This is a genomic window from Cupriavidus taiwanensis LMG 19424, from assembly GCF_000069785.1.
In the GTDB taxonomy this organism is placed as follows: Bacteria; Pseudomonadota; Gammaproteobacteria; order Burkholderiales; family Burkholderiaceae; genus Cupriavidus; species Cupriavidus taiwanensis.
This window is the reverse complement of sequence record NC_010530.1, coordinates 1,994,686-2,447,156: the sequence shown is the minus strand read 5'-3', so window position 1 is coordinate 2,447,156 and position 452,471 is coordinate 1,994,686. Positions and strand designations below refer to the sequence as shown.

The window sequence follows — 452,471 nt, the reverse complement described above, 5'->3', positions numbered from 1 at the left end:
CAACGAAGACACCATCGAGCAGTACCGCGACAACGGCCGCCGCCTGGGCCGCCTGCTGTACCAGGGCCGCTGGTTCGACCCGCAAGCCATCATGCTGCGTGAAACCGCCCAGCGCTGGGTCGCCGGCGCCATCACCGGCGAAGTCACCATCGAGCTGCGCCGCGGCAACGACTACTCGATCCTGAACACCACTTCGCCCAACCTGACCTACAAGCCGGAACGGCTGACCATGGAGAAGGGCGAGTCGATGTTCACGCCGCTGGACCGCATCGGCCAGCTGACCATGCGCACGCTGGATATCGTCGATACGCGCGAGAAGCTGCAGACGTATGCCAAGACCGGCCTGCTGTCGACGCAGGTCAGCGCTTCGCTGCCGAAGCTGGAAGACTAAGGCCCGCGGCGCCCTCGCACGGGGCACGCGACGGTCAGGAACCGGCACCTTCGGGTGCCGGTTTTTTTTGTCTCGGCGTTTTCCCCACCTGTCACGTAATGTCAAGCGAACGTCCCGGAATATCAAACCACGCGGGCCCGATCGCCAGATACTGGCTGCGCTCGCCCGCCACTTTGCGCGGGTACTGAACACACGGCGGCGCCAAGACCGCCGACCGGCTTCCGGAGACGCCCATGCCCAGATCCCGCCTTGCCCTTGCCGCCGCATCCGCCGCGCCCACGCCGGCCGCGCCCGCGGCTGCCGGACCGCGCTATGCGTGGCTGGTGTTTGCGCTGACCTTTGCGCTGCTGCTGTCGGACTACATGTCGCGCCAGGTGCTCAATGCCGTGTTTCCGCTGCTGAAGGCCGAATGGCAGCTGGGGGATACGGAACTGGGGGCGCTAGGCGGGGTGGTGGCGCTGATGGTGGGCGTGCTGGCGATTCCGCTGTCGCTGCTGGCCGACCGCTGGGGCCGCGTGCGCAGCCTGATCCTGATGGCGGCGCTATGGAGCCTGGCCACGTTGGGCTGCGCGCTGGCGGGCAGCTTCGGCCAGATGTTCCTGGCGCGCCTGTGCGTTGGCATCGGCGAGGCCGCGTATGGCAGCGTGGGCATCGCGGTGGTGGTGTCGGTGTTCCCGCGCCACCTGCGCGCCAGCCTCAGCGCCGCGTTCATTGCCGGTGGCGCGTTCGGCTCGGTGCTGGGCATGGGACTGGGCGGCATCCTGTCCGCGCATTTCGGCTGGCGCATGGCCTTTGCCGGGATGGCCGCGTTCGGGCTGGCGATGGTGGCCTGTTACGCGCTGATGATCAGCGAGCAGCGGCTGCGCCGGCTGCAGCAGCGCATTGGCGCCGGCAGCGAGGAGGCCGGCAGCGATGCGGCCATGGCGCGCCAGCTGGCGCCGCGCCGGATCGTGCGCGAACTGCTGACGGTGCCCTCGATGCTTTGTGCCTGCGCCGGCAGCGCCTTGCAACTGCTGGTGATGGCCGCGCTGCTGGCGTGGCTGCCGAGCTTCCTGGCGCGCGCGTACGGCATGGCCACCGGCCGTGCTGGCGTGGTCGCGGCGCTGCTGGTGCTGGTGGCCGGCGCCGGCATGGTGGCCTGCGGCGCCCTGACCGACCGCGTCGCACGGCATGCACCCCGCCGCAAATGGCACATGGCCATTGCCTACAGCCTGGCCTGCTGCGTGTTGCTGATGACGGCGTTCCGGCTGCCCGCGGGCACGGCCCAGCTGGTGCTGATCGGGGCGGGCATGCTGGTGGTGGGCGGATGCGCCGGCCCGGCCAGCGCGATGGTCGCCAACCTGACGCGGCCTGCCATCCACGCCACCGCGTTTGCCACGCTGACGCTGATCAACAACCTGCTGGGCCTGGCGCCGGGTCCGTTCCTCACCGGCGTGCTGGCCGACCGCATCGGCCTGACCGGCGCGCTGCAATGGATTCCGCTGGCCGGCGCCGCCGCCACGCTGCTGTTCTGTATCGGCCGCCGCCACTATGCCGCGGACCTGCGGCGCCTGGATGGCCAACCCATGCCCCACGCAGTTCCTGCCTGACCCTTTTCCGATTCCACCATGACTGCTACCCCCTCACCCACCATCCTGATGGTGCCGGGCCTGCGCGACCACGTCGCCGAGCACTGGCAGACCCTGCTGCAGGCCGAACTGCTGGCGCAAGGGCACGACGCCCGCTGCGTGCCGCCGCTGGAGCACGACAAGCTCAGCTGCGCCGCCCGTGTGGCCGCGCTCGACGCGGCGCTGGCGGCCATCGACGGGCCGGTGGTGCTGGTGGCGCACAGCGCCGGCGTGATGATCACCGTGCATTGGGCGGCGCGGCACCGCCGCCCCATCCGGGGCGCGCTGCTGGTGACGCCGCCGGACTTCACGCAGCCGCTGCCGCCGGGCTATCCGGCGCAAGAAGCCCTGGCGCAAGCCGGCTGGTTGCCGACGCCGCTGGCGCCATTGCCATTCCCCAGCCTGGTCGCGGCGAGCCGCAACGACCCGCTGGCCAGCCATGCGCGCGTTACCGAAATGGCCGCCGCCTGGGGCAGCGGGCTGGCCGAGCTGGGCAACGTCGGCCATCTCAACCCGGCCGCCGGCTATGGCCCCTGGCCGCGCGCCCATGCATTGCTGGCGGAGCTGGAGACGCTGGCCGCGCAGCAGGCGTGAGCGCGCCGCAGCGCTGCATGACAAGAACATCCGGCCACCAGGCCGGGCCAACAAGGAGGAAACAGATGAAAACCAGAAACACCGTCATGGCCCTGATGCTGGGGTGCCCGCTGGCGGCCGCCGCGCAATCGTCGGTCACGCTGTATGGCGTGGCCGACATCAACGTCGAGTACGTGAACCGCGTCGGCGCCGTGCCGGTCGCGGCGAACGGCTTCAACCGGGGGCCGGGCGACAAGGTGTTCCGCATGGCCTCGGGCGGCCTGTCCGGCTCGCGCTGGGGCCTGCGCGGCATGGAGGACCTGGGCGCCGGATGGCAGGCATCGTTCGTGCTGGAAAGCGGCTTCGGCGTGGACAACGGCGCGCTGCAGCAAGGCGGGCGCCTGTTCGGTCGCCAGGCCTTTGTCGCCGTGCGCCAGGCCAACGTCGGCCAGTTCAGCTTCGGCCGCCAGTACACGTCGATCTTCGAAGCCCTGGCGAACTTCTCGCCCACGGCCTACGCCACGCAATACGAACCGGTGGTGCTGCAGGCCGGCGCCAATTTCCGCGAGGACAACACCGTGAAGTACACCGGCCAGTTCGGCCCGCTGACGGCGCGCGCGCACTGGTCGTTTGGCGTCGGGCTGGCGCTGCCGCAGACGGTCGGCGTCGCCACGCCGATCGGGGGCAATGGCGAAGTGCCCGGACAGTTCCGCCGCGATACCGCCTACGGCGCATCGCTGGCGTATGCCGCCGGCCCCTTCGGCGCCACCGTCGGCTACGACCAGTGGAATCCGACCATCGGCACCAGCAACGGCACCCTGCGCAAGGCCGTGGTGGGCGCCAGCTACACCTTTGGCCCGGCCAAGCTCATGGGCGGCTATCGCTGGGGCCAGAACAAGAACGCCGCCGACGTGGTGATCCAGCGCGACGACTTTTACTGGATCGGCGCCAACTACCAGGTCACCCCGGCCGTGGGGCTGACGCTCGAGTACAACTACGACAACGTCCGCAGCCTGTTCGGCGACACGCAGGTGGCCAATCCGTGGCAGGTGGCCTTTATCGCCAACTATGCATTCTCGAAACGCACCGACGTGTACGTGTCCACCGCCTACGCGCGCAATGCCGGGCTGATGCTGGAATCGCTGGCCACGGTCTATGCCAACAGCCTGTCGCTGGGCAACAGCTATGCCGCGGCCAACGGGCAACGCAGCATGGTGGGCGTGGCGCTGGGGGTCCGGCACAAGTTCTGATCCGGGCCTTTGCGCGATATGACGCGCGGCGCGTGGTTGCGCTCCTTATCCGATTCGGGCAAGGAGTTGTTCGATCACGTCGCAGGCCTGCCGCTGGCGCAATATCCTCGCCTCACGTTGCGCTGGCTCGTTGCCTTCGCCAAGCTCGAACTTTGCGACCGACACCGGACCGTCCTTGCGATAGCCTTCGGCTTTTTCGTCGCTGGCGAAGCGGCTGCGCAGGATCGCCAGTGAGGCCTCGAGGACGGCGCCGTGCTTGCCGTTGCGCTCCTTCTGAAACGCTGACGCCACGGCGTCCGGTCCCTCGGTTGCGTGTTCGATGCAATAGATCAGGTCGTGTGCGTCCTTGCGTTCGAAGCGCTGGTCGAAGGCGAACGACTTCAGGCAGGTAAAGCTGACGAGGTTTGCATGCTTGATGTGTTCCGTCACGATTCCATTGCCGCCGAGGAGCTCAGCCTGAATCTCAGTAACTTGGTGAAGGTCAAAAACAATGGACGAATATGGGATGTTCAGAGCTGAGATCGTGCCTTCGGTCGGCAATGGCTGCACCTTGCCACCAGCGATGTCCGGTGCATCCGCCAGCAGTTCCAGCACCATCAACGCGCCATGTTCCGTGCGGGTCTGCCATCGCCAGGAAAGCTTTGCGCCAGCGCTGTTCTCGGACCGCTCGAAACCCATTTTCCTGAGGTTATCTTCGAGTGTGTGATATGCCTCGGTATCTGCCAGGATTTGCAGGTCGATCACAATGTCCACGTCCAGAGTGCCGGCGTGCGCCGGCACTACCGGAGGCCGTGCGGAAACGAGATATCGCGGCGTGAGTCCCCCGATCAGGTAGGCAGAGTCCTTCCACGGTCCGAGGCCGCGCAGCAGTGTTACGAGGACGCGTTCGCAGTCGGTCGTGTATTGGTCGCTGTAGCCATCGAACGTTGCGGGTTTCGCCATCAGAATCCGATCCTTTCCTTGCGCAAGTGCTCGGCCATGTCCTTGGCGCGGCCTTCGCCGCGCAAGAGGTCGAGATAGACCTGGACCGGGCTGGCCAGCCAGATGCCCCCGACGTTTTGCCGAAACAGCAGTTCTCCCGCCGATTTGGCCTCGATGACCGCGAGGTTCGCCCCTTCACTGACGGCGCGCGCACGCAACTCAGCCATTGCCGTTTCGGCAGCGGTGGTTGGCAGCAATCGCACTCGCACTTGCGAGATGCCGGACAAAAAAGGGGCATAGCGCTGTGCAGCGGCTTCGTAGCTCACCGCATAAGCGACCTGATGCGTATCGAGTAGCTGGTCTAGCCGTTCAATCAGTGCCTCGGATTTCAATCCGGGCACGAAGTACCGGCGCAGCACTGGCGCGCGCTGCGTGACGAGCTGCTTCGCCCAGGCATCGAGCAACGCACCTGGATCGCGCAGATGCCGCTCCTTGCCTGGCCCCTGCCCTCGCGACACTAGCCAGTCGAACCGCTCCAGCTCACTTAGTACGTCGGAGACTGTGGATGGGGCCACCTGCGCCCGCGCGGCTACTTCGGTAACACCAAACCATGCCTCGTGATGGACCAGCAGCGCGTGCAAGACCTGTGCGCGCCGACCGGAGAAGAGTGACCGCACCGCCTTTTCTGCAGTCTTCGGAGCCGGCTTGTCGATGTAGACGTAGGCGCCCGCGGCCGGCAGAAACAGACTTCCCCCGCTATCGAAGTAGCCGATGCGCTCGGCCCTGAGCAATTCTTTCGCTCCAGGGGACAGCGACTCGGCGATCAACAGGTGCTGCACATCGGGGGAATGACCGTGCTGCAGCGACTTCAACTGCCACAACGCCTGGCGCACGTCGCGGGGAAAGACAGACTTCCTTGCCTCTACCAGCAAGACAATCGATTTGCCGGCGACGTGCAGATCAATTTTCGCGTCGATGCGACCTGCCGCTTGAACAGCAGTGTCCGATCCAGCCAAATCGGCATGCACGTCCGGCAGCCCCCGCAGTGACTCCAGGAGCTGCCCAATCAATGCATGTTCCGCGAGGGCCGATTCAGTCATGACGGCACTTATTTCCTGTTCAGCGAATAAGCGCACTATACCGAATATTCGGCATGAGTAGAATATTCGCTGTTCAGCGAATTACTTTCGGAGGCGTGACAGCCTGACTGCCACCAAATCAAGTGTGAAGTGCCCGCCATGCCGACACGCTGCGCCCGAAACGCCCGCTGAACCAGCGCGAGAACGCGCTCAGCGACGAAAAGCCGAGCAGCGCCGCCACTTCCGACAGCGGCCGCTCGCGGTTCTCCAGGTAACGGATCACCAGGTCGGCGCGGGCTTCGGCGAGGATGTCGGAGTAGCTGGTATGCGCCTGCTCCAGGCGCCGGTGCACGGTGCGGCGGTCGACGCTGAGATGCTGGGCCACGCGCTCCACCGAGCACAGCCCGGTCGGCAGCAGCGCGTACACCAGCTTGCGCACCATGTCGGGCATGGTGGCTGCGGTCGACTGCGCCAGCAGCGTGCCGAGATATTGCTTCACCTGCTGCGCCATCACCGGGTCGTACGACGGCAACGGCGCTTCCAGGTCCGCGGCCTGGCAGACGATGCCGTCGAAGTCCTGGTTGAAGGACCCCGCCATGCCGAATACGCGGGCGTAGGTCGCCGTGCTGGCCGGCGCGGGATGCGTGAAGCAGATGCTGCGCGGCCGCCACGATGGCCCCAGGAACAGCTTCAGCATGCGGAACACCACGCCCACCGCCAGATCGGTCGCCTGCCGCAAGGTGCCCGGCGCTTCGCTGAGCACCTGCAGCCGGATCATCACCAGGTCATCGCTGTCTTCGACCCGCATCGACAGCGACTCATTCTGCAGGCCCATGTAGCGCACCATCGACTCCAGCGCGCGGCGCAGCGTCGGTTCCTCGCGTACCACGAAAGCCAGCGGGCCGAGGTTGGAGAACTCGCGCAGCTCGGCCATGCGCAGGCCGAAATCCTCGGCCCCGGCGGCGCGCGCCGACGCATCCAGCAAGCGGCCCACCACTGTCGCCGGGATGCGGATGTCGGGGTCCAGCAGCACCGAGCGGTTGATCTTCGCGGCCCTGAGTTGCTGGTACGGATCCAGGCCCAGCGCACGGGCCACTTCGACGTAGTTGGTCAGGCTGGCACTGCGCAGGTAGTAGGACATGACAGTGGCTTCCGGGCTTTCCCTGAGTGTCCCGAAATGTAAATCGGTTGTCCCGCATCGTCAAATCGCGGCGGTCCGTTGATCGATACTCCAGTCACCAACCAACCGGAGCGATCTATGCAATTCCTCGACGATTCCCTGCACCCCGAGAACATGGACAAAGTGGTGATCACCGTGGCCCCGTATGGCCCCGAGTGGATGCCGCAGGACTTCCCCGAGGACATCCCGGTCACCATGGAGGAACAGGTGCAGAAGGCGGTCGACTGCTACAACGCCGGCGCCACGGTGCTGCACCTGCATGTGCGCGAACTCGACGGCAAGGGCTCCAAGCGCCTGTCCAAGTTCAACGAGCTGATCGCCGGCGTGCGCGCCGCGGTGCCGGACATGATCATCCAGGTCGGCGGCTCGATCTCGTTCGCGCCGGAGGATGACGGCCAGGAGGCCAAGTGGCTGTCCGACGACACCCGGCACATGCTGGCGGAGCTGCAGCCCAAGCCCGACCAGGTCACCGTGGCCATCAACACCACGCAGATGAACATCATGGAGCTGCTCTATCCGGAGTACCTGAAGGGGACTTCGCTGGAGCACCCGGCCTACCAGGCCGCCTACCGCGAGATGACCGTGCCGGCGGGCCCGGGCTGGGTCGAAGAGCACCTGCGCCGGCTGCAGGGCGCCGGCATCCAGCCCCATTTCCAGCTGACCGGCATGCATGCGCTGGAAACGCTGGAGCGGCTGGTGCGCGCAGGCGTCTACACCGGTCCGCTGAATCTGACCTGGATCGGCATCGGCGGCGGCTTCGACGGCCCCAACCCGTTCAACTTCTTCAACTTCGTGCACCGCGCCCCGGACGGCTGCACGCTGACCGCCGAGTCGCTGCTGAAGAACGTGCTGCCGTTCAACATGATGGCCATGGCGATGGGCCTGCATCCGCGCTGCGGCATCGAGGACACCATCATCGACCAGCACGGCAAGCGCATGACCTCGGTGCAGCAGATCGAGCAGTGCGTGCGCGTGGCGCGCGAGCTGGGCCGCGAGATTGCCTCGGGCCGGGAAGCGCGCGAGATCTACCGCATCGGCACCTGGTACGACAGCGCCGAGGCCACGCTGCAGGCCAACGGCATGGCCCCCAACCGCAAGTCGGGGCAGAAGAACCTGCCGCGGCGCGCGGCCGCCTGACGGCTGCGGGCGGGGCCGGCTATGCGGCCGGCCCGCGCCAGCCATGACCGGAGCCGCCGATGCATCACCCCGACACCCTCGCCAATCCCTGCATCAACATCTGCCGCATGGACCTGGCCAACCGCTTTTGCCAGGGCTGCAGCCGGACCCGGCTGGAAATCGGCCGCTGGCCGCGCATGAGCGAGGCCGAACGCGCGCAAATCCTGGCCGCGCTGCCGGCACGCCGGGCAAGCAGCAGCCATACTACGTAACGGAGACAACATGACCACCCGACCCGCCTTCCTGCTGCGCATCGCCGCCGCGGCGGCCAGCCTCGCGCTGGCCGCGCCCTCTGCCATGGCCTGGACCAGCAAGCCGGTCCGCATGCTGGTGCCGGCCCCGGCCGGCGGCACCATGGACGTTCTCGCGCGGCTGCTGGCGGACCAGCTGTCCGCGGACCTTGGCCACCCCGTTGTGGTCGACAACAAGCCCGGCGCGGGCGGTGGCATCGCCATCACCACCATGCTGGCGGCGCCCGCCGATGGCCAGACCATCATGGTCACCGCGAGCAATGTGCTGACCGAGGTGCCGCACGTGCTCAAGCCCGCGTTCGACCCGCTCAAGGATGTCCGGCCCATTGCCGCGGTGTCGCGGTCGCGCATGGTGATGATCGGCGCGCCCGGCCTGCCGGCCAGGGACCTGAAGAGCCTGGTCAGCTACGCGCGCGCGAACCCGGGCAAGCTCAGCTATGCCTCGTACAGCGCCGGCACCGCCTCGCACTACGCCGGCATGATCATGAACCAGAAGGCCGGGCTGGACCTGCAGCATGTGCCGTTCGCCGGCTCGGCGCCGGCGCTGGCGCAGGTGATGGGCAACCAGATCGCGGTGATGTACGACGGCATGGTGACCTCGCTGCCGATGATCCGCGCCGGCAAGGTGCAGGTCTATGCCGTGGCGTCGAAGAGCCGCTCGGCGCTGCTGCCGCAGGTGCCGACCTTCGCGGAAATGGGTTACCCGGAGATGGAGTTCAGCAACTGGGTCGGCGTGATCGCCTCGGCGCGGCTGTCGCCCGAACTGGCCGAAAAGATCCAGGCGGCGGCGTACAAGGCCGCGGCCGCGCCCAGGGTGCGCGAGCGCATGGAGGCGCTCGGCTATGAGCCGCTGCCGGCTCAGCCCCTGCCTCAGCTGGCCGATTCGGTGCGCACGGAGTTCGAGCGCAATGCCGGCATCGTCAAGACGTTCAATATCCAGCCGTAAATCCCTGCTGGCAATGCAAAAGGGCAGCCTCGCAAGAGGCTGCCCTTTTGTTTTACTGCCGCCCGTTCAGGCCCCGGTGGCGCGCAAGCGCTTCTTGTCGATCTTGCCGACGCTGGTCTTCGGGATCTCGTCGACAAACAGGATGCGCTCGGATTCCGGCACCGCATACTTGCTGAGCCGGTTGGCCTCGACGCGCGCCAGCAGCGACGCGCGAATCGCTTCCGCGGTGACCGTGGCGCCAGGCCTGCGCACCACGTACGCCACGGGCCGCTCGCCCCAGCGGGCGTCCGGCACGCCGATGACCGCGCACTCCTGCACGCCCGGCACCTGCGTGACCAGGCCTTCGACCTCGATCGACGAGACCCATTCGCCGCCGGTCTTGATCACGTCCTTGATCCGGTCGACGATCTGCACGAAACCGTCGGCGCCCATCACCGCGATGTCCTGCGTATGCAGGTAGCCGCCGGCCCACAGCTCGGCCGATGCCTCGGGTTTGCCGTGGTAGGCGCGGGTCAGGAACGGCGCGCGCAGCACGATCTCGCCGCGCGCGCTGCCGTCGCGCGGCACGTCCTGCATGGATTCGTCCACCAGGCGGAAGTCCACCATGGCCACCGGACGGCCCGTCGAGCAGCGCATACGCACCTCGGTCTCGCGATCGGCATTGGCATGCACCGGGGGCAACTGCGCCAGCGCGACGATGGGGCCGGTCTCCGACATGCCATAGCCGGCAAACACATCCATGCCGCGCTCGAGCGCGGCCTCGCACAACGCCGGCGGCAGCGCCGAGCCGCCGATGATCAGCTTCCAGCCCGACAAGTCCTGGCCGCTTGCCTGCGCTGCCTGCAGCAGCATCTGCAGCAAGGTCGGCACGCAGTGCGAGAACGTGACCCGTTCGGTCTCGCGCAACCGCAGCAAGACGTCCGGCGCGTAACGCCCCGGCAGCACGATGCGCAGCCCGAGCATGACCGCGACATAGGGGATGCCCCAGGCCAGCACGTGGAACATCGGCGTGATCGGCATGTAAACGTCTTCCCGGTGCAGGCGCTGCCCTTCGCGCGGCGCGCACAGGCTGGTGGCCGAGGCCAGCGCGTGCAGCACGATGTCGCGATGGCTGTAGCACACGCCCTTGGGGTCGCCGGTGGTGCCGGTGGTGTAGAAGGTGGCGGCGCGGGTGTTCTCGTCGAACTCGGGGAAGTCGAAGTCGGGCGAGGCCGCTTGCAGCAGCGTCTCGTACTCCCCGCAAAACGGCAGCGAGGTCGGCGGCATCGGCTGGCCGTCGGCCAGCAGGACGAAGCTGCGCACGCTGGTCAGCTCGGCACGGATCTCTTCCATCACCGGCACGAAGTCCGGGTGGAGCAGCACCACCTCGGCGCCGGAATCGTTCAGCGTGTACAGGATCTGCTGCGCCGACAGCCGCACGTTGACCGTGAACAGCGTCGCGCCCATCATCGGCACGCCGAAATAGCATTCCAGGTAGCGATGGCTGTCCCAGTCCATCACCGCCACGGTGGTCCCGTGCGTGACGCCCTGCGCAGTCAGCGCGGAAGCCAGCCGGCCAACGCGCTGGCGGAAGTCGCGATAGCTGTGGCGCAGCTCTCCGCGGTACGTGATCTGCTGGTCGCCGTACAGCGACAGCGAATTGAGCAGCAATTGCCGGACCAGCAGGGGATAGGCATAGGCCTGCGGGGCCGCAAGCACAAGGTGTGGTTGCATGGGTGTCTCTCTCAGTCAGAACGGCACGTCGCCGATGATGCCGGCACGCTCCATCTTGCGTACCGTGGGCGCATAGTCCTGCACCGCGTAGTGTTGCGTGCAGCGGTTGTCCCAGATCGCCACGCTGTGCTTTTTCCAGCGCCAGCGCACCTGGTACTCCGGGATCTCGGCCTGCGCGCACAGGTAGTGCAGCAGGTCGCCGGCGCCGGGCATGAAGTCCTTGCCGAAGCGGATCACGTCGCCGCGGTGGTAGTTGGCGAAGTGCGAGGTGAAGGCGTTGACGAACAGGATCTTCTCGCCCGTTTCCGGATGCGTGCGCACCACCGGGTGCTCGACCATCGGAAATTGCGCCGCCAGCGCCGCGCGCTTCTCCGGTGCCATGTTGGCGCCGAAGGTGTGTTCGATGCTGTGCTTGGCGCGCAGCCCTTCGATGCGCGCCTTGATGTCCTGCGGCAGGCGCCGGTAGGCTTCGCCCATGTTGACCCAGATGGTGTCGCCGCCCACCGCCGGCGTTTCGACGCAGCGCAGCACGCAGCCCATCGGCGGCGCCTGGCGCCAGGTGGCATCGCAATGGAATGCGTTCTCGTAGTGCTCGACCTTGCTGTCGGGCGACTTGTAGATCTGCACCAGCCCCGGGTGTTCCGGGTCGCTGCCCACCACCGGGTGGTCTTCCAGCTCGCCGAACTGGCGGGCAAAGGCGACGTGTTCGGCGCGGGTGATGTCCTGGTCGCGCAGGAACAAGACCTTGTACTGCAGCAGCAGCGCCTTGATTTCAGCGAACAGCCCGGCGTCGCGCGAGGCATCGGCCAGGCTGACGCCGGTCAGTTCGGCGCCGATGGTGCAGGTCAGCGGTTCCGCATGCATGGGTTGTCTCCTCATGGTTTGTGTTCAGATGACGAAGATCGATGATCCGGTGGTGCGGCGCGCTTCCAGGTCCTGGTGCGCCTGGACCGCGTCTTCCAGCGCATAGCGCTGGTTGATGCCGATGTGGATGCGGCCCGCGGCGACGTGGCCGAAGACCTCGTCGGCCAGTGCCTGTTTTTCCGCGGGATCGGCGATATAGTCGGCCAGCGCGGGCCGGGTCAGGAACAGTGAGCCCTTCATCGCCAGCAGCGCGGGGTCGAACGGCGGCACCGGGCCCGAGGCGGTGCCCACGCACACCATGGTGCCGCGGCGGCGCAGCGAATCCAGCGATCCCATGAAAGTGGTCTTGCCGACGCTGTCGAACACGACCGACACGCCCACGCCGTCGGTCAGCTCGCGCACGCGTTTGGCCACGTCCTCGCGGGTGTAGTAGATGATGTGGTCGCAGCCGTGTGCGCGCGCCAACTCGGCCTTGGCCTCGGTCGACACCGTGCCGATCACGGTCAGGCCCAGCAGCTTGGCCCATTGCGACACGATCAGCCCGACCCCGCCCGCGGCGGCGTGCAGCAGGATGGTGTCGCCCGCCTGGAACGGATGGATGCGGCGCATCAGGTAAGCCGAGGTCAGCCCGCGCATGGTCATTGCCGCCGCGGTTTCAAAGGCGATGCTGTCGGGCAGGCGGATCAGCGGCGCGGCGGGTACCAGGCGCTCGGTGCTGTACGCGCCCAGCGTGTTGACGAAGCCGGTGTAGGTGACGCGGTCGCCCGGCGCCACGTTGGTCACGCCCGCGCCCACCGACACCACCACGCCGGCGGCTTCGACGCCCATGCCGCTGGGCAGCGGCACGGGATAGGTGCCGTTGCGGAAATAGGTATCGGCGTAGTTCAGCCCCACCGCCACGTGACGGATACGGACCTGTCCCGGTCCGGGCTCGCCGACTTCCGTGTGTTCGTAGCGCAGGACCTCCGGGCCGCCGGTCTGGTACATGCGGACAACATTTGCCATGATTCTGGACTCCTGGAATTTGCGTTGGTGCAGGGATGCACTGCACATGCCTGCCACTGTAGGGAACGCGGCGCGGTCCGGCTTTGCATTGGCTACCGCTGACTTTGCATTTCATGCCAGGAGGCCTATGATCCTGCTGCGGCGGGCCGGCAGACCCCCGCAACGGCGCAGGACATCGCAACGCATCGCAAGGCAAGAACGGCTTGGAAACGCTTATACGTGCCGCCGCACTGACCAACTTCCTGGAGGTATCGCGCGACCTCGGCCTGGACCCGCAGCCGCTGCTGCGCCAGGCACGGTTGCGCCGCGCGTGGCTCGACGACCCCGACCAGCGGGTGCCGCTCGGCGCCTGCGTGGCGCTGCTGGAAGCCGCCGCGCAGGCCGCGGGCTGCATGACGTTCGGGCTGCGCATGGCGGAGTCGCGCCAGCTGTCGGACTTTGGCGTGATGAGCCTGCTGATCAGCCAGCAGCCCACGCTGCGCGCCGCGCTGGCCACCACCATCCGCTATCGTCACCTGGTCAATGATTCCGTGGCGCTGCTGCTCGAAGATGCCGGCAGCGCGGTGGTGATCCGCCAGGAGGTGCTGAGCGACGCGCCCTCGCGGCAGGCTACGGAGCTGGCCATCGGCGTCGTGTTCCGCATGTGCGCGTTGCTGCTGGGGCCGCGCTGGCAGCCGATTGCCGTGAGCTTCACGCATGCGGCGCCGGCCGACCTGCGCGTTCATCGGCGGCTGTTCGGCTGCCCGCTGGAATTCAATGCGGACTGCAATGGCATCGTCTGCCGCGCCGCCGACCTCGACGCCCCCAACCCGGGTGCGGATCCCGTCATGGCGCGTTATGCGCAGCAGTTCATCGATACCTTGCCGCGCGCCCATCCCCAGTCGATCGGCCACGAAGTGCGCGCCGCCATCTACCTGATGCTGCCGATGGGCCGTGCCACCTGCGAGGCCGTGGCCGAGGGCCTGGGCCTGAGCCTGCGCACCATGCAACGCCAGCTCGACGACGCGGGCGAGACCTTCACCGGCATTCTCAACGACGTGCGGCGCGAGCTGGCGCGACGCTATGTCGAGAACCCGCGCTATTCGCTGCTGCGCGTGTCGCAGCTGCTCGGCTACGGCTCGGCCAGCGCCTTCACGCGCTGGTTCTCGGCCCAGTTCGGCACCGCGCCGGGCAACTGGCGCAGGGATCGCGCAGGGCAGTAAGGCGGCAAGGCATCAGCCCGCCAACTCTGCCGCCGCTTCGCGCAGCGCGAGTTCCGCGTCCTTGATGCCGGCCAGCGGCGCCAGCACCGCGGCATCGAACGGCCGCACCGGTTGTCCCGCGCGCACCCGCATGGGCCAGTCCGGATTCGCCAGCGCCCCGCGTCCGAGCGCGACCAGCGTCGCCCCTTGTTCCAGCATGCCGGCCGCGCGCACCGGCTCCGCGAGGCTGCCGTTGGCGACGATGGCCAGCCCCGGCGCCGCGCGCCGGGCGTGCTGCACCAGCGACGCATCGCCGCCGGCGAAGGCAGGCTGCCAGGCTTCGTGCTCCGTCACATGAAGATAGTCGACGCCGCTTGCCGCAATGCCGGCAAACACCGCGGCTGCGCCCTCTGTGCCTTCGGGCCACTGGTAGGTGAAGTCATTGACCTTGGCCTGCGAGATGCGCACGCCGACGATGACATCGCGCCCCACCGCCGCGCGTACCGCGCGGATCGTTTCCAGCAGCAGGCGCATGCGCTGCGCGATGCCGCCGCCCCAGGCGTCCTGGCGCTGGTTGGTATGGCCGTTGAGGAACTGGTCGAGCAGGTAGCCGTTGGCGCCGTGGATTTCCACGCCGTCGAAGCCGGTCTCGCGGGCCAGCCGCGCCGCTTGTGCAAAGCCATCGATGGCCTGCAGGATCTCTGCCTCGGCCATCGCACGCGGTATCCGGAAGGTGCCCGTGCCGCCATACGCGACAAGCTGCCGGCCCCTGGGCTGCACGGCAGAAGGGCCGACCGTATCGGCGCGGAAGCGGTTGGCCTGCGACAGCGCCCCCGCATGCATCAGCTGCGCGATCATGCGCCCGCCGGCCGCGTGGACCGCGTCCACGATCCCGCGCCAGCCCTGCGCCTGCTGCGCGTCGGTCAGTCCCGGCTGGCCGGCATAGCCCTGCGCATGGGCGCGGTCGGTATAGATGCCCTCGCTGACGATCAGGCCAAAGCCGCCGCGGGCAAAGCCCTCGTAGTAGCGGCGCATCGCTTCGGTGGGGACGCCGGCGTCAGTGGCGCTGATGCGCGTCATCGGCGCCACCACCAGGCGGTTGCGCAACGGCACGCCGTTCAACGCCGGCGTATCGAACAGCGAGAGGGCGGCTGGCGTGGTCATTGCGCGCCCTCCGTGGCCAGCGCGATGGCTTCGATCTCGATCATCGCGTCCGGCGAATACAGGGCAGAGACCTCGACGATGGTATCGGCCGGATAGGGGGCGGAAAACCACTTGCGGCGCAGCGCGACGATCTTCGGGAAGAATTCCATCGACGTCAGGAAGATCGTGACCTTGGCCACGCGGTCCAGCCCCGAGCCTCCGGCCTGCAGGGCGCGCCTGAGGTTGCTGAATGCCTGCTCGGCCTGCGCGTCGAAGTCGCCGCGGCCGACGATGGCGCCGTCGTCGCCAACCCCGGCCTGGCCGGACACGAAGAGCAGGTTGCCGGCCCGGATGGCTTGCGACAGCAGGTAGGGGGCATAGGGATCGGGCTGGGTGCGGACTTGTTCGAGGTGCATCGCTGACTCCGGTAATGATTTAGTAAAATTCACCTTGTCTTCGGCCGATCGTCTTCGGGTCAGCCGACATGCCAAGTATCGGAGCCGGTATCGGCCGCGACAAATGGTCGCTTTTCAGTCGATACCTGAGGAAAACTCATCCATGGAGAGACCTTGCGCAAACTGCCGCCCCTCGGCGCGCTGCGCGCCTTCGAAGCCGCCGCCCGCCGCGCCAGCTTCAAGCACGCCGCCGACGAACTGCACGTCACGCCGACAGCCATCAGCCACCAGATCCGCGCGCTGGAAGAGAGCCTGGGCGTGCGGCTGTTCGAGCGCCAGACCCGCAAGGTGCGGCTGACGGCGGCCGGGCATCAGCTGTTCCCCGCGGTGCGCGACGGCCTCGATGGCATGGAGCGCGCCGTGCAGGCGGTGCAGCGCAGCGGCCGCCCGCAGGTGGCCACGCTGACGTCGACCGTCGCGTTCATGGCCAGGCGGCTCGCACCGCTCGCCGGAAGGTTCCGTGCCGCGCATCCCGACTGGACCCTGCGGCTCGATGCGTCGGACCAGATCGTCGACCTGGACCATGATGCGGACGCGGCCATCCGTTACGGCAGCGGTAGCTATCCGGGCCTATTGGTCGAGTCGCTGTTCCGCGACCGCTTTGCGCCGGTTTGCAGCCCCGCCCTGAAACTGGCATCCATGCAGGACCTGAAGCACGCCACGCTGATCCACTTCGAATGGGGCGCCGCTGCGCGCGATGACCCGCGCGCGCCGGTATGGCACCGATGGCTGGCGCAGGCCGGCGTCGAGGTGGCCGATCCACAGGCCGGCCTGCGCTTTACCGACGAGATCCACGCCGTGCAGGCCACTATCGCCGGACAGGGCGTAGGCCTGCTCAGCCTGACGCTGGTGGCCGAAGAACTGGCGTCCGGCGCGCTGGTGCAGCCCTTTGACCTGGCGCTGGAGAGCTTCCGCTATGACCTGGTCTACAGCGAGCGGGCGGCGGAGCGTCCGGCTACGCGGCTGCTGCGGGATTGGGTGAGGGGAGTGTTTGCAGGTTAGGGCGTGGTCTGCGGTACAGTGACACAACGTTGAACCAGTCTTGCATGCGTATTGCCATTGGATTGCCCATGCTATATCCCGTACATATCGAGCCCGGTGATGCGACGCACGCGCACGGCATCACCGTGCCGGATTTCCCGGGCTGTTTCTCCGCAGCCGACGATTGGTCCGAGATCCCGGGCAAGGTCCAAGAGGTCGCCGAAGCGCACTTCGCTGATGGCGAGCCGATGCCTGGGCCTTCCGACCTGCAACGGTGGGTTGAGAGCCGTCAGTACGAGGGCGGCTTCTGGCTACTGGTCGATATCGACCGGTCGCGCGGGAGCATCGATTGAGCACATCCCCAACCGTTCTCGCCGTGGCTGCCGCGGGCACGCACGAATTTTCCAAGCTTTTGCGCGCCGAGATCCGGCTGCTTGAACGCCTTGGCGTCGAAGGCGACGCGCATGCCGGCCAGACCGTCAAGCACCGCTCGCGCGTGCGAATTGATCCGAACCAGCCCAACCTGCGACAGGTCCACCTTATTGGCACGGAACTCCACGCAGCGCTTGCGCGCGCCGGCTTTGACATCCGCCCCGCCGACCTCGGCGAGAACATCACGACGCAGGGGCTGGACCTGCACGCGCTGCCCGTCGGCACGCAGTTGCGGCTTGGGTCCAGCGCCGTGGTCGAACTGACCGGCTTGCGCAACCCGTGTGGGCAGATCGAAGCGTTCCGGCCCGGCCTTCTGGCGCAGGTGTTGAACCGGACGGCTGACGGCACGCTGGTCCGCAAGGCCGGCGTCATGGGCGTCGTGATCGCGAGCGGCGTGGTGCGGGCGGGCGATGCCATTTCGGTCAGCTTGCCGGCGCTGCCACATCGCTTGCTCGATCGAGTCTAACGGCCGATCGGGTGCGCCACGCGACGCGGCCGGCGTACACTGTGCCTCCCGAATCCGGAAACCCCGCCCATGCCCGCCCTGCGCACCCTGTACCCCGAACTGGAGCCCTACGAAACCGGCACGCTGGATGTCGGCGACGGGCATGTCGTCTACTACGAGCGCGTGGGCACGCCCGGCGCCAAGCCGGCAGTGTTCCTGCATGGCGGGCCCGGGGGCGGGATTTCGCCCGATCACCGGCGGCTGTTCGATCCGGCCCGCTATGACGTGCTGCTGTTCGACCAGCGCGGCTGCGGGCGCTCGACCCCGCATGCGGGGCTGGAGGCGAACACCACCTGGCACCTGGTCGACGATATCGAGCGGCTGCGGGTGCTGGCGGGCGTGGAGCGCTGGCTGGTGTTCGGTGGCTCGTGGGGCTCGACGCTGGCGCTGGCCTATGCGCAAAAGCACCCGCAGCGGGTGAGCGAGCTGGTGCTGCGCGGCATCTACACGGTGTCGCAGGCGGAGCTGGACTGGTACTACCAGTACGGCGTGTCCGAGATGTTCCCCGACAAGTGGGCGCGTTTCCAGGCACCGGTGCCGGAAGCAGAGCGCGGCAACATGATGGCGGCCTACCGCAAGCTGCTGACCGGCCCCGACCCTGACAAGCAGGTGGAGGCGGCACGCGCCTGGAGCGTGTGGGAAGGCGAGACCATTACCTTGCTGCCGGACGCAGGCAATAGCGCCAAGCATGACGACGGGCACTTCGCCCTGGCCTTCGCCCGCCTGGAGAACCACTACTTCACGCACCGTTGCTGGCTGGAGGAGGGACAGCTGCTGCGCGACGCGCACAAGCTGGCCGATATCCCCGGCGTGATCGTGCATGGCCGCTATGACATGCCGTGCCCGGCGCGCTATGCCTACGCGCTGCACCAGGCGTGGCCGCAGGCGGAGTTCCACCTGGTCGAAGGCGCCGGCCATGCATGGACCGAGCCGGGCATCATGGACCAGCTGCTTGCCGCAACCGATCGCTTCGCCGCGCAGCGCTAGCCGCGCGTCGAAGCTTCCTGGCCATACCCACCCACACCACTGGAGATCACGATGGAGCTGTACGCGCACCCGTTTTCGTCCTATTGCCAGAAGGTCCTCGTGGCCTTGTACGAGAATGCAATCCCCTTCGAATTCCGCATGCTGTCGCCCGACCACGCGCAGCACATGGACGAACTCGGCAGGCGCTGGCCGCTGCGGCGCATGCCGATGCTGGTCGATGACGGCCGCGCGGTGTACGAGTCGAGCATCATCATCGAGTACCTGGACCAGCATCACCGCGGCCCGGTGCGCTGGCTCCCGGAGTCGCCGGACGCCGCACTGAAGGTGCGCCTGCTCGACCGCTTCTTCGACCAGTACGTGATGACGCCGATGCAGCGCATCGTGGCCGACTACCTGCGCCCCGAAGCCAATCGCGATCCCTATGGCGTGGCCGAGTACCGCAAGCTGCTGGACTCTGCCTATGCGTGGCTCGAGACCGAACTGGCGACGCGGCAATGGGCCGCGGGCGATGCCTTCACGCTGGCGGATTGCGCCGCGGCGCCATCGCTGTTCTATGCGGACTGGGTGCAGCCGATTCCGGAGTCATGCGGCAACGTGCGCGCCTATCGCAAGCGGCTGCTGGCGCGGCCGTCGTTCGCGCGCGCGGTGGAAGAGGCACGGCCCTATCGCCCGCTGTTCCCGCCGGGCGCGCCGGACCGCGACTGACCGGCAAGGGCAGGGGGGCGCGTCGCGAGTGCGATCGCATCGCTTGCCACGGACTGGCCCGCCGGGATGGGTCCCGCAGGTCAGCCGAACATGCCCCCGTTGACCGAGATCACCTGGCGCGTGATATAGCCCGCGTCCGGCGACAGCAGGAAGGCCACCGTGGCGGCAACTTCCTCGGGCGTGCCCATGCGCCGCGCAGGGATCAGGCGCAGCGCTTCGTCGCGCACGTGCGGCTCGATCATGTCGGTGTCGATCAGGCCCGGCGCGACGCAATTGACGGTGATGGCGCGCTTCGCCAGCTCGATCGCCAGCGCCTTGGTGGCGCCGATGATGCCGGCCTTGGCCGCGCTGTAGTTGGCCTGGCCGCGGTTGCCCACCAGACCCGACACCGACGACAGCGTGACGATGCGGCCCGGCTGGCGGCGCTGCACCATCGGCATCACCACCGGGTTGAGCACGTTGTAGAAGGCGTCGAGGTTGGTGTGCACCACCTCGTCCCACTCGGCGCCGGTCATGGCGGGGAACGCCGCGTCGCGCGCCAGGCCGGCGTTGCACACCACGCCGTAGTAGCAGCCATGCGCGGCGATATCGGTCAGCAGCGCGCTGGCGGCGTCTTCGCGGCGGGACACATCGAAGCACAGCACGCGCGACTTGCGTCCGCACGCGCGCACGGCGTCGGCGACCGAGTCGGCCTCGTCGCGGCGCGCGCGGCAGTGCACCACCACGTCGTAGCCGTCGCGCGCCAGGCGCAGGGCTATGGCGCGGCCGATGCCGCGGGACGAACCCGTGACCAGCACGGTCGGATGGCTCATGACTGTTGTCCTTGCAGAGCCGCCTGCGCCGCGGCAGGCTGGCGTGCGGTGTGGTTGGCGCGATGGCCGCGCGCGTACGAGCTGGCGCGGCGCATCAGACCCTGCAGAATTCTTCCAGCACCGCCAGCCGCCGGCGCGGTTCGGTGACGAAGGGGTTGTCGCGGTCCCACGCGTAGCCGGCCAGGATCGCCGAGATCATGTCGCGGATTTCGGAGGTGGCGTTGGGATGGAAGATCAGCTTCTGGAAACGCCCTTCATACCAGGCTTCGACAAAGACGCGGAAGCAGTCGACGCCGGCCTTGAGCGGCCGCGCGAAGTCTTGCTCCCAGTCCACCGTGTCCCCACGCAGCTGGCGCACCAGGCACTGCGCCGCCAGGCTGGCCGACTTGAAGGCGATGGTCACGCCGGACGAGAATACCGGGTCGAGGAACTCGCCGGCATTGCCGAGCAGCGCATAGCCGTTGCCCCACAGCGACTTCACGTTGGCCGAGTAACCGGCGATCTGTCGCGCCGGCGTGTCCCATTGCGCGTCGGCCAGCAACGTGGCCAGGCCCGGCTCCTCGGCGACCAGTGCCTGCAGCCGTTCGGTCTCGGTGCCGCTGTAGCGGTCCAGGAACGCCTTCTCGGCCACCACGCCCTGCGAGCAGCGCCCGTCGGAAAACGGGATGGTCCAGTACCAGACGTCCTGGTGCCGCGGATGCACGCTGATCAGGATCTTGTTGCGGTCGAAGGTGCCAGTCGGGATGCGGTCTTCCACATGCGTGAAGATCGCGCTGCGCACCGGAAAGCCCGACGGCGTTTCCAGCTGCAGCAGGCGCGGCAGGATGCGGCCGAAGCCGGAGGCATCGAGCAGGAACTTCGCGCGCACCGTGTACTGGCTGCCGTCCGGCGCGCGCACGGTGACTTCCGGCTGCGGGCCGCTGACATCGACGTTCTCCACCAGATGAGCGAAACGCACCTCGGCACCCTGGCGCTCGGCCTCGCGGATCAGCACGTGGTCGAACTGGGCGCGCTGTACCTGGTAGGTGGTGCCCCAGCCGGGCGAGTACTTCTGGCGGAAGTCGAATGCGGTGCGCTGCGTGCCGCGTGCGAACGCGGCGCCGTTCTTGTACTGGAAGCCGGCTTCCACAACCGCGCGCAGCATGCCGGCTTCCTCGATATAGGCCATGCTCTGCGGCAGCAGGCTTTCGCCGATGGAGAAGCGCGGGAAGGTCTCTTTCTCGATCACCAGCACCGGAATGCCGTGCTTGCGCAGCAGGCCGGCTGCGACAGAGCCCGCAGGCCCGGCGCCGATGATGACGACGTCCGTGGTTTCCGTTTTCATAAGCTTCGGCTCCGGAATCACTCCGGAGCGACGGGATTTTGGCGGGCGTCAATTGTACTCAGAACGCTGCCGTGCACCGGCAAAACCGGCCTCCGGGCACTGTGCGCGACTTGCGGCGATAGCAGCGCAGGCGCGCTGCACCCGTCAGACATGCGTCCCCAACGCCCGATTGATCCGCAGCGCCAGCAGCGTGCAGGCGACTCCGGAAAGCAGGTAGCCGCTCACCGCGGCCAGGCCGAATTCCGCCGATAGCCCCAGCGCCACCAGCGGCGCGAAGCCCGCGCCGAACAGCCACGCCATGTCGGTGGTCAGGGCCGCGCCGGTGTAGCGGAAGCGCCGCTCGAAGTTCGAGGTCACGGCCCCGGCCGCCTGGCCGTAGGACAAGCCCAGCAGGGCGAAGCCGAGCAGGATGAACAGGTCCTGTGCCAGCGGGCCGCCGCCCATCAGCCAGGGCGCGAACAGGCTGAAGATGCCGATCAGGATGGCCATCAGCGCCAGCGTGGTGCGCCGCCCGATGCGGTCGGCGATCACGCCCGAGGCGATGGTGCCGAGGATGCCGATGAAGGCGCCGGCGATCTGCACCGCCAGCACGTCGGTGACCGGCTGCGAGCCATTGAGCGCGACCCAGGACAGCGGAAACACCGTCACCAGGTGGAACAGCGCGAAGCTCGCCAGCGCGGCGAAGGCGCCCAGCAGCAGGTTGTAGCCCTGCTTCCTGACGATCTCGGTGGTGCTGATGGGCTCGAGCTCGTCCTCGTCCAGCAGCTGCGTGTATTCGTGCGTCACCACCAGGCGCAGCCGCGCGAACAGCGCCACCACGTTGATCGCGAACGCGACGTAGAACGGATAACGCCAGCCCCAGGCCAGGAACTCGCGCGGCTCCAGGCTGAGGTTGAGGAACAGGAACAGCGACCCGGCAACGATAAAGCCGGTGGGCGCGCCCAGCTGCCCCAGCATCGCGTACCAGCCGCGCCGCTGCGCGGGCGCGTTCAGCGCCAGCAGCGACGGCAGCCCGTCCCACGAGCCGCCGAAGGCCACGCCCTGCAGCGTTCGGAACACCGCCAGCAGCACGATCGCGGCCGGGCCGAGCGCGGCATATCCCGGCAGGAAGGCGATGCCGACGGTGGCGGTGCCCAGCAGGAACAGCGACGCGGTCAGCTTGACGCCACGGCCCCAGCGGCGCTGGATGCCCATGAACAGCGCCGTGCCGAAGGGCCGGCCGATAAAGGCCAGCGCGAAGATGGCGAAGGCGTAGAGCAGCGCGTCGAGCCGGTCGGCGAACGGAAAATAGACCGCCGGAAACACCAGCACCGAGGCGATGCCGTAGACGAAGAAATCGAAGTACTCCGAGGCGCGGCCGATGACCACGCCGGTGGCGATTTCCGCGGGCGCGATATGCGCGGCGCCGGGCGCGGGAGGTGCTGTAGGAGACGCCCGGTGCTGGTGGGTCGCGGTGGTCATCGGCATACCTCCCGTGTCTGTGAGCGAGGGCACTGCAAATTGCACCATGAAGAATGGCACTTGAGCGCCTACACTGCCATAGTTGCTCAGACCAGTCTAAGTCACTTGCGCCGCGGCGTACAAATGGCGCGGGCCCGAAAGCTATGCGATCTTCCGGTCAGACAATGTCCATGCACCGCCCGATCCGCTGGTTGCTGCTGCCAGTCCTGCTGTGGCTGGGCGGCTGCAACGCCGTGCTGCTGTCGCCGGCCGGCGACCTGGCCGTGCGGCAACGTGACCTGATCATCATTTCCACGGGCCTGATGCTGCTGATCATCGTGCCGGTGATCGTGCTGACGCTGGTGTTCGCGTGGCGCTACCGCGCCGCCAACCGGGATGCGCACTACAACCCCGACTGGGACCATTCCACGGTGCTGGAGCTGCTGATCTGGTCGGCGCCGCTGCTGATCATCATCGCGCTGGGCGCCATCACCTGGGTCAGCACCCACAAGCTCGACCCGTACCAGCCGCTGACCCGGCTCGACGACAGCCGCCCGCTGCCGCCGGGCACGCAACCGCTGACGGTGGAGGTGGTGGCGCTGGACTGGAAGTGGCTGTTCGTCTACCCGGAGCAGGGCATCGCCACCGTCAACGAACTGGCCGCGCCGGTCGACCGGCCGATCCGCTTCAAGATCACGGCCTCCACCGTGATGAACTCCTTCTTCATTCCGGCCCTGGCCGGGCAGGTCTATGCCATGCCCGGCATGGAAACCCGCCTGCATGCGGTGGTCAACCGCCCGGGCGTCTATGAGGGCTTTTCCGCCAACTACAGCGGCGCGGGCTTTTCGCACATGCGCTTCCGCTTCCATGGCCTGAGCGAGGACGAATTCGGCCGCTGGGTGCAGACCGTCCAGGCCGCCGGTTCGCCGTTGAGCCGTGCTGCCTACACGCAGCTGGCGCAGCCCAGCGAGCGCGAGCCGGTGCGGCGCTACGGCAGCGTCGACGCGAACCTGTTCGACGCCATCGTGAACCGTTGCGTGCAGGCCGGGCAGGTCTGCCAGAAGGACCTGATGGCGCGCGATGCGCAGCGCGCCGTGGGCATGGGCGCAGCCGTCTGCACCGCCAGCAACACGCTGGGCGAGCCCCTGTTCGGGACCGGCGCGTCCGCTCCCGGCGAGGTGCTGCGCTAGCGCCCCGCGTCGGTGGCAGGCGCTGCGCAGGAGCGTGCGCAAGACTGTGCGAAAGACCGTGACCTAGTACGCCATTGTTGTCCTGGAGACCCACATGCCGGAGCGATCCGAACTCGCCACGCAACTCTTCGGTCGACTGAGCTGGGAGGCCATCCCGCTGCATGAGCCCATCCTGATCGCTACCTTCGCGGTGGTGGCGCTCGGCGGGCTGGCGCTGGCCGGCGGGGTCACGTACTACGGCAAGTGGGGCTACCTGTGGCGCGAGTGGTTCACCAGCATCGATCACAAGCGCATCGGCATCATGTACATGATCCTCGGCATCGTGATGCTGCTGCGCGGCTTTGCCGACGCGGTCATGATGCGCATCCAGCAGGCCATTGCCTTTGGCGACAACCTGGGCTACCTGCCGCCGCACCACTATGACCAGATCTTCACCGCGCACGGCGTGATCATGATCTTCTTCGTCGCCATGCCGCTGGTCACCGGCCTGATGAACTTTGTCGTGCCGCTGCAGATCGGCGCGCGCGACGTGGCGTTTCCGTTCCTGAACAACTTCAGCTTCTGGATGACGGTGGGCGGCGCGGTGCTGGTGATGATGTCGCTGTTCGTCGGCGAATTCGCGCGCACCGGCTGGCTCGCCTATCCGCCGCTGTCCGGCATCCTGCAGAGTCCGGACGTTGGCGTCGATTACTACCTGTGGTCGTTGCAGGTGGCGGGGGTGGGCACGCTGTTGTCCGGCATCAACCTGCTGGTGACCATCGTCAAGATGCGCGCGCCGGGCATGACGCTGATGCGCATGCCGATCTTCACGTGGACCGCGCTGTGCACCAACGTGCTGATCATCGCCGCGTTCCCGGTACTGACCGCGGCGCTGGCGATGCTGGCGGTCGACCGCTACCTGGGCATGAACTTCTTCACTAGCGACCTTGGCGGCAGCGCCATGATGTACGTGAACCTGATCTGGATCTGGGGCCACCCCGAGGTCTACATCCTGATCCTGCCGGTGTTCGGCGTGTTCTCCGAGGTGGTGGCCACCTTCTGCCGCAAGCGCCTGTTCGGCTATGCCTCGATGGTGTATGCTACGGTGGTGATCACGGTGCTGTCGTACCTGGTGTGGCTGCATCACTTCTTCACGATGGGCTCGGGGGCCAGCGTGAACTCGTTCTTCGGCATCACCACCATGATCATCTCGATCCCCACGGGTGCCAAGCTGTTCAACTGGCTCTTCACCATGTACCACGGGCGCATCCGCTTCGAGGTGCCGATGCTGTGGACCGTGGGGTTTATGGTGACGTTCGTGATCGGCGGCATGACCGGCGTGCTGCTGGCGGTGCCGCCGGCCGATTTCTCGCTGCACAACAGCCTGTTCCTGATCGCGCATTTCCATAACGTGATCATCGGCGGCGTGCTGTTCGGGCTGATGGCCGGCATCACCTACTGGTTTCCCAAGGCCTTCGGCTACAAGCTGGACCCGTTCTGGGGCAAATGCTCGTTCTGGTTCTGGCTGGTCGGCTTCTACGTGGCGTTCATGCCGCTCTATGTTCTCGGGCTGATGGGGGTGACCCGGCGCGTCAGCCATTTCGAGGACCACTCGCTGCAGATCTGGTTCCAGCTTGCCGGCGTGGGCGCGCTGCTGATTGCGCTGGGCATCGGCTGCTTCCTGGTGCAGCTGGTGGTGAGCTTCCTGCGCCGCGAGTCGCTGCGCGACGTCACCGGCGATCCCTGGGACGGCCGCACGCTGGAATGGTCCACCTCGTCGCCGCCGCCGCCGTACAACTTTGCCTTTACGCCGGTGGTGCACGACAACGATGCCTGGTGGCAGATGAAGGCGCATGGCTACCAGCGCCCCGAGCACGGCTTCATCCCGATCCATATGCCCAAGAACACCGGCGCGGGCATCATCCTGGCCGGGCTCAGCACGCTGTGCGGCTTCGCGCTGATCTGGCATATCTGGTGGCTGGCGGCGCTGGCCTTCTTCGCCACGATCGTCACCGCGATCGGCCATACCTTCAACTACCAGCGCGACTTCTATATCCCGGCCGACACGGTCCACCGCACGGAGGCAGAGCGCAGCGCGCTGCTGGGCAGCCATGGCTGATACCTTCGCCCCCTTTACCGCCGAGGGTGCCCGCCCGCACGAGGCGCCGCCGCAGCACGCGCCTGCGCAGCCGGCCGCGCTGCGCTTCTACATGACCGAGGAATACCACGTGCCCAACGGCACGCTGCTCGGTTTCTGGCTTTACCTGATGAGCGACTGCCTGGTCTTTGCGTGCCTGTTCGCCGCCTACGGCGTGCTGGGCCGCAACTACGCGGGCGGGCCTTCCGGCGCCGAGCTGTTCGACCTGCCGCTGGTGGCGCTGAACACCTCGTTCCTGCTGCTGTCTTCGATCACCTATGGCTTTGCCATGCTGGAGGCGCAGCGCGGCCGGCTGGGGCCGACGCAGGGCTGGCTCGCGGTGACCGGCCTGCTGGGCGCGGCCTTCCTTGCCGTCGAGATCTACGAGTTCGCGCACTTGGTGGGCGAGGGCGCCGGGCCGCAGCGCAGCGGCTTCCTGACCTCGTTCTTCGCGCTGGTCGGCACCCACGGGCTGCATGTGACCTTCGGCATCGTGTGGCTGGTCACGCTGGTGTCGCAGCTGCGCCGCCACGGGCTGATCCCGGAGAACAGGCGCCGCCTGATGTGCCTGTCGATGTTCTGGCACTTCCTGGACGTGGTCTGGATCGGCGTCTTTACCTTTGTCTACCTGATGGGAGTGCTGCCATGAGCGCGCACGACGACACGCTTGCGGCCCACGGACATGGGCCCGCAAGCGGCCACGACCACGGACACGGCGAAAGCGAGATCCATATCTCGCTCGGCGGCTACGTGACCGGTTTCGTGCTGTCGGTGATCCTGACCGCGATCCCGTTCTGGCTGGTGATGGGCCGGGTGTTCGAGCAGTCCTCCACCACCGCGATGGTGCTGCTGGCGCTGGGCGCGGTGCAGATCGTGGTGCACATGATCTACTTCCTGCACCTGAACGCCAGGTCGGAGGGCGGCTGGAACATGCTGGCGCTGATCTTCACGCTGGTGCTGGTGGTGATCACGCTCACCGGCACGCTGTGGGTGATGTTCCACCTGAATTCCAATATGATGCCGGGCATGCATACCACCAAGACCTTGCCTTGACCGGTTCCACCGACGACCGCGCCGCGCCGGTCGAAAATGCGCGCCCTGCCAACGCCGCCAGGGGCGTTCCCGAATCCCCGCGCCCGCTGCCGACCGTCTGGCTGACGGCACTGGCGCTGTTCGCCGCGGCGGCCATTGCCGGCCTGGTGGCGCTGGGCAACTGGCAGGTCGAGCGCCGTGCCTGGAAGCTGGGCCTGATCGCGCAGGTGGCGGAGCGCGTCCATGCTGCGCCAGTGGCGGCGCCCGCGCCCGCCCAGTGGGCGGGGCTGACCCGGGCCAATGCCGAATACCGGCGCGTGCGCGCCAGCGGCACCTTCCTCGACGACCGCCAGACCCTGGTGCAGGCCGTGACCGAGCAGGGTGGCGGCTACTGGGTGATGACGCCGCTGCGGCTGGCCGACGGCAGCACCGTGCTGGTCAACCGCGGTTTCGTCGCCGAGCCGTTTCGTGCGCGCGTGGCCCCCGCCGGCAGCGGCACCAGCGAAGTGGTCGGCCTGCTGCGCATGAGCGAGCCGGGCAACGGCTTGCTGCGCCACAATGACGCAGCCCGCGACCAGTGGTTCTCGCGCGACGTGGCGGCGATCGCCGCGCGCCGCGGCCTGGATGGAAACCAGGTCGCGCCGTATTTCATCGACGCCGCGGCGGTGCCGCCGCCGGCCGGGGCGGACCCCCAGGCCTGGCCCGTGGGCGGGCTGACGGTGACCGCCTTCAGCAACAATCATCTTGGCTACGCCCTTACCTGGTACGGGCTGGCGCTGATGGTGGCCGCCGCGGCGGCGTACGTGGGGCGCGAGGAATACCGCAAGCGCCGCGGCGTGCGCCGCGCCTCCGGTCCGGCCCCGCACGACCCGGGCGCCTGACGCCGCGCCGGCAAGCCCGGCCGGGTGGCGGCACAATGTAGGCTGTCCCACCAAAGGAGCCGCCATGCCTGACCTGTCCATGCCGTACCGCCGCCTCGGCGCCAGCAACCTGCGCGTCTCGGCGCTGTGCCTGGGCACCATGATGTTCGCCGACCAGACCGACGAGGCCGAGGCCAGCCGCATCGTCGCCAGCGCGCGCGACCACGGCGTGAACTTTATCGACACCGCCGATGTGTACAGCAAGGGTGCGTCCGAGCAGATGGTCGGGCGCCTGCTGACCGCCAACCGCCACGACTGGGTACTGGCCACCAAGCTCGGCAACGCCATGCACTCGGCGCCCAACCACGGGCACTACTCGCGCGTTTGGATCACGCGCGCGGTCGAGGACAGCCTGCACCGGCTGGCGACCGACTATATCGACATCCTCTACCTGCATCGCGACTATCCCGGCGCCAACCTGGAGGAGCCGGTGCGTGCCATGGGCGACCTGGTGCGCAGCGGCAAGATCCGCTACTGGGCGGTGTCGAACTTCCGTGGCTGGCGCATCGCCGAGATCGCGCGCTTGTGCGGCGAGCTGGGCGTGCCGCGTCCGGTGGCGTGCCAGCCGTACTACAACCTGCTGAACCGGCTGCCCGAGGTGGAAATCCTGCCCGCGTGCCAGCACTACGGGCTGGGCGTGGTGCCCTACAGCCCGGTGGCCCGCGGCGTGCTGACCGGCAAGTACGCGCCCGGCCAGGCGCCGGCCGAGGGCACGCGCGCCGGCCGCGCCGACCGCCGCATGATGGAGACGGAGTTCCGCGAGGAATCGCTGGTCATCGCCCAACAGCTCAAGACCCATGCCGAGGCGCGCGGGCTGACCCCCGGCCAGTTCGCCACGGCCTGGGTGCTGGCCAACCCGATCGTCTCGTCGGTGATCGCCGGCCCGCGCACGCTGGCCCAGTTCGAGGATTACTTCGGCGCGCTCGGTGCCGCGATCACGCCCGAGGAGGAGGCGATGATCGATGCGCTGGTGTCGCCGGGCCATGCCTCGACGCCGGGCTACAACGATCCGGGATATCCGCTGATCGGACGTCCCGTCGGCGGTGCGGCGGCTGGCCGATAATCCGGCATCCGGCCTTTTTGGACGCCTGGGGAACGCTCGGCAAGTGGCGCAGGCGCTGCCTGAAGTGACGCCCGCCTGCAACGGCGCGCGTCGCGCGCGCGTGCTTGATGCACGCGGGCGCGACTCCTACTAATATCAAGACAGGCGGGCGTGCGTGAAGCGCGCACCGCGAAAACACCGCGCTTCGAGCCGGCGCGCGCACTGCGCTGGCCCATCAAGGAAGCCCAAACGTGTCGCGTCGTGGCTGGATTTTCGCTGGCTTGGCGGTCGCCCTCACGGGCGGCGCCTATGTCGTCTATAGCGTTGTCGCAAGCGAGGTGCGCAACTCGCACTGGCAGGCGCGGCTGATCGGCAGCCTGGGCCAGCGGCTGACGTTCGAGATCCAGCCGGGCCGAAGCGACAGCATCCGCTTCCCGCATTCCGGACCTTACGACGCCCGCATGGGCTACGGCAGGCTGCCGCTGTTCGCGCAGCGGCTGGAGCAGCGCGGCTACGTGCCGGCCGAACAGGCGCGCATGTCGCCCGACATGGTGCGGCTGATCGACGAGGGCCTGTTCACGCCCTATCGCGAAAAGAACCAGGCGGGCCTGCTGCTGCGCGACTGCAACGGGCTGACGCTGGCATTCGAGCGCTACCCGCAGCGCCAGTACCCTGATTTCGGCGCGGTGCCGCCGGTGCTGGTGAGCACCTTGCTGTACGTCGAGAACCAGGGCCTGCTCAATCCGGAATACCCCAACATGAACCCGGCGCTGGACTGGCGCCGGCTGTCGCGCGCGGTGCTGGACCAGATGATCCGGCTCGCCGACAAGTCGCACGACGCGCCCGGCGGCAGCACGCTGGCGACGCAGATCGAGAAATACCGGCACTCGCCCGAAGGCCGTACCGCTTCGATCCCGGAAAAATTCCGGCAGATGGCGTCGGCATCGCTGCGCGCCTACCTGGACGGCCCCGACACCCAGCGCGCGCGCGAGCGCATCGTGGTCGACTACCTGAATACCGTGCCGCTGTCGGCGCGTGCCGGCTTCGGCGAGATCAACGGCATCGGCGATGCGCTGTGGGTCTGGTACGGCGAGGATTTCGCCGAGGTCAACCGGCTGCTCAAGGAGCTGGACCAGCGCGCGCCCGATCCGCGCCAGGCGCAGGCCTTCAAGCGGGCGCTGTCGCTGATCATCTCGCAGCGCCGCCCGTCGTACCACCTGCGCCGCGACGACACCAACCTGGATGCGCTGACCGGCAGCTACCTGCGCCTGATGGCGGCCAACAACATCATCACCGCCGAGCTGCGCGACGCGGCGCTGGCGCAGCCGCTGGACAAGGCGTCGGCGCCGCAGCGCCCGCCGCAGGAGCCCTTTGTCACGCGCAAGGCCGTCAACCGCGTGCGCGCCGACATCAGCCGGCTGACCGGGGTCGAGAGCCGCTACGACATGGACCGGCTCGACCTGACCGTGGACAGCACCATCAACCGCGAGGCGCAACGCATCGTCGTCGACACGCTGCAGCGCGTGAACAACAAGGCCGACGCGCGCGCCATGGGGCTGTATGGCCATAACCTGCTGCGCGATAACGACGACCCGTCGAAGCTGATGGCCAGCTTCACGCTGTACGAGCGCGTCGGCAATGCCAGCGTGGTGCGGATCCAGGCCGACAATATCGACCAGCCGTTCGACATCAACAGCGGCGCGCGCCTGAACCTGGGCTCCACCGCCAAGCTGCGCACGCTGGTGACGTACCTGGAGATCATCAGCGAACTGCATGCGCGCTATGCCGGCATGACCAGCGCCGAACTGGCCGGCGTGCGGCTGGCGCGGCAGGACGCGCTCAGCCGCTGGGCGGTCGACTACCTGGCCAAGGCGCGCAAGCCCGCCGAGCGCCAGCTGATGGCGATGCTCGAGGCCGCCATGGAACGCAAGTACTCAGGCAGCGCGGGTGAAGGCTTCTACACCGGCGGCGGCCTGCAGAGCTTTACCAACTTCGAGCGCTGGGAAGGTGAGCGCATCATGACCGTGCGCGTGGGCTTTCAGCACTCGGTCAACCTGGTGTTCATCCGCATGATGCGCGACATCGTGCGCTACGAGATGTTCCATGCCAAGCCGGACATGGGCGACCTGTTCGAGGACCGCAACGCGCCAGGCCGGCGCGAGTACCTGGAGCGCTTCGCCGACCAGGAAGGCAGCGCCTACATGGCCGGCTTCTACAAGCACTACCGTGGCAAGAATTCGGAGCAACGGCTGGACACGCTGCTGGGCCGGGTGCGCATGACGCTGCCCCATCTGAACGCGGTGCGCATGTCGGTGACGCTGCTGAGCGCACGGCCGCACCTCGACGAGGAAAGCTATGTCCGCATCATGCGCGCACGCCTGGGCGACAAGCAGCTGGCCAAGGAAGACCTGCCGGCGCTCTACCGCAAGTACGGCAAGGACAAGTTCAACCTGAACGACCGCGGTTACCTGTCCCGGATCCATCCGCTGGAGCTGTGGATGGTGGAGTATCTGGACCAGCACCCCGACGCCACGCTGTCGGAAGTCCTGCGCGCCAGCGCCGCCGAGCGCCAGGAGGTGTACAAGTGGCTGTTCAAGACGCGCAGCAAGGCCGGCCAGGATAACCGCATCCGCACGCTGCTGGAGCAGGACGCCTTTACGCACATTGCCCGGCGCTGGCAGCGGCTGGGCTATCCGTTCGACTCGCTCACGCCCTCGTATGCCAGTGCCATCGGCGCCGCCGGCGACCGCCCGGCCGCGCTGGCGGAGCTGGTGGGCATCCTGCTTTCAGGTGGCACGGCCACGCAGAATGCCGCGGTGCACAGCTTCGCCTTTGCCGACGGGACTCCCTACGCGACGCGCTACGTGCTGCAGCCCGGTCCGGGCAAGCGCCTGCTGCCGGAAGAGCTGACCGTGGTGGTGCGGCGCTCGATGCTCGATGTGGTCGAACGCGGCACCGCCAAGTCGATCCGGGGCGCCTTCACCGTGCCGGGCCGCGATGGCGCCACGCTGGCCGTGGCGGGCAAGACCGGCACCGGAGACCAGCGCTTCCAGGTCTACGGCCGCGGCGGGCGGCTGATTGCATCGCGCTCGGTGAACCGCTCGGCGACCTTCGTGTTTACGCTGGGCGACCGCTTCTTCGGCACCGTGGTGGTCAACGCGAGAGAACCCTATGCGGCGCGCTACAGCTATACCAGTGCGCTGGCAGTCAGGGTGCTGCGCGCCATCGCGCCGCAGATTTCGTCGATGGCGCCAGGCGGCGACCGCGCCCTGCTGCGTTGCCGCGATACCTCGCCGGGCCTGCGTGCCCCGCGCGCGCCGACGCTGACCGAGGGCGCGCCCGCTGCGCCGTTGCCTGCGGGCCAGGCCGCGGCCGGGCCCTCGCCCGCGCCGGCCGGCGCCGACGGATCGGCGCCCGCGCCGGACACGCCGAAGCTGGCCGACGCGCACGACGCCGCCGCGGTGCGCCGCGCCAGTCAGCCCTTGCGGCGCACCATGCCGTAGATCACCAGCAGCACGATGGCGCCGACCACCGAGGCAATCCAGCCCGCGGGCTCACCGGGCTGGTACCAGCCCAGCGCGCGGCCGACATAGCCTGCCACCACCGAGCCCAGGATGCCCAGGATGATGGTCATGATCCAGCCCAGCTTGTCGTCGCCGGGCTTTACCGCCCTGGCGATCAGGCCGACGATAAGGCCAACGAACACGGTGCCAATGAATGCCATCATGGTGCGCTCCTGTCAGTGGTCTGCGGTAACGGTCTGATGCACTGGGCCGGCCGCCTGTGCGGCCAGCTTCGCTTCATCATACACGCAGGCACGCCAGGCGGAGGGCGCGCGCGGGGGGGGGCGCCGCTCAGGCCGCCAGGCGGAACTGGCCCACGGCGCGGTGCAGCGCCTCGGCCTGGTCTTCCAGCGACGCGGCGGCGGCCGCGGCCTGTTCCACCAGCGCGGCGTTCTGCTGGGCCATCTGGTCCATCTGCGACACCGCCTGGTTGACCTGCTCGATGCCGCCGGTCTGCTCCTCGGTGGCGGCGCGCATTTCGCCCATCAGGTCGGTCACCCGCTTGACCGCGTCGACGATCTCGCCCATCGCCTTGCCGGCGTTCTCGACCAGCACCGCGCCGTCTTCCACGCGCTGCGCCGAGTTGCCGATCAGCGCCTTGATTTCCTTGGCCGCGGTGGCGCTGCGCTGGGCTAGCGTGCGCACCTCGCCGGCCACCACCGCGAAGCCCCGGCCCTGGTCGCCGGCGCGAGCCGCCTCGACCGCCGCGTTGAGGGCCAGGATATTGGTCTGGAAGGCAATGCCCTCGATCACGCCGATGATGTCGACCACCTTGCCCGAGGCGCTCTTGATCTCGCCCATGGTCTCGACCACCTGGCTGACGATGGCGCCGCCGCGCACGGCGATGTCCGAGGCGCCCTCGGCCAGGTGGCTGGCCTGGCGCGCGTTCTCGGCGCTCTGGCGCACGGTGCTGGTGAGCTGCTCCATGCTGGCCGCGGTTTCCTGCAGCGACGCGGCCTGCTCCTCGCTGCGGCGCGACAGGTCGGCGTTGCCGGCGGCAATCTGCTTGGCCGCGCCGGCAATCGAATCGGCCGAGCCGCGGATGCTGCCGATCGCGCCGGTCAGGCGCGACTGCATCCGGTGCATGGCGTGGAGCACGCTGTGCTCGTCGCCGGCGCGCACCGCAACCTGGCTGGCGAGGTCGCCTTCGGCGATGCGCCCGGCGATCTGTGCCGTGGTGGCCGGCTCGCCGCCCAGCTGGCGCTGCAGGCTGGCCGACACCCGCACCATCACCAGCGACATCAGCGCACCCACTGCCAGCAGCAGGCCCAGCGCCTTCCACAACTCCTGGCGGAATGCCGCCTCGATGTCGTCCAGGTACAGTCCGGCGATGAAGTTCCAGTCCCACGGGCGGAAGTTGGCCACGTAGCTCAGCTTCGGCTGCGGCGCCTCCGCGCCCGGCTTGGGCCACAGGTATTCGACGAAGCCCTTGCCCGGGCCCTTGCCGATCGCGGCGATGTCGCGGAACAGGTAGACGCCGTTGGGGTCCTTCATGCCTTCCATCGCCTTGCCGTTCATTTCCGGCTTGAACGGGTGCATCAACACCACGGTGTCGGAGCGCATCAGCGTGAAATAGCCGTCGGCGCCAAAGCGCATCGCGCGCACCCGCTCGATCGCCTGCTGCCTGGCCTCTTCGGCGGGCAGCTTGCCGGCCTTGGCCAAGGCCTCGTACTCGGCCACCACGGACACCGCGGTGTCGGTCACGTGAGCCAGGTCAAGCCTGCGCTCCTCCATGCGCAGCGTGCGGATGTGCCACGCGTTCCACAGCGTGATGCCGAGCAGGCAGACCCAGCTCAGCACCAGCGGCAGCAACAGTTTTTTCTTCAGGCTCAGGTTGTGCAGCATCGCTTCCACTCCTCCTTCTTCGCGCTTTACGCTTCTCATCGGTGATGCGCATCGCCGTGCCACGCCGGTTGACGGGGGTGGCGGGCCAGCATGGGGACAAGGGCCGGCGGCGGGTGCGTCCTGCGGCATAACGGCGCAAAGCGGATGTAACTTGATTGAGGTAGCTTCGCCACACTGGCCGTATGGTTGTTCGGTTGAAAAAGGCTGCGCCGGCTTTGTGCGCGATACAGCCCTTCCCGTCGACGGCAGATGCGCCAGGCGTGGTCCCTGCCTCGCTTTTTTGCCGACCCGGCAACCAAAATCGGTCAGAATCTGCGCTGTCCTCCGCCGCCCCGGCTTGCATGCAACCACCCATGGCCACCTCGCCCAGCGCTTCCGACCACACCCGCGGCCACGACGGGCCGCTTGCCGTCTTCCTGATCTTCCTTCGGCTGGGGCTGACCTCGTTCGGCGGCCCGGTGGCGCACCTGGCGTATTTCCGCGAGGACCTGGTGCGCCGGCGCGGCTGGCTCAGCGAGGCGGCCTATGCCGACGTGGTCGCGCTGTGCCAGTGCCTGCCCGGACCGGCCAGCAGCCAGACCGGCATCGCGCTGGGGCTGGCGCGTGCCGGCTACGGCGGCGCGCTGGCGGCGTGGCTGGGTTTTACGATGCCGTCGGCGCTAATCATGATCGTGTTCGCGCTGGGGGTGACGCACTACGGCATGGCAGCCGCGCCCGGCATGTTGCACGGGCTGAAGCTGGTGGCGGTGGCGGTGGTGGCGCAGGCGGTGTGGGGCATGGCGCGAAGCCTGTGCATCGGCCCGGTGCGCATCGCCATCATGCTGATGGCAGCGGGCACAGTGCTGGCGTGGCCGGGACCCTTGGCGCAGGTGGCCCTGATGGCCGCCGCGGCGGTCGCCGGCATGGCCCTGCTGCGGCCGGTGCCGGGCGGCGCGCATGAACCCCTGCGCCTGCCGGTAAGCCACCGCGGCGGCATGCTGGCGCTGGCCCTGTTTGCCGCGCTGCTGGCAGGCCTGCCGCTGCTGGCAAAGTGGGCCGCCAACCCGGCGGTGCGGGTGTTCGATGCCTTTTACCGTGCCGGCGCGCTGGTCTTCGGCGGCGGACACGTGGTGTTGCCGCTGCTGGATGCCGCCGTGGTGACGCCCGGCTGGGTGGGCAAGGAAGCCTTCCTGGCCGGCTACGGCGCGGCGCAGGCCATGCCCGGGCCGCTGTTTTCTTTCGCTGCGTTCCTGGGCGCGGCCATGCAGAACCCGCCCACCGGCATTGCCGGCGGACTGCTGTGCACGCTGGCCATCTTCCTGCCCGGCGCGCTGCTGGTGCTGGGCGCCTTACCGTTCTGGGAAAGCCTGCGCCGCAACCAGCGCGCCCAGGCCGCGCTGGCCGGCATCAACGCCGGTGTGGTCGGGCTGCTGCTGGCGGCGCTGTGGCATCCGGTGTGGACCAGCGCGGTTCAGGGGCCGCTGGACATCGTGCTGGTCGCCCTGGCGCTGGTGGCGCTGATGCGGTGGCGGCTGCCGCCGTGGCTGGTGGTGGTGGCCAGCGGCGCGGCCGGGTGGGCGGTGGCGGCGATGGTTTGAGGCGCCAACGGCGGCGGACCTTGCGCCGGCATGCAGCGTCGCAGCATGGCTGCGACAACGGTGTCAGTCCGCCGGCTTGCCCAGGTGTTCGACGAGTAGCGTGGCGGAGCCGGACAAGGGCCGGGTCGCACTCGTGGCAATGAGCAGTTGTCTTTCCGCCCAGGCGTCCACCAGCCGGACCGCCTTCAGCCCCATCGGCTCAAGCTTGCGGTAGCACGCGCCTAGCGGCAGCACGCCGATGCCCAGGTTCGAGGCAATCATTTCCGTCATGGCATCGAAGCTCCGGACCTGGACGCGCAGTCGCAAGGGAAAGCCGATGTCATGCGCAGCACCGGCGATGGTGTTCAGCAACGAGCTGCCGCGGTTCAGGCCTACGAAATCGTAGGAGAGGCAGCTCCGGAAGTCGGTGTCCTCGACCGCCGCCAGGGGGTGAGCCTTTGAGCAGAGGACCACCAGACGGTCGGTCCGAAACGGACGCACGTCAAGCCCATGGGTGGGGGCGCCTTCGACAAATATGCCAACGTCCGCAACCCCTTCCACCAGTGCGCGCACGATATCACCGCTTAGCTGCTCCTCTACCTCAACGCGGGTCTCGGGGTAAAGATGGAGGAAGCGCTCCAGCGCGGACGGCAGGAACTCCACCAGCGCTGACATGTTCGCCCACAGTCGTACGTGTCCGCGCGAACCGCTCGAATACTCGCTGAGTTCATTGCTGAACAGCTCGAAGCCCTGGAACAGCCGCATGGCATGTTGCAGAGCCACGTGCCCGGCAGGAGTCAGCCGGATACCCTGTGCTGTCCTTTCCATCAGCACTGCCCTGGAGGCGACTTCGAAGTCAGAGATGCGGCGGCTGGCGGCCGACAGGGCCAGATTGCATCGTTCCGCCCCCTTCGTGATGCTGCCGGTCTGGGCGACAGCACAGAAGAGCCTCAGCGTGACGAAATCGACGCGCGCGGGATTGATAAGGTCCTGGGACATGCCGACATCATAGCAAGAGGGTGGGCCCTTCCCTTCGCAGAACGCGAAGGAACCATGCGAAATCAGGAATTCCGCCTCGTCCCTTCAACCGCATACAGTGGGTCCGTTCGCGGAATTGCAAGAAGGAGACACCCATGATCCACCATCTGGACCATCTCGTCCTGACCACCCACGACGAAGAGGCGTGCGTCGACTTTTACGTTGGTCTGCTCGGCATGCGCCTGGAAACCTTTGGCGAAGGCCGTAAAGCGTTCAAGTTCGGCGAGCAGAAAATCAATCTGCATGTGAAAGGCAGGGAGTTCGAGCCAAAGGCTCACCTGCCGGTGCCGGGTGCCCTGGACCTGTGCTTTATCGCGTCGATGCCGCTGGATGATGTCATCCAGCGGTTGCATGCCCGCGGCGCAACCATCATCGAAGGACCGGTAGCCCGCACTGGCGCGAATTACCGCATTCGCTCCATCTATCTGCGCGACCCCGATCTGAATCTGATCGAAATTTCCGAACGGGCCGAGGCATGAGCGCAGCAAGCACCCCACGCACCATCGTCGGCTTCGTCGGCCTCGGCCAGATGGGCAAGCCGATGGCGTTGAACCTCGCTCACGACGATACCGACCTGCTTGTGACCTCCAAGGTCCGGGACGCCTATCCTGAGCTCCACGCCGCCGGCGCCAGGACGATCGACGGCGTGGCCGGGCTGGCTGGCGCCGATATCGTGTTTCTGAGCCTGCCAGGCACTGCAGCCGTACTCGAAGTGCTGTTCAGCGATGGCGGCCTGGCGTCGCATCTTCGTCCCGGGTCCATCGTCGTCGATACCAGCACCATCGAGCATGGCGCCACGATGGACATCCATGCGCGCCTGCGCGCGGCTGGCATCGAATTCCTGGATGCGCCGGTCTCGGGCATGCAGTCGCGCGCAGAGGCTGGCACGCTGACCGTCATGTGCGGCGGCGCTGCCAGGACGTTCGAGGCCGTGAAGCCATGGCTTGAACGTCTTGGCAACAACATCCTCTACATGGGCGAGGCCGGAAGCGGGCAATTGGCCAAGCTGGTCAATCAGTTGCTCTTCGACATCCACTGTGCGGCCCTCGCGGAAATTCTTCCCATGTCGCGCCGCATGGGCCTGGACCCGGAGAAGGTTGCGTCGGTGATCAACAGCGGAACCGGACGCAGCTACGCGTCGGAGTTTTTTCTGCCACGCATCCTTGGGCGCCATTTCAGCGACGGCTATCCGCTCAATGCCGCGTACAAGGACCTGGTCAGTGCCGCGGAGCTTGGCGCGAGGCATTGCATTCCCATGCCGGTGCTTGCCGCCGCGACCGCAACCTATCAGATGAGCCTGCTGGCTGGCCACGGCACCAGCGACAAGGGCGCGATGACGCGATTCTTTGAAGACATGCTCGCCGTGCAGTTCAGCGCCGCGGCACCTTATACGGAGAAGCAACATGGCTGAACCACTTGGTCTGGACAACGGCTTGACCAACTATGGCGACCGCGATTTCGCGCGCTATCTGCGCCGCTCGATGGCGCATTCGATGGGCATTTCGGGGGAGCTTCTGTCCCGGCCGGTGATTGGCATTGCCGCATCCCCGAGCGACTTCAATAACTGCCACCGCTATATGCCCCAGCTCGTCGAAGCAGTGTCCCGCGGGGTGCTCGCTGCGGGTGGTTTGCCGCGCATGTTCCCAACCGTGTCGCTGGGCGAGGTGTTCCTCAACCCCACCAGCATGGTCTACCGAAACCTGATGTCGATGGACGTCGAGGAAATGGTCCGTGCCCAGCCGATGGACGCCGTGGTGATGATCGGCGGCTGTGACAAGACCGTGCCGGCGCAACTGATGGGCGCCGCATCGGCAAATCGCCCGGCGATTCAACTGGTGACCGGTCCGATGTCCACGGGCCGTCACAAGGGCGAGCGTCTGGGCGCCTGTACGGATTGCCGCCGTTTCTGGGGCAAGTTCCGTGCGGGCGAGATCGATCAAGGCGAAATCCAGACGGTGGAAACGCGCCTGGCCACGACCGCCGGCACCTGCGCGGTAATGGGCACGGCCAGCACGATGGCGTGCATCGCCGAAGCGCTCGGCATGTCGCTGCCCGGCACCGCCGCCATTCCAGCCGTCGATTCGCAGCGTCTCGTTGCAGCCGAGGAGAGTGGCAAGGCGGCTGTACGTCTGGCCCATTCGCCTGTCCTGCCATCGCAAGTCATGACGGAACCAGCGGTCGAGAACGCTTTTCGCGTGCTCATGGCGCTGGGCGGCTCGACCAACGCCATCATCCATTTGACGGCCGTTGCCGGGCGCCTTGGCATTCGCATCAGTCCGCAGCGCCTTAACGAGATTTCCGACGAAACTCCGGTGCTGGTGGACCTGAAGCCGGTAGGCGAAGGCTACATGGAAGACTTCCACGCCGCCGGTGGCATGGGCGCCGTCCTTCGGGAACTGCGCCCGCTCCTCAATCTCGACTGCCTGGCCATCGATGGGCGCACCCTGCGGGAACGGCTGGACGAGCCGGCGGGGTGGGTCGACCGCAAAGTCATCCGTTCGTTTGACGAGCCGGTAAGCCCTGTGGGGGGATTGATTGCACTGCACGGCAGCCTGGCTCCGGACGGCGCCATCTTCAAGCGCGCAGCCGCCACGCCGTCCCTGTTCGAGAAGGAAGGCCGTGCCGTCGTCTTCGAAAGCCTGGAAGACCTGGCCGCGCGGGTTGACGCGCCGGAGCTGGACGTCACCGCGGACGACATCCTGGTGCTGAAGAATGCGGGGCCGCTTGCCGCCGGTATGCCGGAGGCGGGATACCTGCCGATTCCGTCGAAACTCGCCAGGGCGGGGATCAAGGATATGGTCCGGATCTCGGATGCGCGCATGAGCGGTACCGCTTACGGGACCATCGTGCTGCACGTATCGCCTGAAGCCGCAGCGGGCGGACCACTGGAAGCCGTACGCAACGGCGACCGGATTCGCCTGTCAGTGTCGAGGAAAACCATCGACCTGCTGGTCGAGCCCGAAGACATTGCACGTCGCCTTGCGCAACGCCAGCCGGTACCGCAGAAGCGTGGCGGTTACCAGGAGCTCTATCAGCGCACCGTGCTGCAGGCGCCCGATGGTTGCGACCTCGATTTTCTTGCCCGGCCCCGCGGCTGACGCTATCTCAACCTGACCGGATTCCTCCATGAACTTCTATCCCCAGCTGCTCGCACGCGCCGAGCAGGGTAAGCCCGTGCGCGTCGGTCTCATCGGCGCTGGCAAATTTGGCGCGATGTACCTGGCGCAAGTGCCCCGTACACCAGGTGTGCATATGGTCGGCATCGCTGACCTGGTGCCGGCAAACGCGCACGCCAGCCTCGAACGCGTCGGCTGGGAAGCCGGCCGCGCCCGGGCGGCGTCGCTGGATGACGCGTTGCGCACCGGCGCGACCCACGTCGGTGAAGACTGGCAGTCGCTGGTTGCCCACCCTGCCATCGACATCATCATCGAATGCACCGGCAATCCGATTGCAGCGGTTGACCATTGCCTGGCGGCATTCGGGCACGGCAAGCATGTGATCAACGTGACCGTCGAAGCCGATGCGTTCTGCGGCGCGCTGCTGGCTCATCGCGCTCGGGAAGCAGGTGTGGTGTATTCGCTGGCCTACGGCGACCAGCCGGGCCTGGCATGCGAACTCGTCGACTGGGCACGAACCTGCGGCTTTCCCATCATTGCCGCCGGCCGCGGTCACAAGTGGCTGCCAGAGTTCCGCGAATCGACGCCGGATACCGTTTGGGACCATTGGGGCGTCACCGCCGAGCAGGCGCGCGTTGGCGGAATGAACCCAAAGATGTTCAACGCTTTCCTCGATGGGTCCAAGCCCGCGATCGAGAGCGCCGCCATCGCCAATGCCACCGGTCTCCAGGTCCAGGCCGAAGGTATTACCTTTGCGCCGGCGTCTGTGGAGAAGATCCCGACGGTCATGCGTCTTCAGTCGGACGGCGGCGTCCTGTCGGCCAAGGGCGTGGTCGATGTCGTGTCTTCGCTGAATCCGGACGGTTCCCCGGTTGGGTACGACATCCGCAAGGGGGTCTGGGTCTGCGTCGAAGCGCCGACGGATTACATCCGGCGCTGCTTCAGGGAGTACCAGGTGTTCACCGACCCCGATGGCCGCTGCATGGTGCAGTACAAGAAGTGGCACCTCATTGGCCTGGAACTTGGCATCTCCGTAGCGAGCGTGGGCTTGCGCCGCGAACCGACGGGTGCGGGCCGGCATTTCAACGCCGACGTCGTTGCGACCGCGAAGCGCGACCTGAAGGCGGGTGAGATGCTCGACGGCGAAGGCGGCTACACCGTGTTCGGCAAGCTGTTTCCGGCCCGGGAGTCGCTTCGCGTTGGCAGTCTGCCACTGGGCCTGGCTCATCACCTTAAGCTGCGCCGCGATGTTCGCAAGGACCAGTCCCTGACCTGGGACGACGTTGTGATTGACGCGGAGCTGCCCGCTTACCGTGTGCGCAAGGAAATGGAAGCACTGTTCCAGAAGTAACAGGCCGATATCCGGCCGGGATGCCCTTCATCCCGGCCATCAGAAACCCAGGAGACAAGGATGAACAGGAGCATGAAAGCCGCGGCGACGGCGGTGGTTCTGGCGGCGGCATTGCCGACGTTTGCCGCAGATGCCTATCCGAACAAGCCGGTCACGATGATTGTCCCGAGCGCACCCGCAGGGTCGACGGACATTGTCGCGCGGCTCATCGGCGAGCAACTCGCAAAAGACCTCGGGCAACCTGTCGTTATCGAGAACCGGCCCGGCGCCAGCGGGAATATCGGCACTGAAGCGGTCGCGCGTGCCAAGCCAGACGGCTACACGCTGCTGATGCAGTACTCCGGATATCACGTCGGCAATCCTGCGCTGTTCCCGCAAGCGCGCTGGAAGCCCAGGGACTTCGCACCGGTTGCGCTGGTGATGCGGGCCCCGCACGTGGTGGCGGTCAGCGGGAAAATTCCCGCGCAGAACCTCAAGGAGCTGATCGCATTCGGCAAGAAGGACAACCGCGGCCTTTTCTATGCGTCATCAGGCAACGGTTCCATCCAGCACATTGCCGGGGTCATGTTCGGCAAGCAGGCGCGCGTGCCTGTGACCCATGTCCCGTACAAGGGCGCGGGGCCCGTAGTCAGTGACCTGATCGGAGGCCAGGTGGATATGTTCGTGACCACGCCGCCTTCAGTCATCGGGCAGGTAAAGGCCGGAAAGATCAAGGCGCTTGCCTACACGGGGCCGGCGCGCCATCCCTCCATGCCCGACGTGCCGACTGCCGCGGAAGCCGGGTTGGCCAGCTATCAGGTCGAATCATGGTTTGCCGTCTTTGCGCCTGCAGGAACGCCGCCTGACGTGATCAACAAGCTTTCCGCTTCGATAAAGAGGATTGCCGGGAGCGCGGACTACCGCAGGAAGATCGAAGAGCAGGGCGGATTCGCTGCCTACATGGACCCGGCAGCCCTGGACAAGTTTGTCTTGCAGGAGCTAGCGTCGTGGGCAAAGGTGATCAAAGACGGAAACATCACGGCCGAATAAGGACAACTCCGGCCGCCAGCGCTGGGGGGATGGCGTATCCCGTACCCGGGCAGCGGAGTGCCCGCGTGACGCAGCCTGGCAGCGTCCTGGCGATCAGGACGGCGGGGCCGACACCGCAGCTTCACGTTGTAACGCGCTGTAATCCGCCCCGCACGCCGACCGTTTGCACTTTCAAATGCGAACGATTATCCTTCTCTCTTCCGCACCTCCTTGTGCCGACAATGGCACATCTTGACGCCGTGTGAGCGTTCCAGGGGGGGCTCCCGCTACCCATATGCAGGCAACACCGGGCGCGGCCCGTACCGGCCGCGCCTGCCGATCCCCCGTCATGACCGACACCCAGCCGGCCGCCGGCCAGCAGCGCCGCGCCTTCTGGCTCAAGCATCTCCACCAGTGGCACTGGATCAGTTCCGCGATCTGCCTGATCGGGATGCTGTTGTTCGCGGTCACCGGCTTCACGCTGAACCACGCCGGCCAGATCGAGGCCAGGCCCGCCGTGCAGACGCGGCAGGCCACCGTGCCCACGCGCGTGCTCGACAAGGTTCGGGCCGCGGCCCCGTCCGGCGCTGGCCAGGCCAGCGAAACCCGGGCGCCGGTGCCGGCGGTGCTGGCCGACTGGCTGGCGCAGTCGCTGCAGGTCGATGCCGGCGGGCGCGAGGCCGAATGGTCCGCCGACGAAATCTACGTGGCGCTGCCGCGCCCGGGCGGCGACGCCTGGGTCAGCATCGCCCTCGACAGCGGCGAGGCGCAGTACGAGCACACCTCGCGCGGCGCCATCTCGTACCTGAACGACCTGCACAAGGGCCGCAACACCGGCGCGGCGTGGAGTTTGTTCCTGGACGCGTTCGCGCTGGCGTGCCTGGTGTTCTGCGTGACCGGCCTGTTCCTGCTCAAGCTGCATGCGGGCGGGCGCGTGGCGACCTGGCCGCTGGTGGGGCTGGGGCTGGCGGTGCCGCTGTTGCTGGCGATCCTGTTTATCCACTGATCGGCGGCGATCGAGCCGATCTTCTTCCTGCATCTCACTGACGAGGTTTCTCCGATATGCGCCGACTGCTTTCCGTCTCCCTGACCGGCATGGCCGCCGTGCCGCTGGCCGGCCCCGCGCTGGCTGCGGACCTGAACGTCAAGGTCGATATCCCGCGCCTGAGCGTGGCCGAATACCACCGGCCCTATGTGGCCATGTGGGTCGAGCGCGCCGACCAGAGCCCGGTGCAGACCCTGGCGGTCTGGTACGACGGCAAGCTCAAGGACGGCGAGGGCACCAAGTGGCTCAAGGACATGCGCCAGTGGTGGCGCAAGGCCGGCCGCGACCTGCACATGCCGGCCGACGGCATCTCGGGCGCCACGCGCGCGCCGGGCGAGCACAGCGTCAGCTTCAGCGACGGCAAGACCCCGCTGGGCAAGCTGCCCGCCGGCAACTACCAGCTGGTGGTGGAGGCCGCGCGGGAAGTGGGCGGGCGCGAGCTGCTGCGCGTGCCGTTCACCTGGCCGCCGCAATCCGCACAGACCGCCCGCGCCAAGGGCGAACACGAACTCGGCGGCGTGACCGTCGAACTGAAGCCCTGACCTTTCGGAGCCTGACCATGAAACCTTCCCTGATGTCCGCCGCCTCTTCCCGCCTCGCTGTGCGCGCCGCCTTGCTGGCCCTGGCCGCGCTGGCGCCGCTGGCCGCCCACGCGCACCGCCAGTGGCTGCTGCCGTCCGCCACCGTGCTGTCCGGCAGCGATCCGTGGGTGACCGTCGATGCCGCGGTTTCGAACGACCTGTTCTACTTCGAGCACGTGCCGATGCGGCTCGACAACCTGCAGGTGACCGCCCCGGATGGCAGCGCCGTCAAGGCCGAGAACGCGGCCACCGGCAAGTACCGCAGCACCTTCGACCTGCACCTGACCCAGCCGGGCACCTATCGCGTGGCCGTGGTCAACAACGGCCTGTTCGCCAGCTACAAGGTCGACGGCCAGCCCAAGCGCTGGCGCGGCACCGCCGAGACCTTCGCCGGCGCGATCCCGGCCAACGCGCAGGACCTGCAGGTTACGCAGGCCGAAGGCCGCATCGAATCGTTCGTCACCGCCGGCAAGCCCAGCGACAAGGGCCTGCGCACCGTCGGCCGCGGCCTGGAGCTGGCGCCGATCACGCATCCGAACGACCTGGTCGCCGGCGACACCGCCAGCTTCCGCCTGCTGCTCGACGGCAAGCCCGCGAGCAACCTGAAGGTGGCGGTGGTGCCGGGCGGCATCCGCTACCGCGACCAGCTGCAGGAGTTCAGCGCCACCACCGACGCCGAGGGCAAGTTCAGCGTCAAGTGGCCGGCCCCGGGCATGTACTGGATGGAAGCCGAAGTGAAGGACGACAAGACCACCTTCAAGCAGGCCAGGTCGCGCCGCGCCGTCTATGCGGTGACGCTGGAAGTGCTGCCGCAGTAAGCCGGTTGCCGGGTGTGAACCGCGTCCTGGTACCCGTTGCGCTGAGCGCGCCACCCAGTCCGCCCGCCGCCGGGGCGCGCCTGCAGCGCTGGGGCGGGCCCACCATGGGCACGAGCTGGTCGGTGGCGGCGCTGTTGCCGCCGGATGCGGATGCCGGCGCCATCGGTGCGGGCATCCGGGCCGTGCTCGGGCGCGTGATCGCGCAGATGAGCAACTGGGAAGCGGATTCCGACCTGAGCCGCTTCAACCGCGCGCCTTCGGGCAGCTGGCACGCCTTGCCGGCAGACGCCTTCGCGGTGCTGCAAGCCGCGCTGCAGGTGGCACGCGACAGCGGCGGCGCCTATGACCCCAGCGCGGGTCCGCTGGTGGACCTGTGGGGCTTCGGTCCGGCCCCGGCGCGCCGCGCGCCGCCGTCGCCAGATGACGTCCAGGCCGCGCGTGCCCGGTGCGGCTGGGCCCGCATCGAGATCGATGCCGCGGGCCGGCGGGCCTGGCAGCCGGGCGGCGTGGCGCTGGACTTCTGCGCCATCGCCAAGGGCTTCGCCGTCGACGCGGTGGCGCGCTACCTGTGCGAACAGGGCCTGGAGCACCACCTGACCGAGATCGGCGGCGAACTGCGCGGCCATGGCGTCAAGCCCGACGGCATGCCGTGGTGGGTCGCGCTGGAAGCGCCGCCGGGGTGGGGCAGCGATGACGCGCAGCAAACGCTGGTCGCGCTGCATGGGCTGTCGGTGGCCACTTCTGGCGACTACCGGCGCTACTTCGACAGCGATGGCCGCCGCTACGCCCATACCATCGATCCGCGCACGGGGTATCCGGCCAGCCACGCGCTGGCCTCGGTCACGGTGATCCATCCGCAGTGCATGCTGGCCGATGCGCTGTCCACCGCGCTGACCGTGCTGGGCCCGGACGCCGGCATGGCGCACGCGCGCCGCCTCGGCATTGCCGCGCGCTTCGTGGTGCGCACCGCAAACGGATTTCTCGAACATCTTTCACCGGCGTTTGCCGCGATGCTGGCATGAGCGGTAGCACTATGTCGTCCCGCATTGCCAGTGCCGGCTGGCTGGCCGTGGCCGGCGGCGTGGCGTTGTCCGTGCTCGGACCATCGCGCATGGCCATGGCCGCCGGCGTGGCCGCCGCGTACGCGGGGTTCTGCGGCGCGGTGGTGGCCCATCACCGCCAGCGGCGCGCCAGGGTGGCGGCGCTTTCCGGCACGGAAGACGGCGCGACGCTGGTGGTCTATGCCAGCCAGACCGGGTTTGCCGAACAGCTGGCGCTGCAGACCGCCACCGCGCTGCAGGGCGCGGGCATGCCGGTGCAGCTGCTGTCGCTGGCCGAGGTCGATGGGCGGCGCCTGCAAGCCTGCCGCCAGGCGTTGTTCGTGGTCAGCACCACCGGCGAGGGCGATGCCCCCGACAGCGCCTCGGGCTTCGCCCGCCGCCTGCTGGCGGGCGCCGATGGCCTGCACCGGCTGCGCTACGGCATCCTGGCGCTGGGCGACAGCAGCTATGCGCGCTTCTGCGCCTTCGGCCATGCGCTCGAGGGCTGGCTGCAGCGCCAGCGCGCGCAGCCGCTGTTCGACCTGATCGAAGTCGACAACGGCGACGCCGGCGCGCTGCGCCACTGGCAGAACCACCTGTCAGCGCTGAGCGGCGGCGCCGAAATCGCCGACTGGGAACGTCCGCGCTATGAACACTGGCGGCTGGCGCAGCGCCATCACCTGAACCCCGGCAGCCAGGGCGCGCCGGCCTTCCATCTGGTGCTGACGCCACCGGACGGGGCGGCCCTTGACTGGCAGGCCGGCGACATTGCCGAGATCGGCCCGTGCCACGCGCCGGCTGAGGTCGACCGGCTGCTGGCGCGGCTTGGCATGGATGGCGCCTCCCCGGTGCGCTGCGATGGCCGCGACACTGTCCTCGCCGCGGCCCTGGCCACCCGCCTGCCGCTGCCCGACCCGCACTTTGCCGCGATGCAGGGACTGGCGCCGCAGCAACTGGTGGATGCGCTGGCGCCGCTGCCGCATCGCGAGTATTCGATCGCCTCGCTGCCGCGCGACGGCCAGCTCGAACTGCTGGTGCGCCAGACCCGTCACGACGACGGCCGCCTCGGCCTGGCCTCGGGCTGGCTGACCGAACACGCGGCGGTAGGCAGCCGCATCGCGCTGCGCCTCCGCACCAATCGCAGTTTCCATCCGCCGGCGGACGACCGGCCGCTGATCCTGGTTGGCAACGGCACCGGGCTGGCCGGGCTGCGGGCCCAGCTCAAGGCCCGCGCCGCGGCCGGCCGGCGGCGCAACTGGCTGCTGTTCGGCGAGCGCTCGGTGCAACACGACGCCTTCTTTGCCGGGGAGCTGGCGAGCTGGCTTGCGGACGGCACGCTGGCACGCGTGGACCACGCCTGGTCGCGCGACGGTGGCGCGCCGCGCTACGTGCAGGACGCGCTGCGCCTGCAGGCGGATGGCGTGCGGAATTGGGTGGCCGACGGCGCGGCCATCTATGTCTGCGGCAGCCTGCAGGGCATGGCCGGCGGCGTCCATGACGCGCTGGCCGAGATCCTGGGGGAGGACGCATTGCGCCGCCTGGCCGACGACGGCCGCTACCGGCGCGACGTCTACTGAGCAGCCAGGACTGCGGTACCTGCACGCCACGCGGCGTGCGGAGATCGGCCGCGGCACTCGCGCCGCGGCCGGCCATGCACTATCTTCGGTGTGAACTGCAAGACATCTGCAGCCATCACAACACGAGGAGACCTGATGTTACGCACCCCCCGCCGCCTGGCCGCCGCGCTGGCCCTGCTCGCTGCCATCCCGGCCGCCATGGCCGAAGCGCCTGCCCGCCAGCAGATCTTTGCCGTACCCGGACTTGAAAAACCCGCCAGCGTGCTGGTCGACCGCTGGGGCGTGCCGCATATCTATGCCGGCACGCTCTACGACGCCTTTTATGCACAGGGCTTCATGGCCGCGCGCGACCGCCTGTGGCAGATCGACCTGTGGCGCAAGCGCGGGCTCGGCGAGATGGCCAAAGACTTCGGCCCGGCCTACGCCGAGGGCGACCGCATGGCGCGCGCGGTGCTGTTCCGCGGCGACATGTACCGCGAATGGCTGGCCTACGGCAGCGATGCCAAGCGCGTGGCCGAGGCCTTTGTCGCGGGGGTGAACGCCTACGTGGCGCTGACCGAGCAGAAGCCCGAGCTGCTGCCGCCCGAGTTCCGCAAGCTCGGCTACAAGCCGGCGCGCTGGCAGGCCGAAGACATCGTGCGCATCCGCCACCACGGCCTGACGCTGAACTTCACCGGCGAGATCGACCGCGCCCGCCTGTACTGCGAGGCCAAGACCCAGGCCGCGCGTGCCGACTGGCTGCGCCGCGAGCTCGACCCGCAGATCGAACCGAAGCTCAACCCCGGCATCGACCCCTGCACCGTGCCTGCGGCCGAGCTGCGCCGTGCCTACGAGCTGGCCACCGCCGCCGCGCGCTTCCCGAAGGAAGCCTGGGGCGACGCCCGGGCCGCCGGCATCCCGCTGGACCAGCTCTACGCCGTGGTCGATGCCAACAGCGATACCGGCCGCAGCCTGGGCTCGAACAACTGGGTCATCGGCGGCAAGCGCACCACCACGGGCCGGCCGATCCTGGCCAATGACCCGCACCGCTCGCATGGCGCACCCAGCCTGCGCTACATCAGCCACCTGAATGCGCCCGGGATGTCGGTGATCGGCGCCGGCGAGCCGTTCCTGCCGGGCATCTCGATCGGGCACAACGGCACCATTGCCTTTGGCCTGACGCGCTTCTACATGGACCAGGAAGACCTGTACGGCTACGAGCTGAACCCGGCCAACCCGCACGAGTACAAGTACAAGGGCCGCTGGGAGCCGATGGAGACCATCACCGAAGAGATCGCGGTGAAGGGCGAGCCCGCGCCGCGCAAAGTCACTCTCGACTTCACCCGCCACGGCCCGGTGCTGGCGTCGGGCTCCGGGCACGCCTGGGCGTTGCGCGCCGCGTGGCTGGACTACGGCATGGCGCCGTACTTCGGTTCCATGGACTACATGCGCGCGCGCAACTGGGACCAGTTCCGCGCCGCCATGAACCGCTGGGGGGCCCCCGGCGAGAACCAGGTCTATGCCGACACCGGCGGCAATATCGGCTGGATTCCGGGCGGGCTGACCGTCAAGCGCCCCAACTGGGACGGCCTGACGCCGGTGGCCGGCGACGGCCGCTATGAATGGAACGGCTACCGCAACATGGACGAACTGCCGTGGGCCTACAATCCCGCGCCGGGCTATATCGTCACCGCCAATGAAAACAACATCCCGCCCGAGCACCCCGCAGCGAAGCTGGGCGTGGGCTATGAATGGAGCGACAGCTCGCGCGCGCGCCGGCTCAAGGCCGTGGTCGGCGCCAATCCGCGCAGCTCGGTGCAGGATTCGATGGCGTGGCAGAACGACACCGTGTCGCTGCCGGCCCAGCGCGTGGTCGCACTGCTGCAGGACGTGCGCAGCGACGACCCGCAGCTCGCGCGCGGCCTGGAGCTGCTGCGCGGCTGGAACGGCAACGAACGCGCCGACAGTGCCGCCGCCGCGCTGTTCGAGGTCTGGTTCAGCAAGCACCTGCGCCAGGCCGTGGTGCGTGCCGCGCTGCCGCCCGAAGCCGCACGCCTGGTCGGCGCCGGCGATGCCGCGCGTGTGGTGGCGGTGCTGGAGCAGCCCGGGCCATGGATGCCGCTGGAGCGCCGCAATGCTGTGATGCTGGAATCGCTGAAGGGCGCCATGGCCGAGGTCGAAGCCAAGCTCGGCCCCGAGCCGCGCGCCTGGCAATGGGGCAAGCTCCACACCGCCGTGTTCATGCATCCGATGGACCCGATCCTGAGCGATGCCGAACGCCAGCAGTTCAACGTCAACGCGGGCCCGATCGGCGGCTCGGCCTTCACGCCGATGAACACCAGCTACCGCAATACGGATTTCCGGCTGACCGCCGGCGCGTCGTTCCGCATGGTGCTGGATGTCGGCAACTGGGATGCCTCGCGCGTGATCAACACGCCGGGGCAGTCCGGCAACCCGGCCAGCCCGCATTACCGCGACCTGGCGCCGCTGTGGGCCAAGGGGGAGTACTTCCCGCTGGTCTATACGCGCAAGGCGGTGGAGAAGGCCAGCCGGGAGCGGGTGGAGCTGGTGCCGCAGTGATGAGAGCCTGATCGACGCATTGCACCTTTAGCCGCTTGCCACAGCTGCCACCACCGGGCAAAGGCTCCCTCTCCCGCAAGCGGGAGAGGGGAGCAAACCGGCAGGAGCGTGAATCCGTAGGCCTTACTTCAACAACCTCAACACCGCCTCCGCCCCTGCCTCCGACGACGCCGGGTTCTGACCCGTCACCAGCCGCCCGGCCACCGCCACGTGGCTGGCCCAGTCTTCCCCGCGGGTAAACCGCCCGCCGCTGGCCTTGAGCACATCCTCCACCAGGAACGGCACCACCTCGGTCAACTGCACGGCATCTTCCTCGCTGTTGGTAAAGCCGGTGACTTCCTTGCCTTTCACCAGCGGCTGGCCATCCGCGCCCTTTACGTGCCGCAGCACCCCCGGCGCATGGCACACCGCACCCACCGGCTTGCCCAGCCGGTCGAACTGCTCGATCAGCGCGATCGAGCGCTTGTCTTCCGCCAGGTCCCACAGCGGACCATGGCCGCCGGGATAGAACACCGCGTCGAAGTCCTCGGCCCTGACCTGGTCCAGCGTCAGCGTGCTGGCCAGCGCCTGCTGCGCGGCGGCGTCGCCGCGGAAGCGGCGCGTGGCATCGGTCTGGGCGCCCGGATCGTCGCTCTTGGGATCGATGGGCGGCTGGCCACCCTTGGGCGAGGCCAGCGTGATGTCGGCGCCCGCGTCCAGGAAGACGTAGTAGGGCGCGGCGAATTCCTCCAGCCAGAAGCCGGTCTTCTTGCCCGTATTGCCGAGCTGGTCGTGCGAGGTCAGTACCATCAGGATCTTCATGTTCATGCTCCGGTTTGCGTCCACGGTCGGCCGGGGCAGCCCCGGCATTGGCAACATCGTACGCAGCTGGCTATGATTCGAAAACTTCGAATCTTCGATGTCTGCCATCCAGAAAATGAATATCGCCGGCAAGGACCTGAACCTGCTCTATGTCTTCCATGTGCTCTACCAGGAAGGCAACGCCTCGCGCGCGGCGGCGCGCATGGCGCTGAGCCAGCCGGCGCTCAGCCACAAGCTCAACCGGCTGCGCGACGAGCTGGGCGATCCGCTGTTCGTGCGCGCGCCGCGTGGCCTGACGCCGACCCCGCGCGCGCATGCGCTGGCGCCGCAGGTGCAGCGGCTGGTGGCGGAGCTGGACGCGTTCTACGACGCCTGCGATGGCCGCGATTTCCTCGCGCGCAGCGAAGCCATCCACATCTACACCACCGACTACATGGAGCAGCTGCTGCTGCCGGCGCTGTTGCCGCGGCTGCGCCGCGACGCGCCCGGCGTGGTGCTGGTCACGCACAATACGCGCGGCGAGCTGCCGCGCGAAGAACTGGAGAAGGGGACCTGCGACCTGGCGATCGCCGGCTTCTACGAGAACCTGCCCGACACCTTCCACCAGCAGCGGCTCTGCAGCGAGGATTTCGTGGTGCTGGCCTCGCGCGCCAATCCGCGCCTCGCGCAGGGGCTGGACCTGGACGCGTTCCTGGCGTGCGAACACCTGCTGACCACGCTGACCGGCGACCTCAACGGCGTGGTGGATCGTGCGCTGGCACGGCTGGGACACCGGCGCACGGTGGTGGCGGGTTTGTCGAGCTTCCTGGCGCCGAGCCGGCTGGTGCGCGGCTCGGCGCTGTTGCTGACCTGCCTGCGCTCGGTCGCGCAGGAAGCGGTGGCGCGCGATCCGGACCTGATGATGCTGCCGGTCCCGTTCGCGCTGCCCAAGGTCGACATGATGCAGATCTGGCACGCGCGCACCGATGCCGACCGGCTGCGGCGCTGGCTGCGCCAGCAGATCCAGGAGGTCGCCGGCGCCATCGGCGCGGGCGCGCCGGCCGGGCGCCGGCCGCGCGTCAGGCGCGGTTGACCACCGGCAGCAGCGCGCCCTGCACGGCGCGTGCCGCATCCGACGCCAGGAACAGGATCACGTCGGCCAGCGCATCCAGTCCGACCCAGCGCGAAGCGTCGGCGTCCGGCATGGCCTGGCGGTTCTCGGGCGTGTCGAGGATGCTGGGCAGCACCGCGTTGACGCGAATGCCCTGGTCACGCAACTCGGCCGACATCGATTCAGTGACCCGCGCCAGCGCGTCCTTGGAGGCGCAGTAGGCGCCCATCTGCGCCAGCCCGCGAGCCGCAGAATTGGCGCCCACGTTGACGATGGCGCCGCCGCCCGCGGCCAGCATGTGCGGCACCACTGCGCGCGCCATGTTCAGCACCGTGCCCACGTTCATGTCGAACAGCCGGTTCCAGTCGGCCGCGCTGGTCTCGTGGATACCCGTGCCCATGGCGAAGCCACCGGCCAGGTTGCACACTACGTCGATGCGCCCGCACGCCTGCACGGCCTCGCCGATGGCCTTGCCCAGGCTGTCCGCATCGAGCAGGTCGGCCTGCAATGCCAGGTGGCCGCTGCCGGCCTCCGGCAACGGGGCGGCATGGCGGTCCAGCATCACTACGCGCGCGTGCGCCTGCGCGAAGGCGTGCGCGACCGCGCGACCGAGGTTGCCGTTCGCGCCGGTGACCAGTACGTTCTTGCCGTGGAAGTTCATTTGCGTGCTCCTGCGCCGTGTCGGCGCGCATTGTCGTGATCAGGCTTCGCCGGGCCCTTTTTTAACTTCTCAACCATCGTGGCCGCCAGCGAAAAACGCAAGCCAGTCTACGCAACGGCACGCAACATATGCTTGCGAAAACGCCTCGGGGTAACCCTCGAAACGCACAGGAAGTTGCGCGCGCCCGCTACCGCTTGCGCCGGGCCGGCGCCGGCGCGGGCGCCGGCACAATGCCGGCAGCGGCCGCTTCCGTTGCCGCGGCGTCCTCGAGGAACTGCACCAGCAACTGCGCCGCGGGCGACAGCAGCGAGAAGTCGCGGCAGCAGATGGCAAAGCGCCGCCGCGCCCAGTCGTCGCGCAGCGGGATCACGCGCAGGCCAAAGGCCGTGGCGATCAGCGTTGCGATCTCGGCCGGGATGATGACGATGCCGAGCTGCGCGCGCACGCAGCGCAACGCGGCGTCGAAGGTCGACACCACGGCGCGATGCGCGATGCGCCGCCCCTGGATGGCGGCGTAGCGCGCCAGCATGATCTGCACCGCGGTCTGCGCCGGCATGGCGATCTGGTCGTAGTCCAGCGTGTCTTCGAACAGGCAGGTATCCGCCTGCGCCAGCGGATGCCCCGCGTAGACCACGGCGGCGAGGTGGTCGCTGCGGTAGGGGCGGGTCTGGAAGCCTTCCAGGTCGGCCGCGTCCCAGCAGATGCCCAGCGGCGCAGTGCCGTCGCGCAGTGCGCGGACCACTTCGCTGCTCAGGCTCTCCTCGATGGTCACGCGCACGTCGCGGTGCTCCGGCCGCTGCATAAAGGCGGCAATGTCATCCGGCAGCGACTCCGCCATGGTCGATACCGTGGCAAGCAGCCGCACCTGACCGCGCACGCCGGAGCCGTAGTCGACCATGTCGCGCGCGACGCGGTCGGCGGCTGCAAGCATGGCGCGCGCATGCCCCAGCACGATCTCCCCGGCGGGCGTGGGGATGACGCCGCGGCGGCGGCGTTCCAGCAGCGTGGCGCCGACGGTTTCCTCCAGCTGCGCCAGGCGCTTGCTGATGGCGGAAGCGACGATGTGTTCCTGCTCGCCGGCGCGCGCCATGTTGCGGGTCTCGCAGACGGCGACGAACAGGCGCAGGGTGGTGAGGTCCAGGTCTCGCATGGCGGGGGCGGCTTGCTTTCCTGATCGGAATGTTACGCGCTTCGGCCTGGCGGTGACATCGCCTTCGGGAAATCCGGGAGTCGAACGACGGCTGCCGTGTGGCTTTCCATTTCGGCATGGCTGGCTGCGTAAATCATCGCTTCAGCTTGCTGGCAGAAACCCATAGAGTTGTCCCGTCGCCCCCCGCAGGGACGCCTCCCCAGTCCCCGAAAACCATGACCCAGTCCTTCCCCAGCCAGGCCGTTATCCGCGAAGTCGGTCTGCGCGACGGCCTGCAAAGCCTCCGCACCATCCTGCCCACCGCCAGCAAGCTCGCATGGATCCGCGGCGCGCACGCCGCCGGCCTGCGCGAACTGGAGGTCGGTTCGTTCGTCCCCGCGCGCCTGTTGCCGCAACTGGCCGATACCGCCGAACTGGTCGCGTTCGCGCGCACGCTGCCGGGCCTGTTCACCTCGGTGCTGGTGCCCAACCTGCGCGGCGCGCAGGACGCGCTGGACAGTGGCGCCGACCTGATGATCGTGCCGCTGTCGGCCAGCCATGCGCACAGCCTTGCCAACCTGCGCAAGACGCCCGATGAAGTCGTTGCCGAAGTGGCGCGCATCCGCGCCGCGCGCGATGCCAGCGGCGCGAAGACGCTGATCGAAGGCGGCGTCGGCACCGCCTTCGGCTGCACGCTGCAGGGCCATGTCGATGCCGAGGAAGTCCTGCGGCTGATGCAGGCGCTGCTCGATGCCGGCGCAGACCGCGTCAGCCTGGCCGATACCGTCGGCTATGCCGATCCCGCAATGGTGCGCGAGCTGTTCGCGCGCGCCATCGCCATCGCCGGCGAGCGCTTCTGGTGCGGCCATTTCCACGACACGCGCGGGCTCGGGCTGGCCAATGTCTATGCCGCGCTCGAAGCCGGCGTCACTCGCTTCGACGCCTGCCTGGCCGGCATCGGCGGCTGCCCGCATGCACCCGGCGCCAGCGGCAACGTGGCCGCTGAAGACCTCGCCTACCTGCTCGGCAGCATGGGCATCGATACCGGCATCGACATCGGGCGCCTGCTGGCGCTGCGTGAAGACGTGGCCGGGTGGCTGCGCGACGAGACCCTGCACGGCACGCTGTGGCGCGCCGGCCTGCCCAAGACCTTCGCGGCGGAGCGCGCCGCGGCCACCGTTTGAGAAACCAACATGCCCCAAGACAGCAACAGCAACGCCCTGCCGCTCGCCGGCGTGCGCGTGGTCGAGTTCACGCACATGGTGATGGGCCCCACCTGCGGCATGATCCTGGCCGACCTCGGCGCCGAGGTCATCAAGGTCGAGCCGCCCGGCGGCGACAAGACGCGCAACCTGCCGGGCCTGGGCATCGGCTTCTTCCGCGCCTTCAACCGCAACAAGAAGAGCGTGGTGCTCGACATCACCACCGACGAAGGCCGCGCCGCCGCTGCCGAACTGGCGGGCCAGAGCGACATCCTGCTGGAGAATTTCCGTCCTGGCCTGATGCAAAAGCTGGGGCTGGATTACGCCACGCTGTCGCGCGACTACCCGCACTTGATCTACGTCTCGCACAAGGGCTTCCTGCCCGGCCCGTACGAGAACCGGCTGGCGCTCGATGAAGTGGTGCAGATGATGGGCGGCCTGTCGTACATGACCGGCCCGAGCGGCCGGCCGCTGCGCGCCGGCACCTCGGTCAACGACATCATGGGCGGCATGTTCGGCGCGATCGGCGTGCTGGCCGCGCTGCGCGAACGCGACCGCACCGGCAAGGGCCAGGAGATCCAGAGCGCGCTGTTCGAGAACTGCGTGTTCCTGGCGTCGCAGCACATGCAGCAATTCGCGATGACCGGCGAGCCGCCGCCGCCGATGCCGTCGCGCGTGTCGGCGTGGAGCGTGTATGACGTGTTCTCGCTGGCGCAGGACGAGCAGCTCTTTATCGGCGCGGTCAGCGACAAGCAGTTCGTCACGCTGTGCCACGTGCTGGAGCATCCGGAACTGATCGAGAAGCCGGAGTACGCGAGCAACACCGCGCGCGTCGCCGTGCGCCCGCAACTGCTGGAGGAACTGGGCGCGATCCTGCGCCACCATCGTTCCGCGGAACTCGCGCCGAAGCTCGAAGCGGCCGGCATTCCCTATGCGCCGATCGTGCGACCAGACCAGCTGCTCGACGATCCGCATTTGCTCGCCAGCGGCGGACTGGTGCCGATGCAGGCCGACGACGGCTCGACCACGCCCACCGTGCTGCTGCCGCTGCTAATGGGCGGCCGCCGCCCCGGCGTGCGCGGCCCGCTGCCCCGCGCCGGCGAGCACAACGAAGAGATCCTGGCGCGGCTGGGCAAAGACCGCCGCGCAAGCGCCTGAGGGGTATGCCGCGGCACAGCGGCACCATCGACGCCCTACGATAATGATACGGAGACAAAGCATGCAACGTCGCACCCTGCTCAATGCCGCGCTGGCACTTTCCGCCACGCTCGCGGCCACCCTCGCCGTCCCCGGCCTCGAAGCGCTGGCCCAGGGCGGATCGGGCAAGCCCGTGCGCCTGATCCTGCCGATCAGCGCCGGTTCCGGCGTCGACAACATTGCGCGCGCGGCCGGCCCGGCGCTGGGCAAGGCCTTCGGCCAGCCGGTGGTGATCGAGAACCTGCCAGGCGCCGGCGGCATCACCGGCGCCGCCGCGGTGGTCAAGGCGCAGCCCGACGGCAGCACGCTCGGGCTGGTGTCGAACAACCACGTAATCAACCCCAGCGTGTTCCGCACCATGCCGTTCGACGCGCTCCGGGACGTGACCCCGATCAGCGTGATCGGCTCCACGCCGCTGGTGCTGGTGGTCAATCCCAAAGTGCCGGCGAAGAACGTGAAGGAACTGGTGGCCCTGCTCAAGGCGAAGCCCGACAGCTACAACTACGCCTCGTCGGGCAACGGCACCATCATTCACCTGGCCGGCGAGATGTTCCTGGACGAGGCCGGCGTGACAGCACGCCATGTTCCGTACAAGGGCACCGGCCCGATGATCAACGACCTGCTGGCCGGACAGGTCGAAATGGGCGTGGTCGCGCTCAACGCGGTGGCGCCGCACCTGAAGGCGGGCACGCTGCGCGCGATCGGCCTGTGCGGCGACAAGCGCAGCGCCGCCGCGCCGGAGATCCCCACCATCGCCGAACAGGGTTTGCCGCGCTACAACGTGGCGGGGTGGTTCGCTGTCATCGGCCCGGCCGGCATGCCGGCAACGGAAGTCCAGCGCGTGCACGATGCCTTTGCCAGGGCCTTCACGTCGCCCGAAGTGCTGGAGGCGATGAAGAAGCAAGGCACGGTGGTCGAGCCCGGCACGCCAGAGGCGGCCGCCGCGTTCTTCCGCAGCGAAGCCGCGCGCTACGCCGCGCTGGTGAAGAAGGCCAACGTCAAGGCGGAATAGCGGTCCTGCAGGCTGCGCGCCAGGCGCCTAAAATGGCCAGCAGCCTCCGTGGCGATGCCTTGCAGGAGCTATGACCATGACCGACAAGCCCGTCAGGATTCCCGGACCCGACCATCCCGTCACCATCACGCCCACCGCCGGCAGGGTGGTGGTCAAGGTGGCCGGCATCACCATTGCCGACAGCGACGCTGCGCTGACGCTGCAGGAAGCCGCCTATCCGCCGGTACAGTACCTTCCGCGCGCGCATGTCGACATGGCGCGGCTCGAGCGCAGCGCGCACGCCACCTATTGTCCGTACAAGGGCGACTGCAGCTACTTCTCCATTCCGGCCGGCGGCGAGCGCGGGCGCAATGCGGTCTGGAGCTATGAGGCACCGTATGCCGCCGTTGCCGCCATCGGCGCGTACCTGGCGTTCTATCCGGACCGTGTCGACAGCATCGAAATCATCGGGCCCTAGGTTTCGAACGCGGCATCGATCATCGCCGCGGCCAGGCCGATCACCAGTGCAATGGCCGAGGCGATAAAGCAGCGCACCGTCTTGCGATACTCCGGCACCGCATCGTCCTCGACGCGCAGCGCGCGGAACAGCGCCACAATCTGCAGCACCACCGCGGCCAGCAGCGCCACCGCCGCCACCACCGAGCGCCAGTCCCACTCGCCCGGGCTTTCGAAGCCCCAGAAGCGCCAGAACCCCAGCGAAAAGCCCAGCAGCACGGTGATGGCGGTGATGATGCCCTGGCGATAGCCGGTGGGCACCACTTGCGGCGTTGGCGCCGCCGCGGGAACCGCGGCGGGAGGGGCAGGCGGGGCGGCAGGCTTGCCAGCATCCATGGCACGTCTCCGGTTGGCGATGGTCTGGATGCAGTCTAGTCCCGATCAGCCCTTGCTGAAGATGCTGTAGAAGTCCGGCGCACCGCTGTCGGGAACGCTCAGGTCAAGCGAGCCTTCGATGTGTTCCAGGTGTTCCGCCATCAGCGCGCTGGCGCGCGCGGCATCGCGCTGCTCGATGGCGTCGATCAGCTGCCGGTGCTCGTGCTCGGCGCAGGCGGGGGCGCCGGGGCGGTCGTACAGCGTAATGATCAGGCAGGTCAGCGACACCATCTCGCGGATCAGCTTTTCGAGGATGGCATTGCCGGCCATCTCTGCCAGCAGGATATGGAACTCGCCGGACAGGCGGATCATTGCCGCGCGGTCGCCGCGGGCGCGCGCGTTGTCTTCCTCCATGGCATGCCGGCGCAGGCTGCGTACCTTGGCGGGCGTGGCGCGTTGCGCGAGTTCGGCGGCCAGCGCGGGTTCGACCACGCGGCGCGCCTGGAACACTTCGCGCGCTTCCTCAACGCTCGGGCTGGAGACAAAGGCGCCGCGGTTGGGCACCAGCGTGACCAGCTTCTCGTGCGCCAGGCGCGCGAACACCTGGCGGATCCGTGCCCGGCTGGCGCCGGTCACTTCGCACAGCCGCTCCTCGACCAGCTTGGTGCCCGCCAGCAGGCGGTGCTCCATGATGGCGTAGAGCAGGCTCAGGTAGATCGCCTCGGTGGCGGACGCCTCGCTGGCGGCGCCCTCCTGGCCCGACTCGTCGTCCGGGGCGGCCTTCTGCATGGTTTTCGGGGGCGCCTTGGGCGCGGCACGGCGCGGGGCTTTGGCGGCGGCGCCGGGCGCCGCCTTTTTCGATGTGGTTGCCATATCTGGGTACGGACATTCAGCCTGTCGCCCGAACTGGCGACGAAACACGGCTATATCGTACACAACTATGGCGACAGCGAGGCCACGGGTCAGGCCAGGGCGGATTCCTGGCAGGTCGGGCGCGCCCCGGCGGCGGCGCCGGCGACGTCGAACGGATGCACATGCGCCCAGTGCCGGGCGATGTCGACACGGCGGCAGATCCACACCTTGTCGTGTCCCTGCACATAGTCGAGAAAGCGCTGCAGCGCGCGGAAGCGGCCCGGGCGCCCGAGCAGGCGGCAGTGCATGCCGACCGACAGCATCTTGGGGCTGTCCTGACCGCTCGGGTCGCCTTCTTCATACAGCACGTCGAACGCATCCTTCAGGTACTGGAAGAACTGCTCGCCGGTGTTGAAGCCCTGCGGCGTGGCGAAGCGCATGTCGTTCGAGTCCAGCGTGTACGGCACCACCAGGTGCGGCTTCTTCTCGCCACCGGTGACTTCCACTTCGGTCCAGAAGGGCAGGTCGTCGCCGTAGTAGTCCGAGTCGTACAGGAAGCCGCCGTGCTCGACCACCAGGCGGCGCGTGTTGGGGCTGTCGCGGCCGGTGTACCAGCCCAGCGGCAGCTCGCCGGTCAGGTCCTTGATGATCTGCATGCCGATGCGCATGTGCTCGCGCTCGGTGGCTTCGTCGATGTTCTGGTAGTGGATCCAGCGCCAGCCGTGGCAGGCGATCTCGTGGCCCAGCTCGACGAAGGCGCGCGTCAGTTCCGGATGGCGCTGCAGCGCCATCGACACGCCGAAGATGGTCAGCGGCAGGCCGCGCTTCTCGAACTCGCGCAGGATGCGCCAGACGCCGGCGCGCGAGCCGTATTCGTAGATGCCCTCCATGCTCATGTGGCGGTCGGGGTAGGCCGCCGCGCCGACGATCTCGGAGAGGAACTGCTCGGAGGCGGCGTCGCCGTGCAGCACGCAGTTTTCGCCGCCTTCTTCGTAGTTGAGGACGAACTGCAGCGCGACGCGCGCGCCGCCGGGCCAGCGTGCGTGCGGCGGGCGGGCGCCGTAACCGATCAGGTCGCGGGGATAGCGGGACTGGAACATTTGCTTGCGTGATGGAATGGGTTTGCAGGCGTCCACAGTCGTTCCCGCGAAGGCGGGAACCCAGTGACTTCAAACGACGCTGGATTCCCGCCTTCGCGGGAATGACGGTTGGTCCTTGAAAGCTAATCAGGAAAACACTGAATCACCGGAATCAGTTCAGGGCATAGGGAGCCAGCATGCCGGCATAGGCCTTGGGCAGCGGCCGCGCCCAGTCGCCGCGCTTGCTGGTACCCAGGCGCACCGAGACCATCGCCTCGGCCAGCTTGACCGCGCACGACACGCCGTCGATCACCGGCGCGCCGATGGCGTCGGCGATCTCGTCGCACAGGTCGGTCATGCCGGCGCAGCCGAGCACGATGCATTCGCTGCGGTCTTCCACCAGCGCGCGGCGGCAGGCCTCGGTAATGATGCGGCGCGCGTCCGAGCCGGGGCGCTCCAGCTCCAGCACTGGCAGGTCGCAGGCACGCACGTTATTGCAGAAGCGCTTCATGCCGTAGCGCTCGGCCAGGTGCCAGGCGATATTGCAGGTGCGCGCCAGCGTGGTGACCACGCTGAAGCTGCTGCCGACCACGCTGGCCATGTGCATGGCGGCCTCCGCGATGCCGATCACCGGCCCGCGCGCCACTTCGCGCGCGGCGTACAGCCCGGGGTCGCCGAAGCAGGCGATGACGTAGCCGTCCACGCCTTCTTGTTCGCCGGCCAGGATCTCGTCTAGGATGCCCGGCACCGACAGGGCCTCGTCGTAGTGGCTTTCGATCGAAGCCGGGCCCATGCGCGGGCTGACCGCGCTGATGCGCGTGCCGGGCGCGGCCACGGCGGCGGCGCACTGCCCGATCTTGTCGGTCATGCTCTGGGTGGTATTGGGGTTGATGATCTTCAGCTTCATGGATGCGGCTCGGTTCGGTGCGATCGAATTGGTGCGGTGGACATGGCGGGGCATTCAGGCCTGGCTCGCGGCGCGTGTGCCGACGTGCCCCGGCATCATGCGCGGCGCCAGCTGGCGGTACAGCACCAGCGCGATGCCCATGCCGATGAACCAGCTGTAGTTGGCCGCCGCCTGCCAGGCCGGCACCACCACGCACAGGATCGGGATGATGGCCGAGGGAATCATGGTGGCCACCGCTGCCGGGTTGAAGCCATTGCGGTACCAGTAGCGGCCGCGCGGGTTCAGCGTGTACAAGTCGTCGACCTCGACGTGCTGGCGCCGCACCAGGTAGTAGTCGGCGATCAGGATGCCGAACAGCGGACCGATGAAGGCACCGAGCACATCCAGCGTGTAGTGGATCACCGCCGGGTTGTTGTACAGGTTCCAGGGCGTGATGAAGATGGACGCCACCGCGGCGATCATGCCGCCGGTACGCCAGCTGATGTGCTTGGGCGACACGTTGGAGAAGTCGAACGCCGGCGAGACGAAGTTGGCGACGATGTTGATGCCGATGGTCGCGGTCATGAAGGTGAACGCGCCCAGCAGCATGGCGAAGGTGCTGTCGATATGGCTGACGGTTTCCACCGGGTCGGTGATCAGCTTGCCGAACACCGGCAGCGTGGCCGAGGTGGTGATCACCGTCAGCAGCGAGAAGCCCAGGAAGTTGACCGGCAGGCCCCAGAAGTTGCCGCGCTTGACCGACTTGAAGTCCTTGGCGTAGCGCGAGAAGTCACCGAAATTCAGCATCGGGCCGGAGAAGTACGACACCACCAGCGCGATCGCGCTCAGCATGACGGGCACCGCTTCCCAGCCGGTGTACTTGACGAAGCTCAGCGTGAAGTTGACGTTCTCCCATCCGGCCTTGTTCACCAGCCAGATCGCCAGCGCGATCATCACCACGTACACCGCCGGGCCGGCCCAGTCGATGAACTTGCGGATGGTCTCCATGCCGGTCCAGAACACCAGCGCCTGCAGCACCCACAGCACCATGAACGACGCCCAGCCCAGCGTGGACAGCCCGGCGAAGCCATGCAGCTTGAGGTCCGCGTACGGCGCCAGCGTCGGGAAGAAATGCAGCGCCAGCACGAGGAAGGCGCTCGATGCCAGGTAGGTCTGGATACCGTACCACGCCACCGCGATCAGCCCGCGAATGATGGCCGGGATATTGGCGCCGAGCACGCCGAACGAGGCCCGGCAGATCACCGGATAAGGCGTGCCGGTCACCTGGCTGGGCTTGGCCACGAGGTTGCAGAAATACTGCACGATGACGATCCCCACCAGCAGCGACACCAGCACCTGCCAGCTGGTCAGCCCCAGCGCGAACAGGCTGCCCGCGGTGATATAGCCGCCCACGCTGTGCACGTCGGACATCCAGAACGCAAAGATGTTGTAGGTGCCCCAGGTCTGCTTGCGCAACGGGGCCAGGTCCTCGTTGGTCAGGCGTTCGTCATAGCTGGGCTTGATCAGGGCATTGCCGTGTGCGGCATGCCCGCCCTGCGCCTGCGCTGCGTCGGCGGGTGTTGCGGTGGTTTGCATCATCTGAGTCTCCTGGCAGATGTGTGTCTTGACGATAGGCGACGCGCGGCCCTTCGGGGCTCTGTACGGCGCGCCCAGGGGAGGGTGTTTATGTGTCTACTAAATTGTCTACAAAATTGATTGAGTGTGTAGACGATGTTGTAGATCACGGATTTGTGATTGTCAACATTCGTTTTCCCTGAAGGTGGGGGGTGGGGGATGTGAGGGGGTGGGGATTGATGCGGTGGACTTCGTGGATGCTCCGGCCCTCTCCCCCGGCCCCTCTCCCGCAAGCGGGAGAGGGGAGCAAACAGGCGGAAGGGAAAAGTCCTTTGGGCTCGCCAGCGATAGCGCGTGCGAGCGCAGCGACGCACTCCGTGCCCGAGCAATAGACCTGAGATAGGGCGCGCGCGCAGCGCAGCCGAAGGCGTCCCACCGATAGCGCCAGCAGCAGGCTGCCTACACCCTGTTGGGATCGTTCAAAAGTGGGTGATCGCAGGCACCGCCCCTGACTCACATAGCGTAGCAGGGTCGAACAGGCAACCACGCCCAAACGGAAATCACCACCGCCCGACCCACCAACGCCGTCAAATTGATTGCCAGCCGCACAGGCGACGCGTTTCTTGCCTACTTCTTGGCGCTCGGCCAAGAAGATGGAATGAACGCGCCCCCGGCCTCTCCCGATCAAAGAGGCGCTGGTAGTTCAGTTGTGCTTCTGGGGAACGTGACAGGATAGGTGGGCCCTCCATCACGAAACGGCATCGATGTGCCAGAGTGGAAGTTCGCACAATCCACACAGGATGGAGGAACCCGAAATGAATACTACGACTTACGGTCTGGACATTGCAAAGGGTGTTTTCCAGCTCTATTGGGTTGAGCCTTCAGGCGAGTGTTTCAACCGTCGCTTTACGCGTAAGGCCCTGCTCAACTTCCTGGCCAAGCGCGCGCCTGGTCGTGTCGCACTGGAGGCTTGTGGCAGCGCACACTGGTGGGCACGCCAGCTCGCCGCACTTGGCCATAAGCCCGTGCTCTTGCATGCCGCCTTTGTACGTCCCTTTGTGCAGACCAACAAGACCGACGTGGCCGATGCCAAGGCCATCTGGACCGCCGTACATCAGCCCGGCATGCGCCAAGTCGCGCGCAAGACCGAAACACAGCAGGCCATCCTTGCCCTGCATGGATTCCGCGCCCTGCGCGTGAAGATGCGCACCATGTTGATCAACCAGTTGCGCGGCGTGCTGTTCGAGTTCGGCATTCACTTCCGTCGCGGACGCCGTGCCGGATTGGAAGAGATCAAGCAACATATGGCCGAACTCGAACAGCAGTTGCCGCGCGTGCTGTTCGATTCCGTGGCCGAGCAATTACAAGACATCGCACGCCTGGACGAGGAAATCGGGCAAATCGAAATCCGCTTGAACACCTGGCTCAAGGAAGATCACGATTGCCAGACCGTCGCTGCCATTCCCGGGATTGGCCCGCTCACCGCGACAGCGCTGGTGGCCACCATTGGCGACGTGCACGCCTTCCGCTCAGGCCGGCAACTGGCGGCATTCCTTGGCTTAGTGCCAAGACAGCGCGGTACCGGTGGCAAAGTGAATCTCGGGGGCATCAGCAAACGCGGCGACACCTATCTGCGCACCTTGCTGATTCACGGTGCGCGGATCGTGCTCAGTCACTTGCGTCGCAAGGGGCAAAGCCATTGGAGTACGGCGCTGGTCCAGCGCCGTCCGGCTAACGTCGTAGGCGTCGCCATGGCCAACAAGATGGCGCGCACGGCCTGGGCTCTGTTGGCCCACAACCGAACCTATGACCGCGACTATGTCTCGGTCAAGCTTGCCTAACGGCAGGCTGAGCTAGCAAGCAGGGAATCCGTTCACAGGTTGCGACGGTAAGTGGAGGTGATGGCAAAACAGGTTGGACCGCGGGAGCGGAAACCCGACGACCTACTGGTGCCACAACGAGCACGCCAAAAAGTGAGGGACGTTCCCGGCGAATACCATCAGGGCCCGCAGGCTTGGCCTGCTAAACAAGGCCGGATATAAGTCTGCAACCAACCGTTCGATGCCTCATGCTCAACTTGCCTTGCAAACCGGGGCGCGTTCATATAAGTAGGTCGCCGGCTGCGCCGGCGAAACAGCCACGCCAGCCAAGCACGACAACCCACCCAACCGCCCCACCCCAAGCACAACATGAACCAACAAAAAACCCGCTCCGAAGAGCGGGTCCTGTTGTGCGCATGCGGCAAAACTTCAATACGCAATCTTCGCCGTCAAACTGATACTCCGCGGGTCCGCCGGCTGGATGTAATTCTCGTACTGGAAGCCCCAGTACCGCTTGTTGGTCACGTTGTTCAGCGCGGCGCGCAGTGTCAGGTCCTTGCCCGCGAACCGAGTGCTGTAGCTGGCCCCGAGATTGAACACCGTATAGCCGCCGGCCTCGAGCGTATTCCCCGCATTAAGCTTGGTACTGCCGGTATATTTGCCATCGACGCCAACACGCAATCCCGGCACGAACGGCACGCGGTAGCTGACACGTCCGGCCATGATAAAGCCGGGCGCGCCGGCCACGCGGTTGCCGCTGTTGGCCACGCCGTTGTCGTAGTACGAATCGAGATACATTGCGCTAGCGCCGAACTCCCACTGCGAGCCCAGGCGATACACACCCGCCAGTTCCAACCCCTGGTAGATCGAGGTGCCATCCTGCTGGCGCGTCGGCACGCCGGCGCTGATGCTGTCGTACTCGGCGCCGCGCTCGATGCGGAAGGCGGCGGCGGTCGCGCTCCACGCAGCCTGGTCGGCCTTGACGCCGATTTCATACTGCTTGCTGCGGATCGGGCTCAGCAGCTGGCGGGCGTTGGTGTAGCCGTCCGGGACGATCGAGCCGGGCTCCAGCGCCTCGACGTAGCTGGCATAGACCGTGGCGGCGGGCACCGGCTTGAACATCAGCGCCAGCGTCGGCGTCACCACACCGCTCTTGCTGTAGCTGGAGGTGACCGGCACATAGCCGTTCTGCTCGAAGTTGGTCACGCGCAGGCCGGCCAGCATCGACCAGCGCTCGCTCAGCTGTACGGTGTCGCTGGCGAACACCGACTTCTGCGTGATGTCGCTGTTGCGGACCTTGTTGAAGGCGGTCGAGCTGTAATACGTGTTGGTGTTCGGCGCGAAGATATTGCCGGTGCCGATGACCCCAGCGAAGCCGTTGTTGTCATAGCGGTCGATCTGCTTCTGCCACGACAGGCCCGCCACCAGCTGGTGCCCGAACGGACCGGTGCGGAACTTGCCTTCGAGCATGGCCTGCCATTGCCCCACCTGCTGGTTCTGCGCGGTGTCGTAGCGCTGGTCGATGTAGTCGCCGGCCTGGTTCAGCAGGTTGTAGGTGCTTTCATTGCGGCTGCGGTTGACCTTGGTGAAGCTGTAGCTGGTGCTGACGGTCCAGTCCGGGTTGATCTGGTAGCGCAGGCCGGTGCTGTACAGCTGCAGGTTGGTGTTCAGGTGCTGGTCGGCGCCGGCGAAGTTGCGGATGCGCCCGGAGACCGCGCCCGGCAGCGCCGTATCGCCATAGCTCCACAGGCTGAACGAAGGCATCTGGCCGGTGGCGCGGCGGTCCTGGTAGATCGAATCGAAAGTCCAGGTCAGGTCCTTGGTCAGCCGCGCGTCCAGCCCCAGCGACACGCTGTCGCGCCGGATGTTGCGCGCGTTGTAGGGCGTGCCTTCCTCATGCGTCGCGTTCAGGCGGTAGCCGAACATATTGTCCGGGCCGGCACGGCCGCCCAGGTCGATGTGCTCGCTCCAGACATTGGCGGCACGGTAGCCCAGTTCAAACGACGCGGTGAAGGTGTCGGTCGGCTTCTTGGTGACATAGTTGACGATGCCGCCCGGCGTGGCAAAACCGTACATGAAGCCCGGCAGGCCCTTTAGCAGCTCGACCTGCTCCATGTGCTCGTAGGGCAGCGTGATGCCGTAGGCCACGAACGGCAGGCCGTTGATCTTGAAGCCGTTCTGCCAGTCGATCTGCAGGCCGCGCACGCTCAGGTAACTGGACCAGCTGTTGTAGCCGTTGCTGTTGTCGCTGACCGACGCGTCCATCGTGAACACATCGCCCAGCTTGGCCACCTGGCGCTCGGCCAGATCCTCGCCGGTGACGATGGTGGTGGAGTATGGCGTGTCCAGCTGCGTGCGCGAACCGAGCGCGCCGGTGCTGGCCTTTTTCTCAAGCTGCAGACCGGAATCGTCCACCGCCGACGCGCTCACGGTCACCGCCGGCAGCGACGCCGCATCGGCCGGCGCCGCCGCTTGCTGCGCCAGCGCGGCCGTCGCCGGAAAGCCGGCGAGCACGGCAAGTTGCGCCAGCACGGCGAGATGGCGGGGTTGGGGTGCGTGCGCACGCGCGGCGCGAAGGACTTGGCGGCTCATGATGGAACAGCAGGAAGACAGGCAGGCCTGGATGTGAATGTCAATACAAATGCGAATAATTCGCATTTAGGAAAAGACCGAATGATGCCCATGCGTGCGCCATGGCGTCAAGGCGGCAGGACGGCGTTCGTGGTGAAAGCAACGACGACGCGCCGGTCCGGGGTGCCCCTCCCGGTGCGTGGTTACTGCGCGCGTCATGCGCTTGGGTGAACCGGGTCGGGGCCCGGCCCGGACTGTCCCTCGGCCCAAAACCCGATACCGTATTGTTATCGCGGCCTGCGAAAAATGATGTTGGACTGCCCTGTTGGCGCTTTTTAAAGTTGCATGAACAGAGGCAATCGCCCTCTCGTTCCCCAACCTTCACGACATCGAGGAATCACATGGATCCGACGCCACAGGAAATGGAAGCCACCCGCATCGCTCGCTGGGGCAAGGTCAAGCCGTACGGCGAGACCTTCATCGAAAGCCGCCTGCCCGGGATGAAGAAGAACATCTACAAGATCATGAACCGCGGCGTGCTCGAGAACAAAGGCGTCGAGCCCGCGATCCCCGGCAACCACCGCTTCGGCGTGACCTTTATCGAGATCCCGGTCGGCCAGGGCGCCAGCCTGCACGCGCACAAGACTGAGGAAGTGTTCTGCCCGCTGAACGGCCAGATGGAAGTGATCTGGGGCGAAAAGGGCCAGTATTCGCTGATGCTGAACCAGTGGGACGTGATCTCCTGCCCGATCGGCGTGATGCGCGGCTTCCGCAACCCCAACGACCACGCGCTGGTGGTCTACTCTGTGGTGGGCGGCACCGACGAAGAATGCGGCCGCATCGCCTGGCACCCGGACGTGGTCAAGGCGGCCGAGTCCACCGGCCTGGTTTATGGCGACGATGGCTACATCAAGGAAAGCGGGGCGGAGCCGGCGCAGCCGCGTTCCGAAGGCTGACGACGTCCGCGGCGACCCGGACGCGTGGTCAACGAGCAGGCGCCTGCGGCATGCAGCGGGGCGTCACATCGACGCCCCACTCCGCGCCAGATTCCATCCCCACTTCCCACAGCAGCTGACCCCACTATGACTTCTGCTTCCGTAGCCCGCGCAAGCGCCGCTTCCGCGGCGCCTTCTCAATCGATTCCCGCCACCCCCGAGGCGCTGCTGGAAGCCGTGCTCAAGGCCAATGCCGGCACCGCCGACGCGCGTACCCGCACCATTCTCGATGCCCTGATCCGGCATGCGCACGCGTTCGCGTCCGAGGTGCAGCTGACCTATGAAGAGCTCCACGCCGGCCTGGACTTCATGGTCCGCATCGGGCAGGGCACCGGCCCGAAGAAGCACGAGGGTATCCTGCTGGCGGATATCCTTGGGCTTGCCACGCTGGTGCTGCTGATGGACGCCAAGGCCGTGCTGGCCGCCGGCGGCACCGAGCCCGCGCTGATCGGGCCGTTCTGGCGCGCCAACCAGCCGGTGCGCCCCAACGGCGCGCATATCGCCACCCCCGACACCACCGGCGACCCGCTGACGGTGCGGGGCCGCGTGGTGTCGATCGACGGCACGCCGATCGCCCGCGCGCGCATCGAGACCTGGCAGGCAGCGCCGAGCGGCCTCTACGAAAACCAGGACGAACACCAGGAAGACATGAACCTGCGTGCCGTGTTCGAGACCGACGCCGAAGGGCGCTTCTGGTTCGAGAGCGTGCGGCCGTCGGGCTATGGCGTGCCGATCGACGGCCCCTGCGGCGAACTGCTGAAGCTGCAGAACCGCGACCACATGCGTCCGGCGCATCTGCACTTCATTGCTATCGCGCCGGGGCACAAGGTGCTGACCACGCAGATCTTCGATGCGCTGGACCCCTACGCCTTCAGCGACGCGGCCTTTGGCGCGGTCGGCTCGCTGCTGCGCGATTTCGAGCCGGATGGAAACGGTGGCTTCCGCCTCGATGTCGAGCTGAAGCTGGAGCCGGGCGAGACCAGGTTGCCCAAGCCGCCGTTGCCGTGATCCGGTTCCGGCGTGCGCCCGCGCTCGCCTCGGCTCAGAAGGTATAGGCCGCCGACAGGTACGTGAAATTGGTATTGCGCCCGCCCGCCGTGCGCAGCACCGGCGCTACTTCCACATGCACCAGCCCGGCGTTGACGGTGACATGGCGATCCACTTGCCAGAGCACATCGAAGGCAAGCTGGCTGCCGGTGTAGCGCCCGGGGCGGCCGGCGGTGCCTGCGATGGGAACAGCGGTCGCCGTATAGACCGCGTCGCCGGTGGTCTGGCGCCAGATGAAGTCCCACGATACCGTCAGGCGCAGCGATGCGGTCGGCCGGAGCGTCAGCGACGGCTGCAGGTCCACCACATTGGAGGCGCCGACCAGGCCGGCCTGGTTGAAGTAGGCCAGCTTGGGAAAGAGCCCGCCGTAGGTCCCCAGCCGGCCGTCGCCGGGATCCTTGTCGCCGCTGCCCGCGGTGGCCTTGATACCGGTGCGCGCTTTCCATCCGCCCATGGCGAAGGCATAGCCCGTGTCGGTCGAGAAGCCCCAGGCGCGCAGGTCTTGCTGGCCGAAGCTGCCGAACTGCGCCAGCGCTTCCCAGTCCCAGTCCCAACGGCCGTGGCTGCCGAAGATGCGGCCGCCCACGGAATGCCGGCGCTCCACGCCCGGACCGATGCTGAACAGCGCGCGGCTGTTCTCGAAGCCCAGGTAATACAGGTCCACACCGGATGCCGGCACGAAGCTGTGCGGCAATGTCGTGTACACGCCCCAGAAGCCCTGCGCATGATTGGGGTGGTCATCGAAGTTGCCGGCCTTGAGCAGCACCGGCCGGGTGGCGAAGGCGTCGATGCGGACGTCGCTGGCCTGCCCGCCCAGCCGAACGCCGTCGAAGGCGCGGCGCACGTTCGGCGCATCGCGCACCGAGACCAGGCGCTGGGAGCCGAACGCCATTTCCTGCCGGCCCAGGCGCAGCGTGGGGTCCTCCGCCGCAGTGCCGGATACTGGCAGGCGCGCGTCGACAAAGGCCTGCTGCAAATCCAGCCGGTCTTCATACGGGGGCAAGGCCACGTCCTTGCCGGCGGCGAGTTGATTGCCCAGTTGCAAGAAGGCACGGAAGCGCTGGCCAGCATGCAGATCGGCGTGCAGCAGGATGCGATGCAGCAGGTAGCCGTCGGCCTCGCGGCCCGGCGTGCCGAAGTTCGGTGCCGAATAGTTCTCGAAGCGTTCGCGGATCTCGCCGCCCAGGCTCAGGTAGGTATCGGGCGCGCCGAGTGGGATGTACTTGACCGGATCCCACAGATCATGGCGCGTGGCGTCAGCGCCGGCGCCCTGCAGGTAGCGGTAGTCTTCGTCGTAGCGCAGGAATTTGTAGGCAGGCGCATCGGCCGGTGCCTGCGCCAGCGCGGCACCGGAGAGGGCGATCAGGGCGAGGGCAAGCGCGTGGTGGTGGGCCAAGAGAATCTGCCGCGTGCTGGTCGGTGTGGCGGTTGGGACCGGCGCGATCGCGTACGAAAGGCGACGCGCCGTCGATTCCTTCAAGCCAACATAGCATCTTGCGATGACAGCGCAAAGCTGCCCGGCACGCGAAGCGTCATGTTTTCAAGCCAACGCGGTGCCGGCGGCGCGGGGCGCGTCCCATGCGACAATTTCGCAGCCGCCTGTGCACCGCACCGCACCCACTGATCCGTGCCGCAGCGCGGACCCCGCAAGCGACCCGCGTCCTACACCATGAACCGACCAGCCTCTCTCTCACGCGCCGACTGGGTGCGGCACGCCAGGCCGACAGAAGGCGTCGAGCGTATCGAAGCGTGGTTTCATGGCAAGGCATATGCCATGCACCGCCACGATACCTACGCGATCGGCCGCACGCTTGCTGGCGTGCAGCGTTTCAGCTATCGGCGCAGCCAGCGAGACAGTCTGCCTGGCAACACCATCGTGCTGCATCCCGACGAGCCCCACGATGGTCAGGCAGGCACCGACGAAGGCTTCCGCTACCGCATGATCTACGTCGAACCGGTACTGTTCCAGAACGTGCTGGGCGGGCGCGCGCTCCCGTTCCTCGAAGGCGGAGTCACGACCGACCCGCGCCTCGCGGCGGCCACCGAGGCGTTGCTGCAGCATGTCGGCTGCACGCTCGAGCCGCTCGAGCAGAGCGATGCACTGGCCGACCTGGCGCATGCGCTGGCCGCCGTCGCCGGCACGCCGGCGCGGCGTTCCAGCGGCGACTATCTGGCGGCGTACCGTGCACGCGAGTATCTGCAAGCCAACTGTACGCGCGTGGTCACGCTCGACGAGCTCGAGGCGGCCACGGGGCGCGACCGCTGGAGCCTGTCGCACGACTTCCGCACGTTCTACGGCACCAGCCCGTATCGCTATCTGACCATGCGCCGCCTCGATGCGGTGCGCCACCTGCTGCGCGCGGGCAGCTCGCTGGCCGACGCGGCCGCGCTAGCGGGGTTCGCCGACCAGAGCCACATGACGCGGCACTTCGCCAAGACCTTCGGGCTGACGCCGGGGCGCTGGCTGCAAGTTGCAGGAAGAATCCGGGGCGGCTGAGAATCTCCCACGATCGTTCAATACGCCTGCAAGGCGCATGCGTATCCTCAACCCGTCAACTTGTGAACGGAGAGAACCATGTCCCCATCCGCTAGCCATTCCCGCGCACCGGCCGGCCGCGGCCAGTGCCAGAGCATTGACCTGGTCGGCAAGATCGCGCAGATCGACGGGCACTGGCAACCGCGCGTCGTCGCGGAAATGAACGACTACCAGTTCAAGGTGGTGAAGGTCGAAGGCGAGTTCGAGTGGCACCGGCATGCCGACACCGACGAGACCTTCATCGTCCTCGAAGGCGAGTTGCGCATCGATTTCCGGCAGGGGCCCGCGGGCGACGGTTCGATCGTGCTGGGGGCCGGCCAGATGGCGGTGGTGCCGAAGGGCGTCGAGCACAAGCCCCGTGCCAATGCGGAAGTGAAGCTGTTGCTGATCGAGCCGCGCGGCGTGGCCAACACCGGCGACGGCCCGGCGGGCGAGCGTACCGTCGAGAACGACCAGTGGATCTGAGCACGCTCCAACAAAAACGGCACCCCTTGCGGTGCCGCGCTCGTCACGCCGCGGCCTGCCCGTACGGGCAGGCCGCTGGTGCACTATCGCGTGATTACCGCTTGCCGTCCTTCGCGTACACACGCTCCCCGGCCACCCAAGTCTCCAGCACCTGCGTCTTCCAGATGTCCGCAGGCTTGACCTTGAACAGGTCCTGGTCCACCAGGATAAAGTCAGCCCACTTGCCCGGTTCGAGTGAGCCCAGCGTCTTCTCCTGGTGCTCGGCGTAGGCCGCGTCCAGCGTGAAGGCGCGGAAGGCCTGCGCCAGGGTCATGGCTTCTTCGGCATGCCAGCCCTTGATCGGGCGGCCTTCATGGTCGGTGCGGGTGACCGCCGCGTGCAGGCCGTAGAACGGATTGGCCGATTCCACCGGGAAATCCGAACCGCCGGCGATCACGGTGCCTTGCCTGAGCAGCGTCTGCCAGGCATATGCGCCCTTGATGCGGTCCTTGCCGACGCGGTCTTCGGCCATGTTCATGTCGCTGGTCGCGTGCGTGGGCTGCATCGACGCGATCAGGTCCAGCGACTTGAAGCGCGGGATGTCCGGCAGCGCGATCACCTGTGCGTGCTCGACGCGGTTGCGCAGTTCGCGTCCGCCCACGTCCTTGTAGGCCGCTTCCATGGCGTCCAGCACCTGGTGGTTGGTGGCGTCGCCGATGGCGTGGATGTTGACCTGGTAGCCGGCCCGGATCGCGGTCTTGACCGCGGCCTGCATGGCGGCATCGCTCATGAACAGCAGGCCGCTGTGCACGTGGTCGTCCGAGTACGGCGCCATCAGCGCCGCGCCGCGGCTGCCGAGCGCGCCGTCGCCATACAGCTTGACCGCGCGCAGGTAGTAGCGGTCATTGCCGTAGCCCGACAGCGGCCCCTTGGCCGACAGCGCCTTGAAGTCGTCGCCGGTGTCGCGGATCATGCCGTAGATGCGGGTGGTCAGCTTGCCCTGGTCGGCGAACTCGCGGTAGATGCGGTCTTCGGCGACGGTCACGCCGGCGTCGCCCGCGGCCGTCAGGCCGAGCGCGTTCATGTGCGCCAGCGCGGCGGCCAGCGCGGCGCGGCGGTCGTCGTCGCTGTACGGCGGGATCACGTTGTTGACCAGTGCCATGGCCTTGTCGACGAGCACGCCGGTGGGGTTGCCGCTGGCATCGCGCTCGATGCGCCCGCCGGCCGGATCCCTGGTGTCGCGCGTGATGCCGGCGGCCTGCATCGCCTTGGTGTTCAGCCACGCGGCGTGGCCGTCGACGCGCACCAGCCGCACCGGGCGGTCCGACACGGCGGCGTCCAGTTCTGCCGCGGTCGGGAAGCGGCCCAGCTTCCAGTTCACCTGGTTCCAGCCATAGCCCAGCAGCCACTTGCGCTGCGGGTTCTTGTCGCCATAGGCGCGGATCATGCCCTGCGCCTCGGCCAGCGTGCGCGTGCCCGACAGCGAGATCTCGGTGGTCTTGAAGCCCAGGCGGAACACGTGGCCGTGGGCATCGATCAGGCCCGGCAGCAGGGTCTTGCCCTGGCCGTCGATGCGCTGCGCGCCCGGGTACTGCGCGCGCAGGGCAGCGGCGTCGCCGGTGGCCAGCACCTTGCCCTGGTCGAATACCAGCCCGGTGAAGCGGGTGACCTTGTCCTGCTGCAGGGTATAGCCCTGCACCGATTCCACCAGTGTGGGCGCGGCGTGCGCGGGCAGGCCCAGGGCCATGCCGGCGCCAAGCGCCAGCAGGCTGATGCGGATTGCTTTCTTCAAAGCGATGCTCCTTGTTGTTGTGCTTTTTTGCTTGTTACTGCGGATTGCCAGGCGCCCGGGAACGGCGCCTATTCACCGGCCGCCGGCACGGCGGTGCGCGTTACGGCGGCATCGCGAGCCGGCAGCGCGGGGAATTCCATGTCGGCATAGCGCACGAAGCGCGTCTTGCGCGCGATGCGGTAGCCCAGCCAGATCAGCAGGAAGATCGGAATGCCGATGTAGGTGGCGGCCACGCTGACCCAGTCGATCTTGCCGCTGGTAAAGGCCTGGTAGTTCTGGCCCAGCGTCACGACCAGGCACAGCCCGAAGGCAAAGATCGGCCCGTAGGGAAAGAACGGCGAGCGATAGGGCAGGCGGTCCAGGTCATGCCCCTGGGCGACAAAGCCCTTGCGGAAACGGTAATGGCTGACGGCGATGCCGAGCCAGGCGATGAAGCCGGTCATGCCCGACAGGTTCAGCAGCCACAGGTACACCGACTTGCTTTCGAACAGCGAGGTCAGGAAGCACAGCGCCCCCACCGCGGTGGTGGCGAGCAGCGCCATGAGCGGCACGCCGTTGCGCGTCAGCCGCGCAAACACGCGCGGCGCGCGGCCCTCGGTGGCCAGGTTGTACAGCATGCGGGTCGACGCATACATGCCGGAGTTGCCCGCCGACAGCACCGCGGTCAGGATCACCGCGTTCATCACGCCGGCGGCAAAGGCCAGGCCCGCATGGCGGAACACCAGCGTGAACGGGCTTACGCCCACGGTTTGCACGTCGCTCTTGAGCAGGCTCGGGTCGGTGTAGGGGATCAGGATGCCGATGATCAGGATCGCCAGCACATAGAACAGCAGGATGCGCCAGAACACCTGGCGCACGGCGCGCGGGATGTTTTTCGCCGGATCGGCCGATTCGCCGGCGGCCACGCCGATCAGCTCGGTGCCCTGGAACGAGAACCCGGCAATCATGGCGACGCCGATCAGCGCGGGCAGCCCGCCGACGAAGGGCGCATCGCCGGTGGTCAGGTTGGCCAGGCCGTGGCTGGCCGCCATGTCGCCGCGCAGGATGCCGAAGATCATCAGCGTGCCGATGCCGATAAAGGCGACCACCGTCACCACCTTGACCAGGGCGCACCAGTACTCGGCCTCGCCGAAGCCGCGCACCGAGATCGCATTGAGCGCGAACATCAGGCCCAGGAACAGCGCGCTCCACAGCACGCCGGGCGTATCCGGGAACCAGTACTGCATCACCAGCTGCGCCGCGGCCAGTTCCACCGCGATGGTCACGGCCCAGTTGTACCAGTAGTTCCAGCCCAGCGCGAAGCCGAAGCCCTCGTCGACATAGCGCGCGCCGTAGGTGGCAAACGAGCCCGACACCGGCATGTAGGCCGCCAGCTCGCCCAGGCTGGTCATCAGGAAATAGACCATCGCGCCGATCAGGACATAGGCGGCAAGCGCGCCGCCGGGTCCGGCCTGGGCTATGGTGGCGCCCGAGGCCACGAACAGTCCCGTGCCGATGGAGCCGCCGATGGCGATCATGGTGAGGTGGCGTGCGCGCAAGGTGCGGCGCAGGGTGGGCGCGCTTGCGCCGGCGGAGGAAGGCTGGGAAGGTTGGGTCGGCATCGGAATCCGGTCTGGGCGCGCGCCGTGCCCACAAAAAAGTCGCAAAGGGGGCGGGCGCGAAGGGGCGCAAAGGCGCTAATGCCGTTCAGTCGAGGCAGCCATCACTGAACGGCATCGGCGCGCAGGCGCGCAACGATGCCGGCATCGCCGGGCGGCCGCACGCCGCGCCAGTCCGCCCGCGCGGGCGGCGACGCATGCCGCAGGGCCTCCTCCCGGTGCTACCGGCCGGTATATTGGGCGGCATCATAAGAGAAATCGCTGTGCAGGGAAAGTCGCTGGCCGCCGGCCTGGGCGGGCGCCGGTGCGAAGTGCCGCACTCGCCGCCGGCGCCTGGCCCGGCACGCGGGAAGGTGTTGCGGTGTAGGACAAACACCCGGCGCGGACAGGAATGGCACCGCTGCCGAGCCTGTCGCGGGCGGTATATCTTGCGAAGTACCAGGCGCTGCACGCCGGCCGGTGTGAGGAACCGGCCCATCCCCGTTCCTTTGTTCACCGGTGCAGGGAGACTGACGGATGTTCCAGACGCACAGCCATGTTCCCTTCGACGCCCGGCGGCCGATGACCGCGGGGCGTGCCGGCGCCGGCTGGTGCCGGCGCGCGGGCCGGCTGGCCGCGATCGTGCTGGCCGGTCTGCTCGGCACCGCGGTGCTGGGCGGCTGCGCGAGCCTGCCGGCGTCGGCCCAGCGCACCCCGTCTACCGCCCCGGCCAATACCAGCGACACGCCGCTGGGCAAGGTACTGGCGCCGCGCCTGGCCAAGCGCCCGGGCGAGTCCCTGTTCTATCCGCTGCAGTCCGGGCCCGACGCGCTGGCGGCGCGATTGGCGATGGCGCGGGCGGCGCAGCGCAGCCTGGACCTGCAGACCTATATCTTCGAGCCGACCGGCACCGGCGCGGCCGTGCTGGGCGACATCCTGGACGCGGCCGACCGTGGCGTGCGCGTGCGCATGCTGCTCGACGACCTGCATACCGGCGGCCTCGACGAGATCCTGTCGGCGATCGATTCGCATCCCAATGTCGAAGTGCGCCTGTTCAATCCGTTCGCCAACCGCGGCGCGCGCTGGCTGGAAATGCTGGTGGACTTCAAGCGCCTGGACCGGCGCATGCACAACAAGTCGATGACGGTGGACAACCAGATCACGCTGCTGGGCGGCCGCAATGTCGGCGACGCGTATTTCTCGGCGCGCACCGACATGGATTTCAGCGACCTGGACGTGCTGGTGGCCGGACCGGCGGTGCCGCAGGTGTCCGCGGTGTTCGACGAATACTGGAACGATGCGTCGTCCTATCCCGTGGTGGCGCTGATCCCCGCGGGCAAGGAGGCGCCGGTGGAAATGCGCAGCCTGCGCAAGCGGCTGGAGGCGCGTGGCGACCAGGCCGTGGCCAGCCCCTACGTGCAGGAGCTGCTGGACTCGGGCCTGGCCAAGGGGATCGAGAGCGGCCATATGCCCGGCTACTACGGCAAGGCCGTGGTGGTGTCCGACAAGGCGGCCAAGATCACCCACCAGACCCACGACGACCCCGGCCACGCCACCGCGCGGCTGGAGAAGATGATCAGCAACGCGCAGCAAGAGGTGCTGCTGATCTCGCCCTACTTCGTGCCCGACGACGACGGCGAAGCCTGGCTGATTGCGCTGGCGCGGCGCGGCATCCGCGTGCGCATCCTGACCAACTCGTTCGAAGCCACCGATGTCAGCCCGGTGCACGCCGGCTACGCGCCGCACCGCCAGGCGCTGGTGGCCGCCGGCATCGAGCTGTACGAGCTCAAGCCCAGCGCCTACGCCGAGCTGGCCAACCGCGGCAAGGCCGCACGCGGCTCGCGCTCGCGCGCCTGGCTGTCGTCCAGCCGTGCCAGCCTGCACGCCAAGAACTACATCGTCGACCGGCGCCAGGTCTTTATCGGCTCGCTCAACATGGACCCGCGCTCGGCAAAGCTGAATACCGAGATGGGCGTGGTGCTGGACAGTCCGGCGCTGGCCGAGCGCATGATCCGTTCGACCGAGGACGGACTGCTCGACATGGCCTACCGCGTCGGGCTGCAGACCGATGGCGACGGCGGCAATCCGCGCCTGACCTGGACTACGCGCGAGAAGGGACAACTGGTGGTCTACGACCGCGAGCCAGGCATGGGCCCGCTGCAACATCTGGGGATCGGCGTGCTGCGCGTGCTCCCGATCAAGGAAGAGCTTTAAAACGGGCCGGCGGGCAGCTCGCGGCTTTCCTGAACCTCGGTTTGGGGGTATTTTTCCCGGCACCGTAGCTCCCCCGGAGGAATCCCATGAAAGCTGCAGTGCTGCATCAACCCAGGACGCCGCTGGTGATCGAAGACGTGGCCATCGGCAAGCCCGGACCGCGCGAAGTGCTGGTGCGCACCGCCGCCGTCGGCGTGTGCCATTCGGACCTGCACTTCGTGGACGGCGCCTACCCGCATCCCGTCCCTACCATCCCGGGCCACGAGGCCGCGGGCGTGGTGGAGCAGGTCGGCCCGGAAGTCCGCACGGTCAAGCCCGGCGACCACGTCATCACCTGCCTGTCGGCCTACTGCGGCCATTGCGAACATTGCCTGACCGGCCACCTGTCGCTGTGCACCGAGCCCGATACCCGTCGCCGCGAAGACGAAGCGCCGCGCTTGCAGGCCGCCCATGGCAACGCCATGCACCAGTTCCTGAACCTGTCGGCCTTCGCCGAGCAGATGCTGATCCATGAACACGCGCTGGTGGCGATCCGCCGCGACATGCCGCTGGACCGCGCCGCGCTGATCGGCTGCGCGGTCACTACCGGCATGGGCGCCGTGATTCATACCGCGAAGGTGCAGCCGGGCGAGACCGTCGCCGTGATCGGCTGCGGCGGCATCGGGCTGGCCACGGTCAACAGCGCCGCCATCGCCGGCGCGGGCCGCATCATCGCCATCGACCGGGTGCCCGGCAAGCTGGAACTGGCCCGCAAGTTCGGCGCCACCGACGTGATCGATGCCAGCGACGGCAATGTGCTGGACGCGGTGCGCACGCTGACCGGCGGCGGCGTGCACCACGCCTTCGAGGCCATCGGCCTGAAGGAAACCACCGAGCAGGCCTTTGCCATGCTGCGCCGCGGCGGCACCGCCACGGTCATCGGCATGATCGCGCCGGGCGTCAAGATCGAACTGAAGGGCAGCGATTTCCTCGGCGAGAAGCGCATCCAGGGCTCGCTGATGGGCTCCAACCGCTTCCCGGTGGACATGCCGCGCATGGTGGACTTCTACATGGCCGGCCGCCTGCACCTGGACGAGCTGATCGCGCAGCGGTTGCCGCTGGAACGCATCAACGACGCCTTCGACGAACTGCGGCGCGGCGAACTCGCGCGCTCGGTGATCCTGTTCGAATAGGCGCGTAGCGCGGCCGGTGCAGGGGCGGTGACCCTGCCGGCCGGCGTTCAATAAGGCTGGTCCGCCGGCCGCACCTCGAAGCGCAGGATCTCGGCCAGCTCCAGCATTTCTTCGTCGTCCTCGCTGCGGGTGATCCAGCCGGCGTAGGCATCGCCGCCGGTGTCCCAGTTCCACAGCGTATAGCCGGCCACGCGCAGCTGGTTGTGCGCCAGCTCCATCAGCTCCGGCACGCTGGTGCTCTCCAGGAAGGCTTCGTCCTCGGGATCGTCCGTGCCCCAGTCCAGCTCCAGGTCCACGCGTTCGCACAGCTGGTTCAGGCAGCCGATAAAGGACTGCGCGTCCTTCCAGTCGACAAAGAAGCCGGACTGCCAGTCGATGACCTCGCGGATCACCCACAGCAGTTCCGGCCCGTCGGTGTCGTCATCCTCGGCATCGAGCAGGGCATCCTCGAACATCGCGAGTTGCGCCGAGGTCTGGGCGCTGTCGTCAAGATTGATCAGGGCGAAGAAACGCGCGATCGCGTCCTGCGTGTCATCGTCCAGCGGTGTGGCCATCTTTTTCTCCTGTTGCCGCGGCGCGCTAGGCCGCGATGCGGATGATCTCGCGTTGGCCCGCCGGTGTCACGCGCAGCGCGCGCGAGGTGCGCGTGGGCTCGACCCAGCCGCGCGCCAGCAGGCTGCCCAGCAGCGCAGCGCCCAGCGCGCCGCCCAGGTGCGGCTTGCGCTCGCTCCAGTCCGGACAGGTGCAGGCAAACTGCCGCCGCTTGCGGCGGGCCGCGTCCACGTCCACGCCGAGCCGCGCCAGGGCCTGCGCGCCATCGCCGCTGAGCTCCACACGCTGTCCGTCCAGCATCAGCCAGCGCGACTGCGTCATGCGTTCGAACAGGCCCACCGCCAGCTCGCCCGCCAGGTGGTCATAGCAGGTGCGCGCCTGGCGCAGCGCCGGCGGCGCCGTGCGCGACACCGGCACCGCGCGCAACCGCGGCGGCTGGCTCGCCAGCGACGCCGACGCCAGCGCCTCGATCGCCACGCCGATCTCCGGTGCCGCCAGCCGGTAATAGCGGTTACGCCCGCGCGTCTCCGCCACCAGCAGGCCGCCTTCGGACAGCCGCGCCAGATGCCCGCTGGTGGAAGACGCCGACAGGCCGGCGATCAGCGCCAGCTCGCCGGCGGGCCGGGCGCTGCCGTCCATCAGCGCCCAGAGCATGGCGGCGCGGCCGGGATCGGCCAGCAGGCTGGCGAGGTGGCTGATGCCGGGGGTGTAATCCATGGTTTGGGGTTGGGTGAAGGGTGTGATGCGGAGTATAGGACGGCGCGGGCAAGGGGGGCCAATGCAATTCAGGTTTCGCACACCCGCTCTCTTCCATTACGACGGAGCGCCGCAGTTCCCTTCTGGCGCAGTTTCGGTGGCCTGTAATGTGAACTCGAATACGGCGCCTCGTGGCCGGTTCGGCCGCGCTTGCAGGCGCCCGCCATGCGCTTCGAGGATGGCGCGACAGATCGACAGGCCCATGCCCAGGCCTTCGGCCTTGGTCGTGTAGAAAGGCTGGAACACCTGCTCCGTATCGGCAGGCAGGCCGATACCGACGTCGTGCACTGTGACCACGACTTCACGCGCTGGGCTGACCGCGGTGCGTACAGTGAGCTCGCGTGAATGCTCGAGGATCTCGCGCATTGCCTCGACGGCATTGATCACCAGATTCAGCAACACTTGCTGGAGCTGGATCTTGTCAGCCCACACCAGGGGTAGCGCGGGCAGGAGTTCCGTTTTCAGGATGACCTGGGTGCGATCCAGTTCGCCGGCAAAGAGGGGCAGCGTCTCGGCGATCATCTCGTTGAGATTGATCCGCTGCGCTTGCGGCCCGGCCTTGCGCAGCATCGCGCGCATGCCCGCGATAACGCTGCCAGCGCGTTCTCCTTGCTCGACAATGGCATCCAGGGCTGCGACCGCCTGCTCGAGGTCCGGTTGCTTGCGATGGAGCCACCGTAGCGCGGCGCGTGCCTCGATGGTCAATGCCGCGATTGGCTGGCTCACCTCATGGGCGATTGACGCTGTCAGCGCGTTGAGTGTCGTGACGCGGCTTGCGTGAGCCAACTCTGCCTGGGCCTGACGCAAGGATTCATCTGCGCGCCGGCGGTGCTCGGAAAGCCGGCTGTTCTCGATGGCACTGGCCGCCTGGAACGCCAGCAGCTTGATCACCTCGATCCGTGCCGGAACGAACACGCCTGGCGCAAGTGCGTTTTCAAGATAAAGCACGCCGGTCAGCCTGCCTTGATTCAGCAGCGGCAGGCACAGCATCGAACGTGCCTGGCGTCGGCGAACAAAGGGGTCGGCGGAAAAGGCCCCGCTGGCGGATCCGTCGTTCATGACCACGTGCTCGCGAGAATCCAGCACGTGCTCGATCATCGCCAACGGCATGTCGGCCGCATCGAGCGGCCGCACGGACAATGTCACCATGACTGTTTCCTCCCGCACGGCAGCCTCGGCGGCCACGTGATGTTCGGCGCCGTCGGGCAAGATAAGCAGCCCACGCGTCGCGCCGGCCTGCTCGATTGCGGTACGGATCAGCGTCGCCAGCAGCCGTTCCAGCCCGCTTTCTCCCGAAATCGCCTCCGAGATCGCGATGACCGTGGCCAGGTCCAGATGCTGGAGCGGCGCGCCAATCGTGCCCATCGACGGCGTCGAGGCAAGGGCGGCTCCCGCCTCGGCTGCCAGCGCGGGATATTGCATATCGAGCTGCCAGACCTTGGCGTCTGCACCCCAACGCATGTAGCCGTGACGCGCCTGGCGCAAGTACACCATCGCCACGTTATCGAGCCGACGATCCAGATAAAAGCGCGCCGCCAGTTCGTTTGCCAGCGCCTGAATGTGGATCAAGTCGCTTTCGCGTGCCGAGGCGATAGCCGACTCGTACCCGCGCATCGCGTCGATGTCGCGTCCTTCGAGCCGTGCAATCTCCGCCTGGACCAGCGTGGCGCGGTGCGCAAACGTCGCCGGACAGCGCCGTGCCCATTGCGCCAACTGCCAGTGGTGCCCGGCCAGGGCGGGAAGGTGCGCGGTGAGTTCACCTTCGACGGCGGGATTGCAGCACGCCGCGCGTGCCAGCGCGGCGTAAAAATGGTATTCCGCCTGCTCGAAATAGGCCGGCGAGGTCCACAGAAGCGGGTGTGCCTGCTCGGCCGCATCCAGTGCCTCGGCCGCGGCGCCGGCCAGATAGCGAGCCTGAAGCTTGCGGATCCAGTACCAGCATGACACCAGCAGCAGGCCCACGTCGCCGCGCAACCGGGCTTCGAACGCGGCTTCGCTGAAATCCCTGGCGTCGAAGCGGCCGAAGACCGGCGTCAATCCGCGCAGCGTTCGGACGAGCTGGCGTTGGGGCGCAAGGCGGTCTGCTACCAGCGTGAATCGCGGCCCCCATGCGAAAACGCTGCCCGAGTCGGCATCGCGTTGCACGCTGCCGAGCGGATCTCCGATTGCCAGCGCATGCGTCATCAGGTTGCTGCGGATGTAGGCCGCATAGGTGAGGTCGCCGATCTGCTGCGTCAACGCCAATGCCTGACGCACCAGGCCGCGCGCGACGCGCAGCGGCTTGGACCAGTGCAGCAGATTCCCGCCGACGACTTGATATACGCGTGCGCGTATCCGCTCGATGCCCCGCCGTTCCGCAACCTCGAGCGACAGCCGCTCGAATGCGACGCCGGCCGGCTCATCGGTGGAGGCGGCCACGTTCAGCATGGCCACCCATGCATAGGCCAGCGCCGATTCGTCGCTGTTGCCATGCGCCAGGCTCAGGTTGACCATGCGTAGCAGCACAAGCCGGCGCAATGGATCGTCGGTGTACCAGGCCGGCTGCACCAGCGCAATCAGCACGCGCATCGTCGCGAGCGCACCGGGGTCAGTCATCGGTGGCAGCGCAGCCAGTTCGGCGATCTCGCGCCCGCCGAGGTGGCGGGCGAACAGCGCCTCCTCGTGCGCCAATGCCGTTGCAGTCGGATGCGAGGCCCATTCGACCCCGGCACGCTGCAGGTAGGCCAGCCCGACCGTGACCGCTTCGGCACGGCGCCCGCCGGTCATCAGAAGGCCCAGCTGGAGTTGCGTCAGGACTGCCAGCGCGGTGATCGACGAGGTCCGCGCGGCCAGTGACTCCAACCGATGCTCGGCGCGCGCCGAATCCCCGGTGAGAAACTCGCATTCGGCCGTGTGCAGCGTCAAGGCGAAGGCGAGGGCCTGGTGCCGTGCGAAGCCGTGATCGCCCAGCAGCGCGAGTCCTACCGACAGATAGTGCAGCGCCGCGGTGTTGGCGCATGCGGACTTGGCGCGCAAGGCGGCAGCCAGGTTGAGTTTCGCGAGCCTGTCGCGCTCTTCCTGCGCCTCGAGGCTCTCGGTCGCGCGGTTCAACTGTCCGACGATGGTGAAGACGTTCGCCTCGATCTCGTCGGACGGCGTGCGCTCGAGCAGCAGCCGGCCGACACGCAAATGGAACGCCTGCCGCGTTGGCTCGGCGATGCGCGAATAGGCCGCTTCGAGGACGCGATCGTGGGAGAAGCGCAGCACGTTCTCCCTGCATGAGACCAGCCCCGCGTGCACGGCTTCCCGGATCGCGGGCTCCAGTTCGCGGGCGTCGCCGCTCCAGCCCCGCGCCAGGGTGTCGACCGTGGAGTCGTTGCCAAGGCAGGCAAGCAGGGCCAGTACCGATCGTGTACTGGCCGCCAGCCGGTCGATCCGACCCACCATCAGCGCTACCACGTTGTCGGTCAGCGCCTTGGCGGCGAGCTGGTCGAGGTCCCAGGTCCAGCGTGCCGCCTCGTGGTCGAATTGCAGCAGCCCCTCGTGGGACAGCTCACTGATGAACTGCGTGGCGAAGAACGCATTGCCTGCCGTCTTCTCCATCACCAGTCGCGCAAGCGGCGCACCCGTGTCGGTATTGCAATGGAGTGCGTCGGCGACGAGCTGCCGCAGGTCCGATTCGCCGAGACAACCCAGCTCGACATGGACCACGGCGGCGCCGCCCGCGCGTAACGCATCGACACCGTGGATCGCGCGCTGGTCGTCTGCGACTTCGTGGCTGCGACAGGTGCAGACCACAAGCAGGTCTGCCGTGCCCGGGTCAGTCAGCATCTGGTGCAGCAGCGTGACACTTTCGTTGTCGAGCCACTGGATGTCGTCGAGGCACAGCGTCAGCGGCCGCGCGGTTCTCGCCAGAGCGGCCACGAGGTTGCGCAGCGCAAGCCGCACCTGCGGCCCGGTTTCGCGCGGCGGCGTTTCCCGCATCCACGGTACCGGACCGAGCAGCGTCTTCAGTTCGGGCAGCAAGGGCACCAGCGCACCGGCATTCGGCCCCAGCGCCTGCGCGATGACGGTGCGCCAGGGAGCCATGTCGGCCGCGTGATCTGCCAGTCCAATTCGCAACAGGCCGCTGAGCGCTCGCGCGAGCGTTGCATAGGGCAGCCGTACGCCCGCATCGACGGGCGCCTCGGCCGCTACGTCAGCCGGCGCGTCGGCCTTGCCGGCGGCATGAATCCCGCCGCGTCCGGCAACCGCGCCAGCAAACGCCCGCATGAGCGACGTCTTGCCTACGCCAGAATGGCCGGAAACCATCACGATTTCGCTGCGCCCCGTGGAGGCCACGCGCTCGTACGCTTCCACCAGCGTCGCCATGGCTTGCTCGCGACCATAGAGGCGGTCGGGGATGACCCGGACCTCCGAAAGGTCGCGCTGCCCCAGTTCGAACGCTGCAATCTGCCCCTGCGCCGACAACGCGCGACGGCAATGCTGCAGGTCGCGCACCAGGCCTGCGGCCGTCTGGTAGCGCTCCTCGGGAGCTTTCGCCAGGAGCTTCATGACAAGCGCCGAAAGCATCGCAGGCACGGCCGGGTTGCGTTCTGCCGGCGGCCACGGCGAGCGCGCCAAGTGTGCATGGACCCAGTCAAGGGGTTCACTGGCGACGAAGGGCAGCACACCAGTCAGCATCTGGTAAAAGGTAACACCCAGGGCATACAGGTCGCTGCGTGCGTCGATAGGGCGATTCATCCGGCCCGTCTGTTCTGGCGCCATATAGGGCAGCGTACCGGAGATGTCACTGATGTCCGCACGTGCCTGGGCGCCGCGCGGCACTCGCGACGCGATGCCGAAGCCCGTCAACCAGACCTGGCGCCGGTCCGGCGCCACCAAAACATGGGCGGGCTTCAAATCCTTGTGAATCAGCCCGCGCTGATGGAGATGGCTGACAGCCATGGTTACCGCCACGGCAATGTCGAGAAACATCGCCGGGTCCATCGGCCCACCCACCAGGTGGACGAGTGGCTCACCGCCGGGATCGTCGAGCAGCAGCACTGCCGTGTCGCGCTCGCACAAGAACCTTAGCGGGCGGGCGGCCCAGGTCGCATCGATGGTGTCACGAAGCGCATATTCGTGACCGAGCCGGTCAAGCGCGGCCGGGGCGGAGGGATCGTTGGCAGGCCAGACACCGAGCACGGACACCTTGGAACCATCGTCCTGCATCAGCCAGCCGCGGCCGAACAGCCGGTCGCCTGCCTCCCATGTGGAATCAAAGCCTAGGCGTGCTCCCGCCTGCGGAAAAAACATGGAAAGCACCGTTTTCGGGACCAATGTGCAAAAAAACGGCTAGCTTGCAGGCGCAGCCGGGAGGTCCGCATCTTACCAAATCCCCCATCTCGACACATAATCGGCAGCCGCTGATGTGCCTGCGGTGTTGCACTGACCGCGTGTCACCTTCCGTGTTTACCCAGTAAATCCTTAAATAACCTGCCGTCCCCGATCGCCTTGCGGCAATGGCTTAATTTTTACCGTTTTTGATTGTGCAAAGACTCGCAGCAAAAATGCGAACCGGCGGATGGTTCGTGGTGGCAGGAACGATCGCGTCGGTTCAGCCAGCGTGGGCCGGCTACCCGGATCAACCCATCACCATCGTCGTGCCTTATCCTCCGGGAGGGCCAGCGGACCTGATGGCGCGCCCGCTCGGTGACGGACTGCAGACCGCACTGGGCGTCCCTGTGGTGCTTCAATACAAGCCAGGCGCGGGCGGACAAATCGCCTTGCGCCACGTACAACGCGCCAGGAACGATGGCTATACCCTCGTGCTCGCCCTGGCTGCCTATGCGATCGGGCCACTCGTGAGCCGGTCGGCTGGCTACGATCCCGTCAGTGATTTCCAGCCAGTTTCTCTGCTGGCAAAGCAACCATTGGTTCTGTATGTGGGCGCCACTTCGGAAATCACCTCCGTATCCGACCTGATCGTGCGCGCGAAGTCCCGCCCGGTAAGCGTGGCATCGTCCGGATACGGAAATACCAGCCATCTCGCCATAGAGTTGCTCTCGCAATCCGCCGCGATGCGAGTGACCCATGTGCCGTACCACGGCGGCGTCCAGGCGGTCACGGCAGCGATCAGCGGTGACGTGGACGCAGTGTTCGCAGGGGCCGACAGTCTCAGGCACGTCAAATCCGGGAAGTTGCGGGCACTGGCGATTGCGAACGACACGCGTCTGCCGATCGCGCCTGAGACGCCCACGTTTGCGGAGGCCGGGGTGCGGAACATGTTGGTCACCGGGTGGTATGGCGTTCTGGCCCCCAAGGGGACCGCGCGGGAGAGAATCGAGAAACTCGATCTGGCGGTGAAGCAGGTCCTGTCCGATTTGTCGAAGAACGAGGTACTTTCAGGTTACGGTTTCAAGGTCGTGCATGCGGGCCCTGCGGACTTCCAGGCGTTTATTCGGCAGGAGCTGGCGCGATGGAGCAGGCTGGTCGCTGACCGCAACCTGGTTGCGGATGAGACAGAGGGTGCAAAGGCGGGAGTCGCCGGCAATTTTCGGCGGTGAAAATGCGGTTCCCGCCGACCGGGGTGCGAGCATCCCCGAGGACCTGATCGGCCATTTCGTCAAGGGGCCGATGACCGCTGGGGCCGTGCAGGACGCCTCAATGGCATTCAAGAAGGCCCTGATCGCGCGGGGCGCTGGGCGCTGAGCTCGGCCATCATCTGGGCTACCCGGCTGGCGCTGAGCGCCCAGCCGGCACGGCCAATCAGCGCAATGGCAAGAGCGCCAAAACGGTCTTGACCGAGGACGGGCCACTGGAGATTCAAAGATCACCGCGGCCTACGCGGCGAGTCCAACGCGATCCCTCTTGAAATTTCCCGCCGCCGTGACTATTTTATTTTTCGCTCAGGCAGTCGCGACGTTGCGCGCTGCGTGTTTCTGTTTGTTTGCCAGCAGCCTGGCAGGTGAATGGTAGCGCGTTGCCCCTTCGCCTCCTTGCTGCATCGAAGGAGGATACGACCATGAGTGATCTATTCTTCGGAACCGACCTGTTCAACGAGCTCGACCGCATGCAAAGGCAGATGGCGAGCTTGGTGGGCGGATTCCCATCCAGCATTCGTTCCGGCCGTTTCGGAGCCTTTCCACCCGTCAATATCGGCGCCACGGACGACTCGTTCGAGGTGGTGGCGTTCGTACCGGGGATTCGGCAAGACAAGCTCGAGGTGTCGATCGACAAAGGCTTGCTGACCATCAGCGGCGAGCGCGAGCCGACACATGCGGTCGACGATCCGGAATTGCGGCTGTACAAGCAGGAGCGATTCACCGGCAGCTTCCGTCGCGTGGTGGAGTTGCCGCAGAGCGCCGACCCGGGAAACGTCCAGGCGCGCTATGCCAACGGCTGCCTGTCCGTCACGGTTGGCAAGCAGGAAGCCTCGAAGCCTCGGGCAATCACGGTCCAGTAACACGAGGAGCAAGCCATGAACGATACGACGCAAGTGGTTGAACGCAGCCAGGGTGCGGTGACAAAAGGCCAGGAGGAAAAGTCGCTGCCGACCATGACGTTGCTGCCCGCGGTCGACATCGTCGAGGACAGCAACGGTGTCACCCTTTGGGCCGACCTTCCGGGCGTGACGAAGGACAAGCTCGAGGTGAATGTCCATGATGGCAACCTCCATATCGAGGCCGAGGCGGTGGTGCCCACTCCCAAGGGACTGCGAGTGCAACACGCGGAAATCCGCGAGCCGCACTTCGCTCGCGCCTTCTCGTTAAGTGCCGATCTTGACACGTCGAGAATCGAGGCGAACCTGCACGACGGCGTACTGAAATTGACGATCCCGCGGCGCGAGGAAGCACGCCCGCGCCGCATCGCAGTCACCGTGGCGTGAGTGGCCGTTGGCGCGCCGGCGGTGCCAACCCGCGCGCTGCCGGCGCGCCGCTTGCCGGATGGGCCTGGCATTCGTCGTTGCCTGCCCGCCGGCTCAAGGTCCATGCATATCTTTTAACAAAGGGAGACTTCGATGGAGTTTGATTCCGAGTGGATCACGCTGGGCAAGCATCGACTGCGGCTGAGATGCGCGCGCGGGTTCCCCACGGAGAGGACGCGGTGTGTAGCGGAACTCGCCAGGATTGCCATCGAGAGCAACCTGAGCGCGGCTGCAAGGCTGGTTGAGGTAAGCAGTGAAGGGGAGAGGGCCTACACGGTCAGCGTCGGCACGACGTTTGCCAAGGACCGCGAAGCGGCCCCGCACCTGGAGTTAGCGTTGTCCACGATGCTTGGGTTGAAGGTAGGCCAGGTCGCTGTGGAAATCGTGGTAGTCAGCCAGGCGGAGGTAGACAAGCACTTTGGCGTCTATGAGCGAATGCTCGCAGAGAAGCTCGGCATCGTGCCCTCCATACAGTGACGCGCCGGGCCATTGACGAGCGTGTTCCATTGCGTCGGTGGCCAAATGCTCAGGCGGCGCGAGGCGCCGTGCATTAGCGAGCCGCCCCCGGCTGGCGTCCCATGGTGTTAGTATGTAATATACAGAATATCACCATAACGGTGCGGCCACGAAGCCGCCCGCCGGAGACGCCATGCTCGACCCGTCCTTGTTCGGCCGCATGTCCTTCGCCGCCGCGGAGCCGCATGCCGGGCCGCTTACCGCCGGCCGCCACCGGCTGGGCGTGGCCGATGAACGCGATGCCGTGCTGTTCGTGCCGGACGGGCTGGAAGCCCAGGCGCCGGTGCCCCTGATGGTCATGTTCCACGGCGCCGGCGGCTTCCCCGAAAAAGTCCTGCCGCATCTCGAAGCGCATGCGCAGCGGCACCGCTTCCTGGTGCTGGCGCCGCATTCGCTCTATCCCACCTGGGACATCGTCATCGGCGGCAATGGGCCGGACCTGCAGCGGCTGCACCAGGCGCTGGCCGCGGTAACGTCGCGCTACCGGATCGATCCCCGGCGGCTGGCCTTTGCCGGATTCTCGGATGGCGCCAGCTACGCGCTGTCGCTGGGCATTACCAATGGCGATATCGCCAGCCATGTGATCGCGTTCTCGGGCGGCTTCATGTCGGTGTTCATGCAGACCGGCATTCCCAAGGTGTTTGTCGCGCATGGGCTGGCTGACGAGCAATTGCCGATTGCCAGCGGACGCGCGCACGCGGCCAGGTTGCGCGCCGCCGGCTATGACGTGGAATACGTCGAGTTCGACGGGCCGCATGTCATCCATGCGCCGGTGGTCGAGCGCGCGATCGATTTCTTCCTGCAGTGAAACCCTGGCCGCTGGCCGGGCGCGGCCACGCCATTGAACGGGAGTGCGGTACATGGATTTCGAGATTCCGGAGGCGCTGATCCATCCCCTGCTGGCGATGATCGAAACCGGTTCGCCGCTGGCCCGGCAGCTGCAGCAGCATGGCGTGTGCCACGGCAATATGCTGGTGTCGAGCCAGCTGTTCGACGCGCACGCGCTCAGTTCGCTCTATACGCTGAGCAAGACGCAGAACGAGCGCGCGCTGATGTTCCAGATGCTGGCGCTGGACAATATCTACAACGCGCCGCAGGCACGCGTGATTCCGGGGCTGGACCAATTGGTGGCGGGCCTGGTCGCGTACCTGTCGCGCGATGCCATCGACGGCTGGCTGTACCAGCGCAACCGCGACGGCGTGCTGCTGCCCTGGCTGGTGCGCCGCATGCGCCAGGTGTCGCCCGAGCAGGGCATGCCTTACGTGGTGGTGGACCTGCTCGCCAATACGATGCAGTCGGCCAACTCCGCGCTGACCGACCACCACCTGCGCCGCTCGGGCATGACCACGTCGATGGTGATCACGCGGGACGATATTGCCAATCGCACCATCCCGGAGTTGCTGGCCGAATTCGGCTTCTACAAGGAGTGCGCGGAATTCCGGCAGGAGTATGAACATCACGCGCAGCGCTTCGTGCGCTGCCAGCGCGCCTTCGGCGCGCAGTTCGTCGCGACGCGCGCGGCGTTCTCGGTCGATGCCAAGGGCACGGCGGAGCTGATCCCGTTCGCCGATCTCGCCGGCGCGCGCTGCGTGAATGACGAGGAACGGCTGGAGCGCCGTTTCGAGATGACCTGCGACCCGTCGTTCTGGCGCGAGGCGGGCATCATGGAGGGCTTCGAGCGCGTGCCGCTGCATGGCTACGTGCACCTGTTCCACCTGGAGTGGCACCGCAATATCTGGGTCCACGTGCAGCACCTGGCCGAGTACCGCTACCAGCCCGCGCTGCGCGACAAGCTGGTGCTGCCCGCGCACCACCGCGACCTGATCGACATCCTGACCTCGCACATGGACATGCTGGCGCCGGACTTCGTGCCCGGCAAGTCAGGTGGCACCACCATCCTGTGCCAGGGCGCGCCAGGCCTGGGCAAGACGCTGACCGCCGAGGTCTATGCCGAGGTGGTCGGCAAGCCGCTGTACCGCGTGCACTCGGGGCAGCTGGGCACCACCGCGGCGTCGGTGGGGGCCACGCTGATGACCATCCTGCGCCGCGCCATGCGCTGGAACGCGATCCTGCTGCTGGACGAGGCCGACGTCTATATCCGCCGCCGCGACAACGACCTCGAGCACAACGCCATCGTCGCCGAGTTCCTGCGCACGCTGGAGTACTTCAGCGGCCTGCTGTTCATGACCACCAACCGCATCGGCGACGTCGACGATGCCATCCTGTCGCGCTGCATTGCCACCATCCACTACACCACGCCGTGCCGCGAGGATGCCGTGCGGCTGTGGCAACTGCAGGCGGCGCAGTTCGGCGCAGAACTGGACGATGCGCTGATCGATGCGCTGACCGACGCATATCCCGCGGCAAGCGGGCGCGACATCAAGGAACTGCTGAAGCTGGCAACGCGCTACGGCAAGGCCAAGGGGGTTGCGCTGTCGATGGACGTGTTCCGGTTGTGCGGGCAGTTTCGCGGGATCGGGTAACCAGGTTGTCTTTTCCGCGCCCTGCGTGGCTCCTTGACCGGACTGGCGCCATGGCAGGACGGCACGGCGCGCGAGCTGCTACGAAACGGCCAGGACGGCCACCTCTTCCCTGGCCGTCCGCTGCACAGCGCGGGCGGTCGCTGGCACCAACTGCGGATACCCGGTTTCGGCACCGCGCATCGATGCCATCACCGCGTGCAGGACCTCGTCGACCTGAATGTACGCCATCGGGTGGAGACGCTCGGCCCCGGCCAGCTGCCGCCGGTCCATCGCTACGTGCAGCACCTTGTGCAAGGCCATGTCTTGATAAGGGCCAGTCTTCCTGGGGCTCGCGGTGGCAAAAAGGCTGACAGTCTTTACCTTGAGTGCAATCGCCAGATGGAGGGGGCCCGTATCGCCGGTCACCAGCACCTTCATGCGCTGAATTACGGCAAGAAGCGTGGGCAGCGTGGTTCGGCCGACGTAGCTGACGACGCGTTGCCTTTCCTGCACCGTCAGCCCGGACAGCAACGCGTTCTCCAGGCTCCTTTCCCTATCTGATCCGATGAGCGCGATCTCGATGTCACCCGCCTCGGCGAGCAGAGCCTTGGCCAGCCTGATGAAATGCTCGATCGGCCAGCACCGGACCGGCTGCGAGGCGCCCAACTGGAAACCGATAACAATGCGCCCCGGCGAACCACTGGTGACAGCACGGACGGGCGCGAACATTTCGGGGTTGGATGTGTCGCAGCCCAAATGGCCCACCAGGTCCAGCTTGCTCTGGATCAGGTGTCCCTCGTCGCATGTCCAGGTGGCTGCTTCGAGCCACCGTTCCTGGCCCGGCAGTTCATCATCGTAAATGTTCTTGAACAGGTAAGAACAGCCGGCGAAGACCGCGGCGATCAAGTCATAAGGCGCTTTCGAATGCAGGATAACCGCCAGCTGCGGCTTGCGCTTTCGTAGTCGCCAAATGGTGGCCACGATGCTCTTGGCCTTATGGTCCCAGAAAACGAAATCGTCGATATATGGGCATGCGCTGACAAGGTCCCGATTCCTCGGGTTTGCCACCAGCGTAATACTGGCATCCGGATATCTGTTCCGCAGGGCCCGGATCGCAGGGGTATTCAACATGAAGTCACCCAGGGCCGTGGTCGAGAATACGACAAGCCGGCTGAACCTTTGCTCGTCCACCGGCGGGCAGGTGGCCTTGGGCCCGATACTAAGGAGTCGGTAGGCCCCAATGCAGATATTGGCCAGCCATACCTTCCACTGCTTTGACATGCTTGTTGCTCACTGCTGTTTTGCTTCCTGCTGCTTCTACCAGGGCTAGCCCCGGTTTTAACAGGCTGCGCCGTGTGCCGGGGCTTATTGGATAATTCTCGAAGAATCTCCCCGATCGATATTGTCCATACCGAAGTCGAAATTGCGACCCGAAGCGGGATAAACGCAGTTTTGCGATCGCCGGCTTCAATTGATGGACATGCTAGCCAAGGCTTGGCGAGGAAGAGGGTCGGAAAGGTCCGGAAGTTTATCGGAATTATCGGCAAAATTTGACCCAGCCTTTAGGGGTAAATGGGGACGAACCCCGGGCTGGCCGGCCAAAGCCGGCTTGTTTGCGCAGTTTCGCGTTGACATACTGCGGCATACCGGCACAGGAAGGCCCGGGTATGATGGCGCATCCGTCCAGGCAACCGCCCCCCAACCTCCGATGAGCCTCGACCACGCCGAACTCCACGCGCTACGCCCCTACCTGTTGCGCTTCGCGCGCCTGCAGCTGCGCGACGAGGCGGTGGCCGAGGATGCCGTCTCCGAAACGCTGCTGGCGGTGCTCGAGCATCCGGAGCGCTTTGCCGGCCAGTCCGCATTGCGGACCTACCTGGTCGGCATCCTGAAGCACAAGATCATCGACGCGTTGCGCAGCGGCAAGCGTGAAGTCCGGCTCGCGCTGGCTGCCGGCGACGATGGCCAGCCGCAGTCCGACGACGACGCCTTCGATGCGCTGTTCACGCGCAACGGCCACTACCAGGACCCGCCTTCCGACTGGGGCGACCCGGAACGCGCGTTCGAGCGCCGCGAGTTTTTCGAGATCCTGCAGCTATGCGTGGACCGCCTGCCGGCGCGCACCGGCCGCATCTTCATGATGCGGGAATGGCTGGAGCTGGATACCGAAGAAATCTGTCAGCATTTGCAGATCAGCGCGACCAATGCCTGGGCAATGCTCTACCGGGCCCGCATGCGCCTGCGCGAATGCCTGGAGCTGCACTGGTTCGGCCAGCGTGGCCGTCCCGGGAAGGCGGGTTGAGCCTGCCGACATCCCCGCTATCGAACCGCCACGACCAACATGCCGGAAACCCCGCCTTCCCGTCCCCCGCGCCGGCTGCTGCCGGACTGCGAAGAGGTCCACCACCTGACCATGAAGAGTATGGACGTGCCGCTGTCCTGGGCGGAGCGGCTGCGCATGCGCTCCCACCTGGCGATCTGCGATGCCTGCACCCGCTTCAGCGCGCAGATGCGCACGCTGCGCGAAGCCATGCACAGGCTGGGGCGCGAGGAATAGGAAAGGGCCAACGCTTGCGCTGCAATGCGGTTCAGTTAACGACCGTCGTTCCCGCGCAGGCGGGAACCCAGTGACTTTTTCCACGAAGGGACGTGAAAGACGCTGGATTCCCGCCTGCGTCGGGAATGACGGTAGTGATTGATGCCGCAACCGAACGGCATTCGCGCTCGGCCGCTCAGGCGCGGGCGCCTTCGCCGTAGGGATCGAACGTGCCGGCGCGGCTGCCTTCGGTAAAGGTGTCGAAGCCGCGGCCCGGGGTGGCCGACACGCCGCCGCGGTCCAGGCCGGCCACGGTGCGGGCACCGTCGGTGAAGGGGTCGGCCTTGCCGGTGCGGGCGCCGTCGGTGAAGGGGTCGGCCTTGCCGCTGCGGGCGCCATCCGTGAAGGCGTCGTGGCTGCGGAATTCATAACCATACTTGTCACCCGGCACGCTGCTGCGGAAGCTGTAGCCGTACTTGTCGCCAGGCAGCGTGTCGGCGGTGGCGGCTTGCGCGGCGCCCAGCGCGGCCAGGGACAGGAACAGGGCGGAAACGAGGCGGGTGGTCTTGGTCATGATGGTTTCTCCGTTAGCTTGTTGAATTTGTCAGAAGGCGTTGCTTTGTGTGTGCGCCGTTCATGTACAGAACTATAGGAGTCCAATGGCAGGGTAAGCGGGTGCTTTGACGGACGAGTTATTCAAAAATATTGAATTGTCGCCCCCGACCCTGCTTGCCCGGGCCATGACGCAAATGTAATGACCCCGTTGCCCGAATGACCGCCGTCCCTCGGTTAAACTTGCGGCTCGCTGCCAAGGCACCAGCGGTGCCAGCGGCGCCGATCTCACGATTTCATGCAACGCCTGCTCCTCGTCCTCCTAGCGCTCGTCCTGCCGCTCCAGTTCGCCTGGGCGGGAGCCGCCGCGTATTGTGGGCACGAGGCCGCGGCGTCGGCCAAGGCGCATTTCGGCCACCATGAGCACCGGCACCAGGCCGGCAGCGGCATGCAGGACCCGTCCGCCGATCCTGCGCAGGACAAGGCCAAGCTGAACCTGGCCGATCCCGATTGCGGCGTCTGCCATATCGCCTCGCTGCCATTCGCGCGGGCCGATGCGCAGGACCTGCCTGCGCTGCGCCGCGTGGAGCTGGCGCCGCCGGTGCCGCAGCCCCGCTTCTCCTCGCACAGCGCGCGTGCCCCTGACCGCCCGCAGTGGCCGCGTCTCGCTTAGCCGGCGAGACGACGCTTCCCCGCTTCCCTGATCCTTTCCGATCGCCCGCTGGCGTCATGACCGCATGACGCCAGCCGTCTCGCCGAATTCCCCCGGTTTTCTCCTGGTGCAATTCGATGCGAAGACTCTTGCTGCCGCTCGGGCTGGCGGCCGTGTTATCCAGCCCATTCCCCGGCGTCGCGCAGACGCCGCCCGCCGCCGTGGCGCTGCCACTGGCTCCCGCGCCGGCCGGCACACCGGCCCAGACCCTGACCCTCGATGCCGCGCTGGCGCTGGCTGAAGCCGGCAGCTTCACGCTGTCCGCCGCTGGCAAGGAGCTCGACGCGACTGAAGGCGACCTGATCCAGTCGCGCGTGCTGCCCAATCCGGAACTGGCGGTGTCGATGGAAGACACGCGCAAGGCGTCGCGCTCGACCACCGGCCAGGTCAACCTGCCGATCGAGCTCGGCGGCAAGCGTGCCGCGCGCATCGGCCTGGCCGAGCGCGGGCGCGAGCTGGCGCAGGCCGAGCTGGGCAGCACCCGCGCCGAGTTGCGCGCCGCGGTGATCGCGCGCTTCTTCGGCGTGCTGGTGGCGCAAGAGCGCGTCCGGCTGGCCGAGGGCTCGGTGGGCATTGCCAGCCAGGCTGCCGATGCCGCGGGCCGCCGCGTGGCCGCCGGCAAGGTGGCACCGCTGGAAGCCACGCGCGCCAGGGTGGAGCAGGCCAACGCCGAGCTGGAGCTGGCCGAGGCCACCGGCGCGCTGCAGTCCGCGCGGCAGTCGCTGGCGGCGCTGTGGGGCGACAGCGTGCCGCGTTTCGCGCAGGCGCGGGGCGATCTCGATACGCTGCCGTCGCGGCCCGCGCCGGCAGCGTTGCAGGCGGCGCTGGAAGACTCGCCGCTGCTGGCGGCAAGCCGCCTGGCGGCGGAGCGCAGCCGTGCCGAAGTGGCGGTGCAGCGCAGCCGCCAGTATCCCGACGTGACCGTGAGCCTGGGCGCCAAGCGCGACAACGAGGCCAACCGCAACATGGCGGTGCTGGGCGTGGCGATTCCGCTGCCGCTGTTCGACCGCAACCAGGGCAACCTCTACGCGGCGCTGCGCCGTGCCGATGGCGCGCAGGATGCGCACGCCGCAGCGCGCGTGCGCCTGCAGGGCGAACTGCAGCAGGCCTCGACGCAGCTGTCGGTGTCGCGCGCTGCGGCGCAGACGCTGCAGGCCTCGGTGCTGCCCGCGGCCGAGCAGGCCTACGCCGCCGCCTCGCGCGGGTTCGAGGCCGGCAAGTTCAATTTCCTCGACGTGCTGGATGCCCAGCGCACGCTGTTCCAGGCGCGCATCCGCTACCTGGACGTGCTGGCCCGCACCTATGACGCGGCGGCCACCATCGACCGCATCCTCGGACACTGATACGGAAGCTGCAACATGGCAATGAGCAAGCAACAACGGGCCGCCGTGGTGGCCATCTTGGTCGCGGGGCTGCTTGGCGGCGCGGCGATCCTCTTCACCGGCAAGGGCGGCAGCGCCACCGGCGACGCCGCGCATGGGCATGCCGGACATGGCGACGAACACGGGCACGAGCATGGCAAGGGAGGGCAAAAGACCGGTGACAAGGCGGGGACGCATGCCGACGCCAGCACGCCCGCGGCGCAGCGGGAAGCTGAAGGCAAGCCGCACGTCATCGCGCTGACGCCCGCGCAGGTCGAGCAGGCCGGCATCGGCATCGCCACTGCCGCCGCGGCGGCGCTGCGCAGCAGCGTCGATTTCCCCGGCGAGATCCGCTTCAACGACGACCGCACCGCGCACGTGGTGCCGCGCGTGGCAGGCGTGGCGCAGGCGGTGCCGGCCAACCTGGGCCAGCCGGTGCGCAAGGGCGAGGTGCTGGCGCTGATTGCCAGCACCACGGTGGCCGAGCAGCGCAGCGAACTGCTGGCCGCGCAGAAGCGCGAGGCGCTGGCGCGGGCCACCTACGCGCGCGAGAAGACGCTGTGGCAGGAGAAGATCTCCGCCGAGCAGGATTACCAGCAGGCGCGCACCGCGCTGGAAGAGGCGCAGATCGCGGTGCAGAACGCGCGCCAGAAGCTCACCGCGATCGGCGCCGCCGAGGGCGGCGGGGCGGGCGGCGCGCTGAACCAGTTCGCGCTGCGCGCGCCGTTCGACGGCGTCGTGGTCGAGAAGCACCTGTCGCTGGGCGAAGCGGTCAAGGAAGACGCCAGCGTCTTCACGGTGTCGGACCTGAGTTCGGTATGGGCCGAGTTCGTGGTGTCCGCGCGCGACCTGGACCGCGTGCGCGTGGGCGAGGCGGTCACGGTGCGCTCCAGCGCCTCCGCCACGCAGGCCGAAGGCAAGGTGTCCTACGTCGGCGCGTTGCTGGGCGAGCAGACCCGCACCGCCAAGGCGCGCGTGACCCTGGCCAATCCGGGCACGGCGTGGCGCCCCGGGCTGTTCGTCACGGTCAGCGTGCTGGGCGCGCCGGTGCAGGTGCCGGTGACGGTGGCGGCCGACGCGGTGCAGCAGGTCGATGGCCAGAGCGTGGTATTCGTCGCGGTGCCAGACGGGTTTGCGGTGCAGCCGGTCCAGACCGGGCGCACCGACGGCAAGCTGGTCGAGGTGACCCAGGGCCTGCGGGCCGGCGCGCGCTACGCCGCGGCCAACAGCTTCATCCTCAAGTCCGAGCTGGGCAAAGCCAGCGCCGGGCATGAGCACTGAGCGGGAGGCGCGCATGTTCGAACGCCTGATCCGCTTTGCCATCGCGCAACGCTGGCTGGTGCTGCTGGCGGTGCTGGGCATGGCCGCGCTGGGCCTGTACAGCTACACCCGGCTGCCGATCGACGCGGTGCCCGACATCACCAACGTGCAGGTGCAGATCAACACCGCCGCGCCGGGCTATTCGCCGCTGGAGACCGAGCAGCGCATCACCTACCCCGTCGAGACCGTGATGGCGGGCCTGCCCGGGCTGGAGCAGACGCGCTCGCTGTCGCGCTACGGGCTGTCGCAGGTGACGGTGATCTTCCGCGACGGCACCGACATCCACTTTGCGCGCCAGCTGGTCAACCAGCGCATCCAGGAGGCGCGCGACCAGCTGCCGCCCGGCATCACGCCAGCGATGGGGCCGATCTCGACAGGGCTGGGCGAGATCTACCTGTGGACGGTCGAAGCCGACCCGGGCGCGCGCAAGCCCGATGGCACCGCCTACACGCTGTCCGACCTGCGCGAAATCCAGGACTGGGTGATCCGGCCGCAGCTGCGCAACGTGCCGGGCGTGACCGAGGTCAACGCCATTGGCGGCCATGCGCGCGCCTACGTGGTGGCGCCCGACCTGGAACGCATGGCGTCGTACGGGCTGTCGCTGGCCGATGTGGTGGGCGCGCTGGAGAAGAACAACGACAACGTCGGCGCCGGCTATATCGAGCGCCGCGGCGAGCAGTACCTGGTGCGCGTGCCGGGCCAGGTGCGCTCGCTCGACGAGATCGGCGACGTGATCGTCGGCAGCGCGCAGGGCCAGCCGATCCGCGTGCGCGACGTCGCCTCGGTGCAGACCGGCGGCGAGCTGCGCACCGGCGCGGCCACCGAGAACGGCCGCGAGGTGGTGCTGGGCACCGTGTTCATGCTGATCGGCGAGAACAGCCGCGCGGTGTCGCAGGCGGTCGACCGCAAGATGGCCGAGATCAACCGCACGCTGCCGGCGGGGGTGAAGGCCGTCACCGTGTACGACCGCACCACGCTGGTCGACAAGGCCATCGGCACGGTCAAGAAGAACCTGCTGGAAGGGGCGGTGCTGGTGATCGCCATCCTGTTCCTGTTCCTGGGCAACCTGCGCGCGGCGCTGATCACCGCGCTGGTGATCCCGCTGTCGATGCTGTTCACCTTCACCGGCATGGTCCACTACCGCATCAGCGCCAACCTGATGAGCCTGGGCGCGCTGGACTTCGGCATCATCGTCGACGGCGCGGTGGTGATCGTCGAGAACTGCGTGCGCCGGCTGGCGCATGCGCAGGCCGCCCGCGGACGCGCGCTGACGCGCGACGAACGCCTGCAGGAAGTCTTTGCCGCCGCGCGCGAGGCGCGCCGGCCGCTGCTGTACGGCCAGCTGATCATCATGGTGGTGTACCTGCCGATCTTTGCGCTCACCGGGGTCGAAGGCAAGATGTTCCATCCGATGGCCTTTACCGTGGTGCTGGCGCTGCTGGGCGCGATGGTGCTGTCGGTAACCTTCGTGCCCGCGGCGGTGGCGCTGTTTATCGGCAACCGCGTGGCCGAGCGCGAGAACCGGCTGATGGCGTGGGCGCGCCGTCGCTACGCGGTGCTGCTGGAGCGTGCGCTGGCTGGAACGCCGGTGGTGCTGGCCGGTGCCGGCGTGGCGGTGATGTTGTGCCTGGCGATTGCCACGCGCCTGGGCAGCGAATTCGTGCCCAGCCTCAACGAGGGTGACCTCGCGGTGCAGGCGCTGCGCATACCCGGCACCAGCCTGACGCAATCGGTGGCGATGCAGCAGCAGGTGGAAACCGCGCTCAAGGCCAAATTCCCGGAGATCGAGCGCATCTTTGCCCGCACCGGCACCGCGGAGATTGCCTCGGACCCGATGCCGCCGAATATCTCCGACGGCTACATCATGCTCAAGCCCGAGTCGCAATGGCCGGAGCCGCGCCGCACGCGCGACGCGCTGATCGCCGCGATCCGCGCGGAAGTGGGCAAGCTGCCGGGCAACAACTACGAGTTCTCGCAACCGATCCAGCTGCGCTTCAACGAGCTGATCTCGGGCGTGCGCTCCGACGTGGCGGTCAAGGTATTCGGCGACGACAACGCCGTGCTGGAGCAGACCGCCAACCGCATCGCCGCGGTGCTGCAGGAGATTCCCGGCGCGGCCGAGGTCAAGGTCGAGCAGACCACCGGGCTGCCGATGCTGACGGTGCGGATCGACCGCAACCAGGCCGCGCGCTACGGGCTGAACCTGCGCGATATCCAGGACGCGGTGTCGATCGGCATCGGCGGCAAGGTCTCCGGCACGTTCTTCAGCGGCGACCGGCGCTTCGATATCGTGGTGCGGCTGCCCGAGTCCGTGCGTGCCGACGTCGACGCGCTGCGGCGCCTGCCGGTGCCGCTGCCCAGGGACGCCGGCGCGCGCACCAGCTACATCCCGCTGAGCGAACTCGCGAGCGTGGAGATGGCGCCGGGCCCCAACCAGGTCTCGCGCGAGAACGGCAAGCGCCGCATCGTCGTCAGCGCCAATGTTCGCGGGCGCGATATCGGCAGCTTCGTGCCCGAGGCCGAGGCCGCGATCCGCGCGCGCGTGCAGATCCCCGCCGGCTACTGGACCAGCTGGGGCGGTACCTTCGAGCAATTGCAGTCCGCCACCGCGCGCTTGCGCGTGGTGGTGCCGCTGGCGCTGGGACTGGTGTTCGTGCTGCTGTTCGCCATGTTCGGCAATGTGAAAGACGGGCTGCTGGTCTTCACCGGCATTCCGTTCGCGCTGACCGGCGGCATCCTGGCGCTGTGGCTGCGCGGCATCCCGTTGTCGATCTCGGCGGCGGTGGGTTTCATCGCGCTGTGCGGCGTCGCGGTGCTCAACGGGCTGGTGATGCTGTCGTTCATCCGCTCGCTGCGCGAGTCCGGCTACGGCCTGGACCACGCTATCCGCGAAGGCGCGCTCACGCGGCTGCGCCCGGTGCTGATGACGGCGCTGGTGGCCTCGCTCGGCTTCGTGCCGATGGCGCTGGCCACCGGCACCGGCGCCGAGGTGCAGCGGCCGCTGGCGACGGTGGTGATCGGCGGCATTTTGTCGTCGACGGCGCTGACGCTGCTGGTGCTGCCGGTGCTGTACCGGCTGGCGCATCGCCACGACGAAGCGGCGGCGGCGCGCGCCGATGGGCAGGTGGCGACGATGGAGACGTGACCAGCGCGCCCGGCGGCCTACTGCGGCGTGCCGGGCGGCGTGCCGGGCGGCGTGCCGGGCAGCGCCCCGGGCGTCAGCACGCTCATTCCCGAGACCCCGCTCGAGGTGGTGCGGCGCTGGCTCATCAGGACACCGTTCTGGTCGAATTCGAACAGCACCGTCGAAGTGCGGATCGCGCCGCCGGCAAACAATGGCCCGATGAAGGGGATGAAGCTCTCGGGGTGGGGCTGCGAGGCAGCGAACGAGTAGACCAGGATGGTCGAGCCGTCGCGCAGCGTCGCTCGCGAGGAGGGCGGGCCGAGCTGCGCAGTGACCTCGTCGAGCGTGGAAAAACCGGGCAGGAAGTTCGACAAGTGCTCGGGCTTCACGTCGACGCCGGTGGAAACGCACGCCGCCAGCATGATGCCGGCCACAACCAGTGCGTGAACACGCTTCATGTCGTCACCGCCGTAGTTTGAAATGGCGTGCCGCGCGAAGGCGTGCGGCACGCCGTGCTCAAAGCATACAACCAATTGCCGGCCCGTAGCGACGGTGCCTGCATTCGATCCTTCATGACACCGTGAAGCTTCCCGCCCGGCCGCGGCGGCATGATGCCGATGTGCGCCGGAGATTGCGGCGCAGACAGCCCCACATGCGATTCGCGCCGCCATGCCAGAGACCATCACCGACCCCTTCGCCGATATCGACCCGTTCAGCGCCGTCACGCATCCCGACCCTTATCCCTACTACCGTGAACTGGCCGCCACCCGGCCCTTCTTCCGCGAGCAACGCCTGGGGCTGTGGATTGCCGCCGGGTCGAGCGAAGTGGCAGCCGTGCTTGCCCATCCCGACTGCCGCGTGCGCCCGCCCGCGCAGCCGGTGCCACCCGCGCTGGCAGGCACCGCCGCCGGTGACCTGTTCGGCCGGTTGATCCGCATGAACGATGGCGCCGCGCATGCGCCGCTGAAGGCGCTGCTGATGCCGATGCTGGCGGCGGTGGCTCCGGGCGTCGCGGCGCAAAAGGCCGCTGCGATGGCGCAGGTGCTGGATGCAGGCGAGGGCGCCCACGTTGCCATGCCGGCCGCGTCGGTCAACCGCTGGCTCTTCGCCCTGCCAGTCGTCACGGTGGCAGCCGTGCTTGGCCTGCCGGTGGCGCGCGACCACGGCACGGCGGTCGAGGTCGCGCAGCAGGTTGCCGCGTTCGCCGCCGCCCAGTCGCCGCTGGCGGACGCGGACACCGTGCGCGCCGGCGCCGAGGCGGCGCGGTGGCTGGGCACATGGCTGGCCTCGTCGCTCGCCAGCAGCGTAGCGGCTGATGGCCCGCTGTCGGCGCTGCAACATGCGGCACAGGCCGCTGGTATCGATGCGCAGGCGGTCGCTGCCAATATCATCGGCCTGCTGGTCCAGGCCTGCGAAGCGACTGCCGGGCTTGCCGGCAATACGCTGCTGTGGCTGGGCCGCAATCCATCGGCCAGCGGTATGCCGTTGCAGGGCGTGGTGGCGCGCGTCGCGCAGGACGACCCGCCGGTGCAGAACACGCGCCGGTTCCTTGCTGCCGATACGCAGCTATGCGGCCACGCCGTCAAGGCCGGCGACACCGTGCTGGTGCTGCTGGCCGCGGCATCGACCAGTGGCCTTGCCGACGATGCGCGGGCGTGGACCTTCGGCCAGGGCCGCCACGCGTGCCCGGGCGACCGGCTGGCGCAGGCGCTGGCCGGCGCCACGGTGGCGGCGCTGTGCGCGCGCGGCGCCGATCCGGCTGCGCTGGCGCGTGCCTTCCGCTATCGTCCGTCGCAGAACGCGCGCATTCCCCATTTCCTTTGACCTCACGGAGACCACCATGATCGCCGTCATCTTCGAAGTCGAGCCCGCGCCGGGCCGGCAGGACACCTACCTCGACATCGCCGCGCACCTGCGCCCGCAGCTCGAGGCCATCGATGGCTTTATCTCGGTGGAGCGCTTCCAGAGCCTGACCAACCCCAGCAAGCTGCTGTCGCTGTCGTTCTTCCGCGACGAGGCCGCGGTGATCGCCTGGCGCAATACGCTGGCGCATCGACAGGCGCAGGCCGCCGGGCGCGGCGGCGTGTTCGCGGGGTACCGGCTGCGCGTGGCGCAGGTGCTGCGCGACTACGGGCTCGACACGCGCGAGCAGGCGCCGGCGGACAGCCGCGCTGTGCACGACCGCGACGCGGGCTGAAGGGGCGGCGATGACGATGGAATCGATCGGCGCGCAGGCCGCCTTTATCGGCCTGACTTTCCTGCTGGCGGGCTTCGTCAAGGGTGTGGTCGGGCTGGGCCTGCCGACGGTCGCGGTGGGCATGCTGGGGCTGGTGATGCCACCCGCGCAGGCCGCGGCGCTGCTGGTGGCGCCGTCGATGGTGACCAACGTGGTGCAGCTGTTCAGCGGCCCGCGCTTCGGCTTGCTGGTGCGGCGCCTGTGGCCGATGCTGGCGGCGATCTGCGCCGGCACATGGCTGTGCGCGGCGCTGGTGCCGGCCGGCATGATGACCCACGCGACGTCCGCGCTGGGCGTGGCGCTGGTGCTGTACGCGGTGGTGGGGCTGGCGGCGGTGAAACTGACGGTGCCCGCCGGCGCGGAACGCTGGCTCGGGCCGCTGGTCGGGCTGGTCACGGGCGGCATCACCGCGGTGACGGGCGTGTTCGTGATTCCGGCCGTGCCCTACCTGCAGGGGCTGGGCCTGGACAAGGAGAGCCTGGTGCAGGCGCTGGGCCTGTCGTTCACGGTGTCGACCATCGCGCTGGCGCTCAGCCTGGCGCTGGGCGGGGCGCTGTTGCATATGCCGGTGCTGGGCGCGTCGGCGCTGGCGCTGGTGCCCGCGCTGGGCGGGATGTTCCTGGGCCAGTGGCTGCGCCACCGGATCAGCGCGGAGCGTTTTCGCAAGCTGTTTTTCTGCGGGTTGCTGGTATTGGGTGGGGAGCTGGCGATGCGGGGGCTGGGGTAGAGAAGCGTTTAGCTTTCCCTTGCGGTCGGTTTGCTCCCCTCTCCCGCTTGCGGGAGAGGGGCGGGGGAGAGGGCCGGCGTGTGGCAAGCACGAGGCCGTTGTACTTCGTGGAAGCTCCCGCCCTCACCCCAACCCTCTCCCGCAAGCGGGAGAGGGAGCACCCCAGCGGTGCTGGAAGTTTCTCTGCCTTGCAAATATCTCAGCGACTTGCTTGCACCGTCCTGCCATTCAGCGGCTGCACCGGCCGCGCGTTCATCGGATAGAGCTTCCGGAACGCCGCCAATTGGGCCGGCGACACTTCCACCGGCGTCTTCAGCACCTGCCAGCGCACGTCCTCGCTGCATGGCGGCGTCGTCAGCGAACCGGTGAAGGACCAATAGGCCTGCTGCGCCGGCAGCAGCGCGGCAACGTCCAGCGGCGCGGCCAGTTCGCGCGATTCGCCGGCATGGGCCGGCAGGCTGGCGAAGACCGGCTTGAGCGCGGCGTTCTCGCGGCCGGACTTGAACAGCACGGCCACCACCGCCAGCTTGCCCTCGGCGTTCTGGTGCACCAGGTGCGCCACCAGCGGATAGGCCTTGCCGTTGATCTTCTCTTCGCTGGGCGTGTGGAAGTGGAACTGCAGCAGCTTGTAGGGCACGCCGTCCAGTTCGATCTGTCCCGCCGCCGGCAAGTTGACCTGCACGGTATGGCCGTTGTTGACCACGGTGCCGGGCGCGGCGGCGTAGCCGAAGCCGATCGGCTTCAGGTCGGCGGGCCTGGCTTTGCTGGTGCGGATGTCGATGGGCGACTGGTGCTTGCCCAGCGCGCAGGTCTGGTAGGCCTGGTCCAGCTCGGCCCAGTGGCTGGTGCCGGTGGGGCCGGTGTAGCTCCAGTGCGCGTCGTTGCCGGCCCATGCGGCCGGAGCAAGCAAGGCGGCGCAAACCGTGAAAAGCGGCAGCTTGGTGTTCATGTATCGATGCGTCCTCGTGTTGACAAAACCCCTTGTTTTCCGACGTGGTGTTATCGATCTGTCCCAGTCTTGAATGCCGGGCCGGTGCCCGGGCCGGAAATCATGCAGCAAAATTGCCGGCCCGCGAATAAGGCATTGCTGAATTCCGGTCTGCACTGCGCTTAACGCGAGTCAGGGCTGCATGCCCGCGCGCGATTGATGCGTGTCGCTCATGCTGTCACGCAAGCGACATCAAGCCGACATATCGGCACACCACCATGGCGCATTGCCCAACTCCAGGAATCCTGCAATGCGCCTGAGCGTCTTCCCTTCGCGCCGGACCCGCGCGGCACTGGCCAGCGCCGCGGTGGCGGCATCGCTGCTGGCAGCGTGCGGCGGCGACGATAACGGCAGCGGCACGCCCGCCGTCACCGCGCCCACGCTGGTGGGCCGCGCCGTGCTGCCGGCCGCCACCTTCGCCAGCGGACCGCAGTCGGGGCGCTACGTGACCGGTGACCTAAACGGCCAGACTGCGCCGTTCGCGTCGCAGCCGGTGCAGGGCTTCTCGGCGGTGCTGCGCAACCCGGATGGCAGCTTCATGGTGATGGCCGACAACGGCTACGGATCGCTGGAGAACTCGGCCGACTTCAACCTGCGCGTCTACACGGTGGCGCCCACGTTCAAGACCGCGGCCGGCGGCGCGGGCAGCGTGGCGGTGCGCAGCTTTATCGAGCTGAAGGATCCCAACAAGCATGTCAAGTTCGCGATCGCGAACCAGTTCACTACCGAGCGCGTGCTGACCGGCGCCGACTTCGATATCGAGAGCATGCAGCGCGCCAGCGACGGCACGCTGTGGTTTGGCGATGAGTTCGGCCCGTTCCTGCTGCATACGGACGCCAACGGCGTGCTGCTGGAAGCACCGATTCCGCTGCCGGATTTCGAGAACGCCGGCAAGGAGATCCGCTCGCCGCAGAACCCGTTCAACGAAGAGGCCACGCCGGTGCGCATCATGAACGCGGTGCGCGCGCATGCCTTCGCGCATGGCGGCACCCGCGCGCCGGTGTTCGCGCCGTATTACGTGCAGCTCAAGTACGACGTCAACGGCGTCAAGTCGAGCCCCGACGCCCACTACGCGCGCGGCAGCAACCCGCAGCCTGGGCTGACGCCGGCGGTATCCGACACGCTGGATGTGGCCTCGGTCAAGGCCGCCGGCTACAGCGTGGTCACCTGGACCGTCAACGACAGCGCGAAGATGACCGAGCTGCTCAAGGCCGGCGTCAACGGCATCATCTCGGACCGGCCTGACCTGCTGTATGCGGCCGTTGCCGCCTACGATGCCAACGGCGACGGCAAGCCCGGCGACTACCTGACCGCCGACGGCCTGATCGATGCCGCCAGGTTCGACGCCCAGGGCCATCGCGGCGCGCGCGACCTGCGCCCGGAGAACACCCTGCCGGCGATGGAGGCCGCGCTGGACAACCTGATGACCACGCTGGAGACCGATGTCGGCATCACGTCCGACGGCGTCGCCGTGCTCAAGCACGATCCCTATATCGAGTCGGTCAAGTGCCGCCGCGCCGATGGCGCGCCCTATGGCACCGCCGACGAAGTGCTGATCAAAAACCTGACCGCGGCGCAGATCCAGTCCACCTATATCTGCGACAAGCTGTTCCGCGGCCCGAGCCAGCGCAACGATGCCGCGCTGTCGCCGGTATCGGCGGCGGTGGCGGCCAGCAAGGGCTATGCCAGCCCGTACGTGGTGCCGCGCGCGCAGGACGTGTTCGACCTGGTCAGCGCCTATGTCGCGTACTACAGCACTGGTGCCGGCCAGGGCCATCCGCAGGCGGCGCAGCGCGTGAAGAACGCGCAGGCGGTGCGCTTCAATCTCGAGACCAAGCTCAACCCGCGCAGCGACAAGGACGGCAAGGGCAACATCTACAGGGACCGCACCGTCGGCGCCGAGCAGATGGCCGACACGCTGGCGGGCGTGATCAGTGCCGCCGGCATGGCCCAGCGCGCCGATATCCAGAGCTTCGATTTCCGCACGCTGCTGCGCGTGCAGGAGAAGTTCCCGGCGATCCGCACGGTCTACCTGTTCGGTGATTTCCCCATCTATGGCGACGCGGCCAACAGCGACGACGGCACCAACATGCAGGACGAGGCCGGCGCCAACACGCCGTGGATGGCGGGCCTGTACTGGCCGTACCGCGCCACCGCGACGTCGAACCCGATGCGCGCGAAGCGCTCGGGCGGCTTCGAGGGCATGGCGATCAGCCCGGACGGCAAGAAGCTCTATCCGCTGCTGGAACTGCCGCTGGCGGGCCACGACGGCAAGACGCTGCTGATCTCGGAGTTCGACATCGCCACGCGCCGGTACACCGGTGTGCAATACAAGTACCGGCTCGACGACAAGGGCACCAATATCGGCGATTTCATCCTGTTCAACGCCAGCGAGGGCATTGTCATCGAGCGCGACGGCTCGCAGGGCGACCCGAACGGCTTCAAGAAGCTGTTCCAGGTGACGCTGGGCAAGCCGGGCGACTACGTCGCCAAGGCTGAGCTGGCCAACCTGATGGCGCTGCGCGACCCCTCCGGCATCAGCGCCGGCGGTGCCCCGGGCGACGTGGCCCTGGGCGATCCGTTCGGCATGCCGTTCAACACCATCGAAGACGTGCTGGTGCTGGATGCGACCACGCTGCTGGTGATCGACGACAACAACTTCCCGTTCAGCGTGGGGCGGCATGTCGGCAGCAAGATGCCGGATGACAGCGAGTTCATCCAGATCCGGCTGCCCAGGGCGCTTAACGTGGGGGGCTAGGACGCCCGCCCATGACGCAGCGGGCTGGCACCCCGGCCAGGGTGGGGATGTCAGCCCGGGCGCGCGCCCGCGTGCCGCTGCTCCAGCTGCGCGCGAACCGCAGAAATATGATCGCCGGCCTGATCGACGGCGTTTTCCAGGTCACTGGTGCTGCAGCCGAGTTCCCGGCACCAGTACTGCACTTCGAGCGGATCCATCAGGTTGATGCGGCCCGGATCCAGGGGCCTGAACTCGCTTGTCACATCGCTCATGCTTGCCTCCGGTTCGTGTCTGGGCGCGACACGGCCCTTGCATTGTAGGCAGTCATCGGGAACGCGTTGCATCCAGGGGCCCGTCCGCGGCAGGGCATATGATGTAGCGGTTACCCCAGCCTACAGGATCCGCATGCCCCGCTCCCCCGGTGCGAAACTCTGGTCCACGCTGAACAAGACCGCGTCCCGCCATGCGCGCCAGATGCAGCGCGCCGTCAACAAGAACCTGACCAAGCCGGTGACCGAGGCCATCGTGCGCAACGCGGTGAAGCAATCCGCTGCAGTCACGGCCGCCACGCAGCGCGCCTTGTCCGGCGTGGTGTCGCCGGTGGCGGCGCCGCAAAGCCGTGGCAGCGGGCGCTGGGAAGAAGGCGCGTGGGGCGCGCCGCTGGCGCCGCGCCGCTACCACGTGTTCGTGCCGGCCGGCGCCACCGCGTCGCGCCGCGCGCCGATGCTGGTGCTGCTGCACGGCTGCGGCCAGGACGCCGCCAGCTTTGCCGCGGTGACGCGCGCCGCAGCGGTGGCGCGCGAATCCGGCTGGGTGGTGTTGCTGCCCGAGCAGAGCTCGCAGGCTAATGCGCAGCGTTGCTGGAACTGGTTCCGCCCCGCCGCGCAGGGTGCCATGGAAGCCGGGCTGCTGATGACGCTGATCGACCAGGCCTGCCGCCGCTATCCGGTGGCGGCGGACCGTGTCAGCGTACTGGGCTTGTCCGCCGGCGGTGCGATGGCGCTGATGCTGGGGCTGCGCTATCCGTCGCGCTTCGCCGCGGTGGGCTCGCACTCCGGCGCCGTGCCGTGGAGCGCCAGCAATGCCGCACAGGCCGCGCGCGCCATGCGCGGGCAGCGCGGGCCGGACGCCAAGACCATGCAGGCGCTGCGCTTCGGGCTGGCGGGACGCCGCCCGCCACCCTTGCTGCTGATGCACGGCGATGCCGACCACGTGGTCGACTTCAGCAACGCCACCGCCACCGCCGGCATGTGGATGCACCTGCAGCCCGAAGGCACGCCGCCGCTGGCCGGCGCGCCGGCGCGGCGCATCCAGCGCGGCGTGCGCCGCGCCATCGACGTGTTCGACTGGTACGAGGGCAGCTCGCCCTACCTGCGGCTGGTGCGCGTGGAAGGCCTGGGCCACGCCTGGAGCGGCGGCGCCGGCGGGCACGCATTCTCGGACCCGGCGGGGCCGGACGGGTTGAAGCTGGCGTTGCGGTTTTTTCTGGCGGTTGGGGTTTAGAGGAACGGCGATTGCCGCAGGATGATGAATGGACTAAACTAAGCAGACTTAGTTTAGTGAGGCGCGTCATGCAAACCATCAACATCCACGAGGCCAAGACCCATCTCTCGCGGCTGGTCGATCAGGCGGCCAACGGCGAGCCTTTTGTGATCGCCAAGGCAGGCAAGCCCCTTGTGAAAGTCGTGGCGCTGCATGTGCCGGAGAAGGCGCAGGTCAAGCGGTTGGGATTCATGGCAGGACAGGGGCAGGTGCCCGATGATTTCGATCGCATGGGCCAGCGCGAGATTGAAGCCATGTTTGGCGGCGAGTCATGAAACTCCTGCTGGATACGCACCTGCTGCTGTGGATGGCACTGACGCCTGAGCGCATCTCGCCAGACTCGCATGCGCTATTGAATGCCGACGACACGGTGCTGGTTTTCAGCGCCGCCAGCCTGTGGGAGATCGCCATCAAGCAAGGGCTTGGCCGTGCGGACTTCCAGATCAACGCCCGGGTCTTTCGCAGGGGCTTGCTTGATAACGGCTACAGTGAGCTGCCGATCCGCAGTGATCACGCGGTGGCGATTGATTGCCTTCCGCCGATTCACAAGGACCCGTTTGACCGGCTTCTCGTCGCCCAGGCAACCGTAGAAGGCCTGACGCTGCTGACCTCGGACCCGCTTGTTGCCCAATACCCGGGGCCCATTCGGCTGGTCTGATCGCAGCTAGCCGAGACTGACCGGTTCAAACACCACATCACTCTCCGGACAAGCCACGCACGGCAATATCAGCCCCTCGTCCTTCTCATCCGGACTCAGCCCAGGCCATTCGATGCGGTAGCGGATCGTCCCCGCGTGCAGCCGGCTGGCGCAGGCGCGGCAGGTGCCGTTGCGGCACGAATTGGGCAGCGCCACGCCTTCGAGCAAGGCCGCCTCCAGCAGGCTCAGCGCCGCCGGCGCGGGGAAGCGGGCAGGGCCCGGCAGCACCTGTGCGGTGAATTCGGCGCTTTCGTCCGAAGGCGCCATGTCAGCCATGGCTGTCTTCCTGCGCCTGCGGAAACTGTGCGCGGCCATGGGTGGCGTCGCGCAACGCGTCGCGCGCGGCGTCGATCTGGGTTGCGGGCATGCGCAGCACCAGCGTGGCCAGCGCGCCGTAGCCGGTCTCGGCCAGCGTGCAGCCAGCGGGCGCCTCGTAGTCCAGCCAGCGGCGCACGCGCGGCTCGTCGGCATAGTCGACCGCGACGGCCAGCGTGCCGTAGGCGATGCGCTCCACCCGTTCGGCGGATTTGAGGGCCGCGGCGATGGCATCGGTGTAAGCGCGCACCAACCCGCCGGCTCCCAGCTTGACGCCACCGTAGTAGCGCACCACCGCCGCCAGCACGCCGTCGAGGTCGTGGTGGCGCAGCACTTCCAGGATCGGCCGCCCGGCCGTGCCCGAGGGCTCGCCATCGTCGGACATGCCCGAGGCCCCGCCGGCCAGCAGCGCCCAGCAGACGTGGGTCGCGGTGGGGTGCTCGGCCCGCAGCGCCTGCAGCGCGGCCATGGCGGCGTCGCGGTCGGCAACCGGCAGTGCCAGCGCCAGGAAACGGCTCTTGCGGATCTCGATCTCGGCGTGGACGGGGGTGGCTAGCGTGTAGGTGGGCAAGGGCAAGCGCCGTGGATGGGGTCCCGAAATCCGCGCCGGCCAGGCCGCGGAAGCAAGGCGGCAGTGTACCGCAGCGGACCGGACTGGCCCGAAGCCGCGTCTATTTGTGTTGCATCGTCAACTTGCTGTCACAAACGGGGCCTACGATCCGCCCCGGACGTGCGCAACGACGCCCGCCGCCGCCTGTGCAACAGGTGCCTGGTCCCGCCCCCGGGACTGGCGCAAACATGCAGTGAACCATCCCTTTCCTTTCCCCGGATCGAAAACATGCTTGAACAACCCAATGCTGGCCGTCGCAAGGCCCTGAAGCTATTGGCCGGCGCGCCCATGTTGCCGCTCGGCCTCGCCTCCACCAGCCTGCTGGCAGGCTGTGGCGGCGGCGATGACGCCGCGCCGGCGCCGGCCCCGGCCCCCGCGCCGGGCCCGGCCGCCACCTTCACCAGCGCCGAGTTCGTGTCGATGAGCGCGCCGACGCTGGCCACGCCCGAGGCCATGGCGACCACCACGGTTGGCTCCAGCCTGAAAGTGTCCTTCAGCGACGGCAGCAGCCAGACTTACAAGCTGGCCTACCAGCCCTTCTTCGTCACCGGCGACACGCTGCCCGACGGCAAGGGCGGTACCATCGTGGCGGGCGGTTACTACGACATCAACAACCAGCCGATCATCGATACCTCGGTGCCCGGCAAGGAACGCCAGTTCTTCTCCGACGCACCGGACGGGAGCTCGCTGCTGACGCTGGCCAGCCCCGCCGTGCCGGGCGTCAAGGGCAACACGGTGTTCGCGGTGGTGCAGTTCGAATACACCACGCGCAACCAGGGCAATGCCAGCATGTACGGGCTGCTGCCGTCGCCGATCGCGGTGCTGACGCTGGACCAGGACCCGGCCACCGGCAAGCTGACCCCGGTCAAGTACCACAACGTGGACACCTCGGGCGTCAACGGCCTGTGGATTACCTGCGGCGCCAGCCTGTCGCCGTGGAACACGCACCTGTCGAGCGAGGAGTACGAGACCGACCTGATGGACGCCAACGCGGTCACGCAGCTGCAGGGCTACAGCCGCAACCTGTACGGCGACCCGGCCCGCGCCAATGCGTATAACTACGGCCACCTGCCGGAAGTCACGGTGCACCCGGACGGCACCGGCACCATCAGGAAGCACTACTGCCTGGGCCGCATTTCGCACGAGCTGGTGCAGGTCATGCCGGACGAGCGCACCGTGCTGATGGGCGACGATGCCACCAACGGCGGCCTGTTCCTGTTTATCGCCGACCAGGCGCGCGACCTGTCCGCCGGCACGCTGTACGTGGCCAAGTGGCACCAGACCTCGGGCACGGGCCCGGGCAGTGCCACGCTGTCGTGGATCCGGCTGGGCCACGCCACCAGCGCCGAGGTCCGCGCGCTGGTCGACGGCGGCATCCGGCTGGCCGACATCATGGATGTCAAGACCGCCGACCCGGCCGATGCCAGCTATACCCGCATCCTCTACAACGGCAAGCCGAACTGGGTGAAGCTGGTGCCGGGCATGGAAAAGGCCGCGGCCTTCCTTGAAACCCACCGCTATGCCGCGCTGGTCGGCGGCAGCCTGGGCTTTACCAAGATGGAAGGCACCACCGTCAACATCAAGGACAAGAAGGCCTATTCGGCGATGTCGCGCATCGAATCGAGCATGCTGGCGGGCAATGCCGCCAATGCCGGCGACATCCGGGTGGAAGGGCCGTACTCCGGCGCGGTCTATGAACTGAACCTGAAGGGCGGCCAGGCGGACAAGAGCGGCACGGCGATGGCGAGCGAATGGGTGCCGGTCGACATGGCCGCCGTGCCGGCGCTGGTCAGCGAAGACCTGGGCGGCGGCAAGATGAAGCAGCAGGATGCGCTGGGCAACTTCGCCAACCCCGACAAGGTGGCGACGCCGGACAACCTGAAGTTCTCGGAAAAGCTGCGCACGCTGTTCGTCGGCGAGGACAGCAATACCCACGTCAACAACTTCCTGTGGGCGTACAACGTCGACACCAAGGTGCTCAGCCGCGTGCTGTCGTGCCCGGCCGGTGCCGAGTCCACCGGGCTGCATGCGGTCGACGAGATCAACGGCTGGACCTACGTGATGAGCAACTTCCAGCATGTCGGCGACTGGGAGTCGCCGCTGCACGACAAGGTGAAGGCGCAGCTCGATCCGCTGGTGCGCGCCAACTACAAGGACCGTTTCGGCGCGGCGGTCGGCTACCTGACCGGCGACCCGACCGGCGTCAGGCTGGCCAAGGCCTGACGCACGGCCGCGTGCGGTGATGACAACGGCGGGCCCTCGGCCCGCCGTTTTGCATTCACGGCCATCGCTCATCTGAGCGTGGTCTGTTAACACGCGGCCCCGGTTCAGGCGAGTCGGGGCTAACCCGCATCCGTTGCAACGGCCCCAGCGTGTCGAGGACGACCTCCATGCGGCTTGCGCTGCCGTGTCCTACAGTGGTGGGGGCGTCCGCCACGGCACTTCGCCGGCGGCGCGCCATTCGCCCAGGACAACAAGATCCGCATAACAATGGAGACCAGGCATGAAACGAGCTGTCGGGAAAGCCGCGATGCTGTGCCTCGCCGCCACGCTGCTGTATGGCTGCGGCGGCGATGACGACGAACCGGCGCAGACCCCGCCGCCGCAGGCCGAAGAAAAGCGCCCGCAGGACGACCGCACCTTCACCATGGATGCCGCCACGCTGCCGTTCGCGGCGCTGGCCGGCGCGCCTGAGGCCGACCGCTGGTGGGGCGTGCAGGATGGCGCCGGCTACCGCATCGAGGTGCCGAAGAACTGGAACGGCCGGCTGGTGATGTACGCCCACGGCTATGCCGGCACCGGCGCGGCACTGTCGGTGACCATGCCGAGCATCCGCCGTCACCTGCTGGCCAACGGCTACGCGTGGGCCGCGTCCAGCTATGCCAAGAACTACTATGACGTGCGCGCCGGCCTGGAAGACACCAATGCGCTGGCGCTGGCCTTCACGCGCATTGCCGCGCAAAACGGGCGCACGCTGGCGGCCCCGTCGCGCCTCTACATCGTCGGCCATTCGATGGGCGGCCATATCTCGGCCGCGGCGGTGGATGAAGAGAACATCCAGGCCGCCAACCACAAGGTGCGCTACCACGGCGCAGTGCCGATGTGCGGCGTGCTCGGCGATACCGAGCTGTTCAATTACTTCGGCGCCTACCAGACCGCCGCGCAGCAGCAGGCCGGCTATCCGGTGACGGCGTGGCCCGCGGCCAACTGGGCCCAGATCGCGCCGGCGGTGCGTGCGGCGCTGTTCACCACCTACCCCGGCCAGACCACGGCGCAGGGCGACACCCTCAAGGCGATCGTGCGCAACCTGACCGGCGGGCAGCGGCCGCTGTTCGACTGGGGCTTCGGCGGCCCGGGCGCGCAGGGGTTGCAGGATGCGGTGTGGAGCACCTTCGGCCAGGACGGCTCGGTCAACGGCATCCTGACCCAGAACGTGGTCAACACCACCGGCATCACCTTCCAGTTCGACAACGACCCGGCGCAATCCGTGGCGGAGCAGTCGTTCAACGCCGGCATCTTCCGCGTCACCGGCAGCGCCGAGGCCAACCGCGCGCGCAGCGACGGCCTGCGCTGGATACCCAGGACCAATGCGCGCATCAGCGTGCCGGTGGTGACGCTGCATACGCTGGGCGACATGTACGTGCCGTTCAGCATGGAGCAGATCTACAAGCGCCGCGCCGATGCCAACGGCACCGCGCAATGGCTGGTGCAGCGCGCCATCCGCGGCGTGAGCCATTGCGATTTCACCGTGGCCGAACAGGCCAGGGCCTTCGACGACATGGTCAACTGGGAGCAGAACGGGGTGAAACCGGCCGGCGACGAAGTGCTGGACGCCGCCACCGTGGCCAGCCCGGCCTATGGCTGCAAGTTCACCGACAACACGCTGGTGAGCGGCGACGAAAGCCCGACCACGGCGGCGCTGCGGCCGTCGGTGGCGCAGGCGTTCCCGTGCACGCCAGGCTGATTGGCTGACCGGCGCGCGGCCGCAGGCCGCGCGCCATTTCTGCTACGCTAGGCCCGTTCCCCAGCTTCCGCCTGCGCATGCCATCATGACCGGCCAGACCCACGACCCCGATGCGCGCCGCATGGCGCCTGCCACCGAGCGCAACCGCGAGCCCATCCTCGCCGTGCTGCGCCAGGTATTGCCCGCCAGCGGCACGGTGCTCGAAATCGCCAGCGGCACCGGCCAGCACGCCGTGCACTTTGCCGCGGCGCTGCCCGGCATCATCTGGCAGCCGAGCGACCCGGACGCGGCAGCGCGCGCGTCGATTGCCGCGTGGATCGCGCACGCGGGCGTGGCCAATGTGCGCGCGCCGCTGGCGCTGGATGTCTGCCGCCAGCCGTGGGGCATCGACGCCGCCGCCGCGGTGGTCTGCATCAACATGATCCATATCGCCCCGTGGGCCGCGGCCGAGGCGCTGTTCGCGGGTGCCGGCAAGCTGCTGGGCCCCGGCGGCGTGCTGTTCCTGTACGGCCCGTATCGCCGCGGCGGCGCGCATACCGCCCCCAGCAACGCCGCCTTCGACGCGCAGCTGCGCGCCACCGACCCCGACTGGGGCGTGCGCGACATGGAGGCAGTGATCGCGCTGGGTACTGCGCAGGGGCTGCGCTGCGACGAGCCGGTGCCGATGCCGGCCAACAACTTCTGCCTGGTGCTGCGCAAGTAGGCGCGCCGCGCGCGAGCTTCGCAGGATTTGCAGGCTTCGCCGCTTCAGCCGCGCACCAGCATCACCACCGCGGTGGCGATCAGGCACACCGCAAACAACGCGCGCAGGCGGCGCTCGGGCATCCGGTGCGCCAGCGCCACGCCCCATGAGATGGTCAGCATGCCGCCCAGCGACAGCGGAATGCCGCTGGCCCAGTCGACCTGGCCGGCATGGGCATAGGTGGCCAGCGCCACCACCGCGCCGGGCGTCACCAGCGCCAGTGCCAGGCCTTGCGCCGCGGCCTGGCGCAGCCCGAACAGGCCGACCAGCGCCGGCGCGGCCACCACGCCGCCGCCCACGCTGAAGAAGCCCGAGAACAAGCCGCCGACCACGCCCACCATCGGGATCCAGCGTGCCGAGACGCGCGCCTGCGGCGCCGTCACCGCGCGCCCCGGCAGCAGCCGCCACAGGAAGTACAGCGCCATGCCGATCATGAAGAGCGCGAAGATCCGCCGCAGCAACTGCGCGTCCATCGCGGTGGCCGTGCGCGCCGACAGCCACGTCGCCAGCACCGCGGACAAGCCCAGCACGACCGCCGTGCGCAGCGCAATGTCGGCCCGCTTGCGGTATTGCCAGAAGCCGATCAGCACGTTGGGCGCGATCATCACCAGCGCGGTGCCCTGTGCCAGCTGCTGGTCCATGCCGAACAGCAGGCCCAGCGCCGGAATCGCGATCAGCCCGCCGCCGATGCCGAACAGCCCGCCCACCGCGCCGAGCAAACCACCAAGTCCGAAGATCAGCAGGGAAGACAGCAGCAGGTGGTCAGGCATCAGGGCAGGGGGAAATGCGGGGGATTTCAGGCAGGATTCAGACAGAAGCGGGGGCAAGGCGCGGCGGCCTCCATCATACGCGAGCGGCCCGGGCGGCGCTTTGCACTAAAATCGGCGGGGTCATTCGATCCTGCGCTGCCGGGCCCGACAGGCCCGCTGCATCGCACCCGCCACGGAGAACACGATGAAGGTCCAGAACATCCTGCAGACGATCGGCAATACCCCGCATATCCGCATCAACCGGCTGTTCGGCAACGGCCACGAGGTCTGGATCAAGTCCGAGCGCAGCAACCCGGGCGCTTCGATCAAGGACCGCATCGCGCTGGCGATGGTGGAGGACGCCGAACGCCGCGGCGTGCTCAAGCCCGGCGGCACCATCATCGAGCCGACCTCGGGCAACACCGGCATCGGCCTGGCCATGGTGGCCGCGGTCAAGGGCTACAAGCTGGTGCTGGTGATGCCGGACAGCATGTCGGTCGAGCGCCGCCGCCTGATGCTGGCCTATGGCGCCACCTTCGACCTGACCCCGCGCGAGAAGGGCATGAAGGGCGCGATCGCGCGCGCCGAGGAACTGGTCGCCGCCACACCGGGCGCGTGGATGCCGCAGCAGTTCGAGAACCCGGCCAACGCCGACGTGCATGCGCGCACCACCGCGCAGGAAATCCTGAACGATTTCCCCGAGGGACTCGACGCACTCATCACCGGCGTCGGCACCGGCGGCCACCTGACCGGATGCGCTCGGGTGCTGAAGGAAAAATGGCCGCAGCTGAAAGTGTTCGGCGTCGAGCCGGTGGCGTCGCCGGTGATCTCCGGCGGCGCGCCGGCGCCGCACCCGATCCAGGGCATTGGCGCGGGCTTTATCCCGAAGAACCTCGACACCGCGCTGCTCGACGGCGTGATCCAGGTCGACGCCGAGCCCGCGCGCGAGATGGCGCGCCGCTGCGCGCGCGAGGAAGGCATCCTGGTCGGGATCTCGTCGGGCGCCACGCTGGCGGCGATCGCGCAGAAGCTGCCGGAACTGCCGGCCAACGCGCGCGTGCTGGGCTTCAACTACGACACCGGCGAGCGCTACCTGACCGTCGAAGGTTTCCTGCCCGCCTGAGGGATGTCGGCGGCGTGCGCGCGGCTTGAACGAAACCGTTCCTGTCGCGCCCGCCCGCCATTCAGCGCGACAGCAGGCCGTGCCGCTTGTGCCAGTCGGCCAGCGATTCCTCCGGCCATGTGTCGCAGCGGACATGGCCCTTGCCGCGCGGCACGTCTACCCACGGCGCTACGGAATCCAGCGAGGCCTCCACCACCTCCGGCGGGCGCGGCAGCGGCGTGTCGATGGCCGAGGCGTGCGGATACAGCATCTCGGGCCAGCGCGGATCCCACAACCACAGCGCGCTGCCGCACTTCACGCAGAAATGCCGCTGCGCCGGCGAGCGCCGCGCGCGCTTGCCGGGCTCGCGCAGCACGGCGCGGTAGACGCCCAGGTGCTTGCGCCCGCGCACGCGCAGCGTGGCGGCATCGCCGCCGATGTTGATGGCATAGCCGCCACCACCCGCCGTCTTGCGGCAGATCGAGCAATGGCAATGCATGTATGGGCAGGGCGAATCGGACTCGAGCGAGAAGTGGACCGCGCCGCAATGGCAGGAGCCGTCGAGATGCATGGGAAGGGCCTTTGCACGGTGGCGTTCGGGACAGTCCATTGACTGTAGAAAACCCCCGCCAAAGTGCCAAGGCCGGGGCAGGCGGCTAGCGCGCCTATCGCGCCTTGCGGAACGTCAGGTTGATGCGCAGCGGCCCCAGCAGCGGATGATCGCCATCGGCCAGCGGCGCCACGCCGTGGAACGCCAGCCGCGACGGCCCGCCCCACACCACCACGTCGCCATGCGCCAGCCGTATCCGCTGCGGCTTGTCGGCACGGCGCATGCCGCCGAACAGAAACACCGCCGGCAGCCCCAGCGACACCGAGACGATGGGCGCGGTGAAATCGCGCTCGTCGCGGTCCTGGTGCAGCGACAGGCGGGTGCCCGGCACATAGCGGTTGATCAGGCAGGCATCCGGCGCAAAGCCGGCAAAACCCGCCTGCTCCGCCGCGCTGGCGGCCAGCTCTCGGAAACTCGCCGGCATGTCGGGCCACGCCTGTCCGCTCAGCGGATCGACCGCGTCGTAGCGATAGCCGCGCGCGTCGGAGACCCAGCCGCACGCGCCGCAGTTGGTCATCGCCACCGACATCTTCAGCCCGCCGGGGGTGACCATGTGCCGCCAGGGGGCCAGGGCCAGGATGGTTTGCACATCGGCGAGCAGCACTTCGGCACTGGCCCGCGCCGCGCCGCGCAGCACGACGGCGCCGTCGGCGAGGGGTTCGATGATGGGGGTGGCGGCGCAGTCTTCGGGCAGGTCGTCGAACAGGTCGAACGTCATGGTGGGTAGGGGCGCTGCTGTGGCCCGGCGGGTTCAGGCGACCTTCAGTTCCAGCCGCTTGCCCAGCGCCCGGAAGGCGGCCTCGATCGTGTCGATCTTGGTCGCATGATCGAGGTTGACGATGCGCTGGACTTCCTGCTTGCGGGTATGCAGGCGCCGTGCCAACTCAGCCTGCGTGACCCCCTGCGCGATCATCTCGTTGAGCAGCAGCACCTTTGCCGACATGCTTGCCGGCAGCTCGACCAGATGCTGGCCGCGTCCGGCTTTCGACGGCAGCGGCACCGGCCGGCCATCCTCGAAATAGAACTCCATGGCGGTGGCAAGCGCATCGGCGGCCATCTCCCGGGCCTGCTCGATCGTGGCGCCGCTGGTCAGGGCTTCCGGGATATCGGGGAACGAGACCGCAAAGCCATCGCCGTCGGGGACAATGTTGGCGGGAAAACGAAGCATATTGAAACTCCTTTGGCGACAAGGGCAGGTACGTCTTGCAGGCTCACGACAGGCCGAGTTGCTTGAGGATCGCCTTGCGTAGCCCCTCGCCGATTTCATGGCTGGGATGCCGCGGCAAGGTCGACTGCCTGCCATTGAGATACACCCTGACATGCTTGGCGCCTCGCTGAAGGTCGCGCCTTGTCCGGCGAGCCATCGCCGAAATTCACTTTGCTTCACCCGAAACCCCCTGCCGATCAGTGGCGTTCAGGGTAAGCAAAAATGTTTACGTATTCTAGCAGCAAAACGTCCAATCTTGTTGCAGCAACGTGTCCGAGCTTCCACGCTTCGCTTCTGCTGACATGACAAGGCCGCCCTTGAGGCGGCCTTGCTCTTTCATGCGGGCGCAGTCGAATCCGCGTGGCGGAGTTCTTCACGCAAACGTATCAATCTCCCCCCGCCCCAGCACACGCGCAGGCCGTGCCGCAGCACTGGCCCCGGGCCCCGGCTCAACCGCCGCCACGGCAGTGCCCCCAAAGCCAGCCTGTCCGCGCCCATGCCCCGGCGCCTGCTGTTGCTGACCGTTGCCGTTGCCGGCCTGGCTGGCAAAGCCATCGGCGCCGACCGAGGTGTGGCCCAGCTGGATGCCGTTTTCCGACAGCGCGGTGCGAAGGTGCGGCAGCGCGGCTTCGACCGCGGCGCGCACGGCCTGATGCGGCGAGACGAATTGCGCCTGGGCCTGGTCGTTGACCACGTTGAGCACCACCTTCAGCGGCCCCAGGTCAGGCGGGTTCAGCTGCAGTTCGGCGCTTTGCTGGCCTTGCGTGCCCAGGCGGATCATTTGCTGGCTCAGGGCCTGCGGCCACTGGCTGTCGTACAGCGGCGGGGCCACCACGGGCCGGCTGGCGGCAGCGGCGGCAGCGGCCGGAGCGGGCTGTCCGGCCAGCGTGGCCGCCACGGCAGCGGTGCTGTCGGGAGTGGCCGCGGCAGTCTCGCCGGCGCGCGCGGCAGCTTGCGCGGCGGCGAACTGGCCGGTGGCGGGCCGGGCATCCGGCGCGGCAGGATTGGCCGCGAGCGGATCGGCGCGATGCTGGCCGAGACCGCTGTCAGGGCGATGCCCCGATCCGCCTGCGGAGGCGCCGGTGTCCTGGGCCGGCAGGTCCGCTTGGCGCAGTGCCAGCGCGTCGCTCGCAACGGGCTGGGGCGTGGGGCCAGCTTTTGCATCGGTGCCGGCGCTGCCGCCCGGCTGCAGCGCCGCGCGTTGCGAGGCGATGGTGGCGAGCGTGTCGGCGACCGACGGCTGCGCCGGTCGCGATTCGGCGGCAACTGCCTGCAACGGGTCGGGCAATGCGGTGCCGTCAGCAGGGCCTGCGGTGGTGCCGGTTTCGACCTGGCTTTGCGCGGTGGCGTTCGGCACGGTGTTGCCGAGCGCTGCCTGCAAGGCCGCGGCACCACCGGTGTCCGTCATGCCGGCGATGGCAGCGCCCGCCGCGCCGGCTGGCGTGGCGGCGGGGTTCGCTGGCGCGGCGGCGGGAAGCATCAGCGCCAATGCGGCTGCTGCCCCGGCGGCGGCTGCATCGGTCGGCGTTGCTGCCGCGGCGTCTTCCTTGTCCTGATCCTTTTCGCCGGCAGCGGGCTGTTTGCCGTTGGCGGCGGCATGCTGCGGCTTGCCGGTGTCCGCCTGTGCGCCCGCGGGCCGCGCCGCGGGCGTGTCGCGCGCGACCGTCTCCCTGGCGGCGGGCGCCGGTGCGGCGGCCTTGTGGCTGTCGCGCGCCTGCGAGAGCGCATCGCGGAAGCCATTGGTGGCCGCGTCCGCGCTCGCGCGCCGGGCGCCTTCCACCGCGTTGGCGGCGCTGCTGACAATCTGGCTGATATCGATCATGGGGATTCGCTACGGTGTGGCCCGGCCGGTGGTTGCCGCCCAGGCATCGTTCAGGCTTCGCTCAGGCGGCTGGCCGCGGTGCGGACCAGGCGGGCGGCATATTCGTCATTGGCGCGCTGCTCGCGGCGCGCGGCCACCTGTTCCTGCTTCGCTTCCGCGCGGGCGATCAGCGTGTCGAACGAGTTCAGGCGGCGCTTCTGGTGCTGCCAGTGGCTGCGGCCGGCCAGCAGGTCGGCCTCGGCCTTGGCCAGCGCCGCGCCCTGCTGGCGGATGGCCTGGTCCAGCGCATCCAGGAAGCGCGAGAAGTCCTGCCAGCGGCTGGAGCTCATGCCCTGCGCGGCCACCGCCTGCATGCGTTCGCGGTATTCCTGGCGGTACTGCGTGAGCTGGTTGAGCTGCAGCTCCGCCTGCGTGCGCAGGCCCTGCAGCCGGCCGAGCTCGCGCGCGGCGGCATCGGTATCGGTCTGGGCCAGGTCAGCCAGCGTGTTGAGCGGTGAATGCTTGAGCATGTTCACTCCTGTCGAAGAGGCTGTGCAGCGCGGCGATGGCGTCGGCGTAACCGGCGCGCTCGTGGATGTCCTGCTGCAAAAAGGCTTCCATGCGCGGATGCAGCTGGATCGCAAGGTCCAGTTCCGGGTCGTTGCCGGGCACGTAGGCGCCCACGCTGATCAGGTCGCGGTTGCGCTGGTAGCGCGACATCAGCTGCTTGAAGCGGCGCACCGAGCCGAACTGCTCGTGCGGGATCAGCGCGGTCATGGCGCGGCTGATCGAGGCCTCGACGTCGATGGCCGGATAGTGGCCGGCTTCGGCCAGGCTGCGCGACAGCACGATATGGCCATCGAGAATGGCGCGCGCGGAATCGGCGATGGGGTCCTGCTGGTCGTCGCCTTCGGTCAGCACGGTGTAGAACGCGGTGATCGAGCCGCCGCCCTCGGGGCCGTTGCCGGTGCGCTCGACCAGCGTCGGCAGCTTGGCGAAGACCGACGGCGGATAGCCCTTGGTGGCGGGCGGCTCGCCGATTGCCAGCGCAATTTCGCGCTGGGCCATGGCGTAGCGCGTCAGCGAATCCATGATCAGCAGCACGTGCTGGCCCTGGTCGCGGAAATACTCGGCCAGCCGCGTCGCGTAGGCGGCGCCCTGCATGCGCAGCAACGGCGAGCAATCTGCCGGCGCGGCCACCACCACCGAGCGGCGACGTCCTTCCGGCCCCAGGATGTTCTCGATGAACTCCTTCACCTCGCGGCCGCGTTCGCCGATCAGGCCGACGACGATGACGTCGGCGCTGGTGTAGCGCGCCATCATGCCCAGCAGCACGCTCTTGCCCACGCCCGAGCCCGCGAACAGGCCCATGCGCTGGCCGCGGCCGACGGTCAGCATGCCGTTGATGGCGCGCACGCCGGTGTCCAGCACGGTTTCGATCGGGGCCCGCATCAGCGGGTTGATCTGCTCGCCGGCCAGCGGGACTTCCATTGCCGCGGCAAGCGGGCCGAGCCCGTCCAGCGGGCGGCCGGCCGCATCCAGCACGCGCCCCAGCAGGCCCGCGCCGACCGGCAGGCGCTTGGAGCCCGGCTCGCGCGGAGCGCTGATGCCGGCCGGTTGCGGCGACGGCTCCAGCGGATAGACGCGCGCGCCCGGCAGCAGGCCGACCACGTCGGACTGCGGCATCAGGTAGAGGCGGTCGGCGCCGAAGCCGACCACTTCGGCCTCCGCGGTGCGCGGGGCATTGCTGTCGGTGGTGAACTGTCCGGCGGGCAGCTCGATCAGGCAATCGCTGCCCACCGGCAGGCGCAGGCCGACGGCCTCCAGCACCAGCCCCGCGGCGCGCGTCAGGCGGCCGCAGCTGCGCTTGCTGTCGAGCCCGGCAATGCCGGCCGCGGCGCCGTTGAGCGCGCCGATCCAGCGTTGCGTATGGGCGTGCGCGGCGTCGTGGGTGTCCTGCGCGGTATCAGGCATGCGGCGGCTCCCACGGGTCGTCGCGGCCAAGCGCCCGGACCACGCGGGTCCAGCGCGTGGGCAGCGTGGCGTCGCGCTCGCCGCTGGCGGCGCTGGCGATGCAGCCGCCGCGCGCTACCGATGCGTCGGCGCGCACGGTCCAGCCGGCGGCGGCGAGTTCGCCGTGCAGATGGGTCTCCACCAGCGTGACGTCGTCGGGGTGCAGCAGCAGGCTGGGCGATCCGGACAGCGCCGGTTCGCTGGTCAGCAGTTCGCGCACCGCCGGCAGCAGCGCCGCGGCGTCCTGCGCCAGCGTCGTGCGCACCAGCTGGCGGGCCACGTCCAGCGCCAGCGACACCAGCGCGTGGGCGACCGCGTCGTCCACATTGCGCAGCGCGCTGCGGAAATTCCCCGCCAGCGCCTGCAGCTGCGCGGCCTCGTTGCGGGCGGCTTCCAGGCCGCGCGCATAGCCTTCGCGATGGCCGTCGCCGTAGCCCTGGGTCTGGCCCTGGGTGTAGCCCTGGGCGTAGCCTTCCTTGCGCGCGCCCTCGCGCATCGCGTCGAGCGCCGCGAAATCGATCGGCGGCGGCGCGGGTTCCGCCGGCACGGCGGCCAGCGTCTCCAGCGGTTCGGCGTGCCGGGAATCGAGCGCGCCCATCTGCCAGCGCTGCCAGCCCGCGCCCCCGCCACGCGCGCGGCGCGGCGGCTCGAACGGCGCGAAGCCGCCGGCACCGGCGGCGCCGTTGCTGCCCAGGGACGAGAGCGGATCCGCGCCCAACCCGCGGCGCCCGGCCCCGCGCTCGGGGTCTGCCTCAGACATAGGCATCGTCGCCTCCGCCGATCTGCACTTCGCCCGCATCCGCCAGGCGCCTTACCACCTGCAGGATGGCCTTCTGCTCGGCCTCGACCTGCGACACGCGCACCGGGCCCAGCGCTTCCAGGTCCTCGCGCAGCATCTCGCCGGCGCGGGTGGACATGTTGCGGATGAACTTGTCGCGCAGCTCCTGCGGCGCGCCCTTGAGCGCGACGATCAGCGATTCGGTGGCGATTTCCTTGAGCACGCGCTGGATGCCGCGGTCGTCGACCTCGAGCAGGTTCTCGAACAGGAACATCTCGTCGATGATCTTCTGCGCCAGGTCGCCGTCGTGCAGGCGCACACCGTCGATCACCGCCTCTTCGTGCGCGGTGCTCATCAGGTTGATGATCTCGGCCGCGGTGCGCACGCCGCCCATGCGGCTGCGCTTCAGGCTCTGGCCCGCCAGCAGCTTGGTCAGCACGTCGGTCAGTTCCTGCAGCGCGCCCGGCTGCACGCCGCCGAAGGTGGCGATGCGCAGGATCACGTCATTGCGCAGGCGGTCGGTGAACAGCCCCAGCACTTCCGACGACTTCTGGCGGTCCAGGTGGATCAGGATGGTGGCGATGATCTGCGGATGCTCGTCGCGGATCAGCTCGGCGATGGCCGTGGCATCCATCCAGTTCAGCGAATCGATGCCGCCGCCCGGATCGCGCGACTCCAGGATGTCCTCGATCACCGACTGCGCGCGCTCCTCGCCCAGCGCCTTGTTCAGCACGCTGCGGATAAACGCGCTGGAATCGACGTTCAGCGCCAGGTACTGCTCGGTCTCGGCGCGGAACTCGCCCAGCACCGCGGCCATTTCCTCGCGGGTGACCGAGCTGAGCGTGGCCATGGCTGCGCCCAGCTCCTGCACTTCCCGCTGGGACAGGTGCTTGAACACCTCGGCCGCGGCATCCTCGCCGATCGCCATCATCAGCACCGCGCTCTTCTGCAGGCCGGATTCAGAGATGCCCTTAGCGGTTGTCATTGCTAATCCAGTTCTTGATCACGCTGGCGACCAGGCGGGGGTCGCGCTGGGCGGCGTCGCGCACCAGCGCGAGGTCGCTTTCATACTTCGCGGCAAGCCGCAGGATTTCCGGATTGGCCGGCTCTTCCGGCGGCAGCAGCACCGCCTCGGTCTCGTCCTTGGGCTCCGGCGCCGGCAACGGCGGCGCGGTGTAGCGGCGCAGGATCGGGCGCGCCACCTTGAACCACGCGAACAGCGCCAGCAATGCCAGCAGCAGGTAGCCGGCCAGGCTCTTGCCCAGTGCAATCATGTCGGGCTGCTTCCACAGCGGCAGTTCGGGCTCGGCCTTTTCGCGCTCGGCGGTGAAGGGGCTGTTGACCACGTTGATGGAGTCGCCGCGCTCGGCCGAGAACCCCATCGCTTCCTTGGTCAGGTTCTGGATCTGCGCCAGCAGTGCCGGCGGCAGCGGCTCGGCCACGAGCTTGCCCTTGGCATCGGCCTGCTGGCGGTAGTTGACCACTACCGCCACCGACAGCCGGCGCACGCCGCCCGGCGCCTGCTGCACGTGGCGCACCGAGCGGTCCAGCTCATAGTTGACGGTCGAATCGCGGCGGTTGCTGCTCGGGCCGCTGGACGCGGTGGCGGTGGCGCCCTGCGCGGCTTGACCGGCTTGACCAGCCTGGCCCGGCTGGCCCGGCTGGCCCGCGCCCGGTGCGCCGGCCTGGCCCGGTGCCTGCCCCGCGCGCGGCGTCTGCGGCGTGGTCACGGGCGCGACGGCGGCAGCGGGCGGCTGGTTCGACAGCGCGCCGGGCACGCCGCCCGGCGGCGTTGCGCCCTGCTGGGTCGATTCGCTGGTCTGCTGGCTGCGGATCGCGGTGCGGGTCGGGTCCTGGTTGGGCTTGTAGCTTTCGTCGGTGTGCTCGACGATGGAGAAGTCCACGTCGGCGGTGACCTGCGCACGAACGTTGTCCTTGCCGACGATCGGCGTCAGGATCGCCTCGATGCGCTTCAGGTAGTTCTGTTCCAGCGCCTGCACGTACTTGAGCTGGGTGGCGTCGAGCATGCGCTCGTTGCCGGTGTTCGACAGCAGGTTGCCGTGCTGGTCGACGATGGAGATGGACTTCGGCGTCAGCTCCGGCACGCTCGACGACACCAGGTGGCTGATCGCCGCGACCTGGCCTTCGTCGATGGCGCGGCCCGGGTACAGCTGCAGCACGATCGACGCGGTCGGCTTCTGGCGCTCGCGCACGAACAGCGTCGGCTTGGGGATGGCCAGGTGCACGCGCGCGGACTGCACCGCGGCGATCGATTCGATCGAGCGCGCCAGCTCGCCTTCGAGCCCGCGCTGGTAGTTGACCTGTTCGGCGAACTGGCTGATGCCGAACTTCTGGTTGTCCATCAGTTCCATGCCCGCGGTGCCACTCTTGGGCAGGCCCTGCGACGCCAGCCGCAGGCGCGTCTCGTGCACCTTCTCGGCCGGCACCATCACGGCGCCGCCGCCTTCGGCGAATTTGTACGGCACGTTCATCTGCTGCAGCGACTGCAGCACCGCGCCGCCGTCGCGCTCGGACAAGTTGCTGTACAGCACCTTGTAGTCCGGCCCGCGCGACCACAGCACGCCCACCGCAATCGCGGCGGCCAGGGCCGCGCCGCCCAGCATCAGCGGCAGCTTCGGGTTGGCCTTCAGGCGCTCCAGCATCTCGGCCGGACGCCCGGGCAGTGCCACTGCCGCGGTCATGCGCGTGCTCCGGATGCGGCGCGGCCAGGCGCGCGACGGCACCCGCGCTGCGGATCGCCCTGGTCGTCGGCCCGGCTCGCGGCACGGCCAGCCGTGCGGCTCACATTGCGCTGCAGAGAAAACACGCGTACTCCCGAATGGATGGTTGTCTGTTGATGGCCGGCACCAGCACGGCACCACGGCCCGCGCTCTTCCGGCACGGTGGCAATGATCGGCCAGACTTGAGCGCGACAATCCGGCGAATAGACCGGGTTTTCCGGCCGATTTCGGTCCATCGGGCCAGGGTGGCGGCGGGTACGCTGCGAGGGCTGAAACTGGCTGCGGATCCGCCTGGCGCGGGCCTGTGGCAGGCCGGGAACCGGCCAACCGGCGCCAACGGCGCGCCCTGAGACCAACCGGGCCGGACTTCCGGCCGATCACCACCCATGACCACTATCTCTTCCATCGAAGGCATGCTGCAGCAACTGCGCGGGATGTCCCAGGTTGCCTCCGGCAACGCCACCAGCCAGGCCGCGGCGCCGGCCGGCGGCGGCTTCGCCAGCGAACTGCAGCGCTCGCTCGGCCGCATCAACGCCGCGCAGGAGCGCGCCTACGGCCAGGCCGAGGCGTTTGAGCTTGGCAAGCCCGGCGTGGCGCTTAATGATGTGATGATTGACCTGCAGAAGGCTAATGTGTCGTTCCAGACCGGCGTGCAGGTGCGCAACCGGCTGGTGGCGGCGTATCAGGAGATGATGAATATGCCGGTGTGATCTCCCGGCAACTGAACAACACCCCTGCACCGCGTCTGCGGACAGGGGTCGTCGCTGGCGCGGGCCTGACGGCCCCCCATTTAGACGCGGAAGTACTCTTCCAGCGCGGGCTGCGGCGCCGGCTTGCAAACCAGCTCGCCGCCGTGACCGGCAAAGACCAGGCAGTCGCCCGGAGTGTCCCGATTGATCACCCCGACTCCCTGCGAGATCACCGAGCCCGCACCCACGCGGCTGCGCCCGATAATGGCCGAGTTGGGATACATCACCACCCCCTCGCCGATCACCGGCGCTACGCCATGGTTCTTGCCCACGGTGGAATTCTGGTAAAGCACCAGATAGTTGCCATAGGTCGCCTTGGCGAGCACGATGCCGACGGAGTGGCCGATGAAGAAAACCTCCGGCATCTCGATCTCGTAGAACAGGTCGATGCCGTTGAGCGCCTTGTTCAGCAAGAACAGCCGCGTGCAGTGTTGCGCGTCCCGCTCATTGCGCCAGATCGTATTGGCGAGGTAATAGAGATACTGGCAGTATTGGCTGGAGTGCAGGTAATTGAATGATCCCGGCTTCCACATCTTCACGGCGTCGATGCAGCGGGCCGTGCGCGCCAGTGCCTCGTCAAGGTTCCGTTCGATGACCGGACGCATGGCGCGGGCTTGACCGTCCGGTATCAGCCTGTCGATCTGTTCACACGTATAGGTGGCCAGGCCGGCCCAGGTTTGACCGATCAGTTCCATTTAGCGATCTCCGCGAGGCGGGCGTCGACGATGTCGCGCGCATCGCGCGGCACGACGCCCAGCGCATGCAATCGCTGCACACGGCACTGTGGCGCAACCAGCGGTGCCGACGCCCGCGCCAGTGTGACCTGCCAGCCGCGCCGGCCGAATAGTTCGGCCAGCTCGCCGTTCGAGACATTGGTGCCGCTGGCGACGTTGAAGATGCCGGTATCCGGCGCATCTGCAAGTGCAACCAGCGCTGTGACGACGTCGTCGAGGTGGATATAGTCACGCATGACGGCTGCGTCGGTGTCCAGCCAGAGCTCGCGCTGGCTTGTTGCCTGCTGCAGCCATTCCGACAGGAAGCCGGGAGCCCCATGCTCCCAGTCGAACACGCACGAGAGCCGGGCCACCGCTGCCCGCCCCGGAGCGAGCGTCAGGCAAAGGTTCTCGCCGAGCGCCTTGGATAAATCGTAGAGCGCCCGCGGGTTGGCCGGCGAGAGCATCAACGGCGCGGCTTCGTCTGCCGGCATCTGGGGCGCACTGTCGTAGAGGCGGGTAGAGGACAGGTAGACAAGGCGGGAGAAGCGGCCCGCGCGCAGCACATCCGCAAGCAGGCCCACGTGGGCCTGCACCGTGTCGTACGGGCGGTCAGCGTAGTCGGCAGTCAGCCCGGCGCAATAGTAGACCTGGCCCAGGTCGCGCGACAGCAGCCCGGGATCGTCCCGTCGCGGCACACTGACCTCGCGTCCGGCGGCGAGCAGCCGCGCGGCCAGGCGCCTTCCGACGAAGCCCGCCCCGCCAATGACGGTACAGCGCATGGTGACGGCCATGTTTAATGGAGCGGGTGGTGCAGGGCCGGGTCGCGGTGCCAGAGCAGCTTGGGGCTGACACCCGGGCATAGTGCGAATTCGGCAGAGCGCAGCAGCGTGGGGTCCTTGACCGCGACCATGTTGAAGCCATGCGGGGGGCCGTCGAGGTGGATGTCATCGACGGGCACAAGCTCGACCGGGCGTCCACGCATATCGACGTTGGAATTGAAGTCACGTACCGCATAGACATGGTAGCCATAGTCCGCGAGCTCGCGGACGATCTCGGCATTCTGCAGGCCCTCGCTCCAGTCGACGTAGTGGCGATGCACCTCGAACACCAGATTGGGCGCGGCACCGGCCGGGCGTGACAGCTGTCTTGCCGCGCCCCGGAACACGTTGAGCTCGGCGCCTTCGATATCCAGCATGATCAGGCTGAGACGATCGATGTCCTGCTGCGCGCAGTAGTCATCAACGGTGATGGTGGCGAAGCTGGCCGCACCATCGGCGCCCTCTACGCGTTCCGCGTGGGCAAACGAATCGTGGCCCACCAGGCGCAGGTGCGAAGTGCTGTCCGACCAGAGGCCCAGGCGCCAGCTGCGGATATTGCCGACCGCGTTGAGTTCGGCATTGCGCCGCAGCATGGCTAGCTGGTCGGCGTTCGGCTCGAAGGCGTGGCAGGTGCCGCCGGCCAATGCCAGCCGGCGCGCCATCAGCACGACCTGGTCGCCGAAATACGCGCCTCCGACCAGCGCGTGGCCGCCGGGCGAGCACAGCCGCAGCAGCAGCTTGGTGGTCTGTGGCTCCCAGACGTGGTCCGGTTGCTCCGGCGTGCTCATCAGGAAATCGCGAGCGATCTTGGTGCGGTACAGAAACTCGAATACGGTCCCGTCGGAGAGCGTCTTGCGCAGGCGGGTGGTTTCATCGTGCAGCGCGTCGATGATCGGTCCGGTGATATCGTCGCGCACGCTGCCAGCGTAGCTGGCCAGGTCTTGTTCGATCGACTTGCACATGGCGAGGACCTTGTCGCGGGCAGCGGGGCTTGCGGCCACTGTCTGCAGCGCCGCAGACAGTTTCTGAAGGGCTTCGGTATTCATGGATTATCGGATTTGGCTGCGGAAATGAGTCGGGTAAACAGAGCGGTCAACACGGCGCGACACCAGCCGATTCGGCCAGTGTCGGCAGCGCGAGATCCCTCGCCGAGATAAGCCGGTCTTCACAGTCCGGCCAGGCGATGCCGATGTCGGGGTCGTCCCAGCGCAATCCCTGGCTATGCTGCGGGCTGTAAGGGACGGTCATCTGGTAGAACACCTCAGACAGCGCCGTCAGCGTCTGGAAGCCGTGTGCCACCCCTTTCGGGATATAGACAGCCCTTTGCGACTGCGCGGACAGTTCGAACGCCTGCCATTGGAGATACGTTGCGGAGTCGCGGCGCAGGTCCAGGATCACGTCGTGGACCACGCCGGCGGTGGCGCGCACGAGTTTTTCCTCCGCGGCGGCTCCCGCCTGGAAATGCATCCCGCGCAGGATCCCGGCGCGCGTGTTGCGCGAAACGCTTTGCTGCACGAACCGTGCGTTCAGCCCATGGCGCTCGAACGTCGCTTGGCAGACGATGCGGGCGAAATGGCCGCGCTCATCGTGCAGCGGCTCCGGATCGATCAGCCATGCGCCGGCGATGCGGGTCGGCGTGAAGATCATGGATGCACCACGGTATTGGGAATGGCTGTCACGAAGCGGCCGCCCCATGCGCGGATGTGTGCCATTTGCTGCTGGATCTCGTCGAGCAGGTTCCATGGCAGCACCAGCAGATAGTCGGGGCGGTGCGCAGTGACGGCCTCGGGAGCCAGCACCGGGATGCGCGTACCTGGCAGCAACCGACCCTGCTTTGCCGGACTGCGGTCGACCACGAACTCGACCAGATCGGTGCGTGCGCCGCAGTAGTTCAGCAGCGTATTGCCTTTGGCGGCGGCGCCATAGGCCGCCACGCGTTTGCCGGCGCGCCTTGCCTCAAGCAGAAAGCCCAGCAACTCCTGCCTGGCGCGATGCACGCGCTCTGCGAACGCTGCATAGCCGGCGGTCGAGGCAAGGCCTGCCGCGCGTTCTGCATCCAGGCACGCCAGGACGGCGGGCGAGCTGGCATGGCCGGCCGCGGCGTGGCATGCATACAGCCGCAAGCTGCCCCCGTGGGTGGTCAGATGCTCGACGTCGAACGCGCGCAGTCCTGCGCGCGCCAGCACCGGCATCAATGCAGTCAGCGACAGGTAGGAATAGTGCTCGTGATAGAGCGTGTCGAACTGGTTCTCTTCCAGCAGCCGCAGCAGGTGCGGGAATTCCAGCGTAATCACGCCCTCCGGCTTGAGCACCACCGGCATGCCGGCGACGAAGTCGTTGATGTCGGGCACATGGGCCAGGACGTTGTTGCCCAGCAGCAGGTCGACCTGCCAGCCTTCCGCGGCAAGCGTGCGCGCGCTGGCCGTATTGAAGAAGGCCTCGCGCGTGTCGACGTGCTTGTCCCGTGCGGCCGCGGCGGTGTTGGCGGTGGGCTCGATGCCGAGGCAAGGCACGCCGGCCTGCACAAAGTACTGCAGCAGGTAACCGTCGTTGCTGGCGATTTCCATGACGCGACTTTGTGTGCCTAGCCGGAAGCGCCGGCGCATCGCTTCCACGTAGTTGCGCGCATGCGCCAGCCACGATGACGAGTACGAAGAGAAGTAGACGTAATCGTCATGGAAATGCACGTTGGCCGGGGTCGCGTCGCGCAGCTGCACCAGCCAGCAACTCGTGCAGACCATGGCATGCAGCGGATAGAACATTTCTCCCCGCTCGGCATGCTCTGGGCGGATGAAGGCATTGGAAATCGGCGACAGGCCGAGATCCACTACCGATTGTTCCAGCGGCGTGCCGCAGGCGCGGCAGGCAGGTGGCGTGGCAGGCGAAGCGTTCATGGGTTGGCGCAGGTTCGGCAGATGAATTTAGGCACAGTACGCCTGGATCTGTTGTTCGCACATGGCTCGGGCCAGGCCGGGCTCGCGCTGGACGCGGCGATACCATTCGGCGGTCCGGGCCAGCGCCTGTTCAAGGGGCCAGCGCGGACGCCACGCCAGCATCTGGCTGGCGCGGGCGCAATCGAGCATCAGCAGTCCGGCTTCATGCGGCGCACCGGGTTCCGGGTGGTGCGCCCATCGCAGTTCCGGCCAATGCTGTTGCAGGCCGCCCAGCACCGTGCCGACCGAAACGTTGTCGGTGCTGGCCGGACCAAAATTGAATGCGGTGGCAAAGGCGCGTTCCCCGGCGAGCAGCCGCGATGCCAGCAGCAAATACCCGTAGAGAGCCTCCAGTACATGCTGCCACGGGCGTGTGGCATCCGGGCGCCGGATCGACAGGGTGGCGCCGGCCGCCGCCGCGCGCGCGGCGTCGGGAATCAGCCGGTCGGCGGACCAGTCGCCACCGCCGATCACGTTGCCGGCGCGTGCCGTGGCCAGCAATACGCCGGCGCTGTCCAGGAACGAATGCCGGTAGCTGGCCGCGACCAGCTCGGTGGCCGCCTTGCTGGCGCTATAGGGGTCATGTCCGCCGAGCGCATCGGTTTCGCGATAGCCCCACGGCCACTCCTTGTTCTCGTAGCACTTGTCGGTGGTGATGACCACAGCAGCGCGTACTGTCTCGCAATCCCGTATGGCGTCGAGGACGTTGGCTGTGCCGATGACGTTGGTGGACCAGGTCCCGAGCGGGTCGCGGTAGCTCGCGCGGACCAGGGGCTGAGCCGCAAGGTGCAACACCAGCTCGGGCCTGGCGGCGCGCATCGCGGTGCGCAGCGAGCACGCGTCACGGATGTCCCCTACCGTATGGCTGACCATGGTGTCCTCGATCCCGGCCAGGCCGAACAGGCTGGGCACGGTCGCGGGCGCGAGCGCATAGCCGCTGACCCTGGCGCCCAGTCGCGACAGCAGCAAGGTCAGCCACGCGCCTTTGAAACCAGTATGGCCGGTGACAAAGACACTGAGCCCGCGCAAGCCATCCAGGCTGCCGGTCCCGCCGGGGCGGGAAGGACTCACCATGTTTTCCATGGCGCCGCCCCGGATTGCCATAGCTCTTCCAACTGGTTCTTCTCGCGCAGGGTGTCCATCGGCTGCCAGAAGCCCCGGTGCTCGAAGGCCACCATTTGTCCGCTGTGCGCCAGTTCCCGCATCGGCGCCTCTTCCCAGCTGACATGGTCGCCATCGATCAGGTCGATTACCTGCGGGTTCAACACGAAGAAGCCGCCGTTGATCCATGCGCCATCGCCACGCGGCTTCTCGGCGAAGCCAACCACCTTGTCGTTGTCGCGCTGGAGGGCGCCATAGCGGCCGGGCGGTTGCACCGCGGCCACGGTCGCGCGCTTGCCATGCGCACGATGAAAGGCAATCTCGGCGGAGATGTCGATGTCGGAGACGCCGTCGCCATAGGTGAAGCAGAAGGGCTCGTCCGGCGAAAGATAGCTGCGCACGCGTCGCAGGCGGCCGCCGGTCATGGAGTCTTCACCAGTATCGACCAGGGTGACGCGCCACGGTTCGGCCTTGCGCTGGTGCACGGTGACGCCGTTCTCGCGCATGTCGAAGGTGACATCCGACATGTGCAGGAAGTAGTTGGCAAAGTACTCCTTGATGACGTAGCCCTTATAGCCGAGGCAGACCACGAATTCGTTCACGCCATGCGACGAGTACATCTTCATGATGTGCCACAGGATCGGCTTGCCGCCGATCTCGATCATCGGCTTCGGACGCAGGTGCGATTCCTCCGAAATGCGCGTGCCGAGTCCGCCTGCGAGAATGACAGCCTTCATGCTGCGGCAACCTCCACTTGCACCGGCGTTGCCGCCTGCACGGCAATGCCGAGCACGTCGAATACCGTCGGCACCGGGGACGCCTCGAGGGATTCCAGCGTCAGCCCGAACTGATCCTGCAACAGCTGGGCCAGTGAACCCTGGTCCAGTCCGTCCTGCTTCAGCCAGTGCGCCAGCAGCCGGTACAGGGGCAGCGCATAAGGCCGCATCCCGATGCTCTCGATCAGCAGTTCGATGGCGTAGGCGGCATCGCCGCCCTCGCGTTCGATCACGGCGAGCGCGTAGGCGACCAGCCAGTGGCGATACCACGACGAGGTAAGGTTTTCCAGCAGGTTGCGCAGCGGTTCGTACTCGCGCCGGTGCAGATGCGCTGCGACGGACATCACGATGTCCTGGTAGCTATGCCATTTTCCGCCGAAATGCACGCCGCCATAGGCTTGGGGCGTCTCCGCGGCCGGCACCGCCTTGCGCTGGCCGACCAGTTCCGCAAGCTGGGCCTCGAACCAGCGGGCGAATCCGGCAGCGTCGCACATTGCGCTGCTCTCGACGCGCTGGCGCAGCGATTGCCGCAGCGCATTGAGCTGGGCGACATCGGCGGCGAGCGCGCTGGCCACTTCGACATAGCGCTGCGGGGTGTCGCAGATCAGGTCGTCGAGACCGGTCGCGTGCAGGAAGGGGGCGGAGACGCGCTGGTGGAACATGCTGCCGGCCAGGGAAACCACCGGCACGCCCATCCACAGCGTGTCGCAGGTCGTGGTGCCGCCGGTAACCGGTGTGGTATCCAGGGCGATGTCGATGCGATGGTAGGTCACGTACTGGTTGGCACTGTTGCGGGCGACCAGGTCGACACGCGCGGTATCGATGCCGTTTGCCTGGAGTCGTGCCAGCGTGCGCCCGCGCAGGCTGTCCTGGTCGAGTCCGCTGGCCTCGATCAGCAAGCGGCTGCCCGGGCAGGCGGCCAGCACCGCCGCCCACAGCCGCAGCGTCGGCGCCGTCAGCTTTGCCATGCTATGGCATGCGCCGAACGTGATATAGCCGTTGGCGAGCGCCGGCGTGTCGTTCACGCGGTAACGCCGCGCGTAGATGCCGAGCGGATTGGTGACCAGCGGGTGGTATGCGCAAAACACGCTGGCGCGGAGCAGGGTCTCGGTGTAGTGCTTGTCGCTGCCCGCCGGGTCGCCAATGCCGTCGGTGATGCGGTAGCCGATCTGCCGCATGCCGGTCGTGCCGGGATAGCCCAGCCAGGTCAGCTGTACCGGGGCGAGCTGGTGCACCATGTATGTCAGCGGCGACGCGCCGGCGTAGCCGCCCAGGTCGACCAGGGCATCCAGCCCTGCTGCCCGCACCATGGTCACGACTTCTTCTTCGCGCTTGCGCGACACATCCAGGAACTCGTCGGCGTACTGGCGGATCTTCTCGGTGATGTGGTCCAGCGCCGGGCTCAGCGACACCAGGACCACCTCGAAGCGGTTGCGGTCGAGGTTGGCAAGCAGGGGGATCAGGAAGTATGCGCACGCGTGAAGCCGCAGGTCATTGGAGAAGACCCCCAGGCGCACGCGGCCCTGGCGCGTCGGCCAGGAGGGCGGCGCCACGGCCGCAAGGGCCGCCAGCGTTTGTGCCCACGACTGCGTTTCGCGCAGGATCTGCGCGGCATCCGTCTTGTCGTCGTAGAGGCACGCGAACAGCAGGTTGGTGCGGTTGTGGCGGTGGGTGGGATCCACCGCGCATGCCTTGCGGAAATAGGCGATTGCTTCGACTGATTCGCCCGTTTCGCGCAGCGCGGACGCATAATTGCCGAGCGCCGCAGAGTCATTGGGTGCCAGGCGCAACGCCTGGAGACCGGCGAGGCGGGACCCTTCATAGTCCATCAGGCGGTATAGCACCGCCGCGTACTCCTGCCATACGCCGTGCCCCTTGGGATCGATGTCCAGGCTGCGTTTCAGCAGTTCCGCCGCGCGCTGGTACCGCGCGCGTTGTACTTCGATCGCCCCGGCCAGCGCAAGGACCCGCGCGTGTTTCGGATGGGACTCCAGGGCCGTTTCCACGGCGGCCAGCGCTTCATCGTGTCGGTCCAGCTTGTACAGGCTCGCCGCCTTCAGGAAATGCTTGTCGACCGTTCGCACGCCGATGCGCTCGGCCTGGCCGAGGGTTTTCAAGGCGCCCGCATAGTCGTCTGCCTGGAATTGGGCACGAGCCTTGTCTAGCAGACGTTGCGGCGCGGCGGCTGCAGGAATATGGCGAGGCATTGCGGCGGGTCTCCGGTGGCGAAAGGTGGCCTCGCCGTACATTGCCAGGCAAGGCCGGGTCAATGTAACAAAGGGATCTTCGCAACGCCGGGCCGAACACAGGGCCAAATCGCGCCTATTTCTCCGGTGGGGATGCGCACGGCGGGCCCGGCGGGCACGATGCGCCGCGCCGCCGCGGGGCAAGGGCGCCAGTCATGGCCGTGGCAGCTCGGCAATGGTGCCGGCTTCCAGCTGGTACAGCCACGCCAGTAACTCGGCCACCGCCACATACAGCTGCGGCGGGATCTGGCTGTCAAGGTCAACCTGCATCAGCAGGTTGACCAGCGTGGGCGAGTCGTGCACATAGACGCCCGCCTCTTTGGCGCGGGCGATGATCGCCTCCGCCACCACGCCGTAGCCCTTGGCGACGATCCGAGGCGCCTTGTCGCTGGGCTGGTACGAGAGCGCGACCGCCGCGCCGCGGTCGTGGCCGGTATCGCTCATGGCTTGCTGCTGCTGTCCGGCGCGCCCGTCTCCAGCGTGTCCCGGGTCTGCACGTTAAGGCGCTGCAGCGCGATGCCTTGGGCTTCGAGCCGGCTGCGCAACAGTGGTCGGGCCGCGATAAAGCGGGCGGCAATGTTGCTGTCGGGAGTTGCTACGTGCGCTTCCAGGCCGGCGGGCCCCAGCGTCAGCACTGCCTCGACGGCGCCGAGGCTGGGCAATTGCAGCAACATGCGGCTCGTCCAGGGGCGCGCGCCGCCATCGTGTGCATCGGCGCTGCCGTCGGCGTCGCTGCGCCGGAGGTCCCATGCGAGCGGCACCCCGGGCCAGGCCTCGCCGGCAAAGCGGAACTGCTGCGTGGCAAGGAGTTCCAGCTGCTGGCGTACCAGGCCTTCGGTGGCCGGGTGGATAGCCGGACCGGCCGGCGTGGACTGGCGCGCTGCGTCTGCCTGCGCCTGCTCCGGCAGGTCGGCGCCGCGCGGGGCGGCAGACTGCATATCGGCGGCGCGGCCCGCATCGGCCGTCGTCTGGTAAGCCTGCGTAGCCAGCGACGCCGCGGAAGGCCGCGGCATCGGCAAGTCGCCGGCCGCTGCGTGGCTGTAGGCCGCGGTCGTGCCCGCGCCGTCGCGCACCGCGCGCTCGGCAGCCGCGTGACTGTGGCCGACGCGCGGGTTGCGCGGCGATGCCAGGGCTTCGGCCAATACCTGCGAAGCCGGAATCAACGCCGGTGTCGCGAATCTTGGCGGTTCGCCGGTCGTTGCCGCGCCCCCATATGTCAGCAACCCGGCCGCGGGCGTGCCGCTGGCCGAAGGCGCCGGGCCGGGCGTGGCAGAAGGTCCCTGCGGGCGCGGGATAGCGGCCTGCGGTTCCTGGAGGATGCCGGGCAAGGCACGGGCGCCGGCGAACCACTGGGCCAGATGGGACTCGTAGAACAGCCCGCTCTGGCTGACGGCGTTCGATAGTGCCGCTGCGGCAGCCGGCACGGATGCGGGTGACGGTGCGGCGCCCAGCAGCGGCGATGCGCGTTGTACCGGTCCGTTCTCGGTGCCGTCCATCACGGCAAGGATGGCGCGTGCGGCCACGCTCAGTGATTCGCGCGTGGACGTGCCAGGCACCAAGGCGCCCTGGCCCGCGGCACCGGCGGGTCCGGCATGCTGGCTGTTGCGTACCGCCTGCCCGGTCGAATTTCGGACGCTGGACTCGGTGGTCTCAGGTACCGGAAGCAGCGCGGCCAGCTTGTCGATGGCCAGGGCGGGGCGCAGCGCTTGCGCGTCTGCTGCCTGACCGGCGGCCAGGCCTGGCGGCACTAGGATGCCGGTCATGGTCGGTTATGCGGCGCGAGTGGTGGCGGAATGGGGTCAGGCCGTGGCGCCGTACGCCGCCGACAGCTCGATCTGGCGGCGCGAGCTGGTGAGCAGGTTGCCGAGCCGTTTCAGTCGCGGCATGGCCAGGTCGCGGATACGCGCATCGTAGGTCAGGATGCGGTCCAGCAACTGGTAGCGCCGCATGCGTTCTGCATCGGAGAACGGTGCGTCGTGGTCCAGTTGCCGCAGGTGCTCGACTTCCGCCAGATAGCCGTGCTGCAAGGCGGCCACGGCGTCCCAGTCCGAGGCATGGGCGGCTTCCAGCATGCGAGCCGACAATGCAAGAATGCGCTCGTAGCACGAGACGATCGGAGAAAACGCGGGAGCGGAGGGAGTGCGCATTTCAGTTGTCCTGTAGAGCGGCCCTCGGCTCGGCGGCCTGGCCGGCTTCATCGATCTGCGCCCAAGCCGACGCAAGGCTTTCCAGCAGGGCATCGACTTCGCCGAGCAGCGTGGCATCGCTGCGAAGGTTGGCCAGCATCAGCCGGCGCACCATGTATTCATAGAGGGCCTCGAGGTTGGCGGAAATCTCGCCGCCGGCATCATGGTCCAGTACGGCGCGCAGCCCGTTGTCGATGATGTCGATGGCCTTGGAGATGGCGTTGCCGCGCCCGGCAATGTCGCCCCCGTCAAGGTGGAATCTGGCCCGCGCAATCGCCGCGCGGGCACCGTCGTACAGCATGGCAATCAGCTTGTGCGGGCTGGCGCTCATGGCGCCGGTCTGTACGCCCACCTGGGCGTAGGCATTTGCGGCTTGGCGGGCGAACATTGGCTTGGCTTCCTCTGGCTCTGTCAGGCGCGGCTGCTTACTTCTTGCTGGTGTTGTTCAGCGCGGAGAACTGCTGCGTCAGGTAGCTGCTGGTGCGGTTCATCTGGGAGACGAGCAGGTCGAGCTGGGTGAACTGCGCCTTGTAGCGCTCGACGGTCGCATTGACGCGGGCCTCGACGCGATCATAGTCGTCCTCGAGATCCTTGAGCGTGTCGGTAATGCCGTCCTGCGCCACTTTCAGGGCCCCGTCGGTCTTGGACAGGCCTTCGACATAGTCGCTGGCCTGCTTGCCGATTCCCGCGGCGCCGTTGACACCGGAGAACATTGCCGTGACGCCGTCGAGGTTCTCCTTCAGGGCCTTGTTCAGCTTGGTGTCGTCGAGCTTCATCGTGCCGTCCTTGTCGAACGTGATGCCGATCCCCATCAGCGTGAGCTTGCCGCCTTTGCCGTCGTCCATGGCCTCGCCCAGCATCGAGCGCAGGCTGGAGCGGATCGAGCGGAGGGTATTGTCGCCGGTCAGCGCGGCGGAGGTGCCCGCCGTGGTGTCGAATGCGGTGAGCGACTTGGCCGTGCTCTGGATGTTGTTGTAGGCGGTGACGAAGCCTTGTATCGCAGCCTTGATGGCCTCGTTGTCGCGCGTGACGACCAGCGTCGTGGTGCCGGTCCTGGACAGGTTCATGGTCACGCCCTGCGCCGCGTCGGCGACCGCATTGCTCTGGCTGACGACGTCGATGCCGTTGACCTTCAGCGTGGCATTGGCCGGCGGCACCTTCTGTTCCATCTTGTTCACGCCGGCGCCGGCCGTGGGATCGAAGGCGACCACGTTGTTGAGCGCCGCATCCGTGGAGGACACGCGCATGGTGGCGGCGGTACCGGTCTTGTCCGCGGTCAGCACCAGGCGGTAGGGGCTGGCCGAGCCGTCGTTGATGATGCTGGCGGTCACGCCGATGCCCGCCTTGTTGATGGCGTCGCGCATGCCTTCGAGCGACGAGCCGGCGGGAATCGTGACTGTCTTTGTGGTGGTCGCGGCCCCGCCGGTCGCAACGGCTTCGCCGAAGTCGAAGACAATGTCGCCGCCGCCGATGACTGCCTTCTGGTCGGCAACGTTACCGCTCACCAGCGACTGTGCGGTGGCGAGCGTGTTCACGGTGATGCTGTAGTTGCCCGGCACGGCATTCGATGCTGTCGTGACGGACAGCACGTCGGCCGAGCCGACGCTAGCCTTGACCGCACCGAAGGTAGCTGCCTCGGACAGCTTCTTGGCCGCGGCCTGGTAGGCGGAAAGCACACTCTGGACCTGGCTGAACGCCGACAGCTTGGTCTGGTAGCTCTTGGCCTGGTTATTGATTGCCGTCAGCGGGGCACGTTCGGCCGTTTCCAGGTTCTGCAGCAGAGTGTTCAGCTCCAGGTTGGAGCCGATACCGAGGGAGGAGATCGTTGCCATGATGGTCGTGCCTTTTCTTTTCCACTGATGTTCGGATGGCGGACTGCGATGCGGCGTGTCGTCAGGCGGCCTGGCTGATGAACAGCCCCTGCAGCTTGTCGATCGCCCGGGCGATGCGCATGACCTCTTCGGTCGGCACCTGCCGGATCAGTTCTCCGGTTTCCTTGTCGATGACCTTGGTGACGACGCGATGGGTGTCTTCGTCGATCTCGAAGCGCAGCCCGATCGACGTGGCCTTCAGCGCCTCACCCAACTCGCGTAAGGCTGCCCCGGTGTCGCCGCCATGCACGCCAGGCAGTTCCTGTGCCGGCGCGACCGCCACCACGGCGGCGTCGTTTGCGCCAGTGGCGACATGAGGTGCGCTGGCCGGCACCGAGGCGCCGGAAAACACATCGCGCGACAGGCGCACCGTGCCTGGATTCACTGTCGGGGAAGGTGCCATCTGCTGCTCCATCCGGTTTGGCGAGGTTGACTACGGGGTTTGAAACGCTTTGCAGGCAGGCAGTGAGACGGCTGCCTGCCTGCGAAGCATTCCGGCGACGCTGGCCGCGTGCCGTGGCAAAAAGGCCGGGCCTTGCGGCCCAGCCTTCTGCACCATGCGCTGGCGCGATTAGCGCAGCAGCGACAGCACGTTCTGCGTGGTCTGGTTGGCTTGCGCCAGAACCGAGGTGCCAGCCTGTTGCAGGATCTGCGCGCGGGTCATGTTCGACACTTCCGTGGCGTAGTCTGCGTCCTGGATGCGCGAGCGCGAAGCCGACAGGTTGGTCACGGTGGTGCCCAGGTTGGCGATCACCGAGTCAAAGCGGTTCTGCACCGCGCCCAGCGAGCTGCGCAGGTCGTCCACCTTTTGCAGGGCGGCGTCGATGGCGGCCAGCGGGTTGCTGGTGGCGCCACGCTGCAGGGCCGACACGTCGATCTTCGAGGTGTCGATGCTGTAGGTGGCGGTCGTGCCCGAGGTCGAGGTCGGGTTGGCGGCGTCGATGCCGACGTAGAACGTCTGGCTGGAGCCGTTGGCGATGTCGAAGCCGCTGGCCTTCAGCGCGGTCGATTCTGCGGCGCTGGCCGGGCTGATCGTGACTTCAGCGAACCAGTTGCCGTTGCCATCGACGATGGCGCGGTTGGTGAAGGCAACGCTGCCCGAAGCTACGCCCAGCTTGGTGGCCAGCGTGCCGGCGGTGGTTTCGGTCACAGACGAGGTGGTCAGCGCGGTGCTGGAACCGAACACTGCCTGGAAGTCAGCCGCAGCGGCGTGGGCAGCCGTCGTGGCCACGGCAGCGCCGTCGAACGTGTTGGCGCCGCGGGCCTTCGGGCCGTTGACGTTGAAGCTGGTCAGGTTCAGCGTCGTCGAGCTGATTTCTTCCAGGTCGATGGTGATCGTTTCCGAATCGTTGGCGCCGACCTGGATGGTCAGATCCTTGGCGGCCGACGACAGCACCTTCACGCCGTTGAAATCGGTCTGGGCGGAAGTGCGGTCGATTTCTTGCAGGCGCTGCTTGATTTCGTCCTGGATCGACTTCAGGTCCGAAGCCGAGTTCGAGCCGTTGGCGGCCTGCACGCTCAGTTCACGGATGCGCTGCAGGTTGTTGTTGACTTCGGTCAGCGCGCCTTCGGTGGTCTGCGCCAGCGAGATGCCGTCGTTGGCGTTGCGCTGGGCTTGCGTCAGGCCCTTGATGTTGGCGGTGAAGCGGTTCGCAATGGCCTGGCCGGCGGCGTCGTCCTTGGCGCTGTTGATGCGCAGGCCCGACGACAGGCGCTGGATCGCCGTGTTCAGCGACGATTGCGAAGCGTTCATGTTGTTCTGAGTCATCAGAGACAACGAATTGGTGTTAATGACTTGCGCCATGGTACGACTCCTATATGCAAAGTTTTGGGCATTCCGGCTAGTGCCGTAACGTTGGCGGCCTGCTTTGCAGGGCGTAGAGTGCCTCCGTTGCTTGGGTTATCGACCGGGCAAGGCAAAGGTTTAGAGTGATCTCCGCGATAGTTTCGTGGCGTGCCGGCAGGGCCTGACGTGGGCCGCGTGGGAAGGTGCGGCGGGCGCGGCGGGGATGGAAAAGCGGTTCGGCCGCCGGCGTGCCTAGCGGCGTTTGCGGGTACGCGGGATATAGATAGGCACGAACTCTGGCGCGGAGACCGTCTCCGTCGCCTCGACCACCAGTTCCGGCGCCGTGGCCGGCGTGATCAGGCAGATGGCGCGCTTGTAGACCACCGTGGGCTGGATGTCGTCGGGTTGCCGGCCAAGCAGCAGCACGAAGTCGTCCGCGGCCAGCACCAGCCCGTGCAGCCGGGCGCCGTTGGACAGGTGCACGATCACCGGGGCCTCGCTGAGGCGGTACGCCGCGAATTGCTGGGACTGCAGTTGCCGTCGGCTGGGTGGCCTAGGCGGGATTTCCTTCTTCTTCACAACGACTCCGGAAGAGCCCGCAAGGGTTCTGGCGGCTGATAACGGTCCGTTGGCCGGCCGCTTGGGGTGCGGCACGGCCTGGGCGGCAGGGGGAACATCCGCTCTCGGTAACGGCGACCTGGCTGGCCGCCCGGATTGCGCCAAGACCCTGGCGCGTGCACGGGCCAGGGAATGTCGCGCAACGGCGGCGGTGGGCGCTGCCAGAAGAGAAGGGGAATACTTCAGCGGTGAGGGTAACAAAGTTTTACAAGCATTGACGGACCGCACGCCTTTCGTGATCTAGAGGAAATGCTCTATTAATATTGTTGCCTTGTTGCGATTGACCGGGTATGGCGATGCGTCCGCGAGGGCGAGAAGGAGCCACGCGCTCTGCCGAAAAGGTGAGGCGGGCATTGGGCTGGCGGAGATTTGCCAATGTCAGCGAGAAGTCGCCTGAAAATGATTTCAGGGGCAGAAACGCCAGAAATACGCAATGCGCGCATTTCGCGCTAGGGGAATCCCTGATAGAAGCGGGATTTACACCTCATGTAAGCGCGTTTATATTCGTAACAAGAGCTGTTTGGCTCGAGCAGTCCTGGAAAGCCTACGAGCACCCCGCGCGTGGGCTTCTTTTTTTGCCCACGTCGTTTAAATCGCTCTGCGGCGCAGTGGCCGATGGGTCGGAATAACCTGACCGGCCGTTCGGGATGTCGAGCGACATTTAACGCCAGTCCACCAGCGACCAATTGCCTGAAATGCGGGGCATTCTGGCGCTAATTCCGTTTCCGGGTCAAAACTGTTCGCTGATCGCCCGTCGGGTGCGGCGCACATCGCACCCTCCCCTTGTCAGCCTCAAACTGGTCGGGCGTCGGTACCGCGCGCCACGCGTCGCCGGGCACGGGCAGCCAGGCCCGCACCCAGCGCCCAACGCAGTGCCGGCGCCAGCACGCGCATGCCGGCCAGTGCCGCGGGGCGGCGGATCGAGGGCCCGTCCAGCTCGAGCCGGCGGCGCGCCCACGGCGGCAGCAGCGCGATGCCGGCGTCGGCCATGATGCTGACCGCCGGCTGCAGCAACGGATTGGCCACCGGCATTTTCCTGACCAGCCGCACCACTTCGCGGGTGCGCTCGCTGGCCAGCAGCGCGGGTTGCATGGCTTCCAGGTAGGCCGCCACGTCGGCGCGCGAGCGGGGCACGTCAACCGCGCCCAGCAACAGCGCGATGCGGGCCACCTCGGCGTAATAGCGGTCCTGCTCGGCGGCGCCGAGTGGTCCGACATAGCGCAGATAACCCGCCAGGAAGCTCGAGACCTCGGCCACATGGACCCAGGTCAGCAGTGCGGGATCCGACGCCGCGTAGGGCCGCCCGTCGGGGGCGATGCCGGACACGCCGGTATGGATGCGCCGCACGCGCTCGATCAGCGCCATGGCATCGGCGCGGCTGCCATAGGTGGTGCCGGCGATAAATTGCGCGGTGCGTCCCAGGCGTCCCTGCATGTCGGTGCGGAAACTGGAGTGGTCCCACACCCCGGCCAATGCGAGTGGATGCAAGGTCTGCAGCAGCAACGCGCTGACGCCGCCGGCCAGCATCGCCGGGAAGTCGGCATGCACGCGCCAGCAGACCGCATCCGGGCCGAACAGGCCGGGATCCCCGGGCGGGTTGTCGTAGTCCAGGCTCAGGCCGGAGTTGCTGCGGGTCAGTGCGCGCACGTGCGCACCGGCGTGTTCGCGCAGTCTCGCGGAAAGCTGGCGCAGCGGGCCGCGGCGCTGCGGCGTGGCGCTGCCGGGTGCGGGGTCGGTGACGCTGGACAAAGCGGGGAGTGCCTGGAAGGCGAACGGGTTGGGTCCAGGGCCAGCATACACGGGATGGCGGCGATCCGCGCGAGCCGGCCACCGGGCTCTGGTCGCAAAAAGGGCCGGAGCCCCGTTCAGGGTTCCGGCCTGCCAATCTCCGGCGTATGCCCCTGCGTCAGCACCGCATGTTGCTCACGCACATACCCGGATAGCTGCCTTGTTGTCGGGGCTGGGCGTTACGGCTGGCGTTGTCCGCCCTGGCCGCCTTGTCCGCTTTGCTGGCCACCCATCTGCCCGCCCTGGCCGCTTTGCTGGCCGCTGCGCTGGCCGCCTTGCTGGCCAGACTGCGAGCTGCCGCGGTCCTGCTGCTGCTGTTGATCCTGCATGCGGTCCTTGTCACCCATTTGCCCGCCGCCTTGTTGTCCCGGTTGCTGCTGCTGGCTGCCGCGTTGGCCAGTTTGCGATTGTTCCTGCTGCTTCTGGCCCGATTGACCCGACTGCGATTGACCCGGCTGTTGCTGCTGTCCCATTGCTAGCTCCTTGACGCGGCGAACTGCCGCAGACCTTGCTTCGCAATCGCCATGCCAAGCACGACGGCGCCGTCACGCCGCGCTGTGCCGGCGCCATGCGCGCGATGCGCCACGCGCCCGCCGGGGCGCTTTTACAACGCCTGGCCCGTTTTACACAGCATCCCGCCCGCTGCGACGGGCCGTGCCATGGCAGCGATGGCGGGTATGGAGCTTGCTGAAAAATGACTTGTCAGTGGCGCTGCGTGTCAGCCGGCAGCGGCGCGCTGGACCCTCAAGGAGACAGCCATGCGATTTTCCCGAACTACCGCGCGCACCTTGCGCATGGCCTGCACTGCCGCGGCGCTGGCGGGGGCCGCAGCCAGCGCGCTGGCGCTGGACAAGAGCGGGCTGATATTTGCCGCGGCCGACAATGCGCCGGTGGCACCGGTCAACTCCGCGCCGGGGATGCCCGGCCGGCCCGACCCGGACGCCAGCGCGGCGACAGGGGTCGACCAGACCAGGCAAAGCCTGGAGGACAGCGCGATCACCACCCGGATCAAGACCCGGCTGCTAGGCCCCAAGGACCTCAAGTCCACCGGCATCCATGTGACGACGCAGCAGGGCGCGGTGGACGTCAGCGGCACGGTGCCGACCCAGCAGCAGCATGACATTGCGCTGAAGACGATACGCAGCGTCGAAGGCGTGACTTCGGTTCGGGACAACCTGAGGGTGTCGACACGATAAAGTGGCCGCGGGAAACACTTCCCCGCGGCTTGGCCGCACCCTTCAAGCCGCGCGTTTTTTGCCCGTGGTGCCGCTGCTTTTGCGGGCGGCGGAGGCATGCGAGTCGCGCCGGGCCGGCGCGCGCTTGGTCCCGGCGGTCTTTGAACCCGAGCTTCGCGCGCGCTTGGCCGACGTGGCGCCGGTGCGCTTCGCGGCGGGCTGCTTGCGCGCCGCCGCATGGCGCGCAGGCGTCTTGCGGCGCGCCGGTTCGGTTTCGGATTCGGTTTCGGATTCGGACTCGTCTTCCTGCTTGTCCTTGCCGCGCTTGCCCAGGCTCTGGCGCAGCAGCGCCACCATGTCGATGACCTTGGCACCCTGGCGCGGGGCTGCTTCCTCTTCCGAGGGTGGAGTCAGCTGGTGGGTCTTGCCGGATTCGATCTTCGCCTCGATGCGTGCCATCAGGTCATCGCGGTAGGTGTCGCGGTATTGCTCAGGGGCCCAGTCCTCGGTCATGTCCTCGACCAGTTTGGTGGCCATCTCGACCTCGCGCGCGTGCGCGCCGGTGGCCTTGCCGCGCGCAGCCTTGGGCAGCCGCAGCTCCGACATCGGCAGCACCTCGTCGGCAAAGCGCATGGTGTTCAGCACCAGCGCATCCTCATGCACCAGCATCGCCGCCAGGTGCTGGCGCGCGCGCAGCACCACCAGCGCCAGCGCCGCCTTGCCGGTGCGGCGCATGGTTTCGTGCAGCAGCGCATAGCCGCGCTCGCCGCGCTTGTCGGGCTCGAGGTAATACGGGGTGTCGAAGTAGTACGGCGGAATGCTCGCGGCATCGACAAAGCTGACGATGTCCACGGTCTGCGTGGCTTCGACATTGGCCTGGCGGAAATCTTCGTCGTTGAGCAGCACGTACTCGTCCTTGGCGTACTGGTAGCCCTTGACGATGTGCTCCTTGTCGACCGGCTTGCCGGTGCTCTTGTTGATGCGCTGGTAGCCCACCGGGGCCATGTCGCGCAGGTCTAGCAGGTCCAGGTCGAGCGACTGGCTGCGCGATGCGGGGCGCAGGATGACAGGGATGTTGACGAGGCCGAAGGCAATGGCGCCTTTCCAGATGATGCGGGACACTTGATCGCTCCTTTGCCACGGTCGCCGGCGCGTTGCGGCGGCGGTGGCGGCATGTCGCCCGGAGGCGGGTCTTCCACGGGCTGGGGCGGGCCTGGGGGCGGCTCGGGTGGCGGGACTTCGGGCTTGCGGGGCGGGATGTCGGGATCGGGCGTGGTATGCACGAAAGGCTCCTGGTGTGTTTGCTGCGGAGAATGGCTTCGTCGGCGCCGGCGTGGCGCTAGGCGCGCTCCTGGTCCAGTTCATCGAGCAGCCGCGTCAGAGCGTCGAGGTCGGCGGGCTTGACCAGGTGCTGGTCGAACCCCGCCGCCAGCGCGCGGCGGCGGTCCTCGGGCTGGCCGAAGCCGGTCAGCGCAACCAGCCGGGCGCCGCGCAGTTCAGGCAGCGCACGCAGCCGGCGCACGGTTTCAAAGCCGTCCATCGCCGGCATGCCGAGGTCCAGCAGCACGACCTCCGGACGTGCCTCCCTGGCGCGCGCCAGTGCGCTCGCGCCATCGGGCGCGGTCACCACCGTATGCCCCATGGCCTGCAGCGCCATCGTCATCGCCTCCAAGGCATCGACGTTGTCATCCACGACCAGGATGCGGCGCGGCACGTTGCGCCGGGCGTCGGCCTTGCCGGAACCGGGATGCCAGTTCTGCCACGGCTCGACCGGCAGCGTCACGGTGAAAGTGCTGCCCTGGCCGGGGCCGGCGCTGAAGGCGCGGATGGTGCCGCCGTGCAGCTGCACCAGCTTTTGCACCAGCGTCAGGCCAATGCCCGGCCCGTCATGCGGAAAGGCACTGTGCGGTCCCTGCGTGACGGCGTCGTTCTCCTTGGCTGCGCTGCCCGGGCCGCCCGGGCTGGCCGGGTCCGGCGGCGCCAGCGGATCGAACAGTTGCCGCTGCAAGGCTTCGGACAGGCCGGTGCCGTTGTCGCGCACCCGTACCGTAACGCGCCCGCCCGAAACCGCATCCGGCATGGCTCCCGGCATGCTGTCGTCGAAGCTGGCTTCGACCGAGATCGCACCACCGGCCGGGGTATAGGCGGCGGCGTTCTGCAGCAGGTTGCTGAAGATCTGCGTCAGGCGCACCAGGTCGCCGCGCACCGGCAGCGGCTGTTCCGGCAGCGACAGCCGCAGCGTATGGCGGTAGGCGTCCAGCACCGGACGCACCGCTTCGACCGCGGTATTGAGCGCGGTGCGCAGCTCCACCAGGTCTTGCCGCAGCGTGATGCGCCCCTGGTTAAAGCGCGAGATGTCGAGCAGCTCGTCGACCAGGCGGGTCAGGTGATGCACTTGCCGGCCGATGATGTCGCGCGCACGGAACATGTCCTCGCGCGTTGGCGCAAGCTGCTGGAGCAGGTCCGCGGCGCTGCGCAGCGGCGCCAGCGGGTTGCGCAGTTCATGCGCCAGCATCGCCAGGAACTGGTCCTTGCGCCTTTCCTCGTCTTGCAGCGCGCGCCCGGCACGGTTCTGCAGCGTCACGTCCTGGCAAATCCCGGCAATGCGCAGCGGCGGGTTGCCGGCGCCGTCCTGCGCGAGGCCGGCGTCGTCGGCACGGCCCGGGCTGCGCATGGGGAAGGCGCGCGCGCGCACCTCGCGCGGCTCGCCGGTGGGCAGTGTCATCGAGAATTCGATGTCCATGCTGCCGTCGCGCAACATGTTCTCCACGGCGGCTTCCACCCGCGCGCGGTCGGCCGGTGCCACGCGTTCCAGGCACAGGCGCGGATCGTCCATCACCTGTTCGGCCGAATGGCCGCACATCTTTGCCAGCGATGAACTGGCGAACAGCAGACGCCGGGTCGCCGGGTCCAGGATCCACACCACGTCGGCCAGCGATTCGGCGAGCTGGCGGAACATGTCCTCATGCTCGTGCAGCGCCCGCGAGGTACGGTGGTAGGCATCCTCGGCGCCACGCAGGCGCAGCAGGGCCTGGATGCTCGACAGCAGTTCCTCGGGTTCCGCGGGCTCCACCAGATAACCGTCGGCGCCGCAGTTCAGCGCCTCCACCCGCTGCCGCGACTGGGCCAGCCCTGGCGAGGTCAGCAGCACCAGTGTGCGCGCGGTTTGCGGATCGTCTTTCAGCAGGCGGCACACTTCCAGACCGCTGATGTCGGGAAGCCTGGCCGACAGCAGGACCAGCGACGGCGCGTGCTGACGTACCAGCGACAATGCCGAGTGGCCCGTGACGGCCTCGATCACCGAAAACCCGCCGCGATGCAGGATGCGGCTCTTGACGTAGCGCGGCCCTTCGCGATCCTCGACATTCAGGATCAGCTGGGCACGGTCGGCTTGCGGCTTCATGGCTGCACGCTGCGCGGCACCGTGGCGTGCGCCCGCAATGACCGCCAGGCCGACGCGGCCGCGCCTTGTAAAAGCGCACCGGCCAGCGGGCACCGTGTGTAAGGATTACCACGGTGCCTCGCACTGCCTTTGAAAGTCTTGCACTCCCCCATCCCCCAGATCATCGTCGTCCCCCTTGCTGATCAACATGGCCACGGTGTTTGGCCGAGGCCGTTCCGCTTCGCAGTGGCAAGACGCGTGCCGGCTGGACAACGTCCGCGCATGGCGGAGAAGGGCGAATTGGCTGGGCGCGCATGCCGGATCCGACCGGCGTACAGGGCTAGCGGCGTGCTGCCTCGCCGCTATGGGCCTCGGCGCTTGGCGAGGTGCCGCCATGAGGGCCGGTGGAGCGGGGCGCCTCGGCGGCCTTCTGCGGAATCTTGCCCGGCTCGGTCCAGCCCTTATAGTCGGTGCCCTTGCCAAAGCGCGCGGCAATGCGATCCTGCACGGCTGCGAGAGCTTCCGCTTGCTGCTTGGCCGTTTCCGCTTCCTTGGCCTTCTTGGCTTCGGCGGCCTGCTGCTGCTCGGGCGTGGGTGGGGGCAGCTTGGCCTGCACCGGCGCTGCGGCGCACGACAGCATGGCGCAAGACACCAGCAGGCGGCGCAGGCCGCGGCGATTGCGCGGGGCCGCGCCAGTGGTGCCGGCGGCGCGCAGGTTGGCGATAATCTTGAGTGGGGGCATGGTGTGTCTCCGAATGGTGTTGCCGTCCTGGCGGAATTTGCAAAACGGGTAATGCCAGGGCTCGCTCATCTCCAAGGGGCAAGAAATGTGCCGCCGGCCATGGTTGCGCCGGCCCGCGGCGCGGCGCTACGCGGCCCGCGCCAGGCGCCCCGCGGCGCGCGTGATAGCCTGCCGCGTGCCGGCGTAGTCCGCCCATGGATCGGCCGCTTCCAGCGCGTCCAGCCGCGCTTCGACATTGGCGACAGTCCAGTGCGTGGCACTGGTCAGTGCTTCCAGTTCTTCCCACGCCACCGGAATCGACACCCCCAGCCCGGGCCGCGCGCGCGCCGAGAACGCCGCGACGGTGGTGGCACCCATGCCGTTGCGCAGGTAATCGATGAAAATCTTGCCGACCCGGTTGCGCGCGCCGCTCTTGGCAACGAAGCGCTGCGGCAGCGTCGCGGCCACGTGCAGCACCACGTCGCGCGCGAAGTCCTTCACCTCGTCCCAGCCGGCGCGCGGCGTGACCGGCACCACCACGTGCAGGCCCTTGCCGCCGCTGGTCTTCAGGAAACTGGCCAGCCCCAGCTCGTCCAGCAGCGCCTTCATCATTGCCGCTGCTTCCTGCACCTGCGCCCAGGGCACGCCCTCGCCGGGGTCCAGGTCGAAGATGATGCGGTTAGGCCGGTCGATGCTGCGCTTGCTCGCATTCCACGTGTGGAACTCCACCACGTTGAGCTGGGCGGCCGCCACCAGCGCCTCGGCCGAGGTGATTTCCAGCAGAGCAGGATGTCCTGGCCACAGGCCGGGGTCCAGCACGTTGAGGCCGTCCACGCGCAGCGTATCGCTGTGGCGCTGGAAGAACTGCTCGCCGCCCACGCCTGACGGCGCACGCACCATGGCGATCGGACGCCCGCGCAGGTGCGGCAGCATCAGTGCCGCGGCACGTTCGTAGTAGCGCACCAGCTCGCCCTTGGTCAGGCCCGACTCGGCGTCGATCACGCGCTCGGCGTGGCTGATCGAAACCTTGCCGCCCACCGCGGTGGGGCGCCTTGCCGCGCCGGGCTTCGATCGGGATGCGGGCGTGCTGGCTGGCTTGCCGCGCGTGGTTGCCGCCGCCTTGCCTTTGCCGGCGGGCACTGACGGCTGCTCGACCGAGACCGCGGCGGCGGGCTTGTCGGTGCGCAGGCCGTGGAACACCGCATGGCGCACCCGCCCTTCACGGGTCCAGTTGCCGAACGAAACTTCGGCCACCAGCCTGGGCTTGACCCAGTGCCCGCGCACACCGGCCGGCACCGTGTGGAAGGGCGCCTCATCGGCGCGCAGCGCATCCAGTTGCGCGCGCAGCTCGTCAAGCGTGCGGGTATCGAAGCCGGTGCCGACATTGCCCGCATAGCGCAACCGTCCGCCCGTGTCGTGCACACCCAGCAGCAGCGAGCCGATGCCGTTGCGGCTGCCCTTGGGATCGGTGAAGCCCGCCACCACGAACTCCTGGCGCAAGGTGCATTTGAGCTTGATCCACGTATTGCTGCGGGCACTGACGTAGGCAGAGTCGGCGCGCTTGCCGATCACGCCTTCCAGCTTCATGCGGCATGCCGCATCCAGCATGTCGCCCGCGCTGGCTTCAAAGTCCTCGCTGAACTGCAGGCGCGGCGAGGCGTTGTGCCCGAAGATCCGGCGCAGCAGCGCGCGACGCTCCACCAGCGGCACCTTGCGCAGGTCATGGCCGGCAAAGTAGGGCAGGTCGAAGGCAAAGTACTGGATCGCCTCGACGCGCGAGGTATCGAACGCATTCTGCAAGGCCTGGAAGTCGGTCTGGCCGTGCTTGCCCAGCACCACGATCTCGCCGTCGATCCAGCCGTCGGGCAGGCCCAGCGCGCCGATATCGCGGGCCAGCGCGCGCAGCTTGCTGGTCCAGTCATGGCCCTGCCGGGTGAAGAGCCGCACATCCTTGCCGTCGACGCGGGCCAGCAGCCGGTAGCCGTCGAACTTGATCTCGTAGCGCCAGGCGGCGGCGTCGGGTGGCGGTTTCTCGACCAGCGTCGCCAGTTGCGGCGCCAGGGTCAGCGGCAGCGCCGCGCGTGTTGCGCCGGGCGGCGGCTTCAGCGCCCGGATGGCCTCATGCGCGGCTGGTGTAGCGGCTTCGGCTGCCGCTGTGGCTGTTGCCGCCTTGCCGGCGCTGGCGCGTTTGGCCGCGGCCTTGCGTTGCGTGCCACCCAGTACGCTGTCGGGCAAGGCCTCGACCACGTCGAAGTCCGACGCAGGCACTGCGGCGTCATCGCGTTCCTTGATCAGCAGCCACGCGTCCTGCTCCTTCTGCCGGCTGCCGTGCATGCGTACCAGCGTCCAATGGCCATGCAGCTTCTCGCCGCGCAGTTCGAACTTCAGCTTGCCGCTGCGGTAGCCTGCCTCGGGATCGCCCACCGGCACCCACGTGCCCCGGTCCCAGACGATCACCGTGCCGGCACCATAGTGCCCGGCGGGAATCACGCCCTCGAAGCTGGCGTAGTCCAGCGGATGGTCTTCCACGTGGACCGCCATGCGCTTGTCCGATGGGTCGAGGCTGGGTCCCTTGGGCACGGCCCAGCTTTTCAGCGTGCCGCCGAGTTCGAGGCGGAAATCATAGTGCAGCCGCCGCGCCGCATGCTTCTGGATCACGAACGACAACGCCGCGGCGCGCTTGCGCGGCGTGGCGCGGGCGGTGCCGCCGCTGGGCTCCGGCGTGGCGCCGAAATCGCGCATGCGGCGGTATTTTTCCAGGGGCGCCGTCGTGCCCTCGGCCGGCGCGGCGCCCCGTGCCGCCGGGCGCGCGCTGCCCGACCGCTTTGCCGCGGGCTTCGCCGAGCCTTTGGCGGCAGCGCGCCGCGCGCGCGAGTCCTGCGTAGTGGTCTTGGCCATGGCAATCGCCCGTTGCGTAGATGCATCCAGCTTAGGCAGCACATGCCGGCGCTGAAATCGGCGCCCGTCCTACATGCCGCACCCGCGGACATCTCCGGGAACGGGAGGGGCGTGGACAACGGCCGGCATGCGCCCCCGGCGCCATGTGGTTCTTACCGGGCGTTGTAAATCTGCCGTAGGCGCCATGCCCGGGCGCCGCCGCCACGGCAGCTCCGCAACGGGAACGCTCCTTGCGACTTCCCAACGGCACGCCCGGCGCCGGGCCGGGCCTCCCCACTGGAGGAAGCGGCAGATGAAACCCACCTTGAAGAGAATCAGCTCGCAGGTCATTGTGCTGACCGGCGCCAGCAGCGGCGTTGGGCTGGTCACCGCGCGCAAGGCGGCGCAGCAGGGCGCACGCCTGGTGCTGGTGGCGCGCAGCGAGGGGTCGCTGCACCAGCTGGCCGAAGAGCTGCGCGAGCAAGGGACCGAAGTGATTACCGTGGTCGCGGACGTGGGGCGGCACGACGAGGTCGGCAAGGTGGCGCATGCCGCGATCGAGCGCTTCGGCGGCTTCGACACCTGGATCAACAATGCCGGCGTGACCATTTTCGGGCGTCATTGCGACGTGCCGCTGGAGGACCAGCGGCGGTTGTTCGACACCAACTACTGGGGCACGGTGCATGGCTCGCTTGCCGCCGCGGCCCACCTGCGCGAGCGTGGCGGCGCCATCATCAACATGGGCAGCGAGGCGGCCGACGGGCCGATGCCGCTGCAGAGCGCCTACGCGGCCTCGCAGCATGCGATCAAGGGCTTCACCGATTCGCTGCGGCTGGAGCTGGAGCAGGAACAGGCACCGGTCAGCGTGACGCTGATCAAGCCCGCGGGCCTGGAAACCCCGCTGGCGATGCATGCCAAGAATTTCCTCGACGTCGAACCGCGCCTGCCGCCGCCGCTGTACGACCCGGCCATGGCCGCGGACGCGATCCTGTTCGCCGCGGAAAACCCGCGCCGCGAACTGTTCGTCGGCGCCGCCGCCAAGGCCTTCTCGGCGGCCGCGTATCACGCGCCGCACACCTTCGACCGCTTCATGCGCCGCTTCATGGGCCGCGCGCAGCAGACCCGCCATCCGGCCGGCCCGCTCGAAGACAACGCGCTCTACGGCAGCGGCAGTGGCTTGCAGGAACGCACCGGCGCCCACACCGCGCTGCATATGTGCCCATACACCACCACCGCGCGCTACCCCATGCTGACCACCGCGCTGGTGGTGGGCGCCTCGGCCGCGGTCGCGGCGATGGTCCAGTTGCGTCGCCGCTAATCGCCAACGCCAGCCGTGCCGCCCGCCGACGCGGGCGGCATGCGTGCGGCGGACCACGCTTCTGCGTTTCCCCGGAACGGGCCATGCGCCCCTTGCGCCGCGATAGCGGGTGGCGCATGGGCCGCGAGCGCCTATCATTGACTGGAATGCCCGCTTCCTGCGGGCATTCGGCGCTGTGCCTCGGCGCGAGCCCATGGTCGCGTGTCACGCAGGCCAGGCCGCCGTCAATCCCATCTATCGAAGGTGATCATGTCCGGGCTGCAAGCGGCAACCGAAGTGCGCTCGACCCCCATGGAACCGTCCGCCGGCCTGGCGCCGGAGGGTGACGCCCTGCAACTGGCGCAACGATATCGCCGCCTGCTTGACGCGGTGCAGGATTGCGCGGTGTTCGAGCTCGACGCGCATGGCGCGATCGTGGCGTGGCCGGAACCGGCGCGCCGGCTGTTCGGCTACAGTGCCGCGGAGATCGCTGGCAGCCATGTATCGCGGCTGCACCGTCCCGAGGATGTTGCCGCGGGCGTGCCGCAACACTGGCTGGAGACCGCTGCGCGCAACGGCCAGGCGCGCGACGAAGGCTGGCGCGTGCGCCGCGACGGCAGCCTGCTGCGCGCCAGCTGCGAGATGCGGCGCATTGACGCGGCCGACCTGCCCGATGGCGCGCCGGGCGCGGGTTTTATCGTGTCCTGCCGCGACACCACCGTGCAGCAGGCCGCGGCCGACCATGCCCGCCTGGCCGACGACAAGCTGCGGCTGCTGGCCGAGAACCTGCCCTGCACCGCCGTCTGCGAACTCGACCTCGACGGCACCATCCGCAGCTGGAACGCCGGCGCGCGGGTGCTGGCCGGCCACACCGCGCAAGAGGCGGCGGGCCAGCCGCTGGCATGGCTCTATACCCCCCAGGACGTTGCCGCGGGCCGCCCGCGTGCCGCGCTGGAAGCCGCCCGGGCCTGCGGCCAGTGGACCGGCGAAGAACGCCTCGCGCGCAAGGACGGCTCGGTGGTACGCTGCGCCACCCGCATGGTGCTGGTGCGCGATGCGGCCGGGTGTCCCGAAGGCCTGCTGTGGACCGCGCGCGACCTCAGCGACGCGCTGCGCCTCGAAACGCTCGATGCCGGCAACCGCCGGCTGCAATCCTTCCTGGCCATCCTTGCCCACGAACTGCGCAACCCGCTCGCCCCGGTGCGCAATGCCCTCGAAGCCATCGTACTCGCCGCCGACACCGGTCCGCGCGTGCGCCGCTGCGCCGAGATCATCGACCGCCAGCTGCGCCAGATCGAGCGGCTGGTCAACGACCTGCTCGACGTGGGTCGCGTGACGGCGGGCAAAATGAAGATGGAACTGACACCGACGTCGTACAACGACGTGGTAAGCACCTGCCTGGAAGCGATCCGCCCCACACTCGAAGCCGCGGGCCAGCAACTGGTGGTGGCCCTGCCGGAGGTTACGCCCTATGTGCGGGCCGACGCCGCGCGGCTGGGCCAGGTGTTGCTGAACCTGCTCAGCAACGCGGCCAAGTACACGCCACGCGGCGGTACGGTCAGCGTGCGCGTGAGCGTCGAGCCGGCGCGCGTGATCACTGCGGTGTCGGATACCGGCAGGGGGCTGGAGCCGTCAGCGCTGGACCGGATCTTCAACCTGTTCGCGCAGGAGGGCGACGCCGGCAGCCGCAGCGGGCTGGGCGTGGGCCTGGCCCTTGCCAAGGCCATCGTCGAAGCGCATGGCGGCGCGATCCAGGCCGACAGCGCGGGCGTGGGCAAGGGCAGCACCTTCACCGTGATCCTGCCGCGCGCCACCGCGCGTGCGCCCGAGCCGGCCAGCCCGCCGCCGGGCAAGGCGCCGCGCCGGCGCGTCCTGGTGGTGGATGACAATGCCGACTCGGCCGACAGCATGGCCGAGCTGCTGACCCTGCTCGGCCACAACGCGCAGGCCGCGCACAGCGGCCAGCAGGCAATCGGCGTGGGCTTGGCGTTCCGGCCGGACTGCGTGCTGCTGGACCTGCAGATGCCGGACATGTCCGGCTATGAAGTGCTGGCGGTGCTGCGCGAGCATTTCCGCGGCCGCGCGGTGCAGTTCCTGGCGCTGTCGGGACGCGGCACTGCCGAGGACCAGCGCCGCAGCAGGCTGGCCGGCTTCCATGCGCACCTGACCAAGCCGCTGTCGATCGAGGCCTTGTCGCGTGCCCTGGCCGAGCCGGTGCCGGCAAGCCCCGCGGGCCCGGCGCCTCACAAGGAGCGGTAGGCGTCGAGCCGGTTGTAGAGCGTCTTCAGGCTGATGCCGAGGGCGCGCGCCGCCTGGCGCTTGTCGCCGTCGAAGCGCGCCAGCGTGGCCATGATGATCTCGCGCTGGGTGTCTGCCAGCGTGGTGCCGACGCGCACATTGACCACGCCGTCGACCGTGGTGGGTCGCGGTGCCTGGGTGGCCAGGTTGGGATTGCCGATCTCGACGACCTTGTCGGCGAGGATAAAGGCGCGGTAGACCGCGTTCTTCAGTTCGCGCACATTGCCCGGCCAGTCATAGCGCACGAGGCGGTCCAGCGAACCTGCGGAAAAGCTCTTGTCGGTACGTTCCATGGCGTTGTATTCGGCCAGGAAGTGGCGCGCCAGCGGCACGATGTCGTCAGGCCGCTCGCGCAGCGGCGGGATATGCAAGGGGAATACCGCCAGGCGATACAGCAGGTCTTCACGCAGGTGGCCGCTGCGCACGGCCTCGACCGGGTCGCGGTTGGTGGCCGCCAGGATGCGCACGTCGGTGGCGATCAGCGTGTCGCCGCCGACGCGGTGGAAGGTGCGGCCTTCCAGCACCCGCAGCAGCTTGATCTGCATCTCCAGCGGCATCTCGGTGACCTCGTCCAGAAACAGCGTGCCGCCCTGGGCCTGCTCGAAGTAGCCTGCCTTCTGCTCGACCGCGCCGGTAAAGCCGCCTTTTTCATGGCCGAACAGCTCGGATTCGATCAACGTGGGCTGGATTGCGCCGCAATTGACCGCAATGAAGGGGCCGTTGCGACGGGTGCTGCGCTCATGCACTGCCCGCGCCACCACTTCCTTGCCCGAGCCGCTTTCCCCGACGGCCAGCAAGGTGACATCGGTGGGCGCCACGCGCTCGATCTGCGCCAGCAGGCGCTGCATCGCGGGGGAGGTGCTCTCCCACAGCAGCGACACCTGCGACGGCACGGCGCGGCGCGGCGCGGGTTCGCTGCCCGGCGCAGGGCCGGCGGCGTGGCTGGAAGCGGCGGCGGCGCTGGTGCGCCGCGAAGTGCTGGCGGTCACTGGCACGATATCGGCCGATTGAGGGTTGAAGGTAACGGGTGGTACGAAGAAGTTCCTATGCTAGCCTTTGGCGTGGGGGCTTGCCATAGCGGCGCGCGCCTGCGCGGAAAGTTCCGACAGCTGTGTCAGACGGACACCGGCAACGACCGTGCCTGGCCGGGCTTAGACTGGCATTACGCAGTGTGGACCCGCCCCCGCGGACCCGATTCCGCGCTCAGGGCCATGCATTCCTGTGCCTGCCATGGCTGCCGTACGCGCCACGCATGAGGCGCGCCGGCGCATTTCCTCAGTCTCGGCGCCGCCAGGCGCTGAGGTAACGGAAGGCAGTGCCCAGGGGTTGCCTTGAGTTCCCATTAGGCCTCACTGACGGATCGTATGCCCCACATCCTGATTGTCGACGACGACGAAAACGCATGCGCCGCCCTGGCCGAGATCGTAGCCATGGAAGGCTTCACCTCCGCCACCGCTGGCACGCTGCGTGAAGCGCGGCTGCAGATCGGCTGGCGCATGCCGGAAGCCATCGTGGCCGACCTGCGCCTGCCCGACGGCAATGGCATGGAGCTGTTCGAGGAGGTCGGCGCCTCCGGCGTCGAGGTCATCCTCACTACCGGCTACGCCAGCGTGGAAAGCGCGGTCGAAGCGCTGCGTGCCGGCGCCACCGACTACCTCGTCAAGCCCATCAACGTCGCGCGCCTGCAGACCGTGCTCAAGCGGCTGGCCACCACCGGCGAGCTGCGCGCCGAAATCCACTCGCTGCGCGGCGAGCTGCGCCGCTACGGGCGCTTCGGGCGCCTGATGGGCAGCTCCGAGGTGATGCAGGCGGTCTATGACCAGCTGGCGCGCGTCGCGCCCACCGAGGCCACCGTGCTGCTGATCGGCGAAAGCGGCACCGGCAAGGAGCTGGCCGCGCAGACCGTGCACGAATTGTCGGCGCGGCGGCGCCAGCCCTTCCTGGCGGTCAACTGCGGGGCGATCTCGCCCACGCTGATCGAAAGCGAAATGTTCGGCCACGAGCGCGGCAGCTTTACCGGCGCGGACCGCCAGCACAAGGGCTATTTCGAGCGCGCCGACGGGGGCACGCTGTTCCTGGACGAGATCACCGAGATGCCGGCCGAGCTGCAGGTCAAGCTGCTGCGGGTGCTGGAGACCGGCACCTTCATGCGGGTCGGCACGAACCGCGAATGCCACGCGGATGTGCGCGTGCTGGCCGCCACCAACCGCAATCCCGAAGAAGCGGTGGCCGAAGGCAAGCTGCGCGCCGACCTGTTCCACCGCCTCAATGTATTTCCGGTGGAGTTGCCGCCGCTGCGCGCGCGCGGCGACGACGTGATCCAGATCGCCAACATGATGCTGGACCAGCTCAATGCGGAGCAGGGCTTGCAGCGCCGCTTCGCGCCCAATGTGCTCGACAGCCTGCGCCTGCACGCCTGGCCCGGCAACGTGCGCGAACTGCGCAACTTCGTCCAGCGCGCCTTCATCATGGCCGACGACGACCTCATTACCGAGGTGCAGGTGCCGCTGCAGGTCGCGGCCACGCAGGCGCCGGGCGCCGCGGTGGTGTCGGTGCCGGTGGGCATGTCGCTGGCCGACGCCGACCGCCAGCTGATCTTCGCCACGCTCGAGCAGTGCGCGGGGGTCAAGAAGCACGCCGCGGAAATCCTCGGCATCAGCCTGAAGACTTTGTACAACCGGCTGGAAGATTATGCCGCCCGTGGCGAATTGCCAGAGTGGTTGCGCGCCTCGCGCAACGACTCGGGTCCGTCCGCAACCGGATGACGGCGTGCGCTATCGCTTGAGACCACGGGGATGGCGGGCATGCGCGGCGTGCCGGGTGCCGGCTTGGGCGCGCGCAGCACGTTTCTTGCTTCGAGGCAGGGCAACATTCACGGCCGATCCGGCCTGCCATGTCCACTGGCCATTGCGGCCGATCCGCACATGACGCAGCGAATTCCGCCGTCCGGCTTGCCGGGCACCCCTGAGCCACATTCCGTGCAGTCGCCCGATCCGCCGGCGTCGAACGCGCAGCTGGCCGGCAGCAGCGGCAGTGCCGAGCCCGTGCGCAGCGTGCAGGAGGTGAGCACGCTGATCGAGCAATCCGCGCATGACCTGCGCTCGTCGCTGAACGCCATCCAGAGCTGGGCCTATGTGCTGGACCGCGCCTTCGATACCACGCCGGCGCCGGCGCAGCGCGCGCTGGACGGCATCCGCTCGGGCATGCAGCAGCAACTGGCGCTGATCGAGGAAATGGAAGAGGCGGTGCGGCTGCTTGCCGACGAGAGCCCGCCGCGCTGGCAGCAAGTGGACCTACGCGCGCTGGCCATCCAGGCCATTGCCGACCGGCGACAGGCGGCCGAGGCGCGCGGCGTGCTGCTGTCGGCGCTGAGTGCGGACGGGTCGATTTGGCCGGTTCCTCCGGCAGCCGCTGCTGCGGTCACCGCGCCAGGCGCGACCGATGCCGTCGCGGCGTACTGCGTCGACGGGGATGCCGCGCGGCTGGCGCCGTTGCTGCGGCACCTGCTGGTGCATTGCATCTGGCGCGCGCCGGCGGGCGGCGCGGTGAGCGTGCACCTGTTCAGCGAGCCCGACTACGTCAAGCTGCGCATTACCGAAAGCCCGTCGCTCGATTCCCAGCGCAGTGCCAGCCGGCTGGCGGCGCTGACGGACTTCTTCGGGCGCCGCCCGCCTCAGGCCGGCGAGCCGCCGTCCCGGCAAAGCAGCGCCCTGCTGCTGACGCGCCGCATGGTGGAAATGCATGGCGCGGTGCTGAGCGCGGAGAGCGATGGCTGCGACAGCGACAAGGTCAGCGTCTGTATTGCGGTCAGGTTCCCGCGCCATATGCGCCGTCCCTGAACAGGCTGCCTCTCCAATGCGCGTCGCCGGAGCATGAGGCCGCGGCCGATGTAGTTTTTACCAGGCCCGCGCCAACGCTACGCGTACCACTTGCCCCCCGCGCCATCGCCGGGGCCCGGCGCGCCCGCGGTACGGCGGCGTTCACACGGGGCGCGGCGCGCCTGTCCCCCTCGCCGGTGTCAGGCAAGCTTCTGGCCCGTCCCTTGCATGGATGAAAGACCCCAAACCAAGGAGGGAACAACCATGCCCAACGCCAGCCGCAAGTCCGCCCAGGCCGAGCAGGTTGCAGAGAAGCCGTCCCGGGCGAAGTCCGCGACCGCGACGCGGTCCGCGCAGTCCACCAGGGCCACGCCATCCACGCGTGCCGGCAAGTCGCCGGAAGCCCGCAGCAGCGGCCCGTCCGCGGGCAAGGGTTCGGCCGGCAAGCCGGCAGCGGGCACCAGGTCGCGCGGCAAGGAAACCAAGACCTATCAGGCCGCGGTCGACGATTCGCTGGAAATGACCTTCCCCGCGAGCGATCCGATCTCGCCAAGCGCTGCCATGCACGCCGAGAAGAAGACGCAGACCGCCCGCGACGACGTCGACTGGAAGCTCAAGGAAGGCAGCCAGGAACAGCCGGTTGGCGCGAAGCCGGCCGGCCAGCGCAAGGGGGCGGCCGCCGAATCCGGCCGCTCGGCGAAGCCCGCTGCAGCCGCGGGCGCGAAGACCTCGGGCATGCCTGCAAAACCGGCCGCCAGGAAGGCGACCAGCACCGCCGCGAAGTCGACGGCCCGGTCCGGCACCGCCGGCGCCAGCCCTTCGGCCAAGACCGCCGCCAAGACCGCCGCCAAGCCCGCAGCAAAGCCCGCAGCAAAGCCCGCCGCGAAGCGCGCGGCCAAGCCCGCGGCAAAGACCGGGGCATCGGCCGGAAGCAAGGCTGCCACCCGGACCGCGGCCAAGTCCGCCAAGCCGGGCAAGGCGGCCAAGCGCTGAGGTGCGAGCCTGCCCTTTAGTCCACCTTGAGTCCAGGCGCCGCGGCGCGGCCACCACCGGCCGCACCGCGGGTCCGACCGCATCGATGAACGAAAAGGAGCCAACATGTCCGCCATCATCGCTGGCCGCTTCGACAGCTTCTCTACCGCCGAAACCGCGGCAAGCCGGCTACGCGCGCACGGGTTTGCCGACCAGGACCTGAACCTCTTCTATGTGAACCCGCCCGGGCAGCATGGCGCCTTTGCCATCGGTGGCGACCACGCCGCGGACGCCGGTGCGCGCAAGTCCGGCGTGGGTGCCATCAGCGGGGTGCTGCTCGGCGCTGCGGCAGGCGCCGCGCTCGGCGCAGCGCTGGTTGCGGCCCTGGGGTCGACCCCGCCGATGTCGCTGCTGGTGCTGGTGTTCGCGATCGGGCTGGGCGCCTACCTGGGCTCGCTCGCCGGGGCGCTGGCGCTGGCGCGCCATGCCGGACGCAACCCGCGCACCGGCCAGCCCCCGGTGCGCAATGCCGGGGTCGTGCTGGCGGCGCACCTGGCCAGCGCCGACACTGCCACCGTAGACACGGTTGCGACCGTGTTGCGCCAGGGCGGTGCCAAGGATGTCGAGCGCGCCGAGGGCCGGTGGGTCGACGGCCGCTGGGCCGACTTCGATCCGCTGGTGCCGCCTGTGCCGGCCGACGCGCGCGAACGCAGCTAGCGCGAGCCCGCGCATTTCATTCCGCCACAACCCGCTACCCGCGCAGCCAAAACGGAGGTATCCATGAACCCAGTCCAACCCGAAACGCCCGGCGCCGAACATCCGCACGGCGCATCGATCGTCGGCGGCATCGACCGCAATTCCCCCGGTCCCGGCCCGTTCGTGATGGCGGCCGACACGCTCGAGGGCAACAAGGTGGTTGACCCGGCCGGCGACGACATCGGCACCATCGACCACATCATGATCGACGTGCTCGGCGGCCGCGTCGCCTATGCCGTGCTGGCCATGGGGGGATTCCTCGGCATCGGCGAAAAGCTGTTCGCGCTGCCGTGGTCCGCGCTCACGCTGGACACGCGTCGCAAGTGCTTCGTGCTCGGCGTCGAGAAAGACCGCCTCAAGGCAGCGCCGGGCTTCGACAAGGATCACTGGCCCACCATGGCTGATTCGCAATGGGCCACCAGCATCCACCAGTACTACGGCATCTCGCCGTACTGGGAAGCCGACCGCTATGACCCCTGGGCCTGAGATCCTCAGTCGTCAGCACCAGTGCGCCGGAGAAAACCTCCGGCGCGCTGGCATTTGCGGGCAGGCGCTCAGACTCAGACCTTGTGGTTGACCTGTCCGGCGGGCTTCTCGGCCGGATCGGCATGCCTGCCGCTGCCGGCCGGCTGGCCTGGGGGTTCGGGCGGTGGCGGCTGCCGTGTCGACAGCGCGTTATGCACCCCCAGCACGCCCGGACTGACAGCGGCGGCTTTTTCCACGCGCTGCGCAGTGTCGATGTCTTCGACGCAACCGCGCACGGTCACGCGCCGGTCTGCCACCTCCAGCGTCACGCCGTCGGGAAAGCGGCCATCGAAGGCGGCGGCGATTTCCGTGCGCACGGCCACGCGCAAGGCTTCGTCTTCGGCCGAGGGAGTAGCGCTCATCTTCGCTCCATGTCGATACTGCGTTTCGGGGATGCGGGCGCCGACGGCGTGCAGATCGACGCCGTCTCTGGTGGGCCCGATGCCTTTGCGGACCGGGCCCAGGGATAGCAGGCGCGACGGGCCACCGTCGCGCCGGGAGTCGCCGCTTCGTCGCGACATGCGGCGCAAGAAGCGTTCCTGTTGCCAGCGCGCGCCGGCACGCATCGGCGTGGCCATGCCGCCGGCAAGATTTATCACCCGATGTAGAAACGAAAGGCCCGCGGCGCGCCGGAACACTGCAAGTGCTGCGCCCGTTGTAGGACTGCGCCCGCTGCACATTGGCCATGCGCTCCATACAATGAAATCAGCATGCCGCCCCCGCCGGCGGCCCGGTCAGCGGCTCCGCTCGCTGCCAATCCGGCGACTTTATCCGTGGGAGTGCAACGATGCGCAAATCCAGCCCAATCCTGCCCGGCGTTGGCTCTCGGCCAGGCGCCGGCAAGCGTGCCACCGTGCTGCACCTGTTCGACCGCTTTGCCGGCGGCGCCACGCGCCATGCCGGGTCGCCGACCGCCTTCGTGCTCGCCGTGGGCGTGGTGGTGGCGTGGGCCCTCACCGGCCCGATGTTCGGCTACTCCGAAACGTGGCAGCTGGTCATCAATACCGGCACCACCATCGTCACCTTCCTGATGGTGTTCCTGATCCAGCAGAGCCAGAACAAGGACGCCGTAGCGGTCCACCTGAAGCTCAACGAGCTGCTCGCCTCGCACCGCGAAGCCAGCAACATGCTGGTGTCGATCGAAGACCTCGATGAAGAAGAGCTGCGCCAGCTGGTGATCTTCTACCGCCAGCTGGCCGAGCTGGCCGACAAGGAAGACGGCATCAAGAGCAGCCATTCGCTTGACGAGGCGCGCGAGAACCACGCCGCCAAGCGCCAGGCGCGGGCCTCGCGCGGACGCCCGCCGGAACCGCCTGCCGGCGATGCCGGCACCGCGCCCGCGGCGTCCGCCCCGGCAGCCTCGTAGCCCGCAGGCCGTGCGTCTTGCGCAAGACCCCTGCCAACAACCGAGACAGGAGCCAGCCCGTGACCGCATCAGGCAGCCCAGACAGGCGCAAACCGGCGCTGCCGGCAGCAGATCGCGCAGCCGGGCGGCAGCGCGCCCGGGCGGTGATGGCCTACGGCTGTGAAACCCTGGGCCAGGCCGACAGCCACCATGGCATGACCCTTGCCAATATCGCCCGCAAGGTAGCCGAGATTGCGGGCCTGCCGTACGCCGGCGGCTACGCGCCGCCCTCCGCAGGAGGTCCGCCGCCTTACCTGGTACCGGCGCAGAGCCTGGTCGGCCGCGAGCTGGCGACACGCCTGGGCGTGCAGGGCCTGGACGATCTCTTCGGCGGCGTGGTGCCGTACGCGTTCGTCGCCACCAAGGCCATCACGCATGGCCTGGTCGAGCCTGGCGCAGCGGCGCCGCGGGGCTGGTCCGAGGCCTTTGTGCGACGCGCGGTGGGCGCCACGCTGCCGGGTTTCACCGCGTTCAGCGTCGACGATGCGCGCATCGCGGCGCGGCGCCTGCTCGTGCTCGGACCGGTGCGGCTGAAGGATACGGGCGGCGTCGGCGGGCTGGGCCAGCGTGTGGTCGACGACGAACGCGCGCTGGAGCAGGCGCTGGCCGCGCTTGCCCCCGAAGTGGTGGAGCGCGACGGCCTGGTGGTCGAGCGCGACCTGCGCGCGCCGCACACCTACAGCGTGGGCAAGGTCGTGCTGGCAGGACTGGAGGCCAGCTATTGCGGCACGCAGGGGCTGACCGAGAACAACCGGGGCCAGAAGGTCTACGGCGGCTCGACGCTGACGGTGGTACGCGGCGGCTTTGACGCGCTGCTGCAGCACCCGTTCGACGCCCGCATCATTGCCGCGGTGCGCGCGGCGATGGTGTATCACGAGGCCGCGGTGGCCTGCTATGGCGAGGGCGGCGGCATGGTGCTGTCGCGCTGCAATTACGACGTCGCCTTTGGCGCGCCGGCCGGCGGCGCCGATGGCGGCCAGGTGCTCGGCGGGGTGCTGGAGCAGTCCTGGCGCGTGGGCGGCGCGACCGGTGCCGAACTGCTGGCGCTGGCGGCATTGCGCGACGACCCGGGCCGCACACGCGTGCTCGCGTCCACGCGCGAAGTCTACGGCAACGATGTGCGCGTGCCGGATGACGCCGAGGTCTTTTACCAGGGCGAAGACCGCCATGTCGGCCCGTTGACCAAGTACGCACGACTGGAGCCTGAGTCCGATGGCAACGCATGAAGAACTGCTGCAGATCGAAAGCGAAGGCGGCACCATTGCCGGTACCCTGATCAGCCCGGAAACCAAGTTGCCGGGCGTGTTGTTCGTGCATGGCTGGGGCGGCAGCCAGCAGCAATACCTCGCGCGGGCGCGCAAGGTGGCGGGGCTGGGCTGCGTTTGCCTGACCTTCGACCTGACCGGCCACGCCGGCACGCGCGCGCAGTACGAGACCGTCAGCCGCACGCGCAACCTGGCAGACGTGGTGGCGGCCTACGATGTGCTGGTGCGCCAGCCCGAGGTCGACCGCAACGCGATCGCGGTGGTGGGCAGCAGCTATGGCGGCTACCTGGCGGCGCTGCTCAGCAGCCTGCGCCAGGTGCGCTGGCTGGCGTTCCGTGCCCCGGCGCTGTACATGGACTCCGGCTGGGACCTGCCCAAGCGCCAGCTGCACCGCGAGCAGGACCTGGTGGCCTACCGGCGCAGCATGGTGCCGCCCGCGAGCAATCGCGCGCTGCGCGCCTGCACGGCGTTTACCGGCGATGTGCTGGTGATCGAATCCGAGCACGACCAGATCGTGCCCCATGCCGCGGTGATGAGCTATGTCGATGCCTGCATCCATGCCAATTCGCTGACCTACCGCGTGATCAAGGGCGCCGACCATGGCCTGAGCGACGAGGAGTACCAGCGCACCTACAGCAGCATGCTGGTCAACTGGCTGCGTGAAATGGTCACCGTGGCCCGCGCCGGCCCGGTCACCGCCGAGCGCGCGGCGCCGCCGGCGCCGCCCAAGCCCGCGCCTCCCGCGCCCGATGCGGGACTCGAACCGCAGCGCGAGCCGGCCAGCGCGCCGGGCGCGGCCTAGCCGCGCGCGCCCATGGACAGCACGCTGCCCGGCGCCGAAGCCCCCGCCGCGCTCGACGCGGTGCTGCGCGACGCCGGGCTGCGCTATGTCGATGACAGTAGCCCGGGCATCACGCGCCGGCGCCATGGCAGCGGCTTCAGCTATACCGGCCCCGATGGCAAGCGCGTGACGGATGCCGAGACGCTGGCGCGCATCGCGGCGCTGGCGATTCCGCCGGCCTACGAGTCGGTGTGGATCTGCCCCGACCCGCGCGGCCACCTGCAGGCCACCGGGCGCGACGCGCGCGGGCGCAAGCAGTACGTCTACCACCCGCAATGGGCCGCGCTGCGCGATTCCGACAAGTATGCGCGGCTGGCGGCATTCGGCGCCGCGCTGCCGCGCCTGCGCGCCCGGGTGGCGCGCGACCTGCGCCGCAACGGCATGCCGCGCGAGAAGGTGGTGGGCGCGGTGGTGCTGCTGCTCGACGCCACGCTGGTGCGCGTCGGCTCGCCGCGCTACGCGCGTCAGAACCGTACCTACGGACTGACCACGCTGCGGCGGCGCCACGTAACCGTGCGCGGCAGCCGGCTGCGCTTCCAGTTCACCGGCAAGAGCGGCATCACGCACGACGTCTCCGTGAACGACCCGCGCCTCGCGCGCATCGTGCGCAACTGTGCCGACCTGCCCGGCCAGTGTCTGTTCAAGTACCGCGACAGCGAGGGCGAGATCCGCGAGATCGGCTCGGCCGACGTCAACGCCTACCTGCAGGAGGTGACCGGCGGCGACTTTACCGCCAAGGATTTCCGCACCTGGGCCGGCAGCGTGCATGCGCTGGCGATCCTGCGCAAACTGCCGGAAGCGGCCAGCGAGACGGCGCGCCGCAAGGCCGTGACCGATGCCATCCGCGAGGTCGCGGGCCAGCTGCGCAATACTGTCGCGGTGTGCCGCAAATGCTATGTGCATCCCGACGTCATCGATGCATACCTTGCCGGCGTGCTGCAGGCGGGCGGCCGGGCGCCCGCCATGGCCCGGCTGCGCGCGGACGAGGCGCGGCTGCTGCAGTTGCTGGCGGCGAGCCAGGCGCAGCCGGCGAACGGCAAGAAGGGCAATGGCGGCTGACCGTCACCGGCCCGGCGCTCAGCAGCCCAGCGCGCCGATATAGCCGGGCAGGTCCTTGGCCTCGCGCGAGTGCGCCAGCCTGAAGGCGTGCGCCACCGCGAAGGCGAAGTGATGCGGCGTGTCGAACGGCCCGGGCACGTGGCGCCGGAAGAAGTCCGCCCAGCGGAAATCGAGGTAGGCGGTCTTGACCTTGCGATAGCCGCCCGCAAGCTGAACGAAGGCCTCCAGGCTGCGGTACGGGTCGTCGCGCATATCGTGGATGGCCTCGGGCAGTTCGGTCAGCGGCCGCCGGCGGCCATGCTCGTCGTAGGGGTGGACCAGGTGCTGGGCGACCATGTGGCGCCAGAACGCGGGCAGCTCCATGTCGCTCAGGTCGGCGCGCACGATGCCGGGCACATGGGTCAGCCCGAGGTCATGCCACGCGCGCACCCAATGGTGGTGGTCAACCACATAGAGCACCTGCTGCGGCCCGATCACCAGATGCACGCGGTGCCGGTCCAGGAACGCCGCGCGCGCCTCGGGCGCGATGCGCCGCGTTACGTGCATCTTCTGCGCCACGTGGTAGCCGCCGACCGTGATCTGGGTAGGACGCAACGCGTCCAGCGGCACCATCAGCTTGCTGTCGGGCGCCAGCTTGCGTGGCGCCCGCCGCGGGGCGGGCGCCTTGGGCGCGATGGACTGGATGGGCGTCAACGCTCAGCTCTTGTTCAGGGTGCGGTCCGGCGATGTGCCGCCGGCCGACGTACTGCTGGCGCTGCCCGTCGATGTGTCGCCGCCCACTTCGGAGCCCGCGGCCCAGGAGCTGCCTTGCTGGCGTTGCACGCGCAGGCGGTTATCGACCTCGGTGACGCCGAACACCGCGTCGGCGATTTCCTCGACGACGTATTTCTCGCGGCGCTCGCTGACGGTGCCGTCCAGCGTCACGACACCATTCGCGACTTCCACGCTGACCTCGCCCACGTCGATATACGGGTTCATCGCCAGGCGTTCGCACACATCTTCCCGCACGCGCTCGTCAGAGCGGCGGTAACCCTTGGGGCCGGTCACGCGCCGGCCGGCATGCTGGCCGCCCTGCGCCCCGGAGGCGCCGGCCTGGCCGGCAAAGGGGGTGCGGCGCCGGTAGCCCGGGTCGTCGGGGTAGACGCGCTGCCCGCCGCTGAACGACTGGCCGCCACGGCCCGCATCGCCGAAGTAGCCGCCGCCATAGCTGGGCTGTCCGCCGCGCTGGGCGCGGTCGCGTTCGCTGCCTTCCTGCCAGTGCATGGCGCGCCCGCCTTCGCCGCGGCCGCGCTCGGAGCCCCAGCCGCCCTGGCCGCGCTGGTTGCGTTCGCTGCGTTCATCGCGTTCATAGCGCCCGCCCGACTCGCTCCGGCGCCCACTCGGACCGAAGCGGTCTTCGTCGCGATAGCCGTAGCCCGATTCGCGTTCCTGGCTGCGGTAGCCGCTGTCCTGCGGCGATGGCCGGTAGCCGCCATAGCCGCTGCTGTACGGATGGCCGCTGCCGCCGACATCGGCGGCGCCATAGCCGCTCTCGCCCCAGCTGCCGCGCCGCTGGCTGGCGGGGGTGTCCTGCTCATACCATGGGCCGCCGTGGCGCGAGCCCTCGCGCTCGCTGCCCATGCTGCTGCCCTGGCCGCGGCTTTCGCCGCGTTGTTCATCGCGGCGGCTCTCCTGCCGGCGCTGGCCGCGGTCGTCGCCGCCGCCATACTCGCCGCCCCGCTGGCTGCTCTGGCCGCGCCAGTCCTCGCCCCATTCCTGCCCCCAGTCCTCCGAACCGCGGCCCTCGCTTTCATCGCGCATCCTTTGCTCGGGGCCGCGGTCGCGGCGTTGCGCTTCGGGCCGGCCGCGGCTGCCGCGGTCATTGCGGAAGTTGAACATATCTGCCTCCTGGCGGTGAGGCCCCGCGCGCCGGCACTGCCCGCAGGCAAGTGCGGCAGGCGCCGGAAGCCGTTGACGTTTCGGATATGGAGAGGGCCGCAAAATCCGTGCCCCGGCGCGCGCATGAAACGGCGCAGTGCCGCATGCACGCTCGCTGTAAGGTTTGCCGTGCGATGTAAGGGTTACGGGCAGCGCCGCCGCGCCGATGCCGCCGCGCACGGGCGGCATGCGGGCCCGCGCCTTGCGCTGAGCGGCATGGAACTTGCGCGCCACCCTGGCACCTTTGCATGGCCGCGGCGCGCCGTCACGCCGGCGTCGCATGGCGCGGCCACACCGACAGGAGACTGCCATGTCCACACCCAAGAGCGTCCCGCCCCAGCACCAGTCGCGCCAGCCCGGGCTGGAAGCCCCGATGCGTCCGCAGCCCGACAGCGGCGCCGACGATTACGTCGGCAGCGGCCGGCTCAACGGACGCGTCGCGCTGGTCACCGGTGGCGACAGCGGCATCGGCCGCGCCATTGCCGTCGCATTCGCGCGCGAAGGCGCCGATGTCGCCATCGCCTACCTGGACGAACATGCCGATGCGCGCGAGACGGTCAACCTGGTGGAGCAGGCCGGGCGCAAATGCCTCGCCATCGCCGGCGATCTCGCCGACTGCGACCACGCCGAAGCCGTCGCGCGTCAGACGCTGCAGCAGTACGGCAAGCTCGACATCCTGGTCAACAATGCCGCCGAGCAGCATCCCAAGGAATCGCTAGAGGAAGTCGAAGCCAGCCAGGTCGAGGCCACCTTCCGCACCAACGTGTTTGCGATGTTCCACCTGACGCGCGCAGTGCTGCCGCACCTGAAGGCCGGCGCATCGATTCTGAATACCACTTCGGTCACCGCGTATCGCGGCAGCAAGCATTTGCTGGACTATTCGGCCACCAAGGGCGCGATCGTGTCGTTCACGCGCTCGCTGGCGCTGCAAGTGGTGGAGCGCGGCATCCGCGTCAACGGCGTGGCCCCGGGCCCGATCTGGACGCCGCTGATCCCGTCCACGTTCAGCCCCGAGGAAGTGGCGGAGTTCGGCAAGAAGACGCCCATGGGACGCCCGGGGCAACCGTTCGAAGTCGCGGGCGGCTACGTGTTTCTCGCCTCCGATGCGGCCAGCTATATCACCGGGCAGATCCTGCACATCAATGGCGGTGAGGTCGTGAACGGCTGATAGACAGAAGTTTCGCCACGCGCGCATGTAGTTCCGGGGTCGCGTTTGCAAATATTGCACGCGGGGTTGGGCCGGATTGCCGCACCGTGCAGATCCTGCGCGCGGGCGTGGCTCTTGCAATACGGGTGAGATCAGCCGACCGCCATTGCCATTCTCTTGGAGGCATCATGTCATCGATCATTGCGGGACGTTTCGATTCGCTCGCCAGCGCCGAAGATGCCGCACGCACGCTGTTTGCGCGCGGGTTTTCGGTCTGGGATGTATCCATCGTGTCAGTGCGCGGCCGCGGCCCGGACCAGCACGACGATGGCACCGCGCAGCAGCCCGCGGACAACGTCATGCTAGCCGCGTGCGTGAACAACGGGCTCGGTTCGGTGGTCATCGACGTGTTGCGCGAAACCGGCGCCAGCCAGCTCGAGCGCGCGCAGGGCACGTGGGAGTGCGGGCAGTGGACCGATTTCGACCCTGCCCGGCACGGCGAGCCAGTGCGCGAGGGCGAGGGCGAGTACTGGCCGCGCCCGCTGGCGAGCGACGCCACCGCCGAAGAGAGCACCGGGAACGAAGATCCCGGCAGCGAGCTGGAGCAATTCGTCAACCAGAAACGTGTCGAGCACGACTGAACGCCCCGACGTTGCGGACCAGCCCGGCACCGGCGCGGCGCCTGGCGCTCGGGTCATCGCGCCGCGCTGCGCGCGCGGCGAGGCCGTCGCAGAACTGGCGCGGCTGCGCCCGACCCAGCTGACGCTGGGCTATATCCACGTACACCACAAGATGGAAGTCACGCAGCGCCACGCCAATCCGGAAGATGGCGCAGCGCTGCAGCGCTTCATGCGCCGGCATCGCATCAAGACCATCGCGGGGCCGGGCGGAGAGCTCTATATCGTCGACCACCACCATTGGGCGCGCGCGTGGCTGGATCTCGGCTACGAGGTCGCGCCGGTACGGGTCCTGGAAGACTTCAGCCACCTGGGCGGCGCCGCGTTCTGGAGGCGCATGCGCCAGCTGGGACATGTCCATCCCTACGACGAGCGCGGCAAGTGGCTTGGCGTCAAGGCGTTGCCTTCGACCGTGCGCAGCATGCGCGACGACCCTTACCGGAGCCTGGCCGCCTTTGTCCGCGAGGCGGGCGCGTACCGCAAGCCGGACGGCGCCTACGGCGACTTCTGCTGGGCCGGGTTCCTGCGCAAGCGGGTGGAGCAGGACCTCGGCAGTATCGCCGGCTTCGGGCTGGCACTGGCGGAATCGATCAAGCTCGCCCGCAGCCCGCGAGCCAAACGCCTGCCGGGCTATTGCGGCGGACCGCAGGAGGGCAAGACGGGCAAGCCGGCGAAGCTGTCGAGGCCCGGCGGTGGCAAGAACGCGGGGGCCAGATAGCAACAGGGCAGGCGCGCGCCTGCCCTGTTGGCGGGTATTCCGCGCTTTCAGCGCGGGCCGGCTCACGCAAGAGGCCGGCGCGTACCGCTCAACGCTCCGACTTGTGCTTCGGCATGCCCTTGGTCTTGGTCGAAGCCATCTTGTCGAGCTCCTTTTCGCTCATCGACTTATACATCGAGCGGGAAGGTCCCTTGAGCGAACCGGCCTTCTTTTCGCCGCGCTTCGCGGAGAGCGCCGCTCCGGCAGCCTGCTGTTGCGCCTTGGATTTTGCTGGCATCTCAGTCTCCTTGCGAAAAGGTGAAAGGGTGGAAAAAGACCGGGCGCACGCTGCCGCGCGTGCCCGCGCTTCGTTATAGGTGCCAGGCGCGGCCGGCACAAGCGCGGCCGTCACGCAAGCTTGCCGCGCGCTCCGTGCCGCCGCGCGTTGCCGTCCGGACGCTAGATCCGGCCCAGCACCACCAGCAGCACCACGATCAGGACGATCAGCCCCAGACCGCCGCTCGGCCAGTAGCCCCAGCCGGAACTGTACGGCCAGGCCGGCAAGGCGCCGATCAGCAGCAGGACGAGAATGATCAGGAGGATGGTGCCGATTCCCATGGTGTGCTCCGTGTTCGTGAATCGGGGAAGCCGCGCGGCTTCCGGTCCGGGGCGGCTCCGCAGAGCCATCCGCTTACCGTTCAGCGTAGAACAAGGGGTGCGGGCATCCCTCCGGGCAGGGGCTGATATCGATGTAGGAATCGGACGACGCCCGGGTGCGTGCAAGGCGACCCGCGCGGCGACCGTTGGCGCGCCGCACAAGCGCGCGCCGCACCGCACGGCTGCGCGGCGAGGCCGGCGCGGTGCGGTGCAAAAGCGCGAGGGTTGCAGGGACCGGGGGGACGCCGCGGCGCGGTCCGGTTGTGTTCAGGCCGTGTTGAGGCCGTGTTCCACCGCATAGACCGCCACCTGCACGCGGCTAGCCAGGTTCAATTTCTTCAGGATGTTCTGCACGTGGATCTTCACCGTGCTCTCGGCCACGCCCAGGTCGCGCGCGATCTCCTTGTTGCTTTCGCCGCGGGCCAGGCCCTGCACGATCTCGCGCTCGCGCGCGGTCAGCCGCGGCGCATCGTCCTGGCGCAGCGCGACCGCGGGAACGGGCGCGCGGAACTGGGCCACCAGCTTGGCGGTCATGCTGTCGGAAATCACCGGCTCGCCGGCGGCGGCGCGGCGGATGCCGGCGATCAGTGCCTCGGTCTCGATGTTCTTGATCAGGTAGCCGCGCGCGCCGCCGCGCAGCGCGGCGGCCAGTTCCTCGGCCTCCTCGGACACCGTCAGCACGATCACCGCGGTCTGCGGCAGGTCTTCGACCAGCAGCTGCAGGGCTTCGAGTCCGGACAGCCCCGGCATGTTCAGGTCGAGCAGGATCACGTCGGGCCGATGCTGCTTGGCGCGCTTGATGCCCTCCACGCCGTCGGAGGCTTCGTCAACGATCTCGAAGTCGGCCTGGCGCTGCAACAGCGCGCGGATGCCCGAGCGGAACAGGGTGTGGTCGTCGATCAGCAGGATGCGGATGGTCATGGCTGGGTCTCGCTCAGGCGATTGAGGCGATTGAGTCGGGCAGGGCTGGTGAGGGGGCTGGCGATGCGGTCGCGCCGGGCGGCGGCCTGGCTGCCGGCGGGCAGCACCAGTTCGATGCGCACGCCGCTGCCGGGGCTGGCCTGCACGTGCAGTTGCGCCCCCAGCCGCGCGGCGCGCTCGCGCATGATGCTCAGGCCGATATGGGCGTCGGCGCGGGTGGCCAGTTCATCCGGATCGAAGCCCTCGCCGTCGTCCTGCACCACCAGGCGGAAATCGCGGCCATGGCTGAGCGCCACCGCCACGTGCGCCGCCAGGGCATGCTTGCGCACGTTGGAGAGTGCTTCCTGCAGGATGAACAGCACCTGCAGCTGCTGCTCGGGCGACAGCGGCCAGGCCCCGCCGCGTTCGTCGATGGCCAGCGTGGCCTCGGTGCGGCATTGCCGGCGAAAGCGCCCGACGGTCTCTTCCACCGCGGGGCGCAGTTCGCCGGTGCCCAGGCGCGAGCGGAAGTTGTTCAGCAGCTCGCGCACGTCCTGGTAGCTCTCTTCCACACCATGGCGCAGCATCGGCACCAGTTCGCGGGTCTCTGCCAGGTCATCGCGCGCGACCGCGTCGTCCAGCAGCTGCACCTGCAGGTTCAGGTAGTTGAGCCCCTGGGCGATGCTGTCGTGCAGCCCCTGCGCCACCAGGTTGCGCTCTTCCACCACCGCCAGCTGGCGCGCCGTGGCCGACAGGCGCAGGTGTTCCAGCGCGGTGCCCAGGTGCTGCGCCAGCGTCTGCAGCAATTGCCGGTCCGACGGCGGCAGCTTGCGCGGGGCGCGGAAATGCAGCGCGAACATGCCGGTGGCGCCGCGCTGGCTTTCGATGCGGAACGCGGCCAGCGACTGGAAGCCATCGCGGCCGCAGGGCGTCTCGTCGGCCGCGCCGGCGCGTGCTGCGCCGCGCAGGTCGACGATGGCGACCACGGCCTCGCGCGTGGCATCGCCGCAATGGCAGCCGCTGGCCGAGGCGCAGGAATCGGCCTCGGCCAGCGCCGCCGGCAGGCCCGCCGCGGCCAGCAGGTGCATGCGGCCGTGGCGGCTGTCGAGCACGCGCACGCTGCCGCCGTCGGCGTCGAACTGGCGCATCACCCGCGCCAGGAATCCCTGTGCCATGGCCTCGGCGTCGGCGGCCTGGTTCAGGAATGCGGCCATCTCGTACAGGGTTTCCAGGTCGCGGTTCTGGCGTTCCAGTTCGGCGGTCTTCTGCGCGACGCGGGCTTCGAGGTCGTGGTACAGGCCCTGCAGCTCCCCCGCCATGCGGTTGAAGCCCTCGCTGAGCGTGCCGAACTCGTCGCGGCTTTCCACCGGCAGGCGCAGCGAGAATTCGCGCGCGGCCATGCGCCGCAAGCCGTCCTGCAGGCGCAGCACCGGCAGGATGATCCACAGGTAGAGCAGGTAGATCACGGCGACCGTGCCGATGCAGGCCATCAGCGCCAGCGCGGTCTGCGACAGCCGCAGCAGGTCGGTCTTGCGCGCGCTGTTGTGTTCGATCATGCCGACCAGGCGGTCGGCCTGGGCGACGAAACCCGGCAGCGCGGCAACGTATGCGGCAGGCACCGCGCCGGCGCCGGCCAGCGGCCGCAGCCGCTGCTGCCAGTCATGGGTGACGCGCGCCAGTTGCGCATGGATGGCAGGCTCGTCCGGCAGGAACAGCGGCCGCGCCGCGTCGCCCTTTTTCAGCAGCGCCAGCGTGGTGTCCAGCGCCTGCACCTGCGCGGCCAGGTCATTGGCGCGGCCCGCGTGCGCCAGCGCCAGCTCGATCGCCACGCGGTTGGCGCGCATGCGCAGGCTGCCGGCATCGTTGATGGCGGCACCTGCGCCTTCCAGCTTCCAGGACAGCCACAGCGTGCCGGAAATCATGCCCAGCACCACCAGCAGCACGGCCAGCGACAACGAGATGATGCGTGTGGAAAGGCGATGCCGCAGCGCGGGCAACGCGGATGCCGCCGTGGCGGGGGCGGCAGGAGGATCGGTATCAGGCATGGCGGTATCGGGGGCTACCAGGGGAACGTGTCGCGAGCCTGTCGAGGGAGCCGGGCAGCGGGCCGACGGCGATGGCAACAGGGTCACGCAGGAGTCGGGGGCGATTTTCCCCGCGCGACAGACTCGGCTACCTGCGCCAGATCAAGGAAACCCGGCTTTTGGGCGCGCATGTGCGGGCAGCGGCGCATCGCTGGCATGGCGTGTGACGCCGGGACGAGTTCCATCACATCGTGATATTTCATGCCGGCCGGACTTGGCTTCGGTCAAATCCCTGCGCGGCGCTGCGGCCTAGCATCGGGCCTTTTGTCAGGACTGGCGAGAACGAGCGATGGCCGTATCCACTTCAACGGGCGCACGCATGCGTCACCGCCGTCACGCCACGGGTCGCGCATGAGAGGCGCGGATCTCGACTATGCGCGCGCGCCGCGGCCTGCGCTGGTGTTCGGGTGCCTGATGCCGGCGCCGTGGCTGGGCGCGGCCGCGGGGCTGTTGCTGGCAGCCGGACCCGCGGCGGGCCTGCCCGACCGCTTCGCGCCGCTGGCGCTGGCAGCGGTGCATGCGCTGGCGCTGGGCATGCTGCTGCCGGTGATGGTCGGGGCGCTGTTCCAGATGATGCCGGTGGTGGCCCGGGTGGACGTCCCCGGTGCCGGGTGGCTGGCACGGCTCATGGCCGCGACCGGCGCGGCGGTCGCGGCCGCGCTCGGCTTCGGCTTGCTGGGCGGGGAGCCGGCGGCGATGCGGAGTGCCGCAGCCCTTGGCGCGGGGCTGCTGCTGGTGGGCGCGGTGTTGCTTGCCGCGGGCCGGCGCGTAGCCGCGGCGGACGCCACCACGCGCACGCTGGCCGGCATCGGTGCGCCGCTGATCGTGGCGGTGGCCGCCGGCATCGCGCTGGCGGGCACCTTCGGCGGTCTGTGGCGCGTGCCGGTGGCGCAGGTGCTCGGCCTGCATATGGCATGGGCGCTGGGCGGCTGGCTGGCGGCGCTGGTCAGCGGCGTCGCGGCCACCGTGCTGCCGATGTTCTGGCAGACGTCACGCCTGCCCGCGGCGCTGGCGCGCTGGCTGCCGCCGGGGCACTGGGCGCCGCTGGCTGTGTTCAGCGTCGCGCTGCTGCTGTGGCCGGACCAGCCGGTGCTGGCGCAGGCGGCGCTGGTGGTGTGGCTGTCGTTCGTGGCGGTGCTGGGGGCATGCGGGCTGGCCGGCACGCTGCGCGCGCGGCGGCGTCACGATGCGCTGTGGTTGCTGTGGCCGGTCGCCTGCGCCAGCATGCTCGGCGCAGCGGTGCTGGGGGCGGCGGCCGTGGTGTTGCCCGCGGCGGCGCTGCCGCTGGCATGGTGGGCCGGCACGATGGCGCTGGTCGGCGTGGGCGTGTTGCCGGTCACGGCGATGCTCGGCAAGATCGTGCCGTTCCTGGTCTGGCTGCACCTGCGCCGGCTGCTGCCGCCCAGGGCACGCGTGCCGGCGATGCAGGCGATCATCGCGCCGGGCCGGCAGCGGACGCAGGCGTGGTTGCTGCTGGCGGCTTATGCGGTGCTGCTGGCGCTGCCTGTGGCGCCGGCGCTGCTGGCGCGCGTCGGCGGGCTGCTGCTGGCGGGGGCCAACGCGTGGCTGGGATGGCAATTGCTGGCGGCGCTGCGCTGCATGCGAAAGATGCGCGAGTGTGGCGGGTTGCCGCCGCGTTGCTGATCGGCTTGCCATGCTACCGGTTGGCTCCCCTCTCCCGCAAGCGGGCGAGGGGAGCCTTTTTCCGGCGGCGTTGGCGATGGGGATGCTGCGGTCAGGCGGCCGCCAGCGCCGCCGGCTTTTCTCCCGTCAGCAGGTAGTGCATCAACTCCGCCACCGGCCGGATGGCCTCTCCAAACGGCAGCGCGCCGCGGCCGCGGAAGAACAGGCCGCGCTCCACGTCGCCGCGCACGGCCTGCGCCAGCTTCAGGTCGATGCAGAACTGGCCAATGCGTGCGATGCCGTCGCGCAGCCCGCAGGCCTGCAGGCAATCGAATCCTTCCAGGCACTCGCGCACGCGCGCACGGCGCTGCAGGCGCGCTTCGCTCGACAGGTAGCGCTGCAGCCATGGCGTCAGCACCGCGCGCGCGGGCAGGCCTGCCACGCTGGTGAATTCGCGCAGGGTTTCCGGGCGCGCGGTGGCCAGCACCTGCTTGAAGGCCGGATGGGCATCGCATTCCTCGGTCACGGCGAAGGCCGTGCCCAGCTGCACCGCGGCGGCGCCTTCGCCCAGCCAGTGGCGTACCTTGGCGTGGCTGTCGACGCCGCCCGCCAGGATCAGCGGGATGCTGTCCCAGGCCAGCCCCAGTTGCGCAAACAGTTCGCGGCACTCGCCCAGCACGCGCGAAAACGAAAAGCGCGGCTCGGACAAGTCCTGGATGGTCGCGGCACCGAGGTGGCCGCCTGCGTGCGCCGGGTGCTCGACCACGATGGCGTCGGGCAGCCGGCCCTTCTTCATCCAGCGGCGCAGCACCAGGCCGATGCCGCGCGCCTCGGACAGGATCGGGATCAGCGCTACCTTGGGATGGCCGGCGGTCAGCTCCGGCAGGTCCAGCGGCAGGCCGGCGCCCATGACGATGGCATCGGCGCCGCTTTCGCAGGCTTGGCGCACCAGCTCCGCATGCGAGCCGACCGCCTTCATCACGTTGACGGCGATCAGGCCGCGGCCCTCTGACGCAGTGCGCGCGGCGCGGATCTCGCGGTCCAGCGCCTCGAGGTTGGCGGCTTCGATGGCTGGCTTGTCGCGGCTGCCGCGGGTGCGCGCCATCAGGTCGGGGTGGTGGTGGCGCAGGTCGATGCTGGCGATGGTGCCGACGCCGTTTTCGCGCGCGACGGCACCGGCCAGCCGGTGGGCCGAGATGCCGATGCCCATGCCGCCCTGCACGATCGGCAGCAGGCGGCGGCCGCCCAGCTTGAGCCAGGGGTGATTCATAAACGGGTCTCCGGAAGAGGATGGACGCCGGGCCGCCACGGCGGGCCCCGGCGCGGGGATGACGCGCAAGCGTGGCACAGCGGTGCGGGCCCGCGTTTGCCGCAGGTCAACCCCGGCCGGGTGGCCTGCCATCGGCCTACGCCGTCCGGCGTAGCCCGTCGCGGCCCGGGTGCCGTTGGCGTGGGTTTGCGCACGGTCAAGCCCCTGGCGCGGGCGCTTGGCTAGCATCGGCCGCTGTCTTCATCCCCACGCGCCGCCGCCGGCGCCATCAACGATGACCCGTTCCACCCCCGCACGCTCCGACGCTCCGCCGCGCCGCCCGCAACTGGTGGCGCCCGCCGGCTCGCTGGCGGCGCTGCGCATGGCCTTGCAGCATGGCGCCGATGCGGTCTACCTGGGGCTGCGCGATGCCACCAACGCGCGCAACTTCGGCGGCCTGAATTTCACCGAGGCCGACATCCGCACCGGCGTGGCCGAGGCCCATGCGCACGGCGCCGAGGTGCTGTTCGCCATCAACACCTTTGCACAGATGGGCGCGGTGGCGCAGTGGCACCGCGCCGTCGATGCGGCCGCGGACCTGGGCGCCGATGCCGTGATCATGGCCGACGCGGGCCTGATGGGCTATGCCTGCGCGCGTCATCCGGACCTGCGGCTGCACCTGTCGGTGCAGGGTTCGGCCACCCATGCCGACGCCATCGAGCTGATGCGCGAGCGCTTCAACATCCGCCGCGTGGTGCTGCCGCGCGTGCTGTCGCTGGCGCAGATCGGCAAGCTGGCGCGCCAGACCAGCGTGGAACTCGAGGTGTTCGGCTTCGGCAGCCTGTGCGTGATGGCCGAAGGGCGCTGCCTGCTGTCGTCCTATGCCACCGGCGATTCGCCCAACAACAAGGGGGTGTGCTCGCCCGCGCATGCGGTGCGCTGGACCGAGCAGGACGGCACCATGCAGGCCCGGCTGTCGGGCATCCTGATCGACAGCTACGCGCCCGGCGAGCCGGCCGGCTATCCGACGCTGTGCAAGGGGCGCTTCGAGGTCGAGGGCGAGCGCGGCTACGTGCTGGAGGAGCCGACCAGCCTGAATGCGCTGTCGCTGCTGCCGGCGCTGATCGACATGGGCATTGCCGCGATCAAGATCGAAGGGCGCCAGCGCAGCCCGCGTTATGTCGGCGACGTGGTCGGCGTGCTGCGCGCGGCCATCGACGCCGCCTGCGCCGATCCGGCCCGCTTCGCACCGCGCCAGGAGTGGCAGGGCACGCTGGGACGCCATGCCGAGGGCGACCAGGTCACGCAGGGCGCCTATGACCGCCCCTGGCGCTGACGCCATGACATCCACCTGCCTGTATCCGGACATGGGGCACATGCCCGCCACGATGGAGCTTTCCATGCCACACACCGCCGCGGCCGCGATGCCGCACGCCGCTGCGATGCCCGGCTTCGGCATCGCCCTGGGTCCGCTGCTGTACTACTGGCCGCGCGAGGCCGTGCTGCAGTTCTACGCGTCGGTCGCCGATGCGCCGGTCGACCGCGTCTACCTGGGCGAAACCGTCTGCACCCGCCGCCATGAAATCCGCCATGCGCAATGGCTGGAGATTGCGCAGATGCTGCGCGATGCCGGCAAGGAAGTGGTGCTGTCCACGCCGGTGCTGGTCGAGTCCGATACCGATATCGCATGGATGCGGCGTGCCTGCGAGCAGGACGACTACCTGGTCGAGGCCAACGATCTTGGCGCGGTGCGCTGCAGGGCGGGGCGACCCTTCGTCGGCGGCCCGCATTTGAATGTCTACCATGCCGATACGCTGGCATGGCTGGCCGGGCTGGGCGCGGTGGGCTGCGTCGCGCCGGTGGAAATGGATGGCGCCACGCTGGCCGCGCTGGCGGCGGCGCGGCCAGCCGGCACGCAGCTGGAAGCCTTTGTCTGGGGCCGCCTGCCGCTGGCGTTCTCGGCGCGCTGCTTTACCGCGCGCCACCATCGCCTGCGCAAGGACAGCTGCGAATTCCGCTGCATGGACTATCCCGATGGCCTGGTCGCCGCGACCGGCGAAGGGCAGGCGTTCTTCACGCTGAACGGGGTGCAGACGCAGAGCGCCACCTGCCTGGACCTGTGCGCCGAGGCGCTGGACATGGCACGGATGGGCGTGGGGATGCTGCGCGTCAGCCCGCATTCGACCGGCACGCTCGCGGTGGTGCAGCAGCTGGCGGCGATCCGCGCGGGGCAGCGCGCGCCTGCTGCCAGCGGCATCACGCCGGCTGGTGCCGAGCCGTGCAACGGCTACTGGCACGGCCGCGCCGGCATCGCCTGGGAGGCGCCGGCATGAGCGCGCTGCGCAAGCTGATGGCCGGCGTGCACCGGCGCCTGCCGGCACGCGCGCGGGCGCTGCCGCTGGTGGCCGCGCTGGAGCTGGCGCGGCGCGCCGGCTGGCTGGAGCCGCCCGCGGCACTGAACGGACACGCCTTCCTGCTGACGGTGCAGGACCTGGCGCTGGCCGTGCCGTTCCGCTGCGAAGGCGGGCGCTTCCGCGCCGGCAGCGCGGACGACGAGCCCGCGCTGACGCTGCGTGCCTGCGCGGTGGACTACCTTCGCCTGCTGGGCGGAGAAGCCGACACCGACACGCTGTTCTTCCAGCGCCGGCTGGTGATCAGCGGCGATACCGCGCTGGGGCTGGAGGTCAAGTACTGGCTCGATGCCGCGCCGCGGCCCGCCTGGGTCAGCCAGGCCGCGGCGCGGCTGGTGGCGCTGTACGGCGCCACCGCGGGACGGGCGGGCGCGGCATCCTGAGCGCGGCTCAGGCGTCGCCGTCCAGCATGAAACGGTTGCGGCCCGCGCGCTTGGCGCGGTACATCGCGCTGTCGGCGCGATGCAGTAGCGGCTCCAGCCGCGGCGCTTCGGGCACGGCCCAGACTGCCCCCACGCTGATGGTCACCACCGGCTGCACCGGCGTGCCCTGGTGCGCGATGCCCAGCTCGCGCACCGCGGCCACCATGCGGCGCGCCAGCTCGCGGGTCTCGTCACGGCTCGCGCCGGGCAGCACCGCGGCGAACTCCTCGCCGCCCAGGCGCGCGCAGAACTGCTCGCCGTGCAGCACGCCGCTGATGGCGCCGGCAATCTGCCGCAGGCAGTCGTCGCCGGCCATGTGGCCATGCAGGTCGTTGTATTGCTTGAACTGGTCCACGTCCAGGATTAGCAGCCCCAGCGGCTGGCCGCGCTCGCACGCGCGCGTCACGGCCGCGATCGATTCGCGCTGGAAGTAGCGGCGGTTGCGGATGCCGGTCAGCGCGTCGATATCCAGGTCTGCCTGCACCTGCCACAACTGTTCTTCGGTCTGGCCCAGCCGCGCGCTCAGCGCCAGCTCGCGCGACTGGAAGCGGCTGATGTCGCGCAGGAACAGCAGGGTGCCCATCTGCCGGCCGTCCAGGCGCGCGACGCGTTCGCCGGTCAGCTCGAACGGCGCGCCCGGCGGGACGAAGGGCACGGCAACGCTGTCCGCGGCGTGGGCCTCAGGGTTTGCAGGAGAAGGCCGCAGCGCGGTGTCCCAGCCGGCGGGCAGCGGGTCGCCGCGGCGCAGCGCCGGCCACAGCTGCGCCGCGGCCGGATTGAATTCGACGATGGTGCCGTGGCCGTCGACGATGACGCAGCCCTCGCTGAGCGCATCGAACACGCGCAGCCGCGCGTAGTGCCCGATATCGTCCAGATGGGTGCGCAGCGCGCAGAACCACACCAGCGCCGCCATCAGCGAAAACGTCGCCGGGGTCAGGTCGCCGCCCAGCGGTCCGGTCCAGCGGTTGAGATAGGCAACATTGGCCACCAGCGGCAGGGCCAGTCCCCCGCCCAGGATGGCGCGCCCGCGGCGCGACAAGGCGCCGTTGGGCACCTCGGCCGTGACCAGGAAATACAGGCTCAGCGCCAGCAGCAGGTACGTCCACGCGGCCGCCACGGCATAGCCGACGCCATGGTCGAACACCGCGCCGGGCAGCACGCCGGGCGGCAGCAGCGTGATGCGCGGCCACACCAGGCCGTGGCGCTCGTTGGTAAAGACCATCACCACGGTGACCACCGCCGCCAGCACCGGCAGCCATAGCCGGGACCAGGGCACCACGTAGCGCGGCCGGCTCAGGTGCACCATCGCCACCAGCCAGCCGATCGGCACGGCCACGATCCCGAGGTACTGGACCTTGGCCCACAGGATGCGCCCCTCCAGGTCGGTCGAACTGATTTCCAGCAGGCGGCCGCCGCTCCAGATGGCGGCTCCGGCGGCCAGCACCAGGAACGCTTGCACGGTCGGATCGTCGCGCCGCGGCCAGGTGGCGATGGCCATGCCGATACAGGCAACCACGGCGACGGTAAGCAGGAGAACCAGCGAATATGAGGGCATTGATGGCGGCGCGCGTCGCGAGACCCGGGCGCTGGTGCCGCCGCCCGGCCAGGCGCGCCGGTTGGGTGCGCCCCGCGATCTCGTCAGCCAGCATGATACCGGGTGGCATCGTTCGCTTGGCAGCGGGTGTGCCGATGCAACAACGGCTGATTGCCGCCGCCCGGCAAGCAGCCGCGGTGAGGCAGGATCCGGTCAGGTTTGTCTCGGGGTTTCCCGCACCAGCCAGAACGGAATATCGATAACGTCCTGCTGCAGGCCCTGCCAGTCGAGCCCCATGCTGCGCGTCAGCAGGTGGCCCCAGCCGTCGATCCATTTCTGCTGGGCACGGGCGAACAGCTCCAGCATGGCCGAGGTGTAATGCAGCGGACCGCCGAGCAGCGGCAGCTCGCTGGCGATCTCGCGCGCGTAGCGGGCTTCGGGATCCGGCTCCATCATCGTGCCCATGGCGTCGAACTGGAAGTTCTCAAACAGCGTGCGGGTGAAATCCAGGTTGAGCTCCGCCATGCGGCGCCAGCTGCCGGCCAGGTCAGCCTGCATGTCGCCGAGCTGCTGCACGCCGGAGAAGACGGTAGGGAAGGGCCACAATCCCGGCGGCCAGTAGATTTGCGTTGCGGTCATCATCACGGGAATCTCCAGTGGTGGGCCGTGCGCGCAGTGGGCGGCAGTTGCTGCACACGACGATGGCGCCCGGTGTGGGCCTCCGCATCAGCTTATGCGGTAATGGCCCGTCTTGCCATGCCGCGGCACCGGAGCCGGCGCCCCGTTCACTTGCATCCCAGCCGCCTGGCCAGCTTGTGCAGGTTGCTGGCGTCGATGCCGAGCTGGCGCGCCGCCTGCGCCCAGTTGCCGCCGTGGTCGCGCAATGCTTGCGCGATGCAGGCGCGCTGGGTTTGCTCCACGGCGTCGCGCAGCGCAATGCCCGCCGGCAGCGCCGGCATGGCGGGCGGGCTGGCCGCGCTGGCGCCATCCGTGGTGGCCGGCGGCTGCTCCAGGCCGTCGAGGTCGAGCAGTTCCGGCGCCAGCGTCACGATGTCATTGCGGCCCGCGCCGCGGCTGACCGCGCGCAGCGCGGCGCGGCTGATCACGTGTTCCAGCTCGCGCACGTTGCCGGGCCAGCGGTAGTGGCGCAGCGCGTCCTGCGCGCCGCCAGAGAGCCGCAGGCTGCGCAGGCCCAGGCGGGCGCGGTTCAGCTCGAGGAAGCGCCCCGCCAGCAGCAGCACGTCGTTGCCGCGCTCGCGCAGCGGGGGAATCGGGATCGGGTAGACCGACAGGCGGTGGTACAGGTCGGCGCGGAACGAGCCGTCGCGCACATGCTCGCGCAGGTTGCGGTTGGTCGCGGCGATCACGCGCACGTTGACGCGGCGCGGGCGGTCCGAGCCCAGCCGCTGGATCTCGCCGTTCTGCAGCGTGCGCAGCAGCTTGGCCTGGATCGCCAGCGGCAGCTCGCCCACCTCGTCCAGGAACAGGGTGCCGCCGTCGGCGGCCTCGAAGCGCCCGGGGCGCTCGCCGGTGGCGCCCGAGAAGGCGCCGCGCGCGTGGCCGAACAGCTCGCTCTCGGCCAGGGATTCGGGCAGCGCGGCGCAGTTGACGTGCACCAGCGGCTGCGCGCGCCGGCGCGACTGGCGGTGCAGGCGGTGCGCGAACAGCTCCTTGCCCACGCCGGTCTCGCCCAGCAGCAGCACCGGCAGGTCGGTGTCGGCCACCACTTCCAGTTCATGCAGCAGGTTGGCGATGGCCTCGCTCTGGCCGATGATTTCCGCGCCGATGTCATGCGGGGCCGCGCCTTCTTCGGCATCGGGGGTACCGCGCGCCAGCTGCAGCGCGCGGATCTCGCCTTCCAGCCGGGTGGTGCGGATGGCCGCCTCCACGATCACCGTCAGCCGCTGCAGTTCGGCCTGGGCCGCGCCGTCGAAGGTGCCAACCGTGAGCGCATCCAGCGTCAGCGCGCCCCAGGGCTGGCCGTCCACTTCCAGCCGGGTGCCCATGCAGTCATGCACCGGCAGCGGCTCGCCCACATGCTCATCGATCAGGCCGTCGTACGGGTCGGGCAGCATGCTGTCGTGGTGGAAGCAGGTCACCCCGCGGCGCGCCAGGATCGCGGCCAGGCGTGGATGCAGGCCCACCGCGAAGCGCCGCCCCAGCGCATCTCCCACCAGGCCGTCGACCGCCACCGGGCGCAGGTGGTCTTCCTCCAGCCGCAGCAGGGCCACGGCGCCGCAACGGAAATGCGTGCGCAACGCGCTGACCAGCCGCTGCAGGCGCACCGCGTGCGGCAAATCCACGACGAGATCGGCCAGCAGGTCGGGATACATGGCGCCTTGCATCATGGTGAAAAAAACCTCAAAGGGTAATTAGTACCGCGACAAGTATAGGGTAGTTAATACCCTTGATCCCGCAAAGGCTTGATTTGAAACGGCTTTAATCTGGCACGCTGCTCGCGTATGTCATGCGGTCATCACTTCCACACGGAGAAACCGCCATGATGTTGCAAGACCATTCGCTGGGCCAGCTGGCCCGCCAGATCCCCGGCGCCACCCGCCTCTTCCACGACCACGGTCTGGACTTCTGCTGCGGTGGCAAGCAGTCCCTGCGCGACGCCGCGCAGCAGAAGGGGCTCGATGCCGCCGCCGTGGCCGCCATCGCCGCGCAGCTGCATGCGCTGCAGGACGAGGCCGATCCGTCGGCGCAAGACTGGAACACGGCCGCACCCGCAGCGCTGATCGACCATATCCTGGTGCGCTTCCACGCCCGCCACCGCGAGCAGTTGCCCGAGCTGATCCGCCTGGCGCGGCGGGTCGAACAGGTCCATGGCGACCGGCCGGACTGTCCGCTGGGCCTGGCCGACCACCTGAGCGCGATGCTGGGCGAGCTGGAATCCCACATGCAGAAGGAAGAGCAGGTGCTGTTCCCGATGCTGCTGCGCGGCCTGCACGCCGCCGCAAGCCGGCCGATCGCGGTGATGCGCGCCGAGCATGACGACCATGGCGTGGCCCTGCAGCGCCTGGCCGAACTGACGCACGACATCACGCTGCCGCGCGCGGCCTGCAATACCTGGCGCGCGCTCTACCTGGGCCTGCGCGCGCTGCGCGAAGACCTGATGGAACACATCCACCTCGAAAACAACGTGCTGTTCGAAAGCGCCGCGGCCACCGCGGTAGCTGGCGCGCCGGCGCAGGCCAACGGCTGCGGCTGCTCGGCGCACGCCTGAGCCCGCCCGACACCACCCTCAACGACTTCGCATCATGGGTCCCTACCGCAAACTCTGGTTCCTGCTGATCGCCGTGCTGGCGGTCACGTTCTCCCTGCTCGGCTACTACGGCGTCGAGGTGTACCGGCAGGCCCCGCCCATCCCGGCCAAGGTGGTCACGGCCGAGGGCCGCACGCTGTTCAGCGGCGACGACATCCTCGATGGCCAGACCGCATGGCAGTCCGTCGGCGGCATGCAGCTCGGCTCCATCTGGGGCCATGGCGCTTACCAGGCGCCGGACTGGACTGCCGACTGGCTGCACCGCGAACTGACCGCGTGGCTGGACCTGGCCGCCAGGGATGGCTATGGCCGCCCCTTCGCGCAGCTTGACGCGCCGGCACAGGCCGCCTTGCGCGAGCAACTGCGCAGCGAGTACCGCGCCAACGCCACCGATCCGGCCAGCAATGTGCTGACGGTATCGAAGCGCCGCGCACAGGCCATGGCCGATACCGCCGCCTACTACGAGCAGCTCTTCTCCGACGCGCCGGCGCTGCACACCACGCGCGAGCACTACGCGATGAAGGAGAACACGCTGCCGAGCGCGGAGCGCCGCCAGCAGCTGACGCATTTCTTCTTCTGGACCGCGTGGGCCGCATCGACCGCGCGCCCGGGCCATGAGGCCACCTACACCAACAACTGGCCGCACGAGCCGCTGATCGGCAACCAGCCCACCAGCGAGAATGTGGTGTGGTCGGTGATCAGCGTGGTGGTGCTGCTGGCCGGCGTCGGCTTCCTGGTATGGGCCTGGGCTTTCCTGCGCGGCAAGGAGGAGACGCCGCCGCAGGCGCCGGCGCGCGACCCGCTGCTGTCCGTGGCGCTGACGCCGTCGCAACGCGCGCTCGGCAAGTACCTGTTCCTGGTGGTGGCGCTGTTCGTGTTCCAGGTGTTCCTGGGCGGCTTTACCGCGCACTACACCGTCGAAGGCCAGAAGTTCTACGGCATCGACGTGTCGCAGTGGTTCCCGTACGCGCTGGTGCGCACCTGGCATATCCAGAGCGCGCTGTTCTGGATTGCCACGGGCTTCCTCGCCGCCGGGCTGTTCCTGGCGCCGCTGATCAACGGTGGCAAGGATCCGAAGTTCCAGCGGCTGGGTGTCGACATCCTGTTCTGGGCGCTGGTGGTCGTGGTGGCGGGTTCGTTCACCGGCAACTACCTGGCCATCGCGCAGAAGCTGCCGGCCCACCTGAACTTCTGGCTGGGCCACCAGGGCTATGAGTATGTCGACCTGGGCCGGCTGTGGCAGATCGGCAAGTTTGCCGGCATCGTGATCTGGCTGGTGCTGATGATGCGCGGCATATTGCCGGCGCTGCGCGCGCGCGGCACCGACCGCAACCTGCTGGCGCTGCTGACCTCGTCGGTGGTGGCAATCGGCCTGTTCTATGGCGCGGGCCTGGCCTACGGCGAACGCACCAGCCTGACGGTGATGGAGTATTGGCGCTGGTGGGTGGTGCACCTGTGGGTCGAGGGCTTCTTCGAAGTGTTCGCCACCACGGCGCTGGCCTTCATCTTCTCCACGCTGGGCCTGGTGTCGCGCCCGATGGCCACCGCGGCCAGCCTGGCGTCGGCCTCGCTGTTCATGCTGGGCGGGATTCCCGGCACCTTCCACCACCTGTACTTTGCCGGCACCACCACGCCGGTGATGGCGGTGGGCGCCGCCTTCAGCGCGCTGGAAGTGGTGCCGCTGATCGTGCTGGGCCATGAAGCCTGGGAGAACTGGAGCCTGAAGCAGCGCGCGCCGTGGATGGCCGACCTGAAATGGCCGCTGATGTGTTTTGTCGCGGTGGCGTTCTGGAACATGCTGGGCGCTGGCGTGTTCGGCTTCATGATCAACCCGCCGATCGCGCTGTACTACATCCAGGGCCAGAACACCACGCCGGTCCATGCCCATGCCGCGCTGTTCGGCGTGTACGGCTTCCTGGCGCTGGGCTTTACGCTGCTGGTGCTGCGTTACGTGCGCCCGGCATGCCGGCTCAGCCCGGCGCTGATGAAGACCGCGTTCTGGGGGCTGAACCTGGGCCTGGTGCTGATGATCGGCACCAGCCTGCTGCCGATCGGCATTATCCAGTTCCTGGCCAGCGTCGAGCATGGCACCTGGTATGCGCGCAGCGAGGCCTTCATGCAGCAGCCCATCCTGCAGACGCTGCGCTGGGTGCGCACCTTCGGCGACGTGGTGTTTATCGTCGGCGCGGTGTCGTTCGCGTGGCAGGTGGTGGTGGGACTGGCGCAGCGCGCGCCGCGTGCGGCGGATACCGTCACCGTGGGGATGAAGCCCGCCGCGCGCTGAACGATTAGTGCGCCGAAAGCAGAGTGGCCCGCCCGGGTTACCGGGCGGGCCACTTGCATTGGCGGGCAAGGCAATAGGCTAGCCTTGCGCCTGCTGCGCTTCCGCGGCAATGTCGCGGATGGCTTGCTCGAACGCCTCCACCGGCTGGCCGCCGGTCACCAGGTAGCGGTCGTTGAAGATGATCGACGGCACCGACTGAATGCCCATGCGCTGGTATTCGCCGATTTCCGCGCGCACCGCGTCGGCATAGTCGTCGCCCGCCAGCACCTTGCGCGCCGTGGCGGCATCCAGGCCGACGGACTGGGCCGCGTCGACCAGCACGTCATGGTTGCTCGGGTCCTTGCCGTCCGCGTGGTAGGCGCGCAGCAACGCCTGCTTCAGCGGCAGCTGCTTGCCTTCCAGCCCGGCCCAGTGCAGCAGGCGGTGGGCATCGAAGGTGTTGTAGACATGGGTGCGCGGGCCAAAGGCAAAGCCCACGGCGGCGCCGCGTTCGCGGATCATCGCCTGGGTTTCGGCGACCTGCGCCGGCGTGCGGCCGTATTTGCGGCCGAGGTAGTCGACGATGGCTTCGCCCTCGGGGCGCATGCCCGGATTCAGTTCAAACGGATGCACGATGATCTCGGCGTCGACCGCATCGCCCATGCGCTGCAGTGCCAGCTGCAGCGAAGACAGGCCGATGGCGCACCAGGGGCAGGCGATGTCGGAGACGAAGTCGATCTTGAGGGGTTGTGGCATGGCTGCTCCTGGGCATGTTCGCAGGCGGGGGGCGAGGCCATGGCCCCCGGCCCGGATTGGGAATTGCCGACAGGGTAGCGTGACTGGCGAATCCTTGCAGGAGGACGCCTCGGCCGCTGGCCGCGCGCCCGCCCGCCACGCCATGGCGAGGCTCAGTCCCAGCGGCGCCCGTGGCCGCGGCCGTGGTCATCGTGGTCGCCATGGCGGCGCGCCCACTCGCGCTCGCGCCATTCACGGCGGTGGTCGTGGTAGCCGTCGCGATAGCCTTCGCGGTAATACCCGCGATAGTAGGCGCGGCGATAGCCGCGGTCATCGTCGTAGCGCACCGGCACCGGCGCCACCACGACCGGGCGCGGTGCCACCACGACCGGGCGCGGCGCGTAGGCCACGGGGGCCGGCGCATACACTGGCGCCGGTGCATAGACCGGGGCCGGATGGTAGACCGGCGCCGGCTGCGCCACCACCACGCCAGGCACGCCGATGCCGATATCGATATTCACACCGGCGTAAGCACCAGCGCTGGCCACCAGCATTGCACCGCCTGCTACCGCCATTGCGATGATTCGTTTCATGGCTGCCTCCCAAGGGGCGTTGGACATGGGCTCACTGTAGGGGGGCGGGCTGTAATATGGGGCACGCGAAGTGTTGCAAGTGTGACGCGGTGTAACCCCGCGTCCGGCCGCCGCGTGCCTGCGGGCCTGTATCATGCCAACCCTGCCCCGGGCATTTCCCTTCCAAGCTGCACATGCGCCGTACCGCCGCCACGCTGCTGGCACTGACCTTTTCCACCGCCATTCCCACCGCCGCCGCCGCCGATCTCCAGGCCGGCAAGGCCTTGTTTGCGACGCGCTGCGCTTCATGCCACCACGTCGGTCGCAATGCGCGCGCGGGCTTTGGCCCGCAGCTGAACGGCATCTTCGGCCGCACGGCCGGCAGCACCAAGGATTTCCAGTATTCCGACGCGATGCGCACATCGAAGGTGGTGTGGTCGCACGACACGCTGCGCGCTTTCGTCCGTTCGCCCGGCAAGGTGGTGCCGGGCACGAAGATGCGGTTCTGGGGACTGGGCGACGATCAGCAGATCACCGATCTGCTGGCGTACCTCGAGACCTTCAAGTAAGCCGCACGGCTGCGGGGCGCGCGGCCTCACTCCGCAAAATGCGGCCCCGGCCCTTCGCCCGCCAGCGCGTCATGCGGATTGCGTAACGGGCACGCCTTCAAGGACAGGCATCCGCAACCGATGCAACCATCCAACTGGTCGCGCAATTGCGTCAGCGTGCGGATCCGTTCATCGAGGTCGTCGCGCCAGCTGGCGGACAGCTTGCGCCAGTCCGCCACGGTCGGCGCGCGGCCATCGGGCAGCTTGCGCATGGCGTCGGCGATCACCGCGAGCGGCAGACCCATGCGCTGCGCCACGCGAATCACCGCCAGGCGCCGCAGCACGGCACGCGCATAGCGGCGCTGGTTGCCGCCGCTGCGGGTGCTGGCGATCAGGCCGCGTGCCTCATAGAAATGCAGGGCCGACACCGCAATGCCGGTGCGCGCCGAGACTTCACCGACCGATAGCAGTTCTTCCGAAGGCGCGGGTCGGCGCCGGCGTGGCAAGGCGGGTGGTTGCTTGGAGGCCATGGCAAGGGGAGTCACCGGAGGAGCGCGAGAATTCCCATGCTACCACCATGGCCGCGCTTGACCTTAACCTAACTTGAGGTTTGATACTGGCGGCTCCTCTGTCCGAGATGCCTTCCACAAGCCGATGACAATGACGATGTTTCCCTTCTCGCCCTCATCCCTGCGCTCGCCCGCCATGCCTGCCATGGCCGCATTGCCGGTCACGCCGGCGGTGCCCTTCGCGCGTCCCAATGACTCGCTGAGCCTGCTCAACCCCGACGGCCTCTATGACCCGCGGCCGAATGGCTATTCTCACGTGGCCCTGGTCGAAGCCCCGGCACGCATCATCTATGTCTCGGGGCAGGGCGGCGAGGATGCGGCGGGTTGCCTGCCGCTCGATTTTCCGCGCCAGGTGGCGCGCGCCATGCATAACCTGCGGATTGCGCTGCAGGCAGCGGGGGCCGACGTCGGTGACGTGGCCAAGCTGACGGTGCTGGTGGTGGACCATTCGCACGACCGCCTGCGCACCTTTGGCGCGGCGCTGCGCGAGATGTGGGGCGACCGGCCGACGCCGGCCTGCACGCTGATCCCGGTGCCGCGGCTGGCGCTGGACAACATGCTGTTCGAAATCGAAGCGACAGCGGTGTTGCCGGCCTGAGCCGCGGCAGCCCCGGGATGCAGTCCGGACTCAGCGCGCCGCGGCGCTGAAGGTCTTGTTGACGATCTTCCAGACTCCGTCGATCTCGAGCAGCGTCATGTAGTCGGTAAAGGTCACGCCCGGATATTCCAGTACCACCTTGGCGACGCCGGCATTGCCGACCACGTCGAACTGCGTGATGAAGCGCTTGCGTTGCGCTTCATCCGCGGCCGGATGGCCGGGGCAGCGCGCCGTGGCAAATTCCTCGACCGTCAGCGAGTGCAGCTTGCCGTCTCGGAACGAGACGATGCGCGCGTCGGCGGCGAAGGCCTTGTACATGAATTCGGCCTTGCCGGTGATATGGCCCTGCAGGTAGTCCTCGATCGGCGCGAGCGCGGCCACGTGGCGGGACGTCAGGCCGGTTTCCGAAAACGTCATGATCTCCTCCAAAACTGGGCGGCAAGGCGTGGCCATGCCGTAACGTTGAAAGCGCTGATTGTATTCCAGTTTTGTATGCAAAGCGCGGTAACGGCAACCCTTGCACCGATGTGGCAATGTGTTCACGCAGCGCGTCGGGTTTCGCGGCGCATGTGGATGGCGCGCGCGCCGAGCGTGTGTGACGCAGGGTCATTCGGCGCGGATATTCGCCCGCGCCGCCACGGCCCGCATCTCCGGCAGCTCCTTCTCCACCCGCGCCTTCACCGCAGCCCCATTGCCATAAGCCGGCGTCAACGCCAGCTCGACCATGCGTGCCTTCGTGGCCGGCGCGTTGGCGACATCGGCCAGCGCCTTCTCCAGCTTCTGCTGCACCGGCGCGGGCAGGCCCGCCGGCGCCATCAGCGCGAACCAGGTGCCCATCTGGAAGCCGGGATAGCCGCTTTCGGCGACGGTCGGCACCTGCGGCAAGGCCGGCAGGCGCTGCGGCGACAGCACCGCCACCGGCCGGATCTTGCCGCCCTTGATCAGCGGCAGGGTCGCCACCACGGTATCGACCACCACCGGTACCTGGCCGCCCGCGAGCGCGGTGAGGCTGGGGGCGCTGCCGTTGAACGGCACGTGCACCATGCGGATGCCGGTGGCGGCCTTGAGCATCTCCGCGCCGAAATGCACCGACGAGCCAGCGCCGAACGAGCCATAGGAGAACTTGTCCGGGTTTGCCTTGGCCTGCGTCACCAGGTCCTTGAGCGAGGCGATCTGCGTGTCGGGATTGGCCACCAGCACCAGGCTCATGTCGGCGATCAGGCCCAGCGGCGTGAAGCTCTTGATGGGGTCGTAGCCCAGGCTCTGGCGGATCGCCGGATTCAGCGTCAGCGTGGTGCTGGCCGCCAGCAGCAGCGTATAGCCGTCGGGCGCGGCCTTGGCCACCTGAGTGGCGCCGATCACCGTGCTGGCGCCGGGCTTGTTCTCGACCACCACCGATTGGCCGAGTTTTTCGCCCAGCCCGACCGCCAGCAGGCGGCCCAGCACATCGGTGGCGCCGCCCGCGGCGAAGGGCACCACCAGCCGCAGCGGGCGCTCGGGCCACGTTTGCGCCTGCACGGCGGGCGCGGTGGTCAGCGCCGCGGCCAGGGCGGCGGCGCAGGCGAGAAACAGCTTCGGGGGCATTGCAGTCATCGTGGGCACTCCTGCGGCAGTGGTAGGAATAGGAGGGGATCGGTATCGATGCGCAGCCGGTATCAGCCCAGCCAGGGGCTGCGCACGCGCGAGAAGCCGCCGGCCTGGTCGTAGGCGTGGCCGAGCTGCAGCACCGCGGCGTCGGCCTGCGCCGGGCCGATGATCTGGATGCCGGCGGGCAGGCCCCGCGGGCCGAAGCCGGCGGGTGCGGCGAGCGCCGGCAGGCCGGCCATGGTGGCCGGCACCACCGCCTGCAGCCAGCGGTGGTAGGTGTCCATGTCGCGGCCGTCGATGGTGTGCGGCCAGTCCCAGCCGGCATCGAACGGGAATACCTGCGCGGCGGGCAGCACCAGGTAGTCGAAGCGCTCGAACAGCGCGCGCAGCGCCTGGTACCACGCGCTGCGTTCGACCATGGCCTCGTACACGCGCGTGCCCGGCAGCGCCAGCCCGCGCTCGATTTCCCAGACCGCCTCGGGCTTGAGCAGCGCGCGCCTGGCGGGGTCGTGGTACAGCGCCGCGTTGGCGCCCGCCACCGAGAAGCTGCGCAGGTCGATCCATGCGCGCCACAGTCGTTCCAGGTCGAAGTCGGGCAGCGCCGCATCGACGATGCAACCCAGCGCACGCAGGTGGGAGAGGGCCTGCACGCAGGTGTCGAGCAGGCCCGCTTCGGTGGGCAGGTGCCCGCCCAGGTCGCCAAGCCAGCCGATGCGCACGCCGGTCCAGTCGCGCTCGGGCGGCAGCGCGAAGCTGCCGGGCGCCTCGGTGCGGCGCGTCAGCGGCAGGCGCGCATCGAAGCCGGCCTGCACCGACAGCAGCAGGGCCAGGTCCGGCACGTTACGCGCCATCGGGCCGGCCACGCTGAACTGCTGGAAGAAGACCTCGTCGCCCGGGCCGTGCGGCACGCAGCCGACCGAGGTGCGCAGCCCATAGACATGGTTGAACGCCGCCGGCGTGCGCAGCGAGCCCATCATGTCCGAGCCGTCGGCCACCGGCAGCATGCGCAGCGCCACCGCCACCGCGGCGCCGCCGCTGCTGCCGCCGGCGGAGAAGGCGGGATCGAAGGCATTGCGGGTGGTGCCGTAGACCGGGTTGTAGGTATGGCCGCCGAGGCCGAATTCGGGCGAGTTGGTGCGCCCGACGAAGACCGCGCCGCCGGCACGCATGCGCTCGAAGACCACGGCGTCGGCATCGCTGACCTGGCCGGCGAAGATCGGCGAGCCCTTGGTGGTGACCATGCCCGCGGCCGGGCTGATGTCCTTGGGCGCCTGCGGGAAGCCGTGCAGCGGGCCGCGGCTGGCGCCGCGCGCCAGTTCGTCGTCGAGTCCGCGCGCCTGCCGGCGCAGCGTGTCGCGGTCCACCATGGCGACGATGGCGTTGACGCGGGGATTGTGGCGGTCGATCTGGCCGAGGAAGGCATCGAGCACTTCCACGCAAGAGACGTCTCGGGCATGGATGGCGCGCGACAGCGCGACGGCATCGAGCTCAGTGATCGGGTCGGTCGAGGGAGCAGGGGTCTGGGCGGTGGCCATGGCGCGGAGTCTCCGGGGATGTTGTGGAAAAGCATACGGGCGAGTCGTGCTTTCCCGCAATCGACGATTTTTTCAAATATCCTTGCGTAAAACGCAAACCAGCCGGAGCCCCAGACCCATGCTGTCGCATCGCCTGCAGGACACCTCGCTGCGCTATTTCCTGGAAGTGGTCCGCAGCGGGTCGCTGACCGAGGCGGCGCAGCGGCTCAATGTGACCGTGTCGGCGGTGAGCCGTCAGGTCGCCGCGCTCGAGGCCCTGCTCGGCGTGCCCCTGTTCGACCGCCGCCCGCGTGGCATGGTGGCCAGCGCCGCCGGCGAGTTGCTGGCGGCCTTTGCGCTGCGCGGCGCGCTCGAGGCCGACCGCGTGGTGTCCGAGATCGCCGCGCTGCAGGGCCTGCGACGCGGCCGCGTGCGCGTGGCCAGTTCCGCCGGGTTTGCGATCGAGTTCCTGCCGCGCAGCATCGCCGAGTTCCGCCAGCGCTATCCGGGCCTGCAGTTCCACCTGCGCGTGGCGCCGCCGGCGGAGGTCACGGGCATCGTGCTGCATGGCGACGCGGACATCGGCATCACCTACAGCCGCGCCCCCGAGCAGGGCATCCGCATCGCGCACCGGCAGGCCGCACCGGTGATCGCCATCATGCGCCCGGACCATCCGCTGGCACGCTTTCGCAGCATCACGCTGGCGCAGATGCAGCCGTATCCGCTGGCACTGCCCGAGGGCGACAACACCGTGCGGCAGCTGTTCGACCTGGCCTGCGGCGAGCGCGGCATGGTGTTCGAGCCGGTGCTGGTGACCAACCACTTCGAGACCCTGACCAGCTTTGTGCTGCACGGCGGCGGCCTGTCGATCTCGGGCACGGTGACGGTGGGCGACCGCTTGCGCCGCGGCGAGCTGCATGCCGCCACCATCCGCGAACGCGGCATGCGCGGCCGTGCGATCGAACTGCAGACGCTGGCGGGACGCACGCTGCCGGAGGGCGTGCGCGCCTTTTTGGGCTTTATCCGCGACAAGCTGGTGGCCGAGGCAGCGGGCTAGCCCGCCCGCTTGCGCCGCGCCGCCGGGCCCAGCACTACCCACGCCGGCGCATGGTCGCTGGGGTGGTCTTCGCCGCGCACCCAGCGGTCCACGCCGGCGTCGCGCAGGCGGGGCGCCAGTTCGGCGCTCAGCAGGATGTGGTCGATGCGCAGGCCGGAGTTGGTCTGCCAGTGCTGGCGGAAGTAATCCCAGAAGGTGTAGACCGGCGCGTCGGGATGGCGCTGGCGCAGCGCATCGGTCCAGCCCTGCGCCAGCAGGCGCGCGTAGGCATCACGGCTTTCCGGCTGCAGCAGGGCGTCCTTGCGCCAGGAGCGCGGGTTGTAGATGTCCTGATCGGTCGGCACCACGTTGTAGTCGCCGGCCAGCACCACGGGGTGGCCGCTGCCGAACAGTTCCTGCGCGTGTGCGATCAGCCGTTCGAACCAGGCGAGCTTGTAGTCGAACTTCGGCCCGGGCTGCGGGTTGCCGTTGGGCAGGTAGAGGCAGGCGATGAGCAGGCCCGAGACCGCCGCCTCAAGATAGCGGCTGTGGCTGTCGTCGGGGTCGCCCGGCAGGCCGCGGCGCACTTCCACCGGTTCCTCGCCGCGCGCCAGGATGGCCACGCCGTTCCATGACTTCTGGCCGTGCCAGATCGCGCCATAGCCGGCGTCGCGGATCTCGCGCGCCGGAAAGCTCTCGTCGGCGGTCTTCAGTTCCTGCAGGCAGACGATGTCCGGGGCTTCGCGCGCCAGCCAGTGGCATAGCGCGCCCACCCGGCTGCGGATGCCGTTGATGTTGAAGGTGGCGATCTTCAGCGTGGACGCGGGCATGCCGGACGGGGATGAAGGGATGCAAAAAAAGCCGGCGGAACGCTCCGCCGGCTACTGGCCTTATGCGCGCCAGGTGCTGCCGGTCGGACTGGTGGCGCTGCCGCCGGTGGTGCCGGCCGCACTACCGGAGCTGGCTCCGCTGGTCGCGCTGGCCGTGCTCCTGGCGCCGCCGGACGATTCACCCGGGCGGTCGCCTTCGCGGCGCACGCGGATGTCGTTATTGACTTCCTTGACGCCGTAGGTGCCGTCGGCCATGTCCTCGATGTAGTACTTCTGGCCGCGGTCACGCACGGTGCCGGTCAGCGACACCACGCCGTCGTTGACGTCGACGCTGACATCGCTCACGTCCACGCCACGCGCGTAGCTGAGACGTTCGCAGATCTGGTCGCGGATGCGCTCGTCGCTGCGCTGGTAGCCGCGCGGGCCGCTGCGGCGTTCCCGTTCGTCGGGCGTGCCGAACCAGTCGCCCACCACTTCGCCGATGCGGCGGCCCAGGTTATAGAGCATGCCGTGCTCGCGGTCGTCGTCGCGATCGTCGTCCCGGTCTTCGTCGGTCTCCCAGCCGCGCCTCTGCGCGTATTGGCGATACCGGGGGTCGTGGCGTTGCGCCGTATAGCGGCGGTCTTCTTCTTCGTCATCCTCCGGCTCGGTCCAGTAGCGGCGGTCGCTGCGCAGGTCGCTGAAGTAGCGCGCGCGGCCCTCGTCGCGGGACGATGCGCGCGTCTCATAGCGCTCGCGCCCCTGGTAGCGCTCGCGTGGTTCGCGGGCGCGTTCGGTGCTTTGGCGCCACTGCTGTTCCGCGTATTCGTCGTCGCGCTCCCAGGCCTGCGGGTCGCGCCATTCGGTGGCGCGTTCCCAGCCGTAGCCGCCGTTCAGGCCATAGCGCAGGTCGCTGCCGTAGCGCCCTTCGCGCGGATAGTCCGGGTAGCGGCCGGCACCGTACTGCTCGTTGAATTCCCGGGCCGGGCGGGCGGGGCCGCCGTAGCTGGTCTGGCCTGGGGTCATTTGCTGGCGTCTGCGCTGCGCTTGCCAGCGGTCGCGTTCCGATTCCGGCTGCCAGTCATCGTCGTCCCATGCCTGGCGGCGTTCGCGTTGCTCGCGCGCTTCAGGGTCATCGTAGTAGTAGCCCATGCTGATTTCCTGACAAGTAACGCCATGTGCGGAAGCCGGCGCAACAATACGCCAGCACCGCGGGCGGGTACTTGGGAAGGGGCAAGATTCGTACCGTGCGGCCGACGGCCCTGCGGGCCGGCGCCAACGGCGAATGGACGGGGCAGCGTCCGTGCAACGGTTTCAGAGCGTGTAAGGGATGCCGTCGGGACTTGCCCGGCGTGGCGTGGCGTTCACCCCATGCGCCATCGGTGCGATGCGGCGTGGGCGCCGTGCGTCCGGTCCATGCCAGGCGCCGGCGCCGGTCGTGCAAGCCAGCTTACTTTTTGCTGGTCTTGGTCGACTTGGCGGACTTGGTGCTCGTGGCGGCCTTCGACGTGGTGCTGGTTGCGGCCGTGGTCGCCGGCGCTGCCTCGATCTTTGACTTGGCGAAGGCGAAATAGCATTCCTTGTTGCTGCTGTTGTACAGCTCGGAATCGCTGGTCGCCAGCACGCCGGTCACATTGATCTTGTCTCCGGTCTGCAGGTTGCTGATCTTCTTCTGGTTGACCAGCATCGCATCGCGCATCAGCGCCTTGCCGGTGCACTGCGGGTTGACCGAATCCTTGAAGTAGACCGCGATGGTGTCGTCCGACCGGCTCAGGCCGTCCACCTTGGTGATGCGCGAGACCGTGCCCGACACCAGGATGGCCTGCGCGTCCCACTTCTTCTTCGCCGTGATTTCGTTCTTCTTCCAGTCTGCCCAGATGTCGCCCAGCGAAGCCGGCTTGGGGTCGGCCAGCATGCGGAAGTCGCCGCTGAGCACGTCGCCGGTGCCGTCCAGCACGCCGCTGATGGAGGACATCGCGCCATCCATCGACTCACAACCGGCCAGCAACCCGGCCAGGACCAGCCCTGCCATCAGTTTTCCCGTCTGCATTTTTGCTTCTTCTCCAGGTCCGCCAGCTCTAGCGGCTGACGCCGGGGCATTGTATGCGTACCGCTTGCAAAATCCAACAGAACTGCCAAAAGCGCTCCAACGGTCGATAAAATCAGACTGGCATCCCCCGAACGGGTCTTGAGCGCTACGGCCCGAACGGCAGCGCGAGCAGCTCGTTGCCCAGCGCCGCGTTGGCGCGTTCGCGCCCGGCTTCGACCGGTTCCGCCGGCCACGGCGAGGGGTTGGCCACGCCGCCGTGCTCGCCGTTGTACGGCTCTCCCTTCCAGTCCTTGACGCTTTCCGCGGACCAGAGCGAGCGGGCCTGCCGGGCGTTGGGGTCATCGGCATACATCCGCAGGATGCGCGCCGCGGCCATGTCGAAGGCGCGCTCGGCCAGGCGCGGCCGGCCGGCCTCGATCGCGGCCAGGCCGAGCAGGTCGAGGTTGAGCACGGCGTTCCACTCGCCCTCCATGTACAGCGTATGCAGGATGCGCTGGAGCTCGCCGGGCTTGTCGGCGACAAAGCGGTCCGCCTCGGCCGCGAGGCGCTTCTCGTCGCCGTCGAACCAGGCCGCCGCGCCAGGCAGCGGCGTAGCCAGTGTCAGCGCAAGCAGCGCCGCGCCGGCGCGGCGCCATGTCCCGGCCGCGTGGAGCATCCGCATGGGCGCCCCTTACTGCTGCCGGGCCAGCGGCGCGGCGGTTTCGCGCAGGTCGGCCAGTTCCGCTTCGCCCGGCAGCTGGTAGCGTACGTGCATGGTGAAGCCGATGGCCTGGCCGGGTTCCAGCACCAGCCGCTGGAAGGTGAATTTCTGCACCTGGTCCAGGCGCTCATGCCGCATCGGCACCGCTTCGTCCGAGCGTGAATAAATTGTCCATGGCCAGCGTTACCAGTGACAGGAACGGCAGCCCGCTCAGCACGCCCTTGACCATGGTCTGGTCGGTGTACTTGTTGGCGCTGCCCAGCTTTACCAACTCCAGCTCGGCGGGCAGCAGGTCATAGACCGCGCCGCCAGCCCGCATGCGGCCATCCCGCCAGCGAACCGCAGCGCGGCCGTTGCCGGGATGGCGCGCGCGGCTTCCCCCCTTGCTTCCCCGATTCCCCGTGCGGCCGGTGTGCCGGCTGTCTGGTCTGTCACGGTCATGCTCCCCGTATTCCCGTCATGCTTTGTTGCCCTCGCTGGCGGCCGTGGTCCGGACGGGCGGGGCTGTTTTGCCGCGATCATAGGGGCAGGCACGGCCTGCCGCCTCCCCAGAATATGGGATGGGCAACGCCGCGCGGCCGTGCGATCGGTACGGGCGGCGGCGTTTACCCTGAACGGGCCCGCCGGGCCGTCCGCGCGCGGGCGGGATATGTCAGAATCCGCCGTCGTGCCGGCGCAATCCGCGCACCGCGCGGCAACACAGGGGGCGCACCGCGCCGTGGCTCGGGAAGACAGGCATGGCAAGCACAACAAGAGTCCTCATCGTCGAAGACGACCCCCTGGCGCTGCGCCGCCTGGTGCAGGCCGTCGACCTGCATGCGGCGGATGCCGCGGTATCGGGCTGCGCCGCGTCCGTGGCGGAGGCGCTGGCATGGCTGGCGCAGCACCAGCCCGACGTGCTGCTGTGCGACCTCGGCCTGCCCGACGGCAGCGGCATCGACGTGATCCGCAACGCGCGCGAGCGCTATCCCGCCTGCGACTGCATGGTCGTGACCGTGTTCGGCGACGACCAGCATGTGCTGGCCAGCATCGAGGCCGGCGCCATCGGCTACCTGCTCAAGGATGAAACCACCGACCGCATTGCCGCCTCCATCGGCGAATTGCGCGCGGGCGGCTCGCCCATGAGCCCGCTGATCGCGCGGCAGGTGGTGAACCGGCTGCGCGGGGCGCCCGCCGAGGCGGCGGCGCGCGAGGCCGCCGGCGCCGGGGCCGGCGCGGTGGTGCTGTCGGTGCGCGAGAACGAGATCCTGGACCTGATCTCGCGCGGCTATACCTATGCCGAAACCGCCCGCTACCTCGGGCTGAGCGTGCATACCGTGCAATCGCATATCAAGAACATCTACGGCAAGCTGGCCGTGCGCTCGCGCGGCGAGGCGGTGTTCGAGGCGGCCAAGCTCGGCTTGCTCAAGTCCCTGTAAGCGCGCCATGCTGTCCTGGCCGAGGTCCCTGCGCACCGTGCTGGCCATGCTGCTGGCTTGGGCCAGCCTGCTGCTGCCCGGCATGGCCGCCGCGGACACGGCAACCCTGGCCGCGGCCACGCGCTCGGCCACGCTGTCCGACGGCACCGTGCTGCCGGCGCGCGCGCTGACACTGCCGGACTACTGGGACCGGGTGATGCCGGGCAAGTCCGGCACGGTGGTCTACGAACTGCGCTTCGACCGCAACTGGCCCGCGGGGGAGCCCGGCGGGCTGTTCGTGCCGTGGGCCGGGGGCAGCTACGAGGTGCGGCTCAACGGCGTGCTGATCGCCGCGGGGGGCCGCCTGGACGCGCCGGCGTCGGCGCTGGCCAAGCGCCCCTACTACGTGGCCGTGCCGCCCGAACTGGCGAACGCGCACGGCAACCTGCTGCGCATCACCGTGGCGGCGCGCGCCTATGCGCGCTCGGGCTTGCTGCCGGTGACGGTGGGCCCGGCCGCCGAGGCGCGCGCGCAGTATGAGCGGGCCTTCCTGCTGCGCGTGGTCGGCCCGCTGATCGCGGCGGTGCTCAGCGTCGTGCTGGGCGGCCTGGCGCTGCTGATCTGGTGGCGCCAGCGCGATGCGCTGTTCGGGCTGTACGGGCTGGCCGAGGTCGCCTGGAGCGTGCGGCTGCTCGACTACTTTGTCGATGACCTCGCCATTCCGGCGGAGTTGCGCGGCTATATCGTTGCCGCCGCGCGCGAGGTGTTCCTGGGCGCCATCGCCAGGTTCTGCCTGCTGGTGATCCGGGTGCCGTGGCGCTGGCTGCATCGGACCCTGAACGCCTACCTGTGGCTGGCGCTGCCGGTGATCGCGCCGCTGGCGGCTATCTCGAGCCATCCGCTGGTGTTTCCGCTGAGCTGGATGGTCAAGGTGGGCATCATCCTGACCGTGGCCGGCGCGATGGTGTGGGGGGCGTTGCGCCGGCCCAGCCGCGAGGCGACGCTGCTGGCCGTCACCGTGGGCGTGTCGGCGGTGCTGTTCCTGGCGGACTGGATCAAGGTCTGGCTGACCGGCGACTATTACTGGGTCCACTCCATGACCCGCTATGTCTCGGTGCCGTTCAGCGTGGTGATGGCGTGGATGCTGGTGGAGCGCTACACCAGCGCGGTGCAGAGCCTGCAGAACGCCAACCAGGTGCTAACCGAGCGCGTCGCGCAGCGCGAGGCGCAGCTGCGCGCGGCCTTTGCGCGCACGCAGAAGATCGCCGCGGAGGAAACCGCGCTGCGCGAGCGCGGACGCATCCTGCGCGATATGCACGACGGCCTGGGCAGCCAGCTGGTCACCACCCTGTCGATGCTGGAATCCGGCAAGGCGAGCGCGCCGGAGGTCGCCACGCAGGTGCGGCACGCGCTGGATTCGCTGAAGCTGTCCATCGATGCGATGCAGGACACCGGCGGCGACCTCGCCGCGGTGCTGGGCAACCTGCGCTACCGGCTGGGGCCGCGCATTGCCGATGCCGGGCTCGAGATCCACTGGGAGGTCGAACGCCTGCCGACGCTGCCGCACTTCTCCGCGCGCAAGGTGCAGGAGCTGCAATACCTGCTGCTGGAAGGCATCACCAACGTGCTGCAGCACGCGGCGGCGCGCACGCTCACCGTGACCGCCCAGGCGGACCCGGCCGCGCAGGCGATCCGCATCACGCTGGCCGACGACGGCCGCGGCTTCGATACCGAAGCCACGCGCGGCGGGCGCGGGCTGCGCAACATGCAGGTACGCGCCGCGGCGATCGGCGGCCGGCTGCAGATCCGCTCGGCGGCCGGCGCCACGGCGCTGACGGTGGAGGTGCCGCTGGCGCCGGCGCAGGGCGATGAGGCGGGCACGCCCGGCGAAGGGGCCGCGCCCGTGGCATAGGGCGGGTTCCGGCTCACTGCGCCGCGCGCTTCGGCAGCAGCCGCACCGCCAGCGCGGACAGCGCCGCGGCGGTGGCCAGCGCGGCCACGCCGGTCCAGCCGAAGCGCGCCAGCACCAGGCTGCCGAGGGCGGCGCCGGCGGCCATGCCGGTGAACATGCAAACGAACAGCACCGCGTTGAGGCGGCTGCGCGCGCCCGGGTCGATGCCATAGACGATGGTCTGGTGCGCGACCAGTGCCACCTGCACGCCCAGGTCGAAGCCGATGGCGCTGGCGCCGATCAGCCACAGCTGCGCCTGCGGTGGCACCAGCGGCGTCAGCAGCATGGCGGCAAACGACAGCGCCGCCAGCGCCGCGCCCGCGCGGGTCACCCGTTCCGGACCACCGCGGTCGGCCAGGCGGCCGGCCAGCGGCGCGCCCAGCGCGCCGGCGGCACCGGCCAGGCCGAACGCGCCGGCGGCCTCGCTGCCCAGGTGGAAGGGCGCGCCATGCAGCATCACCGCCAGCGTCGACCAAAACGCGCTGAAGCCCACCGAAAGCAGCCCTTGCGCCAGCGCCGCGCGGCGCAGCGCGCCATGCTCGCGCCACAGCGCCGCCAGCGAGGCCAGCAGCGCGCGATATGGCAGCGTCGTGGCCGGGGTAAAGCGCGGCAGCTGGCGCCGCGCCACCAGCGCCACCGCCGCGATGCTGGCCGCCGCCAGCATGAACATCGCGCGCCAGCCGAAGTGCGCGGCGACGAAGCCGCTGACCACCCGCGACAGCAGGATGCCCAGCAGCAGCCCGGTCATCACGGTGCCGACCACCTTGCCGCGCTGCGCGGCCGGTGCCAGCGCCGCTGCGGCCGGCACGATGTCCTGCGCCAGCGTGGCGGACAGGCCCACCACCAGGCTCGACACCAGCAGCATGCCGATGCCGGGCGCCAGGCCCGCCAGCAGCAGCGCGCCGACCAGCGCCACCGCCTTGGCCACGATGATATGGCGGCGGTCATAGCGGTCGCCCAGCGGCGCCAGCAACAGGATGCCCAACGCATAGCCGAGCTGCGTCAGCGTGGGGATGGCGCCGGCGGTGGCGTCGCTCGCGTGCAGGTCGGGGGCCATCACGCCGAGCATGGGCTGGCTGTAGTACAGCGAAGCCACCGCCAGGCCTGCGCCGGTGGCGAGCAGCAAGACCAGCCGCGCTGGCACGGCCGGGTCGGCCAGCGTGGCGGCGGGCGAGGTTGCGGGAACAGGGGACATGGCGGGTTTCACGTGGTTCGCAAAGAAGTTGGGATGGCCCGAAGTGTTGTCCATGCCCGCCGATTCTGGTAGACGTGCGGGATGAACAACGGCTATACGAGACGCGTATGGAAGCCCCGCCAGCCACTAACCCGGGCGCCGCCCCCTCTGCTGCCCGCGGCGCACCCGGCGCCGACCGCATCGACCTGATGCAGACTTTCGTGCGCATCGTCGAGGCCGGCAGCCTGTCGCGGGCGGCCGCGCAGCTGCAGACCACCCAGCCCACCGTCAGCCGGCGCCTGCAGACGCTGGAGCAACTGCTGGGCGTGCGCCTGCTGCAGCGCTCCACGCATGCGATGAAGCTGACCGAAGACGGCGAGCGCTGCTACGAGCGCGCCCGCGAACTGGTGGCGGACTGGGCCAGGTTCGAAGCCGACGTGCGCGGCGTGGGCCACGCGCCCAGCGGTACGCTGCGCGTGGTGGTGCCGCACGCGTTCGGGCAGGAGGTGCTGGTGGGCCCGCTGGCGAGCTTTTTGCGGCAATACCCGGAGGTTTCGGTGGAATGGCTGCTGCACGACCGCACGCCGGATTTCATCGCCGAGGCCATCGATTGCGCGATCCATGTGGGCGAGGTGCATGAACCCGGCCTGGTGGCCGTGCGCCTGGCGGAGGTGCCGCGCGCGGTCATCGCCGCGCCGTCGCTGTTCGACGGCAAGCCGCTGCCGCGACGCCCGCAAGACCTGGAAGACCTTCCCTGGCTGGCGCTGCGCACGTTCTACCGTAACGAGATCGTGCTGCAGAACCTGCAGACCCAGGCACGCCACGGCCTGACCTTCGCGCCGCGCATGAGCACGGACAGCCTGTACGCGCTGCATGCGGCGGCCCGGCTGGGGCTGGGCGTTGCCGTCGGCTCGTCGTGGATCTTTGCCGAGGACATCGCCAGCGGCAGGCTGTTGCACCTGCTGCCGCAATGGCAGGCCGATCCGCTGCCGATCTACCTGGTCTATCCGCAGGCGCGCTTCTATCCGGCAAAGCTGCGCTTGTTCGCCGACGCCATGCGGCAGGCCATCCCGACTGCCGGCATGATCCAACGCAGGCGCGTGCCGCGCGAGCGCGGCACGGGCCGGATGCCACAAGCGCGCCGATAACGCCTATCCTGTATCGGCCACTCCCTACGCCGCGGGCAATCCCGCGCCCCAACATCATGGTGACTGCGTGATCCGCCGCATCTTTCCCCGGTTTCGGACCAGGGGCAGAATGTTTGCGTTTGCCGCCGCCGCCGTGTTGCTTGCCCTGGCGGGCATCGTCGCCTACAACCTGGTCGGCGGCGAGAAGCGCATCGAGCGCCGCCTCGACCGCCTCTACAGCCTGGAAGACCCGCAGTTCGCCCGCGAACTGGGAGTGCTGCTGGGCCCGCCCGTGGTCGACGGCAACCGCTACCGCGTGCTCAGGAACGGCGACGAGATCTTCCCGGCGATGCTGGGCGCGATCCGTGCCGCACGGAAGACCATCAACTTCGAGTCGTACATCTACTGGTCGGGCGACATCGGCCACGAGTTCGCGCAGGCACTGGCCGAACGCGCCACGGCCGGCGTCAGCGTCAAGGTGTTGCTCGATGCGGTCGGCAGTTCCAAGATCGACAAGGCCGCGCTCGCACTGATGACCAGTGCCGGCGTGGATGTGCGCCGCTACCATCCGGTGCGCTGGTACACCATTGGCAAGCTGAACAACCGCACCCACCGCAAGGTGCTGGTGGTCGACGGCAGGATCGGCTTTACCGGCGGCGTCGGCATCGCGCCGGAGTGGACCGGCCACGCGCAGGACCCCGACCACTGGCGCGATACCCATTTCGAGGTGGAAGGCCCGGTGGTCGGCCAGATGCAGTCGGTGTTCCTGGACAACTGGATCAAGGTCAGCGGCGCGGTGCCGCATGGCCCCGACTACTTTCCCGAGTTGCCGCCGGTCGGCAATGGGCGGGCGCAGATGTTCAGCAGCTCGCCGACGGGCGGCAGCGAGAGCATGGCGCTGATGTACCACCTGGCGATCACCGCGGCGGCGCGCAGCATCGATTTGTCCGCGGCGTATTTCGTTCCCGACGCATTGACCGAGAAGGCACTGCTGGCAGCGCTGGCCAGAGGCGTCAGGGTGCGGGTGATCGTGCCGGGCGAGCATATCGACTCCGAAACCGTGCGCTCCGCGTCGCGCGCGCGCTGGGGCGAACTGCTGAAGGCCGGCGCGCTGATCGCCGAGTACGCGCCGACCATGTACCACTGCAAGGTGCTGATCGTCGACGACCTGCTGGTCTCGGTGGGGTCCACCAATTTCGACAACCGCTCGTTCCGCCTCAATGACGAGGCCACGCTCAATATCCTCGACGCCGCGTTTGCCGCGCAGCAGACCCGGATCTTCGAGGAGGACCTGAAGCTGTCGCGGCCGATGACCCATCAGGCGTGGCTCAACCGTCCATGGCAGGAACGATTGCGCGACCGGCTGGCCTCGCTGATCGGCGCGCAGCTGTAACGGGGCCGGCAATGCCGGAAAAACAGCCCTACAGCAGGGCAACATGCCCCTGATCGGCGCGCCGTTTGCCCCACTTCAGCGCTTTAGTCGCACCGCATTTGCGCATTGTCAAAAACCCTGGCATCCGCGCTTCAGCACTGCCAAACCGGGCCGATAGCAGGGGGAAACCAAGCCCCTCTGCGACGATCCATGCCCGCCCTGTTCCTTCCCGCCGAGCGCCTGATGGCGCGCCTGAATATCCGCCGCAAGCTGGCCTTGATTGCCGTGCTGTTCCTGGTGCCGCTGGTCGGCGCGTTGTCCGTGGCGCTGCGCGATGCGGCGCAGGCGCGCAGCACCACCAGCCAGGAGATACGCGGGCTGGCGGTAGTCGGCCACGCGCTCGATTTCATGCGCGAGACCCAGGTCCGGCGTGGCGCCGCGAATGCGGTGCTGTCCGGCAACGCCGCTTTCCGCGCCACCTTCGACAAGGCCGACCAACAGGCGGCGGCCAACCTTATCGCACTGGCGCGCAGCATTGCGCAGAATCCCGGCTTTGCACTCGCGGCCGGTATGCGCCAGCTTGAGCAGGACTGGCAGCAATTGCGCGAGTCCGGCCTGGACACCACGGCGGGGCCGCTGTTCGAGCGCCACAGCGCGCTGGTGCGGCAAACGCAGGCGTATATCGCCGACGTGGCCGAGCGCTCGCAACTGGCGCTGGACAGCGAGGCGGGCTCGTACTACCTGGTCAGCCTGCTGACCGGACCGATGCCGCAACTGGCAGAACAGAGCGCGCTGGCACGCGGCCGCGGCGCCGGCATCATCGCGCAGGGCGGGTATGCCGATGCCGCGCAGCAGGCGGGACTGGGCGCGCTGGCCGAACAGATCCGCGCGGGGCTGGACACGATACGGCGCGATATCGCCCGCGTCGGCAAGGCAGCACCCGCTTACCGCGCGCGCATCGATGCCGCGCTGGCACGGCTGGACGCGATGGACCACTTCCATCGCACGCTGCAGGGGCGCATGCTGGGCGCGGCCGGCATCGACATCGAGGCCAGGGCCTATTTCGACGAAGCCACCGCCGCTATCGAAGGCGTGGCGGACGCCAGCCGGGTGTTCTCCGCGATCGCCGCCGAGATGCTGGCGCAGCGTGCCGCGGCGCAGGCACGGCAGTTCGCCTGGCTCGCTGGCATTGCGCTGGCCACGGTGGGCACCGCCTTCTACCTGTTCATCGGCTTCAGCCGCGGCATGCGCGCCGACGTCCGCGAGGTCGGCGCGATGGTCGCGCGCATCCATGCCGGCGACCTGACCGTGCGCCTCGCGGCGAGCGGCCGCGACGAGCTGAGCGAGATCAAGCGGCACCTGCTTGCGCTGGCGGCGGGCTGGCGCACGCTGATCGGCGACACCAAGGCCGGCGCGCACAACGTGCTGGCCGCGGCGGCCGATATCGCGCAGGGCAACATCGACCTGTCACAGCGCACCGAGCAGCAGGCGTCGTCGCTGGAGCAGACCGCGGCCAGCATGGAGCAGCTGACCGCCACCGTGCAGCAGAATGCGGGCAATGCCGGCCAGGCCAGCGCGCTGGCGCGCGAAGCCTCGGCCGCGGCGCGCGCCGGCGGTGACGCGGTCGGCCGCATGCAGCAGACCATGCAGGCCATCGACGCCGATTCCAGGCGCATCGCCGACATCATCGCGGTGATCGATGGCATTGCCTTCCAGACCAGTATCCTGGCGCTGAACGCAGCGGTGGAAGCAGCGCGCGCCGGCGAGGCCGGCCGCGGCTTTGCGGTGGTGGCCAGCGAAGTGCGCGGGCTGGCGCAGCGCGCCGGCGCCTCGGCCAAGGAGATCCGCATGCTGATCTCGCAATCCGGCGAGCGCGTGGCCGCCGGCAACACGCTGGCGCTGGACGTTGCCGCGACCATGGCCGGCACCGTCGCCGCCATCGGCCGGGTCACGGCGATGATGGATGAGATCAGCCAGGCCTCGCGCGAGCAGAGCACCGGCATCGGCCAGGTCAACCAGGCGGTGGCGCAGATGGACCAGGTCACGCAGCAGAACGCCGCGCTGGTGGAGCAGGCCGCGGCCGCGGCGCAGTCATTGCAGGAGCAGGCGCTGCAGATGCAGCGGGCGGTGGCGGTGTTCCGTACCGAGGCGCAGGCGGACTGATGCCTTGGGCGCGGGCTCAGCGCCGCAGCAGCCAGACCACCACCGAAACCACCACCGACACCAGGATGCAGGTGGTGATCGGCAGGTAAAAGCTGAAGCCGTCGCGGACGATGTGGATATCGCCGGGCAGGCGGCCAAGGCGGTCGAACGGCAGTTTGGCGAGCCAGGGCCAGGCGGCGCCGGCGGCAAGCAGCACGGCGCCCAGGATGAGAAGCAGGCGTTGCATTGGGAGGGAAATCGCGAAGCCATCTTGAGCCCTTTGACCGGCGGCTTGACGCATTGATTCCGGCCTGTTGCGAGTGCCAAGTGGCCAGCACCGCGCTTCCCAATGCATCCGGCAGGAGCTACCTGGCTTCCACTGCCACCGCACGCTCAGCCTGCGCTTGCAGTCGCAGACCCTCAGTGGTTTCGCCCGAGCCATCCGGCGTCCAGCCCGGAGGCATCACCAGATAACCCATCGCATTCCGCACGCTGCCAGCGTTGGCCATGTCCTGGCCCAGGCCGACCCAGTGCTCGAACTGGTTGACCAGCGGGTTGTGCGTGGTGGTCGGGTGGACCAGGCCGTAGCGGCACGGCTCTTCCTCACGCTCTTCCACATAGGTGCCGAACAGGCGGTCGAAGATGACCAGCACGCCGCCGAAGTTGGCATCGAGGTAGTCGATGTTCGAGGCATGGTGCACGCGGTGCGCCGACGGGGTGTTGAACACGTATTCGAGCCAGCCCAGCCTGGGGATCCAGGTGGTATGCAGCCAGAACTGGTACAGCAGGTTCAGGCTCACCGTGGCCAGCACCACTTCAGGACGCACGCCCAGGAAGACCAGCGGCGCGAAGAAGATGGCGGTGCCGGTGATCTTGCCGGTCCAGCCGAGACGATAGGCGGTGCCCAGCGTCAGTTCGTTGGGCGAGTGGTGCACCGCGTGCGTCGCCCAGAAGAAGCGGATGCGGTGCGAGGCGCGGTGGTACCAGTAGTAGCAGAACTCTTGCCCGAGGAAGAGCAGCAGCACGGCCAGCGCGCTGTCGATCTCGACCGTGAAGAGGCGATGCTGCCAGGCAAACGCAAACACGGGAGCGGCCAGCGACAGCGGCAGCAGCGCCAGCAGCTTGCGGCCAGCCAGGTCGGCCAGCGACAGCGTGACTTCATGCCAGGGATAGTCCTTGCCCTGGCGCTTCGCCTTGCGTGCCAGGAAGAAGGCTTCGAGCAGAGAGATCGTCACAACAAACGCCGTGACATAGAGGGTGAGCTTTCCGAGGTTGTGCATGTCGGGGTCCAGTGCGGTGAGGTGGGACGCGTGCTTGCGGGGGGCTTGCTGCGTCGGTGAGGCAAAGGTAGTGGCTGGACCCGTGCGGCGCCATCCGGCAATTATTTCGCCGTATGTCATGACCGGCGGGCCGGCGGCGGTGTAATACCGCGACATGTTTTCCACCGCGACATATCGTGGTCGCTTCCCTATAGTTCGGCCGTCGCCGCGGCATGTTGCGCGGCATGAACCGAACCAGAAGGACCTGCCATGACCAAGCGCCTCAGCAATCTCGCCTCTTCCCTGCGCCTGCCCCGCCTGCTCGGTATCGCCGGCGGCGCGCTGGTGATCCTGTCGAGCACGCCCGCTTTCGCCGCGTTGGGCGGACACAGCACGGCCTATACGCCGCGCGGTAAGTTCAGCAGTGGGCATATCGGCGCCTGCGGTGGCGGCAGCTGCTCGCACGCCGGCGGCATCGAAGGCCCGCATGGCGGCCTGGCCACCAACTCAGGCACCGTCACGCGCACGGCGCCGGGCCAGTTCGGCAACAGCGGCACTGCCGTCGGCCCCAACGGGCGCTCGGTGCAGCACGACGGCGGCACCAGCTGCGCCGGCGGCACTTGCTCGCACAGCGGCGACCTGGCCGGCCCCGGCGGCCAGAGCGCCACCACTTCCGGCAGCGTGACGCGCGCAGGCGTAGGCCAGTATGCGTCGTCGGGCACCGTCACTGGCGCAAACGGCAATAGCTACGGGCACACTGCCTCGACCAGCTGCGCCGGCCCGACCTGCTACCGCTCCGGCACCGCGACCGGTGCGCAGGGCGGCACGGTCACGCACTCGGGCAGTGCCACCAGCGTGGCGCCCGGCGTGGTGACCATCGGCGGCGGCACTACTGTGGTCCACGGCGCGGCAGTGACGACCGGCGGCCCCACCGTCACCGCGGTCGGGACGGTCGGCACTGTGGCTGCTGTCGGCACGGCGGGCACGATCGTGGCGGCCAGCATGCCGCCGGTGGTCGTCACGCCGCCGCCCCCGGCGCCGGTCTACGTGCCGGCCCCCGCGCCCGCCACGGTTTACGCGCCGCCGCCTGCCAAGGTCGTGGTTGCCCCGCCGCCGGTCCGCGTCGTGGTCGCCGCGCCGGTGCCGCGCAGGATCTATGTCGCGCCGCGCGCGCTCTACGTGGCCCGTCCGGCGGTCATGATCCCTGGCCACTGGGCCGGCGGCGTTTGGGTTCCCGCCCACATGGTCTGAGCGCGACGACGCGCTATCTCGTCTGATTCGCTTTACCAATCGCCGGCAAGGCCGGCTGTCCCACGGAGTCCATCATGAAGAAGATGATTGCAGTGCTTATGTTGTGTATTGTTTCTGCAGGCAGCTATGCACAAAGTGCCGAGATGCCCGCAGCGGCCGCTGCCGGTGGCGTGCGGGCCGAGCGTGCGCTGCAGCAGCTGCAGGAGCGTTTCGCCAGCGCGAACACCACGCGGGACGGCAAGCTGACCCGCGAGCAGGCGCAGGCCGGCATGCCGATGGTCGCGAGCCGCTTCGACCAGATCGACACGCAGCGGCTGGGCTACGTGACCCTGCCGCAGATCGAGGCGTTCATGAAGCAGAAGATGATGTCGCGCTGAAGTCGGCGTTCGGATTGCACGCCGGCATCGCCGGGAGAGCCGTGATGGAACAGGTGAACAGGATTGTCGTGCTCGACGACGAAGCCGAGCTGCGCAACATGCTGCAGCGCTTCCTGACCGGGCACGGCTTCCGTGTGCGCGCGGTGGCCGACGGCAAGCAGCTCGACAAGTACCTGCAGCGCGAGCCGCACGACCTGCTGGTGCTCGACCTGATGATGGAGCCCGAGGACGGCCTCACCATCTGCAAGCGCCTGCGGGCAGAGGGCCACACGCTGCCGATCCTGATGCTGACGGCCAAGGGCGACCCGATGGACCGCGTGGCGGGCCTCGAAACGGGCGCCGACGACTACCTCGCCAAGCCCTTCGTGCCGGACGAGCTGGTGGCGCGCATCCGTGCGCTGCTGCGCCGGCAGAAGATGTCGGCCGGCGACCCCACTGTGACCACGCAGAGGCTGCGCTTCGGCGACTTCATCTTCGATGTCGGCAAGCAGACGCTGCTGCGCGGCGGCGAGCCGGTCGAAGTGCATTCGGCGCAGATGCTGCTGCTGCACGCACTGGGATCGTCGCCGAACCGCGCGGTCAGCCGCGAGAACCTGCTGGCGCGGGCGCGCGGGCGCGACCATGATGCGCTCGACCGCAGCATCGACGTGCAGATCCTGCGGCTGCGCCAGATCGTTGAAGACGACCCGTCCAAGCCGCGCTTTATCAAGACCGTGTGGGGCGTCGGCTACATGCTGGTCGCCGGCGTGGATCCGTGACCCGTTCTTCGCCCATGCTGAGGCGCCTGCTGCCGCGCTCTCTGCTGGCGCGCAACATCCTGCTGCTGGTGGCGCTGGTGGCCATCACCCAGGCCTGCTCGCTGACGGTGCTGATGCATTACGTGCAGCGCCCGCGCATCGAGCGCGCCGCCATCGTCTTTGCCGACTACGTGCGCACGCTCGACCGCGTGGTGGCGGCAATGCCGCTTGACCCCAGCGGCGCAACGGCCGCGCGCATGGGCGCGCAGGCGCAGGAGCCCGCGCATGCCGCAGAGAAGCCGGCGCGTGACCTGCAACACCTGCTGCGCACCTGGCAGCGCGATGTCTTCATGGAAGCATTGCAGCGCCACCTCCCCGTCGACATGCCGGTGCGATGGCAGGCCGGCGAAGCCGAGCAGCTCTGGATCCGCATGCATGTGGGCGGTGCGCCCCGCTGGATCGGCCTGCCGATCAGCGAGGACGTGCGCGCCGGCGGCATCGCCACGGCGCTGGCGCTGTCGACCGCGCTGGCGCTGCTGGCGGCGCTGACCGGCTACCTGATCCAGCGCCACCTGAACCGGCCGCTGCAGGACCTTGCGCGTGCCGCGCAGGACATCTGCGCGGGCTCGACACCGCCGCCGCTGCCGACCGACGGCCCGACCGAGATCGCCCAGGTCAGCGGCGCCTTCAACCAGATGACGCAGGCGCTGCAGCAGGCCGAGCAGACGCGGGCACTGATGCTGGCGGGTATCTCGCATGACATCCGCACGCCGCTGACCAAGCTGCGGCTGGCCATGGCCATGTCGATCCCGCGCGGCGCCGACGACGCCTTCGTGGCCTCGGCCGAGGGCTACCTGGACCACATCGAGACCATCCTGCAGCAGTTCATGGACTACGCCGGCAGCGGCGAGACAGAGCAGCCGCAGCCCGGCGACGTCAACGCGCTGGTGTCACAGCTTGCCGCCGACTTCGCCGGCCTGGGCCATGAATTCGAGCTGTCGCTGGCGGCATTGCCGCCGGTTCCCTATCGCCCGGTCAGCCTGATGCGGCTGCTGATGAACCTGATGCAGAACGCTGTGGTCTATGGCAAGTCGGGCTTCAGCGTGCGCACGTGGCGCGATGCCGCGTGCGCCTACGTGGCGGTCGGCGATCGCGGCACCGGCATCGCCGCGCACGAACTGGAGCAGCTCAAGGCGCCCTTCAGCCGCGGCGCCAACGCGCGCGGCCACGCGGGTGGCACCGGGCTCGGGCTGGCTATCGTCGAGCGCATTGCGCGGCTGCACGGCGGCTCGCTGCAGTTCCGCCCGCGCGATGGCGGCGGGCTCGAGGCGGTGGTGGCGCTGCCGCTGCAGGCCCCCGCGGCATAGCGCTGCACCTCGCCGCACCCCGCCGCGCCGTGACATGGCGCGAAATAATTCCCGCATGGCGCTGCGCGCGGCTTGTTCCCATACTTCCGTCACCGCGATGCCGAACGGCAACACACTCGGCAACACCGAAGCAGGCAACGCGGCGAGAAGCTCCCGATGGTTTGCGATCCCCTGATGCAACGATGTCGGTGACAGCTTTTACAAACCACTGACGGCACCACTCGCCAACCCAAAGGAAACGATATGCGCAACGCTCTCCAGACCATCGCCAGGCAAACCAGGCGCCTGACCATCGCCGCACTCGCCGCCACCGCCGTGCTCGGCGCCGGCTGCGCCAACGCCGGTGTCACCGGCATCAACCAGGTGGGCCTGATGCAGGTCGTGCACGCCGACGTGATCTACGTCCACGCGTTCGACGCCGATGCCGGGCAGGTGAAGCTTGACGGCGGCCTGGCGCAGAAGGTCAGGATGATGGCCACTGGCGGCTCGTCGGCCCGCGCGCAAGGCCAGACCGCCGCCGAAGCGCGCGAGCAGGTCGCCAACGAGATCGTGCGCGAACTGCGCGGCATGGGCCTGAACGCGGTGCGTTCCGATGCGCCGGCGCCGGCTGGTGCCAACGCGCTGATCGTCGAGGGCGATTTCCGCAAGATCGATGAAGGCAGCGGCCGCCGCCGCCTGCTGATCGGCCTGGGTGCGGGCAAGAGCGAAGTCGGCGCCGACGTGCGCATCTCGTACCAGCCCGCTAACGGCGCGCCGGGCCCGCTGCAGAGCTTTGTGGCCAGCGCGGATTCGGGCCATGTCCCGGGCGTGGCGGAAGCCGCCGGCATCGGTGCCGTGGCCGGGCATGTAGCAATGGCCGCAGCCGCTGGCGCCGGCGTGCACGGCGCCACGGCAATGACGCGCGACTCGGTCTATGCCGATGCGACGCGGCTGGGCTACGCGATTGCCAGCCAGGTCGCAGCCGCGAGCACCGAAGAAGGCTGGCTGACTGCCGCGGCGGCCCGATAAGCCTGTGGTTTGCTCCTTTCTCGCACGTGCGCGCGAGGAGAGGCAAAACCCGCGGCCTTCGAACAGGGCTATGCGGCCATGTCTTGCGCCATGGCAAGCGGCGTCGCCTCCGCCACCACGCCGCCCACCAGTACCACCGCGGGGCTGGCCAGTCCTGTGGCCAACGCTTCGGGCAGCGACTGCACCGTGCCGAGCCACGACCGCTGTTCAGTTCTGCCGGCATGCATCACCACCGCCGCCGGCGTGTCTGCGCCCATGCCGGCCCTCAGCAGCCCGTCGCGGATCGCCGCGAGCCGGCTCATGCCCATGTAGATGACCAGCGTGGTGCTGCCGCGCACCAGCGCGTCCCAGTCCGGCGAGCCGTGTGCGCTGGTGTGTGCGGTGACGAAGGTCACGCCGTGGCAGTGGGCGCGGTGGGTCAGCGGGATGCCCAGCACCTGCGCCGCCGCCATGCCGCTGCTGATGCCGTTGACCACTTCCACCGGCACGTCATGCGCGCGCAGGAAGGCGGCTTCTTCGCCGCCGCGCCCGAACAGCAGCGGATCGCCGCCCTTGACGCGCGCCACCGTGCGGCCGGCCAACGCGTGCTGCAGCGTCAGCTGCTGGATGCGCTGCTGGCTCACCGAGCAGCGCCCGCCACGCTTGCCGACCCACTCCACATGGGTGCCGGGGCTGGCGTAGCCGGCCATTTCCGGCGACACCAGGTCATCGACCAGCCACACCTCGGCCGCGGCCAGCGCGCGCATGGCGCGTACCGTGACCAGGTCCGGGCTGCCGGGACCGACGCCGACCAGCCATACCTTGCCGGGCTTCAGCGGTGCTTGCATGTTGGACTCCTGCAATGGGATCGCGCCACGCGCTCAGTGGCTGGTGCCGGCCGAGCGCGTGGTCTTGTTGAAGACGTTGTACTTGCCGATAGGCTTGTCCATCGGGATGCGCTTCACTTCCTGCAGCGTGGCGGCGTCGTAGATAACGATCGCACCGTCGCGCTCCATCAGGCTGACCAGCGCGTAGCGCCCGTCGCGCGTGAACTCGACATGCGCGGCGGTGCGGCCAGGGCTGGGCGTGACGCTGCCGACCACGCGCAGGCTTTGCTTGTCGATGACCTGCAAGGTGTCGCGCCGGGGGCTCATCATGGCGTCGGCCCAGGCGTAGGGCGTGCGCTCATGGCTGCGCAGGAAGAAGCCGGGGCCGTTGGTCGGAACGGTGGTGACCGTGTGCCAGTCCTGCATGTCGATCACCGTGATGCGCCCCTGGCCGAGGTCGGGCGACGCCATCACCTCACGGCCATCGCGCTGCCAGGTGATGCCGCTGCCGAGATGCGGCATGCCGCCAAGCGCCAGCGAAGCCACCTTGCGGCGCTGGTCGAGGTCGATCACCTGTCCGCCGCCGCCGCGCGACGCGCCGAGGATGTGGCGGTAGGGCTGGTCGAAGAAGAAGTCGTCGAGCACATCGTCCAGCACGATCGCACGCGGCGCCAGCGATGCCAGCGGCCTGCCGGCGGCGTCGGCATACGGGATCTCCCAGACCTCGGCAATGTCCTTCAGCGCCGCGATAAAGCTGTGGCGCGGTGCGGCGTCGTAGACCGCCGATACCCGCGAGGCATCGCCATTGCGGCCCCTGACGTCGATCACCCGCGCCACCGACAGGTCTTCGGCATGCAGCAGCACCAGCGTGCGCGGCAGCGTGTTGCCTGCCAGCACCCAGCGCCCGTCGTCGCTGACGGCCACGTTGCGCGTGTTGATGCCGACGCGGATCTCGGCGACATAGGCCAGGTTCCACAGGTCGTACTTGCTGACCCAGCCGTCGCGGCTGGCCATGTAGACATAGCGGCCGTCACGGCTGAACTTGGGCCCGCCATGCAAGGCGAAGCGCGTGGCAAAGCGATGGACCGGTGCCAGCCGGTCGCCGTCGAGCACGGTCATGTGATGGCTGCCGGCCTCGACCACCACGAACAGGTTCTGCGGGTCGGCGCTGAACGCAGGGCGCGCCGGCAGCGTGCCGGGCGCGTGCGTGACGACGTGGCTGGCGCGGATCGCGTCGGCGCTCCATTGCGGCGCGTCGGCGGGCGCCGAGCGCAGCCAGCGTGCCAGCCCATGCAGATCCGGCGGCGCCAGCGTAGCGCCAAAGGCCGGCATCTGCGTCGCGGCACGGCCGTCGCGCAGCACGGTATCGAGTTCGCTGTCGCGCAGGCGCTCCAGGCTCTCGGGCAGCAGCGCGGGCCCCATGCCGCCGAGGCGGTCGGCGCCGTGGCAGGCGGCGCAGTGCTGGCCGTAGAGTGCAGCCGGGTCGGCGGCCGTTGCAGCTTGCGCGAAGCAGGCCAGCACCAGCATGCCCAGCCATCGGATCAGCGCCGTCATGCCGTGACCTCCGCATCCGGCGCGCGCGCGATCTCGGCATCGCTCAGGTAGCACCCAGGGTCTTCGGCCCACGGGTTGCCCGTCAGCGCAAAGGCGCGCACGCGCGTGTTGCCGTTGCAGATGGCGCGATGCGCGCAGCCCGCGCAGCGTCCCTGCAGCGGGCGCGGCGTGCTGGCCAGGCCCGCCATCAGCGGGTCGGCGCGGTCGGCCCAGATCTCGCCGAACGGCCGTTGGCGCACGTTGCCCAGTGTTACGTGCCACCACATCGTATCGGGATGGACGTTGCCGAGGTTGTCGATATTGGCCACGCCGACGCCGGTGGCGTTGCCGCCCCAGCGCTCCAGCCGCCGGCGCATGTCGGCGACGCGGTGCGGGAAGCGGCTGGCGATCCAGTACAGCAGGTACACGCCGTCGGCATCGTTGTTGCCGGTGACGAAGTCGCCCGCATGTCCCTGGCGCGCGCGCTGCCAGACGTGGTCGAACAGCCAGTCCAGTGCGGCGCGGGTGTGGGCGTGGCGCGCGTCGTCGGCGCGGTGGCTGCGTGCGCGCCCGGCATAGTTGAAGTGCGACAGGTAGAACTTGTCGATGCCCTCGCGCTCGGCCAGCCCCACCAGCTCGGGCAGCTGCGCCGCGTTCGCTTCGGTCAGCGTCATGCGCACTCCCACGCGCAGGCCGGCCGCGCGTGCCGCGCGCAGGCCCGCCAGTGCCTGCGCGAAGGCACCGTCGCTGCGGCGGAAGCGGTCATGCGTGGCGGGCAGGCCGTCGAGGCTGACGCCGACGTAGTCGAAGCCCGCCGCCGCCAGCCGCGCCGCATGGCCGGCATCGAGCAGCGTGCCGTTAGACGACAGCGACAGGTGGAAGCCGAGCGCGCGCGCGTGTCCGGCAATCTGGTACAGGTCCGGCCGCAGCAGCGGCTCGCCGCCGGACAGGATCAGCGCCGGCACGCGCGCCTCGCGCAGCTGGCCGAGCACGGCCAGCGCTTCGGCGGTGTCGAGCTCGCCCTTGAAGTCGGTATCGGCCGAGGTGGCGTAGCAATGCCGGCAGTTCAGGTTGCAGCGGCGGATCAGGTTCCAGATCACCACCGGGCCAGCGGGCTGGCGCGGTGGCGGCACCGGGCCGTCATCGCGCAGGGCTTCCATGAAGCGGGACAGGCGGAACATGGGTGGGGCTCCCTATCGGGTGTTTTGGTCCAGAGTGGGTTCATGGCTGGCGGGCGCGCCGGACGGCGGCAGCCGCAGCCCGGTCTTCTTCAGCACGCGCGTGGACCACAGCACGTCGTGCGCGCGGCAGGCGTCGCCCAGCAGTGCCGCGATCGCGGCGATGTGGGGCGCGGCGTCTTCCCGCGAGCGCGCGTGGACCATCGCGAACAGGTTGTAGGGCCAGTGCGGCAAACGGCGCGGACGGCGATAGCAATGGCTGACGAAGGGCAGGGCGCCGACGCGCGCGCCCAGCGCGTCGATGCGGGCATCGTCGACGTCCCACACGGTCATGCCGTTGGCGCGCCAGCCGAGCCGGTAATGGTTGGGCACTGCGGCGATGCGGCGCAGCACGCCGCGCGCCTGCATCGCCGCCAGCCGTGCGATGACTTCAGCCTCGGTCAGGCCCAGTTCCGCGGCGACCGCGGCGTACGGCGCCGATACCAGCGGCAGGCCGGCCTGGGTGGCGCGCATCAGCGCCAGGTCAGTGGGATCGGCAGCGTCGGCGGCGTCGGGCATCAGGCGGGCAGATAGAGGTTGACGAAGAACTCGCGTTCCTTGGGAAACGGCAACACCTCGACCCCGGCCGCGGCGGCGATGCGCGCAAGCACCGGCGCGACCTGCTCCGGCCGCGCCACCGCCAGCACGAACCACAGGTTCAGGTGGTGGGTGCGCGCATAGTGGTGTGCGACCTCGGGGCGGGCGTTGATGGCGGCGATGACCGCTTCCAGCCGCGCTGCCGGCGCATGGCAGGCGCACAGCACGAAGCGCCCGCCCGCGCGCTCGACCTGGTACAGCGGGCCGAAGCGGGTCAGCACACCCACGGCCAGCAGCGCGCGCAGCCGCTCAAGCAGCACGGCCTCGCTGATGCCGAGCGCCGCGGCCGCTTCGGCGTACGGGCGCGGTACCAGCGGCAGTCCGCGCTGCAGGGCGTTGACGATGCGGCGGTCGAGCGGATCGAGCGGTTCGTGCGGATCGGTGACGTCGCAGGACGCGGCGCCGTTCATGCCGGCACCTGGATGGCGTAGCGCGTGCCGCGCTGCTTGTAGCAGTGCGTGCCGACCAGCACCGAGCCCGGCACCTGCTTCAGCCCGGCGGCGGCGCGTACCTGTGCCAGCGCGGGCTGCAAGTCCTGCGCGCTGCGGGCATGGATCATCGCGAACAGGTTGTAAGGCCAGTCTGGCAGCCGGCGCTCGCGGCGGTAGCACAGGGTCACGCGCGGCTGCCGCGCCAGCCGCATGCCGACGGCGTCGACGTGGGCATCCGGCACGTCCCAGACGCACATGGCGTTGTGGCGGTAGCCAAAGCGCCCGTGGCGCAGCACCACCCCCAGGCGCCGGATCACGCCTTGCGCCGACCATTGCGCCAGTCGCTCGAGCACCTGCGGCACGCCCAGGCGCGCCTGCCTGGCAAGCGCGTGGAAGGGGCGCGGTGTCAGCGGCAGGCCCGCTTCCAGCGCGGCGACCAGGCGCCAGTCATCGTCGTCCAGCGCAACCGCCGCGGCACGCACGGCCAGCGGCGTCCGGCGCGGACGGGCGCCGGGCTGGCGCACCAGCGGAAAACCAAGGTCGATGTGGTACTCACGCGCCATCGGCAGGTCCAGTGGCGGCAGGCCGGTCAGATCGCCGATCGACGCCAGCGTGGCATCGAGCATGACGCGCTCGCGCGCGCCCGCGACAAACCACAGGTTGTACCGATGGCCGCTGCGCGCGTAGTTGTGGCTGACCGCCGCGCAGGCGCTGACGCGCGCCGCGACGCGGTCCAGCTGCGCCGGCGGCACCGACAAGGCGCCCAGCGTGCTGACGCCGATCACGTTCGGCGCGAACACCGCGCCGACGCGGCTGATGCGTCCGGTGCCGAGATCGCGCGCCAGCAGGCTCAGCAGCGCCTGCTCGCACAGTCCCGCTTTCGCGGCCAGCGCCTGGTAGGGCCGCGGCTGCAGCGGGAAGCCGCGCTGCAGCTGGTCGTAGAGGGCTTGCTCGTCGAACATGGCGTGCCCCTACATGCCGAAGCGCTGGGCGCGCGCGGTAAAGAAGATGCCGCTGGGGTTGTCGGCGGGCAGCGTGGCCAGGCGTTCCAGCGTAGCGGTGTCGTAGACCTCGACGCGGTTATCGTCGCGGCAGGACAGCCACAGCGCCTCGCCCTTGGGCGTGAATTCCATGTGCAGCACGCCGCGGCAGGGGCGCAGCGTGCGCACCACCTGGCGCGTGGCGGTATCGATCACCTGCACGGTGTCATTGTGCGGGAAGGCGAAATTGACCCAGACCTGGCGCCCGTCGGGCCGCGCCATGGCGAATACCGGCTGGCCCGCCAGCGCCACGCGCGCCGCTTCGCGCCAGCCGTTGGCGGGGTCGGCCACCAGCACTGCATGGCGCCCGATCGCCGGCAGCCACGCCATGCCCTGCGCCATGGCCCAGCCGCGCAGGTGTGGCATCTTGTAGACCGGCAGGGGCGCGTTGCCGCGCCCGTAGCCGGACAGGATGCGGCGCACCTGCGGCGGCGCCTGCCACAGGTCGACCAGCGCCAGGCCGTCTTCACCGAACAGGCCGGCCAGGTACCAGCGGCCGTCGGGCGTGACCAGCCCGTCGTAAGGCTCGCGCCCGGCAGGCAGGCGCGTTACCCGCGGCTGGCGCGGATCGCTGGCGTCGATGATCCAGATTTCGCCGGATTCGAACAGGCTCGCGGCAAAGCGACGGCCGGGCAGGTCGGCCAGCCCGACCACCTTGGCGCGGCGCCCGTCGACGCCGATTGCCGGCAGCTCAGCCAGCGGCGCCAGCGTCTGCGCGTCGAACAGCCGGATGCCGCCCGGCGCATAGTTCTGCGCGGCGACCACGCGGCCATCCTGCGAGATGGCGCCGCCGATGCTGTTACCGGCCTGCAGCACGCGGTGGGTGATGCGGGCGCGGAGCAAGTCCACGCGTGTCAGTCCGCCATCGCGGCCGAACACATAGGCGTAGCGTGCATCGCGCGAGAACACCACGCTGGCATGGGACAGGTCGCCCAGCCCTTCGACCGTGGCCAGGCGCGTCATGCCGGTGGTCTCGATGATCTGCAGCCGGCCCGCCGCGCGCTCGACCACCACGCCCAGGTCGCCGGTGCCGCGCACGATGCCGGCGCAACCGGCAGCGAGCATGGCGACGAGCGCAGCGCATGCCGCCGCGGCCAGCCTGCGCATCAGTTGCCTTGCGGCGTCACGGCCGGCGGCTGGCCGGCCTGCAGTCGATCGATCAGCCATCGGGCTTCATCCTGCGTCATGAAAGGTTGCCAGGGCGGCATCGCCGTGCCGGGCCGGCCGTACAGCACGGTGGCGGCGAGGCCGTCAGGCGGCTTGCCGGCGAGGCCTGCGGGGGTCAGGGGCGGGCCCAGTCCGCCGCGCAAGGTCATGCCGTGGCAGGCGCCGCAGTCATCGCGCAGCCAGTGCGCCAGTTGCGCCTGCCGCGCTGGCGCGGGCGCATCGGCCGCGGCGAGCGCGCTGGCGCAGCCCGTGACGACCAGCGCCGCCAGCGCGCGTTGTGTTCGCATGCTGCATGTCTCCATGAAGGAACGCGGGGACGCCGGCGGCCCTCGCCGCGCCTGGGCGCAGCGAGGGCGCGGGCTCAGTAGACGTCGTGCTGCGTGTTGTAGGCGTTGAACTTGCCGGTCGGCGTGACCAGGCGCTTGTCCTTGATCACGGTCTTGAGCGTGCGGGTCTTGTCGTCGACCACCACCAGCGCGGATTCACCGTCCTTGGTGCCCCACACCGAGAACCAGACCTCGTCGCCGGCCTTGTTGTATTCGGCCTGCACCACGCGTTTGGCGCCGCTGCCCTTCAGGTCGGCCCACTCGGCGATCGGCAGCACCTTGAAGCCGGCGTCGAGGTTGCGCGTGTCGAACACCGCGACCGACTGGTTGAGCTTGGCGTCCGGGTTCAGCGGCGTATCGACCCACAGGTTGGACGACTTGGGATGGGTCTTGATGAAGAGCGAGCCGCCGCCCTGGCCCTTGACCGTCTGCACCACCTTCCACGCCTGCGCGGGGTGGCCGGCGGGGTCGGTGCCGATCAGGCTGATGGTCTCGTCGCCCAGGTGGCTGGTGGCCCAGACCGGGCCGAACTGCGGATGCGTGAAGTTGGCACCGCGGCCCGGATGCGGGGTCTTGCCGACGTTGACCAGCGCAGCCAGCTTGTCTTCCTTGGTATCGACCACGGCGATCTTGTCCGAGGCGTTGGCGGCGACCAGGAAGTAGCGCCCGGTCGAGTCGAAGCCGCCGTCATGCAGGAACTTGGCCGAATCGATGGTGGTGGTCTTCAGGTTGGCCAGGTCAGAGTAGTTGACCATCAGGATCTTGCCGGTCTCCTTGGCGTTGATGACGAACTCCGGATGGAAATGGCTGGCGACGATCGACGCCACGCGCGGCTCGGGGTGGTATTCGTTGTCGACGGTCATGCCGCGCGTGGACACCACCTTGAGCGGCTTGAGCGTGTCGCCCTCCATGATCACGTACTGCGGCGGCCAGTACGAGCCGGCCACGGCGTACTTGTCTTCGTAGCCCTTGTACTTGGAGGTCTCGACCGAGCGCGCCTCCATGCCGATCTTCACCTCGGCGACGATGTCCGGCTTGGGCAGCCACAGGTCGATCAGGTCCAGCCGCGCGTCGCGGCCGATCACGTACAGGTAGCGTCCCGAGGCCGACATGCGCGAGATATGCACCGCGTAGCCGGTCTTGACGATATTGATGATCTGCTTGCTGTCGCCGTCGATCAGCGCGACTTCGCCGGCGTCGCGCAGCGTGACCGAGAACAGGTTGTCCAGGTTGTACTGGTTCATCTTCTGCGTCGGGCGCTTCGCCACCGGCACGATGTCCTTGCGGCTTTTCTCGATATCGGCGAGCGAGAACTCGGGCGGCGTCGGCGGGTCGAGCTGGATGTAGCGCGCCATCAGGTCGACTTCCTTGTCGGTGAGGTCGCCCGAGGTGCCCCAGTTGGGCATGCCGGCGGGGCTGCCGTACTTGATGAAGGTCTTCAGGTATTCGGTGCCGCGCGCGCGGGTGATGTCCGGCGTCAGCGCCTTGCCGGTGGCACCCTTGCGCAGCACGCCGTGGCAGCCGGCGCAGCGTTCGAAGTAGATCTGCCGTGCGTGGTCGAATTCGGCGGCGGTGAGGGTGGGCATGGCGGCCTTCTGCTCAGCCGTCTGCGCGGCCCTGGGCTCGGCCTTGGTTGCAGCATGAGGCAGGCCGGACCAGAGTGAGAACGGCAATGCCGCGATTGCCGGATACAGCCAGTTTTTTGCTTTCATGGGGTGCCGTGGATCAGCGGTGGGAAAGCGATTGCGCGGTGCGCAGGCGGGTGTTGCCTGGACCTGTCGTCATGTGGCGATCATGCGCACACACTGCCGACATGGGATTGACTGTCATCAAACGAAGCGGGGAGGCTCGCGGCGGCCTGGTCGCGCAGGGCCAGGATAAAGCTGCCGACCTGTGCGATATCGTCCAGCGCCATGCATGGCAGCACGGTGTCCATGCGCGTGTCGGTGGCCAGCGCGATGATCGACGGATCGCCCGGATAGTAGGGCGCGCGCCCGTGCGCGGGCCGGTAGACCTCGATGCGCGGGATGGCCTCGCGGCGGAAGCCTTCCACCAGCGTGATATCGGCCGGGCGCAGGCGCGCGACCTGTTCGTCCAGCGTTGGCTCGGCCTCGTCGGCGAGTTCGCGCACGATGGCGTAGCGATAGGGCGAGGCCACCATCACCTCGGCCGCGCCGGCGGCGCGGAAGCGTGCGCTGTCCTTGCCCGGCGGCTCCAGTTCGAGCGGGTGGTGGCTGTGCTTGATCACGTTGACGGTCAGGCCCTGGGCGCGGAACCACGGCAGCAGCGCCGTGATCAGCGTGGTCTTGCCGCTGCCGGAGGTGCCGGTGATGCCAAGGATGAAGGGATGCATGGGGTCAGCCTTCGCAGGGTTCGCAGGTTTCTGATTGGGCGGGCAGCGGGCACACCAGCGGCAGGAAGCTGTCGGCGCGCTGCGAATAGGCCAGCAGCGCGCCGGCCTGGAGATCGAAGTACCAGCCGTGCAGCGTCAGCGCGCCGGCTTCCAGCGCGCGCCGCACGAACGGGAAGGTCTGCAGGTTGCGCAGCGACACCAGGATCGCCGCCTGCTCGCAGGCGCGCTGGCGCTGCGCGGCGCTGGCTGCGGCCAGGGTTTCCTCCACCTGGCGACGCGCCGGCGCGGCGATGCGGACCCAGGCGCCGAGGTAGTCCGGATCCTCGCCGTCGTCGGGCGCATGGTCGCCGGCATCGGCCGGCTGCGCCAGCAGCGCGCGGATGCCGCCGCAGCCGCCGTGGCCCATCACGATGATGCGGGCCACACGCAGCTGCTGCACCGCGAACTGGATCGCCGCCGACACGCCATGCAGGCTGCCTTCGTGGCGGCCGGTGCAGGGCGGCACCAGGTTGCCGATATTGCGCACGGTAAACAGCTCGCCCGGGTCGCAGCCGAGCAGCAGGCCGGGGTCGACGCGCGAGTCGCTGCAGCCGATCAGCAGCGTCGGCGGACGCTGGCCGGTGCGCAGGGTGTCGAACAGTCCGGGCTCGTCGTCGAAATAGCGTTGCTGGAAGCGTTCGAAGCCTTTGAGCAGATGTTCGATGTGATGCACGGCGGCCTCCGGGCGTTACTGCACCAGCGGGCTGTCAGCGCCCTCCAGCTCGATGCCTTCGATGCGCGCGCGGCCGATCAGCAGGCTGGCGTACTGCTTCCAGGCGCGGTCGCGCGCCGCGGCGCCGAGAGCGCGCGCAATCTCGCCGCGCACCGTCTCGAACGGCAGGCGCGTGCCGGGGCAACGCTCGAGGATGCGCACGATATGGAGGCCATAACGGGATTCAAGCAACTGCGGCAGCACGCCGTCCTGCTGCGCGGCGAACAGCGCGCGCTCGAATTCCGGAGCGGTCTCGCCGCGGAACACGCGGCCCAGCCGGCCGCCGTTGGCGCCGCTGGGGCAGTTGGACAGCGCGCGGGCATGATGCGCAAAGCTCGCGGGATCGCCGCGCACCAGCGCCAGCGTCTGCGCCGCGACCTCGCGCAACGCGTCCAGCGGCACACGGGGCGTGACCTGGAACAGGATATGGTCGGCTTCGACCCATTCGCCTTCGCGGAAGCGCCCGGGGTGGCTGTCGTAGTGGCGGCGGCAGCTGGCTTCGTCGGCTTCTGGCGTGGCGGCCTCGCGCGCCAGCAGCGCCTGCGCCAGCGCGTCGTCATCCATGGCCGCAGCGTCCAGGCCGGTGCGCGCGGCTTCTGCCCGCATCAGCAGGCGCAGGATCGCCGAGATGGTGGCCAGCCGCGCCGGGTTGGCGGCGTCGTGATGGTGGTCCAGTTCGCGCTCGATATCGGCGTCGCGCAGTTCCACGCCGTTGACGGTGACAGGCATCGGATTCTCCTTGTCGGGTAGCGGCGTTCAGCGGCTGCGCACCAGCTGCCAGGCACGGCCGAGATAGCCGACCGAGGCAAAGCCGCTCCACACATGCACCAGCCGCGTGAACGGGAAGATCACGAACAGGGTCATGCCCATGAACAGGTGCGCCTTGAACAGCAGCGGCGCGTCGGCGATAAAGCCGGCGGCGTCGCCGCGCAGCGTGACGATGTGCTGGGCCCAGTGCATCAGCTGCACCATCATGTGGCCGTCCATGTGTCCGGCCGATTCGAAGATGGTCGACAGGCCCAGCAGCAGCGTCGCCAGCAGCCATAGCAGCAGCACCTTGTCGCCGGTGCGGGTCACGGCGGACACGCGCGCGTTGGTCAGGCGGCGGTGCAGCAGGATCAGCAGCCCGGCCAGGCACATGGTGCCCATCACGCCGCCGGCCGCCATCGCCACGCCTTGCTTGAAGCCATGCGAGACGCCAAGCGCGTCCCACACCGCCACCGGCGTCAGCAGGCCAACCAGGTGGCCGAAGAACAGGCCCAGGATGCCGACGTGGAACAGGATGTTGCCCATGCGCAGGTTGCCGCGGTAGAGCACCTGCGAGCTGTCGGTCTTCCAGGTGTACTGCTCGCGCTCGAAGCGGGCCAGGCTGCCGAACAGGAAGATGGCGAGCGCGATGTAGGGGTAGATGCCGAAGAGGAATTGGTGGAGGGTTGCCATGGTGTGTTAGCTCGATAAGTGGGCAGCAAGGGCGTGCGTGCGTGTCTCCGTCGATTGTGTTCCCCTCTCCCCTCAGGGGAGAGGGCAGGGTGAGGGGTGGTTTAAGCACCGGCGCTTCGTGGAAGCTCCCGCCCTCTCCCCCGCCCCTCTCCCGCAGGCGGGAGAGGGGAGAACACAATCGGCTCGCGCAGGCATGTCAGCAAACAGCAGGCGCCGGCGCCGTGCCGCGTGGGTAGAACTTCACCGCCTGCGGTCCGGTGTGCGGGGCCAGCAGCGGCTCCACGCCGTCGGCGCCCGGGCCGAAGGTTTCCAGCGCCTCGTCCATGTCCCGCACCGGCGGCTCCTGCTGCGGTTGCGGCTGCACGTCGGTGAGCGTGCGCAGCACCGCGAACACGCCGGCATACGGGCTCTGGTTGCGCGCGAGCCGGTCGCCGATCGCGGCCAGAACGTGGATCGCCTCGCCCAGCAGGTGCTCGGCGCGCGCTTCCTTGCCATCAGCGCCCAGCGCACCCAGAAACTCCAGGAACAGCGGCACGTAGTCCGGCAACTCCGACGCGGCCGGCTCGAAGCCGTCGCGCCGGTATTCGTCGATCAGGTCGACCATCGCCTGGCCGCGGTCGCGGCTTTCGCCGTGCACATGCTCGAACAGGTGCAGCGAGTGTGCCGGGTTGCGGTCGAAGGTGGCGACATAGTTTTCCTGCAGCGTGATCAGCGTCTCGCTGCGCAGCATGTCGGTCACCGGCGCAAGCAGGTGTCGCGCCTGCGGCCACTCGGCCAGCGCGGCGTCGATCTCGGACAGCGCGTCGACCAGCTCCTGCTCGGGATAGCCGAGCAGCGCGCTGAGGATGGGATAGAGGGGCATGTTCTTCTCCGGTTCGTTCGCGGGCGCTCAGCTCATCACGGCCTTCTTGCGCGACCTGGGCATGTCGACGAAATGCACGCTGCCCTGCGGCTTCTTGCCGAACAGCGCACCATCCGAGGTGCCGCCCGAGCAGCCGTTGCCGAAGGTGAAGCCGCAGCTGGCCTTGTCGTTGAAGCTGTCCTCGACCATTTCCTTGTGCGAGGACGGGATCACGAAGCGGTCTTCGTAGTTGGCGATGGCCATGGTCTTGTACATATCCTCGACCTGCGCGGGTGTCAGGCCCACCTGCTTGAGCACATCGAGGTCCTGCACCCCGTCCACCACCTGCGAGCGCTTGTAGGCGCGCATCGCCAGCATGCGGTCCAGCGCCGACAGCACCGGCATCACGTCGCCCGCGGTCAGCAGGTTGGCCAGGTACTTGACCGGGATGCGCAGGCTCTTGACGTCGGGGATGATGCCGTTCATGCCCATGTGGCCCGCCTCCGCCGCCGACTGGATCGGCGACAGCGGCGGGATGTACCAGACCATCGGCAGCGTGCGGTACTCCGGGTGCAACGGGAAGGCGACCTTCCACTCGCACGCCATCTTGTAGACTGGCGACTTGCGCGCGGCATCGAGCCAGCTTTGCGGGATGCCCTGGCGCAGCGCCTCGGCCTGCACCGCAGGGTCGTGCGGATCGAGGAACACGTCGAGCTGCGACTGGTACAGGTCGCGCTCGTCGGCCACCGACGCGGCCTGCTCGATGCGGTCGGCGTCGTACAGCATCACGCCGAGGTAGCGGATGCGGCCGACACAGGTCTCGGAGCAGACCGTGGGCTGGCCGGCCTCGATGCGCGGATAGCAGAACAGGCATTTCTCGGCCTTGCCGCTCTGCCAGTTGAAGTAGATCTTCTTGTACGGGCAGCCCGAGATGCACATGCGCCAGCCGCGGCACTTGTCCTGGTCGACCAGCACGATGCCGTCGTCCTCGCGCTTGTAGATCGAGCCCGACGGGCACGACGCCACGCAGGCCGGGTTCAGGCAGTGCTCGCACAGGCGCGGCAGGTACATCATGAAGGTGTTCTCGAAGGTCGAGTACATCTCCTTCTGCACGTCGTCGAAGAGCTTGTCGCGGCCGCGCGAACTGAACTCGCCGCCGAGGTCGTCTTCCCAGTTCGGGCCCCACTCGATCTTTTCCATCTTGCGGCCGGTCAGCACCGAGACCGGCCGCGCGGTCGGCGGGGTCTGCGACAGCGGCGCCTTCTGCAGGTGCTCGTAGTCGTAGGTGAAAGGTTCGTAGTACTCGTCGATCGCCGGCAGGTTGGGATTGGCGAACAGGTTTGCCAGGATCTTCAGCTTGCCGCCCTGGCGCGGTTCGAGCGTGCCGTCGGCATTGCGCTTCCAGCCGCCCTGCCACTTGTCCTGGTTCTCCCATTCCTTGGGATAGCCGATGCCGGGCTTGGTCTCGACGTTGTTGAACCACGCGTACTCGACGCCGTCGCGGCTGGTCCAGACGTTCTTGCAGGTCACGGAGCAGGTATGGCAGCCGATGCACTTGTCGAGGTTCAGCACCATGGCCACCTGGGCACGGATCTTCATGTCAGGCTCCTTCCTTTTCACTCAACTTCGCGTTCTTTTCCACGAGCGGCCCTTCCAGCCAGTCGATCTTCTTCATCTTGCGCAGGATCACGAACTCGTCGCGGTTGCTGCCGACGGTGCCGTAGTAGTTGAAGCCGTAGGCCAGCTGCGCGTAGCCGCCGATCATGTGGGTGGGCTTGGTCACGGCGCGCGTGACCGAGTTATGGATGCCGCCGCGCATACCGCTGGTCTCGGCACCCGGCACGTTCACGATCTTTTCCTGGGCGTGGTACATCAAACACATGCCCTGGGGCACGCGCTGCGACACCACCACGCGCGCGGTCAGCGTGCCGTTGACGTTGAACACCTCGACCCAGTCGTTGTCGCGGATGCCGTTGGCCTTGGCCTCGGCTTCCGAGATCCATACGTGCGGGCCGCCGCGCGACAGCGTCAGCATGCGCAGGTTGTCCGAATACGTGGAGTGGATCCCCCATTTCTGGTGCGGCGTGATCCAGTTCAGCACCAGCTCCGGGTTGCCGTTGGGCTTCCTGCCCAGCATCGGCGCGACGGTCTTGGTGTCGATGGCCGGCTTGTACACGCACGCGCCCTCGCCGAAGTCCAGCATCCAGCGATGGTCCTGCCAGAACTGCTGGCGGCCGGTCAGCGTGCGCCAGGGGATCAGCTCATGCACGTTGGTGTAGCCGGCGTTGTAGCTGACCTCTTCCGATTCCAGCCCCGACCACGTCGGCGCGGAAATGATCTTGCGCGGCTGCGCCTGCACGTCGCGGAAGCGGATCTTGTCGTGCTCGCGCCCTTCGGCCAGGTGGGTGTGGTCGCGGCCAGTGATCTTCGACAGCGCTTCCCATGCCTTGACGGCGACGTGGCCGTTGGTCTCGGGCGCGAAGGTCAGGATCATCTCGGCGGCGTCGATCGCCGTTTCGAGCTTCGGGCGGCCCTTGCTCACGCCGGGTTCCGTCACCGTATGGCTCAGGTCGCCGATTTCCTTCACCTCGTGCTGGGTGTTCCAGTTGATGCCCTTGCCGCCGTTGCCGAGCTTGTCGAGCAGCGGGCCGATCGAGGTGAATTTCTTGTAGATGTCCGCGTAGTTGCGCTCGACCACCGTCATCGACGGCGCGGTCTTGCCGGGGATCAGGTCGCACTCGCCGGCCTTCCAGTCCTTCGGCTCGAACGGCTGGCCCAGTTCGCCCGGGGTGTCATGCAGCAGCGGCGTGCAGACCAGGTCCTTGCGCGTGCCAAGGTACGGCCCGGCGATCTCGCTGAACTTCTTCGCGATGGCCTTGTAGATTTCCCAGTCGGTCTTGCTTTCCCACAGCGGCTGCACGGCTTCGGACAGCGGGTGGATAAAGGGGTGCATGTCGGACGTGTTGAGGTCGTCCTTCTCGTACCAGGTTGCGGTCGGCAGCACGATGTCGCCGTACAGGCAGGTGGTGCTCATGCGGAAGTCGAGCACGGTCAACAGGTCGAGCTTGCCTTCGGCGGCCGGTCGCACGTTGACTTCGCTCGGCGTGATGGCGTCGTTCTCGTCGCCGAATACGGCGTTTTGCGTGCCGAGCAGGTACTTCAGGAAGTATTCATGCCCCTTGCCAGAACTGCCCAGGATGTTGGAGCGCCACACGAACATGTTGCGCGGGAAGTTGGCGGGATTGTCGGGATCGTCGCAGGCGAACTGCAGCGCGCCCGACTTCAGCTGCTCGACGGTGTAGGCGACCGGGTCCTTGCCGGCTTGCTCGGCCGCGTCGACCACGTCGAGCGGGTTGGTGCCGAGCTGCGGCGCCGACGGCAGCCAGCCCATGCGCTCGGACCTGGCGTTCAGGTCCAGCAGCGACAGGCCGTCGTAGCGCTTGCGGTCGGCGGTCGGCGACAGGATTTCGTCGACGGCCAGCTTCTCGTGGCGCCACTGGCTGGTGTGGTTGTAGAAGAACGAGGTGCCGTTCATCTGGCGCGGCGGGCGCGACCAGTCCAGGCCGAACGCCAGCGGGGCCCAGCCGAACTGCGGGCGCAGTTTCTCCTGCCCGACGTAGTGGGCCCAGCCGCCGCCGCTCTTGCCGATGCAGCCGCACATCATCAGCAGGTTGATGATGCCGCGGTAGATCATGTCGTTGTGGTACCAGTGGTTCAGCGCGGCACCGACGATCACCATGCTCTTGCCCTGGGTGCGGTCGGCGTTGTCGGCGAACTCGCGCGCGACCTGGATCACCAGGCGGGCCGGCACCGAGGTGTGCTTCTCCTGCCAGGCCGGGGTGTAGGGCACGTCGTCTTCATACGACGCCGCCACGTTGGGGCCGCCCAGGCCCTGGTCGACGCCGTAGTTGGCCAGCTGCAGGTCGTAGACGGTCGCGACCAGCGCGGTGCTGCCGTCGGCCAGCGTGATGCGGCGCGCCGGCACGCGGCGACGGAGCAGTTCGTCGTGCTCGCCGCCGAAGTAGGGGAAGCCGACCTCGACCACTTCGTCGCCGTGGCCGAGCAGCGACAGGCGCGGCTCGACCGAGCGGCCGCTGCCGCCGTCCTTCAGCTCCAGGTTCCAGCGACCCACGTTCTCACCGCCGTTGTGCGCGGCTTCGCCCCAGCGGAAACCGATCGAGCCGTTGGGCGCGACGATCGCGCCGGTGGCGTCGTCCACCAGCAGCGTCTTCCATTCCGGATGGTTGGCTTCGCCGAGGTTGTCGGCCAGGTGCGAGGCGCGCAGGAAGTGGTCGGGCACCAGCGTGTCGCCATGCTCGCGCAGCAGCACCAGCATCGGCATGTCGGTGTACTGCTTTACATAGTCGCGGAAGTAGGCGGACTTGCCGCTGGCGTGGAATTCCTTGAGCACCACGTGGCCCATCGCCATGGCCAGCGCGGCGTCGGTGCCCTGCTTCGGCGCCAGCCAGATATCGCCGAACTTGACCATCTCGCCGAAGTCCGACGAGACCGCGACGGTCTTGGTGCCCTTGTAGCGCACCTCGGTGTAGAAGTGCGCGTCGGGCGTGCGCGTCTGCGGCACGTTGGAGCCCCACACCATCAGGTAGGTGGAGTTGTACCAGTCGGCGGATTCGGGCACGTCGGTCTGTTCGCCCCAGATCTGCGGGCTGGCCGGCGGCAGGTCGCAGTACCAGTCGTAGAACGACAGGCAGGCGCCGCCGAGCAGGCTCAGGTAGCGCGCGCCGGCGGCGTACGACACCATCGACATGGCCGGGATCGGCGAAAAGCCGATCACGCGGTCCGGGCCGAACTTCTTCACGGTGAAGGCGTTGGCCGCGGCGATCATCTCGGTGGCGGTGTTCCAGTCGGCGCGCACGAAGCCGCCCTGGCCGCGCACGCTCTTGTAGCGCGCCGCCTTCTCCGGATCCTGGCTGATCGATTCCCACGCGGCGATCGGGTCCAGGGTCTTGCGGGCCTCGCGCCACATCTCCATCAGGCGCCCGCGGATCATCGGGTACTTGACGCGCTGCGCGGAGTAGACGTACCAGCTGTACGACGCGCCGCGCGGGCAGCCGCGCGGCTCATGGTTGGGCAGGTCCGGCCGCGTGCGCGGGTAGTCGGTCTGCTGTGTTTCCCAGGTAATCAGGCCGTTCTTGACGTAGACCTTCCAGGAGCACGAGCCGGTGCAGTTCACGCCGTGGGTGGAGCGCACGATCTTGTCGTGCTGCCAGCGGCTGCGGTAGCCGTCTTCCCACTTGCGGTCTTCGTTCACCACCGCGCCGTGGCCGTCCGCATAGGTGGACTTGACGCGCGACATGAACTTCAGTCGATCCAGGAAATGACTCATTTGCTTGTTCTCCGCGAGGCTTTGCTGCGGCGCTCCGGCGCATGCGGGAGCGTTTGCAGGGACACCTCGAGCTTATGGGGGAGCGGGGCGGCGGCCAATTCGCTGGTGGAACAGCCGCCGGATGGCGATCGGGGGAGGTGCACGGCGCGGGCCTAGTTCCGAAGAACTAGTCCGGCCGGCAAGGCCTTCAGCAGGGCATGGGAGCGTTGCGGCGCGCGTAGTACCACCACGTCACCAGCACGCAGCTGACATAGAAGGCGATGAAGCAGTACAGCGCGGCGTCGGGCGCGCCGGTCAGCTCCAGCGAGGTGCCGAAGCTCTTGGGGATGAAGAAGCCGCCGTACGCGCCGATCGCACCGGAAAAGCCCAGCACCGCGGCGGATTCCTTGCCGGCCTCCTGCAGCGCCTGGCGGTGCGCGGCGTCACCCTTGCCCTTGGCGGCGCGCTGGCGCTCGGTCAGGAAGATCACCGGGATCATGCGGAAGGTCGAGCCGTTGCCGATGCCGGTCAGCGCGAACAGCGCGATGAAGGCCGCGAGGAACCACGTGAAGTTGCCGCCGGTGCCGTCGTGCGGCAGCGCTGCCAGCACGGCGAACACCGCCGCGATCATGCCGACGAAGGTCCACAGCGTGACGCGCGCACCGCCAAGCTTGTCGGAGATCCAGCCGCCGACGGGCCGCGTCAGCGCACCGACCAGCGGCCCCAGGAAGGCGTAGGCGGTCGGGTTCACGCCCGGGAACTGCGACTTGGTCAGCAGTGCCAGGCCGGCCGAGAAGCCGATGAACGAGCCGAAGGTGCCCACGTACAGCCAGCACATCAGCCAGTTGTGCTTGCGCTTGAAGATCACGGCCTGCTCGGCGAACGACGCCCTGGCATCGGCGATGTCATGCATGCCGAACCACGCGGCCAAGGCGGACACGACGATGAACGGCACCCAGACAAAGCCCGCGTTCTGCAGCCACAGGTTCTGCGTGGCGCCGTGGGCCTGGTATTGCTGCGGCTCGCCGCCGAGCGCGCCGAACACCGCCAGCGACACCACCAGCGGCGTGACGAACTGCACCACCGACACGCCCAGATTGCCGATGCCGGCGTTCAGCCCGGTGGCCAGTCCCTTCTTCGCCTTGGGGAAGAAGAAGCTGATATTGGCCATCGACGAACTGAAATTGGCGCCGCCCAGCCCGCACAGCAGCGCCAGCACCAGCAGCGTGGGATAGCCGGTGGACGGGTCGCGCAGCGCGAAGCCCATGCCCAGTGCAGGGATCAGCAGCAGCGCGGTGGAGATCGCGGTGAAGCGGCGCCCGCCGAACACCGGCACCAGGAAGGAATAGAAGATGCGCAGCGTGGCGCCCGACAGCGCCGGCAGCGCGGTCAGCCAGAACAGCTGGTTCTTGGTGAACTGGAAGCCGGCGCGGTCGAGGTTGACCGCGACCACGCTCCACAGCATCCAGACCACGAAGGCCAGCATCAGCGCCGGGATCGAGATCCACAGGTTGCGGTAGGCGATGCGCTCGCCCTTGCTTTGCCAGAACGCCGCGTTCTCGGGCTCCCAGCGGGTGAGTACGGATGAGGTCATGATCAGTGTGCCTTGATGAAGAATGCGCGGAGGCGCGCGTGGGTGGGTGCCACGGTGCGGTGTCAAGCGGGCTGGGTCAGGCCGACGGCCTGGGCCTTGCGCTGGCGTTCGGCGCGGTGGCTGTAGTGCATCCACACCAGGCTCACGCACACGGTGCCGTACATCAGCATGAAGCAGCTACTGCGGATGCCGGTCAGGTCGGCCAGCATGCCGAACAGGATCGGCAGCACGAAGCCGCCCAGCCCGCCGGCCAGGCCCACCACGCCGGAGACCGCGCCGATGTTGTGGGTGAAGTCGTTGGAGATGAACTTGAACACCGAGGCCTTGCCGATGGCGAAGGCGATGCCGACCACGAACAGCAGGATGGTGAAGAGCGTGGGCGTCAGCGCGATGCGGAAGGCCTGCGGGCCGCTGGTGGTCTGGACGATGAAGTCGGTCTGCGGATAGCTGAGCAGGAAGAAGCCGACCCAGCTCACCCACATCACCCACCAGGTGGTGCGATGGGCACCGTAGCGGTCCGAGATCCAGCCGCCGATCGCGCGCAGCACGCCGCCCGGCAGCGAAAAGCACGCGGCAAGGAAGGCCGCCACCTTGATGTCGAAGCCGTACTCGCCGATGTAGTACTTGGTCATCCACAGCGACAGGCCGACATAGCCGCCGAACACCACCGAGTAATACTGCGAGTAGCGCCACACGCGCGGGTCGCGCATCACCGCCAGCTGCTCGCGCCAGCCGGCGCTGGACTTGACCACGTGCGCCGGGTTGCTGCGCGAGAACACCCAGAACAGCAGCGCGGTGGCCAGCATGGCCACCGAATACACGCGCGGCACGATGGTCCAGGTGCCGGCCGCCAGGATCAGGGCCGGGGCGACGAACTTGGTCAGCGCCGCGCCCGAGTTGCCGGCGCCGAAGATGCCCATCGCCAGCCCCTGGCGCGAGCGCGGGAACCAGCGCGCCACGTAAGGCGTGCCCACCGAGAACGAGCCGCCCGCGAGGCCAACGAACAGCCCCAGCACCAGCAGCTGCCACAGCGTGGTCGCGTACGAGATCAGCCAGATCGGAATCACGGTGGCCAGCATCAGCACGAAGAACACGATGCGGCCGCCGAAGCGGTCGGTCCACAGCCCCAGCGGCACGCGGATCAGCGAGCCGCTCAGCACCGGGGTGGCCGCGAGCAGGCCGAATTCGGTGTCGTTGAGGCCGAGCTGTTGCTTGAGGGGAATGCCGAGGACCGCGAACAGCATCCAGACGGCAAAGCAGATGGTGAAGGCGAAAGTACTGGACGCCAGCGTGATGGCGGCGCCGGGCGGGATCGGGTCCGGCGCGCGGGATTGGGTGGCCATGGCCATGCTCCTGAGTCAACTTTGGCGGGGGTGATGCCAGAGTAGGGGCGGGCGCTGGTGCTGCCTATTCGCCGGCAGCACAGCGCGCGCGCTGGCGTTGACTGCCTTTGGAGGTAGTTCTACCGGGGGAGGTCGCCGGCGCCGCGGCGGTGCTATCGTGGGCACGAGATGCGGCGCATCGCCTCGCGCTGCCGCGGCGACCCCGCGCCGCCCCTGATCGCTTCCCCAGCCATGGAAACCATTCCCATCCTTCCCGCGCGGCGCATGCCGCCTTCCGGCCAGGCCCCCGCGGGCCCGCCGCCACGTGGCTTTGCCCTGTTCGCGCTGGGGTTCCGTCCGTTCTATCTGGGCGGCGCGGTGTTTGCCGCGCTGGCGCTGGCAGCGTGGACGGCGATGCTGGCGGGCATGCACGCGTTCGCGCCGCCACCGGCACTGCCGCCGATGTTCTGGCACGCGCACGAGATGGTGTTCGGCTTTGCCGCGGCCATCGTGGTGGGATTCCTGTTCACGGCCGGGCGGGCCTGGACCGGGCACCCGACGCCGACCGGCGCCGCGCTGGCCGTGCTGTTCGGGCTGTGGCTGGCGGGACGCGTGGGCCTGTGGGTAGTGCCCGGTATTGCGGCCTTTGCGGTCGAAGCCGCGTTCCTGCCGCTGGCGGCGCTGGCCTTCACGCGCACGCTGGTGCGCGGGGGCAATCGCCGCAACTATCCGCTGGCGCTCGCGCTATGGCTGCTGGCGCTGGCCGATATCGCCAGCCTGTGGCTGCAGGCGCGCGGCCATGACGCCGGCGCGATGCTGGCCTGCCGCGCCGGCGTGGCGCTGGTGACGCTGTTCGTGGTGGTGATCGGCGGGCGCGTGATCCCGATGTTCACCACCAATGCGATTCCCGGCTTCCGGCTGCGCCAGTACCGGCAGGTGGATCGGCTGGTGATTCCCGCTGCGGTGCTCGGGCTGGCGGCCGGGCTGCTGCCCGTGCCCGCATGGCTGGTGGCGGCACTGTCGCTGCTGGCCGCGCTGGTGCTGGGCATTCGGGTGGCGGGGTGGCGCGGTCATGCGGTCGGCAACCGGCCGATCCTGTGGGTGCTGCACCTGGCCTACGCGTGGCTGCCGCTGGCGCTGCTGCTGCAGGCGCTCGGTGCGCTGGGACTGGTGATGGCCGGGCTGGCGACGCACGCCTTCACCGTGGGCGTGCTCGGGGTGGCGATCATCGCCATGATCACCCGCACCGCGCTGGGCCACACCGGCCGCGTGCTGGTGGCCCGCCGCGCCGAGACCGCGGCGTACTGGCTGGTGGCCGCGGCGGCGGTGTTGCGGGTGTTCGGGCCGATGGCCTGGCCCGCCGGCTACCTGCATTGGGTGTGGGGCGCGGGCGCGTGCTGGGTGGCGGGATTCGGCCTCTACGCGCTGACGTATGCGCCGCGGCTGGCGCGCCCGCGCGTGGACGGCAAGCCGGGCTGATTCGCGCAGGGCGTCAGGAACATCGTGCGGGCATTCAGGGGCAGGCCTGCGCCATGGGCGCGCGGGCGTTTGCGCCTTGTTCCAGTTTCACGCTCAGCCACGCCACCGCCAGCGCCGCCATCGGCGCCAGCGCCGCGATCCACGGCAGCGCGGTGAGCCCCGGCCCGTGGTCCACCACCACCCCGCCCATCCACGCGCCCAGGCCATTGCCCAGGTTGAACGCGGCGATATTGAAGCTCGATGCCAGGTTCTCGCCGGCGCCGCGGGCGTGGCGCAGCACGCGCAACTGCAGCGGCGACACGGTGGCAAAGGCCGCGACGCCGAGGATGCCAACGAAGGCCACCACCAGCACCTGGCTGTGGATGGCCAGCGTCATCGCCGCCAGCACCAGCGTCAGCGTGGCCAGCGTGGCCAGCACCGCGCGCGTCGGGGCGCGGTCGGCAAAGCGGCCCCCCAGCACGTTGCCGACGATCATGCCGGCGCCGAACAGCAGCAGGATCGGCGATACCGCGGCCTCGCCAAAGCCGGATACCCGGGTCAGCAAGGGCTGCACATAAGTGATCACGGCGAAGATCCCCATCGACTGCAGCACCGTCATCAACAGCCCCAGCAGCACCTGCGGGCGGCCGATGGTGGCCAGCTCGTCGCGCAGCGCCACGCGCGCGCCGTGGTCCTGGCTCTTCTGCACCAGCAGCGCGATCACCGCCAGCGACAGCAGGCCGACCAGCGTCATCGCCCAGAAGGTCGAGCGCCAGCCCAGGTGCAGGCCCAGCCAGGCGCCAGCGGGCATGCCCAGCAGCGTGGCCAGGGTCAGGCCCGAGAACATCACCGAAATCGCCGAGGCGCGGCGGTGCTCCGGCACCAGTCCGGTGGCGACCACCGCGCCGACGCCGAAAAAGGTGCCATGCGTGAGCGAGGTCAGCACGCGCGCGATCATCAGCGTGGTGTAGTCAGGCGCCAGCGCGCAGGCGGCGTTGCCCACGGTATAGATCACCATCAGCGCCAGCAGCACCGCCTTGCGGGGCATGCGGCGGGTCAGCAGGGTCAGCACCGGCGCCCCGGCGAAGACCCCGAGCGCGTAGCCGGACACCAGCATGCCGGCCGCGGCGATGGTCACCTGCAGGTCGGCGGCGACCTGCAGCAGCAGGCCCATGATGACGAATTCGGCGCAGCCGATGCCAAACGAGCCGGCGGTCAGCGCGTACAGCGCCAGCGGCAGCCGGGCCGGGGCGGGCGCGGCGAGACTGGAAGGGGAGGAGGCCATGGTCGGAAAGGGGCGCAAGAGAGGACGAAGCCCGCAGTCTGGCCCTTTTCGGCTTCAGTAAAAACCGGCATGATCCATAATGAGTTTCAATAATTAGTTGAGAATCATGGACCGGATCGGCGATATCGGGCTGTTCCTGCGCGTGCTCGACCTGGGCTCGATCAGTGCCGCGGCGCGCAGCCTGGACCTGTCGGTGGCGGTGGCCAGCCAGCGGCTGCAACGGCTGGAACGCGAGCTGGGCGTGCGCCTGCTGCATCGCACCACGCGGCGCCTGCACGTCACCCCTGAAGGCGCGGTGCTGGCAGAGCAGGGGCGCGCGCTGGTGGACGACCTGGAGGCGCTGGGGGCCTCGCTGCGGCAGGCGGGCACGGGCATCACCGGCACCCTGCGGGTGACGACCTCGTCGTCGTTCGGGCGGCTCTACGTCTCGCCGCTGCTGCCGGAGTTCCTGGCGCGGCATCCGGGGGTATCGCTCAGCGTCAACCTGAGCGACCACGTGCTGGACCTGGTCAGCGCCGGCTTTGACCTGGCGATCCGCATCGGCGCGCTCGACGACTCGGCGCTGGTCGCGCGGCGGCTGGCCAATAACCGGAGGCTGCTGTGCGCCTCGCCCGACTACCTGCGCCGGCGCGGCATGCCGCGCACGCCGCAGGACCTGGCGCGGCACGACTGCCTGCTGCTGGTGGGCAGCCAGGGACGGCAGGATGTGTGGCGGCTGGGCGATGGCGCCGGGGGCGAAATTGCCGTGCGCGTGCGCGGCCGGATCGAGGCCAATACCGGCGAGCTGCTGTCCGACGCGGCGCTGGCCGGCTTCGGCATCGCGCTGCATTCGGCCTGGCATGTCTGCGCCGACCTGCGGGCCGGCCGGCTGGTGCAGGTGCTGCCCGACTACCCGCTGGCGGACACCGGCATCTACGCGGTGATGCCGCAGCGGCGCCTGGTGCCGCCGCGGGTGCGCGCCTTCGTCGATTTCCTGGCCGAGCGCTTTGGCGACAACCCGCCGTGGGAACGGCTCCGCGGCGGGTGAGCCAGGCGCACCGCTAGGCCGGCTGCTGCGGCGCGGGCGTGGCGTGGCGACGGTAGTCGCCCGGCGTCATGCCGGTCCAGCGCCGGAACGCGCGGAAGAACGAGTTGGCATCGTCAAAGCCCAACCGGAACGCGATTTCTCCCAGCGACATCTCGCCTTCGCTCAGGTAGTGGCCGGCCAGGTCCCGCCGCGCGTCTTCGCACAGCGTGCGGAAGCTGGTGCCGGCGGCCATCAGCCGGCGCTGCAGCGTGCGCTCGCTGATATCGAGATGGCGCGCCACCGCGGCCAGGCTCAGGGCGCGGTCGCCGGCCAGCTGCTGCAGGGCGCTGCGCACATCGCCCAGCGATGCCGCGGCGGGCCGCAGGTCGCGGCTGGCGGGCGGCGCCGAGGGGCTGGAGCGGTCGCGGGCCATCAGCCGCAACGCCAGGTCACGGCGGCCGAACACGATCGCGTCTTCCGGCTCGCCAAAGCGCACCGGGCAGTCGAAGGCCTCGGTATAGCGCAGGTGCCAGGCCGGCCGGCCGATGCGCAGCGATACCCGCAGCGGATGCAGCGGCTTGCGCGTGAAGCGGCGGCCGAACGCCAGCAGCGAGCACAGCTCCATGTCGATGCGCGGCCGGCTGTCGGGCGCCTCGGGATCGCTCGGGCGGATGCAGACCCAGGCCTCGTCGCCCTGGCGGCGCAGCTCGACGCGATCGCCGGCCAGCAGCTTCTGGTAGCGCGCGATGCGCCGCAGCGCCGTGCCCAGCGAGGGGCCGGCCATGGCGGGCAGGCCGGCAAGGCCGAGCAGGTCGGGCGGCATCCGGCTGCCCAGCCACAGTCCGATGGCGGGGTCGCCAGTGGCGTGATAGACGGCCAGCAGCAGGTGGATGGCCTGTTGCGGGTCGGCCGCATGCGCGGCGGGTTGATGGTCGCAGGTGTCGGAGTCGGTGTCGGATTCCGGGGCAGGCGCGAGTGCCGATACGTCGTAACCGCCTTCACGGAGCGCGTGAAGCAGGTCACGAGGCAACGGCCCGGCCTGGATAGGCTCTTGTTGTGGCATCGTCGTTTTCTGGCTGGCAAGGTGGCGCAAGTGCGCCAGTGCAGCCCCCGGTACGAAAGAGATTACGCGGTGACGATGGCCCCTTCAAGGGCGCGAGGCGGCCGGAAGTGTGTGCCAGGCAGCTTAACGCACGCTCGGGAAGGTATCCCTGGATGCCAGGCGGCAGGGAGGGCCGCGCCGCTGCTGGCCTGGCGGGCCGATGCAACCCGTTGCTTAAAATTTGGGCAGTCCGGTGCGGTGGCGCACAGACCGGGCTTTTCGGACGGGGCACGGCAGGATATCCACAGATTCTGTGGATATCACGTCGAAGTTTTCAACATGGGTTTGTGCGGCTGCCGGCGGGCGTCGGAAGCGGGTATGCTGGATCGCTTTGACGGCATGGCGGGAATCCTGCGGCTCCAGCGGCCCCCGAATCGGCCTCGGCGTGATCGGGCCGCATCCAGGCGCCATTTCGCATCATCTTGCCGTCAACGCTGCATCGAGCCCGGCATCCCTTTCGCGACTCAACCTGCCCGCCGCCATGCGCCATGACCGGTCGTTCGCCTTCCTGCCCCGCCTTGCCGTGTTGCCGATGCTCGCCGCCGCCGTGGCGGCGTCGGGCTGCGTGGCGCAATACCGGGTGCCCGCCGGTGCGCCGTCCGCCAGCGTGCGGCTGGTGACCAGCACCGACGAAAACACCTCGTTCACCATCGTCGATCCGGCCAGGTGCCCGGATCCGGCCCGGCCGCTGGTGCTGGCGGGGATGGGCAGGCAGTTGTCGGCGATGGGAAGGGAGCGCAGCCTGGACATGGCCGGCCGTTCGCCGGAGCCGGCCGCGCGCACGCGCGAAAGGCTGGTCGAGGCGGGCCGGCGCATCTATGTGGCGGTGACGTCGGCGGCCGCGCCGCCGCTGCCCGAGATGCGCTGCGCCGCGGGCGTGTCGTTCGTGCCGGTGGCCGGCGCGCAGTATGAGATCCGTTACCAGCGGGACGAGACCGCCAGCCAGTGTTCGGCGCGGATCTTGCGCCTGCAGCCGCTGGCCGACGGCGGCGCGCGCCTGACGGCGGAGCCGACGCAGCAGGGTTTCAGGGCGCTACGAAAGGACTATGTCTGCCAGGCGTTGTGAAACCCGTCCGGGCCCCCGGGCTGCGGACGGGTTGGCGGGGCAGCGGGCGACCGGATCGGCCCGCTGAGCCCCGGCGGCAGGACTGGGTTACTGCTCGATCAGGAAGCGCTCCGGGCGCTTGCCCAGCCAGGCCGGCGCACGGCCGCGGCCCGACCAGGTCTTGCCGGTCTTGGGGTCCATGTACTTCGGGGGCAGGGCGGCGGCAGGCTTGCGTGCGCTGCTGCCGGCGGGACGGCCGCGCTTGCGCCGGGGCAGGATGTCTTCCGCGGTCAGGCCATATTCGGTCATCAGTTCGCGGATTTTATCGATCACGCCCGCCACTTCGTTCGCGCGCACTTCATTCAGCTTGGCTTCCAGCGCTTCCTTCTCAGCCAGGAGTTGCTTGTATGTCGCCATTTATATCCCCTTTCTGCAATTAGGCCGCTGCATGGTACTAGAAATTCCGGTGACAGAGCACCTGAAAAAATTTTACAAAAAATAACGGAGATTGCACGGAGAGATTGTCGGGCAGCTTGTCGCCAGCATTGTCATGCCGGTTGCACGCCGATTGGACGTCGATTGCGGGCAGGATTGCCGCAACCTTCTCCGTAACATCGCGCCTCGAATGAACGGTTTCGCTGCACGGCCTTCCCATTTTTGCCCTGATTTAGAGCCAATGGAATTCGCGCGCCCCTTGGGGTTAGCGCCTAGACTGTTTGTCTGCGCCCCGCGCAGTGCCACCTCACGACTATCGGAGCCCCCTATGAGTCAGCAGATTTTCGTCAATTTGCCCGTCCGCGACCTGCAAAAGTCGATTGCCTTCTTTACACAGCTGGGCTTTTCCTTCAATCCGCAATTTACCGACGATACCGCCACCTGCATGATCGTCGGCGAGAACATTTTCGTGATGCTGCTCACTGAAGCCAAGTTCCGCAGCTTCTCGCCCAATGACATCTGCGATGCGCGCAAAGCCACCGAAGTGCTGGTTTGCCTGTCGATGGAAACCCGGGCCCGCGTCGATGAAATGGTCAATGCCGCGGTGCTGGCGGGCGGCAGTACCTACAAGCCGCCAATGGATCTGGGCTTTATGTATGGCCACGGCTTCCAGGACCTGGATGGCCATGTCTGGGAGCTGGTGTATATGGATATGGCGGCAATGCAGGCGTCGCAGTGAATGCGCCATGGCGCCGGACCAGCGCCAAAAAAAACAGCCCGGGAAAGCAGGAAGCCCGGGCTTGAAATCCACCAGGATCGCGGTGGAGGAGACATCTGGTTGTCAGCGTCCCGGCAGCGCCCGGGACGCGATCATGCATGGCAGGGTCAGATCGCCCAGCCGCCGGCGTAGAACGCCGCCAGCACCACCGCGATGGCCACGGTGCCGACATTGAGCTTGCGCCATTCGCCGGCCACGATGCGGCCCACCACCAGGGTGCAGAAGCCCAGCATGATGCCGGTGACGATATTGCAGGTCAGCACGATGAACACCGCGCAGACCAGGCCGGCCAGCGCATCGACGAGGTCGTCCATGTGCAGGCGGCTGACGCTCGACAGCATCAGCAGGCCCACGTACATCAGCGCGGGCGCCGTGGCGTACGACGGCACCAGCGCGGCCAGCGGCGAGAAGAACATCACCGCCACGAACAGCAGGCCCACCACCACCGCGGTCAGCCCGGTCTTGGCGCCGGCGGCCACGCCGACGGTCGATTCGATATAGGCCGCGGCCGGGGCGCCGCCGAACATGCCCGAGAAGATCGAGCTGACCGAGTCGGCGGTCAGCGCGCGCCCGCCGTTGTGGATATGGCCGGCGGCATTGAGCTGCCCGGCTTGCCCGGCGACGGCGCGGATGGTGCCGGTGGCGTCGAACACCGCGGTCATCACCAGGGCCAGCACGCTCGGCAGCACGGCGGCCGTCATCGCGCCGCGCAAGTCCATGGCGCCGATCAGCGATTCATGGCCCGGTGCGCTCAGCGACGGCAGCGCGAACACGCCGGTGAACTTCACCGCCGGATCGAAGGCCAGGCCCAGCGCCGAGATGGCGATGATCACCAGCAGGATCCCGCCCGGCACCTTGCGGCGTTCGAGCCCGAAGATCGCGGCCAGCCCCAGCACCGACATCACCACCGGGAACGAGGTGATCTTGCCCAGCGCCACCGGCAGGCCGGCGTGCGTGTTCTTGACCACCAGCCCGACTTCATTCGAGGCGATCAGCAGCAGGAACAGGCCGATGCCGATGCCGGTGCCGTGCGCCACGCCGGCCGGCAGGTTGCGCAGGATCCAGGAGCGCACGCCGGTGACCGAGATGGCGGTGAAGATCAGGCCCATCAGGAACACCGCGCCGAGCGCGACCGCCGGCGACAGGCCCTGACCCAGCACCAGGCCGAAGGCCATGAACGCGGTCAGCGAGATGGCGCAGCCGATGGCGATCGGCAGCTTGGCCCACAGGCCCATCAGCAGCGACCCGAACGCCGTGGTCAGGCACACCGCGACGAAGACCGCGCTGGTGTCGAAGCCGGCCTTGCCCAGCATGCCGGGGACGACGAAGACGGCGTAGACCATCGCCATGAAGGTGGTGACGCCGGCCACCACTTCCTGACGCTGCGTGCTGCCGCGCGCGGTGATTTCGAAGAAGGCATCGAGCCGGCCTTTGACTTCCGGAACATGGGGGACGTGGGGGCGTGCGGGATCGGCCTCCGCCGCGGACGACGGATAAGGTTGTTCGATCATGATGAGCTGTCTCCTTGCGGGCGCTGCAACGTCCGTCGTACGGAGCGTCGTCAGGCGGGTCTCACGTGTTTCTGGTCTGGGCTGGAGGCGGAATCCTGGCCAACCCCGCTGTTATCGGTGTGCCGCTTGTCGGTGCCTTCTGTGGGCGTGATCCGGGCAAGGCTGAAGGCTAGGTGAGGCGGGGCCGGTCATCATCACCGGCGCTCAATGCGCGGCATGTGCGACCGAGAATATCGAATGTGATGCTTGAATATCTCTAGGCAGCGACGCCGCTCCAGGTGGCGTTTTCGGCGGCTGCCATTATCAGGCGATGCATATACGGCCTATAGGGAATGACCCGGATGTCCGACGGTCGACTTCTCTATACTAGGGATAACCCTGACCTGTCTCGCGAACCGGGCCGAATCCCGGCTTGGTGTGCTTCGCGAGGCACTAAATCAATTTCCAACCGGAAAAGGAAGAATCGCCATGCAAGCACTCGCCGATACCCTCTATCGCCAGCCCGCACAGACCAGGACTGCCAAGTCCGCCGCCGCCGACCCGGCGCGCGATGTCGCCTGCTACGCCCGCATGGGCGGCGGCCAGTCGCTGGCCGCACGCTTGCGCGCCTACTTTGCGCAGGGCTGGACCCTGTACGCGGCGAATGCCCGCGAGGCCGCGCCGATCCGCTGGCTGTAAAGACTGCGCGCCGGTTCAGTACATGCCGGTGCGGGCCATGAAGGCCTCCAGCGTCCAGCCGCGCCCGAGCAGCAGCATGCGCGTATGCAGCCCGTCGCGCGTGGCGGCATCGACGGCATCGCCGAGCCACGTCAGCGTCTTGCCGCGCAAATCCACATAGCCCATGGCGTAGTCCGGTGCCAGTGCCTGCCATAGGGCGTGGGCGCCGGCCGATTGCCGTGCGCCGCTCAGCAGGCATAGTCCGCCGTCCAGCGCCCAGCGATATAACGACCGCGCCAGGCCCCGGCGCTGGTAAGCGGGCGCAAACTTGCTATGCGGCGCCCGCACCCATGGATCGGCCCGGCGGCCGACCTCGATCAACCGGTTGAAGACGGTATAGCCGGCCAGCCGTCGCTGCATCACATCTTCCACATAGACGTAATACTCGCCATCGGCCTGGCGGTAGCGCAGGCGCAGGCCGGGCGCGCCCGCCGGCAGGGCGGGCATCGCATGGAGGCGGTCGCCCGGCCGGCCGATGCGGCCGTGCAGCGCGTCGAGTTCGCGCTCGATCTCGGCTGGCGCCAGTTCAACGTCGATGCGCAGTTCGAGCGCGCGCGGCGCCGGCAGGCGCAAGGCATGGAAATTCGCCATGGCAATCTCGCGCTCGCTCAGGCATTGAGGAGCAAGTAGAGGGCGGCGAGCGCCACCATGGCGCAGAAGGTATGGCGGTAGAGGGGTGACATGTCTGGCTTTCTCCTGGCTGCATGATCAAGCGGGTGCCGGATGGCATCCGCGACATGGGCCGTGCGGGAAAGCTCAGGGCTGGAGGGTGGCGCCCCGAACTGCCCGCACGGCCAGGAAAAGCACGGCGCGGCGGACCTGGCTGCAGGCGGGGAGGCGCCTGGCCAGGTCAAGGGCAAGGCCTTGCTGCGCGGCGCACGCGCGCACGCCTGCCGCCGGCCGGGCCGGGCGGTTCAGGGTGGCGGAATGGGCGAAGCAAGGCATTGGGGGCGGAACGAAAGGTGGCTCGAAGGAACATTGCTTATGCCACACTTCATCAGTAATGTCCAGTCAAGTAGCCGGCTTCCTCGGTGAACTCCTTTCTACTTCTTGCGCCCGCCGACGCTCGCGCACAGCGGGCCGGGGGTTCTGGTCATCGTTCATTGTGAACACTGTCTACATGTACTAGACTCGGAAACATCGTTCACCCGGCCTTCTTGCAGGAGCCAAGATGACGACTTCCCCGACCCCCGAAACGGATACCGGCCCGGTCCGGCTGCTGGTGGCCACCACCAAGGGCGCCTGGTTCCTGACCAGCGACGCCGCGCGCCGCAGCTGGCAGATCGACGGCCCGACCTTCCTCGGCCATACCATCCACCATATCGTGCAGGACCCGCGCGACCCGTCGCGCCTGCTGATGGCGGCGCGCACCGGCCACCTGGGCCCGACTGTGTTCCGTTCCACCGACGGCGGCCGCAACTGGACCGAGGCCGCGCGCCCGCCCGCCTTCGACAAGGCGGCGGAGGGCGAGACCGGCCGCGTCGTCGACCACGTGTTCTGGCTCACGCCCGGCCATGCCAGCGAGTCCGGCACCTGGTACGCCGGCACCTCGCCGCAGGGCCTGTTCCGCAGTGCCGACCATGGCGCGACCTGGGAGCCGGTGCGCGGCTTCAACGACCACCCGATGTGGCGGGCCTGGACCGGCGGCGAGCAGGACGGCACCCCCGATGGTCCCAAGCTGCATTCCGTGCTGGTGGATCCGCGCGACGCGCGCCACCTGTATATCGGCATGTCCAGCGGCGGCGTGTTCGAGAGCACCGACGCCGGCGCCGACTGGAAGCCGCTGAACCGTGGCAGCATCGCCAACTTCCTGCCGGACCCCAACCCGGAATACGGCCAGGATCCGCACTGCATGCTGCAGCATCCCGCCAACCCGGACATCCTGTACCAGCAGAACCATTGCGGCATCTACCGGATGGACCGCCGCGAAGGCGTATGGAAGCGGATCGGCGAGGCGATGCCGGCGGAAGTCGGCGACATCGGCTTCCCGATCGTCGCGCACCGCCGCGATCCGCGCACGGTGTGGGTGTTCCCGATGGACGGCAGCGATGTGTGGCCGCGCGTCAGCCCGGGCGGCCGGCCCGCCGCCTATGTCACGCGCGATGGCGGCGAGAGCTGGCAGCGGCAGGACCGCGGCCTGCCCGCCGAACAGGGCTGGTTCACGGTCAAGCGGCAGGCCATGGCCACCGACGGGCACGCACCGGTGGGCGTGTACTTCGGCACCACCGGCGGCGAACTGTGGGCCAGCGCGGACGAAGGCGAGGCCTGGCAATGCATCGCCCGCAACCTGCCGCAGATCTACGCGGTCAGCGTGGCGCGCCCGGCCTGAGCGCCAGCCGCCGCTCCGGAGGACTCCCCATGCAGGTCCGTATCGCGACGCCGCTCTTCTCCTATACCGGACAGCGCGAATATGTCGAGGCCCGCGGCGCCAGCATTGCCGAGCTGCTCGACGACCTCGACCGCCAGTTTCCCGGCATGCGTTTTCGCATCGTCGACGAGCAGGGCAAGCTGCGGCCGTATATCCGTGTCTTCGTCAACCGCACCCAGCTGATGCGGCTGGATGCGCCGCTGCAGGACACCGACGAAGTGCATATCCTGCAGGCGCTGGCGGGCGGGTAGCGGCCGCTTGCATGGCGCTTGCGTGCCATTTTCCGGCGGCGACAGCTTCGGGCTGAAGCAGGGATCAAGCTAAAGCGCTTCGAGATAGCGCCATGGATAGATGCCGCGGTCATGTCCGTCATTGAAGATGAGCTGGATGCCGTAGCCCATGTCCTGCACCGCAACGATGCGGACCGCTGGCTCGACGGCTGCCCCGACCGGCCCGCTGCGGCACCCGGCGCAACGGCATGCCTGGCGCAGCCGTGCATGATCCAGTGACTGGCGCCGTCCATCCGGCCAGTCGATGCGCAACATCCCTTCGGCAGGCGCCAGCTCAAGCCGCAACGGGACCAGCATGCTCACGCGGCCTCATGTGGGGTACCGATCTGCGCCAGCGCAATGCGCACGGCCTTGCGTACCTCCGGATCGGCATCGTTTGCCACGGCGCTCAGGGCTGCCAGCGCTGCGGGATCCTGCAAGCTCCCCAGCGACAGCGCGGCCTCCTTGCGCAGGTTGCTGATGGCGTGGCCGAGCTGCAGCGCCAGCGGCTGCAGCGCGGCGCGGTCGCGCAGCTTGCCCAGCGCCCTGGCGGCCTGCAGGCGCACCTGCCAGTAGGGGTCTTCCAGTGCGCGGATCAGAGGCTGCACGGCCTCGGCGAACTTCAGCTTTCCAAGCGTCTGCGCGGCTTCTTCGCGTACCTGCCAGGCGTCGTCGCGCAAGGCCGCGAGCAAGGCCTCGCGCGCTGCCGGATCGGCGGCCAGGCCGAGCGCGCCGGCGGCGGCGCGCCGCACTTCGGTATCCGTGTCGCCGGTGGCGGCCCGGGCCAGCGCAGGCAGCGCTTCGCTGCGCCTGAGCCAGCCCAGCACGCCCACGGCTTCGCGCCGCACCGGCGCGGCGGGGTCGGACAGGGCAGCCATGGCCGCGTCGAAACCGGCCGCATGGCGCAGTTCGCGCAGGCCGCGCCAGGCGGAGGCGCGCACAAAGGGGTCGGCGTGCGTCACCCAGGGCAGCAGGGCGGCGCCGGAAGCCGGGTCTTTCAGTTCTGACAGCGCTTGCGCAGCGGCGTGCGCGACCTCGCGCACGGGATCGGCCAGGGCGGCGGCCAGGGCCTGCACCACCGCATGCTGTTCCCAGCTGGCCAGCGTGCGCGCGGCCTCGGCGCGCACGGTCTGCGCCGGGTCGGATTGCAGCCGCTGCAGCAGCAGCGGCACGCCGTCTTCGTCTTCCAGGTCGGCCAGTTGCAGCACCGCCACGCGGCGCACGGCGGGGTCGGGGTCGGAGAGACGCAGCGCCAGTGCGCCGATGGCGGGATCCGGTTCCGACAGGGAATGGTCAGGCAAAGCGCGAGCGTGTGGCATGGAGGGCAGTCGTGTCGATATGGAAGTCAGGCGCCAGCCGCGAGTGCGCCGGCGTGGGAGTGGTCATGCAGCAGGCCACGGCAGCGGCGCTTGAGCCCGATGAAATCGTCATCGGTCATCCGTTCGGCGCGGCGCGGCCGCTCGAAGGGGACGGCGATATCCGCGAGAATGCGTCCGGGCCGCTGAGACATCACCAGCACGCGGTCGGCCAGGAACAGCGCCTCGTCGATGTCATGGGTGACAAAGACCACGGTGGTGCGCATCTGCGTCCAGACGTCGAGCAGCAGTGCCTGCATATGGGCGCGGGTCTGCGCGTCGAGCGCGCCGAAGGGCTCGTCCATCAGCAGCACGCGCGGCCGGTTGATCAGCACGCGCGCGATCTCCACGCGCTGCTGCATGCCGCCGGAGAGCTGGGCGGGATAGCGCTGCGCGAAGCTGCCCAGGCCGACCAGGTCCAGCAGGGCCTGCGCCTCGCGTCTGCGTTCGGCGGCGGGCATGCCCTGCATCTTCAGGCCGAAGCCGACGTTGTCGAGCACGCGCTTCCATGGGAACAGCGAGTGCTGCTGGAATACCAGCCCGCGCTCCGGCGCGGGGCCGCGCACGGGTGCCCCATCGAGCAGGATCTCGCCCGCCGCCGGCCGCAAGTGGCCGGCGATGGCCCCCAGCAGCGTGGACTTGCCGCAGCCCGATGGGCCCAGGATGCAGACGAACTGCCCGGCGGGAATGTCGACGGAAAGCTGTTGTACGGCGGTAAAGCCGGCATCTCCCTGGCCCAGCGCCACATCCAGGCCGCGCACCTGCAGGTGGCCCGCGCGGATCGGTGGGCTGGTCATGCGCGCTCCTGCTGCAGGCGGGTCCATGGCATCAGCCACGCCCCGGTGCGCTTGATCAGCGCGCTGCTGCCCATGCCGAAGGCGCCGATGAGCAGCATGCCGACAACGATATCCGCATAGTTCTGCAGGTTGTAGGCCTCCCACGTGTAGTAGCCGATGCCGTACTGGCCCGCGATCATCTCGGCAGTGACCAGGCAGAACCAGGACGTGCCCATGCCGATCGCCAGGCCCGTGACGATGCTGGGCAGGGCAGCGGGCAACAGCACTTCAGGGAAGACGGTCCAGCGGCGCGCGCCCAGGCTGCGCGCCGTGGCGATCAGCCGCGGATCGGTGCGTTCCACGCCGTGGATGGTATTGAGCAGGATCGGGAACAGTGCCCCGATGAAGGTGATGAAGATCATGCTCAGTTCCGAAGACGGGAACATCAGGATGGCCAGCGGAATCCACGCCACGCCGGGGATCGGGCGCAGCACCTCCAGCGGCGGCAGCAGCAGGTCTTCCAGCCAGCGCGAGCGGCCGATGGCCATGCCGAGCACGATGCCTGCCGCGGCCGCCGCGCCGAAGCCGGCAAACACGCGGTAGAGGCTGTTGCCCAGGTGCAGCACCAGCTTGGGCGACTGCAGCAGCTGCCAGGCCGCCGGCACGACGTCACTGGGCGCGGGCACGTTGGCGAAGGTGACGAGGCCAAGGTGGGCCCGCTGCGACGAAGCCAGCTGCCACAGCACGATGCAGCTCGCCAGCGCGGCCAGGCGCACCAGCCAGCGCGCCAGCCGGGCGCGTGCCGCGCCGGCCGTGGCGGGCGCCACCGGGGGCGGCCCGGCTTCAAGCGTGATTGCGCTCATCGTTGCGCTCCAGGTATCAGTTGCTGGCCACGGCTACGGCCGCGCCGCTGATTGCGGCGAAATCGCGCACCTTGCCGCCATTGGCCCTGGCCCAGCCGTCGGCGGAGCCCTTGAGCAGGAAGGCGCTGACCTGTCCCTTGCCGTCCTGCACATACCACGCCTTGCTGGCCAGCAGCTTCAGGCCGGTATTGCGGTCATGCACATACAGCACGCGCGCCGGCGTGCCGGCCTTTGCCGCCTGCCTGAGCGCGGCGAACGCTGCCGCCGGCGAGGCATAGGCGCGCACCCTGGGCTCGCCCCGCAGCCACAGCTGCGCGGCCAGCCTTGGCTCGGCGATGGGTTTGCCGGTGTCCGCGTCCCGGGCCGCGAGGGGCTGCTTGTCGTAGGCCTTCAGGCGCGCCTCATAGTCCAGACCTTCGAGCCGGAACGCTTCGCGGATGTAGCGGTCGTCGATCACGCTGTCGGCGCTCAGGTCGGCATCGGTACGCTTGAGCAGCTTCAGCGTTTCGATCGAGGTCTGCAGCGCCTGCCGGTACTCCGGCTTCCAGGTGTAGTCGCGGTTCTGCAGGCCGAGCGGGCCATGGAACAGGTAGTCCACCTCGGCGTCGATGCCGGTCACCCTGGCAATCAGTTCGCTGAATTTCTCGGGCTCCGCCGCCATCAGGCGGTCGGCCTCGATGGCGGCGCGCAGGTAGGCCACCACGATCTCGGGATACTTCTGCGCATAATCCGCGTTCACCAGCGCGCCATGGAAGGTGGGCGCCTCGGCCTGCGAGCCGTCATAGATCTTGCGCGCGAAGCCGCGGAACGCGAACAACTCGGGGAACGGCACGAAGTTGGCGTGGCCGTCCACCTTGTGCGCCTGCAGCGCCGAGCCGCCGACCTCGGGCGACTGCGACACCAGCGTCACGTCCTTGTCCGGGTCCCAGCCCTGGCGCTTGATCGCGCGCAGCAGCATGCCGTGCGCGGTCGAGCCGAACGGCACCGAGATGGTCTTGCCCTTGAGCTCCGCCAGCGACTGGACCGGGGAATCGGCGGGCACCACGATGCCGTTGCCGGTGCCGATGGCGTTGCCTGACAGCGGCGCGATAAACAGGCTCTTCTTGCCGGCCTTCTGGAACGCCGCGGCGTTGAGCGAGCCGGGGAAATCCGCCATCGCGCCGATATCGAGCTTGTCGGCCACCATCTCGTTGGTCAGCGGCGGGCCGGAGGTGAAGTTCTTCCATTGCACGTCGTAGCTGACGTCCTTGTACTTGCCGGTGCGCGGCAGGTATTTGTCGAGCAGCTTCAGTTCGCGGATCAGCAGGCCGCCGGTGGCGCAGTTGATGGTGGTGTCCTGCGTGCCGATGGCGACGCGGATGGTTTCGGCGCTGGCTGTGCCGGCCACGCTGGCGGCGGCCAGCGCCAGCAGCAGAGGGATGCTGGAAAAGGATCTCATGGGGCTATCTCTGTTGGGCTGTGGTCATGAAGCTTGGCAATCAACGCAGCAGGTACGGAATCTCGACCCGCACCGCGCCCGTCGGGCAGTCCTTTTCGCAGGGCATGCAGTACCAGCATTCGTCGAACTGCATATAGGCCTTGCCCTTGGCCAGGTCGATGGCCAGCAGGTCCATCGGGCAGACATCGACGCACATCGTGCAGCCCTTGTCGGCGATGCACTTGTCTTCGTCGATGGTCACCGGCGCGCTGGTGCGCTGGGTGATTTCGTGCGGGGTGTAGGCCATGGCGATGTTTCCTTCAGGCGGCAGCGAGGCCGGTGGCAAGTCCGGTGCGGGATTCGGTGTGGGCTTCGGGGCGGGCTTCGGTGCCGGGATGGACAGCCTGGCCACGGCCAACGCGCAGCCGCTGGTAGGCGGTGGCGTCGTCGCCCGCCACTGGCACGATGTACGGTTCGATCGCGCGCTTGTGGCTGACCATGCGTCCGGCGGCATCCTTGCTCAGGTGTGTATGGCAGAACCAGTCCGCGTCATTGCGCTGCGGATAGTCGACGCGATGGTGATAGAGGCCCCATCGGCTCTCGGTGCGAAACAGCGAGGCGCGCGCCGCCATTTCGGCGCAGTCGCGAATGGCCATGACCTCGACCGCGCGCATCAGTTCATGCGGGTTGGCGGCGCGGATCTGGCCGATGTCTTCGGCGATGGCATCGAAGCGCTGCAGGCCGATTTCCATCTTGCGCGTGACCTTGGGCGGCTGCAGGTAGTCGTTGACCATGCGCCGCAGCTTGTATTCCACCTGCGCGGGCGGCAGGCCGCTGGCGCGGGCCAGCGGTGCCAGCACGCGCGCGCGTTCCGCCGCGACCTGCGCCGCATCGGCCTCGGGCAGCTCGCGGCCCGCCACGTAGTCGGCGGCGTTCTGTCCGGCAAACCAGCCATAAGTGAAGGCGCCCAGCATGTAGTTGTGCGGCACCGCGGCCATGTCGCCGGCGGCATAGAGGCCCGGCACCGTGGTCTCGGCGCGCTCGTTCACATGCACGCCTGACGCACTGTGGCCGCTGCAGAAGCCGATCTCCGAGATATGCATCTCTACCATCTGCCTGCGGTAGTCGGTGCCGCGCCCGACATGGAACTGGCCGCGGCTGGGGCGCTCGTTGGTGTGCAGGATGGTCTCGATGGTCTGGATGGTCTCTTCGGCCAGGTGGTTCAGCTTCAGGAACACGGGGCCGTTGCCGCCCTGCAGTTCCTGGTAGAACTCCCACATCATCTGGCCGCTCCAGTAATCGCATTCGATAAAGCGCTCGCCCTTGCCGTTGGCGGTATAGCCGCCCAGCGGACCGGTCACGTAGGCGCAGGCGGGCCCGTTGTAGTCCTTGATCAGCGGATTGATCTGGAAGCACTCCAGGTTGGCCAGCGCCGCGCCGGCGTGATAAGCCATGGCGTAGCCGTCGCCGGCATTGGTGGGGTTCTCGTAGGTGCCCATCAGGTAGCCGGAGGCCGGCAGGCCCAGCCGGCCGGCCGCGCCGCAGCACAGGATCACGGCGCGCGCGCGGATCACGTGGAAGTCCGCGGTGCGGCAGTCGAAGCCCATCACGCCGCTGGCTGCGCCGGTGGCGTCCGTCAGTACGCGCGTGGCGACAATGCGGTTGGTGATCTCGACCCGCGCGCGCTTGAGCTGGCGGTACAGCACCTTCTTGACGTTATGTCCTTCGGGCATCGGCAGCACATAGGAGCCCATGTGATGGACCTTCTTCACCGCGTAGTCGCCGGTCTCGTCCTTCTCGAACCTGACGCCCCAGCGGTCCAGCTGCTCGATGGTGGTGAAGCTGTGGCGCGCATAGGCATAGACGGTGGACTGGTCGACGATGCCGTCATTGGCCACGGTGATTTCGCGCGTGTACTGTTCGGGCGTGGCGTGGCCGGGGATCACGGCATTGTTCAGGCCGTCCATGCCCATCGAGATGGCGCCGCTGCGCTTGACATGCGCCTTGTCGAGCAGCAGCACGCGCAGCGCCGGGTTGCGTTCCTTGGCCTTGATCGCGGCCATCGGGCCGGCGGTGCCGCCGCCGACGACAACGATGTCGTATTCGTGAGTCAGGGTATTCATGCGGAGGTCCTCCCCTTGCTGGCTGGTTTGCGGGGCCGGGCGCGGCCTGCCGTGTGGTTGGCGCTGGTGGCGGGCGCGGCCTTGTGCCGGTCTGCGCGCAGCCGGTACTGGAACGCGTCGCCGCGGAAGTAGAGGAACTCGTAGTCGATCGGCGTGCCTTGCGCGTCGTGGGTCAGGCGTTCGATGCGCAGCACCGGCGCGCCTTCCTCGATGCGCAGCGCCTGGGTCAGTTCGTCGTCGGCAAGGATGGCGTCGACGCTCAGGTCGGCATGGCCGAGCCTTACACCACAGTCGTTTTCCAGGATCAGGAAGATGTCGCGCGTGGCGAGGTCGGCATTGAGCAGGCGGCGGCCGACGGACTCGGGCACCCAGGTGAGTTCCAGCGACACCGGTTCGCGGTTGAGCAGGCGCACGCGCCGGATCTCCACCACCGGATCGCCTTCGCGCAGACGCAGCTGCGCTGCAACGTGGCCGCTGGCAGGCACGCGCTTGAGGCTGCGCACCTGGTTCAGGATCTCGTACCCCATGCCGGACATCGCCTCGGCAAAGCCTTGCAGCGAGGTCACGTTCTGGAAAGCGCGCGGCCTTGAGACGAAGGAGCCCTTGCCGGGGATCCTGAAGATCAGGCCCTCCTTCTGCAGGTCGCCCAGCGCCTGGCGCACGGTGATGCGGCTGGCGCGGAAGCTTGCGCCAAGTTCGCTCTCCGACGGCATCTGGTGGTGCGGCGGATAGGTGCCGTCCAGGATGCGGGCGCGCAAGGCGTCCTTGATCTGCGTGTAGAGCGGCAACGGGGTCGGCATGGAGGCCGGCGCTGCCGCGGCGCTGTCGGCGGGCAAGGCGTTGGTCCGGAAGGTCATCGGATCGACATAGCGTGTTATGACAAGTTGGGAGTCACTATATGGACCACGCTGTGCCGAAGGAACGAAGCAATCCGGATATGGAACGATGAAATCCGCACATGCGGTGCGCGCGCCGCTCAATTCCCGCGGGCGCGCGCCGATATCCGGTCATGACGCCTGCCGTCCGCCAACCGCCGCGGGCGCAGGCAGAACAACCATGGCGGCAACACACCATACGCACGGCACGGGAGCAACGCATGAGCAGTTCCATGAGGGACATCGACGAACGGACTAACCTCACCAACAACAACCAGTTCGAGCTGCTGCTGTTCCGGCTCGGCGAGGCCGAGCATTCCGGCCAGTCGGAGCTGTTCGGCATCAACGTCTTCAAGGTGCGCGAGATCCTGGTCATGCCGCCGGTGACAACCGTGGTCGGCGCCGATCCGTCGATCCTGGGCATGGCCGATATCCGCGGGCAGGTGATTCCGGTGATCGACCTGCCCCGGCTGGTCGGCTGCAAGCCGCGGGCCGGACTGGGCATCCTGCTGGTGACCGAGTACGCGCGCTCGACCCAGGGCTTTGCGGTCGAGGCGGTCGAGGAAATCGTGCGGCTGGAGTGGAACCAGGTGCATTCCGCCGAAGCCAGTGTGCGCAGCGGCCATGTGACCAGCATCGCCAAGCTGGACGGCGGCGGCGAGGGGGAAGAGCAAGGCGCGCGCCTGGTGCAGGTGCTCGATGTGGAGCAGATCCTGCGTGATGTGCTGCCCACGCGCCAGCCGGACGTGGACCCCGGCGAAGTCGGACCCCAGCTACAGCTGCGCCCTGGCGCCAGGGTGGTTGCGGCGGACGATTCGGCACTGGCGCGCGGGCTGATCGAGCAGGGCCTGAAGGCGCTGGGCGCACCGGTGGTGATGACCAAGTCCGGCAAGGAAGCGTGGGAGTTGCTGGACCGCATCGCGGCCGAGGCCGCCAGCCAGGGCAGGCCGGTCCAGGATGACGTGGCGCTGGTGCTGACCGACCTCGAGATGCCGGAGATGGACGGCTTTACGCTGACCCGCAAGATCAAGGCCGACAGCCGGCTGAAGTCATTGCCGGTGGTGATTCACTCATCACTGTCGGGCGAGGCCAGCGAGGAGCACGTGCGCAAGGTGGGCGCCGATGCCTATGTCGCCAAGTTTGTCGCCAAGGAACTGGCCGATACCATCCGCGCGGTGCTGACCCGTTAAGCGCGCCGCCACGGGGCTGGAGCGGCAGGCACAAAATGCAAGCGCCCGCAACCATTCCCGTACGCCGGTCGGTTGCCTATAAAACGGGCACTCCAGCGCGTTCCAGCGCGGGCGCGCCCTTCGCGGTTGTCAAGAGGGGGGATATCCACTGTTCCTGTGGATATTTTTTGTGGACAAGTCGGGCACCGCCGGTGCGCTCCCGGCCGGCATCAGCCGATGCCGGCCGGGAAGCCCCGACCGCGGCCGGGCGCGGGCTCCGCGCCGCCGCGCTCCCTGGCGCCGCCGCTCCTCGCTCTCCCCTTCTTTTCGTCCGTCCTGCGCCGTGGCGCTACTTGGGCTGTGCCACCGTACGCAGGTAGGGCTTCAGCGTCTTGAAGCCCTGCGGGTATTTCTTGCTGGCTTCCTCGTCCGAGACCGAGGTCGGGATGATGACGTCCTCGCCCGGCTTCCAGTTCACCGGCGTGGCCACGGTGTGCTTCGCATTGAGCTGCAGCGAGTCCAGCAGCCGCAGCACCTCGTCGAAATTGCGTCCCGCGCTCATCGGGTACACCAGCATCGCCTTCACCTTCTTGTCCGGGCCGATGATGAACACCGAGCGGATGGTGGCGTTGTCCACCGCGGTGCGCGGGCCGCTGCCGCTGGCCTCGGGGTGGATCATGTCGTAAAGCTTGGCCACCTTCAGGTCGGCATCGCCGATCATCGGATAGTTGACCGTGCAGCCCTGGGTTTCCTCGATGTCCTTGACCCAGCGCTGGTGGTCATCCACCGGATCGATGCTCAGGCCGATGATCTTGGTATTGCGCTTGTCGAACTCGGGCTTGAGCCGGGCCATGTAGCCCAGCTCGGTGGTGCACACCGGCGTGAAGTCCTTGGGATGCGAGAACAGGATGGCCCAGCCGTCGCCGATCCACTCATGGAAGCTGATCCGGCCTTCCGTGGTGTCGGCGGTGAAATCAGGGGCTTGCTCGCCCAGTCGAATCGCCATGGTTGCGCTCCTTGCAGTTGGCATGGTTTGGAATCGCGCGTTGCCGCGCACTGTTGCCCGCTATCCCCGCTATCCCGCCGTGGCGCCGTGTCCCGCTAGCGGAAAACCAGCACCGGGATCGTGCTGTGGGTCAGCACCTTGTGCGTCTCGCTGCCGATCAGCATGGCCTGCAGCCCGCGCTTGCCATGCGACGACATCACGATCAGGTCGCACTCGCGCTGCTGCGCGCACGCGATGATGGCCTGCCAGGGATGGTCGTCGGTGGCGGTGATGGTGTCGCACGGCACGCCGGCCTGCGCCGCGGTGTGGCTGAGCGCGGCAAGGAAGGTGTCGGCGTGGCGCGCGGCTTCGGCGGCGAAGTTGCTCTTGGTGTCTTGCAGGCTGGTGAGCCGGTAGGTCAGCACGTGGTACTCGGGAAGCACATGCAGCCCGGTCACGCGGGCGCCGATGCGGCTGGCGAATGCCATCGCGCGGCTCACCATGGCATCGGCGCGCGCGGAGCCGTCGGTCGGTACTAGGAGGTGCCTGTACATGATGAGCCTCCGCTTGCAAAGAGATACCGCGCCAGCCTGGCGCGTCCGCGCACTGGCGGGCGAGCCAATCCAGTATAGGAATTGCGCGGCATAAGGAACAGGACGCCAGGGCCTCCGGAGCACGGCCGCGAACAGGGTGGTGCCCGGGGGCAAGCATTAACATGCTGTTATCATTCGATTCACCTGTGCCCCCGCACCGATGGAAGGGACTGAAGCATGATTGCGCTACGCGAAGCCCGGCTGGCCGGATTGTTCCAACGCGGCAACTGGCTGCCGAATGTGGTGTCGGGCGTGATCGTGGGGGTAGTGGCGCTGCCGCTGGCAATGGCGTTCGCGATTGCCTCGGGCGCCAAGCCCGAACAGGGCCTGTACACGGCCATCGTCGCCGGGCTGGCGGTGTCGCTGTTCGGCGGCAGCCGCGTGCAGATCGCCGGGCCCACCGGCGCCTTTATCGTGGTGCTGTCCGCGGTAACGGCGCGCCACGGCATCGATGGCCTGCAGATCGCCACGCTGATGGCCGGTCTGATCCTGCTGGCGATGGGGCTGACGCGGCTGGGCGGCGTGATCCGCTACATTCCGGCGCCGGTGATCGTCGGCTTTACCGCGGGCATCGGCGTGATCATCTTCGTCGGCCAGTGGCGCGATTTCTTCGGGCTGCCGCCAGTGGCCGGCGCGCATTTCCATGAAAAACTCTGGCACCTGCTGCAGGCGCTGCCGCAATGGCACCCCGCCACCACCGCGCTGGCGCTGGGCAGCCTGGCGCTGGTGGTGGGCGCGCCGCGCGTGCGCTGGCTGCGGCGCGTGCCGGGCCCGCTGGTGGCGCTGGTGGTGGCCACCGCGGTGCAGGCGCTGTTCCGCTTCGACGGCGTGGCGACCATCGGCACGGCCTTCGGCGGCCTGCCGCGCGGCCTGCCGGTGCCGTCGCTGCCGGAGGTCACGCTGGCGCGCGTGCTGGAGCTGGCCGGGCCTGCCTTCACCATTGCCATGCTTGGCGCGATCGAGTCCTTGCTGTCGGCCGTGGTAGCCGACGGCATGGCGGGCACCCGGCATGACTCGAACCAGGAACTGGTGGGGCAGGGCATCGCAAATGTGGTGGCGCCGCTGTTCGGCGGGTTTGCCGCCACCGGCGCGATCGCGCGCACCGCCACCAATATCCGCAATGGCGGCAACAGCCCGCTGGCGGGCGTGGTGCATGCGCTCACGCTGGTGCTGGTGCTGCTGTTCCTGGCGCCGCTCGCGGCCAGCGTGCCGCTGGCCGCGCTGGCCGCGATCCTGTTCGTGGTGGCCTACAACATGAGCGAGATGCGCCAGTTCGCCCGCATGGTCCGGCGCGCGCCGCGCGCCGATGTCGCGATCCTGCTGATCACCTTTACGCTGACGGTGCTGACCGACCTGGTGGTGGCGGTCAATATCGGCGTAATCCTGGCCATGCTGCAGTTCCTGCGGCGCATGTCGGCAGCGGTGGAAGTGGCACCCCAGGCCGCCGAGGCCGTTGCGCGCGAACTGGACGACGCGGGCACCGGCGCGGTGGCGCCGATACCGCCGGGCGTGCTGGTCTATGTCATCGACGGCCCGTTCTTCTTCGGTGCCGTTGAGGCCTGCGAGCGAGCGCTGGTGCAGACCCATACCGAGCCGCGCGTGCTGCTGATCCGCCTGGGCCGCGTGCCCTTCATGGACATGACCGGGCTGCAGACGCTCGAGGCGGTGATCGTCACGCTGCAGAAGCGCGGCGTCGCGGTAGTGCTGGCCGAGGCCAACGCGAGGGTCAGGGAAAAGCTGGCGCGCGCCGGCGTGCTGGCGGCGCTGGGAGAAGGCAACTACGCGGATTCGCTGGCGCAGGCGGCGCAACGCTGCGCCGCGCTCGCCGGGGAAGGGCAAGGCGAGGCCAACGCCCCGCGCTGAGTTACTTCTTCTGGCGCGTGCCGCCCGCCGGCCTGGGCTTGGTGGCGTAATCCACGCCATGCTGCGCCAGGTAATCGCGGATCAGCTGGCGCACCACCTGCGACGGCGTCAGGTCCTGCGCGGCGCACAGCGTTTCAAAGGCCTTCTTCTTCACCGGATCGATCAGGATGGTCAGGCGGGCGGTCTTGGATTCCATGAGGGTGTGCGGCGGTCCGGGGCCGGAGATGGCGGCGGCGATTGGATGGGCATTATATACAGCGCTGCCGCAGGGCTTCGGTACACCGGCGGTCTGCGCCCCGCTCCCGGCTGCGGGAGGGGGAGCACACAGCGGGTGCTGGCAAAACCAGTAGTCTTACTTACTCCGCCATCTCCAGATCCGCGATCACCGCCGCCAGGAAGCGCGCGGCCTCTCCGCCCGTCACCACGCGGTGGTCGAAGGTCAGGCTCAGCGGCATGACCCGGTGCACCGCGGGCACGCCGCCGGCCGCGACCACTGCGTCGCGCACGCGCCCGGCACCCAGGATCGCCACGGTGGGCGGCACCACGATCGGCGCCGCATAGCGCCCGGCGATCATGCCGAAGTTGGACAGCGTGATGGTGTTGCCGCGCATCTCCTCGGGGGCGATGGTGCGCGCGCGGATGTCGGCGCGCATGCGGTCGAGCCCGTGGCGCAGGTCGGCGGCGTCGCGGTTGCCGACATCGCGCAGCACCGGCACGAACAGGCCCTCGGGCAGGTCGGCGGCAATGCCGACGTCGATCTTCTTCAGCACGTGGCGGCGTCCGGTTTGTCCTTCATACCACGCATTGAGCCCCGGTTCGGCGCGGCAGCCGGCCACCAGCGCGCGCACCAGCCGGATGGTGACATCGGCGCCGGCCGGCCAGGCGTGGATGTCGGCATCGTCCATCACGGTAGCGGCGGCGACTTCGGCCTGCGCACGCGCCATGTTCTGCGCCATCGCGCGGCGCACGCCGCGCAGTTCTTCGGGCGCGCCGAGGTCCTTCAGCGTGGCGGCGACCCGTTCCACGTCGGCGGCGGTGACCACGCCCTCGGGACCCGAGGCGGTGGCCATGGCCAGGTCCACGCCGAGCCGGCGCGCCAGCGCACGGACCGCCGGCGTCGCCTTGATGCGCGCGGCCATCCCCGCAGCGGGCGCGGCGGTGCCGGGCGGCGCGGCTTCGCTGGCCACGTGCGTGCCGACCTGGACCGAGCCCACCACGGTGCCGGCGTCGGCATCTTCGCCGGCGCCCTCGAAACCCACCAGCGGCGCGCCCAGGTGCACGATGTCGCCCGGCTGCGCAAACAGCTTGCCGATGCTGCCGGCATAAGGCGACGGGATTTCGACGATCGCCTTGGCGGTCTCCACCGACAGCAGCGGCTGGTCCGCCGCGACCGTGTCGCCGGTCTTGACGTGCCAGGCCACGATCTCGGCCTCCTGCAGGCCTTCGCCCAGGTCGGGCAGCTTGAAGACTCGCATCGGTCCTCCTTGGCTAGCTTGAACGGTCCGGTTGCCGCCGGGGCCCTACGCCGCCAGCGCCCTGCGCGCGGCATCGACGATGCGCGCGACACCGGGCAGGTAGGTGTACTCCAGCCGCGCCAGCGGCACCACGGTATCGAAGCCGGTCACGCGCTGCACCGGCGCGGCCAGCGAGTACAACCCCGCATCGGCCAGCTGCGCCGCGATCTCGGCGCCGAAGCCGGCGGTGCGCGGCGCCTCGTGCACGATCACGCAGCGGCCGGTGCGCGAAACCGCATCCAGGATGGTCTGCATGTCCAGCGGCTTGAGCGTGGCCACGTCGATCACAGTCGCGGTAACGCCTTCCGCGGCGAGCGCGTCGGCGGCGGCGAGCGTCTCCTGCACCATCGCGCCCCAGCTCACCAGCGTGATGTCGCTGCCTTCGCGCAAGGTGAAGCAGGTATCGAGCGGCAGCGCCGCGCCGTCGTCGGCCACTTCCTGGCGGAACAGGCGGTACAGCCGCGTGGGCTCGAGGAAGATGACCGGGTCTGGGTCGGCGATCGCCGCCAGCAGCAGCCCGTACGCGCGCGCCGGCGATGACGGCACGACCACGCGGATGCCAGGCATGTGGGCGAACATCGCCTCCGGGCTTTCGGAGTGGTGCTCGGGTGCGTGGATGCCCGCGCCGCACGGCGAGCGCACCACCAGCGGGCAGGTCAGCCGCCCGCGCGTGCGGTGGCGCATACGCCCGGCGTGGTTGATGATGTGATCCACCGCCGGGTAGATAAAGCCGGTGAACTGAATCTCGGCCACGGGCTTGAGCCCCATCGCCGCCATGCCGATCGCCGCGCCGACGATGCCGCCTTCGGCCAGCGGCGTATCCATGACGCGCGCGGCGCCGAAGCGCGCCTGCAGGCCCACGGTGGCGCGGAACACGCCGCCGTTGACGCCGATGTCCTCGCCCAGCAGCAGCACATCGGGATCGTGCTCCAGCGCATGGGCCAGCGCCAGGTTGACTGCTTCGACCAGATTGATTTCCGCCATGGTTCGCTCGCTGTGGGACCGGGTCGAGGTAGGAGTGCGCGCGCGGCGCCGCCAGCGGCTAGCCGTGCTGCGCCGGGAAGCGCCGCGCGATCTCCAGCTGCGCCTGCAGTTCGGCCGGCATGGCCGCGTACAGGCAGTCGAACATCGCGGCCGGGTCTGGCGGCGGCATGGCCAGGTAGGTCTCGACCGCCTGCGCCACCTGCTGCGAGCACGCCTTGACCAACGCCTCTTCGCGCGCCGCATCCCAGGCATGCAGGGCCAGCAGGTGGGTGCGCAGGCGCAACAGCGGTTCGTGCTGCCAGTGTGCCTTGACGCTGGCCTCGTCGCGGTAGCGCGAGGCATCGTCGGCGGTGGTGTGGTCGCCCAGCCGGTAGGTGATGGCCTCGATCAGCGCGGGGCCGCCGCCATCGCGGGCGCGCGCGATCGCTTCGCCGACGCGGTGGCGCACCGCGACCACGTCGTTGCCGTCGACCTGCTCGCCCGGGATGCCCGCGGCAATCGCCTTCTGCGCCAGCGTCTGCGCCGCGGTCTGGGCGCTGCGCGGCATCGAGATGGCCCACTGGTTGTTGTTGATCACGATCACCAGCGGCGCGCGCCACGCGCCGGCCATGTTCATGCCTTCATAGAAGTCGCCCTTGGAGGTGCCGCCGTCGCCCAGCAGGCAGACTGCCACGCGCGGCTCGCCGCGCAGCCGGAACGCGTAGGCCGCGCCGGCCGCGTGGCACACCTGCGTGCCGATCGGCACGCAGTTGGCAAAGTCATGCGGCGCCGCGGCAAAGCCGCTGCCGCGCTCGTCGCCACCCCAGTAGAGCAGGCTCTCGGTCATCGTGACGCCGCGGACAAACTGCGCCGCGTGGTCGCGGTAAGAGGGCACCAGCACATCCTCCGGCCGCATGGCGCAGGCCACGCCCACGCCGATGGCCTCCTGGCCCAGCGCCGACGCGAACGTGCCGATCTTGCCGGTGCGTTGCAGCGCTATGGCCTTCAGGTCGAACTGGCGCGTCAGCACCATCGCCTGGTACAGCGGCACCAGCGCGTCAGGGTCGCTGGCGAACGGGGGAGGGGGAGCAGTGGTGGGAGAGGTGTCGCCCGGTGGGGCAAGGTAGCGGGTATAGCCGATCTCAAAGCGCGCAACCGTGGACATGGCAGGTCTCTCGATGCGGTTGTCTCGACAGGATCCGCGCGGATCGGGGCGAGGATCTTCGCAGCCCTCCGCGGCATGATCGCGTTGTGATCCCTGCCGTGCTTTTTGGGCGCGGGGGACTTGAGCTTGAGTGTAGGGCATTTGCGCGGCCGGCGCCGCGCGAAATTGTCTTGCTGCGCACACTGCGGCAGTGCGCGCGCGGGCCTGCGCTCAGCCTTCCAGGTGCGGCTGCATCAGCGCGCGGAACCACTCGAGGAAGACCGCGAGCCGTTGCGACCGCTGGCGGCGGTGGGGATAGAGCAGCGACACCGGCATGCTCGCCGGGCGCCAGTCGGGCATGATTTCCAGCAGCTGTCCGGTGTCGAGCAGGTGCTGCACGTCGAAGCGCGGAATCTGGATCATCCCGATGCCGGCGAGGCAGCAGGCGATGTAGCTTTCGGCATTGTTGACCGAGACGCGCGTTGCCACGTCGGCCCCGTGCGCGCTGCCATCGGTATCCACGAATTCCCATGGCAAGTCGCGCCCGGTGCGGGGGCTGGCGTAGCCAACCGCGAGGTGGCCGCGGCGCAGGTCGGCCGGATCACGGGGCTCGCCGTGTTCGCGCAGGTAGGCCGGGCTGGCGCAGTTGACCAGCGCGATCCGGCCCAGCGGCCGCACCACCAGGCTGCTGTCGGCCAGCATGCCGAAGCGCACCGCACAGTCCACGCCCTCCTGCACCAGGTCGATGGCGCGATCGCTGGAACCGAGCGACAGCTGCAGCCGCGGATGGCGCCGCAGCAGTGCGGGCAGCGCCGGTGCCACCAGCCGGCGCGCGATGCGGCTGGGCATATCCACGTTCAGGCGCCCGCTGGCCTGGCGCTGGCCGGCCTGGAACAGCTGGTCGATATCCTCGACCTCGGCCAGCAGCGGGCGCAGCCGCTCCAGCAATTGCGCCCCGTCGGCGCTCAGCCGCACCTGCCGCGTGGTCCGGTGCAGCAGGCGCGCGCCGACCTGGGCCTCGAGGTCCTGCACCGCCGCCGACACCGATGCGCGCGGCAACCCGAGCGCATGCGCGGCCTTGATGAAGCTGCCCATTTCGGCCACCTGCAGGAATACGCGGTACTGGTCGAATCTGTCCATACGCCTCGCTCGTCGATGGCGCAAGCATACCTGCAATGCGTGCGCGCACCAGAGCGGCGCTGCGGCTTATTTGGTCGTGTAGCCGCCGTTGATCAGCATGGTCTGGCCGGTGATCCACCAGCCGTCGCTGACCAGATGGCGGATAAAGGGCACCACGTCCTCGATATGCGTCAGTCCCGTCGGCGAGAACGGCGACAGCGCGGCCGCGCTCTTGTGATAGGCCACGGCATCGTCGCCTTCCTGGCCGTAGAAGAACGGCGTATCCATCGGGCCGGGTCCTACCGCGGTCACCGAGATGCCGCGCGCGCCGAACTCCTTGGCCGCGGCGCGGGTAAAGTGTTCGACCGGTGCCTTGGTGCCGGCATAGGCGGCATAGAAGGGCGTGAACGCGCCCAGCAGCGAGGTCACCAGCGTCACGATCTTGCCGTGGTCTTTGACGTGGCGCCCGGCTTCCTTCAGGAAGAAGAAGGCGCTCTTGGCGTTGACCGCCGACATCTCGTCGTACTCCGCCTCGCTGATCTCGGCGAACGGTTTCTTCAGCACCTTGCCCACCGTATTGATGGCGATATCGGGACGGCCCACCGCGGCCACGGCATCGGCAAACAAGCGCTCGACCGCGCCCGCGCGGGTCAGGTCCGCTTGCAGCGCCACCGCCTGGGCGCCGGTTGCCTGGATTGTCTGGACCGTGGCCTCGGCGTCGGCGCGCGAGGCCGCGCCGTGGTAATGGATGGCGATGGCGCGGGCGCCCTGCGCGGCCAGGTCGCGCGCGATCAGCCCGCCCAGGTTCTTGGCGCCGCCGGCGATCAGCGCGACCTTGCCGCGGATGGAATGGTCAGCCATGAAACTCTCCTGTGGATGCGTCGAAGGAGGCTTCAGCTTAGGCGGGCCGCAAGGGGGAATAAATTGGCGGCGACTGGATAGATCATCCAGAAAACCAGAACAATCCGGGGCGGCGGTGCGATGCCGGCCCCGGAGTCAAGGCGAAGGCGCGCCACGGGGCGCGCCTTGCCGGCCTGCCGCGGCGCTCAGCGCTGGTACGGCGGCGGCACGAAGCCGGCGAAGCGCTGTTGCGTCACCGCCTTGAACTCGGCGGACTGGTAGGCCTCGCGGATGTCCTTGACGAAGGGCTTGTTCAGGTCGGCGGTCTTCACCGCGACCAGGTTCATGTAGTAGTCGGGAATCTTCTCCAGCGCCAGCGCCGAGGTCAGCTTCAGGCCCGAGGCCAGCGCATAGTTGCCGTTGACGAAGGCATAGTCGACATCGTCCAGCGAGCGCGGCAGCTGCGCGGCTTCGAGCTGGACCAGCTTGAGCTTGTGCGGATTGGCGTCGATATCGCGCTCGCTGGCGCGGATCGGGTCGGTGCCGGGCTTGAGCGTGACCCAGCCGATCTGCTGCAGGATGGCGATGGCACGTGCCAGGTTGGTCGGATCGTTCGGCAGCGACACGGTGTTGCCCGCCTTCACCTCGGCCAGCGCCTTGTGCTTGCGGCTGTAGATGCCGATCGGCGCGGTGGGCACCTGTATCACGTCGCTCAGGGCCAGCTTGCGGTCGGCCGAGAATTTCTTCAGGTAGGCCACATGCTGGAAGGCGTTGGCGTCGATGGCGCCGTCGGCCAGCGCCAGGTTGGGCTGCACGTAGTCGCTGAACTCGACGATGGTGACCTTGTAGCCGCGCTGCTCCAGCACCGGCTTGACGCCATAGCGGATCTGGTCGGCATACGGGCCGGCGGTGGCGCCGAAGCGGATTTCCTTCTTGTCCGGATCGGCCGCGGCGGCGCCGTGGACCACGCCCAGCGCCAGCACGGCTGCTGCCAGGCGCGCTGCCAGGCCGAATTTCCCGTATTGCATCGGATGCTCCCCTTTGATGTTGGTTGGCTGCCTCGGCGTCGCGCCGTGGCATCGACCCATTGTATGGAAAGGCAGCCAAAGGACGAACGAGCGATTACGCATGGCGATATGCCCGGGCGGAATAAGGCCTACGCTGTAGAAGCGCGCGTTCCCTGCGTGCCCCGCCATGGAGGCTGCCATGCCCGAGCAACTGACCAAGCATCCCGACGTCACCCTGCAGGTGCTGCGCAGCGCCGGCGCCCGCTGCGGCGAGGGCGAGACGCAAGCCATTCTGCGCAGTTGTCCGCCAGCGCGTTTTTGCAAGCTGCCGGGCGGCGAGGTCTGCGTGTACGGGCTCGATGGTGCGCGCGCGATGACGCAGTTCACCGCGGCCGACTGGCAGTCCCTTGCCCCGCTGGGCCGCGGCGGTGCAGAGCACGCTGCCGCGGGACCGTGGAACGGCATGGCAGTAGGAATCTTCGTTGCCGGCGTGGCGGCCGGTGCGCTGGCCGCCGCCGCGCTGGCGCGCTGGCGGCGCAGCCACCGCCGGCGCTAGCGGCGTTGTGGCGGGGTTTTCGCTGGCATGGTGTTTGCGGCGATTTGCCGGCCATGACACCGCTGCTGTCCGCTTCCGACCGCTTCCGCCTGCTGGAGAACGGCGAGGAGTATTTTCCGTGCGTGTTCGACGCGATTGCGCGCGCGCGCGAAAGCGTACTGCTGGAAACTTTTATCCTTTTTGAAGACGAGGTAGGTCACAAATTGCACGCGGCCCTGGTCGCGGCGGCGCGCCGCGGCGTGCGCGTGGCCCTGACAGTGGACGGTTTCGGCTCGCATGACCTGTCGCCGGCATTCATCGCCGGGCTGGTCGACGCAGGCGTGCAGTTCTGCACATTCTCGCCGCGGCCGCGGCTGTTAGGCGTGCGCACGCATATCTTCCGCCGCATGCACCGCAAGCTGGTGGCCATCGATGCCGAAGTGGCATTCGTCGGCGGCCTCAATTTCTCCGCCCAGCACCTGTACCGGTTCGGGCCGCTGGCCAAGCAGGACTATGCGGTGGAAATCCGCGGACCGTTCGCGCGCCACGTCCACGACTTCCTGGCGCGCGCGATGCCAGGCGCGTGCCCGCCGTCGCTGGACGGGCCGCTGGCCGGGTACGAGGCGCCGGATCCGTGCACGCATCCCGCACGCGCCTGCCTGGTCACGCGTGATAACCACCGCCACCGCAACGACATCGAATTCGCCTACCTGGACGCGATCCGCCTCGCGCGGCGCGAGGTCATCATCGCCAACGCGTACTTCCTGCCGGGCTACCGGCTGCTGCATGCGCTGTGCGAGGCCGCCGCGCGCGGCGTACGGGTGCGGCTGCTGTTGCAGGGCAAGCCTGACATGCCGTGGGTGGCGCGCGCCGGCGGCCTGCTCTACGCCCATCTGCAGGACGCCGGCGTGCAGATCCTGGAGTACGTCGAGCGGCCCTTCCATGGCAAGGTCGCGGTGGTGGACGACAGCTGGGCCACGGTCGGCTCGAGCAATCTCGACCCGCTGAGCCTGTCGCTGAACCTCGAGGCCAATCTCGTGATCCGCGACGAAGCCTTTGCGCGCCACCTGCGCAGCCGGCTAGAAACGCTGATCGACGCACGCTGCCGCGCGGTGCCGCCGGGGCTGAAGTCTCCGCGCAGCCGCCTCGACGCGCTCGGCGCGACGCTGATGTTCCACTTCCTGCGCCGCTTCCCGGCCTGGGCAGGCTGGCTGCCGGCGCATGCGCCGCGGCTGGTGCAGCCGATGCCGGGCGGGCGGCGCAATGGGCGGCGCAAAGGGCGGCGCGTGGTGGTGCTGCGCGGAGGCGCGGAATGACGGGAGCCGAGGCCCTGTCCGCCATCCGCCAGCATGCACACTGGCCGGCCTGGCGCCGTGCCATCGGCATCCTGTTCATTGCCGCCGTGCTGGCGCTGATCGCGCGCAAGCTGGGCACCATCGACTGGAACGCGGTGCTGGAAGCGCTGCGCGGCTTCGATGCGCGCACGCTGCTGCCGGCAGCCGGATTCGTCGCGCTGAGCGGGCTGCTGTACAGCCAGTTCGACGTGCTCGGCTGCCGCTATGCCGGGCACCCGCTGCCGCTGCGCCGGGTGATGGCGATCTCCTATGTCAGCTACACGCTCAGCCTCAACCTTGGCGCCACGCTCGGCGGCGCCGGCGTGCGCTACCGCCTGTATTCGCGCGCGGGCCTGAGCGCGCCGCAGATCTGGAGCCTGTTCGTGGTGGTGGTCACGACCAACTGGCTCGGCTATGCGGTGCTGGCGGGCGCCATCCTCGCCGGCGAACTGGTGGTGCTGCCGCCGGAGTGGGGCATTCCCGCGGCGCTGACGCGGGTGCTGGGCATGCTGATGCTGGCGATCCCCGCCGCTTACCTGGCGGCGTGCGCACTCTGGCACGGCCGCCACCGCACCGTGCGCGACCACGACATCTATATGCCCACGGTGCGCTTCGCGGCGTTGCAATGCGCGCTGTCGGCGGCCCACTGGATGTCGATGGGCGCTATCCTGTACGCGCTGCTGCATACGCATGCGACGTATTTCACGGTTCTTGGCGTGCTGCTGGCGTCCGGGCTGGCGGGCGTGGTGGTGCGCATCCCTGGCGGGCTCGGCGTGATCGAGACGGTGTTCCTGACCATGCTTGGGGACCAGGTGCCGCACGGACTGCTGCTCGCGGCGCTGATCGCGTATCGGGCGCTGTATTACCTGATTCCGTTGATGATCGGATCGGTGGGCTATTTCGTGCTGGAGGCGCGGGGCAAGCGTGGTGACGAGGAAGCGGTGAAGTGATCGGCTAGTGCGAGTGCCTGCCCTCTCCCCCGGCCCCTCTCCCGCGGGCGGGAGAGGGTAGCAAACCAGCGGTAGCGGGCGGGAGGTCAGGCCGCTGCCAGCGCGCGGTCCAGGTCTTCGATCAGGTCGTCGATATGCTCGATGCCGATCGACAGCCGCACCATGTCTTCGCTGACGCCGGCGGCCTGCAGTTCCTCGGCGTTGAGCTGGCGGTGCGTGGTCGATGCCGGGTGGGTGGCCAGCGACTTGGCATCGCCGATATTGACCAGCCGCGTGAACAGCTGCAGCGCATCGAGGAAACGCGCGCCACCCTCGCGGCCGCCCTCCTTCAGGCCGAACGACAGGATGCCGGGTCCGCGGCCGCCCAGGTATTGCTGCACCAGCGCGTGGTCGGGGTGATCCGGCAGACCGGCAAAATTGACCCACGCCACCTTGGCATGCTGCTGCAGGTGGCGCGCGATCGCCAGCGCGTTCTCGGTGATCCGGTCCAGCCGCAGCGCCAGGGTCTCGATGCCCTGCAGGATCAGGAAGGCGTTGAACGGCGACAGCGCCGCGCCGGTATTGCGCAGCGGTACCACGCGCGCGCGGCCGATATAGGCCGCCGGCCCCAGCGCTTCCGTATAGACCACGCCGTGGTACGACACGTCCGGCTCGTTCAGGCGCCGGAAGCGCGCCTTGTGCTGCGCCCACGGGAACTTGCCGCTGTCGACGATGGCGCCGCCGACGCTGTTGCCGTGGCCGCCGAGGTACTTCGTCAGCGAATGCACGACGATATCCGCACCATGCTCGAACGGCCGGCACAGGTAGGGCGACGGCACCGTGTTATCGACGATCAGCGGCACGCCGTGGTTGTGCGCCACGCGCGCGATCGCGGCGATATCGACCACGTTGCCGAGCGGGTTGCCCACCGACTCGACAAACACGGCCTTGGTGCGCGCATCGATCAGGTCGCCGAAGCTGGACGGATTGCGGCCGTCGGCAAAGCGCGTCTCGATGCCGGACTGCGGCAGCGTGTGCGCCAGCAGGTTGTAGGTGCCGCCGTAGAGCTGGCTGGACGAGACGATGTTGTCGCCGGCCTCGGCAATGGTCTGGATCGCATAGGTGATCGCCGCCATGCCCGACGCCAGCGCCAGCGCGCCCACGCCGCCCTCGAGCGCGGCCAGGCGCTGCTCGAGCACGTCGTTGGTCGGGTTCATGATGCGGCTGTAGATGTTGCCGGCCACCTTCAGGTCGAACAGGTCGGCGCCATGCTGGGCGTTGTCGAAGGCGTACGCCACGGTCTGGTAGATGGGCACGGCCACCGCGCGCGTGGTGGGATCGGGCGAATAGCCGCCGTGGACGGCCAGGGTTTCGAGTCTCATCGTCTTCTCTCTTCTTTTCGCTGTTGGGTGCCGGACCGGCGCGCGGGGGCAGTGCCTGCCCTGGCGCCGGGCATGCCGAGCAGTGCGCCGCACGGGCGCACCAGGCCGTGCGATGGTACCAGCCGGCCCGCGCACGCCCCTGCGGCGTGGCTGCTATGGTTGCCGACGGCGCTCGCGCGAGGCAAGGAAACTTATTGCATTTGGATATGCGCGGCGCCGCGGCGCAGCGGTCATGCTCCGACCGCGAGCGACGGTTCGAGCTGCTGCCAGCGCAGGTTCTCCGGCCGGCGCAGCCCCAGGTGCTCGCGCAGCGTGGTGCCCGTATAGCGCTCGCGGAAAAGCCCGCGCCGGCGCAGCTCCGGCAGCACCAGTTCGATGAAATCATCGAGCCCGCCCGGCAGCCACGGTGGCATGACATTGAAGCCGTCGGCGGCCTCGCCTTCGAACCACGCCTGCAGCTGGTCGGCGACGGACTGCGGCGTGCCGTGGATCGACCAGTGGCCGCGCGCGGTGGCCACGCGCAGGCACAGCTGGCGGATGGTGAGCCCTTCCCGCCGGGCCAGGCCGGTAACCAGCTGGAAGCGGCTCTTGGCGCCGTTCGGCTCGACCAGGTTGTCGGGCAACGGGCCGTCCAGCGGATAGCCGCTCAGGTCGATCCCGCCCAGGTGCTGCGACAGCAGGGCCAGCCCCACCGACGGATGGATCAGGTTTTGCAGCGCTTCGAACTTCTCCTGTGCCTCGGCCTCGCTGCGGCCCACCACCGGGAACACGCCCGGCAGGATCTTGAGCTGGTCGGGCGTGCGGCCATGGCGCGCGAGCCGCGCTTTCAGGCCGCGATAGAAGGCCTGCGCATCCGCCAGCGACTGCTGCGCGGTGAAGATGACCTCGGCGGTGCGTGCGGCCAGCTCCTGCCCGGCCTCGGACGAGCCGGCCTGCACGATCACCGGATGGCCCTGCGGCGGGCGCGCGACGTTGAGTGGCCCGCGCACCTGGAAGTGCGCGCCGCGATGGTCCAGCGTGTGCAGCTTGTCCGCATCGAAATGCCGGCCGCTGTCCTTGTCATACAGGAAGGCATCGTCCTCCCAGGTGTCCCACAGCCCGGTGACCACGTCGACGAACTCCTCGGCACGGGCGTAGCGGTCAGCGTGCGCGGGATGACGTTCGAGGCTGAAGTTGCGCGCTTCGGCATCCGACCACGACGTCACCACGTTCCAGCCCGCGCGGCCGCCGCTGAGATGGTCGAGCGAGGCGAACTTGCGCGCCACATGAAAGGGCTCGTTGTAGGTGGTGGAGACGGTCGCCACCAGGCCGATGCGCTGCGTCACCGCCGCCAGTGCCGACAGCAGCGTCAGCGGCTCGAAGGTGGCGGCGCGCGCGGTGCGCGGCAGGGTGGCATCGTCCATGCCGCGGATGGCGACGCCGTCCGCCAGGAACAGCGCATCGAACCCCGCGGCCTCGGCGCGCTGCGCCAGTGCGATGTAGTGCGCCAGGTTGCGCCCGGCATCGGCCTGCGCGCCGGGATGGCGCCACCCGGCGACATGGTGCCCGGTGGCCTGGAGAAAGGCGCCCAGATGCAGCTGGCGCGGCGGCTTTTGCGGTGACATCGATCGTGCTCTCCGGAAGAGACTGGCTGAATCAGGCCGCTTGCCGTTGCGCGGCACCGGCGGACTGGTTGGCCGGCGCCGCGCCCTCGCCGCGCACGCCCGCCTTCACCGCCTTGCTGCGGCGGCCATCCACGCCGACCGGAATGTCGCCGGCCACGGTGGCGCGGCGCACCACGCGGTGCGCGTCGCCATAGTCGTTGATGGCGTAGTGCTGGGTGGCGCGGTTGTCCCAGATCGCGACGTCGCCCGCGCGCCAGCGCCAGCGCACGGTGTTCTCCAGCCGGTGCACATGGCCCTGCAGCACGGCAATCAGGTGCGCCGAATCGGCCGACGCGTAGTCCAGCAGCTTCTTGACGAAGTGGCCCAGCACCAGCGTGCGCTCACCGGTTTCCGGGTGCACGCGCACCACCGGGTGCTCGGTCTCGTAGAGCGCCGAGGTGAAGACTTCGCGGTAGCGCTTCAGCCCTTCGTCGCTCGGATTGACGCGCGTGGCCGCGTAGTCGTAGTCGTTGGTGTGCAGTGCCCACAGCTTGTCGGCCAGTTCGCGCAGCGGCTCGGGCAGGTCCTGGTACGCGGCGGCGGTGTTGGCCCACACCGTGTCGCCGCCGGCGGCGGGAACGGTCACGGCGCGCAGCACCGAGACCGCGGGGTAGGCCAGGTCGAAGGTCACGTCGGTATGCCAGGAGTTGGCGCGGCCGCCGTGCTGCGAGTCCAGCTCAAGCAGCTGCGTGCCGTCGCGCGAAGGCACGGTCGGGTGCGGCACGGTGTCGCCGAACAGGCGCGCAAAGCCCTGCTGTGCTGCATCGTCCAGATGCACCTGGTCGCGGAAGAACAGCACCTTGTGCCTGAGCAAGGCTGCGCGGATGGCGGCGAAGGTGGCGGGCGGGAGGTCGCCGTGCAGCGCGACACCGCGGATCTCGGCGCCGATGCGGCCGGCAACCGGGTGGATGTCGAGCTGGACGGGCTGGTCTTGCGTGGCGTTGGCTTGGGTCATCACGAAGCTCCGGGGAGAGGGTTGGGTCAGGCGAGTTCAGGTTCAGGGGCCCGCTGCACGACGGGCTCCTGCCCGGCGAATTCGCGCAGCACGGCATCGCGCGCCCGCGCGAAGGGAAGTCCGGCGCGTTCGCGCGGATGCGGCAGGTCCACCGGCAGGATGCGGCGGATGCGGCCGGGCCGGGGTGCCATCACCACCACGCGGTCGCCCAGGAAGACGGCTTCCTCGACGTCGTGGGTGACCAGGATCATGGTGATGCCCTCGGCCTGCCAGATGCGCTGCAGCTCCTGCTGCAGGTAGGCCCGCGTCATTGCGTCGAGCGCGCCGAAGGGCTCGTCTAGCAGCAGGATCTCCGGCCGCGTCACCAGTGCCCGCGCAATCGCCACGCGCTGCGACATGCCGCCGGAGAGCTGGTGCGGATAGGCCTGCTCGAAGCCGCGCAGGCCAACCAGCGCGATATGCTCGGCAACGTTGCGGTCTTTCTCCGCGTCGCTGCCCGGCGTGTTGAGCAGCGCCAGCCGGATGTTCTGTTCCGCCGTCAGCCACGGGAACAGGCGATGCTCCTGGAACACGATGCCGCGCTGCAGGCTGGTGCCCGATACGCGCTTGCCGTCCAGCAGGATCTCGCCGCGGTAATCCTGTTCCAGCCCCACCACCAGCCGCAGCAGGGTGGACTTGCCGCAGCCGCTGGCGCCGACGATGCTGACGAACTCGCCCGGGGCGATGGTCAGCGTGATGTCCTCGAGCACGGGCAGCGCCCGGCCCTCGACTTCGTACTGCTTGTGCAGGTGCGCGATGCTTAGCGTGCCGGCATGTGGCATTTGTGGTCTCCGTTCAATAAGGGGCAGCGCGGCTCAGCCCGCGGCCACCGAGCGCCCGCGCCAGGCGAGCAGGCGGGATTCGATGCGGCTGGCGATCCAGTTCAGCGTGAAGCCGACCAGGCCGACCACGATCACGCCGAAGATCACCAGGTCCATCCAGAAGTTTTCGCGGCCATCGGTCATGGTGTTGCCGATGCCCTTGCCGGATACCAGCAGGTACTCCGCGCCGAGCGTCGCCAGCCACGCATAGATCAGCGCCAGGTGGATGCCGGCGAAGATCGACGGGGCCGCCGACGGCAGCACCACGCGCCACAGCACCTGGGTGCGGTTGAATCGCAAGACGCGCGCAACCTCGAGCAGGTCGACCGGCACGGCGCGGATGCCTTCGAAGGTGTTCAGCACCACCGGGAAGAATGCGGCCAGCGACAGGAACACCACCTTGGCGGCATCGCCCAGCCCGAACCAGACCGAGATCAGCGGGATCCATGCAAACAGCGAGATCTGCTTGACCGTGTGAAAGCTCGGGCCGACCAGGCGCTCGAACAGGCGCGACAGGCCCAGCGCCGTGCCGAACACCAGTCCGGCGCTGGCGCCGATGGCGAATCCGGCCAGGTCGCGCCACAGGCTGGCGGCCAATGCCGTGGCCAGCGCGCCGCTTTGCACCTGGCGCACCGCGGTGTCCCAGACGCTGGATACCGGCACCAGCAGCGGCGAAGTGGTCCAGCCAAAGCGCACGGCGGCCCACCACAGCGCGAGCAGCGCGAGCGGCAGCACCCAGCCGCGCAAGGCGCGGGGCAGGCGAATACGGAGGCGGATAGCAGAAGTAGTCATCGCGGCCTCGCCTCAGAAGCCTGGCTTGCGCCAGCGCAGCACCGCGCCTTCGGCCAGCGCCAGGGTCTTGTCCAGCGCAAAGCCCACCACGCCCACCACCACCACGGCGGCCAGCACCATGTCGAGCTGGAACAGCTGGCGCCCGTAGACGATCATGTAGCCCAGCCCCTCGGACGAGGCCAGCAGCTCCACCACCACCAGTGCCAGCCACGCGTGCGTCAGGCCGTAGCGCACGCCGTTCCACACCGGCGCGGCCGCGGCGGGCAGCACCACGCGCGACAGCGTCTGCCAGCGCGTGAGCCGCAGCACCCGCGCCACTTCCAGGTAGCGTGTCGGCACGCTGCCGATGCCCTTGTACGTGTTCAGCGCCACCGGCACGAAGGCGGCCTTGGCGATCAGGATCACCTTGAGCGCTTCGTCGATGCCGACCAGCAGCATCAGCAACGGCAGCCAGCCCAGCACCGGCACCTGGCTGAACGCCTTGAAAGTCGGGTAGACGTAGTCGCGCAACGTCGGCGACAGGCCCATGGCCGCGCCCAGCGCCAGGCCACCGGCCAGCCCCACGGCAAAGCCACCGGCCACGCGCAGTGCGCTGATGGCCAGGTTGGCCTGCAGTTCACCGCTTTGCCAGAGGTCGGCCAGCGTGCGTGCGACGTCCTCGGGTGCGGGCAGCACCTGCGGCGGAATCCAGGCATTGCGGGCAGCCACGTACCAGACCAGCAGCAGCGCCAGCGGCACCGGCCAGGCCAGCAGCCAGCGGGCGGCATCCTGCCAGCGCAGTGGCCTGCGCGGAGCCGCCACGCGCGGCGCCGCGGCGGCGGGCAGTGAAAGCGAATCGGCGACAGACATGATGTCAGGCTCCCATGATCTTGCCGTTGGGTTGGTAGACGGGCCAGTAGCTCTGCAGGCTCAGGTCGTTGAGCGCAGCCTTCAGGAAGCGCTGGTCGATCCACTGGTCCACGTCAAAGCGCGCACGGCTCAGCTTGAAGCGATAGGCCTGCTCGACCGCGTCCTTGTAGCGGCTGACCAGGAAGGGATCGAAATTCGGGTTCAGCCGCACCCGCAGCGGCTCGCCGTCGAAGTCCTCCTTCCAGTGGTCATAAGGCGTGCCCGCACGCGCCCAGGTGCGCAGCACTTCTTCACGATGGCTCTCGTCCGAGGCCCACCGCGCCGCCTCGACCGCGGCCTTCACCAGGTGCTGCGTGGCCTCCGGATAGCGCCCGGCGAATTCGTCGCTCACCAGTACGTGGCTTTGCCGTGTGTAGATCGGCGACTGGTTCTTGCTTGAGTACAGGATGCGCACCGCGCCCTTGTCGCGCAGGCGCAGGATGTCCATGGCACCGATGGCGGCGTCGATGTCGCGCGTGGACAGCGCCGCCAGGTAGCCGGCCGTGTCCAGGTTCAGCAGGCGCAGGTCCTTGTCCGACAGCCCGTTCGCTTCCAGCAGGCGCAGCGCGGGCAGATGCATGTTGGTGCCCTTGAACAGCGACACGCGCTTGCCGCGCAGGTCGCTGACCGTCTTCAGCGGCGAATCGGGCGGCACTCCCACGTAGATGTTGGCGCGCACGCCGGTGGCCAGCACCAGCCGCGTCTTCAGGCCAGCGGAGCGTGCCACGATGGACGGCAGGTCTCCTTGCAGCGCAAAGTCGAGCTGGCGGTTGGCCAGCGCCTCGTTGACGGCGGGGCCGGCGCCCTTGAAGAAGAACCACTCCACGCGCGTGCCGGTCGGCTTGAACGACTCCTCCAGCCAGCCGCGCGCATGGGCAATCGCCAGCGAGCTGCCGGCAAAGCTGGGCGGGGTGCCGGTGGCGGGCTGGGCCACGCCGACGCGGATCACGTCAGGCCGCGCGGCCGGGCTGGCGCTGAACGCGGACAGCGGCGACAGCGAAGCCGCCATGCCCAGTCCGGACCAGGCCGCGCAGCGCAGCAGCTCGCGGCGGGTCAGGGTGTGCGGGGCGTTGGCATGGGGGCGCGGGGACGTCATCGTGCAGGCCTTCTTGAAGTTGAGGACGGCTCCACGATAAGCGGCGCTGCGCGCGGACCAGAACGAATGATTCCGGCTTTGGTTATCGGCCCCGCGCATATGGCGCGCAGCGCGGCGTCGGCATATCGGCATGCATTCTTCTTCGTTGGCCAAGTGCCGGTGCTGTCCTACAGTCTGCGCATTTTGATCGCTACCAGACTGACCACGCCCTCACGATGAGCAATGACCTGAGTTCCGGCCGCCGGCGCTTCCTGCAGCGCGGGGCGGTGCTGGGCGCCGCCGCGGCCGGCGCCGCCACTGCGGCGCGCGCTGAACCCCTGACGGTTGCGCCGTGGACGCGCACGCCGGGCGAGCCCGTGCTGTGGCATGCCTACGGCCAGCCATCCCCGTTCGAGAAAGACGTGGTGCGGCGCAGCCGCAGCGCGGCGCCGGTGCCCGGCGCCAACTCGTCGATGACGCCGCTGCAGGACCTGCGCGGCATCATCACGCCGACCGGGCTGGTGTTCGAGCGCCATCACGCCGGCATCCCGCTGATCGACCCGGCGCAGCACCGGCTGGCGGTGCACGGGCTGGTGGCGCGCCCGCGTATCTTCACCATGGACGACCTGGTGCGCCTGCCGTCGGTGTCCCGCATCCATTTTCTGGAGTGCTCGGGCAACACCGGGCGCGAGTGGAAAGCGCCCGGTGCGAAGTCGGTGCAGATCAGCCATGGCTTGCTGTCTTGCTGTGAGTGGACCGGCGTGCCGTTGTCCGTGGTGCTGGACGAAGCCGGCGTGGCGCCCGATGCGGCCTGGGTGCTGGCCGAGGGCGCCGATGGCGCGGCCATGACGCGCAGCGTGCCGCTGGCCAAGGCGCTGGAAGACGCGCTGCTGGTCTATGCGCAGAACGGCGAGATGCTGCGGCCCGAGCACGGCTATCCGCTGCGGCTGTTCCTGCCGGGCTATGAGGGCAACATGTCCATCAAGTGGCTGCGGCGCCTGAAGCTGGGGCGCGCGCCGTTCATGTCGCGCGAAGAGACTTCGAAATACACGGATTCCCTGCCCGACGGCAGCGCGCGGCAGTTCACCTTCCTGATGGATGTGAAGTCCGTGATCACCTTCCCCGCGCCGGATCACAAGCTGCGTGAGCGCGGGTTCTATGAGATCTCGGGCCTGGCGTGGTCGGGCCACGGGCGCATCCGCCGCGTCGAGGTCTCGGTCGATGGCGGCCGCAGCTGGCGCGAGGCGCAGCTGCAGGAGCCGGTGCTGGACCGCGCGCTGGTGCGCTTCCGCCTGCCGTGGCGCTGGGATGGCGGGCCAGCTTCGCTGGAGAGCCGCGCCATCGACGAAGCCGGCAACGTCCAGCCCACGCCGGACCAGCTCGTGGCCGCGCGCGGCGTGGCTTCCACCTATCACTACAACGCGATCCAGCGCTGGCGCGTGGCCGCGGACGGGAGCATTGCCAATGCGCGCGCTTGAACGAATCAGTGGTGCCGCCGCCGTGCTGGCGCTGGCTTGCGCTGCCCAAACGGTCCTTGCGCAGACCTACGGCATAGGCCGCCCCGCCAGCGAGCGCGACCTTGCCGCGTGGAATATCGACGTGACCCCGGACGGCACGGGCCTGCCGCCGGGCAGCGGCACGGTCGCGCGGGGCCAGCAGGTCTATGCGCAGCACTGTGCCGCGTGTCACGGCGTCAATGGCGAAGGCAAGCCGGCCGATGCGCTGGTGGGCGGGCAGGGCACGCTGAAGGACGCCGCCAGGGGCAAGGACCCGGTCAAGACCATCGGCAGCTTCTGGCCCTACGCGACCACGGTATTCGACTTCATCAACCGTGCCATGCCCTACAACGCGCCGCAGAGCCTGGCGCCGGACGAGGTCTATGCCGTCACCGCGTGGCTGCTGCACAAGAACGGCATCCTGCCCGCAGATGCCGTGCTGGACGCGCGCACGCTGCCGCAGGTGAAGATGCCGAACCGTGATGGCTTTGTCGCCGACGCGCGCCCGGATACGGCCAACGTGCCGTGCCGCAGCGCTTGCCCCGGCAAGCCCTGATGGCTGGCAAATGTCGAGACATGGATATGCGATAAGCGGATAAGGGCCAGCAATATGATTCGTTGACCGTGCAATGGCCGGCTCTCTACAGTGCAAGCTTGTACGCGGCATCCCGGATGTCGCATCGGCTTCCCCCGTATGCCAGAGCTTGCCATGACGACCGCAACCGCCCACGCCAGTGTTTCGCGCCAGCAGAGCGCGCCGCTTTCCACCGCATTTTCCGCAGACTCGGGCAACTTCGAGATCCGTCCGCTGGACGCGCCGCTGGGCGCGGAAGTGATCGGGCTCGACTTGTCGCAGCCGCTGTCCGACGCGGATTTTGCCCGCATCCATCGCGCCCACCTCGACTACCACGTGGTGGTGTTCCGCGACCAGCAGATCACGCCGGCACAGCAGATCGGCTTCAGCCGCCGCTTCGGCCCGCTGCAGATCCACGTGCTGCACCAGTTCCAGCTGCCGGGGCATCCAGAGGTGCTGGTGGTGTCCAACGTGGTCGAGAACGGCAAGCCGATCGGGCTCGGCGATGCCGGCCACTTCTGGCATTCGGACCTGTCGTACAAGGAAAAGCCCAGCCTCGGCTCGCTGCTGCATGCACGCGAACTGCCGGCCGAGGGCGGCGATACGTTGTTCGCCAACATGCACCTGGCGTGGGACACGTTGCCGGCCGCGCTGCAACGTGCCGTCGACGGCCTGCAGGCCGAGCACACCTACCTGGCGCGCTACGCCGAGTTGCAGCAACGCAGCCCCTGGCGGCCCAACCTGACGCCGGAGCAGGTCGCGCAGGTCAGGCCGGTGCTGCAGCCGGTGGTGCGCACCCATCCGGAAACGGGACGCAAGGCCTTGTTTGTCAGCGAACATTTCACCACTCGCATCGTCGGCCTGCCCGAAGATGAAAGCCGCGATCTGCTGGACCAGTTGTTCGCGCACAGCGTCAAGCCCGCTCACATCTACCGCCACCAGTGGCAGCCGCACGACCTGGTGTTCTGGGACAACCGCTCGCTGCTGCATCTTGCCGCGGGCTGTCCGCCGGAGCTGCGGCGCGTGATGTACCGCACCACCATCGAAGGCGACGTGCCGCGCTGAAGGCGGCAGCGGTTTCGCAAGTCATCCCAGGGCGCTCGCAGTGGCGAGCGCCAATCCACCGTATCCTCCGGAGTCCTGATCATGTTTTCTCGTTTTTCCCGCAAGCTCGGCCTGCTGGCGCTGAGCGCCGGCCTGGCCATCACCGGCAGCGCGCACGCCGAAGGCAAGCTGCGCATCGCCGAACAGTTCGGCGTGGTCTACCTGCTGCTCAACGTGGCGCGCGACCAGCAGCTGATCGAGAAGCACGGCAAGCAGCAGGGTGTCGACATCAAGGTCGAATGGACCCAGCTGTCGGGCGGCGCCGCGGTCAATGACGCGCTGCTGTCCGGTGCCATCGATATCGCCGGCGCCGGCGTGGGCCCGCTGCTGACGCTGTGGGACCGCACCCACGGCAAGCAGAACGTGCGCGGCGTAGCGTCGCTGGGCAACTTCCCGTACTACCTGGTGAGCAACAACCCCAAGGTGAAGTCGATCGCCGATTTCACCGAGAAGGACCGCATCGCGCTGCCGGCGGTGGGCGTATCGGTGCAGTCGCGCGTGCTGCAACTGGCTGCGGCAAAGCAGTGGGGCGACAAGGAATACAACCGGCTCGACAAATGGACCGTGGCGGTGCCGCATCCGGATGCCGCCGCAGCCATCATCTCCGGCGGCACCGAGATCACCGGCCACTTCGGCAACCCGCCGTTCCAGGAGCAGGAGCTGGCCGGCAACCCGAATGCGCGCATCGTGCTGAACTCGTATGACGTGCTGGGCGGGCCGAGTTCGTCCACGGTGCTGTACGCCACCGAGAAGTTCCGCAACGACAACCCGAAAACATATCGCGCCTTTGTCGATGCGCTGGCCGAAGCCGCAGCCTTTGCCACCGCCAATCCCGAGGCCGCCGCGGACATCTACCTGCGCCAGAGCAAGGCCCGCACCGACCGCGCGCTGCTGCTGCGCGTGCTGAAGAACCCGCAGGTGCAGTTTCGCGTGGCACCGCAGAACACCTTTGTGCTGGCCTCATTCATGCATCGCGTCGGCGCGATCCGCAACCAGCCGAAGTCGTGGCAGGACTACTTCTTCGCGGACCCCGTGACCGCGCAAGGGAGCTGAGCATGGCCACCCACAGCCTGCGCGTGGTGTCGGACCGGCCCGCGCCCCTGCTGCAGGTGGACGGCGTGTCGCTGGAATACCGCACGCCCGAGCGCATCGTGCGTGCCACCCATCGCGTCAGCTTCGACGTGCATGCCGGCGACCGCTTCGTGCTGCTGGGCCCGTCCGGCTGTGGCAAGTCCACGCTGCTGAAGGCGGTTGCCGGATTCGTTCCGCCCAGCGAGGGCGAGATCCGGCTCGAAGGCCGGCGGGTGCTGCAGCCCGGCCCGGACCGCATCGTGGTGTTCCAGGAGTTCGACCAGCTGCCGCCGTGGAAAACGGTGGTGCAGAACGTGATGTTCCCGCTGCGGCAGGCGCGCAGGCTGTCGCGGCCGGAGGCGCGCGAGCTGGCGCTGGACAGCCTGCACAAGGTCGGGCTGGCCGATTTTGCCGATGCCTACCCGCATACGCTGTCGGGCGGCATGAAGCAGCGCGTGGCGATCGCGCGCGCGCTGGCCATGCGCCCCAAGGTGCTGCTGATGGACGAGCCCTTTGCCGCGCTGGACGCGCTCACGCGCCGGCGCATGCAGGAAGAGCTGCTGGCGCTGTGGGACGACGCGGCCTTCACCTTGATGTTCGTCACGCATTCGATCGAAGAGGCGCTGGTGGTGGGCAGCCGCATCCTGTTGCTGTCGCCGCATCCCGGCCGCGTGCGTGCGGAGCTCAACAGCCACCAGTTCACCCTGGCGAGCCAGGGCAGCGCCGAATTCCAGGCCGCGGCGCAGCGCATCCACGGCCTGCTGTTCGACGCGCCGGCCACCATTGACCCGCCACCAGCGCGCAGCGCTGCGGCACGCTGAAACCGACATCGCATCATGACGCAACCTGGTTTGACCCTGGCCGATCCGCTGCGGCCCGAATACGAGCGCGAGCCCGAGCCGTTCACCGAAGCCCCGCTGGCGCGCGCGTTGCCGTGGCACCAGCGTGCGTGGCAGCAGGACTGGCTGCGCAAGGCGCTGATCCTGCTGGCGCTGGGACTGATCTGGGAAGCGGTGGCGCGCGTCCAGGACAACGACCTGCTGCTGCCCTCGTGCCTGGCCACGCTGCGCGCCTTTGGCGCCGCGGTGACTAGCGGCGAGCTGCCGGGCAAGGCGGCGATCTCCCTTTCCGTGCTGCTGCGCGGCTATGCCGCCGGCATCGTACTGGCGTTCGTGCTGACCTCGCTGGCGGTATCGACGCGGATCGGGCGCGACCTGCTGGACACGCTGACCGCCATGTTCAATCCGCTGCCGGCGATTGCGCTGTTGCCGCTGGCGCTGCTGTGGTTCGGGCTCGGGACCGGCAGCCTCGTGTTCGTGCTGATCCATTCGGTGCTGTGGCCGCTGGCGCTGAATATGTACGCGGGCTTTCGCGCGGTGCCGCCGACGCTGCGCATGGCCGGACGCAACTACGGCCTGCGCGGGCTGCGCTACGTCGCGCTGGTGCTGGTGCCGGCGGCGCTGCCCGCGATCCTGTCCGGGCTGAAGATCGGCTGGGCCTTTGCCTGGCGCACGCTGATCGCCGCCGAACTGGTGTTCGGCGCGTCGTCGGGGCAGGGCGGGTTGGGCTGGTTTATCTTCCAGAACCGCAACGAGCTCTATACCGACCGCGTGTTCGCGGGACTGGCCGCGGTGATCCTGATCGGCCTGCTGGTCGAGGGGCTGGTGTTCACCACGCTGGAGCGGCTGACCGTGCGCCGCTGGGGCATGCAGCACTAGCCTTGTCCGATGCCGCGCAAGCGCGTAGGCTACGGCACCGGCAACTAACCGGAGCCCGCCCATGACCGCCATCCATCAAGCCGCCGCGCGGGGTTTCGCCAGCCAGGCCGATACCTACGCGCGCGGACGCCCCGAATACCCAGCCGAAATCGACGCGTGGCTGCGCGGCACGCTCGACCTGCATGCCGGCCGTGCCGTGCTCGACCTCGGGGCCGGCACCGGCAAGTTCACGCGCTGGCTGGTGCAGACCGGCGCCGAGGTGATCGCCGTGGAGCCGGTGGCGCAGATGCGCGCGCAACTGGCGGCCGCGGTGGCACCGGTGCAAGTCCTGGAAGGCAGCGCCGAGGCGATCCCGCTGGCGGATGCCAGTGTCGACGTGGTGGTCTGCGCGCAGGCGTTCCACTGGTTTGCCAACGCACGGGCGCTGGCCGAGATCCGCCGCGTGCTGCGGCCCGGCGGCCGGCTCGGACTGGTATGGAACGTCCGGGATGAAAGCGTGGACTGGGTGGCGCGGCTGACTGCCATCATGGCGCCGCATGAAGGCGACGCCCCGCGCTTCTACAAGGGCGACTGGAAACGGGTTTTTCCCGCCGAGGGCTTCGGGCCGCTGTCGCGGCAGAGCCTGCCCTACGCGCATGTGGGGCCGCCACAGCAGGTGATCGTGGACCGCGTCATGTCGGTCAGCTTTATTGCATCGCTGCCAGAGCCGGAGCAGGCCCGCGTGCGGGCGCGCCTGCACGACCTCATCGACCAGCATGCGGCGCTGTCGGGCCGCGCCGAGGTCGCCTTTCCATACCGTACCGAGGCCTATCACTGCGAACGGCTCGCCTGAGCCTACATCGTGGCCTGCCGCACCCAGAAGGCCGCACCGACGCGCACCGCGCAGCGCTCGCGCGGCAGGTCGGCCTGCGCGCAGCGCCGCGCGCGGGTGCTGGCCTGGACCTGCTCCCAGATGTCGAGCATGCCGCGCACTTTGGGCAAGGCATTGAGCCCGGCCGCCGTCGGCAGCCAGGCCGCGCCGCACGGCTGGAACAGCGGCATGCCGAGCGCGGCCTCGAGCTGGCGCAGCTGGTAATAGAGCCGTTGCGGCTGGATGCCGAGCGCCTCGGCGGCGCGGCTGGCGTCGCGATGCTGCATCATCGCGACAAAGACACGCAAGGAGAGAAAAGAGACGCGCCGGTTGATTCGGTTAGCCATGCCCATGTCATGGCCGGGGGGCGGTTTCGCGCTCGCGCGCTGTTCGGGTCCCCGGCGGATCGAAGTGGGCTCGATCGTATCGGGGCCGCGCGGGGGTGGTGGGCCCCCGGATTCAGAAATGCAGTGCGGAATCTTCTGGCGATTCCCGCAGCTGCGGCCGACTCAGTGCATCGGCAACTGGCCGATCGCGGTCAGTGCCAGCACAACTTCTGGCGACAGGCGGCGTTCGCTGCACGGCACCCCCGCGGTTTCCAGCGTGGTCCACAGGTCTGCGTCGCCGGTGACGATGCGTTGCCGCAGCTGGGCCAGGTATGCATATTCCGCCGACGTCAGCGGCCGCGGCGCGCTGCGCAGGTCGTCCAGGATGGCACCGAGCGAGAGTGCGGAAATGGTCATACCAGGGTCGGGGATAGCACGGCGATGAGACATTGCGGCGGGAACAGCAGGATGGTGCGAAGTTGAGCGACGCATGATTCTATCCATCCGGTGCAGCGCCCGCTTAAGCAAAAAGCCGCGTGGAATTCCCCGCTGATTCCGCTTGCAAAGCCAGGAGTGGCGAATAGGCTAAGCGCGGGCCACGCGATGTGGCGCATGCGGTGGTTCAGAGGGCGCAGGAGGCGCTTGCGCGACGGGAGTCCCGGTCGGGCTGCACCGACAGGTGTTGCAGAAAAACGCCACCATGCCGCGTGGTTCTCGCTCGCGGCGGTGACGCTGCAGCCCTGCGCGAACCGTTGACAGCGACGGGGCAGCGCGGCCTGGCATGCCGAGGAGGGCAGGCGCCGACGCCTGTCTGCGCTCAGGTGCCATGCCATCCGGCGCCGCCCAGAATGCACCCGCCAGGTGAAGCCCAGCCGACCCGGCTTGCAGGGGGTGCCAAGCAAGCGCCCGCGCGGGCTATCATGCGGCTGGCATGAAAAACAGCGCACGTCACATCTTGTGAAATCAGCGCCCGCATGCCTCGCGTCGCGCCCCCGTGGCCCGATACCCGCCGATCGGTATTGACGGCAGGCGGACGGCATCCTTGAGGAAATCCCTTGCATCTGGACCAGCAGACCATTGCGGTGGTGATGATGGTGTTTTTCTGCGGCACGCTGATCATCGCGGCGGGGCTGGTGTTCGCGCTGCGCGCGAGCACCGCGGGGCGGCTATGGGCCTTCGGCCATGTGCTGGTGTCGGCCGCGGGCCTGGCGCTGGCGGTCAGCGCTGCCAGCGGTACGGGCCAGCTCGGCACGCTGGGCGCATTCGTCTTCGTCGCCGGCTGGCTGCTGATCTACCGCGGCGTGCGGGTCTACTACGGCGTGCCCGCGCATCCGGGCGCGCTCGCCGGCGCGGGCGCGATCGTGCTGGGCCTGATGGCGGTCTCCAGCGGGCTGCCCGAAGGCCCGCAGCTGGTGCTGCGCATCGTCTATGGCGTGCTGGCCCTGCTGTCCCTGGCCACCTTCGCCACGCTGGCGCGCGCCGGGCGCGGGCGCCGCAGCATCGGCGCGCCGCTGGTGCTGGTGGCCAGCCTGGTGCAACTGGCCACGCAGCTGGCCGGCTTCAGCCACGCCATGAGCCTGCCCGCGGGCGGCACCGCCGCGGCGCCGCTGACCTTGTACTTCGCCGGCCCGGCCGATTCCGCCTGGGTGCTGGCGCCGCTGATCGCCACGCTGCTGGGGCTGTTCGGCTTCACCGTGATGGCGATGGAGCAGATCGTCGCCCATAACGAGAGCGGCGCGCGCATCGACGCCCTGACCGGGCTGCTCAACCGCGGCGCGCTGGAGATGTCGGCGCTGTCGCTGGTGGCGCGCTGGCAGCGCGACGGCCAGCCGCTGTCGTGCCTGGTGATCGATATCGACTACTTCAAGCAGGTCAACGATACCTGCGGCCACCACGCCGGCGATGCGGTGCTGCGCGAAGTGGCGCAGGCGCTGGACAATTCCCGCCGCGCTTCTGACGTAGCCGGCCGCTATGGCGGGGAAGAGTTCTGCGTGCTGTGCCCGGCGACCGACGAGCAGCAGGCTTCGGCGCTGGCCAACCGGGTGCTGCGCAAGGTGCACGCGATCGACTTGCCCGGCGGGCGCGGCCATGCCAGCGTCAGCATCGGCGTGGCGCAGCTGCGCGGCGGCCCGGGCAGCCGGGAGGCGCTGTGGCGAACCCTGTTTGCCGATGCCGACCGCGCGCTCTACCACGCCAAGGCGCACGGGCGCGACCGCTACGTGCTGGCATCGTCGATGGCGGCTCCGGCGGCCAGCGCGCCGGCCGCGCCGCTGCTGGGGCCGGAACCCGACCTGGCTGGCTGAGCGCGCGATCCGGCCCTGCCCTACAATAGCGCCCCCGCCCGCGACCGGCTTGCGCCCCGCGGGCCACTTTGCTGGCAGGAAAATGGAATCGATGATGTCAAACGCATGCGGCCTGGACTTCGGCACGTCCAATTCGACGGTGGGCTGGAGCCGCCCGGGGCGCGCGGCCGCGCTGCTGCCGCTGGAGGATGGCAAGGCGACGCTGCCGTCGGTGATCTTTTTCCATGCCGAGGATCCGCTGGTCAGCTACGGGCGCGCCGCGCTGGGCGATTACCTGGCAGGCTACGAGGGCCGGCTGATGCGCTCGCTCAAGAGCCTGCTGGGCACCTCGATGATGGACGACAGCACCGAGGTGATGGGCCAGGCCATGCCGTTCCGCAAGCTGCTGGCGCATTTCATCGGCGAACTGAAGTCGCGCGCCGAGCAGGCCGCCGGCACCGGCTTCTCGCGCGCGGTGCTGGGCCGCCCGGTGTTCTTTATCGACGAGGACCCGGTGGCTGACCAGCTGGCCGAAGACACGCTGGCCGGCATCGCGCGCGACGCGGGGTTCAGCGAGATTGCGTTCCAGTACGAACCGATCGCGGCGGCCTTTGACTACGAGGCCGGCATCGCGCGCGAGGAACTGGTGCTGGTCGCCGACATCGGCGGCGGCACCTCGGATTTCTCGCTGGTGCGGCTGTCGCCCGAGCGCGCCGCGCGCAGCGACCGGCGCGACGACATCCTGGCCAACGGCGGCGTCCATATCGGCGGCACCGACTTCGATCGCGCGCTCAGCCTGGCGCGGGCGATGCCGCTGCTGGGCCTGGGCAGCGCGCTGCGCAACGGCAAGGCCATGCCCTCGAGCCAGTATTTCGACCTGGCCAGCTGGCACACCATCAACCTGCTCTATACGCGCAAGGCGTGGTCGCTGGTGATGGACAACTATCGCGACGCCGCCGACACGGTGAAGCTCGACCGCCTGGTGCGCCTGATCCGCGAGCGCGCCGGCCACTGGCTGGCGATCCAGGTTGAAGCCGCGAAGATTGCGCTGTCGGATGCGGGCAGCACCGACGTGGACCTGCACCGGCTGGAAGCGGGCCTCTGCCTCACCATCACCCGCGACGAGTTCGATGCCTCGATCGACAAGCTCGTGACGAGAACCGAGCAGACCGTGCACAAACTGCTCGCCGACGCCGGCGTGCGCGGCGCCGCGGTCGACACCATCTTCTTTACCGGCGGCTCCAGCAGCGTGCCGCTGCTGCGCCAGCGGCTGGCAGCGCTGCTGCCCGAGGCGCGCTGCGTCGAAGGGGACCGCTTCGGCAGCATCGGCAGCGGACTGGCGCTGGATGCGGTGAGGAAGTTCGGGTGAGGGAACTGGTTTAGCTTTGCTTCCCTCTCCCGGTTGCGGGACAAGGGGCGCCCCGTCAGCCGGTTCAGAAGTCAGCTTGCTGCGAGCGCATGTCGCGCAGGCCAAAGGAATTTCCCAGCGCCAGCCTCGCCGCCCGCAGCGCGCCGCGCGCGGCCGCGGCATCGCCAGCCAGGCGCAACAGCGCTGGCAGTTCCCGCGGCGCGCGCAGCAACGCGCCCAGCACCGCGGCCACATCGGTCTTGCCGTCATCGCCCATCCCCGCGGCAGCGGCGGCCGGTACGGCGCGAGCCGCCGGATCGATGACCACGCGGCAAGCCGCGAACGGCAGCCGGCACGCCGCCGCCATGCGCGCGGCCAGGTGCGATTCCATGTCGACGCACAGCGCGCCCGTGGCCCGCTGCAGCGATGCCTTGGCGGCCACCGTCAGGACCGGCTGGTCGGCCCCGGCCGCGGTGCCGATGCGCGCGTGCGGCAGCGCTGCGTGCATGGCGCGTGTCCAGGTGGTATCGGTGTCGTAGCGCTCGCCGGGCGCGCATACCGCATCGGCCAGCACCACATCGCCCGGCGCCAGTGTGGGCTCCAGCCCGCCCGCCACGCCAAAGCTGAGGATGCCCATGCAGTGCCGGCTGGCCATTGCCGACACCTCCTGCTTCAGCGCCAGGCCGCGCAGGCCGTGCACTACGCGGCAATGCGGCCCGGCCGCGATGCGCGCCTCGAACGCCATGCCGGTGACGACCAGCACGAACGGCGCCGTCACAGGCCCCACGCCACCTGGCCGCTGTTGCCGCCGTGGTCGCCAAGGCCGCGCTGCAGGTTGCGGTAGCGCGCCAGCGCCCACAACGGAAAGTAGCGCGCATAGCCGTGATAGCGCAGGTAGAACACGCGCGGAAAGCCCACCGCGGTAAAGCGGGGCTCATGCCACAGTCCGCCAGGCTGCTGCGTGCGCAGCAGGTAGTCGATACCGCGCGCCACTGCCGGATGCTGCGCGGCGCCCGCCGCCATCAGCGCCAGCAGCGCCCACGCGGTCTGCGAGGCCACGCTGGGGGCCGGCTCGTAGCCGCTGTAGTCCAGCCGGTAGCTGCTGCCGTCCTCGCCCCAGCCGCCGTCGGCGTTCTGGATCCGCGCCAGCCACGCCACGGCGCGGCACAGCTCGGGCGCTTCGGGCGGCAGGCCGGCGGCGTTCAGCGCGCACAGCGCGCTCCAGGTGCCGTAGATGTAGTTGGTGCCCCAGCGTCCGAACCAGCTGCCGTCGGGCATTTGCTCGGCCAGCAGGTAACGCAGCGCGCGCGCGGCGGGTTCGCTGTTGGCGGGGGTGGCGCCGGTCTGGCACAGCATCGACAGGCAGCGCGCCGACACGTCGGCGGTGGGCGGGTCCAGCAGCGCGCCGTGGTCGGCAAAGGGGATGTTGTTCAGGTACAGGTGCGTGTTCTCGGGCTCGAACGCGCCCCAGCCGCCGTTGCCGCTCTGCATGCCGACGATCCACTCGGTGGCGCGCGCCACCGCTTCGCCGTAGCGCCCCGGCGCATGGTGCGCGCGCATGAAGCGGTCCATGGCGGCGGCCACCACCGCGGTGTCGTCGACATCGGGGTAGTAGGCGTTGGCGTACTGGAAGGCCCAGCCGCCGGGGCGCACCAGCGGGCGGCGCACCGCCCAGTCGCCGCGCAGGTCCAGCACCTGCAGCGGCCTGAGCCAGTCCAGCGCGCGCCCGGCCGCCTGCGCCGCGCGGGCTTCGCCGGTTTCCAGCAGCGCGTGCGTGGCCAATGCGGTGTCCCACACCGGCGACAGGCACGGCTGGCAGTAGGCTTCGTCGCCATGCTCGACCAGCAGGCGCTCGATCGAGCGCCGCGCCACCGCGCGTGCCGGATCCTCGGGCGGCACGCCCAGCACGTCGAACATCATCACGCTGTTGGCCATGGCGGGAAAGATCGCGCCCAGGCCGTCCTCGCCGTTGAGCCGCTCGCGCACGAAGCGCTGGGCCGCGGCAATGGCGCGCCGGCGCAGCGTGCGCGGGAACAGCGGCTCGGCCAAGCGCAGCAGCGCGTCCAGCCCGCGGAACACCGTGTACCAGCCGGCATGCTGGTGTGCCGCGCGCGGCGGCAGCCCGACCGTGTGGCAGTTGCCGACGAACAGTTCATTGATGCCGACGCCGCGCGGGTTGCGCGCCTGCGGCCGCAGGCTGTTGAGCACCAGCAGCGGCACGATCACCGTGCGGGCCCAGTACGAGACCTTGGACAGGTGGAACGGAAACCAGCGCGGCAGCAGCATGATCTCGACCGGCATCATCGGCACCGCCTTCCATGGCAGCACGCCGTACAGCGCCAGCAGCGTGCGCGTGAACACATTGGTGGCCTCGGCGCCGCCCATGGCATGGATGGCCTGGCGCGCGCGCTGCATCGGCGCGGACTGCGGATCGTCGCCGGCCATCTTCAGCGCGAAATACGCCTTGACGCTGGCGCTGATGTCGGAGCGGCCCTGATGGAACAGCGGCCAGCCGCCGTCCGGGTTCTGGATGCGGCGCAGGTAGCGGGCGATGCGCGCTTCCAGGTCGCGGTCAGGGTCTTCGCCCAGGTAGTGCACCATCAGCACGTATTCGGCGGGGATGGTGGCGTCGGCTTCGAGCTCGTAGACCCAGTGGCCGTCGGGGCGCTGCTGGTGCAGCAGCGCATCGAGCGCGCGGTCGATGCCGCGGTCGAGCGCTGGCGCGGGCAGGCGCGCCGCCGGCGCTTCCTGCGGGGCAGCCGGCTGGCGCTGCGCCGGGCCGACCTGCGGCGCGGGGTTGGCAAAGGCGGTCTCGTTCATCGACATGCAGCCTCCTTGTGCCGGCGCACGGCATGGCCGGGCCCCGGCGTGCATGCCGCGCTCAGCCAATGGCGTGGCGCAGCACGATCCAGAGCAGTTGCGCGCGCGGCAGGCGCACGCGCCGGCGCGGCGCCCGCCAGCCTTGCGCGCACAGCCGCGCCAGGATGCGGTGGTAGACCTCGGCCATGATGCGCGGCGAACGCACCTGGCGTGCCGGGCAGCGCGCCATGATGGCCCAGGCCTGGTCGTAGTGGGCCCGGGCCTCGCGCGCCACTGCCGCGCACGCCTGTCCCAGCGCCGGGTGCGCGGCCACGGCCGCCGGCGTGGCCGGTGCGATGCCGGCCGCCGCGAGCGCCTCGGCCGGCAGGTAGAGCCGGCCGATGGCGGCATCCTCGTCGATATCGCGCAGGATATTGGTCAGTTGCAGCGCGCGGCCCAGATGGTGCGCCAGTGCGATCCCGCAATCCTCTTCCAGCCCGAACACGCGCACCGCCAGCCGGCCCACCGCGCTGGCAACGCGGTCGCAGTACAGGTCCAGCGTGGCGGCGTCGGGCGCGCGGATATCCTGCACCACGTCCATGGTCATGCCGTCGATCACGGCAAGGAAGTCGGCCTGGCGCAGGTCGAAGGCCCGGATCTGGGCGCACAGCGGCTGCAGCGGGGCGGGCGGGTTGCCGGCGTAGCAGGCGTCGATGTCGCGGCGCCAGGCATCGAGCGCGGCCAGGCGGTCGGCATGCGGCGCGTCGCCGTCGGCGATATCGTCGACGGCGCGGCAGAACGCGTAGATCTCGAACATGGCCTGGCGCTGGGCCGCCGGCAGGATGCGCAACGCGGCATGGAAGGAGCTGCCCGACGAAGCGGCGGGGGCAGCCTGGCCGCCGGTGGCGGCACGGCTGTCTGAAGCTGCGATCTGAGTACCGGCCACGTAACTCCTCGACACGCTGCTTACCATCCCGCGCCGGCCGCGCGGCGTTGGCGCGCGTCCCGCCCGGGAGGTGGTTGTGGGTCGGGCGATTATAGCAATTTCCCCTGCAACGGCGCCGCCGCAACCGTGCTCCAGCACGGCGCGCGCCAAAACAAAAAGCCCCGCAACGACGCTGCGGGGCTTTCGTGCCGGCCGGTCCGTCGGACCGGCCCTGGCCTCACCGGTATCAGAGGGCCTGGATCTTGGTGGCTTGCTCGCCCTTCTGGCCCATGGCCTTGACGTAGCGCACCTTCTGGCCTTCCTTCAGCGACTTGAAGCCCGAGCCTTCGATGGCGGAGAAGTGCGCGAACAGGTCATTGCCGCCTTCGTCCGGCGTGATGAAGCCGAAGCCCTTGGCGTCGTTGAACCACTTAACGGTACCGGTTTCCATATCTATCTCAACCTTGAATTTCAAAATGAGCGTAAACGCTCGTTATACACCGTGCGCAACGCACCCTGGGAGTTGTTTATGTTCCCCGCCAGTGCATTCCATATGACTTCGATATGTCGCTGTCGTGACACCCGAAACCGTCACGGAACGACAACACCAAATGACACACCGAATGGGCGCTGCACAAGTGGGAATCATTCTGCCGAATTTTCCCGGTGTGTCAATCAGGCTAAGCGCCTAATCATGATGAGAGGTTCCGACACGAGATATTAGCGTTTTCTACTTCAGTACCGGTTCAGTGAATTCCCTGATTTTTTATTGTTGCGTTTAGCTGTGCGTGCACCGCCTGCGGGCCCCGTGCCATCCGCTCGTGCATAATGGCTGCCGGCCGCTCCATGGTGGTGCCATCTTTTTTACAAATTTTTACGGCACCCTTCGTACCGCGTTCGGGTGAGGTCGGCCGGGCGCCGATATAACATTATGCGAATAAAACGCAAATACCCGAGCCAGCAGGCAGGTTATGCGCGCCGATACATGCGTCAATGGTCTGCATGCGCGTCCATACATAAGAGAATGGACACAAAGGTTTTTTGATGTTCGGCAAACCGGACTGTCCGGAAATTGGTATCGGACAGAGCCGTCGTGCGTGCAGGCGGTATCCCGAAGCATCCGGGCAAGTGGAGCGCCAGGCCGGCCAACGGCCGGCCGCCAGCGTGGCAACTACAATGTCTCCTTTTCGGGACAATTGTTGACAATACGGCGCCCGCGGCTGCTTTAGGATGCCCGTTGCCGGATACCATCGGACATTTCCGAATTGACGGTCAGAGCCAGGCGCCAAGCGGTCGCGAACCGCACTAACATGTCTGGCACCGTGCACTTCGTGTGTATAAACATGGGAATCACGCTGTGAATCGACTGGGGGAAGCGCAAGGCAGCGGGGGCTGCCGAACGCCGTGTGGGCTGGGTTGGACAAGCTGGCTGGGGCATCTGGCGCAGCGCGTCGCGCTGGCGCTTGCCTTCGCTGCGGCCGGAACCGCCATGGCACAGCCTGCGCCGGGCGCCGGCGGCCCGGCCCCGGCGATGCCGTCGATTGCCTTGCACTATGGCGCCAAACCGCCGGTGGACGCGCTGCAGGCCTTCGATATCGCCGTGGTCGAACCTGACAGCGGCTTCGACCCGCGCCAGGTCGTCACCCCCGCGACCGCGTGGTTTGCCTATGTCAGCGTGGGTGAAGTGCTGGAAGGCCGCCCCTACTTCAATGACATTCCCAAAAGCTGGTTTGTCGGCCGCAACGACGCGTGGAACGCGCCGGTCATCGACCAGGCGGCCGACGGCTGGCCGGCGTTCTATGTCGACAAGGTGATTGCGCCGCTATGGGAGCGGGGCTTTCGCGGCTTCTTTCTCGATACCCTGGACTCGTACCAGCTTGCCGCCCGCACCGACGCCGAACGCGCGCGGCAGGAAGCCGGCCTGGTGCGCGTGGTGCGCGCAATCAAGGCGCGCTATCCCGATGCGAGGCTGATCTTCAACCGTGGCTTCGAGATCCTGCCGCAGGTCCATGGCCTGGCGTATGCCGTCGCCTTCGAGTCGCTGTTCCGCGGCTGGAACCAGGCCCAGGGCCGCTATGTCGAGGTGCCGCAGGCCGACCGCGACTGGCTGCTGGCGCAGGCCCGCACCATCCGCGAGCAATACCGGCTGCCGGTGGTGTCGATCGACTACTGCCCGCCGGCGGACCGCCGCTGCGCGCGCGAGACCGCGCGGCGCATCCGCGCGCTGGGGATCACCCCCTATGTGGCGGATCCCGGCCTGCAGACCATCGGCATCGGCCAGGTCGAAGTGCTGCCGCGGCGGGTGCTGGTGGTGCAGGAGCGCCGCCCGGGCGTGGCGATCGACCAGTCCGAGGGCGTGCGCTTCGTCTCGATGCCGCTCAATTACCTGGGCTACCGCGTCGAGTTTGCCGACACCAGCGAGGAACTGCCCGAGATCGGGCCGGACCGCTATGCCGGCGTGGTGATGTACCTGACAGGCAAGGTCACGGCGCAGCCGGGCCGCTTCCACGCCTGGGTGCAGGCGCGCATGGCGCAAGGCATGCCGGTGGTGTTCCTGAACGACTTCGGCGCCAGCGTCAGTGGCGCGGTGGCGCGCGGCTTCGGCCTGAAGGCGGTCAGGGGGCGCGTGTCGGGCCCGGTCGAGGTTCTGACGAAAGACCCGATGATGGGCTTCGAGATGCCGGTGGCGCCCGACCGCAACCAGGCCGAGGCGATCCAGGTGCCCGACGGCGACGGCTTCCGCACGCTGCTGCGCCTGCGCTCCGGCACGCTGACCTATGACGCCGCGGCCATCACGCCGTGGGGCGGCTATGTGCTGGGACCGTATGCGGTGCACGAGAGCGGCATCGGCACCGCCGACAGCCGCTGGGTGGTGCAGCCGCTGGACTTCCTGCGCGAGGCGTTGCGCCTGCCCGCGATGCCGGTGCCCGACGTCACCACCGAGAACGGCCGGCGCCTGCTGACCATCCATATCGATGGCGACGGCTTTGCGTCTCGCGCCGAGATTCCCGGTGGCGGCTACTCCGGCGAGGTGCTGTTGCGCGAGATCTTCGACCGCTACCGGCTGCCGATGACCATGTCGGTGATCCAGGGCGAGGTCAGCCGCGACGGCATGTACCCGAAGCTGAGCGCCGAACTCGAGCCGATCGCGCGCAAGATCTTTGCCCAGCCCTATGTCGAAGTGGCCAGCCATACGTTCTCGCATCCGTTCGAGTGGGCGCGCACGGTGCCGGCCCCGCCGGCGCAGGGCCGCAACGCCACGGAAGGCGCGGGCGACAAGGCCTTTCACCTGAACATCCCCGGCTACACCATGGACCTGAACCGCGAGATCGGCGGTTCCATCGACTACATCAACCGCACCCTGGCGCCCGCCGGCAAGCCGGTCAGCCTGCTGCTGTGGTCGGGCGACTGCCAGCCGCCGGCCGAGGCGCTGCGCCTCACCGGCCAGGCGCGCGTGCTCAACATGAACGGCGGCGACACGCTGATCACGCGCAGCAATCCCAGCTGGACCGCGATCGCGCCACTGGGCATCAACAAGCCGGGCGGCACCTTCCAGGTGTTTGCGCCCAACCAGAACGAGAACGTCTACACCAACCTGTGGCATGGCCCTTACTACGGCTTCGAGCGCGTGATCGAGACCTTCGAGCTGACCGACCGGCCGTATCGCTTCAAGCCCGTGAACATCTACTACCACAGCTACTCCGGCACCAAGGCGGCGTCGCTGAAGGCGCTGCGCAAGGTCTATGACTACGTGCTGGCGCAGCCGCTGCTGCCGCTGCATTCGACCGATTACGTGCGCAAGGTGCTCGACTGGCAGGACATGGCGGTGGCGCGCGAAGTGGGCGACAGCGGTGCCGGCAGCGTCGCCACGCAATGGATCGTGCGCGGCGACGGCAACCTGCGCAACCTGCGCTGGAGCGGCGCCGGCCTGCCCGACGTTGCCGCGGCGAAGGGCGTGACGGGGACCTCGCCGGCGCCTGGCGGCGGCGTCTACCTGCACCTGGACGGCGGCGACGCGCGCTTCGCCATGCGCGACGCCGCGGCGCCGGCGGCGGCCACACCGCAACTGGCGGAAGCCAGCGGCATCGTGCGCGACTGGTCGCAACGCGACGGCGTCACGCGCTTCGCCTTCAGTGGCTACTTCAAGCCGTTCTTCCGCCTGGCCAACGCCGGCCACTGCCGCGTCAGCGTCGATGGCAAGCCCGTGGCGGCCGTGCGCGAGCGCAATACGCTGCGCGTCGATACCGCACCCGTGACCAACCCCAATCATGTCAGGCAACAAGTCGAAGTCCGCTGCGCCGGCTGAGCGCGAGCGGCTGCTGCCGCCGACGCTGGTGCTGACCTTTACCGCCATCGTGGGCATCGGCCTGGCGCTGATGTTCCCGCGCGAAACCCTGCGCGAACGCCTGCTGGGCCAGGGCCGCACCATCGACGGACTGACCATGGCCTACCTGGAAGCCTGGTGGAAGGTCACGCCCGACGACCCCGCCTTCATGGGCGTGCTGGCCGAGCAGTACGCGCGCACCGGTCGCCTGGAAGAAGCGCAGGCGATGCTGGAGCGGATGCAGGCGGTGCAGGGCATCGACCTGTCGGGCCAGGTACTGCGCACGCGCATCGAGATCGCGCAGCAGCGCGCCTGGGCCGCGCAGCCCGGCACGGCCGAACGCGAACAGAACCTGGTGGCATTGCGCAGCCTGCTGGACCAGGCGGCGGGCCGCCGCTGGACCCTGTCGGACCTGCAGGCACTGGCCACGCAGGCGCGCCAGGCCGGCGCGGATGCGGCGATGCGCCGGTTCTATACGGCGCTGGCGAGCCAGGACCGCCAGAACGCCGCGTTCTGGAACCGCCAGCTGGCGGACATGGCGATTGCGGGCGGCGACTACCGCGATGCCGCCAACGCGCTGTTCGCGCAGCAGGCCGCCGCGACCACGCTGGCGGAACGGCGCGCGCTGTTCCTGAAGGCGGTGCAGACCCTGCAGTCCGGCAACCTGCTGGACGAGGCGCTGGCGCAGGCCGAGCGCCACGGCGGCACGCTGCTCGACGATCCCGAGGTGCTGCGCTACCTGACCCGGCTGGCGCTGGCGGCCAACAAGCCGGAGCAGGCCAGCCGCTATGTCGAGCGGCTGCTCAAGGTGTCGGCGCGGCTGCGCGATGCCGGCCATGCGGACCCGGCCGCGTTGGCGGCGCACGAGGCCGAGGTGCGGCGCATCGCCGCCAGCCAGCCGTGGCGCGAGCGCGGCCTGGTGTTTCTCGACGGACCGCGCGGCCTGGCGCTGCGCGAGGCGCTGGCTGCTTCCGGCCAGCTCGGCGTGCGCAGGATCGCGGCACAGGAAGCCGCGCCCGCGCAGCCGGATGATACGAAGTTCAATGCCGACGACTACGAGCTGGCCTATCGCGTGTTCCTCGCCGCGGGCAAGCTCGACCAGGCCCAGCGTGTCGCCGAGACCGCGGTGCGCCGGCTGCCGGCCGAGCCGGTCTGGCGCGAGCGGCTGGCGCAAGTGGCGGAATGGAACCGCCAGCCCGCCGTGGCGCTGAAGAGCTGGCTTGACTATGCCCGCGCCACCAACGATGAGCGCGCCTGGGACGCGGTGATGCGGCTGGCGCCGGGGCTGTCCGACGATCGCGCCTACTTGGCCGCGCTGCGCCACCGCGCGGGCGGCGCCGACCTGAAGACGGTGGACGAGGTGGTGGCCGCCTACGAACGCCTGGGCGAGCCGGAAGAGGCCATGCGTTTCCTCGAAGGCCTGAGCCGTGGCCCGAAGGCGCGCGACATCATGGAGCGCCACGCGGCGCTGGCCGAACGCGCCGGCAACGATGAGCGCGCATTCCAGCTCTATACGCAGCTGCAGCAGCGCTTTGGTCCGCGCCCGGCCTATGCGCTCAAGCTGGCCAACCTGCTCTATGTGCGAGGCAAGCTGGTCCAGGCGCTTGACGCGATGCTGCCCGCGCGTGCCGCCGCGGGCCCACGCGACCTGCTGTTCTGGCGCACCTTCTCCGAGCTGGCCCGCCTGAACCAGCGCGACGACCTGCTGCAGGACGGCTACCGGCATCTGATGATGGCGGCCGCGCAGACCCGCGACGCGCACTGCCAGCAGCTGCCGGAAGGCCCGGCGCGCAACGATTGCATGGACGAGGTCCGCGCCACGCAGGAAGCGGACTTCTCTAACCTGATCGCGTACTACGACAGGATCCCGATCGACGCCGGCCGCATCGCCGAGGCCGACTGGCGCCGCGGCGCCAGCCCGGCCTCGCTGGAGCTGGCGCTGTACTACTACACGCGCGCCCATGCCTACCGCCGCATCGAGCGGCTGCTGCAGGACATGAGCGCGGAGCAGCGCCGCGCCGCCTGGCAGTCGAGCCGCTTCCTGATGCGGCGCGCCGAGTACTACCGGGTCACGGGCCAGCGCGAGCAGGCCCTGGCCGACCTGCGCCATGCCGCCGGCCTGCCGGACGCCGACAGCGAAACGCTGGCGGCGCTGCTGTGGACGCTGGTCGACCAGGGCAGCGATATCGAGGTGCGCGCGGTGATGCGCCGCCTGCAGGACCAGGCCGAGGACAATCCCGACCTGTGGGGCGCCTTCGCCGCCGGCCATATGCGCTTCCACGACGGGCGCGCGGCGCTGCATTACCTGCGCAAGCTCAACGACGGCAAGAGCGCCGATCCGCTCTGGCTCGGCCTGCTGGCCGACGCCTATGACGCCGTGGGCCAGACCGACATGGCCTGGCGCGTGCGCCGGCAGGCGTGGGTCGACCTGCAGCGTGGCTGGGCCCGGCGCGGCACGGGCGCTGCGCGCATGCGCCCGGACCTGACCGATGGGGACGAAGAGCGCGAGAACGCCTCGGGCGCGCCATCGCGCGCGGACCTGCGCCGCCAGACCGTGGCGCTGGGGCAGATCTTTGCCTCGGGCGATGTGTCGCGCGCGCTGGTGATCCAGATGCTGCGCGCCGACCGCGCTTCCACCGCGGCGCGCGAACTGCAGCCGCAGGCCGCCGGGACCACCTCGCAGCTGGGCGAGATCGAAGGCCTGCCGCCGCTGCGCGACGCCGTCCCCGCCGAGGTCGTGCGCGACGCGGCGCGGCGCGAGGCCGCCTTGTCCGCCGCCGGCCGCGATGCCGCGCTGGCGTGGGCGATGTCGGCCGAATCGAACGAACTGGCGCGCGGCTGGCTGGCGCGCCAGTACGCCAACCGCTTGCAGCGCCCGGCGTATGCCGAGGTGGCGATCGCGCTGGACCGGCACGACCTGAACAGCCTGGACCGCATCCTGGAGCGCCAGGCCGGCCGTGTGCCGGTGGCCAGCCAGATCGAGGCCAACCAGCGGCTGGACCACGTAGGCGCGGCGCAGACGCTGGCCTTCGAGACCCAGGAGCGGGCCCGCTCCGATGACGCGCTGCAGGAGACCCTGCGCGATGCGCTGCTGTTCAACGCCCAGGCGATCGAGCCGCGCGTGCGCTTCATGCACCAGAAGCCGCTGGAATTCACCGAAGGCAGCCTGGCCGGCGGTGTGCGCCTGTGGGACGGCTATGACCTGAACCTGCGCGGCACCTGGCGCGACCAGCGCAGCACCGATCCGCAGCAGCTGGCCAACGTGCCGGCGTCGGACCGCAGCGCCGACCTGTCGCTGGGCTACCGCGACAGCAACCGGCGCTGGCGCGCCAGCGCCGGCTACCGCGAGGGCCTCGACACCATGGCCACGGCGCGCTTCTTCGGCGAATGGAACCAGCAGGGACGGTTGCAGTTCAGCACGCTGGCCGGGATCAACCAGCCCGCGGACGAATCCGCGCCGCTGCGCGTGGGCGGCGCCAAGGACGTGCTGGGGCTGGGGGCGACGTGGCGCTTCAGCCTGCGCGAGTTTATCGGCGCGCGCATCGAGTACAGCCGCTTCCGCGGCCAGGACCGCAGCACGCTCGGCCACGGTGTGGTGTACGACGTCGAGGCCGGCTACAAGATCCGCACCGCGTATCCGGACTACACCGTGCGCGTGGTCGCCACGCACGCCAGCTACAGCACGCAGGGCGGCAGCCTGACGCCGCGCCTGGCCACGCTGGTGCCGGCCGGCGATGCCGCGACGCCGGCGTTCTACATGCCGCAGGGCTTCACCCAGGCTGGCGTGCTGTTTGGCTTCGGCAGCGAGCTGCTTGACGAATACACGCGCAAGTGGCGGCCGTTCGGCGAAGTCGGCCTGCTGCACGACACCCGCGCGCGGCAGAACTTCCGCGTGCAGGGCGGCGTGGCGGGATCGGTGTTCGGCAACGACCACCTGGCGTTCTACGTCTCGCACGAGACCGCGGCGCGCAACGGCGGGCGGCCGATGACGGAACTGGGATTGCGCTACCGCTGGCTGTACTGAGCGCGGCAGGGCAGGCATCAACAGGACATGGCAATACGGAAAAAGGGGATCAACATGAACAAGCAAACGGGCATGACTGGCAAGACGGTGGCAAGGCGGCTGGCCGCATGGTGCGGCGCGCTGGGCGCGGCGCTGTGGCTGGCGGGCTGCGCGGTGACGGACGTCGGCCGCGCGCCGGCGCTGGCGCGCGGAGAGACTATCGCGGTGCTGCCGATCGTCAATTACACCGAGACGCCGCAGGCCGGCCTGCGCGCCGAAGCCATTGCCGAGAGCCTGCTCAAGACCGGCGGCGTGGCCAGCCTGAAGCGCTATCCTGCCGCGCTGAACCCGGAAACCCTGTTCGAGCCGGCCGAGCGCGAGGCGGTGGGCAAGGCGCTGGAATGGGCGCGCGCCGAGAAGGCCCGCTATGCGCTGACCGGTGCGGTGCAGGAATGGCGCTACAAGGTGGGCGTCGACGGCGAGCCGGCGGTCGGCATCTCGCTGCAGCTGCTCGACGTGAACAGCGGCGAAGTGGTCTGGTCCGCCACCGGCAGCGACAGCGGCTGGAGCCGCGCCTCGCTGTCGGGCACCGCGCAGAAGTTGCTGCGCCGCCTGCTGGCGCCGCTGATGCAGGGCTGAGGCGGGGTGGCCGCCATCGGCACGACGCCGCGCCAGCGCGGCGGTGAATCGGTTCAAGCAAGGGGATGAGCGTGGCCAAGACGGCTGACAACACCTATCGCGCGCGGCAGGGACAGGGCATCGGCCTGGGCGGGCGCTATGCGCGCCTGCTGGCGCCTGCGGTCACCGGGCCCGCCGCCGTGGTGGAACTGGTAGTGGCCATGCTGGCCGCACTCGGGCTGGCCTGGCTGGTGCTGCCGCAGAATCCGCTGCTGCTGGGCATGGGCTTTCCGTGGGCGTGGCTGCTGCCGGTCATCCTGGCGCTGCGCTACGGCACGCTGATCGGCGTGGGCAGCGTGCTCATGCTGCTGGGCGCCTGGTACGTCTACCACCAGACCGGCGTGATGACCGGCCCGTTCCCGCGCCTGTTTTTCCTGGGCGGCCTGCTGCTGGTGCTGGTGGCCGGGCAGTTCGGCGATATCTGGGGCACGCGCCTGGCGCGCGCCCGCGCCGTCAACCGCTACCTCGACGAGCGCCTGGCGGCGCTGACCAAGAACCACTACCTGCTGCGCATCTCCCATGCGCGGCTGGAAAACGACCTGCTGGCGCGCCCCACCACGCTGCGTGACACGCTGTCGCAGCTGCGCGGCGTGGCGCTGGACGAGGCGGCGCGCGGTGGCCACGTGCTGGCCGGCGCGCAACCGGTGCTGCAGGTGGTGGCGCAGGCCTGCCAGCTGGAGGCGGCCGCGCTCTACGCCTGCGATGGCGAGCGCGTCGACGCGGAGTCGGCGGCCAGCATCGGGCCGGCCTTCACGCTCGACACCGCCGATCCGCTGGTGCGCCACTGCCTGGACACGCGCCAGCTGGCCCACCTGCGCGCCGACGGCCTGCAGCACGATGCCCGCACGCGCTATGTCGCGGTCGCGCCGGTGCTGGCGGGCTCCGACCACCTGATCGGCCTGCTGGTGGTGGAACGCATGCCGTTCCTGTCGCTGAACTATGAAAACCTGCAGATGCTGATGGTGCTGCTGGGCTACTACGCCGACGGCGTCGAGCATGCCGGCGCCACCCGCACCATCCAGGCGGCGCTGCCGGCGTGCCCGTATCCGTTTGCGCTGGACTATGCACGCCTGTCGCGGCTGCAGCGCGAGACCGGCATCGACAGCTCGGTGGTGGCGCTGGTGTTCGACACCGATCCCGAGCGCGATGCATTGTTCGAGCAGGTGGTGCGCAGCCGGCGCGCGCTGGACGTGGCATGGCCGCTGGTCAATCCCCATCACCGCGCCATGCTGACGCTGATGCCGCTGTCCGATGCGCAGGCCGTGGCGGCCTACCTGGTGCGAATCGAAGACATGCTGCGCGCGCAGTTCGGCACCGATTTCACCAGCGCCGGCATCGGCGTCTATACGCTGGCGGTCCCCGCCAACGGCGCGGAAGAGGCGCTGGTCAAGCTGCTGCGCCGGGCCCAGGTGGACGGCACGGTGGCGCCGTCGACGTTGCCCGCCGGGGAAGCGCCCCATGTTTAAGCTCGGCGCCGGTGGCCTGGCCGCCCAGATCGCCGCGCTGGTGCTGCTGGCACGCGCCGGCAACAGCACCGCGCTGCTGCTGGCGTTCCTCGGCACGCAGGCGGTGGCCGCCGCGCTGACCGCGCTGGTGCTGTGGCGCTTGCTGCCGCGGCGTTTGCGCGTGCCGTTCGCGTGGAGCTATGGCTTCCTGGCGCTGTTCTGCTTTTTCGTGCCGCTGGGCGGCGCGCTGGTGTGCGTGGGCAGCTACCTGCTGTCGAAGCTGTTCCCGCGCCGCATCGATACCAGCGGCATTGCCACCGTGGGCCTGCCCGAGTTTGTCACGCACCTGATGTCGCGCGTCACGCATGGCGGCGGCGCGCGGCTGCGGGCGCAGCTGGGCAATGCCCGCGCGCCGCTGCCGGAGCGCATGACCGCGCTGGTGGCAATGCAGTCGATGCCGGCGCGCACCGTCAGCCCGGTGCTGCGCGAGCTCTTGGCCGACAGCGCCGACGATATCCGGCTGCTGGCCTACGGCATGCTGGACGGCGCCGAGAAGCAGCTGACCCAGCAGATCCTGGCCGAGCTGCCGCGGCTCGAGACGGCCTACAGCCCGAGCGAGCGCGCCGAGATCAGCAAGCGGCTGGCCGACCTGTACTGGGAACTGATCTACCAGAACCTGGTGCAGGGCGATGTCTACCGCTATACCGCCAGCCAGGTCGAGCGCTACGCCAGCGCGGCGCTGTCGCATGACGACAGCAATGCCTCGCTGTGGTACATGCGCGGGCGCCTGGCGCTGGCGCGCAACGCGCCGCGCGAGGCGCGCGCCTGGCTGCAGCGCGCCGAAGCGCTTGGCTTCGCGCGCGAGCGCGTGCTGCCGCACCTGGCCGAAGCCGCTTACCTGGAACGCGACTACGCCACGGTGCGCCAGCTGATGGCATCGTTTGACAGCCCCTCGCCGCTCCCGCTGGTGCGGCCCCTGCTGCGGTACTGGCAATCATGAGCGAGATTTCGTTGAAAGCGGCGTCGGCCGACGTCATGCTGCTGCTCGAAGGCACCTTCCCTTACGTGAGCGGCGGCGTGTCGAGCTGGGTCAACCAGATGATCCGGGCGTTCCCGGAGCTGCGCTTCGGCATCGTCTTCATCGGCAGCCGGCGCGAGGACTATGGCGACATGGCCTACCAGCTGCCGGTGAACGTGGTGCACCTGGAAACCCATTACCTCTATGACTTCCCGCCGCCGCCGCTGGTGCAGGGCCGCAGCGGCGACGCGAAGGCGTTCGATGCCGCCGACCGCCTGCACGACCTGCTGCGCGAGCCGGGGCGCGAGGCCGAAGCCGGCGCGATGATCCGCGAACTGATGCCGGCGCTGCGCGAAGGCGGCGCGCTCGGCGAGGACGCGTTCCTGTACAGCCGCCGTGCCTGGCAGACCATCACCGACCAGTACCGGCGCTTCTGCACCGATCCGTCGTTCACCGATTACTTCTGGACCGTACGCATCATGCACAAGCCGCTGTGGCAGCTGGTGCGGATTGCCGACGGGCTGATCCCGGCGCGCGTCTACCACACCGTTTCCACCGGCTATGCTGGTTTTCTCGGCGCGCTGCTGCGCCACCGCAACCAGCGCCCGCTGCTGGTGTCGGAGCATGGCATCTATACCAAGGAACGCAAGATCGACCTGTTCCAGAGCCAGTGGATCCGCGACAACCGCAATGTGTTCGAGCGCGACATCTCCCAGATCAGCTATTTCCGCGAGCTGTGGGTGCGCTTTTTCGAAACCCTGGGCCGGGTCTGCTACGACGCCGGCGACGACATCGTCGCGCTCTACGAGGGCAACCGCCGCCGCCAGGTGCAGGACGGCGCCCCCGAGGCGCGCACGCGCAGCATCCCCAACGGCATCGACCTGCCGCGCCTCGCGCCGTTGCGCGCGCGGCGCCAGCCCGGCGTGCCGCCGGTGCTGTGCCTGATCGGCCGGGTCGTTCCCATCAAAGACGTCAAGACCTTTATCCGCGCGATGCTGACGGTGGTGCGCGAATACCCCGAAGCCGAAGGCTGGATCGCAGGCCCGGAGGACGAAGACCCGGAATACGCGCGCGAATGCCGCAGCCTGGCCGAAAGCCTGGGACTGGGCAAGAAGGTGAAATTCCTGGGTTTCCAGCGCATCGACGCGCTGCTGCCGCAGGTGGGTGTGCTGGTGCTCAGCTCGATCAGCGAAGCGCTGCCGCTGGTGGTGCTGGAAGGCTTTGCCGCGGGCGTGCCGTGCGTGACCACCGACGTGGGCTCGTGCCGCGAGCTGCTGTTCGGCCTGCCCGGCGAGGACGCCGCGCTGGGCCCGGCCGGCGAGGTGGTGCGCATCGCCGATCCCGCCGCGCTGGCCGCGGCCGCGCTCGGGCTGCTGCGCGACCCGGCGCGCTGGCAGGCGGCCCAGGCCGCCGGCGTGGCGCGCGTGGAGCGCTACTACACGCAGGAGCGCATGGTGGGCAGCTACCGCGAACTGTATCAACGGCTGATGGCGCAGCCTGACGGCACCGGGCATGACGGACCCGCCCGGCACGGCGGCAATCCCGCGCGCTGCCCGGTCCACGGAGGAGCCTGAGCATGGCCGGCATTGGATTCGAGCTGCGCAAGATGCTGCGGCGGGACAACCTGTCCGGCATGCTGAGCGCCTACGCGTACGCCGGCATCATCAGTTCGGGGCCGTGGATCCTGTCGATCGTCGGCATCCTGCTGATCGGCATGCTGAGCCTGCCGTTCGTGGTGCCGGGGACGCTGATCACGCAGTTCCAGGTCTCGGTGACCTACCTGATCGCTGGCAGCCTGATCCTGACCGGGCCGATGCAGCTGTCGTTCACGCGCTTTACTTCCGACCGGCTGTTCGAGAAGCGCGACCACCTGATCCTCAGCAACTACCACGCGGTCGCGCTGCTGGCGACGGTGCTGTCGGGCGGGATCGGCGTGGCGTGCGCGGTGTTCAGCTTCGGCCAGCAGTCCGTGCTGTACCGTCTGCTGATGGTGGCGGGCTTCGTGGTGCTGAGCAATATCTGGATTGCGGCGATCTTCCTGTCCAGCATGAAGCAGTACAAGGCGATCGTATGGACCTTCCTGCTGGGCTATGCGGTCTCGGTGGCGGCCGCGCTGGGGCTGCGCGGCTACGGCATGGAAGGGCTGCTGGGCGGGTTCGTCGCGGGCCAGCTGTGCCTGCTGACCGGCATGGTGACGCTGATCTACCGCAACTACACCAGCCGCCAGTTCGTCTCGTTCGAGGTGTTCCAGCGCCGCTATGCCTACCCCAGCCTGGTGGCGATCGGACTGCTGTACAACCTGGGCATCTGGATCGACAAGTTCATGTTCTGGTACGCGCCGTCTACCGGGCACGAGGTGATCGGGCCGCTGCGCGCGTCGATCATCTACGACATTCCGGTGTTCCTGGCCTACCTCGCCATCATTCCCGGCATGGCGGTGTTCCTGGTGCGCATCGAGACCGATTTCGTCGAGTACTACGACGCCTTCTACGATGCGGTGCGCGGCGGCAGCTCGCTGGAGCATATCGAGGACATGCGCAACACCATGGTCCAGACCATCCGGCTGGGCCTGTACGAGATCGTCAAGGTGCAGGCCATCGCCGCGCTGCTGCTGTTCGCGGTGGGCGTGTGGGTGCTGCGCCTGCTGGGCATTTCCGAGCTGTACCTGCCCCTGCTGTACGTCGATGTGATCGGCGCCAGCCTGCAGGTGGTGCTGCTGGGCGTGCTCAACATCTACTTCTACCTGGACCGGCGCCGCGAAGTACTGCTGCTGACCGCGCTGTTCGTGGTGCTGAACTTCGCCCTGACGCTGGTGACGCTGCAGCTGGGACCGGCCTGGTATGGCTATGGCTTCGCGGTGTCGCTGCTGGTGGTGGTGGCGCTGGCGCTGGCCATGCTGGACCACAAGCTGGAGCGCCTGGAATACGAGACCTACATGCTGCAATAGCGCCCGTGAGCACCCCGGCGCACCCCTCGTCGGGGCGTCTCGACGGAATGGGCCGCGATTAGGTAACATTGCGGCAGCCGGCGGGCTTCGGCCTGGCCCCCCGGTACAGATCGACGGCCGCGCCCCCCTTGCCAGGGTGACATACGAAGAATGACTTGCCGGCCGAGCCGTCGACACGCCGTGGCAAAGACCGCAGTTGCAGTCGGAAGCTGGCAGAAGGGTGTAGAGGTATGCGAATTGCATCCGTGGAGGATGATCCGGATCAGGCCGAACTGATCCGGCAGATTTTGGGCGAAGCCGGTTTCGAATGCGAATCCTTCGCCAACGGCGCCGACTTGCTGCGCGCCTTGCGCGAACGCGCCTACGACCTGCTGCTGGTCGACTGGCAACTGCCGGGCACCAGCGGCTATGAACTGGTCAGCTGGGTGCGGCAGAAGTCCGGCAACATGCCGCCGATCCTGTTCGTCACCAGCCGTACGGCCGAATCCGATATCGTCGACGGCCTGACGGTGGGCGCCGACGACTACATGCTCAAGCCCATCCGCGCCGGCGAGCTGGTCGCGCGCGTGCGCTCGCTGCTGCGCCGCGCCTATCCCGAGGCCGCGCAGGAGGTCGAACTGATCCGGCGCGGCAACTACACCGTCGATACCCATGCGCGCACCATCACCGTCGGCGGCGAAGCGGCGGTGCTGTCGCCGCGCGAGTATGAGCTGGCCCTGTTCCTGTTCCGCAATACCGGGCGCCTGCTGGCGCGCGAGGTGATGGAACAGGCGGTGTGGGGCCGCGCCATGGGAGCGGGCTCGCGCACGCTGGATACGCATATCTCCCGCTTGCGCCTGAAGCTGGCGCTGCGCCCCGAGAACGGCGTGAGGCTGACCTCGGTGTATTCGCACGGCTATCGCTTCGAAGAAATTTCCGCGGCCGAAGCGCAGGCGGACGAGGCCAGGGATGCGTAAGGCGGGGCGTGGCATCGCGCTGGCGCTGCTGGCCCAGTCTGCACTGTTCGGCGGGATGGCGGCGCCCGCGCATGCCGGGCCCGCGGGCGCGGAGGGCGCCGATTTCATCTACGTGGTCGAGCCGGGCGATACGCTGATCGGGCTGGCCTCGCGCTACATGGCATCGGAGCAGGGATGGCGCACGCTGCAGCGCCTGAACCGCGTGGCCGATCCGTACCGGCTGGTGCCGGGGTCGCGCGTGCGCATCCCGCTCAGCCAGATTCCGGAACAGGCCGCGTCGGCGCGCGTGGTCTACGTGAGCGGCGAGGTACGCGCCAACGGCCGGCCGGTGCAGGTGGGCATGACCCTTGACGAGGCGGCGCGCATCGAGACCCCGGCCGGTGGCTCGGCCACGCTGGAGCTGCCGGACCGCACCCGTGTCACCTTGCCGCCGGCGACGACGGTGGCGGTCAACCGCCTGCGCACGTTCGCGCGCAGCGGCCTGGTCGACACCGTGATCCGCATCGACAAGGGCGCGGCCGAGACCCGCGTGGCGCCCGAGGGCGGCGGGGTCGGCCGCTTCGAACTGCATACGCCGATGATGGTGACCGGCGTGCGCGGCACCCGCTACCGGGTGTCGGTCGACGCGGGCAGCAGCCGCAGCGAGGTGCTGCAGGGCCGCATCGGCGTCAGCGCCGCGCGCGGCGCGCGCGCGCGGCCGGCACCTGACCGCGCCATGACCGCGGCGGCGTCGCTCGAGGCCGGCTATGGCATCGGCGTGTCGGCCGGCGGCAAGCTGTCGCCACCGGTGGCGCTGCTGGCGGCGCCGGCCTTGCTGCCGCCCAATGAAACCGTGCTGGGGCCGTCGTTCGAGGCGGCCTGGCAGCCGGTGCCGGGCGCTGTCGGTTACCGCGTGCGGGTGGCGCGCGATGCGGCGCTGAGCGAACTGGTCTGGACCGGTACCGCAAGCGGCGCCGATGCCGCCCGGGTGCGGGTCGATGGCCTGCCGGAAGGCACGCTGTACCTGAGCGTCAGCGCCATCGACAAGCACCAGCTGACCGGCCATGACGCGCAGGCACCGGTATCGGTGCGGCTGAACCCGCCGGCGCCGTTCACGCAGCAGCCCGCCGCGGACGCGGTGCGCTATGCCGATGCCGTGACCTTCGAATGGGCTACGGTGCCGGACGCGGCCCGCTATGAGCTGGCGCTTGCCACCGATGCGGCCTTTACCCGCGACGCCGCCGTCCATGCCGCCGCCGCGTCGCCTGCCGCGCAGGCGCTGGCGCCGGGGCGCTGGTGGTGGCGCGTGCGCAGCGTCGATGCGGCGGACCTGCCGGGCCCGTGGTCGGACGCGGTGCCCTTCCGCATCGAGCCCAAGCCGCCGGTGCCGACCCTGCAGGATGACGGTGGCGCGCTGCATATCGGCTGGCCCGATGGCGGCGGCGGCCCGGGCTACCTGGTGCAGATGGCGGCCGATGCGGGCTTTGCCACGCTGCTGGCCGACCAGCACACCGCCACCAACGCCATCGACCTGCCGCGGCCCGCGCCGGGTGTGTACTACATCCGCGTGGCGCGCGCCGCGCCCGGCGTCGCGCCCGACCCGGCCGCGTTCTCGGCGCCGCAGCGCATCGACGTCATCGCCTTGCTGCGCGATGGCCAGGGCGGCGCAATCGGCTCGGGCGACCGGCCGGACGGCGGTGGCCGCATCCGGCTCCGCTGACGCACCGGGCCGGCCGGGGCACGCGTTCGGCCAGCGCACGCTGGTCGAATGGTGCCTGCTGGCCGCCGCGGTGCTGGCGCTGGCAATGCTTGCGGCGCGCCAGGGCTGGACCGAGCGCGCCGACCTGGCCGCCTACGACATCGCCATCGGCGCCCAGCATCATCCGGCCCGCGACGACATCGTCATCGTCGGCATCGACGACGCCAGCATCACCGCCATCGGCCGCTGGCCGTGGCGCCGCGCGGTGCTGGCGCAGCTGCTCGAGCGCATTGCCGCCGGCCGCCCGCGCGTGATCGGCGTCGACGTGATCCTGTCCGAGCGCGATACCCGCTATCCCCAGGACGACGCCGTGCTGGCGCGCAGCATGGCGCTGGCCGGCAACGTGGTGCTGCCGGTGGTGGCCGAGCCCGGCCCGGACGGCATGCTGGTGCGCTACCCGCTGGCCGGGCTGGGCGCCGCGGTCGGGCATATCAACATGGTGGTCGATACCGACGGCGTGGCGCGCCAGGTCTACCTGCGCGAAGGCCCGCATCCCGTGGCCGCCGCGGGCGTGCCGCACCTGGCCGCCGTCATGGCCGGCTTCGGCCGCGCGGGGGCGCTGTCCGCCGGCGTGCGCCAGGAGCCGGCCGTGATCACCGAAGCCAACGGCTGGGAACGCAGCGGCCGCCTGCGCATTCCGTACGCCGGCCCGCCCGGCACCTTTGCCCGCGTGTCAGTGCGCGACGTGCTGGAGGGTCGCATCGATCCGGCCATGTTTGCCGGCAAGGCGGTGCTGGTCGGCGCGCTCGCCACCGGCATGGGCGACGTGCTGCCGACGCCGGTCTCGCGCGATGGCCGCGGCATGAGCGGCGTCGAGATCCTGGCCAACACCGTGCAGGCGGTGACCGACGGCGATGCCATTGTGGCGGTGTCCCCCGCCTGGCAGGCCGGCGGCACGCTGCTGGCGGTGCTGCTGGCCGCGCTGGCGGCGCTGCGGCTGCCGCCGCGCGGCGCGCTGGTGGTCACCGGGCTGCTGCTGGCGGGCCTGCTGCTGGGGTCGCTGGCGCTGCTGGCGCTGGCGCGGCTATGGTTTGCCCCGGCCGCCGCGGTGCTGGGCTGCGTGCTGTTCTATCCGCTGTGGAGCTGGCTGCGCCAGGAAGCGGCGCTGCGCTTCCTGAGCGACGAGCTGGCGCGGCTGGAGCGCGAGCCCGGCGTGATGCCCGCGCCGCGCCAGACCGGCGCCACCCTGGATAGCCGCATGCGCGCGGTCTACGCCATGAGCGCGCAGTTGCGCGGCCTGCGCCGTTTCCTCTCCGACAGCCTGGAAAGCCTGCCGGATGCCACCGCCATCTGCGACCTGGACGGCGGCGTGCTGCTGGCCAACCGGCGCTGCGTGGCGCTGGCCCCGACGGTGCTGGCGCGCCTGCCCGAGGCGCCTGCGGAGCCGGGCGTGCCGCGTCCTGGCATCCGCGCGTTGATCGAGGCGGTGTGCCCGGCGCCGGCACCCGCGTTGGCGTACTGGCAGGCGCTGCATGATCACTATGCCGGCGCGCCTGCGGCGCGGACGCCGGTGCCCGAGGGCGGCATCGAAGTGTCCGGGCGCGGCGACCGCCGCTACCTGCTGCATGGCGCGCCGCTGCACGGCGAGTCGGGCGCCGCGGCAGGGCTGATCGTCAGCGTGATCGACATCACCGCCATCCGCCTGGCGGAGCGCCAGCGCGAGCAGATGCTGCGCTTCCTGTCGCACGACATGCGCTCGCCGCAGGCGTCGATCCTGGCGCTGATCGAGTTGCAGGAGCGCCGCGCGGGTCATGCTGCCACAAGCGCCGGCGATGGTGCCCCGGACAGCGGCGTGCTGGCCCGCATCGCGGCGCATGCGCGCCGCACCCTGGCGCTGGCCGACGATTTCATCAGCGTGGCGCGCGCGGAGTCGAAGGCGCTGGCGTTCATCGAAGTGGAGCTCGGCGGGCTGGTGCTCGACGCCACCGACCAGCTGTGGGCGCTCGCCCGGGCTCGCGAGGTGTCCTTGCAAATCGACCTGCCCGACGATCCCGCGGTGCTGCAGGGCGAACCCGCGTTGCTGGTGCGCGCCATCGCCAACCTGGTCAGCAACGCGATCAAGTTCAGCCCGGCGGGCGGCACCGTGACGGTGTCGCTGGCGCGCGAGCCGGAGCGTTTCGTGGTGGCCGTGCAGGACCACGGGCCCGGCATTGCCGACGCCGACCAGGCCCGGCTGTTCGAGCCGTTTGCGCGGCTGCATGAAGGCCAGCCCGGCGCGCCGGAAGGGACCGGGCTGGGCCTGGTGCTGGTGCGCGCCGTGGCCGAGCGGCACGGCGGCCAGGCCAGCGTGCGCAGCCAGGCCGGCATGGGTGCCGTGTTCCGCATCGAGCTGCCCGCGCCGGCCCCCTCGCCATGATTCGGGCGCAGTCGTTGACGCGTTAAGGGGCACAGCCTGTTACGGCCGCCGACACAATTGTTGGCAGTCGCGAACGGGGGATTTGCGTAGCATCGGAGCACCGCTGGAGCCGCATCCGGTGGTCTTCACGCCCACGCCAGCTCCCCCAACGTCGTAACTGGCGTGGGCGGCTTTTTTCCGGCCCGCGCGCAAAGCCACGGTGCGAAGCTAAGCGCGAAAGGTCAGGGTAAAGCGCGTCTTGCCCGCCTCGGAGGCCACACCGATGGCGCCGCCGTGCGCGGCCACGATGGCCTGCGTGATCGCCAGCCCCAGCCCCAGACCCGCGCCGTCGGACTCGGGCCGCGCGCGCGACTTGTCGGCGCGGAAGAAGCGGTCGAACAGCACGGGCAGCAACTCGGGCCGGATGGTCTCGCCTTCATTCTCCACCACCACCTGCACCGCGTCGGCGCCGGGCGTGATCTCCACCACGATGCCCTTGCCCGCCGGCGTATGCCGCAGCGCATTCGACAGCAGATTGCTCAGTGCCCGCCGCAGCATCAGGCGGTCGCCGGTGATACGGCCGCGGCCGCGCAGCGCGAGCCGCACGCCCTTGTCCTCGGCGAGCGCATCGTAGAAATCGAACAGCGCGGCGACTTCATCCGCTACCTCGATCGGCTCCGCGCTGGGCAGCGTGATGCCGTGCTCGGTCTTGGCCAGATACAGCATGTCCGACACCATGCGCGACAGCCGCTGCAGCTCTTCCACGTTGGAGGCCAGCACATCGCGGTAGCGTGCCGCATCGCGCGGCTGCGACAGCACCACCTGGGTCTGCGTCATCAGGTTGGTGATCGGCGTGCGCAGTTCGTGCGCGAGGTCCGACGAGAATTCCGACAGCCGGGCGAAGTCGCGCTGCAGCCGTTCCAGCATCGCGTTGAGGTTGGCGGCGAGGTCCGCCATTTCCACCGGCACGGTCTCGACCGGCATGCGCTCGTCGAGCTTGTGCGCGGTGACGGCACGTGCGCGCGAGGCCATGGTGCGCAGCGGCGACAGCCCGCGGCGCGCCGCCCACCAGCCCAGCAACCCGCTCGCCAGCGCCGCCAGCGCGCCGTAGAAGGCCAGCGTGTTGCGGAACGCGTGCATGAAGTGGTCATGCAATGCCGTGTCCATGCCGACCAGCACCTGCAGCGCGCCGGGCTGGCCGCCCGACCGGGCGTCGGCGGGCGCCACCGCCAGCTGCGCGCGCAAGCCGCGGTAGGTCTGGCCCTGCTGTTCCCAGGCAAAGGCGTCGCGCCCTGCCGGCGCCTGCGCGGCGGCGGCCAGCGCCGTGCGGAAATCGAAATCCCTGGTCGCGTACAGGCGCTTGCCATCGGCGCCACGCACTTCGGCGACGAAGCCGGCATGGTGCTCCAGCGCCGGCCCCAGCCGTTGCGGCAGTGACGCCGGCGGGCCGTCGGCGGCGATCTTCCCGATCAGCCGCACGTTGTCCGCCAGCACCGCGTAGTCCTCGTCGGCGAAATGATCGTCGATCGCCAGCCAGATCAGCACGCCCAGCCCCAGCAGCACCGCCGCCGACGACAGCGAGAACAGGATGGTGAGCCGCGCCGTCAGCGACAGGCGGGGCTTCATGTGGGTTGCCCGTCGTTTGCCAGAGGCGCGCCTGCTTCGTCGGCGGCTTCGGGCGCTTCGAGCACATAGCCCATGCCGCGCACGGTCTGGATCAGCCTGGCATCGAAGCCGTCGTCGATCTTGGCGCGCAGGCGCCGGATGGCGACGTCGATGACATTGCTGTCGCTGTCGAAATTCATGTCCCACACCTGTGAGGCGATCAGCGAGCGCGGCAGCACCTCGCCGCGGCGGCGCGCCAGCAGTTCCAGCAGCGCGAACTCCTTGCTGGTCAGCGTGATGCGGCGGCCGGCACGCGTGGCGCGGCGGCGGGTCAGGTCCAGCACCAGGTCGGCCACCTGGATGCGGTCCAGCGTCATCTGCGCGGTGCCGCGGCGCAGCAGCGTGCGCACGCGCGCGAGCAGTTCGGAGAAGGCGAACGGCTTGACCAGGTAGTCGTCCGCGCCCAGCTCCAGCCCCTTGACGCGGTCGGCCACGCTGTCGCGCGCGGTCAGGAACAGCACCGGCACGGGGTTTTGCCCTGCGCGCAGGGCCTGCACGATGCGCCAGCCATCCACATCCGGCAGCATCACGTCCAGGATGATCAGGTCGTAGGGCTCGGTCATGGCCATATGCTGGCCGTCCAGCCCGTTGTGCACCAGGTCGACGACGAAGCCCGCCTCGGTCAGCCCCTGGCGCAGGTATTCGCCGGTCTTGGATTCGTCCTCCACCACAAGCAGTTTCATCAGCCCTTTCCTTACGCGATCGTGCCGGCCGATCGCTCTTCATGACGGCGAGGCAACTCTACGCCGGCGTTGCCGGCGCCAACATGACCGCAAGATTACCGGATTGTCATGTTCCGGTCAGACCTCGGTAGGGTGGCGCTGGCTACGCTTGGCGTGCCGACTAACCGACCCGATGTGACATGCGACGCCCTCCAAGCCCCAGCCGCCCAGCGCTGCCTCTTTTGCTGCCTGATCCGCTTTCCGGATTGCCCGACCTGCGGCGCCGCCGCTTCGTGCAGGGGCTGGCCGCCGGCGGCGTGGTCGCCGGCCTGGCCGGCCTGGGCGGGTTTGGCGGCAGCGCCTGGGCGCAGCATGCCGGGCACGGCGGCGGTGCGCGCGACGGGCAGCCCGCCCCGGCGGGCAGCGGCGCCGGCCCGGTGCTGCGCGGCACCGAGTTCGACCTGGTGATCGGCGAATCGCTGGTCAACTACACCGGCAAGCCGACCATCGCCACCACCATCAACGGCATGCTGCCGGGCCCGACGCTGCGCTGGCGCGAGGGCGACACCGTTACCATCCGCGTGACCAACCGCCTGCGCGAGGCCACTTCGATCCACTGGCACGGCATCATCCTGCCCTACCAGATGGACGGCGTGCCCGGCATCAGCTTCCCGGGCATCGCCCCCGGCGAAACCTTCACCTACCGCTTCAAGGTCACGCAGACCGGCAGCTACTGGTATCACTCGCACTCCGGCTTCCAGGAGATGACCGGCGTGTACGGCGGCATCGTCATCGATCCGGCCGCCGGGCACGAGCGCGCGCATGCCGACCGAGACCATACCGTGCTGCTGTCGGACTGGACCGACGAAGACCCGATGCGGGTGCTGAACAAGCTCAAGATCCAGGGCGACTACTACAACTACAACCAGCCCACCGTGCTCGACTTCTTCCGCGACGTGTCGCGCGACGGGCTGAAGCAGGCGCTGGACAAGCGCCGCATGTGGAACCAGATGCGGATGAGCCCGACCGACCTGGCGGACCTGTCCAGCGCCACGCTGACGCACCTGGCCAACGGCGTCACGCCGGCGGGCAACTGGACCGGCCTGTTCCGCCGCGGCGAGACTGTGCGCCTGCGCTTTATCAACGGCTCGGGCAACACCTTCTACGACGTGCGCATTCCGGGGCTCCAGCTGCGCGTGGTGCAGGTCGACGGCCAGGACATCGAGCCCGTCACCGTCGACGAATTCCGCTTCGGCCCGGGCGAGACCTGCGACGCCATCGTGACGCCGCAGGACGACGCCTACACCCTGTTCGCGCAGTCGATGGACCGCACCGGCTATGCACGCGGCACGCTGGCGGTCCGCGAAGGCCTGTCGGCGCCGGTGCCCGCGCCGGACCGGGCCGAATGGCTGACCATGACCGACATGATGGGCGCGATGACGGGCCATGGTGGCCACGGAGGACATGGCGGCCATGGCGCCCACGCCGGCCATGGCGCGATGCCGATGGCCGGCATGGACCACGCCGGCATGGACCACAGCCAGCACGCCATGGCAGCCGCCGATGCGCTGCGGGTGCCGAGCAAGACCGCGCGCCATGCTCGCACCGAATACGGCGCCAGCACCGACATGCGCGTCGACATGGCCCGCACCAACCTCGACGACCCCGGCATCGGCCTGCGCAACAACGGCAGGCGCGTGCTGACGCTGGCCGACCAGCACACCATCGGCGGGGCCATGGACGCACGCGGGCCGGGGCGCGAGGTCGAGCTGCACCTGACCGGCAATATGGAGCGCTATACGTGGTCGTTCGACGGGGTCGAGTTCGGCAAGTCCACGCCGATCTACTTCAAGCATGGCGAACGGCTGCGCGTAATCCTGCACAACGACACCATGATGACCCACCCCATGCACCTGCATGGCATGTGGAGCGAACTGGAGGCGCCCGACGGCAGCTTCCAGGCGCGGCGCCACACCATCCCGGTGCAGCCGGCACAGCGCATCAGCTTCCTGGTCACGGCCGATGCCCTCGGGCGCTGGGCCTGGCATTGCCACCTGATGCTGCATATGGATGCGGGCATGTTCCGCGAAGTGGTGGTGGCGTGATGATGCAACGCGAACTATCGAGCCTGATGTCCGGACACAAGAAAACCATGGTGGCCGCGGCGCTGGCGCTGGGCGCCATCAGCGCAGCCTTTGCGCAGGACCCGCATGCCGGCCATGCGTACGGCCATGGTCAACAGCCGGCACCTGCCGCGCCGGCCGCGATGCAGGGCATGGACCATAGCCAGATGCAAGGGATGGACCACGGCCAGATGCAGGACATGGCGCAGCCAGAGATCCAGACCATGGACGGCGCCAACACGCCGCCGCAAGACGCTGCTCCGGCCATGGACCATGGCGACATGAAGATGCAGGGCGGCAGCGCGCCGCCCGACGCCCGCGACCCGCACGCCTATTCCGGCGGCTACCAGCTCGGCGTCGGCCAGTACGCACTAGGCGACAAGCGCCAGCTGGTGATGGCCGACGAGCACCTGTTCGCCTCGGTGCTGGTCGACCGCCTGGAATGGGCCCATGCCAATGGCCACAATGCCGCTGCCTACGAGGCGCAAGCGTGGTTCGGCAACAGCTTCGACAAGCTGGTGCTCAAGGCCGAGGGCGAGGCCTCCAGGGGCAAGCTGCACGAAGCCCGCACCGAACTGCTGTGGGGCCACGCCGTGGCCAGCTACTGGGACACCCAGCTGGGCCTGCGCAACGACGCCGGCAGCGGGCGCCCGGCGCGCAACTGGCTCGCGTTCGGCGTGCAGGGGCTGGCGCCGTACTGGTTCGAGGTGGACGCCACCGCCTATGTCGGCACCAGCGGCCGCACCGCGCTGCGGCTGTCGGCGGAATATGAACTGCTGCTGACGCAGCGCCTGATCCTGCAGCCTCGCATCGAAGCCAACCTGTATGGCAAGAACGACCCGGAAGTGGGCATTGGCAGCGGCTTGTCCAACGGCACCGTCGGGCTGCGGCTGCGCTATGAGTTCAGCCGGCAGTTCGCGCCGTATATCGGCGTGGAGCGCTACCAGACCTTCGGCAATACCGCCGACATGGTCCGGACCGCGGGCGGCAAGTCGGGCGAAACCCGCTTCGTTGCCGGCGTGCGGGTCTGGTTCTGACGGATCGCTTCAATCATCACGACTTCTACATCCCCGAGTGGAGACCACCATGCATGCCAATCGCCCCCTGATCCACGCCATGATTGCGGCCATCGCCGCGCTGGGCAGCAGCCTTGCCTTCGCGCATCCCAGGCTGGAAGCGTCGTCGCCAGCCGACAAGGCCGAGGTGCCGGCGCCGCAGAAGATCGAACTGCGCTTCTCCGAGAATCTCGTCACCCAGTTCTCCGGCGCCAACCTGGTGATGACCGGCATGCCGGGCATGGCCAACCATGCGCCGATGAAGATGGCCGTGAAGGTCTCGGGCAGCGATGACCCCAAGACCATGGTCATCACCCCCACGCAGCCGCTGCCGCCGGGCAGCTACCGGGTGGACTGGCGCGCGGTGTCTTCGGACACCCATCCCGTCAATGGCAACGTCGCGTTCACGGTGAAGTAATTGGCGCAGCCGGAGTGGCTGGCAGCCGGGCTGCGCCTGGCGCTTTATCTCGACCTTGCCCTGATGTTCGGGCTGCCGCTGTTCTGCCTCTACGTGCTGCAGCGGGACGAACGCGCCTGCCGCTTCGCGCGGCGTTGCCGGGCGCTGGCGCTGGGTGGCGCCGGCGTGGGCATCGCGCTGTCGCTGCTGGCCCTGGTCGAGATGGCGCGCGCCATGACAGGCGCGTCGGACTATGCCGCCCTGCAGGCCCATGTGCTGGCAATGATCGTCACCGGGACGGACTTCGGCGTGGCCTGGTGCGTGCGCATGGCAGCCCTGCTGCTGTTCGCGCTGGCCGGCATGGGCGCGCGCCGGCTGCGTGCGCCCTTTGCGGTGCTGGCCGCGTATGGCGGCGTGGCGCTGGCCACGCTGGCCTGGGGCGGGCATGGCGCGATGCACGACGGCGCGGTGCGCTACCTGCACCTGGCGTCGGACGTGACCCACCTGCTGGCCGCGGGCGCATGGGTGGGAGCGCTGGCGGCGTTCCTGCTGCTGGCATGGCCCGGACCGACGCCGCACGGCGAGGCCCTCGCGCTGCTGAGCCGCAGTGCCAACGGCTTCGCGCGCATCGGCACACGCATCGTGGCCTTGCTGGTAGTGACCGGCGTGCTCAATTACTGGCTCATCGTCGGGCCGGTGATGCCGGAATTTGCGCCGATGTCCTACGGGGGGCTGCTGGCGGCCAAGCTTGCGCTGTTTGCCACCATGCTCGGGCTGGCGGCGGCGAACCGGTTTGCGCTGGCGCCGCGCCTGGCAGAGGCCGCGCGCACGGGTGAACGCGGTCCGGCACTGCGCGCCGTGAAGGGGCTGCGGCGCAGCCTGCTGCTGGAAGCCGGCACCGCCGCGCTGGTGCTGGCGCTGGTGGCGGTACTGGGCATGCTGTCGCCGACGCCGGCATGACGGCCGCGCTTGAGGACCACGTTTGCGGCCGTTTTCTTGCCGCCCGGCGCGCGGCTTCACACGTAGGCGATCAGCCGTCCGGCGCAGATCACCAGCAGCCAGGCGGCGATGGACAGGATCGCATTCAGGCGGGCGCCGGCAGGCGGCGGGGCGTCGGCGTCCCAGCCGCGTTCACGGTCATGCAGGCTGCGGCTGGGCCCGGCGTGGAACCACAACACGTTGGCGAGCGCCAGCGCGATCAGGCCCAGCTTGGCGAGGAAGGCGGGATTGGCGGCCAGTTCATCGGCATGCGCCACGAACAGCAGCACGCCGCTGGCCGCGACGGCGATGAAGGCGCCAATGGTGAAGGGCAGCGCATGGCGCAGCAGCAGGCTCACTGGCAGCCGCCGGCCGAGCCCGGCCAGCCGCATGTCGACCACCACGATGGAGCCGAACAGCAGCGCCATGCCGGCGAGGTGGACGATCTCCACCGCGGGGTAGGCCCAGGCCGAACTGCGCAGCGCGGTGGCGAACGGCAGCCGCGCCAGCGCGCCGGCCCATTCGGTCCATGCGGTCCACGCGGTGAACAGCGGCGCCGGCATGCGGCGTGGCGGCTCAGCGCAGCTCGACCGTCTTGCCGTCCATGGTGATGCGCTCGGCGCGCAGTTCGTCCGGTTTTTCCTTGCTGGCGTAGCCAACCAGCGTGACCTCGCGGCCCACCGCCACCTTGTCCGAGGTCGCGCCGCGCGCTTCCATGCGCGATACGGGTGCCAGCACCGCCAGCCAGCGCTTGCCGCCGGCGTCGATGCGGATCTGCGCGTGCGGGTTCTCGTAATGGCTTTCGACGATCTTGCCGGTCAGCGTCAGGGGCCTGGTCTCGTCATAGGTCGACCAGCCGTGGTGGGCGATGGCCGGCACGGCCGCCATGGCCAGGGCGGCGGCGAGCAGGGCGGGGCGGAACAGGGCGCGGATGCTGGGCATGGCGGGGTCTCCGGTCAGGACAGGTGCAGTATAGGCGCCGCCGCCTGTCCTTGCCGCCGTGCCGGCCGGTCTGTCAGGTTTGCCTGCGGCAGGTGTCGGCGCGCTGCATCAGCCGGAGCAGGCTTGGGTTCATGGGCTTGAGCGCCGCGCGTTCGGCCGTCAGCGCGAGCGCCAGGTTGGCGCTGCCGCTGCGCAGCGCCGCTTCGACCAGTGTCAGGCCGAGCACGTCGCGCTGCGCGTGGCTGCCGCCGAAGCGGTGGGCCACCAGGCGCACCGGCATCAGCAGGTCGATGGCGGTGGCGTAATCGCCCTGCGTGAAGGCGATCAGCGCATCGGCCACCGGCAGCCCGACCTCGCGCGACATCATCGCGTTGGTACCGTTGCCCAGCGCGGCACGCTCCAGCGCGGCGCGGACCTGGTCCGCCGCAGCGGGGCGCTGCGCCCCCAGGCTGGCCATGACCGCATGCACGTCGTTGAAGGCGTAATAGCCGGCCGCGCCGCGGCCGAGCCAGTCATCCGCCACCGCGTGCCAGCGCCGGCCCACGTCCACGCCGCGCAGGTGCAGCCGCCACAGCAGCGCGGAGGCGTCGACCAGGTCCAGCGCAATCGCCGGCGCGGGCCGGCTGATGGCGCGGTCGTACAGGGCCAGCACCTCGTCGGTCTTGCCGTCTTCCAGCAGGAACAGCGCCAGGTGCCACCAGTTATGCACGGCCAGCATGTTGTCGTCGGCCCAGTCCTGGCGGCGGCCTTCCAGCCAGGCAACGCCCTCGGCCAGCCTGCCCTGCATCTCCATCACGTGCGCCACCGCGTGCACGGCCCACGGGTCGCGCGGCTGGCATTCCAGCGCGCGCCGTCCGGCTTCCTCGGCGCGCTCGTAGTGCTGCGTTTCCTCCAGGCCGAACGCGTGCATGCCAAGCACGTAGCCGTAGCCGGGCATGGCGGCATCCCAGTGCGGCAGGGCCTGCGCCACGCGGTCGCGCAGCATGGTCGACTGGCCGAGCAGGAAGTCGCCCAGGTGCGCGGTCTGCAGCGCCAGCAGGTCGCGTGGATAATCGATCACGATGTCGCCATAGCACCGCACGGCGCGCTCGAAATCTCCGTCCAGCCAGGCGCGCGCCGCGGCGATATGGCGGCGCTCGCGCTCGTTGGCGCGGGCGTGCAGGGCTTCGCCGGCCTCGACGCTCTGGCGCAGCATGGGCTCGGCGGTGCCGTCGCCGGAGGTCACCATCAGCGCGGCGCGCAGGGCGTGGCCCATGGCGAATTCCGGGTCGTCGGTTAGCGCCGCGTCGATCACGGCGAGCGGGTCGCCGTAATAGCCGTTCAGCAGGCGCAGGGCGGTCTCGTACTGCGCCACCGAGCGCGTGTTCAAAGTCGAGACCGCGAGGTCCCGGGAATCCGTCAGTGCCATGACCGTCTCCGTGCGCCCGCACCGCAGCGGGCCGTCTGGAACCATCGTAGACGGCAAAACGCCCGGTGTAACGGACGCGGCGCGGTGCGGCGCACCATGGCCGCGCGCGGCGCGACAGCGGTGCGCGATATGCCGCCGCCGCCATACCGCCGCCATGCCGCCGGCATGCGTCGGTTAAACTGCCGCATCCCCATCAAGACCTCGAGACAGGCCTTCCATGAAAACAATCGCGCTTTTCCTTGGCACCCTGACCCTTGCCGGCGCCGCATGCGCCGCCGGGCCGGCCGCTTCGGCGCCCGCTGCCTCTGCCGCGGCGGCACCGCAGACGCTGGCGTCGGGCATGACCATCCAGCACCTGATCAAGGGCACCGGTGCCTCGCCCAAGGCCACCGACACGGTGCAGGTGCACTACCGCGGCACGCTCGCGGACGGCACCGAATTCGACAGCTCGTACAAGCGCGGCCAGCCGATCTCGTTTCCGCTCAACCGTGTGATCCCGTGCTGGACCGAGGGCGTGCAGGCCATGCAGGTGGGCGGCAAGGCCCGCCTGACCTGCCCTCCGGGCACCGCCTACGGCGCGCGCGGCGTGCCGGGCACGATCCCGCCGAACGCCACGCTGACGTTCGAGGTGGTGCTGCTGGGCATCGGCGGTTAAGCGCCTCAGCGCGGCGCCTGCGGCTGTACGGGCGCCGGGGTGGCGCCGGGGGCGGTGGGCGCCGGCGATACCGTTGGCTCGCCGGTGTCCTCGTCGTCGCCGTAGTCCGGCAACGCCGTGCTCTCGCCGAGCAGATAACGTCGCCGCTGCAGGTACGCGTCGCGCACAAACGCGTACCTGTCCAGCGCCGCCAGCCTGAGCAGGTCGGTCGCACCAAGCAGGTTGGTGCGCACGTCGACCACGTTCATCCCGTACAGCGAGTTGCGCACCGCCGGCTCGGCATAGGTGGCGGGATCGAACCAGAAATTCACATACAGGCCCGCGCCGTCGCGGAACGAGCTGGGGCCGAACACCGGCAGCACCAGGTAAGGCCCCGACGGCACGCCCCACGTGCCCAGCGTCAGCCCGAAGTCCTGCGAGCGCTTCGGCAGCCCGGCCGGCGTGGCGATATCGATCAGTCCGCCAATCCCGAGCACGGAATTCATCGCTACCCGCATGAAGCTCTCCGCCGCCGCCACGCCCTTGCCCTGCAGCAGGTTGTTGGCAAAGTTGCCGATGTCCGCCAGGTTCGAATAGAAATTGCTGACCGCCGTGCGCACCGGTTCCGGCGTTACCGCACGGTAGCCCTTGGCCACCGGCGTGGCGACATACTGGTCCAGCTTGTCGTTGACGGTGAAGATGGCGCGGTTCATCGGCTCCAGCGGATCATCCGGGCTGGCTTGCGGGCCGGTGGCGCAGCCCGCGAGCACGGCTGCGGCGAGGGCGTTGGTGGCGAACGCCGGAAAGCGAAACGGAACAGGCATCGAGGCGGGCAGGGTCGGTTGCGCCGAAAGGGAAAAGGTTCAGGGCCGGGCCGGCCGGTCCGGTCCGTGATGGCGGTCTTCACGCGGACGGCCCATCAGGATCGGCTGGAAGAACACCGCGCCGACCAGCGTGCAGGCCAGCGCCAGCGCCAGCAGCTTGCCCATGCTGGCGGTGCCGGGATGTTGCGACAGCCACAGGCTGCCGAAGGCGACCGCGGTGGTGGCGGCGCTGTACAGCACGGCGTGGGTCAGGCTGGACTGCAGCAGCTGGGTCTTGCCGTGCCGCCACGCAATCACGTAGTAAATCTTGAAAGCGACGCCCACGCCCAGCAGCAGCGGCAGCGCGATCACGTTGGCGAAGTTCAGCGCAATGCCGAACAGCACGCACAGTTCCAGCGTGACGATGGCCGACACCAGCAGCGGGATCAGCGTGCGCAGCACGTCGCCGAAGCGGCGCAGGGTGATCCACAGCAGGATGGTGATCGACAGCACCGCCCAGGCACCGGCCTGCGCGAACGCGGTCATGATGGTATCGGCCGAGCCGCGGATCGCGATCGGCCCGCCGGTGGCGGCGGGCGCCACGCGCTGCACCGCGGCGATGAAGCGCGCCAGCGCGGCTTCACGCTGCGCGCTGCCGGGTGGCGGCAGCCTGGGACTGACGTTGACCAATGCGCGCCCGTCCGGGGCAATCCAGTCGCGCACCAGCTCGGGTGGCAGGGTCCGCTGGCTGACCGCTTGCGGCGTCAGCGCCAGCTTCAGCCTGGCCAGCGCCAGCTGCAGCGGCAGGGCGATGGCGCGCTCGGCGCGGTCGCGCGTGGGCGCATCGGCGCTGGCCAGCTTTTTCAGCGTGGCGGCAAGCTGCGCCGCTTCGGCGGCGCCAGGGCCGGGATGCTCGTCAGCCGCGATGGAAAGTTGCCGCGCGGCGTTGCGCAGCGCATTGACGCGCGCGCCGTCGGTGGCGGGCGCCGCGGTGGGCTGGGTCAGCGCCGGCATCAGCGCCGCCGAGGCCTGGCCGATCGCCTGCAGCTTGGGCGGCTGGTCGTCGGGGATAAAGCTCTGCAGCGTGACCGCGCGCGCGACTTCGGGCAGCGCGGCGAGCTGGCCCGCGAGCGCGTGCGCGGCCGGCAGCGACGGCGCCAGCACGCTGACATCGTCGGTGCCCGCCTGCGGCGCGTCCTGGAGCGCGAGCAGCGTGGCCATCGATTCGGACTGCGGATCTTTCAGGTGCAGCGGGTCGAAGTCGAAGCGCAGGTGTGGCAGCAGCGGCGCGCCCGCCAGGATGGCAAGCAGCGTCACCAGCAGTACCGGCTTGCGGTAGCGCTCGAAGAAGCGGTCGGCGGGCGCCAGCCAGGCAAAGCCCGGCGACGCGGACTCGCCGCCGGGCCGGAGCACGGCGATCAGCGCCGGCAGCAGCGTGAAGGTGGTGGCGAACGCCACCATCATGCCGACGCCGGCGATCAGGCCCAGTTCGGCCACGCCGCGGTAGTCGGTGGGCAGGAAGCAGAAGAATGCCGCCGCCGTGGCCGCGGCGGCCAGCGCCAGCGGCGCGCCGACGGCACGGGCGGCCAGCCCCAGCGCGTCGACGATATGGTCGCGGTCATGGCGCTCGGCGCGGTAGCGCACGCCGAACTGGATGCCGAAATCCACGCCCAGCCCGACGAACAGCACCGCGAAGGCCACCGAGATCATGTTCAGCGCGCCGACCATGGCCAGGCCCAGCGCAGCGGTGATCAGCAGCCCCGCGAACAGGCTCGCCAGCACCGCCACGATCAGCCGCGCCGAACGCAGCGCCAGCCACAGGATCAGCACCACCGCCAGCACGGTCAGCACGCCATTGAGCACGGCGCCATCGCTGACCGAGGCGAATTCATCGTCGGCCAGCGCCTGCGGGCCGGTCAGGCGCACCGAGGCCTGGTAGCGCTGCGCCAGCTGCAGCTCGGCCGCGGCCTGCCGGATCGCGCGCGAGGCCGCGGCGCCGGCTTTCAGGTCGCTGTAGTCCAGCACCGGGCTGAGCGCGACATAGCGGTAGACCTGGCCGTCGGGGCCGGGCTTGAGGCTGTCGTCGAGCAGGCCCGCCCACGACAGCGCGGCGGGCTTGCCGGCCAGTACCTGGTCCAGCGTGCGCGCGCTGCTGCCCAGCAGCCCGGCCATGTCGCCCAGCTTGACCTGCCCCATCTGCAGCGGCAGCGCCAGCGTGGTGGCAAGCACATCGGACAGGCCGCGCAGCGTCGGGTCGTGCGCGAGGGCGTTGAGCAGCGGGCGCGCCTGCGTGAGTTGCTGCGTCAGCTGGCGGACTTCATCGGTGCTGGCAAAGAGCAGCCCGTTGCGCGCGAAGAAATCGCCGCCGCCGGGCTGGCTGACCGCGGTGAAGCGCGCCGGCTGCCGGCGCAAGGCGCCGGCCAGCGCATCGGCGGCGGCATCGGCCAGTTCCGCGGCGGGCGCCTGCACCACGGCCAGGATCATCTGGCCGCGTTGCGGAAAGGCCCTGGAGATGGCCTCGTCGCGCACCGCCCACGGGGCGTCGGAGTCGAGCAGGCGGCCGATGTCGGTGTTGATGGCAAAGTTGCGGGCCACGTAGACGCCGCTGGCGGCCGTCAGCAATGCCGACAGCAGGATGACGCGCCACGGCCAGGCGGTGGCAAGCCGGACGATGCGTGTCAGCAGCGAGGTCAGCATGGACGGATCCGGAAGGAGCACGAACCGCGAGTATATCGGCTGGCGCCGTGCCGCATGCGCCATGCGGCACGGAAGCGGCCGCGATGCGCGCGGATCCGCTATACACTGTCGGCCGGTGCCCAGCGTCGATCGCGGCGCCGCGCCTTACCCCCTCTGTGATTTCCCCGCTCTTGCATCCATGACGATTCACCGTTTGCTATCCGTGGCGCCGCTTGCGGCGATGGCCATGGCATCCGTCGTGCACGCCCAGGCCGTCCAGCCCGGCGACCTGCGCGCCAGTCCCGAGCGGCTGGTGCAGGCCGCGGTGGAAGGCGTGATCGGCGCCATCCAGTCGCAGCCCGAGACCCGTGCCGGCGACCTCGGCAAGATCACCGCGGTCGTGCAGAAGCAGTTCCTGCCCTACACCGATTTCCAGCGCACCACGCGGCTGGCGCTGGGCAGTGCCTGGCGCACGGCCACGCCGGAGCAGCAGCAACAGTTGTACGAGCAGTTCCAGACGCTGCTGGTGCGCAGCTATGCGGTATCGCTGGCGCAATTGCGCGAGCAGAACGTCAAGTTCCGCTACCAGCCGGCCAGCGCCGCCGGCGGCGCTACCGATGTGGTGGTGCAGACGCGCGTGATCAACAACGCCGACGAGATGCAGATCGACTACCGGCTGCAGCGCTCGGCGACGGGCTGGAAGATCTATGACATCAACATGATGGGGGCGTGGCTGATCGAGGTGTACCGCAAGCAGTTTGCCGATATCGTCGCGCGCAACGGCATTGACGGGCTGGTGAAGTACCTGACCACGCACAACGCGCGCCAGGCCGCCGAGACCTGAGTAGGCGTGCGCCGCCGCGCTAGGGATGCCCGCGCCCGGGCGCGGCCCGCGCGCGCCGCCAGCGGCGCAGTTCCACCCACTGCCATGACAGCAGCGCCGGCACCCCGAACAGGATCTCGCGCGCGCGCTTGACCAGCGCCAGTGCCAGCGCCACCTGGGCGTCGATCCCGAGCACCTGGCCCAGCAGCAGCACCACGGCTTCCTGCACGCCCAGCCCGGCCGGTACGAAGAAGGCCACATGGCGCGCGGCCTGGGTCAGCGACTCGATCGCCAGCGCCTGCCAGAGCGGCACCGGATGGCCCAGCAGCCACAGCGCCAGCCAGATTTCCAGCGTGCCGCTGACCAGTCCGGCCAGTTGCCAGCACAAGGCCTTCGCCAGTTCGCGGTGGCGCTGGTTGAGGACGCGGATTTGCGCGTCCAGCCGCGCGCCGTCGATCATCGCGACGATGCGGTGGTCGGCGCCGAACAGCCGGCGCGCCGCGCCTTCCAGCTTTTCGAACAAGGCGGCGTGGCGCAGCGACAGCGCGAACAGCACCGGCACCGGCAGCGACAGCAGCAAGCCGGACAGGATGATCCACGCGCTGGCGCTCTGCCGCAGCGCGGCCACCAGCATCAGTACGCCGGCGGCCGCGAACAGGTATTGCGAGAACATCGTCAGCATCACTTCAACCACCACGCTGGCGGTCACCGCGGTGGTGTCGCGGATGCGCAGCCGCGTCAGGCGGATGCCGACCAGCTCGCCGCCCACGCCGACGGTGGGCAGCAGGCGGCCGACCGCCTCGCGCACGGCGGCGACCCACCACAGGAAGCCGACGCCGGCATGCTCGTCGGGATCGGCGGACGCCAGCAGCACGCGCCAGCCCTGCGCGTCGAGCAGCAGCGGCAGCGCGTGCAGCGGCACCAGCAGCAACAGCGGCCAGCCGCCCTGAGCCATGACGGCGGCGATATCGCCGGCGCCCTGGTGGATCACCAGCGCGGTCAGCGCCAGCAGTCCGAGCAGTCCGGTCAGGTAAGCCAGGTGTTTCATCGGCAATCGTCAGCAAGCATGTTGCCGCCGAGCACATCGGCAAAGCCGCCGCGCCGGCTGGCCGCCCGCTCCAGGGCGGCGCGCACGCGCGGCGACAGCAGCGCGGCGAGCTCGTCGGCATGGCGGTAAGCGCGCATCGACGGCGCGATGGCCGCGCCGGAAACCACCGCCGGGTGCAGGTAGATTTCGCCCACGCCCGCGGGCAGTTGCGCCAGCGCCTGCAGCAGCGCGGCCTCATCCATCTGGCCGCTGCGCGCGATGCCGACCACGTAGTCGTTGTGCGCAATGCCGGCGCGGTCCAGCCGGCGGCGCAGCAGCGCCAGCCACGGGCGCAATGGCCACGGTGCGCCGGCCTCGCGCGGCAGCCGCATCGCGCGCAGCCCGTACTCGCGCCCGATCGACAGGATCAGCGACAGCACGGTCGGATGCAGGTGGAAGTGCTTGTGCGTATTGACGTGGTCCAGCGGCAGGCCCGTGGCGGCGAAGGCCTCGAACTGCGCCCGGATTTCCGCGGCAAGCTGGCGGCGCACCGCGGGCAGGAAGAAGAAGCGGCAGCCGTCCAGCGCCATGGCCGAGCCGAAGCGGCCATGCGCATCCACCAGCGCGGGAATGCGCGCGCGCGGCAGCGTGGCCGGTCCGTCGGCCAGCACCACGTGCAGCCCCACGCGCAACGCGGGCAGCCGGCGCGCGCGCGCCACCGCGTCCGCCATCGCGGGCGCGCCCACCATCAGGCTGGCGGCGTTGAGCACGCCGTCGCGGTGGGCCAGTTCCACCGCTTCGTTGACGGCCGGGTGCAGCCCGAAGTCGTCGGCGGTAACGATCAGCGCGCGTTGCGTCGCACCGGAAAGCACACGGGCCAGGATCAGGCCTCGTGCGAGCGCAGGAAGCGGAAGAACTCCACGCCTTCGCGCAGGCGCCGCTTCATCATGTCCCAGCTGCCGAGCATCTCGCGCACGATCTCCCAGATCTTGCCGGGGCGGAAGTAGAAGCGCTTGTAGAAGGTCTCGACGCCGTGGTAGATGTCTTCCTTCGACAAGTGCGGATAGCTGATGGCCGCCAGCTGCACACCCTGGTCGTTGACCAGGTTGATGACCTTGTTCTCCTCGAGCCAGCCATTCTCCACCGCCTGGCGGTAAAGCGTGGTGCCGGGATAGGGCGCGGCCAGCGAGACCTGGATGGTGTGCGGGTTGATTTCCTTGGCGTACTCGATGGTCTTTTCGATGGTCTCGCGCGTCTCGCCCGGCAGGCCCAGGATGAAGGTGCCGTGGATCTGGATGCCGAGCTTGCGGCAGTCTTCCGTGAAGCGGCGCGCGATATCGGTGCGCAGCCCCTTCTTGATATTCAGCAGGATCTGGTCGTCGCCGGACTCATAGCCCACCAGCAGCAGGCGCAGCCCGTTCTCCTTCATGATCTTGAGCGTGCTGTACGGCACGTTGGCCTTGGCGTTGCACGACCACGTCACGCCCAGCTGGCCCAGCCCGCGCGCGATTTCTTCCACGCGCGGCTTGAAGTCGGTGAAGGTGTCGTCGTCGAACATGATCTCCTTGACCTCGGGCATGTTCTCCTTGATCCATTTCACCTCGGCGATCACGCTGGCGGCCGAGCGCGTGCGGTAGCGGTGCCCGCCCACGGTCTGCGGCCACAGGCAGAAGGTGCAGCGCGAACGGCAGCCGCGGCCGGTGTAGATCGACACGTAAGGATGCTTCAGGTAGCCGATGAAGTAGTTCTCGATCTTCAGGTCGCGCTGGTAGACCGGCGCCACGAACGGCAGCTCGTCCATGTTCTCGATCATCGGACGCTGGCCGTTGTGTTCGAGCGAGCCGTCCGGCAGGCGGTAGCTGAGCCCCAGGATGTCGCCGAGCGGCTTGCCCGCGGCCACGTCCTGGCAGGTGTAGTCGAACTCCTCGCGGCAGACGAAGTCGATGGCGTCGCTTGCGCCCAGCGTGCCGCCCGGGTCGACCGCGGGCTTGGCGCCGACCATGCCGATCATCACGCCGGGGTGGCGCCGCTTCAGTTCCTCGGCAAATTTCGCGTCGGTGGGGAAGGACGGCGTGCTGGTGTGGATGATCACCAGTTCATAGTCCGCGGCGATGTCCAGCGTCTGCTGCACCGTCAGGCCGTCGGCCGGGGCATCGAGCACGCGGCTGCCGGGCACCAGCGCGGCGGGCTGCGCCAGCCAGGTCGGATACCAGAACGACTTGATCTCGCGCTTGGCCTGGTAGCGCGAGCCGGCGCCGCCGTCGAAGCCGTCGAAGGACGGGGCCTGCAGGAACAGGGTTTTTTTCATAGCGGCCTCTTGGTTTGGATGCCGGTGAACGTTGCATGGTTGGGAGAAGACTTCGTGGCGGCGCCGGCGGCTTGTTTTTTCCCGTCTCCCGCCTGCGGGAGAATGGCGGGGGAGAGGGCAGGCGCTTGACCGGAGTGCTGCCGGTCACGTACCGACAGCACCTGCTCACGCCACCGCACCCGCTTGCCAGCCAACGCCAGCGCCCAGCACGCCAGCAACAAGCCGTCGCGCAACGGTGCCCGCCATGCCGCCGCGGCGCCGCCCGCCAGCACGCTGCGCGCGATCATGCCCACGGCCGCCGCAGTGATCACCAGCGGCAGCGGCGCCAGCCACATGCCCAGCGCCAGCATCGGCCAGGTAAAAGTGACGAAGCTGAACGCATAGCCCGCCGGGTTCAGCGAGGCGATCGTGCGCATCCAGCGCAACTCATGCTGCCACAGCAGCGTGAAGCCGTCTTCGGCGATATCGGTCGTCACCACCACCTCCGACAGCACCGTGCGCAAGCCAAGTTGCCGCGTCAGCTCGCCCAGCCAGAAGTCGTCCGCCAGCCGGTCGCGCACGGCTTCGAAACCGCCGATGGCCGCGAGCGCGTCGCGGCGCAGCGCGATGGTCGCACCAAAGGCAAAGCGCCGCGAGCCGCCCGCATGCGCGATGCGCACCGCCGGGGCAAACCAGTCGTCGATGAACTGCGCGCCGAGGCGAGACCAGAAGCCGCCGATGGCATGGCCGCGGTACAGGCAGGTCACCACGCCGACGCCGGCATCTGCCAGTGGCGCGGTGACGCGCGCGAGGTAATCCGGCGCCACCGCGACGTCGCTGTCGGCAATGACCAGCGCATCGTGGCGGGCCGCGCGGAACAGGTTGATCAGGTTGCTGACCTTGAGGTTGCTGCCGTGCACCTGCGGGTCGATCACCAGCGCGATGTCGCAGTCCGGGAAGTCGCGCCGCAGCCGCTCGACCACGGCGATGGCGGGATCGTCCGCGGCGCGCACGCCGAACACCAGCTGGAAGCACGGATGCCGCTGCCGGCAGAAAGTAGCCAGGTTGGCGTAGAGGCGCGGTTCGGGGCCGCACAGCGGCTTGAGCACGCTGACCGGCGTGGTCGCCATGGCCCCGCGTGGCGCGGGCCCGCGTCGCGACAGCCAGGCCGCGGCCAGCGCATAGCCGGCCGCCACGCAGACCAGCGCTGCGCCGGGCACGATGGCGGCAAGTCCGGCGGCCATCGCAAGCGCTTCAGTGCGTGGTGGCGCTGGCCGACGCCTCGGCTGGCCGTGGCCGGCTGGCGGGCGGACGGCTGCGCTGGATTTCCTCGAGCTTGATCTCGACGTGGCGCGAGAACACGTATTCCGCCGGCCGCTGCCGGTCCAGCGCAATGTCTGGCGCCATCGGTCCGCTGGTGCGCACGCCGCGCAGGCTGACGCCGAGCGCCTTGAGCGGATGGGCAAAGGTGTCGGCCACGGCGGTGGCTTCATAGCCGCTGTGCACCATGCAGTCGGCGCATTTCTCGTAGTTGCCGGTGCCGTAGGCGTCCCAGTCGGTCTCTTCCATCAGCTCGCGGAAGGTGGCGGCATAGCCTTCGCCCACCAGGTAGCACGGGCGCTGCCAGCCGAATACCGTGCGCGCCGGGTTGCCCCACGGCGTGCAATGGTAGGTCTGGTTGCCGGCAAGGAAGTCCAGGAACAGCGTCGACTGGCTGAACGCCCAGTTCTTGCCCGCGCGGCCGCGGCTGAGGATGTCGCGGAACAGCTGGCGGGTCTTGCCGCGGTTCAGGAAGTGCTGCTGGTCCGGCGCGCGTTCGTAGGCATAGCCGGGCGACACGGTGATGCCGTCCACGCCCAGCGCCTTGACCGAGTCGAAGAACCTGGCCACGCGCTCCGGCTGCGCGTCGTTGAACAGCGTGCAGTTGATGTTGACGCGGAAGCCCCGGGCCTTGGCCGCGCGAATGGCCTCGACGCAGCGGTCGTACACGCCTTCCTGGCACACCGAGCGGTCGTGCATTTCGCGGTCGCCGTCCAGGTGCACCGACCAGATGAAATACGGGCTGGGCTGGTACTGGTCCAGCTTCTTTTCCATCAAAAGCGCATTGGTGCACAGATAGACAAACTTGCGCCGCTCGATGATGCCTTGCACGATCTGCGGCATGTCCTTGTGCAGCAGCGGCTCGCCCCCGGCAATGGAAACCACCGGGGCGCCGCACTCGTCCACCGCCTCCAGGCATTGCTGCACCGACAGGCGCTGGTTCAGGATGGGGTCGGGGTAGTCGATCTTGCCGCAGCCCGAGCACGCCAGGTTGCAGCGGAACAGCGGTTCCAGCATCAGGGCAAGCGGATAGCGTTTCTGCCGCGACAGGTGCTTGCCGACGATATAGGCGCCCACGCGGGCTACCTGCAGGAGCGGAATGGCCACGACAGCTTCCTCTGGTTGGTTCAGCCTGCAATGTTCTCGTTGGCGGGGGCCGGCACGGCGTCAGTGCCGGACTGGAGCGATGCCGGTGGCGGCTTCACGTCGGCCAGCTCGGCCGGCAGCCGGAACTCGGCATGCTCTTCGCGTCCGGCCATGGTGCTGACCTCGACCGGGCCCAGCCGGCGCAGCGCCGCGATCACGTCTTCGACCATCGCCTCGGGGGCCGAGGCGCCCGCGGTGATGCCGACCACGTTGGCGTCGCGTACCCAGGCGGGGTCGAGCTCGCTGCCTTCGGCGATCAGATAGCTGGGCACGCCGCTTTCGGTGCCGATCTCGCGCAGGCGGTTGGAGTTGGAACTGTTGGTCGCGCCGATCACCAGGATCACGTCGGCCAGCTTGCACAGGTCGCGCACGGCGCTCTGTCGGTTCTGCGTGGCATAGCAGATATCGCGCGTATCGGGACCGACCAGGTTGCTGAAGCGCCGTCCGAGCGCGGCGATGATGTTGCGGGTGTCGTCCACGCTCAGCGTGGTCTGGGTGACGTAGGCGACCGGGGTGTCGTCGGGCAGGTCCAGTTTGGCGACGTCGGCCTCGTTCTGCACCAGGATCACCTTGCCGGGGATCTGGCCCATGGTGCCTTCGACCTCCGGGTGGCCGGCATGGCCGATCAGGATGACCGTGCGGCCGCTGGCCGCGTACTGGCGGCCCTGGGTGTGGACCTTGATCACCAGCGGGCAGGTGGCGTCAATGGCATGCAGTTGGCGCTGGCTGGCATCGGCGACGACCTCGCGCGACACCCCGTGCGCGCTGAAGATGGTCACCGCGCCGGCCGGCACTTCGTCCAGTTCCTCGACGAAACGCGCGCCCTTGTCCTTCAGTCCCTGTACGACGTGCTTGTTGTGCACGATCTCATGCCGCACGAACACCGGCGCGCCGTGCTTGACGAGGGCGCGGTCGACGATTTCGATCGCGCGCACCACGCCGGCACAGAAGCCCCGGGGCTGAGCAAGAATCACCTGCATGGAGTAGGCCCCCGACCCTTTTGCTACGGGTTTCAGTGTTTGGGATCGCGCAACGGAAAATGATGCCCGGTACGATGCCCGGTATCGAACCAGACCCGCCGCGGATCACATTTTCCTCGCACGGTGGTTACTATATACCCGACACGCCGGCTTTGTCTGGCGCCGCCATGGTCGGCGCAGGGCCGGCCGGCGACGCCGCCTTATGGGGAAACGGGCTGATGACCAAAAACGATGACGTGCTGGTGACAGGTGCAGCGGGTTTCCTGGGGTCGGCCGTGGCGCGCCAGGCGCTGGCGCGCGGCTGGCGCGTGCGCGTGCTGGTGCGCCCGCAGAGCCCCCGCACCAATCTCGCGGGGCTGCCGGTGACCGTGGCGCAGGGCGACATGCGCGATGCCGACGCGGTGGCTGCGGCGCTGCAGGGGGTGCGCTACCTGTTCCATGTCGCCGCCGACTACCGGCTGTGGGCGCGGGACCCGGAAGACATCGTGCGCACCAATGTCGACGGCACCCTGGCGGTGATGGAAGCCGCGCAGCGCGCCGGCGTCGAGCGCGTGGTCTATACCAGCAGCGTGGCAACGCTGCGCGTCGCCGGTGCGCAGGCGCCGGTGGACGAAACCGCGGCGCTGCGCCCGCACGAGGCCATCGGCGCCTACAAGCGCAGCAAGGTGCTGGCCGAACGGGTGGTCGAACAGCGCGTGGCCGAGCACGGCCTGCCGGCGGTCATCGTCAACCCGTCCACCCCGATCGGCCCGCGCGACGTGCGGCCCACGCCGACCGGTCGCATCATCGTCGAGGCCGCCACCGGCAAGATCCCGGCCTTTGTCGATACCGGACTGAACCTGGCCCACGTCGACGACGTGGCCCACGGGCATTTCCTGGCGCTCGAGCGCGGCCGCACCGGCGAGCGCTACATCCTGGGCGGCGAGGATGTGATGCTGCAGCAGATGCTGCGCGATATCGCCCGGCTGTGCGGGCGGCGCCCGCCGACGCTGCAGCTGCCGCGCTGGCCGCTGTATCCGCTGGCCTACGGCGCGGAAGCGGCGGCGCGGCTGACCGGCAAGGAGCCCTTCCTGACTGTCGATGGGCTCAATATGTCCCGCTACCGGATGTTCTTTACCTCGGACAAGGCACGCAAGGAACTGGGGTATCAGCCGCGCCCGTACCAGGAGGGGCTGCGCGACGCGCTGGCATGGTTCCGCGCGCACGGATACCTGGGCCGCGGCTGATCCGCCAGCGCAGTCACGGGCGCACCGGTGCCTGGGTCCGGCCCTTCCATTGCCCGCCGCGACGCAGCCGGTAGCGCCGCGCCGAATCGATGGTTGCCGCCAGGTAGAACAGCGCCGTGACCGGCAGCAGCGGCGCCAGCCACCACGGCTGCCGGTACTCGCGCAGCATCGGCAGGTAGGCCAGCGCCATTGCGGCCCAGGCCAGCCATGCGGGCCACACCCGCCAGCCCAGCGCCAGCACCGGCGGCACCAGGTAGGTCAGTACCATGCCCGCGACCGCGCCCGCCAGCCGCAGCGGGGAATAGCGCAATTGCGTGTAGGCGCTGCGCGCGATCATGTCCCACAGGCTGCGCCAGTGGTCATAGGGCCGCAGCGACACGCTGTCGTCGGCCAGGTCCAGCCGGATCGCGCCGCCGGGCTTGATGCGTGCGGCCAGGCTGCAGTCGTCGATCAGCTCGCCGCGGATGGCCGCAAAGCCGCCGATGCGCGCCAGCGCCGCGCGGCTTGCCAGCATGCAGCCGCCGGCCGCGGCGGCGACGCGGCTGCGCGGATCGCGCACGCGCGCGAAGGGGTAGAGCTTGGCGAAGAAAAAGACAAAGGCCGGCACCACCAGCCGTTCCCACACCGAGTCGCAGCGCAGCCGCGCCATCAGCGAGACCAGGTCGCGCCGTTCCGACTCGGCGCGCGCGACCAGGGCCGCCAGCACGCCCGGGCCGTGGCGGATATCGGCGTCGGTGAGCCACACATAGCGTGCCTGCGGCGCGATGCGGTCGGCGGCGGCCAGGCCTTCGGACTGCGCCCAGACCTTGCCGCTCCAGCCTGCCGGCAGTTCGCGCGCGCCGATGACGGTAAGGGCCTGGGGGCGCGCGGTGGTGGCCGCGGCCGCGCGGGCGATATCGGCGGTGCCGTCGGCGCTGTGGTCGTCCACCACCACCAGCCACAGCGGGCCCGGGTAGCGCTGGCCCAGCACCCCGGCGACCGCGCTGCCGATGACATCGGCCTCGTCGCGCGCCGGGATGATGGCGACCACCTCGGGCCAGTGTGCCGGCGCCGGCGCGGCCGGCGGCCTGCGCACGCGCCAGAACCCGGCGCGCCCGAACAGCAGCACGGCCCAGACGGCAAGCGACAGCAGCGACAGCGCCATGGCAATGCGCATGGACCGCCCCTTATTTGACGAAGCGCCGCGCCAGGCGGGCCAGCCGCGGCACGGTGCCCGGACGCAGCAGGCGCGCGTCGTAGCCCGCCATGCGGCGGGCATTCTCGGCCAGGCACAGGTCGATCATCGCGCCCGGCGTCATTGCCTCGCCCAGCGCGGCCGAGCCGTTCATGGTGAAGTTGGCATCCTGCGCCACGCCGTCGGCATCGATGCCGCGCGCCATGCCGATCCGTTCCCAGACCAGGAAGGCCCACACCCGCGCCACTTTCAGCGCAAACAGCGGGCGGCGCCACCACGGCAGGTTGCGCCGGTACCACGCGGCCCAGTTGACGAAAAACAGGATGTGCCGGCCTTCTTCCTGGATCACGGGCTCGAAGGTTTCGACCAGTTCGGCGGGGAAGAAGCCGGAGCGCCTGGCCGCGGCAAAGAGGCCGAAGGCGAAGAAGCTGTCGATGCACTCGCTGTAGCCGGTTACCAGCCAGCCCCATTCGGGATCGCGCGGCGGCGGATAGTCCGGCTCCGGTGCCAGCGCGATGCCGTAGGCCTCGACCAGCTTCGACAGCACCACCTTGTGGCGTGCCTCTTCGGCGCCGTCCATTTCCAGCGCGCGGCGCAGCAGCGGGTCGCTGACGGTCTCGGCAAAGGTCCGGACCCGGATCGCGGCGCGGCCCTCGGTCTGCACGGCGATGTCCCAGATCGGCAGCGAGGTGACGCGATGCAGGGCCTCGGGCGACAGCCTGGGCCAGTCGATCACGGCGGGTTTGTAGGGATTGTGGGTTTGCAGCAGCATGTTGCAGAACATCCGCAGGTGCTGCGTGGAGCCGACGCATAGGGGCCCGGGGGCGGGGTCGGTCCAGTGGCGCATGGCGTGGTCGGCCTGCGCAAGCGTGGTGTGGGCCGCCGGGGCCGCTGATGCGGCCTCGGCCGGCGCGTGGTCCTCGACGGCGCTGCTGTGCAACGCCGCTGCAACCGGCTTGGCGGATTCGGACGTCCCGGACATTCGGCCCCCTGGCGATGGATTGCCCGGGAGCCATTGTAGCGAGGCGCGCCGCGCGGCGCACGCCGCGCCGGCACGCCTGAATGCCGCCGGCTCAGGCGCGGTAGCTGACCGGCCCGCGCGAGCGCATGTCGAGCGCGTAGTAGCAGATCGTCAGCAGCACCAGCCAGCCGGGGCCCACGTACAGCGCCACGCGCGTATCGGGGAAGTAGGCCATCAACGCCACCACCAGCGCCAGGAACGCCAGCGCGATGTACGAGCCATACGGCCAGAACGGCATGCGGAACGCCAGCGCCTTGCGCTCGGCCGCCGACAGGCCGCGGCGGAACTGGATCTGCGTGACCAGGATGATGGCCCAGGTCCAGACCGCGCCGAAGGTGGAGATCGCGGTCACCCAGACAAAGACCTTTTCCGGCACCAGGTAGTTGAGCAGCACGCCGGCCAGCAGCGCGGCGATCGACACCAGCAGCGCGCGGCGCGGCACGCCGTTGCGGTCGACGGTGGCGAAGGCCGCCGGCGCCTGGCCCTGCAGCGACAGGTTGTACAGCATGCGCCCGGTGCTGAAGATGCCGCCGTTGCACGATGACAGCGCCGCGGTCAGCACCACGAAGTTGATGATGCCGGCGGCGGTCTTGATGCCCAGGCGCTCGAAGGTCAGCACGAACGGGCTGCCCTGCGCGCCGATCTCGTTCCACGGATAGAGCGCCAGGATCACGAACAACGCGCCCACGTAGAAGATCAGAATGCGCCAGAACACCGAGTTGATCGCATCCGGAATCGACTTCTTCGGATTGCGCGCCTCGCCGGCGGTCAGGCCGATCATTTCGACGCCGAGGTAGGCGAACATCACCATCTGCAGCGACATCAGCACGCCCGAGGCGCCGTTGGGCATGAAGCCGCCGTGCGCCCACAGGTTGGAGATGCCGGTGGCAACGCCGCCGTTGCCGAAGCCGAACACGATCATCGCGCCGCCGCCGATCAGCATCAGCACGATGGTGACGATCTTGATCATGGCGAACCAGAACTCGAACTCGCCATAGGCCTTGACCGCCATCAGGTTGACCGAGCCCATCGCGGCCAGCGCCGCCAGCGCCCAGATCCAGCGCGGCACATCGGGGAACCACATGCCCATGTAGATGGCCACGGCGGTAATTTCCGCCACGCAGGTCACCAGCCACAGGAACCAGTAGTTCCAGCCGGTCAGGTAGCCCGCCAGCGGGCCCATGTGGTCCTGCGCGTAGCGGCAGAACGAGCCGGCCACCGGGTTGTGCACGGCCATCTCGCCGAGCGCGCGCATGATCAGGAAGATCATCGCGCCGCCGATCAGGTAGGCCAGCATGATGGCGGGCCCGGCCATCTTGATGGCATTGCCGGCGCCCAGGAACAGGCCCACGCCGATGGCCGATCCCAGCGCCATCAGCCGGATATGGCGTTCGCCCAGGCCGCGTTGCAGATGTTCTGCGCTTGCACTCATCCTCGTTGTCTCCGTGTGATCTTGAATGGCCGCGCCAGTCCTTGTGGGGCCGGCGGGGGCAGAGAGCTTTTGCGTTTGCGTGCGCGCAAACGCAAAAGAGCGGGCAGGTTAATCAGATAGCGGGGATATTTGTTGCTGAATTCGTGCCGGAATGCAGGAAAAATTGCTGGCGCAGCGTGATGCGGCCCACGGCGCGCAATGGTATGGCCCGCACCCGGGGCGAGCATGGCGACAGCAAAGGCACGGGCCAGCTCCGGCGCCAGCAGCGCGGCAACGCGCCGGGCGGTGGCTCAGGGATGCCAGGTTGCCGGCTGGCGTTCGCCGTGCAGCGCGGGCCGCTGGCTGCCTGCCATGGCATACGAAAGCTTGTTCGCGGCGTCGACAACGGTCTGCGCCAGCTCCAGCAGCCGCGCTTCGCCAAGCCGGGACGTCGGCCCGGAAATGCACATCGATCCCAGCAGGCGCCAGTGCAGCCCGAACACCGGTGCCGACACGCTGGAGACCTCCGGCTCGCGCTCGCCGAGCGACAGGTGGAAGCCGCGCCGCCGGATCATTTCATAGAGCTCGCCCGGCTCGCCCGAAAACGCCAGGATGACCCGACCCGGCGAGCCGCTGTCCAGCGGCAGCGCCGCGCCGATCCTGACGTGATGGCGGATCGCCTGCGGGCCTTCTACGCGGACCAGGCAGGTTCGCTGCTGGCCCTCGCGCACGTAGAACGAAGCGCTTTCCCCGGTCTTGATGGTCAGTTCCCGCAACACGGGCTCCACGACTTCCTGGACGTTGAAGGTGGCCTGGTAGCAGGCGCCGAGCCAGCCGGCCGCGCGTCCGAGTCGCCAGTTGCCGTCGTCTTTCTGCACCAGGTAGTTGTCCGCCGCCAGCGTGCGGGCCAGCCGCAGCACCGTGGTCTTGTGGATGCCGGTGCGCCGGCTCAGTTCGGCCAGCGACAGCTGCGGGTCATTGACGCCGAAGGCTTCGAGCACGCGCAGCGCGCGCGTCACGGCGATCACGGCGCCGGAGCCTTCTTCCGCGGCGGAGGCGTCTGTGGGAGCACTTTTAGGGTTCATGGTGCGGAATACGGTGCACTGTGTGAAACGGCATTGTATGCCGTGAAACGATGCACCACAATCCAGATCACAACGAAACGAGATCTGGAGACATCCATGCAGTTCACCTCCCGCCGTGTCCTCACGGCCCTTGCCGGCCTGCTGATGGCCTGCACCGGCGCCCATGCCGCGTCGCCCTATCCGGTCAAGCCCATCCGCGTCATCGTGCCGTTTCCCGCTGGTGGGGGCACCGACATTATTGCGCGCGAGGTGACCAATACCGTGGCGAAGTCGACGGGATGGGTCTTTGTCGTGGAGAACAAGCCGGGTTCGGGCGGCAACCTCGGCATCGACGCGGCGGCCAAGGCGCCGGCCGATGGCTACACCATCGCCATGGGGCAGACCAGCAACCTTGCCATCAATCCCTCGCTGTACGAGCGGCTGCCGTATGACCCGCTGAAGGACCTGGCACCGATCAGCCTGGTCGCATCCGCGCCGCTGGTGCTGGTGACGCACGTCAACGCACCGTACAAGACGATGAAGGACGTCATCCAGGCCGCCCGGGCCAAACCGGCATCGCTGAATTTCGCCTCGCCCGGTAATGGCACCGTCGCCCACCTTGGCGGCGAGCAGCTGCAAAGCACCGCGAAAGTCAAATTCACCCATGTCCCGTACAAGGGCGCCGCGCAGGCGGTCAACGACCTGATGGGCGGGCAGGTGGACCTGTACATGGCGTCCGTGCCGACGCTGCTCGGCCACATCAAGAACAACAAGCTGCGGCCGCTGGCCGTGACGTCGGCGAAGCGCGTGCCGGACCTGCCCCAGGTTCCGACCGTGGCCGAGTCCGGCTATCCCGGCTTCGAGACCGCGACCTGGTTCGGCTTTGTCGCGCCTGCCGCGACACCGAAGGACATCATCGCGCGGCTCAATGCCGAGTTCAACAAGGCGCTCCAGTCCCCGGCGCTCGCCAGGAAGCTGAACGAACAAGGCGCCTCGGTGCTGGTGGGGACGCCGGAAGCCTTCACCACGCTGATCAGACAGGACATTGCACGCTGGGCCGCCGTCGTCAAGGCCTCTGGCGCCAAGCTGGATTGATCGGCCTTTCGTATCTGCCTGGACACCTATCCCCTCATCTTGCCGGAGTTGCTCTCATGACCTTGCCCAACATCATCAAATCGTTCGAGCGCGTGCCCGCCGCCGTGGTCGAGCGTGCCGCCCGCTTCCAGCCGGCGATCCTGTCGGACGTCGGCGGACGCCGCGGCGCCCTGCATGGCCGCATCCGCGCCTTGCGTCCGACCATGAAAGTTGCCGGCCCCGCCTTCACCGTGGAAGTCCGTCCCGGCGACAACCTGATGATCCACGCAGCGCTGGCGCTGGCGCAGCCTGGCGATGTCCTGGTGGTGGACGGCAAGGGCGACCAGACCTCCGCGCTGATGGGAACGATCATGATGCATGCCGCCCGCCAGCGCGGGCTGGCCGGTGTCGTCATCGACGGCGCCGTGCGCGACAGCCTGGAACTGGAGGACATGCAGTTCCCCGTCTTTTCCGTGGGCACCAATCCCAATGGCCCGACCAAGGAAGTCGGCGGCCGCATCGGGCACCCCATTTCCGTCGGCGGCGTGACGGTGAACCCGGGCGACTATATCTGCGGCGATGCCGACGGCCTGGTCGTGGTGGAGCGCGACAAGATCGAAGCGCTGCTCGATGCCGCGGCCAGCAAGGAAGAGGCCGAAGTCCGGCGCATCGCGCAGATCAAGGAGGGCAACACCAACGCGCCGTGGCTGCTGGCGTCGCTGGTGACGGCCGGCGTGCTGAAGCAGGGAGAAGCCCTGTGAACGGCAAGGACGTCATTATCGTCACGGGTGCCGACCTGGCGCCGGAAGCGGTCGCGCTGCTTGGGGACTATGAACTCGTCTTCGCCGGCAAGAAACCCCAGGCCGCCGAGCTGGCCGCGCTGGCGCGGCAGCACAACCCAGTCGGCATCATCGTGCGTTATGGCAGCGTGACGGCCGAGGTCATGGATGCGGCACCGGCCCTGAAGGTGATCTCGAAGCACGGCAGCGGCATCGACGTGATCGACCAGAAGGCCGCTGCCGAACGCGGCATCGCGGTAAGGGCCGCGGTGGGCGCAAATGCCGCCGCGGTTGCCGAACACGCGTGGGCGCTGATCCTCGCCTGTGCCAAGTCGGTGCCGCAACTGAACGCGCGCATGCGCGCGGGCCATTGGGACAAGTCGGTCCACAAGACCATCGAGCTCAATGGCCGCACCCTGGGCATCGTCGGCCTCGGCGAGATCGGCCGCCGCGTTGCGGTGACCGGCGTGGCCATGGGCATGCGCGTGATCGCCTTCGATCCGTACGCGAAGACAGTGCCCGCCGGCGTCACGCTGGTCAGCGAACTGAAGCAGCTCTACCAGGCAGCGGACGTGGTGTCGCTGCACTGCCCGCTGACCGAGGAAAACCGCGGCATGCTGAACCGCGAGACGCTGTCCTGGTTCAAGGACGGTGCCATCCTGGTCAACACCGCACGCGGTGGCCTGATCGACGAGCCCGCGCTGGCCGAGGCGCTCGACGGCAAGCTCTACGCGGCCGGCCTGGACAGCTTCGCCATCGAGCCGATGGTAGTGCCGCACCCGTTCCAGCAGCTTCCCAACGTCATCCTGTCGCCGCATATCGGCGGCGTCAGCGATGCGGCGTACGTGAACATGGGGGTGGGTGCCGCAAACAATGTGCTTGCCGTGCTGCAAGGCTCAGCCGCGGCGGTCTGAGCGAGGCTTCCACGCTTCGTCGGTCAACAACAATACAGGCATCGCGGCCGGCTGACAGTCGCGCCGGCCGCTGCCAGGAGACAATGATGGTTCATCGCAAATTTGGTCTGTTTGCCGTGGTCGCGGCGATGGCAGCTGCCAGCGTGGCGCCGGCATGGGCAGCATACCCGGACAAGCCCGTGCGCATTGTCGTGCCGAATCCCCCGGGCGGCGCCGTCGACGTGGTGACTCGCAAGGTGGCGCAGAAGCTCACCGAGCAGACCGGCCAGAGCTTCGTGGTCGAGAACAAGCCGGGTGCTTCCGGCACCATCGGCACCACGCAGGTGGTCAAGGCGCCGGCCGACGGCTATACGCTGCTGGCCAATGACAACTCCTACACCACGCTGCCCTACGTCTTCAAGAAACTGGGCTGGGACCACCAGACCGCGCTGGTGCCGATCGCCCCGTTCGCGTTCTCGCCGGTCGTGGTCGGGGTCAAGGCCGACTCTCGCTTCAAGGACCTGGCCTCGCTGATCCAATACGCCAAGGCGCATCCGGGTGAAGTGACATTTGGTACCGGCGGCCCGGGCAGCTCGCCGCACTTCTCCGCCGAGGCCTTTCAGCAGGCCGCCGGGATCAAGCTGATGCATGTTCCGTACAAGGGTGCCGGCGAAGCCATGGTCGGCCTGCTGGGTGGCAGCGTCGACTTGCTGGTGGTGTCCACGCCGACCGCGCTGGCGCCGGTCAGGGGCAACCAGATGCGCCTGCTTGGCATCAGCGGCAAGCGCCGGCTCGATGTGTTCCCCGAGGTGCCGACCTTCGCGGAAGCCGGGCTGCCGGCATTCAACCTGTTCAACTGGTCGGGCCTGGCGGCGCCGAAGGGAACGCCCGCGGAAGTGATCGCCCGGCTGCAGGCCGAGGTGCAGAAGGCTCTGCAGTCGCCTGACATGAAGCAGTTCCTGGCGCAAATGGGTTCGCAACCGGGCAGCCTGGACAGCAGCGCGTTCGCACAGCTGATCCAGCGGGAAACGGCGCAATGGGCGGCCGTTGCCCAGAAGGCCAATATCGAAAAGCAGTAGCAGCGGGGACCACCATGATGTTGCTTGCGCAACCCAGGGTCCGGGACGCCAGCGTGCTGACGCGCCTGCCGCAATCGTTCCGTCGGCAGGATCCCGACAACGCCTGGTCACAGGCCAATCGCGGCGGCACGCTCACCGAGTCGTTCCTGGAAGGCCCGGTCTGGTCGGACGGCCACCTGTGGGTCACCGACATTCCCTATGGCCGCGTGTTCCGCATATCGCTGCAGGGCAGCTGGGAACTGGTGGCCGAATACGACGGCGAGCCGAACGGCATGAAGCGCCTGGCCGGCGGGGACTTCCTGATCACCGACTACCGCAACGGGCTGATGCGGCTGGACCCGCAGACAGGCGCCGTGACGCCGTTCCTTGAGCGCAGGAATTCGGAGCGCTTCCGCGGTGTCAACGACTTGACCTTCGATTCGGCGGGCAACCTGTACTTCACGGACCAGGGCCAGACCGGCATGCACGACCCCACCGGGCGCGTCTACCGGCTTTCGCCCGCGGGCAAGCTCGACGTGCTGCTGAACAATGCGCCGAGCCCGAATGGCCTGGTGCTGTCGCCCGACGAGAAGGTGCTGTATGTCGCCATGACGCGTGGCAATTGCGTGTGGCGATTGCCGTTGCAGGCCGACGGCTCCGTCAGCAAGGTGGGCCAGTTCTTCACGTCATACGGACCGAGCGGTCCTGACGGGCTCGCCATGCGCGCGGACGGCTTCCTGCTGGTGGCCAATCCGGGACTTGGCTATGTCTGGGTGCTGAATCATCGCGCCGAGCCGGTCGAAGTCATCCGCACGCCGGTTGGCGCGTCGTTGACCAACCTCTGCTTCGGGGGCGCTGACGGCACCACGCTGCTGATGACGGAATCCACCACGGGATCGATCTTGAGTGCCGAGGTGCCCGAAGGCGGCGCGCCCGTGCATGGCGGGGTCGCGGCCTGAGGGTTGCCACGGGTGCCGGGCGCAACGGGGAAGCGGGCGCCTCAGGCGTCCGTTTGACCGTGTGCCTTGGGCGGCGGAACACCGATGTCGATTTGCAGGCTGGGGAAGGCCTCGGCCGCCGCGGCGACTGCTTCCTGCCTGGTGGAGAAGGTCTCGGTCAGCGAGACGACGAAGCCTTCGGTCAGCATCCTGACGTGCCATCCGCCGTCCTCTTCGCGCATGACCAGAACGAAAGGGGGCTGCACGGGAGCGGCATCGGGCATGATGAAGCGGACATTCATACGATAAGGCGAGCGGGCGCATACGGTCGCGGGACGCATGGGGACCAGTGCGCGGCAATCCGCCTGGAAAAAAAGGGCTGGCCCGCGGCCAGCCCTTTCCCACTGCAAGCTGCAACTACCGGGTAACGATCAGACCCAGACCAGGTCCGAGGTCGACAGGCTGCCCAGCTGGTTCGCCGCGCCCAGCAGCGCGACTTCGTGCTCGGCCTGAACGAAGGCCTGCGCGCCGTTGTTCAGCGTGAAGTCGAGCGGGTTGAACGCTTCGCCTTCGGTGTTGAACAGCAGTTGCAGGTCGGTGCCGTTGGCGTTGTAGTTGAACGAGCCGTCTTCGTTGTACGTGCCCACGCGGATCACCACGTTGACCGGATCCAGGCCGTCGCCGATGTAGTAAGCGAATGCCGGGAAGCCGTTGGCGCCGGGCGCGTTGGTCACGTAGAAGGCATAGTCCCCTGCGCTCAGCGGATTCGTCACGTCGACCAGGATGGTGTCCTCGGCAACCTTGAAGTCGGTGATGACGTCCTGCTTGGCGGCAGCGCCCGGGTTGGTCGACTTGCCTGCCTCGGCCAGGTGGTTCTGGTCGAAGTTGAAGTAGAACGAGTCCGCGCCCGCGCCGCCGGTCAGCACGTCTGAGTGCAGCCCGCCGGCGATGAAGTCATCGCCTGCGCCGCCGTCGATCTTGTCGTTGCCTTCGCCGCCGAACAGCTCGTCGTTGCCGGCTCCGCCGTTGATCACGTCGGCACCGCCGTTACCGAACAGCGTGTCATCGCCGGCGCCGCCGTTGAGCGTATCGGCGCTGTTCGAGGCGTAGACAAGATCATCATTGCCAGACCCGATGAACGTGAACGCTGCCGCGTCGGACGGATCTTCCATCACGATCGTCACGCCGCTGCCCTTCAGGGCCGATGCGTCGATGGTGGCGAAGTTGTTGTCCTCGAACGCGAAGCCGGTGACCTTGCCGGAACCCGACAGGATCAGCTTGCTGTCCGCGCCGGCCTGCTCGTCCAGGTCCAGGCGCACCAGGCTGGAGTAACCGACCGGGATGTCGAGGCCGCCAAGACCCTGGTCATTCGCCCATACCGTACCGCTGGCGTCGCCGTCCACCGATGCGCCGGCGGCCACGTCGACCTTCATCAGGTTGACGGAGGCAGCCTGCAGCCAGTCGCCGCCTTCGAAGCCGCCGAGCAGGTGCATGTGGCCCGAAGCCGCGGCAGCAACGTCGATGCTGGTGATGGTGGCGCGCTTGTCGGCGTCGGCGGCATCGATGCCCCACGAGGTGAACTCGGTGCTGATGCCGGTGCTGAGCTTCACGGTTTCGAGGTCGCCGGCGGCACGGGAATCGCCCACGCGGCCGATCTCGATGTCGCTGTCGGTGGCGCCTTCCACGACCAGGTGCTGCAGGTTGGTCGCTTCATCCATCAGGCTTTCGAACTGGTTGCCCAGCGACAGGTCGCCCAGGCCGGTCGACTTGATGTTCAGGCGCTGCACGGTGTTGCCGTCGAGGATGACGCTGTCCGTGTAGTTGTTGCCATCGATGGTCAGGTTACCGGCGGAGTTGTTGGTGATCGACAGGTCGGTGGTGTAGCGGCCCGAGAACGAGTCGTCCACCTGCAGGCCGCGCGAAATCACCACGCTCTCGCTGCCGTTGTGGCTCAGCGCCACCTTGTCGGCGTTGATGACGCGGATGCCCGACGGATTGCCGGCGTTGCCGATCACGCTGGTGGTGCCTTCGATGTTGATATCGAGCGTGGTCAGCGCCTGGCCGTCGTAGTCCACTTCGACGCCCTGCGCCAGGTTGCCCTGGATGTTCAGGGTCTTCAGCGTGCTGTCGAAGTTGTTGAAGTCGGCACGGCCCGTCGAGGCCTTCAGGTTGATGGTGGCCAGGTCGTTGATGTTGGTGCCGTCCAGGTGGACCGCGTTCAGGAACGTGGCATCCAGCGTCTCGACGCGGCTCATGGTCGGCGCGCGGTTGGCTTCGGCCACCGTGGCGTTGGCGTCGAACACGGCGACGACCTTGTCGGCACCGGCGCCGCCGTCGATCACGTCACCCGTGCGCAGCGAGTCGCCGACGTTCAGCACGTCGTTGCCCGAGCCCAGCTTGACGTTCACCTGCTGGTCTGATTCCGAGATGTTCAGGTTCAGGTTGGCCAGCGCGCCCGAGGCGTCGATGGTGGTCAGGGACGAGTCCAGCGCGCCCTTGATGCCGAAGTTCAGGCCGGCCTGGCCGCCCTTGATGTTCAGCGTCTTGGTGCCGTCGCCGATCAGGTCGGTCAGGTTCGACTCGAAGCCAGCCTTGTCATCGTTGATGGTCAGGTTGATGGTCTCGACGTCGAAGCCGGCATCGGTGTTGATCTCCACCGTCGCGTTGACTTCCTTGACCGAGACGTTGGCTTCCTTGCCCTGGATCTGCTGGCCGTCGAAGTTCAGCGTGATCTTGTCTTCGGCCTGGATCGCGTCGACGAGGTCATACTGCGTGGCGGCGCCTTGCAGGTCTTCCAGGCTCACGTCACCCTTGACCTTCTCGACCACGACTTGCTGGATGTCGGTCCAGTTCTTGGTGGTGACGGCCACGTCGCCGGTCGGCTGGATGGTCACCTTGCTGGCACCGGCGATGGTGGTGCCGGAGTACAGATCCTGCTTGGCAGCCAGGCTCAGCACGACCTTGCCCGGGCCGGTGATCGAGTCGCCCTGGGTCAGGGTCTCGGTGCCGCCGGTCACGGTGTCGGCCGCGCCGAGCGTGATGGTGTCGATGGCGGTGGTCAGCACCTTGCTGCCCGGCTGCGGTGCCGGACCGGCGACGATCTTGTCGATCACGGCCTGCGGGTTGGAGCCTTCGCCAGGCTGGTCGACCGGCTTGAGCCAGTCGCGCGCCTGCTGGGCGGCCCAGTCGCCGCTGTACTTCAGGATTTCAGGGGTCGTGTTCAGCGCGGCGGTAAAGCCTTCGGCGGCTGCCAGCTTGGCGTCGACGGCGACCTTGTCGCTGCCCTGCGCGCCGTTGACGATGTCCAGCGCGATGCTGGCCAGCGTGGCCTTGGGCGGGGTCGCTGCGAGCAGGCCGGTATAGAAGGCGAGGCCAGCCGGTTCGGCGTCACGGCCGAACATCTGCTGGTAGATCGCGTTGATCTTCTCGCCGTGGGTCTGGCCGCCATAAAGGGCGGTCGACTCGGCCGAGTTGCCGAAGGCATCGATGATCGCGTTCAGATTGCCACCGACACCGTCGAGCTTGGTGGCCCAGAATTCCAGGCCAGTGGGGTCGGCCGGGCGGCCGTAGTAGGCGATATAGACCTTCTGTACCTGATCGTAGTAGGCAGATGCTGCCATAGTGTTCTCCTGGGAATAAAAACAAGCGATCTGGACTTCGGCCTGCCAATCCGCGGCGCGGGCCAGTACGAAATCCGGATCTCGCTTCCGTTGCAGCCTGCATGGTCAATGACATTGGAGGCGCCGGCTGCGACACGCTGCAAAACGCGTCGGGGGCAGTATCCGGAAATGCGCACACCGAATCAGTGACTGGGGCCACAAAAACGCGCAAAGACAGAGGCCGTGCAACGGTGCGCCGAAACGCTTGCGGCAGAGAACGACAACAACGCGCCGATAGCGTGAACGCGTTAGCCGGCGCCGTGGTTCCTTGCCAACGCGCAGACCGGAATCTCCAGTTCGCGCGCAAGCCGGTGCAGCAGGTCGGCGGCGGGCCGGCGCCGACCGGTTTCGATCATCGAGATATAGGCCCGCGTCACGCCGACGCGCTTGGCCAGTTGATCGCTCGGCAAGCCGCGAAAGCGGCGCCATGCGCGCAGCTCGGAGCTGCCGGCGGAAATCGCGGCCTGCACCAGTAGTGGCGGGGAGAACGGAGTCGCGGTACCGGCATCGATTCCCGCTTCCTCCAGCAGCTGCTGGATGCAGCCCTTGATGTCATTCCACGTCCGTTCCGGAACCAGCACGAAGCGCCGGCCTTCGTGCTCGATGAACTCCACGTCTTGCATGTCGCCTTGCCCTGAGAAGCGCACCGGGTGGTGCGTGCCTGTCGAAAGGCAAGGCTAGCCGATGACATGCGCACGGGGATGTGACAGGTGTCACAGCATTGCTGCCGCAATCCCCTTTGGTGGGGTGGCCATCGAACTCGCCGCGAGCTGTCTTGCTTTTCTGACGAAATGACTTTAATAATTCGCCTGAGATTCGTTGCAAATTTATTGGTTATGGCGAACATGCCATGTCGAACCGTATTTCGGTGACGCACGGTTCACCCATGTTTGGGTGATGAGCGAGGCCGGGATTGCGGGCACCATATGTGCGAGCAATGTCTGGATGATGCGCACGCCGCAATGGACGCATCGATAGCAATATTGCCTTGGCCTGTGTATTGAAGTCTCTGCTTTACCAACAAAAAAGACCGTGATGCAAAGCACGGCTCGACGGGGAATGAAGGTGGTTGAACGAATAACGATAGTAGTTCGTACGGAAACGGGTTGGGCGATCGAGCAGCATGTCGGAGAGTTTGCCGTCGTCTTCAATGGGGAGTATCTGAGCTGCATGCAGGCCAAGGAGGCAGCCGAGCGGCTCTTCCCGAATCAGCACGTCACAGTCGCGCCGGTCAGCCGGCATCCACATACAGGGCCCGCTGCCAAGCCAAGGCCAACGCGACGAACCAGGCGAAGTTCACACTGATGAATATGGCGGGCGCATGACTTCACGGATGCGCCGGCCCTCACGCCCGTCTCTCTCCCGCAAGCGAGAGAGGGGAGAAAACCCGCGGAAGGGAAAAGTCCTTTGGGCTCGCCCGCGATAGCGCGCGCGAGCGCAGCGGCGCACTCCGTGCCAGAGCCGTAGACTTGAGATAGGGAGCGCGCGCAGTGCCTCCTTGCTGTCGCTCGGACGGAAAGGAGGCCGCCGGCTACGCCAGCGAAACCGCCACGCCCGCCAAGCACGACACCTCATGCAACCTACCCCACACCCTCAAACAACACCGCTTCATCGCCCCAAAAAAAGATGCCAGGCGTGCGGGGGCAGCCTGGCGATAACGGGAAAGTTGGCGGGGTCATTGCGCCAACAGGACCCACTATAGAAGCTCGTGATCGACCCGGCTGTGATCGGTATCACAAGCCCCCACGGGCTTCCGCACACGCGGCGGCGCTGGCTGAATTTCCATGTCCCGCAACACGGTCCCACTCCTCACACCTGCATCAGGGTCCCGCACAAAAAACGACGGCCGCTGTTTTTGCGCGTCATAGACGCGTGCCAGATAGACAGCCAGCACACCCACCGCAAGCAGCAACAGGCTGCTGAACGCTGCCTGCGCGATGATCACGGTGGTAAAGCCGTCCAGGGCATTGCCGCTGAGGTAGCGCGCCACGGTCTGCAAGATCAGCAGGAAACTCAGCACCACGCCGGCGAAGCCGGCCATGGCGACCGCCTGCAGCGGCAGCGACGAAAATGCCACCAGGCTGCGCAGCGAATAGCGCATCAGCCCAGCCACCGACCATGAGGAACGCCCCGCTTCGCGCGGCGCCACGTCGAAGGGAATATCAACCTGATGGAAGCCGACCCACGCCACCAGCCCGCGAAAGAAGCGGTCCCGTTCGGGGCAGCGCAGCAGCGCATCGGCCACCTGCCGGTCGAGCAACTTGTAGTCGCTGGCGCCTTCGAAGGCAAAGCCGGTGGCACGCTCGAACATCCGGTAGAACAGGCGCGACGCCGCGCCATAGGCGGCGCGTTCCTCGCCGCGATGCCGCTTGCGCGCGTTGACCACGTCGGCGCCGGCGCGCCAGGCACGGATCATCTGCGGGATCAGCGCGGGCGGATGCTGCAGGTCCGCGTCGATAAAGAGCAGGCCGCGGCCGCGGGCATAGGTGAGCCCCGCTTCCAGTGCCGCCTCCTTGCCGAAGTTGCGCGAAAAATGGATGGCGCGCACGAACCGGTGGCGCTTTGCCAGCTCGTCGGCAACCGCCGCGGTCTGGTCGCTGGAACCGTCATTGACGATGACGATCTCGAAGCGCGAGACGAGCTGTGCGAGTTCGCTGACGATGCGGGGCAGCGCCAGTGGCAGGCTGGCCGCCTCGTTGTACGCGGGGATGATGACGGACAGCTCCGTCGGTTCGCTGGCTTGCATGAAGATCACCTGATGACGGCGCTACAGAAGTGCAGACCATGCCGGGCCACGCAATGGGCGCTCCACCCGCGCCCGGCAATGTACTGCGCGTCATACGGCGGCCCGAGCACGACCAGCACGCCTGGCTCGAGCGTCTGTCGGAACAGGGCCGCGGCGATGCGCGTGCAGTCGGTTTCCTGGCGTGCACCGGAGAGACTGTTGATGGCCAGCCCGCCGCGCGCGGCCAAGAGCTGCAGGGCGAATCCGCCATGCATGGCGGCACGGTCGTCCGAGCAGCCTACCGGCGGATGGAACGCGAGCGCGGCATGGCGCCCGACCAGTGCGCCGACGAGCGGGTCCGATGACACCGGGTCCATGGGCTTCTCGGTGATGACGACCGAGCGCAGCACCGCGGTGTCGAGCCATTGCAGCGCGGCGACGGCCACCATGCATGCAGCGGCCGTGCGCGGACGGTAGCAGCGCGCCAGTCCATACAGCACGAAGGCGGCCATGGCATAGCCCACCGGCCAGAAGAAGCGGCCCGAGGCGCGGAAGGTTGCGGTCAGGCCTTGCAGGCCCGCCGGCCAGTCGTAGCGCAACAGTCGATAGCCACCGGCATACACGGTGGTGGACAGCGCGTAGAGCGTCAGGCCGGCCAGCAGCGCCAGCAGCGGCCATTGCCGCCGTGCCGCGGCGCGCAGCGCAGCACCACGGCCTGCGCACACGGCACCGGCGACCAACAGCAGGCCCGCCAGCAGGCCCAGCCCGAGGTAGTTGAATCCCTCCATCTGGCCGGGCGTGCCGCGCGCAAAGTGCCCGCTGCCCGGCAGCAGGCCACTCTTTCCCATCGCGCCGAACGGGGCGAGCAGGTTCATCGAGTAAATGCCGAAACCCTCGCTGCCGCGCACCAGTCCCTGGCCGAGATAGCCGCCGAGCGCAAGCGCAACACCAAGCACGCCCAGGGTCAGGCCGGCGGCCGCCAGGGCGCCGCGCGCCGCGCCAGGCTGCCGCTCAAACGCGGCACGCAGCGCGCTCAGCAGGAAGAAAGGCAAGGTCATGGCCAGCAGGTAGGGATGGACGCCCAGTGCCACGACCAGCAGGGCTGGCCATCTCCAGTCCAGCGGCGCGCGCACCATGCCCGCGGGCGGGCGCAGCGCCAGCGCCAGTGCGAGGATCAGGACGAACTGGCCGCACAGCGCCAGATGCCACATCCAGTAGCGGAACAGCAGGGCGGGCATGACCAGGGCCAGTACGGTGCCGGTGGCAACGTGAACGGCCTGGCGCAGGCCCAGCTGGTCCAGCAGCAGCGTCATTGCCCAGCCTTGTCCCAGCATGCAGATCCAGAGCCACGCGGGCGTCAGTTCCAGCGCCGCGCCGCCCGCCCGGTACCACAGCTTGCCGGCCAGTGCGAGGAGCGGAATGCTGTCCGTGAAAATCACGCTGCGCAGGCCGTCGATGCCGGGCACGCGCATCGAGAACAGCGGGAGGCGCCAGCCATCGGCGTAGTAGTACCAGGCCCCGGCCAGCGCCTGTGCCTGGTCGCCTTGCGGAAAGCGCAGGGCGGGATCCGTGCCCAGCATCACGCCGGGCGACAGCACCGCGGGCGCAAGAATGAGCGCCGTCAGCAGCGCAAGGGCGACACGCCAGGAGAGCGACAGTTCGGTGGACGCACGCCGTGCGGCTATGCGCAAGACGCCGGCGATCATGGCGTACTGGCCGCACGCGCACGGAACAGCCAGCGCATCGCGACGAAGTTGAGGCCGGCCATCACCACTTCCGCCGCCAGCTTGGCGACCAGCAGCCGCTCGCCGCAGAGTCGCAGCGCCAGGGCCAGCACGACTGGCGAAAGCGCCACGCCGGCCAGCGTCAGGACGCCGTAGCCGCCGCCCTGGGACAGCAGCCCATGCGCAGCCACGCCGCCATGGCGAAAGGAATAGCCCTTGTGCGCCACGAATCCGACGATGGCGCCGGCGCCGCGGCTTGCCACCTGCGCCGCCGCCGGCGCGACGCCGGCATGCGTGAGCGAAAGGAACAGCGCGACATCCGCCAGCAACAGGGCGCAGCCGGTCAGCACGTAGCGGCCGAACGTCGTGCGCACCGGCAGCGCCTGCACGCCGCCGCGGCGGTGCCGACCCGTCACGGGCAAGCTCCGTTCGCATGCAGATGCTCGCGCAGCACGACCACCGGCGGCGCCGCGCCCTGCAGGAAGCGCAAGCGCGCGGCATGCTGCAACCGGGCCAGCGCGGCGTCGATATCCGCCGCCGGTCCGCCGGCCGAACGGCGCGCCTGCGAACCGGCCTCGGCGGAAGCCGTGCACGGAATGCGGAACCCGTCCACCACGATGTCAAACTGAATGGCGTGGCTCATCCTCTTGCTGCCTTGCTTTTCTCGCGAAATCGAAGCGGCAAGCGTAGCCGGCCGGTTTCACCCGTTCCGTGATGGGTGTCACATTCCTCCGCGTGCCGTCACCCACGCCCCGTAGCCAGCAGTTCGCCGTAGACGTCGAGGGTTTCGCGCGCGCAGCGCTGCCAGCTGAAGCCGGCGGCGCGACGCAGGGCGCGGGCGCCGATGGCTGCGCGCCAGCGCGCGTCTTCACAGGCGCGCAGCATCGCCGCGCTGAAACCGTCGATGTCGTCCGGGTCCAGCAATACCCCGCCATCGCCTACTACGTCCGGCAGCGCCGACCGGTCCGAGCAGATGACCGGTACCCCGCTGGCCATGGCCTCCAGCGGCGGCAGGCCGAAGCCTTCGTAGATGGATGGGTAGACCATGGCACAGGCGCCTGCGACCAGGCTCGGCAGTTCCGCGTCGGGCACGTAGCCCGCCACGCGAACCTCGCCCCGCGCCACCGCGGGCGCCATCTCGCGTTCCAGTCCGCTGGTCAGCCAGCCTTTGATGCCGGCCAGCACCAGCGGCATATGGCGTCGCAGCGCGGCCGGCAACCGCTGGTGCGCACGCAGCGCCGTCGACAGCCGCTTGCGCGGCTCCAGGGTGCCCAGTGCCAGCATATAGCGGCCGGGCACCAGGCCGTGGCGGGCAAGCACCGGCGCGAGCACGTCCGCGGCATGCGGCCGGAACGCCGGCGCGACGCCGTTATGGACCACGCGGACCTTGCCGGGATCGACCTCGCACAGCGCCAGCAGCTCGGCGCGCACGAAGTCCGACACCACGATGACGCGGTCGGCCCGGGCCAGCGCGCGCGGAAACTGCCGGTGCATCAGGCTGACCCGTGCAGCGGGATGGGTTTCCGGATAGCGCAGCCACGATACGTCGTGCGCCGTGAGTACGGTCGGCAGCGCCCCGTAGCAGAACGGCAGGAAGTTGGTCTCATGGTAGAGCGCCGCCTCGCGCGGCAGGCCCGTGCGGAACCGGTGCGCCTGCCACGCGCGCGAGGCGACGTGCGCCAGCCCGGAGCGCCGCAACAGGCCGCGCGCCGCGGTGCGCCATGCCGCGGCGCGCCCGGCATTGTCCGGCGCCGGGCCATCGGCCCCGGCATGAGGGCTGGCGCTGCCGGACTCGCTCCAGCCCGCGCCCAGGAAGCAGTGCGGCGTCGCGCCAAGCGCCGCGAGCTCGCGCACCAGGTGACGCGTGTACTGGCCGATTCCCGTCAGCGGGGATGACAGCGAAACGGCACCCACCGCGACGCACAGCGGCCGGGCCGGAAAGCAGGAGGACTGGGGCATGAGGCGCAACCATAGCGAGCCGGTGCCTGGCATTCTGTGACGGCCATCACACTCCGCCCGTGCACGCCACGAGAGACTCTGCCACCAGCCGACCAGGGCCGGATGCCAAGCCACGCACTGCCATGAATATTCTTCACGTCTTCAAGGTGTACTACCCGGACTCGTACGGGGGCATCGAACAGGTCATCCGCCAGCTCGCGCGCAGGCAGCCCGATGGCCTGGCGCACGAGGTGTTCACCCTGAGCCGGCATGGCGGTGGCACGCAGCGCGAGCTGGAGATCGACGGCGTGCGCGTCACGCGGGCACGTGCGCACCTGGCGCCGGCGTCCACGCCGATCTCGTTCAGTGCGCTGGCGCAGTTCCGGCGCGCCGTGGCGCAGGCCGATGTCGTGCAGTACCACTTTCCGTGGCCGTTTGGGGACGTGCTGCATTTTGCCGCGGGCGTGCGCGTGCCGGCGATCGTCACCTACCACTCCGACATCGTGCGCCAGCGTCTGCTGATGCCCGTGTATGCGCCGCTGATGCATCGTTTCCTGGGCAGCATGCAGGCGATCGTCGCCACCTCTCCCAATTATCTTGAAACGAGCGACGTACTGCGCCGCCATCGCGCACGCGTGCACACCATCCCGATCGGCCTCGATGCCAGCGAGTGCGAAGCCGACCCCGCCCGCGTCGCCATGTGGCGCGATCGCCTGGGGGAGGGATTTTTCCTGTTCGTCGGCGTGATCCGCTACTACAAGGGCCTGCATATCCTGATGGAGGCGTGCCGCGACGCCGCGTTCCGCGTCGTCATCGTCGGCACCGGGCCGCAGGAAGACGCCCTGAGGCAACAGGCCGTCGCGCTGGGGCTGGGCAACGTGACGTTCCTGGGCGTGCTGCCGGATACCGACAAGCATGCGCTGCTGTCGCTGTGCCGGGGCGTGGTCTTCCCCTCGCACCTGAGGTCAGAAGCATTCGGCGTCACGCTGCTCGAAGGGGCAATGTTCGGCAAGCCGCTGGTGTCTTCAGAAATCGGCACCGGCAGCAGCTACGTCAACGTGCACGATCACACCGGCTACGTCGTCCCGCCGGCCGATCCGGCTGCCCTGCGCGCCGCACTCTCGCGCCTGCATGCCGATGCGAGCATGGCCTCAGCGCTCGGCCGCAACGCACGCGCCCGCTTCGTCGAAAAATTCAGCGCCAGCACAATGCGCCGGCGCTATCACGCACTATACGAAAGCGTGCTGCGCAACGGCACTGCCGCCGCGCCCGCGGTGGAGCCGGAGTTTCGGCGCTGGTGAGGTTGCGGCCAGCATGCGTCGATTGACGAATTGGGATGGCGCGCTCCTAGCGGATTCTGGCGCCGTACTCCGTTGACGTGCCGCCTCTTCCCCCGCCTCTCTCCCGCGGGAGAGGGGAGAACAAGCGAGCAGCAAAAGCCAGTGGGCTCGCCCCCGCGACAACGCGTGCGAGCGCAGCGACGCACTCCGTGCCAGAGCAGCAGACCTGAGATAGAGCGCGCGCGCAGCGCAGCCGAAGGCGTCCCACCAATAACGTCATAAGCAGGCTGCCACCAACCTAAAGTCGGGTTCGTCCATCCGACCTTGGACGCCAGGCACATCCAGGTAGCGTCAGCAGGGTGGAACCACCACCAACACAACCGCAAGTCAACACCGCCAGAACCACCAACACCGCCTTGGCCAGCCGCCCAGGCGACGCGCTCTTTGCCTCCTTTCTGTCGCTCGGACAGAAAGGAGGTCGCCGGCTACGCCGGCGAAACAGCAGCGCCCGCCAAGCACGACAGCCACCCGCATTGCCAAAGCAAATCCCCCCACCCCCCAGAACAAAACCCACCGTGACCCACCTCACACAATTTTGTGATGGACGTCACAAGCACCGCCCCAGCCCTCATCCAGAATTCGCACCTGCTTTGTGACACCGCGTCACAACGCAACCAGCCCACGGCAGGTGCCATTCTCCGCAGTGCTTCAGGTGTATCCGCAAATCCATATGAGCCAATCCGCGCCTCCCGGCAGTGAAATCCTGACAGCCCTGCGCGCGCACAAGAGTGCCTTGCGCAATATCGGCGTGTTCAGTGCCGTGATCAACCTGCTGATGCTCGTGCCGTCGCTCTACATGCTGCAGGTTTACGACCGCGTGCTGCAGAGCCGCAGCGAAACCACGCTGTGGATGCTTAGCGCTATCACGTTGGGCTTGTTTGCGCTGATCTCCGTGCTTGAATACGTGCGCAGCCAGGTGGCCATCCATGTCGGTGCCCAGCTTGACGCCCAACTCAACCGGCGCGTCTACACCGCCGCCTTCGAGACCAACCTGCGCCAGGGCAGCTACATCGCCGGCCAGGCGCTCAACGACCTGACCACGCTGCGCCAGTTCGTTTCGGGTTCGACGCTGTTTGCATTCTTCGATGCCCCCTGGTTTCCCCTGTATCTGGGCGTGATCTTCCTGTTCGACTTCCATCTCGGGCTGTTCGCGCTGTGCGGTGCCGCCGTGCTGATCGCGCTGGCGGTGATCAACGAGCGCATCTCGCGCCAGCCGCTCGACGAAGCGGGCCGCTTGTCGCTGCGTTCGGCCGAATCGGCCACGGTGACGCTGCGCAATGCCGAGGCCATCGAGGCAATGGGCATGCTGGGACCGCTGCAGGCACGCTGGCTGCGCATTCATGAAGCCTTTCTCGGCAAGCAGGGCGAGGCGAGCGAGAAGGCGTCGATCGTGGGCGCATGGACGCGCTTCGCGCGCATCGCGTTGCAATCGATGGTGCTGGGCGTGGGCGCCTTGCTGGTGCTGGACAACGAGATCACCGCCGGGATGATGATCGCCGCCTCGATCCTGATGGGCAAGACCCTGAGCCCGGTCGAAGGGGTGATCGGCGGCTGGAAGCAGTGGAGCGCGGCGCGGGCAGCCTACGAGCGCCTGCACAAACTGCTGGCGGCAAATCCGGCGCGGCGCAGCGCGATGTCGCTGCCGCGCCCGCGTGGGCAACTCACGGTGGCGCGGCTGGTCGGCGGCGCGCCGGGCACCGCGCCGGTGCTCAAGAACGTCAACTTCGCGCTGCCGCCGGGCGAGGTCCTTGGCGTGATCGGTCCCAGCGCTTCGGGCAAGTCCACGCTGGCACGCCTGCTGGTCGGCGTATGGCCACCGATGGCTGGCGAGGTGCGGCTCGACGGGGCCGATGTCTGGCAATGGAACAAGGATGAACTGGGACCGTTTGTCGGCTATCTGCCGCAGGACATCGAGCTGTTCGCGGGGACGGTGGCGGAAAACATCGCGCGCTTCGGCGAGATCGATGCCGAGGCTGTGGTCGACGCCGCGCGCCTTGCCGGTGTGCACGACATGGTGCTGAAGCTGCCCAAGGGGTATGGCACCGAACTGGGCCCGGATGGCGCCGGGCTGTCGGGCGGGCAGAAGCAGCGCATCGCGCTGGCGCGCGCGCTGTATGGCTCGCCAGCGCTGATCGTGCTCGACGAACCGAACTCCAACCTGGACGAAGTCGGGGAGGCTGCGCTGGCACGTGCGATCACGCTGTGCCGCGAACGCGGCGCCACGGTCGTCATCGTCAGCCATCGCAGCAGCGTGCTGGCCGTGACCACCCGGTTGCTGGTGCTGCAGGACGGTACCTCGCATGCATTCGGCCCGACCCAAGAGGTGCTGCGCGCGATGCAGCAACGGGCACAGGCGCAGGCGGCCGACAAGCCGGCGCGCGGTGCCAATCCAGTCCTGGCGAGCCGCGGCGAGCCCGCGCGGGCAGCCGGCTCACATTCCTGACCTGAATCGCTATGTCGTTCGATCATGCATCGTCGCTGCCGCCGGCCGCCGCCGCGCAGCCATCTGGGCCCGCGGTTCCCGCGCGCCGCTACAGCCGCATCGGCTGGACCGTCATCGCCGCGGGGCTGGGGGGCTTCCTGCTGTGGGCGGCGCTGGCGCCGCTGGACAAGGGCGTGCCGGTTGGGGGGACCGTCATCGTCTCGGGCAACCGCAAGGTGGTTCAGCACCCGAGCGGCGGCATTGTCGAGAAGATCCTGGTCAAGGACGGAGACAAGGTCAAGGCCGGGCAGGTCCTGGTCACCATGAACCATACACAGGCGCGCGCGCAGGCCGAGGCGACGCGTGCGCAGCTGCTCACCGCGCGCGCGGTCGAGGCGCGACTGCTGGCGGAGCGGGACGGCCTCGCCGACATCGACTTCGGCGAGATCGAACGGGAGGCGGCGTCGGATCCGGGGGTCGCCGAGGTGGTCGCCGTGCAGCGGCAGCTCTTTGCCTCCCGCCGGCAAGCCTTGCAGAAGGAGCTCGGCACGATTGCCGAGGGCATCACCGGGCTGCAATCGCAGCTCGGCGGGCTGCGCGACGCGCGCCAGAACAAGCAGCAGCAGCTGGCCGCGCTGCGCGAGCAGCTGCAGAACATGCGTGAACTGGCGCGCGAGGGTTACATGCCGCGCAACCGCCTGCTGGACACCGAGCGCCTCTACGCGCAGGTCAACGGCGAGATCTCGGCGGATCTCGGCACCATCGGCCGCACCCAGAGCCAGCTCACCGAATTGCGCATACGCGCCAGCCTTCGCCGCGAGCAGGAACAGAAAGAGGTGCGGACGCTGCTGGGTGAAGCCCAGCGCGATGTGCGCATGCTGCGCAGCCGGCTGGAGGGGCTTGACTTCGACGTCGCCAATACGCAGGTGCGTGCGCCGGTGTCGGGCTCGGTGGTGGGGCTGGCCATCTTTACCCAGGGCGGCGTGGTGGCGCCCGGCGCCAGGCTGATGGACGTCGTGCCCGACGGCGAGCCGCTCGAAGTGGAAGCCCGGGTGCCGGTCAACCTGATCGACAAGGTCACCAGCGGCCTGCCGGTGGAACTGATGTTCACGGCGTTCAACCAAAGCCGCACGCCGCGCATCCCGGCGGAGGTCTCGGTGGTGTCGGCGGACCGCCTGACCGAGGAAGAGGGCGCGCCGTACTACAAGGTCCGCGCACAGGTGACGCCGGACGGCATGGACCGGCTCGCCGGCCACCAGGTCCGGCCGGGCATGCCGGTGGAGGTCTTCATCAAGACCGGCGAGCGCACCATGCTGAGCTATCTGTTCAAGCCGGTGGCCGATCGCGCGAGAACGGCGTTGACGGAGGAATGATGCGCGTCGTTCGTGCTGGAACCGGCGTGCTGGCCACGCTCGCCGCCGCATGCCTGCTGTGCGCGCCAGCTGGCGCCGCGGCGCAGGCCATGACGCTGCTCGATGCCTATCACCTGGCACTCGCGCAGGATCCCCGCTACCGCTCCGCGGTGGAAGAGGCCGCCGCCGGCGAGCAGTATCGCGTGATCGGGCGGTCCTTCCTGTTGCCGCAGATCCAGTTCACCTACAACTGGGCGCGCAACCGATCGGACATCACCCGCTACGCCGGGCCGCGCCTGGGCGACCAGACCACCACCGAGTTCTACCGCAGCTACAGCGGCGCGGTGCAGCTGCGCCAGCCGCTGTTCAACTGGGACTACTGGTCGCGCTTTCGCCAGGGCGAAGCCCAGTCGCAGGCCAGCGCGGCGTTGTTCGACAGCCGGCGCCAGGAACTGGCGCTGCGCGTGACCACGGCCTTCACCGAGGTGCTCGAGGCCTATGACGTGATCGCGCTGGCCGAGGCCGAGCGCGACGCGCTGCAGGAGCAGCTGAAACAGAACTACCGCTTCTTCGACAAGGGCGAGGGTACGCGCACCGACATCGTCGAGACGCAGGCCCGGCTTGACCTCGCGGTGGCGCAGGTGATCGAGGCACGCGACGGGCTGACGGCGGCGCGCAAGCGCCTGGACGCGATCCTCGGTGCCAGCCCGGGCGGCCAGGACCGGCTGCTGGCGACATTGTCGGCGGGGTTCCGCGCGCAAGGACCGGCGCCGGCCGATATCGGGTACTGGACCGATGCCGCCATCGCCAACAATCCCGAGCTGCAATCGCGCGAGCACGGCGTGGAAGCGGCGCGGCAGGATATCGGCCGCGCGCGTGCCGGCCACCTGCCCAGGGTCGACCTGGTGGCCAGCTATGGCGAGAACAAGTCGGAAACCGTCAACACGCTGAACACCAAGTACGACACCGCGTACGTCGGCCTGCAGGTGGCCGTGCCGCTGTTCAGCGGCGGTGCCGTCAGCGCCCAGGTCAGCCAGGCCGAAGCCAACTACCGCAAGGCGATGGCCGAGTTCGACGGGCGCCGGACCGAGGTCACGGACGAGGTGCGCAAGCAGTTCGACCTGGCCCTCAGCAGCGTGGTCAAGGTCGGCGCCTACGAGCAGGCGGAACAGGCCGCGCGGGAACTGCTGCGCGCGACGCGCCTGAGCATCGCGGCGGGCATGCGCGTCAACCTGGACCTGCTCAATGCGCAGCAGCAGCTCCATACCGCGCGCCGCAACCTGGCCCGCGCCCGCTATACCAACGTCGTCACGCGATTGCGGCTGCTGTTTGCGGCGGGCCTGCTCACCGAGCAGGACGTGCGCGATGCCAGTGCGCAGTTTTCGGGCCAAGCCGCGCCGGGACAGCCGGAGCGGTCCGGGCAGCCCGAGCGGCCGGAGCGGCCAGCGCGCACGGCCGCAAGCCGTGCCCCCCATGTGTCCGCAGCCACCAAGCCTTTTGGAGAACCCAGACATGGACAACACTGACCTGCCGGTACTGGTTCCGGTGGTGATTTCCGGCGGCGCCGGAACCCGGCTCTGGCCGGTGTCGCGCGAGACATTCCCCAAGCCGATGATGACGCTGGCGGATGGCGAGAGCCTGCTGCAGAAGACGTTCAACCGCGTCGCGGCGCTGCCGGGCGTGCAAGAGGTGGTGACCGTCATCAACCGCGACATCTACTTTCTCGCACGCGACATGTTTGCGCGCAGCGCGGCGGGTGCCATGCCTTGCAGCTTCCTGCTCGAGCCGGTGGGCCGCAACACCGCCGCGGCCATTGCCGCGGCGGCGAGCTGGGTCGCGCGCCGGCACGGCGACCATGCCTTGATGCTGGTGCTGCCCGCCGACCACCTGATCGAGCCGCTGGACAGTTTCGTCGAGGCGGTGGCGGCTGCGGCGGCGGTCGCGCGGCAGGGATGGCTGGCCACGTTCGGCGTGGCGCCTACCGCGCCGGAGACCGGTTACGGCTATATCCAGGCCGGGCCGCGCATCGGCGCGGGCGAGCAGGCGCACCTGGCGTGCCGCTTCGTGGAGAAGCCCGCGCTGGAGCTGGCCAAGGCCTACCTGGCCAGCGGCGATTACCTGTGGAACTCCGGCATGTTCTGCTTCTCGGCCGGCGCGGTGCTGGCCGAGCTGCAGCGCTACGCCTCGGATATCGCCGACCAGGCCGCCGGCAGCGTCCGCGGCGGCCGCGAACTGCGCGCCGGCGACCAGCTGTCGCTCGAGCTCGACCCGGTGGTGTTCGAGGCCGTGCGCGCGCAGTCGCTGGATTTTGCCTTGATGGAACGCTCCCAGCGCGTCGCCGTGGTGCGCAACACCATGCGCTGGAGCGATGTCGGGTCGTGGTCGAGCGTGAGCGCGCTGCTGCCGCAGGATGGCGAGGGCAACAGCGTGAGCGCCGAGGCCGTGCTGCACAACACCCGCCGCTGCTTTATCCGCAGCGAGCGCGTGGTCGGCGCCGTCGGCCTGGACAACCTGATGATCGTCGACACCGAGGACGCGCTGCTGGTCGCGCACCGCGAGCACGCCGAGGATGTGCGCCACATCGTCGCGGCGCTGCAGCGCAAGGGGCATGACGCCTACCGGCACCATCGGACGGTGCGGCGGCCCTGGGGCGCCTATTCCGTGCTGGTGGAGGGCGAGCGCTTCAAGGTCAAGCGCATTGTGGTGGCGCCCGGCCAGTCGCTGTCGCTGCAGCTGCACGCGCATCGCTACGAGCACTGGATCGTGGTCTGCGGCGAAGCGCTGGTCGAGAACGGCACGCAGCACGCGCGGCTGCTGGCCAACCAGTCCACCTACATTCCGGCGGGGCAGAAGCACCGGCTGCACAACCCCGGCAGCAGCGAGCTGGTGCTGATCGAAGTGCAATGCGGCAACTATCTCGGCGAAGACGACATCGTGCGCTTCGAAGACAACTATGGCCGTGCGCCGGCGCAAGGCGGCACGGCGCCGGCTTCGGCGCACCACGCCTGACGTGGCCGGTCGCGCAGAGAAGGAAACAGGGACCATGGCAAGACGCCAGGCGCTTTCGACGATGCTGCTGTTCGCGCGGCAGGAGCTGGTGGACCGCCAGCAGGGCCAGCTGTTCGGCATGGCCTGGCTGATCATCCACCCGCTGTGCCTCATTATCGTGTTCAGTACCGTGTTCTCGCACCTGATGCGGGCACGGCTCGGCAGCGACGGCAGCCCCTACGCCTATACGGTGCACCTGATCGGCGGGATGCTGGCGTGGAACCTGTTCGCCAATACGCTGTCGCGCCTGTCCACGGTCTACACCGCCAAGGCGCACCTGATCCGCAAGGTACCGGTAAGCCTGGGGCTGATGCCGCTGCATGTGGTTGCGGTGGAGCTGACGGTCTACGGCATATCGATGGTGCTCTATGCCGCGTACCTTGCCGTGATCGGCTTTCCGTTCAACCCGGCATGGCTGGCGCTGCCGGCCGTGATCGGGCTGCTGGGCGCGTTTGCCTACGGCGTCGGCATCGTGCTCGGCATGCTCGAGGTGTTCCTGCCGGACGTTCGCAATATCGTGGCGGTCGCGCTGCAGTTCGGCTTCTGGATGACCCCGGTGGTCTACCTGCCCGAGATCCTGCCGGCCTGGGCGCGTGCCTTGCTGATGCTCAACCCGGCGTACTGGGCCATCGACGCGGTCCACGTCATCATCCTCGGCGGCCGGCTGCCGGCGCCGGCCCCGCTGGCGGCACTGGCGCTGCTGGCGGCCGCGCTGCTGCTGGCCGCGCGCTGGATGAAGCGGCGGCTGGAACGCGAACTACGGGACTTGCTCTGACATGCCAGGCACTGCATCCACGGCGGCGCCGCTGCTCGCGCTGACGCGCGTCAGCAAGGCGTTCCGCCTCTACGCATCCCCCGCGGACCGGCTCAAGGAGGCGCTGCTGCGCCGGGCCTGCCACCGCGACCACCAGGCGCTCGACGGCGTCAGCCTGGAAGTCCGGCCGGGCGACGCAGTCGGGGTGATCGGGCGCAACGGCGCGGGCAAGTCCACGCTGCTCAAGCTGGTCACCGGGGTACTGCTGCCCGATGCCGGCACGGTCCGGCATGCGGGCCGGGTCACCGGCTTGCTGGAACTGGGCACGGGGTTCGATCCCAACCTGTCGGGGCGCGACAACATCGACGTCAATGCCCGGCTGCTGGGCATGGACGCGGCGGAAGTGCGGCGCAAGCGCGACGCCATCATTGCGTTCTCCGAGCTGGGGCCGTTCATCGATGCGCCGGTGCGCACGTACTCGTCGGGCATGACCATGCGCCTGGGCTTTGCCATCGCCATTCACGCGGATCCGGACTGCTTTGTTGTCGACGAAGCGCTGTCGGTCGGCGATGCCCGCTTCCAGCAGAAGTGCATCGCCAGGATCCGCGAGTACCGGGAGCAGGGCGGCGGCATTCTCTTTGTCTCGCACGACGTCAACGCGATCAAGCTGGTCTGCAATCGCGCGGTGGTGCTGGAAGCGGGCCGGCTGCTGTTCGACGGCACGCCAGAGCAGGCCGTGAGCCGCTATTTCCGGCTGATCGCCGGGGTGCCCGCCGGCATGCAGATGACGGCGCGCGATGATGGCGGCGATGGCGACCGCGACTACGGGCAACGGCGCACGCGCATCGTGGCCGCCACGCTGCATGACGGGCAGGGCCGGGAGTCGCACAAGTTTGTCTGCGGCGATGCGGTCAGCCTGCGGCTTGCCGTGGCCTCGGACGACAACGTGGCGCTGAATGTCGGCTTCCTGCTGCGCGACCGCTTCGGCCAGGACATGTTCGGCACCAATACCGGACTGCTGGGGCGCCGGGTCGAGTTCCGCCGCGGCACGGTGTCGGAATGCCGCTTCGATTTCCCGGTGCGGCTGGCACCGGGCAGCTATTCGGTCACGCTCGCGGTCCACTCGGAGCTGACCCATCTTCACAACTGCCAGCACTGGCTGGACAACGCACTCGAGTTCGAAGTGTCGGCATTCGGTTCCCGCGCCTTCGCCGGGTTGTGCGAGCTGCCGGTCAGCTTCAGCCAGACCCCGCAGGGCGTGCGTGCCGGTGCCGGTGCCGACAAGGAGATTCCCTTTGCTTCATGAGCGAAATGCGCTATCCGAGCCCGCTGAACCGTGCGCGCCGGCCGCGGGCGACGGTGACGCGGCCCAGGCGCGTGCGGCGCTGGAGGCGCTGGTCGCCCGCGTGCGCGCCGAGGCGGCCGCGGCCGATGGCAAGGCCAGCGCGCAGGATCCGCTGTCCGCGGACTACCTGAGCCTGCCCGAGCCGGCGCTGCCGGAACTGGGCTATGCCGGCGCGGACGGTGTCCTGCACCCGGTCCACCTGCTGTCGATCCCGCGCACGGAGTTTGTCGGGCAGGCCTACCGCCTGCTGCTGGGACGCGAGCCCGACGACGCCGGCGCCGCCCACTACGCCGCGGTGCTGGCGTTGACCGATAGCCGGCTGTGGGTCGTGGCACAGCTGCGCGCCTCGGCCGAGGGCCGTCGCCGCGGCGTACGGCTGGCCGGCGGCGCCGGACTGCTGGCACGGTACCTGGCGGCTCGCGTTGCGCTGCGACTGGGCCTGGGCGGGCCGGCGCGGCGCGCCTTCGGCCGCTACGAGCAGCGCCTGGCCCGCCGCGAGGCGGCGGGGGTGTGGCTCGCCGATGCGTTGCAGCGGCAACGCGACGGCATGCTGCGCGCGCAGCGCGCCTGGCGCAAGCCGATCGAGGCGGTCGCGGGCAGCGTGCTGAATGCCCTGCGCGAACAGCGCGACGCGCGCGCGCGCCTCGACGCGCTGGAAGACCAGCTGGAAAAGCTCTCGGCCGAGCTGACCCATGAGCGACTGTCGCGCATGGGCGAGCGCCGCACCGCGCCGCCCGTGCCGGGCCTGCTGCCCCACCACGGGGTCAGCGATAACGGGCATGGCGAGGCCGCGGACGGCGCGGACCTGCGCGCGCAGATCGAGGCCTATTACATGGCCTTCGAGAACGCGAACCGCGGCTCGCGCGAAGAGATCCGCCGCAAGCTGTCCGCCTATGACGGCTGGATCGAGGCCCTGCGCGAGGCGTCACCCGGCCCGGTACTCGATATCGGCTGCGGACGCGGCGAATGGCTGGAATTGCTGGCCGAGCGCGGCATTCCGGCGCGCGGCGTCGATCTCAACAGCACGATGGTGGCGTTCTGCCGCGGCCACGGCCTGGAGGTCGATGCCTGCGATGGCGTAGAGGCCATGGCCCGCATGCCGGCCGGCGCGCTGGGCGCGGTGACGGCGTTCCATGTGGTCGAGCATCTGCCCTTCGAAGTGCTGTACGCGATGATCGCCAATGCGGCGCGGGTGCTGGCGCCGGGCGGTTCGATCCTGATCGAGACGCCGAATCCGGAGAACCTGCTGGTGGGCAGCCATACCTTCTATCATGACTTTTCCCACCGCAATCCGGTCACGCCGACGTCGCTGTCGTTCCTGCTGGCCTTCCATGGCTTCGAGGCGCCGCAGGTGCTGCGGCTCAACCCTTATCCGGCATCGGCCAAGGTGCCCGGGGACGACCCGTTGACCGAGCGCGTCAACGGCCACCTGTGCGGACCGCAGGACTACGCAATGATCGCGCGCAAGCCGCTGCTGCCGCCCGCCTCGCCGGCGCCACAGCACGAAGCCGCCGCCGCACCGTGAAGATCCTGCTGACCGCGAACCTGGTGCCGTTCCTGCACGGCGGCGCCGAGTACCACATCGCCAATCTCGCCGCCGCGCTGCGCGAGGCCGGGCACGCGCTCGAGGTGCTGCGGCTGCCGTTCCGCTTCGGGCCGGAGGACGCCGTGGAGCAGGCCATGGCGCACGCGGCCGCGCTCGACATGCACCGCCCCAACGGGGTGGAGATCGACCGCGTGATCAGCCTGCAGTTTCCCGGCTGGGGGGTCGCGCACCCGGATCACCACGTGTGGGTGATGCACCAGCATCGCGCCGTGTACGACCTGTATGCCGAAGCCGCGGCCACGCCGCCGCTGCGGCGCCTGCGCGAGCGTGTGATCGCCTTCGACAACGCCAGCCTTGCCCGGACCCGCCGGCGCTTTGCCAACTCGCGGCGCGTGGCACAGCGGCTGTGGCAGTACAACCAGATCGAAGCCGAGCCGCTCTATCACCCGCCGCCGCTGGTGGGGCGGTTCCGCTGCGAAGCGGCGCTGCCGTTCATCTTCATGCCGAGCCGGCTCGAGACGCTCAAGCGCCAGGCGCTGCTGGTCGAGGCCGCCGCGCGGCTGCGTGGCGGGCTGTCGATCGTGCTGGCCGGCACCGGCGGCCAGATGGAAATACTGCGCCAGCGGATCGAGGCGCTGGGCGTGGGCCACCGCGTGGCGCTGCTGGGCGAGATCAGCGAACAGGAGAAGCTGCACTTCTACGCCCGCGCCCTTGCCGTGTGTTTTCCCGCGCGCGACGAAGACTACGGCTATGTGCCGCTCGAAGCGATGCTGTCGTCCAAGCCGGTGGTGGTGTGCAGCGACGGCGGCGGGCCGCTCGAGTTTATGCGGCACGGGGAAAACGGCTGGGTGGTGCCGCCGGATCCCGACGCTCTTGCCGCGACGCTGGAGGCCATCGCCGCGCGTCCGGCGCAGGCCGCGGAGATGGGCGTGGCGGGCCGGCAGATGCTGCTGGCGCGCGGCATCGGCTGGGAACACGTGGTCGCGACGCTGACATCGTGAGCGGCGCACCGTGCAGACAACTGACCACATCATGGTAGAGCGGAACACATGAGAGTAGCGATCGTGGCACCGAGTCCGGTGCCTTTTATCATCGGCGGCGCCGAGAACCTCTGGTGGGGCATGCTGCGCGAACTGAACCGGCGTGCGGGCGTGGTGGCCGAACTGATCAAGCTGCCGAGCCCGGAGCGCAACCTGGTCGAGCTGATCGGAAGCTACCGCACCTTCTCTCGGCTGGACCTGAGCCATTTCGACCTCGTCATCAGCACCAAGTACCCGGCGTGGATGGTCCGGCATCCCAACCATATGGTCTACCTGCAGCACAAGCTGCGCGGCCTCTATGACACGTGCCCGGCGCACCTGGCGCGCCCGCCGGACGCCGCTGCGGTGGCGCGCCTGCGGTTGCCGCCGGCACTCGAGTCCGCCTTGCTGGCGGGCCACGGCGGCGAAAGCCTGGATGCGGCCGAGGTGGCCGAGACCCTGCTGGCGGCGCTGACGCGCGCGGATGCGCCGCCGGAACTGCTGCATTTTCCCGGGACCTTCGCGCGCGCGGTGGTGCATCTGCTTGACCGCATCGGCATGCAGCCCGGCCATATCCGGCGCTACGCGGCGATCTCGCGCACGGTGCAGGAGCGTGCTTCGCATTTTCCTGCGGGCTGCCATGTCGAGGTGTGCCATCACCCGACCGGGCTGGAGGGGCTGGCGCCCGCCGCGCTGCCGGACGACGCCGGCATCTTCACCGCGAGCCGGCTGGTGGGCGGCAAGCGTATCGACTTGCTGATCGATGCCTATCTGCGCAGCGGTGCGACGCTGCCGCTGCGCATTGCCGGCGCCGGCCCGGAAGAGCAGGCCCTGCGCGCGCGTGCGGCAAGCCACGACGGCATTCAGTTTCTGGGCAGGCTCACCGATGCGGAACTGGCCCAGGCATATGCCCGGGCGGCATTCGTCCCTTTCGTGCCGTACCAGGAGGACTATGGCCTGATCACGCTGGAGGCGATGCTGTGCGGGCGGCCGGTGCTGACCGTCAGCGACAGCGGCGGGCCCACCGAACTGATCGAGGATGGCGTCAATGGCGTGATCGCGGCACCCGACGCGCAAGCGCTCGGCGCTGCCATCGCGCGGCTTTCAGCGGACCCGGCCGGCGTCGCCGCCATGGGCCTGCGCGCGCGCGATCGCGCGGCGGCGATCCACTGGCAGGCCTTTGGCGACTGGCTGCTGTCCGGCGCCGCCCCCGCTGCTGCGTCGGCGTGCGCCCCGGCGCCCTGCGCGGCGCATGTGGCACGCCCGGCCAAGCCCCGCCTCGTGGTCGTCAACACATTCCCGGTCGAGCCGGTGGTCAGCGGCGGCAAGCTGCGGCTGTTCGGCTTGTACCGCCACCTGGCGCAGGCGTTCGAGGTGCGCTTCGTCAACCTGGCGGACACCGCCATGCCCCGCCATGCCAGGCCGCTGGCGCCCGGGGTGGTGGAGGAGGTGGTGCCGGTGACGCCGCGCCTGCGCGAGCATGCCCGGGATCTCGAACAAAAGCTTGGCGTGTCGGCGGGCGACCTGGCCGCGGCGATGCACCCGGACAGCGTGCCGCAGTGGCTCGAGGCGCTGCGCGAGCAGCTGCGCATCGCGGAGCTGGCGGTGTGCGCGCATCCGTACGGCTTCCCCGCCTTGCAGGCTGCCGGCGAGCCGCGTCCGCACCTGTACGAGGCGCACAATGTCGAGTACGACCTGAAGGCCGGCATGTATGGCCGGCACGCGTGGGCGGCCCAGCTGGTGCGGCACTTCGAGCGCCAGTGCGCCGAGCAGGCGTGCGGCGTGACCGCTTGCAGCGAGCTCGATGCCGAGCGGCTGCGCGAGCTGTACCAGCTCGACGGCACGCCGGTGGCGGTGCTGGCCAACGGCATCGAGATCGCCGAGACACCGTTCGTGGCGGTTGCCGAGCGCCAGGCCCGGGGAAGCCGCCTGGGCAAGGAGCGGCCACTGGCCCTGTTCATGGGCAGTGCCCACGGGCCCAATCTGGAAGCGGCCTTGCTGGTGCTGGCCGCGGCCGCGCGCAGCCCGGCGCTGGACTTTGCCATCATGGGCTCGGTCTGCGGCATGATCGACGCCGATGCGCGGCCCGGCAATGTCGCCATGCTGGGGGTGGTCGACGCGGCGGAGAAGTCGCTGTGGCTAGGCCTGGCGGATTACGGCCTCAATCCCGTGCGGGCCGGCTCCGGCACCAACCTGAAGCTGGCCGAGTACACCGCCAGCGGCCTGCTGGTGCTGAGCACGGCATTCGGCGCGCGCGGCAGCGGCCTCACCGCGTGGGAGGATTTCGTGCCGATCGAGGCCGACGACCTCGCCGGCGCCCTGTGCGCCGCGCATGCGCTCGACGCCGGGCGCCATGGCGCGCTGGTTGCGTCGGCGCGCGCCAAGGTCGCCGCGAGCGGCGACTGGCGCAAGATCGGCGAACGCTACGCCGCCTTTGCCTCGGGCTTCTTGCGCACCTGAATCTCGGCTTCGCCCTTGGCCAGCTTTTCCAGGATGACCGGCTCGCGCACGATCAGCCGGCGCAGGTCTTTCTGGACGATACCGGTGCTGACCAGGGCGTGGATCGCGCGCGACACGGTCTCGCGGCTGACATTGGCCATGATCGCGATGCCCTGCTGGTTGGGCAGGTTCTCGATCGTGACGAGGTTGCCGGTCGGGTTGCGCGCGGCGCTCATCAGGATCGCGTAGACGCGCGAGTAGGCCCGGTTCATGCCCAGCATCGAACGATAGCTGGAGGCCTGGCGGATCGTGTTGCACAGCTTCTGCAGCAGGGTCTCGATCACGCTCGGGTGGTTGTAGAACAACCACTTCGCCTTCTGCCGGGGCAGGAAGCCGACCAGCGAATCGACGCTGGCGACGATCGAGGCGGAGCGGGGCAGGCCATCGATGATGGACAGCTCCCCGAAATAGTCGCCGGGCTCGACGAAATCGAGCCCCACTTCGCGCCCATCCTCCGCCAGTGCGATGACCTGCAGCCGGCCGCTCAGCAGCATCATCAGCGAATCGCCGGCGGCGCCGTGGTGGACGACAAATTCCCGCTTGCGAAACCGCTGGATCCGGATCTCGGCCTGCAGCTCAAGCAGCGTTTCGTCATCCAGGCCGGCCAGGAGACGTTGTCGCCTGAGCAGATCAAGCGGCTTCATTGCTGAAATTTTAGACATGGACGTTACATAGCTGTCACCCCACATCCAAGCTAACACGTCCGCGTTGGCCGCGTTTGTGATTCCTGTCACAAAGCACCGGGCATGGCTCGGTCATCATCATCGCCAGCCTGTCGACGATGCGGGAGCCTCCGGGGCGACCCGCACAGGGGCCGGCGTGCGTCCCTTGGGCCGCACCGAAGTCAGAAGGGGTTGCAATGAATACGATGATCCGGGGAATGCTGATCGGCTGCCTGTCGATCGGCTGGGCGGTATTGGCATGGGCGCAGGGACCGGCCGAGGTGGGCAAGATCGCCGTGGTGGCGGGCAGCGCCTGGCTCGAGGCGCACGGCCAGCGGCAGCCGCTGCAGGCCGGCAGCACGCTGCACGAAGGCGCGACGCTGGAGACCGGCAGCGACGGCTACGTCTACGTCAACACGGTGGACCGCGGCTTTGTCAGCCTGCGCCCGAACTCCAGCCTGACCATCGAGGCCTACGCCTACGACAGCGCCGCGCCCGCCAATACGCAGATCAAGCTCAGGCTGAACCGCGGCGTGGTGCGCACCATCTCCGGCGAAGGCGCCCAGGCGGCACGGGAGCGCTTTCGCATGAATACCCCGGTGGCGGCGATCGGCATCCGCGGTACCGACTTCTCGGTCTTCACCGACGCCCGCACCACGCGTGCCAGCGTGCGTGCCGGCGGCATTGTGATGTCGCCATTCCTTGCTGGCTGTCGGCCCGCAGGCACGGGCCCGTGCGAGGGCGGCACGGGGCTGTCGAGCCAGGCCGGCGGCAGCATCCTGCAGCTGCGCCATGGCGAGACCCAGCCGACGCTGCTCGGGCCGCAGTTCCAGCACCTGTCGCCCGAGGCGGTGGCGCCGCCCGGCAAGGATGAGGGGAGCGTCGCCGGCGGACAGGTCAAGACCTCGGCGGTGAGCGCGCCGGCGGTCGTCACCGCCAACGAGATCGAAATACTCGGTGACGCCGTCAGGTTGCTGCCCGAGCCGCGTCCCGCCCCTGCGCCCGTGCCCGAGACGCCGGTGGTGCGCCCGCAGCCTGTCCCGCCTGCGCCGGAGGCGCAGAAGCTGTTCTGGGGCCGCTACCAGGCCCTGGCCAGCCTGCCGGCGGACACCACGCTGGAAGCACTGCGCGCAGGCGTCCATGACATCGTTGCGATGGGCGGTTTCGGGCCGTTTGCCCTGGTTCGCGATTCGCGCGAGCCGATGACGATGCCGGTCAAGGGTGTGTTCGGCTTCCAGCTCAAGAGTGCCGAGGCTTACGTGGTGGGCGATGGCAAGGCGACCGCGGCGACCGTCGCCGATCCGTCGCTGGTGGTCGACTTCGGCAAGCGCCGCTTCGACACCAGCCTTACGGTCAGCACCAGCCAGCTCAGCCATTCGATGCGCGCGCAAGGCTCCGTGACCTCCGACGGCATGATGCGCAGCGACCAGGCCGCGGGCAATGCCATGGTGCGCGGCGCGCTGGCCGGCACCGACGCGTCGCAGGCCGGCTACGTGTTCAGCAGCCAGATCGGCGCCTCCGGGCAGACGGCGGTAGGGGCGACAAATTGGGGGCGCTAGGCGCGGCAGGCACGCCGCGCGACTGGCTGCGCCCGGGACTGTTCGCCCTGGTGCTGGGCGCCTGCGCGCTGCTCGGCAGCGGCATGTGGTCGCCGCGCTGGTTTCACCGCCTGGAGGACCTGATGGCCGACCTGCGCTGGCGGCTGGGGCCGTCCGCGGGCCAGTCGGCGCATGTCGCGGTGGTCGAGATCGACGAGGCCAGCCTGGACATCGTCGGGCCCTGGCCATGGCCGCGCGAAGTCGTGGCGGGGCTGGCGGGAGAGCTCTTCACCCGGCACGCAGCCCGCGTGGTCGCCCTGGACATGGTATTCCCCGAACCGCGGGACGCCGCCGCCGATGCCGCCTTGCTTGCGCTCGCCAGACGACACCGGATGGTGTTCTCACAGGCCTTCTACCTGACGCAGCAAACGGCGCGCGCCGGCCAGCCCGGTGGCGCGCTGCCGGGGCCCGCCGACCTGGCAGCGCCCCCGGCGGCGACGGGCCATCTCGGCAACTTCTTCACCGCCGCTCCGGGCGATTGCGTCGGTCATATCACGCCCCAGGTGGACGCCGACGGGGTGGTGCGGCGCATGGCGCCGGTGATCGGCTATGCCGGGCAGCAGTATCCGATGCTGGCCGCGGCGGCCTTGCTGTGCGCAAGGCCCGGCTTGCCTGCGGCGCTGCCCTGGACCACGCTGGCGCCGCTGCTGGCGCAGGCGAGGGAGGCGGATGGCTTCGTGCCCATCCCTTGGCGCCACGCGAGCGAAGGGTTTCCGGTGTTCAGCGCGGTCGATGTGCTGGCCCGGCGCGTGCCGGCGCAGGCGCTGGCGGGACGTTATGTGCTGGTCGGCGCGTCGGCGCTCGGCCTGTCGGACCATGTCGTCAGCCCGCACGATCCACGCCTGCCCGGCGTGATGGCGCATGCCGAAATGCTCGACTGGCTGCTGGCGGAAGCCGCGGCGCCCTCGCCGCGGCTCGTGCTGCCGTGGCTGGGCTGGGCCTGGACCGTGGCCACCGTGCTGGCGCTCGCCTGGCTGTCGCGCGGCGGCAACCTGCTGGTCACCTATGGCGCCCTGACCGGCATGGCCGGGTCATGGCTGCTGGTGCTGCTGGGATTGCCGCCTGGCGCCGCAGGCCGCGCGGCGGTGCTGCCCGTGGTGGCCGCGATCCTGCTGCTGGTCTTGCAGGCACCGGCGGAATGGGCGTTGGCGCGCGCGCAGGCGCGGCAGTTCCAGCGCCGCTTCCGCCGCTACCTGCCGCCGGCGGTGATGGAAGCCTTGCTGCGCGAACGCGGCTACGAGGCCATGCTGCCCATGCGCCGGACCGTGACCGTGCTGTTCGCCGACATGGAGGGTTACACCGCGCTGGCCGAAACCATGGCGCCGGAGCGGCTGGTCAAAGTGACCGAGATCGTCCTGGAAGCACTGACCGCGCAGATCCATGCCGCTGGCGGCACGGTCGACAAGTACATCGGGGATGCGGTGATGGCGTTCTGGAACGCGCCGCTCGACCAGCCTGACCATGCGGACCGGGGCCTGGCCTGTGCCTGCGCCATGCTGTCCGGCATGCCGGCGCTGAACGCGCGGCTGCAGGCAGCATGCCCGTGGCTGGCGCCGGTGCGGGTCTGCATCGGGCTGCACAGTGGCGAAGCGGTGGTGGGCGAGATCGGCTCGCCGCTGCGCAAGAGCTATACAGCCATCGGCGACACGGTCAATATCGCGTCGCGGCTGCAGGACCTGTGCAAGGCGGTCTCGGCCGACCTCCTGGTAGGCGAGGGCACCGCGGCGCTGGCACAAGGCCACGTACTGAAGCCGGTTGGTCGCGCGCGCCTGCGCGGACGCAGCCGGGCCGAGCAGATCTACGCGGTCCGCGGGCGGCCGTGCCCGCAGCCTTTCGACCTGTCGGAGCCGGCTGTTGCGTGATGCGCGTGCCCGGTGCACGCGGGCGAGCCTGTGCGCAATGCTGATGTGGGCTTGCGGCGCCGCGGCCCAATGGGGACACGCGGCCCAGCCCGTGCTTCCCGCCCGGCCGGCCATGCCCGATCGGGTGGCGCCGCACCAGCCGGGATCCTCGGCGGGCGTGGTGGCAGACTTGCCTGCAGCGGCGTTCGACGCGGGCGGTGCCTACGAGTCCTTCTACCAGCGCGTCCATGGCGCGATGCGCGACGGCGACTTCGACGCGGCGCGCCAGATGCTGCTCGATGTCGAGCGTCTGCCCCTGCCGCACGCCGGAGCACGGCTCGACATCGCCATTGCCCTGTGTGAACTGGGCGAGCGCGAACGCGCCTTCACACAGTTTTCCCAACTACAGGGGGGCACCGATGTGCCGCCGGCCATCCGGGTGCTGATCGACTCCTATGTGCGCGGCGGCTGCAAGCGCCCGGACCCGCGCCTGCGCGGCCAGCTTTCGCTGCTGGCCGGCTACACCACCAACGCCAACTATGGCCCGCGCGATCCGCTGGTGCCGCTGGCCCCGGGGGCGCCGCTGCCATACCTGTTGCTGCAGCCGTCCCAGCTGGCACAGGCCGACCGCTTTGCCGGCATGGACGGCAGTGTGAACTGGGGGACCGGCGGCGTCGAAGGGCTGAACGTGTCCGTTGGCGCCTCGATCCGTCAATACGCCCAGCGGCAAGACTATAGCCAGTACGGTACAAGCCTGGCCGCCCACTATGGCCGCGAGACCGGCGTTGGCCTGGTGGAGGGGCAGGCCGCGCTGGGCTATACGTGGCTGGGCGGGCGGCCCTACCAGTATGGCGGCGGCGCGCTGCTGGGCTACTGGCTGCCAGAGCGGCAGCTGGCCGGCAAGCCCTACCGGCTCGGCATCGATACCAGCATGTCGCTCGACCGCTATCCCGACGGCCATGCCTTCGATGCGCGCCGCCACGACCTGCGGCTGCGCGGGCGCCTGGACCTGGCGCCGAACCTGCAGGTGTCGGCCGCCGTCGGCGTCATCCGCGACCTGGCACGCAACGAGCGCGCGGGCGGCGACCGGGATGGCTACGCCATCCTTGCGAACCTGACATGGCTGCCACAGCCGCGCCACCTGGTCGTCGCGCTCGCGCAGCGCCAGGAACTGCGCGATCGCCAGCCGTACTTTCGCGCGCTGTTCGGCGACACGCGCCGCCGGCAGGTGCTCAGCCAGGTGCTGCTGCGCTATACCTATCGCCATGCGTCGGAGCTCTCGTTCTATATCCAGGGCCTGTACCAGCAATCAGACGACTCCATCCCCCTGTTCCGCTATCGCGCAGGGACGGTGAGCACCGGCGTGTTGATGGACTTCTGAGCGGCACGGGGGCATTCGCGATGGCGGGCGAACGGTTCCTGCGGAGATTGTGCCGGCGGACACATTTTCATGCGGCGCGCGCTGACACAATCGCCTGCTGCGCCTGACATGGAAACTTTGCGCGTCTCATGGATTGGGAAAAACTGACCAACGGCGGCCTGGGCGAATTCCATCGCTATCCGCGGCGCGGCCGCCGCAACCGCACCGTGCCTGTCCTTATCGTGCTGGCCATTGCCGTGGCGCTTGCTGTCGGCTACTGGATGCGCTGAGCCGGACGCTGCGTTGTTTTTGCCGGCGTGGCTGGCCAGCGTTCCAACCCGCGAGAAACTCGCGGCGAAGCACGAAAAAAATGCCGCCAGTGCCCGGGGAGCGACTGGCGGAAAATGCGGGGATTAACGGCCGTGAAGACGACCGTTACGCGGCATTCTAGGCAGGCACGCCGGCCACGTCGGTGATGCCTGTCACACCGCCCGGCAAATCTGTGCGAGATCCCACCAACGTGGGGTCAACCGCCGCATCGACGGTGCCCCGCCGTCGCGCCATCCATGGCCTGCAACGCTCCGCCCGGGCGCCGCGCCATCCAGGCGGATGGCATTGGCGACGCCGCCATAGGATCCGCCGCCCAGGTCCCACACCCCGCGCGCCGGCAGGCGCCCGGCATTCCGGTGTGCGACCGTCGCCTTGCCGCACCTACCGTGCCGAAGGCCGCAACGCCCGCATGCCGGCCTTCACCACGCTTACCGCCGCCAGCACCAGCGCGCCGGCGGCGATGCCGGCAATGCCGTCCAGCAACACCGGCGCCAGCACCGCGAGCACGCCGCCGATTGCCGGCACCCCCGCCGCCGCCAGTGCCGTGGCTTCGGTCACGTGGTGCATCGCCGGGATGCCGTGCATCAGGATGCCGCCGCCCACCAGGAACATCGCCGCCGTCCCGGCAAACGACAAGGTTTTCATCAGCAAGGGTGCCAGCCGCAACAGGCCTTGTCCCATCCAGCGCAGGCCCGCCGACGCCTGCTTGCTCAGGTACAGGCCCGCGTCATCGAGCTTCACGATGCCGGCCACAAGGCCATACACGCCGACCGTCATGATGACCGCGATCGCGCACAGGACCGCGAGCCGCTGGCCGAAGGGAGCGTTGGCGACGGTGCCCAGCGAGATCACGATGATCTCCGCCGACAGGATGAAGTCGGTGCGAACCGCGCCCTTGATCTTCTCTTTCTCGAAGGCCACCATGTCGACGGCGGGGTCCGCGACGGCCTGGACTTCACGAACGTGGTGTGCGGCATCCTCGGCCTCGCTGTGCAGGAACCGGTGCGCCAGTTTTTCAAAGCCTTCGTAGCAAAGAAACGCGCCGCCCACCATCAGCAACGGCACCACGGCCCAGGGGGCCCAGGCGCTGATCGCCAGCGCCGCCGGCACCAGGATCACCTTGTTGCGGATCGACCCCAGCGCAACGGCCCAAACCACCGGCAGTTCACGCTCCGCCCTGACGCCGCTGACCTGCTGCGCGTTCAACGCCAGGTCATCGCCCAGCACGCCCGCGGTCTTCTTGGCCGCCATTTTGCTCATGACCGCGACATCGTCCAGGATGGTGGCGATGTCGTCGATCAATACCAGCAAGCTTGAACCAGCCATGTCAGGGCCTCCGCGCGCGGCAGCGCTGCCGCTCATGCAGCCAGTTTGTCATTCGGTCATGCTCCTTGGTGTCTGGGCAAGCAGGTTTCGTACCGGTCGCCGTTGCCGTGGGGTTTCAGGTGCAGCCGGCGAGATTGTAGAACATGGGTTCGCTTCGGCACCGGCGGGCACCGCGTGGCCGGCCTGTTCGTCATGCATCCTCCGCCATCGACAACGCGATGGTCTCGTACAACGCCTGCGCGGCGGGCTGCAGTGGCCGGTCGCGACGGCGTATCAGCGCCAGTACGCGGTCAACATCCGGCTCGACCAGCGGCACGGCGCAAAGCCGGGGATGATCCGGCGGTACCGCCATGCCAGGCAGCACGGCCATGCCCAGGCCGGCCTCGACCAGCGCCAGCACGCCGACGACGTGGTTGGCTTCGTAGTGAATGGTCGGCCGCCGCTCCAGATGGGCGATAGCGTTCTCGATCAGGGCACGATTGCCGCTGTGCCGGGACACGCTGACCATCCGTTGACCGGCCAGGTCCTGCCAGGCCACGCGTTCCCGCCCGGCCCATTCGTCGTCCCGGCGCATTGCCAGCCGGTAGCGTTCGGCGCGGATGGCGCGAAAGTCGATATTGGGCTCCTGGGCGCCCAAGAAGTTGAGCCCGAAATCCGATTCACCGGACAGCACGCTGGCCAGTACGCTGCTGGCGCTTTCGTCGACCACGCGCACGCGCACGCCGGGATGCCGCCCGGCAAACGCGCGGATCGCATGAGGCAGGCAATGCAGGGCGGCAGACGGTATCGCTGCCACGGTCACCAGGCCGCGTTGCAGCGCCGCTTCGTCGCCGAGCCGGAACACGGCGTTGTCGAGGATATCGAGCGCGGCGCGGGCCTCTTCCAGGAACTGGCGGCCGACATGGGTCACCTCCACGCGACGCGTGGTCCGGTCCAGCAGGCGCGAGCCCAGCGTTTTTTCCAGCTTTTCGATGCGCCGGCTCAGCGCCGGTTGCGAAATATGCAGCGCTTCGGCCGCCATGCGGAAACTGCCCTTTTCAGCGGTTGCGACAAAGGCCTGCAGGTCTTCGAGGGCGAAATTGATGCGTGCCATGCATGAAATCATCAGAACATTGCAATTCACAGAATAGTCTCGCATGACTACCCTTGCAATGCTGATCGGGGACGGTCCGCCCTCTTCCCGCGCAATACCCGCCCGATCCTGGACACGGTGGACAAGGCCATCGATGCCGCCATCAAGTCGCCGGAACTGCGGGCCAGGCGGATTCCGCAAGGCAAGCTGACGCGCGCAGCGCCCGCAAAACTGAACCAGAGGAGACAACATGAAACTGAACATTCCTGCCGGCAAGCGCGCGTTGCTGGTGTTCGTGCTGTGGCTGGCCGCGCCGGCCTGGGCCGACGAGATCCGCGTCATTACCTCGGGCGGCTTTACCGCGGCCTACCAGCAACTGGTGCCGCTGTACGAGGCCGCGACCCAGGACCGCGTCATCACCGCCTATGGCGCGTCGATGGGCAATGCGCCCGATTCCATTCCCAGCCGCCTGGCGCGCGGCGAGACCTTCGATGTCGTGATCCTGGCGGACTCGGGCCTGGACAAGCTGGTCGAGCAAGGCAAGGTGGCCGCCGGCAGCCGGGTCGACCTGGCGCGCTCGCTGATCGGCATGTCCGTGCGCAAGGGCACGCCCAAGCCGGATATCAGCACGGCCGAGGCGCTGAAGCAGACCCTGCTCAATGCGAAGTCCATCGCCTATTCCGCCAGCGCCAGCGGGACGTACCTCTCCAGCGAGCTGTTCCCCCGGCTTGGGGTGGCAGAACAGATCCAGGACAAGGCGCGCAAGATCTACAGCGAGCGGGTCGGCGCCGTGGTGGCGCGGGGCGATGCCGAGATCGGCTTCCAGCAGGTCAGCGAGCTGCTGCCGTTCAAGGAACTGGACTACGTGGGGCCGCTGCCCGCCGAGCTGCAGCAGAGGGTGTTCTTTTCCGCGGGAACGGTCGCGGGCCGGCAAAGCGCGGCAGCTTCGCGCTTCATCCGTTTCCTGGCCTCGCCGGCGGCGGCATCGATTGTCAGCAGCACCGGGCTGGAGCCCGTGGCCACGCCGCTGCAGCCACCGGCGCCTCCGGCGCTGGGGCCGGCGCAGATGCGTTGAGCCAGGTCGACTGTCGGCGAAGCGTGGCCCATTGCGGTTGTGCTAGGCGCGCTGTGTCCTGCGCGCCTCGGACGACGCGTCGCGCGTATCCGCCGGAACGCGGAACCCCTGCAGTTCATCCTCCTCGCACTGGGCGATCAGCCCCGTCTCCCACGCCAGGTACGCCCTGGCGGCTTCCTGGTTGCCCTCGTGGCGGTCATGCACGAAAAACAGATAGTCGATGCGCGCCGCCGGCGGCAACGGCTCCCCCTCGGCGGCTTGCGCCAGACCGGCCGACAGCCACGTTTGGTAGCCGCCCTCGGTGCGGAAGACATTGGCATAGCCCGCTTCCAGCAGGTCTTTCCACGCGAGGGCAGCCACCTCGGCCTCACTCGCGAGCAATACCACCGGATGGTCCGGCGTTGTACCGAGCGACTGCAAGGCTTGCAGCAGGCGCGGGCGGGTCGACCACACGGAGCCTTGCGCGTGGCCCTGGTTGAATGCGGCGCTCTCGCGCAGATCGACGACCGCCAGCGCCGCGGATTCATCGTGCAAGGTGCGCAGCTCACCGACGCCCAGTACACGCGGGCCCGCGCCAACGTCCGGCTGCGGCCGCACCGGCACTGTGACGCCGGAATCGACGCCATCCGCAAGGACGGCGCTGTCGAAGCCAAGCTGGTGCAGCCAGCTGGCGATCACCGGGGCGCGCACACCGTCATCGTCGAACACGATGACACGGCTGCCGCGCACCCCGATGTAGCGGTCCGTTGCCTGGATCAGTTGCCCGCCGGGGGCGTGGACGGCGCCGGCGATCGAGCGCCGGGTGAATTCTTCCGCGGTGCGGATATCGAAAAGGTAGGTCGTGCGGTGCTCGTCATCCAGCCATTGCTGGGCCTGTGCCGTGGAAAGCGATGGCAGGCCGAAGCGCCGCAGCAGCCGGGCGGACCGGTCGCGCGCAGCCTGCAGGAGCGGGGCGCAGGGTACGGCGTCGGCGAACCGCTCGCTGCCATGTTCCAGCGCATGGCCGGCGAGATACCAGCCCTGCGTGCCGTTCTCGAGCGCGAGCACCGGGTTGGGCAGGCCGAGGTTCCGCAGCGTCTGCGCGCCAATGATGCTGCGCGTGCGCCCCGCGCAATGCACGACGACCGGCGTGCTCGGATTTACCAGCAGAGCCGGCAGGCGTAGCGCAAGCTCTCCGTTGGGACAGCCCAGCGCGCCGGGGATGGTCATCTTGCGGTGTTCTTCGTTGGTACGGCCGTCAACGAGCACGAACGGCTCACCGGCGGCGCGGCGTGCGACCAGCGCATCGGCGCTCAGATGCGGTGTGTGCTGGATATGCTCGACCCATTCGCCAAATGTCTTGGATGGCACGTTTGCGCCTTTGAACAAGGTGTATCCGGCAGCCGCCCAGGCTGGTGCGCCGCCGTCCAGCAGCGTCACGTCAGCGTAGCCGAGCGCCGCAAGCCGCCGCGCCGCGCGCGTTGCCACGTCGCCGGCACCGTCGTCGAACAGCACGATACGCTCGGTGCGGCGCGGGGCCAGGCGGCCAACCTCCAGTTCCAGGCGGCTATAGGGCAGGGGCACGGCAAAGAAGGGATGGCCTTCGCCGTACTGGCCATGCTCGCGCACGTCGAACAGGGCCAGCGACTGGCCGTCATTCAGCCATTTGCGCAGCGTGCTGGCGTCGATGGTATGGGTCATGTCTGTCATTTGGGATGTACGCTTTCAGCGCAAGGCGATGCCCGATGAGGCGATCACGGCGGCGTATCGGGGCAGGTCGCGGGACAGTGTGGCATCCAGTTCCTGCGCCGACGAAGCGACCACGACATAGCCCGCGTCTTCGAGTTGGCTGCGCGTGGCGGGTGCGTGGAGCACCGCCGCCACATCGCGGCTGATACGGTCCACCACGGCGGCCGGGGTTGCAGCGGGGGCAAGCAGTCCCTGCCAGCTCTCCACGGAGAATCCCGCGGCGCCGGCTTCGGCCAGCGTGGGTACCTGCGGCAGCGCCCTGGAGCGATAGGGCGTCGTGACCGCCAGCGCCGTGAGCTTGCCTGCCCTGACATAGTCGGTCACGGCAGCCAGGGTAATCAGCGTGGCGTCGATGTGGCCGCCGAGCAGGTCCACCGTAGCCGGCGCTCCACCGGCATAGGGAATGTAGTTGACCTTGAAGCCCAGCTGGCGCGACAGCATCTCATGCGCGACGTGCGCGATGCCGCCATTGCCGGGCAGCCCGAGTGCCAGTTCCCCCGGCTTGCGGCGCGCCAGGGCCAGGTAATCCTGGAAGCTCCTTACCCCAAGGTCCGGCCTGACCACCAGCACCTGCGGGTTGACCACGGCCTTGGTGACGCCGCGAAAGGCATGGCTGGTGTCATACGGCAGGTTCTTGTACAGCGAGGCGTTCAGCGTCACGCCTTCGCCGCCAAGCAGCAGCACGTGACCGTCGGGACGGGCCTTGGCCACCTGCGCCGCGCCGATGGTGCCGCTGGCGCCGACCACGTTGTCCACCACCACCGGCTGCTGCCACACTTCGCTGAGCCGGGTGGCGAGCGTGCGCGCCAGCTTGTCGGCGCTGCCGCCGGGCGCCACCGGCACCACGATGCGCACCGGTCTCGCGGGAAACGTGGCATCGGCGGCGGTTGCCGCAAGCGGCTGGGCAGCCAGCATCGCAGGCGAAAGGACAAGGAGGGCGCGGAGAAGGTTGCGGCGGAGCATGGTGAAGACCTGAGGAGAGCCTGCAGGCCGTCGTGGGAGCTTTTGTGACGGCCAATCGGACCGTCAAGCTTACGAAGCCTGCCGACCCGCACCAACGAATGTTTGAGCCTATGGATATGCGGCATGCGTCGTGGCGACGGCGGGTCGGATGGAAGCGGACAGCATGTTGATACGCGAAAGCCTTCTTTGGCACTGCTCTGGTCCCGGCGTTACAGTCGCCGCATGACCCAACAGAACCTATCCCCATCAGCGGTGCCGGGTAGCGACGTTGCCAGCCGGCGCCACGCCGCCGTGGCCGCCTTCATCGCCGAAGCAAGACAGTTGCTGGAACGTGCAGAGCCTGCCGACCGCGAGACGCTGCAGACGGTGGCGCGGGCGCTGGAGCGGCTGGGCGCGCAACGCGACTTGTTCCCGTCGGCGCAGTTTCCTGTTTCGGCCGACAATCCCGCGCGGGTCTATCGCCTGTCGGAATATCTCGATGGCCGCTATGCGCTATACGTGTCGGCCGGGCTGCCTGGCAAGGCGCAGCCACCGCATGACCACACCACATGGGCCATCATTGCCGGCATCACCGGCAATGAGCGCAATGTCTTCTATCGTCGCGAGGCCACCGACGACCCCGCACGCGATCGCCTGACCGAGACCGGCCGCAGCGATGTCGTCAGCGGCAGCTCCGTCACGCTGTTGCCCGACGACGTCCATACCATCGAGCTGGTTGGCAACGAGCCCGGCCTGCACCTGCATTTCTATGGCCTGGCGCTGGACCGCCTGAGCGGGCGCGTGGTGTTCGAAGGTGCCGCGGGCGGCAGCTATCGGCATTTCGGCCCGCCGCGGCATATCGCTCATGCCGCCATCGATGCCGCCGCGCTGAAAACGGCGCTGGCGGACGGCGACGAGATCGCGCTGCTCGACGTGCGCGAGACCGGCGTCTTCGTGCGCGGGCATCTGCTGCTTGCGGCCTCTGCCCCGCTGTGGCGGCTGGAGCTGCTGGCCGACAGGCTGGTGCCGCGCCGCGACACCCGCATCGTCCTGACCGATGGCGGCGAGGGCGGCGATAGCCTGGCGCACCAGGCCGCGGCCAAGCTGCTGCGCCTGGGCTGGCGCAACGTGTCGGTGCTGACCGGCGGCACGCAGGCATGGGCGGCGGCGGGATTCGAGATCTTCAGCGGCAGCAACGTGCCCAGCAAGGCCTTCGGCGAAGTGATCGAGCACCAGAAGCACACGCCATGGATTAGCGCCGACGAACTGCAGCAACGCATCGAGCGTGGTGACGACCTGGTGGTCGTAGACAGCCGCACCACCGAGGAATTTGCCGATTTCAGCCTGCCGTTCGCGCACAGCCTGCCCGGCGCGGAACTGGTCTACCGCATCGGCGAGCTGGCGCCGCGGCCCGAAACGCTGGTCGTGGTCAACTGCGCGGGCCGCACCCGCAGCATCGTCGGCGCCCAGACGCTGATCGATGCCGGGGTGCCCAACCCCGTGGTCTCGCTCAAGGACGGCACCATGGCCTGGCTGCTGAATGGCCGCACGCTGGCGCACGGACGCCATACGCCGCTGCCCGAGCCCGAGCGGGCGACCCGTGAAGCCGCCCGTGCCCGTGCCGAGGCCGTCGCCTCCCGCGCCGGCGTGCGCCGTCTCGATGATGCGGGCCTGGCGCGGCTGGAGCGCGAAGCCGGCCAGCACACCTTGTATCGCTTCGATGTGCGCACGCGAGCCGAATACGAGGCGGGCCACCTGCCGGGCTGGCGCTGGGCGCCGGGCGGGCAACTGGTGCAGGCAACCGACGAATACGCGGCAACGCGCCATGCGCGGATCGTGCTGGCCGATTGGGATGGCGTGCGGGCGCTGACCACCGGCGCGTGGCTGGCGCAACTGGGTGCGCACGAGGTGTACGTGTACGCCCCGCCGGCCGACGCCGCGGTGGACACCGGCGCGGAGCCGCTGCGCGTGCTGTCCTCGCGGCCGGCGGCGCAGCCGCTGTCGGCGCTGCAGGTCGATGCGCTGTTGCAGGCAGGCCGCGCACGCGTCTTCGACGTCGAGCGGCGCGCCGCCTACGAAAGGCGCCATGTCGCCGGCGCGCAGTTTGCGGTGCCGGACCGTCTCGAAGCGCTGGTGGCAGATAGTCCCGCGGACGAAACCGTGCTCGTCACATCGTCGGATGGTGTGCTGGCGCGTGTGGTGGCGGCGGAACTTGCGGCGCGCAGCGGCCGTGACGTGCGCTACCTGGCCGGTGGCACGCAAGCCTGGACCGCGGCGGGGCTGGCCACGGGCAGCGGCGCGCATGGCGTGCTGACCGGCGAGGACGATTACTGGTACAGCCCGTACCACCACGCCGATGTCGCGCAGCGCGACGCGGGCTTCCGCGCCTACCTGGACTGGGAGGTCGGTCTGGTTGCGCAGCTCGAGCGCGAGGGGGACATCGGCATCCGCTTGCTGGCGCACTGAAATGAGCGCCGAGCGCGTCCCACCAATCGCATGCATCGAATGACAGGGGCGATGCTCCCGCCGTGCTGGTAATGGCCGGCAATCACGGCGATGAATACGAAGGCCAGATCCTGGCGTCGCGCCGCATGGCCTGATCAACGAGAGTCCCAACCCGGTTGGCCTGCTTGCCGCGGCGCGACGCAACGGCGTGCTTGAAACAGGTCCTCGCCGATGCGCCGCACGGCTGCCGGGATATCGTGACGGATGCTCGGAACGCCGACGGTGGCATGGCCGGCCGGGTCGTACACGTGGATCGCGTCCAACCACGGCGAGCGCAGCGCAAATCAGGTCAGTGTGAGGTGGAAGGCCTGGTCCAGATCGGCCAGCAGGTCCTGTGTGTCTTCGAGTCCGACGTGCAGCCGCACCACCGATGCATTGCCTTGCCAGGCCCGGTGTTCGCGCAGCCGTTCCGGCGGGGCGACCAGCGCCAGGCTTTCATACCCGCCCCAGGAGGCGCCGATCGAGAACCACCGCAGCGCGTCGACGAATGCACTGCCCGCGTTCGCGCCGGCATTTCGGAATGCGAACGACACCAGCCCGCTGGCGCCGCTGAAGTCGCGTTGCCACAGCGCATGGCCCGGGTCTTCGGGTAGCGCTGGATAAAATACGCGGCCAACCTGCGGATGGCGCTGCAGCCATTGCGCGACCTCGGTGGCATTGCGCTGGTGCTGGGTCAGGCGCAGCGGCAACGTGCGCAGGCCGCGCAGCGACAGGTAGGCGTCGTCGGCACCGATGGCAAGGCCCAGCGCCTCGTGCGTGGTGGCGATGCGTTCCGCCAATGCGGGGCTGTCCACGACCACCGCGCCCTGCATCACGTCGGAATGCCCGGCGATATACTTGGTCGCGGCCTGGATCGAGATATTGGCACCGAGGCGCAGGGGCTGCAGGAACCATCCGCCGCTCCAGGTATTGTCCACGGCCACCGGCACGCCGCGCTCGCGCGCCACCGCGGCCAGCTTTGGCAGGTCCAATACCTCGAACAGCAATGAGCTTGGCGATTCCAGGTAGACGAGCTTCGTCTCGGGCCGGATCAGCGTTGCAAGGTCGTCATGTGCGGGCGAAAAATATTCGACGGTGACGCCCAGGCGCCGCAGCAGCGTCTTGTCGACGCGCCGCACGGGCGCATAGACACTGTCCGAGACCAGCACATGGTCGCCAGGGCCGAGCAGGGCAAGTAGCATCAGCGTGATCGCCGACAGCCCGGAGGGCGCCAGGAATGCGCGATGCCCGCCTTCGAGCGTGGTCAGCGCGTCTTCCAGTGCCTCATGCGTGTCCAGCCCGTGGCGGCCGTAGGAGGCGACGCGTTCGCCTGCGGCACGGCGGTGCTGGCGCGATTCCAGCGCCTGTTGGCTCGCGAAGCGCACCGTGCTTGTCCTGACCACGGGTACATTGACCGGGCCCGCGCCATCGCGCAGCGTCGGCGCCCCCGCATGCAGCAACCGCGTATGCCTGCCAGCGTCGCTCATGCCGCCACCTTGCTCGGTTGCATCTGCGTGGCGTTGTAATTGACGATCTCGCCGCTCTCCGGATGCACGCCGTAGCGGCCCGTCAGCGTTTCGAGCGGGCGGCCATAGCAGTGGAAATGCAGCGTCGGCGCGTCGCCGACCACATGGATGCTGTGGATGTCGTCAGGCAGGAAGGCAATCGGCGTGCCGGGCTCGACCGTCAGTTCGCGCGCGACTTCCAGCCGGGCGAAGTTCGGATCGCTGCGGTCGTCGGTGCGACGGTAGACGCGGTTGAACTCGCGGCCTTCCACCGCGACGATCACGGCCCAGGTGTCATGGTTGTGCGGGATGGTGGTCTTGCCCGGATTGATCGAGTTCAGGTACAGCGCGGCGGCGTCGTCGCCATCATCGGGGTTCAGGCGGTAGCGCGTCGAGGCGCCGCTCGCCGTCTGCGCCGGCGGTGGAAAGTCCTCGCGCGTGAAGAGTTCGCGCTGCGCGGCCAGCGCCTGCAGGCGCGCGGCAACGGCATCGAGCGCGGCGCGGTCGGGTTGGCCCGCGGCCAGCCGGCGGATGTCGGTCAGTGCGTCGGCCACTGCCTTGCGGCGGGCGGCCTGGCGTTCAGCGGGAGAGGAAAGGCTCATGGTGCGGAGACTCCGTCAGCAGGTAAGAGGGAAGGCGCCGGCGTGAAGGCGGCATCGAATTCGGCGGGCAGGCGGGGGATCGCACCCAGCGCGCGGCGCAGGAACGCGCGGGTGCGTTCGTGCTGCGGCTTGCCGAAGATCTGCGCCGGCGGACCATGCTCGACGATGCGGCCGGCCTCGGTAAAGTAGATCTGGTCGCTGATCTCGGCGGCGAAGCGCATTTCATGCGTCACCAGTACGCAGGTCATGCCGTCCTCCACCAGCTCGCGGATCACGGTCAGCACTTCGCCAACGGTCTCGGGATCGAGCGCCGAGGTCACCTCGTCGAACAGGATCAGTTCGGGCTGCATCGCCAGCGCGCGCGCGATCGCAACGCGCTGTTGCTGTCCGCCGGAGAGCTCGCCCGGGTAGGCACTGGCTTTCTCCGACAGCCGCACCCTGGCGAGCAGCGCCTGCGCCTCGCGCTCGGCGTCGGCGCGCTGCCGGCCGATCACCCGGGTCGGGGCAAGCACCAGGTTCTCCAGCACCGTCAGGTGCGGGAACAGGTTGTACTGCTGGAACACGAACCCAACCCGCTTGCGTAACGCGATGAATTCGTCCTCGCCGCGCAAGCTCTCGACCGCGGTGTCGCCCACGCGAATCTGTCCGCGCTGCGGCTGCAGCAGGCCGGTGATGCAGCGCAGGATGGTGCTTTTGCCGGATCCCGACGGGCCGATGATGGTGACGGCTTCGCCGCGGCGCACGTCCACGTCGATGCCGTTGAGCACCGCGTTCGCGCCAAAGCTGAGGTGGACGTCGCGCAGCTGCACCAGTGGCGATGTGGCATGGCTGCCGGTGTCGCGGCGCAGGAAGGACTCAGTGGCGTTCATGGCGGCGCTCCAGCGCACGGGTCGCGCGCGCAATCGGGTAGCAATAGGCAAAAAACAGGACCAGCAGCGTGAAGTAGACGAGGATCGTGAAGTCGGTGCGCGCCACCGTGTTGCTGGCAACCTGCGCGGTGTCGACCACGTCGTGGACGCCAACCAGCGACGCCAGCGACGTGCTCATCGTGATGCTGGCGTACAGGTTCATCCATGGAGGCAGCATGCGCCGCAGGCACTGCGGCAGCACGACCAGGCGGAAGATCTGGCGGCGCCGCAAGGCGAGCGACTGCGCCGCCTCCCATTGCGCGCTCGGGATCGACTGGATCGCGCCGCGGAAGATCTCGGCAACGTTGGCGCTTGCCGGCAATGCCAGGCCCAGCACGACCTTGACCCAGTCCGGGAACGGAAACGTCCAGTGCACCAGGTGCAGCTCGAACGGGAACACATAGGTGGTGAAATAGACCAGCACCAGCACCGGCGCATTGCGAAACGCCTGCACCCAGGTGCGCGTGAACACCCGCAGCGCTGCATGCGACGACAAGGACAGCGCGCCGATCACCAGGCCGACGACGGTGCCGAGCGCCATGGCGAACACGCTGATCTCGATGTTGGCCAGCAGTCCGCGCAGCAGCGCCGGGGTCCAGGTCCAGAGACTGCGCACCGCCGCCGGGGTACTGCCGGCCAGGGCCCAGAACAGCAGCAATGCCGCCGCCGCGGCGAATGCGAGCCACCAGGGGTCGCGCAGCGCACGCGCCGGCAGCGGGGGGCGGCCGATGGCGGCCGGGTGAATCGATTCAATGGCCATAGCCGGGCATCCTCAGTCGATTCTCCAGCCAGCGACCCGCACGGCTGACCAGCCACGTCAGCAGGCCGAAGCAGGCCAGGATCAGCAACAGCAGTTCCAGCACGTTGTCGCGCTGGGTCCAGATCATGATGGCTTCATAGGTGAGGTCGCCGACCGCGATGGCGGACGCCACGGCAGTCATCTTGACGAGATCCACCACGTTGTTGACCAGTGCCGGCAACGCAAAGCGCACAGCGAGTGGGAGTTCAACCTGGAGCAGCAGCTGGCGCCGCGAGAAGGCCAGAGATCGCGCTGCTTCCAGCGTGATGCGGGGCACCGCTTCGATACCGGCGCGCAGCGCCTCGGCATGGAACACGGCCTTGTGCAGCGAGACCACGATCACCACCCAGACGAACGGCGTCAGTGGATTGCCGGTGCCGCGGCTGGCCAGTTGCTGGGTGATCAGCATGTTGAGCACCAGGAAGGCGCAGTAGAGCTGCACCAGCGTGGGCGTGTTGCGTGTGAGCTCGACAAAGGCGCGGGCCGGTGCGGCAAGGGCGCGGCGGCCCGACGTGAGCATGGCCGCCAGCACGAGGCCGGCGGCGAGGCTGCAGGGAATGGTGAGCAGGCAAAGCTCCAGCGTCACCAACAGGCCACGCAGGAACGCTGAACGTTCGCCGGCGTCCAGGACGAAGGCATAGTTCAGCCCCAGCGGCTTGAGCGTGGCGACAACGGCGGCGAGGAAATCGGTCATGCCGCCACCTCCGCTTGCGCCGGCTGCAGCGCATAGCCAGGTCGGCATGCCTTCATGGCCTTTTACTCACTGCAAAGACGGCGAAGTCGCCCGGCGAGATGGCTGGGAATGGAAGGAAGACTCTTTTCATTTCGGAAAGGCGCCGTAACGCTGCGACCGAGGGCTCGACTCAGGACGCGTTCTTGAAGCGTGCTTGCAGTTCGGGCAGCAGAGGCTGCGGCGGCGTGATGCCAAGCCGCTTTTCCGTGGCGATCAGCCAGCCCGAGCGGTGCCATTCCTGGACGATCTTGTCCACCGCGGCGATGGTGTCCGTCTCCCCCTTGCGGGTCCAGACGACCGAGGGCGCGGGCAGGATTTCGGCAGGGATCGGCGCGGCGTAGTCGGTCCAGTCGGCATTGCTGCGGACCAGCGGGTGGATCAGCGTTGCGTCGTGAACTGCGGCCACGCACTGGCCGCCCCGCAGTGCGAGCAACGATTCGGCGGAGGTCTTGAAGCCACGTACCTGCGCGCCGTACTGCTCCTGCAGAGGCTTGACGTAGCTGCTGCCCTGCGACGCGCAGACGGTCTTGCCGCGCAGGTCGTCCCACTTGGCGATACCGCTGCGCTTCAACACAGCCGCCGTCCCGCCGACGCGGTAGAACGGCGTCGGCGCATGACCCAGCAACTCCCCGCGCTCGGCGTTGTATTCCATCGACGCAATCAGCAGGTCCACCTTGCCTTGTTGCAGGAACTGCACGCGATTGGAAGGCTGCACGGGAACGAGTTCGGCTTCCACGCCTAGCCGCTTGGCCAGGTCACGGGCCAGGTCGGGATTCCAGCCGACGAGCTGTTGCGTGACGGGATCGATCGAGCCGAACAGGCTGCCGCCGACGAGCACGCCGATGGAGACCTTGCCGCGCTGCTTGATGCGATCCAGCGTGGCATCTGCCCAGGCGGCGTTGACGGCAAGGCAGGACAGTGCCGCAGCAGCGGCGATGCGAAGGAACGGGAGCGCGGGCATGTCTGATCATGAGAACAAGGAGGAGACGATGCTATCGCCCTGCGCCCCAGCAAACAAAGAAGGCTTTCGGATATGGATATGCAGGTGCCACACCCTTCCGGTCGCGCATCGGCGGGTGCGCTCCGGCGCCGCCAGGACGCTTCGGCGTTGAAGCGGCCTGGCTCGCTGGCAACCATCCGATCATGAGAGGAGCCAGGCGCCTAGCGGGGCGCCTGGCGCTCGGCGCTACCGTCATGACTCACGGAGTCGAGCGGATTCAATATACCCTGGCAAAGCGGAATGCCCTGTGATGATGAGCACAATGGGATCAGGCGGGCCGGCTGATGCAGGCCACGAGGATTGCCTACAGCGTGGCTTCGACAACGGCGTGTTCCGCTATCATGACCTGCCGCCACCGTAATAGGATGACAGTCCGCTGGCCCTCCGGCGGATGCAAGAGGGCGTATTGTCAAAGGGATCTGCGATTATTCCGCCGTGATCTTCGCGCGCTTCACCACCTCGCCATAGCGCTGCAGCCGCTCGGCCATCATTTTCTCGAAGGCCGCCGGCGCCATTTCCTCGGGCGGCACCACGCCACGCGAGCGCAGCGCATTCTGCATGGCCGGGTCGCTGGCGGCCTGGCGTACTGCTTGGTAGAGCTTCTGCACGACCGGCGCCGGCGTACCGGCCGGGGCCGCGATGCCGGTCCAAGAACTGAGGTTCAGCTGCGGATAGCCGAGCTCGGCGAGTGTCGGCACATCGGGCAGTTGCGGCAGGCGCTGCTCCGAGGCCACGGCCAGCACGCGCACTTTGCCCTCCTTGATGTGCGGCAACATGATGACGAGGTTGTCCAGTATGAACTGGACCTCGTTACTGAGTACGGCCGTGATCAGCTGGTTGCCGCCGCGATAGGGGATGTGCGTGGCGTAGATGCCGGTGGCGGCCTTGAGCATTTCCACGTTGAGCTGACCCATGCTGCCGACGCCGCCGCTGCCGTAGTCGAGCTTGCCGGGGTTTTTCTTCGCATAGGCGAGGAACTCAGCGAACGTGCGCACCGGCACGCTCGAATGGACGACCAGTGCATTTGGCTGGCGCCCGAGCATGGCGATGCTCTCGAAGTCCTTGATTGGGTCGTAGCCGATCTTCGGCTGCGTCAGCGGGTTGGCTAGATGGCTGCTCTGCGACGACACGACCAGCGTATAGCCATCGGGCTTGCTGCGCGCGACCGTTTGCGTGGCGACCGAGCCACCGGCGCCCGGCCGGTTATCGACAACGACCGGCACCCCGAGGATGCGCGATAGCGGTTCCGAGTACTGGCGTGCCATGATGTCCACCGAGCCGCCCGGCGGGAACGGCACGACCAGTGTGATCGGGCGTGCGGGCCACGCGCCTTGCGCGTTCACGGCGAACGGCGCGGCGCCCGCGAGCGTGGCAGCGGCGAGGCTGGTACCCAGGAAGCAGCGGCGGGAGAGAGTCACGTTCTTCATGGCAGTGGAGCGAAAAAAAAGTGGGAACAGGCGCCGGCAGAGGATGCTGCTCAGCGCAGCCCGATCACCGCAAGCGCCAGCGCCTGTGCCCGCGGTACGAAGGTGGAGAGCTCGCAGTACTCGCGCTCCGTGTGTGGATGGCCGCCAACCGGGCCCGTGCCGCAGAGCGTGGGAGTGCCAACCGAGGCCGTCAGGCCGCTGTCAGCCGCGCCGCCGGTGAACTCTCCGTTCACCGCGAAGCCCAGTTGCTGCGCGCCGCGCTGGTAGAGCGCGAGCAAAGCGTCCGGCGTGCGCGCCATCGGCAGCGTGCGCCGCGTGTCGGTGATCCAGCCGCGCGTGCGCGGTAGCGACTCGCGCTCGATGATCTCCCTGATCGTCGCATACAGGGCGTCGAGCTCGGTCTCGGCCGTGTAGCGCACGTCGAGTTCGGCTTTTGCGTGTGGCGCGACCATGTTGGCGACAATGCCACCCTGCACCTGTCCGACGTTGGTCGTGATGCCGCGCTCAGGGTCGGTCAGCGCGTGCAGAGCGAGGATTTTGCGTGCCAGTGCGTCGATGGCGCTGGCGCCGTGGGCGTGGTTGATACCCGAGTGCGCGGCTACGCCCTCGACCTCGAACGCCACCACCATGGATCCTTTGCGTTCGGTGACAAGGTTGCCGCTGACGCGGCCCGGCTCGGCATTGAACACTGCGTGCGCGCCGCGCGCGACATCCATGATCCGTTCGCGCGTGGCCGGCGAGCCAATCTCCTCGTCGCAGGAAAAGAAGAGTCGCACCGGCCGCGTGTTGCCGCCGCAGCGCGCCAGGGCCTCGGCGACGAAGACATTCAGCACCAGGCCGGATTTCATGTCGGCGACGCCGGGGCCGTAGGCGCGCCCATGCTCGACTCGGAATGGCCGGCGAGCGACCGTGCCGGCTGGATAGACTGTGTCCATATGGCCCATCAGCACGACCGGCGCATCGTCCGCCGTGCCGGGTACCAGCGCATCGAGCAGGACGCCGTAACCGGGCACCGGATGCAGTTCGGTCGCGATACCGGCGGCATCGAGGTGCGCGCGCAGCGTCTGGGCGACGGCGGCAACGCCGGCCTCCTGGCGGCTGCCGCTGTCGATATCGACGATTCGTCCGAGCAATGCCTCCATCTCCGGGCGCTGGCCGGCCAGCCAGTCGACGGCCGCGTACGCCGTCTGCGTCTCTGCTTCGCTCTGCTGCATGTCTTGTCCCGTTTCCCGCCTGCATCGGCGATGAATGATATATTGCAAAGATGGTATGATAGTGCAATATACATTGCAATAGTAGTCAACACCATGAAGAAGAGTGATGAGACTGCAAGCCGCGACGCCACGCTGCTCGACCGCCTGGCGCGCGAGGCCGCCAATCTGACCGCCCGCGAGCGCGAGCTTGCGGACGTGCTGAGCCGCGGCTACCCACACGTGCTGCTGGAATCGGCCACGGCGCTGGCGGCACGGCACGGCACCAGCGCGTCGACAGTGGTGCGCCTGTTCGCCAAACTCGGCTACACCAGCTATGCGGACGCCCAGCGCGAGGCGCGCGCCGGTGTGACGGCGATGCTGCCGACCGCCGGCCAGCGCGCGCCGGCGACGATCGGCGGCAAGCGCACGCTGCGCGCGTGCGTGGACGACGCGCTGCTGCACGACCAGCACAACCTGGCCGCTACACGCGAATCGCTTGATCTTGCAGCGTTCGAGGCGGTCGCCAGGCTTCTCGCCGGCCCGCGCGGACGGCTCTTCGTGCTGGCGCAGAAGAACAGCGCTCCAGTGGGCGCCTGGTTGGCGCTGCACTTGAACATGTGCCGCCCGCGGGTCCAGGAGCTGGGCAGCGGCGCGGTGACGGCAACCGACGCGATGTTATGGGTGGAACCGGATGACGTGCTGCTGACCTTCAGCATCCGCCGTTATTCCGCCGCGCCGGTGCAGATTGCGCGCGTGTTCCGCAAGTGCGGTGCGCGCGTGGTGGCGATATGCGATAGCCCGGCCGCGCCGCTGGTGCCGCTGTCGGACCATCACCTGCTTGTGCGCACCACCAACGCTTCGCCGTTCGATTCCTATACCGCGGCCTTCTTCTTATGCAACGCGCTGGTCTCGGCGGTGGCGCAGCTGCGTCATCCGGACGTCATCGAGGCGCTGCAACGGCGCGATACCCTCTGGGAGGCGTTCGAAGCCGACCTCGACGAGGGCATGTGCCGCGACTGAAGTCGCCAAGGCCATTGAAATGGCGGGGTTGAAGTCATGACAACCGCACGGCCCATATTCACCTCCCGGTGGTGGGCGGCAGCAAGCGCGCGCTGACCACGCAAGTCGACATCCCCGGCGACACCTTGCTCGACGGCGGTCTTGCCCTTCGCCACGCACGATGGCCTGGTGGTGTCGGCAGGCAGGGCAACGCCTCGGGAGGCTCGAGACGTCGGCAAAAATATTTGAAATATAAAACGTCGTCATCTAAATTAACTCACGGAGGGTCGTTCCCCGACGGGATAGTCCTTCGTGCAGGCGATCGGTGACGACGCAGGCATCGCGCATGCCAACAAGAAGGAAAGGGGAGCAACCAATGAAAATCAGCTGGAGCAGGGGGGGGCCGGGCTGGCTCGGCCTTGCGGCCATCGTCTTGCCGCTTGCGGGATGCGGAGGCTCGTCCGAGCCTGCCGCCGATACGGTCTACACCAACGCCAAAGTCCTGACCATCGATGCCGCCAATACCGTAGCGCAGGGATTCGCCGTCAAGGATGGAAAATTCCTGGTGATCGGATCGTCGACTGAATTGAGCAAGCATGTCGGCCCGGTCACGCGTGTGGTCGACATGGGTGGACGCACCATTATCCCCGGCCTCAGCGACGGGCACCTGCATGGGGCAGGCGGCGGCCCGGGGATCGACCTGTCGCGCACGCGCAGGATTGACGATGTGCTGGCTGCGATTCGCGGCGACGTTGCCAGCCATGCGCCCGGCGAGCTGCTGCAAAGCAACGCCGACTGGCATGAAGCGCAGCTGAAAGAGGTGCGCCTGCCTACGCGCGCCGAGCTCGACGCGGTGGCGCCGAACAACCCGCTGGTGCTGCACCGCGGCGGCCTGACGGCCATGCTCAACAGCGCGGCTCTGGCCAAGTGGAATATCACCGAGAGCACGGTGTCGCCCGACGGCGGCATCATCCAGAAAGACAGCAGCGGCCAGCTGACCGGCGTACTGATCAACAACGCGCGCTCGCTGATGACGCTGCCCGCGCCGCCAAAATTCGACGCGGCGGCCCTGGAAGACATGCAGCACAGACTCAATGCGCTGGGGCTGACCAGCGTGCGCGTGCCGGGCATGTTCACGGGCACCGACGTGCCCTCAGCCTACGCCGTCATCCGCCAGCTTCAGGCCGCGGGCAAGCTGAGCCTGCGCTTCCAGCTGCTGCTCAACGCCATGGCGCCGGTGAACTCGGCCGCGCAGATCAAGTCGATCATTGCCTCGGCCCAGCTGCCGGCGGGCGCTGGCGACGAATGGGTGCGCATCTGGGGCGCGAAGACCTCGGTCGATGGCGGATTCGAAGGCGGCTACATGAGCCAGCCTTACAGCGAACCGTACGGCAAGGGCGGAACGTTCTTCGGGCTGCCGCTGGTTTCCGGCCAGGCGTACCAGGATGTGGCCGGCGAACTCGCCCGCAACAGGTACCGGGTGGCCGTGCACGTGGTTGGCGACGCGGCGCTGGACCAGGTCCTGACGGCGTGGGAAAGCCTCGACAAGGCCAGCCCGGGCGCCGTCAGGGGCTGGACCATCGAGCACGCCTTCGTGGTCCGCAAGGAACAGCTCGAGCGCGTGCGCGCGCTCGGCGCCAGGCTGTCCGTGCAGGCCCACCTGTACGTTGCCGCACCGGTGCTGTCGAAATACTGGGGACACGACCGGGCGGAACACGTGACTCCGGTGAAGACCTTCATGGATGCTGGCTTCCAGCTCGTCGGCGGCACCGATTCCGCGAACATGCCGGTCAATCCGTTCTGGGCGATGTATCACTTCATTACCCGCGACACGATCACCGACGGCGTCTATGGTCCGGACGAGCGCGTGGGCCGCGCCGACGTGCTGCGCATGTTCACCATCAACTATGCCGACCTGAACGGCGAGGCTGATACCAAGGGCTCGATCGAAAAGGGCAAGCTGGCCGACTTCGTGGTGTTGTCGGGAGACTATCTGACGGTGCCTGAAGTTGACATCCAGAATCTCCACGCCATTGCCACCTATGTCGGAGGTCGCCAGGTGTACCGCGACACTGGCACCTCGGTTCCGGCCTTCTGAGTCGAGCCGGAATCAGGCGCCAAGCTCACGTCGGTCCTTTCGGGCCGTCGTGCCTCCTGGCGGCAATCGAGCGCATTCTTCCCTTGCGGCGGCACGATGTCATTGGTATCCACGGCGAACACCGCAAGCAGCCTGGCGGGCTCGGTCTGGCCCGGGTCGGCGCTGACGTCGTGCCGGTCGCTACCGCCACCACCCCCCCTCAATCCACACTCGCCCCCGACGCCTGCACCAGCTTCGCCCACTTGTCCGTATCGCGGCGGATCAGCACCGAGAACTGCTCAGGGGTCGAAGTCAGCGGCGCGGCCCCGGCCTGCACCAGCTTGTCCCGCATCGCCTTGTCCTGCGCGATGCGCGTGATTTCCTGCGACAGGCGGCTGGATACCTCGGGCGGCAATCCGCGCGGACCTACCACGCCGAACCAGACATCGGCCTCATAGCCCGCAATGCCCGCCTCGGCCATGGTCGGCACGTCGGGCAGTGCCGGCGAGCGCGTGGCGCTGGTCACGGCCAGTGCGCGCAGGCGGCCGGCCTTCACATGCGGCAGCGAGCCCGGCAGGTTGTCGAACATCAGTTGCACCTGGTTGGCGAGCAGGTCGGCCATCGCCGGGCCGCTGCCCTTGTAGGGCACGTGCACGACCTGGACGCCCGCCATCGACTTGAACAGCTCGCCGGACAGATGGTTGGTGGTGCCGTTGCCGGCCGAGCCCATATTGAGCTTGCCGGGGTTGGCCTTGGCATAGCTGACCAGCTCGCGCACGTTCCTGGCCGGCACGTTTGGATTGACCACCAGGATGTTGGGCACGCCGGCGAACAATGCCACCGGCGAGAAATCCTTCTGCGGATCGAACGGCAGCTTCTTGTAGAGGGTGGCGTTGATCGATTGCGTTCCCACGGTGCCGAACATCAGCGTGTAGCCGTCGGCCGGCGACTTGGCCACGAGGTCCGAGCCGATGGTGCCGCCCGCGCCCGGCCGGTTGTCGACCACCACCTGCTGGCCGAGGGTTTCGGACAAGCGGGTGGCCAGTACGCGGCCGAGCAGGTCCGTGGTGCCGCCGGGCGGGAAGGGCACCACCATGCGGATGGGCTTGTCGGGGTAGGGGCCGGCCAGGGCGACGCTCGTCGCCAGCGTCAGACAGGTGGCAGCCAGGGCATGTGCAATGGTTTTCATGGGGGCAGGGTCTCCGTGGGACAAGGATAAGGGCAATGCCGGCTGCGATGTGCGGCGCGGCTCAGCTTTGTAAGGCGAGGTGGTTGACCGAGCGCTTCAGCGCCGCGCGTGCGGCATCGAGGCGGGCCCGGGTGGCGCCGAGGTAGTCGCCCGCATGCTGCGTGGCGGCACGCTGGGCGGCGACGTTGCCGCGGACCAGGACCGGCGCGGGGCCACCGGCGGCCATGCGCGCGGCGACGCCTTGCTCGGGATCGAGGCAGCGCGCGACCGCGGCGGCATCCAGTCCGGCCGCGCGGCCGGCGACCTGCATCGCGGCGGCATCGACCATGTCGGCGCTGATCTCGTCGGCGGCCAGGTGCTGGTCGAGCGCGTCGCGCACCACGGCACCGACAATGTGATGCGCCTGTCGGAACGACATGTCGGCTTCACGCACCAGCGCATCGGCCAGGTCGGTCGCGGTGGAGAAATCGCGGCGCGCGCGCGCCAGCATGCGGGCGCGCTGCGGCGCGGCGCTGGCGATGACGAGCCGCAGCAGCGCCAGGCAGCGCAGACATTCGTCGCCGGCTTCCCAGAAGCCGCGCATGCTCTCGCGGTTGCCGTCGCCCGAGTGCGTGAAATGGCTGCCCTTGAGCGCCGCCAGCGCGCCGGTCAGCAGGCCGAGCATGTGGCCGCCCTTGCCCTTCAGGTACTCCAGAACGACCGGGTTTTTCTTCTGCGGCATGATGCTCGAGGTGCCCGCGACGCTGTCCGGGAAGTCGATCAGGCCAAACTCGGGCGTGGCCCAGACGTACAGGTCCTGCGCCACGCGGCCCCAGCTGACCGCACCCACGGTGATCGCTGCCAGCATTTCCCAGGCAAAGTCGCGCGAGGCCACGGCGTCGAGCGAATTCGGCGCATGGGCGGAGAAGCCCAGCCACTGCGCCGTCGCCGCGCGGTCGATCGCAAAGGCGGTGCCGGCCAGCGCCCCGGCGCCAAGCGGGCAGGCATCGAGGCGCGCCAGCGCCTGCTCCATGCGCGCGATATCGCGGCCGAGCGACTCGGCAAAGCCGGCAAGGTAGTAGCCATATGTGATCGGCTGGGCGGCCTGCAGGTGCGTATAGCCGGGCATCACTACCGCGGCATAGGCGTCGGCCTGTTCCAGCGCCGCCGTGCGCACCGCCAGCATTGCTTCCAGGATATCCAGCGCCAGGTCGCGTGCACGCAGGCGGTCATGCGTGGCCAGGATGTCGTTGCGGCTGCGCGCGACATGCAGCCTGCCGCCGGCGTCGGCACCGGCCATCTGCATCAGGTGGGCTTCGTAGTTGAAGTAGGCATCTTCGCGCGCAGGATCCAGCGGCACGGCGCCAGGACCCTCGGCTTCGATGCGCAGCAGTGACCGCGCCAGCACCGCGGCCACGTCCGCCGGGATCAGCCCGGTGCCGTGCAGCATCAGCAGGTGGGCCTGGTTGATATCGGTCAGGTAGCGAAAGCCGCTGCCGAACTCGCGCATCAGGCGCGGCAGGTAGATGTGCTCGCATACCTCGGCGGCGGTGGGCTGGGTCAGGCGTCGGCTGACTTTGGATTCCATGCTGTGTGATCTCCGAAACGATGGAGCCAGTATGGAAATCCGCTTTATATATCGTCAAATCAGCATTTCGGCCATGCCCATACGGATTTGATATGCTGCGTGCAAGCCACTGACCTCAACCGCCGCCAGCCATGAACTACAAGCAGATCGAAGCGTTCCGCGCCGTCATGCTGACGCGCTCGATGACCGAAGCCGCCGCGCAGCTCCATACCTCGCAGCCCAACATCAGCCGCGTGATCGGGCAACTGGAACGCGAGGCGGGCTTCCGGCTGTTCGAGCGAGTCGGCAACCGGCTCGCGCCGACGGACGAAGCCGAAGCCTTGTTTCTCGATGTGGAGCGCTCCTTTGTCGGCCTCGACAGCCTGCGCGCGTCGGCCCGGTCGATCCGTGAATCCGGCGTGGGCACGCTGCGCATCGGCACCGTGCCGTCGATCGCGATGAGCGTGATGCCGCAGGCAATCCTGGCCTTCCGCGAGCGCTATCCGGACGTGCCGATCGCCGTGCATACCAATGATTCACCCACGGTGGCCAAATGGACCGCGGCGCGCTTCTGCGATATCGGGCTGGTGTCGTACATGGCCGAGACCACCGGCATCCGCAGCGAGTTGCTGCGCCGCGAGGACGGCGTGTGCATCGTGCCGGCGACGCACCGGCTGGCGCGCAAGCGCCGCCTGCACGCCAGCGACCTCGATGGCGAGCGCTTTATCTCGCTGACGCATGGCGACGGCACCCGCGCCACGGTCGACGCCGCGTTCGTGCCGGCAGACCGGCGCGTGCTGACGCTGGAGACGCCTTACGCGGCAACCATCTGCACGATGGTGGGCATGGGCTTGGGGGTCAGCGTGGTCAACCCGCTGGTGGTGCGCAGCCTGAAGCCGGCGGGCGTCAAGGCGATTCCGTTCGAACCGGTGATCGCGTTCGAGAGCCACATCCTGTTCAATCCGCAGCGCCCGGTGCCGGCGCTGGCGCAGTGGTTCCTGGCGTGCTTGCGGAAGGTCACCGGCTAGGCTGCAAGCAACTGAGGGGCCGCTGCGGTGCGCTGGCGCTCTTCCCGTCCCCTAGTTGGCCTTGGTCTCATACCACGACTGCGACCGGTTGACGATGCCAACGACCAGCAGCATGACAGGCACCTCGATCAGTACGCCGACCACTGTGGCCAGTGCCGCCCCTGACTGGAAGCCAAACAGGCTGATGGCGGTGGCGACGGCCAGCTCAAAGAAGTTGCTGGCACCAATCAGGCTGGACGGGCCAGCGACGCAATGGGCAACACCGAGCTTGCGGTTCAACAGGTATGCAAGACCGGAGTTGAAGAACACCTGGATCAGGATGGGCACCGCCAGCAGCGCGATCACCAGCGGCTGTTCAATGATCGCTTTGCCCTGGAAGGCAAACAGCAGGATCAGGGTCAGGAGCAGCGCTGTAATCGAACAGGGCCCCAGGCGATGCACGACGCGCTGGAAGTATGCGACGCCGCGCCTGAGAAGCATCTTGCGCAGCAGTTGCGAAATGATGACAGGCACAACGATGTACAGCGCCACCGAGGTGAGCAAGGTATCCCACGGCACGGCAATGGACGACAGGCCCAGCAGCAACGCCACGACCGGTGCAAAGGCGACAACCATGATGGCGTCGTTCAGGGCCACCTGAGACAGCGTGAAGTAGGGGTCGCCCTTGCACAACTGGCTCCACACAAAGACCATGGCGGTGCATGGTGCGGCGGCCAGGAGGATGAGCCCGGCCACATAGCTGTCAAGCTGGTCGGCAGGCAGCCATGGCGCGAAGAGGTGCCGCACGAAGACCCATCCCAGCAGCGCCATCGAGAACGGCTTGACTGCCCAGTTGATGAACAAGGTCACGCCGATGCCGCGCCAGTGCGATTTCACCTGCCCCAGCGCGCTGAAATCGATCTTGACCAGCATCGGGATGATCATGACCCAGATAAGGATGCCGACGGGAAGGTTGACCTGGGCATATTCCATGCGACCGATTGCCCGGAACACATCGGGCAGCATCTGCCCCAGCGTGATACCGGCGACAATGCACAATGCAACCCATATGGTCAGATACCGCTCGAAGAAACCGATGGCCGGCCTGGAGGTGGTCACGCCCGACGTCGCCACGTTCTGGCTACCCATGGTTCAGCTCCTGGCCAGACGCTGCAGCGCCTGTTGCAGTTCGGCATTGCTCATGGCTTCGATCGGAAGCAGCAGCAATTGCAGCATGCGGTACGCGATGGCCTGTCGGGTCAGTTCGAATGCCTGGCGCTTCTTTTCGTCGCCGCCTTCCGTGTTGGATGGGTCGGGGTAGCCCCAATGCACGGTCACCGGGCTGCCCGGCCAATACGGGCACGCCTCTTCGGCCGCGCTGTCGCACACCGTGATCACCACCCGCATCTCAGGGGCCTTCGCGCCGACAAATTCATCCCAGCTCTTGCTACGGAAGTCGCTGACCTCGACGCCGGCATTGCGTAGCGCCTCGATCGCTAAGGGGTTGATACGCCCGCTGGGCGAGCTTCCCGCGCTATAGGCGCGCACATCGCGGCCAAGTTGCCTGGCCAGGTGGTTCAACATCCCCTCGCCCAGCACACTGCGGGCCGAGTTGTGGGTGCACAGGATCAGTACGTTGGTGGTCATGTGGGTGCTACGAAATCATTGGACGATGCCGGCGTCGTTCATGGCTTGCTGCTTCCTGGCCTCGCTTTGCTCACCGGCAGCGGGGGCGGCGACGCGCCAACGCGCGGTCATGGGATGGCACCCTTAGCAGCAGGATGTCCCTGCGTTGACCGCAATGCCGATCGGCTTGCCTTTCGGGGCGCGCGGCGCGCAGCAGGCGGATTCCTGGCCGGCAGCATCGGCTTTTCGGGATTCGCCGTACACGGGCACATCGCCCAGCGTATGGAAATGCTCCCATGCAATGCCTTGCGGGTCCGTGACCCAGTATTTCTCGCTTTTCGCGTAGCAGCAGGTCGTCTCGCCTTCATCGAGCAACGCCATGTCGGCGGCTTGGGCTCGCTGCTTCAGTTCGGCCAACTCGGCCGCATCGTCTGTCTGGAACCCGAGGTGGTCGACGCCGGCTTCCGCGCCGCGGGCCGAGATGGCGAAGTTCACGCGCGGATCCTCCAGCATCCACTTCGCATAGTCATCCTTCACCACCGTGGGTTCGGCTGCGAAGAGAGCGGAGTAGTAACGAATGCTCGCAGACAGGTCGGCGACGCTGACATGAACGTGGAAGCGCTTCATGATTTGGGCTCCGAGGTGAAGGAACAGTTGGACACCGGGGAACACGGATTGCCGCTGCAGCAGTTCTCCGTGAGGTAACCCAGCAATGCGTTCATGGTGTCGAAATGCGCCATGTAGATGATCGAGCGGCCGTCCTGCCGGCTGGACAGCAGCTTGGCGCGGTGCAACTCCTTCAGGTGGAAGGAGAGGGAGGACGCTGGCATTTCCATCAACTCGGCAATCCGGCCCGCCGGCAGCCCTGCCGGGCCGGCCTGCACCAGCAAGCGGAACACGGACAGGCGTATCGAATGGGCGAGCGCGGCAAGCGCGTCCAGGGCGTGATCGGTTTCCATGTTTCGACAATATTCGAAGCATGGAAACCTGTAAAGTGAAATTTGTGTGACGAAGCGCTCGGAAGTGGACGGCCTACGGCTTCGCGGGACCTGCCTATTTCGAGCGCGACGCGTGCGGCCCGCGCTCCAGGATCTTGTACAGGTGCGAGCGCGAAATCCCCAGCTGCTCGGCCGCGCGCTTCTTGTTGCCGCCGTGCCGCGCGACGGCATCCATTACCGCTGCATAGGCCAGTTCCCGCATGCCCGCGGCGGGCTCGGCAGGTGACCGGTGTGCGGGAACGTGAGACGGCGAGGGCATATCGTCCGTCGCGGCAGTGTCGTATGGATCGGTGGCTTCGTGCGCAGGCGCGTCGGGCTGGCTTTGCCGTGCCGATAGCCCGCGCGCCGACTCTCCGCGCGCAAAATCCGCCACGCGCAGCGTCCGCCCGTCGCAGAAGACCAGTGCCTCCTCGATGCGCTGGCGCAGCTGGCGCACATTGCCGGGCCATGGCTGGCCGGCGAGGTAACGCGCCACCTCGTGGTCGATGCCTGGTGCCGGCATGGCGTTGCGCGTGCAGAAGGCGTCGACGAAATGCTGCAGCAGCGCCGGAATGTCCTCGCGCCGCTGGCGCAACGCGGGGATGCGCAGCACCACGCCGCTGAGCCGGTAGTACAGGTCCAGGCGAAAACGCCCGGCGTCGATCAGCTCGGGAATGTCTCGGTTGGTGGCCGTGACCAGGCGGAAGTCGACCCGCTGCGCGCGGCGGCTGCCAAGGCGTTCGACCATGTGGTCTTCCAGCACGCGCAACAGCTTGACCTGCATTTCCATGGGGATGTCGGCGACCTCGTCGAGAAAGACCGTGCCGCCTGCCGCCAGTTCGAGCTTGCCCGCCTGTCCCTGGCGCTGGCTGCCGGTGAAGGCGCCGGGCGCGTGGCCGAACAGCTCCGACTCGATCAGCGTGGCGGGCAGGGCAGCGAGGTTCAGGCTGACCAGCGGGCGCTCGCTGGCCGGCTCGGTCCCGGCGCCGTGGATGGCGCGTGCCACCAGCTCCTTGCCCGTGCCGCTTTCGCCCAGGATCAGCACCGGCACGTCAAGGCGGGCCACGGTCTGGATTTCCCGGCGCAGGCGCTGCATCGGCGCACTTTCGCCGATCAGGCCGAACGTCGGTTGCCGTTCTTGCAGGCCGTGGCGAAGACCGTCGACCTCGCGCTGGTAGCGCGCCACTTCAGAGCGCAATTCGACCAGTTCCTTGTGCATGCGGACAAGGGCTTCCGGCCCCTTGAACATGACCTGCCCGATGGCGCCCACCACCTCGCCGTCCTGGCGGATCGGCATGCGATTGACCACGCGCGTGGCGCCGTCGAGCTGCTGCAGCTGCCCGATCTCCGCCTTCCCGCTGGCCACCACCTGCGGCAGCCGCGAATTGGGAATGACCTCTGCCGCCGGGCGGCCGATGCCGCCGCCGGGGTCGAGTCCGAGGAACTTCTCATGGACCGGACTGATGAAGCGCACCCGTCCCGCCTTGTCGACCACGGTAATGGCCTGGTACGGGTCGTTCAGGAAGTAATCCAGGATCGCGCCGGCGAAGGGCACCGTGCCGAGGAAGTCGAGCAGCACGGCCTGGGTATCGGCGCGATGCAGAACGATCAGCCGGCGGTCGCCGTCTTCCAGGGACAGGCCGATGAAGCGCCGGTTGGCTGCGTCGACGGGAAAGAGCTTCCGTCCCGAGCCCGGTGTGCCTGCGCGGGCGCATGCCGCGATCGCCGCGTTGGCAATGGCAGGGTCGGTACAGGCACCGAGCGCTGTTTCATGGGTGCCGTCACGAGCACAGACGAGCACGCCAAGGGCGAACCTGTCTTCGTCGTGTGTCGTCAATGAGGACAACTTGTGTCTCCGTGCGTGCCTCCGGTGTGGACACGTCGTGTAGTCATTGGAGACATCCTAATGGCGTCCAAGAAATTATTCAATGGAATCAATGCATGCCTGAGCCCTGGTGGGCTGGCACGTCTCCTGCGATGTGTTTGCCACCCATGTATCGCGCGAAGACACAGGAGAAGACCGTGAGCTGGCAGCCTGAAATCGATGAACTGGCCCACCGTCGGCGGCTCGCTGCGCGGATGGGCGGCGACAGCAAGGTGGAGCGCCACAAGGCGGCCGGCAAGCTGACGGTGCGTGAGCGCATCGATGCCCTGGCGGACCCGGGCTCGTTCCGGGAGGTCGGGGGCCTGACCGGCAGCGGCCGCTACGACAGCAACGGGCGGCTGCTAGACCTGGTGCCGTCGAACCTGGTGATGGGCCGCGCGCAGATCGGCGGCCGGCCGGCGGTGCTGGTGGGCGACGATTTCACCGTGCGCGGCGGTGCCAACGAGGGCGCAGTGGGCGACAAGCTGATCCACGCCGAGAAGATGGCGCACGACCTGCGGCTGCCGATGATCCGGCTGGTCGACGGCACCGGCGGCGGCGGTTCGGTACGCAATATCGAGATCAAGGGTCATACGCTGATTCCCGCCATGAAGGTCTGGCAACACGTGGTGGCAAACATGTCGGTGGTGCCGGTGGTGTCGCTGGCATTGGGCTCCGTGGCGGGCATGGGCGCGGCGCGCGTGGCAGCGAGCCACTATTCGGTGATGGTCAGGGAAACCTCGCAACTGTTCAGCGAGGGCCCGCCGTCGGTCGTGGCTCGCGTGGGCGAGGCACTGAGCAAGAACGAGCTGGGCGGCAGCCAGATCCATACCCGCAACGGCGTGGTGGACGATGAGGTGGGCACCGAGCAGGAGGCCTTTGCTCGCGCGCGCCGGTTCCTGTCCTATCTGCCGTCGTCCGTCTTTGAACTGCCGCCGCGCGGCGAGCCCGGCGACGACCCGGCGCGCCGCGACGAATGGCTGCTGTCGGCGATTCCGCGAGACAGCCGCGCGGACTACAAGATCCGGCCGATCATGCAGGCGCTGGTGGATGCCGAGTCCTGCTTCGAGATCGGCAGGCACTGGGGCTGCGCCGTCATCACCGCGCTGGCCCGCCTGGATGGCTGGCCTGTGGCGGTGATCGCCAGCGACCCCGCCTTCCATGGCGGCAGCTGGGACAGCGACAGCGCCGAGAAATTCACGCGCTTCGTCGACATGGCCCAGGCCTTTCATCTGCCGGTGGTCAACCTGGTCGATACCGCCGGGTTCCAGGTCGGCCTGGACGCCGAGAAGGCGGGGATCATGCGCTACGGCGTGCGCGCGCTGTCGGCGCTCTACCAGGCCACGGTGCCGTGGTGCTCGGTGATCCTGCGCCGCGCCTATGGCGTGTCGGCGGCCGCCCACCAGCACATGGGGCGCTTCAACTTCCGCTACGCCTGGCCTTCCGCGAACTGGGGCGCATTGCCGATCGAGGGCGGCCTCGACGTCGCCTACAAGGCCGAGATCGAAGGCGCCGATGATCCGGTGCAGAAGCGCGCCGAGATCGAGCTGCGCGTGCGCAGCCTGACGTCGCCGTTCCGCAGCGCGGAAGCGTTCGTCATCGAGGACATCATCGACCCGCGCGACACCCGCGCGCTGCTGTGCGAGTTCGCCAACCTGGCGGCGCCGCTGCGCGAGGCGGGGATCAGCCGCTTTGGCATCCGGCCCTGAGCGGCCAGGCCGGCCATCACGGGCCGGGCACGGACATCGAATTACAGAGAGGAGACTGCATTGAAGAAGCTGTTGATCGCCAATCGAGGAGAGATCGCACTGCGCGTGCTGCGCGCCGCGCGCGATCTCGAGATCGGGACCGTCTCGGTCTATTCGCAGGACGACCAGGGCGCGCTGCACCGGATCCTGGCCGACGAGGCCGTTGCCCTCGACGGCGCCGGGCCGGCGGCATACCTCGACATGGCAGGCATCATCGCCGCGGCGAAGGCGGCCGGCTGCGATGTGATCCATCCGGGCTATGGCTTCCTCAGCGAACGGGCCGACTTTGCGCGGGCCTGCCAGGAAGCCGGTATCCGATTTATCGGGCCCACCGTCGAGCAACTTGCGCTGTTCGGCGACAAGGGGCGGGCGCTTGAACTGGCGGCCGACAGCGACGTGCCGGTCATGCCGGCGACACGCGGCGCGGCGTCGCTGGAGGAAATCACCAGCTTCTTCGACCAGCAAGGCGGCGCGGGCGTGGTGATCAAGGCGGTCGGCGGCGGCGGCGGCCGCGGCATGCGCGTGGTGCGCCGGCGCGAAGACCTGGCCGAAGCCTATGCGCGCTGCCGGTCCGAGGCGGGCTCGGCATTCGGCATCGATGCCGTCTACGCCGAGCGGCTGGTGGCGCGCGCGCGCCATATCGAAGTGCAGATCGCCGGCGACGGCGCGCATGTGATTGCCCTCGGCGAACGCGACTGCACCCTGCAGCGCCGCTTCCAGAAGCTGGTCGAGATCGCCCCCAGCCCGGTACTGAAGCCGCCGCTGCGCGAGCAGATCATCAAGGCGGCGCTCAGGCTGGCGCGCCGCGTCAACTACCAGAGCCTGGGCACCTTCGAGTTCCTGGTCGAGGAAACCGAATCGGGCGAGCAGAAGGACTTTGTCTTTATCGAAGCCAATCCGCGCCTGCAGGTCGAGCACACCATCACCGAGCAGGTCACCGGCGTCGACCTCGTCGCGCTGCAGATCGGCATCGCCGCGGGGCAGACGCTCGCCGATCTCGGCCTGGATCCCGCGGCGCCCCCACAAGCCCGGGGATATGCCATCCAGGTGCGCATCAACGCCGAGATGACCGATGCACAAGGCCTCGCGCGTCCCGCGCACGGCCGCCTGGAGCGCTTCGACCCGCCTTCGGGCCCGGACGTTCGCGTCGATTCGCATGGCTACACCGGCTATGAACCGTCGCCAAACTTCGACACCCTGCTGGCCAAGCTGATCGTCACCAGCGCAGCGCCGAAGTTCGACGCGGCCGTGCGGCGCCTGCAGCGCAGCCTGGCGGAGTTCCGCATCGCCGGCGTGCCGACCAATCTCAACCTGCTGCGCGCGCTGGTGCAGCGCGACGATTTCCTCGCGCAAGACGTCCACACCCGGCACTTCGAGGCGATCGTGCCGGAGCTGACCGCAGCGGCGGAGTCGATTGCGCAGGCGGGGCGCGCGCACGAAGACTTGCTGGGCGGCGTGGCCCGTCCCGCGCAGGCGCTCGCGCCGCGCCTCGCCGATCCGGAAGAAGACATCGGCGAGGGCCTGGTGGCGGTCCGCGCGCCGCTGACCGGCAGGGTGGTGGAGATCGGCGTCGCGCTGGACGAGATCGTCAAGCCCGGCCAGACGGTTGCGGTGCTCGACGCCATGAAGATGGAGCACGCCATCGTCGCCGAATGCGGCGGGCGCGTGGTCGACCTGCGGCTGGAGCCGGGGGCGCTGGCTGCGGAACACCAGGTGCTGATCGTGCTGGAGCAGCTCGAGGCCGATGGCGTCGCCGTGGCTGCCGCGCAGCAGGCCGACCCCGATGCGATCCGCGCCGACCTGCAGCGCGTGCTGGACCGGCATGCGTACCTGGATGACGCCGCGCGTCCCGATGCCGTCGCCAGGCGCCGTTCGCGCGGCCAGCGCACCGCGCGCGAGAACGTCGCCGACCTGTGCGACCCGGATACCTTCGTCGAGTACGGCGCGCTGGCGCTCGCCGCGCAGGCTTCGCGCCGCAGCCAGCAGGACCTGATCGTCAACACCCCGGCCGATGGCCTGATTACCGGTATCGGCCATATCAACGGCGACCTGGTCGGCAAGGAGCGGGCACGCAGCGCGGTGATGGCGTACGACGCCACGGTCATGGCCGGCACGCAGGGCAAGCGCAACCACATCAAGACCGACCGCATCGTCGAAGTGGCGCTGCGCGACGAGCTGCCCCTGGTGCTGTTCGGCGAAGGCGGTGGCGGCCGGCCCGGGGACGTGGATTTCCCTTCGGTGTCCGGGCTGTACCAGCCGTCCTTCGCCGCCTTTGCCGAGCTGAGCGGCAACGTGCCGGTGGTGGGCATTGTCTCGGGGCGCTGCTTCGCCGGCAACGCAGCCTTCGTCGGCTGCTGCGACGTCATCATTGCCGACAAGTCGGCCAATATCGGCATGGCCGGACCGGCCATGATCGAAGGCGGCGGCCTCGGTGTCTTCCGCCCGGAGGAAGTCGGTCCCGCATCGGTGCAGGTTGCCAACGGCGTGATCGATATCCTGGTCGACAACGAGGCCCAGGCCGTGCAGGTGGCGAAGCACTACCTGTCCATGTTCCAGGGGCGCGTGGCGCACTGGAGCGCGCCGCAAGCGCTGGCGCTGCGCCATGTCGTGCCGGAGAACCGGCTGCGCGTGTACGACACGCGCAAGGCCATCGACGGCATCGCCGACGTCGGCAGCGTGCTGATGCTGCGCGCCGGCTTCGGCGCGGGCATCCACACCGCGCTGGCCCGCGTGGAAGGCCAGCCTGTCGGCATCATGGCCAACAACCCCTATCACCTTGGCGGCGCCATCGATGCCGACGCCGCGGACAAGGCGTCGCGCTTCATGCAGCTGTGCGATGCGCACGGCCTGCCGATCATCTCGCTGATCGACACCCCCGGTTTCATGGTGGGTCCGGAATGCGAGGCCCGGGCCCAGGTGCGGCACGTGTCGCGCATGTTCCTGACGGCGGCCAAGCTGCGTGTCGCGTTGCTGGCGGTGACGCTGCGCAAGGGCTATGGCCTTGGCGCGATGGCCATGGCGGGCGGCGGCTTCCGCTCGGCAAGCTTCACCGTGTCGTGGCCGACTGGTGAATTCGGGCCGATGGGTCTTGAAGGCGCGGTCCGACTGGGCTTCAAGAAGGAGCTGGATGCGGTGCCGGATGGCCCCGAGCGCAAGGCGCTGTTCGACAGGCTGGTCGCCCAGTCCTACGAGCGTGGCCACGCGATCAACACCGCGGCCGCCGTCGAGATCGATGCGGTGATCGACCCCGCGCAGACCCGCAAGTGGATCGCCCAGGGCATCGCCTCGGCGGACTTGCGCGGCCGCAGGGAGCGCCGCGGATTTGTCGATGCGTGGTAAGCGCCGTGCCCGACGAATTCCTGCACACAGCCAGGAGGTTTCCATGATGAAGCATGGGTTTGACCCGGCGCAGCTGGCGCTGGGCGGCTTGCGTGTGCTCGAGGTCGGCAGCGGTCCGGCGCTGGCGTACGCGGGCAAGCTGTTTGCCGACTTCGGCGCCGAAGTCATCAAGGTGGAAAGCCCGGCAGGCGACGCGTGGCGGCGGATGCCGCCGCTCGTCAGCGCACCAGAGGCCGGGCAGCAGGAAAGCGCGCTGTTCGCATGGCTGAATACCAACAAGCGAAGCGTGACCGCCGACGACCGGAACGTAGAGGACGGCGCCTGGCTGGCGCAGCTGGCGCTGACGTGCGACGTGGTGCTGGACGCCCGTGCGCTGGCTGAAGGCCCGGGCATTCTCGGCACGCCGGTCTGGCAGCAGGCGGCCGACGACACGCCAGGGCATGCGCCGATCGAGGTGGCGCTCACCTGGTTCGGCGAGAGCGGGCCGTACAGCCATTACGCCGGCGCCGAAGCCGTGTGCCGCGCGCTTGCCGGCGCGGTGCACGGCAGCGGCCCCGCGGATGGACCGCCACACATGCCGCACGACGTGCAGTCGGCGATCGTGGTGGGGCTGAGCGCATTCTCGGCCGCCGTCGCGGCGCTGATCGGCAGCGGGCAGGGCAGCCGCCGCTACGTGCTGAGCGCCCACGAAGCGATCTTCGGCGTGGTCGAGATGGAAGCGGGCATGGTGCAGGACAAGCGCCATCCGCTGCGGCGCCTTGGCGTCAACCGGTTCTGCGGCACGCATCCGGCCGGTATCTACCAGACGGCCGACGGGTGGATCGGCATCTTTACGCACACCCTGCCGCAGTGGAAGGGCCTGTGCGAGGCCATCGGCCGTCCGGATCTTGGCAACGACCCGCGCTACGCCAGCGGCCCGGAACGGATGGAGCGGGCGGACGAGATCGACGCACTGCTGATGCCTGCCTTCCTGACACGCACGGCGCGGCAGTGGTTCGAGATCCTGGGGGACCAGAAGCATCCGGCCGTGATCGTGCCGACCATGGAGACGCTGCTTGGCCAGGCCGTGCACCGGCAGCGAGGCGCCTTCGTGCCGGTCGGCGTGGGCGGCGCTTCGTTCGAAGGCCCGGTGGTGCCGCTGCGGCTCGATGCGGCGGGCCCGCTGCCCGGCGGCAATGCGCCGGCGAAGGGCGCGCATGACCTGCACTACCGCACCGTGGGGCTGGATCATCGCCCGCGCCAGACGCTGCGGCGAATGGCCGGCGAGCGCTTGCCGCTCCAGGGCCTTCGCGTCATCGACCTGACGATGGGCTGGGCGGGGCCACTGGCGGCGCGCACGCTGGCCGACTTTGGCGCGGAGATCATCAAGGTCGAGAGCACCGGCTATCCCGACTGGTGGCGCGGCGCCAATTTCACCGAGGCGTTCTATCGGGACCGGCTGTACGAGAAGAACGCGAACTTCAACCTGATGAACCGCAACAAGCTCGGGGTCACGCTGGACCTGACACGTCCCGAAGGCAGGCAGTTGCTGCTGCAACTGGTCGAAAGCGCCGACGCGGTCATCGAGAATTACTCCGCCGAGGTGCTGCCAAAGCTCGGGCTGGACTACGAAGCCCTGCGCGCCAGGAATAAGCGGCTGGTGATGCTGTCGATGCCCGCCTTCGGGCTCGGCAACGCGTGGAGCAATACCCGTGCGTACGGCGGCACGCTCGAGCAGGCCAGCGGGCTGCCGCTATATACGGGGCACCCCGATGGTCCGCCCGCCATGACGTCGTACGCCTATGGCGATCCGATCGGCGGCCTGAACGGCGGCGCGGCGATACTGCTTGCGTTGTTCGTCCAGCAAGCGGCGGGGCAGGGACGGCACATCAACCTGTCGCAGGTCGAGGCGATGTTGCCGATGGCCGCACCGTTCATGCTGGAGCAGTCCGTTGCCGGCGCCGTGTCGCCGCGGCAGGGCAATCGGCATCCGATGCACGCCCCGCATGGGTGCTTCCGTTGCGCGGGCGACGATGCGTGGATCGTGCTGACGGTGACCGACGCGGAGTGGCCCGCGCTGTGCCGGGAAATTGGCCGGGAGGACCTGGCGGCCGATCCGAGCCTGGCGCAAGCCTCGGGACGCCGCGCCGACGCGGGCCGGATCGAACAAGCGATCAAGTCCTGGTGCGTGCGCCGCGACGCCGAAGCGGCAATGCGGCAGCTGCAACAGGCCGGGATCGCCGCCGGCGTGGTGCGGCCCATGTCGCAGGTGTTGGCGGACCCCCATCTGTGCGCGCGCGGGTTCTGGCACCAGGTCGAGCGCGCCCACGTCGGCACCTACACAGCCAGCACCGCATGGTTCAGGACCGGGCCGGACCCCGTGCCCATCCGCCATGTCGCGCCGACCCTGGGCGAACACACCGAAGCGGTGCTGCGCCGCGTGCTGGGCCTCAGCGCGGAGCAGATCGCAAGCCTGGAACAACTGGGCATTACCGGCACCGTGGCGAAGCCAAAGCAGGCAAAGCCAGTGCCATGAGTCCTGCAAGTATTCAGAAACACCCCTATTACGACACGGAGACAGCATGAACAAACCGACATGGATCCAGCGCTGCCAGGCCGGCGCAAAGGCCGGCAAACTCGGCATGGCGGCAGCCGCGCTCGGCATCCTGGCCACGACGATGGCCGTGCCGGCCGCGGCCCAGAATGCCGGCTGGCCGAACAAGCCGATCCGGATGATCGTTCCCTTTCCGGCGGGATCGTTCACGGACACCGTGGCCCGGGTGCTTTCGGAGCGCCTGACCAAGTCCCTCGGCCAGCCTGTGGTGGTGGAAAACAAGGCGGGCGCGAACGGGCTGATCGGCGTCGGCGAGGCCGCCAAGGCCGCGCCGGACGGTTATACCTTGCTGGTCACCAACTCCAGCAGCATCACCATCAACCCGCAGATCTACAAGAAGGGCACTTATTCGCCGAAGGACTTCACGCCGGTCACGCTGGTCATCGAGGCGCCATTCATCCTCGTCACCAATCCCGACTGGTCGCAGAAGAACGCGGTCGGCACGGTGCCGGAACTCGTGCGCTACGCGACGCAGCATCCCGGCAAGGTCAGCTATGGCTCGGCCGGGCCGGGCAATATCGCGCATCTGAGCTTTGCCATGCTGAACAACCGGACCAGGATCAAGACCACGCATATTCCGTACAAGTCCGCGGCACAGGCGCAACTGGCCGTGATCAGCGGTGAGCTGGATACCGCCTTCGACACCTGGACAGCGCTGCCGCAGATCAAGGCAGGCAAGCTCAAGCCCCTCGCCGTGACCGCATCGAAGCGCATGGCGCAGTTGCCGGATGTGCCAACGCTGGAGGAGCTTGGCATCGCTCCCTTCGACGTGTCGTTCTGGATCGGCATGCTGGTACCGGCCGGCACGCCGCCGCAGATCGTCCAGAAGCTTCATTCGGTCGCGCAAGGGCTTGCCGAGGACAGCAAGGCGAAGACGGCGCTGGGCCAGCAAGGCGATGTCGTGATGATCGATCCGGCCAATTTTGCGAAGCGCGTGGCAAGGGAGGAGGGCAACTGGACGGCAGTGATCCAGCGCGAAGCCATCACGCTGGATTGAGGCGGCAGACGGCCCCGCGGAGTTGCGGGACTCCGCGGGGAATGTGCGCGTTGGCGGATGTTGCTGGATAGCGCCGGGCGGTCGGTATGCGGGAGACTGGGCCTGGCGCCGTCTGGTGAACTTTTCTCGTCGAAGATCGACCCTCCTCGGACGCCCGAAAGCGGCTGGCTGCATGTCCGCTAAAGTGCTAGCTGCAACATTGGCCGTGGTCTCGGGTTCCGGGACGATGGGCAGGCCGATCGCTACCGGCAGCATTGGCGCATGGACAGGCAAAGGACTTTTTCAACACGGCATCGGAAAGATTTACTTCACAAGACCGGCGGCCATCTGCGAAGATTTTGGCGCCGCCATTTCGGGCCGCACGTTGGCGTCAAATCAAAGCGGATCGGCTTTTTATGGACTTTGTATGTTGATGAAGCGCTTATTGGTAGCTGCCCTGTTTCCGATCGTGGCATTATCAGCATGCCAATCCGTGAAGGACGGCTCAGCGGCGGATAAGATCAGTGACACCGGGGCTGCTGGCACCCTCAGTGAAGCGGAAGCTGCCTCCATCGCGCGCGACGCGTATATCTACGGTTTCCCGCTCGTCGAGGAATACAAGACGCTCTACGCCCAGGCGATCGATCAGGGTGGCCCCGACTTCAAGGCGCCATTCAACCAGATCGGCAATACCGCCAACGTCTTTACGCCGAAGGACAGGGCAATCATCACACCCAATTCGGATACCCCGTATTCGTTTGTCTGGATGGATCTTCGGGCGGAACCGCTGGTGCTGACGCTGCCGCCGATAGAGAAGAAGCGCTATTACTCTGTCCAGCTCATCGACATCTATACGCACAATTTCGCGTATCTCGGTACGCGAACCACCGGCAACCAGGGTGGTAACTTCATGATCGTGGGGCCGGACTGGAAAGGCGAGAAGCCGGACGGCGTCAAAGCGGTAATTCGCAGCGAATCCAGCATCGCCTATGCTCTGTATCGCACGCAGCTCTTCAACCCGAAGGACCTGGCGCGGGTACAGGCCATCCAGAAAGGGTACAAGGTCAGGACGCTGAGCGCGTTTCTTAGCCAGCCGGCGCCAGCGGCTGCCGCTTCCATCGATTGGCCGAAGCCCGGCGCGGACGCCACCAGTTCCCTTGCATTTTTCCGCTATCTGAATTTCATGCTGCAGTTCGCCTCGACGGTGCCGAGCGAGCAAGACTTGATGGCACGCTTTGCGAAGATCGGCGTCGGCCGCGGCCTGCCGTTCGACGAAAACGCACTATCACCGGCGATGCGGAAGGCCATGGCCGACGGCATGGCCGATGGCAAGACGCAGTTCGCCGAGTTCAAGAAGAAGCAGATCGATACCCGGAAGGTGAGCAGTGGTGCGCTCTTCGGTACGCGCGAGCACCTGCAGAACAACTACATGTACCGCTACGCCGGAGCGGCACTTGGGATCTTTGGCAATTCCATTGAGGAAGCGCTGTATTCCTCCTACTACGTTGACAAGGACGGCAAGCCGCTGGACGCATCGAAGATGCGCTATACGCTTCATTTCGACCAGCATCATCTGCCGCCAGCCAATGCATTCTGGTCGTTGACCATGTATGACGGCAAGAGCAAGCTTCTGGTGGACAACGCGCTGAACCGATACCTGATCAACTCCCCTATGCTCCCGCAGCTCAAGCGGGACCAAGATGGCGGTCTTACGCTTTACATCCAGAAGGACAGTCCGGGCAAGGACAAGGTCAGCAACTGGCTGCCCGCACCGGACGGCCCGTTCTACGCCATCATGAGGCTGTATCTTCCGCGGCCCGAGGCGATTTCCGGCCAATGGCGCCAGCCTCCGATGGTGGCAGCGGAGTGAAGGCACTGGCGGGACGCGAGACGATTCATCGTCGGGAATGTCGGGGGTAGAGGCGCGGCCATGCGATGCTAGCTCGGCGTCTTTGGCGGTTCCTGCGAATGTCGGCGTTGACCGGCTTCCGCCATTGGCGCGATGCAGGTCAGACGGCAGAAAACTGGCCTGGCTCAGCCAGTCGTCAGTCTGGATGCCGGCTTTCTGGCGTCAATGGCGGCTTCGGACTGCGAATTCAACCGGTCGAAGCGACGCCCAACAACTCTCCTGCGTGACGCCCATTCACGGTGTCTGCCCGCTTTCGCAATGGGGAGACCATTATTGTCAAAGCCTGCAGTACAGGCTGGCTTATCGCGCGCAAATGGTTATGCGAAATTATTCGTTCTGCGACGCGTGACGCATTCTTAGCATGACGCCTTTTCCGAGTCATTCACTGAAGCGAGACAGGCGCATGACAACAAACAGAGTAGTGTCCTCTAGAATCGATCGCAGGGCCCCGCAGCGCCACTTGCTCGCCGCCGTTTGCCTGGGCGCGCTGGCGCTGGCTGGCTGCGGCAGCGATGACGGCCGCGCGCCAAATGGCGACGAGTCTTCGACCACCCAGCCGACGCAGCCGCAGGCGGCAAAGCGGCCCAATATCCTGTTCATCATGGCCGATGACCTTGGCTATTCGGACCTGGGCGCTTTCGGCAGCGAGATCCGCACGCCCAACCTGGACAAGCTGGTGGGCGACGGCCGACTGCTGACCAACCACCACACCTCCACGGTGTGCGCGGTCACGCGTTCGATGATCATCTCCGGGACCGACCACCACCTGGTCGGCCAGGGCACCATGGCCAACACGGACGCCAACTATATCGACGAGAACGGCAAGCCGATTCCCGGCTACGAGGGCTACCTGAACGACCGCGCGCTGTCGATCGCGCAATTGCTCAAGGACGGCGGCTATCACACCTACATGGCCGGCAAGTGGCACCTCGGCAGCGGCCTGCCCAATGGCACCAACCAGGGTACGGCGGTTGGCGCCACGGCACCGGGCCAGACGCCGGTCTCGTGGGGCTTCGAGAAGAGCTATGCGCTGCTGGGCGGCGGCGGCGATCACTTCGGCCGCAACGGCCCGACCGCGTATGTCGAGGACGATCACTATGTCACGCCCAATACCACCAACTTCTATTCGACGGACTTCTATACCAGCACCATCCTGCGCTATATCGATTCCAGCACCGGCAAGAATGCCGATGGCAAGCCATTCTTCGCCTACCTGACCTACCAGGCCCCGCATTCGCCGCTGCAGGCACCGGCGGCCTACCTCGACCGCTACAAGGGCGTATACGACGCTGGCTACGAGCCCATCCGCGCGGCGCGGCTGGCGCGCCAGAAGGCGCTGGGCCTGATTCCCGCCGACTTCACGCCCAACCCAGGCCGCGACGAGACGCTAGCGGTCACGCCGGCGACGCCCGGCTGGGGCACCGCGCAGGCCAGTTATGTGTCGGCGACGCGCAGCGTGGCGCAAGGCGGGGTGGATACGCGCGTGATGAACGCCAACAAGAAGTGGGACAGCCTGAGCGCGGACGAAAAGAAGGCCCAGGCCCGCTATATGGAAATCTACGCGGCCATGGTCGAGAACCTGGACGACAACATCGGCCGCCTGGTGCAGCACCTGAAGGACATCGGCGAATACGACAACACGCTGATCGTGTTCCAGTCCGACAACGGGCCGGAGGCCAGCTACTACGAGTTCGGCGGCAAATACGATCAGTCGTACAACCTGCGCAATGCCGATCCCGCGGTGTTCCCGACGCTGGGCACGCGCGACTACAAGGGCCACGCCAACCTGGACTACGGGCAGCGCTGGGCTGAAGTGAGCGCCACGCCGTTCAAGCTGTGGAAGTCGTTCCCGTCCGAGGGCGGCCATTCGGTGCCGACCATCGTCAAGCTCCCGGGGGCTGTACCGGCGACCTCGGCGGCGGCGCAGCCGAAGGTCACGGCCTTCACGCACGTGGTCGACCTCGCGCCGACCTTCCTGGACCTGGCGGGCATCAGCGCGCCGTCGACGCCCGCCGCCCCGCTGTACGACAGCAAGGGTGTGGACCGGAACGCCGGCAAGGTGGTGTACGACGGCCGCAATGTCTATCCGATCAGCGGCGTGTCGCTGTTGCCGACGCTGCTGGGCAAGACCGAAGCCACCGGCCGCACCACCTTTGCCGAAGAGCTGTACGGACGCACCTATGTCTACAGCGACAACTGGAAGGCAGTGTGGATCGAGCCGCCATTCGGGCCGGCGCATGGCGAATGGACGCTGTACGACATCCGCGCCGACCGTGGCGAGACCAACGACCTGGCGGTGCAGCGGCCGGATGTGCTGGCGGACCTGAAGGCCAAATGGAATGACTACGCGGCCAGGGTCGGGGCGGTGCTGCCCAAGGTGCCGGGCATGATCTACTGACCGGGGCAGGGGCATGACGCTCAAGGCAAAACCCTGGCGGGTCCCGGCGTTGCTTGCCGTCGCCGCACTGGCCTTTGCCGGCGGCCTGGCGGCGACGCTGGCGGTGCCGGCGGGCAGTCCGGCGCACCGCGCGCCACTCGGCACGCCGCAGCAGTGCGCGGCGTACGCCGGGCTGCCGTCAGGCTGGGGCAAGGAGCGCACCGCCGGCATGGTGCGCGTTGCGGGTGGGGAGTTCTTGCCCGGCACGACGCACGGCTATCCGGACGAGCGCCCGGCCGGCAAGGTGCGCGTGCGGCCGTTCTGGATCGACCAGACCGAGGTCACGGTGGCGCAGTTTGCCGCCTTCGTCGACGCTACCGGCTACATCACCGATGCCGAGCGCCAGGGCACCGCGGTGGTCTTCCGGCAGCCCTCCGATGCCGAGTTGCGCGCGCGCCCGTATGCATGGTGGTCGATGGTGCAGGGCGGCGACTGGCGTCACCCGCAAGGACGCGCGGTGGGATCGGATGCGGACCGCGACGGCTGGCAAGCTCGTGCTTCGCAGCCGGTCACGCTGGTGACCCAGGCCGATGCGCTGGCCTATGCGCGCTGGCTGGGACGCGAACTGCCGAGCGAGGATGAATGGGAGTTCGCGGCCAAGGCCGGGCGCAGCGATGCCGCGCTGGAAGCCGCACCCCAATCGGCCGATGGCACGCCCACGGCCAACTACTGGCAGGGTGTGTTCCCGGTGCTGAACAGCTCGCGTGATGGCTTTGCCGGGCTGGCTCCGGTGGGATGCTACCCGGCGAACGGCTTCGCGCTGTACGACATGATCGCCAATGCGTGGGAATGGACCGCCGACGCCTACACCGGGCCGCGGCAGTCGCATGCCAATGGCGATACCGCGGCAGTTGCCGGCAGGCAGCGCGCGGTACGCAGCGCCGTCATCAAGGGTGGCTCCTTCCTGTGCGCGCCGGATTTCTGCGTACGCTATCGGGCTTCGGCTCGCGAGCCGGCGGAAAACGACCTGCCCACGTCGCATATCGGCTTCAGGACGGTGCTGCGTGATGGTTGAGCGACGACGAATTGTCATGGGCGGCCTGGCACTGGCGGCGCTGGGAAGGACCGCCGGCGCACAGGAGGCGCGCATCGTGCGGATAGGCGTGGCACGCGATGCCGATGCCCAGTTGCTGGCCGCGGCGCAAGCCACTGCGCTGCAGAACGGCGTGCGTATCGCGCCGGTGCGCTTCGCCGAAGGCGCGCAGGCCGGCGCCGCGCTGGCGGCCGGGCGCATCGACGCCAGCATCGCGCAGCATGCGCCAGCGCTGGCACGTGTGCCAGGCAGCGGCGGCACGCTGGTTGCGGTGGCGCATACCGTGACGTATCCCACGGGACTCTATTCGCGGACTGCGGCCCGGCTGGCCGAGTTGCCCGCGGGGACCAAGGTGGTTCTGCCTGCGGAGGCCGAAGGGCAGGGTCGCGCCTTGTTGCTGATGCATCAATACGGGCTCGTACGGCTGGATACCGCGGCAGGGCTGCAGCCGAAGTTGGCCGACATCCGCGCCAATTCGCGCCGGCTGACGTTCCAGCGCCTGGCGCAGGAACGGCTGGCGCCAGCGCTTGCCGATGGCGCGCTGGTGGCGCTGCCATTCGATGCCGCGGCGGCGGCAGGGCTGGAGCCGGCGCGCGATGCCATCGGCATGGAGGACGCGCGCGTGCCGTTTGCCAACGTGCTGGCGGTACGCGCGCAGGACCGCCGGGTACCGTGGGTGGCCGCCACCGTGCGCGGCCTGCACTCCGCATCGGTCAAGGACTTCATCCTGACCCGCTTCAACGACTCAGTGCGGCGGCCATGGTGACGGCACCAGGCACCGGCGCCGCGGTGATGTCGTTTCACTGCAGCGCCTGCGGCAAGTGCTGCAATTCACCGCCGCAGCTGACACTCGCAGAACTGTTCCGGCATCAGGACCGCTTTGTCGGCGCCATCGGTATGCGCATCGTGCGGACTGCCGGCAACGCGCACGCATCGGACGCGGCTGCCCTGGCCGCCAGGCTCGGTCATGCACTGCCCGGTGGTGAATACCTGATGCTGGCGGTGCAGGGCCTGGACTATCCGTCGCTGAACCGCTGTCCTGCACTGGGCGATGACAACGCCTGCACCATCCACGCCAACCGGCCATCCACCTGCGCCATGGTGCCGCTCGATGCCTGGACGCCGGATGCGCTGCAGCCGGCACTGCTGGAACAGCGGCGCGCTGGCGCCGGCTATATCGGCGCCGACTGCATTGTCGCCGGTCCGCGCGACGGGTATCGCGAGCTGGTGCGCGCTACGCGCGTAACCGATCCGGTCTATGCCGATGCCCTGAACCATCGCCGTCATGACGAAACGCGGGAAAAGGCGGTGTGGAGCTCGCAGGTGTTCCGCTGGTTGCTGCCCGACTTGCAGGCGGCTCCGGGCGGCATCGCCGCATTGCCGACGGCGGGTGCGCGCACGCTGTCACTCGTGCCGGCATTGGCAGTGCTGGCAGCGGCCTCGGCGCTCAGCCAGCGACGCTGCCTGGAGTTTGTCGAGGTACAGTTAGCGGTGATCCGACGCAACGTCGCCCGCGCGCTGGTGCGCCGGCAGGCCGCTGACCGCCCGGTCACTGCGGAGTTGCGTGCGATGGAGACAGCCTTGCTGCGCTTTGCCGCGCATCTGCGTTCTGCCGCGCAGATCACGCCAGACCCGGATCGCGCAGCCGTGGTGGAATCATATCTGGCGATCTGACCCAAGGGCGAGCCAATGGACGCCTAGTAAAGAAACTCTGGGCGGAGATGTCAGACGGCGCAAGCTGGATGCGAAGCCTGGTGACCCAAGTCGCGCCTCGAGTACGATCATCGCTGTTCTAGCGCCACGATTTTCTACTGCCAATCGACTCCTCAGTTTTTTCTTCAGCACAACGCAGCCATCCTTGTTGACTATGCGGGAGCAAGGCGGCGGGAAGGCGAATCTCTACCGCTCCGGGTCGACAATCATCGCCGCCGCCGATCACGAACAGGTCACTCTCGGGCGGTCGTCGCCATTTGCCTTGCCGCAGCCTCCTTGATGTCGAGGGTTTCCCACGGAAGTCCCAAAGCGTCAAACAGTGGTCCCGAAATGTCAAACGACCAGCCGGCTCTTCGCCAATACTGGCTCGCGTGCGCCGGAGGACTACTTCGGCGCAAGTTTTGAAGAGACCTCGAGTACGTATGACAAGCCAGATTGCATCACTTCTATCGGGAGCCGCAGCTCCAACGTTTTCGCACGCAAGCGCCGCTTCAGGAACTGTCCTCACGGGCAAGGCAATGCCGCTGGAAAACGTCCAAAACCTGCGTGACCTCGGCGGCCTGCGCAGCCGCGACGGAAGGCGCGTGCGCTCGGGCCGGCTGTTTCGCAGCGGAAATCCGGGGATGGCAAGCACGGCCGACCTCCAAACGCTGCGAGCCCTCGGTCTCGACGTGGTCCTCGATTTCCGTTCCCCCGAAGAAAAGTCGCCCGACGAAGCAGGTTTTGCCGATGCCTTCAATTGGGTTGCGCTGCCGGTAATGGAAGGCAGCATGAGCATGAAGGAATTGGTACCGCGCCTGCAGGCCGCCACGCGGCAGGACATGGACGACTTCATGTTGCAGGTATATCGCGATTTTCCGATCAAGCACCAGTCGGCCTTTGGCGCGTTCATGAAAGAGGCAGAGAAGGGACAAACGTTGCTGTATCACTGCAGCACGGGTAAAGACAGGGCTGGCTTTGCCACCATGCTGTTGCTGTCGGCGCTGGATGTCGCGCCCGGCACGATACGGGCTAACTATCTTGAATCGAACCACTGGAACCAGCGCCTGATTAAAGGCCTACTGGCACGGCTTGGATCGCTCGATATTGCACCGGATGTCGCTATGCCATTGCTGGAAGTCCGCGCAGGCTATCTGCAGGCGTCACTGCAAACCATCGAACAGGAATGGGGCAGCACGGCCCGCTTCCTGCGTGAGGCACTGTCAGTGGACGTGCCGCGGCTTCAGGCGCATTACCTGGACGAAGCTGCATGATCAGCCAGTACCGTGCGGGCTGATCGAAGACGTGCTGGCTCGCTGTGCACAGAAGGGCCACCGTCTAGTACAGAGCCGACATTTGAATGTCCCCGTGTACACGTGGACCAACGTCCGTGAATGGCCGAACTGAGACGCTGCTGCCGTGCAGCATTCGGCAGTGATAGCGCATGAGCGTTCGCGCAATCGGACGTGCCGACGGATGGCGTCGAAGGCCACTCGGAAAGGCTCTCGCCGGTAGCACTTTCAGTTCGCGTCGCCCAAAGCCCCGGCGTCAGTCGTGCAGGTGCTCGTCCACGAAGCGCCGGAACAGCGCCATGCTCGGCGCCTCGGTCCGGCCCGCCAGGGTAAAGAACGCATACCGGGGACCATCGTCGACCGCGGGCGCGGTTGCCAGTTCGAACAGCTTTCCTTCGGCGATTTCCGTCCGCACCGCCGCGACGATGCTGAACAGGATCGCGTCCGAAACCAGCACGGCCTCGACCAGGCTGCGCACGTTCTCGCAGCGCAGGCTCAGGCAATGCTCGGGATCGGCGCGCGCGCCGAAGCGCTTGACCAGCCCGCGCGCGACTTCCGGGCTCAGCGGGGCCGACGCCAGCGGATAGCGCATGACATCGTCGAAGGTCACGGTCTCGCCGGCGGCGGCCTGCAGTAGCAGCGGATGGCCCGCGCGGCAGATGAAGCGGCCCTGCAGCTGCGCCAGCAATTCGTGGCGCAGGTCGGTGGCCGGCGCCACGCTGGTGACCTCCACGATGACCGCGTCCAGCGTGCGCTGGCGCAGTTGGATCATCAGCGCGTCGGAAGTGCCGAGCGACACCGCCACCTGTATGCCGGGGTGGTGCATGGCCATGTGGCGCAGGAACGGCGTCATCAGCACCGCGCCGGGGCCAGCGCCCAGCCCGACGCGGATGGCGCCGAGGTGATGGCGGTGGAACAGTTCGACGCTGCGGTGCAGCTCGGCTTCCTCGAACAGCATGCGCCGGGCCCGCTCTGCGATCAGCTCGCCCAGCGGGGTCAGTACATTGCGCCGGCCATGGCGGTCGATGAGCTTGCCGCCAAGCTCGTCCTCCAGCGCCTGGATGCTGCGGCTCAGCGCCGACTGGGTCAGGTGCAGCCGTTGCGCGGCGCGGCTGAACGATTCCACGTCCGCGACCATGAGCAGGTGCCGCAGGTGTTTGAGGTGCATCTACTGCCTTGTGGATGAGTTTTATGAATAAATTTTAGACGAGTAATGCATTGGACACATAGCAGGCTGCCCGATACGATCCGTCGCACAACACACAAAGCGACGCAACGCGCCGAGGAGACTGCCATGACCCGAATCCGATTCCAGAACATTGCCCGCCGGCTGCTGCGTGGCGCGGTGGCCGGCCTGCTGTGCGTGGGCCTGGCGCCGGCCCACGCCTATCCCGACCGGCCGGTCACGCTGCTGGTGCCGTTCCCGGCGGGCGGGCTGTCGGACGTGGTCGCCCGCAACCTCAATGCGCCGCTGGGCCGGCAGTTCGGCCAGCCGGTCATCGTCGAGAACCTGGGCGGCGCCGGCGGCGCGATCGCCGCGCAGAAGGTCCTGCATGCGCCGGCCGACGGGCACCTGCTGCTGCAGGCCGGCCCCGGCGAACTGATCACGACGCCGCTGGCGAATGCCGCCATCAAGTACAAGAGCGAGGACTTCCGGCTGGTACATATGGTCGGCGCGGTCGACCTGGCCATCCTGGTGCGCAAGGACCTGCCGGTGAAGGATGTCGATGAACTCGCGGCCCATGCCGCGCAGGCGGCCCGCGCGGGCAAGCCGCTGACCTATGCCAGCGTCGGCATCGGCTCGCTCTACCACCTGCTAGGGGCGCACCTGTCGCAGACCATCGGCGCGCCGATGACGCACGTGCCCTACAAGGGCGGCGCACCCGTGATCCAGGACCTGGTGGGCGGAATCGTCGATATCTTTATCTCGCCGTTCGGCAAGCCCGACATCGAGCGCATGCGCACCGGCCAGGTCAGGATGCTGGCGGTGCTGTCACCCACGCGGCTCGACGCGGTCAGGTCCGTGCCAAGCGTCAATGAAAGCAGGGCGCTGCGCGGCTTCAACTACACGACCTGGGCCGGCGTCTTCGTGAAGAAGGACACCGCCGAGCCGGTCGTGCAGGCGCTGCACAAGGCGCTGGCGCAGACGCTGGCCGACCCGGCGGTACGTGCCAGCCTGGATGCCGCGAACCTGCCCGCATCCCGTCCGGCATCGCTGGCGGAGAGCCAGAAGGCGTACCAGCAGAGCATCGACCAGTACCGCGGCATTGCGCGTGCCATCGGCCTGCAGCCGCAATGAGGGACGCCATGCATCCACTGCTCGCGGCGCTGCGTGACAGCGCCGAACCGTTCGTTGCCATCCGCCGCGACATCCATCGCCATCCGGAACTCGGCTTCGAGGAACACCGAACCAGCGACATCGTGGCCAGCCTGCTCGCCGAATGGGGCTACGAGGTGGAACGCGGGCTCGGCACCACCGGCGTCGTGGGCCGGCTGCGGTGCGGCAGCGGCAGCCGCAGTCTCGGCATCCGCGCCGACATGGACGCGCTGCCGATGGCCGAAGCCACCGGACTGCCCTATGCCAGCTCCCATCCTGGCGTAATGCATGCCTGCGGGCACGACGGGCATACCGCCATGCTGCTTTGCGCGGCCAGGCATCTCGCACTGCATGGCAATTTCAGCGGCACGCTGAACCTGATTTTCCAGCCGGCGGAGGAGGGCCTGGGTGGGGCCAGGCGGATGATGGAAGCGGGGCTATTCGACAAGTACCCTTGCGATGCTATCTTCGCCATGCACAACGTCCCCGGCTCGGCGCCAGGCCGGCTGCTGCTGCGCCAGGGCGCGGCGCAGGCTTCGGCCGACAACGTGACCATCACGCTTACAGGCATCGGCGGCCATGCGGCGTTCCCGCACAACGCGGCCGATCCGGTCGTGGCCGGCGCTTCGATCGTGATGGCCTTGCAGACCATCGTGGCGCGCAATGTCGATCCGCTGCAAACGGCGGTGATCACGGTGGGCGCTTTCCAGGCTGGCACCGTTTCCAACATCATCCCTGCGCAGGCCGTGCTCAGGCTGAGTGTGCGCGCGCTGGATCGCGGCGTGCGCGACCAACTCGAGCAGCGCATCCGCGAGCTGGTCTGCGCGCAGGCGCAAAGCTACGGCGTGGCGGCGCAGATCGACTACGAGCGCGGTTATCCGGTGCTGGTGAACACGCCGGCGGAAACGGCGTTTGCTGGCCAGGTTGCGCTGGAACTGCTGGGGCCCGCTCACGTCAACTGCCAGGCACCACCGATCGCAGCGAGCGAGGACTTCGCCTTCATGCTCGACGCGGTGCCTGGTTGCTACCTGTGGATTGGCAATGGCGAGGGGGGCGAGGGCGGCTGCATGGTGCACAACCCGGGCTATGACTTCAATGACGCCAATATTCCGGTGGGCGCGGCGTACTGGGCGCTGCTATGCGAGCGCTTCCTGGTGGACCAGCCATGGCCGGACTACTCGGCGGACGCCCGGACAAGTGCCTAGGCTAGCCGAGTGTGGGACGCTTGTGGGCGGCAGGCAGCACCAGTTTCCTGGAGGACCGCTGGCGGCGCTGAACCTGGTGAGGTTGGGTTGATTGCTTGCCAAAGCGGGTGCCGTCGAGCGTTGGGCGTTTGTCACGCCAAACGCGAGGCCGGCCAGCACGGTGCCCGCCTGCGTTGCCCGGCCTGCATGCCAGGCGCGATCTAGTCCTGCGCGCCAACGGCACCGCTGGCGATGACCTGTTCCATACGAAGATCCGCAATGCCCGCATCGAAGCGGGCGCGGCTGCCGCCCAGGATCTCGGTCGCCTGCCCGGCTGCCTTCAGCAGCGTCGCGATGGCCGCGAACATCGTGGGCGCGGCGCTGAATCTCTGCCTGGGTCCCGATAACGTCAGGGCGCCCGCCAGTTCGCCCGTGGCGCCGAACACCGGCACGGACGCTGCAGCGGTTTCCGATTCACGCTCGCCATAGGACACCGCCCACAGGCGCTCACGCACCTCCTCCCAGCGCTGGTCGCCGGGTTCGCTGAAGGCGAGCAGCACTTTGCCCGAGGCGCCGCGGTCGATGGGGAATTCGTCGCCGACACCGATGGAGACGCGCACGGCCCGCGCGGGCTCGACGCGATACAGCACGAGGCGCCGGTCTCCCTGCCGGACGTAGAACGATGCGGTCTCGCCGAGTTCGCGGCTGATCTGTTCCAGCAGATTCTCGATGACTGGGCCGACCCGGAACGAGCGCTGGAAGATCGCGGCCAGCCGCAGGGGCTCCGGTCCGATCGCGTATTGCCCGTCCTGCAGTTTGCGGATAAAGCCGCCGTGCTCGAGGGCACCCAGCAGGCGCAGCACCGTGCTCTTGTACAGATTGGTGCGACGCGACAGTTCGGTCAGGCTCAGGCGCTCGTCGTCCGGGCCGAATGCGCCAAGGATGGCAAAAGCGCGGTCCAGCACTGCCACGCCGCTGGAGGCATCGGATGCCACGGCAAGTGGAAGGCCACGGTTGGGGGATGTCTGGTTCTCGTCCATATCGATGGGGTCGGTTCTGTCTAGTAGAACACGCGCCGCAAGAAATGGCAAAAATCGCGGGTATACGCGGATATTTCCCGCCCAGCATGGATATTAAAGTTCTTTGCAGTAGAACATCAGTCTATCTGATAGAACGTCGGAAGCCGCCATGCAAAAACCCCTGCGCAATATCCGCGTGCTCGACCTCACCAACGTGCTGGCCGGGCCCTTCTGCTGCCACCAGCTTGCCCATATGGGTGCCGAAGTCATCAAGGTGGAGACCCCGGGCACCGGTGACCTCGCGCGCCAGCTTGGCGCCGATGCCGACCTCAACCAGCGCCTGATGGGGGTGTCGTTCCTGGCGCAGAACCCCGGCAAGCAGTCCATCACCATCAACCTCAAGCATGCGCGCGGCAAGGAGGTGTTCCGCAAGCTGGTGCGCGGCGCCGACGTGGTGGTCGAGAATTTCCGGCCCGGCGTGATGGACCGGCTTGGCCTGGGCTACGACACGCTGAAGCAGGACAACCCGCGCCTGATCTACTGTGCCATCTCCGGGTTTGGCCAGGACGGGCCGCTGGCGGGACTGCCGGCCTATGACCAGATCATCCAGGGCATGTCGGGCGTGATGAGCATTACCGGCGATGCGCAGACCGCGCCGTACCGTGTCGGGTATCCGGTTTCGGACACCATCGGCGGACTGACCGCGGCGTTTGCCGTGGCGGCGTCGCTGGCGGACCACCAGCGCACCGAAGGCTACTTCATCGATGTATCGATGCTTGAGGCCACGCTTGCCACCATGGGCTGGGTGGTATCCAACCACCTGATTGCCGGCCGGGACCCGGTGCCGATGGGCAACGAGAACATGACCGCCAGCCCGTCGGGAACGTTCCGTACCGGCGACGGGCTGCTCAATATCGCCGCCAACAAGCAGGAGCAGTTCGAAGCCGTGTGCCGCGTGGTGGGCCGGCCCGAACTCGCCACCGACGAACGCTTTGCCCGGCGCCAGGCGCGCCTGGCCAACCGCGCCGCGCTAACCGCGGCGCTGGAAGCCGAGCTGGCCCGCAAGCCCGCCACCGAATGGTGGCCGTTGCTGAACGATGCCGGGGTGCCGGCAGGGCCGGTCCTGAGCGTGCCCGACACGCTGTCGCATCCGCAGGTGCGCGACCGCGGCATGATCGGCGCCTTCGCCAATGCACCGGGCGTCGGGCGCGATATCCGGGTGGTGCGCACCGGCTTCAAGCTCAACCGCGAAGCACCGGCAGTCGACACGCCGCCGCCCGAGCTGGGCCAGCATACGCGCGAAATCCTGGGCCAGCTGGGCTACAGCGACGCGGACATCCAGCAACTGACCGAGGAGCGCGCGGTATGAGCGACATCGACAAGGCATCCACCGGCACGGATCGCGCCATGGACCCGGGCCAGCGCCTGGCGCAGGACTGGTGGCGCACGGAAATCATCGACATGCGTCCGGGCGAGATCCGCTACCGCGGCTATCCCATCGAACAGCTGATCGGCCGTGTCTCGTTCGCGCAGATGATCTGGCTGATGCTGCGTGGCGAGCTGCCCGGCCGGGGCCAGGGTGAACTGCTTGACGCGGCGTTGATGGCCGCCGTCGACCACGGTCCGCAGGCGCCCAGCATCGCCATTGCCCGCATGGCGGCGACATGCGGCGTGGGGCTGAACAATGCGATGGCCTCGGCCGTCAACGTGCTGGGCGATGTGCATGGCGGCGCGGGCGAGCAGGCGGTGGCGCTGTATGAAGATGTCGCGGCGCGCACCGACGCCGGCATTGCCCTGGAGGAGGCCGTCGCCGCCGCGCTGCAGCACTATCGCGACCTGCACGGCAAGTTCGTATCGGGCTTCGGTCACCGCTTCCATCCCGTCGATCCGCGCGCTCCGCGCCTGCTCGCACTGGTGGAGCAGGCCGCGGCGGACGGCGTTGTCAACGGTCGCTATGCGACTATCGCGCTGGCGATCGAGCGGGCGCTGTCGGCGGGCCGCAGCAAGCCGATCCCCATGAATATCGATGGCGCCACCGCCGTCATCTATGCGGAACTAGGCTTTCCCGCACCGCTGGCACGTGGGCTGTTTTGCCTGTCGCGGTCGGTCGGCATCCTGGCGCATGCGTGGGAGCAGGCCAACCAGGGCGGGCGCAACAAGGGACCCATCCCGCGCCAGTTCCTGTGGACCTATGACGGCACGCCGCAGCGCGACGTGCCCGACGTCGGCAAGCCTTGACACACCGACCAGGCCTTGCACCGGCGAGATCGGCGCCGACCCCGGGCGCCCTTCTCCCTCCGGCGCCATCGCTATCGTAGGACGTTGCCGGACACCGCCGCGGGCCTCGATCGTCTATACCGGCCTTATGGCAATGCGGAATGGCCGCATGCATGTGCTGTGCAAGTGTCCATGCATCATCAGCGCTCCCTGACGGAAGGATGGCGCCGGCCTTCGGGACGCCCGTCACGGCGCATTGGGCATGTTGGCAAACGCTGGCATAGCGCTCGCCGAGGGCTCGCGGCAACCGCAGGAGACAATCATGGCAAGCAAGGATGTTCACGTTGTCGCGGCAGGTGACCGCTGGGCGGTTGTGGCCGATGGAGGACACGGTCGCGAAACTTTCCGAACGCAGAAAGAGGCAATCGCCGCCGGCTGGGAGCAGGCCAGGCGAAGGCAGGTCGACCTGCTCATCCACGGACGCGACGGTCATGTCCGTGAGCGAAACCGGTTCGGCGCTGAGCTCGCTGCCTTGAGCGGGTGAGGTCCAAGGACCGATATGACGACGATTACCGTTCAGATCCGGCCGACGGAAGACGCCCGTTGGACGGTTGAGGTGGACGGCGTCCCGCAGTTCACCACCTACCCGTCACGCGATCTCGCCATCGCGGCGGGCGTGCAGATGGCCATGGCAAACGACGCGGTACTGCTGATCCACGGGACCTGCCGGAAGAAAAAGGAACCGGACTGGCGCCATTGAGGGGGCTTCGCCGGGTTTGTCGGGAACGTTCCTTGCGATCGCCCTTGGCTCAGGCGCGGACCGGCTATGTCGACAGCAATGGCCGGCCGCTGCATGACCCACCGATCTGGAGCGCGAAATGACTACCCGTACGAAGCAAGACCATGGCACAAGATCTCAGGCCGGCGAGCAGGGCGGCAAATCCGGTGGCGGCGAGGATACCGGCATGCCCAACCCGATCGAGCTGCAACGCGCGTTGAAGGGCGTCGACTACCCGGCCAGCCGCGATCAGTTGCTGGACAAGGCGCGTGAGGCGGGCGCCGATGCGTCCATTACCGAGGCATTGGAGGGAATTCCGGACCGCGAATACGAAGACCCGGCGCAAGTGTCCGAGGCGGTGGCGCACAAGCGCTGAGGCTACCGGGCGGACGTCCGCCCCGGACAAGATTTACAGCATTGCAGGGCAGTTGCTTCAATGCACAGCGTCATGACGCGCTGGCGGCCGCTGCTATTTCATCTCCATGTACTCATCCCGCCCGAACGGCACGCCTGAGCTAGCGATAGTCCCCCAGCACCGTGGCCCTCGTGAACGCTTCGATATTGTCCAGCAGTGCGTCGAGCGCAGCGCCGGCGCCGTCGACCTCGCCGCGCGCAATCGCCGAGGCCACGGCGGCGTGCAGCTTCGACATGGTGGGCAGGTCCGCCGCTTCCTTGTAGTGCAGGTACCAGAACCGGCGCGACAGGCCGTGCATCAGACGCATGGCGCCCTCGGCAAACTCATTGCGCGCCGCCACCAGGCACAGTTCGTTGAATTCCCTATCGGCGCGGACGAAGGCGACATCGTCGCCGCTGCGTGACGACTGTTCGAACTCTTTGGCCAGCCGCTTGAAATGCTCGCGCTGCTCGGGCGTCGCCCGGCGGGCGGCGCAGCGGCAGATCAGGCGTTCGACTTCGCGGCGGGTCTCGAGCAGGCGCAACTGCCGGCCGACGTCGATCGGCGCGATCAGCAAGCCGCGCTGCGGCAGCACCATGATCAGGTGCTCGCGCGCCAGCCGCTGGATCGCCTCGCGAATCGGCGTACGCCCGATGCCGGTCATTTCGCTCAGCTGCAGCTCGGATACCGAGCTGCCCGGCGCCAGCTGCAGCGTCACGATGGCCTCCTCGATCTGCTCGTAGGCCAGGTCGGTCAGCTTGCCGCGCTGGCTGGCGGACTCTTCGGGCTCTGGCGTGGCCGCGGCGCGTGGGCGGGTGGCAGTTCTTGCGTTCATGGACAAGCGTCTGGAAGCACGGAAAGCCCATTGTATATGAGCCGTACGCAGCTTTTGTACATGGCATCCCAACAGCTTGCGCACTGGCTGTTTTCTGCTACTATGCGACTAATATATTAGATGTGTGCGGGAGGCGGCGTGGCAAGCGATGACGTATTGATCACGGGGCGCGGGCCGGTGACGGTGGTGGCCCTGCACGGCATCCAGGGCACGCGTGGCGCGTGGATGCCGTTGGCGCAGCAGCTGGCCGACCGGTGCACCTTCGTCCTCCCCAACCTGCCGGGGCGCGGCAACGCGATGCCGCCCGCCGACGCGCAGGCTTGCTCCCTCGATGCCTGCGCCGAAGTGTTGCACCGCACGCTCCGCCACTACGTGCGCGGCCCATTCGTGCTGGCCGGCTGGAGCATGGGCGTGTCCGTGGCGCTGGCTTATCTTGCCGGCGCGCACCAGCACTCGGGACGGCCGTTGCCTGCGGAGCTGTTGCTGGTTTCCGGCACGCCGCAGCTGAACGCGGTGCAATGGTTCGAGCCCGGCCCACCCGCCGCATTGCTGCAGGCCATTGCCACGCGTGAACGACGTCTGGCGCTGCGCGAGGCAGCGGACCATCGCACGGTGGCGTGGACCTGGGAATCGATCCGCCACACCGACCAGCGCAGCGCGCTGGCACAGGTGCGTTGCCGCACGCTGGTGATCCACGGCAGTGAAGACGACGATTGCCCGCTTGCCCACGGCGAGATGCTGGCCAACGGCATTGCCGATGCTGAACTGCTCGTGCTCCCCGGCGCCGGCCATGGCGTGCTGACGCAACGCACGTCAGAGATCGCCCGCCACCTGCGCGCGCGCTGGCCCGCGCAATCGGCATAGCGGTGCCATCCCGGCCACCGCTGCGATTCCCTTCAGCTCAACCCATCCCACAGGAGACAGCATGAGAGTGGAAGATCTCGTATATTTCTGCGCCCCGGCGCGGCTGGTCATGGGCGCCGGATGCCGCGCCCAGTTGCCCGCGCTGCTGCACCGGCTCGGCTATCGCCGGGGCCTGGTGGTGACGGACACGTTCTTCACCGGCGCCACGCCGTGGGTCGACGAACTCGTCGCGGGCGCCCGCGCGCATGACGTTGAGCTGCTGGTCTATGACGGCGGCATGCCCGATCCCACCACCACGCTGTGCGACGCGGCCACGGCGGCGGTGCGCGAACGGCTCGGCGGCCTGCCGGTCGATCATGTCATCGCGCTGGGCGGCGGCAGCAATATCGACCTGGCCAAGGCGCTGTGCCTGACTCTGCCAGGCGGCAGGCCCGTGCGCGCGTTCCTCGGCCGGATCGATGCCGGTACGCCCATCCTGCCGCTGATTGCCATGCCCACCACGGCCGGCACCGGCTCGGAGGCGACGCCCGGCGCGATCCTGGTCGATCCTGATAACGCGACCAAGGTGGCGGTGATGGACAATCGCCTGCGCCCCGGGGTGGCGCTGGTCGATCCCGAATTCACCTACACCTGTCCACCGCGGGTTACCGCCGATGCCGGCATCGATGCACTGACCCATGCGATCGAGTCCTACCTGACATTAGATTCGGCGCGCTTTGACCGCGGCGGCGACCCGGATCCAGGCTACAGCGGCCGCAACGCGCTGACGATGCTGTTCGCACACGAGTCGATCCGACTGTGCGGCCGATACCTGTTGCGCAGCTACCGGGACGGCAGCGACACCGAGGCGCGCATCGGCATGAGCTACGCCAGCGTCTACGCGGCGCTGTCATACGGCAGCGCGGGGCTCAATGCCGTGCATGGCATTGCCTACGCCGTCGCGGGCCTGACGCACCTGTCGCATGGCACCACCAACGCCGTGATGTTGCCGTATGTGCTCGATGTGCTGGCCGACGTGCGCCGCGAGGAACTGCTGGCGATTGCACGCTTGCTGGACATCGCCGAAAGCGATCCCGATATCGCAGTGGCGCGGGTGCCCGGCGCGGTGCGCGAGCTGGTGGCAGCGGTCGGTCTTCCCACCACGCTCCAGGCTTGCGGTGTCGGGCAGGGCGATATCGACGCCCTGGTGCGCGATGCCCTGGGGGTTGCGCGCCTCGCCAAGGCTTTCCCGGTGCCCGATGTTCCCGCGCGCTATGCCGCCATTGTGCGCAATGCGTGGGCGGGCACGCTGCCCGCGGAAGCGCAGACCCGGGCGCACCCGCGTCGCGTGGCGTAGGAGGCCGGCAGGACGCCTCAGCCCACGCCTGCAGACCCGTTTGCCGCCAGCCGCAGGTTGGCCTGGCGGTAAACCATTACTTGAACATCAGAGATGTGCAACTAATATATTAGAAGCGCGCCATACAGAGCGCGTCTCGTTGACACAGGAGACAACCATGGACATGTCTGCAGGCGCCCTCAAGCTGGAGGCGGGTATCGCGGCGCGGCTGGAACGATTGCCGATGACCGGCTACCAGCGCTCGCTGTTCGGCATCATCGCCACGGCGTGGTTTTTCGATTCGATGGATCTGGGCCTGATGACGTTCGTACTGGGCTCGATCAAGGCGGAGTTCGGCCTGAGCGCGGCGCAGGCCGGCCTGCTGGCCAGTTCCAGCTTCCTCGGCATGTTCCTGGGCGCGGCCATCGCCGGCCTGCTGGCGGACCGCTTCGGCCGCAAGCCGGTGTTCCAGGTCAGCATGATCTTCTGGGGCGTGGGCAGCCTGATGTGCGGGCTGGCGGACAGCGTGACCTCGCTGATGCTCTATCGCGTGCTGCTCGGATTCGGCATGGGCATGGAGTTTCCGATCGGCCTGTCGATGGTCTCGGAGATCGTCCCCGCGAAGAGCCGCGGCAAGTATGTCGCGATCCTGGAGGGCTTCTGGCCGATCGGCTTTATCGCGGCCGGCGCGCTGACGTACCTGTTGTTGCCGGTGATCGGCTGGCGCGGCATCTTTATCGCGCTGGCGGTGCCTGCGGTGTTCGTGTTCGTGGTGCGCCGCATGGTGCCGGAGTCGCCGCGCTGGCTCGAGGACGTCGGCCGCAAGTCGGAGGCCGACACGGTGATGGCCGGCATCGAGCAGCGCGTGGAACGCGCCTCGGGCCGCCCGCTGCCGGCGGTCTCCGCCACCTTCGGCGGCACGGCGGCGCCTGGCCGCAAGGCACGCTTCATGGAGCTGTGGAGCGGTCCCTATGCGCGCCGCACCATCATGCTGTGGTCGGTCTGGTTCTTTGCGCTGCTGGGCTATTACGGACTCACCACGTGGCTCGGCGCGCTGCTGCAGCAGGCCGGCTACGCCGTGACCAAGTCCGTGCTCTACACGGTCTATATCTCGCTGGCCGGCATCCCCGGGTTCATCTTCTCGGCATGGCTGCTGGAAAAGTGGGGCCGCAAGCCCACCTGCGCGCTCATGCTGATCGGCAGCGCCGTGGCCGCTTATGCCTACGGCCAGGCGGCCGTGCACCGGCTGCCGGTGGAGCAGTTGATCGCCGCGGGTTTGTGCATGCAGTTCTTCCTGTTCGGCATGTGGTCCGTGCTTTATGCCTATACGCCGGAGCTTTACCCCACGCGATCGCGCGCGACCGGCTCCGGCTTTGCTTCGTCGATCGGCCGCGTCGGCTCGCTGGCCGGACCCTACCTGGTCGGCGTGCTGCTGCCGGTCGCGGGCCAGGGCGGAGTCTTCACGCTGGGCGCACTGTCGTTTGCGGTGGCTGCCGCGGCGGTCCTGCTGCTGGGCGTCGAAACCCGCGGCAAGGCGCTGGAGGAAGTCTCGCACTGACGGTACGCCGCGCGGCGACCCGCCGCGCCTGCATTGGCGCCCCTGGCCACCAGGGGCATTTTTTGGATCGCCACACTTTTATATCCAACTGATATGTTAGTGCGGCGCGGTTTTACGGAGATGCAATCATGATGACGGAACGCCAACGCAAGTTCAGGGAGCAATACAAGGCCGATATCAGCCCGCTCTACAACGGCCTGCTGCATATTGCCGTGATCTACGGGGTAGGCGTGGGCGCGCTGTGGTGGGCAAGCCGGCAGCTGCACAACGTGACCTGGGAGTGGGCGCTGATCGTGCCGGTATTCCTCGCCGGCAACTTCGTGGAATGGTTCCTGCACAGCTATGTCATGCACCGCCGCATCGACGTCTTTGCGCTGCGCGCCATCTATGAGCGCCACACGCGCCAGCACCACCAGTATTTCACCGACCAGGAACCCACCATCGACACCACGCGCGAATTCCGCATCGTGTTCTTCCCCTGGCGCGTGCTGGCGACGCTTGGTGTGGGCGGCGGCGGGCTGGGCTACCTGGCATCGCTGATCTTCAACGCCAACGCCGGCTACTTCGTCTTCATCACCATGGTGGCGCAGTACCTGGTCTACGAGACCTTCCACTACTGCTGCCATGTCCACGACAACTGGTTCGTGCGCAACATGCCCTTCATCAACACCATTCGCCGCCACCACACCGCGCATCACAACATGGGCATCATGATGAAGTACAACATGAACCTCACCTTCCCGATCGCCGACTACATCATGGGCACGTCCGACCTGCGCCGCGGCCTGCTCGGGCACCTGTTCAACGGATACAGCGAAGCGCACGTCAAGGAAGAGCTCAAGCCGATCATCCGGAAATTCCGCACCGACCATTCGCGCGTGACGCTCGACGGGCCGGTGCTCGATGAGGACGAACGCCGCGCCATGGCCGCGTAGCCGGTCTGCATGCCTGCCGATCGCCCGCCGCGCTACGCCACCGAGTCGGTCATCTCGTCCTGCTCTTCGCCGAGGAAGCCGCCGCTCTGGTGCCGCCACAGCCGCGCATAGGTGCCGTTCTTCGCCAGCAATTCGGCGTGCGTGCCCTGTTCGATGATGCGGCCCTGGTCCATCACGATCAGGCGGTCCATGGCGGCGATGGTGGAGAGGCGGTGGGCGATCGCGATCACGGTCTTGCCCTCCATCATTTCGTCGAGGCTTTCCTGGATCGCCGCTTCCACTTCGGAGTCCAGCGCGCTGGTGGCCTCGTCCAGCAGCAGGATGGGCGCGTTCTTGAGCATGACGCGCGCAATCGCGATGCGCTGGCGCTGGCCGCCGGAGAGCTTCACGCCGCGTTCGCCGACCAGGGTGTCGTAGCCGGTGTGGCCGTGCTGGTCGCTCAGCTGGCGGATGAAGCCGTCGGCCTGCGCGTGCACGGCGGCGTGGCGGATTTCCTCTTCGGTGGCGTTGGGGCGGCCGTAGGCGATGTTGTCGCGGATCGAGCGATGCAGCAGCGAGGTGTCCTGGGTCACCATGCCGATGGCGCTGCGCAGGCTGTCCTGCGTGACGTGGGCAATGTCCTGGCCGTCGATGCGGATGCGGCCGCTGTCCACGTCGTAGAAGCGCAGCAGCAGGTTGATCAGCGTGGACTTGCCCGCGCCGGAGCGGCCCACCAGCCCGATCTTTTCGCCGGGACGCACGGTCAGGCTCAGGCCATCCAGCACCTGGCGCTCGCCGTTGTAGTTGAAGCGGACCTGGTCGAATTCCACCTCGCCGCGCCGGATCTGCAGCGCGGGGGCGCCCGGCGCATCCTGGACCTTGGCCACGTGCGTCAGCGTGGCAATGCCATCCTGCACCGTGCCGATGTTCTCGAACAACGAGGCCATCTGCCACATGATCCAGTGCGACATGCCGTTGATGCGCAGCGCCATGGCGGTGACCGCGGCCACCGCGCCCGTGCCGATCTCGGCCCGGTGCCATAGCCACAGCGCGTAGCCGCCCGCCGCCAGGATCAGCGCCACCACCAGGGCCTGGTTGACGATCTCGAACTGGCTGACCAGGCGCATCTGCCGGAACCCGGTGTCCTTGAAATCCTCCATCGCGGCGCGCGCGAAATGCGCCTCGCGCCGGGTGTGCGAGAACAGCTTGACGGTGGTGATATTGGTGTAGGCGTCGGTGACGCGTCCGGTCATCGACGAGCGGGCATGGGCCTGCTCCTGTCCCACCTTGCCCAGCCGGGGCACGAAATACAGCATGGCCAGGCCGAACAGCACGATCCAGCCGATGAACGGTGCCATCAGCCGCACATCGAAGCCACCCGCCAGCGCGATGATGGTGATGAAATACACGCCGATGGCGAGCACGATCTCGATGAAGGTGAACAGGACTTCGCGCACCGCCAGCGCGGTCTGCATGACCTTGGTGGTGACGCGCCCGGCGAACTCGTCGGAGAAGAAGGACAGGCTCTGCCTCAGCATGAGCCGATGGAAGTCCCAGCGCAGCCGCAGCGGCAGGTTGATCGCCAGCACCTGGTGCTGCACCATGGTGCGCAGCGCCACCAGGCCAACGCTGGCCACCAGCACGACGGCGATCCCCCACAGCACGCGCTGCTCCTGTGCCGAAGCTTCGCGGCCGCCCTGCCAGGCCGCCAGCAGATCCACGACTTGCCCGAGGAAGGAAAACAGCCACGCTTCGTAGACCGACACGCCGGCGCTCAGCAGCGCCAGCGCGACGAAGTAGCGTCGTGTTCCGCGGGTGCAGGCCCACAGGAAGGGCGCCAGGCCCTTGGGCGGCGGTGGCGCCTCGTCGGGCGGGAAGGGATCAAGCAGACGTTCGAACGCGCGCAGCACGGGGTCCTCCGAAACGGCAGAAGGCCGGCGATCCAGCCGGCATGCGGACCGGGCGGCCTTCGTCGGTGCGAGGCGCAGATTCTACCCCCGGAGGCCGCGCGGCGCAGAGCCCGGTCCGCTCAACGAAAACCATGATTTCTGGCAGTCAAGCTCGTGAATCCGCATGACTTCATGTTTTACAACACCGACCCGCCTGGCGATCCGCTGCGGTCTCGCTGCGGTCTCGCTGCGGTATTGCGCACGTCGCACGCGACCCGCTGGATCCACTGTATGCGGCCGCTCGCGGCGGCCAGCACCACCACATGGCCTCGCCTCACGTGGTCTCGGCTTGAGCGCACGCGTTGCACAGATCCTGAATACTGAATTTAGCGTTGCTTAGATCCGCGCGCTCCAACGAGGCAGCTCGAGTGGCACGCCCTGTTTTGCGCTGACGCACGACTTACGGAATGCGCCAAATCCTTATATGCTGTAACCGGACAGTGGGGCGGCCTTGCGCCGTCGGGCGCATCGGCGCATCGCACGACGGCCTCGATCGGGCATCCGGAAGGGATTCCCCCGATCGCAGGGAATTTCCCCAATGTCCTCTGTATCGGTCAACGCCTTTGACCTCTTGCGTTCTTGTCCAATGGTTGTGCTGACCAAGAAAAATAACGCCTGAGCGGAACGAAAGCATGACAACAGAATTGCCCGGTCGGGCCATCAGATGGCTTGTGGTCGCGTATGTGCTGGTGGGACTGACGTATCTCGCCTGGCGGATCGACACGATCAATCTTTCGGCCCCGCTGTTTTCCATCGCGCTCTATGCGGCCGAGGTCTACGGCTATATCAGCGGCCTGCTCTTCGTGCTGATGACGTACCGGCTTTCGGTGCGGGAGGCACCGCCGCCCGAACCGGGCCTGAGCGTCGACGTCTACGTGCCGACCTATAACGAGTCGGTCGAACTGATCCGCCGTACGCTGCTGGCGGTGATGCGCATGGATTATCCGCATGTCACCTGGCTGCTTGACGATGGCCGCCGCGAATCGATGCGCGCGCTGGCGCAGGAACTGGGTTGCCGCTATCTCGCGCGCAGCGACAACGCCCACGCCAAGGCCGGCAACCTGAACCATGCGCTGAAGCACAGCAGCGGCGAACTGATTGCGATCTTCGATGCCGACCACGCGCCGCGCAAGGACTTCCTGGTCAAGACCCTGGGCTATTTCCGCGACCAGCGGGTGGCATTCGTGCAGACGCCGCAGGACTTCTTCAACATCGACTCCTTCAACCACCGCCTGGGCAAGAAGCGGGTGTGGGATGAGCAGGCGTTGTTCTTCAAGGTGATCCAGCGCGGCAAGGACGCGCTCAATGCCGCGTTCTTCTGTGGCAGCTGCGCCGTGATCCGCCGCGCCGCGGTGGCGCGGATCGGCGGCTTCGCGACGGAAACCGTGACCGAGGACGTGCACACCGCGATCCGCATGCACAAGCTCGGCTACCAGTCCGTGTACCACGCCGAGTCGCTGGCGTTCGGCCTGGCGCCACACAGCATCGATACCTACCTGAAGCAGCGCATGCGCTGGGGCATGGGCGCGATGCAGGTATTCCGGCGAGAGAACATCCTGTTCGGCCGCGGGCTGACTCTCGGCCAGCGCCTCAATTATCTGGCCTCGGCCCTGTTTTTCTTCGAGGGCTGGCAGAAGCTGGTCTTCTTCCTGACGCCGCCGGTGGTGTTCCTGACCGGCGTGCTGCCGATCATCTCGCCGCTGAACAACTTCCTGCTGCTGTTCTGCCTGTACTACCTGCTTTCGATCCTGGTGCACCTGGAACTCGGGCGCGGCTACAACTCGCTGTTCCTGAGCGAGCAGTACGCCATGGCCCGTTTCTTTGCGTTCATGTCGACCAGTGTCGGCCTGTTCCGCAAGAATATCCCGTTTGCCGTGACCGACAAGCAGATGACCCAGACCGGCAAGATGTGGCTGTGGCTGTCGCCATTGCTGGTCCTCTGCGCCGTGGCAGCCGCCAGCGTGCCGGTCGGCCTGTACCGGATCTACACCGGCAGCATCCCGCTCGGCGCCGGTCTGGTGACGCTGTTCTGGACGCTGATGACGCTTGGCAGCGCCGCCGCGGTGGCGGCTTACGCCCGCAAGCACTCGCGTAACCGCCGCGCCGAATACCGCTTTCCGCTGCGCGTCCCGGCGACGCTGACGGTCAACGGCAAGACCTGCCTGGGACTGACCGCGGACCTGTCGCCGAACGGCGCACTGTACCTGGGGGAGGCGATACCGGGCCTGGCGCTGGGCGACGCGGTCGACGTGGCGTTGCACCTGCCCAACCTCATCGTTCGCGATACCGCCATTGCCACCTTTGTGAGGGCCGCTGCGCCCGGCGCTCCTTACGGCATGTCCGTCGGCCTGCGGTTCAACTGGTCGGCGCATGGCAATACCGGTGCGCTGGAGACGTTCCTCTTCGGCAGCCGGCTGCAGCTCGAGATGGGAGCGCTGCGCGAGACGGAGACGCCGCCGCTGACGCGTCTTGCCGAGATACTCGGCGGTGACGAGGGCCGGTCATCGGTCGCGTATATCTGGGCCGCGGGGCTGTTGATGCAGCCGCTGCGCGTCGACATGCTGCCCGTTGCGATCGCCACCATGGACGGCGCGGCGCCGCTGCTGTTCAGCAGCACCGAACTGGACTTCCATGCCAGCGCCACCCTGCGCCAGCCGCTGGCCGCCCGCGCGGGCGGCGCCCATGAGCAGTCCATCCGGCTGACGCCCACCGGGCGGGTCAGCACGCCGACCGGTGACTTTCACCTGTACCACATTGCGCCGCATAGCGCGGCCTAACCAGGGAATCCTTATGATGGCGCACAGAGGCCATGGCGCGGCGTGCCGACGGCTTGCGGCGGCACTACTCGGCGGCCTTTCGCTGCTCGCCTCGACGCAGGCGGCCGCGGGACCGTTTCTGTTCGGCGGCGCAAGCCTTGCGGGCGGCGGCGAGCGCAGCGAATACGCCGGGATCAGCGGCAATCTGCTGCCCGTGCCATTCCTGACGCAGAAGCTGGTGATCAGCGATTACCACTACAAATACGGCACGAACGGGACCACCGTGTCGGTGAACGGACAGGCCGCCGAGGCCGCGCTCGGCCTGCAGAAGGGCTGGTCGACGGGCTGGGCCGAGTTCTCGGCAGGCGCCCGCTACCGCTATAACCGCGTGTCGCCGGAGGGGGCGGACAACCGCTCCGACGGCGGTGAGTGGGGCCTCGCGCTGACCGTGCTGGGCCAACAGGAGTTTGCGCGGAACTGGGCGATCAACGGCATTGCCAGCTATAACTTCGGGCCCAAGGCCTACTGGGCCCGCGGCCGCCTGCTCTACAAGGTCTTCGGCGATGCCTGGGCCGGCGTGGAATTCATCAAGCACGGCGACCCGTTCTACCATGCCACCCAGGGTGGCCTGGTGCTGACCGGCATTGCCGTCGGCAAGGGCGTGAACCTGGGATTCTTTGCCGGCGCCAAGAAGACCGCGGGCGAGCCGCGCGCCTTCTATGGCGGGCTGGAGCTGAGCAAGGCGTTCTGAGCGCGGACCGGTCAAGGCGGTCCGTGAAGCAACGTGCCGGCAGATCGGCGCCAGCAGCGTTTGGCCAGTCGGGACCGAAGGTGGCTTCAGGAAGCCAGCTTCATCATCACCAGCCCGCTGACAATCAGCCCCGCCGCCAGGATCCTGACCGCGCTGGCCGGCTCGCCCAGCACGAACAATCCCACCAGGAACGCGCCAACGGCGCCGATGCCGGTCCAGATGGTGTAGGCCGTGCCGAGCGGCAGGCTTTTCATGGACAGGGAGAGCAGGGCGAAGCTGGCAATCATGGCCACCAGCGTGATGGCCGAGTAGCCGGGGCGTGAAAAGCCTTCGGACAGCTTCATGGAGTACGCCCAGAGCACTTCGAGTACCCCGGCGATGACGAGAAATATCCAGGCCATGACGGCTCCTTGATCAAGAGCCGGGCCGTCCCGGACATTCATACCCACGGCGGGCGAGGTCGTCCTCGAAAGTGCAGCATTGTACCGGATCGCCGGGCGGGCGTGCGCCGTGCCGAGGGGCCGCATGGTATCGTCGGCATGTCATGGTCATGCCCAGGGGCGTCCGAAGTCGGGGGAAATAATGAGAACGAGGCCGGTGCTGTGGTTCGTCGCGATGGTGTTGCTGTTGCCGCGGTTGGCCCTGGCCAGCGAATTCGGCAGCAAGGGCGGGCCGGAGCCCGCCAACCTCGAACAGGTCGCGTCACGGCTGCGCGAAGACCCGTATGACCTGGAACTGCTGATCAGTTTCGGCACCTCCAAGGGCGGATCCGCCGGTCATATCGCGCTGGCGCTGCGTGACGACGCGGCGGGCGAAGAGAGGGTGTACTCGGCCAACTTCTACGCCGATCGCGACCCCGCGCACGCGAGCGGACGCTACACCACCGATCTGATGATCGCCATCCCCAAGCAGGAGTATCTGTTCAAGACCGTGTCCACGGTCGCCGAGACCGCATCGTTCGGCCTGGATTTCGGCGAGATCTACAAGCGCTCGGTCATCGGGGTGCGGGTCTACGGCGTGCCCGCGGCGGACAAGGCGGCGCTGGCCGCCTATTTCCGCCGCATCAACGACGACTATCGCCAGCAACGCAGCGACACGGAATATCACCCGGGTCCGATCCAGTACGATTACCTGCGGCTGAACTGCGCCAAGACCATCGGTTCCGCGTTCAAGTTCGGCGCCGGCTATCGCGACCTGGAAATAACTGGCGCGAAGCTGTTTTCAGGCCGGCGCATGGTGGCGGCGGCCACCGCCAATATTCCGACCGAGATGGCGATGAAGCTGATCCGGGAATGGGCCCAGCGCAACTACGGCATGGACGTGGTGCTGTACAAGAAGTACCGCGGCTCGACCTATGTCGATCCGCAAGAAGAAGAGAAGGTCGCCTTCAAGGACCTGCCCGATCGCTTTCCCTCGGTGCTGTCACTGGACTTCCGCCGCGAGGCCGGGGCTTACCAGGACTATGACAACCTGCTGGCGATGTACCTGCTGTTCAACCTCGGCAAATACAGCGTGCGGGTCAACGAACAGACGTTGCTGCTGGAGATCGAGAAGTCGAAGGAGCCCATGCCCTATGCCGTCGCGCTGCAGACCGCCGAGCGCGACGCGCGCGCCGACAGCGAAAAATTCCAGCGCCATATTGAATTCCGTCCGAGCGGCGAGGGCATCAGCGAGGCGCCGGACAATACGCACCTTTATTACTTTACCGAGGATGCGGAGGGGAAGCTGAAGCGCTAGGGCCGCTCAGCCGAGCGCAAGCCCACCCAGCGCCAGCAGGCGGCGAAACACCGCCAGGCGTGCATCGCCGGTGTCCGCCAGCCGGTCGCACACGTGCAGGTATTGGGACATATCGCTGTGTCCACGCAAGGCATCCTTGCACTCGCGTTCCGAAATTTCCAGATGGACCCCGGTCAGCAGCGCGCGGCCCTTGCCCACCTGTGCGCTGACGATGGCGGGCGGCGAGCCGGGAATCCCGGCATAGACGGCCAGGACTTCGGTCCCGGGGGCGGGAGCGTCGGCGAAGTCGAAGCGGCAGCCACCGTGGTAGTGGGTGTAAAGCGATAGCGGGACGTCCGTCAGCTTGTCCGTGGTCCGCAGCTCCACCGCGGCCGTGGTGCGCGGCGTGCCGTCATAGAGCTTGCCGCCGGTCAGTTCAGGCAGCGAGCCGACTGCCACCGCATCCACCAGGCGCAGTTCGCGCGGGCCGCAGATTGCGCCACGGGTGCCGGCATGAAAGGCCAGCTCGCGGCACGCGTAGTAGGCGCCCGCGCAGATTCCCAGATAGACGCCGCCTTCCTCGACAAACCGCCGGATGCGCGTGTTCGGCGCGCCGTTGAGCAAGGCGCAATAGGGCAGGTCGGCGCCGCCCGGCATGACGAACATCACCGCATCATCGAAGAGCGTGGCGTCGTGCCGGATCTCGTTTGCCATGACCGCACGGAGTTCGTAGGCCCCGGCGGGAAGCTGATGGCCGATGGTCCGCATCAGGCATGCGGTCCAGTCGGAAGCGCCGGCGTCGACATAGGTAAGGATCTGGGGCCTGGGCATCGCCGCACTCGTGTCTTGTCCTCTCGGACTCTAGCCGTTCGGTATCGAAAACGCCATGCCGTCAAGGCAGTCGGCAGCCCGGTCTCAGCCAGGCGTGGCCGCCCGCCACGCTCCCGGCGGCAGCCCGAAGCGCCGGGTGAAGCTGCGCGTGAAGGTGGTCTGGTCCGGGTAGCCGGACATCAGCGCGATCTCGGCCAGCGGCAACGCTGAGTTCGACAGCCACTGCAGCGCGCGGTCCAGCCGCAGGCGGGTCTGGTAGCGGTGCGGGGTATCGCCGAAGGCCTCGGCGAACAGGGTCTGGAAGCGCCGCACGCTCCAGCCGAAATGCCCCGCCAGTTCCGGCACGCGCAGCGGCGCGGACAGGTTGGCGCGCAGGTAGGCGTCTACGGCCGACAGCGGGAACACGTCGCGGTCGGCGGGTATGCCGAGGCGGTCCGCCAGCGCCGCGGCAAGGGTGGCCGCGAGTTGCCAGTCGCGCTGCGGTCCGCGCGCCGCGGCCGCGGCACGCCGCGCCGCCAGCGCGCGCACGTGGCTGCCGAAGGCGCCGTCGAGCGCGAAGGCGCGCGGGCGCGCCATCAGCCGCGCCGGCAGCGCCACCGACCGGGCCGGGAAGTCCGCCACCAGCTGCAGGTTGCCGTCGTGGCCCATGTAGTCGTGATGGCTGCCGGCCGGCACGACCAGGCCGGTGCGGTCGTCCACCCGGTAGACGTGCCCGTCCAGCTCCAGTTCGCTGGCGCCGGCCAGGCCGAACAGCAGCTGGTGGTAGCCGTGCTCGTGGCCCTCCGGTTGCGGCCGGTAGTGCCGGTGCTCGACCAGCGGCGCGGCGCGGATTTCAGCGGGCTTCGGCATGCCGCATCCTGCCCCGGGTCTGGCACAGCCAGACGCCGGCCCCGGCCACCGCCATGCCCAGCGCCTGCACCCCGCTCAGGCGCTCGCCGAACAGCAGCCAGGCCTGCAGCGCCGCCAGCGGCGGCGCCAGGAACATCAGCGCCGCGGCATTGGCGGCCTGGCCGCGCCGCACCAGGCTGACCAGCAGCCAGGTGCCGGCGCCGGACAGGCCCACGGCAGCCCAGGCCAGGCCGGCCCACAGTGCTGGCGCGCCGTGCCAGTGCAGCGGCGCGCCGGCTGCCTGGACCGCCACCATCGCGGCGGCGACCAGCAGGGCGCCCAGGCTCTGCCAGGCCGAGCTGGCGCGCAGGTCACAGGTGGCGATGGCGGTCTTCTGCAAGAGGGTTCCCATGGTGATGGAGACAATGGCCAGCACGCCCAGCAGCACGATCCACGGCGAGAGCGGGCGGGCCGCGCCGTCCAGGCCGGCCTGCATCGCCGGTGCAACCACCAGCGCGACGCCGAGCGCACCCAGTGCCAGCCCTTGCCAGGTCCGCCTGGAAGGTAGCTCTTTCAGCAGGGGGATGGCAAGCAGCGCGGTCAGCAGCGGCTGCAGCGCGCCCAGCAGGGCCATGATCGCCGGCGGCAGGCCCTGGGCGATGGCGCCGTAGCCGGCGCACAGGTAGAGGCCCTGCATCAGCGCGCCGGCCAGCAGGTGGCGCGGCGCCTCGCGCAGCGGCGGCCATGCCGCGCGCGCCGCCAGCGACCAGCCCACGAACATCAGCCCGGCCACGGCAAAGCGGCCCAGCAGGAACAGGCTGGTATCGGCCAGCGGCACGATCGCCTTGCCGACGATAAAGCCAGTGGACCAGATCAGGACAAAGGCCGCGGCGGGCAGCCAGGCGGCAGTGGACAGGGGGCGGGGCATGCGGGCAGGTGTTTCCACCGCGGAGGCGGGATGGTCAGGACAAGACGCAAGGCTAGCGAGGCGCGGCGCCGCTGTCTTGGCAAATCCGGCAATCGCCCGCTGAAAGCATTGGTAACACTCGCGCGGCATCGGGCCGTCAACCGGCGCGGGCTTGCCACGTAACATGGTGATGGGGATCGAACCGGACGAGGGGAACCACATGGATCCAGCGCAGCATCCGATACCGCCCGGCCGCGGGCGCCTCGCCGCGTGGGGCGCCGCCGTCGCGCTGGCGCTGGCCGCGTCGCTGGCCGGCTGTGCCCAACTGACGGCCGGGGCCGGCAACGCCGACGGCCATGGCGCCACAGCCGCCGACCTGCGCTGGCTCAATACCGTCACCTATGGCGCCGACCAGGCTTCGCTGGACGCGCTGCGCCGGCTGGGCCGCAAGGGCTTCCTCGCGCAGCAACTGGCGATGCCTCTGGCCGATCCTCCCGAACTGGCCGCCGCCATTGCCGCCTTGCCCAACCTGCGCGACGGCGCCGCGGCGCAGGTCCAGGCCGCGCGCGAGGCACGCCAGCGCATCGACGCCCTGCCTGACGACGCCAGCCGCCAGCAGGCGCGCCAGGCGCTCAACCTGCAGGGCCGCGAGATCGTGGCCGATGTGGCGCGGCGCCACCTGCTGCGCGCCTTGTATTCCCCGGCGCAGCTGCGCGAGCAGATGACGTGGTTCTGGATGAACCATTTCAATGTCTACGCGGGCAAGGGCCAGGTCGGGCTGCTGCTGGCCGACTACGAAGAGCGCGTCATCCGCCCGCACGCACTGGGCCGGTTCCGCGACCTGCTGATGGCCACGGTGACCGCGCCGGCGATGCTGGTCTATCTCGACAATGCCCAGAGCAGCGTCAACCGCGTCAATGAAAACTACGCGCGCGAACTGATGGAGCTGCATACGCTGGGGGTTTCCGGCGGGCCCAGCGGCTCGCGCTATACGCAGCAGGACGTGCAGGAACTGGCGCGCGTGCTGACCGGCGTGGGCGTGAACCTGCGCGGCACGCCGCTGCCCAGGCTGCCGCCGGCGCGCGCCGGCCTGTACCGCAGCGACGGGCTGTTCGAGTTCCATCCCGCGCGCCACGACTTCGGCGCCAAGATGCTGCTGGGCCAGCGCATCGAGCCGTCCGGCCTGGACGAAGTGGCGCGCGCGGTGTCGATGCTGGCGCGCGAGCCGGCCACGGCGCGCTTTGTCAGTGCCCGGCTGGCGGCCCACTTTATCGCCGACAGCCCGCCTGCCGCGCTGGTCGAGCGCATGGCGCAGACCTTCACGCGTACCGACGGCGATATCGCCGCGGTGCTGCGCACCATGTTGCTGGCGCCCGAACTGGACCGGCAAGCGGACCTGTCCCCGCGCAAGTTCAAGGATCCGATGGTCTATGTGGTGTCGTCGCTGCGGCTGGCGTACGAGGGCCGCCCGGTGGCCAACCTGCGCCCGGTGATGAACTGGCTGAACCAACTCGGCGAGCCGCTGTACGGCCACGTGGCCCCCGACGGCTACCCCTCGGCGGAAAGCGCGTGGGCCAGTTCGGGGCAGATGGTGCGGCGCTTCGAGATTGCGCGGGCGATCGGCTCCGGGCCGGCGGGGTTGTTCGCGGGCGATGGCGCCGTGCCGCGCGGCGCGCGCTTCCCGACGATCGGCAACAAGCTGTATTACGAGGCCATCGACGCCACTCTGGGACCCGCCACGCGCGCCGCGCTGGCCCAGGCCGAGTCGCAGGCCGAATGGAACACGATGCTGCTGGCTTCGCCCGAATGGATGCAGCGCTGAAGGCAACGGAGAGCACCATGCAACGCCGACAATGGCTCAGGACGATGGGTGGCGCCGCGCTGGGGCTGGCACTGCCCGCCATCGCCTCGCGCGTCTATGCGCTGCCCGCGCAGGCCGATGCGCGCTTCCTGCTGGTATTCCTGCGCGGCGGCTATGACGCCGCCAGCGTGCTGGTGCCGGCCGGCAGCGATTTCTACTACGCGGCGCGGCCCAATATCGCCATCCGCCGCCCGCCCGCGCCGGGCGCCGACGCCGACCCCAAGGCCGCGGTGGCGCTGGCATCCGCCTTTGGCGCCGACAACGCCGCGCGGGGGATAGGCGACTGGGCCCTGCACCCGGCGCTGGCGCCGACCTTGCTGCCGTTGTGGCAGCAGGGCCAGCTGGCCTTCGTGCCGTTTGCCGGCACGCACGACCTGTCGCGCAGCCACTTCGAGACCCAGGACGGCATCGAGGCCGGCCTGCCCGGCCATGACGAAAGCCGCCAGCCCGTGGCCGCGCTGCGTGGCAGCGGCTTCCTCAACCGGCTGGCACAGGCCATGGGCGGCCAGGCCGCTCCGGTGGCGTTCACCGACGGGCTGCCACTGGTGCTGTCCGGCCCGCGCGACGTGCCCAATGTCTCGCTGAAGGGCACCGGCCGCGCGCCCTTCGACGCGCGCCAGGCCAGGCTGCTGGCGCAGATGTATCGCGGCACACGTTTCGAGTCACTGATCGACGAGGGCTTCGAGTTGCGCGAGACCGTCGCGCGCCAGGCGCAGGCGGAAGCGCCAGGCGGTGGCATGGGCGGCATGGCCGGCGCCGGCCCGGCCACCATGGCGTCGCGCCAGCAGGAGATGCAGGCCGCCAGCCGCCGCGCGCTCAGCGCGCGCGGCTTCGAGGTCGAGGCCCGGCGCATGGCGGGGCTGATGCAGGAGCGTTTCAACCTGGGCTTTATCGACGTGGGCGGCTGGGACACCCACGTCAACCAGGGCGGCGCGCAGGGCCAGCTGGCCGGGCTGCTCGACAACCTTGGCCGCGGCCTGTCCGCCTTTGCCGCGGAGATGGGCCCCGCATGGCACAAGACCACCGTGGTGGTGCTGTCCGAGTTCGGCCGCACCTTCCGCGAAAATGGCACGCGCGGCACCGACCATGGCCACGGCACGGTCTACTGGGTGCTGGGTGGCACCGTGCGCGGCGGGCGCATCGCCGGCGAGCAGGTCGCGGTGGAAGCCGCCACGCTCAACCAGGATCGCGACTGGCCGGTGCGCAACGAGTACCGGGCGCTGCTGGGCGCGCTGTTCCGCAGGTTGTACGGGCTCGATGCGGCGCGGCTGGCGCAGGTGTTTCCGGGGGTGGCGGGGCGGGATATCGGGTTGGTGTGAAAGAGCGACCAAGGGCAACCTCAGCGCAACGGACTCCCGATAGGGGCGACGTCGACGCATTGCGTTCGCGACTCGTTTGGAAGATGCGTTCCAGCGTCAGCCCGGTGCAGCGTTGGGCAAGGCGCCGCTTGCCGGCGCCGGAGCATTGGTGGATGGAACATAAGCGGGCGGGGCAGCAGGCGCAGGCACCGCTGGTGGGACCGGGACTGCGGGACCGGCGGAAACGCCCGGATAGGCGGCCGAACCTGAAGCCGCTGGCGACACCGGCGCCGCCGACGCCGCCGGTGGATCCCCAGCGCGTGCCGCGGAGGCGTCCGTAGCGAAACCCGGCGGCACCGCCATCACCGTTTCCCCCCGATCCAGCGCCAGGCTGGATTCATCGTGGTCTGCGTCCGCCACCGCAGCAGAGGCCGCGCCTGCCGGCGGCGCGATCTCGGCTTCTTGCGGCGGCAAGGCCGGGCGGCGCGGCGCCGGGCGCGGTGCCGGGGTCTCGCTGGCCTTGTCGCGCGTGAACAGCTGGCTGAACCAGCCCCGCAGCTGCGTGCCCAGCGACGCAAGCAAGTGCGTCTCTTCATGTTCGGCAAAGCGGGCGCGGCCGTCGATGATGCGGGCGCGCAGCGCGCGCTGGTAGAAGTCGCCCACCATCGGCAGCGCGCTGTGCGCGCCCTGGCCCCAGTAGTCGCTGCGCAGCGTGATGCGGCTGTCGTTGAAGCCGACCCATGCACCCGCCACCAGCTCCGGATGCATCAGGATGAACCAGCCGTCGGCATTGTCCTGGGTGGTGCCGGTCTTGCCGGCGACGTCGGCGCGGATGCCGAAGCGCGAGCGGATGCCGGCACCGGTGCCGCGGTCGATCACGTCGCGCATCACGTCGAGCAGGGTTTGCGTGGCGGCGGCGGACAGCGCGTGCTCGGCGCGCGCCGGGCGGAACACCTGCAGCACATTGCCCTGGCGGTCTTCGATGCGCGTTACCATGGTCGGCGCGATGTAGTCGCCGGCATTGGCGATGGTGCCGTAGGCGGCCACCATTTCCTTGAGCGTGACCGGGCTGGTGCCCAGCGCCAGCGACGGCACGACGTCGAGCTGGCTGTCGCGCACGCCCATGTTGCGCGCCAGCCGCGCCACGCGCGCGGGGCCCACTTCCTGCATCAGCTGCGCGGTGATGGTGTTGCGCGAATAGACCAGGCCATCGCGCAGCGTCATGGCGCGGCCGGTGGGCCGGCCTTCGTCGCTGGGGCGCCAGATCTCGCCGCCGGCCAGCTCGATTTCCACCGGCTGGTCCACCAGCGTGTCGTCGGGGGTCTTGCCCTCGTCAAAGGCAGCGCCGTAGACAAAGGGCTTGAAGGTCGAGCCCGGCTGGCGGCGCGCCTGCTGCACGTGGTCGAACGCGTCCTGGGTGTAGTCGCGGCTGCCGACCCAGGCGCGGATCTCGCCGTTGCGCGGGTCGATCGCCAGGAAGCCGGCCTGGATGCGGGTCTTGCTCTGGTGCAGCGCGCGCAGGAAGGCGCTGTCGGCCATCAGGTGGCGCAGCGCCTCGTCCGGCGCGGTGCCGGCAGCGACCGCCGCGCGGTATTCCGGCGTCTCGCGCACGAAGGCCTGCACCAGCGGCTTGTTGGCGGCCCAACCCGCCCGCGGCGCCCAGGCGGCGTTGGCGACCGCCTGCAGTCGGTTGCCCTGTTGCACCACCGCCTGCGTGGCCATGGCCTGCAGGCGCGCGTCGATGGTGGTGTGGACCACCAGGCCATCGGCGTAGATGTCGTAGCCGTTGCGGTCGGCCCAGCCGATCAGCCACTTGCGCAGCTGCTGCGCGAAGTGGGGCGCGGGACCGGGCGGCTCGGTCTGCCGCTCGAAGTCGATGCGCAGCGGGCGCTTCTTCAGTTGCTCGTAGCGCGCCGCGTCGAGCTTGCCGCGCTTGACCATCTGCCCCAGCACGGTATTGCGCCGGTCCAGCGCCCGCTCGGGGTTGAGCACGGGGTTGTAGTAGCTGTTGCCCTTGAGCATGCCGATCAGCGTCGCGCTCTGCAGCACGTCGAGCGAGCGGGCGGGGCGGTCGAAGTAGGTGCGCGCCGCCATCTCGATGCCGAACGCGTTGTACAGGAACGGCACCGTGTTGAGATAGGTCTCGAGGATCTCGTCCTTGGTGTAGAGCGCCTCGATCTTCAGCGCGGTGATCGCTTCCTTGAGCTTGCGCGTCAGCGTGGGGGCGCGGCCGATCTCGTCGGGGTAGAGGTTGCGCGCCAGCTGCTGGGTAATGGTCGATCCGCCCTGGCGGTCGCCGGAAAACGTATGCAGCGCGGCCGAGGCGATGCGGCGCCAGTCCAGGCCGTGGTGCTGGTAGAAGCGATGGTCTTCGGTGGAGATCAGCGCCGCCACCACGTTGGGCGAGATCTGCTTGAGCGGGACCCAGTCGCGGTTGGCCCACTTGAACACCGCCAGCTCCTTGCCGTCGGCGGACAGCACCTGCGCCGGCTGTTCGGACTTGGCCTTGCGGATGTCGCTGATGCCCGGCGTGAACGGAATCAGCACCAGCACGTAGAGCAGCAACGCCGCCGGTATTGCGGCCAGGCCGGCCAGCAGGCCGCGCCAGGTGGGCCGCAGCGTGCCGGGCCGGGTCAGGCCGGCGCGCGCGGTGCGCGCCGCCAGCCGGGTCAGGCCTTGCCGGACGGGGACGGGCAGTGAAGCGGGGAATGAGGCAAGCAGCGGGGCAAGCCGGGTCTTGATCTCAGCCAGCCTCATGAGGCGAAGCGGTTGAGGCACGGGCGCGGGGCGGCACGGGACACTGGCATTACCGTCGTCGGAAAAGCCTGCATCCTACCAAAACGTTCCTGCCGGTTACAGGGAAAACCCCCAGCCGGCGGCGATGCGCCACCTGCTGCTGCGAAGCATAGGTCACAAAGCTTTCATATTGCGCCGCCACAATGCCCGGGCCGCCACTCGTGCGGACGATGCGCCGTTGCCGGGTTGCCCGGCTGGGCCCCGATCGGCATGGCTTGCCATGACTCGCCATGGCGATCGCGGCCCTGGGTCCGGTGCGGTGTCGTGCCTCAAACAGAACACAGAGAAACTACAGTGAAGAAAGCTCTCCTTGCAATGACGGCAGCAGCGGCCGCGTCGGCCGCATCCGGGGTGGCGTCGGCCCAATCCACGTCCAACGTGACGCTGTACGGCATCGTCGATGCCGGCGTCGAAGTGATCAGCAACGTGCCGGGCAGCGGCGGCGCCGAAGGCACGGCCGTGCGCCTGAACTCGGGCAACCTGTCGGGTTCGCGCTGGGGCCTGCGTGGCACCGAAGACCTGGGCGGCGGCCTGAAGGGCATTTTCGTGCTGGAAAGCGGCTTCGACGTCGACACCGGCACCTCGGGCCAGGGCAACCGCCTGTTCGGCCGCCAGGCCTACGTCGGCCTGCAGGGCGGCTGGGGCGCGGTCACGCTGGGCCGCCAGCAAAACGCGCTGTACGACCTGTTCGGCGCCTTCGACCCGATGGGCGTGGGCCCGCGCTACTCGCTGAACAGCGTCGACTCGGCCTTCAACGGCCGCGCCGACAACGCCGTCAAGTACACCGGCAAGTTCGGCGGCCTGACCGCCACCGGCTTCTACAGCTTCGGCCGCGACAACACCGAAATCCCGGGCGAGACCAAGGTCGGGCGCAACTTCGGCGGCGGCCTGTCGTATGCGGCGGGCGGCTTCTCGGTCGGCGCGGCCTACGACCAGTTCCACGGCGGCACGGTGGCGCTGCAGGACCGCGCCGCCAAGCGCGCGGCCGTGGGCGCGGCCTACGCCTTCGGCGGCGCCAAGGTGTTCGCGGGCTACCGCTGGCTGCGCGACGACGGCGTGTCCAGCGCCACCGCGGCCGAGACCCGCAGCAACGTCTACTGGGCCGGCGCGCAGTACCGCTTCACGCCGGCGTTCCTGCTGACCGGCGCGGCGTACTACAACGACACCCGCAACAGCGACGCGGATCCGTGGATGTTCGTGCTGTCGGCGGACTACTCGCTGTCCAAGCGCACCGACGTGTACCTGAACGTGGGCTACTCGAAGAACAAGTCGGGCTCGGCGCTGGGCCTGAACGGCGTGGGCACCGTGGTTGCCGGCGAGAACCAGACCGGCGCCACCATCGGCCTGCGTCACCGCTTCTGAGTCTGACTGCCTGATGCCCGCCCGGCCGGCGCCCATGCCTGCACGGGCGGGTGCTTGACGCTCATATCGACACCTGCGGCTGGTCTTGCGGGGTTCGTTGGGCCGGTCGTCTTGATCGGCCCTTTTTTGTCTTTGTCTTGAGCCGGGCTGGCTAATATTGGGCCTGGTCCTGTCGCAGCAGGGCGCCGAAGTAGATACGTGTTGAAACATGGATTGCCGATGTTTATACTCGTATCGACATTGATGGGGCTGATCATGCGGAAGAGTGCGACTTTGACGATTCAAAAATGGGGCAACAGCCTGGCGGTCCGGATCCCGACTGCGGTGGCTCGTTCGGCACATTTCGCCGAAGGCCAGGAAGTTGAGGTGTCCGTCGATGAAATTGGCGTAACCGTTCGGCCAGTCGGTCGCCGCGCGCTCACGCTCGCGGAAAAGCTTGCGCTGTTTGACCCGGACAAGCATGGCGGTGAAGTCATGGCTACGTCGCGCGTTGGTGCGGAGGCCATGTAATGGCCGGCCGGATATGGGTGCCCGACCGACGCGACATCATCTGGATCGACTGCAATCCGCAAGCTGGCCGCGAAATGAAGGACTTGCATCCAATGCTGGTGCTGTCACCGCGACCGTTCAATGACAGAACCAGCATCGTAATCGGCTTGCCAATGACCACGGCAGCCTATAACGACACCAATCCTTTTGCCATCAAGTTTCAAGGGCCGAAAGGCAAGACCAGCTACATTCTCGCTCACCAGCCCAAGTCGTTTGACTGGCGCGCCCGAAGCGCAAGGGCTCACCCCTGGAAACAGGCACCGTTGGAGGTCTTTGCTGCCGCGTGCGAACAACTGAACCAGATTATCGCGATCGCGGAGTGACCACCGCGCAAATGTACGCCTGCCTAACGGGCCGGCAATGGTGCCCGCGGGCGTCAGCGGCTACCGATACCCCGCCGCCCCAATAAACTGCCCGAAGCGCTCGCACCAGATCACCACCGCCGCATACCGGGACGGATCCACCCCGGCCGGCAAATCCACGGTGAAATTGCCGAAGGTCTTCAGTTCACCCACCTGCAGGGACTGGTCCTTGATCCGCAGGAAGGCTTCCTTGTTGTCGACGAACGCAGGTGCCAGGTAAATCCGATAGTCCGGCCCGGGTGCCACGCTGCCTTCGAAGGCGAGCGCGCTGGCCGAGACATGGAGCCGGCCGCTGGCCCAGTGCAGCGCGTCGCTGCCGGCAAGGTCCTTGCGGAAGGTGCCGGCATAGCGCGCCTGTTGCGATATCGCCTGCACCTGTCCGGCGCTGGCGCCGGGCTGCGCCGTCAGGATCGGCAGCACATAGACGCCGGCGGCAAAGCCGACGGCCAGCATGGCGAGGTGGGTCAGGACGAGGATGGATGGCCTGGCGGTCATGTCTGGCTCCGGGGGGGCACGATCACGCCGGTATGTCGGCGCAGGCGGCGGAACCTGACAGCGCGATGGCTGGCGGCGCCCTTGGCACATTCGCAACGGTTTCACCAATCCAACACATGGAAGTGGTTATGATCTGGTAGTTGCCCTGTCGAGAAGCTGCCTATGACCCTCCACGTCACGATCCGCACTATCCGTACCGGCACGATGCAAACCGCCCGCTATCAGGCGCGCGTCTACCTGACCACTGATGACGAGGCCCTGCCGTTGTTGGCAACGGACTGGAGCGAGCGCGAGGCCGAAGCCTTCCGTACCGCACAGTTCTGGGCGCAGCGCCACGCTTATGTGGTGTCTAATCCACGCGCAGGAACGTTCTACGGCGTATCGGGCCGGCGCTGAGCCGGCCAGCGCATCCCTTATCTGACTTGTGTCCCGGACGCTGCCGGCGGCCGGACAGGTCGTGCTGGGCCCGGCGCGGCGCCGGCCGGGCCCATGGCGTCCAGCGCCTTGGCCGCCGCCAGATGCTGCGGAATCATCAGGCCCTGGCGCGCCGTGGCCACGGCGATCTGTCCGCCCTGGGCGCTGCCGCGCGCGACCAGGTCGCGCCCGTTGCGGTAGACCAGCCGCGTCAGGTCGGCCACTTCGGAGTCGGACAGGTCCGGGCCGGTCACCAGCACGGCCGCGGTGGCGATGGTGCGCACCGGCGCGCTCAGGCCCGGATAGGTGCCCGGTGCGATCGATGCGCGGAAATAGCCTGCCTTGCGCCCCACCAGCGCGGCGATGGCCTTTTCGTCGAGCGGCAGCAGCCGCAGCGGCATTTCCGCGAGCGCATCGCGGATGCTGTCGGCCGGCACGCCGATCACCTGGATCACGGCGTCGACCTGGTTCTGGCGCAGCGCCACCAGGCCGGTGCCCAGCCCCACTTCCTCGGCCTTGAAGTCCTTGTCCGCCAGCCCGTGCGCGGCCAGCACGCGGAGCGCGGTGCCGCGCGAGGCCGAGCCGCGCTCGCCCACCGCGATGCGCTTGCCGCGCAGGTCAGACACGGATCGCGCCGGATCGCCGTCGCGCACCAGCACGTGCACCGGCTCCGGATAGAGGCTGCCGATGGCGCGCAGCGAGGCTTGCGGGCCGTCCTCGGCGAAGGCGTCCTTGCCTTCGTAGGCATCCAGCGCGGCATCGCCCTGCGCGAGCGCCACCGAGACCTTGCCCGCGCGCAGCAGGCGCAGGTTCTCTTCGCCGCCGTGCGTGACCAGCGGGATCGCGCGCACGCGCGTGCCGGCGACCAGCGCCTGCGCAAAGCGCAAGTACTGGCCGTGCTCGGCGCCGGCGGCGATGGCATAGCCCTCGTTGATCCGCGCCAGCCGTGCGCGGATATTGGCGTGCGCGGTGGTCAGCTCCTGCTCGATCACCGCGCGCTGCGCCGGCGAGGCATCTTTCTGCACCGAGTCGATCACCTTGCGCATCGCGTCGAGGATCGCCGCCGGGCCGGTCTGCGCATTGGTGGCGACGGCCGGGGCCTCGGCGGGGCGGTAGCCAGCCGGCAGCACGCCGACCCAGCGCTCGCCGTCGCGCCGGTACAGTGCCGTGCCGTGGGCGCGGATGATATCGCCGGCCTTGTTGCCGCCGCTGGTGATGCCGATGATGCCGCGCGGGCCCGCGCCCAGCGCCGACACCAGGCCGGCCACGCCGGGCGAATCCCAGGCGCCGAAGTCATAGTCGCGCAGCAGCTTCAGTTGCGCGTCGAAATAGACGATGCGGCGGGTCTCGCCGGCGGGGGCCTTGGTGTCGGCCTGCGAGCCGCGGCGGTCCAGCTCCACCACCTGCACCGTGCCCGGCGGCAGCGCCAGCGCCAGCCGCTCTTCGACGCCGGCGCGGATGCCGTCGGCGGCCGGGCCGCCGCCGCATCCCGCCAGCCAGAAACTGGCCAGCACGGCGAACAGCAAGGTCAGCAGGGCGTGGCGCCGCATCTCAGCTCCCATCTCAGCCCCCGATCAGCGGCAGCGCCAGCATCATGGTCAGCACGAACGCGTTCATCAGGTCGACGAAGAACGCCCCGGCCAGCGGCGTGATCAGGAAGCTGGTGGGCGCCGGCCCGTAGCGCGCGGTGATGGCGCGCATATTGGCCATGGCGGTGGCGGTCGAGCCCATGTTGAAGCCGATGAACGCGGCCGAGCTGACGGCGGCCTCGTAGTCGCGCCCCATGAAGCGGAAGCACACCAGCACCACGTAGAGAATGATGAACACCACCTGCATCGCGATGATCAGCAGGAACGGGCCGGCCGACAGCGCCACGTCGGCCAGGTCCAGCGCCATCATCGTCATCACCAGGAACAGCGACAGGCAGACATTGGTGATCAGGTCGGTGGCGCGGTCGTCGAAGCGCATGCCGGCAAACGGCAGCAGGTTGCGGATGGCGATGCCGAGCATCATGCACCAGAGGAAGCCCGGGATGGTGATGGCGCCGGTCGGCATCTGCGCGGCGATCCAGCGCCCGCCGATCACCGCGGCCAGGATCCCGGCCAGCGACGCCAGCGCGCCCACGGTGGTGATCGCCGAGACCGCCGCCGCTTCCTCCTCGGTGTCGCCGGCCTCGCGCGTGGTCGAGCGCAGGCGGTAGCGCGAGATCAGGTATTGCGCCACCGGTCCGCCGATGATGCCGCCAACGATCAGGCCGACGGTGGCCACCGTCATCGACAGATCCATCACTGCCTGCAGGTTGTTCACCTCGGCAAAGCGCTCGGCATAAGCGGCGCCGGTGCCGTGCCCCCCCACCAGCGTGATGGAGCCGCCCACCAGGCCGAAGATCGGGTGCAGGTCCAGCACCCGCGCCATGGCCACGCCCACCACGTTCTGCACCACGATATAGGGCAGCAGGATGATCAGGAAGATGACCAGCGCCTTGCCGCCGCGCCTGAGCATGCGCAAGTCCGCGCAGAGGCCGACGCCGCCGAAGAACATCAGCAACAGCACCGGCTTCATGCCGGGATCGATCACCACGCGGAAGTTCACCGTCGCCAGCGCCGTCGACGCGACGATCGCGAACAGCAGGCCGCCGGTGACGGGATCGGGAATGTTGTAGCGCGACAGCACGCCGACGCTGCGGTTGACCAGCGTACCGATCAACAGCACCACCACGGCGGTCAGCAATGAGGCCAGCAGGTCAAGGTTCATCGGGGGCGTCCTGACGCGTAGCATGCATCACTACGGGTTGTAGTCGGACACCGGGGAGAAGGCAAGGAAAGGATGGGCCACGCAAGGGTGCTGGAGCCGCTGGCAGACGCCCTGGAAATTTCCAACTCCCGATTGCGTACTCCCTATCCCGCTTGCGGGAGAGGGGAGCAAACCAGCGGGCGGCGTAGCATCAACCATCAACGCGCCCGCAACGCCTCCACAATATTCATCCGCGCCGCCCGCACCGCCGGCAGGAATCCCCCTGCCAGCCCCATCGCCATCGAGAACGCCAGCGTCTGCAGCGCAATCGCCGGCGTCAGGATAAAGCGGAACGACAGGTCGGCGAAGGTCTGGAAGTTGGTGGTGGAAAACGACGCGAATTGCATCAGCGCCGCGCAGGCCAGGCCGGCGGCGCCGCCCACCAGGCCCAGCAGCGCGGCTTCGGCCAGGAACGCGGCCAGCACGCTGGCGCGCTGGAAGCCGAGCGCGCGCAGCGTGCCGATTTCCGCCACCCGGTTGGCCACCGACGCGTACATGGTAATCATGGCGCCGATCATCGCCGCGATCGAGAAGATGGTGGACAGCGTGAAGCCCAGGATATTGATAAAGCCGGACAGGGCCTTGGACTGGTCGCTGTAGAAGGCCTGCTCGCGCTTGGCCTCGTCGGCAAGCCGGGGATCGACGTCGAGCTCGGCGCGAAAACGGTCGAACAGCGCGGAATCGGCCAGCCTGACCACCATCGATGAATACGCGTTGCGCCGGAACGATTGCATCAATTGGTCCACGTCGCCCCAGATCTCGGAGTCGAAGCCGCTGCCGCCGGCGTCGAAGTGTCCCACCACCGTCCAGTCGCGCTGCGCAAAGCGCAAGTGTCCGCCAATCTGCACGCCGGCAAAGCCGCGGGCGATGCTGCTGCCGACAATGATCTCGGACGAGCCCGGGCGGAACATGCGCCCGGCCACCAGCCGCACCTGCGGGCGCAGGTCCATGCCCGCCGGCGAGATGCCGCGGATCACCACGTTGGACGGCTGGCCGGTGCTGGCCTTGGTCAGCGAGATCAGCACCACGGCCTCGCGCGACGCCAGCGGGCGGCCGTCGCGGCCCATGGCCACGGCCGGATGCATCTCGATGATGCTGGCCTGG

Annotated in this window: 401 protein-coding genes and 1 pseudogene (2 of these 402 only partly in view); 196 read left to right on the top strand and 206 right to left on the bottom strand. The window is 68.5% G+C overall.

Features of this window, described 5'->3' with window-relative positions; genetic code table 11:
* The 4 genes from argG to RALTA_RS26440 all read left to right on the top strand — a co-directional run.
* Window positions 1–391, top strand: the 3' portion of a protein-coding gene (gene argG, locus RALTA_RS26455; protein ID WP_012357049.1) for an argininosuccinate synthase. 935 nt of this gene lie to the left of the window's left edge; 391 of the gene's 1,326 nt are visible here — the last part of the coding sequence; its start codon lies off the left edge, out of view; the stop codon is at window positions 389–391.
* Window positions 392–624: 233 nt separating this feature from the next.
* Window positions 625–1,980: an MFS transporter gene (locus RALTA_RS26450; protein WP_012357048.1), complete on the top strand. Its 1,356-nt coding sequence runs from the start codon at window positions 625–627 to the stop codon at window positions 1,978–1,980.
* Between the two features lie 18 nt (window positions 1,981–1,998).
* Entirely contained in the window at window positions 1,999–2,592 is a 594-nt protein-coding gene (locus tag RALTA_RS26445) for an RBBP9/YdeN family alpha/beta hydrolase (protein ID WP_012357047.1), read from the top strand.
* A gap of 65 nt (window positions 2,593–2,657) precedes the next feature.
* Window positions 2,658–3,821 carry a porin gene (locus tag RALTA_RS26440; RefSeq protein WP_025584047.1) on the top strand — a complete coding sequence of 388 codons (1,164 nt, stop codon included), beginning with the start codon at window positions 2,658–2,660 and terminating at the stop codon, window positions 3,819–3,821.
* Window positions 3,822–3,866: 45 nt separating this feature from the next.
* Here RALTA_RS26440 and RALTA_RS26435 read toward each other — a convergent pair whose 3' ends face one another.
* The 3 genes from RALTA_RS26435 to RALTA_RS26425 all read right to left on the bottom strand — a co-directional run bounded on the left by RALTA_RS26435 (window position 3,867) and on the right by RALTA_RS26425 (window position 6,962).
* Window positions 3,867–4,763 carry a hypothetical protein gene (locus RALTA_RS26435; RefSeq protein ID WP_012357045.1) on the bottom strand — a complete coding sequence of 299 codons (897 nt, stop codon included), beginning with the start codon at window positions 4,761–4,763 and terminating at the stop codon, window positions 3,867–3,869.
* The gene (locus RALTA_RS26430; protein WP_041232668.1) at window positions 4,763–5,842 is read right to left on the bottom strand and encodes a type IV toxin-antitoxin system AbiEi family antitoxin; all 1,080 of its coding nucleotides are present in this window, start codon (window positions 5,840–5,842) and stop codon (window positions 4,763–4,765) included. The genes RALTA_RS26435 and RALTA_RS26430 overlap by 1 nt, the downstream gene beginning before the upstream one ends.
* Before the next feature lie 118 nt (window positions 5,843–5,960).
* A complete protein-coding gene (locus RALTA_RS26425) occupies window positions 5,961–6,962 on the bottom strand; it encodes an AraC family transcriptional regulator (RefSeq protein WP_012357043.1) in 1,002 nt (333 codons plus the stop codon).
* A 117-nt stretch (window positions 6,963–7,079) separates the two neighbouring features.
* Between RALTA_RS26425 and RALTA_RS26420 the strand changes: the two genes are divergently transcribed.
* From RALTA_RS26420 to RALTA_RS26410, 3 genes are read left to right on the top strand one after another with little or no spacing between them, the layout of a single operon-like run.
* Complete coding sequence (locus RALTA_RS26420) at window positions 7,080–8,138, top strand: BKACE family enzyme (protein WP_012357042.1); 1,059 nt, start codon at window positions 7,080–7,082, stop codon at window positions 8,136–8,138.
* Between the two features lie 59 nt (window positions 8,139–8,197).
* Window positions 8,198–8,389: a DUF1289 domain-containing protein gene (locus RALTA_RS26415; RefSeq protein ID WP_012357041.1), complete on the top strand. Its 192-nt coding sequence runs from the start codon at window positions 8,198–8,200 to the stop codon at window positions 8,387–8,389.
* A 10-nt stretch (window positions 8,390–8,399) separates the two neighbouring features.
* The gene (locus tag RALTA_RS26410) at window positions 8,400–9,374 is read left to right on the top strand and encodes a tripartite tricarboxylate transporter substrate binding protein (protein ID WP_012357040.1); all 975 of its coding nucleotides are present in this window, start codon (window positions 8,400–8,402) and stop codon (window positions 9,372–9,374) included.
* A 66-nt stretch (window positions 9,375–9,440) separates the two neighbouring features.
* Here RALTA_RS26410 and RALTA_RS26405 read toward each other — a convergent pair whose 3' ends face one another.
* From RALTA_RS26405 to RALTA_RS26395, 3 genes are read right to left on the bottom strand one after another with little or no spacing between them, the layout of a single operon-like run.
* Window positions 9,441–11,087 (bottom strand): fatty acid--CoA ligase, encoded by a 1,647-nt coding sequence (locus RALTA_RS26405; protein WP_012357039.1) that lies wholly within the window; start codon window positions 11,085–11,087, stop codon window positions 9,441–9,443.
* A gap of 15 nt (window positions 11,088–11,102) precedes the next feature.
* The gene (locus RALTA_RS26400; RefSeq protein ID WP_012357038.1) at window positions 11,103–11,951 is read right to left on the bottom strand and encodes a TauD/TfdA dioxygenase family protein; all 849 of its coding nucleotides are present in this window, start codon (window positions 11,949–11,951) and stop codon (window positions 11,103–11,105) included.
* Between the two features lie 24 nt (window positions 11,952–11,975).
* Entirely contained in the window at window positions 11,976–12,956 is a 981-nt protein-coding gene (locus RALTA_RS26395) for a quinone oxidoreductase family protein (RefSeq protein WP_012357037.1), read from the bottom strand.
* Window positions 12,957–13,159: 203 nt separating this feature from the next.
* On the opposite strand from RALTA_RS26395, the gene RALTA_RS26390 reads away from it, so the two are divergent.
* Window positions 13,160–14,158 carry an AraC family transcriptional regulator gene (locus RALTA_RS26390; protein WP_012357036.1) on the top strand — a complete coding sequence of 333 codons (999 nt, stop codon included), beginning with the start codon at window positions 13,160–13,162 and terminating at the stop codon, window positions 14,156–14,158.
* Window positions 14,159–14,170: 12 nt separating this feature from the next.
* On the opposite strand, the gene RALTA_RS26385 is transcribed toward RALTA_RS26390, so the two are convergent.
* Complete coding sequence (locus tag RALTA_RS26385) at window positions 14,171–15,301, bottom strand: oxidoreductase (RefSeq protein WP_012357035.1); 1,131 nt, start codon at window positions 15,299–15,301, stop codon at window positions 14,171–14,173.
* On the bottom strand, window positions 15,298–15,696 hold the full coding sequence (locus RALTA_RS26380; RefSeq protein ID WP_012357034.1) for a RidA family protein: 399 nt from the start codon (window positions 15,694–15,696) through the stop codon (window positions 15,298–15,300). Before RALTA_RS26380 ends, RALTA_RS26385 begins: the two co-directional genes overlap by 4 nt.
* Window positions 15,697–15,849: 153 nt before the next feature.
* On the opposite strand from RALTA_RS26380, the gene RALTA_RS26375 reads away from it, so the two are divergent.
* The 5 genes from RALTA_RS26375 (at window position 15,850) to RALTA_RS26355 (ending at window position 19,345) form a co-directional block, all read left to right on the top strand.
* Window positions 15,850–16,737 (top strand): LysR substrate-binding domain-containing protein, encoded by an 888-nt coding sequence (locus RALTA_RS26375; protein WP_012357033.1) that lies wholly within the window; start codon window positions 15,850–15,852, stop codon window positions 16,735–16,737.
* 44 nt (window positions 16,738–16,781) lie between these two features.
* Window positions 16,782–17,069, top strand: a complete 288-nt coding sequence (locus RALTA_RS26370; protein ID WP_081479525.1) for a type II toxin-antitoxin system HicB family antitoxin — start codon at window positions 16,782–16,784, stop codon at window positions 17,067–17,069.
* Window positions 17,066–17,614, top strand: a complete 549-nt coding sequence (locus RALTA_RS26365) for an MOSC domain-containing protein (RefSeq protein WP_041232666.1) — start codon at window positions 17,066–17,068, stop codon at window positions 17,612–17,614. The genes RALTA_RS26370 and RALTA_RS26365 overlap by 4 nt, the downstream gene beginning before the upstream one ends.
* A 69-nt stretch (window positions 17,615–17,683) precedes the next feature.
* Window positions 17,684–18,640, top strand: coding sequence for a prolyl aminopeptidase (gene pip, locus RALTA_RS26360; RefSeq protein WP_012357030.1), 957 nt, complete (start codon window positions 17,684–17,686; stop codon window positions 18,638–18,640).
* A gap of 51 nt (window positions 18,641–18,691) precedes the next feature.
* Window positions 18,692–19,345: a glutathione S-transferase family protein gene (locus RALTA_RS26355; protein WP_012357029.1), complete on the top strand. Its 654-nt coding sequence runs from the start codon at window positions 18,692–18,694 to the stop codon at window positions 19,343–19,345.
* A gap of 80 nt (window positions 19,346–19,425) precedes the next feature.
* Here RALTA_RS26355 and fabG read toward each other — a convergent pair whose 3' ends face one another.
* From fabG to RALTA_RS26340, 3 genes are all read right to left on the bottom strand, one after another.
* Window positions 19,426–20,157, bottom strand: a complete 732-nt coding sequence (fabG, locus tag RALTA_RS26350) for a 3-oxoacyl-ACP reductase FabG (RefSeq protein WP_012357028.1) — start codon at window positions 20,155–20,157, stop codon at window positions 19,426–19,428.
* 94 nt (window positions 20,158–20,251) lie between these two features.
* Entirely contained in the window at window positions 20,252–21,481 is a 1,230-nt protein-coding gene (locus tag RALTA_RS26345) for an NAD(P)/FAD-dependent oxidoreductase (protein ID WP_012357027.1), read from the bottom strand.
* Between the two features lie 144 nt (window positions 21,482–21,625).
* Window positions 21,626–22,942, bottom strand: coding sequence for an MFS transporter (locus RALTA_RS26340; RefSeq protein WP_012357026.1), 1,317 nt, complete (start codon window positions 22,940–22,942; stop codon window positions 21,626–21,628).
* Window positions 22,943–23,106: 164 nt separating this feature from the next.
* On the opposite strand from RALTA_RS26340, the gene cyoA reads away from it, so the two are divergent.
* The 7 genes from cyoA to RALTA_RS26305 all read left to right on the top strand — a co-directional run bounded on the left by cyoA (window position 23,107) and on the right by RALTA_RS26305 (window position 32,724).
* Window positions 23,107–24,111: a ubiquinol oxidase subunit II gene (gene cyoA / locus RALTA_RS26335; RefSeq protein WP_157877260.1), complete on the top strand. Its 1,005-nt coding sequence runs from the start codon at window positions 23,107–23,109 to the stop codon at window positions 24,109–24,111.
* Window positions 24,112–24,205: 94 nt separating this feature from the next.
* Window positions 24,206–26,209, top strand: a complete 2,004-nt coding sequence (cyoB, locus tag RALTA_RS26330; RefSeq protein ID WP_012357024.1) for a cytochrome o ubiquinol oxidase subunit I — start codon at window positions 24,206–24,208, stop codon at window positions 26,207–26,209.
* On the top strand, window positions 26,202–26,876 hold the full coding sequence (gene cyoC / locus RALTA_RS26325; protein ID WP_012357023.1) for a cytochrome o ubiquinol oxidase subunit III: 675 nt from the start codon (window positions 26,202–26,204) through the stop codon (window positions 26,874–26,876). The genes cyoB and cyoC overlap by 8 nt, the downstream gene beginning before the upstream one ends.
* Window positions 26,873–27,280, top strand: a complete 408-nt coding sequence (gene cyoD / locus RALTA_RS26320) for a cytochrome o ubiquinol oxidase subunit IV (protein ID WP_012357022.1) — start codon at window positions 26,873–26,875, stop codon at window positions 27,278–27,280. The genes cyoC and cyoD overlap by 4 nt, the downstream gene beginning before the upstream one ends.
* Window positions 27,277–28,140, top strand: coding sequence for an SURF1 family protein (locus RALTA_RS26315; protein ID WP_012357021.1), 864 nt, complete (start codon window positions 27,277–27,279; stop codon window positions 28,138–28,140). The genes cyoD and RALTA_RS26315 overlap by 4 nt, the downstream gene beginning before the upstream one ends.
* Window positions 28,141–28,204: 64 nt before the next feature.
* Window positions 28,205–29,242 (top strand): aldo/keto reductase, encoded by a 1,038-nt coding sequence (locus RALTA_RS26310; RefSeq protein WP_012357020.1) that lies wholly within the window; start codon window positions 28,205–28,207, stop codon window positions 29,240–29,242.
* A gap of 230 nt (window positions 29,243–29,472) precedes the next feature.
* Window positions 29,473–32,724: a transglycosylase domain-containing protein gene (locus RALTA_RS26305; protein WP_012357018.1), complete on the top strand. Its 3,252-nt coding sequence runs from the start codon at window positions 29,473–29,475 to the stop codon at window positions 32,722–32,724.
* Here the strand turns inward: RALTA_RS26305 and RALTA_RS26300 are convergent.
* Window positions 32,697–32,948 carry a GlsB/YeaQ/YmgE family stress response membrane protein gene (locus RALTA_RS26300; protein WP_012357017.1) on the bottom strand — a complete coding sequence of 84 codons (252 nt, stop codon included), beginning with the start codon at window positions 32,946–32,948 and terminating at the stop codon, window positions 32,697–32,699. The two genes, RALTA_RS26305 and RALTA_RS26300, sit on opposite strands and share 28 nt — an antisense overlap.
* A 127-nt stretch (window positions 32,949–33,075) precedes the next feature.
* Window positions 33,076–34,629: a methyl-accepting chemotaxis protein gene (locus RALTA_RS26295; protein WP_012357016.1), complete on the bottom strand. Its 1,554-nt coding sequence runs from the start codon at window positions 34,627–34,629 to the stop codon at window positions 33,076–33,078.
* A gap of 353 nt (window positions 34,630–34,982) precedes the next feature.
* On the opposite strand from RALTA_RS26295, the gene chrA reads away from it, so the two are divergent.
* The gene (gene chrA, locus RALTA_RS26290) at window positions 34,983–36,206 is read left to right on the top strand and encodes a chromate efflux transporter (protein ID WP_012357015.1); all 1,224 of its coding nucleotides are present in this window, start codon (window positions 34,983–34,985) and stop codon (window positions 36,204–36,206) included.
* A gap of 63 nt (window positions 36,207–36,269) precedes the next feature.
* On the opposite strand, the gene RALTA_RS26285 is transcribed toward chrA, so the two are convergent.
* Window positions 36,270–37,184: a LysR family transcriptional regulator gene (locus RALTA_RS26285; RefSeq protein WP_012357014.1), complete on the bottom strand. Its 915-nt coding sequence runs from the start codon at window positions 37,182–37,184 to the stop codon at window positions 36,270–36,272.
* A 134-nt stretch (window positions 37,185–37,318) separates the two neighbouring features.
* Here RALTA_RS26285 and RALTA_RS26280 point away from each other — a divergent pair, with 134 nt between their 5' ends.
* The 11 genes from RALTA_RS26280 (at window position 37,319) to RALTA_RS26230 (ending at window position 50,318) form a co-directional block, all read left to right on the top strand.
* On the top strand, window positions 37,319–37,702 hold the full coding sequence (locus RALTA_RS26280; protein WP_012357013.1) for a VOC family protein: 384 nt from the start codon (window positions 37,319–37,321) through the stop codon (window positions 37,700–37,702).
* The gene (locus RALTA_RS26275) at window positions 37,699–38,634 is read left to right on the top strand and encodes an NAD(P)-dependent oxidoreductase (RefSeq protein WP_012357012.1); all 936 of its coding nucleotides are present in this window, start codon (window positions 37,699–37,701) and stop codon (window positions 38,632–38,634) included. The genes RALTA_RS26280 and RALTA_RS26275 overlap by 4 nt, the downstream gene beginning before the upstream one ends.
* Complete coding sequence (locus RALTA_RS26270; RefSeq protein WP_012357011.1) at window positions 38,627–40,321, top strand: IlvD/Edd family dehydratase; 1,695 nt, start codon at window positions 38,627–38,629, stop codon at window positions 40,319–40,321. Before RALTA_RS26275 ends, RALTA_RS26270 begins: the two co-directional genes overlap by 8 nt.
* 28 nt (window positions 40,322–40,349) lie before the next feature.
* Window positions 40,350–41,690, top strand: coding sequence for an NAD(P)H-dependent oxidoreductase (locus tag RALTA_RS26265; RefSeq protein WP_012357010.1), 1,341 nt, complete (start codon window positions 40,350–40,352; stop codon window positions 41,688–41,690).
* A 60-nt stretch (window positions 41,691–41,750) separates the two neighbouring features.
* A complete protein-coding gene (locus tag RALTA_RS26260) occupies window positions 41,751–42,719 on the top strand; it encodes a Bug family tripartite tricarboxylate transporter substrate binding protein (protein WP_012357009.1) in 969 nt (322 codons plus the stop codon).
* A 328-nt stretch (window positions 42,720–43,047) separates the two neighbouring features.
* Window positions 43,048–43,704 carry a PepSY-associated TM helix domain-containing protein gene (locus RALTA_RS26255; protein ID WP_012357008.1) on the top strand — a complete coding sequence of 219 codons (657 nt, stop codon included), beginning with the start codon at window positions 43,048–43,050 and terminating at the stop codon, window positions 43,702–43,704.
* 56 nt (window positions 43,705–43,760) lie between these two features.
* Window positions 43,761–44,285, top strand: coding sequence for a DUF2271 domain-containing protein (locus RALTA_RS26250; protein WP_041232665.1), 525 nt, complete (start codon window positions 43,761–43,763; stop codon window positions 44,283–44,285).
* Window positions 44,286–44,302: 17 nt separating this feature from the next.
* A complete protein-coding gene (locus tag RALTA_RS26245; protein ID WP_012357006.1) occupies window positions 44,303–45,142 on the top strand; it encodes a DUF4198 domain-containing protein in 840 nt (279 codons plus the stop codon).
* Window positions 45,143–45,156: 14 nt separating this feature from the next.
* Window positions 45,157–46,164, top strand: coding sequence for an FAD:protein FMN transferase (locus RALTA_RS26240; protein WP_012357005.1), 1,008 nt, complete (start codon window positions 45,157–45,159; stop codon window positions 46,162–46,164).
* 11 nt (window positions 46,165–46,175) lie between these two features.
* Window positions 46,176–47,759 carry a sulfite reductase subunit alpha gene (locus tag RALTA_RS26235; protein ID WP_012357004.1) on the top strand — a complete coding sequence of 528 codons (1,584 nt, stop codon included), beginning with the start codon at window positions 46,176–46,178 and terminating at the stop codon, window positions 47,757–47,759.
* Window positions 47,760–47,894: 135 nt separating this feature from the next.
* Entirely contained in the window at window positions 47,895–50,318 is a 2,424-nt protein-coding gene (locus RALTA_RS26230; protein ID WP_012357003.1) for a penicillin acylase family protein, read from the top strand.
* Between the two features lie 123 nt (window positions 50,319–50,441).
* Here the strand turns inward: RALTA_RS26230 and RALTA_RS26225 are convergent, their stop codons facing one another.
* The gene (locus RALTA_RS26225; protein WP_012357002.1) at window positions 50,442–51,119 is read right to left on the bottom strand and encodes a type 1 glutamine amidotransferase domain-containing protein; all 678 of its coding nucleotides are present in this window, start codon (window positions 51,117–51,119) and stop codon (window positions 50,442–50,444) included.
* Window positions 51,120–51,216: 97 nt separating this feature from the next.
* Here RALTA_RS26225 and RALTA_RS26220 point away from each other — a divergent pair, with 97 nt between their 5' ends.
* Window positions 51,217–52,191 carry a LysR family transcriptional regulator gene (locus RALTA_RS26220; RefSeq protein ID WP_012357001.1) on the top strand — a complete coding sequence of 325 codons (975 nt, stop codon included), beginning with the start codon at window positions 51,217–51,219 and terminating at the stop codon, window positions 52,189–52,191.
* On the opposite strand, the gene RALTA_RS26215 is transcribed toward RALTA_RS26220, so the two are convergent.
* Entirely contained in the window at window positions 52,178–52,870 is a 693-nt protein-coding gene (locus tag RALTA_RS26215) for an SDR family NAD(P)-dependent oxidoreductase (RefSeq protein WP_012357000.1), read from the bottom strand. The genes RALTA_RS26220 and RALTA_RS26215 overlap by 14 nt on opposite strands.
* A 187-nt stretch (window positions 52,871–53,057) precedes the next feature.
* Window positions 53,058–54,020 carry a LysR family transcriptional regulator gene (locus tag RALTA_RS26210; RefSeq protein ID WP_012356999.1) on the bottom strand — a complete coding sequence of 321 codons (963 nt, stop codon included), beginning with the start codon at window positions 54,018–54,020 and terminating at the stop codon, window positions 53,058–53,060.
* A 215-nt stretch (window positions 54,021–54,235) separates the two neighbouring features.
* Between RALTA_RS26210 and RALTA_RS26205 the strand changes: the two genes are divergently transcribed.
* From RALTA_RS26205 to RALTA_RS26190, 4 genes are all read left to right on the top strand, one after another.
* A complete protein-coding gene (locus RALTA_RS26205; protein ID WP_012356998.1) occupies window positions 54,236–55,183 on the top strand; it encodes a hydroxymethylglutaryl-CoA lyase in 948 nt (315 codons plus the stop codon).
* Window positions 55,184–55,192: 9 nt separating this feature from the next.
* Window positions 55,193–56,359 (top strand): CaiB/BaiF CoA transferase family protein, encoded by a 1,167-nt coding sequence (locus RALTA_RS26200; RefSeq protein WP_012356997.1) that lies wholly within the window; start codon window positions 55,193–55,195, stop codon window positions 56,357–56,359.
* Window positions 56,360–56,420: 61 nt separating this feature from the next.
* Window positions 56,421–57,410: a tripartite tricarboxylate transporter substrate binding protein gene (locus RALTA_RS26195; RefSeq protein ID WP_041232662.1), complete on the top strand. Its 990-nt coding sequence runs from the start codon at window positions 56,421–56,423 to the stop codon at window positions 57,408–57,410.
* Between the two features lie 76 nt (window positions 57,411–57,486).
* Window positions 57,487–57,867 (top strand): DUF427 domain-containing protein, encoded by a 381-nt coding sequence (locus RALTA_RS26190; protein WP_041232855.1) that lies wholly within the window; start codon window positions 57,487–57,489, stop codon window positions 57,865–57,867.
* Here RALTA_RS26190 and RALTA_RS26185 read toward each other — a convergent pair.
* The 5 genes from RALTA_RS26185 to RALTA_RS26165 all read right to left on the bottom strand — a co-directional run bounded on the left by RALTA_RS26185 (window position 57,864) and on the right by RALTA_RS26165 (window position 62,636).
* Complete coding sequence (locus tag RALTA_RS26185; protein ID WP_012356994.1) at window positions 57,864–58,241, bottom strand: hypothetical protein; 378 nt, start codon at window positions 58,239–58,241, stop codon at window positions 57,864–57,866. The two genes, RALTA_RS26190 and RALTA_RS26185, sit on opposite strands and share 4 nt — an antisense overlap.
* Window positions 58,242–58,286: 45 nt before the next feature.
* On the bottom strand, window positions 58,287–59,093 hold the full coding sequence (locus RALTA_RS26180) for a GntR family transcriptional regulator (RefSeq protein ID WP_025584086.1): 807 nt from the start codon (window positions 59,091–59,093) through the stop codon (window positions 58,287–58,289).
* 89 nt (window positions 59,094–59,182) lie between these two features.
* Window positions 59,183–60,172, bottom strand: a complete 990-nt coding sequence (gene puuE, locus RALTA_RS26175; protein WP_012356992.1) for an allantoinase PuuE — start codon at window positions 60,170–60,172, stop codon at window positions 59,183–59,185.
* A gap of 151 nt (window positions 60,173–60,323) precedes the next feature.
* Window positions 60,324–61,058 carry an aspartate/glutamate racemase family protein gene (locus RALTA_RS26170; RefSeq protein WP_012356991.1) on the bottom strand — a complete coding sequence of 245 codons (735 nt, stop codon included), beginning with the start codon at window positions 61,056–61,058 and terminating at the stop codon, window positions 60,324–60,326.
* 54 nt (window positions 61,059–61,112) lie between these two features.
* Window positions 61,113–62,636, bottom strand: coding sequence for an NCS1 family nucleobase:cation symporter-1 (locus RALTA_RS26165; protein WP_012356990.1), 1,524 nt, complete (start codon window positions 62,634–62,636; stop codon window positions 61,113–61,115).
* 791 nt (window positions 62,637–63,427) lie between these two features.
* Here RALTA_RS26165 and RALTA_RS26160 point away from each other — a divergent pair.
* Window positions 63,428–64,453, top strand: a complete 1,026-nt coding sequence (locus RALTA_RS26160) for an IS110-like element ISRta4 family transposase (RefSeq protein ID WP_012355561.1) — start codon at window positions 63,428–63,430, stop codon at window positions 64,451–64,453.
* Between the two features lie 408 nt (window positions 64,454–64,861).
* On the opposite strand, the gene RALTA_RS26155 is transcribed toward RALTA_RS26160, so the two are convergent.
* A complete protein-coding gene (locus RALTA_RS26155) occupies window positions 64,862–67,024 on the bottom strand; it encodes a TonB-dependent siderophore receptor (protein ID WP_012356989.1) in 2,163 nt (720 codons plus the stop codon).
* Between the two features lie 380 nt (window positions 67,025–67,404).
* Between RALTA_RS26155 and RALTA_RS26150 the strand changes: the two genes are divergently transcribed.
* Together RALTA_RS26150 and RALTA_RS26145 are read left to right on the top strand one after the other, a co-directional pair.
* Window positions 67,405–67,959 carry a cupin domain-containing protein gene (locus RALTA_RS26150; RefSeq protein WP_012356988.1) on the top strand — a complete coding sequence of 185 codons (555 nt, stop codon included), beginning with the start codon at window positions 67,405–67,407 and terminating at the stop codon, window positions 67,957–67,959.
* Between the two features lie 126 nt (window positions 67,960–68,085).
* Entirely contained in the window at window positions 68,086–69,006 is a 921-nt protein-coding gene (locus RALTA_RS26145) for a dioxygenase family protein (RefSeq protein WP_012356987.1), read from the top strand.
* A 34-nt stretch (window positions 69,007–69,040) separates the two neighbouring features.
* On the opposite strand, the gene RALTA_RS26140 is transcribed toward RALTA_RS26145, so the two are convergent.
* On the bottom strand, window positions 69,041–70,441 hold the full coding sequence (locus tag RALTA_RS26140) for an alginate export family protein (protein WP_012356986.1): 1,401 nt from the start codon (window positions 70,439–70,441) through the stop codon (window positions 69,041–69,043).
* 273 nt (window positions 70,442–70,714) lie between these two features.
* Here RALTA_RS26140 and RALTA_RS26135 point away from each other — a divergent pair, with 273 nt between their 5' ends.
* Both RALTA_RS26135 and RALTA_RS26130 read left to right on the top strand, forming a co-directional pair.
* Window positions 70,715–71,542 carry an AraC family transcriptional regulator gene (locus RALTA_RS26135; protein ID WP_012356985.1) on the top strand — a complete coding sequence of 276 codons (828 nt, stop codon included), beginning with the start codon at window positions 70,715–70,717 and terminating at the stop codon, window positions 71,540–71,542.
* Window positions 71,543–71,620: 78 nt separating this feature from the next.
* Entirely contained in the window at window positions 71,621–72,046 is a 426-nt protein-coding gene (locus tag RALTA_RS26130; protein WP_012356984.1) for a cupin domain-containing protein, read from the top strand.
* Window positions 72,047–72,140: 94 nt separating this feature from the next.
* Here RALTA_RS26130 and RALTA_RS26125 read toward each other — a convergent pair whose 3' ends face one another.
* Both RALTA_RS26125 and RALTA_RS26120 read right to left on the bottom strand, forming a co-directional pair.
* Entirely contained in the window at window positions 72,141–73,817 is a 1,677-nt protein-coding gene (locus RALTA_RS26125) for an amidohydrolase (protein WP_012356983.1), read from the bottom strand.
* Window positions 73,818–73,885: 68 nt separating this feature from the next.
* The gene (locus RALTA_RS26120; protein ID WP_012356982.1) at window positions 73,886–75,418 is read right to left on the bottom strand and encodes an amino acid permease; all 1,533 of its coding nucleotides are present in this window, start codon (window positions 75,416–75,418) and stop codon (window positions 73,886–73,888) included.
* A gap of 513 nt (window positions 75,419–75,931) precedes the next feature.
* Between RALTA_RS26120 and RALTA_RS26115 the strand changes: the two genes are divergently transcribed.
* A complete protein-coding gene (locus RALTA_RS26115; RefSeq protein WP_012356980.1) occupies window positions 75,932–77,608 on the top strand; it encodes a phospholipase D family protein in 1,677 nt (558 codons plus the stop codon).
* Between the two features lie 86 nt (window positions 77,609–77,694).
* Window positions 77,695–78,780 carry a Zn-dependent alcohol dehydrogenase gene (locus tag RALTA_RS26110; protein ID WP_012356979.1) on the top strand — a complete coding sequence of 362 codons (1,086 nt, stop codon included), beginning with the start codon at window positions 77,695–77,697 and terminating at the stop codon, window positions 78,778–78,780.
* A 47-nt stretch (window positions 78,781–78,827) separates the two neighbouring features.
* Here RALTA_RS26110 and RALTA_RS26105 read toward each other — a convergent pair whose 3' ends face one another.
* The 3 genes from RALTA_RS26105 to RALTA_RS26095 form a co-directional block, all read right to left on the bottom strand.
* A complete protein-coding gene (locus RALTA_RS26105; protein ID WP_012356978.1) occupies window positions 78,828–79,334 on the bottom strand; it encodes a DUF6630 family protein in 507 nt (168 codons plus the stop codon).
* 25 nt (window positions 79,335–79,359) lie between these two features.
* Window positions 79,360–80,049: an ArsR/SmtB family transcription factor gene (locus tag RALTA_RS26100; protein WP_012356977.1), complete on the bottom strand. Its 690-nt coding sequence runs from the start codon at window positions 80,047–80,049 to the stop codon at window positions 79,360–79,362.
* 96 nt (window positions 80,050–80,145) lie between these two features.
* Window positions 80,146–85,365 (bottom strand): trifunctional serine/threonine-protein kinase/ATP-binding protein/sensor histidine kinase, encoded by a 5,220-nt coding sequence (locus RALTA_RS26095; protein WP_041232660.1) that lies wholly within the window; start codon window positions 85,363–85,365, stop codon window positions 80,146–80,148.
* 254 nt (window positions 85,366–85,619) lie between these two features.
* Here RALTA_RS26095 and RALTA_RS26090 point away from each other — a divergent pair, with 254 nt between their 5' ends.
* The 7 genes and pseudogenes from RALTA_RS26090 to RALTA_RS26060 all read left to right on the top strand — a co-directional run bounded on the left by RALTA_RS26090 (window position 85,620) and on the right by RALTA_RS26060 (window position 90,975).
* Window positions 85,620–86,615, top strand: coding sequence for a Bug family tripartite tricarboxylate transporter substrate binding protein (locus RALTA_RS26090; protein ID WP_012356975.1), 996 nt, complete (start codon window positions 85,620–85,622; stop codon window positions 86,613–86,615).
* Window positions 86,566–86,875: pseudogene (locus RALTA_RS31105) on the top strand (transposase); the annotation flags it as partial. The gene RALTA_RS26090 and the pseudogene RALTA_RS31105, both read left to right, overlap by 50 nt.
* Window positions 86,876–87,073: 198 nt before the next feature.
* Window positions 87,074–87,514 (top strand): Hsp20/alpha crystallin family protein, encoded by a 441-nt coding sequence (locus RALTA_RS26080; RefSeq protein WP_012356973.1) that lies wholly within the window; start codon window positions 87,074–87,076, stop codon window positions 87,512–87,514.
* Window positions 87,515–87,529: 15 nt separating this feature from the next.
* Window positions 87,530–87,937, top strand: a complete 408-nt coding sequence (locus RALTA_RS26075) for an Hsp20/alpha crystallin family protein (protein ID WP_012356972.1) — start codon at window positions 87,530–87,532, stop codon at window positions 87,935–87,937.
* 132 nt (window positions 87,938–88,069) lie between these two features.
* Window positions 88,070–88,453 carry a hypothetical protein gene (locus tag RALTA_RS26070; protein WP_012356971.1) on the top strand — a complete coding sequence of 128 codons (384 nt, stop codon included), beginning with the start codon at window positions 88,070–88,072 and terminating at the stop codon, window positions 88,451–88,453.
* Window positions 88,454–88,625: 172 nt separating this feature from the next.
* On the top strand, window positions 88,626–89,300 hold the full coding sequence (locus RALTA_RS26065) for an alpha/beta hydrolase (protein ID WP_012356970.1): 675 nt from the start codon (window positions 88,626–88,628) through the stop codon (window positions 89,298–89,300).
* Window positions 89,301–89,352: 52 nt separating this feature from the next.
* Window positions 89,353–90,975 carry an ATP-binding protein gene (locus tag RALTA_RS26060; RefSeq protein WP_012356969.1) on the top strand — a complete coding sequence of 541 codons (1,623 nt, stop codon included), beginning with the start codon at window positions 89,353–89,355 and terminating at the stop codon, window positions 90,973–90,975.
* A gap of 78 nt (window positions 90,976–91,053) precedes the next feature.
* On the opposite strand, the gene RALTA_RS26055 is transcribed toward RALTA_RS26060, so the two are convergent.
* A complete protein-coding gene (locus tag RALTA_RS26055; protein ID WP_012356968.1) occupies window positions 91,054–92,235 on the bottom strand; it encodes a glycosyltransferase family 9 protein in 1,182 nt (393 codons plus the stop codon).
* A 427-nt stretch (window positions 92,236–92,662) separates the two neighbouring features.
* On the opposite strand from RALTA_RS26055, the gene RALTA_RS26050 reads away from it, so the two are divergent.
* Both RALTA_RS26050 and RALTA_RS26045 read left to right on the top strand, forming a co-directional pair.
* Entirely contained in the window at window positions 92,663–93,256 is a 594-nt protein-coding gene (locus tag RALTA_RS26050) for a sigma-70 family RNA polymerase sigma factor (protein ID WP_012356967.1), read from the top strand.
* Between the two features lie 39 nt (window positions 93,257–93,295).
* Entirely contained in the window at window positions 93,296–93,511 is a 216-nt protein-coding gene (locus tag RALTA_RS26045) for a zf-HC2 domain-containing protein (RefSeq protein WP_012356966.1), read from the top strand.
* A 175-nt stretch (window positions 93,512–93,686) separates the two neighbouring features.
* Here RALTA_RS26045 and RALTA_RS26040 read toward each other — a convergent pair whose 3' ends face one another.
* Window positions 93,687–94,064 (bottom strand): hypothetical protein, encoded by a 378-nt coding sequence (locus RALTA_RS26040; protein ID WP_012356965.1) that lies wholly within the window; start codon window positions 94,062–94,064, stop codon window positions 93,687–93,689.
* A gap of 276 nt (window positions 94,065–94,340) precedes the next feature.
* Here RALTA_RS26040 and czcI point away from each other — a divergent pair, with 276 nt between their 5' ends.
* The 4 genes from czcI (at window position 94,341) to RALTA_RS26020 (ending at window position 100,580) form a co-directional block, all read left to right on the top strand.
* The gene (czcI, locus tag RALTA_RS26035; protein WP_012356964.1) at window positions 94,341–94,715 is read left to right on the top strand and encodes a cation efflux protein, CzcI family; all 375 of its coding nucleotides are present in this window, start codon (window positions 94,341–94,343) and stop codon (window positions 94,713–94,715) included.
* A 116-nt stretch (window positions 94,716–94,831) separates the two neighbouring features.
* Window positions 94,832–96,097, top strand: a complete 1,266-nt coding sequence (locus tag RALTA_RS26030; RefSeq protein ID WP_012356963.1) for a TolC family protein — start codon at window positions 94,832–94,834, stop codon at window positions 96,095–96,097.
* A 15-nt stretch (window positions 96,098–96,112) separates the two neighbouring features.
* Window positions 96,113–97,396, top strand: a complete 1,284-nt coding sequence (locus tag RALTA_RS26025) for an efflux RND transporter periplasmic adaptor subunit (protein WP_012356962.1) — start codon at window positions 96,113–96,115, stop codon at window positions 97,394–97,396.
* Between the two features lie 13 nt (window positions 97,397–97,409).
* Window positions 97,410–100,580, top strand: a complete 3,171-nt coding sequence (locus RALTA_RS26020; protein WP_041232659.1) for a CusA/CzcA family heavy metal efflux RND transporter — start codon at window positions 97,410–97,412, stop codon at window positions 100,578–100,580.
* A gap of 17 nt (window positions 100,581–100,597) precedes the next feature.
* Here RALTA_RS26020 and RALTA_RS26015 read toward each other — a convergent pair whose 3' ends face one another.
* The gene (locus tag RALTA_RS26015) at window positions 100,598–101,017 is read right to left on the bottom strand and encodes an META domain-containing protein (RefSeq protein ID WP_012356960.1); all 420 of its coding nucleotides are present in this window, start codon (window positions 101,015–101,017) and stop codon (window positions 100,598–100,600) included.
* Between the two features lie 211 nt (window positions 101,018–101,228).
* Here RALTA_RS26015 and RALTA_RS26010 point away from each other — a divergent pair, with 211 nt between their 5' ends.
* Genes RALTA_RS26010 through RALTA_RS26000 form a run of 3 tightly spaced genes read left to right on the top strand, consistent with a single transcriptional unit; the run spans window position 101,229 to window position 103,522 of the window.
* Window positions 101,229–102,383, top strand: a complete 1,155-nt coding sequence (locus RALTA_RS26010; RefSeq protein ID WP_012356959.1) for a cytochrome P450 family protein — start codon at window positions 101,229–101,231, stop codon at window positions 102,381–102,383.
* Window positions 102,384–102,399: 16 nt separating this feature from the next.
* Window positions 102,400–102,756 carry an antibiotic biosynthesis monooxygenase family protein gene (locus RALTA_RS26005; protein WP_012356958.1) on the top strand — a complete coding sequence of 119 codons (357 nt, stop codon included), beginning with the start codon at window positions 102,400–102,402 and terminating at the stop codon, window positions 102,754–102,756.
* A gap of 10 nt (window positions 102,757–102,766) precedes the next feature.
* The gene (locus tag RALTA_RS26000; RefSeq protein WP_012356957.1) at window positions 102,767–103,522 is read left to right on the top strand and encodes a sulfite exporter TauE/SafE family protein; all 756 of its coding nucleotides are present in this window, start codon (window positions 102,767–102,769) and stop codon (window positions 103,520–103,522) included.
* 199 nt (window positions 103,523–103,721) lie between these two features.
* Here RALTA_RS26000 and RALTA_RS25995 read toward each other — a convergent pair whose 3' ends face one another.
* Window positions 103,722–104,471 (bottom strand): carbonic anhydrase, encoded by a 750-nt coding sequence (locus RALTA_RS25995; protein ID WP_041232658.1) that lies wholly within the window; start codon window positions 104,469–104,471, stop codon window positions 103,722–103,724.
* Between the two features lie 289 nt (window positions 104,472–104,760).
* Between RALTA_RS25995 and RALTA_RS25990 the strand changes: the two genes are divergently transcribed.
* Window positions 104,761–107,268, top strand: coding sequence for an esterase-like activity of phytase family protein (locus tag RALTA_RS25990; protein ID WP_050976534.1), 2,508 nt, complete (start codon window positions 104,761–104,763; stop codon window positions 107,266–107,268).
* Window positions 107,269–107,318: 50 nt separating this feature from the next.
* Here RALTA_RS25990 and RALTA_RS25985 read toward each other — a convergent pair whose 3' ends face one another.
* Window positions 107,319–107,519, bottom strand: a complete 201-nt coding sequence (locus tag RALTA_RS25985) for a DUF3606 domain-containing protein (RefSeq protein ID WP_025584107.1) — start codon at window positions 107,517–107,519, stop codon at window positions 107,319–107,321.
* Window positions 107,520–107,652: 133 nt separating this feature from the next.
* On the opposite strand from RALTA_RS25985, the gene RALTA_RS25980 reads away from it, so the two are divergent.
* The 3 genes from RALTA_RS25980 (at window position 107,653) to RALTA_RS25970 (ending at window position 109,447) form a co-directional block, all read left to right on the top strand.
* The gene (locus RALTA_RS25980) at window positions 107,653–108,750 is read left to right on the top strand and encodes an extracellular catalytic domain type 1 short-chain-length polyhydroxyalkanoate depolymerase (protein WP_012356953.1); all 1,098 of its coding nucleotides are present in this window, start codon (window positions 107,653–107,655) and stop codon (window positions 108,748–108,750) included.
* 68 nt (window positions 108,751–108,818) lie between these two features.
* A complete protein-coding gene (locus tag RALTA_RS25975; RefSeq protein WP_012356952.1) occupies window positions 108,819–109,064 on the top strand; it encodes a type II toxin-antitoxin system Phd/YefM family antitoxin in 246 nt (81 codons plus the stop codon).
* On the top strand, window positions 109,061–109,447 hold the full coding sequence (locus RALTA_RS25970) for a type II toxin-antitoxin system VapC family toxin (protein WP_012356951.1): 387 nt from the start codon (window positions 109,061–109,063) through the stop codon (window positions 109,445–109,447). Before RALTA_RS25975 ends, RALTA_RS25970 begins: the two co-directional genes overlap by 4 nt.
* A 6-nt stretch (window positions 109,448–109,453) precedes the next feature.
* Here the strand turns inward: RALTA_RS25970 and RALTA_RS25965 are convergent, their stop codons facing one another.
* Both RALTA_RS25965 and RALTA_RS25960 read right to left on the bottom strand, forming a co-directional pair.
* Complete coding sequence (locus RALTA_RS25965; RefSeq protein WP_041232657.1) at window positions 109,454–109,762, bottom strand: 2Fe-2S iron-sulfur cluster-binding protein; 309 nt, start codon at window positions 109,760–109,762, stop codon at window positions 109,454–109,456.
* A complete protein-coding gene (locus RALTA_RS25960; RefSeq protein ID WP_041232656.1) occupies window positions 109,755–110,372 on the bottom strand; it encodes an IMPACT family protein in 618 nt (205 codons plus the stop codon). Before RALTA_RS25960 ends, RALTA_RS25965 begins: the two co-directional genes overlap by 8 nt.
* 267 nt (window positions 110,373–110,639) lie before the next feature.
* On the opposite strand from RALTA_RS25960, the gene RALTA_RS25955 reads away from it, so the two are divergent.
* The 3 genes from RALTA_RS25955 (at window position 110,640) to RALTA_RS25945 (ending at window position 115,078) form a co-directional block, all read left to right on the top strand.
* Window positions 110,640–112,634, top strand: a complete 1,995-nt coding sequence (locus tag RALTA_RS25955) for a PhoX family protein (RefSeq protein ID WP_041232655.1) — start codon at window positions 110,640–110,642, stop codon at window positions 112,632–112,634.
* Between the two features lie 280 nt (window positions 112,635–112,914).
* The gene (locus tag RALTA_RS25950; protein ID WP_012356947.1) at window positions 112,915–114,375 is read left to right on the top strand and encodes an alpha/beta hydrolase family protein; all 1,461 of its coding nucleotides are present in this window, start codon (window positions 112,915–112,917) and stop codon (window positions 114,373–114,375) included.
* An 85-nt stretch (window positions 114,376–114,460) separates the two neighbouring features.
* Window positions 114,461–115,078: a DUF938 domain-containing protein gene (locus RALTA_RS25945; RefSeq protein WP_012356946.1), complete on the top strand. Its 618-nt coding sequence runs from the start codon at window positions 114,461–114,463 to the stop codon at window positions 115,076–115,078.
* A 44-nt stretch (window positions 115,079–115,122) separates the two neighbouring features.
* Here RALTA_RS25945 and RALTA_RS25940 read toward each other — a convergent pair whose 3' ends face one another.
* Window positions 115,123–115,887 carry a sulfite exporter TauE/SafE family protein gene (locus RALTA_RS25940; RefSeq protein ID WP_012356945.1) on the bottom strand — a complete coding sequence of 255 codons (765 nt, stop codon included), beginning with the start codon at window positions 115,885–115,887 and terminating at the stop codon, window positions 115,123–115,125.
* Window positions 115,888–116,071: 184 nt separating this feature from the next.
* Between RALTA_RS25940 and cysK the strand changes: the two genes are divergently transcribed.
* Complete coding sequence (gene cysK, locus RALTA_RS25935) at window positions 116,072–116,989, top strand: cysteine synthase A (RefSeq protein WP_012356944.1); 918 nt, start codon at window positions 116,072–116,074, stop codon at window positions 116,987–116,989.
* Between the two features lie 61 nt (window positions 116,990–117,050).
* Here the strand turns inward: cysK and RALTA_RS25930 are convergent, their stop codons facing one another.
* The 10 genes from RALTA_RS25930 to fliF all read right to left on the bottom strand — a co-directional run bounded on the left by RALTA_RS25930 (window position 117,051) and on the right by fliF (window position 126,079).
* Entirely contained in the window at window positions 117,051–117,539 is a 489-nt protein-coding gene (locus tag RALTA_RS25930) for a GFA family protein (protein WP_012356943.1), read from the bottom strand.
* A 94-nt stretch (window positions 117,540–117,633) separates the two neighbouring features.
* A complete protein-coding gene (alkB, locus tag RALTA_RS25925; RefSeq protein ID WP_012356942.1) occupies window positions 117,634–118,296 on the bottom strand; it encodes a DNA oxidative demethylase AlkB in 663 nt (220 codons plus the stop codon).
* 33 nt (window positions 118,297–118,329) lie between these two features.
* Complete coding sequence (locus RALTA_RS25920; protein ID WP_012356941.1) at window positions 118,330–118,746, bottom strand: type II toxin-antitoxin system HicB family antitoxin; 417 nt, start codon at window positions 118,744–118,746, stop codon at window positions 118,330–118,332.
* Window positions 118,747–118,789: 43 nt separating this feature from the next.
* On the bottom strand, window positions 118,790–118,942 hold the full coding sequence (locus tag RALTA_RS29250) for a type II toxin-antitoxin system HicA family toxin (RefSeq protein ID WP_407637519.1): 153 nt from the start codon (window positions 118,940–118,942) through the stop codon (window positions 118,790–118,792).
* Between the two features lie 216 nt (window positions 118,943–119,158).
* On the bottom strand, window positions 119,159–120,607 hold the full coding sequence (locus tag RALTA_RS25915; protein ID WP_012356939.1) for a flagellar hook-length control protein FliK: 1,449 nt from the start codon (window positions 120,605–120,607) through the stop codon (window positions 119,159–119,161).
* A gap of 50 nt (window positions 120,608–120,657) precedes the next feature.
* Entirely contained in the window at window positions 120,658–121,116 is a 459-nt protein-coding gene (gene fliJ / locus RALTA_RS25910) for a flagellar export protein FliJ (protein ID WP_012356938.1), read from the bottom strand.
* A complete protein-coding gene (gene fliI, locus RALTA_RS25905) occupies window positions 121,082–122,560 on the bottom strand; it encodes a flagellar protein export ATPase FliI (protein ID WP_025584117.1) in 1,479 nt (492 codons plus the stop codon). The genes fliJ and fliI overlap by 35 nt, the downstream gene beginning before the upstream one ends.
* Window positions 122,553–123,365, bottom strand: a complete 813-nt coding sequence (gene fliH / locus RALTA_RS25900; protein WP_041232654.1) for a flagellar assembly protein FliH — start codon at window positions 123,363–123,365, stop codon at window positions 122,553–122,555. The genes fliI and fliH overlap by 8 nt, the downstream gene beginning before the upstream one ends.
* Window positions 123,352–124,362: a flagellar motor switch protein FliG gene (gene fliG / locus RALTA_RS25895; RefSeq protein WP_012356935.1), complete on the bottom strand. Its 1,011-nt coding sequence runs from the start codon at window positions 124,360–124,362 to the stop codon at window positions 123,352–123,354. Before fliG ends, fliH begins: the two co-directional genes overlap by 14 nt.
* On the bottom strand, window positions 124,349–126,079 hold the full coding sequence (gene fliF / locus RALTA_RS25890; protein ID WP_012356934.1) for a flagellar basal-body MS-ring/collar protein FliF: 1,731 nt from the start codon (window positions 126,077–126,079) through the stop codon (window positions 124,349–124,351). Before fliF ends, fliG begins: the two co-directional genes overlap by 14 nt.
* A 425-nt stretch (window positions 126,080–126,504) precedes the next feature.
* Here fliF and fliE point away from each other — a divergent pair, with 425 nt between their 5' ends.
* On the top strand, window positions 126,505–126,828 hold the full coding sequence (gene fliE, locus RALTA_RS25885) for a flagellar hook-basal body complex protein FliE (RefSeq protein ID WP_025584120.1): 324 nt from the start codon (window positions 126,505–126,507) through the stop codon (window positions 126,826–126,828).
* Between the two features lie 80 nt (window positions 126,829–126,908).
* Here the strand turns inward: fliE and RALTA_RS25880 are convergent, their stop codons facing one another.
* The 17 genes from RALTA_RS25880 to RALTA_RS25800 form a co-directional block, all read right to left on the bottom strand.
* Window positions 126,909–127,562, bottom strand: a complete 654-nt coding sequence (locus RALTA_RS25880) for an LbetaH domain-containing protein (protein ID WP_041232653.1) — start codon at window positions 127,560–127,562, stop codon at window positions 126,909–126,911.
* Window positions 127,553–128,374, bottom strand: coding sequence for an NAD-dependent epimerase/dehydratase family protein (locus RALTA_RS25875; RefSeq protein ID WP_050976532.1), 822 nt, complete (start codon window positions 128,372–128,374; stop codon window positions 127,553–127,555). Before RALTA_RS25875 ends, RALTA_RS25880 begins: the two co-directional genes overlap by 10 nt.
* A 2-nt stretch (window positions 128,375–128,376) precedes the next feature.
* Window positions 128,377–129,447, bottom strand: a complete 1,071-nt coding sequence (locus RALTA_RS25870) for an FkbM family methyltransferase (RefSeq protein ID WP_012356930.1) — start codon at window positions 129,445–129,447, stop codon at window positions 128,377–128,379.
* 46 nt (window positions 129,448–129,493) lie between these two features.
* The gene (rfbC, locus tag RALTA_RS25865) at window positions 129,494–130,048 is read right to left on the bottom strand and encodes a dTDP-4-dehydrorhamnose 3,5-epimerase (RefSeq protein ID WP_012356929.1); all 555 of its coding nucleotides are present in this window, start codon (window positions 130,046–130,048) and stop codon (window positions 129,494–129,496) included.
* Window positions 130,045–131,295 (bottom strand): class I SAM-dependent methyltransferase, encoded by a 1,251-nt coding sequence (locus tag RALTA_RS25860; RefSeq protein ID WP_012356928.1) that lies wholly within the window; start codon window positions 131,293–131,295, stop codon window positions 130,045–130,047. Before RALTA_RS25860 ends, rfbC begins: the two co-directional genes overlap by 4 nt.
* A gap of 27 nt (window positions 131,296–131,322) precedes the next feature.
* The gene (gene rfbG / locus RALTA_RS25855) at window positions 131,323–132,417 is read right to left on the bottom strand and encodes a CDP-glucose 4,6-dehydratase (RefSeq protein ID WP_081479537.1); all 1,095 of its coding nucleotides are present in this window, start codon (window positions 132,415–132,417) and stop codon (window positions 131,323–131,325) included.
* A complete protein-coding gene (rfbF, locus tag RALTA_RS25850; protein WP_012356926.1) occupies window positions 132,402–133,172 on the bottom strand; it encodes a glucose-1-phosphate cytidylyltransferase in 771 nt (256 codons plus the stop codon). Before rfbF ends, rfbG begins: the two co-directional genes overlap by 16 nt.
* Window positions 133,169–135,601, bottom strand: a complete 2,433-nt coding sequence (locus RALTA_RS25845) for an O-linked N-acetylglucosamine transferase, SPINDLY family protein (protein WP_157877258.1) — start codon at window positions 135,599–135,601, stop codon at window positions 133,169–133,171. Before RALTA_RS25845 ends, rfbF begins: the two co-directional genes overlap by 4 nt.
* A gap of 9 nt (window positions 135,602–135,610) precedes the next feature.
* On the bottom strand, window positions 135,611–135,901 hold the full coding sequence (locus RALTA_RS25840; protein WP_012356924.1) for an EscU/YscU/HrcU family type III secretion system export apparatus switch protein: 291 nt from the start codon (window positions 135,899–135,901) through the stop codon (window positions 135,611–135,613).
* Window positions 135,898–137,220 (bottom strand): flagellar hook-length control protein FliK, encoded by a 1,323-nt coding sequence (locus tag RALTA_RS25835; protein WP_012356923.1) that lies wholly within the window; start codon window positions 137,218–137,220, stop codon window positions 135,898–135,900. Before RALTA_RS25835 ends, RALTA_RS25840 begins: the two co-directional genes overlap by 4 nt.
* Before the next feature lie 36 nt (window positions 137,221–137,256).
* A complete protein-coding gene (locus tag RALTA_RS25830) occupies window positions 137,257–137,604 on the bottom strand; it encodes a flagellar protein FliT (RefSeq protein ID WP_041232652.1) in 348 nt (115 codons plus the stop codon).
* Between the two features lies 1 nt (window position 137,605).
* Window positions 137,606–138,031, bottom strand: coding sequence for a flagellar export chaperone FliS (gene fliS / locus RALTA_RS25825; RefSeq protein WP_012356921.1), 426 nt, complete (start codon window positions 138,029–138,031; stop codon window positions 137,606–137,608).
* Window positions 138,032–138,068: 37 nt separating this feature from the next.
* Window positions 138,069–139,475 (bottom strand): flagellar filament capping protein FliD, encoded by a 1,407-nt coding sequence (gene fliD, locus RALTA_RS25820; RefSeq protein WP_012356920.1) that lies wholly within the window; start codon window positions 139,473–139,475, stop codon window positions 138,069–138,071.
* 61 nt (window positions 139,476–139,536) lie between these two features.
* Window positions 139,537–139,917 carry a flagellar protein FlaG gene (locus tag RALTA_RS25815; RefSeq protein WP_012356919.1) on the bottom strand — a complete coding sequence of 127 codons (381 nt, stop codon included), beginning with the start codon at window positions 139,915–139,917 and terminating at the stop codon, window positions 139,537–139,539.
* Window positions 139,918–140,085: 168 nt separating this feature from the next.
* Window positions 140,086–141,318, bottom strand: coding sequence for a flagellin FliC (locus RALTA_RS25810; protein WP_012356918.1), 1,233 nt, complete (start codon window positions 141,316–141,318; stop codon window positions 140,086–140,088).
* Window positions 141,319–141,552: 234 nt separating this feature from the next.
* Window positions 141,553–141,879 (bottom strand): RNA chaperone Hfq, encoded by a 327-nt coding sequence (locus tag RALTA_RS25805; RefSeq protein WP_012356917.1) that lies wholly within the window; start codon window positions 141,877–141,879, stop codon window positions 141,553–141,555.
* An 831-nt stretch (window positions 141,880–142,710) separates the two neighbouring features.
* A complete protein-coding gene (locus RALTA_RS25800) occupies window positions 142,711–143,667 on the bottom strand; it encodes an oxygenase MpaB family protein (protein WP_025584128.1) in 957 nt (318 codons plus the stop codon).
* A gap of 230 nt (window positions 143,668–143,897) precedes the next feature.
* Between RALTA_RS25800 and RALTA_RS25795 the strand changes: the two genes are divergently transcribed.
* Together RALTA_RS25795 and RALTA_RS25790 are read left to right on the top strand one after the other, a co-directional pair.
* Entirely contained in the window at window positions 143,898–144,185 is a 288-nt protein-coding gene (locus RALTA_RS25795) for a hypothetical protein (protein WP_115670886.1), read from the top strand.
* Between the two features lie 279 nt (window positions 144,186–144,464).
* A complete protein-coding gene (locus tag RALTA_RS25790) occupies window positions 144,465–144,902 on the top strand; it encodes a BON domain-containing protein (protein ID WP_041232651.1) in 438 nt (145 codons plus the stop codon).
* A 42-nt stretch (window positions 144,903–144,944) separates the two neighbouring features.
* Here the strand turns inward: RALTA_RS25790 and ku are convergent, their stop codons facing one another.
* From ku to ligD, 4 genes are all read right to left on the bottom strand, one after another.
* A complete protein-coding gene (gene ku / locus RALTA_RS25785) occupies window positions 144,945–146,003 on the bottom strand; it encodes a non-homologous end joining protein Ku (RefSeq protein ID WP_012356913.1) in 1,059 nt (352 codons plus the stop codon).
* Window positions 146,004–146,220: 217 nt separating this feature from the next.
* The gene (locus RALTA_RS25780) at window positions 146,221–148,284 is read right to left on the bottom strand and encodes a hybrid sensor histidine kinase/response regulator (RefSeq protein ID WP_041232650.1); all 2,064 of its coding nucleotides are present in this window, start codon (window positions 148,282–148,284) and stop codon (window positions 146,221–146,223) included.
* 319 nt (window positions 148,285–148,603) lie between these two features.
* Window positions 148,604–149,005, bottom strand: a complete 402-nt coding sequence (locus RALTA_RS25775) for a hypothetical protein (RefSeq protein ID WP_012356911.1) — start codon at window positions 149,003–149,005, stop codon at window positions 148,604–148,606.
* A 126-nt stretch (window positions 149,006–149,131) separates the two neighbouring features.
* Window positions 149,132–151,882, bottom strand: coding sequence for a DNA ligase D (ligD, locus tag RALTA_RS25770; RefSeq protein WP_012356910.1), 2,751 nt, complete (start codon window positions 151,880–151,882; stop codon window positions 149,132–149,134).
* Between the two features lie 292 nt (window positions 151,883–152,174).
* On the opposite strand from ligD, the gene RALTA_RS25765 reads away from it, so the two are divergent.
* Both RALTA_RS25765 and RALTA_RS25760 read left to right on the top strand, forming a co-directional pair.
* Complete coding sequence (locus tag RALTA_RS25765) at window positions 152,175–153,179, top strand: SDR family oxidoreductase (RefSeq protein ID WP_041232649.1); 1,005 nt, start codon at window positions 152,175–152,177, stop codon at window positions 153,177–153,179.
* A gap of 249 nt (window positions 153,180–153,428) precedes the next feature.
* The gene (locus tag RALTA_RS25760) at window positions 153,429–155,417 is read left to right on the top strand and encodes a hybrid sensor histidine kinase/response regulator (protein WP_012356908.1); all 1,989 of its coding nucleotides are present in this window, start codon (window positions 153,429–153,431) and stop codon (window positions 155,415–155,417) included.
* Here the strand turns inward: RALTA_RS25760 and RALTA_RS25755 are convergent.
* Window positions 155,402–156,451, bottom strand: a complete 1,050-nt coding sequence (locus tag RALTA_RS25755; RefSeq protein ID WP_025584135.1) for a sigma-54 interaction domain-containing protein — start codon at window positions 156,449–156,451, stop codon at window positions 155,402–155,404. The two genes, RALTA_RS25760 and RALTA_RS25755, sit on opposite strands and share 16 nt — an antisense overlap.
* 369 nt (window positions 156,452–156,820) lie before the next feature.
* Between RALTA_RS25755 and RALTA_RS25750 the strand changes: the two genes are divergently transcribed.
* From RALTA_RS25750 to RALTA_RS25730, 5 genes are all read left to right on the top strand, one after another.
* Window positions 156,821–158,221 carry a sigma-54-dependent transcriptional regulator gene (locus tag RALTA_RS25750; protein ID WP_012356905.1) on the top strand — a complete coding sequence of 467 codons (1,401 nt, stop codon included), beginning with the start codon at window positions 156,821–156,823 and terminating at the stop codon, window positions 158,219–158,221.
* 159 nt (window positions 158,222–158,380) lie between these two features.
* Complete coding sequence (locus RALTA_RS25745; protein WP_081479536.1) at window positions 158,381–159,295, top strand: sensor histidine kinase; 915 nt, start codon at window positions 158,381–158,383, stop codon at window positions 159,293–159,295.
* A 243-nt stretch (window positions 159,296–159,538) separates the two neighbouring features.
* Complete coding sequence (locus RALTA_RS30705; RefSeq protein ID WP_012356903.1) at window positions 159,539–160,267, top strand: hypothetical protein; 729 nt, start codon at window positions 159,539–159,541, stop codon at window positions 160,265–160,267.
* Between the two features lie 105 nt (window positions 160,268–160,372).
* A complete protein-coding gene (locus tag RALTA_RS25735; protein ID WP_012356902.1) occupies window positions 160,373–160,963 on the top strand; it encodes a hypothetical protein in 591 nt (196 codons plus the stop codon).
* Between the two features lie 63 nt (window positions 160,964–161,026).
* Window positions 161,027–161,488: a PRC-barrel domain-containing protein gene (locus RALTA_RS25730; protein WP_012356901.1), complete on the top strand. Its 462-nt coding sequence runs from the start codon at window positions 161,027–161,029 to the stop codon at window positions 161,486–161,488.
* Between the two features lie 74 nt (window positions 161,489–161,562).
* On the opposite strand, the gene RALTA_RS25725 is transcribed toward RALTA_RS25730, so the two are convergent.
* Window positions 161,563–161,889, bottom strand: coding sequence for a BON domain-containing protein (locus RALTA_RS25725; protein WP_012356900.1), 327 nt, complete (start codon window positions 161,887–161,889; stop codon window positions 161,563–161,565).
* 425 nt (window positions 161,890–162,314) lie between these two features.
* Here RALTA_RS25725 and RALTA_RS25720 point away from each other — a divergent pair, with 425 nt between their 5' ends.
* The 4 genes from RALTA_RS25720 to RALTA_RS25705 all read left to right on the top strand — a co-directional run bounded on the left by RALTA_RS25720 (window position 162,315) and on the right by RALTA_RS25705 (window position 166,097).
* Complete coding sequence (locus RALTA_RS25720; RefSeq protein ID WP_041232648.1) at window positions 162,315–162,893, top strand: low affinity iron permease family protein; 579 nt, start codon at window positions 162,315–162,317, stop codon at window positions 162,891–162,893.
* Window positions 162,894–163,039: 146 nt separating this feature from the next.
* The gene (locus tag RALTA_RS25715) at window positions 163,040–164,158 is read left to right on the top strand and encodes a DUF3182 family protein (RefSeq protein ID WP_012356898.1); all 1,119 of its coding nucleotides are present in this window, start codon (window positions 163,040–163,042) and stop codon (window positions 164,156–164,158) included.
* Window positions 164,145–164,999 (top strand): alpha/beta hydrolase family protein, encoded by an 855-nt coding sequence (locus RALTA_RS25710; protein WP_012356897.1) that lies wholly within the window; start codon window positions 164,145–164,147, stop codon window positions 164,997–164,999. The genes RALTA_RS25715 and RALTA_RS25710 overlap by 14 nt, the downstream gene beginning before the upstream one ends.
* 12 nt (window positions 165,000–165,011) lie before the next feature.
* A complete protein-coding gene (locus tag RALTA_RS25705) occupies window positions 165,012–166,097 on the top strand; it encodes a DNA topoisomerase IB (protein ID WP_012356896.1) in 1,086 nt (361 codons plus the stop codon).
* Window positions 166,098–166,115: 18 nt separating this feature from the next.
* Here the strand turns inward: RALTA_RS25705 and RALTA_RS25700 are convergent, their stop codons facing one another.
* Together RALTA_RS25700 and RALTA_RS25695 are read right to left on the bottom strand one after the other, a co-directional pair.
* Window positions 166,116–166,790: a ParB-like protein gene (locus tag RALTA_RS25700; protein ID WP_012356895.1), complete on the bottom strand. Its 675-nt coding sequence runs from the start codon at window positions 166,788–166,790 to the stop codon at window positions 166,116–166,118.
* A gap of 3 nt (window positions 166,791–166,793) precedes the next feature.
* Window positions 166,794–167,975 carry a BON domain-containing protein gene (locus tag RALTA_RS25695; protein ID WP_041232647.1) on the bottom strand — a complete coding sequence of 394 codons (1,182 nt, stop codon included), beginning with the start codon at window positions 167,973–167,975 and terminating at the stop codon, window positions 166,794–166,796.
* Window positions 167,976–168,324: 349 nt separating this feature from the next.
* Here RALTA_RS25695 and RALTA_RS25690 point away from each other — a divergent pair, with 349 nt between their 5' ends.
* The 3 genes from RALTA_RS25690 to RALTA_RS25680 all read left to right on the top strand — a co-directional run bounded on the left by RALTA_RS25690 (window position 168,325) and on the right by RALTA_RS25680 (window position 170,556).
* Entirely contained in the window at window positions 168,325–169,182 is an 858-nt protein-coding gene (locus RALTA_RS25690) for an SDR family oxidoreductase (RefSeq protein WP_012356893.1), read from the top strand.
* Window positions 169,183–169,349: 167 nt separating this feature from the next.
* A complete protein-coding gene (locus RALTA_RS25685; RefSeq protein WP_012356892.1) occupies window positions 169,350–169,802 on the top strand; it encodes a hypothetical protein in 453 nt (150 codons plus the stop codon).
* Window positions 169,786–170,556 (top strand): ParB-like protein, encoded by a 771-nt coding sequence (locus tag RALTA_RS25680; protein ID WP_012356891.1) that lies wholly within the window; start codon window positions 169,786–169,788, stop codon window positions 170,554–170,556. The genes RALTA_RS25685 and RALTA_RS25680 overlap by 17 nt, the downstream gene beginning before the upstream one ends.
* A gap of 88 nt (window positions 170,557–170,644) precedes the next feature.
* Here RALTA_RS25680 and RALTA_RS25675 read toward each other — a convergent pair whose 3' ends face one another.
* The 4 genes from RALTA_RS25675 to RALTA_RS25665 all read right to left on the bottom strand — a co-directional run bounded on the left by RALTA_RS25675 (window position 170,645) and on the right by RALTA_RS25665 (window position 174,137).
* Window positions 170,645–170,833, bottom strand: a complete 189-nt coding sequence (locus RALTA_RS25675) for a DUF3008 family protein (protein WP_012356890.1) — start codon at window positions 170,831–170,833, stop codon at window positions 170,645–170,647.
* 161 nt (window positions 170,834–170,994) lie between these two features.
* Window positions 170,995–171,153 carry a DUF3309 family protein gene (locus RALTA_RS29245; protein ID WP_012356889.1) on the bottom strand — a complete coding sequence of 53 codons (159 nt, stop codon included), beginning with the start codon at window positions 171,151–171,153 and terminating at the stop codon, window positions 170,995–170,997.
* Between the two features lie 306 nt (window positions 171,154–171,459).
* On the bottom strand, window positions 171,460–172,113 hold the full coding sequence (locus RALTA_RS25670) for a response regulator (protein ID WP_012356888.1): 654 nt from the start codon (window positions 172,111–172,113) through the stop codon (window positions 171,460–171,462).
* Window positions 172,110–174,137, bottom strand: a complete 2,028-nt coding sequence (locus RALTA_RS25665; protein WP_041232646.1) for a type IV pili methyl-accepting chemotaxis transducer N-terminal domain-containing protein — start codon at window positions 174,135–174,137, stop codon at window positions 172,110–172,112. Before RALTA_RS25665 ends, RALTA_RS25670 begins: the two co-directional genes overlap by 4 nt.
* A gap of 390 nt (window positions 174,138–174,527) precedes the next feature.
* On the opposite strand from RALTA_RS25665, the gene RALTA_RS25660 reads away from it, so the two are divergent.
* On the top strand, window positions 174,528–175,820 hold the full coding sequence (locus RALTA_RS25660; RefSeq protein WP_012356886.1) for a hypothetical protein: 1,293 nt from the start codon (window positions 174,528–174,530) through the stop codon (window positions 175,818–175,820).
* A 91-nt stretch (window positions 175,821–175,911) separates the two neighbouring features.
* Here RALTA_RS25660 and RALTA_RS25655 read toward each other — a convergent pair whose 3' ends face one another.
* Window positions 175,912–177,069, bottom strand: a complete 1,158-nt coding sequence (locus RALTA_RS25655; RefSeq protein ID WP_012356885.1) for an NAD(P)H-dependent flavin oxidoreductase — start codon at window positions 177,067–177,069, stop codon at window positions 175,912–175,914.
* A 274-nt stretch (window positions 177,070–177,343) separates the two neighbouring features.
* Here RALTA_RS25655 and ubiU point away from each other — a divergent pair, with 274 nt between their 5' ends.
* From ubiU to ubiT, 3 genes are all read left to right on the top strand, one after another.
* Window positions 177,344–178,384: a ubiquinone anaerobic biosynthesis protein UbiU gene (gene ubiU, locus RALTA_RS25650; protein WP_193352074.1), complete on the top strand. Its 1,041-nt coding sequence runs from the start codon at window positions 177,344–177,346 to the stop codon at window positions 178,382–178,384.
* A 64-nt stretch (window positions 178,385–178,448) separates the two neighbouring features.
* Complete coding sequence (locus RALTA_RS25645; RefSeq protein WP_050976531.1) at window positions 178,449–179,381, top strand: U32 family peptidase; 933 nt, start codon at window positions 178,449–178,451, stop codon at window positions 179,379–179,381.
* On the top strand, window positions 179,378–179,842 hold the full coding sequence (gene ubiT / locus RALTA_RS25640; protein ID WP_012356882.1) for a ubiquinone anaerobic biosynthesis accessory factor UbiT: 465 nt from the start codon (window positions 179,378–179,380) through the stop codon (window positions 179,840–179,842). The genes RALTA_RS25645 and ubiT overlap by 4 nt, the downstream gene beginning before the upstream one ends.
* Before the next feature lie 7 nt (window positions 179,843–179,849).
* Here the strand turns inward: ubiT and RALTA_RS25635 are convergent, their stop codons facing one another.
* The 3 genes from RALTA_RS25635 to norR form a co-directional block, all read right to left on the bottom strand.
* Window positions 179,850–181,436, bottom strand: a complete 1,587-nt coding sequence (locus RALTA_RS25635; protein ID WP_012356881.1) for a histidine kinase N-terminal 7TM domain-containing protein — start codon at window positions 181,434–181,436, stop codon at window positions 179,850–179,852.
* A 192-nt stretch (window positions 181,437–181,628) separates the two neighbouring features.
* Window positions 181,629–182,057, bottom strand: coding sequence for a polyhydroxyalkanoate granule-associated phasin (locus RALTA_RS25630; RefSeq protein ID WP_025584158.1), 429 nt, complete (start codon window positions 182,055–182,057; stop codon window positions 181,629–181,631).
* 143 nt (window positions 182,058–182,200) lie between these two features.
* On the bottom strand, window positions 182,201–183,763 hold the full coding sequence (gene norR, locus RALTA_RS25625; RefSeq protein ID WP_012356879.1) for a nitric oxide reductase transcriptional regulator NorR: 1,563 nt from the start codon (window positions 183,761–183,763) through the stop codon (window positions 182,201–182,203).
* A 152-nt stretch (window positions 183,764–183,915) separates the two neighbouring features.
* Between norR and ytfE the strand changes: the two genes are divergently transcribed.
* Both ytfE and RALTA_RS25615 read left to right on the top strand, forming a co-directional pair.
* A complete protein-coding gene (gene ytfE / locus RALTA_RS25620) occupies window positions 183,916–184,644 on the top strand; it encodes an iron-sulfur cluster repair protein YtfE (RefSeq protein ID WP_012356878.1) in 729 nt (242 codons plus the stop codon).
* Between the two features lie 34 nt (window positions 184,645–184,678).
* On the top strand, window positions 184,679–186,967 hold the full coding sequence (locus RALTA_RS25615; RefSeq protein WP_012356877.1) for a nitric-oxide reductase large subunit: 2,289 nt from the start codon (window positions 184,679–184,681) through the stop codon (window positions 186,965–186,967).
* A 78-nt stretch (window positions 186,968–187,045) separates the two neighbouring features.
* On the opposite strand, the gene RALTA_RS25610 is transcribed toward RALTA_RS25615, so the two are convergent.
* Window positions 187,046–187,702 (bottom strand): DsbA family oxidoreductase, encoded by a 657-nt coding sequence (locus tag RALTA_RS25610; RefSeq protein WP_012356876.1) that lies wholly within the window; start codon window positions 187,700–187,702, stop codon window positions 187,046–187,048.
* A 152-nt stretch (window positions 187,703–187,854) separates the two neighbouring features.
* Window positions 187,855–188,274 carry a hypothetical protein gene (locus tag RALTA_RS25605; RefSeq protein WP_012356875.1) on the bottom strand — a complete coding sequence of 140 codons (420 nt, stop codon included), beginning with the start codon at window positions 188,272–188,274 and terminating at the stop codon, window positions 187,855–187,857.
* Between the two features lie 173 nt (window positions 188,275–188,447).
* On the opposite strand from RALTA_RS25605, the gene RALTA_RS25600 reads away from it, so the two are divergent.
* Window positions 188,448–188,822 carry a c-type cytochrome gene (locus RALTA_RS25600; protein WP_012356874.1) on the top strand — a complete coding sequence of 125 codons (375 nt, stop codon included), beginning with the start codon at window positions 188,448–188,450 and terminating at the stop codon, window positions 188,820–188,822.
* Window positions 188,823–188,848: 26 nt separating this feature from the next.
* On the opposite strand, the gene soxR is transcribed toward RALTA_RS25600, so the two are convergent.
* The gene (gene soxR / locus RALTA_RS25595) at window positions 188,849–189,331 is read right to left on the bottom strand and encodes a redox-sensitive transcriptional activator SoxR (RefSeq protein ID WP_025584170.1); all 483 of its coding nucleotides are present in this window, start codon (window positions 189,329–189,331) and stop codon (window positions 188,849–188,851) included.
* Window positions 189,332–189,461: 130 nt separating this feature from the next.
* On the opposite strand from soxR, the gene RALTA_RS25590 reads away from it, so the two are divergent.
* Window positions 189,462–189,968 (top strand): RidA family protein, encoded by a 507-nt coding sequence (locus RALTA_RS25590; protein WP_232347821.1) that lies wholly within the window; start codon window positions 189,462–189,464, stop codon window positions 189,966–189,968.
* Between the two features lie 30 nt (window positions 189,969–189,998).
* Here RALTA_RS25590 and RALTA_RS25585 read toward each other — a convergent pair whose 3' ends face one another.
* From RALTA_RS25585 to RALTA_RS25575, 3 genes are all read right to left on the bottom strand, one after another.
* Window positions 189,999–190,385 (bottom strand): nuclear transport factor 2 family protein, encoded by a 387-nt coding sequence (locus tag RALTA_RS25585; RefSeq protein ID WP_012356871.1) that lies wholly within the window; start codon window positions 190,383–190,385, stop codon window positions 189,999–190,001.
* A gap of 189 nt (window positions 190,386–190,574) precedes the next feature.
* The gene (locus RALTA_RS25580; protein ID WP_041232643.1) at window positions 190,575–191,561 is read right to left on the bottom strand and encodes a Bug family tripartite tricarboxylate transporter substrate binding protein; all 987 of its coding nucleotides are present in this window, start codon (window positions 191,559–191,561) and stop codon (window positions 190,575–190,577) included.
* Window positions 191,562–191,623: 62 nt separating this feature from the next.
* On the bottom strand, window positions 191,624–193,090 hold the full coding sequence (locus RALTA_RS25575) for an amidase (protein WP_012356869.1): 1,467 nt from the start codon (window positions 193,088–193,090) through the stop codon (window positions 191,624–191,626).
* 118 nt (window positions 193,091–193,208) lie between these two features.
* Here RALTA_RS25575 and RALTA_RS25570 point away from each other — a divergent pair, with 118 nt between their 5' ends.
* Window positions 193,209–194,126 (top strand): LysR substrate-binding domain-containing protein, encoded by a 918-nt coding sequence (locus RALTA_RS25570; protein ID WP_012356868.1) that lies wholly within the window; start codon window positions 193,209–193,211, stop codon window positions 194,124–194,126.
* Here the strand turns inward: RALTA_RS25570 and xth are convergent.
* The 6 genes from xth to RALTA_RS28920 all read right to left on the bottom strand — a co-directional run bounded on the left by xth (window position 194,123) and on the right by RALTA_RS28920 (window position 197,983).
* Window positions 194,123–194,935: an exodeoxyribonuclease III gene (gene xth / locus RALTA_RS25565; RefSeq protein WP_012356867.1), complete on the bottom strand. Its 813-nt coding sequence runs from the start codon at window positions 194,933–194,935 to the stop codon at window positions 194,123–194,125. The genes RALTA_RS25570 and xth overlap by 4 nt on opposite strands.
* A 60-nt stretch (window positions 194,936–194,995) precedes the next feature.
* Complete coding sequence (locus tag RALTA_RS25560; RefSeq protein WP_012356866.1) at window positions 194,996–196,066, bottom strand: BON domain-containing protein; 1,071 nt, start codon at window positions 196,064–196,066, stop codon at window positions 194,996–194,998.
* 298 nt (window positions 196,067–196,364) lie between these two features.
* A complete protein-coding gene (locus RALTA_RS25555) occupies window positions 196,365–196,964 on the bottom strand; it encodes an OB-fold protein (RefSeq protein ID WP_041232642.1) in 600 nt (199 codons plus the stop codon).
* Window positions 196,965–197,109: 145 nt separating this feature from the next.
* Entirely contained in the window at window positions 197,110–197,625 is a 516-nt protein-coding gene (locus RALTA_RS25545) for a hypothetical protein (protein WP_012356864.1), read from the bottom strand.
* Between the two features lie 9 nt (window positions 197,626–197,634).
* The gene (locus RALTA_RS30445) at window positions 197,635–197,802 is read right to left on the bottom strand and encodes a hypothetical protein (protein ID WP_012356863.1); all 168 of its coding nucleotides are present in this window, start codon (window positions 197,800–197,802) and stop codon (window positions 197,635–197,637) included.
* Window positions 197,792–197,983, bottom strand: a complete 192-nt coding sequence (locus tag RALTA_RS28920) for a hypothetical protein (protein WP_012356862.1) — start codon at window positions 197,981–197,983, stop codon at window positions 197,792–197,794. The genes RALTA_RS30445 and RALTA_RS28920 overlap by 11 nt, the downstream gene beginning before the upstream one ends.
* Window positions 197,984–198,401: 418 nt before the next feature.
* Between RALTA_RS28920 and RALTA_RS25535 the strand changes: the two genes are divergently transcribed.
* Window positions 198,402–199,082, top strand: a complete 681-nt coding sequence (locus tag RALTA_RS25535) for a response regulator transcription factor (RefSeq protein WP_012356861.1) — start codon at window positions 198,402–198,404, stop codon at window positions 199,080–199,082.
* A gap of 7 nt (window positions 199,083–199,089) precedes the next feature.
* A complete protein-coding gene (locus RALTA_RS25530) occupies window positions 199,090–200,973 on the top strand; it encodes a sensor histidine kinase (RefSeq protein ID WP_012356860.1) in 1,884 nt (627 codons plus the stop codon).
* 13 nt (window positions 200,974–200,986) lie between these two features.
* Here the strand turns inward: RALTA_RS25530 and RALTA_RS25525 are convergent, their stop codons facing one another.
* On the bottom strand, window positions 200,987–202,207 hold the full coding sequence (locus tag RALTA_RS25525) for an MFS transporter (RefSeq protein ID WP_041232842.1): 1,221 nt from the start codon (window positions 202,205–202,207) through the stop codon (window positions 200,987–200,989).
* A 107-nt stretch (window positions 202,208–202,314) separates the two neighbouring features.
* On the opposite strand from RALTA_RS25525, the gene RALTA_RS25520 reads away from it, so the two are divergent.
* The 3 genes from RALTA_RS25520 (at window position 202,315) to RALTA_RS25510 (ending at window position 206,848) form a co-directional block, all read left to right on the top strand.
* On the top strand, window positions 202,315–203,334 hold the full coding sequence (locus tag RALTA_RS25520) for a LysR family transcriptional regulator (RefSeq protein WP_012356858.1): 1,020 nt from the start codon (window positions 202,315–202,317) through the stop codon (window positions 203,332–203,334).
* Window positions 203,335–203,443: 109 nt separating this feature from the next.
* Window positions 203,444–204,706: a phospholipase D-like domain-containing protein gene (locus RALTA_RS25515; RefSeq protein WP_012356857.1), complete on the top strand. Its 1,263-nt coding sequence runs from the start codon at window positions 203,444–203,446 to the stop codon at window positions 204,704–204,706.
* A gap of 189 nt (window positions 204,707–204,895) precedes the next feature.
* Window positions 204,896–206,848 (top strand): methyl-accepting chemotaxis protein, encoded by a 1,953-nt coding sequence (locus tag RALTA_RS25510; RefSeq protein ID WP_041232639.1) that lies wholly within the window; start codon window positions 204,896–204,898, stop codon window positions 206,846–206,848.
* Window positions 206,849–206,864: 16 nt separating this feature from the next.
* Here the strand turns inward: RALTA_RS25510 and RALTA_RS25505 are convergent, their stop codons facing one another.
* The gene (locus RALTA_RS25505; protein WP_025584192.1) at window positions 206,865–207,074 is read right to left on the bottom strand and encodes a DUF2905 domain-containing protein; all 210 of its coding nucleotides are present in this window, start codon (window positions 207,072–207,074) and stop codon (window positions 206,865–206,867) included.
* A gap of 118 nt (window positions 207,075–207,192) precedes the next feature.
* The gene (locus RALTA_RS25500; RefSeq protein ID WP_012356854.1) at window positions 207,193–208,107 is read right to left on the bottom strand and encodes a sterol desaturase family protein; all 915 of its coding nucleotides are present in this window, start codon (window positions 208,105–208,107) and stop codon (window positions 207,193–207,195) included.
* Window positions 208,108–208,356: 249 nt separating this feature from the next.
* Between RALTA_RS25500 and RALTA_RS25495 the strand changes: the two genes are divergently transcribed.
* The 5 genes from RALTA_RS25495 to RALTA_RS25475 all read left to right on the top strand — a co-directional run bounded on the left by RALTA_RS25495 (window position 208,357) and on the right by RALTA_RS25475 (window position 212,826).
* Window positions 208,357–209,337 (top strand): hypothetical protein, encoded by a 981-nt coding sequence (locus tag RALTA_RS25495; RefSeq protein WP_012356853.1) that lies wholly within the window; start codon window positions 208,357–208,359, stop codon window positions 209,335–209,337.
* A 74-nt stretch (window positions 209,338–209,411) separates the two neighbouring features.
* Window positions 209,412–209,714, top strand: coding sequence for an EF-hand domain-containing protein (locus RALTA_RS25490; protein WP_012356852.1), 303 nt, complete (start codon window positions 209,412–209,414; stop codon window positions 209,712–209,714).
* 44 nt (window positions 209,715–209,758) lie between these two features.
* The gene (locus RALTA_RS25485) at window positions 209,759–210,472 is read left to right on the top strand and encodes a response regulator (RefSeq protein ID WP_012356851.1); all 714 of its coding nucleotides are present in this window, start codon (window positions 209,759–209,761) and stop codon (window positions 210,470–210,472) included.
* Window positions 210,473–210,486: 14 nt separating this feature from the next.
* Window positions 210,487–211,818 (top strand): ATP-binding protein, encoded by a 1,332-nt coding sequence (locus RALTA_RS25480; protein WP_012356850.1) that lies wholly within the window; start codon window positions 210,487–210,489, stop codon window positions 211,816–211,818.
* Window positions 211,819–212,061: 243 nt separating this feature from the next.
* Window positions 212,062–212,826 (top strand): DUF4410 domain-containing protein, encoded by a 765-nt coding sequence (locus RALTA_RS25475; protein WP_012356849.1) that lies wholly within the window; start codon window positions 212,062–212,064, stop codon window positions 212,824–212,826.
* Between the two features lie 68 nt (window positions 212,827–212,894).
* On the opposite strand, the gene cobA is transcribed toward RALTA_RS25475, so the two are convergent.
* The 18 genes from cobA to RALTA_RS25385 all read right to left on the bottom strand — a co-directional run bounded on the left by cobA (window position 212,895) and on the right by RALTA_RS25385 (window position 233,591).
* On the bottom strand, window positions 212,895–213,653 hold the full coding sequence (gene cobA, locus RALTA_RS25470) for a uroporphyrinogen-III C-methyltransferase (protein WP_041232638.1): 759 nt from the start codon (window positions 213,651–213,653) through the stop codon (window positions 212,895–212,897).
* Between the two features lie 33 nt (window positions 213,654–213,686).
* The gene (locus tag RALTA_RS25465) at window positions 213,687–215,186 is read right to left on the bottom strand and encodes a nitrite reductase (protein WP_012356847.1); all 1,500 of its coding nucleotides are present in this window, start codon (window positions 215,184–215,186) and stop codon (window positions 213,687–213,689) included.
* Entirely contained in the window at window positions 215,183–216,346 is a 1,164-nt protein-coding gene (gene nirJ, locus RALTA_RS25460) for a heme d1 biosynthesis radical SAM protein NirJ (RefSeq protein ID WP_012356846.1), read from the bottom strand. The genes RALTA_RS25465 and nirJ overlap by 4 nt, the downstream gene beginning before the upstream one ends.
* A 12-nt stretch (window positions 216,347–216,358) precedes the next feature.
* Window positions 216,359–216,901 carry a siroheme decarboxylase subunit beta gene (gene ahbB, locus RALTA_RS25455; protein ID WP_012356845.1) on the bottom strand — a complete coding sequence of 181 codons (543 nt, stop codon included), beginning with the start codon at window positions 216,899–216,901 and terminating at the stop codon, window positions 216,359–216,361.
* Window positions 216,901–217,389, bottom strand: a complete 489-nt coding sequence (locus RALTA_RS25450) for an Lrp/AsnC family transcriptional regulator (RefSeq protein ID WP_012356844.1) — start codon at window positions 217,387–217,389, stop codon at window positions 216,901–216,903. Before RALTA_RS25450 ends, ahbB (RALTA_RS25455) begins: the two co-directional genes overlap by 1 nt.
* Window positions 217,386–218,372: a siroheme decarboxylase subunit beta gene (ahbB, locus tag RALTA_RS25445; protein ID WP_012356843.1), complete on the bottom strand. Its 987-nt coding sequence runs from the start codon at window positions 218,370–218,372 to the stop codon at window positions 217,386–217,388. The genes RALTA_RS25450 and ahbB (RALTA_RS25445) overlap by 4 nt, the downstream gene beginning before the upstream one ends.
* Window positions 218,373–218,381: 9 nt before the next feature.
* Window positions 218,382–219,557 (bottom strand): cytochrome D1 domain-containing protein, encoded by a 1,176-nt coding sequence (locus RALTA_RS25440; RefSeq protein ID WP_041232637.1) that lies wholly within the window; start codon window positions 219,555–219,557, stop codon window positions 218,382–218,384.
* Window positions 219,557–219,904, bottom strand: coding sequence for a c-type cytochrome (locus RALTA_RS25435; protein WP_041232636.1), 348 nt, complete (start codon window positions 219,902–219,904; stop codon window positions 219,557–219,559). Before RALTA_RS25435 ends, RALTA_RS25440 begins: the two co-directional genes overlap by 1 nt.
* Window positions 219,905–219,978: 74 nt before the next feature.
* Window positions 219,979–221,655: a nitrite reductase gene (locus RALTA_RS25430; RefSeq protein WP_012356840.1), complete on the bottom strand. Its 1,677-nt coding sequence runs from the start codon at window positions 221,653–221,655 to the stop codon at window positions 219,979–219,981.
* Window positions 221,656–221,735: 80 nt separating this feature from the next.
* A complete protein-coding gene (gene mobB / locus RALTA_RS25425) occupies window positions 221,736–222,296 on the bottom strand; it encodes a molybdopterin-guanine dinucleotide biosynthesis protein B (RefSeq protein WP_012356839.1) in 561 nt (186 codons plus the stop codon).
* Between the two features lie 4 nt (window positions 222,297–222,300).
* On the bottom strand, window positions 222,301–223,008 hold the full coding sequence (locus tag RALTA_RS25420) for a carbonic anhydrase (protein WP_012356838.1): 708 nt from the start codon (window positions 223,006–223,008) through the stop codon (window positions 222,301–222,303).
* Window positions 223,009–223,023: 15 nt separating this feature from the next.
* On the bottom strand, window positions 223,024–223,776 hold the full coding sequence (locus RALTA_RS25415; RefSeq protein WP_012356837.1) for a peptidylprolyl isomerase: 753 nt from the start codon (window positions 223,774–223,776) through the stop codon (window positions 223,024–223,026).
* A 27-nt stretch (window positions 223,777–223,803) separates the two neighbouring features.
* Window positions 223,804–224,487 (bottom strand): respiratory nitrate reductase subunit gamma, encoded by a 684-nt coding sequence (gene narI / locus RALTA_RS25410; protein ID WP_012356836.1) that lies wholly within the window; start codon window positions 224,485–224,487, stop codon window positions 223,804–223,806.
* A 196-nt stretch (window positions 224,488–224,683) separates the two neighbouring features.
* The gene (narJ, locus tag RALTA_RS25405) at window positions 224,684–225,349 is read right to left on the bottom strand and encodes a nitrate reductase molybdenum cofactor assembly chaperone (RefSeq protein ID WP_012356835.1); all 666 of its coding nucleotides are present in this window, start codon (window positions 225,347–225,349) and stop codon (window positions 224,684–224,686) included.
* 27 nt (window positions 225,350–225,376) lie between these two features.
* Window positions 225,377–226,927 carry a nitrate reductase subunit beta gene (gene narH, locus RALTA_RS25400; protein ID WP_012356834.1) on the bottom strand — a complete coding sequence of 517 codons (1,551 nt, stop codon included), beginning with the start codon at window positions 226,925–226,927 and terminating at the stop codon, window positions 225,377–225,379.
* 1 nt (window position 226,928) lies between these two features.
* Window positions 226,929–230,675, bottom strand: a complete 3,747-nt coding sequence (locus RALTA_RS25395; RefSeq protein WP_012356833.1) for a nitrate reductase subunit alpha — start codon at window positions 230,673–230,675, stop codon at window positions 226,929–226,931.
* Between the two features lie 187 nt (window positions 230,676–230,862).
* Window positions 230,863–232,248, bottom strand: a complete 1,386-nt coding sequence (locus RALTA_RS25390; protein ID WP_012356832.1) for a NarK family nitrate/nitrite MFS transporter — start codon at window positions 232,246–232,248, stop codon at window positions 230,863–230,865.
* 62 nt (window positions 232,249–232,310) lie between these two features.
* Window positions 232,311–233,591, bottom strand: coding sequence for an MFS transporter (locus RALTA_RS25385; RefSeq protein WP_193352072.1), 1,281 nt, complete (start codon window positions 233,589–233,591; stop codon window positions 232,311–232,313).
* A 231-nt stretch (window positions 233,592–233,822) separates the two neighbouring features.
* Here RALTA_RS25385 and RALTA_RS25380 point away from each other — a divergent pair, with 231 nt between their 5' ends.
* On the top strand, window positions 233,823–235,049 hold the full coding sequence (locus tag RALTA_RS25380) for an NnrS family protein (protein ID WP_041232838.1): 1,227 nt from the start codon (window positions 233,823–233,825) through the stop codon (window positions 235,047–235,049).
* Window positions 235,050–235,083: 34 nt separating this feature from the next.
* Here RALTA_RS25380 and RALTA_RS25375 read toward each other — a convergent pair whose 3' ends face one another.
* Complete coding sequence (locus RALTA_RS25375; protein WP_012356829.1) at window positions 235,084–236,313, bottom strand: MFS transporter; 1,230 nt, start codon at window positions 236,311–236,313, stop codon at window positions 235,084–235,086.
* A gap of 106 nt (window positions 236,314–236,419) precedes the next feature.
* Between RALTA_RS25375 and RALTA_RS25370 the strand changes: the two genes are divergently transcribed.
* Window positions 236,420–237,340 (top strand): LysR family transcriptional regulator, encoded by a 921-nt coding sequence (locus RALTA_RS25370; protein ID WP_012356828.1) that lies wholly within the window; start codon window positions 236,420–236,422, stop codon window positions 237,338–237,340.
* A gap of 13 nt (window positions 237,341–237,353) precedes the next feature.
* Here RALTA_RS25370 and RALTA_RS25365 read toward each other — a convergent pair whose 3' ends face one another.
* Entirely contained in the window at window positions 237,354–238,382 is a 1,029-nt protein-coding gene (locus RALTA_RS25365; RefSeq protein WP_232347819.1) for an AraC family transcriptional regulator, read from the bottom strand.
* A gap of 292 nt (window positions 238,383–238,674) precedes the next feature.
* Between RALTA_RS25365 and RALTA_RS25360 the strand changes: the two genes are divergently transcribed.
* Window positions 238,675–239,487, top strand: a complete 813-nt coding sequence (locus RALTA_RS25360; RefSeq protein ID WP_242405286.1) for a hypothetical protein — start codon at window positions 238,675–238,677, stop codon at window positions 239,485–239,487.
* Between the two features lie 87 nt (window positions 239,488–239,574).
* Here RALTA_RS25360 and RALTA_RS25355 read toward each other — a convergent pair whose 3' ends face one another.
* Window positions 239,575–239,883 (bottom strand): H-NS histone family protein, encoded by a 309-nt coding sequence (locus RALTA_RS25355; RefSeq protein WP_012356825.1) that lies wholly within the window; start codon window positions 239,881–239,883, stop codon window positions 239,575–239,577.
* A gap of 346 nt (window positions 239,884–240,229) precedes the next feature.
* On the opposite strand from RALTA_RS25355, the gene RALTA_RS25350 reads away from it, so the two are divergent.
* Window positions 240,230–240,640, top strand: a complete 411-nt coding sequence (locus RALTA_RS25350; RefSeq protein ID WP_012356824.1) for a VOC family protein — start codon at window positions 240,230–240,232, stop codon at window positions 240,638–240,640.
* Window positions 240,641–240,786: 146 nt separating this feature from the next.
* On the opposite strand, the gene RALTA_RS25345 is transcribed toward RALTA_RS25350, so the two are convergent.
* A complete protein-coding gene (locus RALTA_RS25345; RefSeq protein WP_012356823.1) occupies window positions 240,787–242,190 on the bottom strand; it encodes an NCS2 family permease in 1,404 nt (467 codons plus the stop codon).
* Window positions 242,191–242,658: 468 nt separating this feature from the next.
* Here RALTA_RS25345 and RALTA_RS25340 point away from each other — a divergent pair, with 468 nt between their 5' ends.
* Window positions 242,659–242,868 carry a hypothetical protein gene (locus tag RALTA_RS25340; RefSeq protein WP_012356822.1) on the top strand — a complete coding sequence of 70 codons (210 nt, stop codon included), beginning with the start codon at window positions 242,659–242,661 and terminating at the stop codon, window positions 242,866–242,868.
* A 15-nt stretch (window positions 242,869–242,883) separates the two neighbouring features.
* On the opposite strand, the gene RALTA_RS25335 is transcribed toward RALTA_RS25340, so the two are convergent.
* Entirely contained in the window at window positions 242,884–243,498 is a 615-nt protein-coding gene (locus RALTA_RS25335) for a hypothetical protein (RefSeq protein ID WP_012356821.1), read from the bottom strand.
* Window positions 243,499–244,078: 580 nt separating this feature from the next.
* Between RALTA_RS25335 and RALTA_RS25325 the strand changes: the two genes are divergently transcribed.
* Together RALTA_RS25325 and RALTA_RS25320 are read left to right on the top strand one after the other, a co-directional pair.
* A complete protein-coding gene (locus RALTA_RS25325; RefSeq protein ID WP_012356819.1) occupies window positions 244,079–245,236 on the top strand; it encodes a beta propeller repeat protein in 1,158 nt (385 codons plus the stop codon).
* Between the two features lie 29 nt (window positions 245,237–245,265).
* Window positions 245,266–245,526 (top strand): MoaD/ThiS family protein, encoded by a 261-nt coding sequence (locus tag RALTA_RS25320; protein ID WP_012356818.1) that lies wholly within the window; start codon window positions 245,266–245,268, stop codon window positions 245,524–245,526.
* Between the two features lie 69 nt (window positions 245,527–245,595).
* Here RALTA_RS25320 and RALTA_RS25315 read toward each other — a convergent pair whose 3' ends face one another.
* The 8 genes from RALTA_RS25315 to RALTA_RS25280 are packed head-to-tail and all read right to left on the bottom strand — an operon-like array spanning window position 245,596 to window position 252,878.
* Complete coding sequence (locus RALTA_RS25315; RefSeq protein ID WP_050976530.1) at window positions 245,596–245,862, bottom strand: DUF971 domain-containing protein; 267 nt, start codon at window positions 245,860–245,862, stop codon at window positions 245,596–245,598.
* A gap of 2 nt (window positions 245,863–245,864) precedes the next feature.
* A complete protein-coding gene (locus RALTA_RS25310; protein WP_012356816.1) occupies window positions 245,865–246,863 on the bottom strand; it encodes a HEAT repeat domain-containing protein in 999 nt (332 codons plus the stop codon).
* 26 nt (window positions 246,864–246,889) lie between these two features.
* Window positions 246,890–247,696 (bottom strand): ABC transporter ATP-binding protein, encoded by an 807-nt coding sequence (locus tag RALTA_RS25305; RefSeq protein ID WP_012356815.1) that lies wholly within the window; start codon window positions 247,694–247,696, stop codon window positions 246,890–246,892.
* The gene (locus RALTA_RS25300; RefSeq protein ID WP_012356814.1) at window positions 247,693–248,538 is read right to left on the bottom strand and encodes an ABC transporter permease; all 846 of its coding nucleotides are present in this window, start codon (window positions 248,536–248,538) and stop codon (window positions 247,693–247,695) included. The genes RALTA_RS25305 and RALTA_RS25300 overlap by 4 nt, the downstream gene beginning before the upstream one ends.
* A 16-nt stretch (window positions 248,539–248,554) precedes the next feature.
* Window positions 248,555–249,976 carry an ABC transporter substrate-binding protein gene (locus tag RALTA_RS25295; protein WP_012356813.1) on the bottom strand — a complete coding sequence of 474 codons (1,422 nt, stop codon included), beginning with the start codon at window positions 249,974–249,976 and terminating at the stop codon, window positions 248,555–248,557.
* A gap of 40 nt (window positions 249,977–250,016) precedes the next feature.
* On the bottom strand, window positions 250,017–250,262 hold the full coding sequence (locus tag RALTA_RS25290; protein ID WP_012356812.1) for a 4Fe-4S dicluster domain-containing protein: 246 nt from the start codon (window positions 250,260–250,262) through the stop codon (window positions 250,017–250,019).
* Window positions 250,263–250,275: 13 nt separating this feature from the next.
* Window positions 250,276–252,078: a fumarate reductase/succinate dehydrogenase flavoprotein subunit gene (locus RALTA_RS25285; protein ID WP_012356811.1), complete on the bottom strand. Its 1,803-nt coding sequence runs from the start codon at window positions 252,076–252,078 to the stop codon at window positions 250,276–250,278.
* Window positions 252,075–252,878, bottom strand: a complete 804-nt coding sequence (locus RALTA_RS25280) for a GntR family transcriptional regulator (protein ID WP_041232836.1) — start codon at window positions 252,876–252,878, stop codon at window positions 252,075–252,077. The genes RALTA_RS25285 and RALTA_RS25280 overlap by 4 nt, the downstream gene beginning before the upstream one ends.
* A 296-nt stretch (window positions 252,879–253,174) precedes the next feature.
* On the opposite strand from RALTA_RS25280, the gene RALTA_RS25275 reads away from it, so the two are divergent.
* On the top strand, window positions 253,175–254,143 hold the full coding sequence (locus tag RALTA_RS25275) for a chemotaxis protein (protein WP_012356809.1): 969 nt from the start codon (window positions 253,175–253,177) through the stop codon (window positions 254,141–254,143).
* 328 nt (window positions 254,144–254,471) lie between these two features.
* Here RALTA_RS25275 and RALTA_RS25270 read toward each other — a convergent pair whose 3' ends face one another.
* Both RALTA_RS25270 and RALTA_RS25265 read right to left on the bottom strand, forming a co-directional pair.
* Window positions 254,472–255,128 carry a peroxiredoxin gene (locus RALTA_RS25270; protein ID WP_012356808.1) on the bottom strand — a complete coding sequence of 219 codons (657 nt, stop codon included), beginning with the start codon at window positions 255,126–255,128 and terminating at the stop codon, window positions 254,472–254,474.
* A gap of 95 nt (window positions 255,129–255,223) precedes the next feature.
* Window positions 255,224–255,661: a universal stress protein gene (locus tag RALTA_RS25265; RefSeq protein WP_012356807.1), complete on the bottom strand. Its 438-nt coding sequence runs from the start codon at window positions 255,659–255,661 to the stop codon at window positions 255,224–255,226.
* 216 nt (window positions 255,662–255,877) lie between these two features.
* On the opposite strand from RALTA_RS25265, the gene RALTA_RS25260 reads away from it, so the two are divergent.
* Complete coding sequence (locus RALTA_RS25260; protein ID WP_012356805.1) at window positions 255,878–257,563, top strand: SulP family inorganic anion transporter; 1,686 nt, start codon at window positions 255,878–255,880, stop codon at window positions 257,561–257,563.
* Between the two features lies 1 nt (window position 257,564).
* On the opposite strand, the gene RALTA_RS25255 is transcribed toward RALTA_RS25260, so the two are convergent.
* The 7 genes from RALTA_RS25255 to RALTA_RS25225 all read right to left on the bottom strand — a co-directional run bounded on the left by RALTA_RS25255 (window position 257,565) and on the right by RALTA_RS25225 (window position 264,171).
* Window positions 257,565–257,759 (bottom strand): ribbon-helix-helix domain-containing protein, encoded by a 195-nt coding sequence (locus tag RALTA_RS25255; RefSeq protein WP_012356804.1) that lies wholly within the window; start codon window positions 257,757–257,759, stop codon window positions 257,565–257,567.
* Window positions 257,760–257,919: 160 nt separating this feature from the next.
* Entirely contained in the window at window positions 257,920–259,038 is a 1,119-nt protein-coding gene (locus RALTA_RS25250; protein WP_012356803.1) for a dihydrolipoamide acetyltransferase family protein, read from the bottom strand.
* A gap of 45 nt (window positions 259,039–259,083) precedes the next feature.
* Window positions 259,084–260,061: an alpha-ketoacid dehydrogenase subunit beta gene (locus RALTA_RS25245; protein WP_012356802.1), complete on the bottom strand. Its 978-nt coding sequence runs from the start codon at window positions 260,059–260,061 to the stop codon at window positions 259,084–259,086.
* Between the two features lie 58 nt (window positions 260,062–260,119).
* Window positions 260,120–261,205, bottom strand: a complete 1,086-nt coding sequence (pdhA, locus tag RALTA_RS25240) for a pyruvate dehydrogenase (acetyl-transferring) E1 component subunit alpha (RefSeq protein ID WP_012356801.1) — start codon at window positions 261,203–261,205, stop codon at window positions 260,120–260,122.
* 210 nt (window positions 261,206–261,415) lie between these two features.
* Window positions 261,416–262,324 (bottom strand): LysR family transcriptional regulator, encoded by a 909-nt coding sequence (locus RALTA_RS25235; protein ID WP_012356800.1) that lies wholly within the window; start codon window positions 262,322–262,324, stop codon window positions 261,416–261,418.
* A gap of 66 nt (window positions 262,325–262,390) precedes the next feature.
* Complete coding sequence (locus tag RALTA_RS25230) at window positions 262,391–263,164, bottom strand: SDR family oxidoreductase (protein WP_012356799.1); 774 nt, start codon at window positions 263,162–263,164, stop codon at window positions 262,391–262,393.
* A 185-nt stretch (window positions 263,165–263,349) separates the two neighbouring features.
* Window positions 263,350–264,171, bottom strand: a complete 822-nt coding sequence (locus tag RALTA_RS25225) for a MetQ/NlpA family ABC transporter substrate-binding protein (protein ID WP_012356798.1) — start codon at window positions 264,169–264,171, stop codon at window positions 263,350–263,352.
* 178 nt (window positions 264,172–264,349) lie between these two features.
* Here RALTA_RS25225 and RALTA_RS25220 point away from each other — a divergent pair, with 178 nt between their 5' ends.
* From RALTA_RS25220 to RALTA_RS25210, 3 genes are read left to right on the top strand one after another with little or no spacing between them, the layout of a single operon-like run.
* A complete protein-coding gene (locus RALTA_RS25220; RefSeq protein ID WP_041232635.1) occupies window positions 264,350–264,706 on the top strand; it encodes a hypothetical protein in 357 nt (118 codons plus the stop codon).
* Between the two features lie 53 nt (window positions 264,707–264,759).
* Window positions 264,760–266,001: a cardiolipin synthase ClsB gene (gene clsB, locus RALTA_RS25215; RefSeq protein WP_012356796.1), complete on the top strand. Its 1,242-nt coding sequence runs from the start codon at window positions 264,760–264,762 to the stop codon at window positions 265,999–266,001.
* Window positions 265,998–266,969, top strand: coding sequence for a lysylphosphatidylglycerol synthase domain-containing protein (locus RALTA_RS25210; protein WP_012356795.1), 972 nt, complete (start codon window positions 265,998–266,000; stop codon window positions 266,967–266,969). Before clsB ends, RALTA_RS25210 begins: the two co-directional genes overlap by 4 nt.
* 86 nt (window positions 266,970–267,055) lie before the next feature.
* On the opposite strand, the gene RALTA_RS25205 is transcribed toward RALTA_RS25210, so the two are convergent.
* The 7 genes from RALTA_RS25205 to RALTA_RS25175 all read right to left on the bottom strand — a co-directional run bounded on the left by RALTA_RS25205 (window position 267,056) and on the right by RALTA_RS25175 (window position 274,564).
* Entirely contained in the window at window positions 267,056–268,330 is a 1,275-nt protein-coding gene (locus RALTA_RS25205) for an O-acetylhomoserine aminocarboxypropyltransferase/cysteine synthase family protein (protein ID WP_012356794.1), read from the bottom strand.
* Window positions 268,331–268,560: 230 nt separating this feature from the next.
* Complete coding sequence (locus RALTA_RS25200; protein ID WP_012356793.1) at window positions 268,561–269,934, bottom strand: LLM class flavin-dependent oxidoreductase; 1,374 nt, start codon at window positions 269,932–269,934, stop codon at window positions 268,561–268,563.
* A 31-nt stretch (window positions 269,935–269,965) separates the two neighbouring features.
* Window positions 269,966–270,928 (bottom strand): TauD/TfdA dioxygenase family protein, encoded by a 963-nt coding sequence (locus tag RALTA_RS25195; RefSeq protein ID WP_025584257.1) that lies wholly within the window; start codon window positions 270,926–270,928, stop codon window positions 269,966–269,968.
* A 26-nt stretch (window positions 270,929–270,954) separates the two neighbouring features.
* Window positions 270,955–271,749: an ABC transporter ATP-binding protein gene (locus RALTA_RS25190; RefSeq protein WP_012356791.1), complete on the bottom strand. Its 795-nt coding sequence runs from the start codon at window positions 271,747–271,749 to the stop codon at window positions 270,955–270,957.
* A 33-nt stretch (window positions 271,750–271,782) separates the two neighbouring features.
* Window positions 271,783–272,580, bottom strand: a complete 798-nt coding sequence (locus RALTA_RS25185) for an ABC transporter permease (RefSeq protein WP_012356790.1) — start codon at window positions 272,578–272,580, stop codon at window positions 271,783–271,785.
* A 12-nt stretch (window positions 272,581–272,592) separates the two neighbouring features.
* Complete coding sequence (locus RALTA_RS25180) at window positions 272,593–273,429, bottom strand: ABC transporter permease (protein WP_012356789.1); 837 nt, start codon at window positions 273,427–273,429, stop codon at window positions 272,593–272,595.
* A 4-nt stretch (window positions 273,430–273,433) separates the two neighbouring features.
* Window positions 273,434–274,564 (bottom strand): ABC transporter substrate-binding protein, encoded by a 1,131-nt coding sequence (locus tag RALTA_RS25175; RefSeq protein ID WP_012356788.1) that lies wholly within the window; start codon window positions 274,562–274,564, stop codon window positions 273,434–273,436.
* A 215-nt stretch (window positions 274,565–274,779) separates the two neighbouring features.
* Here RALTA_RS25175 and soxC point away from each other — a divergent pair, with 215 nt between their 5' ends.
* The 7 genes from soxC (at window position 274,780) to RALTA_RS25140 (ending at window position 281,338) form a co-directional block, all read left to right on the top strand.
* Window positions 274,780–276,021, top strand: a complete 1,242-nt coding sequence (soxC, locus tag RALTA_RS25170; protein ID WP_012356787.1) for a sulfite dehydrogenase — start codon at window positions 274,780–274,782, stop codon at window positions 276,019–276,021.
* Window positions 276,008–276,595, top strand: coding sequence for a c-type cytochrome (locus RALTA_RS25165; protein ID WP_041232634.1), 588 nt, complete (start codon window positions 276,008–276,010; stop codon window positions 276,593–276,595). The genes soxC and RALTA_RS25165 overlap by 14 nt, the downstream gene beginning before the upstream one ends.
* 153 nt (window positions 276,596–276,748) lie before the next feature.
* Entirely contained in the window at window positions 276,749–277,678 is a 930-nt protein-coding gene (locus RALTA_RS25160; RefSeq protein ID WP_012356785.1) for a TauD/TfdA dioxygenase family protein, read from the top strand.
* A gap of 81 nt (window positions 277,679–277,759) precedes the next feature.
* Window positions 277,760–278,770 (top strand): ABC transporter substrate-binding protein, encoded by a 1,011-nt coding sequence (locus tag RALTA_RS25155; protein WP_012356784.1) that lies wholly within the window; start codon window positions 277,760–277,762, stop codon window positions 278,768–278,770.
* Between the two features lie 2 nt (window positions 278,771–278,772).
* On the top strand, window positions 278,773–279,609 hold the full coding sequence (locus RALTA_RS25150; protein WP_012356783.1) for an ABC transporter ATP-binding protein: 837 nt from the start codon (window positions 278,773–278,775) through the stop codon (window positions 279,607–279,609).
* A 15-nt stretch (window positions 279,610–279,624) separates the two neighbouring features.
* Window positions 279,625–280,506, top strand: coding sequence for an ABC transporter permease (locus RALTA_RS25145; protein WP_012356782.1), 882 nt, complete (start codon window positions 279,625–279,627; stop codon window positions 280,504–280,506).
* A 61-nt stretch (window positions 280,507–280,567) separates the two neighbouring features.
* Window positions 280,568–281,338, top strand: a complete 771-nt coding sequence (locus tag RALTA_RS25140; protein ID WP_012356781.1) for a class I SAM-dependent methyltransferase — start codon at window positions 280,568–280,570, stop codon at window positions 281,336–281,338.
* A 2-nt stretch (window positions 281,339–281,340) separates the two neighbouring features.
* On the opposite strand, the gene RALTA_RS25135 is transcribed toward RALTA_RS25140, so the two are convergent.
* A complete protein-coding gene (locus RALTA_RS25135; protein WP_012356780.1) occupies window positions 281,341–281,703 on the bottom strand; it encodes a helix-turn-helix domain-containing protein in 363 nt (120 codons plus the stop codon).
* 162 nt (window positions 281,704–281,865) lie between these two features.
* On the bottom strand, window positions 281,866–282,099 hold the full coding sequence (locus tag RALTA_RS25130; RefSeq protein ID WP_232347817.1) for an IclR family transcriptional regulator: 234 nt from the start codon (window positions 282,097–282,099) through the stop codon (window positions 281,866–281,868).
* Window positions 282,100–282,737: 638 nt separating this feature from the next.
* On the opposite strand from RALTA_RS25130, the gene RALTA_RS25125 reads away from it, so the two are divergent.
* Together RALTA_RS25125 and RALTA_RS25120 are read left to right on the top strand one after the other, a co-directional pair.
* On the top strand, window positions 282,738–283,985 hold the full coding sequence (locus RALTA_RS25125; RefSeq protein ID WP_012356778.1) for a GGDEF domain-containing protein: 1,248 nt from the start codon (window positions 282,738–282,740) through the stop codon (window positions 283,983–283,985).
* A 91-nt stretch (window positions 283,986–284,076) separates the two neighbouring features.
* A complete protein-coding gene (locus tag RALTA_RS25120) occupies window positions 284,077–285,333 on the top strand; it encodes an Hsp70 family protein (protein WP_041232833.1) in 1,257 nt (418 codons plus the stop codon).
* A gap of 64 nt (window positions 285,334–285,397) precedes the next feature.
* On the opposite strand, the gene RALTA_RS25115 is transcribed toward RALTA_RS25120, so the two are convergent.
* The 4 genes from RALTA_RS25115 to RALTA_RS25100 all read right to left on the bottom strand — a co-directional run bounded on the left by RALTA_RS25115 (window position 285,398) and on the right by RALTA_RS25100 (window position 289,487).
* Window positions 285,398–286,090 (bottom strand): phosphorylase, encoded by a 693-nt coding sequence (locus RALTA_RS25115; protein WP_012356776.1) that lies wholly within the window; start codon window positions 286,088–286,090, stop codon window positions 285,398–285,400.
* A complete protein-coding gene (gene shc, locus RALTA_RS25110) occupies window positions 286,087–288,138 on the bottom strand; it encodes a squalene--hopene cyclase (RefSeq protein ID WP_041232633.1) in 2,052 nt (683 codons plus the stop codon). The genes RALTA_RS25115 and shc overlap by 4 nt, the downstream gene beginning before the upstream one ends.
* 55 nt (window positions 288,139–288,193) lie before the next feature.
* The gene (gene hpnD, locus RALTA_RS25105; RefSeq protein ID WP_041232632.1) at window positions 288,194–289,057 is read right to left on the bottom strand and encodes a presqualene diphosphate synthase HpnD; all 864 of its coding nucleotides are present in this window, start codon (window positions 289,055–289,057) and stop codon (window positions 288,194–288,196) included.
* Between the two features lie 226 nt (window positions 289,058–289,283).
* The gene (locus RALTA_RS25100; RefSeq protein ID WP_012356773.1) at window positions 289,284–289,487 is read right to left on the bottom strand and encodes a cold-shock protein; all 204 of its coding nucleotides are present in this window, start codon (window positions 289,485–289,487) and stop codon (window positions 289,284–289,286) included.
* Between the two features lie 1,038 nt (window positions 289,488–290,525).
* Between RALTA_RS25100 and RALTA_RS25095 the strand changes: the two genes are divergently transcribed.
* The 10 genes from RALTA_RS25095 (at window position 290,526) to RALTA_RS25050 (ending at window position 308,501) form a co-directional block, all read left to right on the top strand.
* Window positions 290,526–293,342 carry a bifunctional glycoside hydrolase 114/ polysaccharide deacetylase family protein gene (locus RALTA_RS25095; protein WP_050976528.1) on the top strand — a complete coding sequence of 939 codons (2,817 nt, stop codon included), beginning with the start codon at window positions 290,526–290,528 and terminating at the stop codon, window positions 293,340–293,342.
* The gene (locus RALTA_RS25090) at window positions 293,305–297,384 is read left to right on the top strand and encodes a tetratricopeptide repeat protein (protein ID WP_012356771.1); all 4,080 of its coding nucleotides are present in this window, start codon (window positions 293,305–293,307) and stop codon (window positions 297,382–297,384) included. Before RALTA_RS25095 ends, RALTA_RS25090 begins: the two co-directional genes overlap by 38 nt.
* Window positions 297,385–297,438: 54 nt before the next feature.
* Window positions 297,439–298,002, top strand: a complete 564-nt coding sequence (locus RALTA_RS25085; protein ID WP_012356770.1) for a hypothetical protein — start codon at window positions 297,439–297,441, stop codon at window positions 298,000–298,002.
* Between the two features lie 65 nt (window positions 298,003–298,067).
* Window positions 298,068–299,507, top strand: coding sequence for a PelD GGDEF domain-containing protein (locus tag RALTA_RS25080; RefSeq protein WP_012356769.1), 1,440 nt, complete (start codon window positions 298,068–298,070; stop codon window positions 299,505–299,507).
* The gene (locus RALTA_RS25075; RefSeq protein ID WP_012356768.1) at window positions 299,500–300,486 is read left to right on the top strand and encodes a tetratricopeptide repeat protein; all 987 of its coding nucleotides are present in this window, start codon (window positions 299,500–299,502) and stop codon (window positions 300,484–300,486) included. The genes RALTA_RS25080 and RALTA_RS25075 overlap by 8 nt, the downstream gene beginning before the upstream one ends.
* Window positions 300,483–302,078 carry a GT4 family glycosyltransferase PelF gene (gene pelF / locus RALTA_RS25070; RefSeq protein ID WP_012356767.1) on the top strand — a complete coding sequence of 532 codons (1,596 nt, stop codon included), beginning with the start codon at window positions 300,483–300,485 and terminating at the stop codon, window positions 302,076–302,078. The genes RALTA_RS25075 and pelF overlap by 4 nt, the downstream gene beginning before the upstream one ends.
* Window positions 302,079–302,080: 2 nt before the next feature.
* On the top strand, window positions 302,081–303,451 hold the full coding sequence (gene pelG / locus RALTA_RS25065; RefSeq protein ID WP_012356766.1) for an exopolysaccharide Pel transporter PelG: 1,371 nt from the start codon (window positions 302,081–302,083) through the stop codon (window positions 303,449–303,451).
* A gap of 230 nt (window positions 303,452–303,681) precedes the next feature.
* A complete protein-coding gene (locus RALTA_RS25060; protein ID WP_012356765.1) occupies window positions 303,682–304,407 on the top strand; it encodes a response regulator transcription factor in 726 nt (241 codons plus the stop codon).
* On the top strand, window positions 304,400–306,106 hold the full coding sequence (locus RALTA_RS25055) for a FecR domain-containing protein (protein ID WP_012356764.1): 1,707 nt from the start codon (window positions 304,400–304,402) through the stop codon (window positions 306,104–306,106). Before RALTA_RS25060 ends, RALTA_RS25055 begins: the two co-directional genes overlap by 8 nt.
* Window positions 306,039–308,501, top strand: coding sequence for a CHASE2 domain-containing protein (locus tag RALTA_RS25050; RefSeq protein ID WP_050976527.1), 2,463 nt, complete (start codon window positions 306,039–306,041; stop codon window positions 308,499–308,501). Before RALTA_RS25055 ends, RALTA_RS25050 begins: the two co-directional genes overlap by 68 nt.
* Before the next feature lie 207 nt (window positions 308,502–308,708).
* Here the strand turns inward: RALTA_RS25050 and RALTA_RS25045 are convergent, their stop codons facing one another.
* Complete coding sequence (locus tag RALTA_RS25045; protein WP_012356762.1) at window positions 308,709–310,106, bottom strand: heavy metal sensor histidine kinase; 1,398 nt, start codon at window positions 310,104–310,106, stop codon at window positions 308,709–308,711.
* Complete coding sequence (locus tag RALTA_RS25040) at window positions 310,103–310,828, bottom strand: heavy metal response regulator transcription factor (RefSeq protein ID WP_012356761.1); 726 nt, start codon at window positions 310,826–310,828, stop codon at window positions 310,103–310,105. The genes RALTA_RS25045 and RALTA_RS25040 overlap by 4 nt, the downstream gene beginning before the upstream one ends.
* Window positions 310,829–311,007: 179 nt before the next feature.
* Between RALTA_RS25040 and RALTA_RS25035 the strand changes: the two genes are divergently transcribed.
* From RALTA_RS25035 to copD, 4 genes are read left to right on the top strand one after another with little or no spacing between them, the layout of a single operon-like run.
* Window positions 311,008–312,912: a copper resistance system multicopper oxidase gene (locus RALTA_RS25035; RefSeq protein WP_012356760.1), complete on the top strand. Its 1,905-nt coding sequence runs from the start codon at window positions 311,008–311,010 to the stop codon at window positions 312,910–312,912.
* 26 nt (window positions 312,913–312,938) lie between these two features.
* Window positions 312,939–313,967 carry a copper resistance protein B gene (locus tag RALTA_RS25030; RefSeq protein ID WP_012356759.1) on the top strand — a complete coding sequence of 343 codons (1,029 nt, stop codon included), beginning with the start codon at window positions 312,939–312,941 and terminating at the stop codon, window positions 313,965–313,967.
* A 49-nt stretch (window positions 313,968–314,016) separates the two neighbouring features.
* Window positions 314,017–314,403, top strand: a complete 387-nt coding sequence (gene copC, locus RALTA_RS25025; protein ID WP_012356758.1) for a copper homeostasis periplasmic binding protein CopC — start codon at window positions 314,017–314,019, stop codon at window positions 314,401–314,403.
* A complete protein-coding gene (copD, locus tag RALTA_RS25020; protein WP_012356757.1) occupies window positions 314,404–315,342 on the top strand; it encodes a copper homeostasis membrane protein CopD in 939 nt (312 codons plus the stop codon).
* A 56-nt stretch (window positions 315,343–315,398) separates the two neighbouring features.
* On the opposite strand, the gene RALTA_RS25015 is transcribed toward copD, so the two are convergent.
* The 3 genes from RALTA_RS25015 to RALTA_RS25005 form a co-directional block, all read right to left on the bottom strand.
* Window positions 315,399–315,923 (bottom strand): DUF6644 family protein, encoded by a 525-nt coding sequence (locus RALTA_RS25015; protein ID WP_012356756.1) that lies wholly within the window; start codon window positions 315,921–315,923, stop codon window positions 315,399–315,401.
* A 13-nt stretch (window positions 315,924–315,936) separates the two neighbouring features.
* A complete protein-coding gene (locus tag RALTA_RS25010; protein ID WP_012356755.1) occupies window positions 315,937–316,302 on the bottom strand; it encodes a DUF6152 family protein in 366 nt (121 codons plus the stop codon).
* A gap of 73 nt (window positions 316,303–316,375) precedes the next feature.
* The gene (locus RALTA_RS25005; RefSeq protein WP_012356754.1) at window positions 316,376–317,710 is read right to left on the bottom strand and encodes a tetratricopeptide repeat protein; all 1,335 of its coding nucleotides are present in this window, start codon (window positions 317,708–317,710) and stop codon (window positions 316,376–316,378) included.
* Between the two features lie 217 nt (window positions 317,711–317,927).
* On the opposite strand from RALTA_RS25005, the gene RALTA_RS25000 reads away from it, so the two are divergent.
* Entirely contained in the window at window positions 317,928–318,365 is a 438-nt protein-coding gene (locus tag RALTA_RS25000; protein WP_012356753.1) for an FKBP-type peptidyl-prolyl cis-trans isomerase, read from the top strand.
* A gap of 5 nt (window positions 318,366–318,370) precedes the next feature.
* Here RALTA_RS25000 and RALTA_RS24995 read toward each other — a convergent pair whose 3' ends face one another.
* Together RALTA_RS24995 and hpnN are read right to left on the bottom strand one after the other, a co-directional pair.
* Entirely contained in the window at window positions 318,371–319,168 is a 798-nt protein-coding gene (locus tag RALTA_RS24995; RefSeq protein ID WP_012356752.1) for an MlaA family lipoprotein, read from the bottom strand.
* 39 nt (window positions 319,169–319,207) lie between these two features.
* Window positions 319,208–321,844 carry a hopanoid transporter HpnN gene (gene hpnN, locus RALTA_RS24990; RefSeq protein ID WP_012356751.1) on the bottom strand — a complete coding sequence of 879 codons (2,637 nt, stop codon included), beginning with the start codon at window positions 321,842–321,844 and terminating at the stop codon, window positions 319,208–319,210.
* A gap of 178 nt (window positions 321,845–322,022) precedes the next feature.
* Here hpnN and RALTA_RS24985 point away from each other — a divergent pair, with 178 nt between their 5' ends.
* Window positions 322,023–322,667, top strand: coding sequence for an MlaC/ttg2D family ABC transporter substrate-binding protein (locus tag RALTA_RS24985; protein WP_012356750.1), 645 nt, complete (start codon window positions 322,023–322,025; stop codon window positions 322,665–322,667).
* A 19-nt stretch (window positions 322,668–322,686) separates the two neighbouring features.
* Here RALTA_RS24985 and RALTA_RS24980 read toward each other — a convergent pair whose 3' ends face one another.
* From RALTA_RS24980 to ispH, 6 genes are read right to left on the bottom strand one after another with little or no spacing between them, the layout of a single operon-like run.
* Entirely contained in the window at window positions 322,687–323,694 is a 1,008-nt protein-coding gene (locus RALTA_RS24980) for a lysylphosphatidylglycerol synthase domain-containing protein (protein WP_012356749.1), read from the bottom strand.
* Complete coding sequence (gene hpnK / locus RALTA_RS24975) at window positions 323,691–324,518, bottom strand: hopanoid biosynthesis-associated protein HpnK (protein WP_081479535.1); 828 nt, start codon at window positions 324,516–324,518, stop codon at window positions 323,691–323,693. The genes RALTA_RS24980 and hpnK overlap by 4 nt, the downstream gene beginning before the upstream one ends.
* A gap of 38 nt (window positions 324,519–324,556) precedes the next feature.
* Window positions 324,557–325,981, bottom strand: coding sequence for a hopanoid biosynthesis associated radical SAM protein HpnJ (gene hpnJ, locus RALTA_RS24970; RefSeq protein ID WP_012356747.1), 1,425 nt, complete (start codon window positions 325,979–325,981; stop codon window positions 324,557–324,559).
* Entirely contained in the window at window positions 325,978–327,204 is a 1,227-nt protein-coding gene (gene hpnI, locus RALTA_RS24965; protein WP_012356746.1) for a bacteriohopanetetrol glucosamine biosynthesis glycosyltransferase HpnI, read from the bottom strand. The genes hpnJ and hpnI overlap by 4 nt, the downstream gene beginning before the upstream one ends.
* Before the next feature lie 10 nt (window positions 327,205–327,214).
* Window positions 327,215–328,387: an adenosyl-hopene transferase HpnH gene (gene hpnH, locus RALTA_RS24960; protein ID WP_012356745.1), complete on the bottom strand. Its 1,173-nt coding sequence runs from the start codon at window positions 328,385–328,387 to the stop codon at window positions 327,215–327,217.
* A gap of 20 nt (window positions 328,388–328,407) precedes the next feature.
* Window positions 328,408–329,406: a 4-hydroxy-3-methylbut-2-enyl diphosphate reductase gene (gene ispH / locus RALTA_RS24955; protein ID WP_012356744.1), complete on the bottom strand. Its 999-nt coding sequence runs from the start codon at window positions 329,404–329,406 to the stop codon at window positions 328,408–328,410.
* A gap of 218 nt (window positions 329,407–329,624) precedes the next feature.
* On the opposite strand from ispH, the gene hpnA reads away from it, so the two are divergent.
* Window positions 329,625–330,632, top strand: coding sequence for a hopanoid-associated sugar epimerase (hpnA, locus tag RALTA_RS24950; RefSeq protein ID WP_012356743.1), 1,008 nt, complete (start codon window positions 329,625–329,627; stop codon window positions 330,630–330,632).
* Between the two features lie 13 nt (window positions 330,633–330,645).
* Here hpnA and RALTA_RS24945 read toward each other — a convergent pair whose 3' ends face one another.
* The 4 genes from RALTA_RS24945 to RALTA_RS24930 all read right to left on the bottom strand — a co-directional run bounded on the left by RALTA_RS24945 (window position 330,646) and on the right by RALTA_RS24930 (window position 335,323).
* A complete protein-coding gene (locus RALTA_RS24945; RefSeq protein ID WP_041232631.1) occupies window positions 330,646–331,788 on the bottom strand; it encodes a glycosyltransferase in 1,143 nt (380 codons plus the stop codon).
* A 10-nt stretch (window positions 331,789–331,798) separates the two neighbouring features.
* A complete protein-coding gene (locus RALTA_RS24940; RefSeq protein ID WP_050976563.1) occupies window positions 331,799–332,653 on the bottom strand; it encodes a hypothetical protein in 855 nt (284 codons plus the stop codon).
* A 226-nt stretch (window positions 332,654–332,879) separates the two neighbouring features.
* Window positions 332,880–334,259: an amino acid permease gene (locus RALTA_RS24935; RefSeq protein WP_012356740.1), complete on the bottom strand. Its 1,380-nt coding sequence runs from the start codon at window positions 334,257–334,259 to the stop codon at window positions 332,880–332,882.
* A 290-nt stretch (window positions 334,260–334,549) separates the two neighbouring features.
* Complete coding sequence (locus RALTA_RS24930; RefSeq protein ID WP_012356739.1) at window positions 334,550–335,323, bottom strand: IclR family transcriptional regulator; 774 nt, start codon at window positions 335,321–335,323, stop codon at window positions 334,550–334,552.
* A 96-nt stretch (window positions 335,324–335,419) separates the two neighbouring features.
* Between RALTA_RS24930 and RALTA_RS24925 the strand changes: the two genes are divergently transcribed.
* From RALTA_RS24925 to RALTA_RS24905, 5 genes are all read left to right on the top strand, one after another.
* Window positions 335,420–336,397 (top strand): Bug family tripartite tricarboxylate transporter substrate binding protein, encoded by a 978-nt coding sequence (locus tag RALTA_RS24925; RefSeq protein ID WP_012356738.1) that lies wholly within the window; start codon window positions 335,420–335,422, stop codon window positions 336,395–336,397.
* 56 nt (window positions 336,398–336,453) lie between these two features.
* Window positions 336,454–337,137, top strand: a complete 684-nt coding sequence (locus tag RALTA_RS24920) for an RraA family protein (protein WP_012356737.1) — start codon at window positions 336,454–336,456, stop codon at window positions 337,135–337,137.
* On the top strand, window positions 337,134–338,069 hold the full coding sequence (locus RALTA_RS24915; RefSeq protein ID WP_012356736.1) for a hydroxyacid dehydrogenase: 936 nt from the start codon (window positions 337,134–337,136) through the stop codon (window positions 338,067–338,069). The genes RALTA_RS24920 and RALTA_RS24915 overlap by 4 nt, the downstream gene beginning before the upstream one ends.
* Before the next feature lie 86 nt (window positions 338,070–338,155).
* Window positions 338,156–339,127 (top strand): Bug family tripartite tricarboxylate transporter substrate binding protein, encoded by a 972-nt coding sequence (locus RALTA_RS24910; protein ID WP_041232630.1) that lies wholly within the window; start codon window positions 338,156–338,158, stop codon window positions 339,125–339,127.
* A 14-nt stretch (window positions 339,128–339,141) separates the two neighbouring features.
* Window positions 339,142–340,065 (top strand): SMP-30/gluconolactonase/LRE family protein, encoded by a 924-nt coding sequence (locus tag RALTA_RS24905; RefSeq protein ID WP_012356734.1) that lies wholly within the window; start codon window positions 339,142–339,144, stop codon window positions 340,063–340,065.
* Window positions 340,066–340,106: 41 nt separating this feature from the next.
* On the opposite strand, the gene RALTA_RS24900 is transcribed toward RALTA_RS24905, so the two are convergent.
* The 8 genes from RALTA_RS24900 to RALTA_RS24865 form a co-directional block, all read right to left on the bottom strand.
* Window positions 340,107–340,346 carry a hypothetical protein gene (locus tag RALTA_RS24900; protein ID WP_041232629.1) on the bottom strand — a complete coding sequence of 80 codons (240 nt, stop codon included), beginning with the start codon at window positions 340,344–340,346 and terminating at the stop codon, window positions 340,107–340,109.
* 129 nt (window positions 340,347–340,475) lie between these two features.
* Window positions 340,476–343,664, bottom strand: a complete 3,189-nt coding sequence (locus RALTA_RS30725; protein WP_012356733.1) for a hypothetical protein — start codon at window positions 343,662–343,664, stop codon at window positions 340,476–340,478.
* Window positions 343,665–343,951: 287 nt separating this feature from the next.
* Window positions 343,952–344,326 (bottom strand): helix-turn-helix domain-containing protein, encoded by a 375-nt coding sequence (locus RALTA_RS24890; protein ID WP_041232628.1) that lies wholly within the window; start codon window positions 344,324–344,326, stop codon window positions 343,952–343,954.
* 1,073 nt (window positions 344,327–345,399) lie between these two features.
* Entirely contained in the window at window positions 345,400–346,449 is a 1,050-nt protein-coding gene (locus RALTA_RS24885; protein WP_157877254.1) for a glycosyltransferase family 2 protein, read from the bottom strand.
* A gap of 5 nt (window positions 346,450–346,454) precedes the next feature.
* On the bottom strand, window positions 346,455–348,134 hold the full coding sequence (locus RALTA_RS28910; protein WP_012356729.1) for a DUF6311 domain-containing protein: 1,680 nt from the start codon (window positions 348,132–348,134) through the stop codon (window positions 346,455–346,457).
* Window positions 348,131–348,568 carry a GtrA family protein gene (locus tag RALTA_RS24875; RefSeq protein WP_012356728.1) on the bottom strand — a complete coding sequence of 146 codons (438 nt, stop codon included), beginning with the start codon at window positions 348,566–348,568 and terminating at the stop codon, window positions 348,131–348,133. The genes RALTA_RS28910 and RALTA_RS24875 overlap by 4 nt, the downstream gene beginning before the upstream one ends.
* On the bottom strand, window positions 348,565–348,795 hold the full coding sequence (locus tag RALTA_RS30435; RefSeq protein WP_012356727.1) for a hypothetical protein: 231 nt from the start codon (window positions 348,793–348,795) through the stop codon (window positions 348,565–348,567). The genes RALTA_RS24875 and RALTA_RS30435 overlap by 4 nt, the downstream gene beginning before the upstream one ends.
* A 98-nt stretch (window positions 348,796–348,893) precedes the next feature.
* A complete protein-coding gene (locus RALTA_RS24865; protein WP_162098835.1) occupies window positions 348,894–350,111 on the bottom strand; it encodes a glycosyltransferase family 4 protein in 1,218 nt (405 codons plus the stop codon).
* Window positions 350,112–350,233: 122 nt separating this feature from the next.
* Here RALTA_RS24865 and RALTA_RS24860 point away from each other — a divergent pair, with 122 nt between their 5' ends.
* The 10 genes from RALTA_RS24860 to RALTA_RS24815 all read left to right on the top strand — a co-directional run bounded on the left by RALTA_RS24860 (window position 350,234) and on the right by RALTA_RS24815 (window position 365,376).
* On the top strand, window positions 350,234–351,391 hold the full coding sequence (locus RALTA_RS24860) for a glycosyltransferase (protein WP_012356725.1): 1,158 nt from the start codon (window positions 350,234–350,236) through the stop codon (window positions 351,389–351,391).
* Between the two features lie 709 nt (window positions 351,392–352,100).
* Complete coding sequence (locus RALTA_RS24855) at window positions 352,101–353,873, top strand: type I secretion system permease/ATPase (RefSeq protein ID WP_041232627.1); 1,773 nt, start codon at window positions 352,101–352,103, stop codon at window positions 353,871–353,873.
* An 11-nt stretch (window positions 353,874–353,884) separates the two neighbouring features.
* Entirely contained in the window at window positions 353,885–355,225 is a 1,341-nt protein-coding gene (locus RALTA_RS24850; RefSeq protein ID WP_012356723.1) for an HlyD family type I secretion periplasmic adaptor subunit, read from the top strand.
* A gap of 26 nt (window positions 355,226–355,251) precedes the next feature.
* Complete coding sequence (locus RALTA_RS24845) at window positions 355,252–356,730, top strand: TolC family outer membrane protein (RefSeq protein WP_050976526.1); 1,479 nt, start codon at window positions 355,252–355,254, stop codon at window positions 356,728–356,730.
* Window positions 356,717–358,213, top strand: a complete 1,497-nt coding sequence (locus RALTA_RS24840) for a mannose-1-phosphate guanylyltransferase/mannose-6-phosphate isomerase (RefSeq protein ID WP_012356721.1) — start codon at window positions 356,717–356,719, stop codon at window positions 358,211–358,213. Before RALTA_RS24845 ends, RALTA_RS24840 begins: the two co-directional genes overlap by 14 nt.
* A gap of 34 nt (window positions 358,214–358,247) precedes the next feature.
* The gene (locus RALTA_RS24835) at window positions 358,248–359,027 is read left to right on the top strand and encodes an ABC transporter permease (RefSeq protein ID WP_012356720.1); all 780 of its coding nucleotides are present in this window, start codon (window positions 358,248–358,250) and stop codon (window positions 359,025–359,027) included.
* Between the two features lies 1 nt (window position 359,028).
* Window positions 359,029–360,312, top strand: a complete 1,284-nt coding sequence (locus RALTA_RS24830; RefSeq protein ID WP_012356719.1) for an ABC transporter ATP-binding protein — start codon at window positions 359,029–359,031, stop codon at window positions 360,310–360,312.
* Window positions 360,302–361,876: a methyltransferase domain-containing protein gene (locus RALTA_RS24825; RefSeq protein ID WP_012356718.1), complete on the top strand. Its 1,575-nt coding sequence runs from the start codon at window positions 360,302–360,304 to the stop codon at window positions 361,874–361,876. Before RALTA_RS24830 ends, RALTA_RS24825 begins: the two co-directional genes overlap by 11 nt.
* Window positions 361,873–362,898 (top strand): glycosyltransferase family 4 protein, encoded by a 1,026-nt coding sequence (locus RALTA_RS24820; RefSeq protein ID WP_012356717.1) that lies wholly within the window; start codon window positions 361,873–361,875, stop codon window positions 362,896–362,898. Before RALTA_RS24825 ends, RALTA_RS24820 begins: the two co-directional genes overlap by 4 nt.
* Before the next feature lie 48 nt (window positions 362,899–362,946).
* Window positions 362,947–365,376 (top strand): glycosyltransferase family 4 protein, encoded by a 2,430-nt coding sequence (locus tag RALTA_RS24815; protein WP_012356716.1) that lies wholly within the window; start codon window positions 362,947–362,949, stop codon window positions 365,374–365,376.
* On the opposite strand, the gene RALTA_RS24810 is transcribed toward RALTA_RS24815, so the two are convergent.
* Entirely contained in the window at window positions 365,340–366,059 is a 720-nt protein-coding gene (locus tag RALTA_RS24810; protein ID WP_012356715.1) for a Crp/Fnr family transcriptional regulator, read from the bottom strand. The two genes, RALTA_RS24815 and RALTA_RS24810, sit on opposite strands and share 37 nt — an antisense overlap.
* 215 nt (window positions 366,060–366,274) lie before the next feature.
* On the opposite strand from RALTA_RS24810, the gene RALTA_RS24805 reads away from it, so the two are divergent.
* From RALTA_RS24805 to RALTA_RS30430, 4 genes are all read left to right on the top strand, one after another.
* The gene (locus RALTA_RS24805; protein ID WP_157877248.1) at window positions 366,275–367,636 is read left to right on the top strand and encodes a FecR family protein; all 1,362 of its coding nucleotides are present in this window, start codon (window positions 366,275–366,277) and stop codon (window positions 367,634–367,636) included.
* A complete protein-coding gene (locus RALTA_RS24800) occupies window positions 367,624–369,537 on the top strand; it encodes an adenylate/guanylate cyclase domain-containing protein (RefSeq protein WP_012356713.1) in 1,914 nt (637 codons plus the stop codon). Before RALTA_RS24805 ends, RALTA_RS24800 begins: the two co-directional genes overlap by 13 nt.
* Window positions 369,538–369,649: 112 nt before the next feature.
* Window positions 369,650–370,897 (top strand): hypothetical protein, encoded by a 1,248-nt coding sequence (locus RALTA_RS24795; protein WP_157877245.1) that lies wholly within the window; start codon window positions 369,650–369,652, stop codon window positions 370,895–370,897.
* Between the two features lie 128 nt (window positions 370,898–371,025).
* Complete coding sequence (locus RALTA_RS30430; protein ID WP_012356711.1) at window positions 371,026–371,166, top strand: hypothetical protein; 141 nt, start codon at window positions 371,026–371,028, stop codon at window positions 371,164–371,166.
* A 421-nt stretch (window positions 371,167–371,587) separates the two neighbouring features.
* Here the strand turns inward: RALTA_RS30430 and RALTA_RS24790 are convergent, their stop codons facing one another.
* Window positions 371,588–372,532: a DUF808 domain-containing protein gene (locus RALTA_RS24790; RefSeq protein ID WP_025585443.1), complete on the bottom strand. Its 945-nt coding sequence runs from the start codon at window positions 372,530–372,532 to the stop codon at window positions 371,588–371,590.
* Between the two features lie 190 nt (window positions 372,533–372,722).
* Window positions 372,723–373,625: a LysR family transcriptional regulator gene (locus RALTA_RS24785; protein WP_012356709.1), complete on the bottom strand. Its 903-nt coding sequence runs from the start codon at window positions 373,623–373,625 to the stop codon at window positions 372,723–372,725.
* Window positions 373,626–373,854: 229 nt separating this feature from the next.
* On the opposite strand from RALTA_RS24785, the gene RALTA_RS24780 reads away from it, so the two are divergent.
* Window positions 373,855–374,679, top strand: coding sequence for a substrate-binding domain-containing protein (locus RALTA_RS24780; protein ID WP_012356708.1), 825 nt, complete (start codon window positions 373,855–373,857; stop codon window positions 374,677–374,679).
* Between the two features lie 42 nt (window positions 374,680–374,721).
* Here RALTA_RS24780 and RALTA_RS24775 read toward each other — a convergent pair whose 3' ends face one another.
* Both RALTA_RS24775 and RALTA_RS24770 read right to left on the bottom strand, forming a co-directional pair.
* The gene (locus tag RALTA_RS24775) at window positions 374,722–376,368 is read right to left on the bottom strand and encodes a rhodanese-like domain-containing protein (protein ID WP_012356707.1); all 1,647 of its coding nucleotides are present in this window, start codon (window positions 376,366–376,368) and stop codon (window positions 374,722–374,724) included.
* Window positions 376,369–376,383: 15 nt separating this feature from the next.
* Complete coding sequence (locus RALTA_RS24770; protein ID WP_012356706.1) at window positions 376,384–377,370, bottom strand: tripartite tricarboxylate transporter substrate-binding protein; 987 nt, start codon at window positions 377,368–377,370, stop codon at window positions 376,384–376,386.
* Window positions 377,371–377,592: 222 nt separating this feature from the next.
* Between RALTA_RS24770 and RALTA_RS24765 the strand changes: the two genes are divergently transcribed.
* Entirely contained in the window at window positions 377,593–379,815 is a 2,223-nt protein-coding gene (locus RALTA_RS24765) for a rhodanese-like domain-containing protein (protein WP_041232624.1), read from the top strand.
* Between the two features lie 323 nt (window positions 379,816–380,138).
* Here the strand turns inward: RALTA_RS24765 and metC are convergent, their stop codons facing one another.
* From metC to RALTA_RS24725, 8 genes are all read right to left on the bottom strand, one after another.
* Window positions 380,139–381,320 carry a cystathionine beta-lyase gene (gene metC / locus RALTA_RS24760; RefSeq protein ID WP_012356703.1) on the bottom strand — a complete coding sequence of 394 codons (1,182 nt, stop codon included), beginning with the start codon at window positions 381,318–381,320 and terminating at the stop codon, window positions 380,139–380,141.
* Window positions 381,317–381,940: a cysteine dioxygenase family protein gene (locus tag RALTA_RS24755; RefSeq protein WP_012356702.1), complete on the bottom strand. Its 624-nt coding sequence runs from the start codon at window positions 381,938–381,940 to the stop codon at window positions 381,317–381,319. Before RALTA_RS24755 ends, metC begins: the two co-directional genes overlap by 4 nt.
* Complete coding sequence (locus RALTA_RS24750; RefSeq protein ID WP_012356701.1) at window positions 381,937–382,809, bottom strand: amino acid ABC transporter ATP-binding protein; 873 nt, start codon at window positions 382,807–382,809, stop codon at window positions 381,937–381,939. The genes RALTA_RS24755 and RALTA_RS24750 overlap by 4 nt, the downstream gene beginning before the upstream one ends.
* The gene (locus tag RALTA_RS24745) at window positions 382,796–383,608 is read right to left on the bottom strand and encodes an amino acid ABC transporter permease (protein WP_012356700.1); all 813 of its coding nucleotides are present in this window, start codon (window positions 383,606–383,608) and stop codon (window positions 382,796–382,798) included. Before RALTA_RS24745 ends, RALTA_RS24750 begins: the two co-directional genes overlap by 14 nt.
* On the bottom strand, window positions 383,598–384,341 hold the full coding sequence (locus tag RALTA_RS24740) for an amino acid ABC transporter permease (RefSeq protein WP_041232623.1): 744 nt from the start codon (window positions 384,339–384,341) through the stop codon (window positions 383,598–383,600). The genes RALTA_RS24745 and RALTA_RS24740 overlap by 11 nt, the downstream gene beginning before the upstream one ends.
* A gap of 169 nt (window positions 384,342–384,510) precedes the next feature.
* Complete coding sequence (locus tag RALTA_RS24735) at window positions 384,511–385,341, bottom strand: transporter substrate-binding domain-containing protein (protein ID WP_012356698.1); 831 nt, start codon at window positions 385,339–385,341, stop codon at window positions 384,511–384,513.
* A gap of 464 nt (window positions 385,342–385,805) precedes the next feature.
* Complete coding sequence (locus tag RALTA_RS24730) at window positions 385,806–386,807, bottom strand: Bug family tripartite tricarboxylate transporter substrate binding protein (protein ID WP_012356697.1); 1,002 nt, start codon at window positions 386,805–386,807, stop codon at window positions 385,806–385,808.
* A gap of 50 nt (window positions 386,808–386,857) precedes the next feature.
* On the bottom strand, window positions 386,858–388,021 hold the full coding sequence (locus RALTA_RS24725; RefSeq protein ID WP_012356696.1) for a M20 family metallopeptidase: 1,164 nt from the start codon (window positions 388,019–388,021) through the stop codon (window positions 386,858–386,860).
* A 93-nt stretch (window positions 388,022–388,114) separates the two neighbouring features.
* Between RALTA_RS24725 and RALTA_RS24720 the strand changes: the two genes are divergently transcribed.
* A complete protein-coding gene (locus tag RALTA_RS24720; protein WP_012356695.1) occupies window positions 388,115–389,020 on the top strand; it encodes a MurR/RpiR family transcriptional regulator in 906 nt (301 codons plus the stop codon).
* Between the two features lie 355 nt (window positions 389,021–389,375).
* Window positions 389,376–391,097: an amidohydrolase gene (locus RALTA_RS24715; protein WP_012356694.1), complete on the top strand. Its 1,722-nt coding sequence runs from the start codon at window positions 389,376–389,378 to the stop codon at window positions 391,095–391,097.
* A gap of 199 nt (window positions 391,098–391,296) precedes the next feature.
* On the opposite strand, the gene RALTA_RS24710 is transcribed toward RALTA_RS24715, so the two are convergent.
* A complete protein-coding gene (locus RALTA_RS24710) occupies window positions 391,297–392,265 on the bottom strand; it encodes a Bug family tripartite tricarboxylate transporter substrate binding protein (RefSeq protein WP_012356693.1) in 969 nt (322 codons plus the stop codon).
* 61 nt (window positions 392,266–392,326) lie between these two features.
* Window positions 392,327–393,832 (bottom strand): argininosuccinate lyase, encoded by a 1,506-nt coding sequence (gene argH / locus RALTA_RS24705; RefSeq protein ID WP_012356692.1) that lies wholly within the window; start codon window positions 393,830–393,832, stop codon window positions 392,327–392,329.
* Window positions 393,833–393,963: 131 nt separating this feature from the next.
* Between argH and RALTA_RS24700 the strand changes: the two genes are divergently transcribed.
* Window positions 393,964–394,839, top strand: coding sequence for a LysR substrate-binding domain-containing protein (locus RALTA_RS24700; protein WP_012356691.1), 876 nt, complete (start codon window positions 393,964–393,966; stop codon window positions 394,837–394,839).
* Window positions 394,840–394,890: 51 nt separating this feature from the next.
* Here the strand turns inward: RALTA_RS24700 and arsB are convergent, their stop codons facing one another.
* From arsB to RALTA_RS24675, 5 genes are all read right to left on the bottom strand, one after another.
* A complete protein-coding gene (arsB, locus tag RALTA_RS24695) occupies window positions 394,891–395,967 on the bottom strand; it encodes an ACR3 family arsenite efflux transporter (protein WP_012356690.1) in 1,077 nt (358 codons plus the stop codon).
* 3 nt (window positions 395,968–395,970) lie between these two features.
* A complete protein-coding gene (locus tag RALTA_RS24690; protein WP_012356689.1) occupies window positions 395,971–396,465 on the bottom strand; it encodes an arsenate reductase ArsC in 495 nt (164 codons plus the stop codon).
* A 123-nt stretch (window positions 396,466–396,588) separates the two neighbouring features.
* Entirely contained in the window at window positions 396,589–397,071 is a 483-nt protein-coding gene (locus RALTA_RS24685) for an ArsI/CadI family heavy metal resistance metalloenzyme (RefSeq protein ID WP_012356688.1), read from the bottom strand.
* A complete protein-coding gene (locus RALTA_RS24680; protein WP_012356687.1) occupies window positions 397,068–397,403 on the bottom strand; it encodes an ArsR/SmtB family transcription factor in 336 nt (111 codons plus the stop codon). Before RALTA_RS24680 ends, RALTA_RS24685 begins: the two co-directional genes overlap by 4 nt.
* Before the next feature lie 94 nt (window positions 397,404–397,497).
* Window positions 397,498–399,267: a sigma-54 interaction domain-containing protein gene (locus RALTA_RS24675; RefSeq protein WP_012356686.1), complete on the bottom strand. Its 1,770-nt coding sequence runs from the start codon at window positions 399,265–399,267 to the stop codon at window positions 397,498–397,500.
* Between the two features lie 176 nt (window positions 399,268–399,443).
* On the opposite strand from RALTA_RS24675, the gene RALTA_RS24670 reads away from it, so the two are divergent.
* From RALTA_RS24670 to RALTA_RS24625, 10 genes are all read left to right on the top strand, one after another.
* The gene (locus RALTA_RS24670) at window positions 399,444–400,994 is read left to right on the top strand and encodes an acyl-CoA carboxylase subunit beta (protein WP_012356685.1); all 1,551 of its coding nucleotides are present in this window, start codon (window positions 399,444–399,446) and stop codon (window positions 400,992–400,994) included.
* Between the two features lie 60 nt (window positions 400,995–401,054).
* Complete coding sequence (locus tag RALTA_RS24665; protein WP_012356684.1) at window positions 401,055–404,372, top strand: acetyl-CoA carboxylase family protein; 3,318 nt, start codon at window positions 401,055–401,057, stop codon at window positions 404,370–404,372.
* A 43-nt stretch (window positions 404,373–404,415) separates the two neighbouring features.
* The gene (locus RALTA_RS24660; RefSeq protein WP_012356683.1) at window positions 404,416–406,887 is read left to right on the top strand and encodes a CaiB/BaiF CoA transferase family protein; all 2,472 of its coding nucleotides are present in this window, start codon (window positions 404,416–404,418) and stop codon (window positions 406,885–406,887) included.
* Between the two features lie 46 nt (window positions 406,888–406,933).
* Window positions 406,934–407,962, top strand: a complete 1,029-nt coding sequence (locus RALTA_RS24655) for a Bug family tripartite tricarboxylate transporter substrate binding protein (protein ID WP_012356682.1) — start codon at window positions 406,934–406,936, stop codon at window positions 407,960–407,962.
* 406 nt (window positions 407,963–408,368) lie between these two features.
* Window positions 408,369–409,811, top strand: a complete 1,443-nt coding sequence (locus RALTA_RS24650) for a DUF1254 domain-containing protein (protein WP_050976525.1) — start codon at window positions 408,369–408,371, stop codon at window positions 409,809–409,811.
* Between the two features lie 442 nt (window positions 409,812–410,253).
* A complete protein-coding gene (locus tag RALTA_RS24645; protein WP_050976524.1) occupies window positions 410,254–412,248 on the top strand; it encodes an arylsulfatase in 1,995 nt (664 codons plus the stop codon).
* Between the two features lie 13 nt (window positions 412,249–412,261).
* A complete protein-coding gene (locus RALTA_RS24640; protein ID WP_012356679.1) occupies window positions 412,262–413,302 on the top strand; it encodes a formylglycine-generating enzyme family protein in 1,041 nt (346 codons plus the stop codon).
* A gap of 16 nt (window positions 413,303–413,318) precedes the next feature.
* On the top strand, window positions 413,319–414,086 hold the full coding sequence (locus RALTA_RS24635; RefSeq protein ID WP_012356678.1) for a MetQ/NlpA family lipoprotein: 768 nt from the start codon (window positions 413,319–413,321) through the stop codon (window positions 414,084–414,086).
* Window positions 413,993–414,994, top strand: a complete 1,002-nt coding sequence (locus tag RALTA_RS24630; protein ID WP_242405284.1) for a YkgJ family cysteine cluster protein — start codon at window positions 413,993–413,995, stop codon at window positions 414,992–414,994. The genes RALTA_RS24635 and RALTA_RS24630 overlap by 94 nt, the downstream gene beginning before the upstream one ends.
* A gap of 461 nt (window positions 414,995–415,455) precedes the next feature.
* The gene (locus tag RALTA_RS24625; RefSeq protein WP_157877241.1) at window positions 415,456–416,286 is read left to right on the top strand and encodes a tyrosine-protein phosphatase; all 831 of its coding nucleotides are present in this window, start codon (window positions 415,456–415,458) and stop codon (window positions 416,284–416,286) included.
* A 274-nt stretch (window positions 416,287–416,560) separates the two neighbouring features.
* Here RALTA_RS24625 and RALTA_RS24620 read toward each other — a convergent pair whose 3' ends face one another.
* Window positions 416,561–417,472 (bottom strand): LysR family transcriptional regulator, encoded by a 912-nt coding sequence (locus RALTA_RS24620; protein ID WP_012356673.1) that lies wholly within the window; start codon window positions 417,470–417,472, stop codon window positions 416,561–416,563.
* A gap of 126 nt (window positions 417,473–417,598) precedes the next feature.
* Here RALTA_RS24620 and RALTA_RS24615 point away from each other — a divergent pair, with 126 nt between their 5' ends.
* Window positions 417,599–418,603: a Bug family tripartite tricarboxylate transporter substrate binding protein gene (locus RALTA_RS24615; RefSeq protein WP_012356672.1), complete on the top strand. Its 1,005-nt coding sequence runs from the start codon at window positions 417,599–417,601 to the stop codon at window positions 418,601–418,603.
* An 8-nt stretch (window positions 418,604–418,611) separates the two neighbouring features.
* Window positions 418,612–419,826 (top strand): M20 aminoacylase family protein, encoded by a 1,215-nt coding sequence (locus tag RALTA_RS24610; protein ID WP_050976523.1) that lies wholly within the window; start codon window positions 418,612–418,614, stop codon window positions 419,824–419,826.
* A gap of 200 nt (window positions 419,827–420,026) precedes the next feature.
* On the opposite strand, the gene RALTA_RS24605 is transcribed toward RALTA_RS24610, so the two are convergent.
* Window positions 420,027–420,845 (bottom strand): IclR family transcriptional regulator, encoded by an 819-nt coding sequence (locus RALTA_RS24605; RefSeq protein WP_012356670.1) that lies wholly within the window; start codon window positions 420,843–420,845, stop codon window positions 420,027–420,029.
* A gap of 148 nt (window positions 420,846–420,993) precedes the next feature.
* Here RALTA_RS24605 and RALTA_RS24600 point away from each other — a divergent pair, with 148 nt between their 5' ends.
* The 5 genes from RALTA_RS24600 (at window position 420,994) to RALTA_RS24580 (ending at window position 424,195) form a co-directional block, all read left to right on the top strand.
* On the top strand, window positions 420,994–422,193 hold the full coding sequence (locus tag RALTA_RS24600) for a CaiB/BaiF CoA transferase family protein (RefSeq protein ID WP_012356669.1): 1,200 nt from the start codon (window positions 420,994–420,996) through the stop codon (window positions 422,191–422,193).
* Window positions 422,190–423,062 (top strand): citryl-CoA lyase, encoded by an 873-nt coding sequence (locus RALTA_RS24595; protein WP_012356668.1) that lies wholly within the window; start codon window positions 422,190–422,192, stop codon window positions 423,060–423,062. Before RALTA_RS24600 ends, RALTA_RS24595 begins: the two co-directional genes overlap by 4 nt.
* Window positions 423,063–423,363: 301 nt before the next feature.
* Window positions 423,364–423,585: a DUF2188 domain-containing protein gene (locus tag RALTA_RS24590; RefSeq protein WP_025585404.1), complete on the top strand. Its 222-nt coding sequence runs from the start codon at window positions 423,364–423,366 to the stop codon at window positions 423,583–423,585.
* A 15-nt stretch (window positions 423,586–423,600) separates the two neighbouring features.
* Entirely contained in the window at window positions 423,601–423,801 is a 201-nt protein-coding gene (locus tag RALTA_RS24585) for a DUF2188 domain-containing protein (protein ID WP_012356666.1), read from the top strand.
* Between the two features lie 118 nt (window positions 423,802–423,919).
* The gene (locus RALTA_RS24580; RefSeq protein WP_012356665.1) at window positions 423,920–424,195 is read left to right on the top strand and encodes a DUF2795 domain-containing protein; all 276 of its coding nucleotides are present in this window, start codon (window positions 423,920–423,922) and stop codon (window positions 424,193–424,195) included.
* 139 nt (window positions 424,196–424,334) lie between these two features.
* Here the strand turns inward: RALTA_RS24580 and RALTA_RS24575 are convergent, their stop codons facing one another.
* Window positions 424,335–425,048 carry a GntR family transcriptional regulator gene (locus RALTA_RS24575; protein WP_012356664.1) on the bottom strand — a complete coding sequence of 238 codons (714 nt, stop codon included), beginning with the start codon at window positions 425,046–425,048 and terminating at the stop codon, window positions 424,335–424,337.
* Window positions 425,049–425,186: 138 nt separating this feature from the next.
* Between RALTA_RS24575 and RALTA_RS24570 the strand changes: the two genes are divergently transcribed.
* The 4 genes from RALTA_RS24570 to RALTA_RS24555 all read left to right on the top strand — a co-directional run bounded on the left by RALTA_RS24570 (window position 425,187) and on the right by RALTA_RS24555 (window position 429,720).
* Window positions 425,187–425,912, top strand: coding sequence for an alpha/beta fold hydrolase (locus tag RALTA_RS24570; protein ID WP_157877239.1), 726 nt, complete (start codon window positions 425,187–425,189; stop codon window positions 425,910–425,912).
* Between the two features lie 61 nt (window positions 425,913–425,973).
* The gene (locus RALTA_RS24565) at window positions 425,974–427,248 is read left to right on the top strand and encodes an iron-containing alcohol dehydrogenase (RefSeq protein ID WP_012356662.1); all 1,275 of its coding nucleotides are present in this window, start codon (window positions 425,974–425,976) and stop codon (window positions 427,246–427,248) included.
* A 157-nt stretch (window positions 427,249–427,405) separates the two neighbouring features.
* Window positions 427,406–428,785, top strand: a complete 1,380-nt coding sequence (locus RALTA_RS24560; RefSeq protein WP_025585398.1) for an MFS transporter — start codon at window positions 427,406–427,408, stop codon at window positions 428,783–428,785.
* Between the two features lie 128 nt (window positions 428,786–428,913).
* Window positions 428,914–429,720, top strand: a complete 807-nt coding sequence (locus tag RALTA_RS24555; protein WP_012356660.1) for a sterol desaturase family protein — start codon at window positions 428,914–428,916, stop codon at window positions 429,718–429,720.
* 32 nt (window positions 429,721–429,752) lie between these two features.
* Here the strand turns inward: RALTA_RS24555 and RALTA_RS24550 are convergent, their stop codons facing one another.
* A complete protein-coding gene (locus RALTA_RS24550; protein WP_012356659.1) occupies window positions 429,753–431,609 on the bottom strand; it encodes an ABC transporter ATP-binding protein in 1,857 nt (618 codons plus the stop codon).
* Between the two features lie 671 nt (window positions 431,610–432,280).
* Here RALTA_RS24550 and RALTA_RS24545 point away from each other — a divergent pair.
* Complete coding sequence (locus RALTA_RS24545; RefSeq protein WP_012356657.1) at window positions 432,281–434,425, top strand: glycosyltransferase; 2,145 nt, start codon at window positions 432,281–432,283, stop codon at window positions 434,423–434,425.
* 16 nt (window positions 434,426–434,441) lie between these two features.
* On the top strand, window positions 434,442–435,155 hold the full coding sequence (gene bcsS / locus RALTA_RS24540; RefSeq protein WP_012356656.1) for a cellulose biosynthesis protein BcsS: 714 nt from the start codon (window positions 434,442–434,444) through the stop codon (window positions 435,153–435,155).
* Window positions 435,156–435,241: 86 nt separating this feature from the next.
* On the opposite strand, the gene RALTA_RS24535 is transcribed toward bcsS, so the two are convergent.
* Window positions 435,242–435,556, bottom strand: coding sequence for a DMT family transporter (locus RALTA_RS24535; RefSeq protein ID WP_012356655.1), 315 nt, complete (start codon window positions 435,554–435,556; stop codon window positions 435,242–435,244).
* A 181-nt stretch (window positions 435,557–435,737) separates the two neighbouring features.
* On the opposite strand from RALTA_RS24535, the gene RALTA_RS24530 reads away from it, so the two are divergent.
* Window positions 435,738–436,892, top strand: coding sequence for a hypothetical protein (locus RALTA_RS24530; protein ID WP_157877237.1), 1,155 nt, complete (start codon window positions 435,738–435,740; stop codon window positions 436,890–436,892).
* A gap of 6 nt (window positions 436,893–436,898) precedes the next feature.
* Here RALTA_RS24530 and RALTA_RS24525 read toward each other — a convergent pair whose 3' ends face one another.
* The 3 genes from RALTA_RS24525 to RALTA_RS24515 form a co-directional block, all read right to left on the bottom strand.
* Window positions 436,899–437,702: a BPL-N domain-containing protein gene (locus RALTA_RS24525; protein ID WP_012356653.1), complete on the bottom strand. Its 804-nt coding sequence runs from the start codon at window positions 437,700–437,702 to the stop codon at window positions 436,899–436,901.
* Between the two features lie 84 nt (window positions 437,703–437,786).
* Window positions 437,787–438,551: a helix-turn-helix transcriptional regulator gene (locus RALTA_RS24520; RefSeq protein ID WP_012356652.1), complete on the bottom strand. Its 765-nt coding sequence runs from the start codon at window positions 438,549–438,551 to the stop codon at window positions 437,787–437,789.
* Complete coding sequence (locus RALTA_RS24515) at window positions 438,535–439,458, bottom strand: DMT family transporter (RefSeq protein ID WP_012356651.1); 924 nt, start codon at window positions 439,456–439,458, stop codon at window positions 438,535–438,537. The genes RALTA_RS24520 and RALTA_RS24515 overlap by 17 nt, the downstream gene beginning before the upstream one ends.
* 199 nt (window positions 439,459–439,657) lie before the next feature.
* Between RALTA_RS24515 and RALTA_RS24510 the strand changes: the two genes are divergently transcribed.
* Together RALTA_RS24510 and RALTA_RS24505 are read left to right on the top strand one after the other, a co-directional pair.
* Complete coding sequence (locus tag RALTA_RS24510) at window positions 439,658–441,259, top strand: DUF1800 domain-containing protein (RefSeq protein ID WP_012356650.1); 1,602 nt, start codon at window positions 439,658–439,660, stop codon at window positions 441,257–441,259.
* 17 nt (window positions 441,260–441,276) lie between these two features.
* On the top strand, window positions 441,277–442,617 hold the full coding sequence (locus RALTA_RS24505; RefSeq protein WP_012356649.1) for a DUF1501 domain-containing protein: 1,341 nt from the start codon (window positions 441,277–441,279) through the stop codon (window positions 442,615–442,617).
* Window positions 442,618–442,713: 96 nt separating this feature from the next.
* Here RALTA_RS24505 and RALTA_RS24500 read toward each other — a convergent pair whose 3' ends face one another.
* Window positions 442,714–445,353, bottom strand: a complete 2,640-nt coding sequence (locus tag RALTA_RS24500; protein ID WP_012356648.1) for a penicillin-binding protein 1A — start codon at window positions 445,351–445,353, stop codon at window positions 442,714–442,716.
* A gap of 333 nt (window positions 445,354–445,686) precedes the next feature.
* On the opposite strand from RALTA_RS24500, the gene RALTA_RS24495 reads away from it, so the two are divergent.
* From RALTA_RS24495 to RALTA_RS24485, 3 genes are all read left to right on the top strand, one after another.
* The gene (locus tag RALTA_RS24495) at window positions 445,687–446,754 is read left to right on the top strand and encodes a porin (RefSeq protein ID WP_012356646.1); all 1,068 of its coding nucleotides are present in this window, start codon (window positions 445,687–445,689) and stop codon (window positions 446,752–446,754) included.
* A 255-nt stretch (window positions 446,755–447,009) separates the two neighbouring features.
* A complete protein-coding gene (locus RALTA_RS24490) occupies window positions 447,010–447,264 on the top strand; it encodes an AbrB/MazE/SpoVT family DNA-binding domain-containing protein (protein ID WP_012356645.1) in 255 nt (84 codons plus the stop codon).
* Window positions 447,264–447,626, top strand: coding sequence for a type II toxin-antitoxin system PemK/MazF family toxin (locus RALTA_RS24485; RefSeq protein WP_012356644.1), 363 nt, complete (start codon window positions 447,264–447,266; stop codon window positions 447,624–447,626). Before RALTA_RS24490 ends, RALTA_RS24485 begins: the two co-directional genes overlap by 1 nt.
* A 60-nt stretch (window positions 447,627–447,686) precedes the next feature.
* Here RALTA_RS24485 and RALTA_RS24480 read toward each other — a convergent pair whose 3' ends face one another.
* Window positions 447,687–448,160: a DM13 domain-containing protein gene (locus RALTA_RS24480; protein ID WP_012356643.1), complete on the bottom strand. Its 474-nt coding sequence runs from the start codon at window positions 448,158–448,160 to the stop codon at window positions 447,687–447,689.
* 162 nt (window positions 448,161–448,322) lie between these two features.
* Between RALTA_RS24480 and RALTA_RS24475 the strand changes: the two genes are divergently transcribed.
* Window positions 448,323–448,556, top strand: coding sequence for a hypothetical protein (locus tag RALTA_RS24475; protein WP_012356642.1), 234 nt, complete (start codon window positions 448,323–448,325; stop codon window positions 448,554–448,556).
* 17 nt (window positions 448,557–448,573) lie between these two features.
* On the opposite strand, the gene RALTA_RS24470 is transcribed toward RALTA_RS24475, so the two are convergent.
* From RALTA_RS24470 to RALTA_RS24460, 3 genes are all read right to left on the bottom strand, one after another.
* Window positions 448,574–450,124, bottom strand: a complete 1,551-nt coding sequence (locus tag RALTA_RS24470) for a TAXI family TRAP transporter solute-binding subunit (RefSeq protein ID WP_041232618.1) — start codon at window positions 450,122–450,124, stop codon at window positions 448,574–448,576.
* A 13-nt stretch (window positions 450,125–450,137) separates the two neighbouring features.
* Window positions 450,138–451,328: a sodium/glutamate symporter gene (gene gltS, locus RALTA_RS24465; RefSeq protein ID WP_025585385.1), complete on the bottom strand. Its 1,191-nt coding sequence runs from the start codon at window positions 451,326–451,328 to the stop codon at window positions 450,138–450,140.
* Between the two features lie 197 nt (window positions 451,329–451,525).
* Window positions 451,526–452,471, bottom strand: partial view of an ABC transporter permease gene (locus tag RALTA_RS24460; protein ID WP_012356639.1) — the 3' portion only. It continues 221 nt past the right edge of the window; only the last 946 of its 1,167 coding nucleotides appear in the window; its start codon lies off the right edge, out of view; the stop codon is at window positions 451,526–451,528.

Excerpts from the sequence above, each read along its gene's own strand:
- RALTA_RS26450 (WP_012357048.1), top strand. The coding sequence starts at position 625 with ATGCCCAGATCCCGCCTTGCCCTTGCCGCCGCATCCGCCGCGCCCACG.
- RALTA_RS26445 (WP_012357047.1), top strand. The coding sequence starts at position 1,999 with ATGACTGCTACCCCCTCACCCACCATCCTGATGGTGCCGGGCCTGCGC.
- RALTA_RS26440 (WP_025584047.1), top strand. The coding sequence starts at position 2,658 with ATGAAAACCAGAAACACCGTCATGGCCCTGATGCTGGGGTGCCCGCTG.
- RALTA_RS26435 (WP_012357045.1), bottom strand. The coding sequence starts at position 4,763 with ATGGCGAAACCCGCAACGTTCGATGGCTACAGCGACCAATACACGACC.
- RALTA_RS26430 (WP_041232668.1), bottom strand. The coding sequence starts at position 5,842 with ATGACTGAATCGGCCCTCGCGGAACATGCATTGATTGGGCAGCTCCTG.
- RALTA_RS26425 (WP_012357043.1), bottom strand. The coding sequence starts at position 6,962 with ATGTCCTACTACCTGCGCAGTGCCAGCCTGACCAACTACGTCGAAGTG.
- RALTA_RS26420 (WP_012357042.1), top strand. The coding sequence starts at position 7,080 with ATGCAATTCCTCGACGATTCCCTGCACCCCGAGAACATGGACAAAGTG.
- RALTA_RS26415 (WP_012357041.1), top strand. The coding sequence starts at position 8,198 with ATGCATCACCCCGACACCCTCGCCAATCCCTGCATCAACATCTGCCGC.
- RALTA_RS26410 (WP_012357040.1), top strand. The coding sequence starts at position 8,400 with ATGACCACCCGACCCGCCTTCCTGCTGCGCATCGCCGCCGCGGCGGCC.
- RALTA_RS26405 (WP_012357039.1), bottom strand. The coding sequence starts at position 11,087 with ATGCAACCACACCTTGTGCTTGCGGCCCCGCAGGCCTATGCCTATCCC.
- RALTA_RS26400 (WP_012357038.1), bottom strand. The coding sequence starts at position 11,951 with ATGCATGCGGAACCGCTGACCTGCACCATCGGCGCCGAACTGACCGGC.
- RALTA_RS26395 (WP_012357037.1), bottom strand. The coding sequence starts at position 12,956 with ATGGCAAATGTTGTCCGCATGTACCAGACCGGCGGCCCGGAGGTCCTG.
- RALTA_RS26385 (WP_012357035.1), bottom strand. The coding sequence starts at position 15,301 with ATGACCACGCCAGCCGCCCTCTCGCTGTTCGATACGCCGGCGTTGAAC.
- RALTA_RS26380 (WP_012357034.1), bottom strand. The coding sequence starts at position 15,696 with ATGCACCTCGAACAAGTCCGCACCCAGCCCGATCCCTATGCCCCCTAC.
- RALTA_RS26370 (WP_081479525.1), top strand. The coding sequence starts at position 16,782 with ATGCGTATTGCCATTGGATTGCCCATGCTATATCCCGTACATATCGAG.
- pip (WP_012357030.1), top strand. The coding sequence starts at position 17,684 with ATGCCCGCCCTGCGCACCCTGTACCCCGAACTGGAGCCCTACGAAACC.
- RALTA_RS26355 (WP_012357029.1), top strand. The coding sequence starts at position 18,692 with ATGGAGCTGTACGCGCACCCGTTTTCGTCCTATTGCCAGAAGGTCCTC.
- fabG (WP_012357028.1), bottom strand. The coding sequence starts at position 20,157 with ATGAGCCATCCGACCGTGCTGGTCACGGGTTCGTCCCGCGGCATCGGC.
- RALTA_RS26345 (WP_012357027.1), bottom strand. The coding sequence starts at position 21,481 with ATGAAAACGGAAACCACGGACGTCGTCATCATCGGCGCCGGGCCTGCG.
- RALTA_RS26340 (WP_012357026.1), bottom strand. The coding sequence starts at position 22,942 with ATGACCACCGCGACCCACCAGCACCGGGCGTCTCCTACAGCACCTCCC.
- cyoA (WP_157877260.1), top strand. The coding sequence starts at position 23,107 with ATGTCCATGCACCGCCCGATCCGCTGGTTGCTGCTGCCAGTCCTGCTG.
- cyoB (WP_012357024.1), top strand. The coding sequence starts at position 24,206 with ATGCCGGAGCGATCCGAACTCGCCACGCAACTCTTCGGTCGACTGAGC.
- cyoC (WP_012357023.1), top strand. The coding sequence starts at position 26,202 with ATGGCTGATACCTTCGCCCCCTTTACCGCCGAGGGTGCCCGCCCGCAC.
- cyoD (WP_012357022.1), top strand. The coding sequence starts at position 26,873 with ATGAGCGCGCACGACGACACGCTTGCGGCCCACGGACATGGGCCCGCA.
- RALTA_RS26310 (WP_012357020.1), top strand. The coding sequence starts at position 28,205 with ATGCCTGACCTGTCCATGCCGTACCGCCGCCTCGGCGCCAGCAACCTG.
- RALTA_RS26300 (WP_012357017.1), bottom strand. The coding sequence starts at position 32,948 with ATGATGGCATTCATTGGCACCGTGTTCGTTGGCCTTATCGTCGGCCTG.
- RALTA_RS26295 (WP_012357016.1), bottom strand. The coding sequence starts at position 34,629 with ATGCTGCACAACCTGAGCCTGAAGAAAAAACTGTTGCTGCCGCTGGTG.
- chrA (WP_012357015.1), top strand. The coding sequence starts at position 34,983 with ATGGCCACCTCGCCCAGCGCTTCCGACCACACCCGCGGCCACGACGGG.
- RALTA_RS26285 (WP_012357014.1), bottom strand. The coding sequence starts at position 37,184 with ATGTCCCAGGACCTTATCAATCCCGCGCGCGTCGATTTCGTCACGCTG.
- RALTA_RS26280 (WP_012357013.1), top strand. The coding sequence starts at position 37,319 with ATGATCCACCATCTGGACCATCTCGTCCTGACCACCCACGACGAAGAG.
- RALTA_RS26275 (WP_012357012.1), top strand. The coding sequence starts at position 37,699 with ATGAGCGCAGCAAGCACCCCACGCACCATCGTCGGCTTCGTCGGCCTC.
- RALTA_RS26270 (WP_012357011.1), top strand. The coding sequence starts at position 38,627 with ATGGCTGAACCACTTGGTCTGGACAACGGCTTGACCAACTATGGCGAC.
- RALTA_RS26265 (WP_012357010.1), top strand. The coding sequence starts at position 40,350 with ATGAACTTCTATCCCCAGCTGCTCGCACGCGCCGAGCAGGGTAAGCCC.
- RALTA_RS26260 (WP_012357009.1), top strand. The coding sequence starts at position 41,751 with ATGAACAGGAGCATGAAAGCCGCGGCGACGGCGGTGGTTCTGGCGGCG.
- RALTA_RS26255 (WP_012357008.1), top strand. The coding sequence starts at position 43,048 with ATGACCGACACCCAGCCGGCCGCCGGCCAGCAGCGCCGCGCCTTCTGG.
- RALTA_RS26250 (WP_041232665.1), top strand. The coding sequence starts at position 43,761 with ATGCGCCGACTGCTTTCCGTCTCCCTGACCGGCATGGCCGCCGTGCCG.
- RALTA_RS26245 (WP_012357006.1), top strand. The coding sequence starts at position 44,303 with ATGAAACCTTCCCTGATGTCCGCCGCCTCTTCCCGCCTCGCTGTGCGC.
- RALTA_RS26235 (WP_012357004.1), top strand. The coding sequence starts at position 46,176 with ATGTCGTCCCGCATTGCCAGTGCCGGCTGGCTGGCCGTGGCCGGCGGC.
- RALTA_RS26230 (WP_012357003.1), top strand. The coding sequence starts at position 47,895 with ATGTTACGCACCCCCCGCCGCCTGGCCGCCGCGCTGGCCCTGCTCGCT.
- RALTA_RS26225 (WP_012357002.1), bottom strand. The coding sequence starts at position 51,119 with ATGAAGATCCTGATGGTACTGACCTCGCACGACCAGCTCGGCAATACG.
- RALTA_RS26220 (WP_012357001.1), top strand. The coding sequence starts at position 51,217 with ATGTCTGCCATCCAGAAAATGAATATCGCCGGCAAGGACCTGAACCTG.
- RALTA_RS26215 (WP_012357000.1), bottom strand. The coding sequence starts at position 52,870 with ATGAACTTCCACGGCAAGAACGTACTGGTCACCGGCGCGAACGGCAAC.
- RALTA_RS26210 (WP_012356999.1), bottom strand. The coding sequence starts at position 54,020 with ATGCGAGACCTGGACCTCACCACCCTGCGCCTGTTCGTCGCCGTCTGC.
- RALTA_RS26205 (WP_012356998.1), top strand. The coding sequence starts at position 54,236 with ATGACCCAGTCCTTCCCCAGCCAGGCCGTTATCCGCGAAGTCGGTCTG.
- RALTA_RS26200 (WP_012356997.1), top strand. The coding sequence starts at position 55,193 with ATGCCCCAAGACAGCAACAGCAACGCCCTGCCGCTCGCCGGCGTGCGC.
- RALTA_RS26195 (WP_041232662.1), top strand. The coding sequence starts at position 56,421 with ATGCAACGTCGCACCCTGCTCAATGCCGCGCTGGCACTTTCCGCCACG.
- RALTA_RS26190 (WP_041232855.1), top strand. The coding sequence starts at position 57,487 with ATGACCGACAAGCCCGTCAGGATTCCCGGACCCGACCATCCCGTCACC.
- RALTA_RS26185 (WP_012356994.1), bottom strand. The coding sequence starts at position 58,241 with ATGGATGCTGGCAAGCCTGCCGCCCCGCCTGCCCCTCCCGCCGCGGTT.
- RALTA_RS26180 (WP_025584086.1), bottom strand. The coding sequence starts at position 59,093 with ATGGCAACCACATCGAAAAAGGCGGCGCCCGGCGCCGCCGCCAAAGCC.
- puuE (WP_012356992.1), bottom strand. The coding sequence starts at position 60,172 with ATGTTCCAGTCCCGCTATCCCCGCGACCTGATCGGTTACGGCGCCCGC.
- RALTA_RS26170 (WP_012356991.1), bottom strand. The coding sequence starts at position 61,058 with ATGAAGCTGAAGATCATCAACCCCAATACCACCCAGAGCATGACCGAC.
- RALTA_RS26165 (WP_012356990.1), bottom strand. The coding sequence starts at position 62,636 with ATGATGCAAACCACCGCAACACCCGCCGACGCAGCGCAGGCGCAGGGC.
- RALTA_RS26160 (WP_012355561.1), top strand. The coding sequence starts at position 63,428 with ATGAATACTACGACTTACGGTCTGGACATTGCAAAGGGTGTTTTCCAG.
- RALTA_RS26155 (WP_012356989.1), bottom strand. The coding sequence starts at position 67,024 with ATGAGCCGCCAAGTCCTTCGCGCCGCGCGTGCGCACGCACCCCAACCC.
- RALTA_RS26150 (WP_012356988.1), top strand. The coding sequence starts at position 67,405 with ATGGATCCGACGCCACAGGAAATGGAAGCCACCCGCATCGCTCGCTGG.
- RALTA_RS26145 (WP_012356987.1), top strand. The coding sequence starts at position 68,086 with ATGACTTCTGCTTCCGTAGCCCGCGCAAGCGCCGCTTCCGCGGCGCCT.
- RALTA_RS26135 (WP_012356985.1), top strand. The coding sequence starts at position 70,715 with ATGAACCGACCAGCCTCTCTCTCACGCGCCGACTGGGTGCGGCACGCC.
- RALTA_RS26130 (WP_012356984.1), top strand. The coding sequence starts at position 71,621 with ATGTCCCCATCCGCTAGCCATTCCCGCGCACCGGCCGGCCGCGGCCAG.
- RALTA_RS26120 (WP_012356982.1), bottom strand. The coding sequence starts at position 75,418 with ATGCCGACCCAACCTTCCCAGCCTTCCTCCGCCGGCGCAAGCGCGCCC.
- RALTA_RS26115 (WP_012356980.1), top strand. The coding sequence starts at position 75,932 with ATGTTCCAGACGCACAGCCATGTTCCCTTCGACGCCCGGCGGCCGATG.
- RALTA_RS26110 (WP_012356979.1), top strand. The coding sequence starts at position 77,695 with ATGAAAGCTGCAGTGCTGCATCAACCCAGGACGCCGCTGGTGATCGAA.
- RALTA_RS26105 (WP_012356978.1), bottom strand. The coding sequence starts at position 79,334 with ATGGCCACACCGCTGGACGATGACACGCAGGACGCGATCGCGCGTTTC.
- RALTA_RS26100 (WP_012356977.1), bottom strand. The coding sequence starts at position 80,049 with ATGGATTACACCCCCGGCATCAGCCACCTCGCCAGCCTGCTGGCCGAT.
- RALTA_RS26095 (WP_041232660.1), bottom strand. The coding sequence starts at position 85,365 with ATGTTTTTTCCGCAGGCGGGAGCACGCCTAGGCTTTGATTCCACATGG.
- RALTA_RS26090 (WP_012356975.1), top strand. The coding sequence starts at position 85,620 with ATGCGAACCGGCGGATGGTTCGTGGTGGCAGGAACGATCGCGTCGGTT.
- RALTA_RS26080 (WP_012356973.1), top strand. The coding sequence starts at position 87,074 with ATGAGTGATCTATTCTTCGGAACCGACCTGTTCAACGAGCTCGACCGC.
- RALTA_RS26075 (WP_012356972.1), top strand. The coding sequence starts at position 87,530 with ATGAACGATACGACGCAAGTGGTTGAACGCAGCCAGGGTGCGGTGACA.
- RALTA_RS26070 (WP_012356971.1), top strand. The coding sequence starts at position 88,070 with ATGGAGTTTGATTCCGAGTGGATCACGCTGGGCAAGCATCGACTGCGG.
- RALTA_RS26065 (WP_012356970.1), top strand. The coding sequence starts at position 88,626 with ATGCTCGACCCGTCCTTGTTCGGCCGCATGTCCTTCGCCGCCGCGGAG.
- RALTA_RS26060 (WP_012356969.1), top strand. The coding sequence starts at position 89,353 with ATGGATTTCGAGATTCCGGAGGCGCTGATCCATCCCCTGCTGGCGATG.
- RALTA_RS26055 (WP_012356968.1), bottom strand. The coding sequence starts at position 92,235 with ATGTCAAAGCAGTGGAAGGTATGGCTGGCCAATATCTGCATTGGGGCC.
- RALTA_RS26050 (WP_012356967.1), top strand. The coding sequence starts at position 92,663 with ATGAGCCTCGACCACGCCGAACTCCACGCGCTACGCCCCTACCTGTTG.
- RALTA_RS26045 (WP_012356966.1), top strand. The coding sequence starts at position 93,296 with ATGCCGGAAACCCCGCCTTCCCGTCCCCCGCGCCGGCTGCTGCCGGAC.
- RALTA_RS26040 (WP_012356965.1), bottom strand. The coding sequence starts at position 94,064 with ATGACCAAGACCACCCGCCTCGTTTCCGCCCTGTTCCTGTCCCTGGCC.
- czcI (WP_012356964.1), top strand. The coding sequence starts at position 94,341 with ATGCAACGCCTGCTCCTCGTCCTCCTAGCGCTCGTCCTGCCGCTCCAG.
- RALTA_RS26030 (WP_012356963.1), top strand. The coding sequence starts at position 94,832 with ATGCGAAGACTCTTGCTGCCGCTCGGGCTGGCGGCCGTGTTATCCAGC.
- RALTA_RS26025 (WP_012356962.1), top strand. The coding sequence starts at position 96,113 with ATGGCAATGAGCAAGCAACAACGGGCCGCCGTGGTGGCCATCTTGGTC.
- RALTA_RS26020 (WP_041232659.1), top strand. The coding sequence starts at position 97,410 with ATGTTCGAACGCCTGATCCGCTTTGCCATCGCGCAACGCTGGCTGGTG.
- RALTA_RS26015 (WP_012356960.1), bottom strand. The coding sequence starts at position 101,017 with ATGAAGCGTGTTCACGCACTGGTTGTGGCCGGCATCATGCTGGCGGCG.
- RALTA_RS26010 (WP_012356959.1), top strand. The coding sequence starts at position 101,229 with ATGCCAGAGACCATCACCGACCCCTTCGCCGATATCGACCCGTTCAGC.
- RALTA_RS26005 (WP_012356958.1), top strand. The coding sequence starts at position 102,400 with ATGATCGCCGTCATCTTCGAAGTCGAGCCCGCGCCGGGCCGGCAGGAC.
- RALTA_RS26000 (WP_012356957.1), top strand. The coding sequence starts at position 102,767 with ATGACGATGGAATCGATCGGCGCGCAGGCCGCCTTTATCGGCCTGACT.
- RALTA_RS25995 (WP_041232658.1), bottom strand. The coding sequence starts at position 104,471 with ATGAACACCAAGCTGCCGCTTTTCACGGTTTGCGCCGCCTTGCTTGCT.
- RALTA_RS25990 (WP_050976534.1), top strand. The coding sequence starts at position 104,761 with ATGCGCCTGAGCGTCTTCCCTTCGCGCCGGACCCGCGCGGCACTGGCC.
- RALTA_RS25985 (WP_025584107.1), bottom strand. The coding sequence starts at position 107,519 with ATGAGCGATGTGACAAGCGAGTTCAGGCCCCTGGATCCGGGCCGCATC.
- RALTA_RS25980 (WP_012356953.1), top strand. The coding sequence starts at position 107,653 with ATGCCCCGCTCCCCCGGTGCGAAACTCTGGTCCACGCTGAACAAGACC.
- RALTA_RS25975 (WP_012356952.1), top strand. The coding sequence starts at position 108,819 with ATGCAAACCATCAACATCCACGAGGCCAAGACCCATCTCTCGCGGCTG.
- RALTA_RS25970 (WP_012356951.1), top strand. The coding sequence starts at position 109,061 with ATGAAACTCCTGCTGGATACGCACCTGCTGCTGTGGATGGCACTGACG.
- RALTA_RS25965 (WP_041232657.1), bottom strand. The coding sequence starts at position 109,762 with ATGGCTGACATGGCGCCTTCGGACGAAAGCGCCGAATTCACCGCACAG.
- RALTA_RS25955 (WP_041232655.1), top strand. The coding sequence starts at position 110,640 with ATGCTTGAACAACCCAATGCTGGCCGTCGCAAGGCCCTGAAGCTATTG.
- RALTA_RS25950 (WP_012356947.1), top strand. The coding sequence starts at position 112,915 with ATGAAACGAGCTGTCGGGAAAGCCGCGATGCTGTGCCTCGCCGCCACG.
- RALTA_RS25945 (WP_012356946.1), top strand. The coding sequence starts at position 114,461 with ATGACCGGCCAGACCCACGACCCCGATGCGCGCCGCATGGCGCCTGCC.
- RALTA_RS25940 (WP_012356945.1), bottom strand. The coding sequence starts at position 115,887 with ATGCCTGACCACCTGCTGCTGTCTTCCCTGCTGATCTTCGGACTTGGT.
- cysK (WP_012356944.1), top strand. The coding sequence starts at position 116,072 with ATGAAGGTCCAGAACATCCTGCAGACGATCGGCAATACCCCGCATATC.
- RALTA_RS25930 (WP_012356943.1), bottom strand. The coding sequence starts at position 117,539 with ATGCATCTCGACGGCTCCTGCCATTGCGGCGCGGTCCACTTCTCGCTC.
- alkB (WP_012356942.1), bottom strand. The coding sequence starts at position 118,296 with ATGACGTTCGACCTGTTCGACGACCTGCCCGAAGACTGCGCCGCCACC.
- RALTA_RS25920 (WP_012356941.1), bottom strand. The coding sequence starts at position 118,746 with ATGCTTCGTTTTCCCGCCAACATTGTCCCCGACGGCGATGGCTTTGCG.
- RALTA_RS29250 (WP_407637519.1), bottom strand. The coding sequence starts at position 118,942 with ATGGCTCGCCGGACAAGGCGCGACCTTCAGCGAGGCGCCAAGCATGTC.
- RALTA_RS25915 (WP_012356939.1), bottom strand. The coding sequence starts at position 120,607 with ATGATCGATATCAGCCAGATTGTCAGCAGCGCCGCCAACGCGGTGGAA.
- fliJ (WP_012356938.1), bottom strand. The coding sequence starts at position 121,116 with ATGCTCAAGCATTCACCGCTCAACACGCTGGCTGACCTGGCCCAGACC.
- fliI (WP_025584117.1), bottom strand. The coding sequence starts at position 122,560 with ATGCCTGATACCGCGCAGGACACCCACGACGCCGCGCACGCCCATACG.
- fliH (WP_041232654.1), bottom strand. The coding sequence starts at position 123,365 with ATGCCTATGTCTGAGGCAGACCCCGAGCGCGGGGCCGGGCGCCGCGGG.
- fliG (WP_012356935.1), bottom strand. The coding sequence starts at position 124,362 with ATGACAACCGCTAAGGGCATCTCTGAATCCGGCCTGCAGAAGAGCGCG.
- fliF (WP_012356934.1), bottom strand. The coding sequence starts at position 126,079 with ATGACCGCGGCAGTGGCACTGCCCGGGCGTCCGGCCGAGATGCTGGAG.
- fliE (WP_025584120.1), top strand. The coding sequence starts at position 126,505 with ATGACCACTATCTCTTCCATCGAAGGCATGCTGCAGCAACTGCGCGGG.
- RALTA_RS25880 (WP_041232653.1), bottom strand. The coding sequence starts at position 127,562 with ATGGAACTGATCGGTCAAACCTGGGCCGGCCTGGCCACCTATACGTGT.
- RALTA_RS25875 (WP_050976532.1), bottom strand. The coding sequence starts at position 128,374 with ATGGCCGTCACCATGCGCTGTACCGTCATTGGCGGGGCGGGCTTCGTC.
- RALTA_RS25870 (WP_012356930.1), bottom strand. The coding sequence starts at position 129,447 with ATGAATACCGAAGCCCTTCAGAAACTGTCTGCGGCGCTGCAGACAGTG.
- rfbC (WP_012356929.1), bottom strand. The coding sequence starts at position 130,048 with ATGATCTTCACGCCGACCCGCATCGCCGGCGCATGGCTGATCGATCCG.
- RALTA_RS25860 (WP_012356928.1), bottom strand. The coding sequence starts at position 131,295 with ATGAACGCTTCGCCTGCCACGCCACCTGCCTGCCGCGCCTGCGGCACG.
- rfbG (WP_081479537.1), bottom strand. The coding sequence starts at position 132,417 with ATGGAAAACATGGTGAGTCCTTCCCGCCCCGGCGGGACCGGCAGCCTG.
- rfbF (WP_012356926.1), bottom strand. The coding sequence starts at position 133,172 with ATGAAGGCTGTCATTCTCGCAGGCGGACTCGGCACGCGCATTTCGGAG.
- RALTA_RS25840 (WP_012356924.1), bottom strand. The coding sequence starts at position 135,901 with ATGAGCGATACCGGCCACGACCGCGGCGCGGCGGTCGCGCTCTCGTAC.
- RALTA_RS25835 (WP_012356923.1), bottom strand. The coding sequence starts at position 137,220 with ATGACCGGCATCCTAGTGCCGCCAGGCCTGGCCGCCGGTCAGGCAGCA.
- RALTA_RS25830 (WP_041232652.1), bottom strand. The coding sequence starts at position 137,604 with ATGCGCACTCCCTCCGCTCCCGCGTTTTCTCCGATCGTCTCGTGCTAC.
- fliS (WP_012356921.1), bottom strand. The coding sequence starts at position 138,031 with ATGTTCGCCCGCCAAGCCGCAAATGCCTACGCCCAGGTGGGCGTACAG.
- fliD (WP_012356920.1), bottom strand. The coding sequence starts at position 139,475 with ATGGCAACGATCTCCTCCCTCGGTATCGGCTCCAACCTGGAGCTGAAC.
- RALTA_RS25815 (WP_012356919.1), bottom strand. The coding sequence starts at position 139,917 with ATGGCACCTTCCCCGACAGTGAATCCAGGCACGGTGCGCCTGTCGCGC.
- RALTA_RS25810 (WP_012356918.1), bottom strand. The coding sequence starts at position 141,318 with ATGGCGCAAGTCATTAACACCAATTCGTTGTCTCTGATGACTCAGAAC.
- RALTA_RS25790 (WP_041232651.1), top strand. The coding sequence starts at position 144,465 with ATGCGATTTTCCCGAACTACCGCGCGCACCTTGCGCATGGCCTGCACT.
- RALTA_RS25780 (WP_041232650.1), bottom strand. The coding sequence starts at position 148,284 with ATGAAGCCGCAAGCCGACCGTGCCCAGCTGATCCTGAATGTCGAGGAT.
- RALTA_RS25775 (WP_012356911.1), bottom strand. The coding sequence starts at position 149,005 with ATGCCCCCACTCAAGATTATCGCCAACCTGCGCGCCGCCGGCACCACT.
- ligD (WP_012356910.1), bottom strand. The coding sequence starts at position 151,882 with ATGGCCAAGACCACTACGCAGGACTCGCGCGCGCGGCGCGCTGCCGCC.
- RALTA_RS25765 (WP_041232649.1), top strand. The coding sequence starts at position 152,175 with ATGAAACCCACCTTGAAGAGAATCAGCTCGCAGGTCATTGTGCTGACC.
- RALTA_RS25760 (WP_012356908.1), top strand. The coding sequence starts at position 153,429 with ATGTCCGGGCTGCAAGCGGCAACCGAAGTGCGCTCGACCCCCATGGAA.
- RALTA_RS25750 (WP_012356905.1), top strand. The coding sequence starts at position 156,821 with ATGCCCCACATCCTGATTGTCGACGACGACGAAAACGCATGCGCCGCC.
- RALTA_RS25745 (WP_081479536.1), top strand. The coding sequence starts at position 158,381 with ATGACGCAGCGAATTCCGCCGTCCGGCTTGCCGGGCACCCCTGAGCCA.
- RALTA_RS30705 (WP_012356903.1), top strand. The coding sequence starts at position 159,539 with ATGCCCAACGCCAGCCGCAAGTCCGCCCAGGCCGAGCAGGTTGCAGAG.
- RALTA_RS25735 (WP_012356902.1), top strand. The coding sequence starts at position 160,373 with ATGTCCGCCATCATCGCTGGCCGCTTCGACAGCTTCTCTACCGCCGAA.
- RALTA_RS25730 (WP_012356901.1), top strand. The coding sequence starts at position 161,027 with ATGAACCCAGTCCAACCCGAAACGCCCGGCGCCGAACATCCGCACGGC.
- RALTA_RS25725 (WP_012356900.1), bottom strand. The coding sequence starts at position 161,889 with ATGAGCGCTACTCCCTCGGCCGAAGACGAAGCCTTGCGCGTGGCCGTG.
- RALTA_RS25720 (WP_041232648.1), top strand. The coding sequence starts at position 162,315 with ATGCGCAAATCCAGCCCAATCCTGCCCGGCGTTGGCTCTCGGCCAGGC.
- RALTA_RS25715 (WP_012356898.1), top strand. The coding sequence starts at position 163,040 with ATGGCCTACGGCTGTGAAACCCTGGGCCAGGCCGACAGCCACCATGGC.
- RALTA_RS25710 (WP_012356897.1), top strand. The coding sequence starts at position 164,145 with ATGGCAACGCATGAAGAACTGCTGCAGATCGAAAGCGAAGGCGGCACC.
- RALTA_RS25705 (WP_012356896.1), top strand. The coding sequence starts at position 165,012 with ATGGACAGCACGCTGCCCGGCGCCGAAGCCCCCGCCGCGCTCGACGCG.
- RALTA_RS25695 (WP_041232647.1), bottom strand. The coding sequence starts at position 167,975 with ATGTTCAACTTCCGCAATGACCGCGGCAGCCGCGGCCGGCCCGAAGCG.
- RALTA_RS25690 (WP_012356893.1), top strand. The coding sequence starts at position 168,325 with ATGTCCACACCCAAGAGCGTCCCGCCCCAGCACCAGTCGCGCCAGCCC.
- RALTA_RS25685 (WP_012356892.1), top strand. The coding sequence starts at position 169,350 with ATGTCATCGATCATTGCGGGACGTTTCGATTCGCTCGCCAGCGCCGAA.
- RALTA_RS25675 (WP_012356890.1), bottom strand. The coding sequence starts at position 170,833 with ATGCCAGCAAAATCCAAGGCGCAACAGCAGGCTGCCGGAGCGGCGCTC.
- RALTA_RS29245 (WP_012356889.1), bottom strand. The coding sequence starts at position 171,153 with ATGGGAATCGGCACCATCCTCCTGATCATTCTCGTCCTGCTGCTGATC.
- RALTA_RS25670 (WP_012356888.1), bottom strand. The coding sequence starts at position 172,113 with ATGACCATCCGCATCCTGCTGATCGACGACCACACCCTGTTCCGCTCG.
- RALTA_RS25665 (WP_041232646.1), bottom strand. The coding sequence starts at position 174,137 with ATGCCTGATACCGATCCTCCTGCCGCCCCCGCCACGGCGGCATCCGCG.
- RALTA_RS25660 (WP_012356886.1), top strand. The coding sequence starts at position 174,528 with ATGAGAGGCGCGGATCTCGACTATGCGCGCGCGCCGCGGCCTGCGCTG.
- RALTA_RS25655 (WP_012356885.1), bottom strand. The coding sequence starts at position 177,069 with ATGAATCACCCCTGGCTCAAGCTGGGCGGCCGCCGCCTGCTGCCGATC.
- ubiU (WP_193352074.1), top strand. The coding sequence starts at position 177,344 with ATGACCCGTTCCACCCCCGCACGCTCCGACGCTCCGCCGCGCCGCCCG.
- RALTA_RS25645 (WP_050976531.1), top strand. The coding sequence starts at position 178,449 with ATGCCACACACCGCCGCGGCCGCGATGCCGCACGCCGCTGCGATGCCC.
- ubiT (WP_012356882.1), top strand. The coding sequence starts at position 179,378 with ATGAGCGCGCTGCGCAAGCTGATGGCCGGCGTGCACCGGCGCCTGCCG.
- RALTA_RS25635 (WP_012356881.1), bottom strand. The coding sequence starts at position 181,436 with ATGCCCTCATATTCGCTGGTTCTCCTGCTTACCGTCGCCGTGGTTGCC.
- RALTA_RS25630 (WP_025584158.1), bottom strand. The coding sequence starts at position 182,057 with ATGATGACCGCAACGCAAATCTACTGGCCGCCGGGATTGTGGCCCTTC.
- norR (WP_012356879.1), bottom strand. The coding sequence starts at position 183,763 with ATGATGCAAGGCGCCATGTATCCCGACCTGCTGGCCGATCTCGTCGTG.
- ytfE (WP_012356878.1), top strand. The coding sequence starts at position 183,916 with ATGATGTTGCAAGACCATTCGCTGGGCCAGCTGGCCCGCCAGATCCCC.
- RALTA_RS25615 (WP_012356877.1), top strand. The coding sequence starts at position 184,679 with ATGGGTCCCTACCGCAAACTCTGGTTCCTGCTGATCGCCGTGCTGGCG.
- RALTA_RS25610 (WP_012356876.1), bottom strand. The coding sequence starts at position 187,702 with ATGCCACAACCCCTCAAGATCGACTTCGTCTCCGACATCGCCTGCCCC.
- RALTA_RS25605 (WP_012356875.1), bottom strand. The coding sequence starts at position 188,274 with ATGAAACGAATCATCGCAATGGCGGTAGCAGGCGGTGCAATGCTGGTG.
- RALTA_RS25600 (WP_012356874.1), top strand. The coding sequence starts at position 188,448 with ATGCGCCGTACCGCCGCCACGCTGCTGGCACTGACCTTTTCCACCGCC.
- soxR (WP_025584170.1), bottom strand. The coding sequence starts at position 189,331 with ATGGCCTCCAAGCAACCACCCGCCTTGCCACGCCGGCGCCGACCCGCG.
- RALTA_RS25590 (WP_232347821.1), top strand. The coding sequence starts at position 189,462 with ATGACGATGTTTCCCTTCTCGCCCTCATCCCTGCGCTCGCCCGCCATG.
- RALTA_RS25585 (WP_012356871.1), bottom strand. The coding sequence starts at position 190,385 with ATGACGTTTTCGGAAACCGGCCTGACGTCCCGCCACGTGGCCGCGCTC.
- RALTA_RS25580 (WP_041232643.1), bottom strand. The coding sequence starts at position 191,561 with ATGACTGCAATGCCCCCGAAGCTGTTTCTCGCCTGCGCCGCCGCCCTG.
- RALTA_RS25575 (WP_012356869.1), bottom strand. The coding sequence starts at position 193,090 with ATGGCCACCGCCCAGACCCCTGCTCCCTCGACCGACCCGATCACTGAG.
- RALTA_RS25570 (WP_012356868.1), top strand. The coding sequence starts at position 193,209 with ATGCTGTCGCATCGCCTGCAGGACACCTCGCTGCGCTATTTCCTGGAA.
- xth (WP_012356867.1), bottom strand. The coding sequence starts at position 194,935 with ATGCCCGCGTCCACGCTGAAGATCGCCACCTTCAACATCAACGGCATC.
- RALTA_RS25560 (WP_012356866.1), bottom strand. The coding sequence starts at position 196,066 with ATGGGCTACTACTACGATGACCCTGAAGCGCGCGAGCAACGCGAACGC.
- RALTA_RS25555 (WP_041232642.1), bottom strand. The coding sequence starts at position 196,964 with ATGCAGACGGGAAAACTGATGGCAGGGCTGGTCCTGGCCGGGTTGCTG.
- RALTA_RS25545 (WP_012356864.1), bottom strand. The coding sequence starts at position 197,625 with ATGCGGATGCTCCACGCGGCCGGGACATGGCGCCGCGCCGGCGCGGCG.
- RALTA_RS30445 (WP_012356863.1), bottom strand. The coding sequence starts at position 197,802 with ATGCGGCATGAGCGCCTGGACCAGGTGCAGAAATTCACCTTCCAGCGG.
- RALTA_RS28920 (WP_012356862.1), bottom strand. The coding sequence starts at position 197,983 with ATGCGGGCTGGCGGCGCGGTCTATGACCTGCTGCCCGCCGAGCTGGAG.
- RALTA_RS25535 (WP_012356861.1), top strand. The coding sequence starts at position 198,402 with ATGGCAAGCACAACAAGAGTCCTCATCGTCGAAGACGACCCCCTGGCG.
- RALTA_RS25530 (WP_012356860.1), top strand. The coding sequence starts at position 199,090 with ATGCTGTCCTGGCCGAGGTCCCTGCGCACCGTGCTGGCCATGCTGCTG.
- RALTA_RS25525 (WP_041232842.1), bottom strand. The coding sequence starts at position 202,207 with ATGTCCCCTGTTCCCGCAACCTCGCCCGCCGCCACGCTGGCCGACCCG.
- RALTA_RS25520 (WP_012356858.1), top strand. The coding sequence starts at position 202,315 with ATGGAAGCCCCGCCAGCCACTAACCCGGGCGCCGCCCCCTCTGCTGCC.
- RALTA_RS25515 (WP_012356857.1), top strand. The coding sequence starts at position 203,444 with ATGTTTGCGTTTGCCGCCGCCGCCGTGTTGCTTGCCCTGGCGGGCATC.
- RALTA_RS25510 (WP_041232639.1), top strand. The coding sequence starts at position 204,896 with ATGCCCGCCCTGTTCCTTCCCGCCGAGCGCCTGATGGCGCGCCTGAAT.
- RALTA_RS25505 (WP_025584192.1), bottom strand. The coding sequence starts at position 207,074 with ATGCAACGCCTGCTTCTCATCCTGGGCGCCGTGCTGCTTGCCGCCGGC.
- RALTA_RS25500 (WP_012356854.1), bottom strand. The coding sequence starts at position 208,107 with ATGCACAACCTCGGAAAGCTCACCCTCTATGTCACGGCGTTTGTTGTG.
- RALTA_RS25495 (WP_012356853.1), top strand. The coding sequence starts at position 208,357 with ATGACCAAGCGCCTCAGCAATCTCGCCTCTTCCCTGCGCCTGCCCCGC.
- RALTA_RS25490 (WP_012356852.1), top strand. The coding sequence starts at position 209,412 with ATGAAGAAGATGATTGCAGTGCTTATGTTGTGTATTGTTTCTGCAGGC.
- RALTA_RS25485 (WP_012356851.1), top strand. The coding sequence starts at position 209,759 with ATGGAACAGGTGAACAGGATTGTCGTGCTCGACGACGAAGCCGAGCTG.
- RALTA_RS25480 (WP_012356850.1), top strand. The coding sequence starts at position 210,487 with ATGCTGAGGCGCCTGCTGCCGCGCTCTCTGCTGGCGCGCAACATCCTG.
- RALTA_RS25475 (WP_012356849.1), top strand. The coding sequence starts at position 212,062 with ATGCGCAACGCTCTCCAGACCATCGCCAGGCAAACCAGGCGCCTGACC.
- cobA (WP_041232638.1), bottom strand. The coding sequence starts at position 213,653 with ATGCAAGCACCGCTGAAGCCCGGCAAGGTATGGCTGGTCGGCGTCGGT.
- RALTA_RS25465 (WP_012356847.1), bottom strand. The coding sequence starts at position 215,186 with ATGACGGCGCTGATCCGATGGCTGGGCATGCTGGTGCTGGCCTGCTTC.
- nirJ (WP_012356846.1), bottom strand. The coding sequence starts at position 216,346 with ATGTTCCGCCTGTCCCGCTTCATGGAAGCCCTGCGCGATGACGGCCCG.
- ahbB (WP_012356845.1), bottom strand. The coding sequence starts at position 216,901 with ATGCCCGACGCCGCCGACGCTGCCGATCCCACTGACCTGGCGCTGATG.
- RALTA_RS25450 (WP_012356844.1), bottom strand. The coding sequence starts at position 217,389 with ATGAACGGCGCCGCGTCCTGCGACGTCACCGATCCGCACGAACCGCTC.
- ahbB (WP_012356843.1), bottom strand. The coding sequence starts at position 218,372 with ATGTTCGACGAGCAAGCCCTCTACGACCAGCTGCAGCGCGGCTTCCCG.
- RALTA_RS25440 (WP_041232637.1), bottom strand. The coding sequence starts at position 219,557 with ATGCGCAGGCTGGCCGCGGCGGCATGCGCTGCGCTCGTCGCCATGCTC.
- RALTA_RS25435 (WP_041232636.1), bottom strand. The coding sequence starts at position 219,904 with ATGCGAACACAACGCGCGCTGGCGGCGCTGGTCGTCACGGGCTGCGCC.
- RALTA_RS25430 (WP_012356840.1), bottom strand. The coding sequence starts at position 221,655 with ATGAAAGCAAAAAACTGGCTGTATCCGGCAATCGCGGCATTGCCGTTC.
- mobB (WP_012356839.1), bottom strand. The coding sequence starts at position 222,296 with ATGCATCCCTTCATCCTTGGCATCACCGGCACCTCCGGCAGCGGCAAG.
- RALTA_RS25415 (WP_012356837.1), bottom strand. The coding sequence starts at position 223,776 with ATGCCTGTCACCGTCAACGGCGTGGAACTGCGCGACGCCGATATCGAG.
- narI (WP_012356836.1), bottom strand. The coding sequence starts at position 224,487 with ATGGCAACCCTCCACCAATTCCTCTTCGGCATCTACCCCTACATCGCG.
- narJ (WP_012356835.1), bottom strand. The coding sequence starts at position 225,349 with ATGCCCCTCTATCCCATCCTCAGCGCGCTGCTCGGCTATCCCGAGCAG.
- narH (WP_012356834.1), bottom strand. The coding sequence starts at position 226,927 with ATGAAGATCCGTGCCCAGGTGGCCATGGTGCTGAACCTCGACAAGTGC.
- RALTA_RS25395 (WP_012356833.1), bottom strand. The coding sequence starts at position 230,675 with ATGAGTCATTTCCTGGATCGACTGAAGTTCATGTCGCGCGTCAAGTCC.
- RALTA_RS25390 (WP_012356832.1), bottom strand. The coding sequence starts at position 232,248 with ATGACCTCATCCGTACTCACCCGCTGGGAGCCCGAGAACGCGGCGTTC.
- RALTA_RS25385 (WP_193352072.1), bottom strand. The coding sequence starts at position 233,591 with ATGGCCACCCAATCCCGCGCGCCGGACCCGATCCCGCCCGGCGCCGCC.
- RALTA_RS25380 (WP_041232838.1), top strand. The coding sequence starts at position 233,823 with ATGGAAACCATTCCCATCCTTCCCGCGCGGCGCATGCCGCCTTCCGGC.
- RALTA_RS25375 (WP_012356829.1), bottom strand. The coding sequence starts at position 236,313 with ATGGCCTCCTCCCCTTCCAGTCTCGCCGCGCCCGCCCCGGCCCGGCTG.
- RALTA_RS25370 (WP_012356828.1), top strand. The coding sequence starts at position 236,420 with ATGGACCGGATCGGCGATATCGGGCTGTTCCTGCGCGTGCTCGACCTG.
- RALTA_RS25365 (WP_232347819.1), bottom strand. The coding sequence starts at position 238,382 with ATGCCACAACAAGAGCCTATCCAGGCCGGGCCGTTGCCTCGTGACCTG.
- RALTA_RS25355 (WP_012356825.1), bottom strand. The coding sequence starts at position 239,883 with ATGGCGACATACAAGCAACTCCTGGCTGAGAAGGAAGCGCTGGAAGCC.
- RALTA_RS25350 (WP_012356824.1), top strand. The coding sequence starts at position 240,230 with ATGAGTCAGCAGATTTTCGTCAATTTGCCCGTCCGCGACCTGCAAAAG.
- RALTA_RS25345 (WP_012356823.1), bottom strand. The coding sequence starts at position 242,190 with ATGATCGAACAACCTTATCCGTCGTCCGCGGCGGAGGCCGATCCCGCA.
- RALTA_RS25340 (WP_012356822.1), top strand. The coding sequence starts at position 242,659 with ATGCAAGCACTCGCCGATACCCTCTATCGCCAGCCCGCACAGACCAGG.
- RALTA_RS25335 (WP_012356821.1), bottom strand. The coding sequence starts at position 243,498 with ATGGCGAATTTCCATGCCTTGCGCCTGCCGGCGCCGCGCGCGCTCGAA.
- RALTA_RS25325 (WP_012356819.1), top strand. The coding sequence starts at position 244,079 with ATGACGACTTCCCCGACCCCCGAAACGGATACCGGCCCGGTCCGGCTG.
- RALTA_RS25320 (WP_012356818.1), top strand. The coding sequence starts at position 245,266 with ATGCAGGTCCGTATCGCGACGCCGCTCTTCTCCTATACCGGACAGCGC.
- RALTA_RS25315 (WP_050976530.1), bottom strand. The coding sequence starts at position 245,862 with ATGCTGGTCCCGTTGCGGCTTGAGCTGGCGCCTGCCGAAGGGATGTTG.
- RALTA_RS25310 (WP_012356816.1), bottom strand. The coding sequence starts at position 246,863 with ATGCCACACGCTCGCGCTTTGCCTGACCATTCCCTGTCGGAACCGGAT.
- RALTA_RS25305 (WP_012356815.1), bottom strand. The coding sequence starts at position 247,696 with ATGACCAGCCCACCGATCCGCGCGGGCCACCTGCAGGTGCGCGGCCTG.
- RALTA_RS25300 (WP_012356814.1), bottom strand. The coding sequence starts at position 248,538 with ATGAGCGCAATCACGCTTGAAGCCGGGCCGCCCCCGGTGGCGCCCGCC.
- RALTA_RS25295 (WP_012356813.1), bottom strand. The coding sequence starts at position 249,976 with ATGAGATCCTTTTCCAGCATCCCTCTGCTGCTGGCGCTGGCCGCCGCC.
- RALTA_RS25290 (WP_012356812.1), bottom strand. The coding sequence starts at position 250,262 with ATGGCCTACACCCCGCACGAAATCACCCAGCGCACCAGCGCGCCGGTG.
- RALTA_RS25285 (WP_012356811.1), bottom strand. The coding sequence starts at position 252,078 with ATGAATACCCTGACTCACGAATACGACATCGTTGTCGTCGGCGGCGGC.
- RALTA_RS25280 (WP_041232836.1), bottom strand. The coding sequence starts at position 252,878 with ATGCCGACCCCGTTGCCGCTCTACACGCAGATCAAGGACGCCTTGCGC.
- RALTA_RS25275 (WP_012356809.1), top strand. The coding sequence starts at position 253,175 with ATGAGCAGTTCCATGAGGGACATCGACGAACGGACTAACCTCACCAAC.
- RALTA_RS25270 (WP_012356808.1), bottom strand. The coding sequence starts at position 255,128 with ATGGCGATTCGACTGGGCGAGCAAGCCCCTGATTTCACCGCCGACACC.
- RALTA_RS25265 (WP_012356807.1), bottom strand. The coding sequence starts at position 255,661 with ATGTACAGGCACCTCCTAGTACCGACCGACGGCTCCGCGCGCGCCGAT.
- RALTA_RS25260 (WP_012356805.1), top strand. The coding sequence starts at position 255,878 with ATGATTGCGCTACGCGAAGCCCGGCTGGCCGGATTGTTCCAACGCGGC.
- RALTA_RS25255 (WP_012356804.1), bottom strand. The coding sequence starts at position 257,759 with ATGGAATCCAAGACCGCCCGCCTGACCATCCTGATCGATCCGGTGAAG.
- RALTA_RS25250 (WP_012356803.1), bottom strand. The coding sequence starts at position 259,038 with ATGCGAGTCTTCAAGCTGCCCGACCTGGGCGAAGGCCTGCAGGAGGCC.
- RALTA_RS25245 (WP_012356802.1), bottom strand. The coding sequence starts at position 260,061 with ATGGCGGAAATCAATCTGGTCGAAGCAGTCAACCTGGCGCTGGCCCAT.
- pdhA (WP_012356801.1), bottom strand. The coding sequence starts at position 261,205 with ATGTCCACGGTTGCGCGCTTTGAGATCGGCTATACCCGCTACCTTGCC.
- RALTA_RS25235 (WP_012356800.1), bottom strand. The coding sequence starts at position 262,324 with ATGGACAGATTCGACCAGTACCGCGTATTCCTGCAGGTGGCCGAAATG.
- RALTA_RS25230 (WP_012356799.1), bottom strand. The coding sequence starts at position 263,164 with ATGGCTGACCATTCCATCCGCGGCAAGGTCGCGCTGATCGCCGGCGGC.
- RALTA_RS25225 (WP_012356798.1), bottom strand. The coding sequence starts at position 264,171 with ATGCAATACGGGAAATTCGGCCTGGCAGCGCGCCTGGCAGCAGCCGTG.
- RALTA_RS25220 (WP_041232635.1), top strand. The coding sequence starts at position 264,350 with ATGCCCGAGCAACTGACCAAGCATCCCGACGTCACCCTGCAGGTGCTG.
- clsB (WP_012356796.1), top strand. The coding sequence starts at position 264,760 with ATGACACCGCTGCTGTCCGCTTCCGACCGCTTCCGCCTGCTGGAGAAC.
- RALTA_RS25210 (WP_012356795.1), top strand. The coding sequence starts at position 265,998 with ATGACGGGAGCCGAGGCCCTGTCCGCCATCCGCCAGCATGCACACTGG.
- RALTA_RS25205 (WP_012356794.1), bottom strand. The coding sequence starts at position 268,330 with ATGAGACTCGAAACCCTGGCCGTCCACGGCGGCTATTCGCCCGATCCC.
- RALTA_RS25200 (WP_012356793.1), bottom strand. The coding sequence starts at position 269,934 with ATGTCACCGCAAAAGCCGCCGCGCCAGCTGCATCTGGGCGCCTTTCTC.
- RALTA_RS25195 (WP_025584257.1), bottom strand. The coding sequence starts at position 270,928 with ATGACCCAAGCCAACGCCACGCAAGACCAGCCCGTCCAGCTCGACATC.
- RALTA_RS25190 (WP_012356791.1), bottom strand. The coding sequence starts at position 271,749 with ATGCCACATGCCGGCACGCTAAGCATCGCGCACCTGCACAAGCAGTAC.
- RALTA_RS25185 (WP_012356790.1), bottom strand. The coding sequence starts at position 272,580 with ATGACTACTTCTGCTATCCGCCTCCGTATTCGCCTGCCCCGCGCCTTG.
- RALTA_RS25180 (WP_012356789.1), bottom strand. The coding sequence starts at position 273,429 with ATGTCTGTCGCCGATTCGCTTTCACTGCCCGCCGCCGCGGCGCCGCGC.
- RALTA_RS25175 (WP_012356788.1), bottom strand. The coding sequence starts at position 274,564 with ATGACGTCCCCGCGCCCCCATGCCAACGCCCCGCACACCCTGACCCGC.
- soxC (WP_012356787.1), top strand. The coding sequence starts at position 274,780 with ATGAGCAATGACCTGAGTTCCGGCCGCCGGCGCTTCCTGCAGCGCGGG.
- RALTA_RS25165 (WP_041232634.1), top strand. The coding sequence starts at position 276,008 with ATGCGCGCGCTTGAACGAATCAGTGGTGCCGCCGCCGTGCTGGCGCTG.
- RALTA_RS25160 (WP_012356785.1), top strand. The coding sequence starts at position 276,749 with ATGACGACCGCAACCGCCCACGCCAGTGTTTCGCGCCAGCAGAGCGCG.
- RALTA_RS25155 (WP_012356784.1), top strand. The coding sequence starts at position 277,760 with ATGTTTTCTCGTTTTTCCCGCAAGCTCGGCCTGCTGGCGCTGAGCGCC.
- RALTA_RS25150 (WP_012356783.1), top strand. The coding sequence starts at position 278,773 with ATGGCCACCCACAGCCTGCGCGTGGTGTCGGACCGGCCCGCGCCCCTG.
- RALTA_RS25145 (WP_012356782.1), top strand. The coding sequence starts at position 279,625 with ATGACGCAACCTGGTTTGACCCTGGCCGATCCGCTGCGGCCCGAATAC.
- RALTA_RS25140 (WP_012356781.1), top strand. The coding sequence starts at position 280,568 with ATGACCGCCATCCATCAAGCCGCCGCGCGGGGTTTCGCCAGCCAGGCC.
- RALTA_RS25135 (WP_012356780.1), bottom strand. The coding sequence starts at position 281,703 with ATGGCTAACCGAATCAACCGGCGCGTCTCTTTTCTCTCCTTGCGTGTC.
- RALTA_RS25130 (WP_232347817.1), bottom strand. The coding sequence starts at position 282,099 with ATGACCATTTCCGCACTCTCGCTCGGTGCCATCCTGGACGACCTGCGC.
- RALTA_RS25120 (WP_041232833.1), top strand. The coding sequence starts at position 284,077 with ATGATGTCAAACGCATGCGGCCTGGACTTCGGCACGTCCAATTCGACG.
- shc (WP_041232633.1), bottom strand. The coding sequence starts at position 288,138 with ATGTCGATGAACGAGACCGCCTTTGCCAACCCCGCGCCGCAGGTCGGC.
- RALTA_RS25100 (WP_012356773.1), bottom strand. The coding sequence starts at position 289,487 with ATGGAAACCGGTACCGTTAAGTGGTTCAACGACGCCAAGGGCTTCGGC.
- RALTA_RS25095 (WP_050976528.1), top strand. The coding sequence starts at position 290,526 with ATGGCACAGCCTGCGCCGGGCGCCGGCGGCCCGGCCCCGGCGATGCCG.
- RALTA_RS25090 (WP_012356771.1), top strand. The coding sequence starts at position 293,305 with ATGTCAGGCAACAAGTCGAAGTCCGCTGCGCCGGCTGAGCGCGAGCGG.
- RALTA_RS25085 (WP_012356770.1), top strand. The coding sequence starts at position 297,439 with ATGAACAAGCAAACGGGCATGACTGGCAAGACGGTGGCAAGGCGGCTG.
- RALTA_RS25080 (WP_012356769.1), top strand. The coding sequence starts at position 298,068 with ATGAGCGTGGCCAAGACGGCTGACAACACCTATCGCGCGCGGCAGGGA.
- RALTA_RS25075 (WP_012356768.1), top strand. The coding sequence starts at position 299,500 with ATGTTTAAGCTCGGCGCCGGTGGCCTGGCCGCCCAGATCGCCGCGCTG.
- pelF (WP_012356767.1), top strand. The coding sequence starts at position 300,483 with ATGAGCGAGATTTCGTTGAAAGCGGCGTCGGCCGACGTCATGCTGCTG.
- pelG (WP_012356766.1), top strand. The coding sequence starts at position 302,081 with ATGGCCGGCATTGGATTCGAGCTGCGCAAGATGCTGCGGCGGGACAAC.
- RALTA_RS25060 (WP_012356765.1), top strand. The coding sequence starts at position 303,682 with ATGCGAATTGCATCCGTGGAGGATGATCCGGATCAGGCCGAACTGATC.
- RALTA_RS25055 (WP_012356764.1), top strand. The coding sequence starts at position 304,400 with ATGCGTAAGGCGGGGCGTGGCATCGCGCTGGCGCTGCTGGCCCAGTCT.
- RALTA_RS25050 (WP_050976527.1), top strand. The coding sequence starts at position 306,039 with ATGGCCAGGGCGGCGCAATCGGCTCGGGCGACCGGCCGGACGGCGGTG.
- RALTA_RS25045 (WP_012356762.1), bottom strand. The coding sequence starts at position 310,106 with ATGAAGCCCCGCCTGTCGCTGACGGCGCGGCTCACCATCCTGTTCTCG.
- RALTA_RS25040 (WP_012356761.1), bottom strand. The coding sequence starts at position 310,828 with ATGAAACTGCTTGTGGTGGAGGACGAATCCAAGACCGGCGAATACCTG.
- RALTA_RS25035 (WP_012356760.1), top strand. The coding sequence starts at position 311,008 with ATGCGACGCCCTCCAAGCCCCAGCCGCCCAGCGCTGCCTCTTTTGCTG.
- RALTA_RS25030 (WP_012356759.1), top strand. The coding sequence starts at position 312,939 with ATGTCCGGACACAAGAAAACCATGGTGGCCGCGGCGCTGGCGCTGGGC.
- copC (WP_012356758.1), top strand. The coding sequence starts at position 314,017 with ATGCATGCCAATCGCCCCCTGATCCACGCCATGATTGCGGCCATCGCC.
- RALTA_RS25015 (WP_012356756.1), bottom strand. The coding sequence starts at position 315,923 with ATGCCGGCGCCGCTGTTCACCGCGTGGACCGCATGGACCGAATGGGCC.
- RALTA_RS25010 (WP_012356755.1), bottom strand. The coding sequence starts at position 316,302 with ATGCCCAGCATCCGCGCCCTGTTCCGCCCCGCCCTGCTCGCCGCCGCC.
- RALTA_RS25005 (WP_012356754.1), bottom strand. The coding sequence starts at position 317,710 with ATGGCACTGACGGATTCCCGGGACCTCGCGGTCTCGACTTTGAACACG.
- RALTA_RS25000 (WP_012356753.1), top strand. The coding sequence starts at position 317,928 with ATGAAAACAATCGCGCTTTTCCTTGGCACCCTGACCCTTGCCGGCGCC.
- RALTA_RS24995 (WP_012356752.1), bottom strand. The coding sequence starts at position 319,168 with ATGCCTGTTCCGTTTCGCTTTCCGGCGTTCGCCACCAACGCCCTCGCC.
- hpnN (WP_012356751.1), bottom strand. The coding sequence starts at position 321,844 with ATGCTGACCTCGCTGCTGACACGCATCGTCCGGCTTGCCACCGCCTGG.
- RALTA_RS24985 (WP_012356750.1), top strand. The coding sequence starts at position 322,023 with ATGACGATTCACCGTTTGCTATCCGTGGCGCCGCTTGCGGCGATGGCC.
- RALTA_RS24980 (WP_012356749.1), bottom strand. The coding sequence starts at position 323,694 with ATGAAACACCTGGCTTACCTGACCGGACTGCTCGGACTGCTGGCGCTG.
- hpnJ (WP_012356747.1), bottom strand. The coding sequence starts at position 325,981 with ATGAAAAAAACCCTGTTCCTGCAGGCCCCGTCCTTCGACGGCTTCGAC.
- hpnI (WP_012356746.1), bottom strand. The coding sequence starts at position 327,204 with ATGGCCGCCGGACTTGCCGCCATCGTGCCCGGCGCAGCGCTGGTCTGC.
- ispH (WP_012356744.1), bottom strand. The coding sequence starts at position 329,406 with ATGCAGGTGATTCTTGCTCAGCCCCGGGGCTTCTGTGCCGGCGTGGTG.
- hpnA (WP_012356743.1), top strand. The coding sequence starts at position 329,625 with ATGACCAAAAACGATGACGTGCTGGTGACAGGTGCAGCGGGTTTCCTG.
- RALTA_RS24945 (WP_041232631.1), bottom strand. The coding sequence starts at position 331,788 with ATGCGCATTGCCATGGCGCTGTCGCTGCTGTCGCTTGCCGTCTGGGCC.
- RALTA_RS24940 (WP_050976563.1), bottom strand. The coding sequence starts at position 332,653 with ATGCGCCACTGGACCGACCCCGCCCCCGGGCCCCTATGCGTCGGCTCC.
- RALTA_RS24935 (WP_012356740.1), bottom strand. The coding sequence starts at position 334,259 with ATGAGTGCAAGCGCAGAACATCTGCAACGCGGCCTGGGCGAACGCCAT.
- RALTA_RS24930 (WP_012356739.1), bottom strand. The coding sequence starts at position 335,323 with ATGAACCCTAAAAGTGCTCCCACAGACGCCTCCGCCGCGGAAGAAGGC.
- RALTA_RS24925 (WP_012356738.1), top strand. The coding sequence starts at position 335,420 with ATGCAGTTCACCTCCCGCCGTGTCCTCACGGCCCTTGCCGGCCTGCTG.
- RALTA_RS24920 (WP_012356737.1), top strand. The coding sequence starts at position 336,454 with ATGACCTTGCCCAACATCATCAAATCGTTCGAGCGCGTGCCCGCCGCC.
- RALTA_RS24910 (WP_041232630.1), top strand. The coding sequence starts at position 338,156 with ATGGTTCATCGCAAATTTGGTCTGTTTGCCGTGGTCGCGGCGATGGCA.
- RALTA_RS24905 (WP_012356734.1), top strand. The coding sequence starts at position 339,142 with ATGATGTTGCTTGCGCAACCCAGGGTCCGGGACGCCAGCGTGCTGACG.
- RALTA_RS24900 (WP_041232629.1), bottom strand. The coding sequence starts at position 340,346 with ATGAATGTCCGCTTCATCATGCCCGATGCCGCTCCCGTGCAGCCCCCT.
- RALTA_RS30725 (WP_012356733.1), bottom strand. The coding sequence starts at position 343,664 with ATGGCAGCATCTGCCTACTACGATCAGGTACAGAAGGTCTATATCGCC.
- RALTA_RS24890 (WP_041232628.1), bottom strand. The coding sequence starts at position 344,326 with ATGCAAGACGTGGAGTTCATCGAGCACGAAGGCCGGCGCTTCGTGCTG.
- RALTA_RS24885 (WP_157877254.1), bottom strand. The coding sequence starts at position 346,449 with ATGCAAGCCAGCGAACCGACGGAGCTGTCCGTCATCATCCCCGCGTAC.
- RALTA_RS28910 (WP_012356729.1), bottom strand. The coding sequence starts at position 348,134 with ATGATCGCCGGCGTCTTGCGCATAGCCGCACGGCGTGCGTCCACCGAA.
- RALTA_RS30435 (WP_012356727.1), bottom strand. The coding sequence starts at position 348,795 with ATGAGCCACGCCATTCAGTTTGACATCGTGGTGGACGGGTTCCGCATT.
- RALTA_RS24865 (WP_162098835.1), bottom strand. The coding sequence starts at position 350,111 with ATGCCCCAGTCCTCCTGCTTTCCGGCCCGGCCGCTGTGCGTCGCGGTG.
- RALTA_RS24860 (WP_012356725.1), top strand. The coding sequence starts at position 350,234 with ATGAATATTCTTCACGTCTTCAAGGTGTACTACCCGGACTCGTACGGG.
- RALTA_RS24855 (WP_041232627.1), top strand. The coding sequence starts at position 352,101 with ATGAGCCAATCCGCGCCTCCCGGCAGTGAAATCCTGACAGCCCTGCGC.
- RALTA_RS24850 (WP_012356723.1), top strand. The coding sequence starts at position 353,885 with ATGTCGTTCGATCATGCATCGTCGCTGCCGCCGGCCGCCGCCGCGCAG.
- RALTA_RS24840 (WP_012356721.1), top strand. The coding sequence starts at position 356,717 with ATGGACAACACTGACCTGCCGGTACTGGTTCCGGTGGTGATTTCCGGC.
- RALTA_RS24835 (WP_012356720.1), top strand. The coding sequence starts at position 358,248 with ATGGCAAGACGCCAGGCGCTTTCGACGATGCTGCTGTTCGCGCGGCAG.
- RALTA_RS24830 (WP_012356719.1), top strand. The coding sequence starts at position 359,029 with ATGCCAGGCACTGCATCCACGGCGGCGCCGCTGCTCGCGCTGACGCGC.
- RALTA_RS24815 (WP_012356716.1), top strand. The coding sequence starts at position 362,947 with ATGAGAGTAGCGATCGTGGCACCGAGTCCGGTGCCTTTTATCATCGGC.
- RALTA_RS24810 (WP_012356715.1), bottom strand. The coding sequence starts at position 366,059 with ATGAAGCCGCTTGATCTGCTCAGGCGACAACGTCTCCTGGCCGGCCTG.
- RALTA_RS24805 (WP_157877248.1), top strand. The coding sequence starts at position 366,275 with ATGAATACGATGATCCGGGGAATGCTGATCGGCTGCCTGTCGATCGGC.
- RALTA_RS24795 (WP_157877245.1), top strand. The coding sequence starts at position 369,650 with ATGCCCGATCGGGTGGCGCCGCACCAGCCGGGATCCTCGGCGGGCGTG.
- RALTA_RS30430 (WP_012356711.1), top strand. The coding sequence starts at position 371,026 with ATGGATTGGGAAAAACTGACCAACGGCGGCCTGGGCGAATTCCATCGC.
- RALTA_RS24790 (WP_025585443.1), bottom strand. The coding sequence starts at position 372,532 with ATGGCTGGTTCAAGCTTGCTGGTATTGATCGACGACATCGCCACCATC.
- RALTA_RS24785 (WP_012356709.1), bottom strand. The coding sequence starts at position 373,625 with ATGGCACGCATCAATTTCGCCCTCGAAGACCTGCAGGCCTTTGTCGCA.
- RALTA_RS24780 (WP_012356708.1), top strand. The coding sequence starts at position 373,855 with ATGAAACTGAACATTCCTGCCGGCAAGCGCGCGTTGCTGGTGTTCGTG.
- RALTA_RS24775 (WP_012356707.1), bottom strand. The coding sequence starts at position 376,368 with ATGACAGACATGACCCATACCATCGACGCCAGCACGCTGCGCAAATGG.
- RALTA_RS24770 (WP_012356706.1), bottom strand. The coding sequence starts at position 377,370 with ATGCTCCGCCGCAACCTTCTCCGCGCCCTCCTTGTCCTTTCGCCTGCG.
- RALTA_RS24765 (WP_041232624.1), top strand. The coding sequence starts at position 377,593 with ATGACCCAACAGAACCTATCCCCATCAGCGGTGCCGGGTAGCGACGTT.
- metC (WP_012356703.1), bottom strand. The coding sequence starts at position 381,320 with ATGAGCGACGCTGGCAGGCATACGCGGTTGCTGCATGCGGGGGCGCCG.
- RALTA_RS24755 (WP_012356702.1), bottom strand. The coding sequence starts at position 381,940 with ATGAGCCTTTCCTCTCCCGCTGAACGCCAGGCCGCCCGCCGCAAGGCA.
- RALTA_RS24750 (WP_012356701.1), bottom strand. The coding sequence starts at position 382,809 with ATGAACGCCACTGAGTCCTTCCTGCGCCGCGACACCGGCAGCCATGCC.
- RALTA_RS24745 (WP_012356700.1), bottom strand. The coding sequence starts at position 383,608 with ATGGCCATTGAATCGATTCACCCGGCCGCCATCGGCCGCCCCCCGCTG.
- RALTA_RS24740 (WP_041232623.1), bottom strand. The coding sequence starts at position 384,341 with ATGACCGATTTCCTCGCCGCCGTTGTCGCCACGCTCAAGCCGCTGGGG.
- RALTA_RS24735 (WP_012356698.1), bottom strand. The coding sequence starts at position 385,341 with ATGCCCGCGCTCCCGTTCCTTCGCATCGCCGCTGCTGCGGCACTGTCC.
- RALTA_RS24730 (WP_012356697.1), bottom strand. The coding sequence starts at position 386,807 with ATGAAGAACGTGACTCTCTCCCGCCGCTGCTTCCTGGGTACCAGCCTC.
- RALTA_RS24725 (WP_012356696.1), bottom strand. The coding sequence starts at position 388,021 with ATGCAGCAGAGCGAAGCAGAGACGCAGACGGCGTACGCGGCCGTCGAC.
- RALTA_RS24720 (WP_012356695.1), top strand. The coding sequence starts at position 388,115 with ATGAAGAAGAGTGATGAGACTGCAAGCCGCGACGCCACGCTGCTCGAC.
- RALTA_RS24715 (WP_012356694.1), top strand. The coding sequence starts at position 389,376 with ATGAAAATCAGCTGGAGCAGGGGGGGGCCGGGCTGGCTCGGCCTTGCG.
- RALTA_RS24710 (WP_012356693.1), bottom strand. The coding sequence starts at position 392,265 with ATGAAAACCATTGCACATGCCCTGGCTGCCACCTGTCTGACGCTGGCG.
- argH (WP_012356692.1), bottom strand. The coding sequence starts at position 393,832 with ATGGAATCCAAAGTCAGCCGACGCCTGACCCAGCCCACCGCCGCCGAG.
- RALTA_RS24700 (WP_012356691.1), top strand. The coding sequence starts at position 393,964 with ATGAACTACAAGCAGATCGAAGCGTTCCGCGCCGTCATGCTGACGCGC.
- arsB (WP_012356690.1), bottom strand. The coding sequence starts at position 395,967 with ATGGGTAGCCAGAACGTGGCGACGTCGGGCGTGACCACCTCCAGGCCG.
- RALTA_RS24690 (WP_012356689.1), bottom strand. The coding sequence starts at position 396,465 with ATGACCACCAACGTACTGATCCTGTGCACCCACAACTCGGCCCGCAGT.
- RALTA_RS24685 (WP_012356688.1), bottom strand. The coding sequence starts at position 397,071 with ATGAAGCGCTTCCACGTTCATGTCAGCGTCGCCGACCTGTCTGCGAGC.
- RALTA_RS24680 (WP_012356687.1), bottom strand. The coding sequence starts at position 397,403 with ATGGAAACCGATCACGCCCTGGACGCGCTTGCCGCGCTCGCCCATTCG.
- RALTA_RS24660 (WP_012356683.1), top strand. The coding sequence starts at position 404,416 with ATGATGAAGCATGGGTTTGACCCGGCGCAGCTGGCGCTGGGCGGCTTG.
- RALTA_RS24655 (WP_012356682.1), top strand. The coding sequence starts at position 406,934 with ATGAACAAACCGACATGGATCCAGCGCTGCCAGGCCGGCGCAAAGGCC.
- RALTA_RS24650 (WP_050976525.1), top strand. The coding sequence starts at position 408,369 with ATGTTGATGAAGCGCTTATTGGTAGCTGCCCTGTTTCCGATCGTGGCA.
- RALTA_RS24645 (WP_050976524.1), top strand. The coding sequence starts at position 410,254 with ATGACAACAAACAGAGTAGTGTCCTCTAGAATCGATCGCAGGGCCCCG.
- RALTA_RS24640 (WP_012356679.1), top strand. The coding sequence starts at position 412,262 with ATGACGCTCAAGGCAAAACCCTGGCGGGTCCCGGCGTTGCTTGCCGTC.
- RALTA_RS24635 (WP_012356678.1), top strand. The coding sequence starts at position 413,319 with ATGGGCGGCCTGGCACTGGCGGCGCTGGGAAGGACCGCCGGCGCACAG.
- RALTA_RS24625 (WP_157877241.1), top strand. The coding sequence starts at position 415,456 with ATGACAAGCCAGATTGCATCACTTCTATCGGGAGCCGCAGCTCCAACG.
- RALTA_RS24620 (WP_012356673.1), bottom strand. The coding sequence starts at position 417,472 with ATGCACCTCAAACACCTGCGGCACCTGCTCATGGTCGCGGACGTGGAA.
- RALTA_RS24615 (WP_012356672.1), top strand. The coding sequence starts at position 417,599 with ATGACCCGAATCCGATTCCAGAACATTGCCCGCCGGCTGCTGCGTGGC.
- RALTA_RS24610 (WP_050976523.1), top strand. The coding sequence starts at position 418,612 with ATGCATCCACTGCTCGCGGCGCTGCGTGACAGCGCCGAACCGTTCGTT.
- RALTA_RS24605 (WP_012356670.1), bottom strand. The coding sequence starts at position 420,845 with ATGGACGAGAACCAGACATCCCCCAACCGTGGCCTTCCACTTGCCGTG.
- RALTA_RS24600 (WP_012356669.1), top strand. The coding sequence starts at position 420,994 with ATGCAAAAACCCCTGCGCAATATCCGCGTGCTCGACCTCACCAACGTG.
- RALTA_RS24595 (WP_012356668.1), top strand. The coding sequence starts at position 422,190 with ATGAGCGACATCGACAAGGCATCCACCGGCACGGATCGCGCCATGGAC.
- RALTA_RS24590 (WP_025585404.1), top strand. The coding sequence starts at position 423,364 with ATGGCAAGCAAGGATGTTCACGTTGTCGCGGCAGGTGACCGCTGGGCG.
- RALTA_RS24585 (WP_012356666.1), top strand. The coding sequence starts at position 423,601 with ATGACGACGATTACCGTTCAGATCCGGCCGACGGAAGACGCCCGTTGG.
- RALTA_RS24580 (WP_012356665.1), top strand. The coding sequence starts at position 423,920 with ATGACTACCCGTACGAAGCAAGACCATGGCACAAGATCTCAGGCCGGC.
- RALTA_RS24575 (WP_012356664.1), bottom strand. The coding sequence starts at position 425,048 with ATGAACGCAAGAACTGCCACCCGCCCACGCGCCGCGGCCACGCCAGAG.
- RALTA_RS24565 (WP_012356662.1), top strand. The coding sequence starts at position 425,974 with ATGAGAGTGGAAGATCTCGTATATTTCTGCGCCCCGGCGCGGCTGGTC.
- RALTA_RS24560 (WP_025585398.1), top strand. The coding sequence starts at position 427,406 with ATGGACATGTCTGCAGGCGCCCTCAAGCTGGAGGCGGGTATCGCGGCG.
- RALTA_RS24555 (WP_012356660.1), top strand. The coding sequence starts at position 428,914 with ATGATGACGGAACGCCAACGCAAGTTCAGGGAGCAATACAAGGCCGAT.
- RALTA_RS24545 (WP_012356657.1), top strand. The coding sequence starts at position 432,281 with ATGACAACAGAATTGCCCGGTCGGGCCATCAGATGGCTTGTGGTCGCG.
- bcsS (WP_012356656.1), top strand. The coding sequence starts at position 434,442 with ATGGCGCACAGAGGCCATGGCGCGGCGTGCCGACGGCTTGCGGCGGCA.
- RALTA_RS24535 (WP_012356655.1), bottom strand. The coding sequence starts at position 435,556 with ATGGCCTGGATATTTCTCGTCATCGCCGGGGTACTCGAAGTGCTCTGG.
- RALTA_RS24530 (WP_157877237.1), top strand. The coding sequence starts at position 435,738 with ATGAGAACGAGGCCGGTGCTGTGGTTCGTCGCGATGGTGTTGCTGTTG.
- RALTA_RS24525 (WP_012356653.1), bottom strand. The coding sequence starts at position 437,702 with ATGCCCAGGCCCCAGATCCTTACCTATGTCGACGCCGGCGCTTCCGAC.
- RALTA_RS24520 (WP_012356652.1), bottom strand. The coding sequence starts at position 438,551 with ATGCCGAAGCCCGCTGAAATCCGCGCCGCGCCGCTGGTCGAGCACCGG.
- RALTA_RS24515 (WP_012356651.1), bottom strand. The coding sequence starts at position 439,458 with ATGCCCCGCCCCCTGTCCACTGCCGCCTGGCTGCCCGCCGCGGCCTTT.
- RALTA_RS24510 (WP_012356650.1), top strand. The coding sequence starts at position 439,658 with ATGGATCCAGCGCAGCATCCGATACCGCCCGGCCGCGGGCGCCTCGCC.
- RALTA_RS24505 (WP_012356649.1), top strand. The coding sequence starts at position 441,277 with ATGCAACGCCGACAATGGCTCAGGACGATGGGTGGCGCCGCGCTGGGG.
- RALTA_RS24500 (WP_012356648.1), bottom strand. The coding sequence starts at position 445,353 with ATGAGGCTGGCTGAGATCAAGACCCGGCTTGCCCCGCTGCTTGCCTCA.
- RALTA_RS24490 (WP_012356645.1), top strand. The coding sequence starts at position 447,010 with ATGCGGAAGAGTGCGACTTTGACGATTCAAAAATGGGGCAACAGCCTG.
- RALTA_RS24485 (WP_012356644.1), top strand. The coding sequence starts at position 447,264 with ATGGCCGGCCGGATATGGGTGCCCGACCGACGCGACATCATCTGGATC.
- RALTA_RS24480 (WP_012356643.1), bottom strand. The coding sequence starts at position 448,160 with ATGACCGCCAGGCCATCCATCCTCGTCCTGACCCACCTCGCCATGCTG.
- RALTA_RS24475 (WP_012356642.1), top strand. The coding sequence starts at position 448,323 with ATGACCCTCCACGTCACGATCCGCACTATCCGTACCGGCACGATGCAA.
- RALTA_RS24470 (WP_041232618.1), bottom strand. The coding sequence starts at position 450,124 with ATGCGGCGCCACGCCCTGCTGACCTTGCTGTTCGCCGTGCTGGCCAGT.
- gltS (WP_025585385.1), bottom strand. The coding sequence starts at position 451,328 with ATGAACCTTGACCTGCTGGCCTCATTGCTGACCGCCGTGGTGGTGCTG.